The sequence below is a fragment of the Lysobacter sp. TAF61 genome (genome assembly GCF_052113485.1).
Classification (GTDB): domain Bacteria; phylum Pseudomonadota; class Gammaproteobacteria; order Xanthomonadales; family Xanthomonadaceae; genus Lysobacter_J.
This window is the reverse complement of sequence record NZ_JBFRDH010000006.1, coordinates 1-351498: the sequence shown is the minus strand read 5'-3', so window position 1 is coordinate 351498 and position 351498 is coordinate 1. Positions and strand designations below refer to the sequence as shown.

The following is a 351498-nucleotide window of genomic DNA, read 5'->3' as shown; positions in this document are numbered from 1 at the left end:
CCAGCGCTGTCGTAGGCGACGTACTCATTGTTGCGAACATCGATCGGCTCAAGGTAGCGAGAGGCGGCCTCAACCGAGGGGAAGAGGCTGATGTCTCCGTGCTCGTCGATTACGATCGGCGGATGCATGTCTTCGTGAGTCCTAACGCCWGAGTTAAGCCGCRCCGCGGAGCGGTGTCGGCTTGAATGAATTGTTAGGTGCCGGCCGACTAGCCGGCACCAGGTTTTGACATGGAACCGCTGGACTTGACCACGACCCACGCAATGGCAGAACCAGAAAGGACTAGCACCCAAAGCGGAATGTAGAAGACCCAAGCCAAGCCAGAATCCCGCACAGATACAGCGAACAGCACCCATAGCTGGAACATGACGAGCAGCACATTGAGAAGGGAAAGTACCCAAAGAAGTGCGGAGCCGCGGGCACGCGGCCGAATGGCTAGAAGGCCCACCAGGAAATGTGGAGCAGCCAAGAATAGGTAGTTCGGCAGCAGGTACTCGATACCTGTGGTTCGGCCGTTGTAAAGCCCAACCAACAGGTATACCACTGCCGGCAGGCAGAGCTGCAAGAGAACCAAGACCGGAAATGATCTCGCCATTCGCACCTAACGCCTGAATTAAGCCGAGCCGCGAAGCGGCTTCGGCTTGAATGAATTGTTAGGCCGCGTCACCGTCCCGCAGTCCTTGCCATGATTGGTGAAACTAGCTCGGCCGGGAATACGGATGTCAGCGCGTCCGGGGACGCCAGGATATCCGCCGACGAAATGAAGTGAGTCACGTCAAATTCTTGCCTATCAATCGCAGCAACACGTGCCGCGCCCTCGGCTATGAGACCTTTCGGGCCAAGGGCCTGCACCCAGACATAGAACTTTGGGTAAGCCACACCTGACTGGGTAGCGCCTTGTCGGAGCAGGGTTGCTTTGACCGAGATAGCGTCTGCCGAGACGTTTGCCTTGAAGTAGGCAAGAAGATCGCGCTCCAGGTAGCTAGAGAACACGTCTTGAGCGGGAACATTTTCCTCAATGTGATCTTGTTGCAATGTCGGCGATACCGATTGAGCAAGGGCGCTTGGCGCAACCAAGAGCAGGACTGTCAGCAGTACTAGTGTCTTCATAGCGGCCTAACTATTTATTCGACGACGGACTGGGGCGTAAGCCTGGTGTCTATCGATTTTGTTGAATGGACCGCCTTCAGCGCATCCCTACACGAAACAACGGCTTGTCTCGGGTAGAGGTGCCTAACGCCGGCGCCTAACCTGTCGCCCGGTCAAAGTGTTCAGGATTCCCCGATGCGACGCTATCACCCGCCCACGGACGGGACAACCAGGCCTGCGATCGCCCCGCCGGCTGGCCCACCACGCCTGCTCGATCGGGTCCGCGAGCGGATGCGGCGCCTGGGCATGGCCAGGCGAACCGAGGAGGCCTACGTCGGGTGGATACGCCGGTATGTCCTGGCCCATGGCAAGCGTCATCCTGACCAGATGGGGGCCCGGGAAGTGGAGCAGTTCCTCACCCTGCTGGCGGTGCGCGACAACGTGTCGCCCTCCACCCAGAACCAGGCATTGGCCGCCCTGCTCTTCCTCTATCGCGAAGTGCTCGGTCAGTCACTCCCCTGGATGGAAGAGATCCGACGCGCGAAGAAGCCGCAGCGGCTCCCGGTGGTTCTGTCGCGATCCGAAATGGCGGCCCTGCTCGGCGAGATGTCCGGTGTGCACGGACTGATGGCGTCGCTCCTCTACGGCAGCGGCCTCAGGCTGATGGAGTGCGTCCGGCTGCGAGTCAAGGACGTCGACATCGCGCGATCCGAGCTGGTGGTGCGCCAGGGAAAGGGCGGCAAGGACCGGCGAACGATGCTGCCGCAGGCGCTCGGCGTTCGCCTGCAAGTGCAGATGGACGAAGCGCGCGCGTTGCACAGGCGCGACCTTGCAACTGGCTTCGGTGAGGTCTGGATGCCCGATGCATTGGCGCGCAAGTTTCCGAATGCCGCACGGGAGTTCGGATGGCAGTACGCCTTCCCTGCGACGACACGAAGCGTCGACCCCGCTTCGGGCGTGGTGAGGCGGCATCACCGCGACGAGAAGGGCCTGCAGCGCGCGGTGAAGGCGGCGTCGCTGCGGGCCGGCACGGCGAAGCCAGCCACCTGTCACGCGCTGCGTCACTCGTTTGCGACGCACCTGCTCGAAGCAGGCTACGACCTGCGCACCATCCAGGAACTGCTCGGCCACGCCGACGTGCGCACGACGCAGATCTATACCCATGTGCTCAACCGCGGCGGCCACGGTGTGGTGAGCCCGTTGGATCGCTGAATCCGGGTAGCCGCCCCGCTCGGCACGCGCCGTCTTCATGTGACCGCTGCGAGGTCGCCCCTACAGTTGCCCCAGGTGCTGGCCTTCCGCCCAGCCGCCCCCTCCCGCAATGGAGCATTTCCATGTGGCACGACAACGACTTCACACGGCGCCTCGGCCTGCGCTACCCGATCGTGCAGGGGCCGTTCGGCGGCGGGCTGTCCTCGGTCGACCTCATGGTCGCGGTCTCCGACGCCGGCGGCCTGGGCTCGTTCGGCGCACACCACCTCGCCCCGGAGAAGCTGGGCGAGCTCACGCAGCAGATCCGCGCGCGCACGCAGCGCCCGTTCGCGTTGAACCTGTGGGTGTCGAACCAGGACCCCGGCGGCGACCGGCTGACGAGCGAACAGTTCGCCGACGCCATCGAACGGTTCCGTCCCTACTACGATGCGCTCGGCATGACGCCACCGGCGATGCCGGAACGCTATGGCCAGCGCTTCGACGACCAGGTGCAGGCCATGCTCGATGCGCGGCCGCCGGTGATGAGCTTCGTCTTCGGGATTCCCTCCGCCGACATTCTCGCCGAGTGCCGCCGACGCGAGATCGCCACGATGGGCACCATCACCACCCTCGACGAAGCCATCGCCATGGACCAGGCCGGCGTCGACGTCATCGTCACCACGGGTTTCGAGGCCGGCGGGCACCGGGTGTCGTTCCTGCGTTCGGCCGAGGATTCGTTGACCGGGACGTTCGCGCTGATCCCGCAGGTGGTCGATCGCGTTGCGACGCCGGTGATCGCCGCCGGTGGCATCGCCGATGGTCGCGGTGTTGCCGCGGCGATGACGCTCGGTGCGCAGGGTGTGCAGATCGGCACGGCGTTCCTGGCCTGCGAGGAGTCAGGCACCAACGGGTTGCATCGCGCGATGTTGTTCACCGATGAGGCCCGGTACACGGCGCTGACGCGCGCCTTCAGCGGGCGGCTTGCGCGCGGCATCCGCAATCGCTTCGTCGATGAGTGGGAGGGTGTGGCGGCGCTGCCCTACCCGATCCAGAACTGGTTCACCGGCACGTTCAAGGCGATGGCCGCGGCGCAGGGGCGCGGCGACATGATTTCGCTTTGGGCCGGGCAAGGTGCGCCGTTGCTGAAGCATCGGCGCGCGCAGGCGTTGTTCGCGGCGCTGGTCCAGGAGGCGGGGGCGCTGTTGCGCTGACGCATCGCCCTCACCCCAACCCCTCCCCCTCACCCCAACCCCTCCCCCGCATGCGGGAGAGGGGCCCGAAGTGTTACTCGCCGATGTACTGCTTCAGCCAGGCATTGACCGTGTCATGCCACTGCACGCTGTTCTGCGGCTTGAGCACCCAGTGGTTCTCGTCCGGGAAGTACAGGAACTTCGAGTCGATGCCCTTGAGCTGCAGCGTGGTGAACACGCCGATGCCCTGCTCGACCGGAATGCGGTAGTCGAGCTGGCCGTGCACGACCAGCATCGGCACGCGCCAATCCTTGACGTGGTTGACCGGGTTGAACTTCTCGTAGTTGGCGGCCTTGTCGATCGCGCTGCCCCCCTGCTCCCACTCGGTGAACCACAGTTCTTCGGTGGCGAAGCCCATCATGCGCTGGTCGAACACGCCGTCGTGGGTGACCAGGCACTTCCACGGCTGGTTCCAGTTGCCGGCGATCCAGTTGACCATGAAGCCGCCGTAGCTGGCGCCCAGCGCGCAGGCCTTGTCGCCGTTGAGGAAGCCGTACTTCTGCTGCGCCGCGGCCCAGCCCTTCTGCAGGTCTTCCAGCGGACGGTCGCCCCAGTGCTGGCTGATCGCGTCGGTGAACGCCTGGCCGTAACCGGTGGAACCGTGGAAGTCGATCATGACGACGGCGTAGCCCTGGCCCGCATACGTCTGCGGATTCCAGCGGTAGCTCCAGCCGTTGCCGAAGCTGCCCTGCGGGCCACCGTGGATCAGGAACGCGACCGGGTACTTCTTGCCTTCGACGTAGTTCCACGGCTTGACCACGTAGCCGTGCACCGTGTCGCCGTTCCAACCCTTGAAGTTGAACTGCTCGAAATCACCGAAGGCGACGTCCTTCAGGGTTTCGCCGGTGGTGGCAGTGATCGGGCGCAGCGGCGCGGTGGCATCGGCGCTGGTGGTGTAAAGAACGTCGCCGCTCTTGAGCGAGTTGCGCGTCAGCGCCAGCGTCGGGCCGGCCAGGTCGATCCCCGAGACGGTGCCGTCGCCGATGAGCTTGCTGGCCTTGCCGCTGGCGATGTCGACCGCGAACAGCGGGTGCTCGCCCATGTCGGTCGCGGTGGTGTAGATGCTCTTGCCATCGGCCGACAGGTTGATGCCATCCGCCGAGCGGTCCCACTGCGGCGCGATCTCACGACGCTGGCCGCTGGCCAGGTCGAGCGAGATCAGGGCAAAGCGGTCGGCCTCGAAGCCGGGACGCTTCATCGCGCGGTAGTACAGGGTCTTGCCGTCGGCGCTGAAGGTCGCACCGGTGTCCCAGGCGGGATTGGCCGGCGTCAGGTTCTTCGCCGCGCCGGTACCGTCGGCGCTGACCTGGTAGAGGTCGAAGTTGGTGGAGGTCGGTTCCTTGGCGTCGGCGATGCGCGCGCTGAACACCAGGCTCTTGCCGTCCGGCGCCCAGGTGTACTCGCTGCTGTCACCGAACGGACGCGACGGCACGTCGCCGATCACGTCGCCGCTGACCAGCGTCGCGGTCGTCGCCGGCTTGCCCGCCAGCGTCGTCACGAACAGGCGGTTGAGGCGGCCATCGTTCCACGCATCCCAGTGGCGGATGAAGATGCGGTCGAACACCATGCCGCTGGTCTTCCGCTTGCCCTTTTCGTCGACGCGCTTCTGCGAGCAGGCGAAGTCGCCCTTGCAGTCGGCGAACACTTCGGCGTTGAAGGCGACGCGCGTGCCGTCGGGCGAGAGCTTGTAGCCGCCGACGTCGGTGGCGAAGGCCGTCACCTGCTTCGGCGTACCGCCGCTGGCCGCAATCGAGTACAGCTGCTGGCTGCCCGACTTGCCGCTGAGGAAGTACACAGTGTTGCCGTCGGGCGAGAAGCTCGGCGAATTGACGTTCCAGCCTTCCGGCGTCAGGCGCGCCGGCGGCGCGGCGTCACGCGCGAACAGGTCCTCGATCCACAGCGAGGAGGCGCCCTTGTTGGCGGCGAAATCGACCAGGCGCTTGGCGAAGACGACGCGGCGGCCATCGGGCGACAGCGTCGGCGAGGACACGCGGTCAAGCGTGGCCATGTCGCGGACTTCGAAGCCGCGCGGGGCGGCCGAGACGGAAAGGGGTGAAAGCGCAGCCGCCAACATCAGCGGCAGGAGGGCGCGGCGAAACGTCATGACGGCTCCATCGGGTACAGACCCCGGGGTACAAAGACCGTCGATGTTAGGGCCCCGTGACGGCGGCCGCAAAGGCCAGAGTGCCCGCCGCCGTTGCCGCATTTGCCGATTGGCCGGCCCTGCGGCCAATCAGCCCTGTTCAGCGACTCAGGCAGCTGCTGCCTTGGCGCTCACCCGCTCCGCCCAGCGATACAGCACGAACACGACCGCGACGAAGGCCGCGCCACCGATCCAGACCGCCGGGCCGGCAAAGTCGTCGCCGACCAGGCCGAGCGGGAAGTCTTTGCCGGAGAAGGCGACGATCGCGGCAATCGCCACGCCGATCAGGCCCTCGCCGACGATCATGCCCGAGGCCAGCAGCACGCCCATCTGCTTGGTCGACTCGGGCTTGGCGCTGCGCTCGGCGCGGCGGTCGTAGAGCCAGCCGATGACCGCGCCGACCACCACCATCAGCGTCGCCGAGGTCGGCAGGTAGATGCCCAGGCCAACGGCCAGCGGCGACAGGTGCGCGGACTTGGTCGTGCGGCGCAGCACGCTGTCGATCACGATCAGGCCGGCGCCGATGTAGGCGCCGATGCGGATCAGGCTCCAGTCGATGTTGCCCTGGATCACGCCCTGCGCCAGCGCCGAAATCAGGCCCGCCTGCGGCGCGGCCAGGGCGCGGCCCGGCACCGCACCCGGCGCGCCGGTGAAGCCGTAAGCCTGGTTGAGCAGGTCGAGGATCGGCGGGATGATCGCCGCGCCGGCCAGCACGCCCACGACCAGCGCCCATTGCTGCTTGGACGGCGTCGCATCCACCAATTGGCCGGTCTTGAGGTCCTGCAGGTTGTTGTTGGCGATCGTCGCCACCGCAAAGACCACGGCGGTGACGAACAGCGCGAACGCGACCAGCCCCTTCTCGTTGCCCGGCGCCAGCAGCGGCTTGATGCCGAAGACCAGCAGCAATGCCGCGCCGATCACCACCAGGATGCCGATGCCCGACAGCGGGCTGTTGGACGAACCGATCAGGCCGGCCATGTAGCCGCACACCGCCGACACCAGGAAGCTCATCACGATGACGTACAGCAACCCGCCAATCACCAGCTTCCACATGTGCTCGCCCAGGCCGCTGCCAAGCGCGAAGTGACCCAGCAGGAATGCAATCGGGATGAAGCAGGCCACCGAGATCATGCCGACCACGCCGATCGGGATGTCCTGTTCCTGGCGCGGCAGCAAGCCGGCCTGGCCGGCCTTGCGCACGCGCGAAGCGGCCATCGCCGAAGCCAGGCCGCTGGCGACCGGCTTGACCAGCTTGGCCAGGGTCCAGATCGCGGCAACGCCAATCGTGCCGGCGCCGATGAAGCGCACGTAGGTCGCCCACGTCGCCTGGCCCAGGTCGGCCGCAGGGCCGGCCGTGGCGGCCAGCGCCGAGTAATGCGGCACCGCCCAGCCCCAGGCGATCAGCGCGCCCACGCCCATCGCCACGCCGACCCACAGGCCGACCAGGTGGCCGACGGCAAGCAACGCCATCGACAGTGTGAAATCGAAGCCGGTGACGCCGCCGCGATCACCGCCGATGCGGAAATACGCGCCGACGTTCGAACCGAAGATGCGCGTGGCGACGATCAGCGAGAACGCGGCCGCCACCACCGAACCCCAGACCACCGCCAGCAGTCCGTAGCGGCTTTCCTCGGCGCCGGAAGCGGTGGCGGTGTCGCCACTGCTGCCGACCTTGAGCACTTCGGCGCAGGCCACGCCTTCCGGGTACGGCAGGTCGGAGTTGGTGACCAGCGCGCGCCGCAGCGGGATCGAATACATCACGCCGAGAATGCCGCCCAGGGCGCAGATCGCGAACGACTCCCAGTAGGGGAAGCCGGTCCACCAGCCGATCATCACCAGGCCCGGCAGGACGAAGATGATCGACGACAGCGTGCCCGCCGACGAGGCGACGGTCTGCACGATGTTGTTTTCCTGGATCGTGGAGTCCTTGAAGTTGCGCAGCAGCGCCATCGAGATCACCGCCGCCGGGATCGAGGTGGCGAAGGTCAGGCCGGCCTTGAGGCCGAAGAAGACGTTGGCCGCGGTGAACAGCAGCGTGATGACGACGCCGAGGATGAGGCTGCGCACGGTCAGTTCGGTGCGTGGTGCGGCGTCGGGCAGGCTGGTGCTGGTCACTGGATAGGGCCCCTGGCTCAAGTTCGGGCGAGTATTGCAGACCGGCCGGCGCGCCGTACATGGAGGCCACGGGGGCGCTGGCGTCCAGGCGCGGCGCGCGCCGGGGCGGTCTTGGCCCTAGAATTCGGCGACGTCAGTCACGGATCGTCCATGTCCACCATCGCTGCCCCTGCCCTGCCCGGCGACGTGGTCGTCCGCGATACCCGCGACGAGCTCTTCGGCCACCCCAAGGGCGTCTACGTCTGTTTCTTCACCGAGATGTGGGAGCGGTTCTCCTTCTACGGCATGAAGGCGCTGCTGCTGCTGTATCTGCTGCAGCACCACAAGTTCGGCGACCGCTCCGGCCTGGACGTGCTCGGCGCCTATGGCGGCCTGGTCTACTGCCTGCCGGTGGTCGGCGGCCTGCTGGCCGACCGTTTTCTGGGCATGCGCAAGGCGGTGGTGTTCGGCGGCCTGCTGCTGGTGGCCGGCCACCTGGGCATGGCGGTCGAAGGCCACGCCGCGCAGGTCGTCAACGGCGCGGTCGTGCGCGACGAGGCCTCGCTGCGGGTGTTCTACCTGTCGCTGTCGCTGATCATCCTCGGCGTGGGCTTCCTCAAGCCCAACATCTCCACCATCGTCGGCCGGCTCTATCCCGACAACGACCCGCGCCGCGACTCGGGCTTCTCGCTGTTCTATGCCGGCATCAACCTCGGCGCGCTGTTCGCGTCGCTGGTGTGCGGCTACCTCGGCCAGACGCTGGGCTGGAGCTGGGGCTTCGGCGCGGCCGGCATCGGCATGCTGCTGGGCCTGGGGCAATTCCTGTGGGGCCAGAAATACCTGCACGGCCACGCCGAGCCGCCGGATCCGGCGCGACTGCGCGAGCGCCTGTTCGGCCTGCCGCGCGAATGGGCGATCTACCTGGGGACGATGCTCGGCCTGGTGCCGGTCGCATCGCTGATGTGGGCGGTGGCCAACGGCCGCTTCGCCCTGGGCGGCGAGATATCACTGGCGCTGCTGCTGATGGTGCTGGTGATGCTGGCGGTGCTGGGCTGGTTCGCGTGGTTCGTCACGGCGCGCTGCACGCCGGTGCAACGCCAGCAGATGATCTCCCTGATGGCGATGATCTTCATGTGCCTGGTGTTCTTCACCCTGTACGAGCAGACCTATGGCTCGTGGGTCACCTTCACCGATCGCATGCTGACCAAGGACGTGACGCCGTCGCTGGTGATCCGCGAAGGCACGCCGTGGCCGTGGTCGACGATCTCGCTGCTGCTGGCGCCGCTGGCGTTCATGGTCTCGGCGTCGCTGTCGGATCGCCATCCCGAATCGCGCATGCCCAAGGTGCTGTTCGCCTCGGCGGTGCTGGTGATGCTGGTGTTCCTGCTGCGCGATTGCCTGGTGCTGCCGCAGACCGCCGGTTCGCTGACCTACCTGGGCGCGCTCTTCCTGGTGCTGCTGGCGCCGTTGTTCGGCCGCCTGTGGGATGTGCTCGACCGTCGCGGCATGGACCCGTCCAAGCCGGTGAAGTCGGCCTTCGGCCTCTTGTTTGCAGGTCTGAGCTTCATCCCGCTGGCCTGGGCGGCGCAGCGCGCCGGCGCCACCGGCGAAGTCGCCAGCGTGTGGTGGCTGGTGCTGGCCTACCTGGTGCTGGAGATCGGCGAGATGTGCCTGGCGCCGGTCGGCCTGGCCGCGGTGACGCAGTTGTCGGTCAAGAGCGTGGTCAGCCTGATGATGGGCACCTGGTTCCTGGCCACCGCGTTCTCGGAGACGCTGGCCGCGCTGTTCGGCAAGCTCGCCGCGATCGACATCCCCGAAGGCACCACGCTCGACTTCGCCGTCGCCGGCAGCAAGTACGAAAGCCTGTTCTGGCTGATGATGTGGATAGGCATCGGCTGGGCCGTGGTCGCGCTGATCGCCTCGCCGATGCTGCGAAGGATGATGCACGGCGTGAAGTGATTCGGTGGCGGGTGCCGGTTTGCCGGTACCTTCGACCCGATCTGACCCGCAAGAAAAAGGGGCTGCCAGGCAGCCCCTTTTTTGTGTCAGCCTTGCTTCCGCGAACGCTTACTTCGCCGACTTGGCGGCACCCGCGCTGGTGGTAGCCACTGCGCCGCCGAGGCTGCGCGACAGGAACGCCAGCAGGCGGGTGTAGAACTCGTTCTGGTGTTCGGGCAGATAGAAGCCGTGGCCTTCGGTATCGAAGTAGAGGGTCTCCACCTGCGTGCCTGCCTTGCGCAACGCCTGCTCCATCATCTTGCTGTGCTCGATGGGGACGTTCTGGTCCTCGCCACCGGCAGCCAGGAACACCGGCACCTTGATGCGCTCGGCGATGCGGTTGGGCGAGACCTTCGCCATTTCCTCGTCGTCCTTGCCGAGCCAGTCCACCGACCAGTTGCCAAGGCGCTTGCCGGTGCGATTCAAATCCGCCTTCCGCTTTGGCAGGTCGTACACGCCGACGTATCCAGCCGCGCAGCGGTACAGATCCGGCTCCTTTGCCACGCCCATAAGTGCGGCATAACCACCATAACTGGCGCCGTACAGGCATATGCGATTCTTGTCGGCGATTCCCTGGGCAATCGCCCAGCGCGTCGCATCGGTCAGGTCATCCTGCATGGTCCCGCCCCACTGCCTCGCGCCAGCCTGTTCGAAGGACAGGCCGTAACCACCGGAGCCGCGATAGTTCAGTTGCAGAACCGCATAGCCCGCTGCCGCCAGCATCTGCGCTTCGTCATTGAAGCCCCACTGGTCCTGGATACCGAACGGACCGCCATGCGGCATCACGACCAGCGGTAGACCCTTGCCGTTGCTGCCCTTGGGCGTGGTCAGGTAGCCGTGCAACTTGAGGCCATCGCGTGCCGCCACGGTGACCGGCTCCATCGGCGCCATCTTGTCGGGGTCGAACCACTCGCGTCGCGCCAGAACGTGCGACGCCTTCTTGTTGACGGTGTCGAACAGGTAGAAGTCACCCGGGTTGAGATCGCTGGACACCTGGACCAGCGCCAGGCTGCCGTCAGTGGTCTGCGAGGTGATCTCGACCCGGTTGCCTGCAAATGCCGATTCCAGGCTGTGGTAGAGCTTTGCCTCCGTCGAGGTCTCGTCGAAGAAGGCCGTGCGCGGCTTGCCGTCCATGAAATGCGCACCGATCGGGGTGCGCGTGCCATTGCGGTAGATGATCTGCTCCGGATCGACATCGTCGTCGGCCAGCACAACCTTGCGCTCGCGGGTGGCGAGGTCGACCGCGACGATCTTGTCGGGCCCCTTCGCCTGCTCCGAACGCAGGTAGACGAGCTTGTCGTCGGCCGAAAAACCGATCGGGTGCTCGAACTGGCCGGTGCGCATGTCCGCGACGCCGAACGGCGACCAGCCCTCACCTTCGCCTGCACGATAGAACGACATGGTGACGTTATCCGACTCGGCCCCGGTGACGAAACGCACCTGGCCCTTGTTGTCGGTGTGGAACGTGGCCTGGCGCACCGGCGACAGGGCCACTCGAGCCCGCCTGCCGCTGTATACGTCGATGTTCTCGATCGCGGTGTAGGGATCTGGGCCAAAGGGAATGATGGCGACCAGTGCCGTGCGGCCATCGTTGGCCGGTGCCGCGATCGGGAACGCCTTGATGTTGTCGCTGCCCTTCTTGGGCTTGATGTGCGTGCCAAGGCCGCCATCGTCGACTCGGATGCCAGCCAGCATCTCGGCCTTGCCACCGTCGGCATCCATGGCGAAAAGCTCGCCCGTAAGCAATGGCTCCTCGAGTTCGCCAAAGCGTTCGGCGATGCTGATCAACAGGCGGTCGCGGCTGATCCAGTCGAAAGACGCGACATGAGTGTTCCGGCCCAGCTTGAAGGTGCCGGTGATCTTGTTGGACCCGCGCTGGATCACCGCCAGCGCCGTGCGGTCTTCCAGCGGAATGGTCGCCGCGAAGTACTCGCCCCCCGGCGACAGCTTCACGTCGGTGAACTGGTCCTTGCGGACAAAGGCCCCGACATCGACACCGCCATCGGCGGCCATTGCGGGTGCGACCGGCATCAGCGCGACAAGCGCTGCCAGCAATACGGCTTGCTTCATCTTCCTTCCCCGTGACTGTGTTGGCGCGCCCCGACCAGCCTGGCCCCCAAGCGCGCCTGCGGAGCCTACCCGATCCCGGGCAGCAAGCTCCACACGGGAAACGTCAAACCCTGGCGCCGACGAGGGTCGCGTGCAGGGCCTTGCGCCAGTCGGGCGGTTCGACGCCGAACTGCTGGCGCAGCCGGTTGGTATCGAGCACGGAATAGGCTGGTCGACTCGCGCGCGTCGGATAATCCGCGGTGGCGATGGCCGTCACGACGGGGCGACGCGACACCAGGCCGGCGGCCATCGCCTCGTCAAAAATCGCATCGGCAAAGCCGTGCCAAGTAGTTTCGCCGTCGGCCACGAGATGCAAGAGGCCCGACTCGGCAACCCCCTGGCGCAGGATCGCGGCGGTCGCGTCGGCAATCAGCCAGGCCGGCGTCGGCGTGCCGCGCTGGTCGGCGACCACGCGCAATTCATCGCGCTCGGCGCCGACGCGCAGCATGGTGCGCAGGAAGTTGGCGCCGTGCAGGCCGTACACCCACGCCGTGCGCAGGATCAGATGTCGTACGCCGCTGGCGGCGATGGCCTGCTCGCCGGCCAGCTTGCTGTGGCCGTAGACGCCGATCGGCGCGGTCGCATCGTCTTCGCGGTAAGGGCGGCTGCCCTGCCCGTCGAAGACGTAATCGGTCGAGTAATGCACCAGCGCGATGTTGCGCGCGGCGCACTCGATGGCGAGCCGGCCCGGGCCTCCGGCGTTGGCGCGGAAGGCGGCCTCGGCATCGTCCTCGGCACGGTCGACCGCGGTGTAGGCCGCGGCGTTGACGACGACATCGGGACGCACGCGATCCAGCAGCGGCGCGATCGCGTCGAGGTCGGACAGGTCCAGGCGTTCGCAGGCAGCGCCGTCTTCCAGCTCGCCACTGCGCGTGGTCGCGACCACTTCGCCCAGCGGCGCCAGGCTGCGCATCAACTCATGGCCCACCTGGCCATTCGCACCGGTAACCAGGAACCTCATGGCACGTAGACCGGCAGGCGATCCTCGGCAATGTCATCCAGGAACGGCGCTCGCGCGTCCTTGTCGGACAACGACACGTCGCTCACCGGCCAGTCGACCGCCAGGCGGGCGTCATTCCAGCGAATGGCGGCGTCAGCCTGGGCGTCGTAGGTCGCGGTGCACAGGTAGGTGAACACCGCGCGCTCGCTCAGGGTCACGAACCCGTGGGCGAAGCCTTCGGGAATCCAGAAGTGGCGCTTGTTCTCCGCGCTCAGCAACACCGCCGTCCAGCGCCCGAAATGCGGCGAACCGCGGCGGATGTCGACGGCGACGTCCCAGACTTCGCCTTCGATCACCGAGACATACTTGCCCTGGGGATTTGGCCACTGGTAGTGCAGGCCGCGCAGCACGCCGCGACTGGAAGAGGACACGTTGCCCTGCACGAACGCCGGTGGCTGCAGGCCGTGCGCGGCCAGCTTGTCGTGGTTGAACGATTCGAAGAAGTAGCCACGGTCGTCGCCGAACACGCGCGGTTCGATCACCACGCAGCCGGGCAGATCGGTTTCGATCACTTTCACGGCACGTAGCCCCGCTCGGCCAGGCTCAGCAGGTACTGGCCGTAGCCGTTCTTGGCCAGTGGACGTGCCAGTTCGTTGAGGCGCTCGGCATCGATCCAGCCGTTGTTCCAGGCGATCTCCTCCGGGCAGCACACGCGCAGGCCCTGCCGCGCTTCGATCGTCTCGATGTAGTTCGAGGCTTCGAGCAGCGACTGATGCGTGCCGGTGTCGAGCCAGGCATAACCGCGGCCGAGCTGCTCCAGGTGCAGCGAGCCCTCTTCGAGGTAGCGCCGGTTGAGATCGGTGATTTCAAGCTCGCCTCGCGGCGAGGGCTTGAGCTCGGAGGCGAAATCGCTGGCGCGGCCGTCGTAGAAATACAGTCCGGTCACGGCGTAGTTCGAACGCGGATGGGCCGGCTTCTCTTCCAGTCCGACCACCTTGCCGGCCTGGTCGAACTCGGCCACGCCGTAGCGCTCGGGATCGCGGACCCAGTAGCCAAACACGGTGGCGCCTTGGTCGCGCGCATCGGCGCGCTTGAGCATGGCCGTCAGCCCGGGGCCGTGGAAGATGTTGTCGCCCAGCACCAGGCAGCTCGGCTGTCCGGCGACGAAATCGCGGCCAATCAGGTAAGCCTGCGCCAGGCCATCCGGGCTCGGCTGCTCGGCATACTCGATGTTCATGCCCCACTGCGAGCCGTCGCCCAGCAGGTTGCGGAACAGTGACTGCTCGTGCGGCGTGTTGATGATCAGCACGTCGCGGATGCCCGCCAGCATCAGCACGCTGAGGGGGTAATAGATCATCGGCTTGTCGTACACCGGCAGCAGCTGCTTGCTGATGCCCTGCGTGATCGGATACAGCCGGGTACCGGTGCCGCCGGCCAGGATGATGCCCTTGCGGTTCATGCGCGCGTCCTCAGCCTTGGCCTATGCGTTCCAGTCGATAGCTTCCGTCGAGTACCCGTTGTACCCACGGCTGGTGTTGCAGGTACCACTCGACGGTCTGCTCCATGCCCTGCTCGAACGTGACCGTAGGCGACCAGCCCAGCTCCCGATGCAGCTTGCCCGCATCGATGGCATAGCGGCGATCATGACCCGGACGGTCGGCGACGAACGTGATCAGCGATTCGCGGGCGCGGCCATCGGCCAGTGGGCGACGCTGGTCCAGCAGCCTGCAGATGGTGCGTACCACGTCGATGTTCTCGCGCTCGGCATCGCCGCCAACGTTGTAGGTTTCGCCGACGCGACCGGCCTCGAGCACGCGATGGATCGCGGCGCAGTGGTCGCCAACGTAGAGCCAGTCGCGAATGTTGCGGCCGTCTCCATACACCGGCAACGGTTCGCCCGACAGCGCCTTGGCGATCACGAGCGGAATGAGCTTCTCCGGAAACTGGTACGGACCGTAGTTGTTCGAGCAGTTCGTGGTCAGGACCGGCAGGCCGTAGGTGTGATGGAAGGCCCGGACGAGGTGGTCGGACGCGGCCTTCGATGCCGAATAGGGCGAGTTCGGCGCATACGGCGTGGTCTCGCTGAACTTGCCGGTCTCGCCGAGCGTGCCATAGACCTCGTCGGTCGACACATGCAGGAAACGGAACGCAGCGCGCGCGGACTCGTCCAGCGCCTTCCAGTAGTCGCGGGTCTTCTCCAGCAGCGCGAGCGTGCCGACCACGTTGGTCTGCACGAATGCGGCCGGCCCGTCGATGGAGCGGTCGACGTGGCTCTCGGCGGCGAAATTGATCACGGCCTGCGGACGGTGCTCGCGGAGCAGCCGCTCCACGAGCGCGGCGTCCGCGATGTCGCCATGCACGAATGCATGGCGCGGATTGCCGTCGATGGACCTCAGTGTGTCCAGGTTTCCGGCATAGGTCAGGGCATCGAGGTTCACGACCGTGACACCCCGCCTGACCGCATCCAGAACGAAATTACCGCCGATGAAACCGGCGCCGCCGGTCACAAGCCAGGTTGGCACCTAAGGAGCTCCAGAATCAGTGCGGATTCAATTCGGCTCGATCGAGACGGCGAGATCAAGACAGCGAGATCAAGACAGCGAGTTCGAGACGGCCCGTCCGGACTCAGAACGGGATGTCGTCGTCGGCAAAATCGTCGGCGAAGTCGTTCGACTTGGCTGCCGGCGCCTCGCGACGCGGCGCGGACTCCTGGCGTGCCGGCGCGCGTGCCGGACGCTCGCTGCGATCGCCGCCGCCACGACTGGCACCGCCGCCGCCACCGCCGCCGCCTTCACCGCGGCCGCCGAGCATCTGCATCTCGTCGGCGATGATGTCGGTGGAATAGCGTTCGACGCCGTCCTGGCCGGTGTACTTGTCGTAGCGGATCGAGCCTTCGACGTAGACCTGGCTGCCCTTGCGCAGGTACTCGCCGGCGATCTCGCCGAGCTTCCCGAAGAAGGTCACCCGGTGCCACTCTGTGCGCTCCTGGGTGTTGCCCTCACGGTCCTTGCGCACGCTGGTGGTGGCCAGGCGGGCCTTGGTCACGGCCATGCCGCCCTGGGTGTACTTGGTTTCCGGATCGTCACCGAGATTGCCGACCAGGATCACCTTGTTGATGCCACGTGCCATGGGTATGCGTGCCCTCTCGTCAGGATTGTTCAATCAATGGGATAGCGCCGGCCGTTGCCCACCGCAGGGGTCTGGCACCGCCGGATCGACGGCCATCATAGCAGCCCCCTCGAGCCGGCCGGACCGGGCCAGGGCACCGCCGCCAGTGGATTCGCGTGGCCCCCTGACCGGCGGGCCAGCACCCCTCCGGCCATGCCCCTCAATGCTCGGACACCCCGCCGCGGCGGAGCCGGGCATGGGTGTGCTGGAGGAACCCCATCAGCATGCTTTCGCGGCATTCCATCAGGGGGCGTCCGCTGCGCTGCGCGTACTTGCAGCAGGCATGACTGAACAGATCGGCCAGCAGGATGCCGAAATCCTCCGCGTCGCCTTCGACATCGTGGCGCAGGTTCATTGACAGGCGACCGTGGGCCACCCACAGCCTGAGGATCTCGAACGCGGCCGGATCGGCCCCGACGCCCGAGGGCACCGAGAGCTCGTCGGCATTCATCTGCTGGACTTCCGGCGTGAACTTGCTGACGTCTTCCATGACTGCACCTCCGTGGGCGTCGAGAACGGTGCCCGACCGCGCGCTTGCCGCATCCTTCGGCAGGCCGTCAGGCAAGTGGATTCGGCAGCGCCCCCGGGCGGGACACCTGGCGCTGCAACTCCTGCGAGATCAGGCTCAGCACGCCATCGAGGGCCGCGTCCACCGACTCGCCGCGGTCACGCGTCCGCGCACCCGCGGCCAGGTGCTGGACGACTGCGTGGGCCATCAACTGGAAAATGGCGTGGCCGTCGCGGATGGCGACCTCGCGTACCGATTCGGCGACGAGGTCGACAAAGCGTCGCCCGGGCCAGGCCGGGAGCAGCACCGGTGGCGTGGCCTGCGGCTCGGCTGGCGACCGGGCTGGCGACTCGACTGACGGCTCCGCGATTGCCTCGGCTGGCAGCGCGGCCGGCATTGCGCCGTGCGTGCCGCCTGGCAGCAAGCCGCGGCGCGAGCGCAGGTCGATGACGTTTGCGCCGTGGAGATCATGCATTCGGGTTTCTCGCCAGCGGAGCGCTCGTACCACGGCTCCGGAGGGCCTCAGATTGTCCACGCGGCCCGGGGCGGGACATCAGATTCGTCTTAATGTCCCGGCAATGCGCCCGGACCAGACCCTTATAATCCCAGGCCCAACCCACGCGGTCCGCCCATGCAAACCAGCCCCACGCTCCTGGCCGTCCCCGACCTGGTCGCCATCCAGGCCCTGGCCCGCGAGGACATGGCGGCAGTCGATGCGCTGATCCGGCGCCGGCTCGCCTCGGACGTGGTCCTGATCAACCAGGTGGCCGAGTACATCGTCGGCGCCGGCGGCAAGCGCCTGCGGCCGATGCTGTTGCTGTTGGCGACCGGCTCCCTGGGTGGCCGCAATGGCCAGGGCATCGGCGCCGACGCCCACCAGCTGGCGGCCGTGGTCGAATTCATCCATACCGCGACCCTGCTGCACGACGACGTGGTCGACGAGTCGGACCTGCGACGTGGCCGTCGCACCGCCAACGCGGTGTGGGGCAATGCCGCCAGCGTGCTGGTTGGCGACTTCCTCTACTCGCGCAGCTTCCAGTTGATGGTCGAGCTGGAGCGGATGGCGGTGATGCAGATCCTCGCCGACACCACCAACCGCATCGCCGAAGGCGAAGTGTTGCAGCTGCTGCACGTGCGCAATCCGGATACCGACGAGGCCGCGTACCTGCGCGTGATCGAGCGCAAGACCGCGGTGCTGTTCGCCGCCGCGACGCGCCTGGGCGCCCTGCTTTGCGACGCCAACGCCAGCACCTGCGATGCGCTGCACGACTACGGCCTCAACCTGGGCTACGCCTTCCAGATCGCGGACGACGTCCTCGATTACGCCTCCGACGCGCAGACCCTGGGCAAGAACCTCGGCGACGACCTCGCCGAGGGCAAGGCGACGCTGCCGCTGATCCACGCCATCGCCCACAGCGACGAGGCGACCCGTGCCGTGCTTCGCGCCGCCATCGAGCAGGGCGACACCGGCGCGCTGCCGCAGGTGCTGGCCGCGATCCACGCCACCGGCGGTCTCGATTACAGCCGCCGCCGCGCCGCCGAATATGCACAGGCCGCCGAGCGTGCGCTCGATGCGCTGGACGACAACGAGTACACGGCAGCGCTGCGCGGACTGGCGCGTTACGCGGTCAGCCGCGATCACTGACCGGCGCGCGAGCACCGGCCAGCGGCTGGCCCGGCCGGTCTACTTCCTCGCGAAGCGCTCGCGGAAGAAGTCGAACATCATTTCGTAGGCGCGCTTGGCGGCGCGCTCGTTGTAGACGCAGCCCGGCGGATTGTTGGCTTCGGGTTCGGCGAAGCAGTGAACCGCTCCGCTGAAGTTGACGAACTGCCAGTCGGCGCCGGCCGCGTCCATTTCCTTCTCGAATGCGGCGATGTCCTCGTCGGTGACGCTGCGGTCGTCGGCGCCATTGAGCACGAGCACCGGTGTCCGCGCGCCATCGTCCTTGGCCGGCATCGACGTGGACAACGCGCCGTGCAGGCTGACCACGCCGGCCAGCTGGTCGCCGCCGCGGACCAGTTCCAGCGCGGTCGTGCCGCCGAAGCAGAAGCCCAGCGCACCGATGCGGCTGGCATCGAGCGGAACCTTGCCGGCCTGTTCCTTCAGCACCGCCACGGACTTCTCGGCGCGGGCGCGCAGGGTCGCGCGATCCTCGCGCAGCGGCATGGCGACCTTGCCCGCCTCCTCGTCGGTGCTCGGCCGGATCTTGCTGCCGTAGACATCGGCCACCAGCACAACGTAGTCGTCGCCGGCAATCTGCTTGGCCTTCTCGATCGCCGCAGGATTGATGCCCTTCCAGTTCGGCACCATCACCAGGCCCGGGCGCTTGATCGCGTTGGTGCCGTCATAGACGAGGACGCCGGTGAAACGGTCCTTGCCGATCGTCCAGTCGACCGGCGTCTCGACCATCGCTGCGTGCGCAGGCAGCGCGCACAGCGACACGATTGCGGCTAGCAGCATGCGTTGCATGGAAGCTCCCCTTGCCAAGGCCGTCGAACGACGGCGATTGCGCGCGAGCCTAACCGGTGCCTGTACTCGACGCGTGAAGTCCCGCGCCACGGGAGGCCGCGGGCGCTTCCGGCCTCAGGCGATGCCGATCCCCGGGATGGCGCTGATCATGTCGGGGTCGAAACCGGCCAGCTCGGCGAAATGGCGGCCGCGCGCAACGTAGTCGCGGTAGGGGCCAAAACTCGGCGCACCCGGAGAGAGCAGGACGACGCCTTCATGGCCGAGCACCGCACTCGCCTGCGCCATTGCATCGGCCAGGTCGTTCGCGGCGCTCAGATGGAATCCCGATCCGTCGGCCACGGCCGCCAGCAGCGCATGGATGCGTGGCCCGTTCTGGCCCATCGTGATCACTGCCGCCGGCGCCTGCGTGCGCATCGCCTCGGCGAATTCTTCCCACGGCAGGCCGCGGTCATGGCCACCGACGAGCAAGGCGACGCGACGATCACTGAAGCAGTCGAGCGCGGCCAGGCTGGCGTGCGGCGTGGTGCTGATCGAGTCGTTGACGTAGGTAATGCCGTCGCGCGTTCCGATGGTCTGCAGGCGATGCGGCAGCGGCTGGAAATCGGCCGCATGCGGGGCCAGCGCCACGGCGTCGAGGCCGAGCGCTTCGATCGCGGTCAGCACGGCGCAGAGGTTGCCGCGGTTATGGCGGCCCGGCAGCGGCAGGCTGCGCGTGTCCATGACCCAGGTGTCGCCGCGGTACAGCGCGTCCTCGCGCAGATGCCAGCCGGTGCGGCTACCGAACCAGCGCACGTCCGTTCCTGCATCGCGCGCGGTTTCGCCTGCGGCCAGCAGGCGCGTGTCGTTGGCGTTCAGCACCGCGATCACGGGCGCCGCTTCGGTCAACAGGCGCAGCTTGTCGGCGGCATAGCGCTCGTGCGAGCCATGCCAGTCGAGATGTTCGGGAAACACATTGAGCACCACCGCGACCTGCGGATGCGCGCCGCTGGCGGCGACATCGCCGGTCTGGTAGCTGGACAGTTCGATCGCAAAGAACTCGGGAGGCTGCGGCGAGTCGGGGAGCTCAAGCAGCGGCATGCCGATGTTGCCGGCCAGCGCGGTGACGTGGCCGCCGCAGCGCAGCAGGTGCGCCAGCAGGGCCGTGGTCGTGCTCTTGCCCTTGGTGCCGGTCACGCAGATCGTGCGGGCGACGACGCCGTCGCTGCCGGCATGCTCGCCGAACCACAACGCGGTACCGCCAATGAAGCGCGTGCCGCGTGCGGCCGCGGCGCCGGCTTCGGGCCCGTAGGGGCTGATCCCCGGCGACTTCACCACCACGTCGAATGCCGACAGTCGCTCGGCGCTGGCTTCGGTCTCGGTGGCCAGGTTCGAATCGGCAAGCGCTGCGACCTCCACGGCCTCATCGCGCGAGCAGAACAGGGTCAGCGCCTGCCCGGGCAGGCGCGACCGGATTGCGCGATAGGCGGCGCGGCCTTCATGGCCCCAGCCCCACAGCGCGACCTTGCGGCCCTCAAGCTGCCAGATGCGCACGCAGCCGTTCCCACAGCGCAGGCGGAATGCGCTGCTCGTCGTCGATGACCAGAAGCGGTTCGATGCGCAGATCGTCGCCGCCGAGCTGCGGGCGGATCTCGGTGGCGAAGCGTTCGACCAGCGCGTCCTCGCGCCATTCCGGCCGGACGGCCAGGGCCGCCATGGCAGCGCGCGACTCGCGGCCTTCGCCGACACACTCGAACGGCTTGTGGTCCTGGTACTCGAGCAATGCGTCGTAGCCTGCGGTCTGCGCCGGATCGTCGAGCAGGTTGCGGCCGAAGATGCCCACCAGCCGCGGCTTGGACATGAACGGCGCCAGCGCGAGGAAGACGAAATGGCACTTCGGGCAGACGCCGCACCAGCGATTGGCCGGGCGTTCGCCGAGGATGTGGAAGTTGCGGTTGCAGCTGCTGAAGTGCGCGTCGTAGCGGTCGGTGCGGGTGAACTGACGGGCCACGGCCAGCTCGCTGAGCGGGCGCAGCAGCGAGTAGTAATGCAGGTCGGCGGCGATGTGGCGCTGCACGTAGTCGCCGATGGCCGACTCGCAGGCCCAGCCCTTGGACCACTGGTGGTTCACTTCGCCGGTGCCCTCGATCAGGCTGCCGTAGCTGGCCGAACGCTCGTTGGAGAACACCACCTGGTCGACGCCCAGCAGCAGCGCGGCGAACAGCATGATCATCGAATTGATCGCCGTCACCGGGATGTGGCCGTTCCAGGCGCCTTCGCGGTTGTAGTCGAACAGCTGCGGCGCCAGCGAGCGGCCGATGTTGAACGTCGGCAGGCCGGTGCGTTCGGCGCAGGCGCGGATCAGCTGCGAGCCGCCGATCCAGGTCACGGTCTGGTCGACGCCCAGCGCGCGCAGCGCCTCGATGCTGACCAGCGAGTCCTTGCCGCCGCCGATGGCGACGAGGGCGTGGTGCTTGAGGCCGAGCACGGGTGCTCCCGGCCCGGCCGCAGCCGGCAACCCATCCCCACCCAACCCTTCCCTTGAAGGGGAGGGCTTTCCCACCGGGAACTTGATCTTGCCGTGCAGGTTCAAACCGTTGCGGTAGGCGAACTCGCCCAGGCCGTTGACGTACAGCAGCTCCAGCAGCGCCGCGGTGTCGGCATCGATGTCGTAGCTGTCGATCAGGATCTGCCCGGGCACCGCCGCCTTGTAGTAGCTGACGCCAGTGAACAGGTGCAGCAGGCGCAGCGTGCGTTCGACCGCGGCCGCTCGCTCGCCTTCGAGCACGAACGGCGCGCCGGGGATGGTCACCGTCTCGATCAGCTCGGGGCCATCGTCGAAGGCATATACCAATTGCGCCACACCGGTCTGCGCGTCGAAATCGCAGCGCACGAACCGGAACGCGCGGATGGCGTCGCGTTTGAATTTCCACTCACTCATTCGATTACGTCCTCTGCCGGCAGGGCCCGCAGGTTGTAGGTGTTGGCCATCGCCATGCCGTAGGCGCCAGCGTCGGCGACCAGCATCACGTCGCCTTCGACGGTGTCGACGGGCAGCGTGCGGCCGCGGCCGAGCACGTCGCTGCTCTCGCAGACCGGACCGACGACGTCGAACGTCGCAGTCTCGCCATCGTCGAGGCGGCTCAGGTTGAAGATGCCGTGGTAGGCCTCGTACATCGCCGGGCGCATCAGCGCATTCATGCCGGCATCGCAGCCGATGCGCAGCACGCCGTCCTTCTCGATCACCTGGGTGACCGCCAGCAGCAGCGCTCCGCTCTCGGCCACCAGGTAGCGGCCGGGCTCGATCACCAGGCCCAAGCGCGGGTACGCGGACTTGATCTCCTCCAGCCCGGCGCGCCACAGCGCCAGGTCGAACTCGGGCGACTCGGGCGTGTACGGGATCGGCAGGCCGCCACCGATGTCGATGGTCTCGATCGTGCCGACGCTGTCGGCCAGGCCGGCCAGGTGCGCGTACACGCCACGCCAGTGCCGCGGATCCTCGATGCCGCTGCCCAGGTGCGCGTGCAGGCCACTGATGCGCACATCGAGCTTGCGCGCCTCCTCGATGAAGGCATCGAAGCGCGTCATCGGCAGGCCGAACTTGGCCGCCACGCCGCCGGTGCGCACCTTCTCGTGGTGACCTTCGCCATGCCCAAGGTCGATGCGCAACCAGATCGTGCGGCCGCGGAACACGTCCGGCCAACGCTGCAGCGCTTCGATGTTGTCGAGCGTGACGATGATGCCGCACGCGAATGCCGCCTCGTATTCGCGGCGTGGCGCGAAGCTCGGAGTGAACAGCACGCGGTTGGGCGCCAAGTCGGGCAGCGAGGCGAACACGTGCTCGAACTCGCCCTGCGACACACACTCCAGGCCGAAGCCCTCGCCTGCGATCGCCTTGAGGATCGCCGGGTGCGGGTTGGCCTTGATCGCGTAGAAGCACCGGTCCACCGCGACCGACGCGGTCAGCGAACGGGCACGCTCGCGCACGGTGGCCAGGTCGTAGACATAGCGTGGCGTGCCCTGCCCTGCGATCGCCAGCAGCTGCTCGCGACGACCGCGCCACCAGGCCGGCGCACGCTGCGGCTTGCCGTGGGCGATCTCGCGCCAGCTCGGGCCGAACACGCTGGCATCGCGCACCGGCATCGCCCGCGAGCGGATCAGCTCGGCGTGCAGGTGCGGCAGCAGGCCGTCGGCATCGGCCTCGTCGATGACGAAGGTCAGATTGAGGTCGTTGGACGACTGCGAGATCAGGTGCACGCGCTCGCGGCCGAACGTCGCCCAGATGTCGGAAAGGCGATGCAGCAGCGAGCGCATGCCGCGACCTACCAGGGTGATCGCCGCGCACGGCGCGATCACCTTGACCCGGCAGACTTCGGCCAGGTCGGCGCTCAGTGCTTCGAGCACGTTGGTCGTGACCAGGTTCTCGCTGGGATCGAGCGAGACGGTGACGTTGGTTTCCGACGAGCCGATCAGGTCGATCGACAGGCCATGGCGCTTGAAACGCTCGAACACGTCGGCAAGAAAGCCGACCTGCTGCCACATGCCGATGCTTTCCATCGACACCAGCACGATGCCGTTGCGGCGGCTGATCGCCTTGACCCCCGGCACCGTCGCCGCGGTCGCGTCGATGCGCGTGCCCGGCAAGTCCGGGCGCTCGGTGTCGAGGATCGCCATCGGCACGCCGGCGTCGCGGCACGGCGCGATCGAACGCGGGTGCAGCACTTTGGCGCCGGTGGTGGCGATTTCCTGCGCTTCCGCATAGTGCAGGCGGGTGAGCAGGCGCGCTTCGGGCACGTCGCGCGGATTGGCGCTGAACATGCCCGGCACGTCGGTCCAGACCTCCACGCGCTGCGCCTTGAGCAGTGCGCCGAAGTACGCCGCCGAGGTATCGGAGCCGCCACGGCCTAGGATCGCCGTGCCACCGTCGCCATGACGGGAGATGAAGCCCTGGGTGATCAGCATCGGCGCGGGCTGCGCCGAGAAGCGCTTGCTGAAGCTTCCGTCACCGTCGAGCCGGCAGTTCACCGACAGGCGCTGCGCCCACGGGCTTGCGTTGGGCAGCGACACCGCATCGAGCCATTGCCGCGCGTCGCACCAGCCAAAGTCGTGCCCCTGCGTGCGCAGGTAAGCAGCGCCCAGCGTCGACGAGAGCAGCTCGCCCTGCGCCAGCACTTCGGCCTGCCAGTCGAGCGTGCGCTCGCTGGCGCGGGCATCGGTGGCCAGCGCCTGCAGCAACGCAAGACGCTCGCCCAGCACGGTGTCGGCATCCAGGTCGAGCTCGGCGCAGAACGCGCGGTGGCGTTCGACCAGTGCCGACACCCTGGCAGCGACGCCATCGCCATTGGCAATGGCCTGCAGCTCGTTGGTCACGCCCGACAGCGCCGAGACCACCACCAGCACGCGCACACCCTCTTCGGCCATGCGTTTTCCGGCGAGGCGTCCGATGGTGTCCCAACGGTTGCGGCGAGACACTGATGTGCCGCCGAACTTGAGTACTACCCAGCGATTCGCTTCCGCCACCGCAACTGCCCTCTTGAAGAGTGATTCGAGGAATGATTTCGACTGCAACCGTACAGGCAGTACGCCCCTACAGAACCTAGAATGGCGCGCCGGCTGCGGGCTGATGCCCGGGCGCGGCCACAAAGAACGACAATTCTAGTCGATTCGCCCTGATTGGATGACCGCCTCGGACCCCCGCCGAATGACGCTTCGCCGCTACCTGCAACTGGATGTGTTCGCCGACCGGCCTGGCGCCGGCAATCCCCTGGCCGTGGTGCTCGATACCGATGGCCTCGACGATGCCCGGATGCAGGCCATCGCCCGCTGGACCCGGCTGCCGGAAACCACCTTCGTGTTCGCGCCCACGCAGCCCGGTGCGAGCTATCGCATCCGCATGTTCAGTCCTCGCCGCGAAGTGCCGTTTGCCGGGCACCCCAGCGTCGGCACCGCGCACGTGGTGCTGGAAGCGGGCCTGGCCGAGCCGGTCCAGGGCCGGCTGCTGCAGGAAGGCGTGGTCGGCACCTTGCCGCTGGCGGTGGACGGCACCGGCCCCTCGCGCACGATCGCGGTGCGCACGCCGACGGCGCGGGTGGTCGAGATTGCCGGAGGCGGCGATCCGCGCCTGCAGGCGGCGCTGTCCGGCCTCACCCTGGGCGCACTGCCGCCGGCCCTGATGGACGGTGGGCGCCGCTGGTGGCTGGCCGAACTGGCCAGCGAATCGGCCCTGCGCCAGGCCAGCCCGGACTGGGACGCCATCGCGGCGCTGGCCGAAGCCACTGCCTCCATGGGTTTGTGCGCCTTCGCACGCGCCGAAGCCGACCGCGATTACGACCTGGTGGTGCGCGCCTTCGTCGGTGCGCCGGCCCGGTTCGAGGATGCCGCGTCGGGCGCGGCCAACGCCACGCTGGCGGCCTGGCTCAACCACAACCGCGCCCTGCCCGGCCGGTCGCAGGACGACGGCGGCCATCGCTACACCGTCAGCCAAGGCCGTGAGGTCGGTTTCGACGCCCGGCTGGAGCTGCGGGTGGACGGCGATGGCGAAGTCTGGTCAGGCGGCCGGATCTGCAATGTGGTGCGCGGGACGATCGACTGGGCCTGACCGCCGGCAAGGCCCTACCGACCACCCGCCCGGGCCAGCCAGGCCACCACCTGCCCGGCGACATCGGCCGAATCGCGGGCCAGCAGCGGGCCGACGTGAGTCGAGCCGGGCAGATGCAACACGCTGGCGCCCCAAGCCTGGGCCAGCGCCACGGTCAGGCCGGCAGGCACGTCCTCATCGAGTTCCGAAGCGACGCAGAGCACCGGACATTCCGGCACGGCCACCTCGATTCCGTCGTGCGCCTGCCGCAATACCGCTCCTGACTCGTCGCGCCAGCGCCGGAAGGCGAACAACGCCGTCGCATCGTCGGCGTCCGGCAGCGCGCGCCGGGTCGAGGCAAGCCTGGCATCGCGATGCCATGGCTCCACCCCGGGCCATTCGCGCCGCGGAAGCTGCGACGCCCAAGGCGCCGGCGGCAGCGGATTGACCAGCACCAGCGCCTCGGCGGAACCGGCGCAGGTCGCCGCCAGCAGCCCGCCCAGGCTGGCGCCGATCAGCACGCGCGGATGCGGCAACCCGGCCAGGGCGGACAGCACCCGGGCCCGGTAATCGTCGAAAGTGGTGGCGGCCAGGCCAGTCGGCGAGGCTTCCAGTTCCACGCAGTCGCAGGCGATCCCGTGTGCTTCAAGCACGCCGCGCCAGGTATTCCACTCCCAGCCGCCACCTCCCGCGCCGTGCACGAGCACGGCGACTGGCCTTCCTTGGGCCGGCATCCGGGGTCGTCAGTCCTGCAGCCGTCAGCCCTGCAACGTCGCCGACAACGTCACCGGCACCGACAGCGCGCGCGAGATGACGCAACCGGCCTTGGCCGCATCGGCAATCTGCTGGAACTGCTCGGCGCTGATGCCTGGCACCCTGGCGTTGACGATCAGTTGCACGCCGGTGATGGTCGGCCCCGGGTCCATGCCGGGATCCATCGTCGCTTCGGCGCGTGTCTCGATCCGCTCCGGGGTGAAGCCGGACTTGCCCAGCACCGCCGACAGCGCCATCGAGAAGCAGCCCGCGTGCGCCACGGCCAGCAGTTCCTCGGGATTGGTGCCCTTCTCATCGCCGAAGCGGGTCTTGAAGGAGTAGTTCTGGTCGGCGAACAGGCCGCTTTGCGGCGTGCTCAGCGCGCCCTTGCCCGACTGCAGGTCGCCCTGCCAGACCGCTTCGCCGAAACGCTTGAAGGCCATGTCGCTGCTCCGCTGCGTGAAAGAGCGCACAGCCTAGCGCCAGAAACGTTAGCGCGGCATCGCGGGGACCCGCGCTTCGAAGCCGACGATCCAACCGTCCGGCACCTCAGGCTTGACCCACCCTGCCCCTTGCGCGAGGCTTGCCCTCCCGGCCCCCGCCGGCACCCGCCATGACCGCCCGCCGAGCGCCCAACGCTTCGGCGCGAAGCGCGGACAGCCATGACGGCCTTCCTTCCTATGCACCAGGGATCCGTCCCGGGGAGAAGTCCGCTCATGTCCTACAGCACACAATCCATTCGCAACGTGGCCCTGGCAGGCCACCCCGGCGCCGGCAAAACCACACTGTTCGAAGCCCTGCTGCAGGCCGGCGGCGCAATCCAGACGGCAGGCAGCATCGAACGCGGAAGCACCGTGTCCGATTTCGATGCCATCGAGAAGCAGCGCGGCCACTCGGTCGACTCGGCCATCGCCAGCATCGACCACGTCGCGGCCAACGGCCAGAGCATCCACCTCAACCTGATCGACACCCCCGGCTATCCGGATTTCCGCGGCCCGGCGCTGTCGGCGTTCGGCGCGGTGGAGACGGTGGTGATCGTGGTCGATGCCGACAGCGGGGTCGAGTACGGCACGCGCCGGATGATGGAATACGCCAAAGGGCGAAACCTGTGCCGCGCCCTGGTGATCAACAAGATCGACCACGAGGCCGCATCGGCCGAGCGGGTGCTGGCCGAACTGCGCGACACGTTCGGCCCCGAGTGCCTGCCGCTGAACCTTCCCGCCGACGGCGGCAAGAAAGTCATCGACTGCCTCGGCAACACCACCGGCGACAGCGACCTGGGCCCGGTCGCCGACTGGCATCAGAAGATCATCGACCAGATCGTCGAGATCAACGAGTCGGTGATGGAGCACTACCTCGACCTGGGCGAAGGCGGCCTCTCCGGCGAGGAACTGCACGACGCCTTCGAGCAGTGCATGCGCGAAGGCCACCTGGTGCCGGTGCTGTTCTGTTCGGCGCGAAACGACGTCGGCGTGAAGAAGCTGCTGGACGTGGCCGAGCAATGGTTCCCCAATCCCGCCGAAGCCAATCCGCCGCCGTTCGAGCGCGGCGCCGACCGTCAGCGCTTCCAGGCCGTGCCCGATGCCAGGGCGCATGTCGTCGCCGATGTCTTCAAGATCATCAACGACCCCTTCGTCGGCAAGCTCGGCATCTTCCGCGTCTACCAGGGGCTGGTGAAGAAGGACACGCAGCTGTTCATCGACGACGGCAAAAAGCCGTTCAAGGTCGGGCACCTGTTCAAGCTCAAGGGCAAGGACCATGTCGAGATCGAGCAGGCGCAGCCAGGCGATATCGCGGCGGTGGCCAAGGTCGACGAGCTGCACTTCGATGCGGTGCTGCACGACAGCCATGACGAGGACGAGATCCGCCTGTCCCCGATCGCCTTCCCCAAGCCGATGTTCGGCCTGGCGGTGGAAGCGGCCAGCAAGGGCCAGGAGCAGAAGCTCGCCACTGCCCTGCACAAACTCGCCGAAGAAGATCCGTGCTTCGTGGTCGAGCACGAAACCGAAACCAACGAGACGGTCATCCACGGCCTGTCGGACCTGCACCTGCGCATCAACCTGGAGCGACTCAAGGACCGCTACGGTGTCGAGGTGAAATCGCGCCCGCCGCGCATCGCCTATCGCGAAACCGTGAGCGGCCGCGCCGAAGGCCACCATCGCCACAAGAAACAGACCGGTGGCGCCGGCCAGTTCGGCGAGGTGTTCCTGCGCATCGAACCATTGCCACGCGGCACGGGCTTCGAGTTCGTCGACGAGGTCAAGGGCGGCACGATCCCCGGCCAGTTCATGCCGGCGGTGGAGAAAGGCGTGCGCCAGGTGCTCGGCAGCGGCGCCGTCGCCGGCTATCCGATCCAGGACGTGCGGGTGATCGTCTACGACGGCAAGCACCATCCCGTCGACAGCAAGGAGGTCGCGTTCGTCGCCGCCGGCAAGAAGGCCTTCCTCGATGCGATCGGCAAGGCGCGGCCGCAGATCCTCGAACCGATCGTCGAACTGGAGGTCAATGCCCCCGAGCAGCACATGGGCGATGTCAGCGGCGGCCTGGCCAGCAAGCGCGCGCGCATCAGCGGCACCGACAGCCTGCGCGGCGATGAGATCGTGGTGAAGGCGCAGGTGCCGCTGTCGGAACTGGAAGGCTATGCCGCCGAACTGAAGTCGGTCACCGCCGGGCGCGGACGTTACTCGCTCGACTTCAGCCACTACGAGCCGGTGCCCGCCAATGTCCAGCAGAAGCTGGTGGAAGCCTACAAGCCCAGGCAGGACGAGGACTGAGGGATTGCGATACAGGCTTCACATGCCCTGACCCAAGCTGTGGCTTCCCCCGCACAGGAAGCACACATGCGCCACGGGCCCGGAGTTGTGCTGCACGCTGTGCTGGTCGCCGCCCTGTTCGTCCCCCTGTTCGTCCCCGCGTCCTGCTGGGCCCAGGCGGGTAACAGCCGCTCCGTTCCCAACTTCGCCCGCCCGGCCGGCTTTCCGGATCCGGCGTTGCGCGTGGCGTACGCGAGCGGCAGCGACGCGCCGCCGATGATGGTGCGCACCGGACCGGGTTCGTTCGAGCCGCTTTACAAGCGCGACGGATCACCGGCCCGTGCGGCCGGCTTTCGTATCGCCATGTCCTCCTGCCCCTCGATACCCGACCGCGGCGGCAGCGCGACCACGCGCATGATCGACCTGGCCGCGGCCGAGTGGGCGTACTTCGGCCTGCCGGTGCTCGACATGGCAGTGGAGCCGCAGGCGATCGTCCCGCGGATGCCGCAGGCGGCCGGCGTGGTCGACATCATCGCCCCCTCCCGCAACGCCTCGATCGGCGACCGCGTGCTGCGCCAGGCCCCGCGACTGGGCCTGATGGAGGACGACTCGGCCGTCCGCGGCACCATCGCCGGCTACTGGGCGGCGACCGGCAGCGAGGAAGCGATGCGCGTGCAGAGCATCGTCAACTACGGCTGGAGCGACGCCGGCTGGGCGATGCCCTGGTCGGCGGCATTCATCTCCTGGCTGGCGTGCGAAGCCGGATTGTCGACCGAGCAGTTCCGCCGCAGCGGCGCGCATTTCGACTACGTCCGCGCCGCGGTGCGCGCGCGCGATGGCCAGGACGCCAGCCAAGTATATGTCGCCTACGACCTCAACGAAGCCGTCCCGGCGGCCGGCGACCTGCTGTGCACGGCGCGCGGCAACGCGACGTTCTCGTCGATTGCCGACGTGCGCGGCGGCGTCAGCGATGCGCTGTCGCTGCACTGCGACCTGGTGGTCAAGACCGACCTCGAACGTCGCCGCCTCTTCGCCATCGGCGGCAACGTCAACCAGGCCGTGACCCTGTCGGTGATCGCCATCGACGGCAAGGGCCAGCCGCTCACAGACCGCGACATCATCGGCGCACACCGCTGGTTCGCCGTGCTCAAGCCGCGCCAGGGTGCCGGCCCCACGCACGACCTGGACGGCACGCCCACCGTGCAGCAGCTCTATCGCGACTACGCCCGCTATTCCAGCAGCACACGGGCGCCGCCGCCGCTGCCGCTGCAGAAACGCGGCCCACCGGCGCGCCCGCCTGCCACCGCGCCGGAAAGTTCGTCCAAGCCGAAAAAGCGCGGCGATGCCGACGCCAGCGCCCCCGCGGAGCCACCGAAGAAGACGCCCTGATAGCGGGCACCCATTGGCGCCCTGGCCTCCAACCGGGCGTCGAGGCTTTTCTGATGGATGCCGCGCGCGTATCGTCCCGGGCATCAACCGTGGAGCCTCGGATGTCCTCGCTGTCCTCGCTGTCCCTGCGCCGTTCCTTGCCGATGTTCTCCCGCGGCCTCGCCGTCGCCGCCCTCGCCCTGGTGCTCGCCGCGTGCTCCACCCTCAATGGCCTGGGCGCATTGCTGGGCAATGAAGTCCGCTTCACGCCGATGCAGCTGCAGGGTTCCCTCGACCGCAACTTCCCCAAGCACTACGACAAGCTCGGCGGCCTGGTCTCACTGACGCTGATGAACCCGCGCCTGACCATCCCGCAGGGATCGAGCCGGTTGCGTGTCGATTTCGACCTCGGCCTGGGCGCACTGGGCAGCGACAGCAGCCGCCCGTCCGGCCATTTCGCCCTGACCAGCGCACTGCGTTACGACCCGGGCACGCGTGGCCTGCACCTGCAGGATCCGCGCATCGAACAGGTCGACGTGCCGTCGCTCGGCGGCGCGATGAACGCCAGCTCGCGGGCGCTGCTCAATTCCTGGATGGGCGAGTACTCGCGCGAGGAACCGATCTACCGCTTCGACAACAGCCTGCTCGACAAGCTGGGTTCCCGTCGCATCGGCAGCACCGCGATCGAGAGCGGCACCGTCGTCGTGCATCTGGACCAGTGAAATGATTGCGTTCCGACACATCACCACCTGCCTGCTGCTGACCGCCGCCCTCACTGCCTGCAACGGCGACAAACCGCAGGGCAAGCACGGCGGCGACGATGCCGAAGCACTGCCCGCGCCCTCGGGCAAGGCAGACGGCAGCGTGACCGGCATGCCCGACAAGCCCGGCCCGGGCCAGGTCGGACCGCCGCCGCAGGCCGTCGAGGAGGTCGTGCTCGACGAGAACGGCAACCCGGTCCCTGCAGCCTCGGCGCCTCCGCCGACCGATGCCGCCGGCCTGCCGTTGCCCGGCCTCGCCGCGCCTGACGCCGGCGCCAGCACCACAGCGGCCGACGAGCCGACCGCGCAGGACGCGATGGCCGTGGTCCGCGACTACTACGCAGCGATCAACAGCCGCGCCTACGACCGCGCCTATGCACTGTGGTCCGACGGCGGTCGCGCCAGTGGCCAGTCGCCGCAGCAGTTCGCCGACGGCTTCCGCGACACCAACGGCGTCTCGGTCGAAATCCTCGCACCGGGCGCCGTCGATGCCGCAGCCGGCTCGCGCTACATCGAAGTCCCCGTGGCGATGACCGCCACCGCCGCCGACGGCAGCCAGCGCAAGTTTGTCGGTGCCTACACGCTGCGTCGCGCCGTCGTCGACGGCGCAACCGCGGAACAGCGCACCTGGCGGATCGGATCGGCCGACATCCGCGAAGTCACGCCCTGATCGCGCGTTGAACCCGGCCCCGCCGCGGATCGTCCTCGACACGAACGTCTGCCTGGACCTGTTCGTGTTCGACGATCCGCGAACAATGGCGTTGCGCACTGCGCTGCAAGCCGGTGAGGTGGTCGCGGTGACCGACGAAGAATGCCGCGACGAATGGCTGCGCGTGCTGGCCTATCCGCAACTGCGCCTGGACGAGGCGGCGCGGTCCCTGGCCACCGCCGCTTTCGATGCACGGGTGATGCTGCTGCCCGTGGCCACCGTGCCCCATGGCGCCGTGCCGCGCTGCGCCGACCCCGATGACCAGAAGTTCCTGCGCCTGGCACTGGCCTGCGGCGCACGCTGGTTGCTGAGCCGCGACGACGCGCTGCTGGTGCTGGCGCGGCGGACCCGGCGTGATGGCTTGTTCGACATCCTCGTCCCGGAAGCGTGGCGGTACGTCAGATCTCGAAGCGATAACTCAGCTTGACCAGCAACTGTTCGTCATCGCGCAGTTCCAGGCTGTCGCGCACCGCCTCGCCGGTGTCTTCCGAGACCGGCTCCTGCTGGTAACCGCCGCGGCCGTAGACCACGTACAGGTACGACAACGGCGCCAGCTCGTAGCGGTAGCGGATCTGGAATCCCAGGTTCTGGACGTTGAAGTCGTCGACCGCGTCGGTAGTGGCGACGGCATTGCCGCCCGCATCGACCCGGTAGGCCTGGCGCAGCGGCGCATCCAGCCCGAGCGCCTGCAACTTCACGCGCAGTTCCTGCTTGTTGCCGATGTTCCAGTCCATGCCGGCACTGATCTGCATCATCTTCTCGTCGAACTCGCCGATCAGGTTGTCGTGCTGCCACACCAGCCAGCTCGGGGTCTGTTCGTAGTAGCCGCCCAGGTAAACGCTGAAGGCGTCGTTGATGAAATACGTCGGCTGCACGCGCAGCTCATAGCCGATCCTGTCGTTGCCGGCCAGGCCGCCGCTGAGCACGTTGGCCTCCAGCTCCCAGGCCCAGTCGCCCTTGCGCGGGCGCTCGTATTCGTAATACGCGTTGAAGTTCGTCGGCAGCTCGAGGTTGCCGTGGCCGCGCGTCAGCAGGTCGTCGATGTAGGCGCCGTTGATGTTGATCTGCGCGTACTCGTAGCTGCCGTCGCGCAGGTTGCCCTCGCGGCTGATGCGCAGCTGGCGCTGCAGCCGCTCGCCGTGGTCGTTGTCGGTGCCGCTGATGCGACCGCGCCAGTCCTTGGACGCGTAGCGCGAATCCACCGGCTGGTCGGGGAAACGGCGCATCACCTGCCAGTTGAGGTAGTTGAGATTGGCGCGCGAGAGATAGCCAAAGTCGTTGATCTGCAGGTCCTGGCCGAAATGCATCGCCAGCCATTGCTGGCGCCAGCCGCCGTCCATTTCGTAGTTGACCCACATGGTCGCGCCGGTGTCGTCGGTGGCCGTGCCGTCCTGGTCGATCTGGCTGCCGATCAGGCGCGTCTCCACGCTGACGCGCTGGTTCGGACGCCAGTTGTGGTCCACGCCCAGGACCGTCGCGTCGCGATCGAGGAACGGGCGATCGACCTGGGTCAGCATCAGGCCCAGGTTCTGGTGGCTGAAATCGCGCACCAGGCGCAGGGCGCCGAAGGTGCGGCCGACTTCGTCCGCCTCGTCGGCGGCGAACACGCCGTACTTGGTCGCACCGACGCTGCCGTTGAGCTTGACCGCCGCGGTGATGTCGCCGGCGCCGTTGCCGTCGTCGGCCGGGCCGCCGACACGGCGGGTGTAGAGCAACTGGCTGAAGTCCGACGGCGTGGTGAATTCGAAGATGCCCTGGTTCTCGGTGAAGAACGGGCGCTTGTCGCTGATGAAGGTCTCGGTCGCGCTGAAGTTCACCACCAGGTCGTCGCTCTCGACCTGGCCGAAGTCGGGATTGATCGTCGCCGACAGCTGGAACTGGCCGTTGGGCTTCCAGAAGATGTCGGCGCCGCCGTCGAAGTCGCTGTCGCCGCCAACGTTGTCGTACAGCCCGGACACGTACGGCGTGATCGCCAGCAGCGACTGGCTGTACTGCGCCATCTGCATCGGCTCGAAGTCGGACAGGAAGCGCGGGCGCTGGAAGCTGGCCGCTGGCCAAGCCGAGCGTTCGCCGGTGGAGCCGATCACGCGGTCGAAGTACACCTTGACGGTGCGCATGCCATCGCTGCCATTGCGCATCGGCGCGATGTACCACGGGATCAGCATCTCGACGTTCCAGCCGGTGTCGTCCTCGCTGACCGCGTGCTTCCAGTTGCCGTCCCAGTCGTCGTTGAACTGGGTCTCGTTGCTGATCACCGCATCGGCGATGCCGTCGGTGGATGAGACGGTGAAGTTGTAGCCGGTGCGGCCGTCGCCGTCGTAGTCGATCATCAGGTTGACGCGGTCGACCTGGGCGTCGAAGTCGCGCTGCACCTTCTGGCGGGTGCGCGTCTCCACGGGCTGGTCGTTGCGGAACGCCACCGCCAGGCCTTCCGGCGTGGCCATGACCCAGACCCGGGTCTGCAGTGTCGCCGGCTCGCGGCTGAGCGGCTGCACCTTGCGGAAATCACTGATCTCGCGCGCTCCCTGCCATTCGGCAGGATCGATGCGGCCATCGATTTCCACGCCCATGGCCGGAGTGGACAGGGCGGCAAGGATGGCCAGGGTCAACGGTGCACGCATTGCGGGGGAGTCTCGATGGGCGGGGGAGCCAGTCCGGTCTTCCCCGCCGCAACCGCCGCCATCGAAGGCGGCCATCCGACCAGATCGTCCGTGCTGGGCTTGCAGGCCAGGCACCTTGATGCCCGAGCGGTGCACAGCCTATACGCAGTCGCGCCCTACGCCAGACTGGCGTTAGTCATTGCAACCAAATTCCGCGGACGCGCATCACGCCTTGAACGAGCTCACGCAGGGAGCCCGGCAGCCCCGGCTGCCTATTGCATGTGCCAGCCATGGCTGACGACGAAACTCTGCCCCGTCAGCGCCGCACTCGGGAACTCGGCCAGGAAGCGCACCGTATGGGCGACGTCCTCGACCGTGGTGAAGATGCCATCGACCGTGTTGCCCAGCATGACGCGGCTCACCACTTCGGCCTCGCTGATGCCCAGCTCCCTGGCCTGTTCCGGAATCTGCTTGTCCACCAGCGGCGTGCGGACGAAGCCGGGGCAGACAACATGACTGCGCACCCCGTGCTTCGCCCCTTCCTTGGCGAGCGTCCGCGACAGTCCGAGCAGACCATGCTTGGCGGTGACGTAAGCCGACTTCAGCGGCGAGGCCAGGTGCGAATGGACCGAGCCCATGTAGACCACGGTACCGCCACGGGCCTTGCCATCGGCACCGGTGCCGTACATGTGCGGCAACACGGCCTTGGTGGTCAGGAACGCGCCGTCGAGATGGATCGCCAGCATCTTCTTCCAGTCGGCATAGGCGAACTGCTCGATCGGATTGACGATCTGGATGCCCGCGTTGGACACCAGAATATCGACGCCCCCCAGCTCGGCCACCACACGGGCGACCCCGGCGTTGACCGCCGCCTCGTCGGTGACATCCATCGCAAGGCCCAGCGCGCGCCCGCCCGTGGCGACGATTTCCGCGGCGACAACCTGCGCGCCGTCGGCGTTGAGGTCGGCGATGGCGATCGCCGCCCCCGCACGAGCCAGCTCGAATGCGATTTCCTTGCCAATGCCGCTGGCGGCACCGGTGACGATGGCGACCTTGCCTTCGAGGCTCATGGGGACTCCTGAGGATGAGGGGTGTCGCGCCAGTATCGTCCGCGCGCGTGACCTCAAGTGTGGCCGGTGCGAGGCCGGCACACCATTGCCCGAACGTACCCCACCCCCCCTGGCGAAGGCCGGGATGACGGGCCAATCAGGCCTTGGCGGCCTTCGACTCCGCAACCAGCTTCTTTTTCTTCTTTTCCTGCTTCTTTTTCTTCTTGTCCGACTTCGGCTGCAGCATCGTCCCGGTGCAGCCCGGCGACCCGCAGCGGCACTCCCAGATCTTCTTCAGCTCCTTGGTGTGCTTCTCGGCCAGCGTGATGCCGTAGTTGTAGGACAGCTCCTCACCCGGCGCGATGTCGCGGACCGCCTCGATGAACACCTTGTCGAGCTTGCGGTCCTTGCCCTCGTCCTCTTCGAGCACCGCCTCGCAGTTGGGCGCGCAGCTGTGGTTGATCCAGCGCGCATCGTTGCCCTTGAAGTTGGCGTCGATGACGTATTCGTCGTTGAGCGTGAACAGGAAGGTGTGGCCGGTGTCGATGTCGCCGCTCTCGCCGGCGTCGACCTCCTCGTGGGTGCGGCGCGTGCCCTTGTATTCGATGACACGCTCGCCCTTGGCGATCGGCTGGACGGCGAAAACGCCATTGCCATGGATGGCGGAGCGACGGGCGGCGATCTTGCGCGACATGCGGAATCCGGTAGTCATTGCGGGAGAGCCGACATTCTGGCCCGGATCGGCCATGTCATGCCATCCGATCAGCCATCGGACAGCCATCGCGCTGGCCGGTTCGTGGCGACCAGCGCGTTGACGTGGGTCACCACCCGATGTGCACAAACGATGAAGACGACCCGATCCGCCCTGGCCATTACGGCCCTGCTCACCCTGGCCGCCTGCCAGCAGGGCGAACACGCCCGGCAAGCCGGCAAGGAGCACGCCGCCGCGCCGAAGGACCTGCTTGCCCGCGGCGAATACCTGGCCCGCACCGCCGGCTGCAACGACTGCCACACCCCGGGCTATGCCCAGAACCAGGGCGCGGTCGACAAGAGCCAGTGGCTGGTCGGCTCGCCAGTCGGCTTCCGCGGACCCTGGGGCACCACCTACCCGACCAACCTGCGCATGAAGCTGTCGACGATGACCGAGACGCAGTGGCTGGACTACAGCGCCAAGCTGCGCACCCGGCCGCTGATGCCCGATTTCGCGCTCCGCGACATGACCCTGGAAGACCGCCGCGCGATCTACCAGTTCGTGCGCTCGCTCGGCCCGGGCGGGCAGCCGGCGCCGGCCTTCGTGCCGCCGGGGCAGAATCCGGCCCCGCCCTACTTCGACCTGGTCATGCCGGCAGCCCCGCCAACGGCTGCCAACGCGTCCGCCAGCGAATCCTGAACAGGACTGTTGCAAGGGCGGAGCGAAGCGTTCCGCCCTGGCGGTTGGCTGGGCCGGCCCGAAACCGTACAATTCCGGTACGGATTGACCCGACCGGCCCCCGCCCATGCTCCGCGTCACCAAGCTCACTGACTACGCCACGGTCGTCATGACCGTGCTCGCACACCGTTCCGACGCCGTCCTGAGCGCGTCGGAGCTGGCGGAGCGTGCCGGTCTGGAAGCCACGACGGTGTCCAAGGTGCTCAAGCCGCTGGCCCAGGCCGGCCTGGTCGAGGGCTTCCGCGGCGCCAACGGCGGCTATCGGCTGGCCCGCAGCGCCGAGGACATCGGCCTGCTGGAAATCGTGATCGCCATGGAAGGGCCGCTCGGCATGACCGAGTGCAGCGTCCATGCCGGCAACTGCGGCATCGAGAAATCCTGCGGCGTGCGCGCCAACTGGCGTCGCATCAATGACGTGGTGATCGAAGCCCTGCGCGGGGTGACCCTGGCGCAGATGCTGGTGCCACCGCCACCTCCCGAACCATCGGCCAAGCGCATCGACCTGCGCCTGGCCAACGCGTAGCGGGCCGCGCCCGCCATGCAACAACGAATCCTGTAGGCAGCCCAATGGCCACCGAAGTAGTAGAAAACAAAGAGATCCACGAGCAGCTTGGCCGCAAGTACGAGGCCGGCTTCGTCACGGACATCGAATCCGACAGTCTGCCGCCGGGCCTCAACGAGGACATCATCCGCGCGCTCTCGGCCAAGAAGGACGAGCCGGAGTGGATGACGCAGTGGCGCCTCGCGGCGTACCGGCATTTCCTGACCATGCCGATGCCGCACTGGGCCAAGCTCAACATCGCCCCGATCGACCTGCAGGCGCTGAGCTACTACTCCGCGCCCAAGGCCAAGTACGCCTCGCTCGACGAAGTGCCGCAGGAGCTGCTCGACACCTACGAGAAGCTCGGCGTACCGCTGCACGAGCGCGCCAAGCTGGCCGGCGTCGCGGTCGACGCGGTGTTCGACTCGGTCTCCGTCGGCACCACCTTCCGCAAGGAACTGGCCGAGAAGGGCGTCATCTTCTGTTCGCTGTCGGAAGCCATCCACGATCACCCGGAGCTGGTGAAGCAGTACCTGGGCAGCGTCGTCCCCACCGGCGACAACTATTTCGCCGCGCTGAACTCGGCCGTGTTCTCCGACGGCAGCTTCGTGTTCATCCCCAAGGGCGTGCGCTGCCCGATGGAGCTGAGCACCTACTTCCGCATCAACGCCATGAACACCGGGCAGTTCGAGCGCACGCTGATCATCGCCGAGGAAGGCAGCTACGTTTCCTACCTGGAAGGCTGCACCGCGCCGATGCGCGACGAGAACCAGCTGCATGCGGCCGTGGTCGAGCTGGTCGCGCTGGATGACGCCGAGATCAAGTACTCGACGGTGCAGAACTGGTATCCCGGTGACGAGAACGGCGTCGGCGGCATCTACAACTTCGTCACCAAGCGTGGCGAATGCCGCGGTGCGCGCTCGAAGATCTCCTGGACCCAGGTCGAGACCGGTTCGGCGATCACCTGGAAGTACCCGTCGTGCGTGCTGCTGGGCGACGACTCGAGCGGCGAGTTCTACTCGGTCGCGCTGACCCACCACCGCCAGCAGGCCGACACCGGCACCAAGATGATCCATGTCGGCAAGCGCACCAAGAGCAAGATCATCAGCAAGGGCATCAGCGCCGGCCGCGGCCAGAACACCTACCGCGGCCTGGTCAAGGTGCTCGGCGGCGCCGAGGGCGCGCGCAACCACACCCAGTGCGACAGCCTGCTGATCGGCAAGAAGTGCGGCGCACACACGTTCCCGTACATCGAGGTCAGGCACCCGTCCGCGACCGTCGAGCACGAGGCAACCACCTCCAAGATCAGCGATGACCAGCTGTTCTATTGCCGCAGCCGCGGCATCGGCGCGGAGGACGCGGTGTCGATGATCGTCGACGGCTTCTGCAAGTCGGTGTTCCGCGAACTGCCGATGGAATTCGCGGTGGAAGCCAAGAAGCTGCTGGAAGTGAGCCTCGAAGGCTCGGTCGGCTGACCCAATGAACAACCCGGAATCGAACATGCTCAAGATCGAAAACCTCCACGTATCCGTCGCCGGCAAGGAAATCCTCAAGGGACTGTCGCTCGACGTCCAGGCCGGCCAGGTGCACGCGATCATGGGCCCCAACGGCGCGGGCAAGTCGACCCTGGGCAACATCCTGGCCGGGCGCGAAGGCTATGAGGTCACCGCCGGCACGGTGACGTACGACGGCCGCAACCTGCTCGAACTTGAGCCCGAAGAGCGCGCGGCGGCCGGTGTGTTCCTGGCCTTCCAGTACCCGGTCGAAATCCCGGGCGTGAACAACACCTATTTCCTGCGCACCGCACTCAACGCCCAGCGCAAGGCGCGCGGCGAGGCCGAACTCGACTCGATGCAGTTCCTCAAGCTGGTGCGGCAGAAGTTGGCCGTGCTGCACCTGAAGGACGAACTGCTGCACCGCGGCGTCAACGAAGGCTTCAGCGGCGGCGAGAAGAAGCGCAACGAGATCTTCCAGCTGGCCCTGCTCGAACCGCGCCTGGCGATCCTCGACGAGACCGACTCGGGCCTGGACATCGACGCGCTCAAGGCCGTCGCCGACGGCGTCAACGCGCTGCGCGACGCCGGCCGTGCGTTCCTGGTCATCACCCACTACCAGCGCCTGCTCGACTACATCAAGCCCGACGTGGTGCACGTGCTCGCCGACGGTCGCGTGGTCGAGACCGGCGGCCCGGAACTGGCCCTGCAGCTGGAAGAGCATGGTTACGCCTGGGTCAAGGATCGCATCGCGCCGCAGGCGGCGGTCTGACATGAGCGCCCTGCTCGACTCCTTCGCCAGCGCCTTCGATTCGCTGGCCGCCCGCGACGCCGCCGGCCTGCGCGAGAGCCGCAAGGCCGCGCTCGATGCGGCCCTGCGCGACGGCATTCCTCACGCCCGCGTCGAGGCCTGGAAGTACACGCCGCTGCGCTCGCTGGAGCGTCGCAGCTTCGCCGCCAGCGGCGCCGACGTTGCAGCGTTCGATGCCGGCCTGCTCGATGGCATCCCGGCGCCGCGCATCGTCTTCGTCAATGGCCGCCTCGACGCCGTCCATAGCGACATCGGCGGACTCGGTGATGGCATTTCGCTGCAGCCGCTCTCGCAGGTGCTGCGCGAAGGCGAACCGCGCGAGGCCAACTTCCTCGCCCGCCGCTTCGACCGCGCCGACGAGATCTTCGCCCGCCTCAATTCGGCGCTCGCCGACGACGGCATCGTGCTGCGCGCCGACGCCGGCGCGCAGGCCCAACAGCCGCTGCACCTGGTGTTCATCGGCGCGACCAGCGATGGCGACCGCGCCTGGCACCTGCGCAACCTGATCGAGCTTCGCGAAGGCGCGACGCTGACCGTGGTCGAGCACCAGCTCGGCGCCGGTCCGCACAGCCACCTCGCCAACGCGGTGACCCACGTCCACCTCGGCCCGAATGCGACGCTGAACCACGCGCGCGTGCAGGACGAGGGCAGCACCGCCACGTTGATCTCGCGGACCGACGCGGTGATGGCGAAGGCATCGGAGTACCGTCGTCTCGACCTCGAACTCGGCGCCGGCCTGTCGCGTCACGAACTCAATGTCGCCCTGCACGGCGATGGCGCGAAGTTGCACGCGAATGGCGTGCTACTCGCCACGGGCAAGCGCCACCTCGACACCCGCCTGGGCATCGACCACGTCGGCCGCGACAGCAGTTGCGACCTGACCTGGCGCGGCCTCGGCGCCGGTCGCGGCAAAGCCGCTTTCCACGGCGGCATCCTGATCCGCGAAGGCGCCGACGGCACGGCCGCCAACCTGTCCAACAAGAACCTGCTGCTCAGCGAAGGCGCCGAGATCGACACCCAGCCGGTGCTGGAGATCCACGCCGACGAAGTGCAGGCCGCGCACGGCGCCACCGTTGGCCAGCTCGATGCGACCGCGCTGTTCTACCTGCGCAGCCGTGGCGTGCCGGCAGAGCAGGCACGGTCGCTGCTGACCGCCGCGTTCTGCCGCGAGACCCTGGCGGTGTTCGGCGATCGCGTCCTGCGCGAGACGCTGACCGCCCGCCTCGACGCCGCGCTGGCCACGCTGGAGACTGCATGAACGCCTCCCTCGACAGCACCATCGACTGGGCCCGGGTCCGCGCCGACTTTCCGCTGCTGACGCGCAAGGTCCACGGCAAGCCGCTGATCTATTTCGACTCGGCCAACACCGGACAGAAGCCTGAATCGGTGATTGCCGCGGTCGACGATTTCTACCGCCACCACAACGCCAATGTCAGCCGCGCGGTGCATGCGCTCGGCACCGAGGCGACCGACGCCTACGAAGGCGCGCGCAACAAGCTGGCCAAGTTCCTCAATGTGCGTGGCGACGAGCTGGTGCTGTGCAGCGGCACCACGTTCGCGCTGAACCTGGTGGCCTACTCGTGGGCGCTGCCGAGCCTCCAGCCGGGCGATGCGATCGTGCTCACGCGCATGGAGCACCACGCCAACATCGTGCCGTGGCAGCTGGTTGCCCAGCGCACCGGCGCCACGATCAAGGTCGCCGAACTCAACGAGCGCGGCGAGCTCGACCTCGATCGCCTGTATGCGCTGCTCACGCCGCAAGTGAAACTGCTGTCGCTGACCCACGTCTCCAACGTGCTCGGTACGGTCAATCCGGTCCGCGAGATCTGCCGCGAGGCACGCAGGCGCGGGATCGTCACGGTGGTCGACGGCTCGCAGGCCGCGCCGCACCGCGTGCTCGACATCGCCTCGATCGGCTGCGACTTCTACGCCATCACCGGCCACAAGATGTCCGGCCCGACCGGCACCGGCGCGCTGTGGGCACGCCGCGAGCACCTGGCCGCGATGCCACCGTTCATCGGCGGCGGCGAGATGATCAAGGAAGTGCGCTTCGAAGGAACGGTCTTCAACGATCCGCCGCACAAGTTCGAAGCCGGCACGCCCAACATCGCCGGCTTCATCGGCTTGGGCGCCGCGGTCGACTATCTGTCTGCGCTGGGCATGCACAACGTCGAGGCGCGCGAGCAGGCCCTGCTGGCCCATGCCACCGAGGAGCTGTCGAAGGTCGAGGGCCTGCGCATCTTCGGCGAGGCCCGCGAGAAGGCGGCGGTGATCAGCTTCCTCGTCGAAGGCGCGCATGCCCACGACCTGGCCACCCTGCTCGACCTGGAAGGCGTGGCCATCCGCTCCGGCCACCACTGCGCGCATCCGTTGATGCACCACTTCGGCGTCGCCGCGACCTGCCGCGCGTCGCTGGCTTTCTACAACACCCACGACGAGGTCGATGCCTTCGTTGCGGCCCTGCACAAGGTACGTAAACTGCTCGCATGACGACCAATGCCGCGGCGATCGACTCGCCCACCATCGTGTTCCGCAACGCCACCCGCGCCGACATCGACGCGCTGGTCGCACTGGTCGAGTCCGCCTACCGCGGCGACGCCAGCAAGCAGGGCTGGACCACCGAGGCCGACCTGCTCGGCGGCCGACGCACCGGCGCCGACGACATCCAGGCCTGCATTGATCGCCCGCAGAGCGTGATCCTGGTGGCCGAGCGCGATGCCGGCGACGGCCGCCGCCAGCTGCTGGCCTGCGCCCATGTCGCGGTCGAGGACGGTGCCGGCTACTTCGGCATGTTCTCGGTCAACCCGACCCTGCAGGGCGGCGGCATCGGCAAGGTTGTCATCAACGAGGCCGAGCGCATCGTCCGCGGGGACTGGGGCCTGAAGGCCATGCGCATGACCGTGATCGATGTCCGCGACGAACTCATCGCCTTCTACGAGCGCCGCGGCTACCACCGCACCGGCATCAAGAAGCCGTTCCCGTACGGCGACGCGCGCTTTGGCGAACCCAAGCGCGACGACCTGCGTTTCGAGATCCTGGAAAAGGCCCTGTAAGGCATGAGCGACTGGGTTTTCGTCTGCGCCACCTCGCAACTGCTCCCGGGCGAGTCGACCGTCGCCTGGGACGGCGATACGCCCATCCTGGTGGTCAACTACGACGGCGATTTCTACGCGCTCCAGGACAAGTGTTCGCACGAGGACTTCGAACTGTCCGCCGGCACCTTCGACGGTGAGGAAGCGACGATCGAATGCGTGCTGCACGGAGCGAAGTTCGACGTGCGCGATGGCCGCCCGCTGTGCGCACCCGCCTACGAGCCGGTGCTGAAGTTCCCGGTCAAGGTCGAGGACGGCGGGATCTGGACCCGCGACGACCGCGCCTGAAGCAAAGTGGCCTTCCGCTGCAAAGACAGCGGACCCTGAGCCGGACCATCCACTCGGAAAAGATGCGAATGACTCGCATTAAGCTTTCCTGACCACGCGGCGGGCACTGCCGCCGAACACTCAGGGAAGTCCATGTCCAACAGGAAGTTCGCAGCCTCGCCGCTCGCCGGCGCTCTCACGGTCGCCATCTGCGCCCTCGACCTCACCGCACCCGCCCAGGCCGGTCAGCCGGGTCACGCCAGCGGGCCGCAGGCCAGGGACCTCGACAAGATCGAGGTGCACGGCCAGCACACCGACAAGCCCTCCTCGGTGAAGTACACCGAGCCGCTGCTCGATACCCCGCAGACGATTACCGTCGTCACCCGCGAGGTCATCGACCAGCAGAACCTGCTGGGCCTGCGCGACGTCCTGAGCACCTTGCCGGGCATCACCTTTGGCGCTGGCGAGGGCGGTGGCGGCTACGGCGACAGCATCACCCTGCGCGGCTTCAACGCCAACAGCGACATCACCTCCGACGGCGTGCGCGACAGCGCCCAGTACACCCGCAGCGACAACTTCAACCTCGAATCTATCGAGCTGATCAACGGCTCGAACTCGGTCTACTCCGGCGCCGGCTCGGTCGGCGGCAACATCAACCTGGTCAGCAAGGTCGCAGGCGAAGGCGACTTCTCCGTGCTGCAGGCTGGAGCGGGAACCGACAGTTACGGCCGCATCACCGTCGACAGCAACACCGAGTTCGGCAGGGGCACGGCGTTCCGCATCAATGCGATGGTCCACCAGAACGATGCCCCGGGTCGTGATGTCGAGACCTTCCGGCGCTGGGGCATCGCCCCGTCGCTGGCCTTTGGGCTGGGCAGCGACACCCGATTCACCCTGAGCTACCTGCACCAGAGCGACGACAACATCCCGCAGTACGGCGTGCCGTACTTCAGCACCTTTGGCGGGCCGCTGCCGGGCGTCGACCTGTCCAACTACTACGGCTACCGCAACCTCGACAGGCAGGAGATCGAGGTCGACTCCCTTACCGGTGTGTTCGAGCGCGACTTCAACGAACACATGACCTTGCGCAGCCTGGCCCGTTACCAGCAGGTCGACCAGCTCAGCGTGGTCGACGCGCCCGGGGGCACGTGGTGCCTGCAAAGCGGCATCAACCCGGCCACGGGCCTGCCCTGCCCGCGTCCGCTGCGCCCTGGCGACTACCGTCCTGGCGGTCCGCGCGGCTTCTCGCGCGACACCCGCAACGGCATCGCCATCAGCCAGACCGACCTGACCTCGCGCTTTGCCACCGGCTCGATCGGCCACGCACTGGTCGCCGGTGTGTCGTTCTCCCGCGAGAGCTTCGAGCTGGACACGACCAACCTGCTGCGCAATCCGGATGGCAGCCCGGTTGCCCCGCCCATCACCAGCCTGGCCAACCCGGACTCGTTGTGGACCGGTCCGGTCAATCCGTTCCTGTCGGGCCGCAGCGAAGGCACGCAGAACAACCAGGCCATCTATGTCTTCGACACACTCGAGTTCAACGAGCAGTGGATGCTCAACCTCGGCGCGCGCTACGAGCACAACGAAGGCGACAGCGTCAGCTGGAGGGTCAAGACATACACCGCACCGACGGCCGCCAATCCCAGGCCCAACAACACCGGCATCGGCACCGTCCTCGGTCGCAACCCGGTGGCGGCCAACGAGGACGATCTGTTCTCCTATCGCGCCGGCCTGGTCTACAAGCCCGCGGAGAACGGCACCGTCTACGCCTCGTTCTCCAACAGCAAGACGCCATCCAAGGCGTCGGTCAACGGTTCGTGTGTCGCCAGCAGCACCACCGGCACCGCCAGTTGCAATGTCGACCCGGAAACCGCGATCAACTACGAGATCGGCACCAAGTGGGACGTCGCCGACGGGCTGGCGCTCACCGCTTCGGCATTCCGCAACGAGCGCGAGGAGTACAAGGTCCCCGATCCGCTCAATCCGCTGAACCCCGGCGGCGAGCAGCAGCTGGACGGCACGGCCCGGGTCGACGGCGTCACCCTTGGCGCGGCCGGCAAGATCACGGCCGACTGGTCCATCTTCGCCAACGTCACCTGGCTCGACAGCGAAGTGCTGCAGGGCGTGTCCGACAACTGCATCGCCAATCCGGCCCCCGCCTGCGGCAACACCGCAGCCAACCCGGACCCGCTCAAGGGCAAGCCGCTCAGCGGCACGCCAGAACGTTCCGGCAGCGCCTGGACCACGTATGAGCTGGACCAGTGGACCTTCGGCTACGGCGTCAGCTACGTGGGCAGTTACGAGTACTACGTCGGCACCGGCGCCAGGGCGGGCACCATCAAGGGCTATACCACCCACCGCGCCATGGTCGGCTACGACATCAACGAGCACCTGAGCCTGCAGCTCAACGTCAACAACCTGTTCGACAAGGACTACTTCATCCGCGGCCGCAACACCGGCTGGGCGACCCCGGGCGACGCGAGTTCTGTGGTGGTCAGCGCCGCTTATCGGTTCTGACCGCCTGCCTGATCACGCGCATCACCGGCACATAGGGGCCATTTCATCCGCCGGACAGGGCCCAGACCCGTCCGGCTGGCCGGTCGCACGTTCAGTTTTCGTTGCAAATGGGAATCGCTCTCATTACCATTGTCGATCGCAGCGGCAGCGTGCCGCACTCCGACTCTCAGGGTTCCCCCATGTCCAACAGGAAGTTCGCCGTTTCGCCGCTCGCCGGCGCCGTCGCGGTTGCCGTCGCCACCCTTGTCGTCGCCGCCCCGGCGCTGGCCGATCCGGCCGGTGAACCGCAGGCCAAGGACCTCGACAAGATCGAAGTGCACGGCCAGTACATCGACAAGCCCTCGTCGGTCAAGTACACCGAGCCGCTGCTCGACACGCCGCAGACGATCACGGTGGTCACCAAGGAAGTGATGGACCAGCAGAACCTGATCGGCCTGCGCGACGTCCTCACCACGCTGCCGGGCATCACCTTCGGCGCCGGTGAAGGCGGTGGTGGCTATGGCGACAGCATCATCCTGCGCGGCTTCAACGCCAACAGCGACATCACCACCGACAACGTCCGCGACAGCGCCCAGTACAGCCGCAGCGACAGCTTCAACCTCGACGCGATCGAACTCATCAACGGTTCCAACTCGGTCTACTCCGGCGCCGGCTCGGTCGGTGGCAACATCAACCTGGTCAGCAAGTCCGCGCGCGAGGGCGACTTCACCGTGCTGCAGGCCGGCGCGGGCACCGACAGCTACGGCCGCATCACCGTCGACAGCAACACCGACTTCGACAACGGCACCGCGTTCCGCATCAACGCGATGGTTCACCAGAACGACGCGCCGGGCCGTGATGTCGAGACCTTCGAGCGCTGGGGCATCGCGCCGTCGCTGGCCTTCGGGCTGGGCAGCGACACCCGCTTCACCCTGAACTATTTCCACCAGAGCGACGACAACGTTCCGCAGTACGGTGTGCCCTACTTCAGTGCCTACGGCGGCCCGCTGCCGGGCGTCGACCCATCCAACTACTACGGCTACCGCAACATCGACAAGCAGGAGATCGATGTCGACATGCTCACCGGCGTGTTCGAGCACGACTTCAGCGACCAGATGACCTTGCGCAGCCTGGCCCGCTACCAGCAGGTCGACCAGCTCAGCGTCGTCGATGCTCCGCAGGGCACCTGGTGCCTGGCGGGCGGCATCAACGCCGCCACCGGCCTGGCCTGCCCGCGTCCGCTCACGCCCAACACCTACCAGCCCAGCGGCCCGCGCGGCCATTCGCGCGATACCCGCAACGGCATCGCCATCAGCCAGACCGACCTGACCTCGCGCTTCGCCACCGGTTCGGTGCAGCACGCGGTCGTCGCCGGCATCTCGTTCTCGCACGAGAGCTTCGATCTCGACACGGTCAACCTGCTGCGCAACCCGGACGGCAGCCCGGCCGTCCTGCCGATCATGAGCCTGACCAACCCGGACTCGCTCTGGACCGGCCCGGTCAATCCGACCCTGGTCGGCCGCAGCGAAGGCACGCAGGACAACCAGGCCGTCTACGTGTTCGACACGCTCGAGTTCAACGAGCAGTGGATGCTCAACCTGGGCGCCCGCTACGAGCACAACGAGGGCGACAGCGTCAGCTGGAACATCAAGACCTACACCGCACCGACGCCGGCCAACCCGCGTCCCGAAAACACCAACATTGGCGCCGTGCTCGGCCGCGCCCCGGTCGCCGCCAACGAGGACGACCTGTTCTCCTACCGCGCCGGCCTGGTCTTCAAGCCCGCCGCGAACGGCACCATCTACGTCTCGTACTCAAACAGCAAGACGCCGTCGAAGGCGTCCGTCAACGGCTCGTGCACGCTGACCAGCACCACCGGCACCGCCAACTGCAACGTCGACCCGGAGACGGCCGTCAATTACGAGATCGGCACGAAGTGGGACATCGCCAACCGACTGGCGTTGACCGCATCGGTTTTCCGCAATGACCGCGACCAGTACAAGGTCGCCGACCCGGGCAACCCGGCCAACCCGACCGGCGAGCAGCAGCTCGATGGCGAAGCGCGCGTCGACGGCGTCACCCTCGGCGTCGCCGGCCAGATCACCCACGACTGGTCGATCTTCGCCAACGTCACCTACCTCGACAGCGAAGTGCTGCAGGGCGTGTCCGACAACTGCCTCGCCAGTCCGAGTACCGCCTGCGGCAACACCGCAGCCAATCCCGACCCGCTCAAGGGTCGGCCGATCAGCGCCACACCCGAGCGCTCGGGCAGCCTGTGGAGCACCTACGATCTGAACCAGTGGACCTTCGGCTACGGCATCACCTACCAGAGCGGCTACGCGTACTACACCGGCGTCGGCGCCAATGCCGGCGACATCAAGGGCTACACGACTCACCGCGCCATGGTCGGCTACGACATCAACGAGCGCCTGAGCCTGCAGCTCAACGCCAACAACCTGTTCGACAAGGAGTACTACACCCGCGTCCGCAACAATGGCTGGTCGACGCCGGGCGATACCCGCTCGGTGGTATTGAGTGCCGCCTACAGGTTCTAATCCCGTCCTGACGGGTCCCGCGCCGCCCGGCCCTGGCCGGGCGGTCGCATTGAAGGAGCGAGAAGATGCTGCTGCAGGTTCCGCAAGTCCTCACCGCCGAACAGGTCGCGCATTGCCGCGCGCGGCTGGCGCAGGCCGGTTGGGCCGATGGCCGCATCACCGCCGGTCATCAGTCGGCGCAGGCCAAGGACAACGCGCAGCTGCCGGAGAACGACCCGGTCGCGCGTGAGCTGGGCGCACTGGTGCTGGAAGCGCTGGCCCGCAACTCGACGTTCTTCTCTGCCGCCCTGCCGCAGCGCATCTATCCACCGTTGTTCAACCGCTACAGCGGCGGCCAGTCGTTCGGGTTCCACGTCGACAACGCCGTGCGCTACGACCGCAGCACCGGCGGCGCGGAGCCGATCCGCACCGATCTGTCGGCGACGTTGTTCCTCAACGCGCCGGAAGACTACGACGGCGGCGAGCTGATCATCGAGGACACCTACGGCGTGCAGCGCGTCAAGTTGCAGGCCGGGGACCTGGTGCTGTACCCGGGGACGAGCCTGCACAAGGTCACGCCGGTCACCCGCGGCGAGCGGGTCGCCTCGTTCTTCTGGATCCAGAGTCTGCTGCGCGAGGATGCGCAGCGGCGCCTGATGTTCGACCTCGATGTCTCGATCCGGCGCCTGACCCAGGACGTTCCCGACCACCCTGCACTCGTGCAGCTGACCGGCGTCTATCACAACCTGCTGCGACGCTGGGCGGAGACCTGAGCGGCACATGAGCACCTCCTCGGCCGCACCCGATATCGCCACACGCCAGCAACGCCGTGGCTTCTGGCTGCGCACGCTGCACCAGTGGCACTGGATCAGTTCGGCAATCTGCCTGGTCGCGATGCTGCTGTTCTCCGTCACCGGAATCACGCTCAATCACTCCAGCGTGATCGAGGCCAAGCCGGAGACGCTCAACCGCAAGGTCGAGATGCCGCCATCGGTGCTGAAGGCGCTGGGCAAACGCGAGGGCGGCAGCGCGCCATTGCCCGCCACGGTCGGCGGCTGGCTCAACGACGTGCTGCCGGTGGCCATCGGTGGGCAACCGGCGGAATGGTCGGCCGACGAGGTGTATCTGTCGCTGCCGCGCCCCGGCGGAGACGCCTGGCTGAGCATCGACCGTGCCACGGGTGCGGTCGAGTACGAGCGCACATCGCGCGGCTGGGTCGCCTACCTCAACGATCTGCACAAGGGACGCAACGCCGGCGCCGCCTGGCGCTGGTTCATCGACCTGTTCGCCATCGCCTGCCTGGTGTTCTGCATCACCGGCCTGTTCCTGCTGCAGATGCACGCGCGCCAGCGGCCCACGACGTGGCCGTACGTGGCGCTTGGGTTGGTGCTTCCGTTGCTGCTTGCCCTGCTTTTCATCCACTGACCCCGCCGACGAGTTCCGTCGTTCCCCCCGGAGATCCCATGCGTGTCCAACTGACCATTGCGCTGAGCGGACTGCTCGCCCTGCCGGCCCATTCGGCGGAGATCAACCTCAGCCTGCAGATTCCCCAGCTCAACGTCGCCGAGTACCACCGGCCGTACGTGGCGATCTGGGTCGAGGGTCCAGACCAGAAGGCCGCGGCAAACCTTGCCGTCTGGTACTCGCAGAAGGCGACCAACGAGGGCGCCGGCAGCAAGTGGCTGCCGGACCTGCGCCAGTGGTGGCGACGCAGCGGCCGCACCCTGCAGATGCCGGTCGATGGCGTGACCGGCCCGACGCGTCCGGTCGGCAAGCACACGCTGCAGTTCACCGACAAGAATCCGGAGCTGGCCGCGCTGCCAGCCGGCGACTACACGCTGGTCGTGGAAGCCGCGCGCGAAGTCGGCGGACGCGAGCTGCTCAAGATTCCGTTCAAGTGGCGCGGCGCCAGCGACGGCTCTGCGCAAGGAAGCAGCGAACTCGGCCTGGTCACGCTGGCCAGCAAGCCGTAACTGCTTTTCGGGAGCCGCCTTGCCGGTTCCCGGCACTCCACTCTTTCAGTTCGTCCGGAGCGTTCCCCATGAAGCAGACCCTCAAGTTCGCCGCACTCGCACTCGCGCTTTCCCTGCCCTTGGCCGCGCAGGCCCACAAGGCGTGGTTGCAGCCCTCGCAGACCGTGCTCGCCGGCAACAACCCGTGGGTGACCGTCGATGCTGCGGTGTCGAACGACCTGTTCTACTTCAATCACGTGCCGCTGAAGACCGACAATCTCGCAATCACCGCACCCGATGGCAGCCCGGTCGCCGCGCAGAACAGCGCCACCGGCAAGTACCGCACCGTGTTCGATGTCGAGCTCAAGCAGGCCGGCACCTACAAGATCGGCGTGGTCAACGACTACGTCGTCGGCCAGTGGGACGAGGACGGCAAGCCCAAGCGCTGGCGCGGCACCGCTGCTGCGTTCGCGACCGAAGTGCCCAAGGGCGCGAAGAACCTGCAGGTTTCGCAGTCGATCAGCCGCGTGGAGACCTTCGTCACCAACGGCTCGCCCAACGACACCGCGCTCAAGCCCAGCGGCAAGGGCCTGGAGATGGTGCCGGTGACCCATCCCAATGACCTGTTCGTCGGCGACGCGGCGAAGTTCCGCATGCAGATCGACGGCAAGCCGGCAGCCGGCATCGACGTCGAGATCGTGCGCGGCAACACCCGTTACCGCAACGCGCAGGACGAGATCAAGGTCAAGACCGACGCCAAGGGCGAATTCACCGTGACCTGGCCGGAAGCCGGCATGTACTGGCTCGAAGCCACCAGCGAAGACAACAAGACGACCGTGCCGCAGGCCAAGCAGCGCCGCGTCGGTTATGTCGCCACGCTCGAAGTGCTGCCGCAGTAATCGACGCAACGGTGATGCAAGCTGCGAGCCATCTGCGTGGCGCCGTCGACACTCTCGGCGGAGCCACGATGGGAACGACCTGGTCGGTGAAGCTGGTGACCCGGCCGAACGTCGACCTGCACGCGATCCACGCGCGCATCCAGGCGCGCCTGGATCGCGTGGTCGCGCAGATGAGCAACTGGACCGCCCATTCCGACCTGAGCCGGTTCAATGCCGCCTCGGCCGGGACCTGGCATGCGCTGCCGGACGACTTCTGGACCGTGCTGGCGTGCGCGCTCGATATTGCCCGCTCCAGTAACGGCGCCTACGACCCGACCATCGGCGCAGTCGCCGACGCATGGGGCTTCGGCCCGTCCGGACCACACGACGCGCCGGGCCAGGTGCCTGCAGACCTGCTCGCGTCGGTCGGCTGGCAACGCATCGTGATCGACGCCGCAACGCGGCGGGTACTGCAAGCGGGTGGCACGCAGCTGGACCTGTGCGCGATCGCCAAGGGCTTCGCCGTCGATGCGGTGGCGGCGCAGTTGCAGGCGGATGGCATCGACAGCGCGCTGGTCGAAGTCGGTGGCGAACTGTCCGGTCGCGGGCGCAAGCCCGACGGCAGCGCCTGGCGCGTGATCGTTGAAGCCTGCGCCGGCGACGAGGACGATGCAACGCCGGCGCGCGTGCTCGCGCTGGACAGTCTGGCCGTGGCCACGTCCGGCGACCGCTGGCATCGCTTCGAGCACGATGGCCAGCACTACAGCCACACCATCGACCCGCGCAGCGGTCGCCCGGCACGCGGCGCACCGCTAGCGGTCACGGTGGCCGCGAGCAGCGCGATGCTTGCCGACGGCTGGTCGACCGCATTGACGGTGATGGGCGTGGACGATGGCTTCGCGTTCGCGTGTCGCCACGACCTGGCGGCGCGCTTCGTCGCGGCCGGCGCCTGCGGGCGCGAAGAGCGCATGACGCCGGCGTTCGCGGAATTGCTGCAGGCATGAGCGCGGGACCCGCAACGTCACGGGCGTGGCTTGGCAATGCATTGGCGCTGTCGGGCCTGCTGGCAATTTCCCTGGCATTCGGCCATTGGCAGACGGACCCGTGGTGGCTGGCGTCACCGCGTCTGGGCAACTGGCTGCTGGCCACCGTGCTATTGCTGGCATACGCGGGATGGTGCGCGGCCGTCGTCGCCAGAACGCGCAGACAATCGCGAACGAATACCCAGGGTGACAGCGGCAGCGACGGCGACGCCGTGCTGTTGTCGTGGGCGAGTCAGACCGGCTTCGCCCAGCAGTTGGCCGAACACACCGCCGACGCCCTGCGCAGTGCCGGCGTGGCAGTGCGCTCGCTACCGCTGCACCGCGTCGATGCCGACGTCCTGCGCCGACATCGGCGCGCGTTGTTCATCGCCAGCACCACCGGCGAAGGCGACCCGCCCGACCACGTACTCGGTTTCACCCGTCACGTGCTTGATCGGCCGGTGTCGCTGGAGGGCATCGAGTACGCCGTGCTGGCGCTGGGCGACCGCGCTTACGAGCAGTTCTGCGGCTTCGGTCGTCGCCTGGACCAGTGGCTGCACCACCACGGCGCGACGCCGCTGTTCGACCGCATCGAGGTCGATGCCGGCGACGCCGGTGCGCTGCGCCATTGGCAGCATCGACTGGGACAGCTCAGCGGTCATGCCGACTTCGCCGACTGGAGCGCACCGACGTATCAGTCGTGGCGCCTGCAGGAACGCCGATGGCTGAACCCGGGCAGCATTGGCGGTCCGGCGTATCACGTCGCACTGGTTCCCGACGACGTGGCACACCTCGAGTGGAATGCCGGCGACATCGCCGAGATCGGCCCGCGCCACCCGGAGGACGCGGTCGCGCACTGGCTCGCCACCCGTGGTCTCGATGGTGACACCGTGGTCAAAGTGGCTGGCGTGTCGGAGCCGTTGTCGCGCGCATTGGCGCGGTCGCGATTGCCGGCGCCGCGCGACAGCCTCGGCCAGGATGCGCAGACTGTTGCCGACAGCCTGCAGCCATTGCCACACCGCGAGTACTCGATCGCGTCGCTGCCAGCGGACGGCAGTTTGCAGTTGCTGGTGCGGCAGATGCGCCACCCGGACGGACGCCTTGGCAGCGGCAGCGGATGGCTGACGGCGCATGCCCTCCCGGGCGAGCACATCGACGTGCGCATTCGCCGCAATCCCTCGTTCCATGCCCCGCTCGACGACCGGCCGGTGGTGCTGATCGGCAACGGCACTGGTCTGGCCGGACTGCGCGCCCTGCTCAAGGCGCGCATCGCCGTCGGCCATCATCGCAACTGGCTGCTGTTCGGCGAGCGCCAGGGCCAGCACGATCTGCATTACCGCGACGAGATCGAAGCGTGGTTGCGCGAGCGCAAGCTTCAGCAGCTGGATCTTGCGTTCTCTCGCGACGACGCTTCGCAACGTACGTACGTGCAGCACCTGCTGCGCGGACGAATGGGGCAGTTGCGCGAGTGGATCGCCGAGGGAGCGTCGGTCTATGTCTGCGGCAGCCTCGAAGGCATGGCGCCGGACGTCGACGCCGTGCTGCGCGAAGCGGTCGGCCTGGATGCGCTGGAAGCCATGGCGGCGGACCGGCGCTATTGCCGCGACGTGTACTAGCTCCTGGAGCGCAGGGGCCCGCAGTGCGGTCAGCCCTGCGCTTCGATCCGGATCAGCAGCGCCTCGCCGCCACCGTCGAGCACGTGACGCAGCCGCTGTGATCCGGCCGAGATGATCGCGGTATCGGCCGCCGCCATCGCCGGCAGGCCGGAGTCGTCGGCAAATCGCGCCTGACCTGCGATCAGGTGCACGATCCAGGTGCTGTCGGGTTCTGCGAACAGGACCATCGGCCCGACCAGCGGACGATGCCACAGGTCGGCGCGGACGCGGTCACGACGCCACATCAGGTTGAAGTCGTGCGTGGGGCCATCGAGCAGCTCACCGACCACGCCACGTTCGCCGGCAAAGCGCAGACGATCGTGCGGCGGCATCAGGTCCGTGACTTCGCCATCGTCGAAACGCAGGCGCAGGCCATTGCCAGCCAGCAGGACGAGCTCGCGATCGATTCCGGGGAAGGCGGAGAACGGCGCATCGCGCTCGATCTCGGCGATCGACAGGCGCCAGTCCCACTCCGTCGAAGGCGCCCCCGTGCCCGGTACATGCGCGTGGATCTCACGCGTCCAGCCCATCTGGTTGCGCCAGCGTTCGCGGCGGTATTCGTTGGCCGGGATTACCCACGACCGGCTGCTGCGTTCGGGTGTCATCGCCTTCGACGTCGCCTGTGCGGACCGGAGGCTGACAGTCTAACGGTGGGCACGTCGTGGGTAGCGGCGTTCGAGCGCCACCCCGTCACAATCCGTTGCGACGGGGCGGCATACATCCTTGTCCAGGGAGACTCCCCCTGTGTCCCTTCGGCATCCTTGCCTGTTCGCTTGCCGCCATCGCCGCGCGAACGGCGGCGGCAAGCAACGTCAGCGGCTGGCTCCCCCGGTGCGGTCAGCTGGTCTGGCTGCTGGTCTGGCCGCCGGTCTGGCCGCCGGTTTGGCTGCCGGCTTCGCGGCCAGCGGCTTTGCCGGCGCCTGCTTGCCGGCCACCGCCTGCCTTGCCGGAGCGGCAGGCGCCGTCAAGACGATGCGGTCCAGGTTCTTCTCCACGGTCTTGAGCCCCACCCCTTTGACCATGGCCAGTTGCTCGGCGCTGCGGAAAGGACCGTTCGCCTTGCGGTAGGCGACGATCGCTTCGGCCTTGCCCGGCCCGATGTTGACCATGACCCGGTCGATGGTGGCCGCATCGGCAGTGTTGATATTGACCTTCTCGGCGGCCGCGACGGTGGCAGCGGCCGCCATCAGAAAGGTCAGCAGCAGCGGCAAGGCCATCCTGGCGGGGGTTCTCATGGCGTGGCTCCGTGGACGCGGGCAACCAGTGTCGGCACTGGCCGGCTGCCGCTGCATCGCCACCGCCTTCACAACCGGGCAGGGGCAAACCGCTGCAACCGGTCAGGAAAGGCCTACCGGGAGGCAAAACCGGTCCATACGCTGCCGTTCCCGGGTGCCAACCCGCCCCATCGCGCATCGGATCGACCGCCGCGCAGGCGTAAACTGGCGGTTTCCACCGTTCCGAGGCCCCCCTCCATGGACAGCAGCAAGGTCGACCGTTTCGTCGGCGGCAAATGGGATGACGAGATCGTTCCGCAACTCGTCGAATACATCCGCATCCCGAACAAGTCGCCGATGTTCGACGCCGACTGGGTCAAGCACGGCTACATGGAAGATGCCGTCACGCTGATGGAGCGTTGGGCCAAAGCCCAGCCGATCCCGGGCATGCAGGTCGAAGTGGTTCGTCTCGAAGGGCGCACGCCGCTGATCTTCATCGAGATCCCGGCGGCCCACGGCGGCAGCAACGACGATTGCGTGCTGCTCTACGGCCACCTCGACAAGCAGCCGGAGATGACCGGCTGGGATCCGGAGTTCGGCCCGTGGTCGCCGGTCATCAAGGGCGATCGCCTCTACGGCCGCGGCGGCGCCGATGACGGCTACGCGATCTTCGGTTCGCTGACCGCCGTGCTGGCGCTGCAGGAGCAGCAGCTGCCGCATTCGCGCTGCGTGATCCTGATCGAAGCCTGCGAAGAGTCCGGCAGCTACGACCTGCCCGCCTACGTCGATCATCTCGCTGGTCGCATCGGCAAGCCGTCGCTGGTGGTGTGCCTGGACTCGGGCTGCGGCAACTACGACCAGTTGTGGTGCACCACTTCGCTGCGCGGCCTGGCTGGCGGCAACTTCACGGTCAAGGTGCTCAGCGAAGGCGTCCACTCCGGCGACGCTTCGGGCATCGTGCCATCGAGCTTCCGCCTGCTGCGCCAGTTGCTGTCGCGCCTGGAAGACGAGAACACGGGCAAGATCCGCATCGACGACTTGTTCGTCGAAGTGCCGGCCGAGCGCATGGCGCAGGCGCGCGAGGCGGCGAAGGTGCTCGACACGGCCATCTTCGACAAGTTCCCGCTGCTGCCCGGCATGAAGCCGATGGCCAGCGACCTGACCGAGCTGGTGCTCAACCGTACCTGGCGTCCGGCGCTGTCGGTGACCGGTGTCGACGGCATGCCGCCGCTGGCCTCGGCCGGCAACGTGCTGCGCCCGCACACCGCAGTGAAGCTGTCGCTGCGCCTGCCGCCGACCCTCGACGGCAAGCGTGCCGGCGAGCTGCTCAAGGACGTGCTGCTGCGCGATCCGCCGAACGGCGCACAGGTCACGCTCGATCTTGAAAAGTCGTCGAGCGGCTGGAACGCACCGGCGCAGTCGCCGTGGCTGACCAAGGCCATCGACGCATCGAGCCGTGATTTCTTCGGCCAGCCGGCGATGTACATGGGCGAAGGCGGCTCGATTCCGTTCATGGGCATGCTCGGCGAGAAGTTCCCGGGCGCGCAGTTCATGATCACCGGCGTGCTTGGGCCGCACAGCAACGCGCACGGTCCCAACGAGTTCCTGCACATCCCGATGGGCAAGCGCGTGACCGCGTGTGTGTCGCGCGTGATCGCCGAGCATCACCTGGCCAGCCAGCGCGGCGAGACCAGCGGCGTGGCGGCGGTGGCCGGTGGCCAGGAGCGTGGCGACCACGGTTGTTGCTGAGGACTCCGGTGCTAGGATGCCCTCGCGTCACCCAACCACTTCAGGAGGGAGCGATATGGGCAGCATTGTCTATACGATCATCATTGGTGCGGTAATTGGCATCCTGGCGCGTTTCTTCAAACCCGGTGCGGATCCGATGGGCTGGATCCTCACCATCCTGCTCGGCATCGCCGGCGCCTACATCGGCAGCCTGCTCTACGCCGGCGGCGGATTCATCGGCTTCATCGTCTCGATCATCTGCGCAGTCGTACTGCTCTTCATCTACGAGTTCATACGCAGCAAGACCGCCAAACCAGCGGCGTGACACGCGTGAAGCCATGCAGAAACCCCGGCCAAGGCCGGGGTTTTTGTTTGTGCGCCCTACGGCGCAAGACCCACGCCAGGCCGGTCACTCCATCAGGTAGTCGATGACCTGCTGCGCCAGGTGCTCGGCGCTCTCGTTCACCGTATCGAGCTTCAGCTCGGCGGCTTGCGGAACCTCGTACGGCGAATCGATGCCGGTGAAGTTGCGCAGCTGGCCGGCGCGCGCCTTGGCGTAGAGGCCCTTCACGTCGCGCTTCTCGGCGACCGCCAGCGGTGTGTCGATGAACACTTCGACGAACTCACCGGAGTCAAACAGTTCGCGCGCCATGCGGCGTTCGGCGCGGAATGGCGAGATGAAGCTGACCAGCACGATCAGCCCGGCATCGGCCATCAGCCTGGCAACCTCGGCGACGCGCCGGATGTTCTCGACGCGGTCCTCGTCGGTGAAGCCCAGGTCCTTGTTGAGACCATGGCGGACGTTGTCGCCGTCGAGGATGAAGGTGTGGTAGCCCAGCGCGTGCAGGCGCTTGTCGACCAGGTTGGCGATGGTGGACTTGCCCGATCCGGACAGTCCGGTGAACCACAGCACGCGCGCCTTCTGGCCCTTGATCCGGGCCCTCGCGGTCTTGTCCACATCGAGGTGCTGCCAGTGGATGTTGCCGGCGCGTCGCAGCGCGAACTCGAGCGTACCGGCGGCAACGGTGGCATTGCTCTGGCGGTCGACCAGGATGAAGCCGCCGAGCGTGCGGCTGTCGGCATAGGCCTCGAACGGAACCGGCTGATCGAGGTAGAGGTTGCAGTAACCGACCTCGTTGAGTTCCAGGTGCTTGGCCGCGAGCGGCTCCTGGGTGTTGACGTCGATCTTGTGCTTGATCTCGGTGACGCTGGCGCTGACCGTGCGCGTGCCGATCTTGAGCCAGTACGGGCGGCCGGGCAGCAATGCCTGCTCGCCCATCCACAGCATGTGCGCGGCGAACTGGTCGGCAACCTGCGGCGGCCGCTGCGCATCGGCGATGACGTCGCCGCGGCTGATGTCGAGTTCGTCGCGCAGCGTCAGCGTCACGGCCTGGCCCTCGCCGGCCACGTCGAGATCGCCGGTTGCGGTGACGATGCGCGCGACCTTCGAACGGCGACCCGAAGGCAGCACCACGATGTCGTCGCCGGGCCGCACGATGCCTGAGGCAATCGTGCCGGCGAACCCGCGGAAATCCTGGTCCGGCCGGTTGACGTACTGCACCGGCAGACGCAGGCCGATGTCGGCGGCGCCGCGGCTGGCGTCAACGTTTTCCAGGTACTCGAGCACGCTCGGGCCGTCGTACCACGGCGTGTTGGGCGAACGCTGCATCAGGTTGTCGCCCTGCAGCGCCGACAGCGGGACCGCCTGCACGTTGGCGATGCCGAGCTGGTCGGCGAGCGCGCGGTAGCCGGCGACGATCTCGTCGAAGACGGCGAAGTCGAAGCCGACCAGGTCCATCTTGTTCACCGCCAGCAGCACATGGCGGATGCCAAGCAGCGAGGCGATGTAGCTGTGCCGGCGGGTCTGCGCGAGCAGTCCCTTGCGGGCGTCGACCAGGACCACGGCAACATCGGCCGTCGATGCGCCGGTGGCCATGTTGCGGGTGTACTGCTCGTGGCCCGGGCAATCGGCGACGATGAACTTGCGCTTGTCGGTGCTGAAGAAGCGGTAGGCCACGTCGATCGTGATGCCCTGCTCGCGCTCGGCCGAGAGACCGTCAAGCAGCAGCGCGTAGTCGATCTCGCCGTTGCGCGTGCCGTGGCGGCGGCTGTCGGATTCCAGCGCCGACAGCTGGTCGTCGAACAGCGCGCGCGTCTCGAAAAGCAGGCGTCCGATCAGCGTGCTCTTGCCGTCGTCGACGCTGCCACAGGTGATGAAGCGCAGCAGGCCCTTGGTTTCGTGCCGCTGCAGGTAGGCGGCGACGTCGGAGGCGGCGGCTTCGGATGCAGGTGCGGTGGCCATCAGAAATACCCCTCCTGCTTCTTCTTCTCCATCGACGCACCCGGGTCGTGGTCGATCACCCGGCCCTGGCGCTCGGAGGTGGTGGCCACCAGCATCTCGGCGATGATCTTCTCCAGAGTGTCGGCCTGCGACTCGACCGCGCCGGTCAGCGGGTAGCAGCCGAGCGTACGGAAGCGTACCTGGCGCAACTGCGCGGTCTCGCCCTCGCGCAGCGGCAGGCGCTCGTCGTCGACCAGGATGAGGGCGCCATCGCGCTCGACCACCGGGCGAGGCGCAGCGAAGTACAGCGAAGGCACCGGGATCTGTTCGCGGTAGATGTAGAGCCAGATGTCCAGCTCGGTCCAGTTCGACAGTGGGAACACGCGCACCGATTCGCCCTTGTGGATGCGGGTGTTGTAGAGGCTCCACAGTTCCGGCCGCTGGTTCTTCGGGTCCCACCGGTGCTGGGCGCTGCGAAACGAGAAGATGCGCTCCTTGGCGCGCGACTTCTCCTCGTCGCGGCGGGCGCCACCGATGGCGGCGTCGAAGCCGTGGAGGTCCAGCGCCTGCTTGAGCGCCTGGGTCTTCATCACGTCGGTGTGGACGGTGGCGCCGTGGCTGATCGGGCCGATGCCCTGGGCGACGCCCTCGGGATTGGTGTGCACGCGCAACTCGACGCCGGTCTCTTCGGCGCGACGGTCGCGGAAGGCGATCATCTCGCGGAATTTCCAGCCGGTGTCGACGTGCAGCAGCGGGATCGGCGGCTTGCGTGCCGGCGCGAACGCCTTCAGCAGCAGGTGCAGCAGCACCGAGCTGTCCTTGCCGATCGAGTACAGCATGACCGGGTTGCGGAACTCGGCCGCCACCTCGCGCAGGATGTGGATGCTCTCGGCTTCGAGGCGATCGAGGTGGCTCAGTTCAACAGGCAGGGTCATCGTCAGGCAGTTGGTGGCGGGTGTGAACCGGAGGGTTGCGGGAGGGCGGCAGTCCGTCTTCGCCGGGTCGGTTCGGAGGTCGCGGCTATCTGACCACATTGTAGGAGCGGCCGGCATGCGCCGCAGAAATAAGCCCGGGGCATGAGCGCATTACCCAACGTCCTTTCATATGGCCTCCGGCGAGGCCTAGCCTGCAATGGTCCCCGCCGCCCAGTCCCATGCCGATGTCGGCTTCACCTTCAAGCCCGCTTGCTTCTGGCCCGACTGCCAGCCCTTCTCTCGGCCCTCCCCTGTCCGGGGATCGGCTGGCCGCACTCGCCCACGTCACTGACGGACTCGATGCGAATGGCCTGTGGTGGCTGTCGGGCTATGCCGCCGGGCTGGCCAGCCGCGGCACCGGGACGGCGCTGACGGCTTCCGCCCCGGTTGCAGAAGCCCAGGCGGCGGGGCGCCTGACCATCGTCTACGGCAGCCAGACCGGCAACGCCAAGCGCCTGGCCGAGCAGCTCGCACGCCTGTCCGAGGCCGCCGGCGTGCCAGTGCGCCTGCTTCGCGCCGACGCCTACCCGACCCGCGAGCTGAAGGACGAGCGCACCCTCTACCTCGTCATCAGCACCCAGGGCGACGGCGATCCGCCGGATGATGCGCGCGCCCTGGTCGAGTTCATCGCCGGCAAGCGCGCGCCGCAGCTCAAGCAGCTGCGCTACGCCGTGCTCGGTCTGGGCGACTCGAGCTACCCGCAGTTCTGCGCGATCGGGCAGAAGCTCGACGGACGCCTGGCCGAACTCGGAGCGACCCGCCTGCTGCCCCGCGGCGACGCCGACCTCGACCTGGAGACCATCGCCACGCCGTGGCTGGCGCAGGCACTGGCCAAGGCAAAGGAGGCCTTGAAGCCGACCGCACCGCTGGCGACGGTCACGCCGTTACGACCGCTGGCGCCGGCGCCCGCGCACGGACGCGACGCCCCGTTCGCGGCCGAACTGCTGCTCAACCAGCGACTGGTCAGCCGCGCCAGCAGCGTGGGACGCCCCGGCCCGGACAAGGACGTGCGCCACGTCGAGCTGTCGCTGGAAGGTTCGGGCCTGCACTACGAACCCGGCGATGCACTGGGGCTGTGGCCGTCCAATCCGCCTGCGCTGGTCGAGGCGGTGCTCTCGACGCTGCACCTCGACGGCGACGACGAGGTCAGCCACGGTGGCCTGAAGCTGCCGCTGCGTCGCTGGCTTGGCGACAAGCGCGAGCTGACGCGGTTGACGCGTCCGTTCGTCGCCAGTCTTGCCGCACAGGCACGCAACGCCGAACTCAACGACCTGCTCGCGCCGGGACAGCAGGCGCAGCTGGTCAAGCTGCTCGGCGAGCAGCAGGTGATCGACCTGCTGCCGCGCTACCGCGCGGAGTGGAGCGGCGAGGAGCTGGTGGCGGCGTTGCGGCCAATGACCCCGCGCCTGTACTCCATCGCCTCCAGCCAGAAGCAGGTCGGCGACGAGGTCCACCTCACCGTCGCCCATGTCGAATACGACAACGGCCAGGGCACGCGCTGGGGCGCGGCCTCGCACCAGCTGGCCGCGGCGGCCGAAGGCGAGCGGCTACCGGTTTTCATCGAGCACAACGAGCGCTTCCGCCTGCCCGCCGACGCCTCGCGCGACGTGATCATGATCGGGCCCGGCACCGGCGTGGCGCCGTTCCGCGGCTTCGTCCAGGAGCGCGCGGCCATTGCCGCGAGCGGCCGCAACTGGCTGCTGTTCGGCAATCCGCACTTCCGCACCGATTTCCTCTACCAGGTCGAGTGGCAGCAGGCGCTCAGGGACGGACGCCTTCACCGTCTCGACCTGGCCTTCTCGCGCGACCAGGCGCACAAGGTCTACGTCCAGCATCGCCTGCGCGAACAGGGCCGCGAGCTGTTCGCCTGGCTCCAATCCGGCGCCCATCTGTACGTCTGCGGCGACGCCACGCGCATGGCGCGCGACGTGCATGCGGCGCTGCTCGACGCGATCGCCGAGCACGGCGGCAAGTCCGCCGAAGCCGCCAACGATTACCTCAACGACCTGCAGCAGCAGGGCCGCTACGCAAGAGACGTGTACTGAAATGAGCAGCCATTCGGTCGAGGACATCAAGCACGAAAGCGCGCGCCTGCGCGGAACGCTGCTGGCGTCGCTCGCCAATCCGGTCACCGGCGCGCTCGCCGATGACGACCAGACCCTGATCAAGTATCACGGCAGCTACCAGCAGGATGACCGCGACATCCGTGAGGAGCGCCGCGTCGCCAAGCTCGAGCCGGCCTACAGCTTCATGATCCGCACACGCACGCCCGGTGGCGTGGTGACGCCGGCGCAGTGGCTCAAGCTCGACAGCGTGGCCACCCGCTTCGCCGAGCGCGGACTGCGCATCACCACCCGCCAGGCGTTCCAGTTCCATGGCGTGATCAAGACCGAACTGAAGTCGACGATGCAGGCCATCAATGCCACGCTGATCGACACCCTCGCTGCCTGCGGCGACGTCAACCGCAACGTCGCCGTCGCCGCCAACCCACTGCTGTCGCAGGCGCATGCCGCGGTGCATGCGCAGGCTGCGGCATTGTCCGAACACCTGCTGCCCAACACCCGCGCCTACTACGAGATCTGGCTGGACGAGGAGCGCATCGTCGGCAGCGGCAGCGAGGACGAGCCCGTGTACGGGCCGACCTACCTGCCGCGCAAGTTCAAGATCGGCTTTGCGATCCCGCCCTACAACGATGTCGACGTGTTCGCCCAGGACCTGGGCTTCATCGCCATCCTCGACGATGGCGGCACGCTGGCCGGATACAACGTCAGCGTCGGCGGTGGCATGGGTGCGACCCATGGCGATGCGGAAACCTATCCGCGCCTGGGCGACGTGATCGGCTTCGTCACGCCCGACCAGGTGATCGCCGTTGGCGAAGCCGTGGTCACCGCGCAGCGCGACCACGGCAATCGCAACGTGCGCAAGCGCGCGCGGCTGAAGTACACCATCGACGACCACGGCCTGGACTGGTTCAAGGCCGAGGTCGAGCGGCGCGCCGGCTTTGCGCTGCTGCCGGTGCGTGCTTTCAGTTTCGTCCACAACGGGGACAGATTCGGCTGGATCGAGGGCCAGGACGGTCTTGCCCATCTCACCGTGCGTATCGTTGCCGGGCGCATCTGGGATCACGAAGGCGTGGCCCACCTCAGCGGGCTGCGTGAAATCGCGCGGGTGCTGGACGCAGCGGCGGTCGACGCGGAGTTCCGCCTGACGCCCAACCAGAACCTGGTGATCGCAGGCGTGCCGGCAGCGTTGCGGCCGCGGATCGACGCGCTGGTCGCGCAGTACGAACTGGACGGCTATCGCAAGGCCAGCCCGCTGCAGCGCAATGCCCTGGCCTGCGTCGCGCTGCCGACGTGCGGCCTGGCGATGGCCGAGGCCGAACGCTACCTGGCCGAGCTGACCGGCAAGGTGCAGCAGCTGCTCGACGGCCATGGCCTGCACGACGCGCCGATCCACCTGCGCATCAGCGGCTGCCCGAATGGCTGCTCGCGGCCGTACCTGGGCGAGATCGCCCTGGTCGGCAAGGCACCCGGCCGCTACAACCTCATGCTCGGCGCCGACCACCGCGGCCAGCGCCTGAACACCCTGTACCGCGAGAACATCGTCGAGGCACAGATCCTCGCCGAGCTCGATCCACTTTTTGCGCGCTATGCCGGCGAGCGCCAGGCCGATGAAGGCTTTGGCGATTTCCTCGTCCGCACTGCCGTGATTGCACCACCCAGGCCCCCGATTCCCTTGCAACTGCGTAGCGAGAACGCGGCATGAGCACGCCCCCCGACCCGATCACCGCCGCCGAGTCGCCGCAGGCACTGGCGGAACTCAATCGCTGGCTTGGCCAGCACAGCGCCGAAGAGCGCGTTGCGTGGGCGCTGGAGAACACCGCCGGCACCCACGCGCTGTCGTCGAGCTTCGGCGCGCAGGCGGCGGTGTCGCTGCACCTGGCCACGCGCCAGCAGCCGGACATGCCGGTGATCCTGATCGATACCGGCTACCTGTTCCCCGAGACCTACCGCTTCGTCGACCAGCTCAGCGAGCGGCTGGGCCTGAACCTCAAGGTCTACCGGCCGCAGATCGGCATCGCCTGGATGGAGGCGCGCCTGGGCAAGATCTGGGAGAACGGCCTGGACGGCATCGAGCGCTACAACCGCATGCGCAAGGTCGAGCCGATGCAGCGCGCGTTGAACGAACTGGGCGTGCGTACCTGGATCGCCGGCCTGCGTCGCAGCCAGGCGCGCACCCGCGCCAACATCGACTTCCTCGAGTTGCGCGACGGCCGCTGGAAGCTGCACCCGATCGCCGACTGGAGCGACCGCGAAGTCTGGCAATACCTGCAGCAGCACGACCTGCCCTACCACCCGCTGTGGCACCAGGGTTACGTGTCGATCGGCGACATCCACACGACGCGACCGCTGGAGGCCGGCATGAACGAGGAAGACACGCGTTTTTTCGGCCTGAAGCGTGAGTGCGGGCTGCATTTCGACAGCGAGCCCAACGCCGCCTGATGGCAGCGTCCCGGCGATGGCCGGGACGGCTGACAGATGCGGCTCGCCCGTAGCGGGCGGCCCACGCGCTTATTCCTGCGGCGTCACACCCAGGTAGCTGCCGGCCGCGGCAACCGTCGCCCAGACGTTGGGTTCGCGCTTGAACGAGCGATCGAACAGCGCTTCGGCGGCGGCCCGGTCGCCCTGCATCAGGTAGTACGCGCCGACCTCGGCCATGCCGCTGCTGTCCTTGGGCTTCTCGCTGACGTAGCGGTCGAACAGGGCCTTGGCCTGCGACCATTCACCGGCTTCGCGATAGACGCGGGCGATCCGGAACAGATCGCTCGGCTCGGGCTCGTCGGCCAGCACTTCGTCGAAGATCGCCTGCCCGGCCGGCTTGGAACCGCTGAGGTAGTAGATGCGGCCAATGGCGATGCGCTCCCAGCTGCCGCCATCGGCCTGGACCTTGGCCAGTTCGAGCATGGCCAGGGCCGCTTCCTGGTTGCTTTTGTCGCGATAGGGCCAGACGCCCGGCTTCTGCGCGGCGAAACCGACGGCGACGCCGGATGCGAAGAGGCTCGCGGTAATGACGACAGACGCGATGATGGAGCGAAGCTGCATTGGCGGTTTCCCCTGGTCGAATGAACGATGAGCGTTGCGCGCAGGCAGCCGGCGACGGCCACGTTCGTGCCGCGGTCGCTGATCGATTGCCTTTCCCCGCCCGCAGCATAGGTAAGCGCGGGCGCGCCGAACAGCCCTCAGGTCGTGATCGGCTGGCTCAGCTCGCGCCACGACGGCGCATCCGGCCAGCGTGGCTCCAGGTTGCCTTCAAGAATGCGGCGCAGGTCGCGCCGGTCGAGCTGCGGCGCGATGCCATGCATCAATGCCAATGCGTACTCGCGCAGCACGCGCGCACGCGGGATCACCGCCCAGGTGATGCACTCGGGCAATGCCTCCGGCGCCGGCAACGCCTTGAGGTCGGTGTCGCGAACGCCGACCGCCATCTCCGCCAGCACGCCCACGCCGAGACCGGCGCGCACGTAGGTCTTGATCAGGTCGGCATCGCGCGCAGTCATCGCCAGCTGCGGTTCCAGCCCGGCAGCGGCGAACGTGCGGTGCAGCGAGGACTCGTGCCTGGTCGAGGATTCGTAGCTGATCAGTGGATGCGCGGCCAGTTCCGCCAGCGTCGGCGCGCGCTCAAGCTTGGCCAGCGGATGGGTGAGCGGCACCAGCACCACGCGGCGCCAGCGGTACAGCGGCACGGCGACTCCGCCCTCGGGCTCGCTGCCGGCCGTGCTGATCACGGCAAGGTCGGCTTCGCCGCGTGCGAGCTGCTCGAGCACTTCGCCATCGGCCGCCGCCTGCAGGTGCACGCTGACCTGCGGAAACTCGCGCTTCACCGCGGCGATCACTTCCGGCAGGACGAAACGGGCCTGGGTGTGGGTGGTCGCCAGGACCAGCCGGCCGCTGTGCTGGCCGCGCTCGTTGGCGGCATAGGCGCGGATGTTGCTGGCTTCCTCGAGGATGCGACGGGCGTGCATCAGCACGCGCTCACCCGCCGGCGCGATCGCTTCCAGGCTGCGCCCCTTGCGGGTGAACAGCTGGAAACCGAGCTCGTCCTCGAGCTGCTTGAGCTGCTTGGACAGGCCGGGCTGGGTGGCATGCACGCGCTCGGCGGCCAGCGTGATGTTGAGGCCGGAGTCGGCAATGGCGACGAGGTAGCGGAGCTGGGTGAGGGTCATGGGGGAGCGAACCGGGTTATCTATCGCTCAATACGAATAAAGGGATGAAACGAAAACTACCGCGCCCGCGGGCGGCTGTCCAGAGCTGTGGCGGTCATTCCGAAACGACATACCGCCAGGCGTCCGCGTCATTTCCGCCGACGAGGCGGCCTGGGTAGGTTCACGGTATCGCCGCCCCCTCCCTCGATCGACACCATGGCCAGTCCACTGTTTCCCGTATTCGCCGACCTGCGCGGCCGTGACGTGCTGGTGGTCGGCGGCGGCGCGGTGGCCCAGCGCAAGGCGGAGGCGTTGCTCGAAGCGGGCGCGCGGGTCCGCCTGGGCGCGCCGGAGATCAGCGCCGCGCTGTCGCACCATGCCGGCGAGGGCCGGATCCAGCATCTGCAGGGTCCGTTCCAGGCGCACTGGCTCGACGGCGCCTGGCTCGCGATCGCCGCGACCGATGACCAGGCCGTCAACCAGGCCGTCGCCGACGCCGGCGAAGCGCGGCGCATCTGGGTCAACGTGGTCGACGATGCGCAGGCATCGAGCGTGCAGATCCCGGCGCGGATCGAACGCGGACCGCTGCAGGTCGCGATCTCCAGCGGCGGCGGCGCACCAATGCTGGCGCGCCACCTGCGCGAGAAGCTCGAATCGGAACTCGACGAATCGATCGGCGCGCTGGCCGAACTGCTGGCACGCGAACGACCACGTATCCGCGCACGATTCCCGCAGACCGGCCAGCGTCGCCGCTTCTTCGATCGCCTGCTGGCAGGTCCGGTGCCGAACCTGTTGCGCCAGCGCCAGCCACTGGCCGCCGAGCGCGAGTTCAGCGCGGCACTGGGCGAGTCCAGCGATACCGGCACGCGCGGTTATGTCGCGCTGGTGGGAGCCGGCCCGGGCGATCCGGGCCTGCTGACCCTGCGCGCCCTGCGCGTGCTCAACGAAGCCGACGTGATCCTGCACGACCGCCTGGTCAGCAAGGACGTGCTGCAACTGGTGCGGCGCGATGCGCAGCGGATCGAGGTCGGCAAGCAGGCCGGCAACCACCACACCACCCAGCAACAGATCCATGCGCTGATGCTCGAGCATGCCCGCGCCGGCAAGCGCGTGGTGAGACTCAAGGGCGGCGATCCGTTCGTGTTCGGTCGCGGCGGCGAAGAGCTCGAAGTGCTCCGCGCCGACGGCATTGAGTTCGAGGTCGTGCCGGGCATCACGGCGGCACTGGCCTGCGCGGCCTATGCGGGCGTGCCACTGACCCATCGCGACCACGCGCAATCGGTGCGGCTGGTCACGGCGCACTGCAAGGATTCGTTAGACACGCTCGACTGGCCGTCGCTGGCGCTCGAACGGCAGACGCTTGCCGTCTACATGGGCGTGGCCGGACTGGATGCGCTGCGCGATCGGCTGATCGCGCACGGCCGCGCACCTTCGACACCGTTCGCCCTGGTCGAGAACGGTTCGCGCCCCGAACAGCGGGTGGTGGTCGGCACGCTGGCGGACCTGGCCGAGCGTGCGCGCCACCACGAGGTGCAGTCGCCGGCACTGCTGATCGTCGGCGAAGTGGCGGCGCTGGCGCAGACGCTGCACTGGTTCGGTACCGCGCCGCTGGGCGAAGCGCCGCTGGCGCTGGCTGCCTGAGACCCGTTTCGCCCTCCTCCCCACAGATACGCCCGGAGCAAACCCATGGCCCTGTACGACAGCATCCTCGACACCATCGGCAGCACGCCGATCGTGCGCCTGCACCGCATCGCCCCTGCGCACGTCACCCTCTATGCCAAGGTCGAATCGTTCAATCCGGGCGGTTCGGTCAAGGATCGCCTCGCGCTCGCAATCGTGCTCGATGCAGAGCGCAAGGGCCTGCTCAAACCCGGGCAGACGATAGTCGAAGCGACCTCGGGCAACACCGGCATCGCCCTGGCGCTGGTCGCGGCCGCGCGTGGCTACCCGTTCGTTGCGGTGATGACGGAGACCTTCTCGGTCGAACGGCGCAAGCTGATGCGCGCATACGGCGCAAAGGTGATCCTGACCCCTGCCGCGGAACGCGGCAGCGGCATGGTGCGCAAGGCCGCCGAGCTGGCGGAAAAACATGGCTGGTTCCTCGCCCGCCAGTTCGAGAACGAGGCCAATCCGGCGTACCACCGCAGCACCACCGGCCCGGAAATCCTGCGCGATTTCGCCGGCAAGCGCCTGGACTATTTCGTCAGCGGCTGGGGCACCGGCGGCACGATTACCGGAGCCGGTGAAGTGCTCAAGCTTGCGCGTCCTGACCTGAAGATCGTCGCCAGCGAACCGGCCGGCGCGGCGCTGCTGTCGGGCAATGCATGGCAGCCGCACAAGATCCAGGGCTGGACGCCGGACTTCCTGCCGGCGGTACTGAGCCGCACGATCGCCGACGAAGTGCTGCCGGTGGACGACGTTGTGGCGCGCGACACGGCGCGCCGCCTGGCTGCGGAAGAAGGCGTGTTCGTCGGCATCTCCGCCGGCGCCACTGTCGCCGCGGCGCTGAAGGTGGCCGAGCGCGCGCCGGAAGGGTCGGTGCTGCTGGCGGTGCTGCCCGATACCGGCGAGCGCTATCTGTCGACGTTCCTGTTCGAGGGCGTGGCTGAAGGGTCGGATGACGAGTGGCTGGAGTCGCTGGAGGGCAAGGCGGCCGTGGCGGCCTGAGGCGGCTGCGCCTGGGCCCTCACCCCAACCCCTCACCCTCACCCTCACCCCAACCCCTCTCCCGCCAGGCCCTTCTCCCGTTCACGGGAGAAGTTGGCCCGGGCCGGATGAGGGCCGCCCCTGATTTCGCATTCCCCCGCGCGCAGCGCCCCGCTACGCTGTGCGTGTGCGGCTGTCGCCGCCCGGAGAATGCATGACCGCAGTACCCCAGTCACCCCATTGCGATTCACCCGACCGCGAGTCAATCGACCGCGAGACCGCGCGCCTTGCCTGGGCGCGTGCCGCCAGCGGCAACCCCGAGCTGTCCCTGCAGCGCGCCTCGGTCGACGCCGGCTTCCGCAGTTACTGGCGCGCCAGCGGCGCCGCGGGCTCGCACATCGTGATGGATTCGCCGCCCGCGCTCGAGGACGTGCGTCCGTGGCTGCGCATGCGCGAGCTGCTCGAAGGCGGCGGCGTGCGCGTGCCGCAGGTGCTGGTCGAGGATGTCGAATCCGGCTTCCTGCTGATGGAGGACCTGGGCGGCCCGACCCTGGCCAAGGTCATCGACGACGCCAACGCCGACGCCCACTTCGCCGCCGCGATCACGCAACTGCTGAAGCTGCAGGCGATCGTGCCGCCGCCGGGCATGGGCGAGTTCGGCGAGGCGCTGCTGCAGCGCGATGCCGGCCTGTTCGAGGAATGGTTCCTGCGCCGTCATCTCGGCATCGCGCTCGGCTGCGGCGATGCCGAGCACCTGCAGCTGGTGCAGCGGCGGTTGATGGACAACGCCCTGTCGCAGGCGCGCGTGCTGACCCATCGCGACTTCATGCCGCGCAACCTGATGCCGGTGGCCGACGGCCCGGCCGTGCTGGACTTCCAGGACTGCGTCAGCGGACCGGTCGCCTACGACGCCGTCAGCCTGTTCAAGGACGCTTTCCTGAGTTGGCCGCTCGCGCGCGTCGACGAATGGCTGGCGCAGTACCACGCGCGCGCGCTCGCCGCCGGCGTGCCGGTGCCGCCGCTGGCGCAGTTCCGCCGCGATGCCGACTGGCTCGGCATCCAGCGGCACCTGAAGATCCTCGGCATCTTTGCCCGCCTGCACCATCGCGACGGCAAGTCGCACTACATCGCCGATGCGCCGCGCTTCATTGCCTATCTCGATGAAGTGTTGCCGCGTTATCCGGAACTGTCGCCGCTGCGCGACCTGCTCGACTCGCGCATCCGTCCGGCGATGACGGGAGTGGACGCATGAAGGCGCTTGTCTTCGCCGCGGGCCTGGGCGAGCGCATGCGCCCGCTGACCAACCACACGCCCAAGCCGTTGCTGGTCGCCGGTGGCAAGCCGCTGATCGTGTGGCACCTGGAAAAGCTGGCCGCGGCAGGCGTTCGCGAGGTGGTGATCAACACCAGCTGGCTCGCCGGCCAGTTCCCGGACACGCTCGGAGACGGCTCGCGCTGGGGAATGCGCCTGCACTACTCCTACGAAGGTCCGACGCCGCTGGAGACCGGTGGCGGCATGCTGCACGCGCTGCCCTTGTTGCGCGAGAGCGAGGACGACAACCGCGCGTTCGTGCTGGTCAATGGCGACGTCTGGACCGACTTCGACTTCGCCCGCCTTCCGCGCCAGATCGACGGCGACGCGCATCTGGTCCTGGTCGACAATCCGCCACAGCACCCGGGTGGCGATTTCATCCTCGATGAGCAATCGGGGCGGGTCACGTTCGGTGACGGGCTGCACGGCAAGGTTCCGCCGGCGGGCGCGCACGCGTTGCGCAAGACCTACGCCGGCATCGCCCTCTATCGGCCTTCGGTGCTCGACGGCTGGCGCGGGATCGTCGGCAACGTCGCGGGCGCCGATGAGCATCCGCCGCGTTTCAAGCTGCCACCGCTGTTGCAGGCGGCCATGGCCAAGGGCCGCGTGACTGGCGAGCACCACCGTGGCCGCTGGACGGATGTGGGTACGCCGGAGCGCCTGGCCACGCTGGATGCGGAACTGCGCGGCTAGGTCTCAGCTTCCCAGCGTCTGCCGCAGGAACGGCACGGTGATCCGACGCTGTGCCGCCAGCGATGCGCGATCGAGGCGGTCGAGCAATGCGGTCAATCCGCCAAGGTCGCGGCCAACGCGCTTGAGCAGCCAGTCCAATGCGGCTTCCTCCAGCACCAGTCCACGGCGCTGCGCGCGTTGCCGCAGCACTTCGCGGCGACCGTCGTCGTCCAGCGGCGCCAGCGTGATGCGCGTGCATTGGCCCAGCCGCGAGCGCAGATCGGGCAAACCCAGGCCGATTGCATCGGGAATGTCGCGCGCGGCATAGACCAGCGCCACGCCGGCGGCGCGCGCGCGGTTGTGCGCGTCGAACATCGCGACCTCGTCCTCGCGGTTGCCGGCGATGACATCGAGGCCATCGATCGCGATCAGGTCGTTGCCTTCCAGCGCCTCAAGCGCGTCGCGCAGGCGGCCGGCCGCGGCCAGCAGCGGCAGGTAGGCGGCGCGACGGCCGGCGGCTTCGGTGGCCGCGCAGGTCGCCAGCAGCAAGTGGGTCTTTCCGACGCCCGACGGCCCGGCCAGGTAGACGTTGTCGGTGCGCACCTCAGCGGTGCCCGCTGCCAGCGCAAGCAAGTGCTCCACGGTCCCGGCGGGCGCATGGACAAACGTATCAAGGCGCTGGTCGGGCGGATAACGCAACGCCAGCGGCAACTGCGGAATGCTCACTGCGGGCCTCTCGCCATTGAACCGATCGCTCACTCTTGCCTGTCGTCCAGCGGCGGCGCCAGGTGCGGGTCGGTCAACGGATCCGGAACCGTTTCGCCGACATACAGGCGGCTGTGACGGTAACGTTCCTGCGCATAGCGCAGCAGCACGTTGACCACCGCCGCCACCGGCAGCGCCAGCAGCATGCCGAGGAAGCCGAACAGCTGACCACCGGCGAGCACGGCGAAGATCACCGCGACCGGATGCAGGCCGATGCGGTCGCCGACCAGCTTGGGCGTCAGCACGTAGCTTTCGATCACCTGGCCGATGCCGAACACCACCAGCACGCCGGCAACATGTTGCCAGTCGCCGAACTGCACCAGCGCCGCGATCACGCCCAGGAGGATGCCGCTGGCCGGGCCAAGGTAGGGAACGAAGGTCAGCAGGCCGGCGATCAGGCCGATCAGGATGCCCAGGTCCAGGCCGACCGCCCACAGGCCCAGGCCGTACATCACCCCGAGCACCAGCATCACCAGGAACTGGCCGCGCAGGAACGCACCGAGCACGTCGCTCGATTCGCGCGCCAGCCGGCCGGCGGTGGGCAGGTGATTGCGTGGGATCAAGGATGCGACGCGTTCGACCAGCAGATCCCAGTCACGCAGGAAGAAGAAGGCGATCACCGGCAGCAGCGCGATGTTGGCGACCATGGCCAGTACCGCCGAACCCGAGCGCGAGAGATAGCCCAGCATCGTCGTCGCGATGCCGCCGGCCTGGTCCCAGTTCTCGCGGACGAGCTGGGCGAAATGGGTGAAATCGAGCGAGTCGGTGATCTCGAAGCCGGTGCGGCGCTCGACCCACGGCAGTGCGGTCGTCATCAGCCACTCGCGATAGCGCGGCAGCGACGTGACCAGGGTGGTGATCTGCCGTTCCATCAATGGCAACAGGATCAGCAGCGCTGCCAGCACGATCAGCGCCATCATCGTGAACACCATCGCGACCGCGGTGTTGCGCGAACGGCCGGCGCGCTCGAGCCGGTCGACCAGCGGATCGCCCAGCCAGGCCAGGATCAGGGCGAAGGCGAACGGTGAAAGAATCGGCGCCAGCAGCCACAGCAGCCAGCACACGCCCAGGCCGAGCGCAGTCCATTGCAGCCGGCGCAGGAACAGCGCGATCTCGTCCAGTGATTGCGTTTGCATGGGGTTCCCTGTCGTCAACGCAGCCGGTAGACCGGCGGCTGTCCTTCGAGGCCTTCCATCACCTCGATCACGTCATCGCGCGCCAGCATGCGGTTGAAGCCCGGCATGCCACTGACCAGTTCCAGCTCGTACTCCAGCCCCAGCGGCGTTGCCCGCATCGGGGTCATGCGGCGTACCACCGACACCTTCTGCAGATAGCCGGCGAGGCGGATGAAGTCGTCGCTGCTGTCGATGCCGGTGAAGGTCACGCGGTAGCTGCCGGCCTGGCCGGAGTCGGCGCGCTTGGCGTAGCGCTTCATCAGCGCATCGGCGGCGCCGTCGGCACCGTTGGCCATCAGCTGGCGCGGGTCGGTGCCGGTCTGCGACCAGCTCGACAGCACCTTGCCGCCGTCGACAAAGGTCCAGTCGGCCTTCCAGCCAGCGGTGGTGTCGCGGTAGAGCTTGCCGATGAGCTGCATCGGCGGACTGTAGCGGGCCGATGCGCGCGCGACCGCGGCGCTGTCACCGCGCCAGATCGCGCCGACGGCGGCCAGTTCGGCGGCGTTGCCGGTCGGCAGGCCGAGCTTGTAGCCGCGCTCGGTGGCGCGGTTGAGGGCCGGACGGGCCGCATTCACCTGCGGCAACCCGACCAGGCGCGGGCCGCTGCCGTCATCGATCGCCAGCCACAGCACCGGCTTGGGCCGCGGCTGCGGCCAGACCGGGATGCCAAGCGTGGTGGCGAGCTCGTTGACCGCCTCCTCGTTGTAGTTGATCACCAGGGTGGTGCGGAAGCTCGGCGCGCCGGTCGGGCCCAGGCCCTCGTCCTGGCGGTAGTCGTAGTTGTCGACATAGGTCTTGGCCTGGCGCAGCTCCTGCCCCACGCCGGGTCGCGAGGCCGCGCCACGGTCGCCGGAGAGCTTGCCCAGCACCAGGGCCAGGCCACGGGCGAAAGCGGAATTGCGCTCCCCCTCGCCCTGGCCGTTGACCTGCACCTCGGTGGCGTAGATGCCCTCGGCGCGGGCCCGGTCGCCCTCCACGCGCTGCGCGGCGGCGCTGAAACTGGCCAGCTGCAGGCTCAGTGCCAGCCCTGCCGTCATCGCTGCGGCCACCACCTTGCCCAGGACTTTCGAATGGATCTTCATGCGGCCCAGCATGCCTGTTGCGCCGCTCGCAGAGCGTGTTCCCGTGCCAATTGCCCGAACCATCGCTATCCCTGGTGGTGCGTAATGAGCGGAAATGGTGCCGCAGTGGCGTCGGCACGTCCATTCGAAGGCGTCACGACTGGTAAAATCGCCCCTTCATATCCCGCGACCGCCGAGGCCGCCCGTGTCCAGCACTCCCCCCAGCCCCACCACCCTCACCTACCGCGACGCCGGCGTCGACATCGATGCGGGCAACGAGGTCGTCGAACGCATCAAGCCGCTGGTCAAGCGCAGCTTCCGTCCCGAGGTGATGGGAGGCCTGGGTGGCTTCGGGGCCCTGTTCGATCTGTCGGGCAAGTACAAGGAGCCGGTGCTGGTCTCGGGCACCGACGGCGTCGGCACCAAGCTCAAGCTCGCCCAGCAGCTGAACCGCCACGACACGATCGGCATCGACCTGGTCGGCATGTGCGTCAACGATGTGCTGGTGCAGGGCGCCGAGCCGCTGTTCTTCCTCGACTACTTCGCCACCGGCAAGCTTGACGTCGACACCACGGTGGCCGTGGTCGGCGGCATCGCCAAGGGCTGCGAGATGTCCGGCTGCGCGCTGATCGGCGGCGAGACCGCGGAGATGCCCGACATGTATCCGCCGGGCGAGTACGACCTGGCCGGCTTCTGCGTCGCCGCGGTGGAAAAGTCGAAGTTGCTCGACGGCGCCAAGGTGCGCCAGGGCGACGTGCTGCTCGGCATCGCCTCCAGCGGCCCGCACTCCAACGGTTACTCGCTGGTGCGCAGGATCTACGATCGCGCCGGCCGCCCGGCAGACCTCGATGTCGGCGGCGTCAAGCTGATCGACGCGCTGATGGCGCCGACCGCGCTGTACGTCAAGCCGATCCTGGAACTGCTCGGCAAGCACGACGGCGCAGAAGGTGGGATCAGCGCGATGGCGCACATCACAGGTGGCGGCCTGACCGAGAACATCATCCGCGTGATCCCCGACGGCCTGGGCCTGCAGATCGAAGCATCGAGCATCGTCCTGCCGCCGGTGTTCGACTGGCTGCAGCGCGAAGGCGCGGTGCCCAACGACGACATGTGGCGCACCTTCAACTGCGGCGTGGGCTTTGTGCTGGTGGTCGCGCCGGGCGACGTCGCCGCGGTCAGCGCCGACCTGGACCGCCTGGGCCTGAGCCATCGCCCGATCGGCCAGGTGGTCAAGGCCGGCGACGGCGAGCGCGTGCACATCGGCTGATCCAGGCATGCAACGCATCGCGGTGCTGGCCTCGGGCCGGGGCAGCAACCTGCAGGCCATCATCGATGCGATCTCGGCGGGCGATCTGGCCGCCGGGATCGTCGGTGTGTTCTCCGACAAACCGGCGGCCGCCGCGCTGCAGCGGGTCGCCCCGGAGCTGCGCTGGAGCGCCGACGCCAGGGCCTATCCGTCGCGGGAGGACTTCGATGCCGACCTCGCCGATGCGGTCGCCGCCTGCCGGCCGGACTGGGTGGTCTGCGCCGGCTACCTGCGCATCCTCGGCGATGCCTTTGTCGAGCGTTTCCGCGACCGCCTGCTGAACATCCACCCCTCCCTGCTGCCGAAGTACCCGGGACTGCGCACGCATGCGCGCGCCATTGCCGATGGCGAGCGCGAGCATGGCGCCAGCGTCCATTTCGTCATCCCCGAACTGGACGCAGGCAATGTCATCGCCCAGGCGGTAGTGCCGGTATTGGCTGGCGACGACGTCGACTCCTTGTCGGCGCGTGTACTGGCGGTGGAGCACCCGCTGCTTGTGGCAGTCCTGCGCCTGGCCGTTTCCGGCCGCCTGGCTGAACAGGGGACAACCATCAGCGTTGACGGTCATCCCCTGTTTACAGCGCTGCGCTTAGATTCCGCCGGTGTTTTGCACGCTCACCACGTTCCCGGCGCCTCGCCTTCTGTGCCAGTCTGACGCCTCCGCGCGTCCCCGATCCAAGGTTCGATGAAGCCGATACTCCGCGTCCTGACTCTGCTGCTGTGCACCGCGGTTTCCGCTCCGGCGCTGGCGCTGGAGTCGTTCGTCGCCAATTACCAGGTGTTCAACGCCGGCAAGGCGCTGGGTGAGGCGACGATGCAGGTGGTGCCCGGCGACAGCGCCGGGCGCTGGCGCATCGACCTCAACATGCGCGGCACCCGTGGCCTGATGGGCCTGGCCGGCGTCAACGCGCAGCAGAGCACCGTATTCGAGATGGTTGGCGACGTGTACCGCCCGCTCAGCCAGAGCACGGTGCGCAAGGCATTGTTCGTCGGCAAGCAGATGACCGGCACCTACGACTGGGCCAGCCACTCGGCGCGCTGGACAGGCGACGTCAAGAAGAACCGGCGGGAGCCGGTGCCGCTGCGCGATGGCGACATGAGCGGATTGCTGATCAACCTGGCGATCATCCGCGACGCACAACCCGGTCGCACACTCGACTACCGCTTCGTCGACAACGGCCGCGCCCGCGATCAGCGCTATGCGGTCGCCGCCGATCTGGAAAGCGTCGCCGTCGATGGCATGAGCTTCAACGCCATGCGCGTCCAGCGCGTACAGGGCGGCAACGAGGAAACGGTGGTGTGGGTGGTCGATGGCGTGCCCACGCCGGTGCGCATACTGCAGCGTGAAAATGGCGAAGACACCTTCGACCTGCGCCTGGTCGACTACAAAGGAGCCCAATGATGGCCCCCAGCAAGACCACCACCACAACCCGCACGTCACGCGCGCGCCTGCACGGCCTGTTCGCCGCCGCGCTGCTGGCAGTGACCAGTGCCCCGGCGCTGGCGATCAAGCCGTTCACCGCTGACTACCAGGCCAGCTACATGGGCGTGGTCGGCAATGGCCGCATGACGCTCGTTGCCGACGGCGCCAACCGCTGGAAATACAGCCTCACCGTCACCGCGCCGCTGGCCGACCTGCGCCAGACCACGGTGTTCGAGGACAAGGGCGGGCAATGGCGTCCTCTGTCCGGCGTCGACACCGCCAAGGTGCTGGCCAAGGGCAAGACCAAGAACGCGACCTACGACTGGGGCCGCGGCGTCGCCACCTGGACCGGTGACGTCAAGCCCGACCGCGCCGGCCCGATCAAGCTGCAAAGCGGCGACCTGGATGCCCTGCTGATCAACCTGGCGATCGTGCGCGACCTGGCCGCCGGCAAGCCGATGAGCTACCGGATGGTCGAAGACGGCAAGGTCCGCGACCTCACCTACACGGTCGCCGGCAAGGAACAGATCACCGTCGCCGGCAAGCCGCAGCAGGCCACCAAGGTTGTCTCCACGCATGGCGACAAGCAGACCATCGCCTGGATCGTCGACGGCATGCCGGTGCCCGCGCGCATCCTGCAGCGCGACAAGGGCCAGGACGCAATCGACCTGCTAGTCCAGGCAGTGCGCTGATCCCGATAGGGAAGACGAGTACCCGGTGCGGACAAGGGCACCGTTTGACCGTCGCACGAAGACCCTGCCCCGCAGCGCCCGAGCGTCGTCCGTCGGGCCGGGGATTGCGGAGCAGTGGGCCATGGATGGCCCACGCCCCGCATAAAGACAGGATGTCGTCTGCGGGGCGTAGCGATCCCCGGCCCGGCGGACGACGCCCTCCCGAAGCCCGCCACGCCGCGCACCTCAAGCCATCACGCCATCACGCCATCACGCCTTAGCGTGCCAAGCCTTCAGCAGCGCAGTTTCCTGCTCCCGCGAGATACCTGCGCGCAGGGTCGCCTGGCGTTCGGCAGGCTGACTGCGGAACCACTCAAGCAACTGTGCAACCGTGGTATCGAACGGCCGATAGGTAAGCCCGGCCGCCACGGCGCGCGCATTGCTGACCGCACCGTAGCCCGCATACGGGCCACTCTTCGACGACACCCAGATCGGCAACTCGATCTTCTGCTCGTCGAGGAATTCCGCCGACACGTGCGTGTATGTGGGCTTCTTGCCGGTGACGCGTTCGCAGCCCTTGAGCATCGCCGCCATGCTCAGCGGATCCTTCGGCCCGACCGCATTGAACGTGCCGAACGTGCCCGCCTCGGCCAGGCGAATCATCCACTCGCCCAGATCGCGGCCGTCGATGATCTGCACCGGATCGGAACCGTCGCCGGGCACCAGCATCTCGCCGCCCTGCGCCACCCGGTGCGGCCAATAAGTGAAGCGATCGGTTTCGTCGCGCGGCCCGACGATGTAACCCGGGCGGACGATGGTGACGCGCTCACCGAACTGCTTGCGCGCCTCGGCCTCGCTCAATGCCTTGAGCGGACCGTACAGATGTTCGAGATCGGCGCGCAGCGACTCCTGCGTCTCGGCCATCGCGTCCTTGCCCTCGTACACCGCCAGCGGCGCATCCTCGGTGATGCCCGGATGGCTGCCGTCGGCATAGGCCGAGATGCTGGAAATGAAGAGGTAATGGCCGACGTTGCCCTTGAGCACGTTGCCGGCATCGCGCACCCAGAACGGCAGGCTGGTGGGGTTGTCGAGGCAGACGTCCCACTTGCGCCCCTGCAGCGACTTGAGATCGCCGGTGTTGCGATCGCCGAACAACTGCTCGACCTGGCCCGGCCATTCCGGCGACGGACGCTTGCCGCGGTTGAACAAGGTCACCTTGTGCCCGCGCGCAAGCGCGTAATTGACCTGGAACGGACCGGTAAAACCGGTGCCGCCAAGGATCAGGATATTGAGCGGCCTGGCTGCGCGCCCGATCGGTTTTGATGTGCTGGCCCGTGCCCACTGCGGCAGCGCGGCAGAGGCCGCGGCGAGTGCACCGAACTTGAGCAGGTCACGACGGGTGGTGGTCATGCGGACATTCCTGGCGAGTCGCCGGAATTCTTAGCACATCGGCAACGGATTGCATGTGCGATGCGGCATGGGCGACAGCATGGACCCCGGCGACGCGCAGCATCGCCAGGGCGGCAACGCCTCAGGGTTTGGGCGCTGCCGGCTGCATCGTCGTGCGGCAGTCCACGCGCAGCGTTTCGGTCGAGCCGCGCCACGAATAGGCACGGCATTCGCGCGGGCCTTCGTGGGTGACCTCAACCGTCACCGCATAGAACGACTGCAGCATCTCGCCCATCGTGACCTGGCCGTCGTTGTTCCAGTCCATCTGCTTGCGCTCGAGCCCGCGGGTGGCCGCAGAGCCGGTGAAGTGCAACCAGGCCACGACGCCCAGCAGCACCAGCACCAGGCCCAGCAGGGCCTTGCGACGGGTCGAGAACTTTCCGCGCGCGAGGATCACGGCGCCATCAACCGGCGATGCGGCGGATGGTTGCACCCAGCCCGGAGAACTTCTCTTCGAGGTTTTCGTAACCGCGGTCGAGGTGATAGATGCGATCGATGGTCGTGGAGCCTTCGGCCACCAGGCCGGCCAGCACCAGCGACGCCGACGCGCGCAGGTCGGTCGCCATCACCGGCGCCGCGGTGAGGCGCTCGACGCCGCGGATGATCGCGGTGTGGCCTTCGACGCGGATGTCCGCGCCCAGGCGCTGCAGTTCCGAGACGTGCATGAAGCGGTTTTCGAAGATCGTCTCGTTGATCACGCCGACGCCATCGGCGATGCAGTTCATCGCCATGAACTGCGCCTGCATGTCGGTCGGGAACGCCGGATGCGGCGCCGTGGTCAGGTCGACAGCGCGCGGGCGCTTGCCCTGCATGTCCAGCGTGATGCGGTCGCCTTCGATGTCGATCTGCGCGCCGGCCTGCTTGAGCTTGTCGATGACGGCATCGAGCGTGTCCGGACGCGCGCGGCGAACGGTGACGCGGCCGCCGGTCATCGCTGCGGCCACCAGGAAGGTGCCGGTCTCGATGCGGTCGGGAAGCACGTCGTGGCTGCCGCCGTGCAGGCGCTCGACGCCGTGGACGACGATGCGGCCGCTGCCGGCATGCTCGATGTTCGCGCCCAGCGCATTGAGGCAGTCGGCGAGGTCGACGATCTCCGGCTCCATCGCCGCGTTCTCGAGCACGCTGGTGCCTTCGGCGAGCACCGCTGCCATCAGCACGTTCTCGGTGCCGGTGACGGTGACCACGTCGAAGACGAAGCGCGCGCCCTTCAGGCGACCGTTGCGGTGGGCCTTGATGTAGCCGTTCTCGACGGTGATCTCCGCACCCAGTGCCTGCAGGCCCTTGATGTGCTGGTCGACCGGACGCGAACCGATCGCGCAACCGCCGGGCAGCGAGACTTCGGCGGCGCCGAACTTGGCCAGCAGCGGGCCGAGCACGAGCACCGAAGCGCGCATGGTCTTGACCAGCTCGTACGGGGCGACGTGGCTGTGCACCGTGGTCGGATCAACCACGATCCCGCGGCCGCGGCCGGGCTTGCCGTTGACGCTGATGGTGCCCTCGTCGACGGTGATGCCGGCGCCGAGCTCGCCCAGCAGCTTGGCCGTGGTGACCACGTCATGCAGGTGCGGCACGTTGCTGATCGACACCGGGCCGTCGGCCAGCAGCGTCGCGCACAGGATCGGCAGCACCGCATTCTTGGCGCCGGAGATCTGCACCTCGCCGTTCAGCGCGGCGCCGCCTTCTACTACGATCTTCTGCATGGTCTGGGTCTGGGTCTAGGTCTGGATGTGTGGATTCTGGAGAGGCAGCCGATCAGCCGATCAACTGGATTGTTGGCCGGCCTCTTCGGGTGTAACCGTCTTCAGCGCCAGCGCGTGGATCTCGCCGCCCATGCGCTCGCCCAGGGTCGCGTAGACCAGTCGATGGCGGGCCAGCGGAAGCTTGCCGCGGAACGCCTCGGCCACTACGGTGGCCTCGAAATGGACGCCGTCGTCGCCGCGCACGTCGGCGCGCGAGCCCGGCAGGCCCTGTTCGATCAGCTGGCGGATGGTCTCGGGATTCACGTAGCAGGGCCTCGGAGTGCATGCGGCCTGCGGCAGCGGGGCTGCGCGCGGTCTCGCGGTGGGCGGGAGCCCGGGCTTGACGGGCTTTTGGCGGATGAACCGCATAGAATTGATGGATTAGCCTAGCGGAAAGGCCCCCGGTCCGAAATGGCAAGCGTCCCGACCCCTGCCCAGCCCCACCCCATCCAGCCGTATGCCGATGATCCGGCGCAGCTCGCCGCCAGCGGCCGCCGCGTGTTCGAGATCGAGGCGCAGGCGCTCGCCGCCGTGGCCGAGCGAATCGATGGCGACTTCAGCGCGGCCTGCAAGCTGATCCTGGCCTCCAGCGGCCGCGTGGTCTGCACCGGCATGGGCAAGTCCGGCCACATCGCCCGCAAGATCGCCGCCACCCTGGCCTCGACCGGCACCCCGGCCTTCTACGTCCACCCGGGCGAGGCCGGCCACGGCGACCTGGGCATGATCACCGACGTCGACGTGGTCCTGGCGCTGTCCTACTCGGGCGAGAGCGACGAAGTGCTGATGCTGCTGCCGGTGCTCAAGCGCCAAGGCAACAAGCTGATCACCATGACCGGCCGTCCGCAGTCCTCGCTGGCGCGCGAGGCCGACGTGCACCTGGACGTCAGCGTCCCGGCCGAAGCCTGCCCGCTGGCGCTGGCGCCGACCTCCAGCACCACCGCCTCGCTGGCGCTGGGCGACGCACTGGCGGTGGCATTGCTGGATGCGCGCGGCTTCACCGCCGACGATTTCGCCCGCTCGCACCCGGCCGGCGCGCTTGGCCGACGGCTGCTGCTGCACATCGCCGACATCATGCATGCCGGCGACGACGTGCCCAAGGTCAGCGCAGACGCCAGCGTCAGCGAGGCCCTGATCGAGATGAGCCGCAAGCGCCTGGGCATGACGGCCGTGGTCGACGATGAGGGGCGCCTGCTCGGCCTCTATACCGACGGCGACCTGCGCCGCACGCTCGACGACGTCGGCGTCGACCTGCGCCACACCCGCATCGCCGAAGTCATGACGCGCTCGCCCAAGACGATCGATTCCGATTCGCTCGCGGTCGAGGCGGCGCAATTGATGGAGGCACACAAGATCAGCGGCCTGCTCGTGGTCGACGAGTCGCGGCGGGTCGTGGGCGCGCTGAATATTCATGACCTGTTGCGCGCCCGGGTGGTCTAAGGACCCATGACCTACAGCCACCTCAACGACTATCCGGCCGACATCCGCGAGCGCGCGACGCGCATCCGCCTGGCCTGCTTCGACGTCGACGGCACGCTCACCGACGGTCGTCTCTACTTCGACGGCGAGGGTCGCGAGCTCAAGGCCTTCCACGTCCATGACGGGCAGGGCCTGGTGCTGCTGCGGAAGTTCGGGATCACGGTCGCCTTCGTCACGGCACGCGCCAGCGAAGTGGCGCAGCGCCGCGCGGCCGACCTGGGCATCGCCGAAGTGCATACGGCCGTGGCGGACAAGCTCGCCTGCGTGCGCGACATCGCCGCGCGGCTGGGCATCGCCATGGACCAGGTCTCGTTCATGGGCGACGACCTGCCGGACCTGCGCGTCATGCTGCAGACCGGCCTGGCGGTGGCGCCAGCCAACGCCCATCCGTGGGTCGCCGGCCGTGTGCACTGGCGCACCAGCAGCCGTGCCGGGCACGGCGCGGCGCGCGAACTGTGCGACCTGCTGCTGGCCGCCCAGGGCCACGCGGAAACGCTACTGACGCAGGTCAGCAAGGTCGAAGGCGTCCGCGTCGAGGGCAACGCATGACCCGCCGCGGCCTGGTGATATTCCTGCTGCTGCTCGTCGGCGCGGTACTCAGCACCTGGGCCCTGTGGTCGCAGCGCGATCGCGACACGCGCTCCAGCGCCGCCAGCAACCGGCCCGACTACACCCTTCACGACTTCGAGCTGACCGTGCTCGACGAGCAGGGCCAGGAAGCGTTTACCCTGAAGGCCCCGAGGATGGACCGCGACCCGCGGGCGAAGACGCTGGATATCGCCACGCCGCTGTTCGTGATCCCGCCCAAGGCCGGAAGCAAGGCGACCCCGTGGGAGGTGCGCTCGCAGACCGGCTGGGTCAGCGAAAAAGGCGACGAGGTACGCCTGCGCGGCGACGTCAAGGCGCTCAGCAACAATGCCGACGGCAAGCCGGTGAGCATCGCCACCGACCACCTGAACGTTTTCCCGGACGACAAGCGCGCCACTTCGACCGCGAAGGTAACCGTGACCCAGCCGGGCTTTATACTGAACGGCCAAGGGCTGGAAGCCGACCTCGATGCCAAGCGCATCATCCTTCAATCCGACGTCAAGGCCCGCTATGACCGTTCAGTCCGCTAGCCTGCCGATGCTGCGCCTGGCCACCGTGCTGGCGACCGTGCTGGCGCTGGCTCCGGCCTGCGTGCTGGCCCGCACCAGCGATCGCAACAAGCCGATGGACATCGATGCCGGTCGCAGCGACTACTCGATGGACGACAGCAAGCCGACCACCCTCAGCGGCGGGGTGATCATCACCCAGGGCACCCTCGACATCCGCTCCACCCAGGCCGTGATCCATTCCGCCGGCGGCGACCCGGTACGGGCGGTGCTGACCGGCTCGCCGGTCACGCTCAAGCAGGAGCTCGACGACGGCAAGGCCATGAACGCGGTCGCCAGCAAGGTCGATTACGACCTCAAGAGCGAGATCGTCGTGTTCACCGGCGGCGTCAACATCCAGCAGCCCAGCGGCTCCATCGCCGGCGAGCGGGTGATCTACAACATGAAGACCGGCCAGGTGCAGGGCGGCGGCCAGGATGCCGGCCGGGTCAAGATCCGGATCATGCCCAAGAACGCGCAGGGAGGCGGCTGATGCTGGTCGCCCAGGGGTTGCGCAAGGCCTATCGTTCCCGCGAGGTCGTCAAGGATTTCGCCCTGACCCTGGATGCCGGCGAGGTTGTCGGCCTGCTCGGCCCCAATGGCGCCGGCAAGACCACCTGCTTCTACATGATCGTCGGCCTGGTCCCGGCCGATGCCGGGCAGATCGTGCTCGACGGCAAGGACATCACCTCCGAGCCGATGTACGCCCGCGCCAAGTACGGTGTCGGCTACCTGCCGCAGGAGCCGTCGGTCTTCCGCAAGCTCAGCGTCGCCGACAACATCCGCCTGGTGCTGGAACTGCGCGAGGACCTCGACAAGGCCGGGCGCGAGCGCGAACTGGCCAGCCTGATGGACGAACTGCAGGTCACCCACGTCTCCGGCCAGATCGGCGCGAGCCTCTCGGGCGGCGAACGCCGCCGCGTCGAGATCGCCCGCGCGCTCGCGGCCAAGCCCAGGCTGATGCTGCTCGACGAGCCCTTCGCCGGCGTCGACCCGATTTCGGTCGGCGAGATCCAGCGAATCGTGCGCCACCTCAAGAATCGCGGCATCGGTGTGCTGATCACCGACCACAACGTTCGCGAAACCTTGGGTATTTGCGATCGGGCGTATATTCTCAACGAAGGTGGCGTGCTCGCGCAGGGAGCACCCGACGCGCTGCTTGCAAATCCCGACGTCCGACGCGTTTATCTGGGTGAAACCTTCCGGCTTTGATTTCAAGCCGATGAAGGATGTGGTGCGCAGCACGCGCACCACGACGAACGCGGCACGGCCGTCGACCTCCCCCGGTCGCGTTAGTCTCAGACAATGAAGCCCCGCCTCCAAGCCGCACTAGGACAACAGCTGGTGATGACACCGCAGTTGCGTCAGGCGATCCGCCTGCTGCAATTGTCGGCAGTCGAGCTTGAAGCTGAACTGGCGGCTGCGGTGGAGAGCAATCCGCTGCTGGACTGGACCGAAGTCGCGATCAGCGTCACCAATGGCAATGGCGCAAGCGATTCGTCGTCGCACGAAGACAGCAGCGAGCACCTGCCGCCCGAGGCCGAATGGGGCAGCAACGACGGCGAGCCCTGGTACGAGCGCATCGGCCCGGCCGACAGCGATGACGATGCCCCGGTTGCCGAACAGGTCGCCGAGTCCGACACGCTGCACGACCATTTGCTGTGGCAGTTGCACCTGAGCCCGCTGTCGCCGCGCGACCGCCTGATCGGCGTGGCCCTGATCGAAGCCATCGACGACGACGGCTACCTGCGCGAGCCGCTGGATTCGATCGCCGAATCGCTGGCGCCGGCCGTGGAGGCCAGCGAGGAAGAGATCACCACCGTGCTGCACCAGGTGCAGCAGTTCGACCCGGTCGGGGTCGGTGCGCGCAGCCTGGGCGAATGCCTGCGCCTGCAGCTGGCGCAGTTCGCCATCGAAACCCCGGGCAAGGCCCTGGCCCACCAGCTGGCCAACGGCCCGCTGGAGCGGCTGCCGAAAGTCGGTGTCGCCGGCCTCGCCAGCGAGATGCGCCTGGAGCTGGGCGAGGTCGAGACCGCGGTGCACCTGCTGCGCTCGCTCGATCCGCGGCCCGGCGCGCAGATCGGCGCCATCGCCAGCGACACCTACATCGCCCCGGACCTGGTCATCTGGCGCCAGCACGGCCTGTGGCGGGTCGCGCTGGCCGACGGCATGCGTCCGCGCATCGCGATCCATCGCGGCTACGAGAGCATGGTGCGCCATGCCAGCGGCACCGATGCCAGCTATCTGCGTGGACACCTGCAGGAAGCGCGCTGGCTGCTCAAGAGCCTGGAAGCGCGTGGCGAGACATTGATCAAGGTCGCCCGTTGCCTGCTCAAGCAACAGGCGGCGTTCCTGGAATTTGGCGACAGCGCGCTGAGGCCGCTGACGCTGCGCGAAGTCGCGGCCGAAGTCGGGCTGCACGAATCCACCGTCTCGCGCGCAATCGCACGCAAGTACGCACGCACGCCACGCGGCACGGTGCCATTGCGCGCCTTCTTCGCCTCGGGGATCGATACGGGCGCGGGCGGCGAAGCGTCCAGCACCGCGATCCAGTCGATGATCCGGCGCCTGATCGAGGCCGAGAACCCGCGCAAGCCCCTGTCCGATGCGCGCCTGGCCGAAACGCTCAAGGCAACGGGCGTGCCAGTGGCGCGACGCACCGTCGCCAAGTACCGCGAGGCCATGAGCATCCCCTCGTCGCAGGACCGCGTGCGCATCGGCTGAATTGCGCAGCGCGCGTTAAAGATTCGCTGGGTGTTTGATGGTTTCAGCCAAAACCATCGACGGATCAAGGCCTTCCGGCCCACATTGGCCAAACTGCGAACGGTGGCCACTTGCACATCGCACCGGTCGTGCCATCCTGTCTTCCCGTTGCGACGTAAAGGAGGTCTCCGATGCGTATCGAAACCTACGGCCAGCAAATCGAAGTCACACCGGCTCTGCGTGACTACGTTGAATCCAAGCTGGCCCGACTGGAACGGCATTGCGAACAGGCTTTCGACGTCCGCACACAGCTCAGCCTGGACAAGCCCAATCACCGCGCCAAGGCCACCGTCAACATTGCTGGCCGCACCCTTCACGCCGACGCCGCTGCCATCGACATGTATGCCGCGATCGACCTGCTTTCCGACAAGCTCGACCGCCTGCTCAAGGAACACCGCAGCAAGGTCGTCGATCACCACCGCGGCGAGAGCGCCGCACGCAGCGACAGCTTCGGCTGACCCTTCCCACTCCATGCCCCTGGATGAATCGTTGAGTGCGACCGCGGTCGCGCACCTTGTCCAGTACATCCGTTCGTGCGGGCGCATTGCGCCCGCCGGACGACCTCGCCTGAGGCCCGCATGAGCACGAGCATCAGCGCAGGGGAACTGTTCGAACAACAACGCGATCGCCTCAGCCTGCGCTGGCTTGCCGGGCAGCAGGGCGAGCGGCGCGTGCTGGAGTCGGTCAACACCGTGGCGCGGCGGCCCTCGCTCGCCGGCTATCTCAACGCCATCTACCCGAACAAGGTGCAGATCCTGGGCACCGAGGAACTGGCCTGGCTGGATGCGCTCGATTCGCGCCTGCGCTGGGAGACGATCGAGAAGATCATCCAGTTCCGGCCGCTGGCGCTGGTGATCAGCAAGGACCAGACCTGCCCGGAAGACCTGCGCATCGCCGCGCAGGAAAGCCAGACGCCGCTATGGGTGTCGCCGCGGCGCGGGCACGAACTGCTCAACCACCTGCAGTACCACCTCGCGCGCACGCTGGCGCCGCGGGTGACGCTGCACGGTGTGTTCATGGAGATCTATTCGATCGGCGTGCTGATCACCGGCGAGTCGGGTTCGGGCAAGAGCGAACTGGCGCTGGAACTGGTCACGCGCGGCCATCGCCTGGTCGCCGATGACGCGCCGGAGTTCACCCAGATCGCACCGGACGTGCTCGACGGCACGTGCCCGGACATGCTCCAGGACCTGCTCGAAGTGCGCGGCCTGGGCGTGCTCAATATCCGCCAGATGTTCGGCGACACCGCGGTGAAGAACAACAAGTACCTGCGCCTGATCGTGCACCTGGCCAAGCCGATGACCGAGCCCAAGCCGATGGGCATCGAGCGCCTCACCGGCGACAGCGGCGTGCGCCGCGTGCTCGACCTGGACGTTCCGATGATCACCTTGCCGGTCATGCCCGGCCGCAACCTGGCCGTGCTGACCGAAGCGGCGACGCGCCTGCACAGCCTGCGCATGAAAGGCCTGGACCCGGCGGCGGCGTTCATCGCGCGCCACAGCAATTTCCTCGAACGCGGCGACTCCTGACGTCGCGCGACGCCACCATCAACGCGCCACCACCAAAGACTCCGGCCCATGAGCGAAACACCCACCTCTTCCCTGGTCATCGTCAGCGGCATGTCCGGTTCGGGCAAGTCGGTGGCGCTGAAGACCTTCGAGGACCTGGGCTACTTCTGCGTCGACAACCTGCCGGCAGACCTGCTGCCGCAGTTCGTCGCCAGCGTGCAGCGCGCCGACGAGGGCGCGCCGGCCAAGCTCGCGGTGAGCATCGATGTTCGCAACCGCCACAACGACCTGAGCAACATCCCCGAATGGCTGTCGGCGGTGGGTGCGCTCGGCCTGGATCCGAAGCTGGTGTTCTTCGATGCCTGCGACGCGGTCGTGCTCAAGCGCTATGCCGATACGCGCCGTCGCCATCCGCTCAGCCACCTGGGTTTGTCGCTGGCCGATGCGATCTCGCTGGAACGCCAGGTGCTCAAGCCGCTGCGCTCGATTGCCGATGCCGTCGTCGACACCAGCGAGCTCAACGTCCACCAGCTGCGCCGGCAGGTCATCACCGAGTTCGGCATCGGTGGCGACACCGGCATGTCGTTGTTGTTCGAATCGTTTGCGTACCGGCGCGGCGTGCCGGCCGATGCCGACTTCGTGTTCGATGCGCGGGCCCTGCCCAACCCGCATTGGGATCCGGTGCTGCGCCCGCTGTCGGGCCGCGATGCCGCGATCGGCGACTACCTGGAAGCGCAGCCGGATGTGAACCTGTTCGCCAACCAGATCAGCCAGTTCCTCGACACCTGGTTGCCGCGCCTGCATGTCGACAGCACGCGAAGCTACGCCACCATCGCATTCGGCTGCACCGGTGGCCGGCATCGCTCGGTATACCTGGCCGAGCGCCTTGCCGAACACGCGCGCAAACAGGGCTGGGAAGAAGTCGCGGTGCACCACCGCGAACTCGACTGACGCTGCCGCAAGCGCATCGGCGCGTCTGGATCGCGCAGTGAATCCTCCTGCGAATCCCCCAGTGAATCTTCCAGTGAATCCCCGCTGACTTCGTATCGCGTCGCAACGGCGCATCACGAAAATTTTGCGAGTTGCTTGCATCCATCTCCCACCGATGGCGGTACGGTCGGGTTGCGGTGCGCGGCACCGTGAAACGGAGACAACCCTCATGAGATCGAAACCGTCCCATCCGACAATCGGCGCCCTCGCGCTGGTGCTGATGTCCACGGCACTGGCCATGAGTGGCTGCCAGAAGACCGAAACCACTACGCCGGCACCCGTGGAGACACCACCGCCCGAGACGCCGCCTCCGGCCGAGGCGCCACCTGCCGATACGACCACGCCACCGGCGACGACACCCGAATCCGGCGCGCCGACACCCCCGCCCGCGGAAGGCTCGGAGACCCCGCCGAAGGACGACACCACCCCGCCGTCGCACTGATCCCCCAGCTCCAGCGACGGCCCCCGCGGTCGCCCCGACCGCCAACCGCGGCCCGCAGCAATGCGGGCCGCTTCTTTTTGCGCACAACGCTTCCGGCCCGTCACCCGGCTCTGCTAATTTGATCGCATGGCCGTCGGCATCCTCCTGATCACCCATGAAGGCATTGGCAACGCGCTGCTCGCGGTGGCCGGGCGCCTGATGCGTCCATTGCCGCTGAAGACCGAAGCCCTGGAGGTCCCGTTCGACGGCGACCCCGATGCACTGCTGCCACTGGCCAGCGCCGCACTGCGCCGGGTCGATGGGGGCGAAGGCGTGCTGGTGCTGACCGACCTGTATGGCGCGACCCCGAGCAACCTCGCAGCCAAGGTCGCCCGCCTGGGCACTCCGGTTCGCCGCGTGTCCGCGCTGAGCCTGCCAATGCTGCTGCGTGTGATGAACTACGCCGACCTGACCCTGGACGAGCTGCCCGCCGTGGCCGCCGCCGGTGCGCGCAACGGCGTCATCGTGGATGAGGCGTGAGGCGAGGAACCGGCGATGATCGAACACGAACTGACCGTCTCCAACCGCCTGGGCCTGCACGCGCGCGCGACCGCCAAGCTCGTGCAGGCACTGTCGGGATTCCGCAGCAGCGCCACGCTGACCGCCAAGGGTCGTGAGGTCAACGCCAAGAGCATCATGGGCGTGATGTTGCTGGCGGCCGGACAAGGCACCCTGGTCAAGCTGCGGGTCGAGGGCGAGGACGAGGCCAGCGCCGCGGAAGCTGTGATCTCGCTGTTCGAGCGGCGCTTCGACGAAGATAGCTGAGCAAGGCTGGACCGGGGCACCGGAATGAGGAACTGAGGACGCGGCCCTTGCCGTATTCCCGCTTCACCAGCGTGAGGACTGGATCGCCGCACCCACTGGAGCAACGCAATGAGGCAGGAGTTCAACGGACACGGTGCATCGCGCGGAAGCGCCCTCGGCCGCGCCCGTGTCCGCCTGCCGCACGTGCTCGAAGTACTCGAGGAGCACATTCCCGCCAAGGCCGTCGAAGGCGAGGTCGCGCGTCTGCACGCCGCCATCGCCACCGTCCGCAACGAGATGTTCGCCCTGCGCGAGCGCCTGCATGGCGCACTGGTGCATGAGGTCGGCGAGTTCCTCGACCTGCACAGCCTGCTGCTCGACGACCCGGAACTGCTCAACGGCCTGGACGAGCTGATCCGCACCGGCCGCTACTCCGCCGACTACGCTTTGCGCCTGCAGCGCGACCGCATCGCCTCGGTCTTCCAGACCATGGACGATGCCTATTTCCGCAGCCGCGTCGACGACATCGACCAGGTCATCGGCCGCGTCCACGCGGCCCTGCACCGCCACGACAGCAGCATCTCCGGTGTCGCCGGGGAAATCCTGGTCACCGACAACGTCGCCCCCGCCGAACTGGTGCAGCTGCAGGCACAGGGCGTGATGGCGATCGTGACCACCGCCGGCAGCGTGCTGTCGCACAGCGCGATCCTCGCGCGCAGCCTGCACCTGCCGTACGTGGTCGGCGCCGCGCAGGCACTGCAGCGGATCAACGATGGCGACGTGCTGGCCGTCGACGGCGCCAGTGGCCGGGTGGTGCTGGAACCGGACGCCAACGACCTGCGCTCGCACCGCGGCCGCGTCCGCGAGCTCGCCCGCGAGCGCAAGCAGCTGCACCGCCTGCGGCGCGAGCCGACGCGGACCACCGATGGCGTCGACATCAAGCTGTTCGCCAACGCCGAGTCCCGCGACGATGTCGCCGAAGCGCACGCGCTCGGCGCCGCCGGCGTCGGCCTGTACCGCACCGAGTTCCTGTTCCTGCAGCGCAACGAGCTGCCCGACGAGGACGAGCAGTTCCGCGTCTACCGCGATGTCGTCCTGGGCATGACCGGGCGCACGGTGACCATCCGCACGCTCGACCTGGGCGCCGACAAGGCCGACCGCACCGGACTGGCCCTGCGCGACGAACCCAACCCGGCGCTGGGCCTGCGTGGCATTCGCCTGTCGCTGGCGCGCGCGGGGCTGCTGGAGTCGCAGCTGCGTGCGCTGGTGCGTGCCTCCGGCTACGGTCCGCTGCGCATCCTGCTGCCGATGATCAGCAGCCGCGAAGAGGTGCGCGCGGTGCGCAGCATGCTCAAGCGCGTCACCGCCCGGCTGCGCGAGGAAGGCCACGAAGTGGCCGAGCAGGTGCCGCTGGGCGCGATGATCGAAGTGCCGGCGGCAGCCATCGCCCTGCCCACCTTCATCGGCGCGGTCGACTTCCTGTCGATCGGCACCAACGACCTGGTCCAGTACCTGCTCGCCGCCGACCGCAACAACGAAGCGCTGGTCAATCTCTACACGCCGTTGCATCCGGCAGTGATCCGCCTGGTCCGCGACGTGATCCGCCTGGGCGAGTCCAAGGGCAAGCCGGTCGCGGTGTGCGGCGAAATGGCCGGCGATCCGCATTTCGCGCCGATGCTGCTGGCGCTGGGCCTGACCGAGTTCAGCCTGCACCCGGCGACGCTGCTGGAACTGCGCCGCACGATTCGCCACTGCGACCTGGGCCAGTTGAAGGCCAATGCGGCGGCGCTGCTGCGCGCGCGCGACCGCACGGCGATCGAGGAATGGATCCACGCCAACGCGCCAGCGGTGTAGACGCTGGCGCGTCGCCTGCTCCGCATTCGCAGGGGTGGGCTTATCGGCCGCCAGGGGCGATAATGCGCGCCATGAACGCCTAGCCCTGTCGCGCCATCGTGGTGCGATGCGCCACCGGAAGCCCCGCATGGCCGAAGCCGTCCGCCACGACAAGACCGCACGACAGCTGCGCCTGCTTTCCGATGCGCTCGACAGCGGTCGCCTGGGTCCGGTGCGGCGGCTGGTCAATACGCTCTCCCCCGCCGAGATCGGCAACCTGCTCGAATCGCTGCCGCCGGCCAAGCGCACGATCGTGTGGGGCCTGGTCGATGCCGAGGACGACGGCGAGGTGCTGGTCCACGTCGGCGACGAAGTGCGCGAGAGCCTGCTGGCGGAGATGGACCCGGACGAGATCATCGCCGCGGCCTCCGACCTGGAAATCGACGACCTTGCCGACCTGGTCGAGGACCTGCCCGACACGGTCATCGATGAAGTCCTCAAGTCGATGGACCGCGAGAACCGCGAGCGCCTGGAGCAGGTGCTGTCGTACCCGGAGGACACCGCCGGCCGCCTGATGAACCCCGACGTGGTGACGGTTCGCACCGACACCACGGTCGATGTCGTGCTGCGCTACCTGCGCCTGCGCGGCGAGCTGCCCGAGCACACCGACCACCTGTACGTGGTCAGCCGCCGCCACCAGTACCTGGGCCGGCTGGCGCTGGCGGCGTTGCTGACGCACGAACCGGGCACGCCGATCAACAAGCTGATCGACGACGAACAGGGCGCCATCGACGTCGAGGAATCGGCGAACGAAGTCGCGCGCAAGTTCTCCGACCATGACTGGCTCAGCGCGCCGGTGGTCGACGACAACAACATCCTGCTCGGCCGCATCACCATCGACGACGTCGTCGACATCATCCGCAACCAGGCCGAGCATCAGGCCCTTAGCGCGGCCGGCCTGGACGAGGACGAAGACCTCTTCAGCCCGGTCTGGCGCGCTATGCGCCGGCGCCTGATCTGGCTGTCGATCAACCTCGGCACGGCCTTCCTGGCCGCGAGCGTGGTCGGCGAGTTCGCCGACACCATCGACAGGCTGGTGGCGCTGGCGGTGCTGATGCCGATCGTGGCCGGCATGGGCGGCAACGCCGGCACCCAGGTGCTGGCGCTGATGGTGCGCGGGCTTGCCCTGGGCCAGGTCGGCGCGGCGAACGTGCGCACGCTGCTGTGGAAGGAAGCGCGCGTGGCCCTGCTCAACGGCCTGGTGCTGGGGACGCTGCTGGCGCTGATCGTGCTGCTTTGGTTCCACAGTGTCGGACTGTCGCTGGTGATCGGCGTCGCCTTGACCCTCAACCTGCTGTTCGCGGCAGTGGCGGGCGTCCTGGTGCCGGTGACGCTGCGACGCGCGGGCTTCGACCCGGCGCTGGCCAGCGGCATCTTCCTGACCACCGTTACCGACGTCATGGGGTTCTTCACCTTCCTCGGCCTGGCGACGCTCATCCTGCTGCGCTAGCGCTGCTGCGGTAGCCCTGCCCTGCTGACGTTGCTGCGTCTTCGCATCCGGAGGCTTGTCGATGTCGAACGTGTCCCGACTGTTCGTGCTGCTGTGTCTGGCCCTGACCACCGCCTGCGCGCACCGGCCAGCGCGCGAAGCCGGTGGGCGCTTTGTCGAGCGCGAGCTGCAGATGGGAGGCGCCACGCACCGCTACCAGGTGTTCGTGCCCTCGGCGCAGGCCGGCGGCCGCCATCCGCCGGTGATCCTGTTCCTGCACGGCTCCGGCGAGCGCGGCAGCGACAACCGGAAGCAGACCGAGGTGGGCCTGGGGCCGTACCTGCGCAAGCATCTGCCCGACTTCCCGGCGATCGTGGTGATGCCGCAGTCGCCCGAGGGCCAGTCGTGGGACGGCGCCAATGCACGCATGGCGTTGGCCGCGCTCGATGCGAGCGTGCGCGAATTCGATGGCGACAAGGACCGAATCGTCCTGACCGGCTTGTCGCGCGGCGGCTACGGCGTGTATGAGCTGGCGTTGATGGAGCCGCTGCGATTCGCCGCGCTGGTGCCGGTCTGCGGCGGCATCACCCAGCCGCCGGGCGTGCCAGAACGGCTGCAGGTCGAGGGCGTGGCGCAGGCGCCGGATCCGTTCGTGGCCGCTGCGCAGCGATTGCAGCACCTGCCGATGTGGCTTTTCCACGGCGCAGAGGACGCCGCGGTCACTCCGGACCAGTCACGGCACATGGCCGAGGCGCTGCGCCGGGTCGGCGCGAATGTGCGCTACAGCGAGCTGGCCGGCGTGGGGCACGACGTGTGGGATCGGGCGTATGCGATGCCGGAGCTGTGGGCTTGGGTGTTTGCGCAGCGGCGGCGTTAGGCGCTTCCTTCGACTTCGCTGCGCTACGCTCAGGACGAACGGTCACAACGGCGGCTACCGCACACCGTTACCACACACCGTTCGTCCTGAGCGCACGCGACCACCACACGCCGTTCGTCCTGAGCGCAGGCGCACAGCGCCGAAGTCGAAGGACCGTCAGCCGCGCAGCAACGCCTCCAGCACCGCCATCCGCACCGCCACGCCGTTGCTCACCTGGCGCAGGATCAGCGACTGCGGGCCGTCGGCGACTTCGTCGGTGATCTCGACGCCGCGGTTGATCGGGCCCGGATGCATCACCACGGCGTCGCCCGCCGCACGCTTGAGGCGCGAGGCAGTCAGGCCGTAGGCGCGATGGTAATCGTCGAGCGAGGCGATCAGACCTTCTTCCATTCGCTCGCGTTGCAGGCGAAGCATCATCACGGCGTCGACGCCTTCCAGCGCGGCATCGAGATCATGCGAAACGTTGCAGCCCTGCAGCGTGCCGTCGTCGGGCAGCAGCGAGGCCGGGCCGCAGACGCGGATGTCGTCGGTGCCCAGCGCGCGCAGTGCCTGCAGGTCGGAGCGGGCAACGCGCGAATGCTTCACGTCGCCGACGACGAGCACTTTCAGCTTCGAGAAATCGGCGCCCTTGGCCTGGCGCAGCGTCAGCATGTCGAGCAGGCCCTGGGTCGGGTGCGCGCTGCGGCCGTCGCCGGCGTTGACCAGCACGGTGCCGTCATTGACGTGCGCCGACAGGCCCGCGACAGCACCGTCCTCGTGGTGGCGCACGACGAAGCCGCGCACGCCCATCGCCTCGAGGTTCTTGAGCGTGTCGAGCGCGGTCTCGCCCTTGCGCGTCGACGAGGTCGAGGCATCGAAGTTGATGACGTCCGCGCCCAGCCGCTGCGCCGCCAGCGTGAAGCTCATGCGCGTGCGCGTGGACGGCTCGAAGAACAGCGTGCACACGGCGATGCCGTCGAGCGCGCGGCGGTCGTAATGGCCTTCGGCGAAGGCCTGCGCGCGCACCAGCAGTGCATCGAGCGTGCCGCGTTCGAGGTCGTGCAGGGTCAGCAGATGGCGCGGCAGGTGCGTGTGTGGTGCGTTCATGGGTCGCTGTGCAATTGGGAAAGATCGAGGGCGTCGTCCGGCGCGGCCAGCCAGCGCTCGATGATGACCGCCGCGGCCACTGCATCGAGTGCCTCGGCGTCGCGGCGGCGCTTGCGGCCCTCGGCGCGGTCGGAGGCGAAGCGCTGTGCGGCCTCGATCGAACTCATGCGCTCGTCCACCAGCACCACCGGCAGTTTGTAGCGCGCGTGCAGTTCGCGGGCGAAGGCATGGGCGCGCAGGCGGATGGGCTGATCGCCACCGTCCAGGCTCATCGGGTCGCCGACGATCAGGCCATCGGGCCGCCACTCGCTGCGCAGCCGGTCGATCGCGGCCCAGTCGGGGCCGTGGCCGTGCACATCGATCACCGCCAGCGCGCGTGCGCCGTGACCGAACGCGCTGGCGACGGCGACACCAATGCGACGTGCGCCGACATCGAAGCCGAGCACGGTGCCGTCGCGCCGGATCGGTGACGGCTTGTCCGCGGCGCCTACCATCAGGCGTGCCCGGAGTAGTCGGCCAGGTACGCGAAATCGACGCCGATGCGTCCTGCCGCAGCCTGCCAGCGCGCATCCAGCGGCAACTTGAACAGCAGTTCGGCATCGGCCGGCGCGGTCAGCCAGTCGTTCTCGGTCAGTTCCTGCTCGAGCTGGCCCGAACCCCAGCCGGCGCAGCCAAGCGCAACGATGGCGTTGTCGGGGCCGTCGCCGCGCGCCATCGCTTCGAGGATGTCGCGCGACGTGGTCAGGAACAGGCGTTCGGTGATCGCCAGGGTGGAGTCCCACTGCGAGCCGCCGTCGTGCAGGACGAAGCCGCGTTCGGGGTGGACCGGGCCGCCGGCCAGGACGATCTGCGACAGCAGCGACGGGTCGCCGCCTTCCAGGCCCATCTGGCCGAAGACCTCGCCCAGGGTGTACTCGGAGGGACGATTGACCACCAGGCCCATCGCACCGTCGGAATCGTGCTGGCAGATCAGCGCGACGCTGCGCGCGAAGTTCGAATCGGCCAGGGCCGGCAGCGCGATCAGCAGCTGGTTGGCAAGTGGCGTGGGAGTCACTGACATGGCCAACATTCTAGCCCGCGATTCCTTATGCGTGCCTCCCGATGCGTGCCGCCCCGGCTCGGGCGTAGGATGGCGACTTTCCCTGTCTCGCCGGCCGCCGCCATGACAGCTTCGAACCTGACCGCATCTTCCCTTCACGCCTTCCGCCTGCGCGGCCTCGCCGTCGCCTGCCTGGCCACCCTGGCCCTCGTCGCCTGCAAGCCGCAAGCCCCGCAGGAGCCGGCCAAACCGGCTGCGCAGGCCGCGGCCACGCCTGCCGCGGGCTACGCCGCCGCGCACGCCGGCGACTATGCGGTGGTGCCGCTCAAGGCCGACCTGTCGGCCTTCGACGATGCCGGCAAGCGCATGATCGCCAAGCTCGTTCAGGCCAGCGAAGTGATGAACGACATCTTCTGGAAGCAGTCCTGGGATGGCGACCGCGCCGCCCTGCTGGCGCGCGCGACGGACCCGGCCACGCGTGAACTGGTCGAGATCAACTTCGGCCCCTGGGACCGCCTCAACGAAGACACGCCGATGATCGACGGCATCGGTCCGCGCCCGCCGGGCGGTCCGTTCTATCCGGCCGACATGAGCAAGGCCGAGTTCGAAGCGGCGTCGTTGCCCGACAAGACGTCCAACTACACGCTGCTGCGCCGCGAGAACGGCAAGCTGGTGACGGTGCCCTACCACCAGGCCTACCAGGCCGATCTCGAACGCGCCGCCGCACTGCTGCGCGAGGCGGCCGCGCTGAGCGCCGACAAGGGCTTCGCCGACTACCTGGGCATGCGCGCCAAGGCGCTGCTGGACGACGACTTCCGTCCCAGCGACATGGCATGGATGGACATGAAGACCAACCCGGTCGACATCGTCATCGGGCCGATCGAAACCTACGAGGACCAGCTGTTCGGCTACAAGGCCGCCTACGAGGGGCTGGTGCTGGTCAAGGACATCGAGTGGAGCCGCAAGCTCGCCCGCTTCGCCAGTTTCCTGCCGGCGCTGCAGAAGGGCCTGCCGGTGGAGGGCAAGTACAAGGCCGAAGTGCCGGGCTCGGCAGCGGACCTCAACGCGTACCAGATCGTCTACTACGGCGGCAACGCCAACGTCGCCGCCAAGACCATCGCCATCAACCTGCCCAACGACGAAGAGGTGCAGCTGGCCAAGGGCACGCGCAGGCTGCAGCTGGAGAACGTGATGAAGGCGAAGTTCGACGCCATCCTCACCCCGATCGCGAAGGAACTGATCGCCTCCGACCAGCTCCAGCACGTCACCTTCGACGCCTTCTTCGAGGACGTGATGTTCCATGAGGTCGCGCACGGCCTGGGCATCAAGAAGACCCTCGACGGCAAGGGCACGGTCGACGAGGCGCTGAAGGAATACTCGTCGAGCTTCGAGGAAGGCAAGGCAGACATCCTCGGCCTGTACATGATCGATGCGCTCAGCCGCAAGGGCGAACTGGAAGAAAGCAAGCTCCAGGACGGCTATGTGACCTTCCTCGCCGGCATCCTGCGCTCGGTGCGCTTTGGCGCCAGCGACGCGCACGGCAAGGCCAACATGGTGCGCTTCAATTTCTTCGCCGAGCAGGGCGCCTTCAGCCGCGACCCGGATGGCCGCTACCGCGTCGATTTCGAGAAGATGCGCGCCGCCATGAACGCGCTCAGCGCCAAGCTGCTCAAGGTGCAGGGCGATGGCGACTATGCCGAGGCCAAGCGCATGACCGAGACGCTGGGCATGATCAAGCCGGAGCTGGCCGCAGACCTGGGACGGCTGAAGGACGCGAAGATTCCGGTGGATATCCGCTTCGAGCAGGGGCTCGGCGTGCTGGGACTGGAACAGTACGTGCAGAAGCAATAACCGCCCCCCTCACCGTTCGTCCTGAGCGTAGCGCCGTGGGCGCGAAGTCGAAGGATGTGTTGATCCGATGCACTTCCGCCCGCTCATCCTTCGCCTTCGGCGCTTCGCGCCAACGCTCAGGACGAACGGCGCCACTTGACCTTTGATCGCAGAACCATGTCCACCTATTGCGACCACGCCCCCGGCCATCCGCTGCACGGGCCGTACCACGACCGCGAGTACGGCTTTCCGCAGCGCGAAGATGCGGTCCTGTTCGAACGGCTGGTGCTGGAGATCAACCAGGCCGGCCTGAGCTGGGAAACGATGCTGCGAAAGCGCGAGGGCTTCCGCAGCGCCTATGACGGCTTCGAAGTCGACAAAGTCGCCGCCTATGGCGAAGCCGACCGCACGCGCCTGCTCAACGACGCCGGCATCATCCGCAACCGCCTGAAGGTGGACGCGGCGATCCATAACGCCAAGGTCATCCAGCAACTGCGCCAGGCGCACGGAAGCTTCGCGCAGTGGCTCGACGCCAACCGGCATGTCGATGGCAAGCGCCGCGACAAGGCCGACTGGGTGAAGCTGTTCAAGAAGACCTTCCGGTTTACCGGTGGCGAGATCACCGGCGAGTTCCTGATGAGCCTGGGGTACCTGCCCGGTGCGCATCGCGACAGCTGTCCGGTGCAGGCACGGATCGTCAAGCTCAAGCCGCCGCTGGATCCGCCGTGGCGGCGGAAAGATTGATCGCCGCGATCAGCGCACTTCCGCGACCTCGATGCCGTCCATGCCCGCCGCCAGCGTCTTGGCGTCGCCGCCCTGGGCCAGCTTGATGCGCAGGCGCACCTCGTTCTGCGAATCGGCGTAACGCAGCGCGTCCTCGTAGCTGATCTCGCCGGCCTGGTACAGCTCGAACAGGCTCTGGTCGAAGGTCTTCATGCCCAGTTGCACGGACTCCTTCATCACTTCCTTGATCTTGTGGATCTCGCCGTCGCGGATGTAGTCCTGCACCAGCGGCGTGCCGAGCAGGATTTCCATCGCCACGCGCCGACCCTTGCCGTCCGGCGTCGGAATCAGCTGCTGCGCGACCACGCCCTTGAGGTTCAGCGACAGGTCCATCAACAACTGATGGCGGCGGTCTTCCGGGAAGAAGTTGATGATGCGGTCCATCGCCTGGTTGGCGTTGTTGGCGTGCAGCGTGCACAGCACAAGGTGGCCGGTTTCGGCGAAGGCGATGGCATGGTCCATGCCCTCGCGGGTACGCACCTCGCCGATCATGATCACGTCCGGCGCCTGGCGCAGCGTGTTCTTCAGCGCCGCGTCCCAACTGTCGGTGTCGATGCCGACTTCGCGCTGGGTGATGATGCAGCCCTCGTGCTTGTGCACGAACTCGATCGGGTCCTCGATGGTGATGATGTGGCCGGTCGAGTTGAGGTTGCGGTAGCCGATCATGGCCGCCAGCGACGTCGACTTACCCGTACCGGTCGCACCGACGAAGATGATGATGCCGCGCTTGGTCATCGCCAGCGTCTTGATCACCGGCGGCAGGTTGAGCTCTTCGACGGTCGGGATCTTGGTCTCGATCCGGCGCAGCACCATGCCGACCTGGTTGCGCTGGTAGAAGCAGCTGACGCGGAAGCGGCCGACGCCGGCCACGCCGATCGCGAAGTTGCACTCGTGGGTCTTTTCGAACTCCTCGCGCTGCTGCGGCGTCATCACGTTGAGGACGAGGTCGCGGCTCTGCTGAGGCGTCAGCGGGTTCTGCGTGATCGGCGAGATCTTGCCGTGGACCTTCATCGACGGCGGCATGCCGGCGGTGATGAACAGGTCCGACGCCTTCTGATGCGCCATCAGCTTGAGGAACGAGGTGAAATCGATGCTGCCGCCGGTGCTGCTGCTCATGCGTTACTCCAGTGCCGCCAGGCTCCCCAGCCGGTGCGGCGTGTGACTGATGGAACTGCCCTCACCCTGGCCGCCGCGGCGGCCGTCCCTCTCCCGCGGGCGGGAGAAGTGGATGCTCGATCATTCGAACAGACGCTTGTCCTTGGCGTACTCGCGTGCCTGCGGACGCAGGATCAGGCCACGCTTGACCAGGTCTTGCAGGTGCTGGTCGAGCGTCATCATTCCGTACTGCTGGCCGGTCTGGATCGACGAGTACATCTGCGCGACCTTGTCCTCGCGGATCAGGTTGCGGATCGCCGGGATGCCGACCATGATTTCCCAGGCGGCGGTACGACCGCCGCCGACCTTCTTCAGCAGCGCCTGCGAGATCACCGCGCGCAGCGACTCCGACAGCATCGAGCGCACCATCGGCTTCTCGCCGGCGGGGAACACGTCGATGATTCGGTCGACGGTCTTGGCCGCCGAGGAGGTGTGCAGGGTGCCGAACACCAGGTGGCCGGTTTCCGCGGCGGTCAGCGCCAGGCGGATGGTTTCCAGGTCGCGCAACTCGCCGACCAGGATGTAGTCGGGGTCTTCACGCAGGGCCGAACGCAGCGCCTCGTTGAAGCCGTGGGTGTCGCGGTGCACCTCGCGCTGGTTGATTAGGCACTTCTGCGAGGTGTGGACGAATTCGATCGGGTCCTCGACGGAGAGGATGTGGCCGTATTCGTTCTTGTTGATGTGGTCGATCATCGCCGCCAGCGTGGTCGACTTGCCCGAGCCGGTGGGGCCGGTCACCAGGATCAGGCCCTGCGGCTGGTCGATCAGCTCGCGGAAGATCGGCGGGCAACCCAGGTCGTCCAGGGTCAGCACTTCCGAGGGAATGGTACGGAACACCGCACCGGCGCCACGGTTCTGGTTGAAGGCGTTGACGCGGAAACGCGCCAGGCCGGGAATCTCGAAGGAGAAGTCGACCTCGAGGAACTCTTCGAAGTCGCGACGCTGCTTGTCCGACATGATGTCGTAGACCAGCGCGTGCACCTGCTTGTGGTCCAGGGCCGGGATGTTGATGCGGCGGACGTCGCCATCGACCCGGATCATGGGCGGCAGGCCCGCAGACAGGTGCAGGTCGGATGCTTTGTTCTTTACCGAAAACGCCAGAAGTTCGGCGATATCCATGCGTGCTCCCCTGCACTGCCACTGGAAAAACAGGACTTGAAGTACAAGACTTTCAAGAAACTCAAACTGGAACCACACTACCCCTGAGCCGCAGTATAGCCCCCTAACCTTGCCACTTTTCCAGCACTTTAGACAGGAATTGAGACGTGCGCGCCAGCGCCCTGCAGGACATGCAACTCAAGCTTGAGAACGCGGCGGAGGCGGCTGGACGGCCAGTACCGCGGCTGCTCGCCGTCAGCAAGACCCAGGATGCGACGGCCGTCGCGGAACTGGCCGCCGCCGGGCAGCGCGCCTTCGGCGAGAACTACGTGCAGGAGACCGCCGGCAAGCAGCCGGCGCTGGCCGGGCTGGGACTGGAATGGCACCTTATTGGCCACTTGCAGTCCAACAAGGCCAGGGAGGCGGCGGTCCTGTTCGACTGGGTCCAGACCGTCGACCGGGCCAAGCTGGTGGCCGCCCTGGCCCAGCATCGGGCCTCCGACCGGCCGCCGCTGAACGTGCTGATCCAGGTCAATATCGACGATGAAGCCAGCAAGCATGGCTGCCAGCCCGAAGACGTGCCGGCCCTGGCCGACGCCATCGCCGCGCAGCCACGGCTGCGCCTGCGTGGGCTGATGGTCATCCCGACGCCCCACCCCGATCCCGAGCAGCGCCGGGGTGCATTCCGGCGCACGCGAGCGCTGTTCGAGGCGCTGCGCGCTTCGCACCCCGGTGCAGACACGCTGTCGATGGGCATGAGCGACGACCACGCCATCGCGATCGCCGAAGGGGCGACGATGGTACGGATCGGCACCGCCCTGTTCGGGGCGCGGCCGAGGCCGGCCTGACCCCTTGCTATCCTCGTTGGCCTGCCCCGCTGCCACCGCCCATGCCCCAGATCGATTCCCCTCCGGACTTCTCCCATGCCATCGCCTTCATAGGCGGCGGCAACATGGCGCGCAGCCTGATCGGTGGCCTCGTCGCCCGCGGCCAGTCGGCCAGGACGATCCATGTGGCCGAACCGGCCGAGGTGTTGCGCGCCGCGCTGGAGCGCGACTTCCACATCCGCGGCTTCGACGGTGCCGCCGCCGCGGCGACGGGTGCCGGCGTCTGGCTGCTGGCAGTCAAGCCGCAGGTGATGGCCGGCGTCTGCGCCGAACTGGCCGACATCGCCCAGTCGCAGCGGCCGCTGGTGATCTCGATCGCCGCCGGCATCACCGCCGCGCAGCTCGATGGCTGGCTGGGCGGTGGCCTGGCCGTGGTCCGGGCGATGCCCAATACGCCGGCCCTGCTCGGCGTGGGCATTACCGGCCTGTATGCCAACGACCACGCCGATGGCCACCAGCGCGACCATGCCGCGGGCCTGCTCGACGCGGTCGGCCCCACGGTGTGGATCGACGATGAAAGCCGGATGGATGCGGTGACCGCGGTGTCGGGCAGTGGCCCGGCGTATGTCTTCCTGCTGGCCGAGGCGATGCAGGCAGCCGGGGTCGCCGAAGGCCTGAAGCCCGAGGCGGCGCGGGCGCTGGTGCAGCAGACATTGCTGGGCGCGGCGACGATGCTGACCCGACTGGACGAGCCGGCCGACGTGCTGCGCGCACGCGTGACCTCGCCGGGCGGCACCACGCAGGCGGCGATCGAAACGTTCGAGGCTGGCGGTTTCCGCGAGCTGGTCGCGCGCGCGATCGCGGCCGCGACCGAGCGCGGCCGGCAGTTGTCGGCCGCCAACGATTGATGGTCTGAGGAGTTCCCCATGCGTTGTGTCGCTCCCTTTCTTGTGTTGCTGATCGCCGGTCTTTCGGCTTGCAGCGGCAGTGCTCCGCCCCCGGCTGCGCCGGCCGCGACCGCCGCGCAGGGCGAGTCGGTCAGTCGGGTCGGTGATGTCAGCATCCGTGCCAACGCAATGCAGACTTCGGCGTTGTCGGCACCGGTGGCCGGCCAGTACGGCATCAGCCGCGCCGACAATCTGGTGATGCTGCTGGTCGCCGTGCGCCAGGGGCCGGAGGCGCAGGAGGTCGCGCTGCCGGCCCGGATCACGGCCAGCGCGACCGATCTGCGTGGCCGCCGCCAGAACATCGAGATGCGCGAGTTGCGCAGCGGCGATCTGCTCGACTACATCGGCACGGCCGAGGTAACGGCGCCGGACACGCTGCGCTTCGACGTGACGATCGTGCGCGAGAACGGGGCGACGTCGACGATGCAGTTCAGCCGGGATTTCTATCCGCGCTGAAGCGCGCCCTGTCAGCGCCTCGTGTCAGGGCACCCGTCATCCCGGCGAACGCTTTGACCAGGCCCTGACGATCGCTGCGATCTCGCGTACGCCATCGGTCAATGCCGCCGGGCCGGGCTGCAGGATGTTCGGGGATTTGATCTCGTGCAGTTCGCCATCGCGCACTGCCGGAATCGCGTCCCAGCCTGGACGCGCCGATACTTTCTCCGGGCGGAACTTCTTGCCGCACCACGAGCCCAGGATGATGTCCGGTGCGCGCCGCACCACTTCGCTCGCGTCCTCGAGGATGCGCTGCTTGGCCAGCGACTCGGCCGCACGCTCCGGGAAGACGTCGTCGCCGCCGGCGATGCGCACCAGCTCGGCGACCCAGCGGATGCCCGTGATCGGGGGCTCGTCCCATTCTTCGAAGTACACCTTTGGCCGGCGCGGCAGCTGTGCCGCCTCCGCCGCGATCGCGTCCAGCCCGCGCTGCAGTTCGTCGGCGTAGGCGTTGGCCCGGTCGGATGCACCGACCAGGGCGCCGAGCCTGCGGATGTAGTCGAGGATGCCGTCGACGCTGCGGTGGTTGCTGATCCAGACCTCGACGCCGTGGCGGATCAGTTCGCCGGCGATCCCGGCCTGGATGTCGGAGAAGCCGACGACGAAATCCGGCTGCAGTTTCAGGATCTCGCCGATCTTGGCGCTGGTGAAAGCGCTGACTTTGGGCTTCTCCTTGCGCGCGATCGACGGGCGCACGGTGAAGCCGCTGATGCCGACGATGCGGTCCTGCTCGCCGAGGGCATACAGGGTTTCGGTCGGCTCTTCGGTGAGGCAGACGATCCGTTGCGGCCCTGCCCGCTTCACGGATACAGCATCCGCTTGTGCCATTCGCCGGCGCGATCGAGCTCGTAGGACTGGCGCTCGTGCAGGCGGAAATTGGCGCCGTACCAGTACTCGATCAGCGACGGCCGCACGCGCAATCCGGTCCAGCGCGGTGGGCGCGGTACGTCGCGGCCTTCGAAGCGCTGTTCGGCTTCGGCCAGGCGCTGCTCGAACGTCTCGCGCGAATCCAGCGTCTCCGATTGCTTCGATGCCCAGGCGCCGAGCTGGCTGCCGCGTGGGCGCAGTGCAAAGTAGGCGTCAGCTTCGTCGTCGTTGACGATCTCGACCGGGCCCTCGATGCGCACCTGCACGCCCTCGCGGACGCGCGGCCAGTGGAACAGGAGCGCGGCATGCGGATTGGCCTGCAGCTCGCGGCCCTTGCGTCCGTCCAGGTGCGTGTAGAAGACGAATCCGCGTGCGTCGTGCGCCTTGAGCAGCACGGTGCGGACCGAAGGTCGCGCGTCCAGGCCGGCGGTCGCGAGGTACATCGCGGTCGGGTCGGGCTCGCCGGCCTGGCCGGCCTCGCCGAACAGTTGCGCGAACGTGGTGAGGGCTTCGTTGAGCAGGTCGGGGGTGTCCATTGCGCTATTGTGGGCCGATGTCGCCACGGCTGCATCCCTCCGCCCCCGGCTTCGCCAGTGACCTTGTGCAACGGGTGCTCGACGACGCCCTGGCGCACGGCAGCCGCATCCACGCCATCGCGGGGCTGCAGGGATCGGGCAAGTCGACGCTGGCGGCGCAGGTGGCCACGCTCGCACGCGGCCGTGGCCTGCACGTGGCGGTGTTGTCGATCGATGATTTCTATCTCGGCCGGCGCGAGCGGCAACGCCTGGGCCGCGACGTCCATCCGCTGCTGGCCACTCGCGGCCCGCCCGGGACGCACGACCTGGCACTGGCCTGCGCCACCCTGGATGCGCTGCGGCAAGGCCAGTCAGTGCGACTGCCGCGGTTCGACAAGCTCACCGACACACGCCGGCCGCCGTCACGGTGGCCGCTGGCGCGCGCCGTGGATCTGGTGCTGTTCGAAGGCTGGTTCCTGAAGACGCCGGCGCAGTCGCCGCAGGCGTTGAGCGCTCCCATCAACGCGGTCGAGCGTGACGAAGATCCCGACGGACGCTGGCGCCACTACTGCAACGAGGCGCTCGCGCGCGACTATCCATCGCTGTGGTCGCGGCTGGACCGGCTGCTTTTCCTGCAGCCACCGGGTTTCGAGACGGTGCCGCAATGGCGCTGGCAACAGGAGCAGGCGCTGCAGGCGCGCGTGGCGGCCGCGCCCGCGCCGCGGGCAATGAATGCGGCCGCGGTGCAACGCTTCGTGCAATTGTTCGAGCGGGTCAGCCGGCAGGCGCTGCTGCGGCTGCCCGATATTGCGCAGTGGACGTTGCCGATGGACGATCAGCGGCGGCCGCGCACTGGACAGCGCTGACTGTGGAGCCGACGGTACGCCGCGCCCCGTCAAGATGACGCGAGCACGATCCGGGTCGTGGCTGGCTACAATCGGCGGATGAACCCCGCCACCAACCTGGTCCTGGTCGGCCCGATGGGCGCCGGCAAGACGTGCATCGGCCGAGTCCTCGCCGAGCACTTCGGCTTGCGCCTGGCCGACGTCGATCGCGAGATCGAGCAGCGCGCGGGCGCCAGCATCAACGCCATTTTCGAGTTCGAGGGCGAGGCCGGATTCCGCGCGCGCGAGCGTGACGCGCTGGCCGAACTGCTCGCCGATGACGGCGTGGTGTTGTCGACCGGCGGTGGCGCGGTGCTCGATGACGGCAACCGTCGCCGATTGCGCGAGCGTGGCTTCGTCGTCCACCTGCACGTCAGCGTCGAGCAGCAGATCGAGCGCCTGGCCCGCGACCGCAGCCGACCACTGCTCGCGCAAGGCGATCGCGAGCAGGTGCTGCGGGCACTGGCCGCACAACGCGAGCCGCTCTACGCCCAGGTCGCCGACCTTCGCTTCGACACCAACCAGTACACCGCAACCGAAGTCGCCTCGCGTCTCACGCAGGAACTGCAGTCGCTTTGGCAGCGCGATGCAGCGGCGCGGGCTGGCGCCGGCTTGCAGCGCGCGCACAGCAAGGAAACGTCATGAGCACGATGCGCACCGTCCGGGTCGAAGGCCAATCGCTCTACGACATCAGCATCGGGCCCGGGCTGCTGACCGAGTCGGTGCGCATCAGCCACGTCCTGCGCGGACGCCATGCCCTGATCGTCAGCGACAGCAACGTCGCCCCGCTGTATGCCAACCGCGTCGAGGAGACGCTGCACGTGGCGCGGCCGGGCCTGGAGGTCGCACGCTTCGTGATGCCGGCCGGCGAGCAGGAGAAGACCCTGTCGCGTTTCTGCGAATGCCTGGACGCGCTGGCCAGGATGGGCGCGACCCGCGATGCCACGGTGGTCGCCCTCGGCGGCGGCGTGATCGGCGACCTCGCCGGGTTCGCCGCGGCCTGCTGGATGCGCGGGGTGGACGTGGTGCAGTTGCCGACCACGCTGCTGGCGATGGTCGATTCGTCGGTAGGCGGCAAGACCGGCGTCGACCTGGCGGCGGGCAAGAATCTCGCCGGTGCATTCCATGCGCCACGCGCGGTGATCGCCGACACCACGGTGCTGCGTTCGCTGCCGGCACGCGAGTTGCGCGCTGGCCTGGCCGAGGTGGTCAAGTACGGGGCGATCTTCGGCGCCGATTTCCTCGGCTGGCTCGAGTCGCACGCTGCCGCGCTGCTGGACGGCGACGATGTCGCGCTGACGGAGGCGATCGCGCGTTCGTGCCTGTACAAGGCCGAAGTGGTCTCGCGCGATCCGTACGAGCATGGCGAGCGGGCGCTGCTCAATTTCGGCCACACCTTCGCCCACGCCATCGAGGCCGAGCAGGGTTACGCCGGCGCCGGCAGTGACGCGCTCAACCACGGTGAGGCGGTTGCGGTCGGGATGGTGCTGGCGGCGCGGCTGTCGACGTCGCTCGGGCGCGCGCCGGCGGCCGACGCGCAGCGGCTGCAGGCGTTGTTGCAGCGCTTCGGGCTGCCGACCGCGATTCCTGCCGGGCTCGACCCGCAGGCCCTGCTGGCGCGCATGCGCCTGGACAAGAAGGCGGACGCTGGCGGCCTGCGTTTCATCCTCTGGGATCGCGCCGGCCTGGCCACCCTGGTCCGCGGCGTGCCGGACGAGCGCGTGCTTGAGGTGCTGCGCGCGGGCTGAGCTCCCGTACAATCCCGGCCATGCGCCTGCTACTGCAACAACGGCCCGATGGCCGCGAAGCGCCGCGCTTCGTGCAACTGATGCTGCAGCCCGACCTTCTCGGCGGCTGGACGCTGGTGCGCGAATCGGGGCAGATCGGCGGCAAGAGCACCCTGCGCCGGGAGCAGTTCCTCGACCAGGCCAGTGCCCTGGAAGCGCTGGAGGCGGCACGCGACCAGCAGCTCAAGCGCGGCTTCCAGCTGATGTTCGTACAGGGTGCCGACGCACCCAGGTAGCCCTTTGCCGCAACAGTCCGGTGCGCTGGCAGCACCGGCCCGGCCTGCGGCGGCGGCCGCCAGCAGCGATAATGTCGCCCCCCACCGTTTGACCGAACCGTGCGCCCTCGCGTCCGCGTTCAGTACCCAAGGATCCGCAATGACTGCAGCCACGCCCCTCAAGAACGACCGTTTCCTGCGCGCCCTGCGCCGCGAGCCGGTCGACGCGACCCCGGTGTGGCTGATGCGCCAAGCCGGCCGCTACCTGCCGGAGTACCGCGCCACCCGCGCCGCCGCCGGCAGCTTCCTGGCGATGGCCAAGAACCCGGAACTGGCCTGCGAGGTCACCCTGCAGCCGCTGCGCCGCTTCCCGCTGGACGCCGCCATCCTGTTCTCCGACATCCTGACCGTGCCCGACGCCATGGGCCTGGGCCTGTATTTCGTCGAGGGCGAGGGCCCGAAGTTCGAGCGCCCGATCCGCAGCCACGAGGACATCGCCCGCCTTGCCGTGCCCGACATGGACCGCGAGCTGCGCTACGTCACCGACGCGGTGCGCACGATCCGTCGCGAGCTGGACAACTCGGTTCCGCTGATCGGCTTCTCCGGCAGCCCCTGGACGCTGGCCTGCTACATGATCGAAGGCGGCGGCAGCGACAACTACTCCAAGGTGAAGTCGCTGGCGCTCAACGATCCGGCGGCGATGCACAAGCTGCTCGATGTGGTCACCGACTCGGTCATCGCCTACCTCGACGCGCAGCGCCAGGCCGGTGCGCAGGCACTGCAGGTGTTCGACACCTGGGGTGGCGTGCTGTCGCCGTCGATGTACCGCGAGTTCTCGCTGCGCTACCTCAAGCGCATCGCCGAGGCGCTGCCGCGCGGCGCCCGTCGACTTCGCCCTTCGGGCGACGCTCAGGGCGATCGGGAAGTCAAGACTCCGCTGATCCTGTTCGGCAAGGGCAATGGCGCCTATCTCGAGGAGCTCGCGGCCAGCGGCACCGAAGCCGTCGGCGTCGACTGGACGGTGGAGCTGGGCGAAGCCGCCCGCCGTACCGGCGGCAAGGTCGCGCTGCAGGGCAACCTCGACCCGGTCACGCTGTACGCGCAGCCCGATGCGATCCGCCGCGAAGTCGGCCGCGCCCTCGACGACTACGCCGCCGGCAATGGCGGCTCGCGCGAAGGCCACGTCTTCAACCTCGGCCACGGCATGTCGCCGGACATGAGTCCCGACCACGTCGCCGCGCTGGTGGCGGCGGTGCACGAGCTCAGCAAGCGCTGAGGTTCACCGCCCTTCTCTTCACCAGACCTCGCAGCGATCGGCCTGCGGTCGCACCATCGGCGCACCCGCCTTGCACTGGAACGCCTCGCCGAACTCGGGCAGGTTCGATAGCGGGCCGTTGACGCGGTACTTGGCGATGGGATGCGGGTCGCCCTGGACCATGGTGCGCTGCGTCTCCATGCGCGTTTCATCGCCTCGCCACTGGCCCCAGGCGATGAAGAACTGCTGCTCGGGGGTGAACCCGTCGATGGTCGGTTCCGGGCCCTTGTCCTCGCGCGACTTCAGATAGCCGCGGTAGGCGAGCTTGGCGCCGGCCAGGTCGCCGATGGATTCGCCCAGCACCAGCTTGCCGTTGTGATGCACGCCCGGCTCGATGAAGTAGCCCTCGAACTGGTCGACCACGCACTGGCCCTTGGCCTGGAACTGCTTGTTGTCCTCCGGCGTCCACCAGTTGGACAGCCTGCCCTGCGCATCGAACTGCGCGCCCTGGTCGTCGAAACCGTGGCTGATCTCGTGGCCGATGACCACGCCGATCGCGCCGTAGTTGACCGCGTCGGTGGCGTTCACGTCGAACGCGGGCGGCTGCAGGATGCCGGCCGGGAACACGATCTCGTTCTGCGACGGGTTGTAGTACGCGTTGGACGTCGGCGGCGTCATGCCCCAGCGGCTGCGATCGGTCGGCTTGCCGACCTGGCTGCGGTTGTCGGCGACGTTCCAGCGCGAGGCCGCGACCAGGTTGTCCCAGGCCGAATCACGCGAGACCTCAACGCCCTTGTAGTCCTTGAACTTGTCCGGGTAGCCCAGCTTGGGGAAGAAGGTCGAGCGCTTTTCCAGGGCCTTCTTCTTGGTTGCCTCGTCCATCCAGTCCAGGCCGCCGATGGTGTCGTCCATGGCCGCCAGGATGTTCTTCACCATGTCCTGCATGCGCGCCTTGGCTTCGGGCGGGAAGTACTTCTCCACGTACTTCTGGCCGAGCGCCTCGCCGAGCTGGTTGTCGGTGGATTCGGCGCAGCGCTTCCAGCGCGGCTTGATCTCGGTGGCGCCGGTCAGGAACTTGCCGTTGAAGGCGAAGTTCTCCTCGACGAAGGGCTGCGACAGCGAGTCGGCGGCGGTGTTGAGCACGTGCCACTGCAGGTAGACCTTCCACTGCGGCAGCGGGGTCGTCGCCAGTTCCGTCTGGACCTGCTGCAGGAACTTCGGCTGGGTCACGTTCACCGCATAGCGCGGCATGCCGGCGGCGTCGAAGTACTTCGTCCAGTCGAAGGCGGGCGTGAGCTTGGCCAGGTCGGCGAACGCGGTCGGGTTGTCGAGCAGCTTCGGGTCGCGCAACTGCACGTTGTCGAACGAGGCCTGCGCCAGGCGCTTCTCGAAGGCGAACACGGTGTTGGCATCCTGCTTCGCCTGCGCCGCCGGGACGCCGGCGAGCTCGAACATCTTCGCCACGTGGATCAGGTAGTGCGCACGCGCTTCGACGAAGCGCGGCTCGGTCTTGAGGTAATAGTCGCGGTCGGGCATGCCCAGGCCGCCGGCGTAGATGTGCGCGACGGTCCTGGACGGTTCGTGCAGGTCTTCGCCTGCGAAGACGACGAACGGGACGGACACGCCCACGTCCTGCAGCTTGCCGATCATGCGCTGCAGGCCGGCCTTGTCCTTGATCGAGCCGACCTCGGCAAGCCACGGCTGCACCGGCTTGGCGCCGAGCGCATCGACGCGCGACTCATCCATGCACGCAGCGTAGTAGTCGCCGGCGAGCTGGCCGGCGCTGCCCTTGGGCCAGTCGTTGCGCGCGGACAGTTCAGTCAGGATGTCGCGCACATGTTCCTTGTTGACCTCGCCCGATTGCCAGCGCCGGCTCCAGCGGTCCATGTAGTTGGGGATCGGGTTCTGCTGCCGCCATGCGCCGTTGGCGTAGCCGAAGAAATCCGTGCAGGCATCGCCCTTGCGGTTGATGTCCTCGGGATGGATGCCGTGCACCGCACCGGCCGAGCCGGTGGTGGCGGCTGCCAACAAAACGACGAGCGGAAGGCTGGACCTGATCACGGCAACGCCCCTTGCTGGATTTGGTGCCCGCCACTATAGCCGCAGGCTGGCCGCGGACCCGTCCCAGAAGTCCTGACTGGTCGGGGGCGGCAGACGGTCATTGCGCGCAACGATGCGTGGCGATGAAAGCACGCGAATCCCGAATCAGGTTCATCTGGTGGCCGACTGCCTCCGACTGCCGCGTTCAGCCAGACAGGACCACCGCCCGCCGCCCGGATGCCGAATGGGCGCCTCGTCATCCCGGAGTGACGCCATGCCCTCTGCCCATTCGATTCCCCACGAGCACGCGCAGGCGTCGGTCTTCGCGCGCCATCCGGTCACCACTGGCGTGGCGGTCGGCATCGCCTCGCTGCTGCCGCACCTGTTCCTGTCGCCGGAAGCGTCGCTGGGCTTTGCCGCGGTGCTGATCGCGCTGATTGGCGGGATCTACTTCGGCTTCGCCGTCGTCAACGGCTCGCCCCGCGACCAGTTCGTGGAGTTCACCGTGAGCGGGATGTTCGCCGTCGCCGGACTGCTCGGGCTGCTCCATTGGCCGCTCGTGCTCGCGCTCGCCTACTTCGGCCACGCCGCCTGAGACTTCGCGCACCACAACCGTTCGCGCCTGCCGCTGGTGGCGATACCTGGCTGGTACGTGCCGTGGTGCGTGGTCATCGACGTGATCGTCGGCGCGGGCCTTCTGGTGCTCTGGCGGCGCCATGGGTTCTTCTGAAAGTAGAAACCCAAGGCGAGGCCGTCAGTAGCGCTGGCTACCTTCGTGGCTCATATCGCATCACCACCGCACCCCAGTCCAACTCCAGCGTACCCATCAGCTTCAAGTCGACGTACCTGGACAGGCCGGCGAACACCATCGGCCCGTGGCCGGCCAGCCTTGGATGCACCACGAACTCGTACTCGTCGATCAATCCCAGCTCCGCCAGCGCCAGCCCCAGCCTCATGCCCGCCACGGCGATTCCCTTGCCCGGTTCCCGCTTCAGCGCTTCCACGGCCTGCTGCAGATCTCCGCGCACGAGCTCCGCGTTCCAGTCCACGCGATCCAGGGTTCTGGAGACGACGTACTTCTTCGCCGCGTGGATCGTATGGGCGAACGGCATCACCCAGGGTTCGGCCCAATCGGGAACCACGCCCGTCTCCGCCGGCTCCCGCCACGCCGATTCCATCATCTCGTAGGTCACCCGACCGAAGAGGAGGGCGTCGGCTTCGGCCAGGTTCCTGGCATGGAAGTGATGCAGTTCCTCGGTGGCGATCACTGCACGATGGTCGCAGCACCCGTCCACGGTGACGTTGATGGAATACCTGAGGGGTCGCATTGGGTCCTCCTGCAGTGCGCTGGTGGCCGTGACGGCCCGGCGTTGACGATAGTTCACTTCAATCTGGATTTCACGGGTCGGAAGTCGAGGCACCGCTCGACGTAGGAAGCGGCGATGGGCGTCTGGCGACGGCGCGCGGCCCTGGGGCCGGCGCCGGAAGTGGCCGCCATCGCGCAGGCAGGGCGTTGTTTCTGTAGCGGCGCCGTGGGACACGCGGCCCCGCGAACATCCCTCCCCCAGGATGGCGCCATGGAAGTCCTATTCCGTTTCAACATCGTGCGCGAGGCAGCGCCCAACGCAGACGACGTCGCCCCGATCGATCTCGCGACGCGATCGCAATTCCAGACCGACGCAGCGGCCATCCCCGCTGGCGATGCACGGCGCAAGGCACTGCACGACCTCGCCCACGCCTTTGTCGCATCGGACGCATTCCGCGACCCGTCGGATTCGCCAAAGCTGGCGCCCCTGCTGTCGGTCGATGCGGCGATCGACGGCTTGCTGGCATCAGGCAAATACACGCGCGCCAAGGTGGCAGATGCACTGGAAACCGCATTGGGCCAGGCGCCGGCCGCCTACCTCGGCACCTCGGGTCTGGACGCCGAGATCGCATCGCTGAAGGACAGCATCGTCGCCATCAAGCTGTCGCCTGCGGATCATTCCAGGCCGATCCTCAAGCTCGCATCCGCCCTGCGCGCATATGCGCTCGTCAAACGCTTCGTCGACGACACCGCCTTCCCGGCTGACGCCGACGCGTTGCGCGCGGCGCGAAGCAGCGGCCTGCGCCTTCCCGACGCGGTGCTGCCGTCGCGAGGGCCACCGCAAACACCGCCGACACCGCCAAGCGTCGGCGACAGACTCAAGGAACTGGCTGAGCGCCATGACCGGCTGACCGCGGCGATAGGCGAGCTGCGCCAGGTGCGGCCAGACGGCTTTGCCACCGTGACGCAACATGAAATGCCCGGCCGCCTGCCGCCGGAGAAGTTCCGCCCGACCCAGTTGTTCGAGCAGGAGTTCGCCATCCGCAACGCCGCACTGAAGGCGACGGTGTTCTCGTCCGGCGTGGCCGTGACCGGCCTCGAAACGGCGGCGCGCGACACCACACCGCCCGGCATGTCGCTGTTGATGTCTGCGACGGCCGCGGCGCCGTTCCTGAAATCCGAAGCGCTGCTGTGGGACAAGCCCGGCGTCGGCGTGGGGCGTGGAGCGCGCATTGCGCTGACGGGCCGCCCCGACTTCCAACCCGTCCTGCCCGGCCTGCTCGGCCTGCGCCTGAACGAAGCGACGCAACAGGCCCTGAGCGATCCCACGCGCAAGGTGCTCGCCGAATTCGGCATGAACTCGGCCGATCCCCTCGCCCGTACCCTCGACCGCCTCTCGCAGGAACAGCGAATCGCCCATGAAGCCGCCCAGGCGCTGATGCGCCCGGTGGCCCAGAAGACCTTCCGCCGCATCGGCAGCACCTCGATCGCTGTCACCTCGACCCCCGATGCGGCGATGTACTGCCTCGCCCCCGGCGCGCTGGTGGATCTGTTTGGCGGCCTGGGCAGCGTTCCCGCCAGCGTCCCCAACACCCACGCCGACATCAAACCGTCCGGCATCATGGACCTGCTGCTGGTGCGCCAGCAGCTCAAGGGCTACGAGGCCGCCGAGGTCTCGCACATCGCCAACGTCCTCAAAGGCGAGAAGAGCGAACGCGTTCATCGCACCCGCCTGGAAACCGAGACCATCACGTTCACCGAATCCGAGCGCACCGTCGAAACGCTGACGGAACTGGAGACCACCGACCGTTTCGAGATCCGCCGCGAATCGGAGATTGCCCTGCAGGAAGAAACCGCGGTCAAGGGATCGCTGTCGGTGAAGGGCAAGTACGGACCGTCGGTGGAGTTCCAGGCGTCGGGCGAGGCGTCGTGGAATCGCAAATCGCAGGAGTCCGAGCGTGCCGCAAGCGAAGTGGCGCGCGAAGTCACCCAGAAAGCGTCGGAGAAAGTCACCGAGCGTGTGCTGCGCCGGGAGACCCTGCGCGTCAACCGGCAGGTCGAAGAGTCGAACCTGCACAGCTTCGACAACAGCGTTGGCGCCGCGGCGCACGTTTCCGGCGTGTACCAGTGGGTGACCAAGGTCTATGAAGCGCAGGTGTTCAACTACGGCCCACGCACCGTCTACGACATCATGGTTCCCGAGCCCGGCGCGCTGCTGCTGGAGGCGTTCCGCCGTCGCCGCACCGCCGCGGTGGAACTGGACAAGCCGGCGGACTTCAACCTACGCCCGTCCGACCTCAACCAATCCAACTACCAGACCTGGATCGCGCTGTACGGCGCCACCGACGTCAAGCCGCCGCCCGAGCCGTACGTGATGGAGTCCTACGACTTCAACACCGGCGGCGAGGACGTGGACCAGGAGTTCACCAACTCCACGCGCATCAAGATCCCAGATGGCTACCGCGCCGTGCGTGCGACCGTCGGCCAGGTGTCGGCCGTCTGGGACGACTGGTGCGTCGATGTCGTCATCGGCCAGCGTTCGCATCGCTTCGTCAGCGGCGCCTGGGTGTGGCCGACCGCGCTGGACGAAGAAACCGCCGCGGTGCCCTTCGCACTGGTGACCGACAAGGTCGGCGACATTGCCGTCGCCGTCGAGGTCATCTGCGAATCGACCGAGCGCGCCGTCGACCTGTGGCGCGCCGACACCCATGCCAAGCTCTACAACGCCTACACCGCGCGGCTGTCCGAGTACGAGGCCAAGCTCGCCGAACTCGAAGCACAGGCACCTGCCGAGATCATCAGCGGGCCCAGCCCGCGCAACCACGCGCTGATGGTGGACGAGGTCAAGCGCACCTGCATCTCGATCCTCACCGAGCAACACTTCGACCTGTTCGGCGCGATCGGGTCGGACGCCAACTCCTTGCCCACGCTGGACTTCGTCGAAGCGCGCAAGGAAGGTTCCTACGCTCGCTTCTTCGAGCAGGCCTTCGAGTGGGAGAACCTGTCGTGGGTGCCCTACGGTTACTTCTGGGGACGCAAGTCGACCTGGCTGGACCGCATCGCCATCGAAGACGACGACGCCGACTTCCAAGCCTTCCTCAAGGCCGGCTACCTGCGCGTGCAGATCCCGGTGCGTCCGGGTTTCCCGGAAGCGCTCGATCACTTCCGCAAGACCGGCGACCTGTGGAACGGCGGCGCATTGCCGGCCATCTCCGATGACCTCTACCTGCCCATCGCCACCGAGATCGCCGAGAAGCTCGGACGTCCCGGCGATGAGGTGCCGGTGGGCGATCCGTGGGAAGTGCGCGTGCCGACCTCGCTGGTGAAGCTGCGCCCGGACGACAAGCTGCCGACCTGGATCAAGCAGGCCGACGGCACCTGGCTCCCCGGTTGACGCACGCCGGGGGCGTCCATGGCCGGACCGTTGTTCTACCAGCAGGTCGTCAACCTCGCCAGGGAGGCAGGCAACTCCGGTGATATCCAGCGGGTGCTGGAGTTCATGGAGGCCATCGAGGCCCGGAGCGGCGCGAAGGTGATGATCGCGGCGCAGACGTTCCGCAAGGTGCGCTGGGAGAACCACTACGTCGCCCAGATCGACGAGAAGGTGTACGAGCAGGCCCTGCTGCGCCTGATGCACATGGCGATGGACCTGGAGTTCCTGATCGTGCTCGAGTGGATCGTTGCCACGAACCTGGCCTCGTCGGCGGAAACGGTGCGCAGTGCGTGGTGGGACAAGTTGATTGCGCTGGTGCCTGTTCCGGATATCACCAGGGCCCTCAAGGAAAGCGAGCTTCAGCAAGCCTTCCAGGACCTGGCCAATGACTTTGTCACGATCGTCAACATCCATCTGCGCACGCAACCCTCGCGCACGCCGACGCCGATCCCCACGCAGTGGGAATCGATCCGCCAGATGCTCATCCGACTTTCGACGCGGTTGATGGCGCTGTTCGAGATTGCGCTCGATCGCGCCCTCGACAGCATGGCCAAGCGCGGCAAGGATCGCGGCAAACCTTTCCTGCAGCTCTACACCTGGTGGACATCGCTGACCCGCAAGGCGTTCACCGGCGGCTGGATCGAGGAAGACCAGAAGCCAGGCAAGAAGAGCAATAATCCCGGATTGACGGCCGTGCCCCTCACGGTGAACCAGGATGTCGCCGGCAGGCACTTCTACTTCGACGCATTCGTGCCGCACACCGCCCGCAGGTTCGAGTTCAACGACTTTGACCGCAATGCCAAGGACCTGCCCAAGCCGGCGGAAGTGAACATCTTCGAGCTGGTCCAGTACCGCACGACGCAGCTGCACTACTACCTCAACCTGTTCGGCGAGTTCTTCGAGGACCCCACCGCAGCGCCCGCGGTAACCAAGGCCGACAAGGACGCTGCGGCGGCGCGCAAGGCGGCGTTCGCCGAACGTCGTGCGCTGGTGGATCGCGTCGCGAAGCAGGCCAAGTCGTTCGATGTGAGGACGGAGGACGGGCTGGCGGACTTCATGGGCGCCTTCTTCGATGCGCATGTCGCGGCCCACCCGAAGGCGAAGCAACCGCGCCAGGACGCCTGGGAGGAGTGCATCGAGATCCTGCGACTGCACCACCACACCCTGGCGATCCACAGCCAGCAGAACCTGGCCGAATCGCCGAGCTACCTGGGCCGGGCGTTTCCGCGCACGCTGCACGGCGCGATGCTGTGGGACTGCGGCGTCTATGCCGCGAAGGGGGCGTACATATTGCTCAAGTTCGGGATGCATATCGTGCATAAGTCACAAGCCGAACCGCGCGCGGCCTTCCTGTTCCTGCCCATCCACGTCGGCCTCCTCGTCGAGTTCGACGAGTTCCCGTTTGTGGTCATCCAGAACGACCAGGTCAAATGGCTCGCCCCGGATGACGAGAAGATCTGGCGGAAGGATTGGGAGGACGGCGCATCCGACGATCCCAATCCCGACCCGAACCCTGAAGCCGACAAGCGCAGGAAGTTCATGGAGGACTACGCGGTCCAGTGGTATGCGCGCGGGATCGATCTGCCGCTGGTGCGCGTGCAGATCGCCAAGGTGTCCGATCCGCCGAAGATGTCGGAGATTGCCAGCGTCTACGACCAGGCTGGCGCAAAGGGCGGCGCCCGCATCTTCGCCACCGACGTGGACAAGCCCGGCACCAGGGTCTTCCAGTTCGACGTCGTCAACTACAAGAAGCTGACGGACCTGGAGATCGCATGGTTCAACAGCGACGTGATCCCGTTCTGGAACGACAAGGCCCACAAGCTGTGGACCAGGTACGCGCCGCGCATGAAGAACATGCAGGTCCGCAGAACGTACGCCGCCGAGCTCGAGCGGGAGCTGGTGCCGGTGGAAAAGTCCTACGGCGAGAAAGTCGAGAAACTCAAGAACCAGCTCATCGACAACCTGCGTACGTCCGGCGCCTTGAACACACGCCCGGATCTGCGCGTGACCAGTGCGGTGCGCCTGGCCATCAAGGAACGGAAGATCGGCATCCTGGGGCGAGTGCGCGAGCACCTGCTGGATGCAGTCGACCCCACGCTGCCGACCGTCCCACCGCCCGCCTTCGCGAACGAGGACGGATTCCTGCGGCGCATCGGCGGCTGGTAGTCAGAACCTGGCGGTCAGATCGGATCGTCTATCGACCTGGCCAGCTCGGTGAACAGTTTCGGGCCGGTCTCGGTCATGTGCCAGCAGTCTTCCAGCCGGATTCCGAATTCGCCTGGAATGTAGAGTCCCGGCTCGTCGGAGAAGCACATGCCGGGCGCAAGCAGTGTGGCGTCGCCGTGAACAAGGTAGGGCGGCTCGTGCCCGTCCAGGCCGATGCCGTGGCCAGTGCGGTGAGGTAGACCCGGCAGGCGGTAGCCGGGGCCCCAGCCTTCCTTCTCGTAATAGGCGCGCACGACGTCGTCGATGGCGCCCACCGGAGTGCCCGGCCTGGCAGTCTCCAATGCAAGCTCCTGGCCCCGCTTGACGGTATCCCAGACCTTTCGCTGTTTCGCGGTGGGCTGGCCCATCACCCACGTGCGCGAGATATCCGATTGATATCCATGCACGCTGCAGCCCACATCCATCAGGATGACCGAGCCTTCGCGCACGGTCTGCGGCTTCTTTGAGCCGTGCGGATAGGCGCTGGCTTCGTTGAGCAACACCAGCGCGAATCCCGGCTCCCCGCCCAGGGCCGCGGTGGCGGCGTCGGTCATGGCGCCGATCTCTTCAGGGCGCATGCCGGGGCGGACGTTGCCGTGGACGTGGCGCAGCGCCGCCAGGGTGACGTCGTTGGCCGCTTTCATCAGCGCCAGTTCGGCCGGCGACTTGATCAACCGGACGGCTTTGACCAAGGCGTCGCCGGACACCACGCGGTAAGCCCCGGCGCCGGCCTCGCGCACCCCGTCGACGATGAAAATGCGCGTCGTGGATTCGAATGCGATCGGGCCGGAACTGACGCCGCGGTCGACCAGGGCGCCAACCAGGCGCGCGAACGGGCTTTCGTGCTCGTTCCACGCACGCACGTCGCCACTGACCGCCAGGGTTTCGCGGATCGAGGGTTCTTCGAAGGCCGGCGTCACGACGACGATGTCGCCCCGGGCCGGGATCACGGCGGCCGTCGTGCGCTCCGAGCGATGCCACTGGATGCCGGTGAAGTAGTCCAGGCTCGAACCCGACTCCAGGATCAGGGCGCCGACCTTCTGGTCGACCATCAGCCGTTGCAGCTTTGCAATCCGCGCCACGCGCTCCTCCACCGGAATCGGCTTGGCGCCGACGGTCAGGGAGGTCAAGGCGGGCCGCGCGGCGGGTGCCGCCTGGGCCGACCGGCCGGGCAGCAGTAGACCGGTGGAGGCGGCGCTGGTGGCGGCTACGGCCGCAGTGAGGAAGTCGCGACGACGCATGAAGACTCCGGATAGATGCCAGGGGTTCTTGCAAGGATCAGATGGACCGCGCGCCGCTCAATCAAGGTGCTCGATGTCGTCAGGAAGGCCAACCCAACGGTGTCTGCGAACCCCATAGACGGATACGCCTGGCTGCGGGAAATCGGGGTCGGCGAAGGCGCCGACCGGAATGATCACCACGTCCGGAAACGCCTCCGGCAAATAGTAGACAGTGCAGCCGCACACCGGGCAGAAGTGAAACCGGGCCGCGGTTCCCTCGTCGCCGACGCGCACGTACTGCGTGCTCTCCCCCTCGATGGTCACCGCCTCGGCGGGGAACCTGGCCTGGGTGGCGAACACGCCACCCGTGCGTCTCTGGCAAGCCAGGCAATGACAGATGGACACCCGGGTGGGCTCTCCCCGGGTCCTGGCGGTGAGCTTTCCACAGCTGCATGAAGCTAGACGGTCGGTCATGGCATCCAGCTACCCGATAGGGACCCGTGGGTGCGGTTATACCTCTGGCGCGCCACGAAACTAGCCCTGACCTGAGCGGCTGCCGTCCGGCTCGGCAACAACCGCCGTGCCATAACACAGCACCTCTGTAAGACCGGCCATGAGTTCGGTGGCGTCATAACGGACGGCGATGATCGCGTTGCCGCCCAGCTGCCTGGCGTGTTGCACCATGTCTCGATAGGTCTCGTGACGAGCCTGCTCGCACAGTTCCGTGTAGATCGTGATGTTGCCGCCGAACAGTGTCTGGAGCCCACCTAGGAAGTTGCCGACGATCGAGCGGGACCTGACCGTAATGCCGCGCACGAGGCCAAGATTGCGCACGATCCGATAGCCAGGGAGTTCGAGCGCCGTCGTGACCATCGAGTCGTTCAGGGATGGCTGTGTCGAACGGACTGACGAGGAGTTGTATGGGTCGGTCATTGGTTTTCCCTGGTCAAGCGACTGGCACTGGGCTGCGCCTATTGCAGCCTGCGCCTATTGAAGGACGTGCGGGTTCGTCTCGAACTTCTCCAACTGCTCGCTCCGGAACGTGAAGCGAAGCTGGAGAGCTACCGGATGGCCTGAGGTTCCACCCTTCGAGTCCGGGTCATCAGCGATGCAGTCCGCGACCGGGGGCGCGACGGAAGAGTGGAAACACTCGAGCGACATGCCATGACGCCCAGCCAGCGCATCCACGGTCTCCCTGGAAGTTCCATTTGGCGTCTCGCGCGCAACGGTTTCCTCCCAGAACCTGGCGCGCTCCTCCAGGTTTCCGCGACTGAACATTCCGTCGAGGAGACCTGTTTGCCGAACGAAAAACACCGCCACGACCACGAGAATCAAGTACGCGATTGCCTTGCCCACCTGCGCCTCCGGCCATGCCAGTCATCCCACTACCCATGAGCGCAACCATGGGCCCCTTTTGAAAACGCGAGGCGAATCGGACGCCTGCCCCCGTTCGGCCTGAGCTTAGGCAAACCGGGGTTGGCTAACAAGTGGAGCGGCCCGCCGTACATTCCTGCGGATTGAGCCGCGCCCGCAACTGCGAGAACTCCTGCACCACGAAGTCCACCAGGGCACGCACGCGCGGCGTATCGCGCATGTCCGAGTGAAAGCCGACCCGCACCGCTCGCACCGGCATGGGGTGCGCCACCGCAACGCGAAGCAGTGTTGGATCTGCCTCCGCGATGAAGCTCGGCAGCACGGCCATGGCGGCGCCACTGCGGATGGCAGCGAGGTGGGCGCGCAGACCGTTGGCTCGAAGCACGGTGCGCGCACGATGTGCCAGTAAAGGCAGCCAGGCCTCGTGGGGAACCTCCCCTGCCGCACGGTCAAGAAGCACCAGGAAGTGACCATTGAAACCGTCGGCAGCCTCGGGATGCCCGTGCCGCTCCAGATAGCTTCTCGCTGCGTACAACCCGTACGCGATATCGCCGATGCGTCGCTCCACCAGATTCTCCTGAGAGAACGATCCGAAACGGAACGCCAGGTCCGCTTCGCGACGTGCCAGATTGAACACCTTGGTGTCGTTGATCAGTTCGATGACCAGCCCGGGATGCAAGGCACCAAACCGCGCCAGCATCGGCGCGATCACCTCATCGCCAAGCCAGTCCAGGCTCGTCACCAGGATCTGACCGCTCAAGCCTGTATCGCGTGCTGCGACCTGCCGTTGCACAGCCAGCGCTCCCGCGTCCATCTGCTCCAGGCCACCGACCAGGGATTGAGCCAACGCGGTCAATCGCAGTCCGCCGGCATCGCGATCGAACAGTTTCGCGTTCAGGCTGCGCTCCAGCGCTTCGAGCCGCCTGCTCACGGTGGGCTGGGTCGTACCGAGTGCTCGCGCAGCCGCGCTCAGGCTGCCATTGCGAGCGATGGCCAGCACAATCTTCAGATCATCCCAGCCAATGCTCATCAGGCCCACCTGCTCCATGCATTTTCGAATGACGGGCATGCCAAATCGATGGCTGCATCAGCCCGCGACGCTTCCTAGACTGTCACACGCGTCCTCTGCCAGACAACGTTCCAGCCACGACAGATATCCAGCGCCAGACGCCAACTCCGGGAATCGCGAGCATGCTGCACATCGACCACCTCATTCTTCGTGTCCGCGATGCCAAGGCATCCGTGCAGTTCTATCAGCAGGCGCTGGGCCTGCTCCATGACGGCAATGCCGCGCCCTTCGAGGTGCTGCGCGTGAACGACGACAGCGTGATCGAGCTGTCGACCGCACCCCCGAAAGACCCGACGCACCTGGCCTTCTGCCTGGACCGGCGCGCTTTCCAGGACGTGTGCGAACGGCTGCGCGGACTGGGCATTCCTTACGGTGGCGATCCCTTTAGCCGGGATGGTCGCTCGGCCCTGCAACCGGGCGCCCGGGGCTGGGCGGAGGCCATCTATTTCTTCGATCCTGATCGTCACAACATCGAGGTACGTACCCATGACCCGCGCTGATGCCCACACACCTGCCTCGAGCGCCCCCCTGCCCCTGTTCCCGGACATGTCCGGAAAGGTCGCGATGGTCACGGGAGGTTCGCGCGGCATCGGTGCAGCAACGTGCCTTGCGCTCGCGCGCAACGGCGTGCGGCTGGTCATCAACGGCCGCGATCCGGTCGCTTTGCAGACAAGCGTAGCCGCAGTGCAAGCCGTTGGCGGGGAAGCGATCGGCTTGGCAGCCGACTGCTCGGATCTCGCCCAGGTCCAGCGAATGCAGGCTCAGGTGGAGGCGCACTTCGGCGCACCGGACTTCGTGCTGGCCTTCGCCGGAGGCGGCACGGGGCGGCCCGTGCCGGTGCAGGACATCACCGAGGAGGACTGGCGCTCAAGCATCGACAACAATCTCACGTCGACCTTCTTCACTCTGAAATGCTTCCTGCCCGGCATGCTCGCACGAGGCAGCGGCGGCATCCTGACCATGGCCTCGGCCGGCGCCCGTGTGGCCTCGGGGGCGCCGGCCGGCTACGGCGCGGCAAAGGCGGGGGTCATCATGCTCACACGCCACCTGGCCCAGGAAGCAGGTCCGCAGGGATTGCGCGTCAACTGCATTTCGCCCTCGGCCGTGTTGACCGAACGCACGCGTGCAACGCTATCGCCGGAGCGGCAGGCTCGAATGCAGGAGGGATTTCCGCTGGGGCGTCTTGGCACGCCGGAGGACGTAGCTGCCGCTTCCCTGTTTTTGCTCAGCGACGCTTCCGCATGGATCACCGGCGTGGTACTCGACGTCGCTGGTGGGCGGGTCATGGTTTGACACGCCACGCCACCGAAACCTTCAAAGCCGACTTCCATGACGCCGTGTTCCGCACTGCCTGATCCTCGGGGCCGATTCGACCGGTTTCACGCCCCGACCCGATCTTCCAGCGGACGATCAGCGGACGCTCGCTGGCTACCCTCACGGCTCCTTGGCGAACCTGGAGCCGCTCATGTCGATCTTCAATCCCAGCCGAACATTGTTCGCCGATGACGATCAGGCAACGCTCGTCGTCATCTTCAATCATTCCCGGCTGCATACGCGCGCCCCGGTGTTCGTCTGCCTGCCGGCGATGGGTGTCGCCGCGAGCTTCTATACGCCGTTCGCGGAAGCGCTTGCGCAAGCCACCAGGGGCGTGGCGGTATTGACTGACCTGCGTGGACAGGGCCAGAGCGAGGCGCTCGCACGACGCGGCGCGCAATTCGGGTATCAGGAAATCGTCGCGCAAGACATCCCGTCGTTGACCGCCGCGATCGCCGCGCAGTTTCCCGATCGGCCCATTTATCTGGTCGGCCATAGTCTGGGCGGTCAGCTCGGCAGCCTCGCGACAGTGCACACGGCGCCCTGCCTCGCGGGCCTGATCCTGGTGGCGAGCGGCACCGCGCACCATCGCGTGTGGCCAAAAGGATTGCGATGGCGCGCGGGCATTGCGGTGCGGGCCGTCCGAATCGTGGCTGCACTGCTGCCCTGGTACCCGGGCCGGCTGCTGGGCTTCGGCGGCGACCAGCCGCGTCGATTGATGGCCGATTGGAGTTACAACGCCAGCACCGGTCGCTATCGCTGCGCAGGCAGTAGAATCGACTACGAGGAGGCGCTGAATGACATCGTGCTGCCCGTTCTGTCGGTCGAGATCCGCGCCGATCCCGTGGCGCCGACGGGCGCGACGACCGAACTGCTCGCCAAGCTCGCGTCCTGCGCGATCGAGCGCCGGCAGATCGGCGGCGTCACAGCAGACGCGCCGTGGCGGCGTCACTTTTCCTGGGCGCGGAATCCGGACGAGGTGGTCGCTGAGATCGTCGCTTGGTTGCGCCCGCAATTGCACCGAGCCAACGTCGAATGCCTCGAGCGGGCCGTCGCATGAGCATTGAGGTGCCGGCACGTCTCGCGCTTCGCGTGCTCGGGCCGGTGCGGCTCGAGCAGGAATCGGGGACGTTCGAGCCGGGCGCACGGCGCGAGCAGGCGCTCCTCGCCCTGCTCGCCGCCGAGGCACGTCCGATGAGCCGCGCCCGCCTCGCTGCAATGCTCTGGCCCGATGCCGACGACGTTGACGCGCGCGGGCGCATGCGCCGCTTGTTGCACGAGATGTCGAGCCACGTTGGGCGCAACGCGCTTGTGACCGATCGCCAGACCGTCGCGCTCGCGAGCGATGTGTGCGCCGCTACCGATCTCGCCTCGCTGCGCCGTTCCCTTGCGCAAGGACTGTATCGACCGGCCGAGGACGCGAGCGACGAGAGCCTCGCCGCCCTCGAGAACGCGGCGGATCTGGCCGCCGCCGAGTTCGCGGAGGGGCTGGTGCTCGACGAATGCGACGAGCTGTCGGCGTGGCTTCAACGACAGCGCGAATCGCTGCACCAGGCGCGCGCGCAGGCGCTGGCGCATCTCGTCACTCAGCTCGAAGACGCACAGCAGCACGAGCGCTCGCTCCATCATGCGCAAGAGCTGGTAGCGATCGATTCGCTGAACGAGGCTGCGCAGCGCCGCCTCATCCGGCTGTATGCCGCAGTCGGACAGCCCCGCGCAGCATTGCAGCAGTTCGAGCGGTGCCGGCAGATCCTGCACGACGAGCTCGGCGTCGAGCCGGAAGCCGCAACGCTCCGCGTCGCCGACGAGATCCGCGGGCGAGACGCCGCCACGACCGCGCTTGCCGACGATCCGCCCGCAGCGGTGGCAGTGCGGTTCACGCGCAGCGGCGACGTTCATCTCGCTTATCAGGTACTTGGCGCCGGCCCGCTCGATGTGCTCCTTATCAGCGGCTTCATCTCGAACCTGGAGCAGGCTTGGGAGCCTGGCGGGCCCGCGGCCTTCTTCCGCGAGCTCGCGCGCGACTTTCGGCTCATCCTGTACGACCGGCGCGGTGTCGGGCTCTCCGATCGCACCGTCGATCCCGCCGACACATCGGTCAGTAGCGCCGACGCACTGGCGGTTCTCGACGCGGTAGGCAGCCGGCGCGCGCTGGTGTTCGCGGTGTCCGAAGGCGGGCCGATCGCGATTCGGCTCGCAGTCGAGTATCCAGAGCGTGTTGCGGGGCTGGCTCTTTGGGCCACGCTTGCCCGAGGTACCGCGGCGCACGACTATCCGTGGGCACTGACGGCCGAGCGCTATGAGCGTTGGCTTGATGCACTCGTCGCGCAATGGGGCCGCCCGGCTGCAATCGACACCTTCGCGCCCGACCACGCGAGCGATCCGCTGGTGCAGCGCTGGTGGGCGCGCATGCTGCGTCTGGGCTCCAGCCCGCGCTGCATGCACGCCGTCCTGCGCACGCTCGCGCTGACCGACGTACGCGCTTTGCTGCCGCACGTGCGCGTGCCGACGCTGGTCATGCATCGAACGGGCGACCGCGCCGTGCGCATCGACGCAGGCCGTCATGTCGCAACTGCGATCTCCGGAGCCCAGTGGCTCGAGTTTCCCGGGTCCGCGCATTGGTGGTGGTTGGGCGAGACGACACCGGTCATCGAAGCGATCAAGGGCTTCGCACGGCGCTTGGCTGATAGCCAGCGCTAGTAGTTCACGGACTCGTTGTTGGCCCGGTTTGACGTACGCCCCACGCGGCTACCGCCGCGGCACACCCTCCAGCAAACCCGCCAGCATCGCCCCCGTCACCGGCTTGCGCAGGAACCCCTGGAACCCCGCCGCGGTCGCCTGCGGTTCGGCATCGGCGTCGGCGCGTGCGGTGATGGCCAGCAGCGGCCGGCTGAAGCCCTGCGCGCGCAACTGCTCGGCCAGCGCCAGGCCGTCCATGCCCGGCAGGTCGAGGTCGAGCAGCGCCGCATCGAAAGAGGCGGTCGCTGCCTCGGTCATTGCGGACAGGCCATGCGCGGCATGCGTGACGCGATGGCCCTGCAGTCGCAGCAGACCCGTGATGACCTCGGCGACGATCGGATCGTCCTCGACCAGCAGCAACGACAACGGCGCGCCACGCGACGCCAGCAGTGCACCACCGCCGTCGTGTGCGGCCGGGGCCTCCGCCTCTGCCAGCGGCAGCTCGACGATGAAGCGCGCACCTTCGCCGGGCGTGCTTTCGACGCGGATGCCGCCGCCCATTGCTTCGGCCAGTTCCTGGCAGATCGCCAGTCCCAGTCCGCTGCCGCCGTAACGGGCCGTGGTGCGCGCGCCATCGGCCTGCTCGAAGCGGCGGAACAGGCGCGCCTGCTGCTCGGCGTTGATGCCCGGGCCGGTATCGGCGACTTCGAAGCGCACGCCCTGCGGCGACAACGCCGACACGCGCAGCGAAACCGAGCCCTTGTCGGTGAACTTGATCGCGTTGCCGAGCAGGTTGAGCAGGACCTGGCAGACGCGGCTTCTGTCGCCGCGCAGTCCTGCCGGGGCGTCGACGCCGATGTCGGCGTTGAAGGCCAGGCCGCGCTGGCGCGCCAATGGCGCCATCAGCGAAGCGGCTTCGTCGACCACCTCGTGCAGTGCGAACGGTGCGTCGGACAGTTCGAGCTTGCCCGATTCGATCCGCGCCAGGTCGAGCGCATCGTTGACCAGCCGCAACAGGTGGCGACCGGCGCGGCGGATCGATTCAATGTAGCCGCGCTGGCGCGGGTCCAGTGGCGTGTCGAGCAGCAGCTCGCTCATGCCCAGCACGCCGGTCATCGGCGTGCGCACTTCGTGGCCGAGCGTGGCCAGGAACTGGGTCTTGGCCAGCGAGGCCTGCTTGGCCAGTTCGCGTTCCTGCTGTGCCAGTTGCCAGTCGTGACGGCGCTTGAGGCGGCGACGATAGGCATCGAACATCCACCACCCCAGCAGCAGTGCCAGGCCGACGAAACCGGCGATTGCAGGCAAGGTCTGCCACCACGGCGCGGCCACGGTGAAGATGATCGTCTGCGCCCTCGACCAGACGTTGTCGGCGGTACGCGCGGCCACCTTGAGTTCGTAGCGGCCCGGCTTGAGCTGGGAGAAAACGCGCTCGCCGACCGAGCCGACCGCTACCCAGCCGTTGTCGTAGCCGGCCAGGCGGAAGCGGTATGCGTGGTTGCCGGCGTCGTTGAACGACAACAGCCGCGCGACGATGCGCAGGTCGCGGTCGTCGTGGCGGATCTCGAACGGCTGCGCCGGGAAGAACGAGACGCGCCTGTCGTTGCGGCGGGCATCGATGCTCTCGATCACCAGATGCGGCGCCTGCAGGTTGGGACGCACCGTCGACGGGTCGAACAGGACCAGCCCCTCCGGGCTGCCGACGAGGATGCGACCGTCACGACGGCTGGGCACGGGGGCGTTGTCGAACTCCTGGCTCGGCAGGCCGTCGCGCACGCCATAGACGCGCACCGCGCGCCGTGCGGGATCGACGCGGGTGAGGCCGCGCACGCTGGAAATCCAGACGATGCCGGTCGCATCCACGGTCAAGCCGCCGGAGGCCACCAGCGGCAGTCCGTCTTCGCTGTCCATGCGCCAGAGCCGATGCAGGGTCGCGCCACCCCAGCGGTAGGACTCCAGTTCGCCCAGGCGCGCCAGCCACACTTGACCATGCGCATCGGTGGCAAAACCGTGGATGCGGCCGTGGCCGGCGCCGGGGACCGGTTCAAAGCGGTGGCCGACGGCGTTCCAGCGCGACAGGCCATCGCTGCCGGCCAGCCACAACGCGCCATCGGGGCCGGGGCTGGCCTGCTCGATGAACACGCCTTTGCTCAGTCCGATGGTGGCGCCTGCGGCCATCGTCTCGTGGATGCGGCCATCGGGCGTGCGCACCTGGATCGCGCCGTCTTCGGTGATCAGCCAGATCATGCCGTCGCCGGTCTGCACCAGCTTGCTTTCGCCCGACGGTGCCGGGTCGTTCGCGTCCGTGGCGGTCCAGCGCCGCAAGCGCCGCGTGCCCGCATCGATCCGCGCCAGGCCGCCGACGTAGCTGACCCACACGTTGCTGGCGCGATCTTCCAGCACGCTGGACAGGACGTAGCCGTCGCCGACGTCGCGCGCGACGTGGCTGACCGCGCCGCTGTCGGGATCGAGGCGGTCGAGCACGCCGCCGCTGCCGACCAGCCACATCGCGCCATCGGCCGACGGCGCGATGCCGCGCACATGCGCGTTGGCGATCGACCGGGTGTCGTCGATGCGGCGCGACATCACCGCGAACTGGCGCCAGTTCGGCGGCAGGTACCACAGTCCGTTGCTGCTGCTGGCAAACCAGACGCCGCCTTCGCGATCCTGGTAGGCACCGACCCAACCCGGACGCACCAGCCCCTGCGCGGTGCCGCTGTAAAGCGGCACTACGCTGAGCTTGCCGCGCTCGTCGCGGCCCAGGCCCTGCGGGACGTCGAACCAGTAGATGCCGCTGCGGTCACGCAGGAGCACGTGCAGGATCGTGTCCTTGATGCCCGCCTCCGCCCACGGCGTTGCCGAAACGTGGCCATCGGCACGGCGCACGCCGACACCGCGCGGCGTGGCGAACCACAACGTGCCATCGGATTCGGCGGTGATGCCGTTGACCAGCGGCGAACTCAACGCGGTCGTTGGCAGGCGTTCGAAGTCGTGACCGGTCCAGCGCGCGACACCGCCCTTGGTGCCGACCCACAGGCTGCCGTCGGGAGCGACCACCAGTTGCCCGACCTCGGCATCGGGCAGGCTGCGCGGGTCGGCGGGATCGGGCATGAAGCGCGTGACCTTGCCGTCCGTGTCGAGCCGGTGCAGGCCACCGAAGGACGTGCCGAACCAGATAGCACCATCGGGCGTGGAGGTGACGGCCCAAACGGTGTCGCTGCCGATCTCGGGCGTGTTGGCGCGGTTGTAATAGCGGAGCTGCTTGCGGTCGGCGTCGAGCACCGCCAGCCCCGCCTGGCTGGTGCCGATCCAGACCCGGTTGCGCGCATCGACGTGGACCGCCCAGACGAAGTTGTCGCGCAGGCCGTCCTCGGCGCGCCAGATGCGGAAGCCGATGCCGTCGTAACGCGCCAGGCCGTCGCTGGTCGCGATCCACAGGTAGCCGTTGTGGTCTTCGGTGATGCCGTTGATGCGATTGGATGGCAGGCCGTCGGCGACGGTGATCTGGCGCGGCCGCGGGGTTTCCGGAATGGCGGCGTGGGCCGCGGCCAGCGCCGCACATGCCAGCCATAGCGCCAGGGAGGTCCTTGCGACGATCCTTGCCACCGTCCTTGCGCTCGTTCGTGTCGGCATTGCCCCTTTCCGGCGTCCTGTCCCCGCCCCTAGGCTGGTCGAAGCGCCGGGGCGGCGCAAGTCCGCTGCGCCCGGCCGGAACGCTGCAACGTTCCGTTGCAGGGATCCACCGACCCGTTCACCTGTGTGCGCCTAGAATCGCTGCCTGGATTGACCCGGACGCCGACCACCCATGAGCCCACGCCCGATGCCACGGATCTGCCGGATACCAGTCAGCGTGGGGCGGATGCTCGCGTTGCTGGCGCTCGCCCCGGGCCTGGCCCTGGCTGCGCCGCCGGAAACCTGGTCATTCGACCCTGTGCACACCCGCGTGCTGTTTGCCGTCGAGCACGCCGGCTTCTCGCATGCGATGGGCACCGTATCGGGCAGCACGGGCACGCTGGTGTTCGACCGCGACGACTGGACGTCCGCGCACCTTGACGTGCAGGTGCCACTGCAGCGCCTGGACCTGGGCGACGCGAAGTGGAACAAGGCCGTGCTGGCAACCAACCTGCTCAACGGCGATCGCTATCCGCAGGCCCACTTCGTCTCTTCGTCGGTGGAGCCGGTCGATGGCGACCATGCCAAGGTCTGCGGCGAGCTGACCCTGCGCGGCGTGAGCAAGCCGCTGTGCATGGACGTGACGCTCAATGCGGTCAAGCGCCATCCACTGCCACCGTTCCGTCGCACCGCGGGTTTCTCCGCCACGGCCACGCTCAGTCGCGCCGAGTTCGGCATGACGGCATGGAAGAATGTGATCGGCGACAGCGTCGAACTGCGCATCGAGGCCGAGGCCATCCACGGCAACGGCGCCGGCGAACCGGACAACGGCACCGCGCCGCCTGCCGACGCACCACCCGGGGCGGAGCCAGCAGCCGAACCGACTGAACCTGCGGGCACCGACCCGGCCAACCCGCAAACGACCCAGCAGACGACCCCGCAAACGACGCCGGAATCGACGACCCCATGACGCTGAAGAACACCGCCGACCGCTGGGGCGCCGTCAGCCAGTTGCTGCACTGGCTGATCGTGCTGCTGATCCTGGGCCTGGGCGTGGTCGGCCTGGTGATGGTCGAACTGCCGAAATCGCCGCGCTATTTCTGGGTCTACGACCTGCACAAATCGTTCGGCATCACCGTGCTGGCGCTGATGGTGCTGCGGCTGGTCTGGCGTCTGTTCGCCGGTGCGCCGGTGGCCATCGCCGGAACACCGGGCTGGCAGCATCGCATCGCCACCGCCACCCATGGGCTGCTGTACGTGATGACGTTCGCCGTTCCGTTGTCGGGCTGGCTCTACGACTCGGTCAGCGGCCTGCGGCCGATGCGCTGGTTCGGACTGTTCAAGATGCCCAAGATCGCCGCGCCCAGCCAGCAACTGCAGCCGCTGGTGCGCGACTGGCACGAATGGCTGTTCTGGGCGCTCATCGCCCTGGTCGCCGTGCATGCCGCGGCGGCGCTGTACCACCATCTGTTCCAGCACGACGCCACCCTGTCCCGCATGCTGCCGGGCCGGCGCCGCGCCCCCTCCCCCATTTCGGAGATCCGCTGATGTCGATCAAGCGCCTTACCCTGGCCGCCAGCCTGGCCGCTTCGCTGTTGCTGGCCGCGCCTGCATTCGCCGCCGACTACGTGCAGGCCGCAGGCTCCAGCCTCACGTTCGCCAGCAAGTACGAAGGCGAAGTCTTCACCGGTCGCTTCTCCACCTTCGCCACCAACTTCAGCTTCGATCCGCAGGCGCTGGCGACCGCCAAGCTCGACGTGACCATCCAGCTGGCGTCGGCAAGCACGGCCAACACCGATCGCGACGATGCGCTCAAGGGCAACGACTTCTTCGCTTCGGGCAAGTTTCCGCAGGCGCGCTACACCGCGACCAAATTCCGCAGCCTGGGCGGCAATCAATACGCCGCCGACGGTTCGCTGAGCCTGCGCGGGATCAGCAAGCCGGTGACGCTCACCTTCACCTGGACACCGGGCGCCAAGCCGGTGCTGACCGGCAAGGCCACGATCAAGCGCCTGGATTTCGGCGTCGGCGGCGGCGACTGGGCCGACACCGCACTGATCCCCAACGAAGTGGCGATCAGCACCAAGGTCGTATTCGCACCGCCCAAGTGACGCCTTACAGCGACTCCGCCAGGAACGCCCGCAGGCGATCCAGGTCGAACGGCCAGTCCAGCTCGATGCCGCGGCCTTCATCGCGCAGCACCGGCACGCGCACGCCGTAGCGCTGTTCCAGGCCGTCGTCGGCGTCGATGAAGACGCTCTCGAATTCCGGTGCGCGCGCCGTCGCCAGGATGTCCAGGGCCAGATCGCACAGGTGGCAATCGTCGCGCTGGAACAGCGTCAACGCCGGAGCGGCGGCAGGCACCGAGTCATGCGGGGAAAGGGGCATGGAATCGCTCACGGATCCGGGCATCGGCAATGCGGCAGGGTATGGCAGGGCGACCCTGCCGGGGCGCGTAGAATAGCCCGATTACCAGCGTGTGCCGCAGGCGCGCGCTGCCAGACCGTCCAGCCAGCGCGCAATCCCCCGCGCCGCCCGCCCTTCCGGAGTAGTCCCACGTGGCCGTCAGCAGTTTCGACTTGTTCAAGATCGGCATCGGTCCGAGTTCGTCCCATACCGTCGGCCCGATGCGCGCCGCTGCACGCTTCGTCCAGCGCTGGCTGGTCGAGGGCGGCGACGGCGACGGCAGCGACCTGCAGCGCACGGCGCGCATCCGCGCCGAGGTGTTCGGTTCGCTGGCGCTGACCGGCCGTGGCCACGGCACCGACAAGGCAGTGCTGATGGGCCTGGAAGGTCACCTGCCCAATGGCATAGACCCGGACATCATCCCGCCGGCGCTCGAGCGCATCCGCAACAGCAAGCGCATCAATCTGCACGGCCAGCACGAGATCGGCTTCGACGAGAAGCACGACCTCATCATGAACAAGCGCCAGAAGCTGCCGTTCCATACCAACGGCATGCGTTTCACCGCCTTCGACGCCGACGGCAACGTCATCGCCACGCGCGACTACTACTCCGTCGGCGGCGGATTCGTCGTCAACCAGGACGAGGCCGCCGAAGACCGCATCGTCGCCGACGAGACCGAACAGCCCTACCCCTTCGGCTCCGGCGACGAGCTGCTCATGCGTGCGCGCGAAAGCGGCATGACCATCGCCCAGATGATGTACGCCAACGAACAGGTCTGGCGCACCCCGGAAGAGGTCGACGCCGGCCTCGACGAAATCTGGGAGGCGATGCAGGCCTGCGTCGGCCGCGGCATCCGCGCCCACGGCACCCTGCCCGGTGGCCTGCACGTGTCACGCCGTGCGCCGACGCTGCACGCCGAACTGTCGCATCGCCCGGAAGCGGCGATGCGCGATCCGCTGACGACGCTGGACTGGGTCAACCTGTACGCACTGGCCGTGAACGAAGAGAACGCCGCCGGTGGCCGCGTCGTCACCGCGCCGACCAACGGCGCCGCCGGCATCATCCCGTCGGTGCTGCACTACTACGACCGCTTCTGCCCGGGTGCGAACATCCAGGGCGTGCGCACGTTCCTGCTGACCGCCGCGGCGGTGGGCATCCTCTACAAGGAAAACGCCAGCATCTCGGGCGCGGAAGTGGGCTGCCAGGGCGAAGTCGGCGTGGCCTGCTCGATGGCCGCCGCTGGCCTGACCGCAGCCATCGGTGGCAGTTCCAGCCAGATCGAGAACGCCGCCGAGATCGGCATGGAGCACAACCTCGGCCTGACCTGCGACCCCATCGGCGGACTGGTGCAGATCCCGTGCATCGAGCGCAATGCGATGGGCGCGGTCAAGGCGATCAACGCCAGCCGCATGGCGATGCGCGGCGACGGCAAGCACAAGGTCAGCCTGGACAAGGTCATCAAGACCATGCGCGACACCGGCCGCGACATGCAGGACAAGTACAAGGAAACCTCGCGCGGTGGCCTGGCGGTCAACGTGATCGAGTGCTGAGGAAGCCCGCCACCCCGGACCGCTAGCGGCCCTCACACGCCGCCAACACGCCGTTCCCGCCACTGTGGTTACCATCCACCACAGGCCAGCCGGAGCGTGCCCATGCCAGCCCGCGTCAGTCGTCGCGACTTCCTCAAGTGCAGCGTGGTCGCGGGCATCAGCGTCTATATCGCAGCGCCCGGCAGTGCCGCGCTGGCGGCGCTGTTCGAACAACAACGCTCGCGACCGCTTCCCTGGGATCCGGGCACCGGCAAGATCCGCTACCGCACCGACGCTACGGCCAAGGTCACCGGCGAGAAGATCTTCAGCTTCGACATGCGCGGCCGCGACCTCCCCGGCTGGCCGCGCGAGCAGGCGCACGCGATGCTGCTACGCGCGACCCGCGCCGACCGCGCCTATGCCGGCATCGATCTGTCGATCCTCGGCGATGCCCTGCGTCCGGACCGCATCGTCACCGCCGCCGACCTGCAGCGCGATGGCGTGCAGTTCCCGCAGTTCTACGGCGAGGACATGCTGCTGCCGGAAGGCAAGACGCCGGCCTACCTCGGCCACGCGGTGGCCTTGCTGATCTGGCACGACTTCGCCCGTTTCCGCGCCGGCAAGACCGCGCTCAAGTTCCGCGACGACATCGTCCGCCATGGCGCGGTCACCGGCCCGCTGGAACGCGATCCCTGGGCCGCGTTCCGTTACGTCCGCGTCGGCGGCGCGACAGCCTTCGACGACGATGCCTATTCCAGCCTGAAAGACACACCGCTGTTCCCCACCGCCTACAGCAAGAAGCGGCCGCAGTGGCCGCAGGCCAATCCGCACGGCGGCCTCGACGCACAGGGCGCGGCCCATGCCGCCGCAATCGCGACTGCGCTCGATTCGCCCGGCAATGATCAGCTGGTGCTGCAACGCGAGTACTTTTCGCAGTCGATCGACACCGCCGCGCTGGAACCCGACAACGGCAACGCCTGGTTCGACGCCGCCACCGCCACGCTGCACGTGGTCGTGGCGACGCAGTCTCCCCAGGAGATCGCCGAATCCGGTCCACTCATGCTCGCGGCGAGCGCGCTGAACGTGAAGAACCTGGTGCTGCACCCCTGCTACACCGTCGGCTACGGCTCCAAGGACCACGCGCCGATGCCGTTCTACGTGCTGATGGCAGGCCTCTACGGCGACGGCCGGCCGGTGCGGCTGGCCAACGACCGCTACGAGCAGTTCCAGTCGAGCCTGAAGCGCCACAGTTTCCGCATCCGCTATCGAATCTCCATCGACCGCAAGACCGGCAAGTTCGGAATCTTCCAGGGCGACATGATCGGCGACGGCGGCGGGCGGCAGAACTTCTCGCCGTCGGTATGCCTGGTGGCGGCAACGGCTGCGCAATCGATCTACTACTTCCCCCAGAGCGACCTGGCCAGCACGGTGATCTCCTCGCGCGCGCTCGACGCCGGTTCCGCGCGCGGCTACGGCACGCTGCAGAGCATGGGCGCAACCGAGATGCTGGTCGACGAGGTCGCCGCCGAACTCAGGCTCGACCCGATCGAACTGCGTCAGCGCAACGTATTCACCACCGGCATGAAGAACACGCAGGGTGCGATCCCCGGCGGTGCGCAGCGCGCAGACGAGGTGCTGGAACGCTGCCGCGCGCATCCGCTGTGGCGCGACCGCGACAAGCGCAAGCGCGAGTACGAGGCCGCGCATCCGGGCAAGCGCCATGGCACCGGCTTCGGTTGCGTGCAGAAGGATTTCGGCACCGGCGCCGAGGCCGCGTTCGTCGAGGTGTCGCTCGCGCCCGACGGCCGCCTGCTGCTGCGCCACATCGGCATCGACATGGGCACCGGCATGGCCACCAGCCAGTCCGCACTGTGCATCCCGTGGCTGGGCAAACCGGCCGACGAGATACGCACCGGCGAGACGCAGTGGCCGGAGCTGCCACTGGTCGCCACTGGCGATCCGTGGCTGATGCAGCAGGCCGAGCAGGACCGCAACGTCGGCAATCCGCGCTGGACGCCGAACCTGTGCAGCCCGAGCAGTGCCAGCAACTCGGCCTACTTCTTCAGCCACGCCACGCGCGAGGCGGCGCGACTGTTGTTCACCCAGGGCCTGTGGCCGGCAGCCAGGGCCATATGGGGCGAAGGCTTCGGCGGCGGGCAGCTGGCGCCGCTGGCCATTCGCCGCGAGGACGCGCGCTGGGTCGATGGCAAACTCACCGCCGGCGGCCTGGCCGGGTTGCCATTGCCGGTGATCATCGCCAAGGCCTACGAACTCGGCCTGGCCACCGGCGCGATCGTCCACACCTTCAATCGCTGGCAATGGGCGGAAGCCGAGTTCCCGCTCGACGGCGACGACGCTCGACTGCCTCTGGACGCCATCGCCCTGCGCTGGGGCGCCGACGGCAGCACCGGCAAGGGCACGCCAACCGCCAATGGCTATCGCATGATCGAACGAACCCGCGCGCATTACCCGCCGACCCAGCGCAACAACGCCGGCGTCGTCTACTACAGCGCGATCGGCACCATTGCCGAGGTTGCGGTCGATACCGCCAGCGGCCAGGTCGAGCTGATCAACCATCATTCGGTTCTCGAATGCGGCAACGCGATCGTGCCCGAACTGGTCTCCGGGCAGCTGCAAGGCGGCCTTGCGATGGGCATTGGCCACGCCTTGCACGAGTACCTGCCGCTGTACGAGGACGGGCCCGGCAACGGCACCTGGAATTTCAACCGCTACACCCTGCCGCGCGCCGCTGATGTTGCGGTATGGAAGCAGACCGGCGAAGTGATGCCGGCGCTGTCGGCCAGCGACCCGCCCAAGGGCATGGCCGAAGTAGTGATGATCGCGGTGGTTCCGGCCATCGTGAACGCCATCGCCCATGCCACCGGGCTGCGCTTCCGCGAGCTGCCGGTAACCGCGGAAAAGGTTCGCGCCGCGCTGGTGGCCGGCCGCGTGCAGGAGCAGACGGCATGAGCACGATGCCCGCCAAGCCCCGCCCACTGTCGCTGCAGGTCAACGGCGTCGCCCACGGCCCGATCGACGTGCCGGAGGACATGATGCTGGTCGACGTGCTGCACGAGTACCTGGGCCTCACCGGCACCCGCTTCGGCTGCGGTCAGGGCGTGTGCCGCGCCTGCACGGTCATCCTCGACGATGAGCGCGGTCCGCGCGAAGTGCGCAGTTGCATCACCGGCGCGCACTATTTCAACGGCAAGCACATCCGCACCGTGGAGGGCCACGCCAAACGCGATGACGCCGGCCGGATCGTCGAGCTGTCGCCGGTGCAGCAGGCCTTCCTCGATCACTTCAGCTTCCAGTGCGGCTATTGCACGCCGGGCTTCGTCAACGCGACCACGGTGTTGCTGGAGCGACTGCACAAGGCGCCGATCCGCAGCGAGGAGGTCGAGGACACGATCACTGAAGCGCTGAATCCGCATCTGTGCCGCTGCACCGGCTACGTGCGCTACTACCAGGCGGTGAAGGAGCTGGTGCTGGCCACGCCCGGCCTGGTGAAGGGCGGCAAGGAGCGTGCGCCATGACCCGCGTCGGCTGGAAGCGCATCGTGGCCTGGCTGCTGCTGGTCTTCGTGGCCGTGTTGCTGATCGGCTGGCTCTCGCGCTGGTGGTCCAACCGCGGGCCCGTGCAGAAGGTGCAGGCCACGCCCGAGCAGATCGCGCGCGGCCGCTACCTGGCCGACGCTGCCGACTGCGCCGGCTGCCACACCGCCGATGGCGGCGCCCCGTTGGCCGGCGGCGTGCCGCTGCATTCGCCGTTCGGCACCATCCATGGCACCAACATCACCCCCGATGGCGAGCACGGCATCGGCCGCTACACCGCCGACGATTTCTTCCATGCATTGACCCACGGCGAAGCGCGCGATGGCCACCAGCTGTATCCCGCGATGCCGTATGTCTCGTACCGCACGATCTCGCGCGCGGACAGCGACGCGATCCATGCATTCGTGATGAACCAGCCGCCGGTGAACGTGCCCAACCAGAAGAACGGCGTGCACTTCCCCGCCAACATCCGCACCGCGGTGCACGGCTGGAACCTGCTGTTTGCGCGTCCGCAGGTCCGCCCCGCTTCGCAGGGCTCCAGCGCGGACTGGAAGCGCGGGCACTACCTGGTGGAAACACTGGGCCATTGCGGTGAATGCCACAGCCCGCGCGGCATGCTCGGCCAGATCGACCGCAAGCGTCCGCTGTCGGGCAACAACAAGCTGGGCCGCTTCGCCGCGCCCGACATCACGCCGCAAGGTCTGGCCGCACGCGGTTGGGACGCGGCGTCGTTGCAGCAGTACCTCGCCGGTGGCGTCAGTGCGCAGGCGGTTGCCTCGGACGAAATGCTGCGCGTGGTGAGCCTGTCGACCAGCCGTCTGAGCCGCGCCGACGTGCATGCGATCACGGTGTACCTGCTCGGCGACTCGCCACTACAGGCCAAGCCGGTGACGCCGGTAGCCGCCGTGGCCGGCCCCGGGCAGCGCCACTACCTCGACCTGTGTTCGGGCTGCCACGGCCGCGATGGCGAGGGCGTGCCCAACGTGGCGGTCAGCCTGCAGCGCAATACCGCCGTGCACGACAGCGACTCGCACAACCTCATCGTCGCCATTCTCGACGGCCTGCCCGAACACGACTTCCCGGGTCTGGCCCGGATGCAGGACATGCCGGGCTTTGCCGGCGACCTCGACGATGCGCAGGTGGCGGCGCTTGCCAGCTGGTTGCGGCAGCGGTATGGCGGGCAGTCCGCAGTCGATGCGGCGACTGTGGCGAAGATGCGCAAGTAACCGGCCGGGTGGGCAATTGTCCGGGGGTCGTGTCCCGGCCCCCGGTCGCTTGTCCGCAAGACATTTGTTAACTCTGTGACAAACCTGCACTCCAGGACGTGACGGCTCCGTCCGTTCGTCGCTTCGCCCCCTCCCTCGGATGCGAAATGTGCTGAAACGCACATTTCGACTTGACCCGAGCTGACAACGTTGTCAACAGATGCACGGCCAATGACGGGCCGTCGACCTTCTCCGAAAAGGAGCCGGCCCGGGCGGGTCGGCATGTGTGGTGGTCCATCACGTAGGGAGGGAAGCTCGTGAAATACGCATCAAAGGAAGTCGCTCGCTTCGTCAAGGCGTTGCCCGTCAAGGCGTTGCCCGTCACTGCATTACCCGCCGTTGCATTGCTGTCAGGCCTGCTCGCACTCGTCGCCATGCCCGCGGCCCAGGCCGCGTCCTGCGCGGCGATTCCGGCCTGGACCGCATCCACCATCTACAACCCGGGCGACAAGCTCGTCTACCAGAACCACCTCTACCAGGCCAACATCCAGATCTGGAATGCGCCGCCGACCCACTGTCCGACCTGCGGCTGGTACACCGACCTGGGCACCTGCGATGCCGGTGGCAGCAACCAGCCGCCGACCGTCACCCTCACCGCACCCGCCAACGGCGCCAGCTACAGCGCCGGCAGCAGCATCGCGGTCACCGCCAATGCGGGCGACAGCGACGGCAGCGTCAGCAAGGTGGAGTTCTTCCGTGGCACCGTGTCGCTCGGCGTCGATACCAGCGCGCCCTACGCGGTGACCTGGTCCAACGCCACCGCCGGCACGCACGCGTTCAAGGCCGTCGCCACCGACAACCTGGGCGCCACCGCCACCTCGGCCACCAACACGATCACCGTGACCGGCACGCCACCCGTCGACACCACGCCACCGGGCGTGCCGACCGGCCTGGCCGCCAGCGCGCTGTCGTCGAGCAGCATCGGCCTGAGCTGGAACGCCTCCACCGACAACACCGGCGGCACTGGCGTGGCCGGCTACGACGTCTACCGCAACGGCAGCCTGATCGCCTCGCCGACCACCACCAGCTACACCAGCAGCGGCCTGGCGGCGAACACCACGTACTCGTTCACCGTGCGTGCGCGCGACAACGCCAGCCCCGCCAATGCATCGGCACAGAGCGCTGCGGTCAATGCGACCACGCTCACCGGCGGCGGCGGCGGCAACAAGCGCGTCATCGGCTACTTCGCGCAATGGGGCATTTACGGCCGCAACTACCGCGTCAAGAACATCGACACCAGCGGTTCGGCGGCGAAGATCACCCACATCAACTACGCCTTCGGCAATGTCCGCAACAACCGCTGCGAAGTCGGCGTCACCCAGGCCTCCGATCCGAACACCGGCGTGGGTGGCGACGCGTTCGCCGACTACACCAGGTCGTTCGGCGCGGGCGAGAGCGTCAGTGGTACCGCCGATACGTGGGACCAGCCGCTGCGTGGCAGCTGGAACCAGCTCAAGCAGCTCAAGGCCAAGTACCCGAACCTGAAGGTGCTCATCTCGCTCGGCGGCTGGACGTACTCGCGCAACTTCTCCAGCGCCGCCAGCGCGGCCAACCGCCAGGCCTTCGTCGCCTCCTGCGTGGATGCCTACATCAAGGGCAACCTGCCGGTGACCGACAGCGCCGGCGGCCCGGGTGCGGCGGCCGGCGTGTTCGACGGCATCGACATCGACTGGGAATACCCCGTCGCCTGTGGCCTGAGCTGCGGCACGCCTGCCGACAACGCCAACTTCACCGCGCTGCTGGCCGAGTTCCGCCGCCAGCTCGATGCGGTGCGTCCGGGGCTGCTGCTGACCATCGCCGCCGGCGCCGGTGTCGACAAGGTCCGCGTCACCGATCCGGCGGCGTACTCGCAGTACCTGGATTACATCAACGTGATGACCTACGACTTCCACGGCACGTGGGATCCGCAGACCAACCATCACTCGGCGCTGTTCGACTCGCCCAGCGATCCATCCACGGGCGACCAGAAGTTCTACAACAGCAACGACGCGCTCGAAGCGTTCCTGGGCCGCGGCGTGCCAGCCGCCAAGCTCAACATCGGCATCGGCTTCTACGGTCGCGGCTGGACCAACGTGCCCAACGTCAACAACGGCCTGTACCAGAGTGGCACCGCGGCGCCGGGCACGTATGAAGCCGGCAACGAGGACTACAAGGTGCTCAAGGACCGCGCCGGCACGATCTACACCGACGCCAACGCGCGCGCCACCTGGAAGTACGACGGCAACACGTTCTGGAGCTACGACACGCCGGCCATGGTCACCGAGAAGATGGGCTACGTGAAGGCGCAGAACCTGGGCGGCGCGTTCTTCTGGGAATTCAGCGGCGACGACGCCCAGGGCACGCTGGTGAACACGATGAGCAACGGCCTCAAGTAACCCCTCTCCAGAACCCTCCCGGGTTTTGACCCTCAGCGCCGATCCCCCGATCGGCGCTCTTTTTTTGCATCCTTTACAATGCGCGACCCCATGCGCCACTCCCCCTTCCACCGTCGAATGAGCCTGCTGGCGCTTGCCGCCATGCTGCTGCTCCTGCTCATGCCGACGGTCGGCCGGCTGCTGGCCGGCGCGTCCGGGGCGCGCGACGGCGGGGTCTGGACGCAGATGTGCACCATGGCCGGCCTGAAGCTGGTCAAGGTGTCCGCGGGCGACGCCAATCCGCTCGACCCTGTGCTGCCCAAGCCCCAGCCCGGCGGCGACCTGCCGATGCAGGACTGCGCCTATTGCCCGGTGCTCAACTCGCTGGTCGCGCTGGTGCTGTGCGTGGTGTTCGCGTTCGCCCCGGCGACGCGGCCACGGCAGGCTCCCCCGCGACGCACCCCATTGTCAGGGACACGCTGGCACCCCTGCGGCCTGGGCTCGCGCGGCCCACCGCTCGCCCTCTGAACCACAAGACCTCGCCGCTGCCCGCGGCTATCTGATACCCGCATGCGGCGATGACGCCGCGTGCCCTTGTGCTTTGGAGTTTCCATGTCATCCCAGCTTTTATGGTCGTCGTCGCGCCTGTGCGCGGCGATCTCGACCGCGCTCGCCTGCGCCAGCCCTTTCGCAGCCAACGCCGATGCCATCGCCGCCGATGCGACGACCCTCGAACGGATCGAAGTCGCGGCCAGCCCCAACCCCCTCGACGCCTCGGCCGCCGCCGGCACGCGCCTGAACCTGAGCGTGCAGGAAACCCCCGCCTCGATCACCGTGATCGATCGCCAGACCATGGACGAACGCGGCGTCCGCAACACCCAGGAGGCCCTGTTCGGCATTCCCGGCCTGGCGGTGGCCTCGCCGCCTGGCAACGGCAATGCCGTGACCTGGCGCGGCTTCTCCGGCGCGCAGATCGCGCAGCTGTTCAACGGCATCGGCGTGCAGTACGACGCCATTGCCGCCCGGCCGGTCGACGGCTGGATCTACGAGCGCGTCGAAGCCATCGGCGGGCCTTCGAGTTTCCTGCACGGCGCCGGTGCGGTCGGCGGCTCCATCAACTACGTCACCCGCCTGGCGCAGCTCGATCGCGACGACACCCAGGCGCTCGCCACCGTGGGCTCGTTTGGCAGCGGCATGGTCGCCGCGGGAACCAACCAGCGCATCGGCGGCGATGATGCCCATGACGCGATCCGCGCCGACGCAACCTGGTCGCATAGCGACGGCTGGGCCGATCGCAACAAGCGCGAAGCCACGACGCTGGCGCTGTCGTGGCTGGACCGGATCGGCGACGACCTGAGCCACACGCTCGCGCTGGAATACCAGGACGAGGACAGCGAGCGGCCGTACTGGGGCACCCCTGCCTATCGCGATGGCGACACGCTGCGCATCGTCGATGGCACCCGCACCCGCAACTACAACGTCGCTGACGGTCATTACGGCCAGCAGGTTCTATGGGCGCGTTCGTTGCTGGAATGGCAACCGTCCGCGCGGACGCAGGTGCGCAACACGCTCTACCACTACGACGCCCTGCGCGACTACCGCGATGTCGAGTCGTACCGGCTGACGGCCGACCACCAGGGCGTGATCCGCTCCGCTGCGTTGCTGCAGCGCCACGACCAGCAGCTGTTCGGCGACCGCATCGAGTGGTCGCACGAAGGCACGCTGGCGACGCTGCCGACGCAATGGAGCGCCGGAGCCGACGTCAGCTACAACCGGCAGACGCGCTTCCCGCTGTCGCTGCCAGGTGTGGTCGACACGGTGCCTATTGACTCTGTCATCCCGGGCAGCTTCTTCGACGTGCCCGGTGCCGAGCAGGTCTACCGCCCGGACCGCACCAACTGCCTGCACACGCAGGCGCTGTTCGTCGAGAACCTGACGCATCTGAACTCGCGGCTGTCGCTGCTGACCGGCCTGCGCCACGACTGGATCGACCTGGACGTGGTCAATCACCGCGCGGTCAGCGCGACCAACCCGGTGCGCTTCCAGCACGACTACGCACCCACCACCGGTCGCATCGCGCTCGACTACGCGTGGACGCCGCGCGCGAGCGTCTACGCCCAGGTCGCGACCTCGGCCGATCCGCCGGCGGGCATCCTCACCACCGCCAACTTCGCCACACTGCGCGACTTCGACCTGAGCACCGGACGGCAGGAGGAGATCGGGACCAAGTTCCAGTCCGTCGATGGCCGCCATTACGCCACTCTGGCCGCGTACCACATCGTCCGCGAGAACCTGGCCATCACCGATCCCGCCAATCCTGGGCAGACGCTGCCGGTTGGCCAGCAGTCCTCGCGCGGTGTGGAGCTGGCCTTCGGCGTGAAGCCGCTGCAGGCGCTGTCGATCGACGGCAATCTCGCCTGGGTCGACGCCACCCTCGACGACTTCTACGAGAGCGTCGGCGGCGTGCCGGTGTCGCGCGCCGGCAATCGCCCGACCAACACGCCTTCGCGCGTGGCCAACCTGTGGCTGGATTATCTGTTCGCGCCGCAGTGGAGCGCGGGCCTGGACCTGCGCGCACTTTCATCGCGTTATGCCGATACCGCCAATACGACCAGGACCGCGGGATACGGCGTGCTGGGTGCGCACCTGCGCTGGCAGCTGGACCCCAGCACCAGCTTGACCGTTCGCGGCCGCAACCTCGCCGACCGCGACGTCGTCATCTATGCGCTGAACACCGACATGGTCTATCTCGGCGAACCGCGGTCGTGGGAGCTGGAACTGAAGAAAGCGTTCTGACTGCCAGGCCTTCTGACTGCGCTGAACCGCGCTGCCCGGGGCGGTTTCGTCAGCCCCGGGCAGGCGTCGGGACGCTTACTTCTTGAGCGCCTTCACCGCGTCAAGGGTTTCCTTGACGTGCTGGTTCGGCTTGAGCTCCGAGTAGGCGTGAACGATGGTGCCCTGCTGCGAGATCACGTACGAGGTGCGGTCCGACCATTCCGGCTTCTGCGCCAGGATCGCGTCGTACTGCTTGGCGATCTTGGCGCCGTTGTCGGCGGCGACCGGGAACTTGCCGCCGCAATGTTCGGTTTCCTTGGAGAACGCGGCCAGCTCGCTGGTGTTGCCGGCGGTGACGCCGATCAGGGTCGCGCCCTCCTTCTTGAACTGGTCGGCGGCCTCGGAGAACAGGTGCGCTTCGAGGTTGCAACCCGGGGTGTGCGCGGCCGGGAAGAAGTACACGACCACCGGGCCCTTCTTCAGGGCGTCGGCGAGCTTGAAGGTGAAGGGCTCGCCGGCCAGGTAGGCCGGGGCGCTGAAGTCGGGGGCCTTGGCGCCTTCCTTGAGGGCGGCGTAGGACGGAGCGGCAAAAGCAGCGGCGGCGACAAAGCCGGCGGCGGAGAGCTTGAGCAGGGAGTTCATGGCGGGCGTCCGGGTGGCGGGTGCGGCATACGATACGACTGCGCGGATCAATATGCGCGGATCAAGAAGGGTCGCCTGCGATCAACCGGACCGGCCCGGCGCCGTCAAAGGTTCACAAGGTCACCGACCCGCCAGGCGCAGCGCGTCGTCGAGCAGCCCGGCCGCGGTGACCCCGGCGCCCGCACCAGGCCCCTGGATCACCAGCGGCTGGTTGCAGTAGCGGTCGGACCAGATCGCCACCCGGTTGTCGGTGCCGGCGCCACCGGCCAGCGGATGGTCGGCCGGCAGCGACTCCAGCCCCACCCGGGCGACGCCGTCCTGCAGGCGGGCGATGAAGCGCAGCTTCTCGTGGCGCTTGTAGGCGCTGGCGTAGCGGTTGCGCAGCGGCGTATCGAGCGCCGGCAATGCAGCGTCGAGCGCATCACGCGACAGGATCGCCAGCTCCGGCGGGACCAGCGAGGTGACTTCGACATCGCCGGCGTCCAGCTCGACACCTGCGCTGCGCGCGAGGATCAGCAGCTTGCGTCGGACGTCTTCGCCGGAGAGATCGTCTCGCGGATCCGGCTCGGTGTAACCGGCATCGCGGGCCTGCCTCACCAGTGCCGAAAACGGCCGCATGCCGTCGTAGTGGTTGAACAGCCAGGCAAGCGAGCCCGACAGCACGCCGGCGATGGAATGGATGCGGTCGCCGCCCGCCTGCAGTTCACGCAGCGAACGCAACAGCGGCAGGCCCGCGCCGACCGTGGCGCTGTCGCCGTAGCCGGCATTGCCGATCGCCGCGCCAGTCCGGATCGACCGCCAGCGCGACAGCGAGGTGCCCTGCCCGATCTTGCACGCGGTGACGACGTGGATGCCCTGCTGCAGCCAATGGGCGTGGCGCTCGGCAACGGCTTCACTCGCGGTTGCGTCGATGACGATGCGCGAACCGTCGCCCTTGAGCGCCGCCTCTATCGTCTCCAGCGAACTGCGCTGCGGCGCCAGGGCAAGACGCTGCGCGGCCTCGGCCGGCGCCAGGCCCGAACGGTCGCTGGCGGACTGCCGTGAATTGGCGACATGCACCAGCTGCAGGCGCTGGCCGAAACTGCTGCCATGCCATGCAGCCAGTCGCTCAAGTACGGCGCTGCCGACCGTACCGGTGCCGAGCAGCGCGACCCGGGCCGGCGCGTGGCGCGGCTGCGCAACGACGGCGCGGTCGACGACGGCGCGGTCGACGACGGCGCGGTCGACGACAGCGCGGTCGACGACAGCTGGGGCGACGTCGAGCGCGGCCGCGCTCATCGTTTCGCGCGCTCGGCGGTGGCCACTGCGACTTGGGCGCGGGCCAGCGCGGCTTCGAGGTCGGCGACCAGGTCGTCGGCATGCTCGATGCCGACCGACAGACGCAGCAGGCCGTCGCCAATGCCGGCGGCAGCGCGCGCTTCGGCCGACATCGCCGCGTGCGTCATCGTCGCCGGATGCGCGATCAGGCTCTCGACGCCGCCGAGCGATTCGGCCAGGGTGAAGCACTCAAGACCTTCGACGAACGCGCGCACGGCGCGCTCCTCCTCACCATGCACGCCGCCTTCAAGTTCAACACTCAGCATCGCGCCGAAGCCCAGCTGCTGGCGCGCCGCGAGGGCATGGCCCGGGTGCGATTCCAGCCCCGGGTAATGCACGGTGCGCACCGCCGGATGGCCATCGAGCAATGCGACCACCGCTTCAGTGTTCTCCTGGTGCACGCGCAGGCGTGCATCGAGCGTGCGCAGGCCGCGCAGGGTCAGGAAGCTGTCGAACGGCGAGCCGGTCAGGCCGAGCGCATTCGCCCACCAGACCAGCTGCTGGTGCTGCTGCGCATCACGCGCAACCACCGCGCCACCGACCACGTCACTGTGGCCATTGATGTACTTGGTGGTGGAATGCAGTACGAAGTCGGCGCCGAACGCCAGCGGCTGCTGCAGCGCCGGCGACAGGAAGGTGTTGTCGACCACGGTCAGCGCGCCCTTGGCCTGCGCGGCCTCGATCACGAAGCGCAGATCGGTGATGCGCAGCAGCGGGTTGGACGGGGTCTCGATCCACACCACGGTCGGGTCGCAGGCCAGTGCGTCGGTCAGCGAACGTGGATCGGTGAGATCGGCGGTGATCAGTTCGAACGCGCCCTTGGCGGCCAGCGCGTTGAACAGGCGCCAGCTGCCGCCGTAACCGTCGTGCGGCACCACCAGTCGGTCGCCGGGCTTGAGCAGAGCGTGCAGCAGCAACGTGATCGCGCCCATGCCGGTGGCGGTGATGACGCCGCCGGCGCCGCCCTCCAGTTCGCTCAGTGCTTCGGCAAGCAGGTCGCGGGTGGGGTTGCCACTGCGGGTGTAGTCGTACTGCCGCTTCTCGTTGAAACCGGCGAAGCTGAAGTTCGACGACAGCACGATCGGGGGAGTGACCGCGCCGAAGGCGGGATCGCGGTCGATGCCGGCACGGACGGCGGCGGTACAGCGCTTGCGCGTGCTCATGCCAGCACCTGCGTGCGTGCATCGGCGACGCAGTCTTCGAGTGCCTCGCGCAGCACCGCGGCGACTTCGGCTTCCTCTTTGAGGAAGGCGTCGTGACCATAGAGCGAGCGCAGCACGCGCAGGCGGGTCTCGCCGCGCAGGCGCTCGACCAGGTCGTAGGCGTCCGAGAGCGGCACCAGGCGGTCTTCGGCGACAGCGATGACGGTCACCGGCAACCGGATCGCACCGGGGTCGACCGCCTGCAGGTCGATCGACTCCGACAGGCGCAGGTAAGCGGTCGGCGAAGTGCGCTCGACATAGGTGGCGCCGCAATGGTCGAGGTAGTCCTCGGCGCCAACGCGGACTCGGCCGTCGCTGACCTGGGCAGCAGCGAAGCGCGCCGCGAATTCCTCCGGCGTGCGATAGCTCAGGATCGCCAGCTGACGCGCCAGCGCAAGGCCATGGGTTTCGTCGCACTGCAACGCGCCCAGTGCAACCGCGCGGCGCTGCAGCGCGCGCCATGCACTGGCGTAGGGATGGGCGCGGTGCACGCCGCTGATCGCGACCAGTTGCTGCAGGCGGGCGCCATGGCGCGCCGCGAACTGCAGGCCGACCATTGCGCCATAGGAACAGCCGACGAAGGCGTGCAGGCGATCGATGTCGAGAACGTCGAGCAGCGCCGCAATCGCGTCGGCCTGGTCGGCCGGGTCGATCGGCGCATCGAGGTTGCCATCGGCGCCGAGCCAGTCGAATGCGACCACGCAGTGCTGGCGCGGGTCGATCGTGCGGCCTTCACCAACCTGGCCCTGCCACCAGCCCGCTTCGCCGAAGGCGGCAGACGCGCTGACATGGCGATGCGCGGAGATGCCCCCGGCCACGAACACCACCGGCAGCGTGCGATCGCCAAGGATTTCGTAGCGAAGCTCCAGGCGCTGGCGGCCGGCATGGCGCAACGGCAGTTCAACCGTGCACTGGCCGCGCACTGCGTCGATGGCGGGGACACCCGTGCCTTTCACCCAGGCGGCGGCATGGGCGATGGCATCCAGCGTCGCGGCTGCGTCGTGGGCGCTATGGCCACTGTGGTCGTGGGTGGTGGCGGGGGCGTTGGCGAGACTCATGGCGGGCATCCGAAGTGACGGGGCCATCGAGCCTGCGAGTCGCGGTGCACCCGGCCATCGATCGGCAGGGTGCACTCACAACCATCTTCCGACCGGCGCGGGCGCCTGTCGCAGGAATTGGCACCTTCACCTCACTGCCCCGCCGCAATGGCTGGGTGGTGGGTTGGGTTGCCCCGGCTTCAAAGGGCCTGTCCCTCTGCCGGTCTCGATGGATGGCCGCAGTCTGCCACCGTCCGCCGAGGTGTGTCAATCGCTCTATCCGCATATAGCGATTTATTATTTCGGTCACGTCTTGAAGCCACATTGTTAAGGCCACGCGAATACACTTCCGTACATGACCCCACGCCTCCTTTCCCCCGCCGCCACCGCAGTCATGTTGGCGAGCCTGCTGTTGTCCGCCTGCTCCACCACCGGCCCCACCGCCACCACGGCCCCGGCACCAGCGACGCCTCCGGCCGGCGCCCCGGATGTCCGCACCGTGCTGGAGAGCTACGTCTCGGCCGAAACGCCCCAGGACGAACTGGACTCGCTCGCCACCTGGACCAGCGAGGACGGCCGCACCTGGCTGATCGCCTCGGCCAAGTCGACCCATCGCCTGGTGGTGTTCGATGCCGACACCGGCAAGCGCCTGCGCGAAGTCGGCGGCGAAGGCCAGGCCCTGGGCCAGTTCAACCGCCCCAACGGCGTGGCCGTCTACGGCGACTACCTGTTCGTGGTCGAGCGCGACAACCACCGCGTGCAGGTGTTCAACCTGCCCGGACTGACGCCGCTTGGCAGCTTCGGCGACAAGGAACTGCGCAGCCCCTACGGGCTGTGGCTGACGGAAACCGAGCCGGGCGAACTGGAGGTCTACGTCACCGACAGCTTCATGTACGGCAAGAAGTTCGACCAGGTGCCGCCGCTGGCGGAGCTCGACCAGCGCGTGCGCCGCTTCCGCGTCCAGTTCGACCAGAACGGCCGGCTGCGCAGCAGCTACGGCGGCTCGTTCGGCGACACCAGCGAGGCCGGCGGCCTGCGCATGGTCGAGTCGATCGCCGGCGATCCGGACAACGACCGCCTGCTGGTCGCCGACGAAGACCGCCGCCACGAATCGACGCTGCGCGAGTACAGCTTCAGCGGCAAGTACAGCGGCCGCAGCCTGCCGCAGGACAGCTTCGCCGCCGAAGCCGAAGGCGTGGCGCTGTGGACGTGCCCCAATGGCGGCGGCTACTGGATCGCCGTAGACCAGCTGGCGCCGCTGACCGTGTTCCATCTTTTCGACCGCGCCACACTCGCACCGCGTGGCAGTTTCGAAGGCGAAACCACGGCCCACACCGACGGCGTCGCCCTGCATGCGGCCTCCACGCCGGCATTCCCCAATGGCGCGCTGTTCGCCGTGCACGACGACAAGTCGGTCACCGCGTTCGACCTGGCCGAGGTCGTGCGCGTGCTGGGTCTGTCGGCAGACTGCACCCGCTAGCGCGATGGCAACCAGGCGCCACCTGGCGGCAGTCACCCTCGGCAGCGCCTCGCTGCTGCTGGCGTTTGCCGCCGGTGCGGCCAAGCTCTATCGCTGGACCGACGGCAGCGGCATCACCCACTACGGCGACCACGTGCCCGATGCGCCGCCGGCGCAGGTCCGCACGATTCCGGTCTATGCCGAGCCCAGCGCGATCGCGCAGCTGCGCATCGAGAACGATGGCGACCGCTACCTGGCCTTTGCCGACAACCGGCTGTCAGGTCCGATCGAAGTCCAGCTGGATTTCAGCCGCAGCGACAACGTGGTCGGGCGGCCGCTGCTGCCGGCCCGCGCCACCGTCGCCGCCCGCGGCAGCGCCCTGGTGGCGGTGCTGGAGTCGGCCGACCCGGAGCGCGGCTTCGATTTCGAGTTGCAGATGGAAAGCCTGCCCGGCGACCCCGACGCACACCCGCGCAACGTCGACTATGTGCTGCCTCTGCAGCAGGCGACGTTCCGCATCGACCAGGGCTACGGCGGGCATTTCAGCCACAACGACGCGCAGAGCCGCTACGCGGTCGATTTCGCCGCCGCCATCGGCACACCGGTGCTGGCCGCGCGCGACGGTGTGGTGATGCAGGTCGAGTCGGACTTCGACAAGGCAGGCCTCAACCGCGAGAAGTACGGCGGCCGCGCCAATTTCGTCCGCATCCTCCACGACGACGGCAGCATGACCCTCTACGGGCATCTGAAGGCCGACGACGGCGTGCTGGTGCGGGTGGGCCAGCGCGTCCGCGCCGGCCAGCAGATCGGCCTGTCTGGAAATACCGGCTTCACCACCGGCCCGCACCTGCACTTCGCCGTGCAGGTGAACCGGGGCATGCGGCTGGAGTCGATTCCGTTCAGGATGCTCGGCCCGGCCGGCCCGCTGCGTATTTCGGGGGGATGAACTCCGGGGCTGAAGCCCCGCGGGGAGTGTGGCCGGGCCGCGTATAATCGCCCCCCTCACCCGCTTCCCGATTCGCGGACCGGTCCCCGGACCCGCCCGCCGCCGCCATGTCCGACGTTTCCCTCGAAGCCGCCCGCCGCCGCACGTTCGCGATCATTTCGCACCCCGACGCCGGCAAGACCACGCTCACCGAAAAGCTGCTGCTGTTCGGCGGCGCCATCCAGATGGCCGGCTCGGTCAAGGGCCGCAAGGCCGCGCGCCACGCCACCTCGGACTGGATGGCGCTGGAAAAGGAGCGCGGCATCTCGGTAACCAGTTCGGTGATGCAGTTCCCCTACGAGGGCCGCATCGTCAACCTGCTCGACACTCCCGGCCACGCCGACTTCGGCGAGGACACCTACCGCGTGCTGACCGCGGTCGACTCGGCGTTGATGGTCATCGACGTCGCCAAGGGTGTCGAAGAGCGCACGATCAAGCTGATGGAGGTGTGCCGCCTGCGCGACACGCCGATCATGACCTTCATCAACAAGCTCGACCGCGAGGGCAAGAACCCGATCGACCTGCTCGATGAAGTCGAGTCGGTGCTGGGCATCCAGTGCGCGCCGATCACCTGGCCGATCGGCATGGGCCAGCGCCTGAAGGGCGTGGTCCACCTGGTCACGGGCGAGGTGCACCTGTACGAACAGGGCCGCAACTTCACCCGCCAGGACTCCACCATCTTCACCTCGATCGACGATCCGGCCCTGGCCGAACGCATCGGCGAGAACATGCTCAAGGAACTGCGCGACGAGCTGGAGCTGGTCGAAGGCGCTTCGCATCCGTTCGATCCGGCCCGGTACCTGTCCGGCGAACAGACACCGGTGTTCTTCGGCTCGGCGGTCAACAACTTCGGCGTGCAGCTGCTGCTCGACTTCTTCGTCGAACACGCGCCGTCGCCGCGCCCGCGCGGCACCACCACGCGCGAAGTCGGCGCGTACGAGCCCAAGCTCACCGGCTTCGTCTTCAAGATCCAGGCCAACATGGACCCGCAGCACCGCGACCGCGTCGCGTTCATGCGCGTCTGCTCGGGTTCGTTCGCCGCCGGCATGAAGGCCTTCCACGTGCGTACCGGCAAGGAGGTCAAGCTCGCCAACGCGCTGACCTTCATGGCCTCCGACCGCGAGATCGCCGAAAGCGCCTGGCCGGGCGATGTCATCGGCATCCACAACCACGGCACCATCTCCATCGGCGACAGCTTCACCGAGGGCGAGGTGCTGGGCTTCACCGGCATCCCCAACTTTGCGCCGGAACTGTTCCGCCGCGCGCGCCTGCGCGACCCGCTCAAGCTCAAGCAGCTGCAGAAGGGCCTGGCGCAGCTGTCGGAAGAAGGCGCCACCCAGTTCTTCCGCCCGCTGATGAGCAACGACCTCATCCTCGGCGCGGTCGGCGTGCTGCAGTTCGACGTGGTCGCCTACCGCCTCAAGGACGAGTACGGCGTCGATGCCAGCTTCGAACAGGTCGCCGTCTCCACGGCGCGCTGGATCCGCTGCGACAACGACAAGAAGCTGGAAGAGTTCCGCGACAAGAACGCGATGAACCTCGCCATCGATGCCGCCGGCGAGCTGGTCTACCTGGCGCCGACGCGGGTCAACCTGCAGCTGGCCCAGGAACGCGCGCCGGACGTGACCTTCATGGCCACGCGCGAGCACGCGCACGCCACGCCGATCGACTGAGGCCGCACGGTGCCGGCGTGGGCCATGTGGTTGCTCGCGTTCAACGCGGTGACCGTGCTCGTCTACGGCTATGACAAGGCCATCGCCGGCGGTCGCCGCCGGCGCGTTCCCGAGCGCACCCTGCTCGGTCTGGCCCTGTGTGGCGGTATGCCCGGCGCCCTGCTGGCGATGTGGACCTTCCGCCACAAGACCGCCAAGCCAAGCTTTCGCAACGCGATCGCACTGGGGGCCGCAGTGCAGGTCATCGCCGCCATCGCGCTGCTTGCCCTCACCCGCTGACTCGCCGTCATCCCGGCGAACGCTGCTATGGCGTCATCCCGGCGAACGCCGGGACCCACCTTGCTGTACCGCCGCCCCCCTTCGCGCGAACGCCGGTCAAGAGCGCGCCGGCAACTTCCCCACCCAGTCCGGTGCCGGCTGGTCCAGGTCGAAGTACTCGAAGATCAGGTGGATGCGATCGCTCGCACCGTTGTTCTCCACCGCATGCACGGCCATGTTGCTGACCTCGACCGCTTCGCCCTCGGCGAAGTGGTATCCGACGCCGTCGATGAAGAACGTCACCTGCTCGCTGGTCATCAGCGGCACATGGATCTTGTGCGGCCACTTCGCCGCCGGATTGGCGTCGCGATGCGGCTTGATCACGCCGCCCGGCGCCATCCGCGCCAGCATCACCCGCGGGAATTCCGCGCGCGCATAACCGTAGGGCGCCACCGCCTGCGCCATCACCGGCTCCAGCAGTTCGCGCCACTGCGCCCACAGCGGCCGGTCGTAGGACTTGCGCCAATCCTGGAAATCGCTGACGAAGCGGAAAACGATATGCCGGGTGCGGTCGAGCGCCTCGAAACGGTTGGGCTTGTCGGCGTTCTCGGCATCCCATAGCGCGTCTTCGATGGCCAGCACCGCTTCGCGCAGGCGGCCGATGTCGACCTGGCCCAGCGCGCGCATCGAGGTCGTCTTGCGCGGGTTGGGGTGGATATCCAGCGGAGAAATGGCGGGAGACTGCATGGTCAGAACTCGTATCCGAACAGTTCCAGGTCGCGCCGGTAGTAGTCGGCGACGCCATCGATCAGCGCCTGGTCATAGTAGTCCCGGTAACTGCCGCGGCGCGAGCTGTTGACCTGGCCCAGCTGCGCCGACGCGATGCCGATGCGCGCGCAGATGGCGTCGTACGACGCCTGCATGTCCTCGACACGGCCGACCTCGTCGGCCAGCACCTTGCCCTCGCCATCGGTGACGAAGGTGTGCTGCGGCTGGAACAGGATGTGCTGCACCGGCCGCGCCTGGAACAGGAGGTAGCGCATCACCTGCTGCGGATTCTTCAGGAAGGCGCCGTCGGCGCGGGTCATGAACGCGCAATAGGAAACGAAGCGGTCGAACGGATTGCGCACGAAGGCGAACTTGAAATAGTCGGCGAACGCGTCATCGCCCAGGAATGGCCGGATCTGGTCGAGGGTGATGTGGCCGTGCTTGATCGCCGCCAGCTCTTCGAACGGGAACCGCTTGTTCACGAACAGGCCGACCTGTTCCAGGTCCTCCTCGCTCATGTGCTCGCGCAGCGCCTGGCGGACCGAGTGGGTCCCGGTCTTGGGGATCGCGGCGAAAACGAAGCGGTGCTGATGGGAAATGATCATGGAAGGGCCGGTGCGTTGGTCCCCGCATGATAGTGGCTTCCGCGGCCCGGGCAGGGTCGCCTGCGGCGATCTTCGCCAGCCTCCCGGCCCGCTGGCGCGGTTTGCCAGGCCGCACCGCGCACAGGGCATTTGCCGACCTGGTCACAGCGGCGGCGGTCTCTCCAGAGCATTTGCTCCAACCTGCGCTAGGATGCTGTGGCCATGCCCACCGCACGCTCCGTCAACGACGGTTCCATCCCCGCATCGCGCCCGGCGACCAGCGCCGCGCCGTCGCTGCGCGAGGAATTCCTCAGCGCACTCACCCACGGCCTCGGCGCGACCGCGGCACTGGCGGGCGGGACAGTACTGATCACCCTGGCCGCGCTGTTCGGCGACGGCTGGCAGCTCGCCGGCGCGATCGTCTTCGGCATCTGCCTGCTGCTGCTCTACCTGGCCTCGACGCTGTACCACGCGATCCAGAATCCGGTCGCCAAGGCGCGGCTGAAGGTGTTCGACCACTGCGCGATCTACCTGCTGATCGCCGGCACGTACACGCCCTTCACGCTGATCGGACTGCGCGGCCCCTGGGGCTGGGGCCTGTTCGCGGCGATCTGGACGCTGGCGGTCGCCGGCGTGATCTTCAAGCTGTTCTATACCGGCCGCTTCAAGCTGTTGTCGACCGGCATCTACATCGCCATGGGCTGGCTGGTGGTCGTCGCGATCGAGCCGCTGCTCGGTGCGCTCGATGCCTGGACCATCGGCTGGCTGTTCGCCGGCGGCATCTTCTACACGCTCGGCACCGTGTTCTATCACCGGCCGTCGCTGCCGTACTCGCATGCGATCTGGCACCTGTTCGTGGTCGCCGGCAGCGTCTGCCATTACGTCGCCGTGATGGCACAGGTCCTGACGCCCGGCGCGGTGATTCCCAGCTGAACTGCTCACAACGTATTCACCCCCGCTTGACCGACTGCCACTGAAGGTGGTCGACGGCTCATTGCAGGGAGACACCGCGTGCATGGTTCGGGAGCGTCCTGGCCTAGGCGGCATCCGTTGTGGACCGCGCTGGCACTGCTGGCGCTGGCAATCGTCGTCCTCATCGCGATCTGGGACTGGAACTGGTTCCGGGGCCCAATCGAACGCCAGGTGCAGGCGCGCACCGGTCGTGAATTCCACATCCGCGGCAACCTCGATGTCGACCTGGCCTGGACGCCGCGGATCACCGCCGAGCAGGTGAGTTTCGGCAACGCCGCCTGGTCGCGGCAGCCGGTGATGGCCGACGCCAGCCGCGCTGAACTCGACATCGCCCTGCGCCCGCTGCTGCACGGCCAGGTGCTGCTGCCGCAGATCACGCTGGAGCGCCCACGCCTGCTGCTGGAAACCAACCCGCGCGGCGGCGAAGGCAACTGGGTCTTCGGCCAACCGGGCGAGACCGACATGCAGTTCCGTCGCGTCAGCATCGACCAGGGGCAGATCCGTTTCCTCGACCGCCCCAAGCGCACCGATATCCGCATTGGCGTCAGCAGCTACGCGTTGCCTGCCGACGCCCAGGCCGCGCCGGTGGCCGTGGTCGGCGGCGGGCAGTGGCGCGGCAGCGACTTCCGCCTGCGCGGCAACGCCGCTTCGCCGCTGCTGCTGCGCGACCGCGACGCGCCCTATCGCATCGACGTGCGCGCTTCTGCCGGCGCCACTCACGCCCATGCGCGCGGCACCCTGCTCGACCCGCTGCGCCTGCGCGGATTCGACCTGCGCATGGCGCTGTCGGGGCGCGACATGGCCGACCTGTACCCGCTGCTGGGCCTGGCCATCCCGACCACGCCGCCGTACTCGCTCGACGGCCGCTTCAGCCGCGAAGGCAATGTCTGGCACTACCGCGATTTCACCGGCCGGATCGGCGACAGCGACATGCATGGCGACGCCAGCGTGGAAACCGGCCGCAAGCGCCCTTATCTGCGCGCCGACCTGCGCTCGCAGCGCCTGGATTTCGATGACCTCGCCGGGTTCGTCGGCGGTTCGCCGCAGGCCGGCAGTGGCGAGACGGCCAACCCCGAGCAACAGGCCAAGGCGGCCGCGCGCCAGACCAGCCCGCGCCTGATTCCGGACAAGCCCTATGAACTGGAGAAACTGCGCGCCATGGACGCCGACGTGCGCCTGCGCGCCACCCACATCAACGCGCCGCGCCTGCCACTGGACGACATGGACGCGCACCTGCTGCTCGAAGGCGGCCTGCTTCGCATGCAGCCACTCAACTTCGGCGTCGCCGACGGCGACATCCGCTCGACGATCCGCATGGACGCGCGCACCAGCACCATCACCACGCGCGCCGACATCGACGCGGCCGGCCTGAGCCTGGCCAAGCTGCTACCGGACGTGAAACTGGCGCAGAACGCCATCGGCAAGGTGGGCGGCAAGATCAACATCGCCGGCACCGGCAACTCGGTGGCGCACATGCTTGGCAGCAGCGACGGCACGATGCTGCTGGGCATGGGCCGCGGCAAGATCAGCAACATGCTGATGGAGATGGCCGGCATCGACCTGGCCGAGATGATCAAGTTCAAGCTCTCCGGCGACCGCCTGATCCCGGTGCGATGCGGCTTCGCCGACTTCGCCGTTGCCGACGGCGTGATGACCGCACGCTCGTTTGCGTTCGACACCACCGACACCATCCTGATCGGCTCGGGCACCATCGATCTGGGCAAGGAAACCCTGGACCTGACCATCAAGCCGCGCCCCAAGGACCGCAGCCTGCTGGTCTTCCGCACGCCTTTGCTGGTCGACGGAAGCTTCCGCCAGCCAGAGATCCACCCGGACCTGGCCGGGGTCGGACTGCGCGGTGCGATCGCGTTGACCCTGGGCATGATCACGCCGCCAGCAGCACTGCTGGCGACACTGGAAACGGGCCCGGGCGAGGATTCCGGCTGTGGCGGGCGCTACGCCAAGTAGTGCGCGGCTCAGCTGGCGCGGCTCAGCTGGCGATGTACCGCTGCAGCTGGTCGAGTTCGATCTGCTGGTCCTCGATCACCGCCTTGACCAGGTCGCCGATCGACACCACGCCGAGCACCTGGCCGTTGTGCAGCACGGGAAGGTGGCGGATGCGGCGGTCGGTCACCATCTGCATGCAGTGATCGGTGCTGTCGTCCAGGCCGACCGTGAGCACCTGCGCGGTCATGATCGTGCGCACCGGCGTGTCGGCAGACGAGCGCCCCTGCAGCACGATCTTGCGCGCGTAGTCGCGCTCGGAAAGTATCCCCACCAGTTGCCCGCCTTCTAGCACCAGTACCGCGCCGATCCGCTTCTCGGCCATCAGCCGGATCGCCTCGATCACCGGCGCATCCGGACCGATCGCGAAAATCTCAGGCGCTTTGGCTTCTAGCAGTTGTCGCACGGTGCGCATGGCCGTCTCCTTCCGCAAGCGGGGCTTGCCCGGAGGATACTCCTGCCGCCGGCTGCCAGGTGTCGACGAGGTACAGCGGCCGCTGCTTGGCCTCGTCGTAGAGGCGGCCCAGGTATTCACCGATCACGCCCAGGGCAATCAGCTGGACCCCGCCCAGGAACAGGATGACCACCATCATCGTCGGCCAGCCCGCGACCGGATCGCCCCACAACAGCGCCTTCACTATCACCGCGATGCCATAGCCGAAGGCGGACAGCGCGGTGAGCAGGCCCAGATAGGTAGCCAATCGCAGCGGAGCGGTCGAAAAGCTGGTGATCCCTTCCAGCGCCAGGTTCCACAGGCGCCAGAAATTGAACTTGCTGTGGCCGGCCGCGCGCGGCTCACGGTGGTAGGCGATGGCGACGCTGTTGAACCCGACCCAGCCGAACAGACCCTTCATGAAGCGGTGCCGCTCACGCAACTGGCGCAGCGCCGCCAGCGCCCGTGGCGACAGAAGGCGGAAGTCCCCGGTATCGGCGGGAATCGGCGTCCGCGACAGCCGCCCGATCACACGATAAAAGGCATGCGCGGTGCTGCGCTTGATCCAGCCTTCCCCCTCGCGCTCCAGGCGCGTGCCATGGACGTCGTCGTACCCCTCGCGCCACTTGGCCACGAATTGCGGGATCAACTCCGGCGGGTCCTGACCGTCGGCATCGAGGATGAGCGCACCACCCTCCTCGATCCGGTCCAGCCCGGCCGTCAACGCCAGTTCCTTGCCGAAATTGCGCGACAGCCGCAGCACCGCAACGCGCCGATCGGCCGCGGCCAACTGCTGCATCACCTGCCAGGTGTCGTCCCTGCTGCCATCGTCGACATACAGCACCTGCGCATCGAGCTCTTGCGCCAGCGGATCGAGCGCGGCGGCGATGCGCGGATGCAGCAGCGGCAGATTGTCGGCCTCGTTGAAGGCGGCAATGACGATGGTCAGACGGTCGCTCATGCCGCGAATAGTAGCCCGACGAACGAACAGCGTCCGTGGATCCCCGCCTTCGCGGGGATGACCGGCCAAGGTCACGTGACGGCTTGCAGACGAAGACCGGGCAATGAAGGGCCGGAGCGTCGTCCGCCGGGCCGGGGATTGCGTAGCAGCGGGCCATGGATGGCCCGCGCCCCGCATCGGACAAGGATGTCCGACTAAGGGGCGGAGCAATCCCCGGCCCGGCGGACGGCGCCACTCCGAAGGAAGGTGCCGAAGGAAGGCGCCACTCCGAAGGAAGCCGCCACGAAGTCCCGCAACGCACCAGCCGCCGCTACTCCAGACGCTTCAGATACTCCGCCCCGCCGATGTAGCGCATCTGCCGCTGGATCGCCTGCGAACGGCGCTGCACGTAGGGCCCCGGCCGGACCACACTGTAGTGGCGCGGGCTGGGCAGCACCGCCGCCATGCGCGCGGCCTCCGCCGCGGCCAACTGACTGGCGTCCTTGCGGAAGAACGTCCGCGCCGCCGCCTGCGCACCGTACACACCGTCGCCGAACTCGGCGATGTTGGCGTAGACCTCGATGATCCGATGCTTGGGCCAAAGCGCCTCGATCAACAGCGTGTACCAGGCCTCGATGCCCTTGCGCACGTAGCTGCGCCCACTCCACAGGAACAGATTCTTGGCAGTCTGCTGACTGATCGTGCTGCCACCGCGAACCTTGCGACCACGCGCATTGTTCTTGCGCGCCTTTTCAATCGCCTTGAGATCGAAACCGAAGTGCTCGGCGAAGTTTTGATCTTCCGACGCCACCAGCGCCAGCGGCAGGTTCGGAGAGATCTCGTCCAGATTGCGCCAATCGTAGGCAATGCGGAACGACCACTCACCCGCCCCCCAGGCCTCCAGTTGCCGCGACAGCATGAAAGCGCTGAAGGCCGGGTTGACGAACCGCAGCGTCGCCACCTGCACCACGCTGGCGACCAGCAACAGCAACGGCAACGCCAACACCCATCGCAGCCATCGACGGCGGCGCCGGACCGGAACGGCCACGGATACGGTTGCCGCTTCGGTCCCGGTCATGCCTTGCACTGCGCCATCTCCATCCCCATCTTGTCTCGTCACCCTTCACACGGTCGCGTGCATTATCCCGCCAATGCCACGCGCCGGCAGCACGAGCACGATGATGACCGCATCCAGCACCACAAAACCCGGCAGCGACGCAGGCAACGACCGCGACCAGCTGACCCGATTCCTGATCGAAGGCGCCGGCGTGCGCGGCGTGCGTGTGCACCTGCAGGACACCTGGAACCAGATCCGCGAACGCGCCGAGTATCCCCAGGCCGCCGCCGAACTGCTGGGCGAAGCCGCCGCCGCTGCCGCCCTCTTCACCGGCCATGCCAAGGTCGACGGGCGCCTGTCGGTGCAGCTGCGCGGCGATGGCGCCCTGCGCACCCTGTTCGCCGAATGCACCGCCGCCGGCACCCTGCGCGGCATCGCCCAGCTTGCCGACAGCGGCGAAGTCTCGCGTGACCTGACCGAGCTCGGCCCGGACGCGGTGCTGGCGATCACCATCGAGAACCCCTCCGGCGATGGCCGCGAGCCGACCCGCTACCAGGGCCTGGTGGCGCTGGAATCGGACTCGCTGGCCGGGGCTTTCGAGGGCTATTTCCGCCAGTCCGAACAGCTGCCGACGAGGCTCCTGCTGGCAACCGACGAACGGCATGCCGCGGGACTGATGCTGCAGAAGCTTCCGGGGGATGATGGCGACGACGACGGCTGGGCCCGCGCCTGCGCCCTCTTCGACACCCTCAGCCCGCGCGAGCTCCTGGACTGGAGCGCCGACGATCTTCTGACCCGGTTGTTCCACGAGGACGGGGTGCAGTTGCTGGGCCGCAAACCGCTGCGGTTTGCCTGTTCATGCTCACGCGAGCGGGTCGAGGCCATGCTGGTCTCGCTCGGACCGGACGAGGCGGAGGCGGCGGCCGACGCGGCCGGTGGCGAGGCGAGGATCCGTTGCGAGTTTTGCGGACACAGTTATCAATTCGATAAACAGGAAATCGCTAGCTTGTTTTCGGTGGCGGCTGCCGAACTGGCCGCCCCGGAGCGGCTCCAGTAGCCGTCTCCAGCAGGCGTTGCGGGTGCAGTCTCAGTTTCATCTGAAATTGTTAAATAAACATAAACGGTCTATAGTCGCGGTCCTAAGGAGAGGGGAACTCCACCGGGTTTACCCGGTCGTAACCAGACCATGCACGCGCGCCTGCTTCGACTGCCGTTGACCCTGCTGCTCGCCCTGGGCGTGGCTGCGGGCGTCCATGCGCAGAGCAGCGGCAAGCACGTCGCCAGCGATACGACCTATCTCCCGGTCTGGAACCAGACCAGCGGCAAGCTCGAATACCTGCTGCAACTGGAGCCGGCGAGCACCCCGATTGCCGGCGCCCGCTGGCAGGTCGGCAGCAACACGCTCGGCGCCGCCTTCGGCCTGGAGGCCGGAGACACCCTCGGCCTGGTCTGCGATCGCCAGACCGGCCTGGCCGGCGCCATCGGCAACCTCGCCAACCACTGCATGCTGGCCACCCTCGACGACGATGGCGACTACTCCGGCAGTCGCACCGCGACCGTCGGCGCCAGCCTGAGCCGCCCCGCCGGCAAGGTCGGCCTGACCCTGGGCAGCGGCCGCGACGCGATGCCGGCCTGGCTGAGTCCGAACAACAAGGCCAGCAAGGTCGACCAGAACACCCTCACCGTCTACGGCCAGAAGAACATCGGTCGCGAGGCCACGGTCTCCATCGGCGGTACGTGGGCACGGGCCAGGCTGATCCCGGCTGGCGAAGTTCCCGCACTGGCCGACCGCTGGAGCAGCAAGAGCGTCACGATCGGTGCCGGCCTGGGTAATTTCAGCGCCAACGTCGTCGGACGCGTCGTCGACATCCCGGGCGAACCGGGGCAATGGGAAGGCCTCGGCGTCGGCCTGACCTGGCGTACGCCGTGGAGCGGACAGCTGACGGTGGGCGCCGAGAACGTCGTCACCCGCGGCAAGAATCCGTTCGCACCCGGCAGCGACGAGAAGGACGAAGGCACCGTGCCCTACGTCCGTTACGAGCAGGATCTCTGACCTGCTGACCTGCCCCGCAACGCGCGGTGGCTGATCACTCATCTTCATCCACAGGCCGCGCCGGGGCCTGCGTCTGCGTGTGTTCGACGCTCGCATCCACGCGCATCACCGCATGCTTTCAGCGGCCATCCACGCCTCGCGCAAACCTCGACTCCGAAGGGGCAACTTTGCCGAATCTGGCGGGTTGACGAACTGCTCGCCATTCCCCCGGCTGTCGCCGCCGTGAGACCCGCTCCGGGCCGCGGCCCTTTGCGCGGTTTGCGCCTGAACAGCCAGCCCCTCCAGCCAGCGCTGGCGCCGATGCCGCGGGCAATAGCGCTGCGCCACCTTGCAAACCCGCCCATCCGGCCTGGCTTCGGCCGGGACCGCCCTATTCAGGGGCTCACGACCCGATAACCGGGCGTTAACGCTACTTTCACTTTTCCAAGCATGGGGTTAGGATCGGGTTAAGCCTTGCCGCATTTGGCGTCTTTCTTGACTCCGCCGGCCTGGCCCACCCATTGGGAAGTACCGACCCTGCTTTGGAGAGAGAGATGACCCTGAAGACCACCCAGCTCCGCGACGCGATTACCTTCGCGCTCGCAGTGGGCACCACTGCTGTCGCCGGTACCGGCGTAGCGAACGCCCAGGAAGGCGAGAAACAGCAAGCCACCACCCTTGATCGCATCGAGGTGACTGGTTCGCGCATCAAGCGCGCCGATATCGAAACCTCGCAGCCGATCTTCTCGCTGAGCCGCGACGACATCACCGCGCAGGGCCTGACCTCCGTCGGCGACGTGATCCAGAACATCACCGCCAACGGTTCCACGCTCAACAGCACCTTCAACAACGGCGGCAACGGCGAAACCCGCGTCAACCTGCGCAACCTCGGTTCGGACCGCACCCTGGTGCTGGTCAACGGCCGTCGTTGGGTTGGCGGCACCGGCCTCGGCGGCTCGGTCGACCTCAACACCATCCCGACCGCAGCAGTCGAGCGCATCGAAGTCCTGAAGGACGGCGCCTCGACCATCTACGGTTCGGACGCAATCGCCGGCGTTGTCAACGTCATCCTGCGTCAGAACTTCGAGGGCGCTGAAGCCAACGCCTACCTCGGCCAGTTCGACAAGGGCGACGGTTCGCGTCAGGCCTACGACTTCATCATCGGCACCTCCGGCGATCGCTTCTCCGCGATGCTCGGCTACGGTTACGTGAAGGAAGAGCCGGTCATGGCCGGCGACCGCTACATCTCGAAGGAGCCGACCTACACCACCGGCAACTTCTTCGGTAGCGGCACCAGCCCGAACGGTCGCTTCGCGCTGTGCCCGGGTGGTTACAACCCGGCCACGCACGTGTGCACCGGCGGTCAGACCAACTTCAACGGCGGCGCTGGCACCTGGACCTACGATGGCGCTGGCACCCCGGCCCGTCCGTACGTTCCGGGCGTGGATGCTTACAACTTCGCTCCGGAAAACTACCTGCTGACCCCGCAGGAGCGTCGCTCGGTCTTCGGTAACGCCTCGGTCGACATCACCGACGACGTCCGCTTCAAGACCACGATGACCTACAACGAGCGCGTCTCCGAGCAGCTGCTCGCGGCGATGCCGGTCACGCTGGGCCTGGCCCCGGGTTCCACCCCGCTGGCGCAGGGCGTCTTCATCAGCCGCAACAGCATCTACAACCCGTTCGGTGCAGATGTCTCGCGCATCAACCGCCGCATCACCGAGACCGGTGGTCGTTCGTTCAACCAGGACGTCCGCACGTTCGCGATGAGCGCCGGCCTGGAAGGCACGCTGAACTTCGGTGAGAAGTACTTCGACTGGGAAGGCGGTTACTTCCGCGGCGAGAACAAGGCCAACAACACCACCCAGGGCCTGTTCAACCTGATCGCCCTGGGCCAGGCCCTCGGCCCGTCGTTCCGTGATGCAACGGGCGTCGCCCGCTGCGGCACGGCTGCCCTGCCGATCGCCGGTTGCGTTCCGCTCAACGTCCTCGGCGGCGTCGGCGGCATCACCCGCGACATGCTGGACTTCGTCAGCTTCACCGCGCACGACGAGTACAGCTACACGCAGGAAACCTACTACGCCAACATCTCCGGCGAAGTGTTCGACCTGCCGGGCGGCCCGCTGGGCTTCTCGTTCGGCCTGGAACACCGCGACGAAGACGGCTACGACTCGCCGGACGCGCTGATCAACTCGGGCAACACCACGGGCAACGCCCGTACCGCCACGGCCGGTGGTTACAGCCTGGACGAGGCTTACCTCGAACTGGCCGTGCCGGTGCTGTCGGACGTGCCGTTCGCCAAGCTGCTCGACTTCTCGGTGGCCACGCGCTACTCGGATTACAGCAACTTCGGTGACACGCTCAACAGCAAGTTCGGTTTCCGCTGGAAGCCGATCGAAGACCTGCTGGTCCGCGGCAACTGGTCGGAAGGCTTCCGCGCTCCGTCGATCGCCGAGCTGTTCGCTGGTCAGGCTGACTCGTTCCCGAGCCTGGCTGACCCCTGCAACACGGCCAACTACGGCACCCAGACCACCATCGCTCAGGCCCAGTGCCGTGCCGAGGGCGTTCCGGCCGGTGGTTACCGTCAGGACAGCGCGCAGATCCGCATCACCGTCGGCGGCAACCCGGACCTGCAGCCTGAGAAGTCCGAGTCGTACACCTTCGGCTTCGTCTACAGCCCGAGCTACGCTGAAGGCCTCGACGTCTCGCTGGACTGGTGGAAGATCAAGCTGACCGACGCGATCACCACGATCGGCGGCGCGAACATCATCCAGCAGTGCCTTGATTCCGGCGGCACCGGTCCGACCTGCTCGCTGTACGACCGTAACGCAGCTGGCGACATCAACACCCTGCTCAACACCACCACCAACATCGGTGGCACCAAGGTCGAAGGTTACGACCTGACCGTCGGCTACCGCCTGCCGGAAACCGCGTGGGGCAACTTCAGCTTCACCTGGGATACCACCTACCTGGCTGACCAGGAAGATGATATCGACGGCGACGGCAAGTTCGGTGAGGACATCCAGCAGGCCCCGGCCATTGGCCAGCCGCTGAATGCCGACGAGAGCGGCAACCAGGTTGGCGAGTACTTCCAGAACGACAACAGGTGGCGCATCCGCTCCAACCTGACCGCTCGTTGGGACAAGGCCGACTGGGGTGCGACCTGGAACGTGCGCTTCTACTCGGAGCAGGATGAACCCTGCGATCCGGGCTTCGAAGAGTACGGCTTCGGTTACCTGTGCACCGACGCCGACCGTTTCGTTGGTATCCCGAGCGACACCAACAGCAACGGCGTGTGGGACGGTACGGCTGGCGGCGACACGATCCAGTCGCGCAAGGCTTCGCAGCACCACATCGGCGCCACCACGTACCACGATGCCAGCGTCTACTGGAATGCACCGTGGAACGCGAAGGTCACGTTGGGTATCAACAACATCTTCGACAAGAACCCGCCGATCGTGCTGAACGCGTTTGCCAACACGTTCGATCCGCAGTACGAGGTCCCGGGCCAGTTCTTCTACATGCGCTACTCGCAGAAGTTCTGATCGACCTGTTGTCCTGATGTACCTCTACGGCCCCGAAAGGGGCCGTAGTTTTTTGTGATGAACGAAGCGCCGACCACGCGAATTCTTAACGCGTCACATCCCTGAATGCTGCGTAGAGCGGATCGCCGTTGTGCCAAAAACAGCACAATTCGCATTCAGAATAATGAAGATTAACAACACTTTAAGTATTGGCGAGACGGGCATACCATCGGCCCCGACCTTGCCGGACTTGGCGTTGGTTTGTACTCCACCCGGTAGGTTCCCCACCTGAGACCGACTTTGGAGAGAGCGATGATCTTGCACACAACAAAGCTCCGGGATGCCATTAGTGTTTCCCTCGCCTTGGGCACCACCGCACTTGCCGGCACTGGCGCAGCGCAGGCGCAGGAGACTCCTCCCGCCCAGCCAGCAGAAGCCACCACCCTCGACCGCATCGAAGTCACTGGTTCGCGCATCAAGCGCGCCGACATCGAAACGTCGCAGCCGATCTTCTCGCTCAGTCGCGATGACATCACCGCGCAGGGCCTGACCTCCGTCGGCGACGTGATCCAGAACATCACGGCCAACGGCTCCACGCTCAACTCGACCTTCAACAACGGCGGCAACGGCGATACCGGCGTCAGCCTGCGCAACCTCGGCGCCAACCGCACGCTCGTGCTGGTCAACGGTCGTCGCTGGGTCGGCGGCGCCAGCGGCACCGGCCTGGGCGGCCAGGTCGACCTGAACTCCATCCCGACCGCGGCGGTGGAGCGCATCGAAGTCCTCAAGGACGGCGCCTCCACGATCTACGGTTCCGACGCGATCGCCGGCGTGGTCAACGTGATCCTGCGCCAGAACTTCGAAGGCGCCGAAGCCAACGCCTACCTTGGCATGTTCGACAAGGGCGACGGCATGCGCCAGTCGTATGACTTCACCATCGGCACCACATCCGACCGCTTCGCGGTGATGCTGGGCTTTGGTTACGTCAAGGAAGATCCGGTCATGGCCGGTGACCGCTACATTTCCAAGGAGCCGATCTACACCACTGGCGCCGCGCTCGGCGGCAGCTCCACCACGCCTGACGGCAACTTCAGCGTCCGCTTCGGCGAATGCTTCACCGCCAGTGGCGCGCCGTCGCGTTGCCGCCCCGATGGCAGCACCGGCAGCTTCACCTACAACCGCGGCGCAGGCGACCCGAATGCCTGGCGTCCGTTCACCGGCGACGACATCTACAACTTCGCGCCCGACAACTACCTGATCACGCCGCAGGAGCGTCGCTCGGTCTTCGGCAATGCCTCGATCGACATCACCGACGACATCCGCTTCAAGACCACGCTGACCTACAACGAGCGCCAGTCAGAGCAGTTGCTCGCCTCGATGCCGGTCACGCTGGGCGTACCGGTCGAAGGCACCAACGCCGGCAACGTCGTCATCAGCGCCGACAGCCTCTACAACCCGTTCGGCACCGACATCGACTGGGTGCAGCGGCGCATGGTCGAGACCGGAGGCCGTTCGTTCAACCAGGACGTTCGCACGTTCGCGATGAACGCCGGCCTGGAAGGAACGCTGACCTTCGGCGACAAGTACTACGACTGGGAAGCGGGCTATTTCTACGGCCGCAACAAGGCCAACAACACCACGCGCGGCCTGTTCAACGTAATCTCGCTCGACGCGGCACTGGGCCCGTCGATGCTCGATGCCACGGGTAATCCGGTCTGCGTGGGCACGGCAGGTGACCTAAGCACCGTCGTCGCAGGATGCGTACCGCTGAACCTGCTCGGTGGCGCCGGCTCGGCCACCCAGGCCATGCTCGACTACAGCACGTTCACCGCGCACGACGAGTACAGCTACACGCAGAAGACCTACTACGCCAACATCGGCGGCGACCTGTTCGACCTGCCCGGCGGCCCGCTGGGCTTCTCGATCGGCCTGGAACACCGCACCGAGGAAGGGTATGACTCCCCCGATGCGCTGATCAATTCGGGCAACACCACCGGCAACGCGCGCACCGCCACCAACGGCGGCTATGACGTCGACGAGGCGTATCTCGAGCTGGCGATTCCGGTGCTGGCGGACGTGCCCGGCGCCAAGCTGCTCGATTTCAGCCTCGCCACGCGCTACTCCGACTACAGCAACTTCGGCGACACGCTCAACAGCAAGTTTGGTTTCCGCTGGAAGCCGTTCGAGGACCTGCTGGTGCGCGGCAACTGGTCGGAGGGCTTCCGCGCTCCGTCCATCGCCGAACTGTTCGCCGGCCAGGCCGACTCGTTCCCGCAGTTGAGCGATCCCTGCAACCAGGCCAACTTCGGCAACCAGACCGCGCCGGCACAGGCACGCTGCGTCGCCGAGGGCGTGGCGCCGGGCGGATATGCACAGAGCAATACGCAGATCCGCATCACCGTGGGCGGCAATCCGAACCTGCAGCCCGAGAAGGCCGAGTCGACCACGTTCGGCGTGGTCTACAGCCCCAGCTTCGTCGAGGGCCTGGATATCTCGCTGGACTGGTGGAAGATCAAGATCGAGGATGCGATCACCACCATCGGTGGCGCGCAGATCATCCAGCAGTGCATCGATTCGGGCGGCACCAGCGCAACGTGCAGCCTCTACAGCCGACGCTCCGACGGTGAAATCCTCTCGCTGCTCAACACCACCACGAACATTGGTGGCACCAAGGTCGAAGGCTACGACATGACCGTCAGCTACCGCCTGCCGGAGTATTCCTGGGGCAAGGTCAGCTTCACCTGGGACACGACCTATCTGTCGGAATTCCTCAATGACTCCAACGGTGACGGTCGCTTCGGTGAGGACATCCTGCGCACGCCGGCTATCGGCGCGCCAATGGAGTTCAACGAAGGCGGCAACCTGGTCGGCGAGTACGACGGCCCGAACCTGCTCAACTACTGGCGCATCCGCAGCAACCTGGCCACGCGCTGGGAGCATGGCGACTGGGGCGCGACCTGGAACGTCCGCTACTTCTCCGACCAGACCGAGCCCTGCCAGACCTTCGAGGACTACGGCTATGGCTGGCTGTGCACGACGACCGATCGCTTCGTCGGCGTGCCCACCGACACCAACGGCAATGGCGTCTGGGACGGCGAGGCCGGTGGCGATTCGGTCACTCAGGTGGCTGCCAACGAGCACCACATCGGCGCCACGACCTACCACGACGTGAGCGTTTACTGGAACGCGCCGTGGAATGCCAAGGTCACCCTCGGCATCAACAACATCTTCGACAAGAACCCACCGATCGCCTTCACCGCGTTCGCCAATTCGTTCGATCCGCAGTACGAGATCCCGGGCCAGTTCTTCTACATGCGCTACTCGCAGAAGTTCTGACGGTCCGATTGCAGCCGACCACCGCTACGGCCCCGCGAGGGGCCGTAGTGCTATCCGCGGGAGGCGTTTGCAGGGCCGCCGCCGGTCCGGGCCGGCGCGCTACACTTGCCGCCATCCATCCCGCAGCGATCAGGAAGCGATGCCCTACCAGCTCAATCCGCTCTTCGCGGTGCCCTTCGCCCAGGACACGCTGCCCGATGCCGATGCCATCAATGCCCAGCTCAAGGCGCTGCTGCTGGAGCGCGAGGGCGAAGGTGCGCGATACGCCAACCCGAACCCGTCCCTGAAGCAGCAGACCGGGGTGTTCGAGAGCAATTTCAACCTGTTTGCGTGGCCGGAGGCCTGTGTCCAGCAACTGCGCCAGTTCTGCTGGAGCACGCTGGGGCGCACGATCGCCGAGCTCAATGGCTACAGCCCGCAGGAAATGCAGCGCCTGCAGATCTTCTCGCACACCTGGTTCCATGTGACCCGCAATGGCGGCTTCACGATCCTGCATACGCATCCGATGGCGTCGTGGTCCGGCGTGTACTGCGTCGACCCGGGCCAGACGCCCGACGACCGCCCGGAATCGGGCGTCCTGCGTTTCCACAATCCGCACCACTACAGCAATCTGTTCCTGGATCCGGGCAACGCGCACCTGCGCGAGCCGTACCACCATGGCACCTGGAACGTGCGTTTCCAGCCGGGCCAGCTGGTGCTGTTCCCGTCCTGGCTGCAGCACGAAGTGATGCCTTTCTTCGGCAACGACGAGCGCATCACGGTTGCGTTCAATTGCTGGTTCGGGATGAAGGACGCGTAGTTCATTTCGCCAGCGCGGTTGCCGGGCACCGGCAGCGCCATTACGAAAAAAGCCCGGAAAACCCGGGCTTTTTTGCTATTTGTGCTTGTCGCTCAATCGAGCTGCAGCGTTGCATCGCCGGAGAAAGTGTCGATACTGATGTCGCCGTCGCCGCTGCCATAGCGGTGCTCGAAGGAAGATCCCGGACCGTGCTTGGGACGGATCACCTGCGCGCCCGGCGCGGTCAGGTCACCGCTGAAGCTCTCGCCGCGGACGTTGGCCGACAGGTCGCCCGGCATCACCAGGATGAGGTCGCCGCTGACGGTTTCCAGCGTGATGCGGCCGTTCCTGGCAAGACCGGTGGCGACGCGGATGTCGCCCGACACCGACGAGCCCGACAGCCGCTGCAGGCGGTTCTGCAGCACCGAGACATCGACCCGGCCGGACACCGTTTCGACATCCACTTCGCCGCTCATGCGGCCGCGCAGGGTGAGATCGCCGCTGACCGATTCGGCACGCACGCGGTTGCTGTTGAGGGTCAGCATCAGGTCGCCGCTGACGCTGTCGACACTGGCTTCGTTCGGTGCGCCGGCGACGGTGACGTCGCCGCTGACGCTGTCGATCGAGAGCTGGCTCGACGCGATGCCTTCGACCGAAACGTCGGCCGAGACCACATCGACATCGAGGTCGGCGCGGACCGGCACGGTCAGGCGCAGGTCGGTCGGTTCGCTCTTGTCGTTGCTGCCGAACAGGCCGCCGCCGCCGCGATTGGGGTATTTCACCCGCACCGTCAGGTGGCCGCTGTCGCCCTCGATCTCGAGCTTCTCGACGCCCTGGCCGAGGCTGCCCTCGATCTTGACCTCGGGCCGGTCCCAGGTGCGCACGTCGACGCGACCTTTGACGTTTTCGACCTCGACCGTTCCTCGCGGATCCAGCGGCCGGGTCTCATTGATCGGCGTGGCCGCCATGGCGGAGTTCGCCACCAGCACAGCCAGGCCGAGTGCGAGACGTTGGAAATTGGCGCGGGTCATGGAGTTTCTCCGGAAAGCGGGCGTGGTTCGCGGTTCAAGACGGGAAATCGAGGTGGTGCGGTACGGATCACGCATAGACAAGGCGCTGTGCCAGGGCCAGGCGGCGTGCATAGGTGCGGCGCAGTTGCTCCAGCAGCAGGCGCGAATCAGGATCGCGCGTGAGTGCCTGCAGGATCAGCCCGGCGCTGCGGTCGAGATCATCGAAGACCGGCTGCAGCTCCATCGGCGGCTGGCCGACATCGACCTCGCGCAAGGCGGCCTGGTATTGCAGGGTCATGCCCTCGGCTTCGCGCTGGACGAGCGTGGCCCTGGGCGGAGCGCCGACCGGCGCGTCGCCGACGTCGCCGCCGCGCCACACACCGACCATGCCCACCGCCAGCACCAGCGTCGCCGCCATCGCCACCGGCGCCAGCCAGCGTGGACGCGTTGCCGCTTTCGGTCGCTGCGCCTGCAGGCGTCCGGCGATGCCGGGCCACAGGTCGCTGCCGGGCTCGACGTCGCGGCGCATCGCCCGCAACTGCCAGCGCAGTGCGTCGGGCAGCTCGTCTTCGGGGGTATGGATATTCTTGTCGTTGCTGTTCATGCCTGTCCTCCCAGCCGCTCGCGCAGCAAGCCACGCGCGCGGTGCAATTGCGCTTTCGAACTGCCGACCGCCATGCCCAGTTCGGCGGCGATCTCTTCGTGCTTCCAACCTTCCACGTCGTACAGGACGAGGACGGCGCGGGCGCGGGGCGGCAATGTCGCCACCGCGCGTTCCAGGTCCATGGTCAGCGCGGTCGTGTGACCGGCCGAGTCGGTGCTGCCGAGCAGGTCGAAGACCTCCTCGTCGGAATCGCCGTCGTCCTGCGGGCGGCTGCGGCGGCTGCGCAGTTCCATCAGCGCGGTGTTGACCGCCAGCCGGTGCAGCCAGGTCGAGAACGCCGATTCGAATCGGAACGCCGGCAGTGCCTGCCACGCCCGCACGAACGCTTCCTGCGTCAGGTCCTCGGCCCGCGCCCCCTGGTTGCCGACCAGGCGGGCGATGACGCCATGAACGCGACCGGCATGTCGCCGATACAGGGACTCGAAGGCCCGCACTTCGCCGCGCGCGGCCGCGGCCACCAGGCCACGTTCGTCGGCGCCGTCATCGCTGGCGGCAGGGGCATCGGTCAGAAATTCGGTCACGACGGTCAGCATGGTCCTTGTGATGCGCCGAACGAGCCGCCGGTTTAAGTACCCGACCCGGCCCCAGGCGCGCCGACTGCGGGAGGTCAGCCGGAGGCGGCGTCCGGGCCGGCATGGCCCGGCGTGACGTTGCGGTACGGCGCCAGGCCCTCGATCAGGGTCGCCAGCTTGTCCTCGTAGGGAGCCCAGGCGGCGCTGCGGTTCTTGATGATGCCGCCCCGCATCTGCGGGCTGCTGGCCGTGGCCACGGCCCCGCCCTGCTCACGGTCCAGGCGGGTAGCGGCCGCGTCCCAGGGCAGGCCGCAGAAGTCGAGCACGCCGCGCATCACGCCCTCGGGGTCGGCGACCAGTTTGTCGTAATGGACGTCGAGCACCCTGCCCGGCATGACCTGATGCCAGTGCGCCATCAGGCGGTGGTACTGGCCGTACCACTGCGCCAGCTCGCGCTGGTCGTAGGAGAACGTGTTGACGTCGGAGAACATCGTGCGCAGGTTGGAGAAGCACGTGTCGAGCGGATCGCGGACCATGTGCAGGATGCGCGCGTGCGGCAGCGCCCGGGCCATGAAACCCAGGTTGAGGAAATTCGACGGCAGCTTTTCCGTCAGCACCGGCTTGCCCTGCGCGCGCCAGGCGGTGTGCTCGTAGAAGCGCTGGCCGACCTGCTCGTAGTCGATGGCGGCGGCACGGCGCACCAGTTCGGCGTCGGCGACGCCTTTGTTGCGGTGGTCGCCGAAGTAGCGCATCTGCGAGGTGAACGAATAGGTCTCGCCGCCGTCGGCCACATCCGGGTGTCCGGCCAGCAGCTGCTCGAGCAGTGTGCTGCCGGAGCGGTGCATGCCGACGATGAACACCGGCACGTACGGCGGCTGCGTCGCCGCGGACTGCGCCGAGGGCGTGACGAAGCCCGCATCGCACAGCTTCATCAGCCCTTCGTACATGCGGCGGGCGTCGTCGCGATCGTGCGGGGACAGCTGCCGCTTCACCTTGCAGGCGTGGTCGAGCGCCTGCCAGGAATCTTCATGGCGGCCCAGATCGTGCAGCTCGTTGTGCACCGCATAGGCCAGGTAGACGCGGCTCTCGGTGCCGGGAGCGACGCGCGGGATCAGCGCCTGCATGCGTTCGACGTGGTTCTTGTCGGGCGTCTGTTTGCGCAGTCGCGACAGGACCCAGTGCGCCTGGGCGTAGGTCGGCAGCTGGGCGATGCAAAGCTCCAGCTCCTGCTCGGCGGCGTCCATCTCGCCAAAGAACATCCGCACCACGCCACGGAAATAGCGCGTCGGCGGGTTCCTTGGATCGCGCTGCACGGCCAGGTCGAGCAGCTCCATCGCCAGCTTGTTCTCGCCGATGGTGCTGACCAGCATCGCGATCTCGGTCAGCCACTGCGCCGACTTGCGCTCGCGCCAGCGCGAATTCTCGACACACTCCAGCAGCGCCAGCGGTTCATTGAACATCCGCAGCGCGCGCGCCAGCGTCAGCACCGGCTCGTCGCCGCTTGGGCGCGCTGCCAGCGCGCCCATCGCGTATTCGCGCGAGTCGCGGTAGCGGCCCAGCGACAGCGCCATGCGCGAGGCGCGCAACATCGCCATGACGTGGCCCGGATCGTGGCCGAGCACGCCATCGTAGGCCTTGAGCGCAGCGGCCCACTGCCCCTGCCGGGCGTAGGTTTCGCCTTGCTGCCACAGCGAAGCCAGGGTAGCGCTCATGTCCAGTGTTCCACTGCGGTCATCGGCAAACGGGTTTCCAGTGCAGGCTGCAGGTAACGATTGGCCCAGTCGCGGGCGCGGGATATCGCATCAGCGTAACGGTCGAGCACCAGTTGCGCTTCCTGTGCACGCTGGCCGGCGCCGTAGGACACCGACACCGCCTTGGCGTTGCGGCTTGATACCTCGCTGGCGCGTGCGGTGATGTCGGCTTCCGACGCCGGCAGCTGCAACCAGCGCGAACATGCGACCGCCACTTCCACCGGCGACGCAAGCAATGCGTCGAAATCGACCACGCGCACCCGCGCCTCGCCGAAGCGGGTGGCCAGCGCCATGACGAGATCGCGCTGGCCTGCCCATTGCAGCGCCGCGGCGCACAGCAGGTCGGGCGGTTGCATCGCTTGCGACGGCAACCGCAGGTGCAGCGTCCCGGCTTGCAGCGCGCGTTCGGCCAGGGCGGGAATCTTGGCCTGGGTCTCGGCGCTCTTCTTGAGGTTGGAGACGAGGAAGTCATCCAGCGACGAGGTCAGCACCACCGCGCGACTGGCCGGTATCGCCGCCAGCAGGTCGGGGGCCACGTTGAGCGCCGCATGCGTGGCCTTGACCAGGACACCGCCACCGGGGGACCACGGTCGCGACAGCAGCCGCGCCGACAATTCGCAAAGATCTCCCAGCGAGCGGCCCGCATGACGCGCATCACCGAGGCGGCGCAATACGAGCGGCTCCTTCAGCGCGACCTGGTGCGGCGGTACGTGCAGCGCGCGTGCCAGCAGGGTCGAGCCGCAGAACGAGGTGTGCAACAGCCAGGCCGGTGGCGCCGCTGGCGCCGGCATCGCCGCGAGCGCGTCAGCCTGCACGGCTTCGACCTGCGCGATTGCCGCATCCAGGCGCGTGTCCATGAACGTGGAACGCTCGAGCGCTTCGACATCGAGCCGGGCGAAGCTGAAGCTGCGTGCCGGTACGTCGAGGTCGAGCGGAAACCAGCTGGCATCCGCAGCGCGCTGCAGCGCCGTAGCTGCGGAGTCGATCATCGACGCCACGCCGTCATGCCCGCTCAGCGACCCGCGGCCTGGCGCTCGAACTTGATCGCGAACGTGTAGCGCGGCGCATAGCAGATGCGGTTCGGCGGGCGACCCACGTGCTTGATGGCACCGTCGAAGATCACCAGCCGGCCCGGGCGCGGCTGGATCGCCGCGGCGACTTCGTCCTGGGCGTCGAAGAACATCGTTTCGCCGCCCCATTCCAGGTCCCAGTTCTCGCACAGGTACCACAGTGCGGTCAGGTCGTGCTGGTCGGGCAGGCAATCGGTATGGGTGAAAAGCATGTCGCCGAACGACGCGACGTTGGTGTATGCGCGATACGGCCGATAGCCGAACGTCGCCGTGGTGAAGCCGAGCACGGCGCGCCGGGTGATGTCGAAGATCGGCTGCTGCAACAGGGCTTCGAGCTTCACCTCGGTGGCCCAGTGCTTGTGCTCGGCCGTCTCCGGCCGGGCAATTTCGGTGCGCGTGTACGCGGCCCGCGAGAGGCCACGCACGTAGTCGCCGACGTTGGGCAGGTGCCCGTCGAACACCCGCAGCGGGCGGCCGTCGATCAGCAGTTCACGACTGGCCGCGAGCGCGGCGGGATTATCGATCATGGAGTCCTCAGCCAGCCAGGTCCCGGGCGATGCGCTTGTGCTCGTCCTTGAGGGCCTGCGGCATGCGCGGGCCGTACTCGTCCAGGTACTCGCCGATGCTGTCGAACTCGGCCTGCCAACCGGCATGGTCGAAGCCGAACAGCTTGGCGCGGGCCTCATCGTTGAGGCTGATGCCATCGAGGTTGAGGTCGCCGTCGGCCGGCAGGTGGCCAATCGGCGTTTCGACCGAACCGGCCTCGCCCTTCACGCGCTGGATCATCCACTCCAGCACGCGCAGGTTGTCGCCGAAACCCGGCCACAGGAACTTGCCGTCGTCGCCCTTGCGGAACCAGTTGACGTGGAAGATCTTCGGCAGCTTCGCGTCGGCCTTGTCGAACGACAGCCAGTGGCTGAAGTAGTCGGCGAAGTTGTAGCCGCAGAACGGCTTCATCGCCATCGGGTCGCGGCGCATCACGCCGACCGCGCCAGTGGCGGCAGCGGTGGTCTCCGAACCCATCGCGGCACCGACGAGGACGCCGTGCGCCCAGTCGCGTGCTTCGAACACCAGCGGCACGAGCGATGCACGGCGGCCGCCAAAGACAATCGCGCTGATCGGCACGCCGGCCGGATTCTCGGCCTGCTCCGAGTAGCTCGGGCACTGCCTGGCGGACACGGTGAAGCGCGAGTTCGGATGCGCGGCCGGACCCTTGGCGGCGTCATACGGATTGCCGCGCCAGTCGGTGACCGGGGTCTGGCCGTTGTCGAGGCCTTCCCACCACGGCTGGTTGTCGGCGGTGACGCCAACGTTGGTGAAGATGGTGTCGTGCTGGATCGAGGCCAGCGCGTTCGGGTTCGACTTGTCCGAGGTGCCCGGAGCAACGCCGAAGAAGCCGGCTTCCGGGTTGATCGCGTACAGGCGGCCATCGGCGCCGGGACGCATCCAGCAGATGTCGTCGCCGACCGTCCACACCTTCCAGCCCTGGGCGCGGTAGCCCTCCGGCGGGATCAGCATGGCCAGGTTGGTCTTACCGCAGGCCGACGGGAATGCAGCCGCCACGTAGTGCGTCTCGCCCTGCGGATTCTCCAGGCCGAGGATCAGCATGTGCTCGGCCAGCCAGCCTTCCGAACGGGCCTGGTGCGATGCGATGCGCAGGGCGTGGCATTTCTTGCCGAGCAGTGCGTTGCCGCCGTAGCCGGAGCCGAACGACTTGATCGTCAGTTCTTCCGGGAAATGCATGATGAAGCGGCGCTCGGGGTCGAGTTCGCCGATCGAGTGCAGGCCACGGACGAACGCGCCTTCCTTCTCGATGCGCGCCAGTGCCGGCGCACCCATGCGGGTCATGATGCGCATGTTGGCGACCACGTACGGGCTGTCGGTGATCTCCACGCCGCAACGCGACAGCGGCGATTCGATCGGACCCATGCAGTACGGGATCACGTACATCGTACGGCCCTGCATGCAGCCGTCGAACAGCGCGTCCATCTGCTGGTGGCCGTCGGCCGGCGACATCCAGTGGTTGTTCGGGCCGGCGTCTTCCTGCTCGCTCGTGCAGACGAAGGTCAGGTGCTCGACGCGGGCGACGTCGTCCGGGTGCGAGCGGTGCAGCCAGCTGTTGGGATGGGTCTGCTCGTTGAGCTTGACCAGCGTGCCGTCGGCCTGCATCTGCTTGATCAGCGCGGCATTCTCGGCGTCGCTGCCGTCGCACCAGACAATCGCGTCGGGCCGGGTCAGCGCGGCGACCTGGGCGACCCAGGCGTTCAGCGCCGCCAGCTTGCCGCCTTCGCTCCCCGGTGCAATGACAGGTTTCGAGACGTCGTGTGAAATCGCATTCATTTGCAAACATCCTCCAGCGGGGGCTGGGCTATCAAGAAGAAGGGATCAGCGTGGCCATCATGTGCTCGACATAGGCCTCGAATTCGTCGTGCTGCATGCGTGCCTGGTGCAACTGCAGGTTCAACTGCAGGAAGCCGACATAGGCGGCGTAGAGCAGACGGGCGCGATGCTGGGCATCGGTGCGGGCCAGGCCGGCCTGGCGGAACGATGCGGTCAGGTAGTCGAGGCGGCGCTCGGAGACGCGCCCGATCACCGGCTGCACGGCCGGGTGGTCGAGCGCCTTGAGCAGCTCGGAATAGATGACGTGCGACTTGAACTCGTGCGCGACCAGGGTGAACAGCGCACGCAGGCGTTCACGCGGATCGGAAATGGGTTCGAGCTGGCCGAAGACGGTCTCCTGCTCGACCTTCTCCCAGCGCTCCAGCGCCGCGACCAGCAGGGCGTCGCGCGAGGGGAAGTGCCAGTAGAAGCTGCCCTTGGTCACCCCCAGCCGGCGCGCCAGCGGTTCGACCGCGACCGCGGCCACGCCCTGTTCGGCAATCAGGTCGAGCGCGGCCTGCGCCCAATCGTCTGCGCTGAGGCGGCCGGTTCGTTCACTGCCGGAGCCGCCATTGCGGGCTTGTCCGGGACGGTCCTGCTTGGGGTTCGCGGTCGAGCTCATGGCGACAAGTTTATCCATACGGCACCGCCGGGAACAGTATGCATTCTGTAAAGACACCGGGACGGCAAGGGCGCGGCGGGAAACACCGAGGTGACCGCGCGGGTGCCGCCGGGCCGCGACGGGCGGGTTACGCTCTGGTAAACGGCAAAACCGGACCTGTACCGCTGATCGTCCCTTCCGGCCCCGGCTTCCTTGACAGCGGCCCGGCAACCTTACCATACTCGGCCGTATGTTGAGCGTTTGATGCGGTTGCTTGAATGGCCGCTGCGCCCACACCCCGATGGTTGGCCTGCTTGCAGACCTTCAATTAGCCGCATCGCCGCTGGAGCGTTGTCATGAGTATTGCGATTCCTTTCATTGCCTTCCTGCTGGTCGGGGCCATCGCCGCTTATCACCGGCTGCGCCTGCCGGTGTGGGCGGCCTTGACCGCCACAGCGCTGGTGGCCTGCTGGCTGCTGGGCGCCAATGCAACCGCCACGCTGGTGGCCGCCTTCATCACCGCCCTGATCGCGGTGCCGCTGCTGCTGCCGCAGTTCCGCCTGCCGTTCATCACCAAGCCGCTGCTGGGCTTCTACACCAAGATCCTGCCGCCGCTGTCGGAAACCGAGCGCGTGGCGCTGGAAGCCGGCACGGTCGGCTTCGAAGGTGAGCTGTTCTCCGGCAAGCCCGACTGGAACGTGCTGCTCAGCCAGGCCAAGCCGACCCTCAGCGCCGACGAGCAGGCCTTCGTCGACGGCCCGACGGAAGAGTTGTGCCGGATGATCAACGACTGGGAGATCACCCACGTCCACGCGGACCTGCCGCCGCCGGTGTGGGATTTCATCAAGAAGAACAAGTTCTTCGGCATGATCGTGCCGAAGGAGTACGGCGGCCTGGGCTTCTCGGCGCTGGGCAACCACAAGGTCATCCAGAAGCTGGCCTCGATCTCCTCGGTGGTCAGCTCCACCGTGGGCGTGCCCAACTCGCTCGGCCCGGCCGAGCTGCTGATGCATTACGGCACGCAGGAACAGAAGGACCATTACCTGCCCCGCCTGGCCGATGGCCGTGAAGTGCCGTGCTTCGGACTGACCGGTCCGTGGGCCGGCTCGGATGCGACCTCGATCCCGGACTACGGCATCGTCGCGATGGGTGAGTGGAACGGCGCGCGCGTGGTCGGCGTCAAGCTGACCTTCGACAAGCGCTACATCACCCTGGCGCCGGTGGCCACGCTCATTGGTCTTGCCTTCCGCATGTACGACCCGGAAGGGTTGATCGGCGACAAGAAGGACATCGGCATCACCCTGGCGCTGCTGCCGCGCGACACCGACGGTGTCGAGATCGGGCGCCGCCACTTCCCGCTCAACTCACCGTTCCAGAACGGCCCCATCCACGGCCGCGAAGTATTCATCCCGCTCAGCCAGTTGATCGGTGGCGAAGCCTATGCCGGCAAGGGCTGGCAGATGCTGGTGGAGTGCCTGTCGATCGGACGCTCGATCACCCTGCCCTCCACCGCCAGCGGCGGCGCCAAGATGGCCGCGGTGGTGACTGGCGCCTACGCGCGCATCCGCAAGCAGTTCGGCCTCTCGGTCGGCCGCTTCGAGGGCGTCGAGGAAGCGCTGGCGCGCCTGGCCGGCAACGCATTCGCTGCCAGCGCACTGGCCGAGGCCTCGGCCGCGGCGGTCGCACGCGGCGAACTGCCGGCCGTGCCTTCGACGATCTCCAAGTACCACTGCACCGAGATGGGCCGCCAGGCGGCACAGGACGCCATGGACATCCACGGCGGCAAGGGCATCATCCTGGGACCGAAGAACTACCTGGGCCGCGGCTGGCAGGCCTCGCCCATCGCGATCACGGTGGAGGGCGCCAACATCATGACGCGCTCGCTGATGATCTTCGGCCAGGGCGCGATCCTGTGCCATCCGTGGGTGCTCAAGGAAATGAAGGCCGCCACGCTGCCCGATCCCGAGGAGCGCCTGCGCGAGTTCGACAAGAACCTGTTCGGCCACATCGGCTTCGCCATCTCCAACGCCGTGCGCAGCTGGTGGTACGGCCTGATCAATGCGCGGTTCGGCGCGGCCCCGGGCGACACCTACACGCGCCGCTACTACCGCAAGCTCAACCGCTACTCGGCAGCGCTGGCGTTGATGGCCGATACCTCGATGCTGCTGCTGGGCGGCAAGCTCAAGTTCAAGGAATCGCTGTCCGGCCGACTGGGTGACGTGCTCAGCCACCTGTACATCGTCAGCGCGATGCTCAAGCGCTACGAGGACCAGGGCCGTCCGGTGTCCGACCAGCCGCTGCTGGCCTGGTCGGTGCACAACAGCGTGCACAAGATCGAGATCGCCTTCTCCGCGGCGCTGCGCAACTTCCCGATCCGTCCGGTCGGCTGGCTGCTGTGGCTGCTGGTGTTCCCGTGGGGCCGCCGCGCGCAGGCGCCGAGCGACCGCCTTGGCCACAAGACCGCATCCTTGCTGATGTCGCCGAACGAAGCACGCGATCGCCTCGCCGAAGGCATCTTCACCACGCCCGGCGAGAACAACCCGGCTGGCCGCATCAACAGCTACCTGCAGAAGGCGATCCTGGCCGAACCGGTGGAGCGAAAGTTCCTCAAGGCGCTCAAGAACAGCGACATCGAGGCGCACGATTTCGTCTCGCAGCTGGACGAGGGTGTGCGCGAAGGCTGGATCACCGCCGACGAGCGCCGCCAGCTGGAAGAGCTGCGCGAGATGACCATCGATACCATCAGTGTCGACGACTTCGACAGCGAAGAGCTGCGCTCGGCCGGCTACCGCAACCTGCAGCACGACAATCGCGCCGCCGCCTGAAACCATCGCAGCGGCAACGAGTGAAGACCACGGCGGGCATGACCCGCCGTTGTCTTTTTCGCCACAAGGAACGCAACGACCATGGCCACGCCCATCCTCGCGCTGTACCGCCGCATCACCGGTTGGCCCGCCGGCCACTGGCTGTTCTCGCGTGCCATCTGCTTCAAGGCGCCCTACTTCGCCACCATCGCGCCGCGTTTCGTCGCGCTGGAGCCCGGCCGCTGCGAGGTGCGCATCCGCGACCGGCGCCGGGTCCACAACCACATCGGCACGGTGCATGCGATCGCGTTGTGCAACCTGGCCGAACTCAGCGCCGGGGTGATGACCGACGCGACCATCCCCGCCAGCATGCGCTGGATCCCCAAGGGCATGAGCGTCGAGTACCTGAAGAAGGCGACCGGCACGATGCACGGCGTGGCCACGCCGGACATGCCAGTGGTCGAATCGGCCAGCGGCTATGAGCTGCCGGTGAGCGTCGCGGTCAAGGACGATGCAGGCGAGGTCGTGTTCCGGGCGCGCATCATGATGTGGGTGTCGCCGCGCCGGGCGTCCGCCTAGCGGCGCACTGTCAAACGCGCACGACCAGGCCGGACCGCGAACGGCATCGGCCTGGAGGGCGCAGGGACCAGAGCGCTAGCTCTTCAGCCCAACGTTCATCTCGACTCGGCGATTCTTCGCCTGGTTTTCCTTGGTGTCATTGGCGACGAGCGGATTCTTCGGCCCGTACCAGAACAGCACCATGCGGCCGTGGTCGATGCCATGCTTTTCCGTCAGGTAATTGCCGACCATCTTCGCGCGGTCGCGGGAAAGGCGCTCGTTGTAGTCCCGGGTTCCGACGTTGTCGGTGTATCCGGCGATGACGGCGTAGGCCGTGGGCTTGTCCTTCATGAACGCGGCGACCTTGTCCAGTTCGACCTTGTCCTTGTCGGCGAGCGCGGTCTCGTTGAAGGCGAAGTTGATGTTGTCGACCTTGAGGCCGACCACCTTGGTGTCTGTCGTGGTGACGACCTGCTCGGTGACCTTGACGTCATAGAGTGCGCCGCTGGTGTACTCGGGATGGTTGAAGAAGTCGGCCAGCGGTATCACCCGCGAGCAGGCGTTGAGACTTTCCACATCCGTTGTCAGCGTGGCCTCCCTTGCCGGCTTTGCGCTGCTGACCACATAGAAGCAGACGTCGTATTCCTTGGCCAGCCGCTTGGCGATCTCGGCCGGATTCTGTCCGGTGTACTCCCCATCCCAGAACACGAATGCCGCCGTCCTGCCCGTCAGCGGCTTGAGGATGCCCTCGAGCTTTTCCAGGCCGGTGTTGAGCGGCGTGATGCCACTGCCCTTGTCGCGTACCCCGGCCAGCGCTGCATCGACCTTTTCGCGGTCGTAGGGCTGCATGGGGTAGTTGTCCTGCCAGCCGGTGTAGGTATAGATGCCGACATTGAAGCCAAGGTCCGGGAAATAGGAATTGCGGTTCCTGAGTTCACTCTTGACGACCTGCACCACCGGCTTGCCGGTGTCGCCGAACTTGCGGTTGGTGGAGGACGACGTGTCGAGCAGGAAGACGGCGTTGTCGGCCACCTTCTCCAGCTGATCCTTCTTGACCACGTTGTTGACGATGTCTTCTTTCGTGATGATCTCCACGGCAAAAAGACTCGGTGCAATGATGCCGCCGAGAATCCCCACCATGGCCCCGGTCAAGACTATCGACGTGCGTTTCATTGCCCTTCTCCACACCGCGGGCCGCGCCCGCAAGGTCTGGGACAGTGGAACCGGTGCCGTTCAGCAGCAGTGAAGCGCCGCGCGATTCGAAAGCGAGCGGTGATGAGGCGATTTCGACAGCATCGGGCGAAGCAATGCGATGCAAGTCATTGCGGCCGTTCGCTATTGCACTTGAATGCGGAGACACGGTTTCGGCAGAAACACGGGCGCAGCAGGTCGATCGCGATGCGATCGGTTGCTGTTCAGGCCGATACCTGTCCGACAGACGGCAACAATATCCGGCCCGCGCGAAACTTCCGGCACTGGCGTGATTCTTGCCGGCTTGTCGTGTCATCCAACGCTTTGTACCAGCGGAATACGGAACTCGCGGAGCGTCATGCCGCCCCGGGCTTTGTTGCGCGATGGACAACACCGGGTGTCCGGGACCGCGCCTTCCTTCACTGCGGCTGCCGCACTATGGTCCGGGATCACGCGCACACGACAGGAAACCGGACAATGAAGATCGTGGTAGCAGGCGGGCACGGCCTGGTCGGATCGAAGCTGGTCGCCAGATTGAAGCAGCGCGGCCACGACGTGTTCGCTGCCTCGCGAAGATCCGGCGTGGATACCGTGACCGGCGTGGGCCTGCAGGCGGCGCTGGACGGCGCGCATACCGTGATCGATGTGACCAACTCGCCCTCGTTCGACGAACCGGACGTGGGCGAATTCTTCCGTCGCTCCACCGGGCAATTGCTTGCGGCTGGCGCGCGCGCCGGCGTCTCCCACCACATCGCGCTCTCCGTCGTGGGAACGCAGCGACTGCAGAGCAGTCCTTACTTCCGCGCAAAAGACACGCAGGAACAGCTGGTGCAGTCCTCCGATGTCCCGCACACACTGGTACAGGCGACGCAGTTCTTCGAGTTCATGGCCAACATCATTCCACCGGGCAGCGGCAGGGACATCGTCCATCTTTCGCCGGCGCTGGTGCAGCCTGCCGCCGCCGATGATGTCGCCGAACGCCTGGCCGAACTGGTGGCGGAGCCGCCATCCAGCACCGTCATCGAGATCGCCGGCCCGGAAACCTACCGGCTGTGCGAACTCGTGCAATGGGTCATGTACAGCTACCAGGACGACCGGCCGGTGGTGGCAGACCCCCAGACGCGCTACTACGACGCAATCCTGGATGACCACACGCTCACCCCCGGACCCGGGGCGCTGCTGGCGTCACTGCATTTCAGGGACTGGCTCGATGGCTACCTCAACGGCGGCGTCGAGATACCGCACGTCCATCATCCGAACCCGATGACAAGCAGCCGATAGCACCTGGCCGCGGAAGAATTTACGCGACGATTACGCATGCAACCCTGGCAGACATAGAGGGTTTACGTGCATCCGATGGAGACTGCTGGCTGGTCACAACGGAGCACACGATGTCCATCGCCATCATATCCGCGCCGCAAGGTGCACGCGTCGGCGCGCACGGTCTGCCCAGCGCGGTCGTACTGCAGCTGGTTGAGCGTGCGTCGCTCGCCGGCAAGGCGGTTGCGGTATGCGGTTGCAGGAACGCCTCTGACGTTGTCGAGCGCCTTCGCCACATCAACGGCAACAACACCGAATTCCTGCTGCTCGATCCGGGTGTGCGCGCGAACGCCAATGGCGATCTCGACGCGGCACTGCTCCGGGCCGGGGTTCCCTTCATCGAAGTCCATGCCGACGCCCGCTCGTCCCTGTCCACTGCGGGCAGCCCGGTCAGCGTGATCGACGGTTACGGCGCGCAGGGCTACGTGCTCGCGCTGTCCATCGCACTGGAGCGACTGGGTTGCGCCGAGTGCGAGAACGACATCCACGTCGGCACCTGATGCGACATGCGCTACTGCTACTTCGCCGACTATGAGATCCAGCTGGGCGATCACCTGCGCGTGTGGGGACAGGCCACGCTGGTGCACACGGTTGCACCGGGTGGTGAGCTCGACCCGGCGGACGTGCTGACCGCGATCCGCAGGCAGGCCGCCGGTGCCCATGACGTGAAACCGGCGCAGGTACGCGTCCGCACTGTGAGCCGGTTGGACTGAGCTTCGGTCGCCGCACCTGGGAATGACTTCTGCCGCCCCGGGCCCAGGCCCGGGCAAGTTGCGGCCAGCCGGTCGGGTGCCTTAGCCTCACGAGGCAATGTCACAGTCATGCGGCGGGGCATGCGCCGCAGCTGCTCCACCCCCACCGCCCCCTCCGGAGTGACCAGGACCATGAGCACCTTCACGACCAAAGACGGCGTCGAGATCTACTACAAGGACTGGGGCACTGGCCCGGCGGTCGTCTTCAGCCACGGCTGGCCACTCAATGCCGACAGCTGGGAATCGCAGATGTACCACCTGGCCGCCAACGGCTGCCGCTGCATTGCCCATGATCGCCGCGGCCATGGCCGTTCCAGCCAGCCTTGGGACGGCAACGACATGGACCACTACGCCGACGACCTGGCGCAGTTGCTCGACCACCTCGATGTGAAGGACGCAACGCTGTTCGGCTTCTCCACGGGCGGTGGCGAAGTGGCGCGCTATATCGGCCGGCACGGCACCAAGCGCCTGAAGAAGGCGGGTCTGATCTCGGCGGTGCCACCGTTGATGCTCAAGACCGACACCAACCCCGGCGGACTGCCGATCTCGGTGTTCGACGGCATCCGCGCGGGCATGATCGCCAACCGTTCTCAGTTGTTCCTCGACATCCCCAGCGGCCCGTTCTTCGGCTACAACCGCCCTGGCGCGACGCCGTCGCAAGGCGTCATCAACGCCTGGTGGATGCAGGGCATGATGGGCGGGCACAAGAACACCTACGACTCGATCAAGGCCTTCTCCGAGACGGACTTCCGTGACGACCTGAAGAAGTTCGACGTGCCGACCCTGATCATCCACGGCTCCGACGACCAGATCGTTCCCATCGACGCCGCCGGACGCGCTTCGGCCAAGTTGATCAAGGACAGCAAACTGATCGTCTACGAGGGTGCGCCGCACGGCATCACCGACACCCACAAGGAACGGCTCAATGCCGACCTGATGGCATTCGTGAAAGCCTGACCCTACCAATCGGCGGGAGGTCGCCATGCTGAACATGAGTGCTTTCGGAATGTTCCACACGGCCATCGCCCTGGTGGCGGTGGTGGCCGGCATCATCGCGATCGTTCGCTACCGGGAGATCGGTACCGGCACGCGTTCGGGGCTGACCTACGCGCTCTTCACCGTGGCGACCTGCATCACCGGGCTTTTCATCTTCCACCACGGCGGCTTCGGGCCTCCGCATGTGCTGTCGATCATCACGCTGGTCGTGCTGGCCATTGCCTATTGGGCCGAGCGTCGCCCCGGCCATGCCGGCCTGCCGCGCTACGTGGCGGTGCTGGGCTACTCGCTGACGCTGTTCTTCCATCTCATTCCGGGGCTCACCGAAACCGGTACGCGCGTGCCGATCGGCAACCCGGCCTTCACCGGGCCGGAGGACGCCACGCTGAAAATGCTGGTGGGCGTCGGCCTCCTGGTGTACCTGGCTGGAGCTGCGGTGCAGGCCATCCGCATCCGTCGCTCGCGTCGCGTGCTCGCGCCGGCTTGACCCGGCTCGCGCTCAGGCCTGCCCGCCAATGGCGAGCACGATGTTGCCCATCACGCGGCCCGATTCCACTGCCTCATGCGCCTGCGCGATCTCCTCGAGCGGCAGGCGCAGGGCGATGGCGTGTTGCAGGGCATCGGTTCCTGCCCACTGGTGCAACCGTTTGATGGCACCGGCGCGATCGGCATCCGACAGGTTGTAGACGATGAAGAACGACAAGCGCACGTTCTTCAGGATCGCAGGTACGAACGGCACCGCGATCTCGCCCGCACCGCTACCATAGACCACGATCCGCCCTTCGGGCGCCAGCATGGCGAAGTCGCGTTCGACGTTGGCGGCAAAGTCGACCTCGATGATGCAATCGACGCCGTGTCCGCGGGTCTCCTCGGCAACGCGCGCCACCAGGTCCTCGTTGCGATAGTCGATCACCGCGTGCGCGCCTGCCGCGCGCGCATGTTCGGCCTTCGCGGCGGAGCTGACCGTGGCGATGACCTGGCTGGCGCCTGCCAGGCGCGCCATCTGCACGGCGTAGTGGCCAACCGCGCCGGCACCGCCTGCAACCAGCACGCGCTTGCCGGCAACACCGCCATCGACGCCGATGGCGTGGCAGGCAGTGAGTGCGGGAATCCCGAAGCAGGCGCCGACATCGAGCGCGATGCCGTCGGGCAATTTCACGGCTTGCGCTGCCGGCACCACGATCCATTCGGCAGCGGTGCCGTCGGCACGGCCCCATGCTCCGTTCCAGATCCATACGCGCTCGCCCAGTCGATGGGCGGGCACGCCATCGCCGATGGCGTCGACGATCCCGGCGCCATCGCTGTGCGGAATGACCTGCGGATAAGCGAGCGCGCTCGAACGCGCACCGGCTCGCGCCTTCACATCCGACGGGTTGACGCCGGACCAGGCGATGCGGACACGGACTTCGCCCGCGCCGGGTTCGGGCCGGTCTTTTTCGATGATGGCGAGCACGTCCCTTGCGGGACCGGTGCGGGAATAAGCGGCAGCGCGCATGGCAGGTTCCAGCGGCTTCCGGGGGCGAAGCCGAGCGTGGAGGTTACGCCTGCCGCGGCTACAGCCACCAGCCTCACGGCCGGAACGCTGGGGCGGCATCGGCGCGATTGCAAAGGCGCGCGCCGTGCCGGACTGCGGCTCAGTGGCCTGCCGATGATCCCGCAGACGCGGCAGGCGCCGTGGCGTCGTAGATCACCCGTCCATCGCGAACCGTCATGCGCACGTCGCCGTAGGCATCGGCCGTTCGCTGCGGATCCGAACCGAGCACCACCAGGTCGCCGGCGTAGCCTACTGCCAGCCGACCGCGCTGCGAGGATTGACCGAAGCGCTGTGCCGGCGCCGTGGTCAGGCTGGCGAGAATCTGCCGCCAGTCCATTCCCGCCGCGCTCATCAACTTGTACTCAAGGTGCGTGTCGTAGACATCGGTGAAGCCGGCGTCGGTTCCGAACAGGACCTGGCCACCGCCCTGGACCATCGCCCTGACCTGCTGCTGCGCGTTGCTGACGAAGCGTTGCACGACTGCCTCGGGCACGCCTTCGTGGCGCAGCTCCGAATCGAACAACGTCAGCGTCGGCACCAGGGCCACGTCGTCGGCCTTCAGGCGCGCAACGAATTCCGGTGACCACTCGCCCGACTCCGGCGCCGGGTGCGCCAGCACGTCGACGCCACTTTCGATTGCCACGTCCAGGCCCGCCTTGTCGGTCGGATGGGCGAAGGCGGGTTTGCCGTGCGCATGCGCCTCGGCGACCGTGGCGGCGGCGATGTCCTTCGACATCGGCACCACGCCCTGCGGCGGGCCGACGATGGCGCCGGTGAACAGTTTCACGCCATCGGCGCCTGCCTCGATCTGCGCGGCAGCACGCGCGCGCGCTTGCGCGACGGAGGCCACCTCGCCACTGGGAGTCTTCGTCTGCTGCCACAGCTCGCGCACATAGATCGGCGTGCCGTGCTCGGGGAAGAAGGGCATGTCGACCGTCAGCAGCTGTGGGCCAACGACTTGGCCGCGGACCATGCGCGCGCGAAGGGCGCGCACGTCGCCTGGCAACGATCCGGTATCGAACAGCGTGGTGAAGCCCCAGCGGCTGAAGCGTTCGCGCAATGCATCCGTCAGGGCCGCTGCGGCCTGCTCGTCGGGTGCATGGAAAGGCGGCTGTATCAGATGGATGTGGCTGTTCCAGAATCCGGCTGTGACGATGCGACCGCGAGCATCGATGACGCGCACACCGGCAGGGAGCTTCACGCTGCTGCGCGGGCCTATCGCGGCGACCCGGCCATCGCGGATCCATACCGTCCCATCCTCGATCGGCGCCGCCTCCGGCGTGGGATACACCCGCGCACCCACCACGGCCAGGTCCTGCGCGGCAGCAGTGGTCCCTACGAGCATGAGTGCGACGCCGGCGATGGCGCGCAGCGTCTGGCAGACAATCGGCATGGTGGCATCCCCTGAGGAGTGACTATCGTGTGTGCGGCGGCCGTTGCGGGTAAGCCCCGGAAGTCAGGGTGCCACGCAATGGTTTCTGGTTGAGTCCCCTTCTCGCCCACCCCTGACCCAACCCATGGCTCGCCTGTCGCGCTGACCTGGGGCACCGCGCGTGGCCGCCGGGCTCCGGAATTGACACATTTCGATATTTCCATGATTATGGAAATATGAAGACCGACACTGCACTCAGCGTCCTTGGCGCCTTGAGCCATGAGTCCCGACTTGCCGCGTTCCGTGAACTGGTCCAGGCCGGGCCGGTTGGCCTGCCCGTCGGCGAATTGCGCGACCGGCTCGGTCTTCCGGCCGCAACACTGACGGCCCAGCTCAACATCCTCAGGAATGCCGCACTGGTCCACGACCAGCGCGAAGGCCGCGTCATCCGCGTCCGCGCGAACTATCTGCAGATGAATGCCCTGGTCGCGTATCTCACCGAGAACTGCTGCGGCGGACTCACCAGCTGCGAACCTGCCACCGCATGCGCGCCGCTGGTAAAGACCCGGGGGCGCGCGCGATGAAACGCGTCCTGTTCGTCTGTGTCGAAAACTCCAACCGCAGCCAGATGGCCGAGGCCTTCGCCCACATCCACGGCGGCACCCGGGTCGAGGCGCTCAGCGCCGGTTCGAAACCGTCCGGGCAAATCAACCCGAAGGCGATCCGCTTCATGTCGGAGCTGGGCTACGACCTGACCACGCACGCCTCGAAGTCGCTCGACGACATCAGCGGCGAGTTCGATGCCGTCATCACCATGGGGTGCGGCGACAACTGCCCCTGGGTGCCGGCACGGCGTCGGGAAGACTGGGGGCTGGCCGACCCGAAACACATGGACGATGAGGGCTATCGCGGCGTGCGCGACGAGATCTCCGCGCGGGTGAAAGCATTGCTGGCGCAGTTGTGATTCCGTTGTCGCGCAGGCTCCTGGCCGAATTCGTCGGAACCACGCTGCTGCTGGCGGCCGTGGTCGGCTCCGGCATCATGGGCGACAAGCTCGCCGGCGGAAACGACGCGGTTGCGCTGCTGGCCAACGCCGCTGCGACGGCGGGCGCGTTGTACGTCCTGATCGTCCTGTTCGCGCCGATCTCCGGCGCCCACTTCAACCCGGTCGTCACACTGGCCATGCGCCTGCGCGGAGAGCTCGGCACACGGGACGCTGTCGGTTACGTAATGGCGCAGGTGCTGGCAGCGGTAGCAGGCGTGTTGCTGGCGCATGCGATGTTTGGCCTGCCGCTGCTGCAGTCTGGTACGCACGTGCGCAGTGGCCCGCCGCAATGGGGCAGCGAAGCGGTTGCCACGTTCGGCCTGCTGCTGACCATCCTGGTCGGAGCGCGACATCGCCCGGCTGCGCTGCCGGCACTGGTGGCCAGCTACATTTTCGCCGCGTACTGGTTCACCGCCAGCACGTCATTCGCCAACCCGGCTGTCACGGTGGCGCGCGCACTGACCGATACGTTCGCGGGCATCCGACTCGCGGACGCCCCGGGATTCATTCTTGCGCAACTGGCGGGGATGGGGGTCGCGCTCGCCGTCTCGCGGGCACTGCTGATGCCGGCACGCGAGAGCGGCGCTCGTTGAACGCGCGCGTGGTCAGGCCGTGCCCTGGGCTCGATGGTAGGCCACCAGCGCATTCGCGTGCCCATGCCCGATCTTGTGCTCGGACTTGAGGAACGCCACGGCCTCCATGTGCTTCTTGTCCTTCATCGGATCCAGCAGCTTCAGCCAGTAGCTGACGGGCTTGCCGTAGGTCTTCTCAATCGACGGAAAGTACGACGCCGGGCCTTTCACCTTCAGATCTGCTGTCATGCATTTATCTCCCTGTGGGTGCTAAGCCGAGCCGGGAATCGGCTTCGGCCCGATCGACTGCCGGGCAATCGACCGCCGGCGCCAGAGCACTGCTGCGTTCGATAGTGGAATGGCGACCGCGAGCAGGCCAACCAGCAAAGCCACCGGTTCCAACTCGCCTCCGCGGACCAGGAAGAACGTCTGCGCGGCCCTGTAGCCAGCGACACCGGCAAGCAGCTGGTATGTGCACAGGAGGACGTAGAGCCGCGGGCCTGCCGGGAACCATCGATGCGGCAGCAGCAGCACGGCGCCGAACAGGAATGGCGGCAGGCTGGAAGCGACCCGGGCACCAAGGGACGGCATCGCGTCGGAGTGCGGGATCAGCCCGGCAATGTCAGCGACGGTAGTTGTGACGAGAAACAGGCCCGCGAGCAGGCCCAGGTACCGGATGAGCATGGCAAGTTGCCGCATGGGTCAGAAGTCCGCCAATCGTCTGGATGCTCCCAAGGGTAATGGAAGTCTCCGCACATGCGTGGGGAGTCCCCGCCGCCTCACTCCGTCAGCTCCCGCAACCGGCGCTCGAGAAACCGCCGCTGCGGCGCCTGCTGCGTCAGCTCCAGCGCGCGGTTGTACGAGGCCCGCGCCTCATCGGTTCGCCCGAGCCGGCGGCACAGGTCGGCGTGGGCCGAGTGCGCCAGCGGATACCGCTGCAGCTCACCACGTTCCAGCAGCGTCTCCACGAGGGCCAGTCCGGCGGCCGGTCCATCGCGCATCGCCACTGCTGCAGCGCGGTTGAGCTCGACCACCGGCGAGGGGTCGGCGCGCAGCAGCAGGTCGTACAGGGCGACGATCTGTCCCCAGTCGGTCGCTTCGGCGCGGGCGGCGCCTGCGTGCACCGCCGCGATCGATGCCTGCAGGCCGTAAGGTCCAAACCGGCGCGACACCCAGATCCGCTGCACCAGCGCCAGGCCTTCGGCGATCAGCTGGCGGTCCCAGAGGCTTCGGTCCTGATCGTCGAGCAGCACCACGTCGCCGTCCGCGGTCGCGCGCGCCGGTCGCCGCGATTCGTGCAGCAGCATCAGCGCCAGCAGGCCCAGCGTCTCCGGATCGGGCAGCAGCTCAACCAGCAATCGTGCAAGGCGGATCGCCTCGCTGCAGAGATCGTGGCGCGTCAGCGACTGGCCCGAAGTGGCGGCGTAGCCCTCGTTGAAGACCAGGTAGACGACCTGCAGCACGACGTCCAGACGCTGCGGCAATTCGTCGCGTGCCGGCACCTGGTAGGGAATGCGCGCCTGGCGGATCTTCGACTTGGCGCGAACGATGCGCTGGGCCACGGTCGGCGCGGTGATCAGGAAGGCGCGCGCGATCTCCTCGGTGGTCAGGTCGCAGACTTCACGCAGCGTCAGGGCGATCTGCGCATCGGCCGACAGCGCCGGGTGGCAGCAGGTGAACACCAGGCGCAGGCGGTCGTCCACGACGTGCTCATCGTCGCCAGCGTCGTCGCTTGCCTCGCTATAGAGACGGTCGGCGATCTGCGTCAGCGAGGCATCGAAGCGCGCGCGCCGGCGCAGGCTGTCGATCGCCTTGAAGCGTCCGGCCGATACCAGCCAGGCGCGCGGCTGCTCCGGGACACCCTGCTCCGGCCACTGTTCGATGGCGGCACGAAAGGCCTCGTGCAATGCCTCCTCGGCGAGATCGAAGTCGCCGAGGAGGCGGATCAGCGTGGCCAGCACGCGCCGCGATTCGCGCCGGTAGACGGCGTCGAGCTGGCTGCGGATCGGATCGACCGTGCCCTGGTTCATTGGACGCTACCGATCGAACTCCATCACCGGTCGCACTTCGATGCTGCCCAGGCGCGCGGACGGGATGCGGGCGGCGATGCGGATGGCTTCGTCGAGGTCGCGTGCCTCGATCAGGAAGAAGCCGCCCAGCTGCTCCTTGGTCTCCACGTACGGGCCGTCGGTGGTTGATATGCGGCCATTGCGGACGCGCACCACCGTGGCGGTGCTGACCGGCTGCAGGGCCTGTCCTCCGAGCAGGTGGCCGCTCTCGCCCAACTCGTTGCTGAGGGCAAAGTACTCGCCGACGATGGCATCGACCTCGGTCTTGGGCATGGCGTCGAAGAGCTTCTCGTCGTCGTAGATCAGGCAGGCATATTTCATGGTGGGCTCCTGGAATGGGGTGCGCGGTGGCGCGGGATGGGCGAGCGGTGGCTCGCCTTCACAATCTGGTCGTCCGGGGGTGGCGGGATTCGACAGTCCCTTCGCCTTCGGCCTGCGGCCTACGCTCAGGACGAACGGTGGTGCCTTCGACTTCGGCCTGCGGGCTACGCTCAGGACGAACGGTGGGGTGGGCCGCGTCGTCTCAGCCCAGCCACAGCGCCGCGATCGACGCCAGCGCCGGCAGCGCCTGCACGAAGAAAATCCGGCGATTGACCGTGGCCGCGCCGTACGCGCCGGCCACCACCACGCAGCCAAGGAAGAACAGGGCCACGTCGCTGCGCTGACCGGTCAGCGCCCACATCAGGCCGGCGGCCAGGAAGCCGTTGTACAGGCCCTGATTGGCGGCAAGCACTTTCGACTGCTCGGCCTTCTCGCGCGACTGGCGGAAGACCTTCAGGCCGTAAGGTTTCGTCCACAGGAACATCTCCAGCACCAGGAAGCCCAGGTGCAGCAGCGCCACCAGCGCGATCAACACCACTGCAAGCACGGACATGCCGCTTCCTCCATGACGGTTGCCGAGAGCTTACCTCTGGCGCGGGCATTCACGACGGCGTCGAGTCGTCCGGCAACAGGCGCTGCGCCCGGATCACCTTCCACGCGCCCACGGTCAGTCCCAGGGCGACGAACATGCCAGCCACGAACACCAGCCGTGAGCCGAATGCCGACAACGCCTTGTGCAACCAGACGAAGGTGAGGTCGCCGCCGCGATAGACCACCGTGTCGATGACCGCCTTGGCCTTGTAGCGTGACTCGCGGTCGACACGGGTATAGATAGTCTCGCGGCCTGGCTTGGCCAGCGAGAACTCGCCGGCGCGCGTGGCCACCTGCACCATCGCCACCAGCAGCGGCACCGGCGACAGCGCCAGCAGCGCGTAGCCGCCGAGGATGGCGAATGCCGGGATCAGCAAGGTCGGCCCGACGCCGTAGCGGCGCAGCAGGAACCGGGTCAGCAGCAACTGCACCAGGATCGTCACGGTGTTCACCGCACCGTCGATAAGCGAGTAGTAACGGGTCGCCTCGCGTGCGTCCGGGTAGAAGTGCTTCACGATCGCCGCCTGCTCGTTGTAGAGCAGCGTGCCGACGCCGACGCCGAAGAACATCGTGATCGCCAGCGCGCGCAGCAGCGGCCGCTGCCAGACCAGGCGCAGGCCGGCCACGATCGAACCGCCCATCGCCGCCTCGCCGTCGACGGCGCCACTGAGCCGCTCGCGCCGGATCGCCCACTTGCGCAGGCGCAGGATGCACAGCAGGCACACCGCCAGGAAGCCGGCCGACACCAGCAGCAGGTTGGCCACGCCCAGGGGCCCGACCAGGCTGCTGGTCAGCAGCGGACCGACCAGTGCGCCGATCGTGCCGCCGGCGCCGATGTAGCCGTACAGGCGCTTGGCGTGGTCGTTGTCGAAGACGTCGGCCATGAAGCTCCAGAACACGGCCACGGCGAACAGGTTGAACACCGCCACCCAGATGAAGAACACCGCGCCGCGCCCGGGCACGTCGTGCGCGAACACCCAGTAGAAGCCGAGCAGGCAGGCGATGAAAACCAGATACACCACCGGCAGGAACACCCGGCGCGGGAAGCGCGACACCAGCGCCCCGTACACCGGCTGCAGCAGCAGCATCGCCAGGAAGGTGCCGGTGAACAGCACCTGCAGCGTGAAGTCCTTCAGCTCGAAGCCGTGCGCCTTGGCCCAGTCGATGCTGGCCTGCGGGAACACCGTGGCGACGTCGCCGGAAGCGCCCATGGCGTCGCGCACCGGTCGAAGCACGTAGTACCCGCACAGCAGGCAGAAGAAGTAGAGCAGCGACCACCACAGTGGCGGCGACTCGCGCAACGCCGACTGGAATCCACGCAGGTGGCCGCCGATGCCCCCGCCTCCGATGCCCTCGCCGCTGCTGCCCGCACCGCTCCTGCCCGCGCCGTCGCCGTGCCCTGTCGCCATGGTCCGATTCCTCGCGGCCGGCCGGCGCGCTGTGGGTTGGGCGGATGATAGGGGGCGTGCGGGAGCCGCGACAGGGGCGGCGGAGCCAGCGCGACCGGGCCGCCCCCGCCTTTGGGAGCATTTGCTCTAATGGCCCCCCTTACGGTCCGTCGGCTGTAGGGCAGTCTCCACTGGCAGGGCGCAGGCAACGTGTTCGATTACATCATCATCGGTGCCGGCTCCGCTGGCTGCGTGCTGGCCAACCGCCTGTCCGCCGATCCCGACGTCAGCGTGCTGCTGGTCGAGGCCGGCCCGCGCGACAGCCATCCCTTCATCCACATGCCCGCTGGCCTCGCCAAGCTGGTCAGCAACAAGCGCGTCAACTGGGACTACCACACCATGGCCGAAGCGCAGCTCGACGGCCGCGTGCTGTGGTGGCCGCGCGGCAAGGTGCTGGGCGGCTCCAGTTCGATCAACGCCATGTGCTACACCCGCGGCGTGCCCGGCGACTACGAGGAATGGGCCGCGCTCGGCGCCGACGGCTGGGACTGGAAGTCGGTGCTGCCCTACTTCCGCCGCAGCGAACGCAACCAGCGCGGCGCCGACGCGCTGCATGGCGACGAAGGTCCGCTGTACGTGTCCGACCTGCGCTACAGCAACCGGCTGTCGCAGGCGTTCATCGAAGCCGGCCGCCAGGCTGGTCACGCGCTCAACCGCGACTTCAACGGTCCCAGGCAGCAGGGCTTCGGCCTGTTCCAGGTGACCCAGAAGGATGGGGCGCGCTGCTCCAGTGCCGTGGCCTATCTCGACCCGGTGCGCGAGCGTCGCAACCTGACCGTCGTCACCGGCGCCCAGGTCAACCGCATCACGTTCGAGCGTGGCCGCGCCAATGGCGTCACCTATACGTCCCGGGGCCGCGCCTTCCATCAGCCGGCAGCGCGCGAGGTGCTCCTGTGCGGGGGTGCGATCAACTCGCCGCAGTTGCTGATGCTATCGGGCATCGGCCCGGCCGCGCAGCTGCGCCGCAACGGCATCGACGTGCTCGCCGACGTCCCGCAGGTCGGCGAGAACCTGCAGGACCACCTCGATATCTGCACGCTGCAGCACGCCACGCAGAACGTGACCTACGACCGCCTCAACGACGCCAAGGTCGCCTTCGACTATTACCTGCGCGGCCATCGCGGCATCGGCAGCAGCAACATCGCCGAGGCCGGTGGCTTCGTGCGTTCGCATCTGGCGAGCGACGAGCGCCCCGACATCCAGCTGCATTTCGTCCCGGCGATGCTCGACGACCACGGCCGCCACCGCCTCAAGGGCATCGGCTACACCGTCCACGCTTGCTTCCTGCGCCCGCGCAGTCGCGGCCGCATCGCCCTGGCCAGCGGTCGCGCCGGCGACAAGCCGCGGATCGAGGCGAACTACCTAAGCGACGGCGAGGGCTTCGACATGAAGATGATGGTCGAGTGCGCCAGGCTGTCGCGCGAGCTGCTCGCACAGCCGGCCTTCGATGACTATCGCGGCGCGCCGATCTTCCCCGCGCGCAACGATCTCGACGATGCCCAGCTGAGGGAGTTCATCCGCGCCAAGGCCGAGACCATCTATCACCCGGTCGGCACCTGCCGCATGGGTCACGACGACGCGTCGGTGGTGGATCCGCAGTTGCGCGTGCGCGGTGTCGAAGGCCTGCGCGTGGTCGATGCCTCGGTGATGCCGACGCTGATCGGTGGCAACACCAACGCCCCGACGATCATGATCGCCGAGCGCGCGGCCGACCTCATCCGCGACAGCTCGGGCCGCTGATGTGATTCAGTTTGCGCACGCGCGGCGCGTCAAAAATCCTGAACAGGCCTGTGCGCGCGTCGCGAAATCGGGATGCCCGGCACTTATCCCTGCCAAATCAGTCCGGTGAGTCTGATAGCTGCCACAACCCCTGAGATCGGAGCTAGAATCGGGCCGGATCGCAGCACGAGCAGGCGCTCAGAGCCATGAACAAGAACAAGAAAAAGCGCTCCCGCGCCCTCCCGCGTCTCGGGGCCATCGCGCTCCTGCTGCCGCTGACCCTCGGCTCGACCGCGCAGACGCCGTTGCACTGGAATCCGCAACCTTCGACCGCCACCGTCGCGGCCCAGGGCAACGTCACCGTCACCACGCGCGACACCCAGCTTCCGCCTGCCGCGCCGCTGGCGCCGGGCTTCGATGTGCGCCAGTTCGAATCGATGGCGCAGCAGCTGGTTGCCGGCCAGCGTGTTCCCGGCCTGGCGATGGCGCTGGTCCACAACGGCCAGATCATCAGCGCGCGCGGCTATGGCATCACCGACGTCAGCCACGCCACCCCGGTTGATTCCCATACCGTGTTCCGCCTGGCATCGTTGTCCAAGAGCTTCGCCGGCACCATGACCGGCCTGCTCGTCAACGACGGCTCGCTGCGCTGGGACAGCAAGCTGGTGCGCTACCTGCCGAACTTCCAGCTCAGCAATCCGGTCGCTTCGCAGCAACTGACCGTGGCCGACCTGCTCAGCCATCGCGTCGGCCTGACCCACAACGCCTTCGACCGCGACCTCGAGCACTTCGTCGACTACCGCACGCTGACCCAGCGCCTGGCCTACGCGCCGCTCAAGTGCGCGCCGGGCACGTGCTACAGCTACCAGAACATCGCCTTCAGCCTGATCGGCGACGTGGTGTTCGCCGCCAGCGGCGACTTCTATCCGCAGGAAGTGCAGCGCCGCATCTTCAAGCCGCTGGGCATGAACGACGCCAGCCTCGGCCTGGAAGGCATCCAGGCCAGCCCGAGCTGGGCACGTCCGCACGTGCGCGGTCGTGGCGGCTGGGTGTCGACGATGCCCAAGTCGACCTACTACCAGGTGCTGCCGGCCGCCGGCGTCAACGCCAGCGCCAGCGACATGGCGCAGTACCTGCTCGCCCACACCGGCCATCGCCCTGACGTGCTGCCTGCGCCGCTGCTGGCGACGCTGCACCAGCCGCTGGTCGATACCCCCAGCGAGATGCGCGGCTCGTCCTGGCGCCGCCAGCGCGTCACATCCGCCGGCTATGCACTGGGCTGGCGCGTGTACGACTACGGCGGCCATCGCATCGTCTTCCACGGCGGCGCGGTGCAAGGCTACCGCGGCATGATCGCGATGGTGCCCGACCGCGACTTCGGCGTGGCCGTGCTGTGGAACAGCGAGAGCTCGCTGCCGTCGGGCCTGCTGCCGACGATCCTCGACCGCGCGCTCGGCCTGCCGGCGCAGCAGTGGCTCGACGACGAGATCGACGAGACGCTCTATGCCGACGCCGCACAACCGGGCACGCCGAACGCTCCGGGCAGCCAGGCACAAACGGCCAGCTCAGCTCCGCGTTGATTCCCGCGTCGTCCGGCCATTGCCGGACCGATCGTCATCCCGGCGCGCGCCGGGATCCAGGCTGACTGCCTGACGCCGCCCCAAAAAAAAACTCTCCCCCCGCCTGGGCTGCGGGGAGAGAGCTGGATTACGGCAATCGGGACTTTCTTATTAGATCATCGGCGCCGGGGTGGCCGGCATCGCGGAAGCAACAGCCTTCTTGGCCGACTTGCGACGGGCCGCCTTCTTCTTGGCAACCTTCTTCACGGCCTTCTTGGCGGCCGACTTGCGGGCGCCGGCCTTCTTGGCGGCCTTCTTGGCAACCTTCTTGACGGCCTTCTTGGCGACCTTCTTGCGAGCGGTCTTCTTGGCTACGGCCTTCTTGGCAACCTTCTTGGCGACCTTCTTGCGAGCGGTCTTCTTGGCTGCTGCCTTCTTGGCGACCTTCTTGACGGCCTTCTTCACTGCCTTCTTGCGGGCAGCGACCTTCTTGACGGCCTTCTTGACGGCCTTCTTCACTGCCTTCTTGCGGGCGGCTACCTTCTTGACAGCCTTCTTGGCTACCTTCTTGGCGGCTTTCTTGGCAGCGGGCTTCTTCTTCGCAGCTTTCTTCATGGCCATGGGATGGCTCCTCGTCAGTGGTTGATCAGTTGATGATCAGTGGTCTTGCAGGTCTATAAAGCCCAGTAGAACTAGTAGAACTGTCCGGGTATGGCCAGGTGCGTGAAGCCTGCCTGGAAGAGCCCGGGCCGCGGGAGTCGGACCCGCATGCAGCCGCCGACACGCAACGCGCGCCGGTACGGATGAGGCGCCCGCCAGACGGCGGGCAAACAAAAACCCGGACCGCCAAAAGCGAGCCGGGTTGGATGTGACTCGATACCTGCGCCTTTGCGAAAACCCGTTTCGCGAAGGAAACGATCCCTGCTTCCACCGTGTCGACTGCCCGGTCGGAGGTTCGTTTTGTACCGCGAGTTGTTTCTTTGTTCGTACTCACTCGCTTCCGCAGGAGACGTCTGCTGGGCGAAACCTAATCACGCTTTTTCATACTGTCAACACATTGGCCGATTTTTTTTTGGACCGCCGTGGCGTCCGGGCCGACCCGCCGCCGCCGCCGCCGACTCGTCGCGGCGCACGGAAGCGGCGCATCGATTGCCGCGCTCGCCAATATGTTTTTCTGAAACTGCTTTATTTAAGGGGTTTGCGAAAACAGAAACTGGCGCGCGTGCAATTCGCGACGCGTTCGCATGAGTGCTGCATGGCGTTCGAGATGCTCGGACTGGTCGCCCGAACGCCCCCTGTCGGCGGGTGCAATGAGGCGCTCCGGTTTCGCGTCGCACAAGCCGATTTGCGCGAAAGTGCGCGAACTTTTCCGGCAGCTGCGGACCTCGCTTCGGCATCGCTCGGTGCTGCTCGACGTCGTCGACCAGGTGTCGTCGTAGTTCGCATGCGACATCGACGCACCCTTCCGACGTCGGCGTCGAGGGTGCGCTCGACGGTCCGCGATCGCCGCTCGCGAGCGCTTCGACGTGCGCACCGAGCGCCGGACCGTTCGCCGCGAAGCGGCATCCGGCCGCTGCGGCGAATCACCTCGCCGTCACTTTCCGAACTCGATCGCGGCGCTGACCGCGCTGACCGCATTGCCCAGGCGCTGACGCCGTCAGCGGCGCCCAAATGCAAACCGGCCGCACATGGCGGCCGGTCGCGGGATCGGTCGTGCATGGCACGACCGCCTGTGCCCGCCACACCGTGCGGCGTGGCGAGCCGGGTGACTCAGTTGTCTTCTTCTTCGAGCAGCTCGGCGTAATCGTCGGGCGCCAGCAGTTCGTTGAGCTGCTCGGGCTCCTCGATCGCGACGGTGAAGATCCAGCCTTCGCCGTAGGCGTCCTCGTTGATCGTCTCGGGCTTGTCGGCCAGCGCCGCGTTGACGGAGGTCACCTTGCCGGTCACCGGCGAGTAGACGTCGGAGGCGGCCTTGACCGACTCCACCACGGCGCAGGCGGTGCCGGCCTCGACGCGGTCGCCGACGTTCGGCAGCTCGACATACACCAGGTCGCCGAGCAGGCCCTGCGCGTGGTCGGAAATGCCGATCGTGACTTTGCCGTCGCCTTCGACGCGTGCCCACTCGTGGGACTTCATGAACTTCAGATCGCCGGGAATTTCACTCATGACTGGCCTCGAACTTTGCGGGGGCTGCTTGGGGACGGCGCCTAGTTTACCGACGCGGAAGGAACATGCGAGAGGTGGGGGACGAACGGATCGGCTCGGCCAGAATCATGCCGGGTCGACCCGGTACGGCGCGCGGCCGCTCAGCAGCGCATCACGCAGGTCGTCGATGCGGTCCTGCCCCCAGAACGGTTCGCCGTTGAGCACGTAGCCGGGCAGACCCGGCAGGTCGGCGGCGATCGCCTCGGCGGTGTTGCGCGCGTAGATCGCCTCGACGGCGTCTTCCGCCGCCCGCGCCATGACCCGCTGCGCATCGACGCCCTGCGCGGCGAGCAGCCCGGCGACCACCTGCGGATCGGCCAGGTCCTGGTCCTGCGCCCACAACGCGCGCAAGGCGGCATCGGCGTAGTCGAAAGGATCGTGGCCGGCTTCGACCATCGCGATCAGGCAACAGTCGGCCAGGGCGATGTCGACCGGCCAGAACTTTGGCTTGAGGTTGAGCGGCAGGCCGCGACGCGCACGCCAGCGTTGCAGCTCGACCAGGCGGTAGCGCTGGCGCGCCGGTGCGCGCTTGCCCAAGGGCAGTCCACCGTTGGCGTCGAACAGTTCGAAGATCCTGACCGGCCGATGCAGCAGCGTGGCGCCGGTATCGCGCGCCGTCTGCCGCAGCGCCGCATGCCCGAACCAGGCATACGGCGAGATCAGGCTGTAGTAATAGGTGACGGTCGCGCTCATCGCAGTCTCCGTCCGGCGGCTCAGCCGAGCACGCCGTCCTGGGCCTTGCCGTCGCGCACGAACGGGAACTTGACCACGCGCACCGGCACTTCCTTGCCGCGGATGTCGACGCGGACGTTGCCGGCGGTGCCCAGCGGGATGTCGCCGGCCGGCACGCGCGCGAACGCGATCGCCTTGCCCAGCGTCGGCGAGAACGTACCCGACAGGATCTCGCCCTCGCCGTTATCGGTGAGCACCTTCTGGCCGTGGCGCAGCACGCCCTTCTCGTCCATCACCAGGCCGATCATCTGGCGCGGTGCACCGGCGGCCTTCTGTGCCTGCAGCACGTCACGACCGATGAAGTCGCGGCCTTCGTCGAGCGCGACGGTCCACGCCAGCGCCGCTTCGTACGGCGTCACCTCGTCGTCCATGTCCTGGCCGTAGAGGTTCATGCCCGCTTCCAGGCGCAGCGTGTCGCGCGCGCCCAGGCCAGCGGGCTTCACGCCCGCGGCAAGCAGTTCATTCCAGAAGGCGACGGTCTGGTCTTCCGGTACGACGACCTCGAAGCCATCCTCGCCGGTGTAGCCGGTGCGGGCGACGAACACGTCGGTGCCGCCCTGGGTGCGCGCCTGCGCGGCGGCGAACTTGCCGAGCTTGGCGACGCCGGCGCGGTCTTCCTCGCGCAGCAGGCCAAGCACCTTGTCGCGTGCGGTCGGGCCCTGCACGGCGATCATGCCGAAGTCGGGACGCTCGGTGACCTTCACGTCGAACGCCCGGGCCTGCTCGCTGATCCACGCCAGGTCCTTCTCGCGCGTGGCGGCGTTGACCACCAGGCGGAAGAAGTCCTCGTCACGAAAGTAAATGATGAGGTCGTCGATGACGCCGCCGCGCGGGTTGAGCATGCAGGTGTACAGCGCCTTGCCCGGCACCTTGAGCTTGTCGACCGAATTGGCGACCAGGCGGCGCAGGAACTCGCGCACGCGCGCACCGTTGAGGTCGACCACCGTCATGTGGCTGACGTCGAACATGCCGGCGTCGCTGCGCACCAGGTGGTGCTCCTCGATCTGCGAGCCGTAGTGGATCGGCATGTCCCAGCCGCCGAAGTCGACCATCTTGGCGCCGAGGGCGCGGTGGGTGTCGTTGAGGATCGTCTTCTGGGTCATGGCTCGGGGGATCTGTCTGGGGGCGAGCCGGCAATTATCACATTGCGGCTGTGTGCCTGCAGACCATGCTGTGGAGCATGGTGCGCGGCCCGCGATCAACGCCCTGCCGACGCGCCCGGACGGGCTATTCGCTCGTGCCTTCGTTGTAGCAGCGCACGCGGCTGGGAGGGACGCGGACGAACTTGCCCGTGGCCCGGTCCAGCCGCAGCGCCCAGCGCGTGGCCGGAAGCATCTCCAGTTCGGCGGCGTGGGCGGTGCCGGTGTCGATGATCGCGATCAGGCCGGCGTCGTCGACACCGTCGCGCTGGCAGGTGGCGATCACCACCAGTTCGTCGCGGTGCAGGACCGGGTACGGCACCGCGTCGGTGATCCGCCAGCGCGGCTCATCGCCGACGCGGTCGACGAACTCGGCGGCCAGCAACTGCAGCGTGCGGTCCTCGCTGTCGTCCAGCGTGGCGATGCTGCGGGCGCACACCTGGCCAGGCTCGCTGCCCGAGCCGACGCAACTGCCGGTGTTGGACTTCAGCCCTTCCGGGTACGGCGGCACGACCTTGCCGACGAGGCTGGGCTGACCGGCGGACGCCGCGATCGCGACCGACGCCGCAATCGCCGCTGCGGTCATGCACGACAACGCGAGCAGGTGCGATCGGCGCATGTCGTCGCTCAGCCCGCAGGCTCGACCTGCAGGCTCATGCCACGGCTGGCGACGATGCGGACGGCGGCGCCGGCCGGCAGGTCGGGGCCGGTCACTTCCCAGAAGGCGTCGGCAATCTGCACGCGGCCGTGGCCGTTGACGATGCCCTGCTCGAGCGGCACGACGCGGCCCACCAGCGTTTCCGCGCGGCGGTTGAGGTTGGGCTGGTCGCTCCCCGGCTCGCGGCCGCGGAACCAGGCACGGTAGACCTGGATCGAGGCGAAGCTGAGCACGACGAACGCCGCCACCTGGGCCAGCACCGGCATGTCCGGCACCAGCAGCACCATCGCGAACACGACGGTCGCGGCCAGGCCCAGCCACAACATGAAAGCGCCCGGCGCCAGCGCCTCGGCGGCAAACAGCAGCAGCGCCACCACAGCCCAGGCCACCACGTGCCAGTTCATGGGAATCCCCCACTCCATGCGATCAACCTCCGGCGCGCGGCGGCGGCGCCACCGGCGGGCGCACCGGTTGGCGATCTTGCGGACGATCTTGCTGGCGGCCGAGGGCTTCCTTGGCCAGCTCGGCGATGCCGGCCAGCGAGCCGATCACGCCGGCCGACTCCATCGGCATCATCACGAACTTCTGGTTCGGCGCTTCGGCCAGCGCCTTGAACGCTTCGATGTATTTCTGCGCGACGAAGTAGTTGATCGCCTGCACGTTGCCCTGCGCGATCGCGGTCGACACCATCTCGGTCGCCTTGGCTTCGGCCTGGGCCAGGCGCTCGCGCGCCTCGGCTTCACGGAATGCCGCTTCCTTGTTGCCCTCGGCCTCGAGGATCACCGACTGCTTCTCGCCCTCGGCCTTGAGGATCGCCGCCTGGCGGAAGCCTTCTGCCTCGAGGATGTTGGCGCGCTTCTCGCGCTCGGCCTTCATCTGCCGCGCCATCGAGTCGACCAGGTCGCGCGGCGGCTGGATGTCCTTGAGCTCGATGCGGTTGACCTTCAGTCCCCACGGATGGGTTGCCGCGTCCACCGCGACCAGCACCTTCGTGTTGATCTCGTCGCGCTTGGACAGCGACTCGTCCAGGTCCATCGAACCGATCGCGGTGCGGATGTTGGTCATCACCAGGTTGAGGATGGCGATCTCCAGGGTCGCCACTTCATAGGCGGCCTTGGCGGCGTCGAGCACCTGGAAATAGACCACGCCGTCGACCTTCACGACCGCGTTGTCCTTGGTGATCACGTCCTGGCTGGGGACGTCCATCACCTGTTCCATCATGTTTATCTTGCGGCCGACGCCGTAGACGATCGGGATCAGGAAGTGCAGGCCGGGGTCCATGGTGTGGGTGTACTTGCCGAAGCGCTCCACCGTCCATTCGTATCCCTGCGGCACCATCCGCACGGTCTTGAACAGCACCACCACGCCTGCCAGCAACAGCACCAAGGCCAGAATCGATCCCATGCTTTCCCCTCCCTGTCTATGGGCCGAGTATAGGCCCAGTGCCCGAACCCCGAGGTCAACCGCCCGGCCGCCTGCGACGGTTTGGCCGGTCGCCGCATCCAGACCAGTGACATGCCACTGAACCCCATCCCTGCCAGCGCGGTCGCCACCGCCCCTGCGTCCTCGGCGACGAGCGCCCCGCGCAGCAGTTTCGCCATCGACGTGCCCGACGCGGTGCTGGCGCGGGCGCGGGCTGGCGACCGGTCGGCGTTCGAGCAGATCTACCGCTGGTTCGAGCGCCCGGTGTTCAACCTGGCGCTGCGCATCCTCGGCGGCGCGTATGCGGGCGACCGCGACGAGGCAGCCGAAGTGCTGCAGGAAACCATGCTCAAGGTCTACGGCAAGCTCGGCGAGTTCCGCGGCAACGGCAGTCCGTTCTGGGGCTGGCTGCGCCAGATCGCGGTGAACGAGGCGCTGATGCGCCTGCGCAGCCAGCGCCGGCACGCGCACGACGTGCCGCTCGACGGTGACGACCTGGTGATGGATCCGGGTCCGCTGCCAACCGCGGCCGCCGACGCCGCCGCCCTGGGCCGCGCCCTGGCCCAGTTGCCCACCACCACCCGCAGCGTGCTCTGGCTCTACCACGCCGAGGGCTACACCCACGAGGAGATCGCCGCGCTGATGCAGCGCACGCCGAGCTTCTCCAAATCGCAGCTGGCGCGCGGCGGCCGCCGCCTGCGCGAGCTGCTCGATCCCAATCAGACTGGCATGAATCAGGAGAAGGCACGTGCCTGATACCGACAACAACCGCGAGCTCCAGACCAGCGCGCGCCAGGCACCCGGCGACTGGAACGAAGCATTTGCCGCCCTGCCGATGGACTCGCCGGGCAACGACGGCTGGCGGCGTTTGACGCGCGCGCTCGACGCAACCTTGGCCGGCTCGACGCAGCGCTCGACGCAGCACCCGAAGGCGGGAGCGGCATCGCATCGGCGCGCTCGCTGGCCGCTGCTGCTGGCCAGCGCCGCCGCGGTCTCGGCACTGGCCCTGCTGCCGCTGCTGCATCGAGGCCAGGCGCCGGTGCAGGACGACCCGGCGCGCGTCGCCAACACCGCTGCACCGGTGACTTCGCCATCGCCGTCACTGCCCGCTGCTGCTGCAACACCGGCGCCGAACGAGCACACGCCGCCTGCGAGTACTTCTGGTTCCGCGCCAGCTGCGGTCGTCGCATCGACCTCACCAGCCGATCGCGTCGTGGCGCGGCGCAAGCCGGTCGGCACGCCGACGCGAAAGCCGGCGCCGGCACCGGTGGCGTCGCCGCTGCGTGCGCGCGGCGACAACGGCACCCGCGTCGCCGACGCCGCGCCGGCAACTGGTTTGCCGAAGCAGGGCTCCGCGTCGGCCGCGACGACGACGGATTCGTCGGCAGCCGCGCTCGCCGACCGCGCCCTGGCGATCCAGTCGCTGCAGGCCGAATCGGCGCAGCTGGAAGCCATCGTCGCACTCGCCCGCGACGAGCGTGTTTCCTCGGCCAGCGGCGCCGCCGTTGGTGTCGAACTGGACGCACGCATCGGCCGCATCGATGCGTCGCTGTCGCAACCCGGCCTTGCCGACGGCGACCGCGCTGAACTGTGGCGTCAACGCGTCGCTGCCATGCGCGAGCTGGCCGGCATAGAAACCACCCAACGCTGGCTCGTTACCCACGGCGAGCGCTACGACGGCGCCCTGGTCAACGTCGACTGATCTTTCCCTTCCACTGCAGGACCCTCCGCCATGACGTCGATCCACTCCGCAACACCCAGGTCCGGCAAGCGCACGCCCGCCGCGCGCGGGAAGGCATTGTTGAAACCCGCCTTGCTGGCAGCCTCTGTCGGCCTGCTGCTCACCTTCGTCGCCACCGCGCAGACGGCAACCACCAGCACCGCCACCGACGCGCAGAAGGCCCGCGAACTGGCCGCCGCGCGCGAACAGCTCAGTGCCGCCGCCAAGCGCGTGGCCGAACTCTCCGGCGAGAGCGACATCACCCGGCAGATGCTTTTCGAACGTCGCTTCGAGCAGCGCCCGGTGATTGGCGTGGTACTGGCGCCAGAGGAGAAGGCCGGCGTGCGCATCGCGGCGGTGACACCCGACAGCGCAGCGGCCAAGGCCGGCCTGCGCAGCGGCGACCTGCTCACCACCATCAACGGCAAGCCGCTGGCGGGCAAGGACAGCGAGCAGCGATTGACGTCCGCTCGCGCCCAGCTGGGCGATCTGGATACGGAGTCGGCGGTCGCGCTGGGCTACCTGCGCGAGGGCAAGGCGGCATCGGCAAAGGTCACGCCGCAGATCGGTGATCGCTTCTGGATGATGAGCGACGACAACGGCGCCGTGTTCGCCGGCCGCGGCGAAGCAATGAATGGCCAGCTGATGTGGACGCCCGATGGCAAAGGCGGGCATCCGCGGCCGATGCCGTTGCCGCTGGTCTCGCCGGAAGTGCGTACCGAGATCGTGCGGATGGGCCCGATGGGCGACTGCAAGGACGGCGACTGCCGCCTGCCGCTGCTCTCCGAGACCTTTCGCTGGAGCGGCCTGAACCTGGCCACCATCGACGGCCAGCTCGGCCGTTACTTCGGCACCGACCGCGGCGTGCTTGTGCTCAGCACCGGCGCGGAGTTGGCCGGCCTGCAGGCGGGCGACGTCATCCAGCGCATCGATGGCAAGGAAGTGAAATCGCCGCGTGAAGCGATGATGGCATTGCGCGACAAGCCGGCCGACAGCAAGGTCGGCGTGACCTACCTGCGCGACCGCAAGAGCGCGACCGCCCAGATCACCGTGCCAAAGACCGCAATGCTGCGCCTGCCGCCAGTGCCGCCTGCACCCCCCGCACCACCGGCACCACCCGCACTGCTCGCACCGCCTGCAGCGCCGGCACCGCCGAAGGCGCCATCGAACCTTCCCGCGCCGCCGGCACCGCCGCAGGCCCTGGAGATGCCGGCGCCGCCCGCACCTCCGGCTGCGCCAGCGCCGCCGGAACCGCCAACGTTCTCGGTTCTGCTTTGACCATATAAAGAGACGGCGCCCCAGGGCGCCGTCTCTTTACCGCATCAACGTGGAGCCGGCTCGACCCACTTCTTGAAGACCGCATCGATCTTCGCGTCGCTGACCTTCCTGCCCTCCTCCAGCTGCGAGGCCTGCTCGAACAGCGGCATGATCATCGCCATGCCGTCGATCTTCGTCTTCAGGTGCAGGCCCGGCGCCTTGCCGAGGAAGCCGTCCCAGCGCGCGCGCACCCGCGCCCAGTAGCCGTTGGTCGCGTCCCAGTACTTGTAGGCCGGCTTGAAGTCGACCTCGGTGGTCTTCTGGTAATCGTTGAAGCCGAATTCGCGGGCCAGCTCGACCTGGCTGCCATCGGGCTTGCGCAGCACCTTGGTATTGAACTGCTCGTGGGTCCAGCCGCTCGGCGTCAAGGTGTGGCGGTTGATCGCGCTGATGGCGTTGTAGTCGCTGCGCTTGGTGTACTCGCGACGCGGCAGCGGACGCCAGCTCAGGTCGCTCGTCCAGGTGGCGACGTTGTTGTCGTAGGTCCACGCACCGGTGCCGCAGTAACGCGGTGCGTCACTGACTTCGTACACGCACTGGGTCCAGGCGCCGCGGGTCAGTCCGGCCGCGATCGGCCGCACCTGCCAGGTCTGGTCGGCGCTGAACTCGAAGCGCGTGGCCGCTTCGTAGGTCCAGTCCTGGCGCCAGTGCTTGGTGACGTGGCCGCTCTTCTCGTCGACCAGGATGTGCTGCAGGACTATCCGGGTCGGCGTGTCCTCGACAACGATCACCACCTCGTTGCCGCCGCTGCGCATCGCCGGATGGCGTTCGTAGCCCGGCTGCAGCAGCACGGTCTCGTCGAAGGCGAAGTCGACGATGTATTCGCCCTTCATCGCCAGGATCGAGTCGTGGTCCCGCGCCGGGTCGGGGGTGGACGACGCAGCGGACGGCGCAGCGATGGCGTGCATCGGCACGGCGGCAAGCAGGGAAAGCAGGAGCAGATGCGGGCGCATGTTCATGGCTGGCTCTTGGTGACGTTGAAAGGAGATGCTTCGTGGGCGAGCTGCATCACCAGCTCACGCTCAGGCTGACGCCGACGTTGCGACCGGGGCTGGTGTAGCGGTCGAGCACGGTGCTGGTCGCCGGCTGCTGGCTGGCGATCGTGCCGGCCTCCCAGTACTTGCGATCGGCCAGGTTGAACACGCCGGCGTTGAGCTCCGCACCGGGTGCAAAGGTCCAGTGGCCAAGCAGGTCGAACACGCCGTAGCCCGGCGTCTCGAAGCGGCCGGCCACCGGCAACTCGTCGTCGCGGCCGGCGAAGCGGCCGGCGAGTTCCACGCCCCAGGTTTCGCGGTCGTAGGCCACGCCCAGCGACGCGCGCAGCGGATCGATCGACTCCAATGGCGTGCCGGTGTCGCGGTCCTCGCCCTTCGACCATGCCGCCGATCCGCGCAGCGACCAGCCTGCCATGGCTTCCGACAGTGCCCCCAGGTCGATGCCGGCCCGGGCCTCGGCGCCGTAGATCTCGGCGTTGGCGATGTTCTGCGACTGGAAGACCGTCAGTCCCTGTTCGTTGAAACCGATGTCGCGCAGCGACTCGATGAAGTCGTCGTAGCGGTTGTAGTAGGTGGTGAACTCGGCATACACGGCTTGATTGGAGAAGCGCACGCCGAACTCGACGCCATCGCTGGTTTCCGGCTTGAGGTCAGGGTTGGGGATCGCGGTGTAGCCGAACTGGAAGTTGGTGAAGCCCAGGTTGACGTCGTTGTACGGCGGCGCGCGGAAGCCGTGCTGGTAACCACCAAACAGCGACCAGTCCCGGGTGAAGTGCCAGACCGCGCCGAGCTTGGGCGAGACACTGGTTTCGGTCATGTCGACGATCGGCAGGCCCGGGTTGTCGCCTTCGTAGATCGCGTCGCTCTTGGAGTCGAGCTTGTAGTGGTCAACGCGCACGGCCGGGATCAGGCGGAAGGCGCCATCGGCAAACGAGATCTCGTCCTGCACGTAGAGCGCGGCCGAGGTCGTGGCGCTGGTCGGGAAGTCGCGGACCGGGAACACGTCGGGGAGGATCGTGCTCGTCACCGCACCGGTGGTCAGGTTGGTCGAGCGGCCATCGCGCTTCTGCTTGAAGTCGGTGTAGGCGTATTCGAATCCGTAGGTCAGGGCGTGGTCGACGCTGCCGGTGACGACGTCCTTGTGCAGCACGGCCTCGGCGCCGAGCAGGCGCTGGTCGAAGTTGAACTCGCGCTCGCGCCGGGTCGGGTTGATCACGCGGCCGTTGCTGAGGGTCTCGCGCAGTTCGTTGGTGTACTGCGTGGTCTCGCTGTCCTGGCGGTAGACCTGCCACTGCAGCGAATCGACGAGGACCGAATCGATCTGGTCGACCTCGTGCGCGAACGAGACGCGGGCGCGGGTCTGCCGGTCGTCGCCAAGCAGCGCAGTGGTGCGCGTGCGCGGCGTGGTCGGCGGCGCGCCGGGCGGCAGGGCGGCCAGCACGCGCGCGGTCAGCACGTCGGTGTCGACCTGGTCCTCGTTGCCTTCGACGGTGAGCTTGAAGCGCTGGTTTTCGCTCGGCGCGTAGACCAGTTTGGTCAGCAGGCTGCGGCCGTCGTAGTCCTGCGGATTGGCGGCGGTGCGGTTGGGACCGCTGCTGCGGTCCTCGCCCATGTTTTCCGTTTCCTGGCCCTGGTGGTGGTTGAGCGAGACCAGGCCGGACCAGCGATCGCCACCGAAGGCGGCGGTGGCGGCGCCGAACAGGCCGTTGTCCGCGCCCTCGTAGCCGAGCTTGAAACCGAAGTAGGCGTCCGTGCCATCCTCCAGCCCGCCCGCCTCCAGATAGTCGGAGGGATCCTTGGTCTGGAAGGCGACCACGCCGCCCAGTGCATCGGAGCCATACAGGGCGCTCCCCGGGCCGCGTACGACTTCGACGCGCTTGAGCGTGTCGAGGTCGACGAAGTTGCGGTTGGCGGTGGAGAACGAGCCGATCGAGAACGCATCCGGCACGGCGATGCCGTCGGTCTCGATGCGCACGCGATTGCCGCCCAGTCCGCGGATGCGGATGTCGCCCAGGCCGAAGCGACCGGTGCCGGTGGTGACGGTGATGCCCGGCTCGTAGCGGAACAGGTCCTTGATGTTGCGGACCAGTTCGCGGTCCATCTGCTCGCGGTCGATGGCGGTGACCACCGACGGAACGTCGTCGAGCGCGCGCTCGGTTCGGGTCGCGGTGACGACGATGCGGTCGAACTCGTTGGTGGCGCCTGCGGCGGCAGCGGCGCCCGTCAGGGCTTCCGAATCGGCGGCGGCGCTGTCGGCGGCACGGGCATGGGCTGGCAGCGCCAGCATCAGGGCAACGGCGAGGGTGCTGGGAACGGGATGCATGAGCAGGCTCGAAGTGAATGTCGAGGCGTTGCTGGCAGCCGTTCGAACCGGCGAGCTTGCGGGCCTTGGAGAGAGACGTTGAATGGAGAGCGGCCGCCTCCCTGGCAGTCCGCCTTCGCGCAGCCACCCTCCCCAGGGCGGCAACGCGGCCGATCGGCGCGTCCGGGTTCCCGTGCGCGCCGATCGGTGGGTTTCTGGAATTACTTGGTCACGATCGCTTGGTCAGGATCACTTCGTCAGGATCACTTCGTCAGGATCAGCTTGTCGTTGCGCGTATGGCGCAGGCGATAGACCTCGTCGCCGTGGCGGATCAGCACTTCGCGTCCGCCGCGAAGAAGGTCGTCGCTCTCTACCAGCGAAGCGGCAAGGGTCAGCCCCGAAGCGCTGAGCGCATCGAACGCCGCGGTGATGGGCGGAGCGGGACGGTCGGAACGTGGCTTGAGCTGCAGCAGCGGTTGGCGCAGAGACATGTTCGTGGCTCGTTCGGGTTGGCGACTTGAATGATAATGATTCTCATTACTTCGTCAACACCTCCGTCGCCACCGTTCGGCCCGCCTGCTCAACCCACTGCCGCCTCAACCCACTGCCACCTCAACCCACGGCCGCCTCGACCCGCTGCCAGTCGCCTTCCTGCACGCGCTCCACCAGCTCCAGCGCCTCGAGGTTCTGCAGCAGCTGCTCCGGTCGGCTGGCGCCGAGGATCACGCTCGACACGTGCGGGTTGCGCAGGCACCAGGCGATCGCCAGCGGCGCCGGGGCGACGCCCAGGTCCCTGGCCAACTCCACGAAGCGGCGGGCGCGGTCGACCCGGCCATCGCCCTCGTTGCCCAGCACGCTGCGCTGCAGCCAGCCAAGACCCTCCCGGCCGAGGCGGGCTTCGGTCGGCACGCCGGCGTTGTACTTGCCGGTGAGCAGGCCCGAGGCCAACGGCGACCAGATCGTGGTGCCCAGGCCGAACTCCGCGAACAGCGGCGCATATTCGAGTTCGACGCGCTCGCGGTGCAGCAGGTTGTATTGCGGCTGCTCCATCGTCGGCGCGGTCAGGTGCTGGGCGCGCGCGATCTTGTGCGCCTCGCGGATCTGCGCCGCGGTCCATTCCGAAGTGCCCCAGTACAGGACCTTGCCCTGCCCGACCAGCGCGTCCATCGCGCGCACGGTCTCCTCGATCGGCGTCTCGGGATCGGGACGGTGGCAGTAGAAAAGATCCAGGTAGTCCACGCGAAGGCGCTTGAGCGCGGCGTGGCAGGCGTCGGTCACGTGCTTGCGCGACAGGCCCTTCTGGGTCGGCCGCGGCTCGGCAGCGGAACCGAAGAAGACCTTGCTCGACACGCAGAAACCGTCGCGCGGCAGGCGCAGGTCGGCAATCACGTCGCCCATGACCTTCTCGGCCTCACCGTTGGCATAGGTCTCGGCGTTGTCGAAGAAGTTGATGCCGTTGTCCCAGGCGGCGGCGATCAGGTCGCGCGCGGTCGAGCGGCCGATCTGCGAGCCGAAGGTGAGCCAGGCACCGAAGGACAGGGCCGACAGTTGCAGGCCGGAGGAACCAAGGCGGCGGTATTGCATGGGGAGACTCCTGGAGTTCGGCGTTCAGTTTAGCCAGCTGCCGTCACGGGCCTGTACAATGCGCGCCATTCCCTCCTCCGGGGAGTAGCCCACCCGCTGCGTCGTGCAACGACGATCAGCGGGGACCTGCGTCAACACACTTGGCCCACAGGCCATGGCGCAGGAGCGGCAGCCAGCCGGCAGACATGCCGGCGAGCGACCACGGGCAAGACCGAAGGCAGGCGTCGCGCGAGCAACTGGCATATGCCGGGTCGGGCCGTGTGGCGTTTGCCTTTCGCGTCCACGCGGAAGCCCGACCCCCGGAGTCTCCATGAACTTCTTCGCGCTGGATAACCTCACGCCGGATCACTTCCCGCTGATGACTGCTGCCGTCTCGACCGGCACCGTCGCGCTCGCCGAAATCGGCGACAAGACGCAACTGCTGGCGCTGCTGCTGGCAGCGCGCTTCCGCAAGCCCTGGCCAATCGTCGCCGGCATCCTGGTCGCCACGCTGCTCAACCACGCACTGGCGGCCTGGTTCGGCACCCTGGTCGCGCAGTGGCTGAGCCCTGAAGTCCTGCGCTGGGTGGTGGCCATCAGCTTCCTCGCGGTCGCGATCTGGACGCTCAAGCCCGACAAGCTCGACGAGGAAGACAGCGCGCTTCCGGCACGCAGCGCCTTCGTCGCCACCACCATCGCCTTCTTCCTGGCCGAGATCGGCGACAAGACCCAGGTCGCGACCGTACTGCTGGCGGCGAAGTACCACCCGTTCTGGGAAGTCGTCGCCGGCACCACGGCCGGCATGCTGCTGGCGAACGTGCCCGTGGTGCTGCTCGGCAGCCGACTGGCCGACCGCTTGCCGCTGAAGACGGCGCGGATCGTCGCGGCGGTGGTGTTCCTGGCACTGGCAGCGTGGGTCGCGGTGCGCGGGCTGGGGTAATCTCCGGCTCCTTGTCCGTTCCCCTGTAAACCCGCCCGCGCCGCGCTATGCTCGGCGCGGGCATCAAGGGGGGCGGCGGTGCACGTGACGGGCGGGAGGATCCGCGAGGTCGTCGCCAAGCTGTTGGCGCGGCCCGACGAAATCATGCTCGAGATCGGCGCCGGCGGCGAACTGCTGGTGGCGCGACTGCGCGCCGCACTCGCCGCCATGCTGCTGTTGCTGCCGCTGGCCAATGCGCTGGGCGGTGGTGGCATCAAGGAAACGATGATCGGCCTGGGCGGCGCGCTGGTCGTCAACATCTTCGCCCAGCTATGGCTGACGCTGGCGCGACGCCGCCGCCTGTTCCGCTGGCTGCCGTTCGCCTCGTCGGCGTTCGATGTCACCGCCACCACGCTCGTGCTGGCCGCCCTGGCGGCCAACCACCTGCCGGCCGGTCTGAACAGCCTGATCGTGTGGTGCGGCTATGTCCTGTCGATCCTGCTGACCGCCCTGCGCAGCGATGGCCGCATCGCCCTGTTTGCCGGTGCGCTGGCCATTGCCGAGTACAGCCTGCTGGTGCTGGTGGTGTTCGCCATGGCGACCTCACCCGAGGACCTGCTGTCGAGCGACTACGGCTCGGTGACCCTGGGCAGCCAGGCCCAGCGCGTGGTGCTGCTGATGATGTTCACCCTGATCACCGCGATGGTGGTCTACCGCATGCAGCGCCTGGTCGAGCTGTCAGGCACCGACGGCCTGACCCGGCTGCCCAACCGCACCTGGCTGCTGCACCGGGTGCCGCGCCTGTTCGACAGCGTCCGCCACGACGGCGACAGCCTGACCCTGGCGTTGATCGACCTGGACCACTTCAAGCGCATCAACGACGCCCACGGCCACCACGCCGGCGATCGCGCCCTGCGCCACGTCGTCGCCGTCCTGCGCGAACTGGCCGAGCCGGGCGAATGGCTGGTGCGGATCGGCGGCGAGGAATTCGTGCTGCTGCTGCGCAAACCGATCGGCACGGCCTGGGAGCGGGTGGATGCGATCCGCCGGGCCCTGGGCGAGCGCCCGTTCGAGCCCGAGCGCGGCGCCGACGCGATGCCGCTGAGCTTCAGTGCCGGCCTGGCGGGCTTCCCGCACGAGGGCTCGGACCTGTCGCGCCTGCTGCGCCGGGCCGACAGCCGGCTGCAGCAGGCCAAGCTGCAGGGGCGGAACAAGGTGGTGGCGAGGGACGGCTGACCACTCCCCCGCTCCCTGGCCGCCTCTCCCTGGCCGCCCGCGGCGGCCGTCCCCCTCTCACAAGGGGAGAGAGCGGAGTGTGACGGCCGGCGGGGTAAACTACGCGCCGCCGCCGTCGCGGCCGACCTACAACAACAACGACGCGCTGCCGACTGCCGGTCGCCTGGGGAGAACTGAGTGGAAGCAATTGCGCGGGTGGCATTTGGCCTGTTTGGCCTGTCGGTACTGGTAGGCATCGCCTGGCTGTTCTCCACCAACCGACGCCGGGTCGACTGGAAGCTGGTCGCCACTGGCGTGTCGCTGCAGATCGCCTTTGCCGCGGTGGTGCTGTTGATGCCGGGCGGGCGCGAGGCGTTCGACGCCATCGGCCACGGCTTCGTCAAAGTGCTCAGTTTCGTCGGCGAAGGCTCGAAGTTCATTTTCGGCAGCCTGATGGACGTTTCTACGTATGGCTTCATCTTCGCCTTCCAGGTGCTGCCGACGATCATCTTCTTCGCCGCGTTGATGGGCGTGCTCTATCACCTGGGCGTGATGCAGGCGGTGGTGCGGGCGATGGCGTGGGCGATCACCAAGGTCATGCGCGTGTCGGGCGCGGAGACCACCAGCGTCTGCGCCAGCGTCTTCATCGGCCAGACCGAGGCGCCGCTGACCGTGCGCCCGTACATTCCGAAGATGACCGAGTCGGAGCTGATCACGATGATGATCGGCGGCATGGCCCACATCGCCGGCGGCGTGCTCGCCGCCTACGTCGGCATGCTCGGCGGTGGCGATCCGGAACAGCAGGCGTTCTACGCCAAGCACCTGCTCGCCGCTTCGATCATGGCCGCGCCGGCGACGCTGGTGATCGCCAAGATCCTGGTGCCCGAGACCGGTGAGCCGCTGACCCGCGGCACGGTCAAGATGGAAGTCGAGAAGACCACCGCCAACATCATCGACGCGGCCGCCGCCGGTGCCGGCGACGGCCTGCGCCTGGCGCTGAACATCGGCGCGATGCTGCTCGCCTTCATCGCCCTGATCGCGCTGATCAACTGGCCGCTGACCTGGTTTGGCGACGTCACCGGCATTGCCGCGGCGATCGGCAAGCCGACCGACCTGGCAGCGATCTTCGGCTACCTGCTGGCACCGCTGGCCTGGGTCATCGGCGTGCCGTGGTCGGATGCGCCGATCGTCGGCAGCCTGATCGGGCAGAAAGTGGTGATCAACGAATTCGTCGCCTACCTGCAGCTGGCCGACATCGTCAACGGCAAGGTCGCCGGCGTTGCCCTCAGCGAACAGGGCCGCCTGGTCGCGACCTACGCGCTGTGCGGCTTCGCCAACTTCAGCTCGATCGCGATCCAGATCGGCGGCATCGGCGGTCTCGCTCCGGAACGGCGCCAGGACCTGGCCCGCTTCGGCCTGCGCGCGGTGCTCGGCGGCTCGATCGCGACGTTCATGACCGCGACCATCGCCGGCGTGCTCACCTATTTCAGCTGATCCCATGGCTGGCAGCGCGCGCGTGGTGGTGGTCGGCTCGTTCAACGTCGATCACGTGTGGACGGTGGCGACGCTGCCGCGGCCGGGCGAGACCCTCAGCGGGCACTACCGCACCGGTCCCGGCGGCAAGGGCTTCAACCAGGCCACTGCCGCCGCGCGCGCCGGCGCGGCGACCAGTTTCATCTGCGCGCTCGGCGACGATCTCGGCGGCCAGCTGGCGCATGCGCTGGCCGTGGCCGACGACATCGACCTGCACGACCTGCCCAGCCACGCTCCCACCGGCACCGCCGGCATCTACGTCGATGCCTCGGGGCGCAATTCGATCGTGATCGGGCCCGGCGCGAATGCCGAGCTTTCGGCGCAGTTCGTCGAGCAGCAGGCGGCCGCGATCGGCGCTGCGCGGGTGGTGCTGGCGCAGCTGGAATCGCCGGTGACGGCGATCGAGGCGGCATTCGTCGCGGCGCGCGCGGCGGGCGTGCCGACGCTGCTCAATCCCGCACCGGCCGATGCGCAGGCACCGGCGTCGTTGTGGGCGCTGGCGGACGTGGTCACCCCGAACGAAACCGAATTCTGCGCGCAGCTCGGCCGCCACCTCGGCGAACAGGTCGATCCCGGCAAGCTCGCCGCAATGGAAGACGAGTCGCTGCACGCACTGTGCCGGCGCCTGCTGCCGCATGGAACCGTGGTGATCACGCTCGGTGCTGCCGGCTGCTTCGTCTCGCACGCAAGCCAGAACCTGCGCAACGACGCACGCATGCATTACCGGGTTGCCGCCGCCAGCGTGCGGCCGGTCGACACCACCGGCGCGGGCGACGCCTTCAACGGCGCCCTCGCCGCCTCGCTGGCCCGCCGCGGCGAGGCCGCGTTCGCCGACCATGTCCACTTCGCCAATCGCTATGCCGGTCTGTCGACCGAACGCGAAGGGGCTGCGGCGGCGATGCCGCACGAGGCAGAACTGCAGGCACGATTCGGCGCCTGAAGGGGCGGCTGCGGGCACGATTCGCCGGAGCCCTGTAAAACGCGAATGGTTCGCATTACCATACGGGGCTGATTCGCCGTCCGGACCCCCCTCCCCCCATGCTCCGTCGCCACCTCCTTGCCAGCGCCGTGCTGGCTGCGCTTGTTGCGCTTGTCGCGCCTGTCGCCCACGCCGCCGACGCCCCTGCCGACCGCGCCGTCGACATCGACCGCGTCACCGTTTCGGCCAGCACCAGCCGCATCCCCGATTCCGATGCCGCGCTGCCCAACACCATCACCGTGATCGACCAGAAGCAGTTGCAACAGCAGCTGGCGCTGACCCAGGACATCTCGCAGGTGCTGGCCAACCTGATTCCGTCGTTCTCGCCCTCGCGGCAGAAGCTCACCAACGGCGGCGAGACGTTGCGCGGGCGCAAGCCGCTGTACCTGGTCGACGGCGTGCCGCAATCGACGCCGCTGCGCGAAGGCGGCCGTGACGGCCACACCATCGACCCGGCGATGATCGAGCGCATCGAGGTCATCCACGGCGCCAACGCGCTGCAGGGGCTTGGCGCTTCCGGCGGCATCATCAACATCATCACCAAACGCGCGCCGCGCCAGGACGGCGAAAGCTTCCAGGACGTCAACGTCGCCGCCAGCAGCGCGCTGCCGCACGAGAGCGACAGCAGCGGATACCGCGCCTCCTACGTGTTCGGCACGCGTAGCGGTGCGTTTGATCTCGTTGCTGGCGCGTCGTACGCGAGCGAAGGCCTGTACTACGACGGCGACGGCGATGCCATCGCGGTCAACGACGTCCAGGGCGACCTGATGGACTCGCAGTCCTGGAACCTGTTCGCCAAGGGTGGCTGGAACCTCAACGACGAACAGCGCCTGCAGCTGACCGTCAATCACTACGAGCTGCAAGGCAACAACGACTACGCCACGGTCAACGGCAATATCGCCACCGGCCAGCTGGCGACTTCGATCCGCGGCGAGAAGGAAGGCGAAGGCACGCGCAACCGCTCGACCTCGCTCAACCTCGACTACACCGACAAGGCGATGGCCGGCGGCTACTTCCAGGCGCAGCTGTACTGGGTCGACTTCGAAGCGCTCTACGGTGGCACCGACTGGGGCGACTTCTGGGGCGACGGCCGCGACCTGCACTGGTTCGACCAGTCGCAGAACGTCTCGGAGAAGCTCGGCGGCAAGTTCAGCTGGTCGCGCGGCGACCTGTTCGGCCTGCGCCTGCGCGTGACCACCGGCCTCGACCTCGCCCGCGACACCACCCACCAGGAACTGGTCGTCAGCGGCCTCGACTGGGTGCCCAAGACCAGCTACGAATCGGTGTCGCCGTTCGTGCAGGCCGAGTGGTGGGTGGCCGACCGGGTCATGCTCAGCGGTGGCCTGCGCTACGAGCGCGGCAAGCTCAAGGTCGACGACTTCACCACCATTCCGTCCAACAACGGTGGCCAGTTCGTCGAAGGCGGTTCGCCAACGACGAGCGAAGTGCTGCCCAACTTCGGCGCGGTGTGGGAAGTGACCGACGCGCTGAAGCTCTACGCCTCGTATTCGGAGGGATACAGCGTCGCCGACATCGGCCGTGTCCTGCGCGGCATCAGCGCGCCGGGCCAGCGCGTGGACACCCTGGTCGATCTGTCGCCGGTGATCGCCGACAACCAGGAGATCGGCGTCGATTACGACGACGGTCGCTGGCTTGCCCACCTGGCCATCTACCAGTCCGATTCCGACCTGGGTTCGCGCCTTGCCTTTGATCCCGGCAGCCAGAGCTACAACGTCGTGCGCGAGCGGACGGAGATCGAAGGCATCGAAGCCAACGTGGCCTGGCAGTTCAGCGAGTCGACCCGCATCGGCCTGGGCTATGCGCAGGCCGACGGCCGCTACGACAGCAATGGCGACGACCGCGTCGACGGCGACCTGCCGGGCATCAACGTCAGCCCCGACCGCGTCACCGCGTTCTGGGACCAGGACTGGACGCCGGGCATCGCCACGCGCCTGCAGGCCAGCCAGTCGCTCGATCGCCAATTCGACCTGCGCGGTGTGCAGGTGGCGCAGTTCGACGGCTACACCACCGTCGACCTGCAGACACGCTTCCAGTTGCCGCTGGGCCAGATCAACGTCGGCATCGAGAACCTCCTCGGCGAACAGTACGTCACCTACTATTCGCAGAGCACGCCACGCAACGACACCTACGTCGCCGGTCGTGGCCGCGTGCTCACGCTGAGCTGGGCCAATCGCTTCTGATGAATGCCGTCGCGCCACGACACGCTCCCCGGCCGGCTTCGCGCCGCCTGCGGGCAGTGCTGTCGTGGCTGCACCTGTGGGTCGGCCTCAGCGTCGGTGCCGTGTTCGCGCTGGTGGCGCTGACCGGCACCGTGCTGGTCTTCCACACCGATCTGTTGCGCCTGCAGCACCCGCAGCTGGCGCAGCATTCCGCGGTCGCCGATGGGCGCGTGCTGGCCGCCCTGATCGAACGCTGGCAACCCGAGGGCCTGCGCTCGCTCGACCTTCCCCAGGACGACCTGCCGGTCTGGCAGGGATTCTTCGAGGACGGTCATCGCGCCTATTTCGCTCCCGAAAATGGCGCCCTGCTGCTCTATCGCAGCGAAGACGACGACGTACTGATGTGGCTGCACGCGTGGCACACCAAGCTGCTCGGCGGCGAGACCGGCGAGGAAGTGCTGGGCGTGGTCGGATCGATCGCGTTGGCCCTGGTGCTGACCGGGCTGTATCTGTGGTGGCCGCGACGTGGGCAGTGGCTGGCGCACCTGAAGATGCATTCCGGCCCACCGGTGCGGCGCTGGCTGAGCTGGCACCGCAGCAGTGGTGCGATGCTGTTTCCGCTGTTGCTTCTGGCGACGCTCACGGGCGTCGGCATGGTGTACTCCAAGGGATTCCAGACGGTGCTCGTAGGCGTGTTCGGTGGCCAGTCGATCAAGCCGCCGAAGCTCAAGGGCGACGGCCCTGTCGACTGGCCGCGGGTCATCGGCGAGGCCCGCGCCGCGTTGCCGGGTGCGCGCCTCAGCCGGGTCTCGGTGCCCAGGCACGGCGACGCAGTGGTGTCGTTCCGCGCGCGCGCCGATGGCGAATGGCATCCGGTCGGTCGCAGCACCATCGCCGTCGCCGCAGACGGCACGCGGGTGCTGCAGGTCCAGGACGCCACGGCCAACCAGCTGGGCATGCGCATGAGCCAGGCGATCTTTCCCGTGCATGTGGGCGCGGTCGGCGGACCGGTGCTGAAGTGGGCAATGGCCGCGACAGGCGTGTTGCCGATGTTCCTGCTGGTCACCGGCTTTCTCTTCTGGCGGCGCCGGCGCGGGCATCGCTGAGACCCCACCGGTACAATGCCCGCCATGGCGGACACGTCCTTCCATATCGGCCCCTACCAGATTGCGCCCAGGGTCATCCTGGCGCCCATGGCCGGCGTCACCGACAAACCGTTCCGGGTGCTGAGCAAGCGCCTGGGTGCAGGTCTGTGCGTGTCGGAGATGACCACTTCCGATCCCCGCTTCTGGAACACCGCCAAGTCGCGCCATCGCATGGACCACGACGGCGAGCCGGCGCCGATCAGCGTGCAGATCGCCGGCACCGTGCCGGAGGTGATGGCCGATGCGGCGCGCTACAACGTCGACCATGGCGCGCAGATCATCGACATCAACATGGGCTGCCCGGCGAAGAAGGTCTGCAATGCCTGGGCCGGCTCGGCACTGATGCGCGACGAGGCGCTGGTCGCACGCATCCTCGACGCCGTGGTCAGGGCGGTCGATGTGCCGGTGACGCTGAAGATCCGCACCGGCTGGGCCGCCGACCAGCGCAACGCGCTGGCGATCGCAAAGGTCGCGCAGAGCGCCGGCATCGCCGCACTGGCCGTGCACGGCCGCACGCGCGACCAGCAGTACACCGGCATCGCCGAGTACGACACGATCGCGGAAGTGAAGGCGGCATTGTCGATCCCGGTGTTCGCCAACGGCGACGTCGATTCGCCGCACAAGGCCGCCGAAGTACTCGCCCGTACCGGCTGCGACGCCGTGCTCGTGGGCCGCGCGGCGCAGGGCCGGCCGTGGATATTCCGCGAGATCGCGCACTATTTGGCCACGGGCGAGCAGCTGCCCGAGCCGGACCTGCAGGAAGTGCGCGACGTGCTGGTCGGCCACCTGAACCACCTGCACGCGTTCTACGGTGAGGTTTCAGGCGTGCGCATCGCCCGCAAGCACCTGGGCTGGTATGCCAAGGACCGGCCAGAGAACGTGGCGTTCCGGGCGGTGGTCAACCGCGCGGAATCGGCGCAGGCACAATTGCAACTGACTGCCGACTATTTCGACGCCCTGATCGCGGGCGTCGCCCCGGAGCTCCCGGCCGCCGCGTGACGGCGAGGGCCCCGCCAAGGAGGCCACATGAGCGAGTCTTCCAGCGCCACCGAGTTCCCTTGCCTGCACGGGTTTTCCCTGACCGAGCAGGCGCGCCTGATGAAACAGGCGCGGCTGGCCGAATCGACGATCTTCCACGACATCGACTACAGCAGCGCGCGCCGGCTGCTCGAGGTCGGCAGTGGCGTGGGTGCGCAGACCGAGATCCTGTTGCGGCGCTTCCCCGACCTGCACGTCACCTGCGTCGATCTCAACGACGCCCAGCTCGGCGCCGCCCGCACCAACCTTGGTGCGATGTCATGGCTGCAGGGTCGCTACGACCTCAATCTGGCCGATGCCACCAACCTGCCGTTCGAGCCGCGCAGTTTCGATGCCGCCTTCCTGTGCTGGGTGCTCGAACACGTGCCCTCGCCGGCGCGCGTGCTCAATGAAGTTCGGCGCGTGCTCGCGCCCGGATCGCCGGTCTACATCACCGAGGTGATGAACTCGTCCTTCCTGCTTGATCCGTACTCGCCCAACGTCTGGCGGTACTGGATGGCGTTCAACGATTTCCAGTACGAAAGCGGCGGCGATCCCTTCGTCGGCGCCAAGCTCGGCAACCTGCTGCTTGCCGGCGGATTCCGCGACGTCGCCACCGACGTCAAGACGTTCTACTTCGACAATCGCGAGCCGGCACGGCGCAAGACGATGATCGGGTTCTGGGAGGAACTGCTGCTGTCGGCGGCCGACCAGCTGCTCGCCGCCGGATGCGTCACGCCTGACGTGGTCGAAGGCATGCGTCGCGAGCTGCACCAGGTGCAGAACGATCCCAACGCGGTGTTCTTCTATGCCTTCGTGCAGGCGCGCGCGATCGTCTACTAGTGCGAGTCCATTGATGCGGCATTCATCGATTACGGATGAAACCATTGCCGCCTGCATTTGTGCATGCATACACACGTTGCGTGACGATTGTGCTGCTGTTGTGATTGCGACAAGTGGTGCAGGTCGAAAGTCACAGGCCCCTATGGCCGATGCGAACTCGAGCGCATTGCTCGACTCTATGCCATGCCGGGGTGTCCCCTTCTGCGGACCCCGCCGCAACGCCCCGGTGGATCGATCCGATCAGGAGGCACCACATGAAAGCCAAGATTGCGTTCATCGCGTTGGCACTCGCGGCATCGATGCCTGCTTGGGCCGAGCAGAGCAAGGATCCCATCGGTGACCTGTCGCAGATCACCGGGCTGAGCGAACGCAAGGTCCAGATGGTCCTCGGCAACCGTACCGCTTTCGCCGAGTACCCCTACACCTACGATCGCGCGCTCGACAAGTTCGTCGACGCCGTTGGTGAAGTGAAGTACCAGCAGCTGATGAATGGCGAATCGGTTGCCATCACCGACAAGCAGGGCCACCAATACCTTGTTCAGGTCAAGCGCGAGAACAAGGACGCTCTCTAGTCCCAATCAAGGCAGCCCGTGGTCGATCCCCTGGTCGAACGGGAAGTCGAGGCTGGCAAGTCCCGAGGTGGACTCCCATGACATCAACTTCCACTCAAGGGCCGTGTGTGCAACATGCGGCCCTGGTGGTTTGTTCAGTGTCCTGCGGTAGCGCCCGCCTGCGCCCTCACTGAGGGCCGCGCCATCGCCGCGCCGACAACGTCGGTCTCGCCGGCGGGCGTGTTCCAGATCCGCTTCCACATCGCGCCGAGCCTGCGGCTGGCCTGCCATGGCCACTTCAGCTGTTCGGGCGGCATTTCCCGCCAGGCATCGCCCTCGCGCCGCGCCACCGCAAAACGGAAGCTGTAATCGGGCTCGGCGCCCATGCGCAGGTCCGACAGCACCAGGCGGCCATCGCGTTGCTCTGCCTTCATGAATCCGCGATTGAACCAGTTCAGGCGCTGCACGCCGGGATAGTCGAAGACCTGGGTGAGCGACTGCACGTCGGATGGATACTCGCGCAGCCGCATGGGCCCACGATCGGCGACCAGCGAACGCTCGCCTTCGACGAACCCCTCCGGCGTCATGGCCACCACGCGCCAGAGCAGGATGTTGAACGGCATCGGCACCGAGAAGCGCGGCGCGTCTTCGAGGTGGTGGGCGGCCAGCGCGCTTTCGGCTTCGCGCTCTACCTGCTGCTTGGCCCACAGCGATGCCCCCAGATACAGGGTGCTGAGCGTCAAACCGGCGAGCAGCGCCGGCTGCACGAAGCGTCTTTCGCGCCAGCACCATGCGATCACGCAGGCGATCAGCAACCAGACCGTGTACATCGGGTCGATGATGAACACGCTCGACCACATCACCGGCCTGAACGGCAACGGCCACAGCAGCTGCGTGCCGTAGATGGTGAATGCGTCCAGCAGTGGATGTGTGATCACCGCCAGCAAGATCGCCCAGAACCAGCGCCGCGGCGACTGCGCGACGCGACCGCCGCGGCTGCGGAACCAGGCCCAGATCGCCCAGGCGACAAAGGGCAGCACCAGCAGCGAGTGGCTGAGACTGCGATGCCAGGTCATCCGCGCGATCGGGTCGCCGGTCAGCAGGTTGACCGGCAGTACGTCCAGGTCGGGCAATGAGCCCATCGCCGCGCCCGCCAGCATGGCGGCGCGACGATGTTGCGGCGGCACGATGGCGGCCGCGATCGCGGCGCCGAGAAAGACATGGGTCAGTGAGTCCATGCCGCGATGCTAGCAGCGGGCCGTTCACCCTGGCGCGTCCGCCGGCATCGCGGCGCGCGCCTGGCTGCACCAGGCGGCGTGGCCAGGCGGGGTGGCTAAGCGGTGCAACTAGGCGGCGTGCGATCGTTCCGGTTCGGCCAGCATCCGTTGCACGGGCGCGCACAGCGCCAGCGTCTCGCCGGTGTGCGACAGAAGCCGGAAGCTGCCGTCCGGATCCTCTGCCAGCGCGGTCAGGCTCTCGACCCAGTCGCCGTCGTTGGCATAGAGCAGGCCATCGCGTTCCAGCAGCGATGCGCGATGGATGTGGCCGCAGATCACCCCGTCGAGGCCGCGGCGCCGCGCATCGTCGAGCCCGGCCTGGACGAAACGCTCGATGTAGCGCTCGGCCGCGCCGCTCTGGCGCTTGAGGAACTCCGACAGCGACCAGTAGCGCCGACCGAAGTGGCGGCGCACCCGGTTGAGCCACTGGTTGCCGGTGAGGATGCGGTAGTACAGCCAGTCGCCGAACTGCTCCTGCAGTCCGCCGAAGTGGGTGACGCCGTCGTAGTCGTCGCCGTGCGTGACCAGCAGCCGGCGGCCATCGGCGGTGACATGGATCGCGCGCCGGCGCACGGTCATGCGCGGCAGGGTCAGGCCGCAGAAGCGACGGATCGGGCGATCGTGGTTGCCGGGCACGTAGACGATCTCGGTGCCCGCGCGGCGCAGCGCGTGCAGGGCCTCGATGACGCGGTTGTGGGCGCTGCCCCAGCTCGGCCGGCGCTGGGCCATCCACCACAGGTCGACAATGTCGCCGACCAGATAGAGCCGGTCGCATCGCAACCCGCCGAGGAAGTCGGCGAACTCGGCGGCATGGCAGTGTTTGGAACCCAGATGGACATCGGACACGAAGACCGCGCGGCGGCGCAAAGGCAACACGGCCGGTTGCTGTGTCATCCACCCTGCTCCGTGAGGGCGCGTTCCGTGAGGGCGGGGTGTGTCAGGTCATGGCCGTCGAGGTAGCGCTCGCGCTTCTTCGGCCGCATCAGCTGCAGGTCGACCTCGATCAGGCCGTCGACCGCGTCGCTGAAAGCCGGATCCACGCCGAACGCGAGGAATCGCGCACCGCCCGGCTCGCACAGGTCGGTGTACTGCTTGTAGAGCATCGGCAGGCTGGCCCCGAGTGCATCGAGGTTGGCCTTGAGCACGCGGAAAGCGGTGGCGGCATCGACCGCGTCGAACTGCGGCGGCGCGGCGCGGTAGGCGAACGGCTGCCTCGACACGGCATCGACCTGGCCGGCGCCGAAATAGCGCGCGTAGTAGGCGACGATCTGCTCGCGCGCCTGTTCCGGCAGCGCGGCGCTGATCGACACCGGCCCGAACAGATAGCGCACGTTGCGATGGCGGGCCAGGTACGCGCCGATGCCCTGCCACAGGTAGTCGATGCTGCGGCCGCCCCAGTAATGGGGGGCAACGAAGCTGCGGCCCAGCTCCATGCCCTGGGCGATCCGCGGGATGGCATCGTCGCCGAAGCGGAACAGCGACGCGGTGTAGAGGCCGGCCAGCCCGCGCTCGGCCAGCACGCTGGCGCCGCGGGCGACGCGGTAGGCGCCGGCGATGCGCGTGGCCTGGTCGTCCCACAGCACGATGTGTTCGTACCAGCTGTCGTAGAGGTCGACATCGAGGCGCTGGCCGGTGCCCTCGCCGACCGCGCGGAAGGTGACCTCGCGCAGGCGCCCGATTTCCTGCAGCAGCGCCGAGCCCGCGGCCAGGCGCCCGGCGCGGATCTGCTTGCCGTCGAGGGTGCGGCCCAGCAGCGCGAGCGTCTCGACGCCGGCTCGCACAAGGTCCGGCGCGATGGCATCGATGACCGGTTCCGGGCGGCCGGGAGCGGCCATGTCGGTGGCCATCTCGATGTCGCTGCGGCGGCGACCGGCCCCGAGCGAGAACAGTTCGCGGCGGACCTGGCGCAGCAGCCGTTCCGGATCGCCGTCGGCCGGCAGGTTCAGCAAGGTACCGATCCGCATCGAGATGCGGTGGGCGCGACGGGCGAACATTTCCCGCGCCAGCAAAGCCGTGCCGACCGGCTTGAACAGGGCCGAGGCACCATAGAACAGCGCCGAGTTGCGGGCCTCGATCCGCACCGGCAGCACCGGCGCGCCGCTGGCGCGGGCGAAGCGCAGGAAGCCGCGCCGCCAGCGTCCGTCGGTGACACCCTTCAGGCCCAGCCGTGCGACCTCGCCGGCGGGGAACACGATCACGCACTGCCCGGCCCGCAGCGCGTCGTCGATGGCCTGCAGGCTCTGCGGGCTCGGCCGGCCGCCGAGGATGCGCACCGGCAGCAGCAGGCCCGACAGCGGCTCCAGCGCCGACAGCAGGTCATTGGCGACGATCTTCACATCACGGCGCACGCGCCCGACCAGGTCGAGCAGCGCCAGCGCATCGATCGCGCCGGAAGGATGGTTGGCGACCACCAGCAGGCGGCCGCTGGCGGGAATGCGCGCCACTTCGGTCGGATCGGCCATGTAGCGGACCTGCAGGTGATCGAGGCCGGCGCTGACGAAATCGAAGTCGCGCAGGTGGCCGTTGGCCTGGAGGAAAGCCTCGATCTGGTCGAACCGCGACCAGCGCCCGAGCGTGCGCAACAGCGGGCGGGCGATCGACGCCCGGCGGCCATCGAACCAGTGCGGGAAACGTTCTTGCAGGCGGCGCTCAAGCGGCATCGGGCGTCACGTCCCACCCCAACGGGGCGTCTCGCCGCGCAGCCTGCGGCGACGCGGCGACAGCAACGTGGCGGATTCGGGTCAATCCGGTGACAGCGCCCGCGGCCGCGAAATTAACCCTCAGCCAACACCTGAATGACGCACAATGCGCCAACCCGGCCAAGCCTGTATCATACGCGGCCATCCTTTCATCCGAATACGAGGATAAAGCCTCGATGTCCAGCTACCTGTTTACCTCCGAATCCGTCTCCGAAGGCCACCCGGACAAGATTGCCGACCAGATCTCCGATGCCGTCCTCGACGCCATCCTGGCCCAGGACAAGCGCGCCCGCGTTGCCTGCGAGACGATGGTGAAGACCGGCGCGGCGATCGTCGCCGGCGAGGTCACCACCAATGCGTGGGTCGACATCGAGTCCCTCGCGCGCAAGGTCATCAACGACATCGGCTACAACAATTCCGATGTCGGCTTCGACGGCCACACCTGCGCGATCATCAACATGCTCGGCAAGCAGTCGCCCGACATCGCTGCCGGCGTTGACCGCAAGAAGCCGGAAGAACAGGGCGCTGGCGACCAGGGTCTGATGTTCGGCTATGCCTGCAACGAAGCCCCGGAGTTCATGCCGGCGCCGATCTACTACTCGCACCGCCTGGTCGAGCAGCAGGCCAAGATCCGCAAGAAGAAGAACTCGCCGCTGCCGTGGCTGCGTCCGGATGCGAAGTCGCAGGTGACCCTGCGTTACGACGCCAACCACAACGTGGCCGGCCTCGACGCGGTGGTGCTGTCGACGCAGCATGATCCGGGCATCAAGCAGAAGGACCTGGTGGAAGGCGTGTACGAGCACGTGCTCAAGCCGGTGCTGCCGAAGAAGTGGCTCGAGTCGCTGCCGAAAAACAAGATCCACATCAATCCGACCGGCATCTTCGTGATCGGCGGTCCGGTCGGCGATTGCGGCCTGACCGGTCGCAAGATCATCGTCGACAGCTACGGCGGCATGGCCCGTCACGGCGGTGGTGCCTTCTCGGGCAAGGATCCGTCGAAGGTCGATCGTTCGGCTGCCTACGCGGCTCGCTACGTCGCCAAGAACATCGTTGCCGCCGGCCTGGCCGATCGTTGCGAAGTGCAGGTTTCCTACGCCATCGGCGTGGCCGAGCCGACTTCGATCTCGGTCACCACCTTCGGCACCGGCAAGATTCCGGACGAGAAGATCGAGAAGCTGATCCGCAAGCACTTCGATCTGCGCCCGTACGGCATCGTGAAGATGCTCGACCTGATCCACCCGGTCTACCAGGAAACCGCTGCCTACGGCCACTTCGGCCGCAAGCCGCACGAGGTGACCTACGTCGACGGCGCCGGCAAGAAGCACACCGCGACCGCTTTCTCCTGGGAGAAGACGGACCGGGCCGACGACCTGCGCAAGGATGCCGGTCTGAAGAAGTAAGTCGATTGGCCCCTCTCTTTCGGGAGGGGGGCGGTTCGAAGGAGAACGGGCCTTTTGGGCCCGTTTTTTTTGCGTGCGTGGTCAGTGGGGGAGGAGGTGGGGTGCATTCCGCGAACCTCCGCTTCGCTCCGTTTACTGTTCGCGAAATACACCCCACCCCCTCCTTCCCAATACCTCTGTCGCTTCATTGCCTTCGCGTGTCGGCGATCTTGCGACGTGCGCGTGACATGGCGGCAACGTTAGGACTCGGGCTGGCGCGGTACAGGGCGGTGTCCGTGCCCTCGACTCATTCGCACGGCTGCTCGGTGAGCTCGGACCCGGACGCCCGCGAAAGGATCTGGTGGTTCCAGACCAAGACGAAGACCGGGCAACGAAGCGCTGGAGCGTCGTTCGCCGGGGCGGGGATTGCTCCGCAGCGGGACATGGATGTCCCGCGCCCCGCATCGGACAAGGATGTCCGATTAAGGGGCGGAGCAATCCCCGCCCCGGCGGACGGCGCCCCTACGAAGGCCCTACGCCTTACGCCCATGCCGCTGCACGGGTTCATCCATTCGCAACCCCAACCGGCTAAAATGGCCCGCCTCGCCGAGGGGCGCTGCAAGTCCGGGCAATCCGGAATCAGGCTCGGCGGGACGCAACACGCACAACGGCGCCCGGTTTGGCAGGTTTCATGCCTGCCCTCACCCAAAACCGGAGCTTCACCATGAATGCCGTAGCAAAGACCTTCTCCACCGAAGGCGACTACAAAGTTGCCGACATCTCCCTGGCCGACTGGGGTCGCAAGGAGATCGACATCGCCGAGCACGAAATGCCGGGCCTGATGTCCATCCGCAAGAAGTATGCCGCCACCGCGACGCTCAAGGGCGTGCGCGTGACCGGCTCGCTGCACATGACCATCCAGACCGCCGTGCTGATCGAGACCCTGCGCGACCTCGGCGCCGACGTGCGCTGGGCCTCGTGCAACATCTTCTCGACCCAGGACCATGCCGCCGCCGCGATCGCCGCCAGCGGTACGCCGGTGTTCGCCTGGAAGGGCGAGTCGCTGGAAGAGTATTGGGACTGCACCCTGGCCGCACTGACCTTCCCGGGTTCGGGCGCCGACAAGTACCTCGGCCCGCAGCTCGTCGTCGACGACGGCGGCGACGTCACCCTGCTGATCCACAAGGGCTACGAGCTCGAGAACGGCAGCGACTGGGTCAACACCGCCTCGGGCAACCACGAGGAACAGGTGATCAAGGATCTGCTCAAGCGCGTCCACGCCGAGCGCCCGGGCTTCTGGCACACCGTCGTGCGCGACTGGAAGGGCGTCTCGGAAGAGACCACCACCGGCGTGCACCGCCTCTACCAGCTGGCCGAAGCCGGCTCGTTGCTGGTGCCGGCGATCAACGTCAACGACTCGGTCACCAAGTCCAAGTTCGACAACCTCTACGGCTGCCGCGAGTCGCTGGCCGACGGCCTCAAGCGCGCGATGGACGTGATGCTGGCCGGCAAGGTTGCCGTGGTCTGCGGTTACGGCGACGTCGGCAAGGGTTCGGCGCACTCGCTGCGTGCCTACGGCGCGCGCGTGGTCGTCACCGAGATCGATCCGATCAATGCCCTGCAGGCGGCGATGGAAGGCTTCGAGGTCAACACCGTCGAGAGCACGCTGGGCCGTGGCGACATCTACGTCACCACCACCGGCAACAAGGACGTGCTGACGCTCGAGCACATGTCGCAGATGAAGGATCAGGCGATCGTCTGCAACATCGGCCACTTCGACAACGAGATCCAGGTCGACAAGCTCAACGCTTCCGGCGCGGTTCGTCTGAACATCAAGCCGCAGGTCGACAAGTACACCTTCAAGCACGCTGATGGAAAGCCGGGTAACTCCATCTTCCTGCTGGCCGAAGGCCGCCTGGTGAACCTGGGCTGCGCCACCGGCCACCCGAGCTTCGTGATGTCCAATTCGTTCTCGAACCAGACGCTCGCGCAGATCGACCTGTGGGCGAACAAGGACAGCTACGAGCCGAAGGTCTACATCCTGCCCAAGAAGCTCGACGAGGAAGTCGCGCGCCTGCACCTGGAGAAGATCGGCGTGAAGCTGACCCGCCTCACCGACGACCAGGCCGCCTACCTGGGCGTGTCGGCCGACGGTCCGTACAAGCCGGAGCATTACCGCTACTGATCGCGGCGACACTGCGATGCGGTGAAAGACGGGCGCTTCGGCGCCCGTTTTTTTTGCGACATCACGGTTCCACTCCATCGCGATAGAGAGATAGACTACGCCCCACCCCCTGCACCGGCGGCCACGCATGACCCCGATCAGCTTCGAGTTCTACCCGCCCAAGACCGACGAGCAGCGCGCGCAGCTGGACAAGACCGCCGCGCGGCTCAAGTCGCAGAACCCCGAGTACGTCTCGTGCACGTTCGGCGCTGGCGGCTCGACGCTGAGCTACACGCCGGAAACCGTCGAGCGGCTGCACCAGGAGCATGGCCTCGATGCCGCCCCGCATCTGTCCTGCGTCGGCGGCACCCGCGCCGAACTGGGCGAACTGCTGGAGCGCTACAAGACGATGGGCTGCCATCGCATCGTCGCCCTGCGCGGCGACCTGCCTTCGGGCATGGGCCACACCGGCGACTTCCGCTACGCCACCGAGCTGGTCGAGTTCATCCGCCGCGAGCATGACGGCTATTTCCACATCGAAGTCGGCTGCTACCCCGAGTGCCACCCGCAAGCCGAGGACGCGCTCGCCGACCTGCGCCACTTCAAGGCCAAGATCGATGCCGGCGCCGATGGTGCGATCACCCAGTACTTCTACAACGCCGACGCCTACTTCCGGTTTGTCGACGATGCCCGCCGGCTCGGCGTCACCGTGCCGATCGTGCCGGGCATCATGCCGATCTCCAATTTCAGCCAGCTGCGCCGCTTCTCCGACACCTGCGGCGCCGAGATCCCACGCTGGATCGGCAAGCGCATGCATGCCTTCGGCGACGACGCCGACTCGATCCGCGAATTCGCTGCCGACCTGGTCGCGGCCATGTGCAAACGCCTGGTCGAAGGCGGCGCGCCGGGCCTGCACTTCTACACGCTCAATCTGTCCAAGCCGACGCTGTCGGTGATCTCGCGCCTGTAAGGCGGTCCGCAAACCAGGCAAGCACACGCCATTGACGCCCGCGGGTAGAGGATGAAACCTCCCGTTCCCCCGCGGGCCGAACATGAACACGCAGCCACGACGGGTGGCGGCCTGGGTATGCCTCTGGGTGCTGCTGCTGGCCGCCCCGGCCCACGCCGTCGGCAGCCTCAACCGCTGCCAGGCCCACGACGGCCAGGCCGTCTATACCGACACTGCCTGCGCGGCGCTCGGCGCTGCGCCTGCGCCCATGTCGGCCGAACTGGTGAACCGCCTGACCTTCGATTCTTCCTCGTCGGCCAGCCTCGGCCTGCTCGGGACGACGAGGCACGGCGCCGTTCCCCTGCGCCGTCCGCCAGCGAGCGGCTGCGCACGCAACGTCGGACAACTCTCGCTCGACCTGATGGGCGCGTTCGCCATGGGCGATGTCAACCGCATCGCCGAAAGCTTTCACTGGCCGGGCCTGCAGCACCAGCAGGCGCAGCTGGTCATGAACCGCCTGCAGCGCCTGGCGCGGCAACCGCTGGTCGACGCCAGCTACTGGCCGTCGCTGGCCAGTGCGGGCGATAGCGGCGGCGCCATGCAGTTGATCTTCTCCGAGCCGCAGCAGGTGCTGGAACTTGGCGTGCAGCGGTATTCGGGCTGCTATTTCGTCCGCTTCTGAACGACGGCCCGCCAGGCGCACGTCCGCGGCCGGTGTTGATCGGACTGCGATGGGCGTATCGTCGCGGACCCCTTGCCGAAGCTAGTCTGCGCCGATGTCGATGTCGAAATGCCTGCTCGTGACCGTGCTGCTCGCCGCGGCGGCGTGGCAGCCGGTCGCCGCGCAGGTGCGGCGCTGCACGACATCCGAAGGCATGGACATCTACACCGACCGCGCCTGCCCGGATGTCGGCGCGGTCGAGCGCCCGCCCGAGCCCGTCGCGCCAAGGGCCGGCGCGAAAGAGCGCGGCGGTGGCTGCGCGCGCAACCTGCGCGAACTGGTCCAGGAGATCAATGGCGCCTTCGACGCCCGCGACGCCAACCGCCTGGCCGGTGTCTACAACTGGGCCGGCATGTCGGGCAGCGCCGCCTACGCCGCGCTCGAGCGACTCGATGCCCTGGTGCAGCAGCCGTTGATCGGCATCTATCCGGTGATGCCGGTCGAGCGCAGCGAGGAGGCGCCGCCGGAGTCACTGGCCGTTGCCGACGGAAGCGAACCGCCACCGCGCCCGCGGCAGGCGCCCGTGGCACTGCGCGTGGAGCAGACGCTCGCCAATGGCAGCACGCCGTCGCGGACGGTATTCGGCCTGCAGAAGTACTTCGGTTGCTGGTGGATCAAGGGCTGAGGCCCCTGGCAGGGCAAGGCCGCGACTTGGGCCGGGGCCTCGTCGCAGGGCACAATAGGCGCTTCCCCCTGACGGATGCCCGGCAATGCAATACCCCGAATGGATCTGGCAAAACGGCGCGATCAAGCGCTGGGCCGAAGCCACCACCCATGTCATGGCGCACGTGGTGCATTACGGTTCGTCGGTCTTCGAGGGCATCCGTTGCTACCAGACGCCTTCCGGCCCGGTGATCTTCCGCCTCACCGACCACAACACGCGCCTGTTCGCCTCGGCCAAGATCTACGACATGGCGATGCCGTATTCGCTGGAGCAGATCAACGCGGCCTGCCGTGATGTGCTCAAGGCCAACGACAACACCACCGACTACCTGCGCCCGGTTGCGTACCGCGGTCTGGGCGGTTTCGGCCTCTCGGCTGACACGCCGACCGATGTCGCCGTGGCGACCTGGAAAATGGGCCAGTACCTGGGCGCCAGCGTGGTCGACCAGGGCATCGACGCCTGCGTGTCGAGCTGGCAGCGCTTCGCGCCGAACACGCTTCCGGCAGGCGCCAAGGCGGGCGGCAATTACCTGTCCGGCCAGCTGGTCGCGCGCGAGGCTCGCCGCCTGGGCTTCGGCGAAGGCATCGCGCTTGCGTCCACGGGCCTGCTGTCGGAAGGCGCGGGCGAGAACCTGTTCCTGGTCTTCGACGGCGCCCTGCACACCACGCCGATCAGTGCCGCGCTGCTCAACGGCATCACTCGCAACACCATCATCACCCTCGCCCGCGACGCCGGCATCGAAGTGGTCGAACGCGACCTGCCGCGCGAGTATCTGTACCTGTGCGATGAGCTGTTCATGTGCGGCACCGCCGCCGAGATCACGCCGATCCGTTCGGTCGACGGCCGCCAGGTCGGCAGTGGCAAGCCGGGCGCGGTGACCCGCCGCATCCAGGAGCTGTTCTTCGGCCTGTTCGACGGCAAGACCCCGGACAAGTACGGCTGGCTCGAGCCGGTCTGAGCGAAGCCATCCTGGCGGGAGCCGGCATGCTGGCTCCCGCGGGGCAAACCGGCCATCAGGCCCGCGGGAAGACGTCGTCGGCGAATGCCAGCGTCGCGACCACGCCACGCTGCTCACCCGGACGCACCTGCACTTCCCAGCCGTACAGGGCGCACAGCCGGCGCACGATCGACAGGCCGATACCGCCGCCCTGCGAATGCGCGGCGTGGGTGCCGCGATAACCGCGCTCGAACAGTTTGGCGGCGTCCTCGGCGCTCAGGCCGGGGCCGGAATCGATCACCGCGACCGCCTTCGTACCCAGGCGCACCACGACGTCGCCTTCATTGCTGTACTTGACGGCATTGCCGATCAGGTTGCCCAGCGCCACCGACACCGCCGCCTCGGGCGCATCCACGACCAGCCCCTGCTCGCCCTCGACGCGAAGCTCCAGCGGTTTGCCGCCGAGCTGCGCACGGTGCGCATCGAGCAATTGTTCGGCGACCTTGGCGACATCGGTGGCGCCGTGCCCGCGCTCGTTGCGTGAAAGCAGGAGCAGGGCGCTGATCAGGTCGGTGCATTGCTGCTCGGCGCGCTGGATGCGCAACAGGCGGTTGCGGGTCTTGTCGTCCACATCCGGACGCGACAGCAGCAGCTCTACCGCGCCCTTCACCACGGCCAGCGGTGTGCGCAGCTCGTGGCTGACGTCGGCATTGAACTCGCGGTCGCGCTGGACCACTTCGGTCAGGCGTTCGGCATAGTCGTCGAGCGCCTCGGCGAGCTGGCCGACTTCGTCGTCGGGGAAATGCGATGCCAGGTTTTCCGGCTCCGAGCTGCGCCCCGACAGCTTGAGGCGATTGGCCAGCTCCGACACCGGGCTCATCACGCGCGATGCCGACCACCAGCCCACCAGCAGCGACAACACGGTGAACACGAACACCGACGCCCAGATTGCCCGCTGGAACTGCGTCTCGCCGCGCGTCGCCTGCGACATGTCGTAGGCCAGGAAGAACCACGCCTTGGGTGTCTTGCGCACCGCCAGCTTGTAGGAGAACGAGTTGCCGTCCGGGTCGACGCCGGTCATGCCGTAGATGCCGTCGCTCAGCTCGTACCACTCCGGCCAGTTGACCCGCACCGAGTCGAACTTGTCGGAGGTATAGACGTAGGCGCGGATCTGGTCGACGGCGAACTGCGGGTTGTCCGGGTTCTGCTCGAACTGGCGCGCCGCAACGTCGATGTTGCGGTTCATCACGTCTTCGATGATCTGGTTCTCGACGCGGTTGCGGGTCCAGTTCGTGGCCCACGCGAACAGCGCCGTCAGGCCGAAGCCGAGCAGTACGAAAGCCAGGATGATGCGGCTGCGCAGCTGCCGCCGGAAGCGAGTCCTGCGTGGCGGACGCTGGGGTTCTTCGGCGACCGCCATGGGCTCAGCCGTTGTCAGGTGCGGCGATTCGGTAACCGATGCCGTGGCGGGTCTGGATCAGCGGTACCTCGAAGGGCTTGTCGACCACCGCGCGCAGGCCGTGGATGTGCACGCGCAGGCTGTCGGAGTCGGGCAGCTCCTCGCCCCACACGCGCGTCTCCAGCTCCTGCCGCGTGACCACGGCCGGCGAGGCCTCCATCAGCGCCTGGAGGATCTTCAGGGCGGTGGGGTTGAGCTGCAGCAGCTTGCCCTGGCGGCGGACTTCGAGCGTGTCGAGGTTGTATTCGAGGTCGGCGGTGTTGAGCACGCGCGTCTGCACGCCGCGGCCGCGGCGCGACAGCGCGTTCAGGCGCACCTCGACTTCCTGCAGGGCGAACGGCTTGATGAGGTAATCGTCGGCGCCCGAGTCGAAGCCGGCGAGCTTGTTCTCGAGGCTGTCGCGCGCGGTCAGCATCAGCACCGGGGTCTGCTTGCGCGCTTCGTTGCGCAGCTTGCGGCAGACCTCCAGGCCGTCGAGGCCGGGCAGGTTCAGGTCGAGCACGATCGCGTCGAAATCGTGGACCACCGCCAGGTGCAGGCCGGTGACGCCATCGGCGGCGAAATCCACGGTATGACCGCGGTCCTCGAGAAAGTCGCCGAGATTGGCGGCGATGTCCTGGTTGTCTTCGATGACGAGGATGCGCATGACTGGAACCTTCCTGGGTAGTGGGGCATTCGACCGTCGAACGTCGTCCAAGTTGCAGTGGCCCGGCGGACATCGCGCTGAAGACTGTCGCGCTGTCGCGGTGCAGCCGCTTAACGATCTTAACGTTCTTAACGATCTTAACGATTCTGCCAGAGCCGTCGTGTGCGCCAGTCACCTGTTGCACACGCGCCGTCGTCGGCGCGCTGGGCCATCGCGCAGACAAACAAAGGCCCAAGCGCGGGGCCACCGCGCCTGGGCCAAAAGGGTATTGCCCCGATTACCGTAACCTGCATCGACCAGGGACTGACTTGGTAGAGCGGCAGTGCTGCGGTAAGGACAGGCTACGCCGAAATCGATTAAACGGCTGTTAAAAAGGCTCGTTAATTTTTCGTTACGAAATAACGCCCGTTCTGATTAGCGTCGCTTACGTCGGTCTATAGCCGGCATCGTGCGCCCATTTTCGTCCAACGTCGAAATTCAGCGCGCGGCGGTCTTTTTTGCGATCCGCCGCTTCAGCCGATCGGCGACGTAAGTGATGATCTCGGCGGCGACGTCGACCCCGGACGCATCCTCGATGCCTTCCAGGCCTGGCGACGAGTTCACTTCGAGCACGAGCGGGCCGCGCGCGCTGCGAATCAGGTCGACACCGGCTACACCAAGTCCGAGCACGCGCGCGGCACGAATGGCGACATCCTGTTCGGCCGCGCTGGCGCGAACGCCCTTGGCCGAACCGCCGCGATGCAGGTTGGAGCGGAAGTCGCCCTTGGGCGCCTGCCGCTTCATCGCCGCCACGACGCGACCACCGACCACGAAGCAGCGCACATCGGCACCGCGCGCCTCCTCGATGAACTCCTGCACCAGGAAGTTGGCGTAGAGGCCACGCAGGGCCTCGATGACACCGCGCGAGGCCGACAGCTTCTCGGTCAGCATCACGCCGGCGCCCTGGGTGCCCTCGTTGAGCTTGATCACGTGCGGCGGCGCGCCGAGCATCGACAGCAGGTCGCCGGTGTCGTCGGGGTTGTCGCCGAACACCGTGGTCGGCAGGCCAATGTGCTCTGCGGCCAGCAACTGGTGGCAGCGCAGCTTGTCGCGGGCGCGCAGGATGGCGTCGGAGGAGTTGGGGGTGACCGAGTTCATCAGCTCGAACTGGCGCAGCACGGCCGAGCCGTAGCGGGTCACCGACAGGCCGATCCGGGGGATCACCGCCTGGTAGCCGGAGATCGGCCGGCCCTTGTAGTGCATGCTGAAGCCATCGCTGGCGATGCGCATGTAGCAGCGCAGCGGGTCGAGCACCCGCACGCTGTGGTGCTGCTCGCGTGCGGCCTCGACCAGGCGACGGGTCGAGTAGAGCTTGCTGTTGCGCGACAGGATCGCCAGTTTCATTGCATTGATTTCACGATTGGCACGATCGCGCCCGAGATGGGCAGCCGGCCGTGCAGGAAGGAGCGCGCGGGGTCGACGGTGAACACCCTCGCCAGCGCGGTGCGGCCCAGCAGCATCGGAAACAGCATGCCGCGCCGATCCGACAGATTGATTTCAACCACCCGCTCCACCCCGGCCAGCGACAGCACGCTGCGGACGAACACCCGGCGCGTGCAATGGCCGCCGGAATCGGTCACCTCGCGCTCGTCGTACACCGGCGCCGTCGCCTCGATGATCCCGCCGCGCTGGCCGGGACTGATCCTGAAGCCGACCCACGGCGCACCGCCATCGGAAAAACGCCATTGCGAATCCACGTGCAGGGCCGAACTGCGCGCACCGCTGTCGACCTTGGCGCGCAGGCGCGCGATGCCAAGCTCCGGCAAGGAAGCCCACTCACGCCAACCCAGGATGATCTTCGTTGCCATCGAGCCTCCAGGGCGGACCGCTGAAAGGCAAAAACGGCGGCCACTGTAAGGCAGGCCGCCGCTGCAGATGTTTGGAGCGGGTGACGGGATGGTGCAAACAGCAGTCACGACCGCGAGCACCACCGAGGCCGCCAATTTACTCCATCGCAATCGGACTTGGTACGCCCGCCGTCGGCTCCGCACGCCATGCAAACGGGTATACGCACGGCGGGCAAGGTTGCGGCCGTGGCAGGCCATCCATTCGGGCATGGCTGCCACTCCGCCCTCCCCACCGGGCCGCCCCGCGGCCCGGGTCGAACGCCACGAAAAAGGCCCGCACATTGGCGGGCCTTTTCCTGACTCTCGGAACTGGAGCGGGTGATGGGAATCGAACCCACGCTAGCAGCTTGGGAAGCTGCAGTTCTACCATTGAACTACACCCGCGTGCCGGGAAGTCTATGCGTTCAGGCGATCAGAAACCACCGCCGAGGCTGACGAACACGGTCGCGTCGTTGCCGCCCTTCTCGCCGACCGTCAAGCTGGTGCCGATGTTGGTCGCCATGCCGAACAGCTGCGTGCGCGCACCCAGAACCAGCGTGCCGTAGTTCTGGTCGAACTGCGAACCCGGGACGGCGAACGTGCCGGCGCCCGGCATCGAACGCAGGCTGGCGAAGACTTCGTCGTCGTTCTCCTCGAACTCGTGGTCGTAGGTCAGCTTGGCGTACGGGCTCAGGTGCTCGTTGACCGTGTAATCGACCTGCCAGCCGACGCTGCCGATCAGCGAGTCGTAGTCGCGGTCCATGAAGGTCAGCGCGGTGGCTTCCGTGCTGTTCTCGTCATAGCCGTCGACTTCGATCGTCTGCGACAGCACCTGGATTACCGGGCCGTGCTTGAGCGAGCCTTCGCCGAAGTTCCAGCCAGCAGCAAAACCGGCGCTGAGGTTGGTGCCGTCTGGCGAACCGGTGTGGGTGCGCGAGGTCGGGCCAAGCTTGACGCGGCGCTCGACGTCATAGGCGACCCAGCTGTAGCTCAGCTGGCCGTTGATCCAGGCCGAGCCGCTCGTCCAGCCCAGGTAGCCGCCGAGGGTGGCGTCGTCCTGGTCGAACTGGCCACGGTTGTTGCCCCAGTCCATCTTCTGCTGGCCGTAGCCGGCGAAACCGCCGTACACCAGCTCGCCGCTGGCCCAGTCGAGGCCGAAGCTCAGGGTCGGGCCCATGCCGTCGTAGTTGTCGCCGTCACCGTAGCGCTGGAAGTCGCCACGCACGTCGCCCCACCAGCGCATGCCCTCGCCTTGCGGACGCGAGCCGATCTGTGCGGCGACGCGATCGGCGCGGGCACGGCCGACGACCGCTTCGGAATGCGGCAGCACCGCCAGCTGGCGCGGGCCTTCGAGGATGGAGATCGCGTAGTCGCCGAGGATGGCGTGCGCCTTGGACGACGGGTGCACGCCGTCGGCGAAGGCATAGGCGTCCGGGGCATCGGGTGCGGCGTAGGAGGACGGGTTGCAGAACAGCGACGAATCGCCGGCCGGCACCGGCTGCGTGCGGCACGCCGGATTGGTGACGTTGCGGATGCCGTAGGGCGTCGGGTTGGCGACGATTTCCTGCAGCAGGTGGAAGGTATCGAGCGGAATCACCCGCAGGTTGGCCGAGGCCAGGCCGGCGAACAAGGCGTTGTTGTATGCGGTCGACAGCGCGGTGCCCTGCGCCTGCGCGACGGCGCCGCCGGCGCGCGACTGCGGCGTCAGGCCAAGGTCGGGCACGGTCGGCACCAGCACGTAGCGGGCGCCGGCGCTTTCCAGCGCGGCGACGTTGCCGACCTGCGCGGCGACGGCGCCACCGATGATTGCCTGCGCCTGTGCCGGTGCCGTCGCTGCTGCGAACAGGTCGTTGGCGCCGCCCCAGACGGTGTAGAGCGCATTGGCGTCGGCATGGCCGCCGTTGCGGCTGAGGTAGCTGCCGATCTGCGTGGTCAGCGACGGCACCGCGCCGAGCCCGCTGACGATGTTGGTGCCGTTGCGGGCGCCGCCGACGGCGTAGTTGCTGCCACCCTGGTTGTCACTCACGGCGTTGGAACCGTAGAAATCCGCCACGTACTCGGACCAGACCAGGCCCGGGTTGGTGGTGAAGCGACCCAGCAGCGCGCCCGACGGACCCACCACTTGCACCAGCGCCGGCCGGAAGTGGCCAGAGTCGGTCAGGCTGTCGCCAAAGAAGACGGTCTGCGAGTACGGATTGGCCTGGGCGAAAGCCGGAGCGGCCGCCAGCGCCAGAGCGGCGGCCAGCACGGTGCGAACGGGTGTCATCATTGAATCCCCTGGGGTGGCTGTGTGGTTGGTGTCGTTTTTGGAATCGGGTCCGTGAGGCCGACATACGCCCGCGGATGGAGCATCGAAACATGCGCCGTAGTCACACTCACGCCGCAGTGCGTCAAAAAGCGTGCCGGACTGGCCTGGGCCCGTGGCCGCGGCGACAATAGCACCATGGACATTCTCTTGAACGGCGAGCCGCGCGCGATCGCGGCCGACACGACGGTGCTGCAGCTGCTGCAGCTTGAAGGCCTGGGCGAGCGCCGGGTCGCGGTCGAAATCAACAGCGAAATCGTGCCGCGCAGCCGCCACGGCGAGCGCGCCCTGGCCAATGGCGACCGGGTCGAGATTGTCCACGCCCTGGGCGGCGGCTGACCCCGCTTCGCGCCTGCGCGGGCCCTTTGCAGGGCCGGTCGCCTGCAGCGATGCATGCGGGGCGACGCAGGCGCGGCTGCTAAACTAATGCGATGACCGCCCCGCTCATAAACGACCCCCTCGTCATCGCCGGCAAGCCCTACGCCTCGCGCCTGCTCACCGGTACCGGCAAGTTCACCGACCTGGAACAGACCCGCCTGGCGACCCGGGCCGCTGGTGCCCAGATCGTCACCGTTGCGATCCGCCGCAGCAACATTGGCCAGAACCCGGGCGAGCCGAACCTCCTCGACGTGCTGCCGCCGGACCGCTACACGATCCTGCCCAACACCGCCGGCTGCTACACCGTCGACGACGCCGTGCGCACCTGTCGCCTAGCCCGCGAGCTGCTCGATGGCCACAACCTGGTGAAGCTGGAAGTGCTGGGCGACCAGAAGACCCTCTACCCGGATGTCGTGCAGACGCTTGCCGCGGCCGAGATCCTGGTCAAGGACGGTTTCGAGGTCATGGTCTACACCTCCGACGACCCGATCCTGGCCAAGCGCCTGGAAGAGATCGGCTGCGTCGCGGTGATGCCGCTGGCCGCGCCCATTGGTTCCGGCCTGGGCGTGCAGAACAAGTACAACCTGATCGAGATCGTCGAGAACGCCAAGGTGCCGATCATCGTCGACGCCGGCGTCGGCACCGCTTCGGACGCAGCCATCGCGATGGAGCTGGGCTGCGACGGCGTACTGATGAACACCGCCATCGCCGGTGCCAAGGACCCGGTGCTGATGGCCCATGCGATGAAGCTCGCCGTCGAGGCCGGCCGCGCCGCGTTCAAGGCCGGCCGCATCCCGCGCAAGCGCTTCGCCAGTGCCTCCAGCCCGGTCGATGGATTGATCGGCTGATGTCGGACCCGAACACCCCTGCTCCCAAGGGCAAGGCGCCACCCAAGCCGTTCACCATCGAGGAAGGCCACCGCAAGGTGCGCAGCTTCGTGCTGCGGCAGGGGCGGTTCACCGAGGCCCAGCAGCGCGCGTTCGACCAGCTATGGCCCCGCTTCGGCCTGGATTACGCAGGCGTGCCGCGCGATTTCGATGCCGCCTTCGGCCGCCAGGCCAGGCGCGTGCTCGAGATCGGATTCGGCAACGGCGAGGCCCTGCGCTTCGCCGCGCAGAACGACCACGAGCGCGACCTGATCGGCATCGAAGTGCACGCGCCCGGCGTCGGCCGCCTGCTCAATGCCCTGGCCGAAGACGGCAGCGACCACGTCCGCGTCTACCACCACGATGCCGTCGAAGTGCTGCACAACGAGATCGTCGACGGATCGCTCGACGAGATCCGCATCTACTTCCCGGATCCCTGGCACAAAAAGCGCCACAACAAGCGCCGCCTGGTCCAGCCCGAGTTCGCCCGGCTGCTGGTCGCCAAGCTCGCCGAAGGCGGACGCTTGCACCTGGCTACCGATTGGCAGGACTATGCCGAGCAGATGTGGGATGTGCTCGATGCGACGCCCGGCCTGAGCAACCGCGCTGGTCCGCGCGGCAGCGTGGACCGTCCGCAGTGGCGACCGCAGACCCATTTCGAGACCCGCGGCCAGAAACTCGGCCACGGCGTGTGGGACCTCCTCTACGACCGCGTCCCGTAACGCGTTCCCTAAACGCATGAGTCGCTAACGCCCCGGCATGGATACCGCGCTGACGCTCACCACCGACATGAAGCTCGTGCTCGGGCTGGTGGGCTTCACGATGGTGATGTTCCTGTTCGAGCGCATCCGCGCCGACGTGGTGGCCCTGGTCGTGCTGGTGCTGCTGGGCCTGTCGGGACTGGTCGAACCGGACGAACTGTTCAACGGCTTCTCCGGCAACGCGGTGATCAGCATCATCGCAACCATGATCCTCGGCGCCGGCCTGGACCGCACCGGCGCGCTCAACCGCCTCGCCGGCTGGCTGCTGCGACGCGCGCACGGCGTCGAGCAGCGACTGCTGCTGCTGACCAGCGCCGTCGCTGGCCTCAACTCATCGATCATGCAGAACCCGTCGGTGATGGCGCTTTACATGCCCGTCGCCGCGCGCCTGTCCTCGCGCACCGGCCTGACCCTGCCACGCCTGCTGCTGCCGATCGCCTGCGCGATCGTGATGGGCGGCGCGCTGACCATGGTCGGCAATTCGCCACTGATCCTGCTCAACGACCTGCTGATCGCCGCCAACAGCAACCTGCCCTCGGGCGCGGCCACGATCGAACCGCTGAAGATGTTCGCGCCGCTGCCGATCGGCCTGGCGTTGCTGGGCGCGTCGCTGGCGTACTTCCACTTCTTCGGCGACAAGCGCCTGCGCGACGAGGACGGCAAGGGCGCGACGCCGGCACGCACGCAGAGCTACTTCGCCAAGGCCTACGGCATCGACGGCGATGTCTACGAACTCACCGTCACCGCCGACAGCCCCCTGGTCGGCATGTCGCTGGGCGAAGCCGAGGCACTGCACAACGCGCCGCTGCTGCTGGCCCTCAAGAGCGACAGCGAGTCGCGCCTGGCGCCACCGGCCGACACGCGCATCTGGGTCGGCAGCGTGCTCGGCGCGATGGGCCCGCGCCAGCAGGTCAGCGACTTCGCCCAGAACCACTTCCTGCGCCTGTCCTCGCGCCTGAAGAATTTCGGCGACCTGTTCAACCCCAGTCGCGCCGGCATCTCCGAAGCGGTGGTGCCGGCAACCTCGAAGTTCATCGGCAAGAACGGCCGCGACCTGCAGTTGCGCAAGCAGATGGGCCTGAGCCTGCTGGCGATCAACCGCGACAAGGCGGTGCTGCGCGAGAACGTGCGCGACGTGGCCTTGCGCGCCGGCGACATGCTGGTCTTCCACAGCATCTGGACCGACCTGGCGCAGGCGGCCGAGAGCAAGGACCTGGTGGTGGTCACCGACTACCCCAAGGGCGAGCAGCGCCCGCACAAGTTCAAGATCGCCATGGCGATCTTCGCCATCTCCATGTTGCTGGCGCTGTCCTCGCGCCTGCCGGTGTCGATCGCGCTGATGACCGGCGTGGCCGGCATGCTGATTGCCGGCGTGCTCAACATCGACGAGGCCTACGCCGCGATCAACTGGAAGACGGTGTTCCTGATGGCCTGCCTGATTCCGCTGGGCTGGGCGATGGACTCCAGCGGCGCGGCGGCCTGGGTGGCCGGGCACACGATCGAGCGGTTGCCGACCGGCACGCCGGTGTGGCTGCTGGAAATACTGGTCGGCCTGTTCACCACATTGTTCTCGCTGGTGATCAGCCACGTCGGGGCCACCATCGTCACCGTGCCACTGGCGATCAACCTGGCGCTGGCCGCGGGCGGCAACCCGGTGGCGTTCGCGCTGATCGTGGCGCTGTCGGCGTCGAACAACTTCATGACCGCGTCCAACCCGGTGGTCTCGATGATCACCGGCCCGGCGGGGTACACCGCCAAGGAACTGTGGAAGATCGGCGCACCGTTGTCGCTGATCTATACGGTGGTGATCGTGGCGATGATCAACCTGCTGTACTGAGGTTGCCGTCGAGCCACACCGCGTCATCGCGCACCGACACGTCCACGGCGCGCAGCGACTCGCCCCGGCACGGACCGGCCACGCACTCGCCGCCGCGCAGCTCGAAGCTCGCTCCGTGCGCCGCGCAGACCAGCAGGCCGTCCTTGCTCTTGAGGAACTGACCGGGCGCCCAGTCCAGGCGCCGGCCGGCGTGCGGGCAGATGTTGAGCCACGCACGCACGTGATCGCCGTCACGGTAGAGCACCAGCGACTCGGCATCGCCGTCGATGACCGCCTCGACCTCGGCGAAAGCCCCGTCCGGCAGACGTTCCAGTGGCAGCAGGGGTGACATCGCGGCGGGGGCCTCGTGCTGAATGCTTAACGAAGTTCTCACACCTTCGCCCAACCCTGGCCCGATACTCCGTTGCCCGGCTTGTTGCCGCATTGTGTCACGACGTCGCCGATGTTCGCCCAGACCTTCCGTTTCGACTCCGCCCAGTTCCAGCGTGTGCGCTCCGCTTTCGAGCCGCGCAAGCCGCGTCACCGCCTGCTGCGCTTCGCGCTCGGCGTGGTCGGGCTGGGCCTGCTGCTGGTGCTGGTGATGTTCAGCGTCGTCCTCGGCGCGGCGATGATCGCTGCCGGCGTGGTCTACAAGCTGTGGAAGGGACGCGGCAACGCCGCCGCCCGCGATGCCCGGATCGTCGAGGCCGAGTACCGCGTGGTCGACCCGCGCGTGGTGGAAGGCCAGGTGCTCGAGGCCGACCGCGGCCGCTCCAGGCGCACCGCACCGTAACCGGCTGGCGTGATCGAATGAGCGACGTGATCGCGGCGCTGCCGCAACCCCGTGTTCCGGTGCATGGCGCCGCGGACCGGTTCTTCCCCGTCCACCGTATCTACTGTGTCGGCCGCAACTTCGCCGACCACGCCCGCGAGATGGGCGCCGCCGTGCCCGCCTCCGCGGCCGATCGCGGCAACCCGGTGTTCTTCCTCAAGCCCGCCGACGCCATCGCGCTCGACGCCGACGTGCCCTACCCGCCCGGCACCCGCGACCTGCACCACGAAGTCGAGCTGGTCGTGGCGATCGGCCGCGACGCCCCCGCGGGCGTGCTCGATCCGGCCGATGCCGGCGCCCTGGTCTATGGCTATGCGGTCGGCCTCGACCTGACCCGGCGCGACCTGCAGGGCGCGGCCAAGGCCAAGGGCCTGCCCTGGGATACCGGCAAGGCGTTCGACCATGCCGCGCCGATCAGCGCCATCGTGCCGGCCGCGCAGGTCGGTGAACTCGGCCCGCGCAAGCTCACGCTGCAGATCAACGGCGACACCCGCCAGGCCGGCTCGCTCGCCGACCTGATCTGGACCGTGCCGGAAATCCTGCACGAACTGTCGAAGCTGTACGCGCTGCGCGCTGGCGACCTGGTGTTCATGGGCACGCCCGCCGGCGTCGGTCCGTTGCAACCGGGCGACCGCTTCCACGCCGTGCTCGAAGGCGTCATCGAACACTCCGGCCGCATCGTCGCTGCACAGACCGCAGACGCCGCGCCGGTATAGTCGTTCGCCAGGGCTTGCGCCAGCAAACCCTCAGGCAATCACGGAGACAGTGCAGCCATGGGAATGATCAGCGAGTTCAAGGAATTCATTTCGCGCGGCAACGTCATCGACCTCGCCGTCGGCGTGGTAATCGGCGCGGCGTTCGGCAAGATCGTGACCGCGCTGGTCGACGGCATCGTCATGCCGGCCATAGGCGCCGTCACCAAGGGCGCCAGCGTCACCGACTGGAAGTACATCATCAAACCGGCGCAGCTCGACTCGGCCGGCAAGGAAGTGGCCGCCGAGCTGGCCATCAAGTACGGCCTGGTCATCCAGACCGTGATCGACTTCCTGCTGATCGCGCTGGTGATCTTCCTGGTGCTCAAGGCCTACAACCGCGTGCGCGCCCCGGCGGCGGCGCCGGCCGTGCCCGAAGACGTGCTGCTGCTGCGCGAGATCCGGGATTCGTTGAAGAAGTGAGGGACGATTGGCGGCTTCCGCCAATGCGCGCACAGCAGGCGTGACCATAGGCACCCCCCCTGCGAACCGGCGAGTTGCTACGCTCGCGGTTTCGACTTCGGGGAGTCCTTGCTGATGCGTGCAACGTTGTCCGTGGCCATTGCCACCCTGCTTTCCGCCGCGGTGCTGTCCAGCGGCGACGTCAACGCCGCGCAGCCGACGACGCGCATCCCCGACAAGGCCATCGCCACCGCGGCACAGCTGCGCGAAACCGCGCTGGCCAGCGACCTGGGCTACCGCATCACCGAATCGCTGACCACCGAAGTCGGTCCGCGCATGGCCGGCAGCGAAGCCGATGCGCGCGCGGTCGCCTGGGCGATGGCCAAGTTCAAGGAGCTCGGCTTCGACAAGGTCTGGACCGAGCCGGTGACTTTCCCGAAGTGGGAGCGCCGCAGCGAGCGCGCGAACGTGGTTGGCGCCAACGCGCAGCCCCTGCACCTGACCGCGCTGGGCGGAAGCCCTGCCGGCACGGTCGAGGGCGAAGTCGTGCGCTTCGCCGACCTGGCGGCGCTGGAAGCCGCCGCACCGGGCTCGCTCGCCGGCAAGATCGCCTTCATCGACTACAAGATGGAACGCGCCCGCGACGGCGCCGGCTACGGCCCCGGTTCGCGCGTGCGCAGCAAGGGTCCGTCGGCGGCGATCCGCGCCGGTGCGGCCGCCTACCTGATGCGTTCGGCCGGTACCGATTCGCACCGCAACCCGCACACCGGCATCACCCGCTTCGACGATGGCCTGACGCCGATTCCGTCGGCGGCGCTGTCGGTGCCCGACGCCGACCAGCTGGCACGCCTGCTCGCGCTCGGCGCGGTCAAGGTCAACGTCGCGCTCGATTGCGGCTGGGACGGCCAGTACACCTCGCACAATGTCATCGGCGAGATCCGCGGCAGCAGCAAGCCCAACGAAGTGGTGGTGATCGGCGGGCACCTGGATTCGTGGGACCTGGGCACCGGTGCGATCGACGACGGCGCCGGCGTCGGCCTGACCATGGCAGCCGGCAAGCTCATCGGCAACCTCAAGCATCGCCCGGCGCGCACCATCCGCGTGGTGGCCTTCGCCAATGAGGAGCAGGGCCTGCATGGCGGCAAGGCGTATGCGAACGCGCATGTCGCCGAACTGTCGCGCCACCAGATCGGTGCCGAGAGCGACTTTGGCGCCGGCCGCATCTATGCCTATTCGAGCTCGGCCCCGGACTACGCCAAGCAGGCCGACGAGCAGATCGCGCAGGCGCTGGCGCCGCTCGGCATCGAACACGTGCCCGGCCAGGGTGGCCCGGGTCCGGACATCGGCCCGTTCGCCGAGAAGGGCCTGGCCTGGGGACGCCTGGCGCAGGACGGCAGCGACTACTTCGACCTGCACCACACCCCTGACGACACCTTCGACAAGATCGATCCGAAGGCGCTGGCGCAGAACGTCGCTGCGTATGCGGTGTTCGCCTATCTAGCGGCCTCGGCCGAGGGCGGCTTCGGCAGCGCACCCAAGACCGAGGCGGCTCCCGCGAAGTAATGGCTGATCCAAGCCGACGCCGCCAGGTCGGAATTGCGTAAAGGCGGCGTCGGATTGATGTAGAGGGCGTGCACCGGCTGTCGGATGAATGGCGGAAAGCGCCACTTTGCCGTGCACAGCGCCTGCTTTGGACTCGCTGGGCTAATGACGGCCGGATACCCGACGGAGCAGACTCCGCGGGTCCGAACCCCTGCTGCGGGCGCAGTCAGATCAAGCAACCGGGAGGGTCTCCATGGGAACTCCATCGCTCCACGCCGCTTCGCGCAATGCAGCGGACGCCGCTGCGTATGCTTCCGCCTACCCCTCTCCGCGCGCGCCCGCCGCCCGCGGCAGGCCGCGGGCATCGCGGACCGACACCGTTGCCCGGGTGCTCGAACTGATCGACCTGCAGCACTGGCCGCTGCACCTGTCCGACCTGTGCCGCGCGGCCGGGGTCAGCGAGCGCACGATGCGCACGATCATCAACGAGCAGTTCGATGTCGGGCCCAGCCAGTACCTGCGCCTGCGCAGGCTGCAGATGCTGCACGACGCGCTCGCGCATGCCGATCCGCACGGCGCCACGGTGGCCACGGTCTCGTCGCGCTTCGGCTACGCGCACGGCGGTCGAATGGCTTCGGAATACCTCGAACTCTTCGGCGAGTACCCGAGCCAGACGCTGGGACGGGCGTTCGTCGCACAGGCGTTGGGCGGCATGTAAAACTGCAACGCGCCGACACCATGGAACCGAACCGTGCGCGACCAGTATCCGCAGATCGAGCCCTATCGCTGCTTCCGCCTTGCCGTCGACGAATTGCACGAGCTCCACGTCGAGGAGTGCGGCAATCGCGACGGAATTCCAGTGGTGTTCCTGCACGGCGGGCCCGGCGCGGGCGTGTCGCCGTACCACCGGCGCTTCTTCGATCCGGCCAGGTACCGCATCGTCCTGTTCGACCAGCGCGGCGCGGGCAAGTCGACACCGCATGCGGAACTGCGCGACAACACCACCTGGCACCTGGTGGCCGACATCGAGAAGATCCGCGAGCACCTGGGGATCGAGCGCTGGGCGGTGTTCGGCGGTTCGTGGGGTTCGACGCTGGCGCTGGCCTACGCGCAGTCGCACCCGGACCGCGTGACCGGGCTGGTGCTGCGCGGCATCTTCCTGGGTCGCTCCTACGAGCTGCGCTGGTTCAACGAGCTCGATGGCGGCGCATCGCAGATTTTCCCGGAGCGCTGGTCGCACTACCTGGCGCACATCCCCGAGTCAGAGCGTGGCGACATGATCGAGGCGTACTGGCGTCGGCTCGACAGCGACGACGAGGCGACGCGACTGGCCGCCGCGCACGCATGGGGCCATTGGGAAGGCGGCAGCACCACGCTCGTGCACGATCCGGACGAACCGGGGAATTTCGCCGACCCGCAGGTGGCGCTGGCGGTGGCGCGCGCGGAAGCGCACTACTTCCGCCACGCGATGTTTCTCGAGCACGACCAGCTGTTGCGCGACATCGACCGCATCCGCCACATTCCGGCGACGATCGTGCACGGACGCTACGACATCATCTGCCCGGTGCGCGCCGCCTGCGATCTGGCCGCGGCCTGGCCACAGGCGCAGCTGCGGATCGTGCTGGCCGGCCACAGCGCGGCCGACCCGGCGATCGTCGATGCGCTGGTGACGGCCACCGACGCCATGGCATCGGGCGAGGCCGCCACTTCGGTCACGGCACGGTGATGATCACCTTGCCGCGGGCGCGACTGGATTCGAGATAGCGGATCGCATCGGGCAGCTCTTCCAGCGGGTAGGTGCGGTCGATCACCGGCGTGACCTTGCCGTCGGCCATCAACCGGGCCAGTTCGTTGAGGTCCTTCTGGTTGAGCTCGGCCAGCACCATGCCCATGTGCTGCGACACGAACCACGAGGTCACCGCCGCGCCAATGGGCTTGATCATCGGCCCGATCCAGCGGCCGTTGTCGGGGCCCCCGCCACCGATCAGCACATACCTGCCGCCGGGCTTGAGCACGCGCCGGTTCTCGGCCAGCGAACGGTTGCCGACGTTGTCGAGAATGACGTCGTACTTCTGCGTGCCCTGGGTGTAGTCGGTGGTCTTGTAGTCGATGACCGTATCGGCGCCGAGCGAGCGCACCAGCTCGACGTTGCGCGTGCTGCACACGCCGGTCACGTTGGCGCCGAAGGTCTTGGCGATCTGCACCGCATAGGTGCCGACGCCACCGGAGGCGCCATTGATCAGCACCGTCTGGCCGGCCCGCAGCTTGCCGCCATCGCGAAGCCCTTGCAGCGCGGTCACGGCGGCGACGCCGACGCCGGCGGCCTGCTCGAAACTGAGATTGGCAGGCTTGGCGACGATGGCGCGATCCTGCTTGACCGTGACGTACTGGGCAAACGCGCCGGTGCGACCGCCGAGCACTTCGTCGCCGGGTTTGAAACGCGTCACGCCCTTGCCGACCGCTTCGACCGTGCCGGCAAAGTCGACGCCCAGGCGGATCTCTTTCGGTCGGCGCAAGCCGGTGCCCATGCGCATCAGGTAAGGCGTGCCGCGCAGGTAGTGCCAGTCCAGTGGATTGGCCGCGGCGGCGCGCACGCGCACCAGCACCTCGTCGTTGGCCGGCACCGGTTTTTCGATGTCGCCGTAATGCAGCGCATCGGCGGTGCCGTAGTCGCAGTAGGTGACGGCTTTCATCGGCTGCGTCAACGCCACCGCCGGGCCGCTGCACACGTTGTCCGAGCGCCACCAGGCCACCGCGAAGGCCAGCATCGCGAGCACCACCACGACGGCACCGAATCCTGCCACGCGCTTGAGTCTCATGTTGTCCCCTCCGCATCGGGTGCTGCCGCGAGCCGGCGCACTCCGGCGCCAGCGGACGATTGCACTGAAAAAGTTAATTCGGCGTGACCGGCCGCAGCGTCGAGGCCCACGGCCTCCGCTATCCTGCGGCAACTTCCCGAGCGACCCCGCCGGACCCATGCCTGCCAAGCCAGCCCATCTTCCCCTTCGCCAGCACGCATTGACCCTGCTGTTGGTCCTTGTGTCGTTCGTCGCCGCTGCCGGCGAAGGCAGCACGACGACCTACTATCCGCCGCGTGGCGACTGGGAGCGGGTGACGCCTGCGCAGGCCGGCTTCGATCCGCAGCGACTGCAGCAGGCCATTGCCTTCGCCCAGGCACACGAGGCGCCGGAGCCACGCGACCAGGCGCAATCGCTGGCGCAGAGTTTCGGCAGCAAGGAGCCGGCCTTTGGCGGGCTGCTCGGGCCCACGTCCGAGCGCGCCGCAATCAACGGGGTGATTGTCAGTGGCGGCCGCGTGATCGCCGAGTTCGGCGACACCCACAGCCTCGACATGAGCCACAGCGTCACCAAGACCTTCCTCGGCACGGTGGTCGGACTGGCCTGGCAGGACGGGCGGATCGGCGACACCAACGACCGCGTGGCCGGCTACATGCCGCGCGATGTCGACCTGTTCGCATCCGAACACAATGCGCCGATCACCTGGGAGCACCTGCTGCGCCAGACCAGCGACTGGGAAGGCACGCTGTGGGGCAAGCCCGACTGGGCCGACCGGCCATCCGGGCCGCCGGAGCAGTGGCCGCAGCGCGCGCGCCACGTGCCCGGCAGCCACTACATGTACAACGACGTGCGCGTGAACGTGCTGGCGCTGGCGGCGCTGCAGGTGTGGCGCCAGCCGCTGCCGCAGGTGCTGCGCGAGCGGATCATGGATCCGATCGGCGCGAGCAGCCGCTGGCGCTGGCACGGCTACCGCAATTCCTGGATCGAACTGGACGGCGAGAAGCTGCAGTCGGTGTCCGGCGGCGGGCACTGGGGCGGCGGCATGTTCATCGACAGCTGGGATCTGGCCCGCTTCGGCTATCTGTTCCTGCGCGACGGCCGCTGGCAGGACCGCCAGCTGGTCTCGCCCGAGTGGATCGCAAAGGCGCGCACGCCGGGCAGCGACAACGACCAGTACGGCTACTGCAACTGGTTCCTCAACACCGGCCGCAAGGCGCTGCCGTCGGCGCCGGCCAGCAGCGTCACCTTCCGCGGCAACGGCCAGAACGTCGTCTACATCGATCGCGACAGCGACCTGCTGATCGTCGTGCGCTGGATCGACCGCGGCGACGCGCTCGACCAGTTCATCGGCAAGGTGCTTGCGGCGCGCCGGAGCGCACCGCAGGCACGTTGACGGCCACGCTTACCGCGTGGCTTCGCCGGTCGCCAGCGGCCGCACGTACTGCAGCAGGCTGGTGAGGGTCTTGCCCGGTTCTTCCCACGGGATCATGTGCGCCGAGCGCTCGAACCAGACGCCCTGCTTGTAGGGCGCCTTGACCTGGCGCAGCCACGCTTCGGTCGGTTGCGACGGCGTGGTGTAGTCGTGGCGGCCCATGAACATCACCACCGGAATCGGGAACTCGTGCACGCCCTTGAAGTCGACGTCGACGAACTCCGGCAGGATCCGGCCGAGAGTGAAGACATTGCCATCATCGATCGCGCAGCGGTCGAGGTCGCTGTAGTCCGGTGACAGTCGCGGACCGCGATAGAAGTACATCGAATCGTCGCGATACGCGGTGAGGCCGCCGTAGAACTGCGGCCACTTGCGCGCGATGATGATCCGCTCGCGGGTGATCGGCTGGTTGCCGGGATACGGCGCGATCGATGCCAGCTCGCGCAGCGCCTCTTCGTTCTTGTGCGCCCGGGCCTGCTGGACGCCGTAGTCGTAGCTGATGCGCTCGTTGTCGCGAACGTTGATGGCCTGGCCGATGCCGACGTAGGCATGGAACAGGTCCGGACGTTTGAGCGCGGCGTTCATGCCGACGATCGTGCCCCAGCTGTGGCCGACCAGGATCAGCTTCTTCTTGTGATAACGCTGGCGCAGGTACTCGGCGACCTCGATGGCGTCGTCGACGTAACGCTGGATATGGATGGTGTCGCTGATCGACTCCGGCGGCGTGGTCTCGTTGAAGGTCTTGCCGGCGCCGCGCTGGTCCCAGTTGACCACCGTGAAGTATTCCTCCATCGGCCGCTGGAACTGCCAGGCGGTCGGCGTGATCGGCGAGGCCGGGCCGCCGTGCACGAACAGGATCATCGGGTTGTCGCGGTCCTGGCCGCGCACATCGAGCCACTGCTCGATGCCGCCGATGCGGGTCTTGTAGGACTCCTGCACGCCGTTGGGGGCGACGATCTTCTGCATGTCGGCGATGATCTCGCGCGACGGCTGGTACGACGAACGGTCCGGGCATTCCCCGGCGTGGAGGGACAGGGACGAGGCCAGCAGGGCCATCAACGCAATCGATCGCTTGAGCATGAACTCTCCTTGGAAAGACCGGCAGACGCCGCCGGCCTTGAGCCAATGGATACGTTCGACGGCGCGATGGTTGCAATTCAGCGGCGTGCGCGCCAGCTCGCCAGCAGCACGGCCGCCGCGGAGGCGACGTTGAGGCTTTCCACCGCGCCCGTGCCGGGGATCGACAGGCGCAGGTCGCAGGCCGCGGCCAGTTCCCGATCCATGCCCTCGCCTTCGGCGCCGAGCACGTAGATCACGCGCTGCGGCAGCGGCGCGGTGAACAGGTCGCTGCCACCGTGCACCACGGTCGCGGCGAGGGTGAAGCCGACACTGCGCAGCTGCGCGATGGCGTTGTCGGTGCGGCCCAGGCGGACCATCGGCACGATCTCGGCGCCGCCTTCGGCGACGCGCGCGGCCGCCCCGGAGAGCGTCAACGTCGAGTGCTTCGGCAGCAGGATCGCGCTGACGCCGAAGTGCGCGGCCGAGCGCAGGATCGCGCCGAAGTTGTGCGGGTTGCCGACGCCATCGAGCCAGATCGCGCATTGCGGTCCGGCCGGAAGTTCGCGCAGCCAGTTCGACAGCGCCATCGGCTCCTCGCGCAGGACATCGGCGACGACGCCTTCGTGATGCGCACTGGCGGCGAGCTTGTGCAGGTCTTCCTCATCGACCACGCGGTAGCCGACTCGGTTGGCGACACACCACTTCAACATCGGCTGCAGGGCCGGAATGCGCGCTTCGGCCAGATAGACCTTGCGGATCGCCTGCGGACGCCGGGCGAACACCGCGCGCACGGCATTGAGTCCGTACAGGCGCAGCTCGGCGCTGCGACGCTCGCGCGCCGACGGGCCCAGGTCGTGGTCGGCTTCGTGCGCGGCCTCGGCCGGACGCGGCGCGTGCGACCCGTAAGGCGCGCGCGGTGCACGCGGCGGACGATCGGAGGGCGTCTGGCTGCGCTCACGCGGCGGACGCCCCCAGGGCTGACCGGTCGGAGGTTGGCGCGGGCCGCGCGGCGGCTTGCCGGGGGGATCATGTCGCATCTGTCGTGTTCCTTCTCATCTTGGCGGCTGCACCTTCGCGAACACGCGCAGGTCATGCACCTCGCCGGACTTCACTACGGCGCAACGTTGCGCGCCCTCTTCTTCAAATCCGTTCTTCTGCAGCACCCTTGCCGACGCGGGGTTGCTGTCGAGCACGGTTGCCTGCAGGCGGTACAGCCAGTGGCTCTGGATCAGCCACGGCACATACAGCGCCACCACTTTCGTCATCAGTCCACGGCCCCAACGGGCATGGCCCAGCCAGTACCCCATCTCCGCCGAATGCCGCCGGTCGCCCTGCCCGGGGCGCGCACCGATGCCGCCGCAGGCGTCGCCTTCGATTTCGATCGCGAACACCGGGTCGGTCAGGTCGACGACCTGGCCGGCGAGGAACCGCTCGCCGTCCACGCGCGTGTATGGATGCGGGAAACGGTCGCTGAGGCCACGCACGACGCGCTCGTCGTTTGCGTGCGCCAGCAAGTCATCGAGGTCATCCGGGCGCCATGGCCGCAACACGAAGCCGTCGCCGGCCAGGCGCACGTCTTGGAGGTCGTGCTGGCGGAGCAGGTTGGGCATGAGGCAAGGGTAACCGATCGCTGCGGCGTCCCCTCTCCCTGGCCGCTTTGCGGCCGGTCAGGCGTGCCCGCCGACCGAAGGCGTCTGTGCCTCCAGCTTCTCCAGCTCCTGCGACACCGCTTCGGGCGACTTCGTGTACCTGGCCAGCAGCACGTAGAACGCCGGCACCACGAACAGCGACAGCAGCGTCGAGAACGACACGCCGAAGATCACCACGATACCGATCGTCGCGCGGCTGGCCGAACCCGGACCGCCCGCCACCACCAGCGGCACCGCACCCACCACGGTCGCGATGGACGTCATCAGGATCGGGCGCAGGCGCACTGCCGAGGCCTCGACGATCGCCTGGTGGATGCTGCGACCTTCATCGCGCAACTGGTTGGCGAACTCGACGATCAGGATGCCGTTCTTCGCCGCCAGGCCCACCAGCATCACGATGCCGATCTGGCTGAACAGATTGAGCGTGCCGCCCGTCAACGCCAGGCCGATCAATGCACCGAGCACGCCCAGCGGCACCGTCAGCATGATCACGAACGGATGGATGAAGCTCTCGAACTGCGCCGCCAGCACCAGGTAGACGATCAGCAGCGCCAGGGTGAAGGTCAGCAGCACTGCGCCGCCGGCCTTGAGGTACTCGCGCGACTCGCCCTTCCAGTCGATCTGGGCGTGGTCGGGCAGTTCTTCCTGCACCGTCTTTTCCAGCCACTGCATGGCTTCGCCCATGCGGTAGCCCGGCGTCAGGCCGGCACTGATGGTGATCGCGCGCAGGCGGTTGAAGCGGTTGAGGCTGCCCGGCTCGGCCAGCTCGCGCAGCGTCACCAGGTTAGACAGCGGGATCAGCGCGCCATCGCGTGCCCGCACCTGGATCGCTTCCAGGTCGGCCGGCGACGCGCGCAGCTCGCGGTCGGACTGGACGATGACGTCGTACTCCTCGCCGTTCTGCACGAAGGTGGTGACGCGACGGCTGCCCATCATCGTCTCCAGGGCATGGCCGATGTCGGTCACCGGCACGCCGAGGTCGGCGGCGCGCTGGCGGTCGATCTCCACGCGCATCTGCGGGCGCGTTTCCTTGTAGTCCGAGTCGGTGGAGAAGAAGCCCGGGTTCTGTTCCATCTTCGCCAGCAGCTTGTCGCGCCACTGGGCCAGCTCGGCGTATTCGGGGCCGCCGAGCACGATGTTGATCGGCTGGCCACGACCGCGCACCAGGCCGCCACTGACCTGCGGCATCGCGCGCACGCCCGGCAGGCTGCCAAGCTCGCCCTGCAGCTGCTTGGCGACGTCGGCGGTGCTGATGTCGCGCTCCTTCCAGTCCTTCAGGAACACGGCGATGCGGCCGGTGTGCATCTCCTCACTCGCGCCAAAGCCGCCGGGCACGCGCGGGTTGTAGCGCTGGATCACGCCGTTCTTGCCGGTATGCGCGGCGACGATCTTCTCGACCTGCTGCACCTGGCCGACGGTGTAGTCGAAACCGGCGCCTTCCGGGCCAAGGATGCTGATCTGGAACGAGCCGCGGTCTTCCGGCGGCGCCAGCTCCGAGGGCACCACCTTGAACAGCACCAGGCTGAGGACGATCGCCACCACCATCACGCCACCGAACACCCACGGGTGGTCGACACTGTGGTCGAGGAAGCGGCGATAGCGCTTGCCGATGCCGTCCAGGCGCGCATTGACCCAGCGGTTGACCGGGTTGGATTTCTCCTCGCTGTGCGCGCGCACCAGCTTGGACGACATCATCGGCGTCAGCGTCAGCGCGACGAACGCCGACAGCGCCACCGCGCCGGCCAGCGCCACCGACAGTTCGCGGAACAGGCGGCCGGTGTTGCCTTCCATGAAGCCGACCGGCAGGAACACCGCCACCAGCACCGCGGTGGTCGCGATCACCGCGAAGGCGACCTGCTTGGTGCCGCGCTTGGCCGCGACCAGGCGCGGTTCGCCCAGGTCGATGCGGCGCTGGATGTTCTCCAGCACCACGATCGCATCGTCGACCACCAGGCCGATGCACAGCACCAGCGCCAGCAGGGTCAGCAGGTTGATCGAGAAGCCGAACAGATACAGCGGTATGAACGCGGCGATCAGGCACACCGGCACCGTCACGGCCGGAATCAGCGCCGCGCGGATGCTGCCCAGGAACAGCCAGATCACCAGCAGCACCAGGATGATGGCTTCCACCAGGGTGTGGTAGACGCGCTCGACCGCCGATTCGATGAACACCGTGGTGTCGAAGGCGACGAAGATGCTGGTGCCCTGCGGCAGCGTCTTCTGCACCTGCTCGGCCTCGGCGCGGACGGCGCGGGCGACATCGAGGCTGTTGGCGGTGGAGGTCTTGACGATGCCAAGGCCGATGTTGGGTTCGCCGTTGCTGCGGTAGTAGGCGCGGCGCTCGGCCGAGGCCAGTTCGATCCTGGCCACGTCGCCCAGTCGCACGACGTAGCCGTCGGCGCCCTTGGCCAGCGGGATCTGGGCGAAGTCCTCGGGCTTCTGGTAGCTGCGCGCCACGCGCAGGGTGAAGTCGCGGGAATTGGACTCGATGCGGCCGGCCGGCAGCTCGACGTTCTCGGCCTGCAGCGCGTTCTCGACATCGTTGACGGTGATGCCGCGCGCGGCGAGCGCGTCGCGATCGATCCACACGCGCATCGCGTAGCGCTGCTGGCCGCCGATGCGGACCTGGGCGACGCCGTCGACCGATGACAGCCGGTCGACCACGTAGCGCTCGGCGTAGTCGGACAGCTGCAGCGTGTCCATCTTCGTCGAGCTCATGTTGAGCCAGAGGATCGGATCGGCGTCGGCCTCGACCTTCTCGATCTGCGGCGGGTCGGCTTCGTCGGGCATGCGGTTGCTGACGCGGCTGACGGCATCGCGCACGTCGTTTGCGGCCGCCTCGATTTCGCGCGACAGGGTGAACTCGATGCTGATGGAAGCGCGGCCGTTGATGCTGCGCGACTCGATGGTCTCGATGCCCTCGATGCCGGCCAGCGCGTCCTCGAGGATCTGGGTGATGCGGGTTTCCACCACCGCCGCCGAGGCGCCGGGGTAGTTGACGTCGACCGACACGATCGGCGGGTCGATCGCCGGCAGTTCGCGCAATGTCAGGCGCGAGAACGCCATCACGCCGAGCACGATGAGCAGCAGGCTCATCACCGTGGCGAACACGGGACGGCGGATGGACAGATCGGACAGGTTCATGGCTCAGCCCCGGCTGGCAGGCGTGACCAGCTCGGCCGTCTGCCCGGATTTTCTGTCTGCTCCGGTGTCGGTGCTGATGTCGGAGATCTTGCTGCCGATGCGCAACTTGCCGGTGCCGTCGACGACGATGCGGTCGCCGACCTTCAGCCCCTGCACGACCTCGGCCTTGCCGTCGCGGCGGCTGCCGACCTTGACGTCGGCGCGTTCGACCGACGCGTCGGCCTTGACCCGGTAGACGAAGCTGTCGGTGCCGACCTGCACGATCGAGATCTCCGGCACCAGCAGTGCCTGCCGCTCCGGCCGCACGAGCGTCATCTGCAGCAGCATGCCCGGACGCAGTTCGCGGCCGTCGTTGGCGAAGTCGGCGCGGACAGTGACGGCGCGGGTGGCCTCGTCGACGCGCGCATCGACCGTGCTCACCACGCCTTCGAAATGACGGCCCGGGTAGGCGGTGCTGGTGCCGCTGACGTTCTGGCCGACGGCGAGGCTGGCCAGCAAGGCCTCCTGCACCGGGAAGTCGACGTAGACGCGCGCGGTGTCGTCGAGCGTGGCGATCGGCGTGCCGGGGGTGACCAGCGCGCCCGGGCTGACTTGGCGGATGCCGAGCACGCCGCTGAACGGGGCGCGGATCACGCGGTCGCCGATGTCGGCGCGCATCTGCGCGACGCGGGCGCGGGCGACGTCGCGGGCGGCGCGCTGGGTGTCTAGGGTCGAGCGTGCGATGAGCTGCTGTGTGTCCAGTTCGGTCTGGCGCTTGTACAGCTGCTCGGATTCATTGGCCGCGGCTTCGGCCTGGGCCAGGGCGGCCTGTTGCTGGCGCCCGGTCAGGGTGATCAGCGGCGCGCCGGCGGCCACGCTGTCGCCGCTGTTGAAGTGCACCTGTTCGACGGTCTCGCTGACCTTGGCCGTGACGGTGATCGACTCGCGCGCCTTGACGTTGCCGAGGGCCATCACGGTGTCGCTCCACGGCTGCATGCTCACCTGCTGGGTGGTGACCGGGATCGGCCGATCGCCGCCGCCGTCGTGCTGCTTGGCGTCATTGCTGCCGCACGCGGCCAGCGCGAAGGCGAAAACCAGCAGACAGCTGGCCTGGAAACCCGGGGTAAGTCGCATGCGGCTCTCTGAACATGGGGCACCGGTGTGCCCAAACCATTGGATTCTAGCGGTCCAGGGTTAACGTCTGCGTAGGCCATTGGTTGACAACACACTGGGCACAGCCCTGGCCGCGCTTCGTGGCCGCGCCAGGCGGTCTGCAACGGCCAGCGCGACTGTGGCACTCTGCGCCGGCGATCACACATCGGCGACCCAGGGCTCCCATGGCTGCCTGGGCTCCCGGCCCCGTCCAGCGGCGGCCCGCACGACTTCCCACCCCTGCCAGGAGTCGAAAATGATCCACGACAGCATCCTCGACACAATCGGCCACACCCCGGTCGTGCGCCTGCACCGCCTGGCTCCGGACCACGTGACCGTCTACGCGAAGGTCGAAGCGTTCAACCCCGGCGGCTCGGTCAAGGACCGCCTCGCCCTGGCGATCATCCTCGATGCCGAAGCGCGCGGCCTGCTCAAGCCGGGCGACACCGTGGTCGAAGCCACGTCCGGCAACACCGGCGTGGCACTGGCGATGGTCTGCGCGGCCCGCGGCTACAAGTTCGTCGCGACCATGTCGGAAACCTTCTCGATGGAACGGCGCAAGCTGATGCGCGCCTTCGGCGCCAAGGTCATCCTGACCCCGGCGGCCGAACGCGGCAGCGGCATGGTCCGTCGCGCCGAAGAGCTGGCCAGGCAGCACGGCTGGTTCCTCGCCCGCCAGTTCCAGAACCCGGCAAACCCGGCCTACCACCGCCAGACCACCGCGGCCGAGATCCTGCGCGACTTCGCCGGGCGCCGGCTCGATCATTTCGTCACCGGCTGGGGCACCGGCGGCACCCTCACCGGGGTCGGCGAAGTGCTCAAGGTCGCCCGCCCGGAAGTGCGCGTGACCGCCTGCGAGCCGGCGGGTGCGGCGCTGCTCTCGGGCAAGGAATGGCAGCCGCACAAGATCCAGGGCTGGACGCCGGACTTCGTTCCCGAGGTGCTCAACCGCGATGTGGCCGATGCGATCCTGCCCATCGACGACGTGCTCGCGCGCGATACCGCACGACGCCTGGCCAGCGAGGAAGGCATCTTCGTCGGCATCTCCGCCGGCGCCACCGTGGCGGCGGCGCTGGAAGTGGCGCGCAATGCCGACAAGGGCGCGGTGATCCTGGCGATGCTGCCCGACACCGGCGAGCGTTACCTCAGCACGTTCCTGTTCGAAGGCGTGAACGAGGGCTCCGACGACGAGTGGCTGGCGGCGTTGTAGGCCGCCGCTGCGCTCAAGGCCCCGTCATCCCCGCGAAGGCGGGGACCCAGCGACTTGAGGCGCATGCACGTCACTGGGTTCCCGCCTTCGCGGGAATGACCGCAATGGAAGTGTTCAGCCATGACCATGCACGTGTTCGAAGGCGACATCACGATCCTGGCGGTCGACGCCATCGTCAACGCCGCCAATGAAGCGCTGCTGGGAGGCGGCGGTGTCGACGGCGCGATCCATCGTGCTGCCGGCCCGGGCCTGCTCGAGGAGTGCCGGGCGCTGCCGCAGGTCCGGCCCGGCGTGCGCTGCCCGACCGGCGAGGCGCGCATCACCGCTGGCCATCGCCTTCCCGCGCGCCACGTGATCCACACCGTCGGCCCGGTCTGGCACGGCGGCAACGCCGGCGAGCCGGCATTGCTCGCCGCCTGCTATCGCAACAGCCTGGAGCTGGCGATGCAGCACGGCGCCGAGTCGATCACGTTCCCCGCGATCAGTTGCGGCGTGTACGGCTATCCGCCGGAACTGGCGGTGCCGCTGGCGGTGTCGGCGGTGGATCAGTGGCAGGCCGCGCACAAGCAACCGATCGCGGTCACGTTCGCCTGCTTCGGCAACGAGATGGCGCAGCGCTATCGCGCGATGCTGGACTCGATCTGACGCTCAGCCCTGCGGGATGCCGGCCATGTCCGGCAGGTGATGCGCCACACCCTTGTGGCAATCGATGCAGGTCTTCTCGCCCGTGCCGAGCCAGCGCTTGTGGATCTGCGATGCGCGCGATCCCTGCCGGGTCAGGTCCATCGAGTCGTAGTCGTGGCAATTGCGGCACTCCAGCGAGTCGTTGGCCTTCAGGCGCGCCCATTCGTGCATCGCCAGCTCGAGGCGGTGATCGAGGAATTTCTCGCGCGTATCTATCGTGCCGAACACCTTTCCCCACACCTCCTTCGACGCCTGCATCTTGCGCGCGATCTTGTCGGTCCATTGATGCGGCACGTGGCAGTCCGGGCAGGTTGCGCGCACGCCGGAACGGTTGCTGTAGTGGATGGTCGTCTTCAGCTCCTGGAACACGTTGTCGTGCATCTCGTGGCAGCCGGTGCAGAACTTCTCGGTGTTGGTCGCTTCCAGGGCGGTGTTGAAGCCGCCCCAGAACATGATCCCGGCGACGAATCCCGCCGCCACCAGGAAGCCCAGGCTGTAGTGCACGCTGGGTGAGCGCAGCGTGCGCCAGTAGGGCCTGAGCGCTTCCAGCCAGCGCCGCAGCATCACTTGCTCTCCCGGGCGGAGGTGGCGCCGGCCTGGCCGGATTCGGCGGCCGCCAGCACCTTGTCGATGTCCTGGAAGGTGTTGCCCACCAGCTCCGGCGCGTCGGTCTGGACGACGTGGCACTGGTTGCAGAAGTAGCGCCGCGACGAGATCGACGCCAGGAACTGGTCGTCGCGGTCCATGTAGTGGGTCACGCTGACCGGCGGCGCCTGGAACTTCTCGGCGTTGGCACGGGCATGGCAGAGCATGCAGCGATTGCTGTTCTTGTCGATCTGGTAACCGTCGATGGCGTGCGGGATTGTCGGCGGCTGCATCGGGTAGGCACGCTCGCGCTTTCGGTCGACATTCTCCACCCGCGCCATCGGCACCGGCACCGCCTCCTGGTCGACGGGCACGCCGCGACGCAATGCGTCCAGCTGGCGCGAACCGGTACGGCCCATTACCGATCCGGCCGACTCGGCCGGCTGCGCCGGCGCTGCCGCCACCTGCGCTTCGCCGGCGCGGTCATGCCGGGCGACCATCCGCCCGAACAGCCAGCCGGCGAAGAATATGATCGCCATCACCGCGACAGTCATTCCGGCAGCGATCAACAAAGGCTTGTTGCGCATGGCCATTCCCTCCTAGGCGCCCAGGACCTTGACCGCGCACTTCTTGAAGTCGGTCTGCTTGGAGATCGGATCGGTGGCGTCGAGCGTGACCTTGTTGATCAGTTGCCCGGCATCGAACCACGGCACGAACACCACCCCGGGCGGCATCCGGTTGCGGCCACGCGTCTCCACGCGGGTACGCATCTCGCCGCGCCGCGACACCACGCGGACGTCGTCGCCGCGCTTGAGCCCGCGCGCCTTGGCGTCGTCGGGGTTCATGAAGATCACCGCGCTGGGGAAACTGCGATACAGCTCCGGCACGCGCATCGTCATCGAACCCGAATGCCAGTGCTCGAGCACGCGCCCGGTGACCAGCCACATGTCGTATTCCTTGTCCGGCGACTCGGCCGGCGGCTCGTACGGCAACGCCCAGATCACCGCGCGCCCGTCGGGATTGCCGTAGAACTGGTAGCCGGTGCCGGCCTTGACGTAGGGGTCCGCGCCTTCGCGGTAGCGCCAGCGCGTCTCCTTGCCATCGACCACCGGCCAGCGCAGCCCGCGCGTGCGGTGATAGTCGTCGAACGGCGCCAGGTCGTGGCCATGGCCGCGGCCGAACGTGGCGTACTCCTCGAACAGGCCCTTCTGCACGTAGAAGCCAAAGTGAGTGGACTCGTCGTTGGCGTAGCCCTTCTCGATGTCGGCCAGCGGGAACTTGTCGACGTTGCCGTTGCGGAACAGCACGTCGTACAGCGTCTTGCCCTTGAACCCGGGATTGGCGGCCAGCAGATCGGCCGGCCAGCACTCGTCGGTGGTGAAGCGCTTGGAGAATTCCATCAGCTGCCACAGGTCCGATCGCGCCTGCGCCGGCGCATTCACCAACTGGTGCCAGAACTGGGTGCGACGCTCGGCGTTGCCATAGGCGCCCTCCTTCTCCACCCACATCGCCGCCGGCAGCACGAGGTCGGCGGCCTGCGCGGTCACGGTGGGATAGGCGTCGGACACGACGATGAAGTTTTCCGGGTTGCGGTAGCCCGGCCAGCCTTCCTCGCGCAGGTTGGCCGCCGCCTGCATGTTGTTGTTGACCTGGACCCAGTAGGCGTTGAGCTTGCCGTCCTTGAGCGCACGGTTCTGCTCGACGGCGTGGTAGCCCGGCTTGGCCTTGATGATGCCGTGCGGGATCTTCCAGATCTCCTCGGCGTGCTTGCGGTGCTCGGGATTGGTCACCACCATGTCGGCCGGCAAGCGATGGCTGAACGTGCCGACCTCGCGCGCTGTTCCGCAGGCCGAAGGCTGACCGGTCAGCGAGAACGGGCTGTTGCCGGGCGTGGCGATCTTGCCGGTCAGCAGGTGCAGGTTGTAGACCATGTTGTTGGCCCACACGCCGCGCGTGTGCTGGTTGAAGCCCATGGTCCAGAACGAGGTGACCTTGATCTTCGGGTCGGCGTACAGCTCGGCCAGCTTCTGCAGCCAGCCGGCCTCCACGCCGGTCATCTCGACCGTCTTCTCCAGCGTGTACGGGGCCACGAACGCGGCGAACTGGTCGAAGTCGATCACCTTGCCGCCGCCGGCATCCTTGGCGTTCTTCGCCTTCATCTCCAGCGGGTGTTCCGGGCGCAGCCCATAGCCGATGTCGTCGTTGCCCTGCTTGAAGCTGGTGTGCTTGTCGACGAAGTCCTTGTTGACCTTGCCGCTCTTGATGATGTGGTTGGCGATGTAGTTGAGGATGACCAGGTCGGTCTGCGGCTTGAACACGATCGGGATGTCGGCCAGCTCGAAGCTGCGGTGCTCGAAGGTGGACAGCACGGCGACCTTGACGTTGGGATTGGTCAGGCGGCGATCTGTCACCCGCGTCCACAGGATCGGGTGCATCTCGGCCATGTTCGAACCCCACAGCACGAATGCGTCGGCCGCCTCGAAGTCGTCGTAGCAGCCCATCGGTTCGTCCATGCCGAAGGTGCGCATGAAGCCCATCACCGCCGAGGCCATGCAATGGCGCGCGTTTGGATCGATGTGATTGCTGCGGAAACCGGCCTTCATCAGCTTGTTGGCGGCATAGCCCTCGAAGATCGTCCACTGGCCGGAACCGAACATGCCGATCGCGTCGCCGCCCTTGGCCTTGAGCACGCGCTTGAACTGCGCGGCCATGACGTCGAAGGCCTCGTCCCATTCGACTTCGACGAAGTCGCCTTCCTTCGCGTAGACGCCGTCCTTCTTGCGCAGCAGCGGCTTGGTCAGGCGATCGCTGCCGTACATGATCTTCGACAGGAAATAGCCCTTGATGCAGTTGATGCCGCGGTTGACCTCGGCATGGACATCGCCGTGGGTGGCGACCACGCGACCGTCCTTGACGGCGACGTTGACGCCACAGCCGGTGCCGCAGAAGCGGCATGGCGCCTTGTCCCACTTCAGCGCGGTCAGGTCGCCTTCGGTGACGATGTTGGCCGCGCCGCCGGGCAACGACATGCCGGCGGCGGCCGCGGCGGTGGTGACTGCGCTGTTGCGGATGAACTCGCGGCGGGTGGTCATGGCGCGGCTCCGGTGACTGGTTGCGTGGGCATGGGCATATCGAGCGCCTCGCCCGGTTCGGCGTGGTGATAGACCAGCAGGACATTGAGCACGCCCGGCACGGCGCGCAGCGCCTCGATTCGATCGAGCAGGCCGTACTGGTCGGCGCATTCGCACAGCACGATGCTGCGCGTGCCCTCGCTGCGCGCCAGCTCCATGTCGTCGCTGGCGGCGATCCAGGTGGCCAGCGCCGACGCGGCTTCGCCGCGATGCTGAACAACGAAACTGGCGATATGCACGTCGTTGGCGGCGCTGTCGCTGCTCATGCCTGCTCCAGATGGGTGATGGCCATCGCCTCGACCGGGCATACACCCACGCACGCCCCGCAGCCATTGCAGCGCGCGGCGTCGACGACGGGCGTCGGCACGGAAGTCGACAGCGGGAACGCGATCGCCCGCTCCGGGCAGGCATCGCGACAACTCGAACAGACCACGCCATGCCGCGGCAGGCAGGCATCGCCGGCCACCGCGAGCGTGTGCCATGGCATGGCGGCGACGTCGCGGTCGAGCGCATTCGGCGCACACGCATCGACACAGTCGCCGCAGAACGTGCACTCGCCCAGGCGCGGATCGAACACCGCGTAACCCCCTGCGCCGCGCACCAGCACCTGCTCGGGGCAGCGCTCGACGCAGGCGCCGCAACCGGTGCAGGCATCAACGAATTCGGATTCGGCCAGGGCCCATGGCGGCCGCAACGGCGTGCGTGCGGCCTGCCGCCCAAGCAACAGCGCGCGACGCGAACGATCGGGAACGGCGGACACGTCAGTGACCGCTCGGCGGACCGGCGAACATCTGCCAGATCCAGACCACGAAACCGTAGCCACCGACGAACATCACCGTCAGCAGCGGGAATACGACCGCAGTGAGCAGCAGGAACGCGATCCGCTCGCGGCGCCTGATGACCGTGTCGTCTGGCTGGCCCATTGGCTGGCTCCGTCCGAAGATCCATTCCGTCCGCAGGGAGGATGACGCCCCACCCCAACCGCTACCTTGATCCAGCTCAAACCAGACCGCACGACACCAGCTCAAGGCCGGCGTCAGTGGTACGCCACGGGGTGTTAACGCGTCGTGTTAACGAAGCGTTGCGCGCAATGTCGGCTTTCGGATGGGCGTCGTGGTCGGCGTGGCGGTTCCCGGATGGGCGTTTTCGGCCCACAAACAAAAAAGCCGGCGCAAGGCCGGCTCTTCTGCTGATTCGGAAGGACGCTTACGCAGCCTGCTTCCACTGCCCAAGCGCAGCCAGACCGTTGTCGCGAGCGCGCTCGTACACCGTCTGCTGGGCCTTGGCGAAGTTGTTGACCAGGTCCTGCGACCACAGCTTCAGCGCTGCCTGCTGCATCGCACGACCGTAGGAGAACGACAGCGGCCACGGATTGGGGCCCATCTGGTTCATCGCGTTGAGGTGCGCGGTCGCGTCCTCGTCGGCCTGGCCACCGGACAGGAACACGATGCCCGGCAGCGTCGCCGGCACGGTCGACTTCAGGCACTGCAGCGTGGCCGCGGCGACGTCCTCGACACTGGCCTTCTCGCCGCTGGTGGTGCCCGGCAGGACCATGGATGCCTTGAGGATGGTGCCCTCGAGCATCACGTTGTGCTCGTACAGCGAAGCGAACAGCGAACGCAGCGTGACCTCGGTGACCTCGAAGCAGGTCTCGATGTCGTGCGAACCGTCCATGATCACTTCCGGCTCGACCATCGGCACCAGGCCCTGCTCCTGGCACAGCGCCGCATAGCGCGCCAGCGCGTGCGCATTGGTGTCGATGCAGGTGCCCGACGGCGAATCGTCGCTGATGTTGATCACCGCGCGCCACTTGGCGAAACGCGCGCCGAGCTTGTAGTACTCCTCCAGGCGCGCACGCAGACCGTCCAGGCCCTCGGTCACCACTTCGCCCGGGAAACCGGCCAGCGCGTAGGTGCCCTTGTCGACCTTGATGCCCGGGATCATGCCGTTGTCGGACATGTACTTGGCAAACGGAACGCCGCTCCTGGTCGACTGACGGATGGTCTCGTCGAACAGGATCGCACCGGAGATGTAATCGCTCAGCTTGGGCGTGGCCAGCAGGAGTTCGCGGTAGGCGCGGCGGTTCTCTTCGGTGTTCTCGATGCCGACGCCGGCGAAGCGCTTGGCAATGGTGCTGGTGGACTCATCGATGGCGATGATGCCCTTGCCCGGGGCCACCATGGCCTGGGCGGTTTCGGCAAGCTGTTCGATGCTCATTGGACGTCCTGCGGGAGCGGGGTGGGAAGCCCGGCATTATAGCGGCAGCCGCCCGCCTCCGCCCGGCCAAGTCGACCACGAATCAATAACTTGCGTCGCCGGCACCCTCAGATCCAATACCACTTTGGGCGGCCTGCGCCTGCACCGGCATCACTGACCAGCATCACTGCCCGGCGATCGCCTGGTGCATGGCGCGATTGGCGGCGTCGCGGGTCTTCAGCGGCTGGCCGTACTCGTCCACGCCCGGGAAGAAATCCGCGGCCGGATCGATGCTGCGCTTGAGCGCGGCGATCTGCGCATAGCAGGCCGTCAGCTCGCCTGCGTGCGGGCACCCGAGCAGGTGGTAGAACTCGTGCACGGTGGCCTTGCCCGGCGGCGTGAACACCTGGTTGAGCGACACCTGGGTGGCGACCACGTAGCCGCGGGTGTGGGTCGGGTCGTCGACGCTCCCCAGCACTTCCGGCATCAGCAGGCCCCAGAGGAAATCGCCGGCATTGCGGTCGACGAATGCGACCAGGCGATCGCAGGGCGCTTCGAGTTCGTGCGAGATGACGTCATCGAACAGGCTGCGATGGGCGAAGCCGGCACGCGTCCACGACCGCACCCAGGGCACCACCACCTCGATGCCGTACGGCGCGAATTCCTGGTTGACGTCGGCGATGAGCTTGTCGACACGCTGCTGGCTGACATCGGCCGTGCGCAGCACGCACACGCGCAGCTGCACCGGCGGACCGTACCGGGTGGTGAAGCGCTCCTGCGTGTGCATGCCGACGGTGGTGCAGGCAGACAACGCCATGCAGGCGGCAAACAATGCCATCGTGGCAAGCCCGGCTCTGGCTGTTGGCACGGCACTTCCCTGTGGGGAGGGATTGCTATCGCCAACGCGCCGGCCATGAATCGGCGGCCATCACGCCGCCTTCGCGCCACCCTCTCCCAGCTGGCAGGCGCGGACGACCCGGCGCCTGCAACGAACGCGGACTAGAGCTCGCCCAGGCCCTCGGCGGTGCCGTCGGCGCCGACCTGCAACAGGCGCAGCGTATTGGTCGCGCCGTGCTGCTCCATGTGGTCGCCACTGGTGAATATGACGCGGTCGCCGACGCTGAGCCGGTCCTGCTTGAACAGCGCCTTGATCGCGCTGCGGGCGGCATCGCGCGAGGTCAGGCCACGGCTGTCGAAGTCATAGGCGACGACGTCGCGCATCATCGTCATGCGCCGGCGCGCGCCGTCATGGCGCGACATCGCGAAGATCGGCACCTGCGAGCGGAAGCGCGAGAGGAAGCGCGCGGTGCCGCCGGATTCGGTCATGGCCACGATCGCGCGCACGCCGATGTGCTCGGACAGGAACATCGTCGCCATGGCGATCGCCTGGTCGGCACGCTCGAGGTTGCGCGGCGCGGCTTCGAAATCGGTGTCGCGATTGAACTGGCGCTCGGCGCCCAGGCAGATGCGCGCCATCGCCTCGACCGCCTTGACCGGGTAGCGGCCGGCAGCCGATTCCTGCGACAGCATCACCGCGTCGGTGCCGTCGATCACGGCGTTGGCGACGTCGAGCACTTCGGCGCGGGTCGGGATCGGGCTGTCGACCATCGACTGCAGCATCTGCGTGGCGGTGATCACCACGCGGTTGCGCTCCAATGCCTCGCGGATGATCTTCTTCTGCAGGCCCGGCAGTTCGGCATCACCGATCTCCACGCCCAGGTCACCGCGCGCGACCATGACCACGTCGCTGGCGTCGACGATCTCCGACAGGTTCTCGATCGCTTCGGCGCGCTCGATCTTCGACACCAGCGCGGCATCGCAGCCGGCGGCGCGGGCGATGCGACGCGCCTCGTTCATGTCTTCGGCGTTGCGGCAGAACGACACCGCGATGAAGTCGGCGCCGAGTTCGGCCGCGACCAGGATCAGCTCCTTGTCGCGTTCGGTCAGTGCGCCCAGCGAAAGGCCACCGCCCTGCTTGTTGAGACCCTTGCGGTCGGACAGCGCACCGTCGTTGAGGACGGTGGTGATGATGCGCTCGCCTTCGATCGCACCGACGCGCAACTGCAGCAGGCCGTCGTCGAGCAGCAGCACGTCGCCGGGACGGACGTCATCGGGCAGGCCAAGGTAGCTGACGCCGACTTCGCGCAGGTTGCCCGGCGGCGGATTGGCGCTGGCCACCAGGTCGAAACGGTCGCCGGCCTTGAGCAGCACCTTGCCCTCGGCGAAACGCTCGATGCGGATCTTCGGACCAGGCAGGTCGGCGAGGATGCCGACTTCCACGCCGACCCGCTTGGCGGCTTCGCGAACGGCTTCGGCGCGGGCCACCTGCGAGGACGGATCGCCGTGCGAGAAGTTCAACCGGACCACGTCGACGCCGGCGGTGAGCAGTGCATCGAGCACGCCCGGCGGATCAGTGGCCGGGCCGAGGGTGGCGAGGATCTTGGTGCGGCGCTGTGTGGTCGTCATCGATTGCTGCTTCGCCTGGTGCGTTTCCATTGATTCGGGCGACGCTAGCACAGCTGTGCGTTCATTCGAATTGAATACGCATGCAATTGCGATGCGGGCCATCCATACCGTGGGGGATGTGGCCAAGTGGTCTGCAATCACCCGGGCAAAAGCAGACCAGCGGCGACGCGAACCCTCTCCCCGCCGCCTTCAGGCCACCAGCAGCCCCTGCAAGTCGCGCGGTGCATCGGCCAGGTGCAACGCCCCCGCCTCGCGCAGCTCGCTCTCGCCACCAAAGCCCCACAGCACGCCGACATTGCGCATGCCGTGGTGGCGCGCGCCTTCGATGTCCATGCGCCGGTCGCCGATCATCCAGCACTCGCCGGCAGCGACGTCGAAGCGCCGCAGCGCCTCGCCGATCAGCTGGTCCTTGTGGCTGATGCGGCCATCCAGGGTCGCGCCGACGATGTCGTCGAAGCGATGGCCGAACGGCAGGTGGGCGGCGATCTTGCGCGCGTGCGGTTCGTTCTTGGCGGTGACCACCGCCAGGCGATGGCCGGCCGCGTGCAGGGCTTCGATGGTCTCGCCGATGCCGGCATAGACCTCATGCTCGGCCCAGCCGTGGCTTTCGAAGCGGTCGCGGTAATGCAGCACGGCCTGCTCGACCTGCTGCGGATCGTCCAGCAGCGGTCCGAAACTGGTGCGCAGTGCCGGGCCAATCCAGCGCCGCAGTTCCGGTTGTGGCGGAACCGGCAGGCCCATGCGGGTCAGCGCGTACTCGACGCAACGGGTGATGCCGACCGCCGAGTCGATCAGCGTGCCGTCCATGTCGAAAAACAGGGTTGCCATGATGCGTGGTACTTCCGTCGGGAGAGGACGGGCAACTGCGCCATCCGCAGCCACCCGCCCGCCATTGGACCCGACGCACCCGGTCCGGACAAGGCGCGGGTTTGGCGACTCGCGCTTCCTACAGCGCCTTCTTCTCGTCCTGCACGTAGTGGCGATCGGCGCGGTACAGCGCCAGGCGCTCGCGGAAGCCGTCGGCCATCTCCTTGTAGTCCGGCAACTTGACGGCCATCGCGTCGGCGCGCTCCAGCGCCAGCGCCTGCAGCTCGACCGCGCGCTTGAAATCGCCGGCAGCGGCGTGACAGGCAGCGACCGTGTCGAGTTCGGGCAGGTCGAGGGTGGTCGGCTCGGCCATTTTCGCCACGGCCTGCATGCCCATCGCCGGATTGAACGTGTCCGGATACGGCGACGTGCAGGCCGCCCATGCCAGTTCGTTGTACGCGTTGGTCATGCCGCCGTCGGCGCCCTGCTGCCACAGGACGATCGCCTGCGCACGCGTCTGCGGGCTGCCCTTGTGGTGGAAGAGCCAGCTGCCGTAGAAGGTGCTGGCCCACGGCTGCCTGGCGGCCAGCGGCGCTTTCAGCCAGCGCATCGCCTTGGCTTCGTCGACCTTGCCGAAGTCGCCCCACAGGTAACTCATGCCCAGACGGGCCTGCGCGTACAGGTCGCCCTTCTCGGCCACAGGCAACAGCCATTGCAGCGCCTGCTGCGGATCCTTCTTCATGCCGCGACCGGCCAGGGCCATGTCGGCCAGGCTCGCCCGCGCCCGTCCGGCCTGGCTGCCGTCGGCCAGCGCCTTGAGGATCCGCACCGCATCGGCCGCATTGCCCTGGAGGCCCGGCTCGTCCCGCGCATACAGGTCGGCGATATCGAACAAGGCATCGAAGTCGCCCATGTAGGCAGCCGGCAACAGCCACTTTTCCGCCTGCGCCCACTGTCCTTCGCGAAGACTGAGCTCGGCGCGGTGGCGCATGGCCCAGACCACGCCGCCGTGCGCAGCCAGCACCACGTACTGCTCGCCACGCACTGCGTCGCGCGCGCCGTCGCCAAAGATCAGGGCCGAACCGTACGTCGCCTGCGCCATCGCAGTACCGGCGTCGGCCGACTTCTCCTGCCACTGCCGCTCCAGCTGCGGCTGGCCTTCGCGGTCGTAGTAGTCGGCGAGCAGCGCGAAGCCGGCGCCGTTGCCGTTCTCGGCCGGTTCGGCGAGGAACGCCAGCTCGTCCGCATCCAGCTTCGGCTTGGCCTTCGACAGCACCTTGCGCCGCAGCGCCTCGCGACGGGCGAAGCGGTTGCCCTCCGCGGCGGCGCGATCCAGCCGCTTCTGCAGCGCAGGCGGCATGGCGTCGTCGGGAATGGGATCCTCGTGCATCCGCAGCCACAAGCGGGTGAACTCGGCGGTGGCGCCGTAGTTGGGCCAGCGACGATCGGCCGCATCCAGCAGCGTCCACGCCGTGGCCTCGTCGCGCGCCACGCCCAGGCCCTGCAGGTGCGCATAGGCGAGCAACACCATCGACAGCGCCTGCTTCTGCTCGGCGCGCGGCAGCAGCGCATCGACAAAGCCTTCGCCGCACGCCGTCGTGGGTGCGGTGCCGCACACCTGGGCCCATTCGAAGGCCGAGCGCAGGCCACCGTCGCGTGCGGCCGGGCGCAGGACCTCCAGTTTTTCATCGATGTCGTCGGTCTCGCGCGACTTGCGCACGGCGGTGACATCGCGCGCGGACGGCTCGTTGCTGGCGCCGTCGATCATGTTGACGACCAGCCCGTTGCGCAGCACCGGAAACCCGTAGCCGGGTTCGCTGCGGGAGATCTGGTACATGGTGTCGATGTAGTCGAAGGTCAGGTGGCGCTCGACCTTGGCCTCGGCGTCCCAGCCGACGATCACCAGCGGGAAATAGCGTTCCGGCCGCGGCGAGTCGTAGGTCACCGACAGCACGTCCATGCCGCTGGCCATCACCAGCGCGGTGGCATCGGACGCTCCCAGCACGCGGATCGGCTTGCTGGTGCCGGGGTCGCCCGCCTGGCCCAGGGCGTACCGCGACAGCGCAGCCAATGCCGTCATCTCGCGCTCGGCGGCAGCATCGTCACCGGTGGCCTGCGCGCACATGTAAGCGATGCGCCGCACCACGATGCTGATCGGCGCGGCGGCGACGGAACTGGCGACCACGTCGCGGTGTTGCGTGCAGGCGGCCGCGTCCACGTGTTCACCGTCGTAGGAAACGGTGTCCATCAGGTCGAACGCCTTCGTCGCCGGCTCGAACTCGCCGTGGGCGAGGAACTGCTGCCAGGCCTGGGCCGCGTCGAAGTCAGGCGTCGCCGGTCCAGCCGCGGCGGCGGGCGCAGCCAGCGCGAGAAGCGCAAGCTGCAAGGTGACGTGCAGGGAAAGTCGGCGGGTCATGGCGTCTGCGTCTCCTCGATCACGGACTTGAGCAGGGACTTCAGGCGCAGGTCGCGATCCTCGGCCTGCTGCGCCAGCGGCAACTGGAAGCGCAGGCGCGCCGACAGGTCGTCGCGCAGCATGCGCAACTCGGCGACGTGCGCGGGGACCTGCTCGGCGCTGATGTCGTTGGTGAGCACGTTCATGTCGTACGTCAGGTTGACGTGCCCATCGTCGATCTTGATGTCGCGTCGATAGGCGAACCCCGGTGAGGCGTAACTGGCGACCTCGTTCTGGAACGACGGCTTCCAGCCCTTGGGCACGTCGACATGCATCTCATGGCGCAGGCGCACCGGCTGGCCAAAGTACAAGGGGCCGTTGCGCGACATCGACGGCGGTAGCGCGCTCTGCGCCGACAACGTCTCGGCATAGACATTCAGCGCCTTGCCACCACCCTCGTTGTCGAACGGATTAGCCAGGCGGTAGCGTTCCACCAGTGTGATCCGGTTGCGATCGAGATCGTCGCGGACCACGGCCGGCGAGGTCACCGTGAGTTCGCCGAAGCGCTGGCGGTAATAGTCGGAATAGCGTCGCGACACTTCCTCGATGCGCTGGCCGGCGAACTGGCGACGGGCATTGTTGGCGGTGCGGCCCTGGTAAGTGGTCTCGACGTCCAGCATGACTTCGCGACCGTCGACGCTCGGCACGAAATGCTCGTTGACCACGATCTGGACGTCGGCTTTCGCGGGCGCAGCGATCGGCTGCGGCGCCGTGACGCCGGCGGCGACCGGCAACGCCACGCCGTACTGGCTCTGGTCGCTGTCGCGCGGATCGCCGCCCTGGGCCGTCAGGGTCGGGTCGATCCAGAGCACGTCGGCGCCGACCCTGGCGCGCACGATCACATGATTGAACAGCGATGCGGCCGGGGTGAGGTCGGCGATACGGCGCCCACGCGTGGTCGACACCAGCGCCGGCGACGCGTCGATGCCCAGTCGCTCCAGCACGGTCACCAGCAGGTAGGCCTTGTCCTTGCAGTCGCCGTAACGGCGCGTCCAGGTGTCGGCCGGCGGCGACGGACGGTGCGAGTTCTCGCCCATCTCGACTCCGAAGTAGCGCACCTGCTCCTGCACGGTGCGCAAAGCCGCCTTCACCTGCGCGTAGGGATCGCCGAGCTTGCGCCACTGAGCGATCTTCGTTTCCAGGTCGGCCGGCAGGACGGCGCGCGGATACAGCGGCAGCGCCCAGGTCACCACGTCGCTCCAGTTGCGCTTGAGCGCCACCGAGGCTACCGGGTAGGGCTGGTACCAGATCGGGTAGTTGTCCTCGTCGACATAGGCCGGGATACCGTGCCGCACGAACAACGCCTCGGTCCGGCCATCGATCTGGGCGATGACGCCTTCGGGAGCATTGTTCTCGCGGTGCACGTTGAGTGCGCTGCCGCCGTCGTAGACCGCGCGCAGGCGCGCATCAAGCACCGGACTGCGCCATCCGAAACTCATCGCGTCGACCGTGTTGCCGGCCAGCACCGGGTTGCTGCCGGTGATGGTGTAGTTGATGCGGACCACATCGTCGACGCGGACGTCGTCGAGCACGATCAGCGCGGTGACCTCACCGTCGGCCAGGTCCTGCTCGAACTCGCTTTCCCGGCGCGCCAGCGAGATCCGCTCCGGCGCCAGCCGCGGCTGCCACTTGCCGCCACGGCGCAGTTCGACGCGATGGATGGTCAGTTGCTGGTAGCCCGGGTTGAACTGGATCTGGAAGCGGCCGGCTTCACCGAGCAGCGATGCCGCCTTGGCCTCGTAGACGTAATCGACGTAGAAGCCGTCGTGCCCCTTGCGGTGGTCGATCTGCACGTCGTACAGCCAGAAGCGCCATGGCGCACCGCTGGCGCCGGGCGCGGCTGCGTCCCAGCGCGCCGGCACGTCGTGACGCTGCACGAACGCTGGCGCGTCGGCCACCTTGAAGCGGTATTCACCGCGCTGGTATTCCACTTCACCCGCGCACACCGAACCGGCCAGCAGCCAGGCCAGCACCACCCATGCGATACGCATCCACCGCCCCCAGTTTTCCCCTGCGTCGAATACTAATGGAACAGGAGGCGGATGGAGGAAGGGGGCGACCCCGCGCGGTCAGGCCCGCGAGGTCAGCCCCGCGCCGTGAGCGCGGTGACGGCCGGCAGTTCCTTGCCTTCGAGGAACTCGAGGAAGGCGCCGCCGCCGGTGGAGATGTAGGACACGTCCTGCTCGATGCCGTACTTGTCGACCGCGGCCAGGGTGTCGCCACCGCCGGCGATCGAGAACGCCTTGCTGGCGGCGATTGCGCGCGCCAGGGTTTCGGTGCCCTTGCCGAAGGCGTCGAACTCGAACACGCCGACCGGGCCGTTCCAGACCACGGTGCCGGCGGCCTTGATCAGTTCGGCGTAGCGCGCGGCGGTGTCCGGGCCGATGTCGAGGATCATGTCGTCGGCGCCGACCGCGTCGACCGCCTTGACCGTGGCCGGGGCATCGGCAGCGAAGGCCGGTGCGACCACGACGTCGGTCGGCACCGGGATGTCGGCGCCACGCGCCCTGGCATCGGCCATGATCTTCTTCGCGGTGTCGACCAGGTCGTTCTCGACCAGCGACTTGCCTACGCCGTGGCCCATCGCGGCGATGAAGGTGTTGGCGATGCCGCCGCCGACGATGAGCTGGTCGACCTTGCTGACCAGCGACGCCAGCAGTTCGAGCTTGGTCGAGACCTTGGAGCCGGCGACGATCGCCAGCAGCGGCCGGGCCGGATTGTCGAGCGCCTTGGCCAGTGCATCGAGTTCGGCCATCAGCAGCGGACCACCCGCGGCGACCCTGGCGAAGCGGATCGCGCCGTGCGTGGACGCCTGGGCGCGATGGGCGGTGCCGAAGGCGTCCATGACGTAGACGTCGCACAGCGCTGCGTACTTCTTCGACAGCGCCTCGTCGTCCTTGCCCTCGCCGACGTTCATGCGGCAGTTCTCCAGCAGCACCAGCTGGCCCGGGGCAACATCGACGCCGTCGACCCAGTCCTTGACCAGCGGCACCTCAATCCCGAGCAGCTCCGAGAGGCGCTTTGCGACCGGGGCCAGCGAATCGGCCTCGCTCCACACGCCTTCCTTCGGCCGGCCCAGGTGCGAGGTGACCATCACCGCCGCGCCCTTCTCCAGTGCCAGCTTCATCGTCGGCACCGCCGCGGTGATGCGCTGCTCGGAGGTGATGCGAGCGGGCATCCCATCGACATGCTCGATCGGAACGTTGAGATCCTCCCGGATCAGCACGCGCTTGCCGGCGAGGTCGAGGTCGGACATGCGGACGATGGACATGGGGGCGGCGCTCCGGGTGATTGCGTAGCCGCGTATTGTCGCGGCCCCGGTGCCGGAATGAAACCGCCGCGCCGCCGCGGCAAGCACCGCGGTGCGCGCCCCGCTAGACCCCGCCCGGAGTTTCGGAATCGTGAGCCGCGCCCTGCCCGGCCGCCGGCCTGGTTTGGCGCAGCAGGCTCAGCGCAAACGCGCTGACGACCAGCGCGCCCAGCACCAGCACCGCCCACAGCAGCCACGAGGTCCAGTCGCGCCTGGCCGCGAACGCCGCGTCGCCTGCCAGGACCTGCGATGCACCGAGATAGGCCGGCGCCGGTTGCCAGCCCTCTCCACGCTGACCGCGCATGGCTTCCACCAGTTGCGGCAACGGCGAATCGGCGCGGCGCGCACGGGCACTGCCGGCGACCAGCGCGTAAGGCGCGGCCCCCTGCGCGAGGAAGACCACCACTTCGGGCCGGTAGCCCAGGCGCAACGCCGGTTCGCCGCCGACCGGCGTGTTCGCGCTCAGGCGCCAATAGCGGTCGCGGACGATCTGATCCAGTGCGCGCGCGCCGGAGCGGCTGCCGCGCCCGGCCGAATCGACCTGCCAGGCCGTCCACGGGCCGGCGCGCAGGCGCCAGGGGCCATCGTTGTCATCGCGGCTTTCCAGCCGCCACTCGACGGCGTGGTTGCCCGGCAGCGCCACGTCGACCTGCTGCACCGGGAATCTGCCTTCGAGGTTGAATTCGAACGTGTCGCGCCCGGACGACTCGACATGGCGTCCACGCAGTTGCTGCCACTGCGGCGAGGATGCCACCGTAACGCCAGCCAGCTCGGCGCTGACCGAGGTGATCGCGATCGGCTGGTCGCCGCGGTCTGGCGTCAGGCGCAGATAACGTACATGGCGGCCGGCAGGCAGCTCGATGCGCCGCTGCAACAGGCGCCGCCCTTCGCGCTGCAGATCGACCAGTCGGCCGCGCGTGGGCAACGGCTGCCACTGGTCGAGGTCGTCGCTGCCTTCGACGCGAAAGCCCAGGTCGAGTGCCGATGTCGGCCGCCATTGCAGCTCCAGCGCCGAGATCGCCTCGCGCACCTGGCTGGCGTCGACCAGCAGCACGTTCTGCGGCAATGCGGCCGCGGTGGTACCGGTCACGCGCGCTTCAACGCCGCGCAGCCGGCCCTCGCCGTCGATCGCGCCGACCAGCTCCCAACCTCCGGCCGGACCATTGGCCGGCGTGGCCGGCAACGTGAACCACGGCAACGCGATCCGCGCCGGTGCCTGCGCCAGTGGCTGCTCCGGCGCGAACAACGCCGACGGCACGGCAGCGCCTTCGTGGTTGCGCACTTCGAAGTCGCGCAGGTCCGCGCTATGCAACTGCCGATACACCGACGCATCCAGGGTCACGCGATAGGCGCCGCCATCGTCGCGGCTCAGCTTGAGCGGCCATTGCTGCGCGAAGTCTTCGCTGGCACCGGCGGGCGCGGCAAGGAACAGGCTGGCCGAAACCATGCAGGCAGACAGCAGGCGGACAATGCGGGCGAGTTTCATGGGCTGACGTCGAACTCCGTGCGCAGCGCACGCGGCGGTGCGGGCGCGAAATAACCGACCAGCGTGCACAGCAGGCCGTAGGCGATGAACGAGGCGATCCCGAGCATCGTGCCCAGGTGCGAACGGTCGACCAGGATCAGCTTGACCAGCACCACCGCCATCAGCACCGCGCCGGCCCGCCACAGGTCGCGCTGGCCGCGGCGGGAACCCAATATCCAGCCGAACACGCCGAGCACGCTCCACACGATGGTCAGGCTGGTCTGTACCAGGCTGGTCGAGAACATCGAGCCGTCCCAGGCCACGCCGCCGAGATGGTGAACCGTGCGCAGCGTAATCACCGTGATCAGCGCGAAGCCGGCCGCGGCCAGCAGCGGGATGCGACGTTCACGCAACTCGTCGGAGACCAGCGGCGAAGTGAGCCATGCGGCGACCAGCCCGACCACGGCCAGTTGCGCCAGGTCCAGCGGGTTGAGCAGCGGCACCCACGGCAACGGCGCGCTGTTGCCGGCGATGGTCAGCGCGATTGCAGCGGCGAACGCCAGAGCGAGCACGAACGTCCACTGCAACGGCCTGCGCCACTGTTCGAAGTGACTCGCCAGGGGCATTGCGATCCACTGCGGACGCCACTGCACCAGCGCGGCAATGCACCAGCCGGGCAAGCCGAGCGCGGCGATCTGCCAACCCTCGCCCCAGCCGGCGTCGCTGGCCAGCTGGTGCAGGCACAGGCCCGCGGCGAGCGCCCACGCCCACAACCACAGCGCATGGGCCATGCCGGGTTCGCCATTGCCGTCGGCATGGTCGCGAAGGCAACGCAGACTGCGCCAGCCGGTCAGTGCGAACAGCAGCCACGCCACCCCGCCGAGGCCGGCAAAGGGATGGCCATGCGCGGCGTCCTGCGCGAGCGCCAGCAGCACCGCCGCGGCCATGCTCGCCACCACCGTCCATGCCAGCGCGCGTGCCGGGTTGCGCCGATGGACTTCGGCCACGATCCAGCCCGTCACCGCCACGAACATCAGGATCGCGTCGGGCCATTCCTGCGTCGTGACGAAGCGGTCGATCTCGTGCAGCCCGTTGCCGAACCACCAGCCCAGGCCCCACAGGTAATAGACCAGCGCCGGCCGGTCGGCGGCGACGCGGCGATAGCTCCACGCGCTGGCGAAACCGGCGATCGCGATCAGCAATGCGCCCATGCAGGCCGCGTTGAGCACCGGCGTCGCGGCGGCCGGGTTGTCGGCAATGCCGATGGTGAAGGCGCCGGCGGCGAGCAGCTGCAACAGCAGCCCTGTCACTTGCGGCAAACGGCGTTGCTGGTGCGATCCCAGCCACACCAGCGCCGCACCCTCGAGCGCGAACACGCAGGCGGTGGCCTGCGCCGACAGTGCCAACGGCACGGCCAGCGTGGCAAACCCGACGGCAAGCAACGCGTGCGACGTCGCCAGCGTGACGAAGCGTTCGCGCCGGCGCAGCCACCACGACAGCGCCGCATACACCACCGCCAGCGCCAGCGCGCACAGGGCCAGCTGCATGCGCTCGCCTTCGAGCAGCGCGGCCTGCAACGCGAAGGCCACGAGCGGCGTGCCAAACACCAGGCAGCCATCGATGCGGTCGCGCTTGCCATCAGGCCGTTGCTGCGCGTAGAGGATCGGCACGAGCAGGTAGCAGAAGAAGAACAGCAACAGGAACGGTTCGGTGCTCGCGAAGTGCTCGGGCTTGTAGCTCATCGCGCCCCAGACCGTGCCGACACCGAAGGTGAAGACGAAACCCAGCAGGTTCAGCGCGCGCCACGGACGCATCCAGGCAATCGCGAAGATGGCCAGGTTGAGCATGGCGTAGTAGCCGAACAGCGCGACGTGGTTGCCGCTGCCGGTCGACAGCCAGATCGGCGCGAGAAAGCCGGCCAGGATGCCGAGCACCGCAAGCGCGATCGCGTTCTGGCGAACCGCCAGCACACCGGCGCCGGCCACCAGCACCACGCTCAGGCCGAACGCAGCGCCGGCCGGTAGCAACTGGTAGAAGCGGAAGGCCGCGAAGATCACCAGCAACAGCACGCCGATCGCGCCGCCCTGCAGGCTCAGCGCGAAGCTGCGCCTGGCCTCGCGTTGGCGCCAACCGAATACGAGCGCCGCGAGCGCCGAGGCGGCAACGCCGGCCAGGCGCAGTTCGACCGGCATGCGCATCCAGCCCTGGTCGGAGGCGTACTTCAGCAACGAGGCGATACCGGCGAAGAACACCAGCACGCCGACCTTGACCGGCATGTTGCCTTCGGTGAACCACCTGCGAACTGCACGCGTGGCCAGGTCGACCATGTCCGGTCGCGCCGGTTCGCGCGGCGCGCGCGTGTACTGCGGCGTGGCTCGTTCGCGCGCGGCGGCCGGCAGCGGCGGCCGCGCCGGCACCTGCGACGCTGGCGCAGCTGCAGGCGCGGCGGGACGTTCGAGCGGAGGCGGTGCGGCCGCGGCAGCCGATGGCGCCTGGGCGCGCATCCATTCCTGCAGCGTCGGCCCCTCTGCCTGTTCGCCGGCGACCGGCGGCGAGCGCAATTGCGCGACCTGCACCTCGAGGACGGCGACGCGCGCCTTGAGCGTCCCGATCATCGTCAGCGCGACGATCAGCAGGACCGGCACCGACAACACCAGCAGCACGAGAATTCCTATTCCACCAGCCATCCATGGGCCCCCTGTTGTGGATTTGGGCTCACATTACCGCAAGCGCAGGTGTGCGGTTCAGCTTTTGCGTTCGGATCGTGGCGCACAACATTATGTGTTGACCAACCAGCTCGACCACACTATGTTGTGTCCGTCGGTGCCGGCCTAGCGGTCGGCTTAAAAGGGAAGTCCGGTGCGGCCACGCTCGAACAGCGAGCGGCCAACTCCGGCGCTGCCCCGCAGCGGTAGTGGAAACGAACGCCGTCATGGCACTGGGCCCAAGGCCCGGGAAGCGACGGTCAGTAGGTGAGGTCACCAGCGGCAAACGCCCGGTCCTCGCGTCCAGAGCCCGAAGACCTGCCGACAGCCGCGCGTTGCACACCGCGCGGTGACCGGCCAGCGAGTCTTCGGAGGGAAGACGGTCGGTGTCGCACGGTGGCGCCGTTGCTGTCGAAGAACGCATGCGCCACTCCAGGCCGGTCTCGGCCTGCGCGACGCCGCAACCGCAATCTCCGAGTCCCGCGACCCGCGCCACGCCGCCCTTCGAGGGAAGGACGACGAGCCGTGCGCCCACGCACCGGAGCCAACAGCATGACCACCACCACCGACGCGCCCGCCGCCAGCAAGGCTGCCGCCCAGCCGAAGGCCACGCTCGTCACGACCGCGGCCGCCACGACCGCCTCCGCCACGACCGCGCAGGGCGAGTCCGCTGGCTTCGCCCTGACCCCGCCGGCCGCGAACCTCACCATGACGGTGACCAAGCGCAACGGCCGCCGCGACCCGGTCGACCTCAACAAGATCGTGCGCGCGGTGACGCGCAACTGCGATGGCCTGTTCGCGGTCGATCCGATGCGCGTGGCCACGCGCACCATTTCCGGCCTGTACGACGGCGCGACCACGCGCGAACTGGACGAGCTGTCGATCCGCACCGCCGCGCTGCTGACCGCCGAGGAGCCCGAGTACGGCCGCCTCGCCGCGCGCCTGCTCGCCGGCGTGATCGAGAAGGAAGTCGCCGGCATCGAGATCCATGCGTTCTCGCAGTCGGTGCAGCGCGGCCATGAGCTGGGCCTGATCAACGAGCGCCTGCTGACCTTCGTCCAGGCCAACGCGCGCAAGCTCAACGACGCCATCGACCCGGCGCTGAACCAGCGCTTCGACTACTTCGGCCTGCGCACGCTGTACGACCGCTACCTGCTGCGCCACCCGACGGCGCGGACCGTCATCGAGACTCCGCAGCAGTTCTTCCTGCGCATTGCCTGCGCGCTCAGCGAGGATGTCAGCGACGCGCTGGCGTTGTACCGGCGCATGGCGCAGCTGGACTACATCCCGAGTTCGCCGACGCTGTTCAACTCGGGCACGACGCACGAGCAGCTGTCGAGCTGCTTCCTGCTCGACTCACCGGAAGACTCGCTGGAGAGCATCTACAAGCGCTACATGGACGTGGCCAAACTGAGCAAGTTCAGTGGCGGCATCGGCCTGAGCTACACCCGCATCCGCTCGCGCGGTTCGCTGATCCGTTCCACCAATGGCCTGAGCAACGGCATCGTGCCGTGGCTGAAGACGCTCGACGCCTCGGTCGCGGCGGTGAACCAGGGCGGCAAGCGCAAGGGCGCGGCCTGCGTATACCTGGAGCCGTGGCACGCCGACGTCGAGGAGTTCCTCGAGCTGCGCGACAACACCGGCGACGAAGCACGACGCACGCACAACCTCAACCTGGCCAACTGGATCCCGGACGAGTTCATGCGCCGCGTGGAGGCCGATGGCGACTGGTCGCTGTTCGATCCGGCCAAGGTGCCGCAGCTGACCGACCTGTGGGGCGAGGCGTTCGATCGCGCCTACCACGCCGCCGAAGTCGCCGGCCTGGCGACGCGCCAGGTCAAGGCGCGCGAGCTCTACAGCCGCATGGTGCGGACACTGGCGCAGACCGGCAACGGCTGGATGAACTTCAAGGACAAGTCCAACCGCGCCTGCAACCAGACCCTGCGCGATGGCAACGTGGTGCACCTGTCGAACCTGTGCACCGAGATCCTGGAAGTCACCTCGCAGGACGAGACCGCGGTCTGCAACCTGGGCTCGATCAACCTCTCGCACCATGTCGAGCTCTTCGCCGAAGGACCGGTGCACGGCGAAGACGGCCGCTTCGATTTCGACAAGCTGGCCGAGACGGTGCGGCTCGCTGTACGCCAGCTCGATCGCGTCATCGACCTGAACTTCTACCCGATCGAAACCGCGCGCCGCGCCAACCTGAAGTGGCGTCCGGTGGGCCTTGGCGTGATGGGCCTGCAGGACGTGTTCTTCAAGCTGCGCATGCCGTTCGATTCGGACCAGGCGCGGGCGCTGTCGAAGCAGATCGCCGAGGCGGTCTACTTCCACGCACTGTCGGCCTCCAACGAACTGGCGATGGAACGTGGCCGCCACCCGTCGTTCGCCGACACCCGCGCTTCGCAGGGCGAGCTGCAGTTCGAGGCCTGGGGCGTGGCGCCGTCCGACGCCCACGGCTGGGACGGCCTGCGCGCACGCATCGCCGAGCACGGCCTGCGCAACTCGCTGCTGATCGCGATCGCGCCGACCGCCACCATCGCCTCGATCGCCGGTTGCTACGAGTGCATCGAGCCGCAGATATCGAACCTGTTCAAGCGCGAGACGCTGTCGGGCGACTTCCTCGTGGTCAACCGCTACCTGGCCGAGGAGCTGAAGACGCTCGGCCTGTGGACGCCGGAGCTGCGCGACCGCATCAAGATGGCCGAAGGTTCGATCCAGGGCATCAAGGAGATTCCCGAATCGCTGCGCGCGGTCTATCGCACCGCCTGGGAACTGCCGATGCGCTCGCTGATCGACATGGCGGCCGATCGCGGCGCCTTCATCGACCAGAGCCAGTCGCTGAACCTGTTCATCGAGAGCCCGAACATCGGCCAGCTGTCGTCGATGTACATGTACGCATGGAAGAAGGGGCTCAAGACCACCTATTACCTGCGTTCGCGGCCGGCGACCAAGATCGCCAAGGCCACTGTCAGCGGCGTCGCCGAAGTGGCCAAGCCCGAGTACACGGCAGTCGAAGCGGTGGCGTGCTCGCTCGAGAACCCCGAGAGCTGCGAAGCCTGCCAGTAGCCCCTTGTAGCCCCTCGCCCGCTCGCGGGAGAGGGGTTCAACCCAACCTTCCCTTCAGCCGGCGTGCGACGCGCGAACTGCCTCCCTCCCCCGCGGAACGCAGCGTCGCCCGCCCCTGAAGGGCAAGGTCCACCGAGGCAACACCATGTCCGACACGCGCCTGCTCGACCCCGGCTTCGACCTCACCCTGCGGCCGATGCGCTACCCGCAGTTCTACGAGATGTACCGCGACGCGATCCGCAACACCTGGACCGTCGAGGAGGTCGACTTCTCGCTCGACGTCAACGACCTCAAGCACAAGCTGGGGCCGGCCGAACGCCACCTGATCGAGCGGCTGGTGGCGTTCTTCGCCACCGGCGACAGCATCGTCGCCAACAACCTGGTGCTGAACCTCTACCAGCACATCAACGCGCCCGAGGCGCGCATGTACCTGTCGCGGCAGTTGTACGAGGAAGCGCTGCACGTGCAGTTCTACCTGACCCTGCTCGACACCTACCTGCCCGACCCGGTCGCACGCGCGAAAGCCTTCGACGCGGTGCAGAACATCCCCTCGATCCGCGCCAAGGCCGAGTTCTGCTTCAAGTGGATCGATTCGATCCAGGACATCCGCCGCATCGAGACGACGCAGCAGCGCCGCCAGTTCCTGCTCAACCTGATCTGCTTCGCCTGCTGCATCGAGGGCCTGTTCTTCTTTGCCGCCTTCGCCTACGTCTACTACCTGCGCTCGCGCGGCCTGCTGCATGGCCTGGCCGCGGGCACCAACTGGGTGTTCCGTGACGAAAGCTGCCACATGGCGTTCGCCTTCGAGGTGATCCGCACCGCACGCAGCGAGCAGCCGGAACTCTTCGACGACGAACTGCAGCGCCAGGTCGTGCAGATGCTGGAAGAGGCGGTGGAGTGCGAGATGCAGTTCGCCCAGGACGTGCTGTCCGGTGGCGTCGCCGGCCTGTCGCCGAAGGACATGCGCCAGTACCTGCAGTACTGCGCCGACCAGCGCCTGGCGCAGCTGGGCATGCCGCGCCATTTCGGCGCGACCAATCCGTTCGCCTTCATGGACCTGCAGGACGTGCAGGAAGTGACCAACTTCTTCGAGCGCCGCGTCTCGGCGTACCAGGTTGGCGTGCAGGGCGAGGTCGCCTTCGATGCCGCGTTCTGATGGCACCGTCGCCTCGCCGCCGATCGAAGCGCGCATGACCGAAATAGTGTTCCCCGACCACACCAATCACCTCGGCACGCTGTTTGGCGGCCAGGCGCTGGCATGGATGGACAAGGCCGCCTTCGTCGCAGCTTCGCGCTATGCGCGCAGCACCGTGGTCACCGCGCGCTCGGAGCAGATCGATTTCCATGTCGCGGTGCCCAAGGGCGCGCTGGTCGAGCTGGTCGCGCGCGTGGTCGGCACCGGCCGCAGTTCGCTGCAGGTCGAGGTCGACATGTACCGCGAAGACCTGATGACCGGAGATACCCGGCTGGCGACGCGCGGGCGCTTCACCATGGTCGCGCTGGATGCGCATGGCCAGCCGACGCCGGTGCCGGCGCTGGCGGCATGAACCGCACGAACGCATGACGGCATGACCGCATGACGGCATGACGGCACGACGCCATCCCGGACCGGCGGAGCACGCGTGCGCTGGCTGGCGCCTTCGTACTCGCTGTTGCACGCGCCGATCGGGCCCCCATTGCATCCTGGCCGGGCGCAGGACTAAATAGCCGGCATTCTGACGGGAATCGCCCTGCCATGCCCATGCGTCTGCCCCGCAGCCACGTCCTCTGGCTGGCCCTGATCGCGATCGCGCTGTTCGTCCTGCGGCTCTACAGCAACCAGCACTACGGCTTCCATCGTGACGAGCTGGCATTGCTCGACGACGCGCGCAGCCTGGCCTGGGGCTACGTCGCCTACCCGCCACTGACGCCCACGCTTGCACGGATATCGCTGGAGCTGTTCGGCGATTCGCTCACCGGCTTCCGCGTGTTCGCGGCCCTGGCCCAGAGCATTGCCGCCGTGCTCGCCGGCCTGATTGCGCGCGAGATGGGTGGCACCCGCGCCACGCAGATCGTGGCGGCACTGTTCGCGGCGCTCGGACCATTCTCGATGGTCGCCGGCGGCCTGATGCAATACGTGAGCATCGACTATCTGTGGTGGGTGCTGCTGGCCTGGCTGGTGCTGCGACTGGTGAACAGCGGCAATCCGCGCTGGTGGCTGGCGATCGGCACCGTCATCGGCCTGGGCATGCTGACCAAGTACACGATGGTGTTCTTCGTCGCCGGCATCGTGGTTGCGACGTTGGCGACGCCGTTGCGCGCGCACCTGCGCAGCCGCTGGTTGTGGATCGGCGCGGCAGTGTCGCTGTTGCTGTTCCTGCCCAATGCGCTGTGGCAATGGCAGCACGGTTTCATCTCGCTGGACTTCCTGCAGAGCATCCATGCCCGCGACGTGCGCATCGGCCGCACCCGCGACTTCCTGATCGAACAGCTATACGGCAACGCCGGCCTGATGGCGCTGCCGGTGTGGCTGGCGGGCCTGGCCTGGTTGATCCTGTCCAAGGCCGGTCGCCGCTACGCGGTGGTCGCATGGATGTACGCGGTGCCGCTGCTGTTGTTCACGCTCGTCCAGGGCCGCGCGTATTACCTGGCGCCGGCCTATCCGATGCTGCTGGCGGCAGGCTGCGTCGCCATCGAACAGTTCATGCACCGGCAAGGACCACTGCGTGCCGGCTACGCTTTCACGGGAACCGCGCTGTTGACCGTGTGGGTGGTGCTGATGGCGGGGGCCAGCGGCCTGATCGGTCTGCAGTTGTCCGAAGTCAATTCGATGGGCTGGCGCATCAGTCGCGCGGCGCACGACAACTTCGCCGAGCAGATCGGCTGGCCGGAACTGGTCGCTGAAGTCGCGCGCATCTACCACGAGTTGCCGGCGGCCGAGCGCGAACACACCATCGTGTTCGCCAACAATTACGGCGAGGCCGGTGCGATCAATCTTTATGGGCCGGCGCTGGGCTTGCCGGCCGCGGTCAGCCCGGTCAACTCGTACTGGTACAAGGGCTATGGCGACGCGCCGCCGCAGACGGTGATCGTGTTGGGCGATTCGCCACAGGACATTGCCGACACGCCGGGCGACTGTGTGTTTGCCGGCCGCATCACCAATCGCTACAAGGTGGCGAACGAGGAAACGCGCGATCACCCGGAGATCTTCATCTGCCGCAACCTGCGCGTTGCCTGGCCGCAGGCCTGGCCGAAGCTGCAGAAGTTCGGTTAGGCGTTGATGCCGGCGATCGGCACGCCGAGCGGCAGTGCGCCCTTGCGTTCCTGCAATCCCAGGCCGTAGCGAAGGCTGTAGCCGATCTTCTCGGCGTGTTCGCAGGCCAGCGCGGCGTGCTCGGGTGGGAGCATCGCTTCGGCGGTCTGGCGCCAAAGTGTCAGCCACTGATCGAAGTGTTCGGGCCGGATCGGATGCGGCCGGTGCGCGGCCATCGGTTGGCCACGGTAGCTGCGCGTGCCAAGAAGCACCGACGACCAGAACGTCGTCAACAGGCGCTTGTGTTCGGGCCAGTCGTCAATGGCTGCATTGAACACGGGGCCGAGTTCGGGGTGTTGGCGAACCTGCTCGTAGAAGCGGTCCACGAGTGTCGCCAGTTGCTGCTCGTCAAGCTGCAGAAGTTCGCTCATGGCTCTTCTAGTTGGGCTTGTGTTGGCTGAAATCAAGGTCTTTTAGCTTGATGGGGGAGGGGGCAGGGCGCATTCCGCGAACCTCCGCTTCGCTCCGTTAATCGTTCGCGGAATGCACCCTACCCCCTCTTCGCCAACGCCGCAGTTACTTGATTGACTTCGCGTGTTGGGGCTCATGCGCTGCCTGCGTGGCGTGGCTGCAAGGTCGGGACTCGGGCTGCGAGGACACAGGGCGGTGTCCGTGCCCTCGACTCATTCGCGCGTCCGCTCGGTGAGCTCGGTCCCAGACGCCCGCGAAAGGATCACGTGGTTTCGAAACACCCGTGGGTTGCATCAAACAAGCCAGGCACGGAATTGATGGGCCCATGCTGCGTGACGTCCTCTTCGCTCCATATCGTCTGCAGGACGCCGCACCATACGAGAAGGCCTGCAAGCGTGGGTTTGAAACTGCCGCAACCTGTCGCGGGCGTCTGGGACCGAGCTCACCGAGCGGACGCGCGAATGAGTCGAGGGCACAGACACCGCCCTGTATCCAGGCAGCCCGAGTCCCACCCTTGCAGCCACGTCACGCGGACAGTGCACGAGCACCAACACGCGAAGTCAATGAATCGGCGGAAGCGTTGTGAAGGAGGGGGTGGGGTGTATTTCGTGAACGATCAACGGAGCGAAGCGGAGGTTCACGGAATACACCCCACCTCCTCCCCCACAGACCACAGACCACCGTCCACCGTCCACCGTCCACAAACAACAAGGCCGGCAAATGCCGGCCTTGTCTACATGCCAAAGTGCGCAGGCTTACTTGCCGGCGACAACCTTGACCATCTCGAGGCACTTGTTCGAGTAGCCCCACTCGTTGTCGTACCAGCTGACCAGCTTGACGAACGTGCTGTCCAGCGCGATGCCGGCCTCGGCATCGAAGATCGAAGTGCGCGTGTCGCCGCGGAAATCGGTGGCGACGACCTTGTCTTCGGTGTAGCCCAGGATGCCCTTGAGCGCGCCTTCCGACTGCGCCTTCATTTCCGCGCAGATCTCGGCGTAGGTTGCCGGCTTGTCGAGCTCGACCGTCAGGTCGACGACCGACACGTCCGAGGTCGGTACGCGGAAGGCCATGCCGGTGAGCTTCTTGTTGAGCTCCGGGATCACCACGCCCACGGCCTTGGCCGCGCCGGTGCTGGACGGAATGATGTTCTCGAGGATGCCGCGGCCACCGCGCCAGTCCTTGTTGGACGGACCGTCGACGGTCTTCTGCGTGGCGGTGGCGGCGTGCACGGTGGTCATCAGGCCGCGCTTGATGCCCCACTTGTCGTTGATCACCTTGGCGATCGGCGCCAGGCAGTTGGTCGTGCACGAAGCGTTGGAGACGATCGCTTCGCCGTTGTACTTGGTGTGGTTCACGCCGTAGACGAACATCGGCGTGTCGTCCTTCGACGGGGCCGACAGCACGACCTTCTTCGCGCCGGCATCGAGATGCTTCTGCGCGGTGGTCTTGTCGAGGAACAGGCCGGTGGATTCGATGACGACGTCGGCGCCGACTTCGTCCCACTTCAGGTTCGCCGGATCGCGCTCCTGGGTCAGGCGGATCTTCTTGCCGTTGACCAGCAGGGTGTTGCCCTCGACCTTCACGTCGCCCTTGAAGCGGCCGTGCACGGAGTCGTAGCTGAGCATGTAGGCCAGGTAGTCCGGCTCCAGCAGGTCGTTGATGGCGACGATCTCGATCTCGCCATTGAAGTTCTGCACGGCCGAGCGAAGCACGTTGCGCCCGATGCGGCCGAAGCCGTTGATACCAACCTTGATGGTCATAGCTAGCAAACTCCTGCGGCCGCGCCCGGCGCGGCAGATGGACGGGGAACGCCCATTCTAACAGGCAGCCACTTCGGGCCGGGATGAAGGGGAGGCAACGGTCGCCCGGCCCGCTGGTTTGATCATGATCAAGCGCGTCCGGCGGACCCTTCCGACACTGGAGACCTCATCCCACGAGGCTCTCCCCCCATGCAAAAGCCCCTGCTGTCCTGCGCCCTGGCGGTTGCCCTTGGCGCCGCCGCCCTGCCCGCCCTTGCCCAGTCCGCCGGCGACTGGACCCTCGGCTTCGGCGTCCATGCCGTCGACCCCAGGTCCGACAACGGTCGCCTCGCCGGTGGCACGCTCGACGTGTCGGTCGACAGTGACGTCAAGCCGTCCGTGACCTTCGAGTACTTCGTGCGCGACAACCTCGGCATCGAGGTCCTGGCCGCATTGCCGTTCGAGCACGACATCAGCATCGCCGGGCTGGGCAAAGTCGGCAACACCAGGCAGCTGCCGCCGACGGTCTCGCTGCAGTACCACTTCAACGGCCAGGGCCGCGTCTCGCCGTTCGTCGGCGCGGGCATCAACTACACGACGTTCTTCAGCGAGGACACGCAGGGCGCGCTCGCCGGCGGCAAGCTCAATCTCGACGACTCCTGGGGCCTTGCCGCGCATGCCGGCGTCGACTTCGCGGTCGGGCAGCGCGGCGCGATCCGCATCGATGCGCGCTGGATCGACATCGACACGGATGCCTCGCTCAGTGGCGCCAGCCTGGGGACCGTGGCGATCGACCCGCTGGTTTACGGCGCGGCCTACGTCGTGAAGTTCTGAAGGCTCCAAGAACACCCGGCCGCGCAAAGGACTGTCATCGCCGGTCGGCTAAAGTGCGCGCCATGATCAGAACCCTCATTGCCTGCCTGCTTGTTCTTGGCCTCTTTCCCGCCCCGGCCTCCGCATGGGGGCGCCTGGGCCACCGCCTGGTCGCCGACCTGGCCTGGGACGACCTGACCCCGGCCACGCGCGCGGCCGTCGCGCAGTTGCTGGCCGGCGAGCCGGAACCGACCCTGGCCGGCATCGCCAGCTGGGCCGACGAGCTGCGCGACCACGATCCCGAACTGGGCAAGCGCACCAGCAAGTGGCACTACGTCAACATGGCCGAGGACGGCTGCGTCTACCAGCCCGAGCGTCACTGCCGCAACGGCGATTGCGTGATCGAGGCGATCCGCGTGCAGGCCGGGATCCTCGCCGACCGCAAGCGGCCGCAGGCCGAACGTCTGCAGGCGCTGAAGTTCGTCGTCCATTTCGTCGGCGACGTCCACCAGCCGCTGCACGCCGGCTACGGCCACGACAAGGGTGGCAACGATTTCCAGCTGAACCTCGACCAGGCCACGCCGACCGGCGGTGGCAGCAACCTGCATTCGCTGTGGGACAGCGGCATGTTGAAGGCCACCGGCCTGGACGAACCGGCCTACCTGCAGCGCCTGCGCGCGATGCCCGCGGCCACGCTCGCGCCCGGCAAGGCGTTGCCGCCGCAATCGGTGGCCTGGGCAGAAGCGTCCTGCGCGATCGTCAGGCGCCCCGGCTTCTATCCGGCCAACGCGAAGCTGGGCCCGGACTACCTGCAGGCCTGGCGCCCGGTCGCCGAGGCGCAACTGCGCCTGGCCGGCGCGGAACTGGCGGTGACGCTGAACGCAGCGCTGGGCAAGCGCTAGGAGCGGCGCCGGCCTACACTGCCGCCTCGGTCCAAGGCAGGCGAGGCAGGCCATGAATCCGCACGTCCGGCCGTTCTTCCACGCCGACAGCAACACCTGGAGCTACGTGGTGCACGAGCCCGCCGGCGGTGCCGCGGCGATGATCGACCCGGTCCTGGACTTCGACGCCAAATCCGGGCGCACCGCCACCACCGCGGCGCAACAGCTGCTCGACTACGTGCGCGAACACGACCTGCAGGTGCAGTGGATCCTGGAGACGCACGCGCACGCCGACCACCTCAGCAGCGGCCACTGGCTCAAGTCGCAGTGGCCGCAGGCACGGCTGGCGATCGGCGAAGGCATCTGCACCGTGCAGGAAACCTTCCGCCCGATCTTCAACCTGGGCGAGCATTTCCCGGTCGACGGCTCGCAGTTCGACCATCTGTTCGTCGATGGCGAGCTGTTCGGCGTCGGCGCGCTCGAGGCGCGCGTGACCGCGGTGCCCGGCCATACCTGCGACAGCAATGCCTATCTCATCGGCGATGCGCTGTTCACCGGTGATTCGCTGTTCATGCCCGATGCCGGCACGGCGCGATGCGATTTTCCCGGCGGCGATGCGCGCACGCTGTTCCGTTCGATCCGGCATCTGTTCCACACCCTGCCCGACGACACCCGCGTGTTCGTCTGCCACGACTATGGCCCGGGTGGCCGCGAGGTGGCCTGCGAAACCACCATCGGCGCGCAGAAGCGCGACAACATCCATGTTCGCGATGGCACGCAGGAGGATGCGTTCGTCGCCCTGCGCGAGGCACGCGACGCGACGCTGGCGATGCCCGCGCTGATCCTGCCCGCGGTGCAGGCCAACATCCGCGCCGGCGCGCTGCCGGCGCCGGAAGACAACGGCGTGCGCTACCTCAAGATTCCCCTGGACCAGTTCTGATGCCCACGCAGTTCACCCCGGTTTCCTCCCTGATCGGCGGTGCGCTGATCGGCCTCGCCGCCACCTGGCTGCTGCTTTCGCTCGGCCGCATCGCCGGCATCAGCGGCATCGTCAACAGCGCGGTCGCTGGCGACCCGGGACGCGACTGGCGGTGGGCGTTTCTCATCGCGCTGGTGGTCGCCGCGGGCGCCTGGTTCGCCTGGTCGGGCACGCCGGGCCGCCACGATTTCCCCCTGCCCTGGCTGATTGCCGGCGGCCTGCTGGTCGGTTTCGGCACGCGCCTGGGCAACGGCTGCACCAGCGGCCACGGCATCTGCGGACTGGCGCGACTGTCCACGCGCTCGCTGCTCGCCGTGCTGGTATTCATGGGCACCGGGTTCGCCACCGTGTATGTCGTGCGCCATCTGATCGGCGGCATCGCATGAAGGCGATCCTGCACGGCGCCATCGCCGGCGCGCTGTTCGGCCTGGGCCTGGCGGTATCGGGCATGACGAACCCGGACAAGGTGCTCAACTTCCTCGATGTGGCCGGGCACTGGGACCCGTCGCTGGCGCTGGTGATGGGCGGCGCACTCGCTGTCGCGCTGCCGGGTTTCGCCTGGACGCGGCGCCGCGGTCGCACGTTGTCGGGCGCCCCGCTGCCGGCACCACCGGTGCCGACGATCGATCGCCGGCTGCTGATTGGCAGCGGCCTGTTCGGCATCGGCTGGGGCATCGCCGGCTACTGCCCCGGCCCGGCACTGGCCAACCTCGCCCACGGCTCGCTGGAGCCGGTTGTGTTCATCATCGCCATGCTGGCAGGCTCGCAGCTGGCCCGAATGGCCGCCGGGAGATCGCGCGCATGAAGCTGTTCCTGTCTTGCGTACTGCTGGCCGCGGTTGCGGCCGCGCATGCCGGCGAAGACGGCCCGTGGCGACTGGTCGCACCGGGCGAATCGCGTCCCGCACGCTGGGTCCGCCAGGTCGATTCGATCCGGGTCGTCGACGCACCTTGAACGCTTCTTGGCGATGCCTACACATGCAGCGCTTAGGCTGTCGCCATGAATGAGCGCCCCGCCCCCGTCCTGCTCGACTCGCTCGACGACGCCGTCGAGTACCTGCTCAGCCAGCGCAGCGGCCCGCTGCACGTCGGCGCCCCGCTCGGACTGGGAAAGCCGCACCGCCTGCTCAACGCGCTGTACGCGCGCATTGAACGCGATCCGTCCCGGCCCCTGCATCTGTACACCGCGCTTTCGCTCGATCCCCCCGGAGGCGGCAAGGGCCTGGAGGCGCGTTTCATCAAGCCATTCGCGCAGCGCCACTTCGGCGGCGACTTCCCGCGCCTGGCCTATGTGCAGGCGCTCAAGCGCAATGCGCTGCCGGCGCACATGGAGGTCGAGGAGTTCTACCTGCAGTCCGGCGCGATGCTCGGTTCGACCCAGGTGCAACGGCGCTACGCCAGCCTCAACTACACCCACGTCGCCCGCGCCCTGGCCGACCGCGGTGTCAATGCCATCGTGCAGAAGGTCGCGCGCTCGGCCGACGGCTCGCGTGTGTCGCTGTCGTGCAACACCGACCTCACCTTCGACGCCATCGACGCGATCGTCGCGCGCGGCCTGCCGCGGCCGCTGCTGATCGCCGAGGTCGACCCCGAGCTGCCCTGGCTCGGCGGCGGCGCCGAAGTGGACGCCGGTTTCTTCGATGCCATCGTGCAGCCGCCCGGCCCGTTCCCGAAACTATTTGGCCTGCCGCGGCAACCGGTGGCCGATGTCGACTATGCGATCGGCTTCCACGCCAGCACCCTCGTGCGCGACGGTGGCACGCTGCAGATCGGCATCGGCGCACTCGCCGACGCCCTGTGCCATGCGCTGGTGCTGCGCCACACCGACAATCCCGCCTACCACGCCGTGCTGCGCGCGCTCGCCTCGCCACACGCCGACGACCTCGCGCTGGCGCCGTTCTCGCAGGGCCTGTACGGCTGCAGCGAGATGATCAACGAAGGTTTCCGCCGCCTGGTCGAAGTCGGCGTGATCGCGCGCAAGGTCGTCGACGACCGTGAACTGATGCAGCGCATCGCCGACGGCGATGCCAGCGACGCCGACCTGGCACGCGTGGAGCGTGAAGGCGAATTCCTGCACGGCGCCTTCTATCTCGGCTCGCCGGACTTCTACCAGTGGCTGCGCGACCTGCCCGACGAAGCACGCCGCGGCATCGGCATGAAGCGCGTGGGCGAGGTCAACGAACTGTACGGCGGTGACGAGGCGCTCGAACGCATCCAGCGTCGTGACGCCCGTTTCTTCAACACCTGCATGATGGCGACCGCGCTGGGCGCGGCGGTGTCGGATGCACTCGATGACGGACGCGTGGTGTCCGGCGTCGGCGGCCAGTACAACTTCGTGGCGATGGCGCATGCCCTGCCGGACGCGCGTTCGGTGCTGCTGCTGCGCGCCAGCCGCGAGTCGGGCGGCAAGACCACCTCCAACATCGTCTGGAACTACGGCCACACCACCATTCCCCGCCACCTGCGCGACATCTACATCAGCGAGTACGGCATCGCCGACATACGTGGCCGCAGCGACGAAGACTGCATCATGGCAATGGCCGCGATCACCGATGCACGCTTCCAGCAGCAACTGCTCGACACTGCCCGCAATGCCGGCAAGCTGCGCGGCGACTTCGTCCTTCCGGCGCGGGCTGCAGCCAACACCCCGCCGTCGCTGCGCGACGCGCTGCAACCCTTCCGGCGCAATGGCGCCCTGCCCGACTACCCGCTTGGCAGCGATTTCACCGCCGTCGAACAGCGCCTGGTGAAGGCGCTGGGCTGGTTGAAGGCGAGCACCGCGACCCGCGGCGGCAAACTGCGCGTGCTGTTCCAAGCCCTGTCCGCGCGCGCGACGGATGCCGAGGCGCTGCAACGCATGGACCTTGCGGCACCTTCAACGTTCGGCGCGCGCATCGAGGCACGGCTGTTGAATCTCGCGCTTGTGCAGGCCGCCGACTGCTGAAGCATCAGAGAAGCAACGGCGATGGCTCCCCGCCTTCGCGGGGATGACGGTTTGTTGCGGACCGAAGACCGTGCAACGAACCGTCTGAGTGTCGTCCGCCGGGCCGGGGATTGCGGAGCAGTGGGCCATGGATGGCCCACGCCCGGCATAGAGACAGGATGTCGTCTGCCGGGCGCAGCGATCCCCGGCCCGGCGGACGGCACCCCTCCGAAGACATCACCGCAGACATCACCGCCCCCAAAAAGAAAGAGCCACCCCAAGGCAGCTCTTTCATTTCAGCCAAACGACACCAGCGATCAACCCAGCGCGCGCGCCGCCTCGACCACCTTCTCAACGGTGAACCCGAACACCGGGAACAGCTTCTCTGCCGGCGCCGACGCGCCGAACTCGTCGATGCCGATCACCGCACCGTCCAGGCCGACGTACTTGTACCAGAAGCCGGTGACGCCAGCCTCGATCGCCACACGCTTGCGGCAGTCACGCGGCAGCACCGACTCGCGGTACTCCGCATCCTGGCGATCGAACACATTGGTCGAGGGCATCGACACCACGCGCACCTTGTCGCCGAGCTGGGCCGCCGCATCCATCGCCAGACCGACTTCCGAACCGGTCGCGATCAGGATGATCTCCGGCGCACCGTTGGAATCCTTCAGCACATAACCGCCGCGGGCGATGTCGGCCACCTGCTGCTCACTGCGCTGCTGATGGGCCAGGTTCTGGCGCGAGAAGACCAGGCAGCTCGGACCGTCGTTGCGGACGATTGCCGCCTTCCAGCACGCCGCCGACTCGACCGCGTCGCACGGACGCCACAGATCGTTGTTGGGGATGTAGCGCAGCGATGCAACGTGCTCGATCGGCTGGTGGGTCGGGCCATCTTCGCCCAGGCCGATCGAATCATGGGTATAGACGTGGATCGCGTGCGCACCCATCAGCGCGCTCATGCGCACGGCGTTGCGCGCGTAGTCGCTGAACACCAGGAAGGTGGCGTCGTACGGAATGAAGCACTCGTGCAGGCCCAGGCCGTTGCTGATCGCAGTCATCGCGAACTCGCGCACGCCGTAATAGACGTAGTTGGCGTTGGGGTCGTCAGTGGCCACCGACTTGCTGCCCTTCCACAGGGTCAGGTTGGAATGAGCCAGGTCGGCAGAGCCGCCGATCAGTTCCGGCAGCAGCGGCGCGAAGGTCTCGATCGCCATCTGCGACGCCTTGCGCGAGGCGATCACCGGACCTTCGGCCTGGAGCTTGGCGATGTAGGCGTCAGCCGCCTCGACGAAGCCATCCGGCAGCTCGCCGCTGATGCGACGCGTCAGCTCGGCGGCCAGTTCCGGGTACTGGCTCTTGTAGGCGTCGAACGACTGGTTCCATTCCTGTTCGCGCTGGCCGCCGGTGCTGCGCACGCGCCAACCGTCGTAGATCGCCTCGGGAATCTCGAATGCACCGTACTCCCAGCCCAGCGCCTGGCGGGTCGCGGCGACCTCGTCCTTGCCCAGCGGCGCGCCGTGGGAGGACTCCTTGCCTGCCTTTGCCGGCGAGCCAAAACCAATCGTGGTGCGGCAGCAGATCAGGGTCGGCTTGTCGTTGGACTTGAGCGCGGTCTCGATCGCCGTCTTGATCTCGTCGGCGTCCTGGCCGTTGACGCCGCGCACCACGTTCCAGCCGTACGCCTCGAAGCGCGCCGGAGTGTTGTCGGTGAACCAGCCGTCGGTGTTGCCGTCGATCGAGATCTTGTTGTCGTCCCAGAACGCGACCAGCTTGTGCAGGCCCCAGGTTCCGGCCAGCGACGCGGCCTCGTGCGAGATGCCTTCCATCAGGCAGCCGTCACCCATGAACACCCAGGTGCGGTTGTCGACGATCTTGTGATCGGGCTTGTTGAAGCGCTGCGCAAGCAGCTTCTCGGCGAGCGCCATGCCAACGGCGTTGGCGAAGCCCTGGCCGAGCGGACCGGTGGTGGTCTCGATGCCCGGCGTCATGAAGTTTTCCGGATGACCGGGAGTCTTCGAATCGAGCTGGCGGAAGTTCTTCAGCTCGTCGATCGGCAGGTCGTAACCGGACAGGTGCAGCAGCGCGTACTGCAGCATCGAACCGTGGCCGTTGGACAACACGAAGCGGTCGCGGTTGAACCAGTTCGGGTTGCTCGGGTTGTGGCTGAGGTAGTCGTTCCACAGCACCTCGGCAATGTCGGCCATGCCCATCGGCATGCCCGGGTGGCCGGAATTTGCGGCCTGCACTGCATCGATGGCAAGGAAGCGGATGGCGTTGGCTAGTTCGCGGCGGCTGGGCGTCGTCATGGCGTCGGGGCGGGGTCTTCGGCTGCGGGGAGGGGCCCGCGCGAGAGGCCAGGCGGTCGAGGCCGGGCCGTGCGGGCCCGCCATTGTCCCATTGCCACGCCGCCCTGTCGCCCCGCCACGGGCCAGCCAGGACCGGGGAGCGGCCGCAAAGGGGCCTGCTCCCCTGCCGCGGGCCTAGGCGGCCGCCGCCTCGGCAGGCACTTCGGCCGGCTCGCCCTTGGACACCACGGTCGCCAGCATCAGGTCCCCCGTGACGTTCAGGGTGGTCCGGCACATGTCGAGGAAGCGGTCGACGCCCAGGATCAGGCCGATGCCCTCCGGCGGCACGCCGACCATGCCGCAGATCAGCGCCACCACCGGCAGCGAGCCGGCCGGCACGCCGGCCGTGCCGATGCCGCCGAGGATGCAGACGAACATCACCGTGGCCTGTTGCACCAGGGTCAGCTCGACCCCGAAGAACTGCGCCAGGAACAGCACGGTCACGCCCTCGAACAGGGCGGTGCCGTTCTGGTTGGCGGTGGCGCCCACGGTCAGCACGAAGCGCGAGACGCGCCGCGGCAGACCGAGCTGCTCGTCGGCAACGCGCAACGCGGTCGGCAGGGTCGCGTTGGACGAGGCGGTGGAGAACGCCATCACCATTGCTTCCTGCACGCCCTTGAAGAACTTCTTCGGCGAGTAGCCGCCGGCGAACTTCAGCACCAGCGAATAGACCACGAACATGTGCAACGCCAGCGCCAGCACGACCACGCCGACGTAGGCGCCCAGGCTGCCCAGCAGCTCCCAGCCGAACAGCACGGCCAGGTTGAACATGAAGCAGAACACCGCGTACGGCGCCAGCTTGATGACCATGCCGATCAGCGTCATCGACACCTCGAACAGGCCCTCGATGGCGCGCTGCAGCGTCTCTGTGGCCCTGGTGCGGGTCAGCACCAGGCCGATGCCGAGCATCAGCGCGAAGAACATCACCGCCAGGATGGTGTTGTCGGCGGCGGCCTTGACGATGTTGTCCGGGACGATCGCCATCAGCATGTCCAGGCCCTTGGGCTGGACGTGGGTGCTGCCGACGATGGCGCTGGCGCGCTCGGAGCCTTCGCTGAGCAGCTGCTGCGCACGCACCGGGTCGACGCCCGCGCCAGGCTGCAGCCAGTTCACCAGCAGCAGGCCGAGGATGACCGCGATGCCGGACACCACGACGGTGTAGCCCAGCGTCTTCCAGCCGATCCGGCCGAGCGAGCGGACGTCGCCCATCTCGGCGACACCGATGACCAGCGCCGAAAACAGCAGCGGGATCACCAGCATGAAGATCAGTCGCAGGAACAGCGTGCCGGCGGGCTGGGTCACGTAGGTCGTGAAGGTCTTGACCCAGGCCGTGTCGGCCCCGACTCCGTAATGCACCACCAGGCCCAGCAGCAGGCCGGCGACGAAGCCGATCGCCATCTTCCAGTGCAGCGGCAACTTGCCTTTGCCGGCGCTGGTCTTTGAATCACTCATCCTGCAACTCCTCGGGGAACCGCGGGAGCTTAGCAAACAGACCCGGTCGACCCGGAGTCGATGCAGGCCGGCCGCAGGCGCAGGCCGGGCCCTGCCGGGTCATGCGCCGCGGCGTTCGCCCGGGTACAGAGGCGGCAGCGGCGAAGGCCCGCTGTCGACAGGCCCCTCGCGCCAGCGCGGCCCCGGGGCGAACGCCTTGCGCAGCCACTGCCGTGCCGAGACGCCATCGCCGCCGCCCCAGCGCGCCCGCTGCAGGGCCTGCACCGCCCCGCGCTGGTCGGCGTCGGCCAGGCGCGCCATGACTTCGTCCAGATCGCGCGCACGCGGTCGCGCGGCCGCGCACAGCGCATCGGCCACGTCACCCAGTGCGCCGCGATCGAGGGCCTGCTTGAGGTGGCCCGCCGGTTCGGCGGACTTCTGCCTGGCCCACTCCGGTTGTTCCGCCCCGTCATGCCCTGGCTCGACTTCCCTCGCCGCCCGCGCATCGCCGCGGTGCAGGCCCCAGACCAGGGTGAACAACCACAGTGCGGCGAACAGCAACGTCGCCAGCACCCAGCCACGGTTCGCGCCCGCGATGGCGCGCAACGAAGACGCGGTGCCGTCAGCAGGCGCCGCCGTGGCCGGCGACGGCGACGGCAAAGCGGTAGCGGCGGGATCGGTCGCGCTCGCCGTTGCGGCCGCCGGCGCCAGCGCCGTCCACGACAGCATCGGCAGGGATGCGGTCCGGACCGCGCCGGCGCGCACGTCCCACCAGCTCATCCGCATGCCGCTCATTTGCACCTTGCCGGCCCGCGAAGGCACCAGCGAGAAGCGTCGGGTCAGCTTGGCCCGCGGCCGGCCATCGACGAAACGCTCGTCGGCCTGGACCGGCTCGGCGAACACCTGCACGCCGTCGATGACAGGCAATTGCAGTTCCGGCATCTGCGCGGCGGTGGCGCCGTCGGCGACCGCCTCCACGACCAGCGTTGCCGCGGCACCGGCACGCAACTCCTGCGGCGTGGACTGGTAGCGCAGCTGCAGGTCCTGCAACGGCAACCACGGCTGCGGTGCGTTGGCCGGGACCGGCCGCACCTGCAGCACGCGCGGCGCCGCCTGCGCCTGCAGCGCGCCGTGGTTGCTGCCGAACAGATCGTCGAAGAAACCGCCGGCACCGTGCCCCTCGAAATTCGCCGGCGGGATGGTCAGCGCGCCACTGCGTTCGGGCACGAGCAGGAAACGACGCTCGACCACGCTGTAGCGGCGTCCACCGACATCGCGCTGGTACTGCGCGTCGTCGCCGACGCGTTGCAGCGACGCACCTTCCGGCGCAGCCTGGTCGAGCTGGCCCGAAACCAGCGGCGCGGCCGAGTACAACCGCACCACCCAGCCCACCGACTGTTGCACGTAGGGGTCGGCGTCGTCGGCCTCGCTTTCGATGAACACGTCATCGCCGGCGCGGGCCGGCGCGCGTCCGCTGTCTGGCGTGACCACCAGGGCAATCGGCTGGGTCTGCTCGCTGCCCAGGCTCAGCGCCGGCACCGTCAGCACGCCGTCGCGTCGTGGCCGCAGCGCCACCGCGTAGAGCGTGCGGATGCTGCTGCGACCGTTGACCTGCTCGAACTCGCGCCGGCTGGTATGACCGCTGACGGCAAAGTCCGCGTCCAGCGGGGCGTAATCCGGCTCGGCGGCGCGGACCGAGTTCGACTCGATGTTGAGGGTGACCGTTTCGCCCAGCGCGATGCGATCGCGATCGAGCCAGGCGCGGGTCTGCGCCGATGCCGCCAGGCTCAGCATCGACAGCAGCAGCCAGGCCGCCAGCTGTGTCAGCAGCCGGGTCGGCGATTTGCGAAAGTTACGGTCCGCAATTGCACTCATGGCTTGTCCTGGCCCTCTGTCAGCCGACGCTCCTGCTCGAGCCGGAATTTCTCGCGCAGCAGGCTGCCCGGATCATCGGGAACGCGCCGCAACCACGCCTCGTTGGCCAGGCGTTGCTCGCGCTGTTGCGGCGTTTCGTTGACTTTCGCCTGCTGTCGCGGCCCGGTCTCGACTTTGCCTTGCTGCTGCAGCGCGCGTTGCATGCGCTCGCGCTGGGCCGCGTCGGCGTCGCGCTGGGCATCGGCATCGGCCGGCCTGGCCTGGCCGTCCTGCGACTGCTGCGGTGGCTGCTGGTCCTGCCGTTGCTTGTCAGGCTGACCCGACTGATCGGCTTGTGAAGTGGGATCGCCGGCGGGATTGTGCTGCGGTTGCGACTGCCCCGATTGCGGCCGGCCGGCCCCGCCACGCTGCGATTGCGATTGCGATTGCGATGGCGGGCGTTTCATTGCCGCCTCGACCGCGCGCTTGTTGGCGATCGCGTCTTCCATCCCCGGTCGCTGCTTCAGTGCGTGATCGTACTCGGCCAGCGCCTGCGGATACTGTCCCGCCTTGGCCAGCGCGTTGCCGCGGTTGTAATGCGCGTCGGCGTTGTCGACGCCGTCGAACAACGTGGCCGCCTGGGCGAAGTCGCCGCTCCTGTAGGCCTGCGAGCCCTGCTCCATTCGCGCATGTTCGGCCTGGTCGGCGCGCTGCCACAACTGCGCGGCCTGCGCCTGCGAGATGGGCCATGCGAACACCAGCACCAGAACCGCCAATGCAGCGCTGCGGCGGAATGCAAACAGTGCCAGCAGCATCAGCGGCGGCAACAACCAGAAGCCCTGGTCCTGCCAGGTGCGAGCGGTGCCGCGGGCGATGCCCGCCTCGCCCTGCCCGGCGTCGAGGATGCCCAGCGTGGCGAGGTCCTCGTCGCCCGCGGCCACCATGGCGTAGCGGCCGCCACCGGCAGCCGCCACGCGGCGCAGCGATGCCGAGTCCAGTCGCGCCTCGCCAAAGCTGCCATCACTGCGGCGATAAGGCGCGCCCGCTTCGCTGCCGACGCCCAGCGCGAACACGCGATAACCGCGCTTGGCTGCGCGCGCGGCGGCATCGATCGCGTCCGCGTCGGACTGGCCGGTGAGCAGCACGATGTCGCCACGGTCGAAGCCGGCGCGTTGCAGCAGTTGCGCCGACCAGTCGATGGCGCGATCGGCACGATTGCCATCGACCGGCATCACGTCCGGCGCCAGCGCGTCGAGAAACAGCGCGACGTTGGCCGCGTCCTCGGTCAACGGCGCGACGGTGAAGGCATCGCCGGCGTAGGCGACCAGCGCCACCTGCCCGGCGGCGCGCTCGCGCAACAGGGTGGAGATCTTGGCGCGCGACTGGGCCAGGCGCGAAGGCGGAACGTCACCGGCCAGCGCCGCACTCGACAGGTCGACCGCGATCACCAGTGGCGCGCGGCTCTCCCACAACGGTTGCGGCAGTTGCCGCCAGCTCGGCCCGGCCAGCGCCAGTACCGCGATGGCGTAGGCGAGCGCCGCCAACACGGCGGCCCGGCGCGTGCGTGTGTCGCCACGCTGCGCCAGCAGGTGCGGCAGCAGGTGCGCGTCGACCCGGTCGTGCCACGCACTGGCACGACGACGATGGGATCGCCAGAACCACGCCAGCAACGGCAACGTCAGCAGCGCCCACAGCCATTGCGGGCGCAGCAGGTGCAGCGCAGCCAGGTCGATGCCTGCCAGTTCGCTCATGCCAGCCTCCGTCGCGGCCAGGCGAAAGCGAGCAATGCGCAGGCAAACGCTGCCGACAAGGGCCAATAATAACGTTCGATCCGCGGACGCAGCGCCTGCCCCGGCTGCTCGACCGGTTCGATCCGATCGATCTCGGCGTAGATGTTGACCAGCTGCGAAGTATCGCGGGCGCGGAAGAAGCGGCCGCCAGTGGTTTTGGCGATCGCGCGCAGGCCGGCTTCGTCGATCTCGTCGCCGGCGCCTGGCATGGGCATCGGCAAACCGAAGAACGACAGCGACCCTTCACCGCCGAAGGCGATCGTGTGCACGCGCACGCCTTCGGCGCGGGCTATCTGCGCGGCCTTGGCCGGTTCGAGCATGCCGGCGGTGTTGACGCCATCGGTCAACAGCACCAGTACCCGCTGTTGCGCGGGCCGCGCCTTCAGCCGCTTGACCGCCAGGGCGATGGCATCGCCGATGGCGGTTTCCTGGCCGGCCAGCCCGATCACGCTGTCGTTGAGCTGCTCGCGCACGGAATCGAGATCGAGCGTCAGCGGCGTCAATGCGTAGGCGCGGCGACCGAACACGATCAGGCCGACGCGGTCGCCGCCGCGGCGGTCGAGGAAGTCGGCCAGCACGGCTTTGGCGGCAGTCAGGCGATCGACGCTGCGACCGCCCAGGTCCATGTCCGGCTCGCGCATGCTGGCCGACAGATCCAGCGCCAGCATCAGGTCGCGCCCAACATGTGGCGGCTGCACCGCTTCGCCCAGTTGCTGCGGGCGCGCCGCGGCCAGGCACAGCAGGATCCAGCCAAGCCAGGCGAGCGCACTGGTGCGGCCGCCCAGTCCGCCGCGGCGGCCGGATGCGGCAACGCGCCGCAGGCGGTCGCCATAAGGGACCTGCAATGCAGCCGCCGTGCCGCGCGCCGGTGGCAGAAGCCACCTCGCCAGCAACGGCAGCGGCAGCGCCAACAACCACCATGGCCACGCGAACAGGTCGGCGAGCCACGCCCACGGCGCCAGCAGCGAGGCCATCATGCGGCGCCCATCCATTGCAGGAAGCGCGCACGCGCCAGGCGACGCAGCGCCTGCACGTCGGTCGCGGCAACGTCGCGGCGATAACCACCGTCGAGCAGCAGTCGGCCGCTGCCGCCGCTGAAGTCGGTGCGGGTGACGGATCGGGGTGAACCTGGTCGCGTCGGATCTGCCGGCCCTGCATCCAGGAAGGCCAGCCATGCCTCTCCTTCCAGCCGGTCGGCATGCGCGTCACGTCGGCGCGCCGCGCGGCGGAGCAGTTCCGACATCGCGGCGACCTGCGCGGCCGGCGAAGCGGCGGCATCGACGTTGCGATCGAACAGTTCGGCAATCGCGCGACGACGCCGGCGGCGACGCAATACGACCCAGGCAACCGCCGCGATCAGTGCCATCACCAGCGCAGCCAGCAGCCACCAGCCCGGTGCCGGCGGCCACCAGGGCGGCGCCGGCAGCGAATGGATGTCGCGCAGGACCAGTGCCGGGCCGGCCATCAGGCCACCAGTGGCCGGTTGCGGCCAAGCAACGGCAGCCAGGAATCGCTCGCCACCTGCGTCGACAACGACTGCACGCGCACACCGACCGCGGGCAACTGCGCCATCACCCGTTCGATCGGGCGCACGAACTCGTTGCGCCAGGCCTGCCGTTGCGCGGCCGACGCCAGGTCGAGTTCGATGCGGCGATCGTCGTGCTGGAACGGCAATGGCGACTTCGGCGGCGCATCCTCGAGCGGATCGGTCAGCAGCAGCACGATGACTTCGTGGTGCTGCGCAAGCGCCGGCCATCGCCGCTGGGCGATGGCGGCCACGCTTTGTGCATCGGCGAGCACCAGCAGGCGCGAACCAGGCCGCAGCAGGCGTTGGGCATGGTCGAGTGCGACGTCCAGGCCGGCATCGTCCTGCGGTGGCCGGGCGTACCAGCGCACCAGCGCATCGAGCACGCGCAGCGCGCCGCGCGGCCCGGCGGCAGGCGCCACCGGTGCCTCGGTCCTGCTTCCGCGCAGGGCGGCAATGCGGTCGCCGTCGCGAACTGCGGCCCACGCGGCGATGGCCCCGGCGCGCGCCGCCTGCACCGACTTGAAGCGCACGCGCGTGCCGAAGTACAGCGCAGGCGAGGTGTCGGCGACGATCAGGCTGAGCCGCTCGCGTTCGGCCTGGAACAGTTTGGTGTGGGCACGACCGGTGCGTGCGGTCAGGCGCCAGTCGATATGGCGGGCGTCATCGCCGCTGGAGTATTCGCGCGACTCGGCGTACTCCATGCCCCGCCCGCGCAGTGGCGACAAGGCATGGCCGCTGATTCCGAAACGGCCACGACGGGCCTGGCCGCGCGCGGTGACCACTGCGCGCAGCGCCACCAGCTCCGCCAGCGACGGCGTTATGCCGTCGGCCATGGCTGCCGCATCGTCATTGCCGGCCTGCTTCGAAGTCATCGCATCCACTCCGGGCCCACGACTCAGGGCAAGGGCACCCGCTGCAGGATTTCAGCGACCAGGCGGTCGCCGTCCCAGCCTTCGGCCGTGGCCTCGTAGCTGGGCAGGATGCGGTGGCGCAGCACGTCCGGCGCAACCGAACGGACGTCGTCGGGGGTGACGAAATCGCGGCCGGCCAGCCAGGCGTGCGCGCGTGCGCAGCGCTCCAGCGCGATGGAGCCGCGCGGACTGGCGCCCCAGGCGATGCGCCGGGCCAGCGCCGGGTCGTAGCGCGCGGCATCGCGAGAAGCCAGGACCAGCTCGATCAGGTAGCGCTCGACAGGCGGCGCCAGGTGCAGCTCGAGTACGGCGGCGCGCGCGGCGAACACATCCGACAACGGCATGCGCTCGATCGCCTGCGCCGGCGTGTGCATGGCGGCACGCGCGCGCTCGCGGGCCAATCGCAGGATCTCGGTTTCGGCCGCGATCTCCGGATAACCGATGCGCACATACATCAGGAAGCGGTCGAGCTGCGCTTCCGGCAACGGGAAGGTGCCTTCCTGCTCGATCGGGTTCTGGGTCGCCATGACCAGGAACAACGCCGGCAACGCGTAGGTGGCGCGCCCGACGGTGACCTGGCGCTCACCCATGGCCTCCAGCAGCGCCGACTGGACCTTGGCCGGCGCGCGGTTGATCTCGTCGGCCAGCAGGATCGGGTGGAAGATCGGGCCGGACTGGAACTCGAACCGTCCTTCCTGCGGCCGCCAGACTTCGGTGCCGGTCAGGTCGGCCGGCAGCAGGTCGGGAGTGAACTGGACCCGGGCGAAGTCGGCGTCCAGGCGCGCCGCCAGTGCGCGGATGGCGCTGGTCTTGGCCAGGCCGGGCGCGCCTTCAACCAGCAGGTGGCCGTCGGCCAGCAGGGCCACCAGCAGCCGCTCGATCAGCGCCGCCTGGCCGACGATCTCGGCCGAGAGCGCATCGCGCAGCGCGCGGAAGGCATCGTGCACACGGGGCAGGTCATCGCTGCGGCGGTCCATGGGGGTCTCGGTTGCGGGGCAGGACCAGTTTGACCGAAACACACCCGCGCGGTTCAAGACCTCCTTCGTCCATTCAGCAACAAAACAAAAAGGGCCCCTTTCGGGGCCCGATTGTTTTCGCCCTAGCCCCCTGAGTTAGGGGGCGGTTCGCGCCGCAGGCGCGAAATGGCGGGGTGTGGAAGCACAACTGGCGGGGCCCAAAGCTTGCACAGCAAGCTTTGGGTTTACCAGGCGAAGCCTGGTCACCGCTGGTCGACCCTCAGCACCTTCGGCGTGACCATGATCAGCAGCTCGGCCTTGTCCTTGTTGCGACCCTTGCGCTTGAACAGGTTGCCCAGGAACGGCACGTCGCCGAGGAACGGGACCTTGGAGATGTCGCTGCGGTCGCGGAACTCGTAGACGCCGCCGACGACCACGGTCTGGCCGTCCTGCACCAGCACCGCGGTGTTGACCTCGCGCTTGGCGATCTGCGGAACCTGGCCGATCGAGGTGTTGGTGAAGCCTTCGACTTCGTCCTTCTTGACGTTCATGTTCAGGAACACGCGGCCGTCGTGGGTGATGGTCGGGGTGACCTTCAGCTCCAGCAGCACGTCCTTGAACTGCACGTTCGGGATCGGAATCGAGTTACCGCCCTGCTGCGGCGAGATCGTCACGTAACCGACTTCCTGGCCCTGGCGGATCACCGCCTCGCGCTGGTTGCTGGTGACGATGCGCGGGTTGGAGATCACCTCGCCACGGCCTTCTTCCTGCATCGCCGACAGCTCGACATCGAGCAGGTAACCGGCGTTGAGGATCGACAGGGCCAGCGCGCTGGGAGTGGTGACCGACTGGGCCGGCAGGTTGCTCATCAGCGAGCGGGTGATGTCGAAGGCGTTGGCGCCGTTCTGCACCGCGTCGGCACGCGAGTTGGCATTGGCCGAGGAGGCATCGGCGCTGCCGCCGAAGCCGACCGAGCTGCGATCGCCGGCCTTGCCGCTGGCGCCGCTGATGCCGAACTTGGCGCCGAGGTCGCGGGCGAAGGTGTCGGTGGCGATGACGACGCGAGCTTCGATCAGCACCTGGTCGACCGGGCGGTCGATCACGTGGATCAGCTCCTTCATCTGCGCGATCTTCTTCGGGATGTCGCTGATCATCAGGGTATTGGTGCGCTCGTCGGCGACGATGCGCCCACGCGACGAGAGGAAGCCGCTGTCCTGGTTGCCGCCACCACCGCTGCCACTGCCGCCGATGCCCTTGGCCTCGGTCAGCGCCTTATAGATCTGCGCGGCGTTGTGGTAGTTGATCTGCACGTACTCGGTGGCCAGATCGACGCGGGTTTCCAGTGCGATGCGCGCGTCTTCCTTGTCCTGCTCGTACTTGGCGATCTCAGGCTGCGGCGCGATCCACACGACGTTGCCGCTGCGACGCTTGTCCAGGCCCTTGGCCTGCAGGACGATGTCCAGCGCCTGGTCCCAGGGCACGTTCATCAGGCGCAGGGTGACGTTGCCGGAAACGGTGTCGGCCGCCACCACATTGAGGCCGGACTCTTCGGCGATCAGCTGCAGGACGGTGCGCACCGGCACGTCCTGGAAGTTGAACGTGACCGGGCGGCCGGTGTAGCTGCGGGTAGCGGCGGCCGGCGCCGGCTTGCCGTCCACCGTGGCGCCGACGGCGCGACCGGTGGCTGCTGCGGTGCGCGGCACGATCTCGACGATGTACTCGCGACCGGTCTGGTACGCCATCGACTCGAAGTTGCCGGTGGTGTTGAGCACCAGCTGCGTGCCGGTGCCGCTGGCGCGGGCATCGATGCGCTGCACCGGCGTGGCGAAATCGACCACGTTCAGCGGCTTCTGCAGCGAGGCAGGCAGCTGGGCGTTGCCGACGTCGATGACGACGCTGGCACCCTGGTTGCGCAGGTCCGGCGCGGCACCATCGCCGCTGAACTTCAGCACCAGGCGGCCGGAGCCGTCAGCGCCGCGCTTGAAGTCGATGTCGGACACCGAAATGGCGCCCGGCAACTGTTTGGCCGGATCCTGGCTGGCCGCGGGTGCGACCTTGGCAGGTGCGGTGGCGGGCGCCGGTGCTGCGGCGTGGACTGCGCTGAAGGCGGCAATTGCGCCGACCATCAGACCCACCGACCCGCTGCGCAATAGCAGGGGGCGACGGGAAGGTCGCGTGCGTGTGTTGAAAACGGTCATCGTTGCTATCCCCCAATCCCTATTGATCTTCCAACGCGACCGTGGCCGGACGTTCCAGCCAGCCACCCGCGCCATCCGGCACCAGTTCCACCAATTCGATGTGGTCTTCGAACACGCCGGTCACGCGACCGTCGCTCTGCCCCATGTATGCCCCCGGCTGGATCCGGTACGTCACCTTGTCAGGCGCCATGACCAGTGCCACCACGCTGCCGCCATTGCCGAGCGTACCGACCATGTCGAGGCTGTCGAGCGGGAACTGCTCCAGCGTCTGCTTGCGCCGCGCCGAGTCCGGACGCGGGCCATTGCCGCCATCCTCGTCGGTGAATGCCGTGCTGAACGGATCGCGCATGGCGTAGGCGTTGTATTCGAAGGTTTCGAACTGCTGCATGACCGGCAGCGGATCGAGCGGCGGCGCCGGACGGGCCTTGACCTCGGCGATCCACTTGTCCAGGTTCGGCGCCTCACCGGGCGTGCTGCTGATGCCGCGCGAGCAGCCTGCCAGGACCAGGGCCGTTGCCAGCAGGGTCAGGACACGCGGTGCCGCGCCGTTGCGAATGGAGATTGCGCGCATCTCAGGTCCCCCCCTTCTTGCCGGCCGCCGAGGCTTCCTGCTTGGCCACTTCATCCTCGTCGAGGTAGCGGTACGTCTTGACCGTGCCGGCCAGTTCGAGCGGACTGTTGGGCGTGATCGCCGCGCCGGGTTCCTTGCTGCGCGGCTTCAGCGAGATGTCGTGCATGGTCATGATGACCACGCGCGGCAGCGAGGCCACGCCGCTGACGAAACCGCCGAACTGGTGGTAGCTGCCCACCATGCGCAGTGCGATCGGCTTCTCGGCGTAGAACTCTTTGGGCTGCTCCGGACCAGGCTGGAACAGCTCGTTGGTGATGCCGGTGGCGAGCGCGGTCTGCGAGATGTCGACGATCAGGTCGGGCATTTCGGTCTTGCTCGGCAGCTGGCGCAGCATCTGCTGGAGCTGCTGTTCCATCTGCGCGAGCTGCTGCTTGAGCGGCTCGAGGTTGGCGGCGCGACCCTGTTTGGTTTCGTACTCGGCGCGAAGGTCGGCTTCCTGGTGCTCCAGGCCTTCCAGTTCCGTCTTCTTGTCGCTGACGAACAGGTACCAGGCCAGGCCGACGATCAGCAGGGCGACCAGGACGCAGAAGCCCATCTTGGCCTGCTGCGGCCAGGAGCCGATGTTGTTGAAATCGAGTTCGTTGAGCTTGATGGATTTCTTCTTGCTCATGACGCCGCTCCCTTGGTCGGCGCTGCGGCCGGCGCCGTCGGCGCGTTGGCAGGGGTTGCTACGGGCGCGGGGGCCGGGGTGCCGGCCGGTTGCGCGGCGGCGGCGCCAGCTGCCGGCGCGGCCGGCGTGGCGGCAGCACCGGTACCGGCTGCGGTGGCCTCACCCGACTGCGCGATCTGCGAGGTCGTTGCGGCCGGCGCATCCGGCACGCCGTCGCCGTCCTCGTCCTTGGGTGCGTTCGGGTTGGCCAGCTTGACCTGCAGGCGGAACACGTACGGCAGCCCCTTGTCGCCACCCTTGGCCTCGATGATCGAAAGGTCCGGACTGGTCATCCAGCCTGAACCCTCGAGGTTGCGCATGTAGGTACTGACGCGGGCGTTGGACTGCGCGCGGCCTTCGAGCGTGAGCGTCTGGCTGTCCTGCTTGATCGAGGTGAGCACGGCGCCATCGGGAATCGTGCGCACCAGCGAATCGAACAGGTGGACCATCTGCGAGCGGTTGGCCTGGAGCTGTTCGATGACTTCCTTGCGGGCGAGCAGCTTGGCCTTCTTCTTGTCGAGTTCCTCGATCTCCTTGATCGCCTTGTCGACCTGCGTGATCTGGTCACGCATGTAGGTGTTGCGCTCGTTCTGGCCGTCGATCTGGCCGTTGTAGTAGCTGATGATCACGAACGACAGCAGCACCGCGCCCAGCGCCGCCATCGCGAACATCACCGCGAATTCTTTCTGGCGCAGCTTGCGGCGCTCTTCGCGCCACGGGAGGAGGTTGATGCGTGCCATCAGTCGAAGCTCCTCAGGGCGAGGCCACAGGCGATCATCAGCGCCGGCGCGTCCTGGGCCAGGGCGTGCGCCTGCACGCGCGGCCCCAGGGTCATGTGGGCGAGCGGGTTGGCGATGGTGGTCGGCACGCCGAGCTGCTCTTCGACCATCTCGGCGATGCCGGCGATCGAGGCGCAGCCGCCGGCCAGGACGATCTGGTCGACGCGGTTGAACTCGCTGCCGGCGTAGAAGAACTGCAGCAGGCGGCTGATCTGCTGGACCATCGCCTCTTTGAACGGCTCCAGCACCTCGGCCTCGTAGCTTTCCGGCAGGCCGCCCTGGCGCTTGGCCAGACCGGCTTCCTCGTAGCTCAGGCCGTAACGGCGCATCACTTCGTCAGTGAGCTGCTTGCCGCCGAACACCTGTTCGCGGGCATACAGGCTGCGGCCCTGGCGAAGGACGTTGAGGGTGGTCATGGTGGCGCCGGAATCGACCAGGGCGACCAGGCCGTCGCGCGGCCCGCCGAGCTGGTCGGCGACCAGGGCGAAGGCGTTCTCGAGGGCGAAGGCCTCCACGTCCATCACCTTGGGCGTCAGGCCGCCGATCTCCAGCGCCGAGGCGCGGACTTCGACGTTTTCCGAACGCGAGGCGGCCAGCAGCACCTGGAGCATGTCCGGGCTGCCCGGCATCGGACCCAGGACCTCGAAGTCATGGCTGACTTCCTCGATCGGGTACGGCACGTAGTTGACCGCTTCCAGCTCGACCTGCGACTCCAGGTCGTCATCGTCCAGGTCGCCCGGCATCGGGATGACCTTGGTGATGACCGAGGAGCCGGCGACGGCGGCAGCGGCATGTTTGGCCCGGGTGCCCGAGCGCGCCACGGCGCGCTTGATCGCCTGTCCCACCGCCTCGACCTCGACGATGTTCTTTTCGACCACGGCATTGGGTGGCAGCGGTTCAACCGCGTAATGCTCGACGCGGTAGCGGTTGCCGGCCCGGGAGAGCTGCAACAGCTTTACGGCGGTCGAACTGATATCCACGCCGACGACTGCCGGCTGGCTTTTTGTGACGATCCCCACGGTATTCTCCCCTTGTCACAGGCGCTTACGTGCGCTTCGTGTGACCCTGCTTTAAATATCGAAGTTTGCGCGGCAAGGCAACTGTTCCGTTCGGAATTGCCTTACTGCGTCACTTTCCGCCCCTTCAACGGCTGGCCAGCCCGCCCCGTCCGGCCCGTCCGCCCCGCCCCTGCCCTGCTCAAGTGCCCATCCCCGGCTCATCTATACTCCACGGCCACTACACCCGCAATCGGAACCTGCCTTGATGCCCCGTTTCCGCCGCCTGCTGCGCTGGGCGCTGATCGCGTCCGCCGGCTTGGCTCTGCTCGGCGCCATTGCCCTGGGCACCCTGTACTACCTGGTCGCCCCCAAGCTCCCCGACGTCGAGACCCTGCGCACCGTCGAGATGCAGGAGCCGATGTACGTCTATGCCCGCGACGGCCGCCTGATGGCGCTGTTCGGCGAGACCCGGCGCTACCCGATCTCGATCCAGGACGTTCCCGACCGGCTCAAGCAGGCCTTCATCTCGATCGAGGACGCGCGCTTCTACAAGCACCACGGCGTCGACTTCAAGGGCATCGGCCGTGCGGTCTGGCTGCTCGCCACGACCGATGCCAAGCGCGTTCCTGGTGGCTCCACGATCACCCAGCAGGTGGCCCGCCAGTTCTTCCTCAGCAACGAATACAGCTACACGCGCAAGCTCGCCGAGATGCTGCTGGCGATGCGCATGGAGCGCGAGCTGAGCAAGGACGAGATCTTCGAGCTGTACCTCAACAAGAGCTTCTTCGGCAACCGCGCCTACGGTGTCGGCGCCGCCGCGGAGTTCTATTACGGCAAGAAGCTGGGCGAGCTCTCGCTCGATGAAATGGCCTCGCTTGCAGGCATTCCGAAGTTCCCCTCCAGCGGCAATCCGCTCAGCAATCCCGAGCGCGCCAAGGAACGTCGCGACTACATCCTGCAGCGCATGGTGGACCTGCGTTACGTCAGCCAGGCCGAGGCCGACCAGGCCAAGGCCGCGCCGATGCACGCCACCCCGCATGAGCGTCCGGTCGAGGTGTACGCGCCGTACGTGGCCGAAATGGTCCGCCAGGAAATGGTCGCCCGCTACGGCGCCGAGGCCCTGACGCGCGGCTATCACGTCACCACCACCATCGACCCGGTGCTGCAGGTTGCCGCCGACCAGTCCATCCGCGACGGCCTGTCGGTGTACGACCGCCGCCATGGCTGGCACGGCGTCGAGCAGCACTTCGACCTCGCCGCCGGCGAAGACGCGGCCTCGCTGCGCACGCGCCTGCGCGGCATCCCGACGCAGGCCTCGCTGCTGCCGGCCATCGTCACCGGCAGCAACGGCAGCCAGGTCAGCCTGGTGCTGGCCGACGGCACCCAGATCGAACTGGGCCCGAACCAGGGCTACGCCGAGCGCAGCCCGGCCAGCCTGGTCAAGCGCGGCGACCTGGTGCGCGTGCAGCGCATCGAGCCGGCGCCGGCCAAGCCCGGCCAGACCGGGCCGATGCCGGCGCCGACCTACCGCCTCGACCAGGTGCCGCAGGCGCAGGCCGCGCTGGTGTCGCTGGAGCCGGGCAACGGCGCACTGCGCGCCCTGTCGGGCGGCTACAGCTTCGCCGGCGCCAAGTTCAATCGCGCAACGCAGGCGCGACGCCAGCCGGGTTCGAGCTTCAAGCCGTTCCTGTATGCCGCCTCGTTCGAGCGTGGATTCAATCCGGCCTCGGTCGTGCTCGATGCGCCGGTGGTGTTCAAGGACCGTCGCGGCCACATCTGGCGTCCGCAGAACGACAGCGGCAACTTCGCCGGCCCGATGCGCCTGCGCGAGGCGATGGTGCAATCGCGCAACCTCGTGTCGGTGCGCCTGCTCGATGCCATCGGCGTCGACTACGCGCGCAAGTACATCAGCCATTTCGGCTTCGACGAAGCCGAGCTGCCGCCGAACCTGTCGATGTCGCTGGGCAGCGCCTCGCTGACGCCGATGTCGGTGGCGCGCGGCTTCGCCGCTTTCGCCAACGGCGGCTTCCGCATCACGCCGTGGTTCATCGACGAAGTGAAGGATCGCGAGGGCGCGGTGGTGTTCAAGGAAAAGCCGGCCGTTGCCTGCCCCGCCTGCGGTGGCGCCGGCGGCGCCAGCAAGGCCGTGCAGACTTCCGCCGTGGTCGACGGATTCAACCTGGGACCAGACGCGATGCCGGCCGCGGCGGCAGCCGACGCCAAGCCCAAGGACGAGCCGAAGAAAGTCGAGATCGACACCAGCAACCTGGTCCTGGCGCCGCGCGCGATCGACAACCGCATCGCCTACCAGATCAACTCGATGCTGCGCGACGTGGTCCTGCGCGGCACCGGCACCGCGGCCAAGGTGCTCGGCCGCGAGGACGTCGGCGGCAAGACCGGTTCGACCAACGACCACCGCGATGCATGGTTCTCCGGCTTCGGTGGTCCCTACGTCACCACCGTCTGGGTCGGCCGCGACAACTACAAGTCGCTGGGCTATCGCGAGTACGGCGGCAAGGCCGCGCTGCCGATCTGGATCGAGTACATGCGCGTGGCCCTCAAGGATCAGCCGATCGCGCTGAACGAGCCGCCGGAAGGCATGGTCAAGGTCTCGGTCTCGGCCAGCGGCGCACTGGTGCCGGGCGAAGGCGGCGGCATCGTCGAGTGGGTCAAGGCCGAGGACCTGGAGCGCATGCAGAGCTACGTCGACTACGGCCCGACCGAGACGGCGCCGGCCGAGGAAGAATTCGACATCTTCTGAGGCAACGCCAGCACGCACGAAAACGACGCCGGGTTCGCCCGGCGTCGTCGTTTCCGGCCTTCGCTATCGTATGGCATCGGTTCATGCTGAGGGCACGGCATGAACGCTGCCGATACGGCAAAAGCGGTAACTTCCAGGCGCGATGAAACGTGTTAGGTTGCCGCTGCCGGTGCAGTTTCGGCCGCGGCGAACCAGGTCGCCGACGTCGTGCCAGATGCGGAGGTCGTCATGTCCCACGCCCGACACAACGCCAACCAGCACGCCACCCTGCACGCCCAGACACGCACCCGCGAACGCCGCCACCGCCTCGCCCATGAAGCTGCGCGACTGATGGCCGAAGGCGGCATCCGCGACTACCACCAGGCCAAGCTCAAGGCCGCCGAACGCCTCGGCATCTTCGACGACGCTTCACTGCCGCGTAACCGCGAGATCGAGGAAGCGCTTCGCGAGTACCAGCGCCTGTTCCAGCGCGGGAACATCCCGGCGTTGCGGCAACGGCGCGAGTCGGCGTTGCGTGCGCTCGAGTTCTTCCAGTCGTTCGAACCGCGCCTGGTCGGCCCGGTACTGGACGGCACGGCCGACACGCGCAGCCCGGTCGCCCTGCACCTCTACAGCGACGACCCCGATGCTCCGCCGCGCTTCCTCGAACAGCACGGCATCCCCGCCGAGGCGCGCAGCCGCCGCCTGCGCCTGGACCGCGAACGCGACGGCGACTTCCCCGTCTGGGTCTTCAGCGCCGAGGACATCACCTTCGACCTGACCGTGCTGCCACTGGACGTCCTGCGCCAGGCGCCGCTGTCGAGCACCGACGAAAAGCCGATGAAGCGCGCCAGCGCCGCGCAGTTGCGGCAGCTGCTTGCCGACGACGAAATCCTCGACTACGAGAAGGGCGCGAATTCGCCCTGACAGCCCGCTGGCAGCCCCGGAAACGACGAAGCCGCGACCAGGGCCGCGGCTTTGAGGTTGCACCGGCGCGAACGCCGGGCATGTACGCGAAGACTCAGCGCTTGCCGGCGTCGACGTAGTCGCGCTGCGGCGAACCGATGTAGATCTGGCGCGGACGGCCGATCTTGTTCTCCGGATCGTTCTGCTGTTCCAGCCAGTGCGCGACCCAGCCCGCGGTGCGCGCGATGGCGAACATCACCGTGAACATCTCCACCGGGATGCCCAGCGCCTTGTAGATGATGCCCGAGTAGAAGTCGACGTTCGGGTAGAGCTTGCGCTGCACGAAGTACTCGTCCTTCAGCGCCGCCTCTTCCAGCTTCATCGCCACTTCCAGCAGCGGATCGTTGACGCCCAGCTCGCCGAGGACCTTGTGGGTCATCTCGCGGATGATCTTGGCGCGCGGATCGAAGTTCTTGTAGACGCGGTGGCCGAAGCCCATCAGGCGGAAGCCCGACTCCTTGTCCTTGGCCTTGGCGACCGCCGAACCGACGTTCTCCGGACGGCCGATTTGCTCGAGCATCTTCAGCACGGCTTCGTTGGCGCCGCCGTGTGCCGGGCCCCACAGCGCGGCAACGCCGGCGGCGACGCACGCGTAAGGGTTGGCGCCGGTGGAACCGACCAGGCGCACCGTCGACGTCGAAGCATTCTGCTCATGGTCGGCGTGCAGGATGAAGAGCAGGTCCAGCGCCTTGGCGGCGACCGGGCTGAGCTCCAGCGGCTCGCTCGGCACTTCCTTCATCATGTGCAGGAAGCGCGTGGTGTACTCGAGGTTGTTCTTCGGATAGCGCATCGGCCAGCCGATCGAATAACGATGGCAGGCAGCGGCAATCGTCGGCACCTTGGCGATCAGGCGGATCGCGGCCAGGCGGCGCTGTTCCGGATCTTCCAGGTCGAGATCGTTGTGGTAGAAGCTCGCCATCGAACCGAGCATGCCGACCAGCATCGCCATCGGATGGGCATCGTGGCGGAAGCCGTACAGGAACGTGCGGAACGCCTCGTGCATCATCGTGTGATGCGTGACTTCGTGCTCGAACTTGGCGAACTCGCCCGGGTTGGGCAGCTCACCGTTCATCAGCAGGTAGGCGACTTCGAGGAAGCTCGAATGCTCGGCCAGCTGGTCGATCGGGTAACCGCGGTACAGCAGCACGCCGGCATCGCCATCGATGTAGGTGATCGCCGACTTGCAGCTGGCAGTGGCGGTGAAGCCGTTGTCGTAGGTGAAAGCGCCGGTTTCCTTCGGCAGCTTGGCGATGTCGATGCAGGGCTGGCCGAGAACCGGATGGTGGACCGGCAGGGTCACGGTCTTGTCGCCAGCGGTCAGGGTGACCTGGTCGAAGCCGGGTTTGTTCGAATCGGACACGAAACACTCCTCAAGTCTGCATGCCTGCCTCGCAGGCAGGCCGGGCACGAGTGGGCCACGAATGGGCACGGGGTCACGGCGAAACTCGGCCGAACCGCGATAGTGAATTATCGCACAACGACCTGGAGCCAAGGCTCGGACTTTGGTCGGCTGGCGCCGCGCCGGCGCAACGCACCGTCGCGCCTGGGCGGTCCCCGGGGGCATGGGCCGCCCCGCGGCCAGCCCGGAGCCTCAAGCGGCCCCTGGAAACGGGGCGAACGGCCAGAAACAGCAACGGCCGCCTTTCGGCAGCCGTCGCTACAACACTGGATCGCTCGTCTGCACCGGAACGGCAAAGACGGCAACGGCCGCCTGGCGGCAGCCGTTGCTACAGTCGATTCCGCACTTCGCCTGGAACGATGCTCGGGTCGAACCGTGCCTGAGGCACGGCCCGGAACATCACTTCTGGGCGTAGCGCTTGCGGAACTTGTCGACGCGACCGCTGGTATCCATGATCTTGTGCTTGCCCGTGTAGAACGGGTGCGAAGCCGAGCTGATGTCGACCTTGATCAACGGATACTCATTGCCGTCCTCCCACTTGATCGATTCCTTGCTGCCAAGGGTCGAGCGGGTCAGGAACTGGAAGTCGGTGGTCACGTCTTGGAACACGACTTCGCGGTATTCGGGATGGATGCCGGCCTTCATGGCACTCACCAATCTTTAAGCGGGAAAGCCGGGAAGTATAGCGACCACTCTGGCTTCCGGCAAGTCCGGATTACGCACCGATCAACGTCCTGGTCAAACGGCGGCGAGCGCCTCGCGGATCAGGCGGTCCAGGCGCGCCTGGTCGTATTTCAGCAGGATCCGGACGCCGTCTGGCCGGCCGCTCTGGCGCTGCCAGTCGACCACCGTCATGCCGCGGGCAGGGCCGTGCCCCAGCTCGATCGCCAGCGGACGCTCGGCCGTCTCCACGGCCCCGTCCGGGGCCAGTGCGAAGGCCATGGCGTAGGCATCGGCCGAATGCCAGTAGTCGCCGCGACGGTCGGCCGACCACTCCCGGGTCTTCTTCGAGATGCGCTCGTAGAAGCGGGCGCGTTCGGAGTCCGCGCCCAGCCATTCCACCACGCGGTCGTGGTGCAGGCCGTGGGCGATGGTGCCCTCCCAGTCGGCCAGGTCGATCTGCGCGAAGGCCGCGAAGACGATGTGCGCCGCCTCCGGATCGAAGTAGATGTTGAACTCGGCGGCCGGGGTGATGTTGCCGTGGCCGGTGACCGAGCCACCCATCACGACGAAGCGGGCGACGCGCTCGGGCAGGGTCGGATCGAGCTTGAGCGCCAGGGCGATGTTGGTCAGCGGGCCGAGCGCGACCAGCAGCAGCTTGCCGGCATGCTGGTGCGACAGGCGCACGATCGCCTGTGCGGCGTGCTCGGCCTGCACCTGCTGGCGCGCCGGCTCATAGCCGACATCGCCGAAGCCGTCCTGGCCGTGGACGTAGCCGGCGTCCGGCGCGGGATGCAGCAGCGGTCCGGCACAACCGGCGAACACCGGCACGTCGACGCCCGCGACCTCACACAGCTTCAGCGCATTGGCCACGGTGTGGCGCAGGCCGACATTGCCGGCCGCGATGGTCAGGCCAACGATCTGGTGGCGCGGATCATTGAAGGCCATCAGCAGGGCCAGCGCGTCGTCGACGCCCGGGTCGGTATCGATCAGCAGGGGGATCTTTTCGCTCATCGGTCCATTATGGCCGCCATGGCCGGAAAGATGACAACGCTGCGGCGCTAACCGGCATCGAGCGCCGCGCGCAATGCCTGGACGCGTTCGCTGTCGGTCTGCAGCCAGTCGTCGTCGAGGCCACTCAGGCGTACATCGCCGTGGCGCATGCGCGAGGTGCGCGCCGCCTTCGCGGAGGCATGGAACTCGTCCGCGCCAGTGCGCACGATCAGCTCGCCGAGGTTGGCGCCGGTGATGCCCGCGCCGGCCATGACGCGGATGCGCCGATCCGCCTGCTGCACCAGCTGCGCAATACGACCCGCCCCTTCGAGCGCCGTCGATTGCGCGCCCGACGTCAGCACCCGCTCGCAGCCCAGCGCGATCACCGACTCCAGCGCCTGCGCCTGGTCGCGTGCCACGTCGAAGGCGCGATGGAAGGCGACACCCAGTGCGCCAGCGGCGGCGACGAGTTCGCGGCAAGTCGCGCCGTCGACCGCGCCATCTTCGGCCAGCGCGCCGATCACCACGCCATCGCAGCCCAGCCGCACGCAGGAGGCGATGTCGCGCAGCATCACCTCGCATTCGCTGGCGTCGTAGAGGAAGTCGCCGGCACGCGGCCGGATCAGCACGTACAGGGGAATTCGCAGGCGCTCGCGCGCAACCGCGATCGTGCCGTACGACGGTGTGCAACCGCCTTCGCCGAGGTTCTCGCACAGCTCGATGCGATCGGCGCCGCCGTCCTGCGCGGCCAGTGCCGAGGCCAGCGAGTTGGCCGCGATCTCCAGCAGCGGCCGGCTCATTTGTGTTCCGTCGCGTACACCGATGACGACTCGTGCAGGCGCTCGTGCGGGCCCGCGCCGCCATCGTGCAGTGCGTAGACGAAGCCCTTGTGCAGGGCGAATGCGCCGACCTCACCGTCGCGATTGAGGGCGAGGAAACACACCTGCAGATTCCTGCTCGCCTCCGGGCGCTTGCGCACCACCCGCTCGATCGCCTCGCGGCAGGCGTCCGCCGGCGAGCGACCCTGCCGCATCAGCTCGACGACGAGGAAGCTGGCGGCGTTGCGCACCATCTCCTCGCCGACGCCCGACGCGGTGGCCGCGCCCACTTCGTTGTCGACATACAGACCGGCACCGACGATCGGACTGTCGCCGACGCGGCCGTGCAGCTTCCACGCCATGCCACTGGTCGTGCAGGCGCCGGCCAGGCGGCCCTGCGAGTCGAGGGCGAGGATGCCCAGGGTGTCGTGGTTGCTCTTGTCGCCCGGGCGCTGCTGGCGCTCGGCGTTGATCTGCGGCGCGTATTGCGCGGACTTGAGCCATTCGCGCCAGGCCTGTCGCGCCTGGTCGGTCAGCAGCGGCGTCTTCTCGAAGCCCTGGGCCACGGCGAACTGTTGTGCACCGGCGCCGACCAGCAGCACGTGCGGCGTCTTCTCCATGACCGCGCGCGCCACGGAAACCGGATGGGCGATGTCTTCGATCGCGGCGACCGCACCGCAGCGGCCGTCCCCGTCCATGATGCTGGCGTCGAGGGTGAGCACGCCGTCGCGATCGGGATTGCCGCAGTGGCCAACGGTGGGATTGCACAGGTCGGCTTCGGCCCAGCGCGCGCCGGCCTCGACGGCGTCCAGCGCACTGCCGCCAGCGCCGAGCACGCGCCATGCCGCAGTGTTGGCGCCAATGCCGAAGTCCCAGGTCGAGACGACGCGGGCCCGGCCGGCAACGGGCGCAGCACCTGCCCTGGGCAGGGCCAGCGCGCCGGCGGCGAGCAGGGACGACTGGAGAAACGTACGGCGGTTGGTCATGCATCGACTCGCAAGCGTTGCGACGGGATCAGAAGCCGGAATGGCGCTCGTAATACCAGGCCGCAGCCCCGACCAGACCGAGCTGGCCGTGGTCGACCAGCCACACCGGCACGCGCGCGAGCACTTCGCCGAGCACGCCCTTGTTGCGGAAGCGCGCGGCAAAGTCGCTGTCGAGCAGGAACGGACGGATCTGCGCCGGAATGCCGCCGGCCAGGTACACCGCGTCGGCGCCAAAGGTCACCGCGAGGTCGCCGGCAAGGCTGCCCAGCAGCGCGCAGAACAGTTCCAGCGTTTCCACCGCACGCGCGTCGCTGCCGGCCTGGGCGGCGGCGGCAATCGCTTCCGGGTTGTCGAGCGCGGGCGTGGCGCCGTCGAGTTCGCACAGCGCCAGGTAGGTGTTGACCAGGCCCGGGCCCGACAGCACGCGTTCGTTGTCCACGTGCGGCCAGCGCTGCAGGAGGTGGCGGACCAGGTCGAGTTCGCGCGCGGTGCCGGCGGCCAGCGCCGCGTGGCCGGCCTCGCTGGCGAGCACGCGCAGCGGCGTGCGCTGCTGTGCCGCGCTGCGCAGGCACAGGGCGGCGCCGAAGCCGGTCCCCGGGCCCAGCACCAGCGCCGGACCATCGCCGGCGCGCTCGGGGCCGCACACGCGCGTCATCGTGGCGGCGTCGACGTACGACATCGCACAGGCCACGGCCTCGAAATCGTTGAGCAGGGCCAGGTGGGTGATCCCGGCGGCCTTGCGCGTGTGCTGCACCGACACCGGCCATTGCAGGTTGCTGTTGATCAGCGTGTCGCCTTCCAGGCGCCCGGCGATCGCCACCACGGCGTGGGTGCGCTCGGCGGAACTGGCGCCGGCGAAGTGATCGAGGATCGCCGCCAGGCTCGGGTACTCGGCGCAGGCATAGCGCTGGTACTGCAGCACGTCGACCTTGCCGTCGGCGCCGACCCGTACCAGCCCCAGGCGCGCGTGGGTGCCACCGACATCGGCGGCAATGAACGGCTGGGCGCCCTGTCGGTCAGGGGACTGCTTCGAAGAATCGGCGATCACGGCATGCGGGCGGTCGACCGGGGGTCGGACTGTGCATGATGCCACTTGCGGTTGCGGCCAGCCGCCCCGGCGTCACGCTCCCGCAAACCGCACCGCCCCGCCGACCCAGCGCGCGACGATGCGCTGCGCCAGCCCGGGCGACTCGCGCAGCAGGCGCTCGCCCAGGTCCTGCACCTGCGGCAGCAGGTCGGCATCGCGGGCGAGGTCGGCGACGCGGAACTGGGCCAGGCCGGTCTGGCGGGTGCCGAGCAGTTCGCCGGGGCCGCGAAGTTCCAGATCCTTCTCGGCGATCACGAACCCATCGTTGGTCTCGCGCATGGTTTCCAGGCGCTGGCGCGCCATCTGCGACAGCGGCGACTGGTACAGCAGCACGCAGCTGGAGGCGGCACTGCCGCGACCGACCCGGCCGCGCAGCTGGTGCAACTGCGCCAGGCCCAGGCGTTCGGCGTTCTCGATGATCATCAGCGAGGCGTTGGGCACGTCGACGCCAACCTCGATCACGGTCGTGGCCACCAGCAGGTCGACCGCGCCTTCCTTGAATGCGCGCATCGTCGCCTGCTTGTCGGCTGCCTTCATGCGGCCGTGGACGATGCCCACGCGCACCTCGGGCAACCGCTTGGACAGGTCCTCGAAGGTCGATTGCGCGGCCTGGGCGATGACTTCGTCGCTGTCGTCGATCAGGGTGCAGACCCAGTACGCCTGGCGCCCTTCGGCACAGGCGCGGCGGATGCGTTCGACCAGCTCGGGCCTGCGCTCGGCGCTCAGCGCCACGGTCTGCACCGGGGTGCGTCCCGGCGGCAGTTCGTCGATCGCCGAGACATCGAGGTCGGCATAGGCGGCCATCGCCAGCGTGCGCGGGATGGGCGTGGCGGTCATCACCAGCTGGTGCGGGACGATGGCGTCACCGTTGCCCTTGCCCCCCACGCCCTTGTCGCGCAGCGCCAGGCGCTGATGCACGCCGAAGCGGTGCTGCTCGTCGACGATCGCCAGGCCGAGGTCGCCGAAGGCCACGCCGTCCTGCATCAGCGCGTGCGTGCCGACGACCATCTGCGCCTCACCGGAGGCCACCTGCTGCAGCACCTGGGCGCGGGCGCGACCGGTGACCTTGCCGGCCAGCCATGCCACGCGCACGCCCAGCGGCTCCAGCCAGGCGCGCAGGTTGCCCAGGTGCTGCTCGGCCAGCAGTTCGGTCGGCGCCATCAGCGCCGCCTGCTTGCCGGCCTCGATGGCCTGCATCGCCGCCAGCGCCGCCACCACCGTCTTGCCGCTGCCGACATCGCCCTGCACCAGGCGCAGCATCGGATGCGGCCGGGCCAGGTCGGCGCGGATCTCGTCGAACACGCGCTGCTGGGCGCCGGTCAGGGCGAACGGCAGCGCCTTGCGCAGGCGCGTGGCCAGCGCGGTCTTGCGCAGCACGGGCGCGGCATGGGCCTGCTGGGCGATGCGCTGGCGGCGCAGGCTGAGGTGGTGCGCCAGCAGCTCTTCCAGGGCCAGCCGCCGCTGCGCCGGATGGCGGCCGGCGACGAGCGCGGCGACATCGGCGTCCTGCGGCGGGCGGTGCACGGTCAGCAGCGCCTCCCGCAGCGACGGCAGCTGGAAGCCTTCGCGCAGCTCGCGCGGCAGCAGTTCCAGCGCCTCTTCGTCGGGCAGCCGGTCCAGGGCAAGGCCGATGAGCCGGCGCAGCGATACCGGGCCGATGCCTTCGATCGCCGGATAGACCGGGTCGAGGCTGCTGCCGAGCCCGGCGTCCGCTTCCTCGTCGAGCAGGCGATAACTGGGGTGGACGATCTCCAGGCCGTTCTGGCCCGGCCGCGGCGTGCCGTAGCAGCGCACGCGCGCGCCCGGCTGGAACTGCGCGACCTGGGCGGCGCGGAAATGGAAGAAGCGCAGCACCAGGGTCGCGCGCGAGTCGTCGCCGATCGCCACGCGCAACGTGGGCCGATAACGGAAACCGCGTTCGACCGCCTCCACGCGCCCTTCGACCTGCGCCGCCATACCTGGCTGCAACAGCCGGATCGGGGTCAGTGCGGTGCGGTCCTCGTACTGCCGCGGCAGTTGCAGCCACAGGTCCTGCAGCGTGGACAGGCCACGCGCAGCCAGCTTCTCGGCCACGCGCGGGCCGACGCCTCGCAGGCTGCTGATCGGCAGGCTGCTGATCGATTGCGGGTCGTGGAGAGCGACGGTGATCCCGCCCTTGCGTGTCGGCATCCGCCAAGGATGCCGGGATCGCCGAAAAACCTAAACCCCGGCACAAGCGTGCCGGGGTCGGTTGGGGCCAGGCCCCGAGGTCAGAACTTCGCGCTGACTTCCAGACCGTACTGGCGTGGCTGGGTCATGCGTGCGCCGACGGTGCCGAGCACGGTCATGCCGTAGGTGCCCAGCGAGTTGACGTACTGGTTGTCGAACACGTTGTTGCCGTACAGCGCCCAACCCCAGTGGCCGCTGGACGAGGTCCAGCCCAGGCGCACGTCGGTGAGGTTCTGCGCCTCGCCGATGTCGATGGCGCCGGCGCCGGTGCCGCAGCCAAGAACGCTGTCGGACTCGGCGTTGCGGCGGCACTCGCCGACGTAGGAATGGCGCAGCGAAGCACGCATGTCGCCGGCATCGCCCATGTGCCAGACGTAGTTGGCGCCAGCTGCGAACGACCACTCCGGCGCGCCGGTGGCATCACCGGCCAGATCGACGCCCTGCGGGTTGACGTACTTCTTGTAGGTCGAATCCAGGTACTCGGCGTTGAAGTCGAAGCCCAGACCGTCGGTGGCCTGCCAGCGCACGTCGAAATCGACGCCGTAGGCTTCCTGGTCGGAGGTGTTGATCACGAAGCGCGGAATGCTCGTGGTCATGTCCAGGGTGACGGCCTGGCGGTTGTCGTAGACGTAGTAGAAGCCCGAGACGTTGTAGGCCAGGCGCTGCTCCGGGAACGACTGCTTGATGCCGGTCTCGAAGTTCCAGACGTCCTCGTTCTCGAACTCGCTGCCGATCTGCAGGGCGTTGAAGCCACCGGCCTTGTAACCCTTGGCCAGCGAGGCGAAGCCCATCAGGTCATCGGCGAAGTGGTAGTCGACGACGAAGCGCGGGCTGAAGTCGTCCCACGACTTCTTCGCGCGCGTCTGCACGCCCTTGTTCATCATCGCCGGCGGATCGATGAAGGCCACGTCGAAGATGAACATCTCCTTCGGCAGGCCGATCGCATCGAAGAAGCCGATCGAGTCGAGCAGGTCGAGCTGGGCGTCGAGAGCCGGCGCGCTACGCAGGTCGTTGAACCAGGTGAAGTCCTTCTCGTCGCGGGTGTAGCGCAGGCCGGCGGTGAGGTTGAGCTTGTCGTTGACGTGCCAGATGGCGTCGCCGAACGCGGCGTAGGACTTGGTCTCGAGCGTGTTGACGAACTTCTCGTTCCACGGCAGTCCGGTCAGGTCGACCGGGATGCCGAACATGTTCGCGATCTGCGTGACCGGGCCGAACAGGCCACCGGGCGCCAGGCCCATGTTGTTGGCGATGGTGTCGATCGAGTCGGTCAGCGCGTTGACCTCGCTGGTCTGGTGCGCCTTCTCCTGGAAGTAGCTGACGCCGGCGACCCAGTCGATGTGGTCGGTGCTGCCGTTGAACTTGAACTCCTGGTAGTAGTTCTCGTTGCTCTCGGTGTTGGTCGAATCGACGTAGAGGTAGCTGAGGTTGGTGCCGTCCTCTTCGACGCGGTTGAGCGAGTCGTAGTCGTGCCACGCCGAGGTCGAGGTCAGGCTGCCCCAGCCGAAGTTGTGGTCGACGATGAGCGTGACGCCGTCGAACGTGCGCGTCTCGGCGTTGCCCTGCGCGTCGGTCGCGGTCGGAATGTTCAGCGGATCGAGGAACTGCGACGGATCGGCCGGCACGGTCGGCAGCGCCGGCAGCGCCGGGATCGGCACCACGCCGGTGGTGGCCTGGCCGAGCTGGTCCAGGCTCTCGTGATCCCAGCTGATCCAGGCGCGCGTGTCGTCGCCGAAGCGGGTCTGGAACGAAGCGCGCGTGGCCCAGTTGTTCTCCGGCGCCAGGTCTTCACCGGTGACCGAATCCTGGATCCAGCCGTCGGAGTGGTTGAAGATGCCGTTGAAGCGGAAGGCCGAATCCTCGCTCACGGCGACGTTCGCCATGCCCTCGAAGTAGGTCTTGTTGTCGTTGCCAAGACGCAGCTTGGCACGCGCACCGTTCTCGTCCTCGGGACGGGTGGTGATGATCGAGATCGCGCCGGCGGCGGTGTTGCGGCCGAACAGCGTGCCCTGCGGGCCCTTGAGCACTTCGATGCGCTGCAGGTCGGTGAACGGCAGCAGCACGCCGCCGCCGCGACCGGCGTAGACGCCGTCGACGTAGACGCCGACGGCCGGATCGGTACCGATGCCGAAGTCGTCGGTGGCGATGCCGCGCAGCTGGAAGCTGGGCTGGGTCGGCTGCAGGCTGTTGATCTGCAGGCCGGGAACGAAGCTGTCGATGTCGCCGAGGTCCTCGGCGGCGACGTCCTCGAGCAACTGCTCGGTGACGACCTGCAGCGCGATCGGCACGTCCTGCAGTTCCTGCTCGCGGCTCTGCGCGGTGACGGTGATCGTGTCCAGCTGCGTGGCGCTGACCGGCACCTGCGCCGTCTGCGCCATGGCCAGCGGCATCGCCGCGGTGAATGCTAGACCTGACAGCGCGCGGCCCAGACTGATTGCGAGCCTGCTCTTGCGTGGCGACATCGGAACTCCCCTCCCAATGACTTTCTTGTTGTTTTGACACCGGCGGTCCACGTTGATGGGACCGCTCGGCGGTGATTTACCTCATCGCGACTGGATCGCGACCTTCTGCTCCGGATCGGCACAATTTCCCAGCCATGCACCGATCCAGTCGCGGATCAGGGCAACGCCTTCCTCGTGCACGGTTCCCCGACCGAGCTCGGGCATCATCGCACCTGGATCGAGACTGTCCATGCGGTAGATGATGATCGAATCATCCGGGTCGCCCGGGACGATGTCGAACATGTGGTCGCCGGTGCCCTGCCCGGCCGCCACCGGCGGCTTGCACAGGCCCAGGCGACGCGTTTCGGTGGTGCCTGCATCGAGCCACAGGCCGGACGTGTCGGCCGCGCCCTTGGGGTTGTGGCAGTGACCGCAGTTGACGTCGAGGTAGGCGCGCGCGCGGTCTTCGACCTTGGCCGAGGCGTCGTCGAAGCGTGCATTGTGCGGCACGCCGGTGGCCGGCAGCCCCTGCAACCGGCCCAGTTGGACCATCCGCGCAAGCTGGTTCGTGCCCGGATGCCACGGATCGTCGCGATTGAGATGGCGCGCCTTCGGACCGATCGGATGCAGTTCGCGCGTGGTGTTGTTGGTGGCGTGGCAACCGGCGCACTGGTTCTCGTCGGGCACCATGTAGTTGAAGGCCTGCTCGCCGCTGCCGTCGGGCTTGCGCATCGTCATCGCGATGGAGTCGCCTTCGCGGGCCAGCACGGCCTGGGTCTGCTCGGCATTCCAGACATACGCCATCGCCACCCAGCCCTGCTCGCGCCGCACCAGCAGACGCGTCTCGACCAGGCGGACCTTGGCCAGGTCGAGGCCGTCGCGCGTTTCCGAAGCTTGCTCGGCCACGCGCAACACCGCTGCGTCCTTGCCCGCGCGCGGGTAGTAGAAGGTCTTGCTGATGATGGTGCCGACCGGGAAGTCGAAGGCCTCGTACTGCTTGTACGTGGCCTTGGTTCCCGGCGGCAGCCACAGCGTGCGCAGCTTGTGCGCGTAGTCGCTGAACAACGCACTGTTGAGTGCGTACGGCTCGACGCCTTCGTTCAGGCGCAGATGACCGTCAACGACCGACACCACGTGCCAGTCGCTGAGCTGCCCGGGGTGCCCCGATGCGTGGAACTGCACCGGCTCCTGGCTGCGCTTGCATCCCACCAGCGACATCGCGGCCAGCATCACGGCCGCGCCAATCACGAACACGCGCTTCATGCCGTCGGAGCCGCCTTCACTGCAGGAGCGGCGCTGTCGACCGGCAACGTCACCACCGGCAACGGCGGCAACTGGCAACGCACCGCGTCGGTGACCAGGCTCGGGTTCTTGTACTTGTTCGGGCCATCGGCATTGAGTGTCTGCGCGGCGCCATTGTCGACGCAGACCTGCGCGCCGCCGGGGCGCGCGGTGTTGACGTAGCCGTCCCACAGCACGTCCGGCAGGCGGCCGCCAAGGCCGAACATCGCCACCTTCAGCGCCTTCAGGTCGAGGCCGTCGGGCTTGTCGCCGCCGCCCTTGAAGCGGTTGCCGTGGATGGCGATCTCTTCCGGATACGGATCGAACGCCTTGGCCACGCCCTTCTCGGTCATGTAGCCGGTCGAGAAGTAGCTCGAGACGATGATGTTGGCGGTGTTGTTGTCGGCAATGTCGTTATCGAAGATCTCGACCTTGTCGTTGGAGTTGATCACCACGCCCGAGCCCGCCGGCACGCTGGCAACGGCGGCGCCCTTGGCGGCGAAGTTGTCGGTGTTGTTGGCGAACACCTTGTTGCGGTAGACGCGGCTGGTATGGCCCGGCTGCGGCAGGTTGGGCATGTTGAACACGAGGATGCCGCCGGTGTTTTCGGTGGCGGTGTTCTCGTAGACGTCGGCGCCGATCGAGTTCTCGATCTCGATGCCGGCGACGTTGCGCTCGGCGCGGCTGCGGCGCACGACCACGTTCTTCGACTGGCCGACGTAGATGCCGGCGTCGGAGGCGCCGATCGCGACGGAGTCCTCGATCAGCACGTTGGTGGTCTGCACCGGGTAGATACCGTAGGCGCCGTTGGTGGTCTTGGGACCGCCGGTCCATTCCACGCGCACGCCGCGGATGGTGATGTTCTCGCCTTCGTTGATCTTCAGCCCGTCGCCCTTGGTGTCCTCGATGGCGAGGTTTTCCAGGGTGAAGTTGCCGGCGTTGACCAGCAGGCCCTCGGCGCCGGACTTCTGGCCCTTGAAGCTCAGGATGGTCTTGTCCATGCCGGCGCCGCGGATGGTCACGCCGTCCACGCGCAGGCTCAGGCTGCGGTCGAAGGCGAAGCGGCCGGCCGGGATCTCGATCACGTCGCCGGGCTTGGCATCGAGCAGGCGGCCGATCAGCACCTTCTGGTAGTCCGCATCGGCGGCCGGGGCCGCGACCTCCTGCTTCTGGCAACCGGCCAGGCCCGCCACGCCAACTGCGATCGCAATGCTGAGTGTGATGCGCTTCATAAGGTTTGCGTCCGTCCCCGTTCCAGACTGATCCCAGTGGCCTCGCCCCCACGCATGGCGACAGGGGGAGGAAATCAATCCGCAGTCTGTGACGTTCGGACGACGCCAGTGGAGGGCAAAGCCGGCATACTCTGGGGGGCAAACCGGACAAGCTACGCAAGCGTATGCAACCTATCCATAACGACGACCCGCGCCAGAGCGTAGCCAACATCAAGAGCGGCATTGTTGCCGGGCTGGTCGCCATGGCGCGCGAGGCCGGGATCGGCTGCGAGGGCTGGTTCGCCGGCCTGCGGCTGGGGCCGGCCGAGTTCGACGGCGATACGCCGGTCTACCTGTCCTACCGCCAGACCTGCCAGATCATCCGCCGCGCCATACGCACCCTGCCGGGCCGCGGCCCGGGCCTGGTCCTGGGCGAGCGCCAGAACATCGGCCATTTCGGCCTGCTCGGCCTGGCGATGCTGACCGCACCGCGCTTCGCCGAAGCATTGCAGCTGGGCGTGCACTACGCGCCGATCACCGGGGCAATGATGGAGCTCCAGCTCGATGCCGACGGCGGCGATGACCTGGGCATGGTGGCCATCATGCGCAGCCCGGATCCGGAACTTGAGCCGTTCCTGTGCGAAGAGCTGTTCGCCAGCTGCCTGATGCTCTGCCGCGGCCTGCTGGGCGCCGACTTCCGGCCGACGGTGCTGGAACTGGCCTACCCGGCACCGGATTACGCCGACGACTACGCGCGCGTGTTCGACTGCGCGATCCGCTTCGATTGCCCGCGCAACCGCGTGGTCATCGACGCGCGCTGGCTGCACACGGCCATGCCCGCCGGCAATGCCGCCAGCGCCCAGCATGTGCTGGCGCTGTGCGACGAGCAGATGCCGGCCGGTCAGGCCCGCAGCGAAATAGTGGCAGTGGTGGAGCGCCTGCTGTTGCAGCGCCTGGCCGACAACCCGCGGCTGGTCGACATCGCCGCCGCGCTGCACCTGACCGAGCGCACGCTGCGTCGCCAGCTGCAGGCGGCGCAGACCAGCTTCAGCGAACTGCACGACCGCGTGCGCAGCGAATCGGCGCGGGCGCTGCTGGGCGACCAGAAGCTGAGCATCGCCAACGTCGGCGCCGCGGTCGGGTTCAAGGACGCACGCGAGTTCCGCCGTGCGTTCAAGCGCTGGACCGGCGTGGCCCCGCGCGAGATGCGCACGCAGGGCTGAAGCCGCTGCGGCCTTTTATTCCAGCACCATCACCGCGTCGACTTCGAAACCGGCGCCGCGCGGCAACCCCGACACTTCGATCGTGGATCGCGCCGGATACGGCGCCTGGAAGAACTCGCCCATCACCGCGTTGACCGCGGCGAAGTTGCCCAGGTCTGTCAGGTAGAGACCGAGGCGGACGACGTCGGACAACGACCCGCCGGCGGCTTCGCACACGGCCTTCAGGTTCTCGAAAGCGCGTCGTGCCTGCGTGCTGATGTCACCTTCGACCAGCAGGCCGGTACCCGGATCGAGCGGAATCTGCCCGGACAGGTAGACGGTATCGCCGGCGCGCACGGCCTGCGAGTACGGGCCAATGGCGGCCGGGGCCTTGTCGGTGTGGATGATCTGGCGGGACATGGGATGGCTCTCGGGAAGTCAGAGGGCCATGCTAGCAACAGAAGGCCAGCAACTGGCGACTACATCCGCTGCACGCCCAGCACCACGCCCAGGCGTCGCACGCGCCGCATCACGTCGGCGAGGTGGCGGCGGCCGCTGACCTCGATCGCGAAACGCATCACCGCCACGTTCGCATCGCGGTCGAGGTATTCGACGCGGTCGATGTTCGACTCCGCTTCCGCGATCGCCGCGGCAACCTGTGCCAGTGAACCCGGACGGTTGTCGACTTCGATGCGCAACGCCGCGGCGAAGTCGCCGGTAACCTGCCGGTCCCAGCCGATCGGCACCCAACGGTCGGGCGACTTGCGGTAGTCGGCGACGTTCGGGCAATCGAGACGGTGCACCACGATGCCCTTGCCGGCCGTGTGGTAACCCATGATCTCGTCGCCGGGAATGGGCAGGCAGCAGTTGGCGAAACTGATCACGCCGCGCTCGGCGCCGGTGATGAGGATCTTGTCCTGCGACAGCGGCTGCAGCGGCAGGTCCTTCGCGCGCAGCGGTTTTCCAGGGCTCTCGCGCGCCAGCGCCTGCGCCACCTGTTGCGGCATGCGATTGCCCAGGGCGATGTCGGCCAGCAGCGCCTCCAGGCGCGGATAGCGGAATTCGGCCAGGTAGGACTCCATCCGCACCGCAGGCACGCGGTCGAGCGAGATGCCCAGTGCCTCCAGCGCGCGGTCGAGCATGCGATGGCCCAGCTGCACCGCATCCTCGTGTTCGAGCTGCTTGAGCTGCTGCCTGATCGACGTGCGGGCCTTGCCCGAGACGACGAACTCGAGCCACTGCGGCTTCGGCGACGAGGACTTGGCGGTGATGATCTCCACCCGCTGGCCGCTGGCCAGCCGCGTACGCAGCGGCACCAGCTTGCCGTCCACGCGCGCCGCCACGGCGCGATTGCCGACGTCGGTGTGGACGGCGTAGGCGAAATCGAGCGCGGTCGAATTGCGCGGCAGCGACATGATGTCGCCCTTGGGCGTGAACAGGTAAACCTCGTCCGGGAACAGGTCGACCTTGACGTTCTCGAGGAACTCCAGCGACGAACCGGTGGAGCGTTGCGACTCGACCAGGTTGGCGATCCAGCTGTGGGCTCGGCTTTGCGCGCTGCTGGGGCCGTCGCCACCGTGCTTGTAGGACCAGTGCGCGGCGATGCCGCGCTCGGCGATCAGGTCCATTTCCTCGGTGCGGATCTGCACTTCGATCGGGGAACCGTAAGGACCGAACAGAACCGTGTGCAGCGACTGGTAACCGTTGGCCTTGGGAATCGCGATGAAGTCGCGGAAACGCGAGTCCAGCGGCTTGTACGACGCGTGCACCACACCCAGGGCGTGGTAGCAGTCCGGCACCGTGCGCACGACCACGCGGAAGCCGAACACATCCATCACCTGGGCGAAGGTTTTGTGCTCCGAGCGCATCTTGGTGTAGATGCTCCACGGCGACTTGACCCGGCTGACCAGACGGTGCGGCACCTTCTCTTTCGCCAGCCGCTGCGCCAGTTGCGCCTCGATCTGCACCAGCGACTCGCGCCGCACCACCGGCTGGGTGCGCAGGCGTTTTTCGATCACCGCGTGACGCCAGGGATGCAGCGCGCGGAAGCCCAGGTCCTGCAGCTCGGCCTTGATCAGGTTCATGCCCAGGCGCTGGGCGATCGGTGCGTAGATCTCCAGCGTCTCGCGGGCGATGCGGTGGCGCGCCTCCATGCTCTGCGCGCCAAGGGTGCGCATGTTGTGCAGGCGGTCGGCGAGCTTGATCAGGATCACGCGCAGGTCGCGCGACATCGCCAGCAGCATCTTGCGGAAGCTTTCCGCGGTGGCTTCCTGGCGGTCGCGGAACTGCAGCTTGTCGAGCTTGGTGACGCCGTCGACCAGCTCGGCCACGGTTTCGCCGAACTCGCTGGCGAGGCCGTCGCGGGTCAGCGGCGTGTCTTCGATGGTGTCGTGCAGGATCGCCGCGATCAGCGTCTCGACGTCCAGGCCCTGGTCGGCCAGGACCTTGGCCACGGCCACCGGGTGGGTGATGTAGGGCTCGCCGGATTTGCGGGTCTGGCCGGCATGCGCGGCCGCGCCGATCGCCCAGGCCCGGCGCAGGCTCTGGCGCTGGGGCGCGGGCAGGTACTCGGCGGCGTTTTCCAGCTCGCGCACGTAGTCCGGCACGTCCGCGTCATCGAGGACGACGGCGGGATGCGTGCTGATTGCGGACTCTGCGGGGGTCATGGAGAGAATCTACGCGTGCGGCGGCGCGCTGTGCAATCAGGGCGCACATACGCAAACGGCCCCGCCCAAGCGGGGCGCACATATGCAAACGGCCCCGCCGAGGCGGGGCGCACATACGCAAACGGCCCCGCCGAGGCGGGGCCGTGCAGTTCGCGGCGCCGGTTGAACGCGGCTGCGAAGGGGTTGGATCAGTCGTCGCCCTTGGACAGGTCGTCGTCGGCGACCACTTCGGCGGCGGCCCATTCCAGCGCCTCGCGCTCCTTGCGCTCGCGCTCGGCCTTCTCGACGGCGTCGATGTAATCGGTATCGATGCGGCGCGCGGCGATTTCGCGCAGGGCCAGCACGGTCGGCTTGTCGTTGGCTTCGCTGTTGTCCAGCTGCGGGTCAACGCCATTGGCCAACTGGCGGGCGCGCTTGGCGGCCATCATGACGAGTTCGAAGCGGTTATCGACCACTTCCAGGCAATCTTCAACGGTGATGCGGGCCATGGGGCTCCTGGCGGCCGGCGGGCCGTCCATACAGGCTTTAAGGGACCGCAGAGTGTAGTCGCGGCGCGGGTGCGAAGCAAGCCGTTCGTTGAAAATCAATCAGTTAGGCGCGCACAACTGACCCGGCTGTCCACTTTTGCCCCTCCCCTGCCTGCAGGGAGAGGCTGGGAGGGGGTCGAACCGCGTCACTCGTCGGCGAGCAGCGCCGTGATCAGGCGCGAATGGCGCGCGACCTGCTGGTCGCGGCGGACGCGGCTGGCGGTGAAGATCGCGCACATCTCGTCGACGGCGGTGTTGAAGTGCTCGTTGACGATGACGAAGTCGAATTCGCCGTAGTGCGACATCTCCTCGCGCGCCGCCGCCAGGCGTTGCGCGATCACTTCCTCGGTGTCCTGGCCACGGTTGCGCATGCGCTGGTCCAGCGCCTTGCGCGAAGGCGGCAGGATGAAGACGCTCACCGCATCGGGCACCTTGGCCCGGACCTGGCGCGCACCTTGCCAGTCGATCTCCAGCAGCACGTCCTTGCCGGCGGCCAGTTGCGGCTCCACCGACTGCCGGGCCGAGCCCTTCCAGTCGCCGTGCACCAGCGCCGACTCGAAGAAGTCGCCGGCGGCGACCATGCGTTCGAATTCTTCCTTGCTGACGAAGTGGTAATGCTCGGCGTGGCGCTCGCCCGGTCGCGGCTGGCGCGAGGTGAACGAGATCGACAGGCAGATGTTCGGGTCGCGCTCGAGCACCGCATTGACGATGCTGGATTTGCCGGCGCCCGACGGCGCCGCGACGATGAAGAGAGTTCCGCGCATCAGTGGGCCCGTGTCATTCGATGTTCTGGATCTGTTCGCGGACCTGGTCGATCAGCACCTTCAGCTCCACCGCCGCCGCCGAACTGCGCGCGTCGACCGACTTCGAACCCAGGGTGTTGGCCTCGCGGTTGAACTCCTGCAGCAGGAAGTCCAGGCGCCTGCCGACCGCTTCCTTGAGCTTGAGCACGCGGCGCGCCTCGCTGACATGCGAATCCAGCCGGTCGAGCTCTTCGTCGACATCGAGCTTCTGCAGCCACATCACCAGTTCCTGTTCGAGGCGACCGGAGTCGAGCGGCTGCGCCAGGTCGGCCATGCGCGCCTCGAGCTTGCTGCGCTGGCCGGCGCGGATCACCGGCATCAGCGTGCGCACTTCGGCCGCGATCGCGGCGATGCCGTCGACGCGTTCGACGATCACCGTCGAGAGCTTGGCGCCCTCGCGTTCGCGCGCACGGATGAACTCGTCCAGCACCTGCTCCAGCAGCTCAAGGGCCTGCGCCTGCAGCGCGGCCGGGTCGGCGGACTGGGTCTGCAGCACGCCGGGGAATTGCAGCAGTTGGGTGAAATCGGTCTGCAGGCGCGGGAACCGTGCCTCCAGGTCCAGCGCCAGCTCGCCCAGTTCGCGCAGGCGCAACGGGTTCAGCTGCAGCGCGCCATCGCCATCGGCGGTGCGCAGGCGCAGCGCCAGGTCGATCTTGCCGCGGGCGACACGGGCGGCGACGCGCTCGCGCAGTGCCGGCTCCAGCGCGCGCAGCTCGTCGGGCAAGCGCACGCCCAGCTCCAGGAAACGGTGGTTGACCGAGCGCAGCTCGCAGCCGAGCGTGCCCCACGGAGTGGCGCGTTCGCCGCTGGCGAAGGCGGTCATGCTGCGGATCATCGGCAAATCCAAGGGCTGGCAGGGTGCGAATGGTAAACTCGCGCGCCCCCAGAACGGTAATCATCGGCCATCATGACCACGACCGGCACGCCGCAAGCCCCTTCCGCCGGCCAAACCGCGCAGGCGGTGGTCCGCCCCAGCGGGCGGGCGCCCGCGCAAATGCGCGAAGTCCGCATCGAGCGCGGCTACACCCGCCACGCCGAGGGCTCCGTCCTGGTCAGCTTCGGCGAGACCCGGGTGCTGTGCACCGCCAGCGTCGACAACAAGGTCCCGGGATTCCTGCGCGGCAAGGGCGAAGGCTGGGTCACTGCCGAGTACGGCATGCTGCCGCGCGCCACGCATACGCGCAGCGACCGCGAAGCCGCACGCGGAAAACAAGGTGGCCGCACCCTCGAGATCCAGCGCCTGATCGGCCGCTCGCTGCGCGCCTGCGTCGATCGCAAGCTGTTGGGCGAACGCACCATCACCCTCGACTGCGACGTCCTGCAGGCCGATGGCGGCACCCGCACCGCCGCGATCACCGGCGCCTATGTCGCCCTGGTCGATGCCGTGCGCCTGTTGCAGTCGCGCCGCGAGATCACTCGCGATCCAGTGTTCGGCGCGGTCGCCGCGGTCTCGGTGGGCATCTACCGTGGCGTGCCGGTGCTCGACCTCGACTACGCCGAGGACAGCGACTGCGACACCGACATGAACGTGGTGATGAACGACGGCGGCGGCTTCATCGAGCTGCAGGGCACCGCCGAGGGCCATGCCTTCCGCCGCGAGGAACTGAACGCGCTGACCGCGCTGGCCGAGGCCGGCATCGCCGAGCTGGTGGCCAGGCAGCGCGAGGCGCTGGCGGGCTGAGATCGCCGCCGCCATGAAGCTGCTGCCATGAAACAGACCATCGCCAACGTCACCCTCGTCGTCCGCGACTACGACGAGGCCATCGCCTTCTATACCGGCGCGCTCGGCTTCAACCTGCTCGACGACATCGACCTGGGCGACGGCAAGCGCTGGGTGCGCGTGGCGCCGCGCGGCGCTGTCGAGACCGCGCTGCTGCTGGCGCAAGCCGGCGACGACGCCCAGCGGACGCGCATCGGCGACCAGACCGGCGGCCGTGTCGGTTTCTTCCTGCACACCGACGACTTCCACCGCGACCGTGCCGCGATGCGCGCGCATGGCGTGCGTTTCCTCGAAGAACCACGCCTTGAGGCCTACGGCATCGTGGCGGTGTTCGAAGACCTGTACGGCAATCGCTGGGACCTGCTGGAACTGAAGCAATGAACCTGCCGATGAAATGGGTGATCGCCAGCAGCAACGCCGGCAAGCTGCGCGAATTCCGCGATCTGCTCGGCGGCAGCGGCATCGAGTTCGTGACCCAGGGCGAGCTCGGCGTCGGCGATGCCGACGAAACCGGCCTGACCTTCGTCGAGAACGCGCTGCTCAAGGCGCGCAAGGCTGCGCGCGAGACCGGCATGCCGGCCCTGGGCGACGATTCGGGCCTGTGCGTGGATGCCCTGGGAGGCGCTCCGGGCCTGTACTCGGCGCGCTACGCCGGCGTCCACGGCGATGCCGGCGCCAACATCGACAAGCTGCTCCACGCGATCAGGGACGTGCCCGACGCGCAGCGCGGCGCACATTTCTACGCCGTGATCGTGCTGCTGCGCCACCCCGAGGATCCGCAGCCCTTCATCGCCGAAGGCAGCTGGTCCGGACGCATCCTGCATGAGCGTCGGGGCGACGGCGGCTTCGGCTACGACCCGGTGTTCTTCGACCCCGACAATGGTTGCAGCGCCGCCGAGCTCGAAACCGGCCTGAAGAACCGGATCAGTCACCGCGGCCGCGCCCTCGCCGCCTTGCGGCAACTGCTGCACGCCGGAACGCACTGACCGCCGTGTCGCTGACCACGCCGCCGCTGTCGCTCTACGTCCACCTGCCATGGTGCGTGCGCAAGTGCCCCTACTGCGATTTCAATTCGCACGAGGGTCGCGGCGCGTTGCCGTTCGACAGTTATGTCGATGCGCTGCTGGCGGACCTGGACTTCGACCTGCCGCTGGCCTGGGGCCGCAACGTGCACTCGGTGTTCTTCGGTGGCGGCACGCCCAGCCTGTTCCCGCCCGAACACATCGACCGTTTCCTGCAGCAGGCCAGCAGCCGCCTGCGCTTCGTCCCGGGCTGCGAGATCACCCTGGAGACCAATCCAGGCACCGCCGAACACGGCCGCTTCGAGCTGTACCGACAAGCCGGAGTCAACCGCCTGAGCTTCGGCATCCAGAGCTTCGACGACGGCTGCCTCAAGCGCCTGGGCCGGATCCACGACAGCGGCGAGGCCGAGGCGGCGGTGAAGCTGGCCCAGGACGCCGGCTACGACAACTTCAACCTCGACCTGATGTACGCGCTGCCCGGGCAGACGCTGGCGATGGCCGAGCATGACCTCGAACGCGCCTTCGCCCTGCAGCCCACCCACGTCAGCCACTACCAGCTGACGCTGGAACCGAACACGGTGTTTGCCGCGCGGCCGCCGCAAGGCATCCCCGACGAAGACGCCAGCTGGGACATGCAGGAGCATTGCCAGGCACTGCTGGCCGCGGCCGGGTACGCCCAGTACGAGGTCAGTGCCTACGCGCAGCCTGGCCGTCAGTGTCAGCACAACCTCAACTACTGGCAATACGGCGACTACCTCGGCATCGGCGCGGGCGCCCACGGCAAGTTGACCCTGGGTGCCGAGCAGACCGTCCTGCGGCGCTGGAAGACCAAGCACCCGACCCAGTACCTGGTGCAGGCCGGGCACGCCGGTGCGATCGGCGGCGACGACCGGGTCGAGCCGGCACGGCGTCCGTTCGAGTACATGCTCAATGCCCTGCGCCTGGTCGAAGGCTTCAGCCTGGCCGCGTTCGAGGCGCGCACCGGACTGACGCGCGAGGCGATCGCCCCGCAAATGACCCAGGCCATCGCACAGGGCTGGCTGGAAACCGACGGCGACCGCGTGCGTCCGACCGAACTGGGGCGTCGCTTCACCAACGACGTCGTCGAGCTGTTCCTGGTCGAGGATGCGACCGGCGAGACCGAGAACGACCCGGAAGGTCCGAACGTGTCGCAGCGCGTCATGGTTGACCACGCAAAGTAGCGCAAGGCCCCGTAGGCGGGCTTGCGCTGGCCGCTAATGGCCGCCCTCACCGTTACAACAATTGGTCGCTCCCTGAGGACCGCTGGGGCGGGAGGCTGGCGGGGCACCGGGGTGACGATGCATGATCGTCCCGATCGCCAGGGTGACCCTAATGTCTGCAACGTTCGAACCTCTCGGTAGTTCGATTCCCAGGCCTACGCTGGCGTCAGCCGCGTTGCCAAAGCGGGTTCGACGGGTACTGGAGCATCTTTATGCGCTGGTCTCCGATGAGATGGCGCGCCAGCTCGAGCACATGCTCGGCGAATTCGAACAGCAGCTGTTCAAGCATGCCGACCAGGCGCGCACGTCGGCGCAGCAGTCGGCCCATCTTGAAACTTTGCGCACTGCACGACTCAATCGCTCCGACCTGGTTCCGCACTTCCTGGCCTTGCTGGAAGGCGCACTGACCACCGTCCGCGATCCAACACTCACCACCGAAGCGCCAGCGGCGCTGCCCACCTTCCGCGACCTGCGCCTGGTCGACGACGGCGAGGCCGACGAAGCCAACCTGCTGCGCAGCATCGCGATCCGCCACGAAGCCCGTGCCGGCCTGCCGCTGCTGCTGCTGGGGCAGCGCTTCGGCGTGCTCGGCGGCGCGCCTGCGTTCGACGCAGACCGCCTGCCGGTCGGTCCGTACCAGCTGTGCAGGATCCTGGCCGAAGCCACGCAGTCACTGCAGATCACTCCAGAAGCGCGACTGCACCTGTACCGCGTCTTCGACCAGCACGTCATGTCGGGCTACGCGCAACTGGTCGAAACGATGAACGCGCTGCTGGCACGCGAGAACGTGCTGCCGAGCCTGTCGTTCGTGCCGGTGCGCAGCCGCGCCAAGGGCCAGCGCCAAGGGCACGGCCACGCGCAGGGACACGGCCAGGCACAGGACCAGGGCGGCGAACAGGGGCAGGGACAACGGGAGGATTCGATGGTGCCGCGCCGCGGCGCCGACGCCAGCAGTCCGCTGTTCGATCCGCAGCGCCCGCACACGGCGTGGCCGGGGCAGCCAGTGCTGAACCACGGCGACGACCACGAATCCTACGTCTCGCTGCAGAACCTGCTCAGTGGCCGCCGCGAGCTGATGGACAAGCTGCGTACCGGTGGCGACCCCGGCACGCCGCGGCCGACCTTGTCGGCCAGCGACATTTCCAGCGCGCTGGCGGGGCTGCAGTCGATCCCCGCCCATGCCACGCCGCCGCGCAACCTCAACGACGTGCGCCAGACACTGCTGGCACAGGCGCGGCAACAGCGCGGTGAAGCGACCTCACTCACCCGCGAGGACGCCGACACCTTCGAGCTGCTCGATCAGTTCTACAACGAGATCGGCCGCGAACTGCGCAACGACGCCGCCGTCTCCTCACTGCTCAACCGCCTGCAGGTGCCGCTGCTGCGCCTGGCGCTGCAGGACCAGGCGTTCTTCGTCCGCCAGGAACATCCGGCGCGACAGCTGCTCAATGCGGTTGCCGAAGCCGGCGCGCACTGGCTGCCCAAGGAAGAGGCCGACCCGGCGCTCAACGAACAGCTGCGGCGCGCAGTCGATCACGTGGTCGAGCACTACGACGGCGACGATGGCGTGTTCGAGTCGGCCAACCAGCAGCTGCAGGAGCATCTGCGGCTGATGGCGCGCAAGGCCGAAGTGGCCGAGCGTCGCCACGTCGAAGCCGCACGCGGCAAGGAAAAGCTGGTGCTGGCCAAGCACCAGGCCACCGAGGCGATCACCGAGGCGCTGCACGACCAGAAACTGCCCAAGTTCGTCCACACCCTGCTGACCCAGGCGTGGACCGACGTGCTGACGCTCACGCTCCTTCGCCATGGCGAGGAGTCGGACGAGTGGCAGCGCCAGCTCGAAGCCACGCGCCAGATCATCGCCGCCAACACGGTCGAGAACCGCGCCCCGGCGCCGGAACCGCTCGGCGAGGATATCGAACAGGCACTGACCCAGGTCGGTTACCACGTCGATGACGCCGGTGCGATCTCGCGCCAGCTGACCACCGGCCACGCCGCCAACGACGACGCCGCCACCCGCACCGAGCTGGCGCTCAAGCTCAAGTCGCGCACGCGACTGGGCGAGGAGGATGCGCCGCGCGCAGTGGAGACTCAGCCGCGCGATCCGCACGAACAGGAATGCTGGCAACACCTGCGCACGCTACCCTTCGGCACCTGGTTCGAGTTCGACCTGGAAGCGCCGGGCGAGGTCATCCGCCGCCGGTTGTCCTGGTTCAGCCCGCTCACCGACAACGCCCTGTTCGTCAACCAGCGCGGCCAGCGCGTCGGCGAGCAGTCGCTCGACAGCCTGGCGCGGCAGATGGCCGCAGGCCGCGCGCGCATCGTCACGGTCGAGAAGAGCCGCCTGGTCGATCGCGCCTGGAGCGCCGTGGTCAGCGCACTGAGCAACCTGGTATCGGGCCCGACCGTGCAAGAGGCGCACGCATGAACGAAGAATTCCGCCGCGCCCGACGTCGCTCCATCCAGGAGCCGGTGCAGGTCGTCGACACGATGACCGACACCGTGATCGGGCAACTGAGCAACCTGTCCGAGAGCGGCATGCTGCTGATCGCCAACTCGCCACTGGTCGACGATGGCCTGTACCAGCTGCGCTTCAACCTGCGCGGCACCCCGCACCAGAGTTCACCGATCGAAGTCGGTGCGCACCTGCTGTGGCAGGACAAGACCAGCACGCCGGGCCAGACCTGGTCGGGCTTCCGCTTCATCACCATGCTCGAGAGCGAGCTGCAGCAGTTGCGCAACTGGCTGGACACGACCAACGGCCATTGATGCCGGCATCGACCCCGGCACAGGTGGGGCCGACCGTTTCCTGAACCAGCCGCGGCAACCGGCCCAACCGCCAGCAAAGGCGACCCGCGCCTGCACGGCGATGCGGCAAAATGGTCCGGTCTCCGACCTCCCGCCGCCTACGCATGAGCACGCTCGCCTCGTTGTACCCCCAGCACCTCGCCGAACTGCACCGCCGCACCGAACAGGCGCTGGCACGCGGCGGCTTCGATCACCTGGTCGTGCCCAGCGGCACCTCGCACTACCAGGCGTTCGATGATCGCGACTACCCGTATGCGGTCAACCCGCAGTTCAAGGCCTGGCTGCCGCTGACGCGCGCACCCGGCAGCTGGCTGGTGGCGACGCCGGGTCACAAGCCCAAGCTGATCTTCCTGCAGCCGTTCGATTACTGGCACGTGGTGCCGTCGGCACCGGGCGGCTACTGGGCCGATCACTTCGACATCGTCGTGATCCGCAAGCCCGACGAGGCGCTGCAGCACCTGCCGTCGAATCCCGCGCGCTGCGCGATCGTCGGCGAGGCGCAGAGCGCACTGGGCGCGTTCGTGCCGAACAACCCCGCGCCGGTGGTCAACTACCTCGAGTACCACCGCGCCTACAAGACACCGTACGAGATCGCGACGATGCGCGAGGCGACCCGCCGCGGCGTGCGCGCGCACCGCGCCGCCGAGCGCGCGTTCCGTGCCGGCGCCAGCGAGTTCGGCATCCACCTGGTGTATTGCCAGGCCGCCGGCCAGGATGCCAACGACCTGCCGTACAACAACATCATCGCCCTCAACGAACACAGCGCGGTGCTGCACTACACCGACCGCGACCTGGTGCCGCCGGCGCAGGTGCGCAGCTTCCTGATCGATGCCGGCGCCGCACACCACGGCTACGCCTGCGACATCACCCGCACCTATGCGCTCGATGCCGGCAGCGAGTTCCAGGCGATGATCGACGCCGTCGACGCCGCGCAGCTGAAGATGTGCGACCAGGTCCGCGCCGGCACCGACTACAAGCAGATCCATGTCGACGCCCACCTGGCGCTGGCCGGCATCCTCAGGGATTTCGGCGTGATCAAGGTGTCGCCGGAAGCGGCGCTGGCCACCGGCGTCAGCAGCGCGTTCTTCCCGCACGGCATCGGCCACGGCATCGGCCTGCAGGTGCACGACGTCGCCGGCTTCGCCGCCAGCGACAGTGGCGGCACGATCGCCAGGCCCGATGGCCACCCGTACCTGCGCCTGACCCGCGTGCTGGAGCCAGGCATGGTCGTGACCATCGAGCCGGGCATCTACTTCATCGACATGCTGCTCGACGAAGTGAAGGCCAACGGCCATGCCGACAGCGTCGACTGGGCGCGCGTGGAGGCCTTCAAGCCCTTCGGCGGCATCCGCATCGAAGACGACGTCGCCTGCACCGATGCCGCACCGGCCAACCTGACCCGCGACGGCTTCGACGAGGCGGCCTGAGCGCAAGCCTCCCTCTGCCGCCGGGAGGGGGACGCCTGGAACGGGCACGCCTGAAGGAATTGGCCGGCCCGTTACCTGCAATTTCCCCGCTCGCCGTTAGCCTGACCATGGGCCTGCGGCGGGAGGAGTCATGCGGCAAACGATGGTGCTCGGGCTGGTGTTCGGACTGGTGCTGGCCACGGCGGGCGCAGCCGCGCCTGCGCGGGGGCTGGCACAGGAGACGAAGCCCGGGGCGGCCCAGTCCGCGACACCTGCGCCTCCCGAAGCGCCGCCGGTCGACGTCCCCCAGGACGTGGCGATCACCGTCCAGGTGTCGGCCTCGGCCCAGGACAAGGTCGGCCGCCTGTTCGTCGAAGCGATCCGCGAACAGCTGCGCCAGTCGCTCGATCTGGCCCTGGTCGAGGACAGCAAGGACGCACGCATCCGCCTGAAGGTCGCCACTCTCGATCCCGACAACGGCATCGGTCGTCGCACGGTCTATTCGGTGGTGGTGACCGTGCGCCCGGCCGATCGCGACCTCGATGTCTACTGGAACAACTACGTCGGCCTGTGCGGCCAGGCGCGCGTGCCGGCGTGCGCGCGCAACATCGTCGACGAGGCCGGTGCGCCCACCGCGTCGTTGCGGACCATCATCGAAACGACCACCGGCCCAGCGCCCTGAGCGCTCAGCGCAGCTGCGGTGCCCTGGTCGATTGCGCGGCGCAGGTGCGAAGCCGGTACGCGACATGGCGCTCGTACAACGCGTTGTGCACGTTGTGCAGCGCCAGCTCGATACGGAACGGCGTGCGCGGGTTTCGATCGAGCAGGCGTGCGATGTGGAACCCGACCGGCTTCACGCCCTGCCGGTGCACGTAGACCTCGAAGCCGCGATAGAACGGATCGTCCAGCAGCGCGTCGATGCGCGCCAGGGTCGCCAGTGTCGCCGCCGACTGTTGTGCGCGCAGAGCCGGATCCTTCTCGTACAACAGCCGCTCGAAGTACCGCCGCGGCTTGCGAGCCTGGATCGTGCGCGCGAGCGACCACATCTGTTGATTGCGTTCGTTGTAGAACTCGAAGCCCTCGTGCTCGCGCAACGCCGCGGCCGCCTGCGCACTGACGTCGTAGACAACGAAATTCTCGGCCTGGTTGTTGAGGTCGTCGAGCTTGCTGCGCGCGAACACGTGGAAGATGAAACCCGGCAGCCCCATGAAGGCCTGCCGGCCCTGCCGTGATGCCGCCTCGGCCCGGCCGTCACGGGTGAACTCGCCGGCCGACGAACCCAGCAGGATGCTGCGCGTCGAGCGCAGCCGGTTGAAGGTGCCGATCACGATCTCGTCGGCGTCGAACGCGTTGTCGAATCCTTCGTTGCCGTAGAGCTCGGCCTGGGTTGCGTATTGCGCGACCTGCCGGCCCAGTCCGCATTCGCCGCGAACGTGCCCGCTGTAGAACGCCTCGATCGCGCGCGAGTTGCTGCCGCTGGGTTGATAGCCGCGGCCGAAGGTGGCGATGGGCTTCCAGCCGTCGTGTGCCGCGCCGCCCGCGCCGAAGCCGATCCAGCCGGTCTGCACCGATGTGAAGCGGAAGCCGGGGTTGGCGACCAGCCGGTCGACCGCACGCCGGGTTGCGGCTCCCAGCGCGAAGCCATAGGCGCAACTCGTGGCCGGATGGTGCAGCAGTTCGTCGCCCAGGCGTTCCATCGCCGCTGCGTCGAATCTTTCGGGCACGCGTACGACCAGATCGCCCGCGGCCGTCGCCTCGGCCAGGCTGGCCCGGTCGCAGGGCGAGCCGGCAGCGATCTCTACAGCCGCACCGGCAGACGGCACGAACCGCCAGCCCAGCTGCTCCAGCAGGCGCTGCCTGCAGTCGGCTTGGCGTGCCGGCACTGCGCCAGCGCTGGCGAGCAGGACGAGGGCGATGCCGAGCCCGACGATGGCCCTGGCCGGGCGCGGCGGACGGATCGTCGATGAAGTTTTCGCAATGGGCACCGTCGCAGCCTACGGCCGCACGGTGAAGGGATGATCAGCGCGGTCCGTTCGACTGCCTCGCCGCACTCACGCCCGCGCCATCAACGCCTCGATCTCGTCGGCGCTGCGCGCCAGCTTGTCGGTCAGGACCTCGCAGCCATCCTGCGTCACCAGCACGTCGTCTTCGGTGCGGATGCCGATGCCGCGCCACTTCGCGTCGACGCTGGTGTCATCGGGCGCCACATAGAGGCCGGGCTCGATGGTGAACACCATGCCGGGTTCGAGCAGGCGCGATTCGCCGTCGATGCGGTATTCGCCGACGTCGTGCACGTCCAGGCCGAGCCAATGGCCGGTCTTGTGGCGATAGAAGCGGCGGTAGCTGGCATCGGCCAGATTCTTCTCGAGCCTGCCCTTGAGCAGGCCGAGCCTGAGCAGCCCTTCGGTCAACGTTTCCACTGCCGCCACGTGCCCTGCCTCGTACGGGATGCCGGCGCGCGCCTGCGCCAGCGATGCCGCCTGCGCTGCACCGACCAGGTCGTGCAGTGCGCGCTGCTCCTTGCTGAAGCGGCCGCTGACCGGGAACGTGCGGGTGATGTCGGAGGCATAGCCACGGTATTCGGCGCCCGCATCGATCAGCACCAGGTCGCCGTCCTTCACCGCCGCGTTGTTGGCGCGGTAATGCAGCACGCAGGCGTTGCTGCCGGCGCCGACGATGCTGCTGTAGGCCGGTTCGGCGTCGTGCTGGCGGAACACGCGTTCGACTTCAGCCTGCAGCTCGTACTCGTGCATGCCGGCACGCGCGGCGCGCATCGCCGCTTCATGCGCGAGCACGCTGATGTCGGCAGCGCGCTGCATGATGCGGATCTCGTCGCGATCCTTGAACAGGCGCAGCTCGTCGAGCAGATGGCCCAGCTCGAGGAATTCGTGCGGCGGCTGCGCGCCCTGGCGCACCATCGCGCGCACGCGGTTGAGCCAGCCGATCAGCTTGAGGTCGAATTCCTGGTCGCGGCCGAAGTGGTAGTACACCCGCGAGCGACCTTCGAGCAGGCCCGGCAGGATGTCGTCGAGGTCGGTGATCGGATAGGCGTCGTCCAGGCCGAACGCCTCGACCGCACCTTCCGGGCCGAAGCGCGGGCCATCCCAGCCTTCGCGCTCGGGATCGCGCTCGCGACAGAACAGCAGCACTTCGCCGTGCTTGCGGCCGGGCACCAGCACCAGCACCGCCTCGGGTTCCGGAAAGCCGGTCAGGTAGAGCAGGTCGGAATCCTGCCGGTACGGATAGTGGGTGTCGCGGCTGCGGATGCGTTCGAGCGCGGCCGGCAGGACCAGGATGGCGTCGTCGCCGGCCATGCGCATGAGCTGCTTGCGGCGGCGGGCGTAGGCCTTGGCGGGGATGGTGATGGGCTTGGGCATGGAGTTCCGTTGACTGGGCCCTGCTCCCACCCGCGCGGGGCATTCGCCCCGGGCCGATGGACCGATCGATCAGTTCAGGCGCTGCCTGTGCTGCGCCGCCAGCACGCAGTCACCGTGCAGCAGCAATACCGCGACGCGAACGAACTCTTCGATCTCGACCAGCGCGATCTCGTCTTCCTCGTCGCCGTCGCTTTGCGGCTGCGCGGCAGCGAGCTTGCCCAGGTCGGCCAGTGCTTCCTGGCCTTCTTCCGACAGCTTGGTCTTGCCGCCACCGGCCAGGCCGAAACCACCGAGGAAACCGCGGCACCATTCGAACAGCGCACCGCTGCGCTCGGCCAGCGAGGTGTCGGCGGCAGGCAGCAACAAGGCGAAGTCGAAGCTGCGGTCGGCGAGCTGGGCGGCGCTTGCTTTGCGCAGTTCGTCGAGCGCGCCGCCTTCGGCAGGCGCCGGCAGGGCTTCGTCGGCCAGCACCCGGGCGGGCCATTCGCGCACCGCGGCGCCGCCGCCGGCGAGCCAGCCGCAGAGGCCGCCATGGAGCTCAAAGGGCGAAGCAGCAAGGGCCAGCTGGCGGCTCTCGGCCTCGATGGCGGTCAGATCGGGCAGTTCAATTTCGGACACGGGACAAGGCTCGGGGGAGTCACGGCAGTGTAGCAACGCAGCCGCGTCTTGTTGCCGGAGCAAACGCTTGCCTACACTGCGCGCTGCAATACTCAAACCCCGGGTGTCCGTGCGTCCGCCCTCCCCAGCCTCCAGCTTCCCCATTCGGCTCGTGTGGCTAGGCCGGCTTGCCGGTCCCGTGCTGGCGCTGGTGCTGACGACCGCGACCGCGCCGGTCGCGGCGGCGACCCGCGATTTCTACTTCTCGCGGCTGGGCGGCGAACGCGGCCTGACCCAGAACACCGTCACGGCGATGGTGCAGGACCCCCAGGGCTTCGTCTGGGTGGCCACCCAGGGCGGACTGCATCGTTACGACGGCCAGCGCTATCTGCCGTATCGGCACAACCCTCGCGACCCCGACAGCCTGCCCGACAGCAACATCACCTCGCTGGCGCTGGAAGGCGATCGCGCCCTGTGGGTCGGAACGTATTCGGAGTACCTGAGCCGGCTCGACCTGGGCAACGGCAAGATCCGCCGCTACGCCGCCTCGGCCCCCAGCCACCCTCATCGCCAGGTCATCGCGGTCCTGCCGTGGCGCGGCCAGCTGTGGGTCGGCACGGCTGCGGGCCTGGAGCGCCTGGACCCGGTCAGCGGCGCGCGCCGGACCGTGCTGTCGCTGCAATCGCAGCCGGCGGGCAGCCCGGCCCGGCAGACCCTGCTGGCGACCCGCGACGGCATGGCCTGGTACGGCGGCCCGCTGGGCCTGTACCGGATCGATCCGGCCGGGACGGTGCAGCGCGTCGGACCGGAAGTGGCGGTGCTGTCGCTGCAGCAGGACAAGGCCGGGCAGCTCTGGCTGGGTCGCAACGATGGCCTGTTCCGCCTGCACAGCAACGGCCGCGACCTGGTGCGTGCATGGCCGCAGGGGCCGCCGCAGGATGCCAACGCGACCGCGGTCCGCGCGATCGTGCAGGCGCCCGACCACCAGTTGTGGCTGTCGGTCTACGGCTACGGCCTGCGCCGCTTCGATCCGGCCAGCGGCAAGGACGTGCAGGTGCACGAGGAGCCGGGCATAGAGGCCAGCCTCCCCGATGACGCGGTCAACGCGATGATGGTCGACCGCGGCGGCATGCTCTGGGTCGGCGGCCAGTTCCGCGGCGTCGCGGTCGCTGATCCCCGTGGCACGCGTTTCAGCTACGTGTTCAACCTGGAGCAGCCGCGCACGCGCAGCCCGGCGGCGGCCGACAGCATCCGTTCGGTCACGCAGGGCGAGGACGGCGCGCTCTGGCTCGGCACCGACAACTCACGCCTGTTGCGCTACGCGCCCCAGGAAGATCGCTTCGACGATCTCACCGCGTTGATCTCCGACCAGGACCAGGCCAAGCCGCCGCGCGTGACCGGGTTTGCACCGGCAGATGCGGGCGACCTGTGGGTGGCCACCGATGTCGGCCTGTACCGGCTCGACCCGAAGCGGCGGCAGGCGCGCTACATGGCGATCCCCGGCCTGGAGCGGCAACCGCTGCGCTCACTGGCGGTCGCGCGCGACAACTCGTTGTGGATCGGCAGCCACGGCAACGGCGCGTACCACTACACGCCCGCCAGCGGCGCGCTCACGCATTACCCGTACCGGGAAAACGACCCCGACAGCGTCAGCTACCCGGTGGTGCACGCCATTGCCGAAGACCGCCACGGCCACGTCTGGATCGGCACCGGCGACGGCCTCGACGTGCTCGATCCGGCCAATGGCCGCATGCGCCATTTCCGCCACGTCGGCCAGGATGAGTCGAGCCTGCCCGGCAACCGCGTGCGCGCCCTGCACCTGGCCCGCGATGGCACGCTCTGGGTCGGCACGCATGCCGGCCTCAGCCGCGTGGCCGAAGCCGCCAATGGCGGCATCAGCTTCGTCCAGCCGCTGACCGGCACGCTCAACAGCTCGATGGTGCCGGTGGTGTTCGCGATCGCCGAAGGGCCGGCCGGCAGGCTGTGGCTGAGCACCCAGGCCGGCATCATCAGCTTCGAGATCGCCAGCGAGCGCACGCGCAGTTACGGCCTCGCCGACGGCCTGCAGGACCTCGAGTTCCATGGTGGCTCGGCGGCGCAGCTCAGCGACGGCCGCATCGTCTTCGGCGGCGTGCGCGGCCTCAACGTGTTCGACCCCACCCGCATCGTCGACTCGCACTACACCGCACCGTTGCGCCTGCTCGGCGCGTGGGTCGGCAGCGAGGCCACCACCGAGCCGCGCGCCCTGTGGCAGCCGACCCGGCTCGACCTGCCCGATGCCGCCGGCCTGCTGCGCCTGCGCATCGGTTCGCTCGACTTCGCACCTGCGGCCGGCATCCGCTACCGCTACCGCATGGACGGTTTCGACAAGGACTGGGTCGACAACGGCGACCAGCACGACATCACCTATACGCGCCTGCCGGCGGGCAACTACCGTTTCCTCGCCCAGGCCACCAACCGCGACGGTGTCTGGAACGAGCAGACCCTTGAAATCCCGGTCCATATCGCGCCGCCGCTGTGGCGTCATCCGCTGGTCATTGCCGGCGCCGTGCTCGCCGCACTGGCGCTGGCGCTGGTACTGGCATGGCGACGCCACCGCGACCGCCGGCGCGAGCGCGGTTATTTCGCCCAGATCCGCGAACGCGACGAACGACTGAAACTGGCGTTGTGGGCCTCCGGCGAGCAGTTCTGGGATTACGACCTCGACAGCCGCGTGCTGCGCCGCACCCGCGCCGACGACCAGGCCGGACTGACGCCGGAACTGGGCGTGCAGACCCTGGTCGACGCCAACCTGCAGATCCATCCGGAAGACCAGCCGCACGCCGTCGAACAACTCAAGCGCCACCTGCGCGGTGATGCCGCCCTGTTCCTGTCCGAGCATCGCGTGCGCGAGGACAACAAATGGGTATGGATGCGCGCCCGCGGCCGCGTCGTCGAGCGTGGCGCCAACGGTCGCGCCCTGCGCGTGGCCGGCACTGCCCGCGACATCACCGCCAACCGCAGCGCCGAGCGCGATCGCCTCATCGCCGGGCAGGTGCTCAACAGCATGATCGAGGCGGTCGCGGTGTTCGATCGCGAGTTCCAGTTCGTCTCGGTCAACCCCGCCTTCACCCGCATGACCGGCTATGCCGACTCGGAAGTGATCGGGCGCCCGACCCGCCTGCTCGACAGCGACCAGCACGATCCGGCGTTCTACCAGCACGTGCGCAGCGAACTGCGCCGCAATGGTCGCTGGTCCGGCGAGATCTGGCAGCAACGCAAGAACGGCGACGAGTTCCTGTGCTGGTTCCAGGGCAGTGAAGTGCTCGACTCCAGCGGCCAGCACGGCCACTACGTTGCCGTGCTGGGCGACATCACCGACCAGAAGCGCGCCGAGCAGGAACTGCGCTACCTGGCCAACTACGACACGCTGACCAGCCTGCCCAACCGCGCGCTGTTGTCGGAGCGGCTGTCGCGGGCGATCGTGCGTGCGCGCCGCCACGGCAGCCGCATCGCGATGCTGTTCCTCGACCTGGACCGCTTCAAGGACATCAACGATTCGCTGGGCCATGCCGCCGGCGATCGCATCCTGCGCGCCGCCGCGATCCGCCTGCAGCAGGCGGTCGGACCGCAGCACACCGTTGCCCGCCTCGGCGGCGACGAGTTCACTGTGCTGCTGGAGAACCTCGAGCACGTCGAGCAGGCCGAGCAGGTCGCGCGCGACGTGCTGGTCGCCTTCGAGACGCCGCTGGACATCGACCAGCGCCACGACGTGGTCATCTCGCCGTCGATCGGCATCAGCCTGTACCCCGACCATGCACTGGTGCCGACCGACCTGCTCAAGCACGCCGACACCGCGATGTACCAGGCCAAGGCCGCAGGTCGCCGCACCTTCATGCGCTACACCGAGGCGATGGACGTGGAAATCCGCGGCCGCGCCACGATTTCGGCAGCGCTGCGCGGCGTGCTCGACCGTAACGAGCTGCGCCTGGTGTTCCAGCCCAAGCTGTCGCTGGACCAGTCGCGCATCACCGGCGTGGAGGCGCTGCTGCGCTGGCGCAGCTTCGAACTGGGCGACATCTCGCCGGCGCAGTTCATCCCGCTCGCCGAAGAAAGCGGCCTGATCCTGGACATCGGCGAATGGGCGCTGCGCGAGGCCTGTGGCGTGCTCAAGCGCTGGCGCCACAACGGCCTGGACCAGCTGAGCATGGCGGTCAACGTGTCGTCGCTGCAGCTGTTGCGCGGCAACCTGCCCAAGCAGGTCGCACGCGCGCTGGTCGAAAGCGGCGTGCCACCGGAAATGCTGCAACTGGAGCTGACCGAAAGCGTGATCATGGCCAACGCCGGGCAGACCTCGGCGACGCTCGATGCACTGCGCGCGCTCGGCGTCGGCCTTGCGATCGACGACTTCGGCACCGGCTATTCGTCGCTGGCCTACCTCAAACGCCTGCCGATCAACACGCTCAAGATCGACAAGGAATTCATTGGCGACCTCACCCGCGACGCCGACGACGAGGCGATCACCACCACGGTCATCGCCATGGCGCATTCGCTCGGCCTGACCGTGATCGCAGAAGGCGTGGAGACCGAAGCGCAGATGCAGTTCCTGCGTGGTCGCGGTTGCGACGAGATCCAGGGCTATTGGCTGGCGCGTCCGCTCGAAGCGGCCGACTGCCTGGCCTTCATCCGCGCCTGGACACCGCAGTCGGTACCGAGCGGCAATGGCGCCGGCGGCACCGTGGGCACCGTCAGTTCGCCCGGCTGACCGCGGCGGACACGGCGGGCACGGGGGCCGCACCGGCCGGAGTGAGCACTCCGGCATGAACCCGGGCCGCGGCCGCCCTTGACCGGTCCCCCGGCCCTGCTATCGTGCGCGGCATGGACCAAGCCGAACTTCTCGCCCAACTCAAGTCGCTGGCCGACCGGGTCGAGCAGCTTGCCGAGCGCTCGCGCCGGCTGGGCGAGGAGAACCGCAGCCTGCGCCAGCAACAGGAACAGCTGGCCGGCGAACGCTCGGCATTGCTGGCAAAGAACGAACAGGCGCGCGCCCGCGTAGAGGCGATGATCGCGCGATTGAAGTCACTGGAGCAGCACACGTGAGTGGTGATCTGATGCGCATCGGGGCGGGCACCGGATCGACGGCATCTGCATCGCAGGGCCCGGCCCGATGAGCAGCGCCAGCGAACCGGTCAGCATCCGGCTGCTCGATCGCGAGTACACCGTGGGTTGCGAGCCCGACGAGCGCGACAGCCTGCTGTCGGCGGCGAAGCTGCTCGACACCAAGATGCGCGAGATCCGCGGCAACAACCGCATGGCCGCGCTCGACCGCGTCGCAGTGCTGGCCGCGCTCAATCTCGCCCACGACCTGCAACAACTGCGCACCGAACATGCCAGCCGCGACCGCGAGTTCTCGCGCACGCTGACCGATCTGCATCGTCGCCTCGACGACCTGTTCGACCTGCCCGCCCGCTGAATCCAGCGTCGCGCGCAAGGCATCCGGCACACGGCTGCACTGAACCGTTCCACGTCCATACCGACGAGCGGGCACTTACTTCACAGGCTGCGCGCTATACTTCGTTCTGTCCTCTGCTGTGCGCGACAGCGTGCGCAAACATTCGCCTTGTCCCTTATGACGACACCGGGGGCGCGACGGAGGCCCGGAGTGCAGGTCCGCCTCGTAGCGGGAAGCCCGAAGGCAGCCAAGCGTTCCCACTTGAACCCCGGGTTCAAGGTCGTTTCGCAGGCATCGCCATCGGCGGAGGACTACTCATTCAGCGGCGTCGATCCTGGCATCGGCCCGCGCGGTACCCCAGGACCGGGCGCGACTTCGCGCCCGATCTTTTTTCACAGCAAAGGACGAGCGCCGCATGACGGCTGACCGCGCGGCGCTGCGCCGCGAACTCCGCGATCGCCGCCGCGCCCTGGGCGCCGCAGACCGCATCGCCGCCGCCGAGCGGCTGGCCGCCCAGCTGCTGGCGCTGCCGTTCGCGCCGGAATCGGGCTACGTCAGCGGTTACTGGGCCACCGACGGCGAAATCGCCCTGCATGTCTGGCAATTGCGGCTGCCGCGCGAATGCGTGTACTGCCTGCCGGTGCTGCACGAGGACGGTCGCCTGCGCTTCGCCCCCTGGCGTCCGGGCGACCCGCTGGTCAGCAATCGTCACGGCATCCCGGAACCCGACGTCGCGCCGACCTCGCTGCTCGAACCCGAGCAGATGAGCCTGGTGGTGGCGCCCCTGGTGGGCTTCGACGAGCGTGGCCACCGGCTCGGCATGGGGGGCGGCTGGTACGATCGCAGCTTCGCATTCCGCCACCAGCAGCCGGCTCCGCCCTGGCTGGTGGGAGCGGCCTTCGACAGCCAGCGCGTCGACACGCTCGACCGCGCCGACTGGGACGTCGCCCTCGACGCGGTCTGCACCGGGACGACGACGATCAATTGCAGCAGCAGGGCCACCGCATGACCGCACGACGCCGCTACTGGCTGATGAAGTCCGAACCGGATGCTTTCTCGATCGACGATCTCAAGCGCGTCGGCACCGAACCCTGGAACGGCGTTCGCAACTACCAGGCGCGCAACTTCATGCGCGACGGCATGCAGATCGGTGACGGCGTGTTGTTCTACCACTCCAATACCGAGGTTCCCGGGATCGTCGGCACCGCCACCGTGGCGAGCAAGGCCTATCCCGACGAAACCCAGTTCGATCCGAAGTCCGATTACCACGATCCCAAGAGCACGCGCGAGGAGCCGCGCTGGTTCCTGGTCGATGTCGCCTTCGATCGCAAGTTGAAGCGGACCATCTCCCTGGACGAGATCAAGCAGCACGCCGCCAAACTCGGCGAGGACTTCGCGCTGATCCGCAAGGGCAACCGGCTGTCGGTGTTCCCGGTCCAGGCGGCGCAGTGGAAGTACCTGCTGTCGCTGGAGTGAACCCGTTGTCGCTCGCTGCAAAGAATTCCTGCCCCCACGAGTTGAAACCATGAGCGAAGCCAAGCGCCTGGCCGGCGAAAAAGCCATCGAGTACGTCGAGGACGGCATGATCGTCGGCGTCGGCACCGGATCCACGGTGGCCTACTTCATCGACGCCCTGGCGCGCATCCAGGATCGCATCAAGGGTGCGGTTTCCAGCTCGGAACAGAGCACGCAGCGCCTGCGCGCACACGGCATCGAAGTGCTCGACCTCAATTCCACCGGCCCGCTGTCGCTCTACGTCGACGGCGCCGACGAGTGCGATCCGCACAAGCGCCTGATCAAGGGCGGCGGCGCCGCGCTGACGCGCGAGAAGATCATCGCCGAGGCCAGCCAGAAGTTCGTCTGCATCGTCGATCCGAGCAAGCGCGTCGACGTGCTCGGCAAGTTCCCGTTGCCGGTCGAAGTGATTCCGATGGCCCGCAGCCTGGTCGCCCGCGAGATCCTGGCGATGACCCGCGGCCAGCCGGTGTGGCGCCAGGACGCCGCTGGCAACGGCGTGGTCACCGACAACGGCAACGTCATCCTCGACATCCACGGCCTGGCGATCGTTGATCCGGTGGCGCTGGAGCAGGCGATCAACCAGATCCCGGGCGTGGTCAGCGTTGGCCTGTTCGCCCGCCGCCCCGCCGACGTCGTGATCATCGGCGGCGAACCGCCGACGCTGCTTTGATCTGACCTGCAGGCATGGCGTCCGGGCTGAAGCACCCGGACGCTGCAAGGTCTGTTCGCCGATCAGCCCAGCGCGGAGGCCGGACCGAAGAACTCGTAGTGGCACTGCGGCTCGGGAACGCCCATCGATCGCAGATGCCGCTTGACCGCGCGCATGAAGGGTTTGGGTCCGAGGAAGTACACATCCACATCGCGCGTCTGCGGCATCCACTGCTCAAGCAATGAGCGGTCGATGTAACCGACGGCATCGGCCATTTCGGCATTGGCCTCGTCCTCATAGCAGTAGAAGCGCTGGAGGTGCGGATGCTCGCGTGCCGCCGTGTCGATCCACTCGCGGAATGCATGCACGCCGGCATTTCGCGCGGCATGGATGAAATGGATCGGGCGTCCGCTCGGCAGCGCCGATTGCAGCATGGCCAGCGTCGGCGTGATGCCGACGCCGCCACTGATCAACACCAGCGGCCGTTCGGCAGGCTTGAGCGCGAAATGCCCGGAAGGTGGGAACAGCTCGACCTCGTCGCCCACCTGCACATGCGCGTGCAGATGACCTGAAACCGCACCGCCCGCGACGCGCTTCACGCTGATCCGATAGTGATTGTCGTTGGCTGCCGCGGACAACGAATAGTTGCGGCGCTGATCGACACCGTCCACCTCCAGGCGCAGACCGATGAACTGCCCCGATGCGTGCGCCATGATGGGTGCGCCATCGCTCGGCGCAAAGTAGAACGAAGTGATCTCGTCGCTTTCGATGACCTTGTCGATCACGGTGAACCTGCGTGCGCCGCGCCAGCCACCCGGCCGATCCGCAGCCACCTGGTACAGGTTGGCCTCGGTGTCCATCAGGATCCCGGCCAGTTGCTGGTACGCCGCCGCCCAGGCTTCGATCACCGCATCGGTGGCGATGTCCGGCCCGAGCACCTCGCCAATCGCGCGCAGCAGGCAGGCGCCGACGATCGGATAGTGCTCCGGCTGGATCTGCAGGGAGACGTGCTTGTTGCCGATCAGCGTAACGAGCTCGGCGAGTTGATCGAGCTGGTCGATGCGGCGGGCATACATCAGCACGCCGTTGGCCAACGCCCGCGGCTGCTCGCCGCTGTGCTGGTTGGCCTGGTTGAAGTAGGGACGCAACTGTGGGTTCTCGCCCAGCAGGATCGCGTAGAAGTGCCGGGTCAGCGCCTCGCCACCGCTCTCCAGCAGCGGGACCGTGGACTTGATGATCTGGCGATGTTCGGTGGTCAGCATGCAGCCGTCTCTCGTTGTGGGGTACTCCCTGTCTACTCAAGTCCCGTGCCAGGTAATTGAGCCAACTAGATCAACAAGATGGTTCGGTCGGTGGTCCAATCGACCACGGCCGCCGGCGGTAGAATCGACTCCGATGAGTGTCGATCTGACTGCACCGGACCTGCTCGAGACCGTTCTTCCCGTGGTCGACGACCTCTCGCGCGACCTGCCCGAGCACGAGCGCTACGGACGGCTGCTGGCTGCAGTGCGGACCCTGTTTGGCAGCGACGCCAGTGCGCTGCTGAAGCTCGAAGGCGACACCCTCGTCCCGATGGCCGTGGATGGACTCAGCGAAGACACGTTGGGCCGCCGGTTCCTGGTTTCCGAACATCCGCGCCTGGCCGCACTGCTGGCCAGCAACGCCCCAACGCGCTTTCCTGCCGACAGCCATCTGCCTGATCCTTATGACGGACTCGTGCTCGGCCACGACAGCCGCCTGCATGTGCACGACTGCATGGGATGCACGCTGACCGTGGCAGCCAGGCCCTGGGGATTGCTCACCATCGACGCGCTCGATCCGGGTCGCTTCAACGATTCCGATGTGCAGCTGTTGCGGACGTTCTCCAGCCTGGCCGCTGCTGCGGTGAGCGCGGCCGAACGCATTCGCCAACTGGCCCAGGATGCCGAGCACGCGCGGTCACGCGCGGAAAGTTACCGTGTCGCTGCGGACGGCGCAGCCGCCCGGCCGTTGTTGGGACGAAGCCCTGCTTTCAAGCGCCTGCAGTCGGAACTGCAGGCGGTCGGCAACAGCGAACTGACGGTCCTGCTCAAGGGCGAAACCGGCGTGGGCAAGGAACTGGTCGCCAAGGCGCTGCACGCGGCGTCACCGCGCGCCGGCAAGCCGATGATCTCGATCAACTGCGCGGCGCTGCCGGAGTCGCTGGTCGAGAGCGAACTGTTCGGTCATGTCCGCGGCGCATTCTCCGGCGCAACAAGCGATCGTCGCGGCAAGTTCGAGCTGGCCGACCAGGGAACCCTGTTTCTCGACGAAGTCGGCGAACTGCCGTTGCCGGTCCAGGCCAAGCTGCTGCGGGTGATTCAGAGCGGCCAGCTCCAGCGCGTGGGCTCGGATCGCGAACACCGCGTCGACGTTCGCATCATCGCGGCCAGCAACCGCGATCTGGCCCAGGAGGTACGCGACGGCCGCGTTCGTGCCGATTTCTACCATCGCCTCAGCGTGTACCCGCTGCAGGTGCCCCCGCTTCGTGAGCGCGGCAACGACATCCTGCTGATCAGCGGGTATTTCCTCGAAGAGAATCGTCGCCGTCTCGGCCTGGGCGGCCTGCGCCTGACCGCCCACGCGCAGGCCGCGCTGCTGGCGTATGCGTGGCCCGGCAACGTGCGCGAACTGGAGCATCTGATCGCGCGCAGTTCGCTCCGCGCCCTGAGCGCCCGTGCCACCAGGCCGCGCATCCTGAGCCTGGAGGCCGGCGATCTCGATCTTCCAGGCGCGCGGCCGGCGGCTGAACCCGAGCCGGAATCGACAGAACATCAGCCAGGCGAAAGCCTACGGGACAGCCTGGCAAAGCTGGAGAGGCGCCTCATCCAGCAAGCGCTCGATCGCCATGGCAACAACTGGGCCGCGGCGGCGCGATCGCTGGGGGTGGATCGCGCGAATCTGGCGCGGTCGGCCCGCCGTCTCGGGCTGAAAGCCGCGTCCGGATAATCCCGCAAGTTAATGAGGGCATTAACTTGCGTGGGCATCGACTTTCCTTGCGCACAAAGAAAAACCCCCAACCTTTCGGCTGGGGGTTTTAGGGGTAAAGCCCCTGGCGATGACCTACTCTTGCATGGCTTAGGCCACACTACCATCGGCGCATGTGCGTTTCACTTCCGAGTTCGGAAAG

312 protein-coding genes, 1 tRNA gene, 1 rRNA gene, 1 other RNA gene, 2 pseudogenes and 4 riboswitches are annotated in these 351498 nt (G+C 67.7%); of the genes and pseudogenes, 165 read left to right on the top strand and 152 right to left on the bottom strand.

Annotation, left to right across the window (positions count from 1 at the left end):
* Positions 1–663 precede the first annotated feature (663 nt).
* Complete coding sequence (locus AB4Y64_RS15315; RefSeq protein ID WP_441817318.1) at positions 664–1110, bottom strand: hypothetical protein; 447 nt, start codon at positions 1108–1110, stop codon at positions 664–666.
* Between the two features lie 174 nt (positions 1111–1284).
* Here AB4Y64_RS15315 and AB4Y64_RS15310 point away from each other — a divergent pair, with 174 nt between their 5' ends.
* Both AB4Y64_RS15310 and AB4Y64_RS15305 read left to right on the top strand, forming a co-directional pair.
* Positions 1285–2301 carry an integron integrase gene (locus tag AB4Y64_RS15310; RefSeq protein ID WP_441817317.1) on the top strand — a complete coding sequence of 339 codons (1017 nt, stop codon included), beginning with the start codon at positions 1285–1287 and terminating at the stop codon, positions 2299–2301.
* A 122-nt stretch (positions 2302–2423) separates the two neighbouring features.
* Entirely contained in the window at positions 2424–3491 is a 1068-nt protein-coding gene (locus AB4Y64_RS15305) for an NAD(P)H-dependent flavin oxidoreductase (protein WP_441817316.1), read from the top strand.
* 73 nt (positions 3492–3564) lie between these two features.
* On the opposite strand, the gene AB4Y64_RS15300 is transcribed toward AB4Y64_RS15305, so the two are convergent.
* Positions 3565–5634, bottom strand: coding sequence for a prolyl oligopeptidase family serine peptidase (locus AB4Y64_RS15300; protein WP_441817315.1), 2070 nt, complete (start codon positions 5632–5634; stop codon positions 3565–3567).
* A 147-nt stretch (positions 5635–5781) separates the two neighbouring features.
* Positions 5782–7788 (bottom strand): OPT family oligopeptide transporter, encoded by a 2007-nt coding sequence (locus tag AB4Y64_RS15295; protein ID WP_441817314.1) that lies wholly within the window; start codon positions 7786–7788, stop codon positions 5782–5784.
* 150 nt (positions 7789–7938) lie between these two features.
* Here AB4Y64_RS15295 and AB4Y64_RS15290 point away from each other — a divergent pair, with 150 nt between their 5' ends.
* On the top strand, positions 7939–9726 hold the full coding sequence (locus AB4Y64_RS15290; protein WP_441817313.1) for a peptide MFS transporter: 1788 nt from the start codon (positions 7939–7941) through the stop codon (positions 9724–9726).
* A gap of 108 nt (positions 9727–9834) precedes the next feature.
* Here AB4Y64_RS15290 and AB4Y64_RS15285 read toward each other — a convergent pair whose 3' ends face one another.
* The 8 genes from AB4Y64_RS15285 to AB4Y64_RS15250 form a co-directional block, all read right to left on the bottom strand.
* Positions 9835–11835, bottom strand: a complete 2001-nt coding sequence (locus AB4Y64_RS15285) for an alpha/beta hydrolase family protein (RefSeq protein ID WP_441817312.1) — start codon at positions 11833–11835, stop codon at positions 9835–9837.
* A gap of 103 nt (positions 11836–11938) precedes the next feature.
* Positions 11939–12835 (bottom strand): dTDP-4-dehydrorhamnose reductase, encoded by an 897-nt coding sequence (gene rfbD, locus AB4Y64_RS15280; protein WP_441817311.1) that lies wholly within the window; start codon positions 12833–12835, stop codon positions 11939–11941.
* Positions 12832–13392 (bottom strand): dTDP-4-dehydrorhamnose 3,5-epimerase, encoded by a 561-nt coding sequence (rfbC, locus tag AB4Y64_RS15275; protein ID WP_441817310.1) that lies wholly within the window; start codon positions 13390–13392, stop codon positions 12832–12834. Before rfbC ends, rfbD begins: the two co-directional genes overlap by 4 nt.
* Positions 13389–14273: a glucose-1-phosphate thymidylyltransferase RfbA gene (gene rfbA / locus AB4Y64_RS15270; protein WP_441817309.1), complete on the bottom strand. Its 885-nt coding sequence runs from the start codon at positions 14271–14273 to the stop codon at positions 13389–13391. Before rfbA ends, rfbC begins: the two co-directional genes overlap by 4 nt.
* Before the next feature lie 10 nt (positions 14274–14283).
* A complete protein-coding gene (gene rfbB, locus AB4Y64_RS15265) occupies positions 14284–15336 on the bottom strand; it encodes a dTDP-glucose 4,6-dehydratase (protein ID WP_441817308.1) in 1053 nt (350 codons plus the stop codon).
* 103 nt (positions 15337–15439) lie between these two features.
* The gene (gene ssb, locus AB4Y64_RS15260; RefSeq protein WP_441817307.1) at positions 15440–15943 is read right to left on the bottom strand and encodes a single-stranded DNA-binding protein; all 504 of its coding nucleotides are present in this window, start codon (positions 15941–15943) and stop codon (positions 15440–15442) included.
* A gap of 199 nt (positions 15944–16142) precedes the next feature.
* On the bottom strand, positions 16143–16472 hold the full coding sequence (locus AB4Y64_RS15255; protein ID WP_441817306.1) for a DUF5076 domain-containing protein: 330 nt from the start codon (positions 16470–16472) through the stop codon (positions 16143–16145).
* Between the two features lie 67 nt (positions 16473–16539).
* Positions 16540–16965 carry a hypothetical protein gene (locus AB4Y64_RS15250; RefSeq protein WP_441817305.1) on the bottom strand — a complete coding sequence of 142 codons (426 nt, stop codon included), beginning with the start codon at positions 16963–16965 and terminating at the stop codon, positions 16540–16542.
* A gap of 156 nt (positions 16966–17121) precedes the next feature.
* Here AB4Y64_RS15250 and AB4Y64_RS15245 point away from each other — a divergent pair, with 156 nt between their 5' ends.
* Entirely contained in the window at positions 17122–18135 is a 1014-nt protein-coding gene (locus AB4Y64_RS15245; RefSeq protein ID WP_441817304.1) for a polyprenyl synthetase family protein, read from the top strand.
* 39 nt (positions 18136–18174) lie between these two features.
* Here the strand turns inward: AB4Y64_RS15245 and AB4Y64_RS15240 are convergent, their stop codons facing one another.
* The 4 genes from AB4Y64_RS15240 to AB4Y64_RS15225 form a co-directional block, all read right to left on the bottom strand.
* Positions 18175–18960: a dienelactone hydrolase family protein gene (locus tag AB4Y64_RS15240; protein ID WP_441817303.1), complete on the bottom strand. Its 786-nt coding sequence runs from the start codon at positions 18958–18960 to the stop codon at positions 18175–18177.
* Between the two features lie 114 nt (positions 18961–19074).
* A complete protein-coding gene (gene murD / locus AB4Y64_RS15235; RefSeq protein ID WP_441817302.1) occupies positions 19075–20490 on the bottom strand; it encodes a UDP-N-acetylmuramoyl-L-alanine--D-glutamate ligase in 1416 nt (471 codons plus the stop codon).
* Positions 20471–21877, bottom strand: a complete 1407-nt coding sequence (murL, locus tag AB4Y64_RS15230; RefSeq protein WP_441817301.1) for a UDP-N-acetyl-alpha-D-muramoyl-L-alanyl-L-glutamate epimerase — start codon at positions 21875–21877, stop codon at positions 20471–20473. The genes murD and murL overlap by 20 nt, the downstream gene beginning before the upstream one ends.
* Positions 21874–24456, bottom strand: coding sequence for a bifunctional aspartate kinase/diaminopimelate decarboxylase (locus AB4Y64_RS15225; RefSeq protein ID WP_441817300.1), 2583 nt, complete (start codon positions 24454–24456; stop codon positions 21874–21876). The genes murL and AB4Y64_RS15225 overlap by 4 nt, the downstream gene beginning before the upstream one ends.
* Positions 24457–24637: 181 nt before the next feature.
* Between AB4Y64_RS15225 and AB4Y64_RS15220 the strand changes: the two genes are divergently transcribed.
* Positions 24638–25534: a PhzF family phenazine biosynthesis protein gene (locus AB4Y64_RS15220; protein WP_441817299.1), complete on the top strand. Its 897-nt coding sequence runs from the start codon at positions 24638–24640 to the stop codon at positions 25532–25534.
* Between the two features lie 14 nt (positions 25535–25548).
* Here AB4Y64_RS15220 and AB4Y64_RS15215 read toward each other — a convergent pair whose 3' ends face one another.
* Together AB4Y64_RS15215 and AB4Y64_RS15210 are read right to left on the bottom strand one after the other, a co-directional pair.
* A complete protein-coding gene (locus AB4Y64_RS15215) occupies positions 25549–26220 on the bottom strand; it encodes an alpha/beta hydrolase (protein WP_441817298.1) in 672 nt (223 codons plus the stop codon).
* A gap of 51 nt (positions 26221–26271) precedes the next feature.
* Positions 26272–26709, bottom strand: a complete 438-nt coding sequence (locus AB4Y64_RS15210; protein ID WP_441817297.1) for an OsmC family protein — start codon at positions 26707–26709, stop codon at positions 26272–26274.
* Positions 26710–26982: 273 nt separating this feature from the next.
* On the opposite strand from AB4Y64_RS15210, the gene fusA reads away from it, so the two are divergent.
* From fusA to AB4Y64_RS15185, 5 genes are all read left to right on the top strand, one after another.
* Complete coding sequence (gene fusA, locus AB4Y64_RS15205) at positions 26983–29040, top strand: elongation factor G (RefSeq protein ID WP_441817296.1); 2058 nt, start codon at positions 26983–26985, stop codon at positions 29038–29040.
* Between the two features lie 66 nt (positions 29041–29106).
* Positions 29107–30408, top strand: a complete 1302-nt coding sequence (locus AB4Y64_RS15200) for a DUF2272 domain-containing protein (RefSeq protein WP_441817295.1) — start codon at positions 29107–29109, stop codon at positions 30406–30408.
* A 101-nt stretch (positions 30409–30509) separates the two neighbouring features.
* Positions 30510–31109: a DUF1439 domain-containing protein gene (locus AB4Y64_RS15195; RefSeq protein WP_441817294.1), complete on the top strand. Its 600-nt coding sequence runs from the start codon at positions 30510–30512 to the stop codon at positions 31107–31109.
* A gap of 1 nt (position 31110) precedes the next feature.
* Positions 31111–31818, top strand: a complete 708-nt coding sequence (locus tag AB4Y64_RS15190; protein WP_441817293.1) for a hypothetical protein — start codon at positions 31111–31113, stop codon at positions 31816–31818.
* Between the two features lie 7 nt (positions 31819–31825).
* Positions 31826–32284, top strand: a complete 459-nt coding sequence (locus AB4Y64_RS15185) for a putative toxin-antitoxin system toxin component, PIN family (RefSeq protein WP_441817292.1) — start codon at positions 31826–31828, stop codon at positions 32282–32284.
* On the opposite strand, the gene AB4Y64_RS15180 is transcribed toward AB4Y64_RS15185, so the two are convergent.
* From AB4Y64_RS15180 to AB4Y64_RS15170, 3 genes and pseudogenes are all read right to left on the bottom strand, one after another.
* The gene (locus tag AB4Y64_RS15180; RefSeq protein WP_441817291.1) at positions 32256–34478 is read right to left on the bottom strand and encodes a DUF5916 domain-containing protein; all 2223 of its coding nucleotides are present in this window, start codon (positions 34476–34478) and stop codon (positions 32256–32258) included. The genes AB4Y64_RS15185 and AB4Y64_RS15180 overlap by 29 nt on opposite strands.
* 251 nt (positions 34479–34729) lie before the next feature.
* Entirely contained in the window at positions 34730–35527 is a 798-nt protein-coding gene (locus AB4Y64_RS15175; RefSeq protein ID WP_441817290.1) for a 3-hydroxybutyrate dehydrogenase, read from the bottom strand.
* A gap of 211 nt (positions 35528–35738) precedes the next feature.
* Positions 35739–36200: pseudogene (locus AB4Y64_RS15170) on the bottom strand (SET domain-containing protein); the annotation flags it as partial.
* Positions 36201–36350: 150 nt separating this feature from the next.
* On the opposite strand from AB4Y64_RS15170, the gene AB4Y64_RS15165 reads away from it, so the two are divergent.
* The 16 genes from AB4Y64_RS15165 (at position 36351) to AB4Y64_RS15090 (ending at position 53637) form a co-directional block, all read left to right on the top strand.
* Positions 36351–36896 carry a cytochrome C gene (locus AB4Y64_RS15165; protein WP_441817289.1) on the top strand — a complete coding sequence of 182 codons (546 nt, stop codon included), beginning with the start codon at positions 36351–36353 and terminating at the stop codon, positions 36894–36896.
* A gap of 106 nt (positions 36897–37002) precedes the next feature.
* Positions 37003–37458 carry an SUF system Fe-S cluster assembly regulator gene (locus AB4Y64_RS15160; protein ID WP_441817288.1) on the top strand — a complete coding sequence of 152 codons (456 nt, stop codon included), beginning with the start codon at positions 37003–37005 and terminating at the stop codon, positions 37456–37458.
* A 44-nt stretch (positions 37459–37502) separates the two neighbouring features.
* Complete coding sequence (gene sufB, locus AB4Y64_RS15155; protein ID WP_441817287.1) at positions 37503–38951, top strand: Fe-S cluster assembly protein SufB; 1449 nt, start codon at positions 37503–37505, stop codon at positions 38949–38951.
* A 25-nt stretch (positions 38952–38976) separates the two neighbouring features.
* Positions 38977–39741: a Fe-S cluster assembly ATPase SufC gene (gene sufC, locus AB4Y64_RS15150; RefSeq protein WP_441817286.1), complete on the top strand. Its 765-nt coding sequence runs from the start codon at positions 38977–38979 to the stop codon at positions 39739–39741.
* Between the two features lies 1 nt (position 39742).
* Positions 39743–41038, top strand: coding sequence for a Fe-S cluster assembly protein SufD (gene sufD / locus AB4Y64_RS15145; RefSeq protein WP_441817285.1), 1296 nt, complete (start codon positions 39743–39745; stop codon positions 41036–41038).
* Positions 41035–42270, top strand: a complete 1236-nt coding sequence (locus tag AB4Y64_RS15140) for a cysteine desulfurase (protein WP_441817284.1) — start codon at positions 41035–41037, stop codon at positions 42268–42270. Before sufD ends, AB4Y64_RS15140 begins: the two co-directional genes overlap by 4 nt.
* The gene (locus AB4Y64_RS15135) at positions 42267–42833 is read left to right on the top strand and encodes a GNAT family N-acetyltransferase (protein ID WP_441817283.1); all 567 of its coding nucleotides are present in this window, start codon (positions 42267–42269) and stop codon (positions 42831–42833) included. The genes AB4Y64_RS15140 and AB4Y64_RS15135 overlap by 4 nt, the downstream gene beginning before the upstream one ends.
* A gap of 3 nt (positions 42834–42836) precedes the next feature.
* Entirely contained in the window at positions 42837–43160 is a 324-nt protein-coding gene (locus AB4Y64_RS15130) for a non-heme iron oxygenase ferredoxin subunit (RefSeq protein WP_441817282.1), read from the top strand.
* Between the two features lie 132 nt (positions 43161–43292).
* The gene (locus AB4Y64_RS15125) at positions 43293–45656 is read left to right on the top strand and encodes a TonB-dependent receptor (protein WP_441817281.1); all 2364 of its coding nucleotides are present in this window, start codon (positions 43293–43295) and stop codon (positions 45654–45656) included.
* A 179-nt stretch (positions 45657–45835) separates the two neighbouring features.
* Positions 45836–48190 (top strand): TonB-dependent receptor, encoded by a 2355-nt coding sequence (locus tag AB4Y64_RS15120; protein ID WP_441817280.1) that lies wholly within the window; start codon positions 45836–45838, stop codon positions 48188–48190.
* Between the two features lie 65 nt (positions 48191–48255).
* Positions 48256–48942: a Fe2+-dependent dioxygenase gene (locus AB4Y64_RS15115; protein ID WP_441817279.1), complete on the top strand. Its 687-nt coding sequence runs from the start codon at positions 48256–48258 to the stop codon at positions 48940–48942.
* Between the two features lie 7 nt (positions 48943–48949).
* A complete protein-coding gene (locus AB4Y64_RS15110; protein WP_441817278.1) occupies positions 48950–49594 on the top strand; it encodes a PepSY-associated TM helix domain-containing protein in 645 nt (214 codons plus the stop codon).
* Positions 49595–49632: 38 nt separating this feature from the next.
* Positions 49633–50142 (top strand): DUF2271 domain-containing protein, encoded by a 510-nt coding sequence (locus AB4Y64_RS15105; RefSeq protein WP_441817277.1) that lies wholly within the window; start codon positions 49633–49635, stop codon positions 50140–50142.
* A 68-nt stretch (positions 50143–50210) separates the two neighbouring features.
* Positions 50211–51020 carry a DUF4198 domain-containing protein gene (locus AB4Y64_RS15100; RefSeq protein WP_441817276.1) on the top strand — a complete coding sequence of 270 codons (810 nt, stop codon included), beginning with the start codon at positions 50211–50213 and terminating at the stop codon, positions 51018–51020.
* A gap of 14 nt (positions 51021–51034) precedes the next feature.
* Positions 51035–52003: an FAD:protein FMN transferase gene (locus AB4Y64_RS15095; RefSeq protein WP_441817275.1), complete on the top strand. Its 969-nt coding sequence runs from the start codon at positions 51035–51037 to the stop codon at positions 52001–52003.
* The gene (locus AB4Y64_RS15090; RefSeq protein WP_441817274.1) at positions 52000–53637 is read left to right on the top strand and encodes a sulfite reductase subunit alpha; all 1638 of its coding nucleotides are present in this window, start codon (positions 52000–52002) and stop codon (positions 53635–53637) included. The genes AB4Y64_RS15095 and AB4Y64_RS15090 overlap by 4 nt, the downstream gene beginning before the upstream one ends.
* Before the next feature lie 29 nt (positions 53638–53666).
* Here the strand turns inward: AB4Y64_RS15090 and AB4Y64_RS15085 are convergent, their stop codons facing one another.
* Together AB4Y64_RS15085 and AB4Y64_RS15080 are read right to left on the bottom strand one after the other, a co-directional pair.
* Positions 53667–54281: a HutD/Ves family protein gene (locus AB4Y64_RS15085; RefSeq protein ID WP_441817273.1), complete on the bottom strand. Its 615-nt coding sequence runs from the start codon at positions 54279–54281 to the stop codon at positions 53667–53669.
* A 207-nt stretch (positions 54282–54488) separates the two neighbouring features.
* Positions 54489–54911 carry a ComEA family DNA-binding protein gene (locus AB4Y64_RS15080; RefSeq protein ID WP_441817272.1) on the bottom strand — a complete coding sequence of 141 codons (423 nt, stop codon included), beginning with the start codon at positions 54909–54911 and terminating at the stop codon, positions 54489–54491.
* Between the two features lie 237 nt (positions 54912–55148).
* Here AB4Y64_RS15080 and AB4Y64_RS15075 point away from each other — a divergent pair, with 237 nt between their 5' ends.
* Together AB4Y64_RS15075 and AB4Y64_RS15070 are read left to right on the top strand one after the other, a co-directional pair.
* Positions 55149–56639: a M20 family metallopeptidase gene (locus tag AB4Y64_RS15075; RefSeq protein WP_441817271.1), complete on the top strand. Its 1491-nt coding sequence runs from the start codon at positions 55149–55151 to the stop codon at positions 56637–56639.
* A gap of 55 nt (positions 56640–56694) precedes the next feature.
* The gene (locus tag AB4Y64_RS15070; protein WP_441817270.1) at positions 56695–56943 is read left to right on the top strand and encodes a GlsB/YeaQ/YmgE family stress response membrane protein; all 249 of its coding nucleotides are present in this window, start codon (positions 56695–56697) and stop codon (positions 56941–56943) included.
* Positions 56944–57027: 84 nt separating this feature from the next.
* Here AB4Y64_RS15070 and cysN read toward each other — a convergent pair whose 3' ends face one another.
* Together cysN and cysD are read right to left on the bottom strand one after the other, a co-directional pair.
* Positions 57028–58920, bottom strand: a complete 1893-nt coding sequence (gene cysN, locus AB4Y64_RS15065; protein ID WP_441817269.1) for a sulfate adenylyltransferase subunit CysN — start codon at positions 58918–58920, stop codon at positions 57028–57030.
* Positions 58920–59834, bottom strand: coding sequence for a sulfate adenylyltransferase subunit CysD (gene cysD, locus AB4Y64_RS15060; RefSeq protein ID WP_441817268.1), 915 nt, complete (start codon positions 59832–59834; stop codon positions 58920–58922). Before cysD ends, cysN begins: the two co-directional genes overlap by 1 nt.
* A gap of 224 nt (positions 59835–60058) precedes the next feature.
* Between cysD and AB4Y64_RS15055 the strand changes: the two genes are divergently transcribed.
* From AB4Y64_RS15055 to AB4Y64_RS15045, 3 genes are read left to right on the top strand one after another with little or no spacing between them, the layout of a single operon-like run.
* Positions 60059–61918 (top strand): assimilatory sulfite reductase (NADPH) flavoprotein subunit, encoded by a 1860-nt coding sequence (locus AB4Y64_RS15055; RefSeq protein WP_441817267.1) that lies wholly within the window; start codon positions 60059–60061, stop codon positions 61916–61918.
* 1 nt (position 61919) lies between these two features.
* Positions 61920–63638 (top strand): assimilatory sulfite reductase (NADPH) hemoprotein subunit, encoded by a 1719-nt coding sequence (cysI, locus tag AB4Y64_RS15050; RefSeq protein ID WP_441817266.1) that lies wholly within the window; start codon positions 61920–61922, stop codon positions 63636–63638.
* Positions 63635–64375, top strand: a complete 741-nt coding sequence (locus AB4Y64_RS15045) for a phosphoadenylyl-sulfate reductase (protein WP_441817265.1) — start codon at positions 63635–63637, stop codon at positions 64373–64375. The genes cysI and AB4Y64_RS15045 overlap by 4 nt, the downstream gene beginning before the upstream one ends.
* Before the next feature lie 69 nt (positions 64376–64444).
* Here AB4Y64_RS15045 and AB4Y64_RS15040 read toward each other — a convergent pair whose 3' ends face one another.
* Together AB4Y64_RS15040 and AB4Y64_RS15035 are read right to left on the bottom strand one after the other, a co-directional pair.
* Positions 64445–64975, bottom strand: coding sequence for a tetratricopeptide repeat protein (locus AB4Y64_RS15040; protein ID WP_441817264.1), 531 nt, complete (start codon positions 64973–64975; stop codon positions 64445–64447).
* Positions 64976–65112: 137 nt separating this feature from the next.
* Positions 65113–66096, bottom strand: a complete 984-nt coding sequence (locus tag AB4Y64_RS15035; RefSeq protein ID WP_441817263.1) for a LysR family transcriptional regulator — start codon at positions 66094–66096, stop codon at positions 65113–65115.
* Positions 66097–66291: 195 nt separating this feature from the next.
* On the opposite strand from AB4Y64_RS15035, the gene cysG reads away from it, so the two are divergent.
* The 4 genes from cysG (at position 66292) to murU (ending at position 70725) form a co-directional block, all read left to right on the top strand.
* Positions 66292–67716, top strand: coding sequence for a siroheme synthase CysG (gene cysG, locus AB4Y64_RS15030; RefSeq protein ID WP_441817262.1), 1425 nt, complete (start codon positions 66292–66294; stop codon positions 67714–67716).
* 45 nt (positions 67717–67761) lie between these two features.
* Positions 67762–68742: a cysteine synthase A gene (gene cysK, locus AB4Y64_RS15025; RefSeq protein WP_441817261.1), complete on the top strand. Its 981-nt coding sequence runs from the start codon at positions 67762–67764 to the stop codon at positions 68740–68742.
* Between the two features lie 193 nt (positions 68743–68935).
* Positions 68936–69973, top strand: a complete 1038-nt coding sequence (locus AB4Y64_RS15020; RefSeq protein WP_441817260.1) for an aminoglycoside phosphotransferase family protein — start codon at positions 68936–68938, stop codon at positions 69971–69973.
* Positions 69970–70725, top strand: a complete 756-nt coding sequence (gene murU, locus AB4Y64_RS15015) for an N-acetylmuramate alpha-1-phosphate uridylyltransferase MurU (protein ID WP_441817259.1) — start codon at positions 69970–69972, stop codon at positions 70723–70725. Before AB4Y64_RS15020 ends, murU begins: the two co-directional genes overlap by 4 nt.
* Positions 70726–70728: 3 nt before the next feature.
* On the opposite strand, the gene hda is transcribed toward murU, so the two are convergent.
* Genes hda through AB4Y64_RS15000 form a run of 3 tightly spaced genes read right to left on the bottom strand, consistent with a single transcriptional unit; the run spans position 70729 to position 73726 of the window.
* A complete protein-coding gene (gene hda / locus AB4Y64_RS15010) occupies positions 70729–71430 on the bottom strand; it encodes a DnaA regulatory inactivator Hda (protein WP_441817331.1) in 702 nt (233 codons plus the stop codon).
* 29 nt (positions 71431–71459) lie between these two features.
* Positions 71460–72605 carry an AI-2E family transporter gene (locus tag AB4Y64_RS15005; RefSeq protein WP_441817258.1) on the bottom strand — a complete coding sequence of 382 codons (1146 nt, stop codon included), beginning with the start codon at positions 72603–72605 and terminating at the stop codon, positions 71460–71462.
* Positions 72606–72619: 14 nt separating this feature from the next.
* Positions 72620–73726 carry a DUF2066 domain-containing protein gene (locus AB4Y64_RS15000; RefSeq protein WP_441817257.1) on the bottom strand — a complete coding sequence of 369 codons (1107 nt, stop codon included), beginning with the start codon at positions 73724–73726 and terminating at the stop codon, positions 72620–72622.
* Positions 73727–73910: 184 nt separating this feature from the next.
* On the opposite strand from AB4Y64_RS15000, the gene purM reads away from it, so the two are divergent.
* Genes purM through AB4Y64_RS14980 form a run of 4 tightly spaced genes read left to right on the top strand, consistent with a single transcriptional unit; the run spans position 73911 to position 77126 of the window.
* Positions 73911–74972, top strand: coding sequence for a phosphoribosylformylglycinamidine cyclo-ligase (gene purM / locus AB4Y64_RS14995; RefSeq protein WP_441817256.1), 1062 nt, complete (start codon positions 73911–73913; stop codon positions 74970–74972).
* A gap of 7 nt (positions 74973–74979) precedes the next feature.
* Positions 74980–75666, top strand: a complete 687-nt coding sequence (gene purN, locus AB4Y64_RS14990) for a phosphoribosylglycinamide formyltransferase (RefSeq protein WP_441817255.1) — start codon at positions 74980–74982, stop codon at positions 75664–75666.
* Between the two features lie 30 nt (positions 75667–75696).
* The gene (locus AB4Y64_RS14985; RefSeq protein WP_441817254.1) at positions 75697–76413 is read left to right on the top strand and encodes a DUF3108 domain-containing protein; all 717 of its coding nucleotides are present in this window, start codon (positions 75697–75699) and stop codon (positions 76411–76413) included.
* Entirely contained in the window at positions 76413–77126 is a 714-nt protein-coding gene (locus AB4Y64_RS14980; protein ID WP_441817253.1) for a DUF3108 domain-containing protein, read from the top strand. Before AB4Y64_RS14985 ends, AB4Y64_RS14980 begins: the two co-directional genes overlap by 1 nt.
* Positions 77127–77375: 249 nt before the next feature.
* On the opposite strand, the gene AB4Y64_RS14975 is transcribed toward AB4Y64_RS14980, so the two are convergent.
* From AB4Y64_RS14975 to AB4Y64_RS14960, 4 genes are all read right to left on the bottom strand, one after another.
* Positions 77376–78515, bottom strand: a complete 1140-nt coding sequence (locus tag AB4Y64_RS14975) for an SDR family oxidoreductase (RefSeq protein WP_441817252.1) — start codon at positions 78513–78515, stop codon at positions 77376–77378.
* A 121-nt stretch (positions 78516–78636) separates the two neighbouring features.
* A complete protein-coding gene (locus AB4Y64_RS14970; RefSeq protein WP_441817330.1) occupies positions 78637–78948 on the bottom strand; it encodes an EF-hand domain-containing protein in 312 nt (103 codons plus the stop codon).
* 10 nt (positions 78949–78958) lie between these two features.
* Complete coding sequence (gene murA / locus AB4Y64_RS14965; protein WP_441817251.1) at positions 78959–80254, bottom strand: UDP-N-acetylglucosamine 1-carboxyvinyltransferase; 1296 nt, start codon at positions 80252–80254, stop codon at positions 78959–78961.
* A gap of 60 nt (positions 80255–80314) precedes the next feature.
* The gene (locus AB4Y64_RS14960) at positions 80315–80557 is read right to left on the bottom strand and encodes a BolA family protein (RefSeq protein ID WP_441817250.1); all 243 of its coding nucleotides are present in this window, start codon (positions 80555–80557) and stop codon (positions 80315–80317) included.
* 147 nt (positions 80558–80704) lie between these two features.
* Between AB4Y64_RS14960 and AB4Y64_RS14955 the strand changes: the two genes are divergently transcribed.
* The 15 genes from AB4Y64_RS14955 (at position 80705) to AB4Y64_RS14885 (ending at position 93587) form a co-directional block, all read left to right on the top strand.
* Positions 80705–81730: a KpsF/GutQ family sugar-phosphate isomerase gene (locus AB4Y64_RS14955; RefSeq protein WP_441817249.1), complete on the top strand. Its 1026-nt coding sequence runs from the start codon at positions 80705–80707 to the stop codon at positions 81728–81730.
* Positions 81731–81736: 6 nt separating this feature from the next.
* Positions 81737–82318: a KdsC family phosphatase gene (locus tag AB4Y64_RS14950; RefSeq protein WP_441817248.1), complete on the top strand. Its 582-nt coding sequence runs from the start codon at positions 81737–81739 to the stop codon at positions 82316–82318.
* Positions 82315–82887 carry an LPS export ABC transporter periplasmic protein LptC gene (gene lptC, locus AB4Y64_RS14945; RefSeq protein WP_441817247.1) on the top strand — a complete coding sequence of 191 codons (573 nt, stop codon included), beginning with the start codon at positions 82315–82317 and terminating at the stop codon, positions 82885–82887. The genes AB4Y64_RS14950 and lptC overlap by 4 nt, the downstream gene beginning before the upstream one ends.
* On the top strand, positions 82868–83395 hold the full coding sequence (gene lptA / locus AB4Y64_RS14940; RefSeq protein ID WP_441817246.1) for a lipopolysaccharide transport periplasmic protein LptA: 528 nt from the start codon (positions 82868–82870) through the stop codon (positions 83393–83395). Before lptC ends, lptA begins: the two co-directional genes overlap by 20 nt.
* Positions 83395–84114, top strand: a complete 720-nt coding sequence (gene lptB / locus AB4Y64_RS14935) for an LPS export ABC transporter ATP-binding protein (protein ID WP_441817245.1) — start codon at positions 83395–83397, stop codon at positions 84112–84114. Before lptA ends, lptB begins: the two co-directional genes overlap by 1 nt.
* A 93-nt stretch (positions 84115–84207) precedes the next feature.
* Positions 84208–85626 carry an RNA polymerase factor sigma-54 gene (locus AB4Y64_RS14930; RefSeq protein ID WP_441817244.1) on the top strand — a complete coding sequence of 473 codons (1419 nt, stop codon included), beginning with the start codon at positions 84208–84210 and terminating at the stop codon, positions 85624–85626.
* A gap of 170 nt (positions 85627–85796) precedes the next feature.
* Complete coding sequence (hpf, locus tag AB4Y64_RS14925; RefSeq protein WP_158734200.1) at positions 85797–86123, top strand: ribosome hibernation-promoting factor, HPF/YfiA family; 327 nt, start codon at positions 85797–85799, stop codon at positions 86121–86123.
* 120 nt (positions 86124–86243) lie between these two features.
* Positions 86244–87194, top strand: a complete 951-nt coding sequence (hprK, locus tag AB4Y64_RS14920; protein WP_441817243.1) for an HPr(Ser) kinase/phosphatase — start codon at positions 86244–86246, stop codon at positions 87192–87194.
* A 48-nt stretch (positions 87195–87242) separates the two neighbouring features.
* Positions 87243–88124, top strand: coding sequence for an RNase adapter RapZ (gene rapZ / locus AB4Y64_RS14915; RefSeq protein WP_441817242.1), 882 nt, complete (start codon positions 87243–87245; stop codon positions 88122–88124).
* Between the two features lie 208 nt (positions 88125–88332).
* On the top strand, positions 88333–88605 hold the full coding sequence (locus tag AB4Y64_RS14910; protein WP_441817241.1) for a hypothetical protein: 273 nt from the start codon (positions 88333–88335) through the stop codon (positions 88603–88605).
* A 126-nt stretch (positions 88606–88731) separates the two neighbouring features.
* The gene (locus AB4Y64_RS14905) at positions 88732–89124 is read left to right on the top strand and encodes a PTS sugar transporter subunit IIA (RefSeq protein ID WP_441817240.1); all 393 of its coding nucleotides are present in this window, start codon (positions 88732–88734) and stop codon (positions 89122–89124) included.
* Between the two features lie 15 nt (positions 89125–89139).
* Positions 89140–89409, top strand: a complete 270-nt coding sequence (locus AB4Y64_RS14900; RefSeq protein ID WP_441817239.1) for an HPr family phosphocarrier protein — start codon at positions 89140–89142, stop codon at positions 89407–89409.
* A gap of 108 nt (positions 89410–89517) precedes the next feature.
* Positions 89518–91242, top strand: coding sequence for a phosphoenolpyruvate--protein phosphotransferase (gene ptsP, locus AB4Y64_RS14895; RefSeq protein WP_441817238.1), 1725 nt, complete (start codon positions 89518–89520; stop codon positions 91240–91242).
* A gap of 127 nt (positions 91243–91369) precedes the next feature.
* Entirely contained in the window at positions 91370–92731 is a 1362-nt protein-coding gene (gene mgtE / locus AB4Y64_RS14890; RefSeq protein ID WP_441817237.1) for a magnesium transporter, read from the top strand.
* A gap of 61 nt (positions 92732–92792) precedes the next feature.
* The gene (locus AB4Y64_RS14885) at positions 92793–93587 is read left to right on the top strand and encodes a phospholipase (protein WP_441817236.1); all 795 of its coding nucleotides are present in this window, start codon (positions 92793–92795) and stop codon (positions 93585–93587) included.
* Between the two features lie 156 nt (positions 93588–93743).
* On the opposite strand, the gene AB4Y64_RS14880 is transcribed toward AB4Y64_RS14885, so the two are convergent.
* The 3 genes from AB4Y64_RS14880 to AB4Y64_RS14870 are packed head-to-tail and all read right to left on the bottom strand — an operon-like array spanning position 93744 to position 95733.
* Positions 93744–94673 carry an aspartate carbamoyltransferase catalytic subunit gene (locus AB4Y64_RS14880; RefSeq protein WP_441817235.1) on the bottom strand — a complete coding sequence of 310 codons (930 nt, stop codon included), beginning with the start codon at positions 94671–94673 and terminating at the stop codon, positions 93744–93746.
* Positions 94670–95167, bottom strand: coding sequence for a Holliday junction resolvase RuvX (gene ruvX, locus AB4Y64_RS14875; RefSeq protein ID WP_441817234.1), 498 nt, complete (start codon positions 95165–95167; stop codon positions 94670–94672). The genes AB4Y64_RS14880 and ruvX overlap by 4 nt, the downstream gene beginning before the upstream one ends.
* Positions 95167–95733 carry a YqgE/AlgH family protein gene (locus AB4Y64_RS14870; protein WP_441817233.1) on the bottom strand — a complete coding sequence of 189 codons (567 nt, stop codon included), beginning with the start codon at positions 95731–95733 and terminating at the stop codon, positions 95167–95169. Before AB4Y64_RS14870 ends, ruvX begins: the two co-directional genes overlap by 1 nt.
* A 102-nt stretch (positions 95734–95835) precedes the next feature.
* On the opposite strand from AB4Y64_RS14870, the gene AB4Y64_RS14865 reads away from it, so the two are divergent.
* The gene (locus AB4Y64_RS14865) at positions 95836–97563 is read left to right on the top strand and encodes a dipeptidyl-peptidase 3 family protein (RefSeq protein ID WP_441817232.1); all 1728 of its coding nucleotides are present in this window, start codon (positions 95836–95838) and stop codon (positions 97561–97563) included.
* 156 nt (positions 97564–97719) lie between these two features.
* Positions 97720–98286 carry a DNA-3-methyladenine glycosylase I gene (locus AB4Y64_RS14860; protein ID WP_441817231.1) on the top strand — a complete coding sequence of 189 codons (567 nt, stop codon included), beginning with the start codon at positions 97720–97722 and terminating at the stop codon, positions 98284–98286.
* A gap of 9 nt (positions 98287–98295) precedes the next feature.
* On the opposite strand, the gene AB4Y64_RS14855 is transcribed toward AB4Y64_RS14860, so the two are convergent.
* Both AB4Y64_RS14855 and AB4Y64_RS14850 read right to left on the bottom strand, forming a co-directional pair.
* Positions 98296–99441, bottom strand: a complete 1146-nt coding sequence (locus AB4Y64_RS14855; RefSeq protein WP_441817230.1) for a PilT/PilU family type 4a pilus ATPase — start codon at positions 99439–99441, stop codon at positions 98296–98298.
* Positions 99442–99561: 120 nt separating this feature from the next.
* A complete protein-coding gene (locus AB4Y64_RS14850) occupies positions 99562–100599 on the bottom strand; it encodes a type IV pilus twitching motility protein PilT (RefSeq protein ID WP_386705023.1) in 1038 nt (345 codons plus the stop codon).
* 170 nt (positions 100600–100769) lie between these two features.
* Here AB4Y64_RS14850 and AB4Y64_RS14845 point away from each other — a divergent pair, with 170 nt between their 5' ends.
* From AB4Y64_RS14845 to AB4Y64_RS14835, 3 genes are read left to right on the top strand one after another with little or no spacing between them, the layout of a single operon-like run.
* Positions 100770–101426, top strand: coding sequence for a YggS family pyridoxal phosphate-dependent enzyme (locus AB4Y64_RS14845; RefSeq protein ID WP_441817329.1), 657 nt, complete (start codon positions 100770–100772; stop codon positions 101424–101426).
* A gap of 41 nt (positions 101427–101467) precedes the next feature.
* Entirely contained in the window at positions 101468–102313 is an 846-nt protein-coding gene (gene proC / locus AB4Y64_RS14840; RefSeq protein ID WP_441817229.1) for a pyrroline-5-carboxylate reductase, read from the top strand.
* A gap of 18 nt (positions 102314–102331) precedes the next feature.
* The gene (locus AB4Y64_RS14835) at positions 102332–102808 is read left to right on the top strand and encodes a DUF4426 domain-containing protein (protein ID WP_441817228.1); all 477 of its coding nucleotides are present in this window, start codon (positions 102332–102334) and stop codon (positions 102806–102808) included.
* 36 nt (positions 102809–102844) lie between these two features.
* Here the strand turns inward: AB4Y64_RS14835 and AB4Y64_RS14830 are convergent, their stop codons facing one another.
* Both AB4Y64_RS14830 and pdxH read right to left on the bottom strand, forming a co-directional pair.
* On the bottom strand, positions 102845–103651 hold the full coding sequence (locus AB4Y64_RS14830) for a cobalamin-binding protein (protein WP_441817227.1): 807 nt from the start codon (positions 103649–103651) through the stop codon (positions 102845–102847).
* Positions 103648–104250 (bottom strand): pyridoxamine 5'-phosphate oxidase, encoded by a 603-nt coding sequence (pdxH, locus tag AB4Y64_RS14825; protein WP_441817226.1) that lies wholly within the window; start codon positions 104248–104250, stop codon positions 103648–103650. Before pdxH ends, AB4Y64_RS14830 begins: the two co-directional genes overlap by 4 nt.
* Positions 104251–104267: 17 nt before the next feature.
* On the opposite strand from pdxH, the gene AB4Y64_RS14820 reads away from it, so the two are divergent.
* From AB4Y64_RS14820 to hemE, 5 genes are all read left to right on the top strand, one after another.
* Entirely contained in the window at positions 104268–105095 is an 828-nt protein-coding gene (locus tag AB4Y64_RS14820; protein WP_441817225.1) for a kinase, read from the top strand.
* A 78-nt stretch (positions 105096–105173) separates the two neighbouring features.
* On the top strand, positions 105174–105758 hold the full coding sequence (locus AB4Y64_RS14815; RefSeq protein WP_441817224.1) for a shikimate kinase: 585 nt from the start codon (positions 105174–105176) through the stop codon (positions 105756–105758).
* Positions 105755–106861, top strand: coding sequence for a 3-dehydroquinate synthase (gene aroB / locus AB4Y64_RS14810; RefSeq protein ID WP_441817223.1), 1107 nt, complete (start codon positions 105755–105757; stop codon positions 106859–106861). The genes AB4Y64_RS14815 and aroB overlap by 4 nt, the downstream gene beginning before the upstream one ends.
* Before the next feature lie 20 nt (positions 106862–106881).
* Complete coding sequence (locus AB4Y64_RS14805; protein ID WP_441817222.1) at positions 106882–107136, top strand: WGR domain-containing protein; 255 nt, start codon at positions 106882–106884, stop codon at positions 107134–107136.
* Positions 107137–107275: 139 nt separating this feature from the next.
* Entirely contained in the window at positions 107276–108391 is a 1116-nt protein-coding gene (hemE, locus tag AB4Y64_RS14800; RefSeq protein WP_441817221.1) for a uroporphyrinogen decarboxylase, read from the top strand.
* Positions 108392–108409: 18 nt separating this feature from the next.
* On the opposite strand, the gene AB4Y64_RS14795 is transcribed toward hemE, so the two are convergent.
* Positions 108410–110431, bottom strand: coding sequence for a M13 family metallopeptidase (locus AB4Y64_RS14795; RefSeq protein WP_441817220.1), 2022 nt, complete (start codon positions 110429–110431; stop codon positions 108410–108412).
* Positions 110432–110684: 253 nt separating this feature from the next.
* Here AB4Y64_RS14795 and AB4Y64_RS14790 point away from each other — a divergent pair, with 253 nt between their 5' ends.
* Entirely contained in the window at positions 110685–111005 is a 321-nt protein-coding gene (locus tag AB4Y64_RS14790; protein WP_441817219.1) for a hypothetical protein, read from the top strand.
* A 172-nt stretch (positions 111006–111177) separates the two neighbouring features.
* On the opposite strand, the gene AB4Y64_RS14785 is transcribed toward AB4Y64_RS14790, so the two are convergent.
* A complete protein-coding gene (locus tag AB4Y64_RS14785) occupies positions 111178–111738 on the bottom strand; it encodes a dihydrofolate reductase family protein (RefSeq protein WP_441817218.1) in 561 nt (186 codons plus the stop codon).
* A gap of 249 nt (positions 111739–111987) precedes the next feature.
* Here AB4Y64_RS14785 and AB4Y64_RS14780 point away from each other — a divergent pair, with 249 nt between their 5' ends.
* Both AB4Y64_RS14780 and AB4Y64_RS14775 read left to right on the top strand, forming a co-directional pair.
* The gene (locus tag AB4Y64_RS14780) at positions 111988–115110 is read left to right on the top strand and encodes a hypothetical protein (RefSeq protein ID WP_441817217.1); all 3123 of its coding nucleotides are present in this window, start codon (positions 111988–111990) and stop codon (positions 115108–115110) included.
* Between the two features lie 18 nt (positions 115111–115128).
* On the top strand, positions 115129–117315 hold the full coding sequence (locus tag AB4Y64_RS14775) for a hypothetical protein (protein WP_441817216.1): 2187 nt from the start codon (positions 115129–115131) through the stop codon (positions 117313–117315).
* Between the two features lie 14 nt (positions 117316–117329).
* Here the strand turns inward: AB4Y64_RS14775 and AB4Y64_RS14770 are convergent, their stop codons facing one another.
* The 5 genes from AB4Y64_RS14770 to AB4Y64_RS14750 all read right to left on the bottom strand — a co-directional run bounded on the left by AB4Y64_RS14770 (position 117330) and on the right by AB4Y64_RS14750 (position 121017).
* Positions 117330–118595 carry a M24 family metallopeptidase gene (locus AB4Y64_RS14770; RefSeq protein WP_441817215.1) on the bottom strand — a complete coding sequence of 422 codons (1266 nt, stop codon included), beginning with the start codon at positions 118593–118595 and terminating at the stop codon, positions 117330–117332.
* 57 nt (positions 118596–118652) lie between these two features.
* Complete coding sequence (locus AB4Y64_RS14765) at positions 118653–119048, bottom strand: GFA family protein (RefSeq protein ID WP_441817214.1); 396 nt, start codon at positions 119046–119048, stop codon at positions 118653–118655.
* Positions 119049–119108: 60 nt separating this feature from the next.
* Positions 119109–119507, bottom strand: a complete 399-nt coding sequence (locus AB4Y64_RS14760; RefSeq protein ID WP_441817213.1) for a YbjQ family protein — start codon at positions 119505–119507, stop codon at positions 119109–119111.
* Between the two features lie 54 nt (positions 119508–119561).
* On the bottom strand, positions 119562–119930 hold the full coding sequence (locus tag AB4Y64_RS14755) for a hypothetical protein (protein WP_441817212.1): 369 nt from the start codon (positions 119928–119930) through the stop codon (positions 119562–119564).
* 124 nt (positions 119931–120054) lie between these two features.
* Complete coding sequence (locus tag AB4Y64_RS14750) at positions 120055–121017, bottom strand: LysR family transcriptional regulator (protein ID WP_441817211.1); 963 nt, start codon at positions 121015–121017, stop codon at positions 120055–120057.
* Between the two features lie 122 nt (positions 121018–121139).
* Here AB4Y64_RS14750 and AB4Y64_RS14745 point away from each other — a divergent pair, with 122 nt between their 5' ends.
* From AB4Y64_RS14745 to AB4Y64_RS14730, 4 genes are all read left to right on the top strand, one after another.
* A complete protein-coding gene (locus AB4Y64_RS14745; RefSeq protein WP_441817210.1) occupies positions 121140–121517 on the top strand; it encodes a VOC family protein in 378 nt (125 codons plus the stop codon).
* Positions 121504–122310, top strand: coding sequence for an SDR family NAD(P)-dependent oxidoreductase (locus tag AB4Y64_RS14740; RefSeq protein WP_441817209.1), 807 nt, complete (start codon positions 121504–121506; stop codon positions 122308–122310). The genes AB4Y64_RS14745 and AB4Y64_RS14740 overlap by 14 nt, the downstream gene beginning before the upstream one ends.
* A 172-nt stretch (positions 122311–122482) precedes the next feature.
* Entirely contained in the window at positions 122483–123391 is a 909-nt protein-coding gene (locus tag AB4Y64_RS14735) for an alpha/beta hydrolase family protein (protein WP_441817208.1), read from the top strand.
* Positions 123388–125031 (top strand): alpha/beta fold hydrolase, encoded by a 1644-nt coding sequence (locus tag AB4Y64_RS14730; protein ID WP_441817207.1) that lies wholly within the window; start codon positions 123388–123390, stop codon positions 125029–125031. Before AB4Y64_RS14735 ends, AB4Y64_RS14730 begins: the two co-directional genes overlap by 4 nt.
* A 48-nt stretch (positions 125032–125079) precedes the next feature.
* Here the strand turns inward: AB4Y64_RS14730 and AB4Y64_RS14725 are convergent, their stop codons facing one another.
* The gene (locus AB4Y64_RS14725; RefSeq protein WP_441817206.1) at positions 125080–128613 is read right to left on the bottom strand and encodes an ATP-binding protein; all 3534 of its coding nucleotides are present in this window, start codon (positions 128611–128613) and stop codon (positions 125080–125082) included.
* Positions 128614–128812: 199 nt separating this feature from the next.
* Here AB4Y64_RS14725 and AB4Y64_RS14720 point away from each other — a divergent pair, with 199 nt between their 5' ends.
* The 3 genes from AB4Y64_RS14720 to AB4Y64_RS14710 are packed head-to-tail and all read left to right on the top strand — an operon-like array spanning position 128813 to position 130730.
* The gene (locus AB4Y64_RS14720; RefSeq protein ID WP_441817205.1) at positions 128813–129589 is read left to right on the top strand and encodes a YceI family protein; all 777 of its coding nucleotides are present in this window, start codon (positions 128813–128815) and stop codon (positions 129587–129589) included.
* Positions 129586–130167, top strand: a complete 582-nt coding sequence (locus tag AB4Y64_RS14715) for a cytochrome b (RefSeq protein ID WP_441817204.1) — start codon at positions 129586–129588, stop codon at positions 130165–130167. Before AB4Y64_RS14720 ends, AB4Y64_RS14715 begins: the two co-directional genes overlap by 4 nt.
* Positions 130167–130730, top strand: coding sequence for a YceI family protein (locus tag AB4Y64_RS14710; protein WP_441817203.1), 564 nt, complete (start codon positions 130167–130169; stop codon positions 130728–130730). The genes AB4Y64_RS14715 and AB4Y64_RS14710 overlap by 1 nt, the downstream gene beginning before the upstream one ends.
* A gap of 4 nt (positions 130731–130734) precedes the next feature.
* Here the strand turns inward: AB4Y64_RS14710 and AB4Y64_RS14705 are convergent, their stop codons facing one another.
* A complete protein-coding gene (locus tag AB4Y64_RS14705) occupies positions 130735–131007 on the bottom strand; it encodes a glutaredoxin family protein (RefSeq protein ID WP_441817202.1) in 273 nt (90 codons plus the stop codon).
* A gap of 170 nt (positions 131008–131177) precedes the next feature.
* Between AB4Y64_RS14705 and AB4Y64_RS14700 the strand changes: the two genes are divergently transcribed.
* From AB4Y64_RS14700 to AB4Y64_RS14670, 7 genes are all read left to right on the top strand, one after another.
* Positions 131178–132575: an L-serine ammonia-lyase gene (locus tag AB4Y64_RS14700; RefSeq protein WP_441817201.1), complete on the top strand. Its 1398-nt coding sequence runs from the start codon at positions 131178–131180 to the stop codon at positions 132573–132575.
* A gap of 102 nt (positions 132576–132677) precedes the next feature.
* Positions 132678–135524 carry a xanthine dehydrogenase family protein molybdopterin-binding subunit gene (locus AB4Y64_RS14695; RefSeq protein ID WP_441817200.1) on the top strand — a complete coding sequence of 949 codons (2847 nt, stop codon included), beginning with the start codon at positions 132678–132680 and terminating at the stop codon, positions 135522–135524.
* The gene (locus AB4Y64_RS14690) at positions 135521–136090 is read left to right on the top strand and encodes a (2Fe-2S)-binding protein (RefSeq protein WP_441817199.1); all 570 of its coding nucleotides are present in this window, start codon (positions 135521–135523) and stop codon (positions 136088–136090) included. The genes AB4Y64_RS14695 and AB4Y64_RS14690 overlap by 4 nt, the downstream gene beginning before the upstream one ends.
* Positions 136087–137334 carry a c-type cytochrome gene (locus AB4Y64_RS14685; protein WP_441817198.1) on the top strand — a complete coding sequence of 416 codons (1248 nt, stop codon included), beginning with the start codon at positions 136087–136089 and terminating at the stop codon, positions 137332–137334. The genes AB4Y64_RS14690 and AB4Y64_RS14685 overlap by 4 nt, the downstream gene beginning before the upstream one ends.
* Positions 137335–137747: 413 nt before the next feature.
* Positions 137748–139748, top strand: coding sequence for a glycosyl hydrolase family 18 protein (locus tag AB4Y64_RS14680; protein WP_441817328.1), 2001 nt, complete (start codon positions 137748–137750; stop codon positions 139746–139748).
* 90 nt (positions 139749–139838) lie between these two features.
* A complete protein-coding gene (locus AB4Y64_RS14675; RefSeq protein ID WP_441817197.1) occupies positions 139839–140255 on the top strand; it encodes a DUF2946 family protein in 417 nt (138 codons plus the stop codon).
* An 84-nt stretch (positions 140256–140339) separates the two neighbouring features.
* The gene (locus AB4Y64_RS14670) at positions 140340–142523 is read left to right on the top strand and encodes a TonB-dependent receptor (protein ID WP_441817196.1); all 2184 of its coding nucleotides are present in this window, start codon (positions 140340–140342) and stop codon (positions 142521–142523) included.
* A 75-nt stretch (positions 142524–142598) separates the two neighbouring features.
* On the opposite strand, the gene AB4Y64_RS14665 is transcribed toward AB4Y64_RS14670, so the two are convergent.
* The 4 genes from AB4Y64_RS14665 to metX all read right to left on the bottom strand — a co-directional run bounded on the left by AB4Y64_RS14665 (position 142599) and on the right by metX (position 146721).
* Entirely contained in the window at positions 142599–143144 is a 546-nt protein-coding gene (locus tag AB4Y64_RS14665; RefSeq protein WP_441817195.1) for a peroxiredoxin, read from the bottom strand.
* 120 nt (positions 143145–143264) lie between these two features.
* Complete coding sequence (locus AB4Y64_RS14660) at positions 143265–144422, bottom strand: homoserine dehydrogenase (protein ID WP_441817194.1); 1158 nt, start codon at positions 144420–144422, stop codon at positions 143265–143267.
* Positions 144419–145624, bottom strand: coding sequence for an O-succinylhomoserine (thiol)-lyase (locus AB4Y64_RS14655; RefSeq protein WP_441817193.1), 1206 nt, complete (start codon positions 145622–145624; stop codon positions 144419–144421). Before AB4Y64_RS14655 ends, AB4Y64_RS14660 begins: the two co-directional genes overlap by 4 nt.
* Positions 145621–146721, bottom strand: a complete 1101-nt coding sequence (gene metX, locus AB4Y64_RS14650; protein ID WP_441817192.1) for a homoserine O-succinyltransferase MetX — start codon at positions 146719–146721, stop codon at positions 145621–145623. Before metX ends, AB4Y64_RS14655 begins: the two co-directional genes overlap by 4 nt.
* Before the next feature lie 78 nt (positions 146722–146799).
* Positions 146800–146936, bottom strand: a riboswitch (SAM riboswitch).
* 119 nt (positions 146937–147055) lie between these two features.
* Between metX and AB4Y64_RS14645 the strand changes: the two genes are divergently transcribed.
* The 4 genes from AB4Y64_RS14645 (at position 147056) to AB4Y64_RS14630 (ending at position 151096) form a co-directional block, all read left to right on the top strand.
* Positions 147056–148180, top strand: coding sequence for a phytase (locus AB4Y64_RS14645; protein WP_441817191.1), 1125 nt, complete (start codon positions 147056–147058; stop codon positions 148178–148180).
* A gap of 4 nt (positions 148181–148184) precedes the next feature.
* Complete coding sequence (locus tag AB4Y64_RS14640; protein ID WP_441817190.1) at positions 148185–149105, top strand: peptidoglycan DD-metalloendopeptidase family protein; 921 nt, start codon at positions 148185–148187, stop codon at positions 149103–149105.
* Positions 149106–149212: 107 nt separating this feature from the next.
* Positions 149213–150817 (top strand): peptide chain release factor 3, encoded by a 1605-nt coding sequence (locus AB4Y64_RS14635; protein ID WP_441817189.1) that lies wholly within the window; start codon positions 149213–149215, stop codon positions 150815–150817.
* Positions 150818–150841: 24 nt separating this feature from the next.
* Complete coding sequence (locus AB4Y64_RS14630; RefSeq protein ID WP_441817188.1) at positions 150842–151096, top strand: DUF1294 domain-containing protein; 255 nt, start codon at positions 150842–150844, stop codon at positions 151094–151096.
* Positions 151097–151192: 96 nt separating this feature from the next.
* On the opposite strand, the gene AB4Y64_RS14625 is transcribed toward AB4Y64_RS14630, so the two are convergent.
* Positions 151193–151822 (bottom strand): aspartyl/asparaginyl beta-hydroxylase domain-containing protein, encoded by a 630-nt coding sequence (locus tag AB4Y64_RS14625; protein ID WP_441817187.1) that lies wholly within the window; start codon positions 151820–151822, stop codon positions 151193–151195.
* 2 nt (positions 151823–151824) lie between these two features.
* Positions 151825–152448: a sulfotransferase family 2 domain-containing protein gene (locus AB4Y64_RS14620; RefSeq protein WP_441817186.1), complete on the bottom strand. Its 624-nt coding sequence runs from the start codon at positions 152446–152448 to the stop codon at positions 151825–151827.
* 201 nt (positions 152449–152649) lie between these two features.
* Between AB4Y64_RS14620 and trhA the strand changes: the two genes are divergently transcribed.
* Entirely contained in the window at positions 152650–153360 is a 711-nt protein-coding gene (gene trhA, locus AB4Y64_RS14615; protein WP_441817185.1) for a PAQR family membrane homeostasis protein TrhA, read from the top strand.
* A 117-nt stretch (positions 153361–153477) separates the two neighbouring features.
* Positions 153478–155367, top strand: a complete 1890-nt coding sequence (locus tag AB4Y64_RS14610; protein ID WP_441817184.1) for an AsmA family protein — start codon at positions 153478–153480, stop codon at positions 155365–155367.
* A gap of 22 nt (positions 155368–155389) precedes the next feature.
* Here the strand turns inward: AB4Y64_RS14610 and AB4Y64_RS14605 are convergent, their stop codons facing one another.
* From AB4Y64_RS14605 to mtgA, 3 genes are all read right to left on the bottom strand, one after another.
* Positions 155390–155818, bottom strand: a complete 429-nt coding sequence (locus AB4Y64_RS14605) for a CBS domain-containing protein (protein ID WP_441817183.1) — start codon at positions 155816–155818, stop codon at positions 155390–155392.
* Positions 155778–156797, bottom strand: coding sequence for a glycosyltransferase (locus AB4Y64_RS14600; protein WP_441817182.1), 1020 nt, complete (start codon positions 156795–156797; stop codon positions 155778–155780). The genes AB4Y64_RS14605 and AB4Y64_RS14600 overlap by 41 nt, the downstream gene beginning before the upstream one ends.
* A gap of 310 nt (positions 156798–157107) precedes the next feature.
* Complete coding sequence (gene mtgA / locus AB4Y64_RS14595) at positions 157108–157854, bottom strand: monofunctional biosynthetic peptidoglycan transglycosylase (RefSeq protein ID WP_441817327.1); 747 nt, start codon at positions 157852–157854, stop codon at positions 157108–157110.
* A 103-nt stretch (positions 157855–157957) separates the two neighbouring features.
* On the opposite strand from mtgA, the gene hslO reads away from it, so the two are divergent.
* The 5 genes from hslO to AB4Y64_RS14570 all read left to right on the top strand — a co-directional run bounded on the left by hslO (position 157958) and on the right by AB4Y64_RS14570 (position 167524).
* On the top strand, positions 157958–158890 hold the full coding sequence (hslO, locus tag AB4Y64_RS14590; RefSeq protein WP_441817181.1) for an Hsp33 family molecular chaperone HslO: 933 nt from the start codon (positions 157958–157960) through the stop codon (positions 158888–158890).
* 165 nt (positions 158891–159055) lie between these two features.
* Entirely contained in the window at positions 159056–159886 is an 831-nt protein-coding gene (locus AB4Y64_RS14585; protein ID WP_441817326.1) for an XOO1806 family protein, read from the top strand.
* A 533-nt stretch (positions 159887–160419) separates the two neighbouring features.
* On the top strand, positions 160420–163410 hold the full coding sequence (locus tag AB4Y64_RS14580; RefSeq protein WP_441817180.1) for a TonB-dependent receptor domain-containing protein: 2991 nt from the start codon (positions 160420–160422) through the stop codon (positions 163408–163410).
* Positions 163411–163701: 291 nt separating this feature from the next.
* Positions 163702–166725, top strand: a complete 3024-nt coding sequence (locus AB4Y64_RS14575; protein WP_441817179.1) for a TonB-dependent receptor domain-containing protein — start codon at positions 163702–163704, stop codon at positions 166723–166725.
* A 139-nt stretch (positions 166726–166864) separates the two neighbouring features.
* The gene (locus tag AB4Y64_RS14570; RefSeq protein ID WP_441817178.1) at positions 166865–167524 is read left to right on the top strand and encodes a TIGR02466 family protein; all 660 of its coding nucleotides are present in this window, start codon (positions 166865–166867) and stop codon (positions 167522–167524) included.
* A 92-nt stretch (positions 167525–167616) separates the two neighbouring features.
* Here AB4Y64_RS14570 and AB4Y64_RS14565 read toward each other — a convergent pair whose 3' ends face one another.
* The 8 genes from AB4Y64_RS14565 to AB4Y64_RS14530 all read right to left on the bottom strand — a co-directional run bounded on the left by AB4Y64_RS14565 (position 167617) and on the right by AB4Y64_RS14530 (position 175511).
* Positions 167617–168534 carry a DUF4097 family beta strand repeat-containing protein gene (locus AB4Y64_RS14565; protein ID WP_441817177.1) on the bottom strand — a complete coding sequence of 306 codons (918 nt, stop codon included), beginning with the start codon at positions 168532–168534 and terminating at the stop codon, positions 167617–167619.
* A 67-nt stretch (positions 168535–168601) separates the two neighbouring features.
* Positions 168602–169117, bottom strand: a complete 516-nt coding sequence (locus AB4Y64_RS14560; protein ID WP_441817176.1) for a hypothetical protein — start codon at positions 169115–169117, stop codon at positions 168602–168604.
* Positions 169114–169710 (bottom strand): RNA polymerase sigma factor, encoded by a 597-nt coding sequence (locus AB4Y64_RS14555; RefSeq protein ID WP_441817175.1) that lies wholly within the window; start codon positions 169708–169710, stop codon positions 169114–169116. The genes AB4Y64_RS14560 and AB4Y64_RS14555 overlap by 4 nt, the downstream gene beginning before the upstream one ends.
* 74 nt (positions 169711–169784) lie before the next feature.
* On the bottom strand, positions 169785–171401 hold the full coding sequence (locus AB4Y64_RS14550; RefSeq protein ID WP_441817174.1) for a tetratricopeptide repeat-containing sulfotransferase family protein: 1617 nt from the start codon (positions 171399–171401) through the stop codon (positions 169785–169787).
* The gene (locus AB4Y64_RS14545) at positions 171398–172429 is read right to left on the bottom strand and encodes a hypothetical protein (RefSeq protein WP_441817173.1); all 1032 of its coding nucleotides are present in this window, start codon (positions 172427–172429) and stop codon (positions 171398–171400) included. Before AB4Y64_RS14545 ends, AB4Y64_RS14550 begins: the two co-directional genes overlap by 4 nt.
* Positions 172430–172452: 23 nt before the next feature.
* Entirely contained in the window at positions 172453–173037 is a 585-nt protein-coding gene (locus tag AB4Y64_RS14540) for a 2OG-Fe(II) oxygenase (protein ID WP_441817172.1), read from the bottom strand.
* Between the two features lie 7 nt (positions 173038–173044).
* Positions 173045–174850 carry a phosphoenolpyruvate carboxykinase (GTP) gene (locus tag AB4Y64_RS14535; RefSeq protein ID WP_441817171.1) on the bottom strand — a complete coding sequence of 602 codons (1806 nt, stop codon included), beginning with the start codon at positions 174848–174850 and terminating at the stop codon, positions 173045–173047.
* Positions 174851–174881: 31 nt separating this feature from the next.
* Positions 174882–175511, bottom strand: a complete 630-nt coding sequence (locus tag AB4Y64_RS14530) for a TetR/AcrR family transcriptional regulator (RefSeq protein ID WP_441817170.1) — start codon at positions 175509–175511, stop codon at positions 174882–174884.
* Between the two features lie 335 nt (positions 175512–175846).
* On the opposite strand from AB4Y64_RS14530, the gene AB4Y64_RS14525 reads away from it, so the two are divergent.
* Together AB4Y64_RS14525 and AB4Y64_RS14520 are read left to right on the top strand one after the other, a co-directional pair.
* Positions 175847–178315, top strand: coding sequence for an acyl-CoA dehydrogenase (locus AB4Y64_RS14525; protein WP_441817169.1), 2469 nt, complete (start codon positions 175847–175849; stop codon positions 178313–178315).
* Positions 178316–178396: 81 nt separating this feature from the next.
* Entirely contained in the window at positions 178397–178873 is a 477-nt protein-coding gene (locus AB4Y64_RS14520; protein WP_441817168.1) for a hotdog fold domain-containing protein, read from the top strand.
* Between the two features lie 75 nt (positions 178874–178948).
* Here the strand turns inward: AB4Y64_RS14520 and AB4Y64_RS14515 are convergent, their stop codons facing one another.
* Complete coding sequence (locus tag AB4Y64_RS14515) at positions 178949–179992, bottom strand: OmpA family protein (protein WP_441817167.1); 1044 nt, start codon at positions 179990–179992, stop codon at positions 178949–178951.
* Between the two features lie 528 nt (positions 179993–180520).
* Here AB4Y64_RS14515 and AB4Y64_RS14510 point away from each other — a divergent pair.
* The 5 genes from AB4Y64_RS14510 to AB4Y64_RS14490 all read left to right on the top strand — a co-directional run bounded on the left by AB4Y64_RS14510 (position 180521) and on the right by AB4Y64_RS14490 (position 183598).
* Entirely contained in the window at positions 180521–181324 is an 804-nt protein-coding gene (locus AB4Y64_RS14510; protein WP_441817166.1) for an SDR family oxidoreductase, read from the top strand.
* Positions 181325–181434: 110 nt separating this feature from the next.
* Positions 181435–181863 carry a 3-dehydroquinate dehydratase gene (locus AB4Y64_RS14505; RefSeq protein ID WP_441817165.1) on the top strand — a complete coding sequence of 143 codons (429 nt, stop codon included), beginning with the start codon at positions 181435–181437 and terminating at the stop codon, positions 181861–181863.
* Positions 181864–181869: 6 nt separating this feature from the next.
* The gene (locus AB4Y64_RS14500; protein WP_441817164.1) at positions 181870–182076 is read left to right on the top strand and encodes a hypothetical protein; all 207 of its coding nucleotides are present in this window, start codon (positions 181870–181872) and stop codon (positions 182074–182076) included.
* Between the two features lie 171 nt (positions 182077–182247).
* Positions 182248–183072 carry an alpha/beta fold hydrolase gene (locus AB4Y64_RS14495; RefSeq protein ID WP_441817163.1) on the top strand — a complete coding sequence of 275 codons (825 nt, stop codon included), beginning with the start codon at positions 182248–182250 and terminating at the stop codon, positions 183070–183072.
* A 34-nt stretch (positions 183073–183106) separates the two neighbouring features.
* Positions 183107–183598 (top strand): hypothetical protein, encoded by a 492-nt coding sequence (locus AB4Y64_RS14490; RefSeq protein WP_441817162.1) that lies wholly within the window; start codon positions 183107–183109, stop codon positions 183596–183598.
* A 12-nt stretch (positions 183599–183610) separates the two neighbouring features.
* On the opposite strand, the gene AB4Y64_RS14485 is transcribed toward AB4Y64_RS14490, so the two are convergent.
* Together AB4Y64_RS14485 and AB4Y64_RS14480 are read right to left on the bottom strand one after the other, a co-directional pair.
* Positions 183611–184606, bottom strand: a complete 996-nt coding sequence (locus tag AB4Y64_RS14485) for an NADPH:quinone reductase (RefSeq protein WP_441817161.1) — start codon at positions 184604–184606, stop codon at positions 183611–183613.
* Between the two features lie 139 nt (positions 184607–184745).
* Positions 184746–186038, bottom strand: coding sequence for an amidohydrolase family protein (locus AB4Y64_RS14480; protein WP_441817160.1), 1293 nt, complete (start codon positions 186036–186038; stop codon positions 184746–184748).
* A gap of 215 nt (positions 186039–186253) precedes the next feature.
* Between AB4Y64_RS14480 and AB4Y64_RS14475 the strand changes: the two genes are divergently transcribed.
* Genes AB4Y64_RS14475 through AB4Y64_RS14465 form a run of 3 tightly spaced genes read left to right on the top strand, consistent with a single transcriptional unit; the run spans position 186254 to position 187655 of the window.
* Positions 186254–186601 (top strand): ArsR/SmtB family transcription factor, encoded by a 348-nt coding sequence (locus tag AB4Y64_RS14475; protein ID WP_441817159.1) that lies wholly within the window; start codon positions 186254–186256, stop codon positions 186599–186601.
* The gene (locus AB4Y64_RS14470; protein WP_441817158.1) at positions 186598–186981 is read left to right on the top strand and encodes an arsenate reductase ArsC; all 384 of its coding nucleotides are present in this window, start codon (positions 186598–186600) and stop codon (positions 186979–186981) included. The genes AB4Y64_RS14475 and AB4Y64_RS14470 overlap by 4 nt, the downstream gene beginning before the upstream one ends.
* A gap of 5 nt (positions 186982–186986) precedes the next feature.
* A complete protein-coding gene (locus AB4Y64_RS14465; RefSeq protein ID WP_441817157.1) occupies positions 186987–187655 on the top strand; it encodes an aquaporin in 669 nt (222 codons plus the stop codon).
* A gap of 12 nt (positions 187656–187667) precedes the next feature.
* On the opposite strand, the gene AB4Y64_RS14460 is transcribed toward AB4Y64_RS14465, so the two are convergent.
* From AB4Y64_RS14460 to AB4Y64_RS14435, 6 genes are all read right to left on the bottom strand, one after another.
* Entirely contained in the window at positions 187668–187883 is a 216-nt protein-coding gene (locus AB4Y64_RS14460) for a DUF4287 domain-containing protein (protein WP_441817156.1), read from the bottom strand.
* A gap of 21 nt (positions 187884–187904) precedes the next feature.
* On the bottom strand, positions 187905–188333 hold the full coding sequence (locus AB4Y64_RS14455) for a hypothetical protein (RefSeq protein WP_441817155.1): 429 nt from the start codon (positions 188331–188333) through the stop codon (positions 187905–187907).
* A gap of 80 nt (positions 188334–188413) precedes the next feature.
* Positions 188414–189664 carry an RNA polymerase sigma factor gene (locus AB4Y64_RS14450; protein ID WP_441817154.1) on the bottom strand — a complete coding sequence of 417 codons (1251 nt, stop codon included), beginning with the start codon at positions 189662–189664 and terminating at the stop codon, positions 188414–188416.
* A 6-nt stretch (positions 189665–189670) separates the two neighbouring features.
* Positions 189671–190024 carry a YciI family protein gene (locus AB4Y64_RS14445; RefSeq protein ID WP_441817153.1) on the bottom strand — a complete coding sequence of 118 codons (354 nt, stop codon included), beginning with the start codon at positions 190022–190024 and terminating at the stop codon, positions 189671–189673.
* A 202-nt stretch (positions 190025–190226) separates the two neighbouring features.
* Positions 190227–190577, bottom strand: coding sequence for a DUF1304 domain-containing protein (locus AB4Y64_RS14440; protein ID WP_441817152.1), 351 nt, complete (start codon positions 190575–190577; stop codon positions 190227–190229).
* Between the two features lie 49 nt (positions 190578–190626).
* Positions 190627–192024 (bottom strand): NTP/NDP exchange transporter, encoded by a 1398-nt coding sequence (locus AB4Y64_RS14435; protein WP_441817151.1) that lies wholly within the window; start codon positions 192022–192024, stop codon positions 190627–190629.
* 189 nt (positions 192025–192213) lie between these two features.
* Here AB4Y64_RS14435 and AB4Y64_RS14430 point away from each other — a divergent pair, with 189 nt between their 5' ends.
* Both AB4Y64_RS14430 and AB4Y64_RS14425 read left to right on the top strand, forming a co-directional pair.
* Positions 192214–193803 (top strand): GMC family oxidoreductase, encoded by a 1590-nt coding sequence (locus tag AB4Y64_RS14430; RefSeq protein ID WP_441817150.1) that lies wholly within the window; start codon positions 192214–192216, stop codon positions 193801–193803.
* Positions 193804–193988: 185 nt separating this feature from the next.
* Entirely contained in the window at positions 193989–195362 is a 1374-nt protein-coding gene (locus AB4Y64_RS14425; protein WP_441817149.1) for a serine hydrolase domain-containing protein, read from the top strand.
* A gap of 150 nt (positions 195363–195512) precedes the next feature.
* On the opposite strand, the gene AB4Y64_RS14420 is transcribed toward AB4Y64_RS14425, so the two are convergent.
* The 7 genes from AB4Y64_RS14420 to AB4Y64_RS14390 form a co-directional block, all read right to left on the bottom strand.
* Complete coding sequence (locus AB4Y64_RS14420) at positions 195513–195962, bottom strand: hypothetical protein (RefSeq protein ID WP_441817148.1); 450 nt, start codon at positions 195960–195962, stop codon at positions 195513–195515.
* Positions 195963–197111: 1149 nt separating this feature from the next.
* The gene (gene gcvH / locus AB4Y64_RS14415) at positions 197112–197507 is read right to left on the bottom strand and encodes a glycine cleavage system protein GcvH (RefSeq protein ID WP_441817147.1); all 396 of its coding nucleotides are present in this window, start codon (positions 197505–197507) and stop codon (positions 197112–197114) included.
* A 105-nt stretch (positions 197508–197612) separates the two neighbouring features.
* The gene (locus tag AB4Y64_RS14410) at positions 197613–198239 is read right to left on the bottom strand and encodes a 2-hydroxychromene-2-carboxylate isomerase (RefSeq protein WP_441817146.1); all 627 of its coding nucleotides are present in this window, start codon (positions 198237–198239) and stop codon (positions 197613–197615) included.
* A 20-nt stretch (positions 198240–198259) separates the two neighbouring features.
* On the bottom strand, positions 198260–199381 hold the full coding sequence (gene gcvT / locus AB4Y64_RS14405; protein WP_441817145.1) for a glycine cleavage system aminomethyltransferase GcvT: 1122 nt from the start codon (positions 199379–199381) through the stop codon (positions 198260–198262).
* A gap of 124 nt (positions 199382–199505) precedes the next feature.
* Positions 199506–200036, bottom strand: coding sequence for a hypothetical protein (locus tag AB4Y64_RS14400; protein WP_441817144.1), 531 nt, complete (start codon positions 200034–200036; stop codon positions 199506–199508).
* 8 nt (positions 200037–200044) lie between these two features.
* A complete protein-coding gene (locus AB4Y64_RS14395) occupies positions 200045–200479 on the bottom strand; it encodes an NfeD family protein (RefSeq protein ID WP_441817143.1) in 435 nt (144 codons plus the stop codon).
* 22 nt (positions 200480–200501) lie between these two features.
* Complete coding sequence (locus AB4Y64_RS14390) at positions 200502–201479, bottom strand: SPFH domain-containing protein (protein WP_441817142.1); 978 nt, start codon at positions 201477–201479, stop codon at positions 200502–200504.
* Between the two features lie 111 nt (positions 201480–201590).
* On the opposite strand from AB4Y64_RS14390, the gene AB4Y64_RS14385 reads away from it, so the two are divergent.
* The 3 genes from AB4Y64_RS14385 to AB4Y64_RS14375 are packed head-to-tail and all read left to right on the top strand — an operon-like array spanning position 201591 to position 204495.
* Positions 201591–202253, top strand: coding sequence for an RNA polymerase sigma factor (locus AB4Y64_RS14385; RefSeq protein WP_441817141.1), 663 nt, complete (start codon positions 201591–201593; stop codon positions 202251–202253).
* Positions 202246–203199, top strand: a complete 954-nt coding sequence (locus AB4Y64_RS14380; protein WP_441817140.1) for a hypothetical protein — start codon at positions 202246–202248, stop codon at positions 203197–203199. The genes AB4Y64_RS14385 and AB4Y64_RS14380 overlap by 8 nt, the downstream gene beginning before the upstream one ends.
* Positions 203200–203229: 30 nt before the next feature.
* The gene (locus AB4Y64_RS14375) at positions 203230–204495 is read left to right on the top strand and encodes a PDZ domain-containing protein (protein ID WP_441817139.1); all 1266 of its coding nucleotides are present in this window, start codon (positions 203230–203232) and stop codon (positions 204493–204495) included.
* A gap of 44 nt (positions 204496–204539) precedes the next feature.
* On the opposite strand, the gene AB4Y64_RS14370 is transcribed toward AB4Y64_RS14375, so the two are convergent.
* The 4 genes from AB4Y64_RS14370 to AB4Y64_RS14355 all read right to left on the bottom strand — a co-directional run bounded on the left by AB4Y64_RS14370 (position 204540) and on the right by AB4Y64_RS14355 (position 209415).
* Positions 204540–205442: a DUF6607 family protein gene (locus AB4Y64_RS14370; protein ID WP_441817325.1), complete on the bottom strand. Its 903-nt coding sequence runs from the start codon at positions 205440–205442 to the stop codon at positions 204540–204542.
* 100 nt (positions 205443–205542) lie between these two features.
* Positions 205543–207852: a TonB-dependent hemoglobin/transferrin/lactoferrin family receptor gene (locus AB4Y64_RS14365; RefSeq protein ID WP_441817138.1), complete on the bottom strand. Its 2310-nt coding sequence runs from the start codon at positions 207850–207852 to the stop codon at positions 205543–205545.
* A 242-nt stretch (positions 207853–208094) separates the two neighbouring features.
* Entirely contained in the window at positions 208095–208322 is a 228-nt protein-coding gene (locus AB4Y64_RS14360) for a hemin uptake protein HemP (RefSeq protein WP_441817137.1), read from the bottom strand.
* 121 nt (positions 208323–208443) lie between these two features.
* Positions 208444–209415 carry an aldo/keto reductase gene (locus tag AB4Y64_RS14355; RefSeq protein WP_441817136.1) on the bottom strand — a complete coding sequence of 324 codons (972 nt, stop codon included), beginning with the start codon at positions 209413–209415 and terminating at the stop codon, positions 208444–208446.
* Between the two features lie 74 nt (positions 209416–209489).
* Positions 209490–209594: riboswitch (yybP-ykoY riboswitch) on the top strand.
* 131 nt (positions 209595–209725) lie between these two features.
* Here AB4Y64_RS14355 and AB4Y64_RS14350 point away from each other — a divergent pair.
* The 9 genes from AB4Y64_RS14350 (at position 209726) to AB4Y64_RS14310 (ending at position 219797) form a co-directional block, all read left to right on the top strand.
* Entirely contained in the window at positions 209726–210334 is a 609-nt protein-coding gene (locus AB4Y64_RS14350) for a TMEM165/GDT1 family protein (RefSeq protein ID WP_441817135.1), read from the top strand.
* An 84-nt stretch (positions 210335–210418) separates the two neighbouring features.
* Positions 210419–211549 carry a GGDEF domain-containing protein gene (locus AB4Y64_RS14345; protein ID WP_441817134.1) on the top strand — a complete coding sequence of 377 codons (1131 nt, stop codon included), beginning with the start codon at positions 210419–210421 and terminating at the stop codon, positions 211547–211549.
* Positions 211550–211726: 177 nt separating this feature from the next.
* Positions 211727–213022, top strand: coding sequence for a NupC/NupG family nucleoside CNT transporter (locus AB4Y64_RS14340; protein ID WP_441817133.1), 1296 nt, complete (start codon positions 211727–211729; stop codon positions 213020–213022).
* Positions 213023–213026: 4 nt separating this feature from the next.
* Positions 213027–214001, top strand: a complete 975-nt coding sequence (locus tag AB4Y64_RS14335) for a ribokinase (protein WP_441817132.1) — start codon at positions 213027–213029, stop codon at positions 213999–214001.
* Positions 214002–214099: 98 nt separating this feature from the next.
* Positions 214100–216241: a TonB-dependent receptor gene (locus AB4Y64_RS14330; RefSeq protein WP_441817131.1), complete on the top strand. Its 2142-nt coding sequence runs from the start codon at positions 214100–214102 to the stop codon at positions 216239–216241.
* On the top strand, positions 216241–217326 hold the full coding sequence (locus tag AB4Y64_RS14325) for a PepSY-associated TM helix domain-containing protein (protein ID WP_441817130.1): 1086 nt from the start codon (positions 216241–216243) through the stop codon (positions 217324–217326). The genes AB4Y64_RS14330 and AB4Y64_RS14325 overlap by 1 nt, the downstream gene beginning before the upstream one ends.
* A 24-nt stretch (positions 217327–217350) precedes the next feature.
* Positions 217351–218364, top strand: coding sequence for a tRNA dihydrouridine synthase DusB (gene dusB / locus AB4Y64_RS14320; RefSeq protein WP_441817129.1), 1014 nt, complete (start codon positions 217351–217353; stop codon positions 218362–218364).
* A 27-nt stretch (positions 218365–218391) separates the two neighbouring features.
* Positions 218392–219225: a class I SAM-dependent methyltransferase gene (locus AB4Y64_RS14315; protein WP_441817128.1), complete on the top strand. Its 834-nt coding sequence runs from the start codon at positions 218392–218394 to the stop codon at positions 219223–219225.
* Between the two features lie 254 nt (positions 219226–219479).
* Positions 219480–219797 carry a hypothetical protein gene (locus AB4Y64_RS14310; protein WP_441817127.1) on the top strand — a complete coding sequence of 106 codons (318 nt, stop codon included), beginning with the start codon at positions 219480–219482 and terminating at the stop codon, positions 219795–219797.
* Positions 219798–219931: 134 nt separating this feature from the next.
* On the opposite strand, the gene AB4Y64_RS14305 is transcribed toward AB4Y64_RS14310, so the two are convergent.
* The 3 genes from AB4Y64_RS14305 to AB4Y64_RS14295 all read right to left on the bottom strand — a co-directional run bounded on the left by AB4Y64_RS14305 (position 219932) and on the right by AB4Y64_RS14295 (position 223713).
* Positions 219932–221014, bottom strand: a complete 1083-nt coding sequence (locus AB4Y64_RS14305) for a metal-dependent hydrolase (protein ID WP_441817126.1) — start codon at positions 221012–221014, stop codon at positions 219932–219934.
* 108 nt (positions 221015–221122) lie between these two features.
* Positions 221123–221947 carry a UDP-2,3-diacylglucosamine diphosphatase gene (locus tag AB4Y64_RS14300; RefSeq protein WP_441817125.1) on the bottom strand — a complete coding sequence of 275 codons (825 nt, stop codon included), beginning with the start codon at positions 221945–221947 and terminating at the stop codon, positions 221123–221125.
* Positions 221944–223713 (bottom strand): lysophospholipid acyltransferase family protein, encoded by a 1770-nt coding sequence (locus AB4Y64_RS14295; protein ID WP_441817124.1) that lies wholly within the window; start codon positions 223711–223713, stop codon positions 221944–221946. The genes AB4Y64_RS14300 and AB4Y64_RS14295 overlap by 4 nt, the downstream gene beginning before the upstream one ends.
* Before the next feature lie 215 nt (positions 223714–223928).
* On the opposite strand from AB4Y64_RS14295, the gene metK reads away from it, so the two are divergent.
* The 6 genes from metK (at position 223929) to AB4Y64_RS14265 (ending at position 230587) form a co-directional block, all read left to right on the top strand.
* A complete protein-coding gene (gene metK, locus AB4Y64_RS14290; protein ID WP_441817123.1) occupies positions 223929–225152 on the top strand; it encodes a methionine adenosyltransferase in 1224 nt (407 codons plus the stop codon).
* Between the two features lie 581 nt (positions 225153–225733).
* Positions 225734–225814, top strand: a riboswitch (S-adenosyl-L-homocysteine riboswitch).
* A gap of 41 nt (positions 225815–225855) precedes the next feature.
* Positions 225856–227316: an adenosylhomocysteinase gene (gene ahcY / locus AB4Y64_RS14285; protein WP_441817122.1), complete on the top strand. Its 1461-nt coding sequence runs from the start codon at positions 225856–225858 to the stop codon at positions 227314–227316.
* Positions 227317–227443: 127 nt separating this feature from the next.
* A complete protein-coding gene (metF, locus tag AB4Y64_RS14280) occupies positions 227444–228265 on the top strand; it encodes a methylenetetrahydrofolate reductase [NAD(P)H] (RefSeq protein WP_441817121.1) in 822 nt (273 codons plus the stop codon).
* A gap of 82 nt (positions 228266–228347) precedes the next feature.
* Positions 228348–228926: a hypothetical protein gene (locus tag AB4Y64_RS14275; RefSeq protein WP_441817120.1), complete on the top strand. Its 579-nt coding sequence runs from the start codon at positions 228348–228350 to the stop codon at positions 228924–228926.
* A 94-nt stretch (positions 228927–229020) separates the two neighbouring features.
* On the top strand, positions 229021–229590 hold the full coding sequence (locus AB4Y64_RS14270; RefSeq protein ID WP_441817119.1) for a hypothetical protein: 570 nt from the start codon (positions 229021–229023) through the stop codon (positions 229588–229590).
* Positions 229591–229675: 85 nt separating this feature from the next.
* Positions 229676–230587, top strand: coding sequence for a branched-chain amino acid transaminase (locus AB4Y64_RS14265; RefSeq protein WP_441817118.1), 912 nt, complete (start codon positions 229676–229678; stop codon positions 230585–230587).
* A gap of 55 nt (positions 230588–230642) precedes the next feature.
* Here the strand turns inward: AB4Y64_RS14265 and AB4Y64_RS14260 are convergent, their stop codons facing one another.
* The 6 genes from AB4Y64_RS14260 to AB4Y64_RS14235 all read right to left on the bottom strand — a co-directional run bounded on the left by AB4Y64_RS14260 (position 230643) and on the right by AB4Y64_RS14235 (position 236781).
* Positions 230643–231986, bottom strand: coding sequence for a sensor histidine kinase (locus AB4Y64_RS14260; protein ID WP_441817117.1), 1344 nt, complete (start codon positions 231984–231986; stop codon positions 230643–230645).
* Positions 231987–231990: 4 nt separating this feature from the next.
* Positions 231991–232671 carry a response regulator transcription factor gene (locus tag AB4Y64_RS14255; protein WP_158733826.1) on the bottom strand — a complete coding sequence of 227 codons (681 nt, stop codon included), beginning with the start codon at positions 232669–232671 and terminating at the stop codon, positions 231991–231993.
* A gap of 477 nt (positions 232672–233148) precedes the next feature.
* Complete coding sequence (gene rimK / locus AB4Y64_RS14250; protein WP_441817116.1) at positions 233149–234054, bottom strand: 30S ribosomal protein S6--L-glutamate ligase; 906 nt, start codon at positions 234052–234054, stop codon at positions 233149–233151.
* Complete coding sequence (locus tag AB4Y64_RS14245) at positions 234051–234767, bottom strand: ATP-dependent zinc protease family protein (RefSeq protein ID WP_441817115.1); 717 nt, start codon at positions 234765–234767, stop codon at positions 234051–234053. Before AB4Y64_RS14245 ends, rimK begins: the two co-directional genes overlap by 4 nt.
* Positions 234768–234867: 100 nt before the next feature.
* Positions 234868–234941: transfer RNA gene (locus tag AB4Y64_RS14240), tRNA-Gly, on the bottom strand.
* A gap of 28 nt (positions 234942–234969) precedes the next feature.
* A complete protein-coding gene (locus AB4Y64_RS14235; protein ID WP_441817324.1) occupies positions 234970–236781 on the bottom strand; it encodes an autotransporter outer membrane beta-barrel domain-containing protein in 1812 nt (603 codons plus the stop codon).
* Between the two features lie 198 nt (positions 236782–236979).
* Between AB4Y64_RS14235 and thiS the strand changes: the two genes are divergently transcribed.
* From thiS to AB4Y64_RS14215, 4 genes are all read left to right on the top strand, one after another.
* The gene (gene thiS / locus AB4Y64_RS14230) at positions 236980–237180 is read left to right on the top strand and encodes a sulfur carrier protein ThiS (protein ID WP_441817114.1); all 201 of its coding nucleotides are present in this window, start codon (positions 236980–236982) and stop codon (positions 237178–237180) included.
* A gap of 92 nt (positions 237181–237272) precedes the next feature.
* Positions 237273–238067, top strand: a complete 795-nt coding sequence (locus AB4Y64_RS14225) for a thiazole synthase (RefSeq protein ID WP_441817113.1) — start codon at positions 237273–237275, stop codon at positions 238065–238067.
* Entirely contained in the window at positions 238067–238807 is a 741-nt protein-coding gene (gene trmB / locus AB4Y64_RS14220; protein ID WP_441817112.1) for a tRNA (guanosine(46)-N7)-methyltransferase TrmB, read from the top strand. The genes AB4Y64_RS14225 and trmB overlap by 1 nt, the downstream gene beginning before the upstream one ends.
* Before the next feature lie 37 nt (positions 238808–238844).
* Positions 238845–240683, top strand: a complete 1839-nt coding sequence (locus AB4Y64_RS14215; protein WP_441817111.1) for an SLC13 family permease — start codon at positions 238845–238847, stop codon at positions 240681–240683.
* On the opposite strand, the gene AB4Y64_RS14210 is transcribed toward AB4Y64_RS14215, so the two are convergent.
* Positions 240667–241014, bottom strand: a complete 348-nt coding sequence (locus tag AB4Y64_RS14210) for a Rieske (2Fe-2S) protein (protein ID WP_441817110.1) — start codon at positions 241012–241014, stop codon at positions 240667–240669. The genes AB4Y64_RS14215 and AB4Y64_RS14210 overlap by 17 nt on opposite strands.
* A gap of 111 nt (positions 241015–241125) precedes the next feature.
* Between AB4Y64_RS14210 and AB4Y64_RS14205 the strand changes: the two genes are divergently transcribed.
* From AB4Y64_RS14205 to pip, 6 genes are all read left to right on the top strand, one after another.
* Positions 241126–241455, top strand: coding sequence for a hypothetical protein (locus AB4Y64_RS14205; RefSeq protein ID WP_441817109.1), 330 nt, complete (start codon positions 241126–241128; stop codon positions 241453–241455).
* Between the two features lie 17 nt (positions 241456–241472).
* Positions 241473–242210: a fumarylacetoacetate hydrolase family protein gene (locus tag AB4Y64_RS14200; protein ID WP_441817108.1), complete on the top strand. Its 738-nt coding sequence runs from the start codon at positions 241473–241475 to the stop codon at positions 242208–242210.
* 57 nt (positions 242211–242267) lie between these two features.
* Positions 242268–242669 (top strand): large conductance mechanosensitive channel protein MscL, encoded by a 402-nt coding sequence (mscL, locus tag AB4Y64_RS14195; protein WP_441817107.1) that lies wholly within the window; start codon positions 242268–242270, stop codon positions 242667–242669.
* A gap of 114 nt (positions 242670–242783) precedes the next feature.
* A complete protein-coding gene (locus AB4Y64_RS14190) occupies positions 242784–244211 on the top strand; it encodes a M28 family peptidase (protein ID WP_441817106.1) in 1428 nt (475 codons plus the stop codon).
* Positions 244212–244578: 367 nt separating this feature from the next.
* Positions 244579–244908: a helix-turn-helix domain-containing protein gene (locus AB4Y64_RS14185; protein WP_441817105.1), complete on the top strand. Its 330-nt coding sequence runs from the start codon at positions 244579–244581 to the stop codon at positions 244906–244908.
* Positions 244909–244941: 33 nt separating this feature from the next.
* Complete coding sequence (gene pip, locus AB4Y64_RS14180) at positions 244942–245916, top strand: prolyl aminopeptidase (protein ID WP_441817104.1); 975 nt, start codon at positions 244942–244944, stop codon at positions 245914–245916.
* On the opposite strand, the gene AB4Y64_RS14175 is transcribed toward pip, so the two are convergent.
* The gene (locus AB4Y64_RS14175) at positions 245903–247009 is read right to left on the bottom strand and encodes an NAD(P)-dependent alcohol dehydrogenase (protein WP_441817103.1); all 1107 of its coding nucleotides are present in this window, start codon (positions 247007–247009) and stop codon (positions 245903–245905) included. The genes pip and AB4Y64_RS14175 overlap by 14 nt on opposite strands.
* Before the next feature lie 199 nt (positions 247010–247208).
* Here AB4Y64_RS14175 and AB4Y64_RS14170 point away from each other — a divergent pair, with 199 nt between their 5' ends.
* The gene (locus AB4Y64_RS14170) at positions 247209–248381 is read left to right on the top strand and encodes a serine hydrolase domain-containing protein (protein ID WP_441817102.1); all 1173 of its coding nucleotides are present in this window, start codon (positions 247209–247211) and stop codon (positions 248379–248381) included.
* Positions 248382–248390: 9 nt separating this feature from the next.
* Here the strand turns inward: AB4Y64_RS14170 and AB4Y64_RS14165 are convergent, their stop codons facing one another.
* The 5 genes from AB4Y64_RS14165 to AB4Y64_RS14145 all read right to left on the bottom strand — a co-directional run bounded on the left by AB4Y64_RS14165 (position 248391) and on the right by AB4Y64_RS14145 (position 255385).
* Positions 248391–249500 (bottom strand): alpha/beta fold hydrolase, encoded by a 1110-nt coding sequence (locus AB4Y64_RS14165; protein WP_441817101.1) that lies wholly within the window; start codon positions 249498–249500, stop codon positions 248391–248393.
* Between the two features lie 77 nt (positions 249501–249577).
* Positions 249578–250516: a TrmH family RNA methyltransferase gene (locus AB4Y64_RS14160; protein ID WP_441817100.1), complete on the bottom strand. Its 939-nt coding sequence runs from the start codon at positions 250514–250516 to the stop codon at positions 249578–249580.
* A gap of 15 nt (positions 250517–250531) precedes the next feature.
* Complete coding sequence (locus AB4Y64_RS14155) at positions 250532–251089, bottom strand: GNAT family N-acetyltransferase (RefSeq protein ID WP_441817099.1); 558 nt, start codon at positions 251087–251089, stop codon at positions 250532–250534.
* Positions 251090–251146: 57 nt separating this feature from the next.
* Positions 251147–254272, bottom strand: coding sequence for an efflux RND transporter permease subunit (locus tag AB4Y64_RS14150; protein ID WP_441817098.1), 3126 nt, complete (start codon positions 254270–254272; stop codon positions 251147–251149).
* A gap of 3 nt (positions 254273–254275) precedes the next feature.
* A complete protein-coding gene (locus AB4Y64_RS14145) occupies positions 254276–255385 on the bottom strand; it encodes an efflux RND transporter periplasmic adaptor subunit (protein ID WP_441817097.1) in 1110 nt (369 codons plus the stop codon).
* Between the two features lie 274 nt (positions 255386–255659).
* On the opposite strand from AB4Y64_RS14145, the gene cysK (AB4Y64_RS14140) reads away from it, so the two are divergent.
* Both cysK (AB4Y64_RS14140) and AB4Y64_RS14135 read left to right on the top strand, forming a co-directional pair.
* Positions 255660–256613, top strand: coding sequence for a cysteine synthase A (gene cysK, locus AB4Y64_RS14140; protein ID WP_441817096.1), 954 nt, complete (start codon positions 255660–255662; stop codon positions 256611–256613).
* 120 nt (positions 256614–256733) lie between these two features.
* Positions 256734–257258, top strand: a complete 525-nt coding sequence (locus AB4Y64_RS14135) for an O-acetyl-ADP-ribose deacetylase (RefSeq protein WP_441817095.1) — start codon at positions 256734–256736, stop codon at positions 257256–257258.
* A gap of 3 nt (positions 257259–257261) precedes the next feature.
* Here the strand turns inward: AB4Y64_RS14135 and AB4Y64_RS14130 are convergent, their stop codons facing one another.
* The 15 genes from AB4Y64_RS14130 to AB4Y64_RS14060 all read right to left on the bottom strand — a co-directional run bounded on the left by AB4Y64_RS14130 (position 257262) and on the right by AB4Y64_RS14060 (position 276399).
* On the bottom strand, positions 257262–257861 hold the full coding sequence (locus AB4Y64_RS14130; protein ID WP_441817094.1) for a NapC/NirT family cytochrome c: 600 nt from the start codon (positions 257859–257861) through the stop codon (positions 257262–257264).
* Complete coding sequence (locus AB4Y64_RS14125; RefSeq protein ID WP_441817093.1) at positions 257861–258469, bottom strand: nitrate reductase cytochrome c-type subunit; 609 nt, start codon at positions 258467–258469, stop codon at positions 257861–257863. Before AB4Y64_RS14125 ends, AB4Y64_RS14130 begins: the two co-directional genes overlap by 1 nt.
* Before the next feature lie 12 nt (positions 258470–258481).
* Complete coding sequence (napA, locus tag AB4Y64_RS14120; protein ID WP_441817092.1) at positions 258482–260974, bottom strand: periplasmic nitrate reductase subunit alpha; 2493 nt, start codon at positions 260972–260974, stop codon at positions 258482–258484.
* Positions 260971–261279 (bottom strand): chaperone NapD, encoded by a 309-nt coding sequence (locus tag AB4Y64_RS14115; RefSeq protein WP_441817091.1) that lies wholly within the window; start codon positions 261277–261279, stop codon positions 260971–260973. Before AB4Y64_RS14115 ends, napA begins: the two co-directional genes overlap by 4 nt.
* The gene (gene napF, locus AB4Y64_RS14110) at positions 261276–261773 is read right to left on the bottom strand and encodes a ferredoxin-type protein NapF (protein ID WP_441817090.1); all 498 of its coding nucleotides are present in this window, start codon (positions 261771–261773) and stop codon (positions 261276–261278) included. Before napF ends, AB4Y64_RS14115 begins: the two co-directional genes overlap by 4 nt.
* A gap of 1 nt (position 261774) precedes the next feature.
* Positions 261775–261936, bottom strand: a complete 162-nt coding sequence (gene napE / locus AB4Y64_RS14105; RefSeq protein WP_441817089.1) for a periplasmic nitrate reductase, NapE protein — start codon at positions 261934–261936, stop codon at positions 261775–261777.
* Between the two features lie 283 nt (positions 261937–262219).
* Positions 262220–263230 (bottom strand): class I fructose-bisphosphate aldolase, encoded by a 1011-nt coding sequence (locus AB4Y64_RS14100; protein ID WP_441817088.1) that lies wholly within the window; start codon positions 263228–263230, stop codon positions 262220–262222.
* Between the two features lie 163 nt (positions 263231–263393).
* The gene (locus tag AB4Y64_RS14095) at positions 263394–264047 is read right to left on the bottom strand and encodes a hypothetical protein (protein WP_441817087.1); all 654 of its coding nucleotides are present in this window, start codon (positions 264045–264047) and stop codon (positions 263394–263396) included.
* 161 nt (positions 264048–264208) lie between these two features.
* Positions 264209–265675: a pyruvate kinase gene (gene pyk, locus AB4Y64_RS14090; protein WP_441817086.1), complete on the bottom strand. Its 1467-nt coding sequence runs from the start codon at positions 265673–265675 to the stop codon at positions 264209–264211.
* A 189-nt stretch (positions 265676–265864) separates the two neighbouring features.
* Entirely contained in the window at positions 265865–266503 is a 639-nt protein-coding gene (locus AB4Y64_RS14085; protein WP_441817085.1) for an HAD hydrolase-like protein, read from the bottom strand.
* 118 nt (positions 266504–266621) lie between these two features.
* Positions 266622–268898 carry a tetratricopeptide repeat protein gene (locus AB4Y64_RS14080; RefSeq protein WP_441817084.1) on the bottom strand — a complete coding sequence of 759 codons (2277 nt, stop codon included), beginning with the start codon at positions 268896–268898 and terminating at the stop codon, positions 266622–266624.
* Entirely contained in the window at positions 268895–270928 is a 2034-nt protein-coding gene (locus tag AB4Y64_RS14075) for a DUF3857 domain-containing transglutaminase family protein (RefSeq protein ID WP_441817083.1), read from the bottom strand. The genes AB4Y64_RS14080 and AB4Y64_RS14075 overlap by 4 nt, the downstream gene beginning before the upstream one ends.
* A gap of 92 nt (positions 270929–271020) precedes the next feature.
* A complete protein-coding gene (locus AB4Y64_RS14070; RefSeq protein ID WP_441817082.1) occupies positions 271021–272208 on the bottom strand; it encodes a phosphoglycerate kinase in 1188 nt (395 codons plus the stop codon).
* Positions 272209–272311: 103 nt separating this feature from the next.
* Entirely contained in the window at positions 272312–273733 is a 1422-nt protein-coding gene (locus AB4Y64_RS14065) for a DUF3999 domain-containing protein (RefSeq protein ID WP_441817081.1), read from the bottom strand.
* Positions 273730–276399, bottom strand: a complete 2670-nt coding sequence (locus AB4Y64_RS14060; protein WP_441817080.1) for a DUF2339 domain-containing protein — start codon at positions 276397–276399, stop codon at positions 273730–273732. Before AB4Y64_RS14060 ends, AB4Y64_RS14065 begins: the two co-directional genes overlap by 4 nt.
* A 117-nt stretch (positions 276400–276516) precedes the next feature.
* Positions 276517–276757: riboswitch (cobalamin riboswitch) on the top strand.
* Between the two features lie 368 nt (positions 276758–277125).
* Between AB4Y64_RS14060 and AB4Y64_RS14055 the strand changes: the two genes are divergently transcribed.
* The 4 genes from AB4Y64_RS14055 (at position 277126) to AB4Y64_RS14040 (ending at position 282739) form a co-directional block, all read left to right on the top strand.
* A complete protein-coding gene (locus AB4Y64_RS14055) occupies positions 277126–279486 on the top strand; it encodes a ribonucleoside-diphosphate reductase subunit alpha (RefSeq protein ID WP_441817323.1) in 2361 nt (786 codons plus the stop codon).
* A gap of 145 nt (positions 279487–279631) precedes the next feature.
* Positions 279632–280642, top strand: coding sequence for a ribonucleotide-diphosphate reductase subunit beta (locus tag AB4Y64_RS14050; RefSeq protein WP_441817079.1), 1011 nt, complete (start codon positions 279632–279634; stop codon positions 280640–280642).
* The gene (locus AB4Y64_RS14045; RefSeq protein WP_441817078.1) at positions 280629–281033 is read left to right on the top strand and encodes an acyl-CoA thioesterase; all 405 of its coding nucleotides are present in this window, start codon (positions 280629–280631) and stop codon (positions 281031–281033) included. Before AB4Y64_RS14050 ends, AB4Y64_RS14045 begins: the two co-directional genes overlap by 14 nt.
* Positions 281034–281221: 188 nt before the next feature.
* A complete protein-coding gene (locus AB4Y64_RS14040) occupies positions 281222–282739 on the top strand; it encodes a glycosyltransferase family 39 protein (RefSeq protein ID WP_441817077.1) in 1518 nt (505 codons plus the stop codon).
* Here the strand turns inward: AB4Y64_RS14040 and AB4Y64_RS14035 are convergent.
* On the bottom strand, positions 282736–283149 hold the full coding sequence (locus tag AB4Y64_RS14035; RefSeq protein ID WP_441817076.1) for a group III truncated hemoglobin: 414 nt from the start codon (positions 283147–283149) through the stop codon (positions 282736–282738). The two genes, AB4Y64_RS14040 and AB4Y64_RS14035, sit on opposite strands and share 4 nt — an antisense overlap.
* Before the next feature lie 795 nt (positions 283150–283944).
* Positions 283945–284949, bottom strand: coding sequence for a type I glyceraldehyde-3-phosphate dehydrogenase (gap, locus tag AB4Y64_RS14030; protein WP_441817075.1), 1005 nt, complete (start codon positions 284947–284949; stop codon positions 283945–283947).
* A 189-nt stretch (positions 284950–285138) separates the two neighbouring features.
* Between gap and AB4Y64_RS14025 the strand changes: the two genes are divergently transcribed.
* The 7 genes from AB4Y64_RS14025 to AB4Y64_RS13995 all read left to right on the top strand — a co-directional run bounded on the left by AB4Y64_RS14025 (position 285139) and on the right by AB4Y64_RS13995 (position 290544).
* On the top strand, positions 285139–285762 hold the full coding sequence (locus AB4Y64_RS14025; protein WP_441817074.1) for an OmpW/AlkL family protein: 624 nt from the start codon (positions 285139–285141) through the stop codon (positions 285760–285762).
* A 62-nt stretch (positions 285763–285824) separates the two neighbouring features.
* Positions 285825–286643, top strand: coding sequence for a S1/P1 nuclease (locus tag AB4Y64_RS14020; RefSeq protein ID WP_441817073.1), 819 nt, complete (start codon positions 285825–285827; stop codon positions 286641–286643).
* Positions 286644–286695: 52 nt separating this feature from the next.
* Positions 286696–287562, top strand: a complete 867-nt coding sequence (locus AB4Y64_RS14015; protein WP_441817072.1) for an MBL fold metallo-hydrolase — start codon at positions 286696–286698, stop codon at positions 287560–287562.
* Complete coding sequence (locus AB4Y64_RS14010) at positions 287562–287987, top strand: YeeE/YedE family protein (RefSeq protein ID WP_441817071.1); 426 nt, start codon at positions 287562–287564, stop codon at positions 287985–287987. Before AB4Y64_RS14015 ends, AB4Y64_RS14010 begins: the two co-directional genes overlap by 1 nt.
* The gene (locus AB4Y64_RS14005) at positions 287984–288406 is read left to right on the top strand and encodes a DUF6691 family protein (protein WP_441817070.1); all 423 of its coding nucleotides are present in this window, start codon (positions 287984–287986) and stop codon (positions 288404–288406) included. Before AB4Y64_RS14010 ends, AB4Y64_RS14005 begins: the two co-directional genes overlap by 4 nt.
* Positions 288403–288555: a hypothetical protein gene (locus AB4Y64_RS14000; protein ID WP_441817069.1), complete on the top strand. Its 153-nt coding sequence runs from the start codon at positions 288403–288405 to the stop codon at positions 288553–288555. Before AB4Y64_RS14005 ends, AB4Y64_RS14000 begins: the two co-directional genes overlap by 4 nt.
* 45 nt (positions 288556–288600) lie before the next feature.
* On the top strand, positions 288601–290544 hold the full coding sequence (locus AB4Y64_RS13995) for an acetyl-CoA hydrolase/transferase C-terminal domain-containing protein (protein ID WP_441817068.1): 1944 nt from the start codon (positions 288601–288603) through the stop codon (positions 290542–290544).
* Positions 290545–290840: 296 nt separating this feature from the next.
* Here AB4Y64_RS13995 and tkt read toward each other — a convergent pair whose 3' ends face one another.
* From tkt to AB4Y64_RS13930, 13 genes are all read right to left on the bottom strand, one after another.
* A complete protein-coding gene (gene tkt / locus AB4Y64_RS13990; RefSeq protein ID WP_441817067.1) occupies positions 290841–292832 on the bottom strand; it encodes a transketolase in 1992 nt (663 codons plus the stop codon).
* A gap of 174 nt (positions 292833–293006) precedes the next feature.
* Positions 293007–294323 (bottom strand): dicarboxylate/amino acid:cation symporter, encoded by a 1317-nt coding sequence (locus tag AB4Y64_RS13985; RefSeq protein ID WP_441817066.1) that lies wholly within the window; start codon positions 294321–294323, stop codon positions 293007–293009.
* A gap of 99 nt (positions 294324–294422) precedes the next feature.
* Complete coding sequence (locus tag AB4Y64_RS13980) at positions 294423–296177, bottom strand: BatD family protein (RefSeq protein ID WP_441817065.1); 1755 nt, start codon at positions 296175–296177, stop codon at positions 294423–294425.
* The gene (locus AB4Y64_RS13975; protein WP_441817064.1) at positions 296174–297907 is read right to left on the bottom strand and encodes a VWA domain-containing protein; all 1734 of its coding nucleotides are present in this window, start codon (positions 297905–297907) and stop codon (positions 296174–296176) included. Before AB4Y64_RS13975 ends, AB4Y64_RS13980 begins: the two co-directional genes overlap by 4 nt.
* Positions 297904–298920, bottom strand: coding sequence for a vWA domain-containing protein (locus AB4Y64_RS13970; RefSeq protein ID WP_441817322.1), 1017 nt, complete (start codon positions 298918–298920; stop codon positions 297904–297906). The genes AB4Y64_RS13975 and AB4Y64_RS13970 overlap by 4 nt, the downstream gene beginning before the upstream one ends.
* Positions 298920–299411, bottom strand: a complete 492-nt coding sequence (locus AB4Y64_RS13965) for a DUF4381 family protein (RefSeq protein ID WP_441817063.1) — start codon at positions 299409–299411, stop codon at positions 298920–298922. The genes AB4Y64_RS13970 and AB4Y64_RS13965 overlap by 1 nt, the downstream gene beginning before the upstream one ends.
* Positions 299411–300346, bottom strand: a complete 936-nt coding sequence (locus tag AB4Y64_RS13960) for a DUF58 domain-containing protein (RefSeq protein ID WP_441817062.1) — start codon at positions 300344–300346, stop codon at positions 299411–299413. The genes AB4Y64_RS13965 and AB4Y64_RS13960 overlap by 1 nt, the downstream gene beginning before the upstream one ends.
* 23 nt (positions 300347–300369) lie before the next feature.
* On the bottom strand, positions 300370–301362 hold the full coding sequence (locus tag AB4Y64_RS13955; RefSeq protein ID WP_441817061.1) for an AAA family ATPase: 993 nt from the start codon (positions 301360–301362) through the stop codon (positions 300370–300372).
* A 242-nt stretch (positions 301363–301604) separates the two neighbouring features.
* Positions 301605–303539 (bottom strand): type IV pilus secretin PilQ, encoded by a 1935-nt coding sequence (locus AB4Y64_RS13950; protein WP_441817060.1) that lies wholly within the window; start codon positions 303537–303539, stop codon positions 301605–301607.
* Between the two features lie 19 nt (positions 303540–303558).
* Positions 303559–304110, bottom strand: a complete 552-nt coding sequence (locus AB4Y64_RS13945) for a pilus assembly protein PilP (protein WP_441817059.1) — start codon at positions 304108–304110, stop codon at positions 303559–303561.
* 1 nt (position 304111) lies between these two features.
* Positions 304112–304780 (bottom strand): type 4a pilus biogenesis protein PilO, encoded by a 669-nt coding sequence (locus AB4Y64_RS13940; protein ID WP_441817058.1) that lies wholly within the window; start codon positions 304778–304780, stop codon positions 304112–304114.
* A complete protein-coding gene (locus AB4Y64_RS13935) occupies positions 304777–305559 on the bottom strand; it encodes a PilN domain-containing protein (protein WP_441817057.1) in 783 nt (260 codons plus the stop codon). The genes AB4Y64_RS13940 and AB4Y64_RS13935 overlap by 4 nt, the downstream gene beginning before the upstream one ends.
* Complete coding sequence (locus AB4Y64_RS13930; RefSeq protein ID WP_441817056.1) at positions 305559–306617, bottom strand: pilus assembly protein PilM; 1059 nt, start codon at positions 306615–306617, stop codon at positions 305559–305561. The genes AB4Y64_RS13935 and AB4Y64_RS13930 overlap by 1 nt, the downstream gene beginning before the upstream one ends.
* 244 nt (positions 306618–306861) lie before the next feature.
* Here AB4Y64_RS13930 and AB4Y64_RS13925 point away from each other — a divergent pair, with 244 nt between their 5' ends.
* Both AB4Y64_RS13925 and AB4Y64_RS13920 read left to right on the top strand, forming a co-directional pair.
* Positions 306862–309357, top strand: coding sequence for a penicillin-binding protein 1A (locus AB4Y64_RS13925; protein ID WP_441817055.1), 2496 nt, complete (start codon positions 306862–306864; stop codon positions 309355–309357).
* Positions 309358–309585: 228 nt separating this feature from the next.
* Complete coding sequence (locus AB4Y64_RS13920; protein ID WP_441817054.1) at positions 309586–310263, top strand: hypothetical protein; 678 nt, start codon at positions 309586–309588, stop codon at positions 310261–310263.
* 94 nt (positions 310264–310357) lie between these two features.
* On the opposite strand, the gene AB4Y64_RS13915 is transcribed toward AB4Y64_RS13920, so the two are convergent.
* The 10 genes from AB4Y64_RS13915 to AB4Y64_RS13870 all read right to left on the bottom strand — a co-directional run bounded on the left by AB4Y64_RS13915 (position 310358) and on the right by AB4Y64_RS13870 (position 323404).
* Complete coding sequence (locus AB4Y64_RS13915) at positions 310358–311662, bottom strand: citrate synthase (RefSeq protein WP_441817053.1); 1305 nt, start codon at positions 311660–311662, stop codon at positions 310358–310360.
* A 438-nt stretch (positions 311663–312100) separates the two neighbouring features.
* Complete coding sequence (locus AB4Y64_RS13910) at positions 312101–312346, bottom strand: type B 50S ribosomal protein L31 (protein ID WP_158734120.1); 246 nt, start codon at positions 312344–312346, stop codon at positions 312101–312103.
* 93 nt (positions 312347–312439) lie between these two features.
* Positions 312440–313375, bottom strand: a complete 936-nt coding sequence (locus AB4Y64_RS13905; RefSeq protein WP_441817052.1) for a nucleoside hydrolase — start codon at positions 313373–313375, stop codon at positions 312440–312442.
* A 47-nt stretch (positions 313376–313422) separates the two neighbouring features.
* Entirely contained in the window at positions 313423–314154 is a 732-nt protein-coding gene (locus AB4Y64_RS13900) for a copper homeostasis protein CutC (RefSeq protein ID WP_441817051.1), read from the bottom strand.
* Positions 314151–315158, bottom strand: coding sequence for a N(4)-(beta-N-acetylglucosaminyl)-L-asparaginase (locus AB4Y64_RS13895; RefSeq protein ID WP_441817050.1), 1008 nt, complete (start codon positions 315156–315158; stop codon positions 314151–314153). The genes AB4Y64_RS13900 and AB4Y64_RS13895 overlap by 4 nt, the downstream gene beginning before the upstream one ends.
* A gap of 28 nt (positions 315159–315186) precedes the next feature.
* The gene (locus AB4Y64_RS13890) at positions 315187–316206 is read right to left on the bottom strand and encodes a glucokinase (protein ID WP_441817049.1); all 1020 of its coding nucleotides are present in this window, start codon (positions 316204–316206) and stop codon (positions 315187–315189) included.
* Positions 316207–316278: 72 nt separating this feature from the next.
* Positions 316279–318414 (bottom strand): ATP-dependent DNA helicase RecG, encoded by a 2136-nt coding sequence (gene recG / locus AB4Y64_RS13885; protein ID WP_441817048.1) that lies wholly within the window; start codon positions 318412–318414, stop codon positions 316279–316281.
* 80 nt (positions 318415–318494) lie between these two features.
* The gene (locus AB4Y64_RS13880) at positions 318495–320912 is read right to left on the bottom strand and encodes a TonB-dependent receptor (protein ID WP_441817047.1); all 2418 of its coding nucleotides are present in this window, start codon (positions 320910–320912) and stop codon (positions 318495–318497) included.
* 81 nt (positions 320913–320993) lie between these two features.
* Positions 320994–322154 (bottom strand): SO2930 family diheme c-type cytochrome, encoded by a 1161-nt coding sequence (locus AB4Y64_RS13875; RefSeq protein WP_441817046.1) that lies wholly within the window; start codon positions 322152–322154, stop codon positions 320994–320996.
* Positions 322151–323404 carry a parallel beta-helix domain-containing protein gene (locus AB4Y64_RS13870; protein ID WP_441817045.1) on the bottom strand — a complete coding sequence of 418 codons (1254 nt, stop codon included), beginning with the start codon at positions 323402–323404 and terminating at the stop codon, positions 322151–322153. Before AB4Y64_RS13870 ends, AB4Y64_RS13875 begins: the two co-directional genes overlap by 4 nt.
* Positions 323405–323568: 164 nt before the next feature.
* Here AB4Y64_RS13870 and AB4Y64_RS13865 point away from each other — a divergent pair, with 164 nt between their 5' ends.
* The gene (locus AB4Y64_RS13865) at positions 323569–324606 is read left to right on the top strand and encodes an AraC family transcriptional regulator (RefSeq protein WP_441817044.1); all 1038 of its coding nucleotides are present in this window, start codon (positions 323569–323571) and stop codon (positions 324604–324606) included.
* 15 nt (positions 324607–324621) lie between these two features.
* Here the strand turns inward: AB4Y64_RS13865 and AB4Y64_RS13860 are convergent, their stop codons facing one another.
* The 5 genes from AB4Y64_RS13860 to AB4Y64_RS13840 form a co-directional block, all read right to left on the bottom strand.
* Positions 324622–325005, bottom strand: coding sequence for a RidA family protein (locus AB4Y64_RS13860; RefSeq protein ID WP_441817043.1), 384 nt, complete (start codon positions 325003–325005; stop codon positions 324622–324624).
* Between the two features lie 59 nt (positions 325006–325064).
* Positions 325065–327251 (bottom strand): RelA/SpoT family protein, encoded by a 2187-nt coding sequence (locus tag AB4Y64_RS13855; protein WP_441817042.1) that lies wholly within the window; start codon positions 327249–327251, stop codon positions 325065–325067.
* Positions 327252–327439: 188 nt separating this feature from the next.
* A complete protein-coding gene (gene rpoZ / locus AB4Y64_RS13850; protein ID WP_158734183.1) occupies positions 327440–327739 on the bottom strand; it encodes a DNA-directed RNA polymerase subunit omega in 300 nt (99 codons plus the stop codon).
* A gap of 185 nt (positions 327740–327924) precedes the next feature.
* Entirely contained in the window at positions 327925–328542 is a 618-nt protein-coding gene (gene gmk / locus AB4Y64_RS13845; protein WP_441817041.1) for a guanylate kinase, read from the bottom strand.
* Positions 328543–328555: 13 nt separating this feature from the next.
* Entirely contained in the window at positions 328556–329416 is an 861-nt protein-coding gene (locus AB4Y64_RS13840) for a YicC/YloC family endoribonuclease (RefSeq protein ID WP_441817040.1), read from the bottom strand.
* Positions 329417–329488: 72 nt separating this feature from the next.
* Between AB4Y64_RS13840 and rph the strand changes: the two genes are divergently transcribed.
* The 8 genes and pseudogenes from rph (at position 329489) to AB4Y64_RS13800 (ending at position 337460) form a co-directional block, all read left to right on the top strand.
* Positions 329489–330262, top strand: a complete 774-nt coding sequence (gene rph, locus AB4Y64_RS13835) for a ribonuclease PH (RefSeq protein ID WP_441817039.1) — start codon at positions 329489–329491, stop codon at positions 330260–330262.
* Between the two features lie 27 nt (positions 330263–330289).
* Positions 330290–330682, top strand: coding sequence for a VOC family protein (locus tag AB4Y64_RS13830; protein ID WP_441817038.1), 393 nt, complete (start codon positions 330290–330292; stop codon positions 330680–330682).
* Between the two features lie 8 nt (positions 330683–330690).
* Positions 330691–331287, top strand: a complete 597-nt coding sequence (gene rdgB, locus AB4Y64_RS13825) for an RdgB/HAM1 family non-canonical purine NTP pyrophosphatase (RefSeq protein WP_441817321.1) — start codon at positions 330691–330693, stop codon at positions 331285–331287.
* Positions 331288–331292: 5 nt separating this feature from the next.
* Positions 331293–332441: pseudogene (hemW, locus tag AB4Y64_RS13820) on the top strand (radical SAM family heme chaperone HemW); the annotation flags it as partial.
* A gap of 298 nt (positions 332442–332739) precedes the next feature.
* Complete coding sequence (locus AB4Y64_RS13815; RefSeq protein ID WP_441817037.1) at positions 332740–334992, top strand: DUF1631 domain-containing protein; 2253 nt, start codon at positions 332740–332742, stop codon at positions 334990–334992.
* Positions 334989–335333, top strand: coding sequence for a PilZ domain-containing protein (locus AB4Y64_RS13810; protein ID WP_441817036.1), 345 nt, complete (start codon positions 334989–334991; stop codon positions 335331–335333). Before AB4Y64_RS13815 ends, AB4Y64_RS13810 begins: the two co-directional genes overlap by 4 nt.
* 143 nt (positions 335334–335476) lie before the next feature.
* Entirely contained in the window at positions 335477–336799 is a 1323-nt protein-coding gene (pepQ, locus tag AB4Y64_RS13805; protein ID WP_441817035.1) for a Xaa-Pro dipeptidase, read from the top strand.
* Between the two features lie 130 nt (positions 336800–336929).
* On the top strand, positions 336930–337460 hold the full coding sequence (locus tag AB4Y64_RS13800; RefSeq protein ID WP_441817034.1) for a hypothetical protein: 531 nt from the start codon (positions 336930–336932) through the stop codon (positions 337458–337460).
* Positions 337461–337464: 4 nt separating this feature from the next.
* On the opposite strand, the gene AB4Y64_RS13795 is transcribed toward AB4Y64_RS13800, so the two are convergent.
* From AB4Y64_RS13795 to AB4Y64_RS13785, 3 genes are all read right to left on the bottom strand, one after another.
* Complete coding sequence (locus tag AB4Y64_RS13795) at positions 337465–338763, bottom strand: hypothetical protein (protein WP_441817033.1); 1299 nt, start codon at positions 338761–338763, stop codon at positions 337465–337467.
* Between the two features lie 66 nt (positions 338764–338829).
* Positions 338830–340155 carry an aminopeptidase P N-terminal domain-containing protein gene (locus AB4Y64_RS13790; protein WP_441817032.1) on the bottom strand — a complete coding sequence of 442 codons (1326 nt, stop codon included), beginning with the start codon at positions 340153–340155 and terminating at the stop codon, positions 338830–338832.
* 69 nt (positions 340156–340224) lie between these two features.
* Positions 340225–340764, bottom strand: a complete 540-nt coding sequence (locus AB4Y64_RS13785) for a UPF0149 family protein (protein ID WP_441817320.1) — start codon at positions 340762–340764, stop codon at positions 340225–340227.
* Positions 340765–340963: 199 nt separating this feature from the next.
* Between AB4Y64_RS13785 and AB4Y64_RS13780 the strand changes: the two genes are divergently transcribed.
* From AB4Y64_RS13780 to rpiA, 7 genes are all read left to right on the top strand, one after another.
* Complete coding sequence (locus AB4Y64_RS13780) at positions 340964–345496, top strand: EAL domain-containing protein (RefSeq protein WP_441817031.1); 4533 nt, start codon at positions 340964–340966, stop codon at positions 345494–345496.
* 113 nt (positions 345497–345609) lie between these two features.
* Positions 345610–345831, top strand: a complete 222-nt coding sequence (locus AB4Y64_RS13775) for a TIGR02449 family protein (protein WP_441817030.1) — start codon at positions 345610–345612, stop codon at positions 345829–345831.
* A 67-nt stretch (positions 345832–345898) separates the two neighbouring features.
* Positions 345899–346204 (top strand): cell division protein ZapA, encoded by a 306-nt coding sequence (locus AB4Y64_RS13770; protein ID WP_441817029.1) that lies wholly within the window; start codon positions 345899–345901, stop codon positions 346202–346204.
* 107 nt (positions 346205–346311) lie between these two features.
* Positions 346312–346497: non-coding RNA, 6S RNA (gene ssrS, locus AB4Y64_RS13765), on the top strand.
* Between the two features lie 101 nt (positions 346498–346598).
* Positions 346599–347192 (top strand): 5-formyltetrahydrofolate cyclo-ligase, encoded by a 594-nt coding sequence (locus tag AB4Y64_RS13760; protein ID WP_441817028.1) that lies wholly within the window; start codon positions 346599–346601, stop codon positions 347190–347192.
* Entirely contained in the window at positions 347189–347659 is a 471-nt protein-coding gene (locus AB4Y64_RS13755; protein ID WP_441817027.1) for an EVE domain-containing protein, read from the top strand. The genes AB4Y64_RS13760 and AB4Y64_RS13755 overlap by 4 nt, the downstream gene beginning before the upstream one ends.
* 49 nt (positions 347660–347708) lie before the next feature.
* On the top strand, positions 347709–348371 hold the full coding sequence (rpiA, locus tag AB4Y64_RS13750) for a ribose-5-phosphate isomerase RpiA (RefSeq protein WP_441817026.1): 663 nt from the start codon (positions 347709–347711) through the stop codon (positions 348369–348371).
* 62 nt (positions 348372–348433) lie between these two features.
* Here rpiA and hmpA read toward each other — a convergent pair whose 3' ends face one another.
* Positions 348434–349612 carry an NO-inducible flavohemoprotein gene (gene hmpA, locus AB4Y64_RS13745; protein WP_441817025.1) on the bottom strand — a complete coding sequence of 393 codons (1179 nt, stop codon included), beginning with the start codon at positions 349610–349612 and terminating at the stop codon, positions 348434–348436.
* Between hmpA and norR the strand changes: the two genes are divergently transcribed.
* Positions 349584–351317 (top strand): nitric oxide reductase transcriptional regulator NorR, encoded by a 1734-nt coding sequence (norR, locus tag AB4Y64_RS13740; RefSeq protein ID WP_441817319.1) that lies wholly within the window; start codon positions 349584–349586, stop codon positions 351315–351317. The genes hmpA and norR overlap by 29 nt on opposite strands.
* A 101-nt stretch (positions 351318–351418) precedes the next feature.
* Here the strand turns inward: norR and rrf are convergent.
* Positions 351419–351498: ribosomal RNA gene (gene rrf, locus AB4Y64_RS13735) — 5S ribosomal RNA — on the bottom strand; the annotation flags it as partial.

What these genes read in the sequence shown, in the direction of transcription:
- AB4Y64_RS15315 (WP_441817318.1), bottom strand. Translation starts at nt 1,110, where the DNA reads ATGAAGACACTAGTACTGCTGACAGTCCTGCTCTTGGTTGCGCCAAGC.
- AB4Y64_RS15310 (WP_441817317.1), top strand. Translation starts at nt 1,285, where the DNA reads ATGCGACGCTATCACCCGCCCACGGACGGGACAACCAGGCCTGCGATC.
- AB4Y64_RS15305 (WP_441817316.1), top strand. Translation starts at nt 2,424, where the DNA reads ATGTGGCACGACAACGACTTCACACGGCGCCTCGGCCTGCGCTACCCG.
- AB4Y64_RS15300 (WP_441817315.1), bottom strand. Translation starts at nt 5,634, where the DNA reads ATGACGTTTCGCCGCGCCCTCCTGCCGCTGATGTTGGCGGCTGCGCTT.
- AB4Y64_RS15290 (WP_441817313.1), top strand. Translation starts at nt 7,939, where the DNA reads ATGTCCACCATCGCTGCCCCTGCCCTGCCCGGCGACGTGGTCGTCCGC.
- AB4Y64_RS15285 (WP_441817312.1), bottom strand. Translation starts at nt 11,835, where the DNA reads ATGAAGCAAGCCGTATTGCTGGCAGCGCTTGTCGCGCTGATGCCGGTC.
- rfbD (WP_441817311.1), bottom strand. Translation starts at nt 12,835, where the DNA reads ATGAGGTTCCTGGTTACCGGTGCGAATGGCCAGGTGGGCCATGAGTTG.
- rfbA (WP_441817309.1), bottom strand. Translation starts at nt 14,273, where the DNA reads ATGAACCGCAAGGGCATCATCCTGGCCGGCGGCACCGGTACCCGGCTG.
- ssb (WP_441817307.1), bottom strand. Translation starts at nt 15,943, where the DNA reads ATGGCACGTGGCATCAACAAGGTGATCCTGGTCGGCAATCTCGGTGAC.
- AB4Y64_RS15255 (WP_441817306.1), bottom strand. Translation starts at nt 16,472, where the DNA reads ATGGAAGACGTCAGCAAGTTCACGCCGGAAGTCCAGCAGATGAATGCC.
- AB4Y64_RS15250 (WP_441817305.1), bottom strand. Translation starts at nt 16,965, where the DNA reads ATGCATGATCTCCACGGCGCAAACGTCATCGACCTGCGCTCGCGCCGC.
- AB4Y64_RS15245 (WP_441817304.1), top strand. Translation starts at nt 17,122, where the DNA reads ATGCAAACCAGCCCCACGCTCCTGGCCGTCCCCGACCTGGTCGCCATC.
- AB4Y64_RS15240 (WP_441817303.1), bottom strand. Translation starts at nt 18,960, where the DNA reads ATGCAACGCATGCTGCTAGCCGCAATCGTGTCGCTGTGCGCGCTGCCT.
- murL (WP_441817301.1), bottom strand. Translation starts at nt 21,877, where the DNA reads ATGAGTGAGTGGAAATTCAAACGCGACGCCATCCGCGCGTTCCGGTTC.
- AB4Y64_RS15220 (WP_441817299.1), top strand. Translation starts at nt 24,638, where the DNA reads ATGACGCTTCGCCGCTACCTGCAACTGGATGTGTTCGCCGACCGGCCT.
- AB4Y64_RS15210 (WP_441817297.1), bottom strand. Translation starts at nt 26,709, where the DNA reads ATGGCCTTCAAGCGTTTCGGCGAAGCGGTCTGGCAGGGCGACCTGCAG.
- fusA (WP_441817296.1), top strand. Translation starts at nt 26,983, where the DNA reads ATGTCCTACAGCACACAATCCATTCGCAACGTGGCCCTGGCAGGCCAC.
- AB4Y64_RS15200 (WP_441817295.1), top strand. Translation starts at nt 29,107, where the DNA reads ATGCGCCACGGGCCCGGAGTTGTGCTGCACGCTGTGCTGGTCGCCGCC.
- AB4Y64_RS15195 (WP_441817294.1), top strand. Translation starts at nt 30,510, where the DNA reads ATGTCCTCGCTGTCCTCGCTGTCCCTGCGCCGTTCCTTGCCGATGTTC.
- AB4Y64_RS15190 (WP_441817293.1), top strand. Translation starts at nt 31,111, where the DNA reads ATGATTGCGTTCCGACACATCACCACCTGCCTGCTGCTGACCGCCGCC.
- AB4Y64_RS15180 (WP_441817291.1), bottom strand. Translation starts at nt 34,478, where the DNA reads ATGCGTGCACCGTTGACCCTGGCCATCCTTGCCGCCCTGTCCACTCCG.
- AB4Y64_RS15175 (WP_441817290.1), bottom strand. Translation starts at nt 35,527, where the DNA reads ATGAGCCTCGAAGGCAAGGTCGCCATCGTCACCGGTGCCGCCAGCGGC.
- AB4Y64_RS15165 (WP_441817289.1), top strand. Translation starts at nt 36,351, where the DNA reads ATGAAGACGACCCGATCCGCCCTGGCCATTACGGCCCTGCTCACCCTG.
- AB4Y64_RS15160 (WP_441817288.1), top strand. Translation starts at nt 37,003, where the DNA reads ATGCTCCGCGTCACCAAGCTCACTGACTACGCCACGGTCGTCATGACC.
- sufB (WP_441817287.1), top strand. Translation starts at nt 37,503, where the DNA reads ATGGCCACCGAAGTAGTAGAAAACAAAGAGATCCACGAGCAGCTTGGC.
- sufC (WP_441817286.1), top strand. Translation starts at nt 38,977, where the DNA reads ATGCTCAAGATCGAAAACCTCCACGTATCCGTCGCCGGCAAGGAAATC.
- sufD (WP_441817285.1), top strand. Translation starts at nt 39,743, where the DNA reads ATGAGCGCCCTGCTCGACTCCTTCGCCAGCGCCTTCGATTCGCTGGCC.
- AB4Y64_RS15140 (WP_441817284.1), top strand. Translation starts at nt 41,035, where the DNA reads ATGAACGCCTCCCTCGACAGCACCATCGACTGGGCCCGGGTCCGCGCC.
- AB4Y64_RS15135 (WP_441817283.1), top strand. Translation starts at nt 42,267, where the DNA reads ATGACGACCAATGCCGCGGCGATCGACTCGCCCACCATCGTGTTCCGC.
- AB4Y64_RS15130 (WP_441817282.1), top strand. Translation starts at nt 42,837, where the DNA reads ATGAGCGACTGGGTTTTCGTCTGCGCCACCTCGCAACTGCTCCCGGGC.
- AB4Y64_RS15125 (WP_441817281.1), top strand. Translation starts at nt 43,293, where the DNA reads ATGTCCAACAGGAAGTTCGCAGCCTCGCCGCTCGCCGGCGCTCTCACG.
- AB4Y64_RS15120 (WP_441817280.1), top strand. Translation starts at nt 45,836, where the DNA reads ATGTCCAACAGGAAGTTCGCCGTTTCGCCGCTCGCCGGCGCCGTCGCG.
- AB4Y64_RS15115 (WP_441817279.1), top strand. Translation starts at nt 48,256, where the DNA reads ATGCTGCTGCAGGTTCCGCAAGTCCTCACCGCCGAACAGGTCGCGCAT.
- AB4Y64_RS15110 (WP_441817278.1), top strand. Translation starts at nt 48,950, where the DNA reads ATGAGCACCTCCTCGGCCGCACCCGATATCGCCACACGCCAGCAACGC.
- AB4Y64_RS15105 (WP_441817277.1), top strand. Translation starts at nt 49,633, where the DNA reads ATGCGTGTCCAACTGACCATTGCGCTGAGCGGACTGCTCGCCCTGCCG.
- AB4Y64_RS15100 (WP_441817276.1), top strand. Translation starts at nt 50,211, where the DNA reads ATGAAGCAGACCCTCAAGTTCGCCGCACTCGCACTCGCGCTTTCCCTG.
- AB4Y64_RS15095 (WP_441817275.1), top strand. Translation starts at nt 51,035, where the DNA reads ATGCAAGCTGCGAGCCATCTGCGTGGCGCCGTCGACACTCTCGGCGGA.
- AB4Y64_RS15090 (WP_441817274.1), top strand. Translation starts at nt 52,000, where the DNA reads ATGAGCGCGGGACCCGCAACGTCACGGGCGTGGCTTGGCAATGCATTG.
- AB4Y64_RS15085 (WP_441817273.1), bottom strand. Translation starts at nt 54,281, where the DNA reads ATGACACCCGAACGCAGCAGCCGGTCGTGGGTAATCCCGGCCAACGAA.
- AB4Y64_RS15080 (WP_441817272.1), bottom strand. Translation starts at nt 54,911, where the DNA reads ATGAGAACCCCCGCCAGGATGGCCTTGCCGCTGCTGCTGACCTTTCTG.
- AB4Y64_RS15075 (WP_441817271.1), top strand. Translation starts at nt 55,149, where the DNA reads ATGGACAGCAGCAAGGTCGACCGTTTCGTCGGCGGCAAATGGGATGAC.
- AB4Y64_RS15070 (WP_441817270.1), top strand. Translation starts at nt 56,695, where the DNA reads ATGGGCAGCATTGTCTATACGATCATCATTGGTGCGGTAATTGGCATC.
- cysN (WP_441817269.1), bottom strand. Translation starts at nt 58,920, where the DNA reads ATGGCCACCGCACCTGCATCCGAAGCCGCCGCCTCCGACGTCGCCGCC.
- cysD (WP_441817268.1), bottom strand. Translation starts at nt 59,834, where the DNA reads ATGACCCTGCCTGTTGAACTGAGCCACCTCGATCGCCTCGAAGCCGAG.
- AB4Y64_RS15055 (WP_441817267.1), top strand. Translation starts at nt 60,059, where the DNA reads ATGTCGGCTTCACCTTCAAGCCCGCTTGCTTCTGGCCCGACTGCCAGC.
- cysI (WP_441817266.1), top strand. Translation starts at nt 61,920, where the DNA reads ATGAGCAGCCATTCGGTCGAGGACATCAAGCACGAAAGCGCGCGCCTG.
- AB4Y64_RS15045 (WP_441817265.1), top strand. Translation starts at nt 63,635, where the DNA reads ATGAGCACGCCCCCCGACCCGATCACCGCCGCCGAGTCGCCGCAGGCA.
- AB4Y64_RS15040 (WP_441817264.1), bottom strand. Translation starts at nt 64,975, where the DNA reads ATGCAGCTTCGCTCCATCATCGCGTCTGTCGTCATTACCGCGAGCCTC.
- AB4Y64_RS15035 (WP_441817263.1), bottom strand. Translation starts at nt 66,096, where the DNA reads ATGACCCTCACCCAGCTCCGCTACCTCGTCGCCATTGCCGACTCCGGC.
- cysG (WP_441817262.1), top strand. Translation starts at nt 66,292, where the DNA reads ATGGCCAGTCCACTGTTTCCCGTATTCGCCGACCTGCGCGGCCGTGAC.
- cysK (WP_441817261.1), top strand. Translation starts at nt 67,762, where the DNA reads ATGGCCCTGTACGACAGCATCCTCGACACCATCGGCAGCACGCCGATC.
- AB4Y64_RS15020 (WP_441817260.1), top strand. Translation starts at nt 68,936, where the DNA reads ATGACCGCAGTACCCCAGTCACCCCATTGCGATTCACCCGACCGCGAG.
- murU (WP_441817259.1), top strand. Translation starts at nt 69,970, where the DNA reads ATGAAGGCGCTTGTCTTCGCCGCGGGCCTGGGCGAGCGCATGCGCCCG.
- AB4Y64_RS15005 (WP_441817258.1), bottom strand. Translation starts at nt 72,605, where the DNA reads ATGCAAACGCAATCACTGGACGAGATCGCGCTGTTCCTGCGCCGGCTG.
- AB4Y64_RS15000 (WP_441817257.1), bottom strand. Translation starts at nt 73,726, where the DNA reads ATGAAGATCCATTCGAAAGTCCTGGGCAAGGTGGTGGCCGCAGCGATG.
- purN (WP_441817255.1), top strand. Translation starts at nt 74,980, where the DNA reads ATGCAACGCATCGCGGTGCTGGCCTCGGGCCGGGGCAGCAACCTGCAG.
- AB4Y64_RS14985 (WP_441817254.1), top strand. Translation starts at nt 75,697, where the DNA reads ATGAAGCCGATACTCCGCGTCCTGACTCTGCTGCTGTGCACCGCGGTT.
- AB4Y64_RS14980 (WP_441817253.1), top strand. Translation starts at nt 76,413, where the DNA reads ATGGCCCCCAGCAAGACCACCACCACAACCCGCACGTCACGCGCGCGC.
- AB4Y64_RS14975 (WP_441817252.1), bottom strand. Translation starts at nt 78,515, where the DNA reads ATGACCACCACCCGTCGTGACCTGCTCAAGTTCGGTGCACTCGCCGCG.
- murA (WP_441817251.1), bottom strand. Translation starts at nt 80,254, where the DNA reads ATGCAGAAGATCGTAGTAGAAGGCGGCGCCGCGCTGAACGGCGAGGTG.
- AB4Y64_RS14955 (WP_441817249.1), top strand. Translation starts at nt 80,705, where the DNA reads ATGGCAAGCGTCCCGACCCCTGCCCAGCCCCACCCCATCCAGCCGTAT.
- AB4Y64_RS14950 (WP_441817248.1), top strand. Translation starts at nt 81,737, where the DNA reads ATGACCTACAGCCACCTCAACGACTATCCGGCCGACATCCGCGAGCGC.
- lptC (WP_441817247.1), top strand. Translation starts at nt 82,315, where the DNA reads ATGACCCGCCGCGGCCTGGTGATATTCCTGCTGCTGCTCGTCGGCGCG.
- lptA (WP_441817246.1), top strand. Translation starts at nt 82,868, where the DNA reads ATGACCGTTCAGTCCGCTAGCCTGCCGATGCTGCGCCTGGCCACCGTG.
- lptB (WP_441817245.1), top strand. Translation starts at nt 83,395, where the DNA reads ATGCTGGTCGCCCAGGGGTTGCGCAAGGCCTATCGTTCCCGCGAGGTC.
- AB4Y64_RS14930 (WP_441817244.1), top strand. Translation starts at nt 84,208, where the DNA reads ATGAAGCCCCGCCTCCAAGCCGCACTAGGACAACAGCTGGTGATGACA.
- hpf (WP_158734200.1), top strand. Translation starts at nt 85,797, where the DNA reads ATGCGTATCGAAACCTACGGCCAGCAAATCGAAGTCACACCGGCTCTG.
- hprK (WP_441817243.1), top strand. Translation starts at nt 86,244, where the DNA reads ATGAGCACGAGCATCAGCGCAGGGGAACTGTTCGAACAACAACGCGAT.
- rapZ (WP_441817242.1), top strand. Translation starts at nt 87,243, where the DNA reads ATGAGCGAAACACCCACCTCTTCCCTGGTCATCGTCAGCGGCATGTCC.
- AB4Y64_RS14910 (WP_441817241.1), top strand. Translation starts at nt 88,333, where the DNA reads ATGAGATCGAAACCGTCCCATCCGACAATCGGCGCCCTCGCGCTGGTG.
- AB4Y64_RS14905 (WP_441817240.1), top strand. Translation starts at nt 88,732, where the DNA reads ATGGCCGTCGGCATCCTCCTGATCACCCATGAAGGCATTGGCAACGCG.
- AB4Y64_RS14900 (WP_441817239.1), top strand. Translation starts at nt 89,140, where the DNA reads ATGATCGAACACGAACTGACCGTCTCCAACCGCCTGGGCCTGCACGCG.
- ptsP (WP_441817238.1), top strand. Translation starts at nt 89,518, where the DNA reads ATGAGGCAGGAGTTCAACGGACACGGTGCATCGCGCGGAAGCGCCCTC.
- mgtE (WP_441817237.1), top strand. Translation starts at nt 91,370, where the DNA reads ATGGCCGAAGCCGTCCGCCACGACAAGACCGCACGACAGCTGCGCCTG.
- AB4Y64_RS14885 (WP_441817236.1), top strand. Translation starts at nt 92,793, where the DNA reads ATGTCGAACGTGTCCCGACTGTTCGTGCTGCTGTGTCTGGCCCTGACC.
- AB4Y64_RS14880 (WP_441817235.1), bottom strand. Translation starts at nt 94,673, where the DNA reads ATGAACGCACCACACACGCACCTGCCGCGCCATCTGCTGACCCTGCAC.
- ruvX (WP_441817234.1), bottom strand. Translation starts at nt 95,167, where the DNA reads ATGGTAGGCGCCGCGGACAAGCCGTCACCGATCCGGCGCGACGGCACC.
- AB4Y64_RS14870 (WP_441817233.1), bottom strand. Translation starts at nt 95,733, where the DNA reads ATGTCAGTGACTCCCACGCCACTTGCCAACCAGCTGCTGATCGCGCTG.
- AB4Y64_RS14865 (WP_441817232.1), top strand. Translation starts at nt 95,836, where the DNA reads ATGACAGCTTCGAACCTGACCGCATCTTCCCTTCACGCCTTCCGCCTG.
- AB4Y64_RS14860 (WP_441817231.1), top strand. Translation starts at nt 97,720, where the DNA reads ATGTCCACCTATTGCGACCACGCCCCCGGCCATCCGCTGCACGGGCCG.
- AB4Y64_RS14855 (WP_441817230.1), bottom strand. Translation starts at nt 99,441, where the DNA reads ATGAGCAGCAGCACCGGCGGCAGCATCGATTTCACCTCGTTCCTCAAG.
- AB4Y64_RS14850 (WP_386705023.1), bottom strand. Translation starts at nt 100,599, where the DNA reads ATGGATATCGCCGAACTTCTGGCGTTTTCGGTAAAGAACAAAGCATCC.
- AB4Y64_RS14845 (WP_441817329.1), top strand. Translation starts at nt 100,770, where the DNA reads ATGCAACTCAAGCTTGAGAACGCGGCGGAGGCGGCTGGACGGCCAGTA.
- proC (WP_441817229.1), top strand. Translation starts at nt 101,468, where the DNA reads ATGCCCCAGATCGATTCCCCTCCGGACTTCTCCCATGCCATCGCCTTC.
- AB4Y64_RS14835 (WP_441817228.1), top strand. Translation starts at nt 102,332, where the DNA reads ATGCGTTGTGTCGCTCCCTTTCTTGTGTTGCTGATCGCCGGTCTTTCG.
- pdxH (WP_441817226.1), bottom strand. Translation starts at nt 104,250, where the DNA reads ATGGACACCCCCGACCTGCTCAACGAAGCCCTCACCACGTTCGCGCAA.
- AB4Y64_RS14820 (WP_441817225.1), top strand. Translation starts at nt 104,268, where the DNA reads ATGTCGCCACGGCTGCATCCCTCCGCCCCCGGCTTCGCCAGTGACCTT.
- AB4Y64_RS14815 (WP_441817224.1), top strand. Translation starts at nt 105,174, where the DNA reads ATGAACCCCGCCACCAACCTGGTCCTGGTCGGCCCGATGGGCGCCGGC.
- aroB (WP_441817223.1), top strand. Translation starts at nt 105,755, where the DNA reads ATGAGCACGATGCGCACCGTCCGGGTCGAAGGCCAATCGCTCTACGAC.
- AB4Y64_RS14805 (WP_441817222.1), top strand. Translation starts at nt 106,882, where the DNA reads ATGCGCCTGCTACTGCAACAACGGCCCGATGGCCGCGAAGCGCCGCGC.
- hemE (WP_441817221.1), top strand. Translation starts at nt 107,276, where the DNA reads ATGACTGCAGCCACGCCCCTCAAGAACGACCGTTTCCTGCGCGCCCTG.
- AB4Y64_RS14790 (WP_441817219.1), top strand. Translation starts at nt 110,685, where the DNA reads ATGCCCTCTGCCCATTCGATTCCCCACGAGCACGCGCAGGCGTCGGTC.
- AB4Y64_RS14785 (WP_441817218.1), bottom strand. Translation starts at nt 111,738, where the DNA reads ATGCGACCCCTCAGGTATTCCATCAACGTCACCGTGGACGGGTGCTGC.
- AB4Y64_RS14780 (WP_441817217.1), top strand. Translation starts at nt 111,988, where the DNA reads ATGGAAGTCCTATTCCGTTTCAACATCGTGCGCGAGGCAGCGCCCAAC.
- AB4Y64_RS14775 (WP_441817216.1), top strand. Translation starts at nt 115,129, where the DNA reads ATGGCCGGACCGTTGTTCTACCAGCAGGTCGTCAACCTCGCCAGGGAG.
- AB4Y64_RS14770 (WP_441817215.1), bottom strand. Translation starts at nt 118,595, where the DNA reads ATGCGTCGTCGCGACTTCCTCACTGCGGCCGTAGCCGCCACCAGCGCC.
- AB4Y64_RS14765 (WP_441817214.1), bottom strand. Translation starts at nt 119,048, where the DNA reads ATGACCGACCGTCTAGCTTCATGCAGCTGTGGAAAGCTCACCGCCAGG.
- AB4Y64_RS14760 (WP_441817213.1), bottom strand. Translation starts at nt 119,507, where the DNA reads ATGACCGACCCATACAACTCCTCGTCAGTCCGTTCGACACAGCCATCC.
- AB4Y64_RS14750 (WP_441817211.1), bottom strand. Translation starts at nt 121,017, where the DNA reads ATGCCCGTCATTCGAAAATGCATGGAGCAGGTGGGCCTGATGAGCATT.
- AB4Y64_RS14745 (WP_441817210.1), top strand. Translation starts at nt 121,140, where the DNA reads ATGCTGCACATCGACCACCTCATTCTTCGTGTCCGCGATGCCAAGGCA.
- AB4Y64_RS14740 (WP_441817209.1), top strand. Translation starts at nt 121,504, where the DNA reads ATGACCCGCGCTGATGCCCACACACCTGCCTCGAGCGCCCCCCTGCCC.
- AB4Y64_RS14735 (WP_441817208.1), top strand. Translation starts at nt 122,483, where the DNA reads ATGTCGATCTTCAATCCCAGCCGAACATTGTTCGCCGATGACGATCAG.
- AB4Y64_RS14730 (WP_441817207.1), top strand. Translation starts at nt 123,388, where the DNA reads ATGAGCATTGAGGTGCCGGCACGTCTCGCGCTTCGCGTGCTCGGGCCG.
- AB4Y64_RS14720 (WP_441817205.1), top strand. Translation starts at nt 128,813, where the DNA reads ATGAGCCCACGCCCGATGCCACGGATCTGCCGGATACCAGTCAGCGTG.
- AB4Y64_RS14715 (WP_441817204.1), top strand. Translation starts at nt 129,586, where the DNA reads ATGACGCTGAAGAACACCGCCGACCGCTGGGGCGCCGTCAGCCAGTTG.
- AB4Y64_RS14710 (WP_441817203.1), top strand. Translation starts at nt 130,167, where the DNA reads ATGTCGATCAAGCGCCTTACCCTGGCCGCCAGCCTGGCCGCTTCGCTG.
- AB4Y64_RS14705 (WP_441817202.1), bottom strand. Translation starts at nt 131,007, where the DNA reads ATGCCCCTTTCCCCGCATGACTCGGTGCCTGCCGCCGCTCCGGCGTTG.
- AB4Y64_RS14695 (WP_441817200.1), top strand. Translation starts at nt 132,678, where the DNA reads ATGCCAGCCCGCGTCAGTCGTCGCGACTTCCTCAAGTGCAGCGTGGTC.
- AB4Y64_RS14690 (WP_441817199.1), top strand. Translation starts at nt 135,521, where the DNA reads ATGAGCACGATGCCCGCCAAGCCCCGCCCACTGTCGCTGCAGGTCAAC.
- AB4Y64_RS14685 (WP_441817198.1), top strand. Translation starts at nt 136,087, where the DNA reads ATGACCCGCGTCGGCTGGAAGCGCATCGTGGCCTGGCTGCTGCTGGTC.
- AB4Y64_RS14680 (WP_441817328.1), top strand. Translation starts at nt 137,748, where the DNA reads ATGCCCGCGGCCCAGGCCGCGTCCTGCGCGGCGATTCCGGCCTGGACC.
- AB4Y64_RS14675 (WP_441817197.1), top strand. Translation starts at nt 139,839, where the DNA reads ATGCGCCACTCCCCCTTCCACCGTCGAATGAGCCTGCTGGCGCTTGCC.
- AB4Y64_RS14670 (WP_441817196.1), top strand. Translation starts at nt 140,340, where the DNA reads ATGTCATCCCAGCTTTTATGGTCGTCGTCGCGCCTGTGCGCGGCGATC.
- AB4Y64_RS14665 (WP_441817195.1), bottom strand. Translation starts at nt 143,144, where the DNA reads ATGAACTCCCTGCTCAAGCTCTCCGCCGCCGGCTTTGTCGCCGCCGCT.
- AB4Y64_RS14660 (WP_441817194.1), bottom strand. Translation starts at nt 144,422, where the DNA reads ATGAGCGCGGCCGCGCTCGACGTCGCCCCAGCTGTCGTCGACCGCGCT.
- AB4Y64_RS14655 (WP_441817193.1), bottom strand. Translation starts at nt 145,624, where the DNA reads ATGAGCACGCGCAAGCGCTGTACCGCCGCCGTCCGTGCCGGCATCGAC.
- metX (WP_441817192.1), bottom strand. Translation starts at nt 146,721, where the DNA reads ATGAGTCTCGCCAACGCCCCCGCCACCACCCACGACCACAGTGGCCAT.
- AB4Y64_RS14645 (WP_441817191.1), top strand. Translation starts at nt 147,056, where the DNA reads ATGACCCCACGCCTCCTTTCCCCCGCCGCCACCGCAGTCATGTTGGCG.
- AB4Y64_RS14640 (WP_441817190.1), top strand. Translation starts at nt 148,185, where the DNA reads ATGGCAACCAGGCGCCACCTGGCGGCAGTCACCCTCGGCAGCGCCTCG.
- AB4Y64_RS14635 (WP_441817189.1), top strand. Translation starts at nt 149,213, where the DNA reads ATGTCCGACGTTTCCCTCGAAGCCGCCCGCCGCCGCACGTTCGCGATC.
- AB4Y64_RS14630 (WP_441817188.1), top strand. Translation starts at nt 150,842, where the DNA reads ATGTGGTTGCTCGCGTTCAACGCGGTGACCGTGCTCGTCTACGGCTAT.
- AB4Y64_RS14625 (WP_441817187.1), bottom strand. Translation starts at nt 151,822, where the DNA reads ATGCAGTCTCCCGCCATTTCTCCGCTGGATATCCACCCCAACCCGCGC.
- AB4Y64_RS14620 (WP_441817186.1), bottom strand. Translation starts at nt 152,448, where the DNA reads ATGATCATTTCCCATCAGCACCGCTTCGTTTTCGCCGCGATCCCCAAG.
- trhA (WP_441817185.1), top strand. Translation starts at nt 152,650, where the DNA reads ATGCCCACCGCACGCTCCGTCAACGACGGTTCCATCCCCGCATCGCGC.
- AB4Y64_RS14605 (WP_441817183.1), bottom strand. Translation starts at nt 155,818, where the DNA reads ATGCGCACCGTGCGACAACTGCTAGAAGCCAAAGCGCCTGAGATTTTC.
- AB4Y64_RS14600 (WP_441817182.1), bottom strand. Translation starts at nt 156,797, where the DNA reads ATGAGCGACCGTCTGACCATCGTCATTGCCGCCTTCAACGAGGCCGAC.
- mtgA (WP_441817327.1), bottom strand. Translation starts at nt 157,854, where the DNA reads ATGACCGGGACCGAAGCGGCAACCGTATCCGTGGCCGTTCCGGTCCGG.
- hslO (WP_441817181.1), top strand. Translation starts at nt 157,958, where the DNA reads ATGACCGCATCCAGCACCACAAAACCCGGCAGCGACGCAGGCAACGAC.
- AB4Y64_RS14580 (WP_441817180.1), top strand. Translation starts at nt 160,420, where the DNA reads ATGACCCTGAAGACCACCCAGCTCCGCGACGCGATTACCTTCGCGCTC.
- AB4Y64_RS14575 (WP_441817179.1), top strand. Translation starts at nt 163,702, where the DNA reads ATGATCTTGCACACAACAAAGCTCCGGGATGCCATTAGTGTTTCCCTC.
- AB4Y64_RS14570 (WP_441817178.1), top strand. Translation starts at nt 166,865, where the DNA reads ATGCCCTACCAGCTCAATCCGCTCTTCGCGGTGCCCTTCGCCCAGGAC.
- AB4Y64_RS14565 (WP_441817177.1), bottom strand. Translation starts at nt 168,534, where the DNA reads ATGACCCGCGCCAATTTCCAACGTCTCGCACTCGGCCTGGCTGTGCTG.
- AB4Y64_RS14560 (WP_441817176.1), bottom strand. Translation starts at nt 169,117, where the DNA reads ATGAACAGCAACGACAAGAATATCCATACCCCCGAAGACGAGCTGCCC.
- AB4Y64_RS14555 (WP_441817175.1), bottom strand. Translation starts at nt 169,710, where the DNA reads ATGCTGACCGTCGTGACCGAATTTCTGACCGATGCCCCTGCCGCCAGC.
- AB4Y64_RS14550 (WP_441817174.1), bottom strand. Translation starts at nt 171,401, where the DNA reads ATGAGCGCTACCCTGGCTTCGCTGTGGCAGCAAGGCGAAACCTACGCC.
- AB4Y64_RS14545 (WP_441817173.1), bottom strand. Translation starts at nt 172,429, where the DNA reads ATGATCGACTCCGCAGCTACGGCGCTGCAGCGCGCTGCGGATGCCAGC.
- AB4Y64_RS14540 (WP_441817172.1), bottom strand. Translation starts at nt 173,037, where the DNA reads ATGATCGATAATCCCGCCGCGCTCGCGGCCAGTCGTGAACTGCTGATC.
- AB4Y64_RS14535 (WP_441817171.1), bottom strand. Translation starts at nt 174,850, where the DNA reads ATGAATGCGATTTCACACGACGTCTCGAAACCTGTCATTGCACCGGGG.
- AB4Y64_RS14530 (WP_441817170.1), bottom strand. Translation starts at nt 175,511, where the DNA reads ATGAGCTCGACCGCGAACCCCAAGCAGGACCGTCCCGGACAAGCCCGC.
- AB4Y64_RS14525 (WP_441817169.1), top strand. Translation starts at nt 175,847, where the DNA reads ATGAGTATTGCGATTCCTTTCATTGCCTTCCTGCTGGTCGGGGCCATC.
- AB4Y64_RS14520 (WP_441817168.1), top strand. Translation starts at nt 178,397, where the DNA reads ATGGCCACGCCCATCCTCGCGCTGTACCGCCGCATCACCGGTTGGCCC.
- AB4Y64_RS14515 (WP_441817167.1), bottom strand. Translation starts at nt 179,992, where the DNA reads ATGGTGGGGATTCTCGGCGGCATCATTGCACCGAGTCTTTTTGCCGTG.
- AB4Y64_RS14510 (WP_441817166.1), top strand. Translation starts at nt 180,521, where the DNA reads ATGAAGATCGTGGTAGCAGGCGGGCACGGCCTGGTCGGATCGAAGCTG.
- AB4Y64_RS14505 (WP_441817165.1), top strand. Translation starts at nt 181,435, where the DNA reads ATGTCCATCGCCATCATATCCGCGCCGCAAGGTGCACGCGTCGGCGCG.
- AB4Y64_RS14500 (WP_441817164.1), top strand. Translation starts at nt 181,870, where the DNA reads ATGCGCTACTGCTACTTCGCCGACTATGAGATCCAGCTGGGCGATCAC.
- AB4Y64_RS14495 (WP_441817163.1), top strand. Translation starts at nt 182,248, where the DNA reads ATGAGCACCTTCACGACCAAAGACGGCGTCGAGATCTACTACAAGGAC.
- AB4Y64_RS14490 (WP_441817162.1), top strand. Translation starts at nt 183,107, where the DNA reads ATGAGTGCTTTCGGAATGTTCCACACGGCCATCGCCCTGGTGGCGGTG.
- AB4Y64_RS14485 (WP_441817161.1), bottom strand. Translation starts at nt 184,606, where the DNA reads ATGCGCGCTGCCGCTTATTCCCGCACCGGTCCCGCAAGGGACGTGCTC.
- AB4Y64_RS14480 (WP_441817160.1), bottom strand. Translation starts at nt 186,038, where the DNA reads ATGCCGATTGTCTGCCAGACGCTGCGCGCCATCGCCGGCGTCGCACTC.
- AB4Y64_RS14475 (WP_441817159.1), top strand. Translation starts at nt 186,254, where the DNA reads ATGAAGACCGACACTGCACTCAGCGTCCTTGGCGCCTTGAGCCATGAG.
- AB4Y64_RS14470 (WP_441817158.1), top strand. Translation starts at nt 186,598, where the DNA reads ATGAAACGCGTCCTGTTCGTCTGTGTCGAAAACTCCAACCGCAGCCAG.
- AB4Y64_RS14460 (WP_441817156.1), bottom strand. Translation starts at nt 187,883, where the DNA reads ATGACAGCAGATCTGAAGGTGAAAGGCCCGGCGTCGTACTTTCCGTCG.
- AB4Y64_RS14455 (WP_441817155.1), bottom strand. Translation starts at nt 188,333, where the DNA reads ATGCGGCAACTTGCCATGCTCATCCGGTACCTGGGCCTGCTCGCGGGC.
- AB4Y64_RS14450 (WP_441817154.1), bottom strand. Translation starts at nt 189,664, where the DNA reads ATGAACCAGGGCACGGTCGATCCGATCCGCAGCCAGCTCGACGCCGTC.
- AB4Y64_RS14445 (WP_441817153.1), bottom strand. Translation starts at nt 190,024, where the DNA reads ATGAAATATGCCTGCCTGATCTACGACGACGAGAAGCTCTTCGACGCC.
- AB4Y64_RS14440 (WP_441817152.1), bottom strand. Translation starts at nt 190,577, where the DNA reads ATGTCCGTGCTTGCAGTGGTGTTGATCGCGCTGGTGGCGCTGCTGCAC.
- AB4Y64_RS14435 (WP_441817151.1), bottom strand. Translation starts at nt 192,024, where the DNA reads ATGGCGACAGGGCACGGCGACGGCGCGGGCAGGAGCGGTGCGGGCAGC.
- AB4Y64_RS14425 (WP_441817149.1), top strand. Translation starts at nt 193,989, where the DNA reads ATGAACAAGAACAAGAAAAAGCGCTCCCGCGCCCTCCCGCGTCTCGGG.
- AB4Y64_RS14420 (WP_441817148.1), bottom strand. Translation starts at nt 195,962, where the DNA reads ATGGCCATGAAGAAAGCTGCGAAGAAGAAGCCCGCTGCCAAGAAAGCC.
- gcvH (WP_441817147.1), bottom strand. Translation starts at nt 197,507, where the DNA reads ATGAGTGAAATTCCCGGCGATCTGAAGTTCATGAAGTCCCACGAGTGG.
- AB4Y64_RS14410 (WP_441817146.1), bottom strand. Translation starts at nt 198,239, where the DNA reads ATGAGCGCGACCGTCACCTATTACTACAGCCTGATCTCGCCGTATGCC.
- gcvT (WP_441817145.1), bottom strand. Translation starts at nt 199,381, where the DNA reads ATGACCCAGAAGACGATCCTCAACGACACCCACCGCGCCCTCGGCGCC.
- AB4Y64_RS14400 (WP_441817144.1), bottom strand. Translation starts at nt 200,036, where the DNA reads ATGCGCCGATCGCACCTGCTCGCGTTGTCGTGCATGACCGCAGCGGCG.
- AB4Y64_RS14395 (WP_441817143.1), bottom strand. Translation starts at nt 200,479, where the DNA reads ATGAACTGGCACGTGGTGGCCTGGGCTGTGGTGGCGCTGCTGCTGTTT.
- AB4Y64_RS14390 (WP_441817142.1), bottom strand. Translation starts at nt 201,479, where the DNA reads ATGGGATCGATTCTGGCCTTGGTGCTGTTGCTGGCAGGCGTGGTGGTG.
- AB4Y64_RS14385 (WP_441817141.1), top strand. Translation starts at nt 201,591, where the DNA reads ATGCCACTGAACCCCATCCCTGCCAGCGCGGTCGCCACCGCCCCTGCG.
- AB4Y64_RS14375 (WP_441817139.1), top strand. Translation starts at nt 203,230, where the DNA reads ATGACGTCGATCCACTCCGCAACACCCAGGTCCGGCAAGCGCACGCCC.
- AB4Y64_RS14370 (WP_441817325.1), bottom strand. Translation starts at nt 205,442, where the DNA reads ATGCACGCCATCGCTGCGCCGTCCGCTGCGTCGTCCACCCCCGACCCG.
- AB4Y64_RS14365 (WP_441817138.1), bottom strand. Translation starts at nt 207,852, where the DNA reads ATGCATCCCGTTCCCAGCACCCTCGCCGTTGCCCTGATGCTGGCGCTG.
- AB4Y64_RS14360 (WP_441817137.1), bottom strand. Translation starts at nt 208,322, where the DNA reads ATGTCTCTGCGCCAACCGCTGCTGCAGCTCAAGCCACGTTCCGACCGT.
- AB4Y64_RS14355 (WP_441817136.1), bottom strand. Translation starts at nt 209,415, where the DNA reads ATGCAATACCGCCGCCTTGGTTCCTCCGGCCTGCAACTGTCGGCCCTG.
- AB4Y64_RS14350 (WP_441817135.1), top strand. Translation starts at nt 209,726, where the DNA reads ATGAACTTCTTCGCGCTGGATAACCTCACGCCGGATCACTTCCCGCTG.
- AB4Y64_RS14335 (WP_441817132.1), top strand. Translation starts at nt 213,027, where the DNA reads ATGGCTGGCAGCGCGCGCGTGGTGGTGGTCGGCTCGTTCAACGTCGAT.
- AB4Y64_RS14330 (WP_441817131.1), top strand. Translation starts at nt 214,100, where the DNA reads ATGCTCCGTCGCCACCTCCTTGCCAGCGCCGTGCTGGCTGCGCTTGTT.
- AB4Y64_RS14325 (WP_441817130.1), top strand. Translation starts at nt 216,241, where the DNA reads ATGAATGCCGTCGCGCCACGACACGCTCCCCGGCCGGCTTCGCGCCGC.
- dusB (WP_441817129.1), top strand. Translation starts at nt 217,351, where the DNA reads ATGGCGGACACGTCCTTCCATATCGGCCCCTACCAGATTGCGCCCAGG.
- AB4Y64_RS14315 (WP_441817128.1), top strand. Translation starts at nt 218,392, where the DNA reads ATGAGCGAGTCTTCCAGCGCCACCGAGTTCCCTTGCCTGCACGGGTTT.
- AB4Y64_RS14310 (WP_441817127.1), top strand. Translation starts at nt 219,480, where the DNA reads ATGAAAGCCAAGATTGCGTTCATCGCGTTGGCACTCGCGGCATCGATG.
- AB4Y64_RS14305 (WP_441817126.1), bottom strand. Translation starts at nt 221,014, where the DNA reads ATGGACTCACTGACCCATGTCTTTCTCGGCGCCGCGATCGCGGCCGCC.
- AB4Y64_RS14300 (WP_441817125.1), bottom strand. Translation starts at nt 221,947, where the DNA reads ATGACACAGCAACCGGCCGTGTTGCCTTTGCGCCGCCGCGCGGTCTTC.
- AB4Y64_RS14295 (WP_441817124.1), bottom strand. Translation starts at nt 223,713, where the DNA reads ATGCCGCTTGAGCGCCGCCTGCAAGAACGTTTCCCGCACTGGTTCGAT.
- metK (WP_441817123.1), top strand. Translation starts at nt 223,929, where the DNA reads ATGTCCAGCTACCTGTTTACCTCCGAATCCGTCTCCGAAGGCCACCCG.
- ahcY (WP_441817122.1), top strand. Translation starts at nt 225,856, where the DNA reads ATGAATGCCGTAGCAAAGACCTTCTCCACCGAAGGCGACTACAAAGTT.
- metF (WP_441817121.1), top strand. Translation starts at nt 227,444, where the DNA reads ATGACCCCGATCAGCTTCGAGTTCTACCCGCCCAAGACCGACGAGCAG.
- AB4Y64_RS14275 (WP_441817120.1), top strand. Translation starts at nt 228,348, where the DNA reads ATGAACACGCAGCCACGACGGGTGGCGGCCTGGGTATGCCTCTGGGTG.
- AB4Y64_RS14270 (WP_441817119.1), top strand. Translation starts at nt 229,021, where the DNA reads ATGTCGATGTCGAAATGCCTGCTCGTGACCGTGCTGCTCGCCGCGGCG.
- AB4Y64_RS14265 (WP_441817118.1), top strand. Translation starts at nt 229,676, where the DNA reads ATGCAATACCCCGAATGGATCTGGCAAAACGGCGCGATCAAGCGCTGG.
- AB4Y64_RS14260 (WP_441817117.1), bottom strand. Translation starts at nt 231,986, where the DNA reads ATGGCGGTCGCCGAAGAACCCCAGCGTCCGCCACGCAGGACTCGCTTC.
- AB4Y64_RS14255 (WP_158733826.1), bottom strand. Translation starts at nt 232,671, where the DNA reads ATGCGCATCCTCGTCATCGAAGACAACCAGGACATCGCCGCCAATCTC.
- rimK (WP_441817116.1), bottom strand. Translation starts at nt 234,054, where the DNA reads ATGAAACTGGCGATCCTGTCGCGCAACAGCAAGCTCTACTCGACCCGT.
- AB4Y64_RS14245 (WP_441817115.1), bottom strand. Translation starts at nt 234,767, where the DNA reads ATGCCCGAATGGATGGCCTGCCACGGCCGCAACCTTGCCCGCCGTGCG.
- thiS (WP_441817114.1), top strand. Translation starts at nt 236,980, where the DNA reads ATGGACATTCTCTTGAACGGCGAGCCGCGCGCGATCGCGGCCGACACG.
- AB4Y64_RS14225 (WP_441817113.1), top strand. Translation starts at nt 237,273, where the DNA reads ATGACCGCCCCGCTCATAAACGACCCCCTCGTCATCGCCGGCAAGCCC.
- trmB (WP_441817112.1), top strand. Translation starts at nt 238,067, where the DNA reads ATGTCGGACCCGAACACCCCTGCTCCCAAGGGCAAGGCGCCACCCAAG.
- AB4Y64_RS14215 (WP_441817111.1), top strand. Translation starts at nt 238,845, where the DNA reads ATGGATACCGCGCTGACGCTCACCACCGACATGAAGCTCGTGCTCGGG.
- AB4Y64_RS14210 (WP_441817110.1), bottom strand. Translation starts at nt 241,014, where the DNA reads ATGTCACCCCTGCTGCCACTGGAACGTCTGCCGGACGGGGCTTTCGCC.
- AB4Y64_RS14205 (WP_441817109.1), top strand. Translation starts at nt 241,126, where the DNA reads ATGTTCGCCCAGACCTTCCGTTTCGACTCCGCCCAGTTCCAGCGTGTG.
- AB4Y64_RS14200 (WP_441817108.1), top strand. Translation starts at nt 241,473, where the DNA reads ATGAGCGACGTGATCGCGGCGCTGCCGCAACCCCGTGTTCCGGTGCAT.
- mscL (WP_441817107.1), top strand. Translation starts at nt 242,268, where the DNA reads ATGGGAATGATCAGCGAGTTCAAGGAATTCATTTCGCGCGGCAACGTC.
- AB4Y64_RS14190 (WP_441817106.1), top strand. Translation starts at nt 242,784, where the DNA reads ATGCGTGCAACGTTGTCCGTGGCCATTGCCACCCTGCTTTCCGCCGCG.
- AB4Y64_RS14175 (WP_441817103.1), bottom strand. Translation starts at nt 247,009, where the DNA reads ATGAGACTCAAGCGCGTGGCAGGATTCGGTGCCGTCGTGGTGGTGCTC.
- AB4Y64_RS14165 (WP_441817101.1), bottom strand. Translation starts at nt 249,500, where the DNA reads ATGCTCAAGCGATCGATTGCGTTGATGGCCCTGCTGGCCTCGTCCCTG.
- AB4Y64_RS14160 (WP_441817100.1), bottom strand. Translation starts at nt 250,516, where the DNA reads ATGCGACATGATCCCCCCGGCAAGCCGCCGCGCGGCCCGCGCCAACCT.
- AB4Y64_RS14155 (WP_441817099.1), bottom strand. Translation starts at nt 251,089, where the DNA reads ATGCCCAACCTGCTCCGCCAGCACGACCTCCAAGACGTGCGCCTGGCC.
- AB4Y64_RS14150 (WP_441817098.1), bottom strand. Translation starts at nt 254,272, where the DNA reads ATGAACCTGTCCGATCTGTCCATCCGCCGTCCCGTGTTCGCCACGGTG.
- AB4Y64_RS14145 (WP_441817097.1), bottom strand. Translation starts at nt 255,385, where the DNA reads ATGCGACTTACCCCGGGTTTCCAGGCCAGCTGTCTGCTGGTTTTCGCC.
- cysK (WP_441817096.1), top strand. Translation starts at nt 255,660, where the DNA reads ATGATCCACGACAGCATCCTCGACACAATCGGCCACACCCCGGTCGTG.
- AB4Y64_RS14135 (WP_441817095.1), top strand. Translation starts at nt 256,734, where the DNA reads ATGACCATGCACGTGTTCGAAGGCGACATCACGATCCTGGCGGTCGAC.
- AB4Y64_RS14130 (WP_441817094.1), bottom strand. Translation starts at nt 257,861, where the DNA reads ATGCTGCGGCGCTGGCTGGAAGCGCTCAGGCCCTACTGGCGCACGCTG.
- AB4Y64_RS14125 (WP_441817093.1), bottom strand. Translation starts at nt 258,469, where the DNA reads ATGCGCAACAAGCCTTTGTTGATCGCTGCCGGAATGACTGTCGCGGTG.
- napA (WP_441817092.1), bottom strand. Translation starts at nt 260,974, where the DNA reads ATGACCACCCGCCGCGAGTTCATCCGCAACAGCGCAGTCACCACCGCC.
- AB4Y64_RS14115 (WP_441817091.1), bottom strand. Translation starts at nt 261,279, where the DNA reads ATGAGCAGCGACAGCGCCGCCAACGACGTGCATATCGCCAGTTTCGTT.
- napE (WP_441817089.1), bottom strand. Translation starts at nt 261,936, where the DNA reads ATGGGCCAGCCAGACGACACGGTCATCAGGCGCCGCGAGCGGATCGCG.
- AB4Y64_RS14100 (WP_441817088.1), bottom strand. Translation starts at nt 263,230, where the DNA reads ATGAGCATCGAACAGCTTGCCGAAACCGCCCAGGCCATGGTGGCCCCG.
- AB4Y64_RS14095 (WP_441817087.1), bottom strand. Translation starts at nt 264,047, where the DNA reads ATGGCATTGTTTGCCGCCTGCATGGCGTTGTCTGCCTGCACCACCGTC.
- pyk (WP_441817086.1), bottom strand. Translation starts at nt 265,675, where the DNA reads ATGACGACCACACAGCGCCGCACCAAGATCCTCGCCACCCTCGGCCCG.
- AB4Y64_RS14085 (WP_441817085.1), bottom strand. Translation starts at nt 266,503, where the DNA reads ATGGCAACCCTGTTTTTCGACATGGACGGCACGCTGATCGACTCGGCG.
- AB4Y64_RS14080 (WP_441817084.1), bottom strand. Translation starts at nt 268,898, where the DNA reads ATGACCCGCCGACTTTCCCTGCACGTCACCTTGCAGCTTGCGCTTCTC.
- AB4Y64_RS14075 (WP_441817083.1), bottom strand. Translation starts at nt 270,928, where the DNA reads ATGCGTATCGCATGGGTGGTGCTGGCCTGGCTGCTGGCCGGTTCGGTG.
- AB4Y64_RS14070 (WP_441817082.1), bottom strand. Translation starts at nt 272,208, where the DNA reads ATGTCCATCGTCCGCATGTCCGACCTCGACCTCGCCGGCAAGCGCGTG.
- AB4Y64_RS14065 (WP_441817081.1), bottom strand. Translation starts at nt 273,733, where the DNA reads ATGAAACTCGCCCGCATTGTCCGCCTGCTGTCTGCCTGCATGGTTTCG.
- AB4Y64_RS14060 (WP_441817080.1), bottom strand. Translation starts at nt 276,399, where the DNA reads ATGGCTGGTGGAATAGGAATTCTCGTGCTGCTGGTGTTGTCGGTGCCG.
- AB4Y64_RS14055 (WP_441817323.1), top strand. Translation starts at nt 277,126, where the DNA reads ATGACGGTGACCAAGCGCAACGGCCGCCGCGACCCGGTCGACCTCAAC.
- AB4Y64_RS14050 (WP_441817079.1), top strand. Translation starts at nt 279,632, where the DNA reads ATGTCCGACACGCGCCTGCTCGACCCCGGCTTCGACCTCACCCTGCGG.
- AB4Y64_RS14045 (WP_441817078.1), top strand. Translation starts at nt 280,629, where the DNA reads ATGCCGCGTTCTGATGGCACCGTCGCCTCGCCGCCGATCGAAGCGCGC.
- AB4Y64_RS14040 (WP_441817077.1), top strand. Translation starts at nt 281,222, where the DNA reads ATGCCCATGCGTCTGCCCCGCAGCCACGTCCTCTGGCTGGCCCTGATC.
- AB4Y64_RS14035 (WP_441817076.1), bottom strand. Translation starts at nt 283,149, where the DNA reads ATGAGCGAACTTCTGCAGCTTGACGAGCAGCAACTGGCGACACTCGTG.
- gap (WP_441817075.1), bottom strand. Translation starts at nt 284,949, where the DNA reads ATGACCATCAAGGTTGGTATCAACGGCTTCGGCCGCATCGGGCGCAAC.
- AB4Y64_RS14025 (WP_441817074.1), top strand. Translation starts at nt 285,139, where the DNA reads ATGCAAAAGCCCCTGCTGTCCTGCGCCCTGGCGGTTGCCCTTGGCGCC.
- AB4Y64_RS14020 (WP_441817073.1), top strand. Translation starts at nt 285,825, where the DNA reads ATGATCAGAACCCTCATTGCCTGCCTGCTTGTTCTTGGCCTCTTTCCC.
- AB4Y64_RS14015 (WP_441817072.1), top strand. Translation starts at nt 286,696, where the DNA reads ATGAATCCGCACGTCCGGCCGTTCTTCCACGCCGACAGCAACACCTGG.
- AB4Y64_RS14010 (WP_441817071.1), top strand. Translation starts at nt 287,562, where the DNA reads ATGCCCACGCAGTTCACCCCGGTTTCCTCCCTGATCGGCGGTGCGCTG.
- AB4Y64_RS14005 (WP_441817070.1), top strand. Translation starts at nt 287,984, where the DNA reads ATGAAGGCGATCCTGCACGGCGCCATCGCCGGCGCGCTGTTCGGCCTG.
- AB4Y64_RS14000 (WP_441817069.1), top strand. Translation starts at nt 288,403, where the DNA reads ATGAAGCTGTTCCTGTCTTGCGTACTGCTGGCCGCGGTTGCGGCCGCG.
- AB4Y64_RS13995 (WP_441817068.1), top strand. Translation starts at nt 288,601, where the DNA reads ATGAATGAGCGCCCCGCCCCCGTCCTGCTCGACTCGCTCGACGACGCC.
- tkt (WP_441817067.1), bottom strand. Translation starts at nt 292,832, where the DNA reads ATGACGACGCCCAGCCGCCGCGAACTAGCCAACGCCATCCGCTTCCTT.
- AB4Y64_RS13985 (WP_441817066.1), bottom strand. Translation starts at nt 294,323, where the DNA reads ATGAGTGATTCAAAGACCAGCGCCGGCAAAGGCAAGTTGCCGCTGCAC.
- AB4Y64_RS13980 (WP_441817065.1), bottom strand. Translation starts at nt 296,177, where the DNA reads ATGAGTGCAATTGCGGACCGTAACTTTCGCAAATCGCCGACCCGGCTG.
- AB4Y64_RS13975 (WP_441817064.1), bottom strand. Translation starts at nt 297,907, where the DNA reads ATGAGCGAACTGGCAGGCATCGACCTGGCTGCGCTGCACCTGCTGCGC.
- AB4Y64_RS13970 (WP_441817322.1), bottom strand. Translation starts at nt 298,920, where the DNA reads ATGGCCTCGCTGCTGGCGCCGTGGGCGTGGCTCGCCGACCTGTTCGCG.
- AB4Y64_RS13965 (WP_441817063.1), bottom strand. Translation starts at nt 299,411, where the DNA reads ATGGCCGGCCCGGCACTGGTCCTGCGCGACATCCATTCGCTGCCGGCG.
- AB4Y64_RS13960 (WP_441817062.1), bottom strand. Translation starts at nt 300,346, where the DNA reads ATGACTTCGAAGCAGGCCGGCAATGACGATGCGGCAGCCATGGCCGAC.
- AB4Y64_RS13955 (WP_441817061.1), bottom strand. Translation starts at nt 301,362, where the DNA reads ATGGACCGCCGCAGCGATGACCTGCCCCGTGTGCACGATGCCTTCCGC.
- AB4Y64_RS13950 (WP_441817060.1), bottom strand. Translation starts at nt 303,539, where the DNA reads ATGACCGTTTTCAACACACGCACGCGACCTTCCCGTCGCCCCCTGCTA.
- AB4Y64_RS13945 (WP_441817059.1), bottom strand. Translation starts at nt 304,110, where the DNA reads ATGCGCGCAATCTCCATTCGCAACGGCGCGGCACCGCGTGTCCTGACC.
- AB4Y64_RS13940 (WP_441817058.1), bottom strand. Translation starts at nt 304,780, where the DNA reads ATGAGCAAGAAGAAATCCATCAAGCTCAACGAACTCGATTTCAACAAC.
- AB4Y64_RS13935 (WP_441817057.1), bottom strand. Translation starts at nt 305,559, where the DNA reads ATGGCACGCATCAACCTCCTCCCGTGGCGCGAAGAGCGCCGCAAGCTG.
- AB4Y64_RS13925 (WP_441817055.1), top strand. Translation starts at nt 306,862, where the DNA reads ATGCCCCGTTTCCGCCGCCTGCTGCGCTGGGCGCTGATCGCGTCCGCC.
- AB4Y64_RS13920 (WP_441817054.1), top strand. Translation starts at nt 309,586, where the DNA reads ATGTCCCACGCCCGACACAACGCCAACCAGCACGCCACCCTGCACGCC.
- AB4Y64_RS13910 (WP_158734120.1), bottom strand. Translation starts at nt 312,346, where the DNA reads ATGAAGGCCGGCATCCATCCCGAATACCGCGAAGTCGTGTTCCAAGAC.
- AB4Y64_RS13905 (WP_441817052.1), bottom strand. Translation starts at nt 313,375, where the DNA reads ATGAGCGAAAAGATCCCCCTGCTGATCGATACCGACCCGGGCGTCGAC.
- AB4Y64_RS13900 (WP_441817051.1), bottom strand. Translation starts at nt 314,154, where the DNA reads ATGAGCCGGCCGCTGCTGGAGATCGCGGCCAACTCGCTGGCCTCGGCA.
- AB4Y64_RS13895 (WP_441817050.1), bottom strand. Translation starts at nt 315,158, where the DNA reads ATGACCAACCGCCGTACGTTTCTCCAGTCGTCCCTGCTCGCCGCCGGC.
- recG (WP_441817048.1), bottom strand. Translation starts at nt 318,414, where the DNA reads ATGCCGACACGCAAGGGCGGGATCACCGTCGCTCTCCACGACCCGCAA.
- AB4Y64_RS13880 (WP_441817047.1), bottom strand. Translation starts at nt 320,912, where the DNA reads ATGTCGCCACGCAAGAGCAGGCTCGCAATCAGTCTGGGCCGCGCGCTG.
- AB4Y64_RS13875 (WP_441817046.1), bottom strand. Translation starts at nt 322,154, where the DNA reads ATGAAGCGCGTGTTCGTGATTGGCGCGGCCGTGATGCTGGCCGCGATG.
- AB4Y64_RS13870 (WP_441817045.1), bottom strand. Translation starts at nt 323,404, where the DNA reads ATGAAGCGCATCACACTCAGCATTGCGATCGCAGTTGGCGTGGCGGGC.
- AB4Y64_RS13865 (WP_441817044.1), top strand. Translation starts at nt 323,569, where the DNA reads ATGCAACCTATCCATAACGACGACCCGCGCCAGAGCGTAGCCAACATC.
- AB4Y64_RS13860 (WP_441817043.1), bottom strand. Translation starts at nt 325,005, where the DNA reads ATGTCCCGCCAGATCATCCACACCGACAAGGCCCCGGCCGCCATTGGC.
- AB4Y64_RS13855 (WP_441817042.1), bottom strand. Translation starts at nt 327,251, where the DNA reads ATGACCCCCGCAGAGTCCGCAATCAGCACGCATCCCGCCGTCGTCCTC.
- rpoZ (WP_158734183.1), bottom strand. Translation starts at nt 327,739, where the DNA reads ATGGCCCGCATCACCGTTGAAGATTGCCTGGAAGTGGTCGATAACCGC.
- gmk (WP_441817041.1), bottom strand. Translation starts at nt 328,542, where the DNA reads ATGCGCGGAACTCTCTTCATCGTCGCGGCGCCGTCGGGCGCCGGCAAA.
- AB4Y64_RS13840 (WP_441817040.1), bottom strand. Translation starts at nt 329,416, where the DNA reads ATGATCCGCAGCATGACCGCCTTCGCCAGCGGCGAACGCGCCACTCCG.
- rph (WP_441817039.1), top strand. Translation starts at nt 329,489, where the DNA reads ATGACCACGACCGGCACGCCGCAAGCCCCTTCCGCCGGCCAAACCGCG.
- AB4Y64_RS13830 (WP_441817038.1), top strand. Translation starts at nt 330,290, where the DNA reads ATGAAACAGACCATCGCCAACGTCACCCTCGTCGTCCGCGACTACGAC.
- rdgB (WP_441817321.1), top strand. Translation starts at nt 330,691, where the DNA reads ATGAAATGGGTGATCGCCAGCAGCAACGCCGGCAAGCTGCGCGAATTC.
- AB4Y64_RS13810 (WP_441817036.1), top strand. Translation starts at nt 334,989, where the DNA reads ATGAACGAAGAATTCCGCCGCGCCCGACGTCGCTCCATCCAGGAGCCG.
- pepQ (WP_441817035.1), top strand. Translation starts at nt 335,477, where the DNA reads ATGAGCACGCTCGCCTCGTTGTACCCCCAGCACCTCGCCGAACTGCAC.
- AB4Y64_RS13800 (WP_441817034.1), top strand. Translation starts at nt 336,930, where the DNA reads ATGCGGCAAACGATGGTGCTCGGGCTGGTGTTCGGACTGGTGCTGGCC.
- AB4Y64_RS13790 (WP_441817032.1), bottom strand. Translation starts at nt 340,155, where the DNA reads ATGCCCAAGCCCATCACCATCCCCGCCAAGGCCTACGCCCGCCGCCGC.
- AB4Y64_RS13775 (WP_441817030.1), top strand. Translation starts at nt 345,610, where the DNA reads ATGGACCAAGCCGAACTTCTCGCCCAACTCAAGTCGCTGGCCGACCGG.
- AB4Y64_RS13770 (WP_441817029.1), top strand. Translation starts at nt 345,899, where the DNA reads ATGAGCAGCGCCAGCGAACCGGTCAGCATCCGGCTGCTCGATCGCGAG.
- AB4Y64_RS13760 (WP_441817028.1), top strand. Translation starts at nt 346,599, where the DNA reads ATGACGGCTGACCGCGCGGCGCTGCGCCGCGAACTCCGCGATCGCCGC.
- AB4Y64_RS13755 (WP_441817027.1), top strand. Translation starts at nt 347,189, where the DNA reads ATGACCGCACGACGCCGCTACTGGCTGATGAAGTCCGAACCGGATGCT.
- rpiA (WP_441817026.1), top strand. Translation starts at nt 347,709, where the DNA reads ATGAGCGAAGCCAAGCGCCTGGCCGGCGAAAAAGCCATCGAGTACGTC.
- norR (WP_441817319.1), top strand. Translation starts at nt 349,584, where the DNA reads ATGATCTGGCGATGTTCGGTGGTCAGCATGCAGCCGTCTCTCGTTGTG.
- hmpA (WP_441817025.1), bottom strand. Translation starts at nt 349,612, where the DNA reads ATGCTGACCACCGAACATCGCCAGATCATCAAGTCCACGGTCCCGCTG.